The following is a 461373-nucleotide window of genomic DNA, read 5'->3' on the forward strand; positions in this document are numbered from 1 at the left end:
TAAAATAGAAGATGCCAATTTAAAAATGATACCAGATATGGCTAAAAATTATAATGTTTTAACTGGTTTATCTGATCATACTAAAGGAGAGCTTATTCCTACGGTAGCTACAGCTTTAGGAGCAACAGTAATTGAAAAACATTTTATTTTGGATAAATCTATTGGTGGGCCTGATGCATCTTTTTCATTAGACGAAAAAGAGTTTAAAGAGATGGTAAACAGCGTGAGAAATGTCGAAAAATCTCTTGGCATTATTGATTATTCATTATCAGAAAAAGCATCTAATAGCAGAGTGTTTTCTAGATCTTTATACATAACAAAAGATGTAAAATCTGGAGATTTAGTTAGTAAACTAAATGTTAAATCTGTTAGACCTGGATTTGGTTTGCATCCTAAATATTTTAATGATATTCTTGGTAAATGCTTTGTTACAGATATAAAAAAGGGTTCACGATTGAAGAAAAGTCATTTTAAATAATGAAAATAAATTTTAATATTTTCAAATCTAAATTGGCAAAAGACTCAGCTATTTATACATTTTCAGATGTATTAAATATGGCAATACCTTTTCTATTATTGCCGATTCTAGCAAGATATTTAACACCAGAAGATTATGGGGTTTTAACGGTATTTACGTCTATTATTGCTGGAGTATCTATTTTTGTAAGTTTACAAGTAGAATCTGCTGTTAATGTAAATTTTTATAAGCTAGATAAGAAAGAATTATCAATTTATATATTCAATGTTTTTATTATAGCCACAGTGGCTTTTATAGTATTACTTTTATTGAGCGTTTTGTTTAAGAATTATCTTGAAGAAAAATTTACTATCACCTATTCTTGGGTCTTATTGGCTATAATTGTTTCATATACCAATATATTAACTTCAATTAATACGAATCTGTGGATTATGGAAAAAAGACCAATACCATTTGCTACATTTAAAATATTAAATACAATCATAAATTTGGGTTCTTCATTATTATTTGTAGTTGTATTTTTAATGTCTTGGCAGGGTAGAGTGACTGGAATTCTAATAGCTGCGTTTTCTTTTTCGTTGTTTAGCTTAATACTTTTATTAAAAAGAAATTATATAAAGTTTACTTATAGTAAAAAATATATAGCTGATGCTCTAAATTTTGGTATCCCTTTAATTCCATACCAATTAAGTGGATGGATACGAAATGGAGGTATTATTTTTCTATTAATTTTTCTTGTAGGCAAAAATGAAACAGGTTTATATAGTGTCGGAGCTAAGTTTGCTTCTCTTATATATGTTTTGTCAATGGCATTTTCAAAAGCTTGGGCACCTTTTCTCTACGGAGAACTATCAGCAGAAATTGATTTTAATATGAAAAAGAAAATAGTTAAAATTACTTATGCTACTTTCTTTGGATATATGTTGTTAGCTTTATTATTAACAATTAGTGCTCCATATTTAATTAAAATAATATTTCCTAGCTCTTACAATGATTCATATTTGTATGTTGGATATTTGGTTTTTGGGGCTGCTTTTCAGGCTATGTATATTATGATTGTTCAGTATTTATATTTTGAAAAAAAAACAAAATATGTTGCCTACATTACTTTTGCTATTTCTATAATCAATATGGCTTTAGCTTATTTGTTGATTAATATGAATGGATCAATTGGAGCTGCTCAGGCAAATACCATTAGCTTTTTCTTATCGTTTGTAGTAATATGGTATTATAGTAATAAAGTTTATAAAATGCCATGGAATTTATTAAAAAGTAAGGTTTGAAGTTTTATAGCTTTAAATATCTAGATAGATTGATGTTTATTATTGATGTTGGACTAATAAACACATTAAAATCAAACATACCTCAAGAAAAAAAATCTTTAAGGTTAAGGATTTACAATAGGTTTAGATCTGCTTACAAGAAATTTTTATATACCCCAATTTCATTAATTTTTAAAAAAAGAAATGATAGCAAAGTAAAAAATAAAACTTGGCTAATACATGAGTCAATTAATAATTATAGGGCTCTTGAAAATCTCAAAAATAATAATAATGTCTTTGTTAAACCAAATGATAATATTGTTTATCGATTTTTATTCATTTACAAACTACTATATTCTGTACCGTTATTTTTTTGGCTACTCAATAAGAGAAAATTAAAATGGTTTTTTATGTATTATGATGCTCTTGGCTTACTTGAGGAAAGTCATCGTTTAGTAAAAAGATATAAACCAAAAAAAATAATTTTTGCTAACGATATTAATCCCTATCAAGTGGCACTTAAAATTGTGGGGAAGAATCTAAGTATACCAACGTATTATTTTCAACATGCATGTATAACTGAGTTTATGCCTCCTTTAGATTTTGACGTTGCATTTTTAGAGGGGCAAGACTCTTATGATAAATATATTAAAAAAGGCAAAATTGAATCAGAAGTCGAATTGATAGGGATGATTAAGTACCAGGATTCAAAATTTCAAATAAATACTTCAATTGAGGTTAAAAAAATAGGAATTGGTTTAAATACACTAGATTCTGTTGATTATATAAATGAAATTATCGATTTAATAGAATCCAACTTTCCTAATATTGATTTACATGTCAGAAAACATCCTGGTGATGACAGAGAGTTATTTCATAAAAGAGAAAAGTTAATTGTGAGCGATTCTAAAGTTGAAGATGTTTTCACATTTTTAAATAAGATTGATTTATTAATTTCTGGAGACTCTTCAATATTATTAGAAGCCGCTTTATTGAATGTAGTACCAATATATTATAAATTTAATAATGCATCATTATTCGATGTTTATGGTTTCGTGAAAAATGGATTAGCAGAATTTGCTAAGGATGTTGATGAATTGAACAATTTAATAAAAATACAAGTGATTCAAAAGTCTCAAGTTATTGAAAGAACAGGATATTATAATGAGTATATTAAAACAAAAATTGATTATAGGACTAAGCTTAGAAAGTATGATCTTTTAGACTAGTTAAATTATGAAAAAGAAAATTTTAATAGTATCTACTTCTTTTTTTCCTATGAATTCTCCTAGATCTTTTAGAACTACAGAATTGGTAAAAGAATTTTCTAGAATAGGACACGATGTTACAGTTCTTACAACGAAAAGAGGAGCTATACATCAAAATTTTGAAAGTAAATTTAATGTAACTATTCTTGATTTAGGAAAACTAGGTAGTAATTCTAATATAAAACACAGTTTTTTATTTAAAGCCTTTTATAAATTATTGAAGATTCTATTTGAATATCCTGATATAAATATTTTTTTTAAAATTAAAAGAGAATTAAAAATGCTTTCAGGGTTTGACCTACTAATTTCCATTGCATCCCCTCATCCTACTCATTGGGGAGTTGCTAGTGTTTGGAATAAAGAAATTGCTAATTATTGGATTGCTGACTGCGGAGACCCATTTATGGGACCTACACTAGACCGTTTTAAAAAACCTTTTTACTTTAAATACATAGAAAAGTGGTGGTGTAAAAAAGCAGATTTTATAGCCATACCATTTAAGGGTGCTAAAGAAGCATATTATAAAAATTTTCACAATAAAATTAGGATTATCCCTCAAGGGTTCAATTTTGAAGAATCTGGATACAAATCTTTTACTTATAATAGAAATAGGATTATTACTTTTGCATATGCTGGTGGTTTTATACCTGACAACAGGGATCCAAGAGTATTTATAGAATATATATTGTCTACTAAATCTGATTTTAAGTTTTATATTTTTTCTAAAACAAGAGATTTTGTCTTACCACTTATTGATAAAGATGATGATAGAATTGAATTTAAAGATTATTTACCTAGAAAAGAATTACTTAATTTTTTGAGCAAAATGGATTTTCTTTTAAGTATTGATAACAATATAGAGACTCAATTACCTAGTAAATTGATTGATTATGGTTTGACCAAAAGACCTATCTTATCTATAAAATCAAAAGAGTTAAATAAAACTGTTGTTGATGAGTTTTTTGAGTCAGATTTTTCTAATCAATATGTTATAAATGAGTTTGATCAATTTAGAATTGAGAATGTATGTAGTAACTTTCTTAAGTTAGTTAAATAATTATGCAAAGTATTGAACATAAAGATAGAGGTATTTATGCATTAATAATGTTTTTTATTTGGCCATTTTTAAGCGTTTTTTTTGCTTTTAAATCTTATAGAAGACCTTGGGCTAAAAATATAATTTGGCTTTTCATTGCATTTTACGGATATACAATGGTTATTTCTAACAGTGAAATGGATGCTAATAGGTTGTTGATCAATTTTAATTATTATTTAGGTAATGTGAGTAGTTTTGGTGATGTTATTGAAATTATTAAAGCTCAACCAGATATTTTCATGCCTTTTTTTAATTATGTCATGACTCGATTGACAGATAATCCTAGAATTTATTTATTTTCTTTAGCTATTATTTTTGGATTCTTTTACTCTAGAAATTTATGGATATTATTAAAACTTAAAAAAGGGAATTTCAAAAAATTTGGTATTACTTTATTTGTTTTTTTTATTTTTATTGTACCATTTTGGGAAATTAACGGTTTTAGGTTTTGGACATCAACAAATATATTTATATATGGAATTTTTCAATATTTTTTTAGCAATAAAAAATATTTATTAGTATTATCATATCTTACAATCTTCTTACATTTTTCTTTTCTCTTTCCAGTATTAATATTGTCAACTTATTTGCTCTTTGGTAGAAAAATATATTTGTATTACTTTTTATATGTGTTTTCATTTTTCTTTTTACAGATATCTCCAAAAACGGTTAACTCTTCGGTAAATTATTTTTCATTGCCTACTGCAATTGAGAATGAAATATTAGCTTATTCAGATGAAAGATATGTGGAAAAACGACAAAATAGAAAAAAACAAGATTTAAACTGGTATGTTAATTTAGGCCCTATTACTGCTAAATATATGACTTTGATATTAATATCGTTGACAGTATTTAGATTTAGATATCTTTTAAACAAAGAAAAATTAGAATCCATTTTTTCACTTTCATTGCTTTTTTCATCTTTTTCACTTTTAATTTCTTCAGTTCCTTCAGGAGCTAGATTTATTGCAATCTCTTATCTTTTGGTATATTCATGTTTGTTTTTGCTTTTTCAAAACCAGAAAGTTCAAGTTCCAATATTGGTAAAAAATTTCTCATATTTTTCCATTTTTTTTTACGTATTAATTATGATTAGAATTGGTTTTGATACAGTAGGAGTTTCTACAGTTTTCGGTAATCCTATATTAGCCTCAATAATGAATATTGATATTGCTTTAATTGATTTGATTAAATGATTGAGGTCGAAAATTTTAACTAAGTAGAATAATAGATATGTGCGGAATTACAGGTTTTATTGATTTTAATAGGAAATCTAATAATGAAATATTAGGACTTATGACTAAAACTTTACATCATAGAGGACCTGATAATATAGGAATTGATTTTTATAATGAAGATGACTTTCAATTAGGAATGGGGCATGCTCGACTTAGTATTATTGATTTGAGTTCTGCTGGGAATCAACCTATGAATGATCAAGAATTATCTATTATATTAAACGGAGAAATTTATAATTATAATGAAGTTAAAGAGGTTTTAATTGATCTTGGATATAATTTTATCTCAAATTCCGACACGGAAGTAATCTTAAAAGCCTTTACACATTGGGGAACAAAATGTGTAGATAAGTTTATTGGAATGTTTGCTTTTGCTTTATATGATAAAAGTAAAAAAGAAGTTTTCTTATGTAGAGATAGGGCTGGTGTAAAACCCTTATATTTTTATCAGAAGGATGGTTTAATATTGTTTGGCTCTGAGCTAAAATCATTCCATAAACATCCAGATTTTAATAAAGAGATTGATAATTTTTCTCTTTACCAGTATATGCAATTTGGATATATACCCGGCGATTTATCCATATTTAAATATGTGAGTAAGGTACCAGCTGCTCACTGGTTAAAAATAACATTAAAGTCTAACGAAAAAGAATACATTAATTATTGGGATCTTTCCAAATATTTTCAAAAACCTGTTTTAGATTATAATTATTCTGAAGTTAAAAATCAAGTAAAGAAATTATTAATATCATCTTGCAAGTATCGTATGGTTTCTGATGTCCCAGTTGGAATTTTTTTAAGCGGAGGATATGATAGCTCTTTAGTTACAGCAATATTACAAAATGACAGTACTAATAAAATAAAGACCTTTACTATAGGCTTCCCTGATGGAATAGATGAGTCGTCTTATGCTAGTGAGGTGGCAAATAGATTAGGAACAGATCATATAAGTTATAATTGTACACATAAAGAAGCCCGGGATATAATTCCAGAATTACCTTATTATTATGATGAACCTTTTGCTGACATCTCAGCAATCCCTTCAATTTTAGTGAGTAGATTAGCAAAAAAAGATGTAACCGTAGCTTTATCAGCTGACGGAGGAGATGAACTATTTGCAGGATATTCTTGGTATAGTAATTTTTATAAAAGATATTCAGAAATAAACCAAATCCCTAAAATTTTTAATCCAATAGCTTCTTTAGCATTGGGAGCTTTAGGGGAAATGCTACCTAATAACCACACAAAACATAGAATTGAAGGTTTAAAAGAAATTTTAAAAACCGAACCAGAAAGTAGGTTAATAGAGCTTATTTATCAATCTAGAAGATTACCAGATGTTTTTAACAAGAAATTATTTATTAGTGTTCATAAAAGTAAACCAGATATATTTTTAAAGAATTATGAGAAATTAAATGGTGATTTTTCCCCAATGATGTTACTAGATTATACTATGAACCTAAAAGATTGTTTACTAGTGAAAGTAGATAGAGCTACAATGTCTACATCGCTAGAAGGAAGAGAACCGTTGATGGATCATAGATTGGCTGAACTGGCTGCCCAAATACCTATGGAATATAAATACGATGGTAAAACGTTTAAGAAAATTCTTAGAGATATAACCCATGATTATTTGGATCCAAAAATAATGGATAGACCTAAAGTTGGTTTTGATTTGCCTATATCTCGATATTTAAAAAATGAACTTAGTTATTTAATAGATGAATATTTGTCAGATAGTTCAATTCGAAAAACTCAAGCTTTTAATCCAGCTTTTGTATCCGGTTTAGTTACAAAGTTTAAAAATGATAGTTTGTTATATAATCCAGTTATCTGGCGAATACTAATGTACCAGATGTGGTTTTTCAAATGGATGAATTAATAAGATTTTTTAATGTATAGTAAATATTTTAAGACATTTTTAGGAAGAAATTATCACAATTTAAAAGGATGGAAAACTAATAGAAAAATTATTGTATTTGAGTCTGATGATTGGGGTTCAATAAGGATGCCCTCTAAGAAAGTTTACAAGTATTTATTAAATAAAGGAATTGACGTTGATAAAGATCCATTTACTAGATATGATTCTTTAGCAAGTGAAGATGATCTTTCTGCGTTATTTGACATATTAATAGGTTTTAGAGATAAAAATGATAATTATCCTATTATTACTGCAAATGCCATTATGGCAAACCCTGATTTTGATAAGATTAAGAGCAGTGAATATACCGAGTACAGTTATGAAATATTTACTAACACTCTCAGTAGTTATGATAATCATGAAAAATCATTTTCACTTTGGAAAGAAGGTCTTAGTAGTAAAATATTTTACCCACAATTACATGGTAGAGAACATTTAAATGTAAAAAGATGGTTAGAAAATTTAAAGCTTAACGTTAGTGAGGTTAAGACTGCTTTTGATAGTTATATGTTTGGTTTAAGCTCAAAATACTCTAATTTGAAGGGTAAAAGTTATATGGCTGCCTTCGATATAGAAAGTTTAGATGAAGTTTCTTTTATAAGAGAATCATTAAGCGAGGCTGAAAAGTTGTTTATTAAAAAGTTTGGGTATTCTTCCGATACATTCATAGCACCTAATTATACTTGGAGCAGTGAAGTTGAAAACATTCTAAATGAGATTAACATAAAATATATACAATCTTCTAGAAAACAAGTATTACCTACTTATTATAAGGGGAAAGAATTGAAAAATAAGAAACATTTTGTTGGAGAAAAAAATGAACTCAATCAGATTTATCTTGTAAGAAACTGTATTTTTGAGCCGTCATTACCAGAATACAAAAATCCTGTTGAAGAAACTTTGCAACAAATTAAATCCTCATTTTTTTGGAAAAAACCTGCAATAATTTCAACCCATAGATTAAATTACATTGGTTATATAGATGAAAAAAATAGAATTAAAAACCTTAGACTCTTTAAAAAAATGTTAGATCAAATTGTAAATAAATGGCCAGATGTTGAGTTTATGACTTCAAAAAATCTTGGAGATTTAATATCGAGCGGCAATAATTGAATTTAAAAACAAAAAAATAATATGAACTTTAGATATTCTAAAGCGTTTAAAATCCCTAGAAAAATAGCCAAGTACTTTTTTAGTTTTATTAATCCAGTGGTTGTTGAAATCTGGCCATTACCCAAGGTTAAATCAATAGAGGAAACTTTAAATAAATTAACTAATGATAAATGCTCCATTTCAAGATATGGAGATAGCGAATTTTTATATATAATAGATGAACTTAATTTACCATATCAAAAATTTGACAGTTTGCTCAAAAAAAGAATGATAGAAATTTTAAATTCTGAAGATAAAAATATTTTAGTTGGGTTGCCTATAGGTTATCATTCACTAGATAATCTGAAGAAATCTAGTAAGTTGTTATGGAGAAGTCAAATTTCATGGATATACCCGAGACTAAGAAAATATTTAAACCTTTCAAAAGATTATTATAATTCGAGTATCACAAGAGTATATATAGATTATGTGAATAAAAATCACTGTAAAAGATGGTTCGAAAACTTAAAATTATTATGGTATCAAAGAGATATTGTTATTATTGAAGGCGATAAAAGTCGATTAGGTGTTGGTAATGATTTATTCTCAGATGCTAATCAAATAGAAAGAATATTGGGTCCAGCTCACAATGCCTTTTCGTTTTATGATGATATTTTTAATTATGCTAAAAAAATTAGTAAAAAAAAATTGATACTTATTGCGATGGGGCCAACAGCTACTGTATTATCCTATGACTTAGCAAAACTAGGGTATCAAGCTATTGATATAGGCAATATCGATATAGAGTATGAATGGTATTTGAGAAGTGCCCAAGAAAAAATAAAAATTCCAAATAAATATACTAGTGAGGCTAAAGGTGGAAGGATTGTAGATGAAATAAATGACGATCTATACGAATCTCAAATATTGATTAAATTTGAATAAAAGGGAAAAAAAGATTTGTGTAATAGGTCCATCATTAAAAATGGGAGGAATGGAACGAGCTAGTTGTAATATGGCTAATGCATTGCAAAATAGAGATTCTGTTAATGTGACTTATTTAGCAATGTTTAACCAGCAAATTTTTTTTAAATTAAATAAAAGTATAAATTTTATACAACCTCCAAAAAGCATAAATACTAATAGACTTAATCTTTTAAAAACAATTCTTTGGCTTAGAAAAGAAATAAAACATCTTAGGCCAGATGTAATATTAGTATACAATTTTTTTTATTCTGCTATAGCATTAGTAGCTCTTTTTAAATCTGGAAATAAAATCTTTATAAGTAATCGGGCATCACCATTATATAAATGGCCTTTTTTTATTAAGATTTTTAACTATTGTATTTTTAGACTCATTCCTCCAACGGGAGTGATAGCACAAACCAATGTTGCTAAACTATATCAGAAAAAGCTATTTCCAAAAAAAACACCTATAAAAGTCATTCCCAATATATTAAGAACTGTAAATAAATATAATTTTGAAAAAGAAAATCAAATTCTTGCTGTCGGAAGATTAAATGATCATTTAAAAGGATTTGATAGATTAGTTAAAGCATTTGTAAAAGTTGATAATAATTGGAAACTTGTTTTTGCAGGCGGAGATGAAGAAGGTGAAAAACTAAAATCACTATCTAAAAGCTTAAATATTGAGGATAGAATTTTTTTTTTAGGAAAAGTTATAGATATAGATAAAGTATTTTCTAAATCAAAAATATTTGTAATACCGTCTAGAAGTGAAGGATTTCCAAATGCTTTATGTGAAGCAATGGCCAATGGGTTAGCTTGTATTTCTTTTGATTTCATCGCTGGCCCTAGAGATATTATTGAACCTGGAGTCAATGGTTTGATAGTAGAAAATGGAAATACAGAAAAACTTTCCGCAGTTATAAATGAGTTAATAAATGACGAGAAAAAAAGGGTTTACCTGGGTAAGAATGCAGAAAAAATAAAAGAAAAACTTAATGAAAGAGTTATTGTTGAAAAAGTCTTAAATTTTGTTGTTTCAAATTAGATAAATATTATAAAAAATAGTTTTTAAATGTGTGGAATTTTTGGTGTAGTTTCAAAAAATGAAATTGACTATAATAAGTCAAAAGAAGCATTAAACACATTAACGCATAGGGGGCCAGATCAATGGAATGAGTATTCTAATAAAAATATTTTTATTGGACATAGAAGACTAAGCATATTAGACTTATCTGAGCAAGGTAGACAACCTATGATTGATAATGAAGAAAACGTAATTATTACAGTAAATGGTGAAATATATAATTTTAAAAAATTAAGAAATGAATTAAAATTAAAATATAATTTTAAAAGTACTTCAGATTCTGAAGTTATTTTGCATGGTTATAAAGAATGGGGAATTGAGAAACTTTTAGATAAAATCGACGGAATGTTTTCTTTGATTATTTATGATAAGAAGGATGACAAGATTTTTTTATGTAGAGATAGAGTTGGAATTAAACCTCTCTACTATGGTTTCTTCGAAAATACTTTAGTTTGGGCATCTGAATTAAAAGCAATCGAAAATTATTATGGAGAGAAAAATTTAAAATATGATAATACTGCTCTTTATGATTTTTTCACATACCAATATATACCTACACCTAAAACATTATATAAAAATATATACAAATTAAGCCCAGCAAGTTATATTAGTTTTGATATTAAGAATTTATCATTTAAAGAAGAAATATACTGGGAAGTAGATTTATCGATTAAACCAGCAAATATCAAATCAGCTGCGGTAAATATTAAAAAATTGCTTAAAGAATCTGTCTATGAGCAAATGGTTAGTGATGTACCAGTTGGATTTTTTTTAAGCGGAGGTATTGATTCTAGTGTTGTAGTAAGTTTAGCCTCACAATTAAGTAATAAAATAGAAACATTTTCTATTGGATTTACGGATAAACAACATGATGAAACATATTTTGCTGATAAGGTTGCCAAACTTTTTAAAACCAAACATCATAAAAAAATACTTAATCAAAATAATAGTAAAGAGCTGTTAAGTAAAATAAGAAAATGGTATGATGAACCTTTTGCTGATCTTTCTTGTATTCCAACTTATTTAGTTTCAGAATTTGCCAGAAATAATGTAACTGTAGTCTTAACAGGCGATGGAGGGGATGAAGTTTTTGGAGGGTATAAGTGGTATAAAGCTTTTCATTTAATCTCAAAAATACCTTTTCGTAAAACAGGTTTTATGAAACTAATAGCTAGAATAACAGCCCCGATATTAGTTAAAATTAATAGCAAATTATGGAGAGTAAAATTAATAAATTTAGCTGACCTTGAATTATATACTAAATTAATGGGAGGTATGTTAGCTGAAGAGAAAAAAGATCTGAAATTTTTTTTTAAAATAGAAGATCAATATGATGATTATTGGTATTATAGAAAATATTATAAAGAAAATTTAGATGTTATTACTCGGTTACAATATTTAGACTTTAAAACATATTTGCATGATGATATTCTTACTAAAGTTGACAGAGTGAGTATGAGTGTAGCTTTAGAGTGCAGAGTGCCATTTTTGTCTAGAAAAGTGATAGAATATTCTTTTTCATTGCCGGTAGAAGTGAGAAACCCAAAAGGAGAATTAAAGGGGATTCTTAAAAAAGCTATGGAAGATACTCTTCCAAATGAGATACTTTATCGAGAGAAGAAAGGATTTAGCATTCCTACTCAAAAATGGAGAGATGAACTATATGGAAAGCACAAAAATAGACTGTACAAAATTTTAAATGATTCATTCAATATAAAAGTGTGATTGTTAAAGATAAAGAAAGAATTAAAGTTGTTGTTTTAGTGGATAAAGATATACCTTCGGATCATTCTTTTATTCAAGGTGTACTTGAAAAAAATCTACCAAATCAAAATTGCGAAGTAACATTTGTAGGTTATAAAAGTAATCTTAACGTTCCAACTGACAAGAATGTTAATTTTATAACTATAAATAACAAGCCCGATAACTTTTTTTTAAACAAGTTGCATAAGCTGTATTATTTTACTAAAAAAATTAATCAGCTAGAAATTCAAGATATATTGTTTTCAAGAAATGACCCAATATATTTATTAATTGGATGGTGGCTAAAAGTTAACAATAAGATTAAATTGCATTTCCATCAAATATCACATTTACAGGCTTTTACTACTTCTGAGAAGAGTCTTCTGTTTAAAATGAAATCTAAAGGAGATAAATTACTTAGAGGCTTTTTCTTGAATTATGTAGATAGGATATTACTAATAAGTCAAGAAATGCAGAACTTCTTAGAAGAAAAATGGAAGAAGCAGAAGTCTAAGTTTTTAATTTTTCCACTTGGGGTTGAAACATCTGACTTCTTAGATTTAATTGATTATCATAGTAGAGACTATGATTTAACTTATATAGGTACTTTGTCAAGAAGTAGAAAGGTAGATGTTATAATAGACGCTTTGAAAATTTATAACTCAAATTATGGAAAAATTAATCTTCATATTTGGGGGAGTTCTCATAATGAGAATGATAATTTGTACTTAAGTGAATATGTGAAAAAGAATAATCTTGAAGATTCAGTTTATTTTCATGGTAAAGTAGAACGAAAAATTGTTTTAGAAAAATTAAAGAATTCTAAAATAGGTTTGTCTACAATACCTAGTGATGGAATTCTTAAGCAAATTTCGCCGACCAAACTTATGGAATATCTTGCTGCAGGTTGTTGTGTAATAGGAACAAAGGGAATACCTGAACAAGAAACTATTATTAATTCTTGCTACGGGAATAATGAACTTGTTGATTTTTCTGCTGAACAAATAGCGCTTAAAATTTCAGAGATCTTAAGAAATAATGAACTTTCTTCTCAATTATCCAAAAAGGGTAGAGACTATATTTTAGAAAAAAGATCTTATAACCAATTGGGAGAAAAATTATATAAAGAGATTACTTCTTTAATTAACAAATAAATACAGCCAAGTAGTTTGAAGAAAAAGATAATTAGAGTTACTACCGTACCTATCTCAATGAATATAATTCTTAAAGGGCAGCTTAACTTTATGAGTAAGTATTTTGAAATAGTTGGTGTTACAAGTTATGACAAAAAACATTTTGAAGAAATAAAGGAAAGAGAAGGGATTAGGATGTATGAAATCAATATGTCAAGAGACATATCAATAATAAAAGATATCATTTCTCTCTTCAAATTTTTTTTCTTTTTCTTAAGAGAAAAACCAGATATAGTGCATACTCATACGCCAAAAGCAGGATTATTAGGCATGATAGCTTCAAAATTTGCTGGTGTTCCTATAAGAATTCACACAATTGGCGGACTGCCTCAAACTAATTTAAAAGGTGTTAAAAGAAAAATTCTTGATTTCACTGAAAAACTTACGTATTCTTTTGCAACCAAGATTTACCCTAATTCTTTTGGGTTAAAGGAGTTTATTTTAGAACAAAAATATTGTAAGCCGAATAAATTGAAGGTTATTGCTAATGGAAGCTCTAATGGAGTAGATACCAATTTTTTCAATCCAGATGGTTTAGATTTTAACAACTCTTATGTAGAAAAAATTAATAAAGAGATTGGAATCGAAGAACAGGACATCGTTTTTTTATTTGTTGGTAGAATTGCCAAAGAGAAAGGGATAGTTGAACTTGTAAAAGCCTTTAACCTATTAGTTGAAAAGGGGTATGAAAATATAAAACTTCTACTTGTGGGGCAATTCGAAAAGGATTATGGAATATTAGGTAGTGATGTTAGAGAGCAAATTCAAAAAAATCAAGGAATAAAATTTCTAGGTAGGTTTGATGATGTAAGACCATATTATTTATTGAGTGATATTTTTATTTTACCAAGTTATAGAGAGGGGTTCCCTAACGCTGTTTTAGAAGCACAGTCAATGAAGCTACCGTGTATTGTAACTGATATAAATGGATGTAATGAAATAATTAAGAATAAGTATAACGGTCTTTTAATAAAGCCAAAAGATACATACGATATGTATGATTCTATGGAATACCTAATTAATAACAAAGAGTACTTAAAACTTTTAGCATCTAACGCTAGAAATAATATAATAACAAATTTTAAGAGAGAAGTAATTTGGGAGGCTCTATTAAATGAATACAATAATTTTTTAAGTGATTTAGATTAATGAATATTTTTTTAAAGAAAAGAAAAATTAACTTAACTATAAAAAATCAATTTGGCTGGAAAACAAATAGAAAAATAATAGTTTTTTCGGTTGATGATTATGGCAATGTTAGAGTAGCATCTAAAGAGGCTAGAGAAAGAATGAAAAATGAAGGTCTTAATGTAGATTCAAACATTTTTGATAAGTTTGATAGTCTTGAAAATGAGGATGATATGACAATGTTATACGAAACGTTATCTTCTATAAAAGACAAGAATAATAATAACCCAATTTTTACTTTATTTTGTCTTAGTTCAAATCCTGATTTTGAAAGAATAATAGAATCAGATTATTCTCATTTTTTCTATGAGTCATTAATAGAAACTCAAAAAAAAGTTTTTGGTAATAATAATGTAATGAAATTAATTCATGAGGGAATTGATAATAAACTCATTTCTCCACAATTTCATGGAAGAGAACATGTTAATATTAAAGTTTTTAATACTTTATTGCGTAATAAAAGTAACGAATTAATTTCGGCTATCAATAATAGATCGTACGCATGTATTACTAATGAACCTTTTAAAAATATGGATTATGTCTCGGCTTTTTCATTCGAATATTTTAATGAAAATGATAGTTACAAACCTATTATTAGCGATGGTATTAGACTCTTTAAAGAAATTTATAAATGTAAGCCAAAGCATTTTACTTCGCCTGGGGGATATTCACATAGTATTTTAGAAGAAACATTGGCGAAAAATGGTATTACTATAGTTGATAATAATTTTATTAAAAAAGAACATCAAGGAGGTGGAAAATTCAAAAAATCAATTAATTATACAGGAAAGAAAAATGAGTTTGACCAATTATATTTTGTTAGAAATTGCGTTTATGAACCATTAACAATTAAGAATATAAACTGGGAAGAATATTGTATTGAACAGATATCGTCTGCTTTTAAATGGAAAAAAATTGCTAACATAAGTACGCACCGTGTTAATTTTGTTGGAGGGATAGATGAAAACAATAGGGTAAATGGTTTAAAAAAGTTGAAAAAATTATTAAAGATGATCATAAAAAAATGGCCTGATGTAGAATTTATGACTACAACTCAGGTGGCTGATTTAATTAATAATGAGAATAATAAGTATGTATAAGAATATTTTTAAAAGATTGTTAGACATATTTGTTTCCTTGTTTTTAATTATACTGTTAATTCCTGTTTTTTTAGTTTTAATTATCCTACTTTCTATAGTGAATAGGGGAAATCCGTTTTTTGTGCAAATAAGACCAGGTTATAAGGCAAAAAAAATAAAAGTTTTGAAGTTCAAGTCAATGAATGATAGGAAAGATGAAAAAGGGATATTACTTCCAGATAAATATAGATTAACTAAACTTGGTAAATTCATTCGTAAAACATCATTGGATGAACTCCCACAATTAATAAATGTACTGCTAGGAGACATGAGTTTAGTAGGCCCAAGACCATTATTATTCAAATACATTCCTCTTTATTCAAAAGATCAAATGAGAAGACATGAAGTAAAACCAGGAATAACTGGCTGGGCACAGGTAAATGGCCGTAATAGTATATCATGGTCAAAAAAATTTGAATTTGATGTCTATTATATTGATAACCTTTCTTTTTTATTCGATATCAAAATCTTTTGGTTGACTTTTCTTAAAGTAATTAAAAGTGAGGGAATTAATCAAAGTGAAGATAAATCAATGGAACCTTTTAATGGTAAAAATTAGTAAAACTCGTGGCTTTCAATATAAGAAAAATAGCTTTTTGGACAATTGACATCTTAAAAGGAGCTAATGTATATAAACATTTAGTTCATGTAAAATCAGTTTTGGATGGTAAAATATTAAAGCAAGGCAAAACTGAACAATTAAATGAATTACTCAATCATGCTATTAATACAACTAATTATTACAAAAATATTGAATTTACAACCGTTGCAGATTTTCCAGTAATAGATAAAAAAGTGATTAGAGATAACTTTAATGATTTTAGTTCAAAAAAATTTAAAAATAAGAGAATTTTTGAAGTTGTTACTAGTGGATCTACTGGTTTACCGTTTAAAGTGCTTCAAAATAAAAATAAGAAATACAGAAATACGGCAGATACAATTTATTATGGTAAAAAAGCTGGTTTTGAAATAGGTGAGAAACTAGTTTATTTAAAGATTTGGAATAATGTTAATCAAAAGAATAAGATTAAAAGGTTGACTGAAAATATAGAACCAGTGAACGTTTTAAATTTAAGTAATTCCAACCTTCAGAATATAATTAACGAACTAAATAAGTTTAAAAATATACATATCCTTGGTTATACTTCTGCAATAGAAATGTTGTGTCGATTTATATACGATAATAACATTACCTTCTTTTTTAATGTAAAGTCGGTAATTACAATGTCTGAATCACTTGATGAAAATTCTCGTAAATTTATTTGCAAAACGTTGAATATTAATAGTGTGTTCTCAAGGTATTCTAATGTAGAAAATGGTATTATTGCCCAGCAAATTAACTCTTCGAAAAACTTTTATTTAAACAATGCTAGTTACCACGTAGAAATTTTAAATTTAGACAATGACTTGCCAGCACCCGATGGGAAAATAGGTAGAATAGTTATTACAGATCTTTATAATTTTGCAATGCCAATTATAAGATATGATACAGGAGACATCGGAGCTATATCATACGGTGAAAAAGGGAAATCGTTTTTAAAAGAAGTTGAAGGTAGAAGAATGGATGTGATTTACAATACGGAAGGTCAATTATTATCTTCTTTTGTGGTTACTAACTCTATGTGGAATTATTCTGAGTTATTGCAATATCAATTTATACAAACAGGCAAAAAAACCTATATGTTTAAATTGAATATTGAAAATGAATTTAATAGAGAAAAAGAGTTGATAGATGAATTTAAGATATATTTAGGAGACAATGCAATTATTATTATTGAGTATGTTAATGAAATACCTTTATTATCGTCTGGTAAGAGAAAAAAAGTTATGAATACATGGTTAAACTAAAGTTCAAAAGGAATAAATGAAGATATTAATAACTGGAGTTGGAGGACCCACGCCTAGAAGTTTTGTGAACGCAATTAAAAATTTTAGCAATTTAGAAGAGATAGAGTTTGTAGGAACTGATATTAATCCTCTTTCTATTGGCTTATATCAAAAAAACCTTTTTAAGCATTCGTATATTATACCTAAAGCTACATCTAAAGATTACTGGAATACGATTGAGGAGATTATTCAGAAGCACCAAATTGAATTTGCTGTAATTTTGCCTGAGTTAGAAGTGTTAGAATGGAGTAAAAGAAATAATGAGAAAGAATTACCCTGTAAAGCATTAATTCCCGATCACAATTTAGCATTATTTTTAGTAGATAAAGCTAAAATGACAAAAGTGCTTTCTAAGATTGAAATTGTTCCAAAATCAATCTCTTTTTCAAGAAGTGTAAAAGAATTGAGCGAAATTGGAAAAGAATTAGGCTATCCATATTGGGTTAGAAGTACCAGTGGTTCAAGCGGATTAGGATCTTTAAAAATTTATGATATAGATTCTTTAAAGAATTGGATTCAAATTAATCCTAAGGTTAAACAATTTTTGGCTAGTGAATATTTGCCAGGAAGAAATCTCGCTTGTAAACTTTTATATTATAATGGTAGTCTGATTAGAGCAGCTGTGGCTGAAAGAGTAAATTATATTATGGCTAAAGTAGCACCATCTGGAATAACTGGAAACACATCATTTGGAAGATTATTAAACGAGCCAGAGATTGTAGAAGAAGCAATTACGGCAATGGACTGTATGTTTAACCATACAAATACTTCTAAACATGGCTTTTTTACAGTCGATTTTAAAGAAGATATATATGGAAAGCCTTTTATAACTGAAGTTAATGTGCGTCATGTAGCTTTCACCCAATGTTTTGCGGCTGGAGGAGCAAATTTTGCAGAAGATACAATTAGAATTTTAAATAATGATAGTAATTTTGATAAGGACTTTAGAATATATGAGTTCGAGAAAGATTTAATTTTTTTGAGAGATGTGGATGAACTTCCTCTAATTATGAAAGAAACACAATTGTTAAAATAAATAAGCTATGAAATTAGATATCATTGCCGGCGCAAGACCAAATTTTATGAAAATTGCACCTATAATTGAAGAATTAGAAAAAGTAAAAGATAAAATTCAATACAGATTGATTCACACTGGTCAGCATTATGATAAAAAAATGTCTGGTAATTTTTTTGAACAATTAGGGATACCAAAGCCAAACGTGAATTTAGAGGTAGGTTCTGGAACTCAGGCCGAACAAACTGCTCGCATTATGGAACGCTATGAAGCTCTACTACTAGAAGACATATCTGACTGGTGTCTCGTAGTGGGCGATGTTACATCTACCATGGCTTGTAGTATTGCAGCTAAAAAACTAAACATTCGAGTAATACATGTTGAAGGAGGTATTCGTTCTAATGACTTAACTATGCCCGAAGAGATCAATCGTATGGTGACTGACTCAATTACCGATATTTTTTACACCACAAGTGAAATTGCTAATGAAAACTTGAGAAATCTAGGTCATTCAGAGCATAAAATCAGGTATGTAGGTAATACAATGATAGATACTTTATTAAAAAACATGCCGCGTTTTAATAAACCCGCTATTTATGACAAACTTGGCTTACAGGAAAAAGAGTATTTTGTAATGACTTTACATCGTCCAGCAAATGTAGATGAAGAAAAGAAGCTTAAAAATTTGGTTGATGAAATTACCAAAGGTGCCAATACGATGCTTATTGTATTTCCAGTACACCCTAGAACGGCTAAAATATTACAAAATATCGGTATTGAAGCTTCAAATTTACATATGATTGAGCCATTGGGTTATTTAGAATTTAACTATCTGGTGCAGCATTCATATGCAGTTGTTACTGACTCAGGCGGAATCACCGAAGAAACAACGGTGATGAAGATACCATGCATGACTTTGCGGGATAATACAGAGCGCCCCGAAACCATTACTATAGGTACTAATGAGTTGATAGGTACAAATCCAGACAATGTTGCTCCTTATATGAAAAAGTTACATGATGGCGAATGGAAGTTAGGAGCTATTCCCCATTTATGGGATGGTAAAACCGCAGAACGAATAGTTGAAGACTTACTTACTTTATGTTAAAGTTAAGTTTATGAAGGAAAAAATTTGGCTTTCTTCTCCTCATTTAACTGGTGAAGAGCAAAAATATATAAAAGAAGCTTTCGATACCAATTGGGTTGCTCCACTAGGTCCAAATGTTAATGGTTTTGAACAAGATATATGCAACTATACTGGAGCGAAGTCATGTTCCGTTTTAAGTTCGGGTACTGCAGCTATTCACTTAGCATTAATTTTATTAGGGGTGAAATCTGGCGATGAAGTTATTTGTTCTTCATTTACCTTTTCTGCTTCAGTGAATCCTATTCGATATCAAAATGCTATACCTGTATTTATTGATTCTGAAGAGGATACTTGGAATATGTGTCCAAATTTATTAGAAGATGCTATCAATTATAGAATTCAAAAAGGAAATAAACCAAAAGCAATTATCTTGGTACATCTTTATGGGATGCCTTCTAAGATGGATGAGCTCCTAACAATAGCTAATAAATATGAAATTCCGGTTATAGAAGATGCTGCTGAAGCTATAGGCTCAACCTATAAAGGTAAATCGATGGGAACTTTTGGTGAATTAGGAATATTTTCATTCAATGGAAATAAGATTATTACTACATCTGGTGGCGGCGCCCTAGTTTCTAATAATATTGAATATTGTAAAAAAGCAACTTTTTTGGCAACGCAAGCTAGAGATACTGCTCCTCATTACGAACATTCACATATAGGTTACAACTACAGAATGTCAAATATTGTAGCTGGAATAGGTAGAGGTCAAATGGAGGTTTTAGACGATAGAGTTACAGCTAGACGAAGTAATTTTAGATTTTATAAAGATCAACTCCAAGAGATTAATGTAATTTCTATTACAGATGAACCAGAAGGGTATTTTTCTAATAGATGGTTAACTACTATTTTGACTAGTAGTTTTGAGTTAAGAGAGAAAATAAGATTAAGTCTAGAAAAAGAAAACATTGAGTCCCGTCCACTTTGGAAACCTATGCATTTACAACCAATTTTCAATGAATTTCCTGCATATACTAGTGGGGTGTCAGAAAATCTTTTTAACAAAGGACTTTGCTTGCCATGTGGTTCAAATCTTACGTTTGAGGACAAACAAAGGGTTGTAAAAGTAATTAAATCGATTTTTTAAACGTTTATAAGTTATTTATGTCGTAATTATTAATCTTAATTAATAATTACGACATTTGTAGTAAACAAATGAAAGAGATTAATGTTAAAAAGACTTTTTAGAAAGGGAATTGATAAAAATGTATCCAGATGGGTAGTTCTTCTAATAGATGTATTTTTAGTAATACAAGCTTTCATTTTAGCCTATCTAATTAATTTTAATTTTAATTTAAACTTTCAACGTTTCGGTTTTTTCTCTCAGGTTGCTTTAATTTCAATTTTGTCTACTCTTTGTTTTATTATTGTGGGATCTTATAAGGGTACAGTTCGACAAACAGGTATGAAAGATGCCTTAAATGTTTTCTATGGAGTAACCATACTTTTTATTTCTTTGATAGTTATCACTTTAGCAGATAGAGAATATAACATTACAAATAGATTTGCAGTTCCTTTTAGAGTAATTGTTCTACATTATTTACTAAATATAATTATACTTATAGCTAGTAGATTTGTTTTTAAACGATTTGTGCAACGTGTTTTAATGGCTTATAAGCCACCAGTTAACGCTATGATATATGGAGCTGGGGATTCGGGATTATTGACATATGCTACATTAAGCAATGACGTAAATAATAATTCTAATGTGGTTGGTTTCATTGATAATGATAAAAATAAGATTGGCAAAAAATACAATCGTGTAAAAGTTTATGCTCCTAAAAAAATCACGAAACAATTCATTGAGAAGAATGAAGTAAAAGAAGTAATTGTTTCTATACAGAATATACAGTCATTTAAGTTGATGGAAATAGTAGATTCATTACTGGAGCTACCAGTTAAGGTGAAAATTGTACCATCTGTTGATAAATGGATTAATGGAGATCTAAATATAGGGCAAATTCAAGAGGTGAAAATTGAAGATTTACTAGATAGAGTTCCAATAAAAATTGATAACCCTATTCTACAAAAAGAACTAAACAACCAAACCATTTTGATAACTGGTGCAGCTGGTTCTATAGGTAGCGAGATTGCTCGCCAAGTGTGTAATTATAATTATAAACACTTAGTTCTTTTAGATCAGGCTGAATCTGCTTTATATGACGTTCAGCAATCTTTCATAAGAAATAATATTAAAAATTATACTGTAACAGTAGCAGATATAAGAAACCTTGATAGGTTAAGAGAAGTTTTTACTGAGTTTAATTTTGATGTAGTTTTTCATGCTGCTGCATATAAGCATGTTCCATTAATGGAAGAGAATCCTTATGAAGCTGTAAAAGTAAATATTTGTGGTACAAAGCAACTAATGGATTTGTCAATAGAATACAATGTCGATAAATTTGTGATGGTTTCTACCGATAAAGCAGTAAACCCTACTAATGTAATGGGGGCTACCAAACGCGTTGCAGAAATTTATGGTAGTTGCTTAAACAGAAAGATAAAAACTAAATTTATTACTACTCGATTCGGTAACGTTCTAGGCTCTAATGGATCTGTTATTCCATTATTCAAAAAACAGATTAAAGAAGGAGGCCCTTTAACGGTTACTCATAAAGAAATTACAAGGTATTTTATGACAATACCTGAAGCTTGTGAATTAGTTTTAGAAGCAGGAGTTATGGGAAAGGGAGGAGAAATTTTTGTATTTGACATGGGAGAATCTGTTAAGATTTTTGAGATTGCCAAGAAGATGATTAATCTTTCTGGTTTAAGATACCCTGAGGACATAGATATTAAAATAGTAGGATTGCGTCCTGGAGAAAAATTATATGAAGAATTATTAAGTGATGAAGAAAATACAATTCCTACTTATAATAAGAAAATACTAATCGCTAAGCCTCAACTTATAGACCATGAAAGGACTATTAAGTTAATTAATGAATTAGTATTACTCGAAAATGCTAATAAAGAGAATATTGTTTCAATATTAAAAGATATTGTTCCTGAGTATATTTCAAACAATTCAGAATTTGAAAAATTAGATAAAGCTATCTAAGTTTTAGTACTTCTTAAATAAAAATATCTGATACTTAACATAATTAGGATAGGAATTATAGCTAAATTAAATTCTTGAATTTTTGATAACCATATAATTATTGTTGCTATTAATAGTATGATCAATAATAGATTGTAATTTTTCACCCAAGGCTTTAAAACTTTTTTAAAAAGAAAAAATGAAACTAAAATATTTGGAGCAAAGGCCCACAGAATATTGTAATTATTAGCTGTTGCTGTGTGATTAGTCGCAAACCAAAGCAATAACATAAAGAGGCCTATTAAACCAGTGATGAAAAATAGCACAAAATCTAACCATTTACTTCTTTTACCCTTTATATAATCTTTGTATGTAATAATAATGGTTAAAATAGCAAAAATGCTAAACAAAATTAAAGGTGAAAAATTGAATGGTTTTTCTTGCGGTTTTGATTCAAATAAATTATTAGTTTCACTTAAAAAAGGCTTAGCTTGATTTCCATTTTTAAACTTAGCATTTCTAAATGCTTCAAAAATATAATCAGGTAAAAAAACATATTCTTCGGGTTTAGCTTTTCTATCAATTACCGAGCCTAAGGCTAAATCAATGCCAAAAGTACCCCAAGGTTGTGTTTTAGAATATTTATGAATAAGCCCTCGCATGGTATAGTTTTCATCCTTAGCAAAATCATAATTGAATTCAACCTTATTTTTTAGAACATCCTCTGAAACATCACGAAGCTTTGAAGCACAATTATCATAAAAGAAATCGTATAAATAACCTTTGTTTTGAGGTTTCGCATTATTCTGAAGATAGCTAAAGTAATCTTGTTTTTCTTGCAACGATAAATTTAAAACCTGTTCTTTTACAGACCGATTTTGATTAGTATAATGTGCTAGAAAATCACGAAAATAACTAACACTAAGAACGTATAACAATTTTCCTTTGGCAAAATTGCCATAAAAATTTGGAGCATTAAAGTCATATGTGCCATAATTAAAAGCATAATCAACCTCTAAGGAATCATCTTTAACTCTTATAGCGCTATGACCAAAAGAATCCACCAAACTGTTTCCTGGAGCAACTGTAATTATACTAATCTTAGCATTATCTGTAAGAGTTATTTTCTGAGTATATGATAGATATCCTAAAAAAAGAAAAGAAAGAAAAACAAGATACTTTTTCATATTTACCTAAAATAACTAAAATCAAATTTTAATGAAAATACATTAGAATACAATGTTCCGTTTGCCCCACCAATGTTTGACAAGGCATAGTCAACCTGTATACCCTTATACTTAAAACCAACACCAAAATTTGGTTCAATAATTAATGATTCACTGGAGTCAAAATTAGTTTTATTCTGAAAATTATTAATGCCCCCGCGAAGATAGACCATATCTAAATAGTCTACTTGAAACCCAAATGAGGGAGTAATACTTGCAAAAGAAGAAGAAATTAGGTCGTTTGTTTGTGTAAAGCGAACGTTCAAATCTAAGGCAGTTAAAACACCAAAATCTTGAGCTATTTTAAATTTTCTAGCAATACCTAATTGCATTTTAGGCTTTGTAATTTCAACTTTTTCTGGAGTAACAGTTGGAATCACTTGATCATCATTAGTAGGGTCTCCATCATTTAACAGACCAGTATTAAAATCATCATAAATAGCTATAATTCTGCCGAGTTCATCATCTTCAAAAGACCATGCATTAAAAGAAGTAGTGATGTCTCGAACCATTAATCCAAATAACCAGTTTTTGGTTTTATACTGTACACCAGCATCTATTCCGAAGCCAATAGAAGAAGCAAAATCGCCTATTCTTCTTCTGATTACTTTCGCATTTGCTCCGAAATTTAAATTCTTATTACCAAAATTTATTCTTTTTGCATATGCTACATTTAGAGCCCAATCTGCTACAGAAAAAAGACTAATCCTGTTATAATCTATATTGCCGTCTACAATTAAATTGGTTGTATTTAAAATATCATCTACTCCAAACCTTATGACCGAAAAAGCAATGGTGCTTTCATTGTCAATAGGTTTAGCAAAAGCTGCATAATCGTATTTGGCTATTCCTTGAAAATATTCAGCGTGCATTAATGCCCCTTGATAATCACTTATACCAACAAGTCCGGCAGGATTCCAATAAATAGCATTAACATCATCCGTAGAAGCCGATACAGCCTTACCCATGCCAAAAGCAGCTGCATCTACACCAATATTCAAAAACTCATTAGAAAAGCCTCTTATAGCTTGTCCATAAGTTATTATACTTGTGGTAAATATTAAAAAAGCAATAAGTTTTTTCAACTAAATCTGAATTTGTGCAAATATCACATTTTATATAAAACTAACAGTTATTTATAAAAGATATTGCTTGCTCAATTGTTAATTAAAGTTGTTATTCATCATTTTGTATAAATGAAATAATTCGTTGTTCAGACCAGGGTAGTTTACTAGTGTTTAGATATGTCATAAAGCCAACATGCCCACCATATTTTGGCGTTTCTAAGTGAAAATATTGATGCTGTCTCGCTTCTTCTATAGGATAACTTTTTGCTGTAAAAAAAGGATCATCTAAAGCATTAATTAACAGAGACTTTGTTTTTATACCCGAAATAAATTGTTTACAACTTGCTTTTTGCCAATAATCTTCTGCATTTTTAAATCCGTTAGCAGGCGCAGTATAAAGGTCATCTAATTCTTTAAAAGTTTTTATCTTCTGAATATATTCTTTGCTTAAAAAACTATCAGGAAATTGTTCAGATTTTTGTAAAGCCTTTTCCTTTAATGTTTTTAAAAAAACGTTTAAATAGAGTTTATTCGATACAGCTGTCATCTTTACAGCAGTAGATTCTAAATCGCAGGGCGTAGAAATAGCTATAGCAGTATTTATATGAGGTCTATCTTTTTCACCGATGTATTTTATAGTTAAATTTCCACCAAGGCTATAACCAACCATGTGTAGCTCTTCGTAATCATAGTTTTCTAAGATATAATCATATACTTCCTCAATATCCTCTGTTTTTCCACTATGATATGAACTAAATAACCTATTTGACTCACCGCTACATCCTCTTAAATTAAGCGAAACAGCATCATAACCATTACTGTTTAATTCGTTGGTTAGTGACACCATATAGGATGAGTTTGAACTTCCTTCTAATCCATGGATTAATAAAACTAATTTTTTTGAACCTATACTAGAAAAATCAAGATCTACAAAATCTCCATCAGATAATTCTACACGTTTTCTGTTATATTCTAATTCTGGATTGCAGAAAACTGCACGATACATGGTATTAACATGACCGTTTTTAAAAATAAATGAAGGCGAATATGTAGAATTCTCTATATATGGCATTTAACTAAAATAATTTTCTAAAATTTTTAACGCATATTTACTTGCGATGTTATCTGCGAATTGCTCAAAATCAATATGTGCGTTATCATTTGCATTATCTGAAATAATACGAATAATTGAAAAAGGAATCTTATATTCATAGCAGACCTGAGCAATCGCGGCTCCTTCCATTTCAACACAAACCACCGATTGTAGATTCGAATTTATAAAACCTATTTGATTTTTGCTATTAATAAATTGATCTCCGCTGGCAATATCACCTTGTATTACTTTAGGATTCTTAATCTTAAAATTGGTTGCTTCACTTTTTGAAATAATAGAATTAAAATCATTTATAAATTGTTGACTTGCTTTTAAAAGATCATTATTTATTTCATTATCAGTTTCAAAATAAATCTTACCCAATAATGGGACTTCAAATTTTTTATAAAGAGGTGACGCATCAACATCATGTTGAAATAATCTTTTACCAATAACTACATCACCAATGTTTAAATTAGATGTAACAGAACCAGCTACGCCAGTAAAAATAATTTTGTCTGGATTAAAATCATTAATAAGCTGTGTTGCTGTTGTAGCCGATGCTACTTTGCCCCAACGTGAAAAAACTAAGACTACCTCTTTGCCGAAAAGGAAACCTTTATAATAACGCCTTTTACCTTTAATATAACTTTCAGAATTTTCGAGATGCTCAATCAGTGTTTGCATCTCTTCCTTCATGGCACTAATAATTCCAATCATGCTAAATTTTTAGCTTCCAACTATTTTACCATCAATCATTTCTAGTTTTCGATCGGCCATATCAGCCAATTCTTTGTTATGCGTAACTATCACAAACGTTTGATTAAATTCTTTGCGAAGTTTAAAAAATAATTCATGTAGATTTTCAGCTGAAGCAGAATCTAAGTTTCCACTAGGTTCGTCGGCAAAAATAACTTTAGGATTATTAATTAAGGCTCTAGCCACAGCAACACGCTGCTGTTCACCACCCGAAAGTTCGTTTGGTTTATGATTTATTCTGTCTTCTAATCCTAAAAAGCTAAGTAATCTTTTAGCCTCTTTTTCTGTTTCAGATTTACTTTTATTAGCTATAAAAGCAGGGATACAAACATTTTCTAATGCTGTAAATTCTGGTAATAATTGATGAAATTGAAATATAAAACCAATATTAGAATTTCTAAATTTTGACAGTGATTTATCTTTTAACTGTAATACATTATCTCCATTTAATTGTAATCTAGTATCTCTATTTATTTCTGGTTTGTCTAAAGTGCCTAATATTTGAAGCAATGTTGTTTTTCCTGCCCCAGATGGGCCAACTATTGCAACAATTTCTCCTTGTTTAATATGTAAGTCAACACCCTTTAAAACCTGTAGATTTCCATACGATTTGGTGATATTTTTTGCTTCTATCATTCCTTAAAAATAAATGTGCCGTGAAATTAAACAAATTACTAATAATGAATAGATTTTTGTTTAAAGTTTATTTTAAAAACGAGAGAAAGTTTACAAATGGTTTGCTATTTTTGTGCTGATTTAAATCAAACTAGAAATGAATTTACACGAATATCAAGGTAAAGAAATCTTAAGTAGCTTTGGCGTTAGAACACAGCGCGGTATAGTAGCTCATAATCATAAAGAAGCTGTAGATGCGGCTAAACAATTATCAACCGAAACTGGTACAAACTGGTGGGTTGTAAAAGCGCAAATTCATGCTGGTGGTCGTGGTAAAGGTGGTGGAGTAAAGTTAGCCAAGAGCTTAGCTGAAGTAGAAACTATATCAGAAGATATTATTGGTATGATGCTTAAGACACCGCAAACACCTCCTGAAGGTAAGAAAGTGAATCAAGTATTAATTGCTGAAGATGTTTATTACCCTGGTGCTAGTGAGCCAGAAGAATATTATATGTCTGTTTTATTAAACAGAGCGACTGGTAAAAATATGGTAATGTATTCTCCTGAAGGAGGAATGGATATTGAAACAGTTGCTGAAGAAACACCTCATTTAATCTTTACAGAAGAAATAGATCCTGCCACAGGATTATTACCGTTTCAAGCGCGTAAGATTGCTTTTAATTTAGGATTGTCTGGAATGGCAATGAAAGAGATGGTAAAATTTGTTTCGGCATTGTACACTGCATTTGTTAAATCTGACTCTTCTATGTTTGAAATAAATCCTGTATTAAAAACTTCAGATGATAAGATTATGGCGGTAGATGCGAAGGTTTCTTTAGATGATAATGCCTTGTTTAGACATAAAGATTATGCTGAGATGCGTGATTTACGTGAGGAAAATCCAATTGAGGTAGAAGCAAAGGCAGCTGGATTGAATTATGTAGACCTTGATGGAAATGTTGGTTGTATGGTTAATGGTGCAGGACTAGCTATGGGTACAATGGATTTGATAAAAGAATCTGGAGGTGAGCCAGCTAACTTTTTAGATGTTGGTGGTACTGCAGATGCTAAACGTGTAGAAACTGCTTTTAGAATTATTTTAAAAGACCCTAACGTAAAGGCTATTTTAGTAAATATTTTTGGAGGTATTGTACGTTGTGATAGAGTTGCACAAGGTATAGTAGATGCTTATACAAATATGGGAGACGCTATAAAAGTGCCTATTATAGTACGCTTACAAGGCACCAATGCTAAAGAAGCAAAAGAATTAATAGATAATAGTGGTATGGCTATTATTTCTGCTACAGAATTTCAAGAGGCTGCTGATAAAGTACAAGAAGTACTTTCTTAGTTTAATTATAAAAAATAATAAAAGAGCTGCAATTTTGCAGCTCTTTTTGCTTTAGCTTATTTTACTATTTTTACTGTAAACCAAATCTATGGAAAATAACTTATCGGAAGGTTCAAAAAATCAACTATCCAAGCTTACTACAAAGGAAATACGTAACGAAGCATTTAGATATTTTAATTTAGAAAAAGGACTGCTCTTTACCTTTTTATCGTTAATAAGGTGGCCACACAAAACAATTCAAACTTTTTTAAACATAGATCGAAGAAAGTTTTCTAACCCAATACAATATGTAGTAATCAGTGTAGGTTTATACGTTCTGTTAATTAGTTTTCACCCTAGTTTTAAATCAATGAATAGTTTTTTTCAAAAGATGAATGAAAAGAATACTGCCTTTATGAGCAAAGACAAAGCAGTTCATTTCCTTGAGGCACAAACAAGGGCGCAAGAACTAGTTTTTTCCTACCAGAATGCATTTTATTTATTAGGGATTCCTTTAATAAGTCTTCTTTCTCTTTGGCTGATTGGTGCAAAGTATAATTATGCTGAAAATATGGTAATTAATGCATATACATTTGGAACAACAATGTGGGCTAGTACAATAATTACAATTTTAACCTTCTTTATAGATTACCCTTTAATAATAATGCCTCTATTAATGTTAATTTCATTTGTAATAATTGTATATATGTACAAGTATATTTTTAATGCTACTTGGTTAATGTCATTTATTACAATGATTTTAACACAAGGTGTATTAATGTTTATGATTGCTATTATTCAGGCAATTCTTATGGCGTATTTTATGTTTACATAAACTTCCCGAAGAAAATAGCATTCATTAATAATTTATTAGTACCATACCAAAATGCTCTAAAGTTAGTATTATCTGTAAAGACAATTACTTTTCCTTTTCCCATATTACCAGTTTTAAAGGGTAATGAGCTAGATAATTGTTTTAAATTTTCTTTAGAAATATAACCACTTAATAAAGGGTTTTTAGAATATTGTAAAGCAGGTTTATAAGTTAAAGTACTATCTGGTTTTATATAAACAGTTGTATTTCTAAATAATGGTAATTTAGAGTTCTTATATCCAAAATTTATTGGATGACTTCTATCTGTGTTGGCTTCAAAAATGGCACCACCAATAACTTGAGCACCTCTAAAGTCAGAACGTTGATCAAAAGCTACATTTTCAGTTTCGGCTTTAGACTTTTTAAAATCTAGTTTAATAAACTTATTCGTTTTTAACCATTTTAAACTATTTCTATAACCAATTAGTGTACCCCCATTTTGCACAAATGTCTTTAGCTTGTCTTTAGCTTTGTTTAATGTTGAACCTGAAGTATTCGGTAAGATAATTGTTGTATACTTATTTAAATCATTATTATTTAGATTGCGAGTATCAATTTTTGTGATAGGTATATCGTAACGTGTATCAAATAAATGCCAGATCTCACCCGCATCGTAAGAATTGATTCCATCTCCAATAATAATAGCCACTTTAGGCTTTTTTAAAGCACTAAAATTTCTACTTCCTAAATCAATACCTTCTGTTAAACCAGTGGTGGCAGCATCAATGTTTACACCTGTTTCTTTAGCTAAATTATTTACTAAAGTATATATAGTTTCGGCTGATTTCTTTTGGTTCTGTGCAGGAATCATTATGGTACCATAATCATAATTTTTACCATTTTGACTAAAAGGTTTCATAGCTACTTTAGCGCGTAACCCTCTTTTTAATAGTTGATATAAAAGTTTAGGTGTGTAATATTCATTCCATTCAAAAAGATATGCATAGTCACTCTTGGCGGACACTTTTCCTTCTGGGAAAGACAATTCAGTTACTTCATTTCCTAAGCTAGAAGTACTACTAGAATAATTATAATCTAAATTAAATGCCAACGGAAGTGTCCAAGCTGAAACATCATAAAACAAACTATCTTTAAATGCTGTTCTTTTTTCGAACATACCTTTAATCATTCTATAGCTAGGTTGATTCATTGGTATTACATAACTGAAATCATTCTTTGCATTCTTATGAAACTTGATATTTTGCCTCTTTAGCATTTCAGCAAAATGGAATGTTTTTGTTTTGTTAGTTGCTTCACCAAAAACAATTGCCTTATTTCTATCTTTGGTTGTTTCGCGCTGTGCATTTTTATAAAAGTTACGCTGATAGTCTAATAATTGTGTTCGTAATTCTTTACCAGCTTTTAATGTGGATAGGGCAGTAGTCACCTGATTTCTAATTGAAAAAGGAAAAGTTAACAAACCATTTTCAGTGTATTGAGCATGTCCTCTAGAACTAGCTTGTTCAAATAAAATGCCTATACCACCATTAATATCTGGAAATGTAGAACCTTTTCCGTAATAAAAATCATCAAAACTTTCCTCAGAATAATATAATGAACCTATTTTATCTAAAGCTTTTGCATGATATTTTGCAATTTCTTTAGTTAACTCTTGATTCATACTTGGTGTCAATGGGTGTGTACGCGAAGGAATACCTGGTTGAAAGAAATAAGTAGCATTGGTACCCATTTCATGATGATCGGTTAGAATATTTGGTTTCCATTGATGAAAACTCTTAATGCGTGCTTGAGACTCTGGTAATTGTGAGACTAACCAATCACGATTCATATCGAACCAATAATGATTTGTTCTACCTCTAGGCCAAGCCTCAGAATACTCCCTATCGTTGCTGTCTGGATTTATATTATCGCTTTTATGTGTATTTACCCACGAGGCAAATCGATTTAATCCATCTGGATTATAAGATGGGTCAAATAGAATAACAGTATTATCTAATAATTCATTAATATAATCACCTTCAGCGGCAGCGAGATAATATGCTATTAATAAACCTGCATTGGCGCCACTTGGCTCATTGCCATGAATAGAATAACCTTGATAAACTATCAATGGCATATTCGATGTATTTAAAGTGCTAGAAGCGTTTGCATCAGATAGTTTTAAATGATCTGTTCTTATTTGTTCTAGATTTTGATGATTTTTTGGTGAAGTAATGGTTAACAATAATAAAGGTCTATCCTCATAGGTGGCTCCTCTATTTTCAATAGAAATTCTGTCTGAAGCTTTTGCAAGAGCTTTCATGTATTCAGCTAGTTTATCATGCGATACATGCCATTTCCCTACTTGAAATCCTAATATGCTTTCAGGAGTAGGAATATTTTTATTGTAAGTAATATCTTGAGGCAAATAATAAGAGAGATCAATTTTTTCCTGTGAAAACACAGTAAATGAAATTGATAAAAAAAATAAGAGTGTTAATTTTTTTTGCATGACTTGTTTTTTAAAGAAACGTAAAGGTATAAAAAAACCGTTCAAAATTTTGAACGGTTTTTCGTAGTATAAAAATATTGAGTTAGATTAAATATCATCGAAGTCTACATCAGTAAAATTTTCGGTTGTAGGCTGATCTACTGCAGCTTCTTCTTTTTGGTAATCTTTCTGATGACGTTCAGAAATTACTTCTTCACCTTTTTCAGAAACAATAAAGTCAGTTGCTTTATTCAACATTTCTTTAGATTCTGAAAAATCTTCTTTATATAAGTAAATTTTATGCTTTTTGTAATGGAAAGACCCATCATCGTGCGTAAACTTTTTACTTTCAGTAACAGTTAAATAATAATCACCAGCTTTCGTTGCTCTAACGTCAAAAAAGTAGGTTCTTCTACCAGCTCTCAACACTTGCGAAAAGATTTCTTCTTGCTCTACAAATTCTTTATCACTCATAATAATCTTTACTTTTAGAAATAGTAATTTTTAATTAATAGTGAACAAATCTAAAAAAATAAATTACTAGAACAAGTAATAATTGAAATTTCTTTATTCGCTTTCAGTAGATTGTTCAGTAAGTTGTTGGTTGTAAAGCTCTTGATAATACCCGTCTATATTTGATAATTCTTGGTGTGTACCACGTTGAATAATCTTGCCTTCATCTAGTACTAAGATAAGATCTGCATTTTTTGCAGAAGAAACTCTATGGCTCACAATTATAGTAGTTTTATTCTTACTTACTTTATTTAGATTATTTAAGATAACTTCTTCTGTTTCAGTATCTACAGCAGATAAACAGTCGTCAAAAATTAAAATATTTGGATTACCTATAATAGCTCTAGCAATAGAAATTCGTTGTTTTTGGCCACCAGATAAGGTAACACCACGCTCACCAACTGTAGTATCATATTGATCATTAAATTCAATTATATTATGATGAATGTGTGCATTTTTTGCTGCTTCTATCACCTCTTCATCAGTTGCATTTGCACTACCGAATTTGATATTATTTTTAATCGTATCAGAGAAAAGAAATGCTTCTTGAGGTACAAATCCTATATTATTTCTTAGATCATTTAGATTTAGGTCTTTAATTGATTTTCCATCGATTAATAATTCACCTTTATCAATATCATACAATCTCGAAATCAAGTTAATAATGGTAGATTTACCCGATCCTGTTCTTCCTAAAATTGCTAATGTTTTCCCATTTTTAAGTGTAAAGCTAACATTATCTAAAGCGGTAATGTTAGTGTCATTATAAGTAAAAGAGACATTCTTAAATTCGATATCTCCGTTAATAGGAGTTGATTCTTCTATATTATTAATAATTTGAGGTTTTACTTCTAAAAATTCATTAATACGCTTTTGAGATGCTTCGGCTTGCTGCACAATAGATGTTACCCAGCCAACAACAGCCACCGGCCATGTTAGCATATTTACATACATTATAAACTCAGCAATAATGCCAATGCTTGCTATTTCTCCGTTTATATATTGTTTACCACCTATATAAATAACTAATACATTACTTAATCCAATTAGAAGTATCATTAAAGGAAAAAATAATGCTTGAACTTTATAAAGCGAAATATTTTTCTGCTTACTCTCTATAGCAAGAGTGTTAAAGGTATTAAAAGTTGGTTTTTCAATTCCGTAAGCTTTTATAACATTTATACCAGAAAACACTTCTTGAGCATTTGTTGTAAGTTTAGATAAATATTCTTGAACAATTCTACTTCTGGTATTAATTATTCTACTAATTGCATAGATAGAAACGGAAAGGATAGGTAATGGAAGTAATGTATATAATGTCAGTTTAGGATTAATACTAATCATATTAGCTATTACTATTACAAAAAGTGTGATCATATTAATACTGTACATTATTGCAGGACCAAAATACATTCGTACTTTACCAACATCTTCGCTAATTCTATTCATTAAATCACCTGTACGATTTTGCTTATAGAATTTTAGTGATAATCGTTCATATTGCTGAAAAATTTCATTTTTAAGATCGAACTCTATATAACGAGACATCACAATAATTGTTTGTCGCATCAAAAATGTAAAGAAACCTGAAAGTAAAACAGCTCCAATAATAAGCAAGATGTTCGTTAAAAGTTCACTCTTTACAACAGAAAGTTCAGTAACTATACCTTTCTGATATTCTTCAACTATTGTTAATGATTTATTAACTAGCCTGGGCGTAAATAAAGAGAAAATACGGGCTATAATTGTAGTTACTAAACCAATAATCAATCGATAACGGTATTTAATAAAGAATTTATTAAGATATCTAAGTGCTTTCAATAGTATGCAGTATTCGAATCGCGATAATACAATGAATAAAAGTACTATTAAAATGGTTAAGAGTTAAAGAAGTCTTAAAAAATAATTACAAGTAAATAAAGTTTTGTTAGCAGGCTCTAAAAAATTACCTTTGCTGCGATTTTAAAATACTTAGATGACTATTGATACTTTAGATGAAACAGGATTAGAAAAGTTAGGGCCTGTTTTTGGTAATTCTTCTTTTGATAAGCACGAACAAATAGTATTTTGTAACGACGAAGCTACTGGTTTAAAAGCTATTATTGGTATACATAATACGGTTTTAGGACCTGCTTTAGGTGGCACTCGTATGTGGAATTATAATAATGAAGCAGAAGCATTAAAGGATGTTTTAAGACTTTCTAGAGGTATGACTTACAAAGCTGCTATTACAGGATTGAATCTAGGTGGAGGTAAGGCTGTAATAATTGGTGATGCAAAAACTCAAAAAAATGATGCTCTAATGCGTCGTTTTGGCGAATTTATACATTCATTAAGTGGTAAATACATTACGGCCGAAGATGTTGGTATGGAAACTAGAGATATGGATATTATAAAAGAAGTTACTCCATATGTTACAGGTATCTCTGAAGAAAAAGGTGGAGCAGGTAATCCATCTCCAGTGACTGCCTATGGTGTTTTTATGGGATTAAAAGCAGCTGTTAATTATAAATTTGGTTCAGACAACCTTAACGGGAAGAAAGTACTTGTACAAGGTATCGGTCATGTTGGTGAAACTTTAGTAAAATATTTAACTGAAGAAGGAGCTGAAGTAGTTGTTAATGATATTAGTGAGGATAGGTTATTAGATATAAGTAAAAAATACGGAGTTAAGATTCATAATAATATTGATAGTGTTTATGAACTGGATGTAGATATTTATGCTCCTTGTGCCTTAGGCGCGACTATTAATGACAGTACTATTGAAAAATTAAAAGCTAAAATAATAGCTGGTGCTGCTAATAATCAATTGGCAGATGAGTTGAAACATGGCAGACGATTAAAAGAAAAAGAAATAATATATGCGCCAGACTTTTTAATTAATGCAGGAGGTATTATTAATGTATATGCTGAATTAGAAGGTTATGGTAAAGATGAAATTTTTAGAAAGACAGAAAATATCTACAATACAACTTTAGAAATTTTACACCTTTCAGATAAAGAAAGTATAACAAGTCATCAAGCAGCATTTAATATTGCTCAAAATAGAATTGACTCAAAAAAGAATTAAATTCGCTTCGAAAAAGACGATCTTTTAAATTATGTTGAACAGAAGACATATTCGTATTAAAGTAATGCAATCTATCTATGCGTTATTGCAATCTAAAAATGATGATTTAGTTAGAGAAGAGAAGTTCTTATCTGTAAGCATAGCTAAAATATATGATTTGTATATACTAATGTTTAGTTTGCTTGTTGAGGTTAGAGACTTAGCAAATGAGCATTTAGAAATTGGTAAAAAGAAGCATCTAGCTACTAACGAAGATAGAAACCCGAATAGAAAATTCATTAAGAATCAGATCTTAGAACAATTAAAGGATAGTTCTTTTATTACAGAATATTTATCGGATAAAAAGCTTAATAATTGGAAAGATAATAACGAATATGTTAGGGTAATTTGGAATGAAATAAGAACAAGTGATCTTTATAAATCATATATAGCTTCAGAGAATTTATCCTTTAATGATGACAAAGAATTTATTATAGCCATATACAAAGAGATCATTGCTCCGAATGAAAAATTATTCGATTATTTTGAAAGTGAAAATTTGAGTTGGGTTGATGATATTCCATTAGTCAACACATTGATTATTAAAAAATTAAATTCTTTTAGTAAAAGTAAAAGTTTAAATAAACAGCCATTATTTAAAGACGCTGAAGATGAGCAATTTGTGTCAGATTTATTTAAGAAGACGGCATTGCATCACGCTGAATTTACCGAAGATATAGATGAGAAAACACCTAATTGGGATACTGACAGAATTGCTGAGGTTGATCTAATTTTAATGAAAATGGCGATGACGGAGTTTGTATATTTCCCATCTATTCCAACAAGAGTGACTATCAACGAATATATAGAGATTGCCAAAGATTATTCTACTCAAAAAAGTAGTTTTTTTATCAATGGAGTATTAGATAAACTATCTAAAGAATATTCAACTTCTGGTAAAATAAATAAAATTGGCAGAGGATTATTATAATTTGTATAATTTTATACCCAGAAATTAAGTTTAAATATTAAAATAAGTATTCATGAAGAACGTATTAATTATTTTTGGTGCATTGATAATGCTTTCTGTAGTTTCTTGTAAAGAGAATATTGCAGCTAAGATTAAGCAAGAAAATTTAGAGGTGGCAAAAGAGCGTGATTATAAAATGGGTGATGGGGCTGCAGTTATTGCATTTGATAAGAAAGAACACGATTTCGGTGTAATTAACGAAGGTGATATAGTAGAAACCACTTTTAGCTTTAAAAATACTGGTAAATCAGAATTAATCATCACTAATGCTACAGGTAGCTGTGGTTGTACAGTACCAGAGTGGCCAAAACAACCAATTCAGCCTGGTGAAGCAGCAGAGATTAAAGTAAAATTTAATACTAATGGTAAACCAAATAAACAAAGCAAAACGGTAACATTAACTACCAATACGACCAATGGTAAAGAAACTGTAGTAATTAAAGCAGAAGTTACACCAAAAGCTAAAAAGGCAAACGCATAACATAATGATATTACAAACTATATTTTTACAAGCTTCTGGAGGAGAATTTGGGAATTTTATTTTAATTCCTTTAATGTTTATAATCATTTACTTTTTTATGATTAGACCACAAATTCGTCGCCAAAAAAATGAAAAGAAATTTCAGTCTGAAATTAAAAAAGGAGCAAGAATAATTACCACAAGTGGCATACATGGTAAAATATTAGACCTAAATGATAATGATAATACCTGTATAGTTGAAACTAGCGCTGGTAAAATTAAGTTTGAACGCTCTGCAATTTCTATGGAATTAAGCAAAAAGTATGCTAAAGAAGTTGCAAAAAAATAAGCATTAAGTTTGTTAAAATTTAAAAGAGGGTTTTGCTAGCAAAACCCTCTTTTTTTATATCTTTAAATGATTAGAATAATTTTAAATACCCTTCATGAATACTGAGCAAAAAAAGCTTAAGAATAATAAAAAAGCTCGGATTTTTATCCTGTTCTTATCATTATCATTATTGTTTTGGATGCTTATAAAATTATCTAGAGAATATACTTCAACAACTTTAGTCTCGATGAATTATAAAGATTTACCGGAAAATAAATTATTACAATCTGAAACGGCAAATAATATTAAAGTTAAACTAAAATCAATTGGCTTTAGTTTGCTTAAAAACAGAATTGTAACAAGAAAAATAGATTTGAGTCTGAAAAATGTAAAGCGTAAAAAGGGTTCACAATATTTTTACACTACCAAAGATGTCATTCCGTTAATAGAAGATAAATTTTCTAAATCTGAGATTATAAGTATAGAGCCAGATACTTTGTATTTTAATTTAGGTAAAAGCATAAGTAAAAAACTAAAGGTGATACCCAATGTTAAATTTAAGTTTCAAACTGGGTTTAGCTTGTCGGGGCAACTAAAGGTTGACCCTGAATTTATTACTATAAAAGGCCCAAAAGGACAAGTAGACTCTGTAAAGACAATTATTACAGAATTATTAGAGTTAGAAGATGTAAATAAGCTTATTAATAAAAAAATTAAGATAGAAACTGATGGTAATCCTTCTAAAATTGAATATTCCGAGAAGGAGGTTAAAATAACCGGTTTGGTGGATAAATTTACCGAGCGCACAATAATTTCTAAGATAAATATATTGAATAAACCAAATGGATATAAGATTATTACCTTTCCAAAAGAGGTAGAATTGATATTTCAAATTGGTTTATCAGATTTTAATAAAATAAATAAAAAAGATTTTCAGGTAGTTTGTGATTATAACGAATCTGTTAAGAATAACCTTAGTTATTTAATACCAAGAATAAAGAATAAATCTAGTATGGTAAAAGATATTAAGATTGTACCAAGTAAAATAGAATTCTTATTAGAAAAATGATTGTTGTAGGTTTAACAGGAGGTATAGGTAGTGGTAAGAGCACAGTTGCAAAATTATTTTTAGAATTGGGTATTCCTATTTATTTTGCTGATATTGAAGCAAAGCGCTTAATGCATACTTCAAAATCTGTTAAGCGTAAGTTGATCAATGAATTTGGGAAAGAATCTTATAATAAAGGGAAGCTAAATAGAGCTTTTATTGCAAAAATAGTTTTTAATAATAAAGAAAAATTAAAAGCAATAAATAGTATAGTGCATCCTTCGGTTTCTAACAGCTTTAAGCGATGGACTCGAAAACAAAATTCGCATTATGTAATTCAAGAAAATGCCATATTATTTGAAAGTAATTCAGAAAAGAAATTTGATTACATTATTGCCGTAACTGCCCCTGTTGAAGTCAGAATTAATAGAGTTATTAAACGTGATTATGTAACAAAAACTCAAGTATTAGCTCGAATGAATAATCAATTTGATGATAAGATAAAAATTGAAAAATCTGATTTTGTAATCGAGAATATTGACCTTTTAAAAACGAAAGATCAGGTAAAAAAAATTCATCGAAAGTTAATGCGATTCACAGAATGATCGTATCATACATTTATTCTTAAAAAAATGTTAAAAAACTAATGTTTTAGTTAATGTTAGTTAAAGAATTTAGCGAACTATAAAGAAAAATTAAATTTGTTCTAGATGAGCAAACGCATTTTTATACTCTTAATTATATTAATGAGTACTGCCTTAATTGGTATCATAGCTGTGCAGATTTATTGGATCAACAGCTCCATAAAAATCAGAGAAAAGCAGTTTAGCAACGATGTAAAGTTTGCATTAGCAAATGTATCTGATATTATACAAGAGCGAGAGATCAACGATTATTACGAAGAGTTTGGATCTGCAATAGATAGTTTAACTCGTTCTAATTCATCTAACACAGAATCTGGTAAAACAGATTTCTTTTTTAGAAGAATAGATACAGCTAAGAATGAGGTTTTTACGTTTAGGCAAAGTATACTAGAAACCAACAATAAATCATCTTTAACGCTCTTTGATAATGATTCTGTAGACTTCTCAACTTTCTTTAGTGAAAAGGAAAGAGAAGTTTCAAAATTAACAGATGTTAGTGGTGGCGACTTAGAAGAAATGACTCCTGTTGAACGCTTGTATGTTGTAGGACGATTAACTGACTTAGAAAAATCGACATTCGAAAGTTATTTTAAAGAAATTGCTCCAAGCAGACCTATTTATGATAGAATTTCTAAAAAAGAAATTTACCTAAATCTTGAGAATGAATTAAGAACGAGAGGAGTAGAGACAGGTTTTGAATTTGGTGTGTATGAGGAAGGGTTAGCAACAAAACTAAAATCACCTAAGTTTAAAAAAGAAAAATATATAAGTTATGGGGTTCCCTTGTTTATTGATGATTTAGGGACTAGCGATTATCAGTTATTTGTGAGTTTCCCTGAAAAAGAAAAATTTATATTAGCATCTATTGGAAATATTTTGGCGTTATCAGCCATTTTTATTCTAATTATCATTTTGGCTTTTGCAAGTGCTCTGTATCAGTTAATACGTCAGAAACAGATTTCTGAAATTAAGACTGATTTTATAAATAACATGACACATGAGTTTAAGACACCAATAGCCACAATTAACTTAGCTCTAGATGCAATTAAGAACCCTAAGATCATTGATAATAAGGAAAAAATATTGCGCTATGCAGAAATGATTAGAGAAGAGAATAAACGTATGCATGGTCAAGTAGAAAACGTTCTTCGAATTTCTAAGCTAGAAAAGAATCAGTTAGACCTGAGTAGCAATGTAGTTGATTTGCATGAAATTATTGAGGAAGCTATTACACATGTTGATCTAATCGTTAATGATAAAGGTGGTTATATTGAGGAACATTTAGAAGCTTCTTTAACAGAGGTGATGGCGAATAAGTTTCATATGACCAATGTTGTAGTAAATATGTTAGATAACGCCATAAAATATACGCATGAATCACCTAAGATCGATATTTATACAGAAAACGCAGGTAACTATATTTTATTGAAAATTAAAGATCAAGGTATAGGAATGAACAAAAATGTACAAAAGCATGTTTTTGATAAATTCTATAGAGAACAAAAAGGAAATATACACGATGTGAAGGGTCATGGTTTAGGGCTCTCATACGTAAAAAAGATAGTTGAACATCACCATGGTAGTGTGTATGTAGAAAGTGAAAAAGGAAAAGGAAGTTTATTTACAGTGAAATTACCATTAATTTAATTATATTAAAACTAATTATGGCAAATAAAAAAATATTATTAGTTGAAGACGATCCAAATTTTGGCACAGTTCTAAAAGATTACTTAACGTTAAATGATTATTCTGTTTCGCATGCAAAAGATGGTTTAGAAGGCTTAATCATGTTTAAGAATGATGATTTTGACATCTGTATTTTAGATGTAATGATGCCTCGTAAGGATGGTTTCTCATTAGCGAAAGATATCCGTTCGACTAATGCAGACGTACCGATTATTTTCTTAACGGCTAAAACCATGAAAGAAGATGTTTTAAAAGGGTATGAAGTCGGTGCAGATGACTACTTGAATAAACCTTTTGATTCTGAAGTGCTTTTATACAAGATCAAAGCAATTTTGCAACGTAAAGAGGCAGATTCGAATACTGATGAAGAACAGCATGAATTCCAGATAGGTAAATTCCATTTAAATTCTAAGTTAAGGCATTTAACTTATGATGGTAGTGAAGCACGCAAGCTATCACCTAAAGAAAATAAATTACTAAAGATGTTGGCAATTCATCTTAATGATCTTATGCCTAGAGAATTAGCATTAACTAAAATTTGGAGAGACGATAATTATTTTACTTCTCGTAGTATGGATGTTTATATAGCTAAACTTCGTAAGTACCTTAAAGAAGATAACGATGTTGAGATCATCAATATACATGGTGAAGGCTTTCGGCTAATTGTAAATGCCTAAGATTTATTGTATACTTGTTGTGTGGCGCAGCTTGTAAAAATATATAATGAAAACCCGAATCCTAAGGAAGTAGATAAGGTAGTAGAGGTGCTCCGAAAAGGAGGCTTAATAATATACCCTACCGATACTGTGTATGGTTTAGGATGTGATATTACAAATTCTAAAGCCTTAGAAAAAATTGCTCGTATAAAAAACATAAAATTGGCAAAAGCCAATTTTTCGTTTATATGTAATGACCTTAGCCATTTATCAGATTATGTAAAGCAAATAAATACACCTACTTATAAAATTCTAAAAAGGGCCTTACCTGGAGCTTACACATTTATTTTACCTGGTAACAATAACCTTCCAAAGGCATTTAAAAATAAAAAAACAGTTGGTATTCGTGTACCAGATAATAATATAGCTCGTGAAATAGTTTCTCAATTAGGGAATCCTATTGTTTCTACTTCTATTTATGACGAAGATGATGTGATTGAATACACTACCGACCCTGAGTTAATCTTCGAAAAATGGCAAGATAAAGTAGACTTAGTAATAGATGGTGGTTATGGAGATAATCTTGCATCAACAGTAATAGACCTTTCTCAAGATGAAATTGAAATTATCCGTGAAGGCAAAGGAAGCTTAGCAATATTATAACTTTTTACCATTGCTTATTAATTCATTGTAGTTTTTCTTTAATTTTCTTAAAAGAATACCATATATTAATTGATAGAACAGCCAGAAAACCACTAATGTTAAAAGAATAACTACCACAGCAATCACAAATAAAGTAGTTGAACTTACATTTTCAGGCAATTGATTTAAAAACTCTTGTGAGTTAAATGTGGCATAAAGCACCATTCCACCAGCAATAGGAACTAATGCTAGATTAAACCAAATATAATGTTTTACAGTTCTTCTGGTTTTTATAATATTATGAATAAGAGATTTTGTACTTGAATTTGCCGAAATAGATTTATAATTTTTGTAAAAACGATATACAAAATATACTATTACTATATATGCAATTATATAGAATGTAGTTAGTAATGTCGATAGTCCAACTTCTTCATATAACTTCATTGATTTGTCAAAATCTACAAATAAATAAACTAGGTGTGGTAGTGTAATTTCTAGAATACTTATAATTAGAATCCACTTTACTATAGAGGATGATTTTTTATGGATAAGTTTTGAAAGTTCATCAAAAGTTAATTTTGGCAAGGTAGCATCTTGCTTTTTCCAGTCTTTTTTTAATAAATCTAATTGATCCATAGTCTTACGGATTTAATATTTTCTGTAATTTCGTTTTCACTCGATTCATCTTAACTCGGGCATTTACTTCTGTAATACCCATAGTTTCAGAGATCTCTTTATAATTTTTATCCTCAAGATATAAGAAAACCAATGCTTTTTCGATATCTGATAATTTCCTGATAGCTTTGTACATCAACCGTAATTGCTCTTCTTCTGTATCGTCATATTCTTTGGCCTCAATTTTAAAGAGAACAGAATCGAAATCTTGAGTTTGAACTCTTCTTTTAGATTTTCGATATAATGTAATAGCAGTGTTCAAAGAAACTCTATACATCCATGTACTAAATTTAGCTTCTCCTCTAAATTTAGGATAAGCACGCCATAATTGTATGGTAATTTCTTGAAAAAGATCATTATGAGCATCCTGATTGTTGGTATAAAGCTTACATACTTTATGTATTATGTTTTGATGCTGCTCTAGATCACTAACAAATTTATGTTCGAGTTCTTTGGTCACTTTTGGTTAATTACAATAGATAAGTAGCATAAAGTTAACTTTCGTTACAATAATCGCTCAAAAATACTTAGAAATCTACATGTTAAAAATTAAATATATATTTGTTTAATAATACTACAAATATGCTAAACAATATCAAAACGCAATTTTCTATTAAAGATTTAGAAAATTTCACAGGTATTAAGGCACATACTATAAGAATCTGGGAAAAAAGATATGGTCTATTAGAACCAAAAAGAACAGATACTAATATTCGTTATTATGATGCTGATAATTTTATGAAGCTACTTAATATCAATTTGTTATACAATAACGGATTTAAGATTTCTAAGATTGCTGAACTATCTAATGCTTCTATAGAGTTAAAAGTAAAAGAAGTGGCATCACATAAAGCTGTTGAAGAGTCATCAATTAATCAGTTAAAGATAGCTATGGTTAATTTTGATACAGTTTTGTTTAATGAAACTTATAATAAGTTATTAGTAAGCAAATCATTTCGCGAGATTTTCACCAATATTTTTATACCATTTTTAGAATATATTGGCCTTTTATGGCAAACAAAATCGATTAAACCAGCGCACGAGCATTTTATTTCTAACCTAATTGTTCAAAAAATTCAAGCTAATATTGAAAGAAATCAAACATCTGTCACTAAAAAACCTAATGAAGTCTTTGTATTATTCTTACCAGTAAATGAAATTCATGAACTTGGTCTTTTATATATACATTATGAGTTGAATTTAAGAGGATATCACTCTATTTATTTAGGACAAAATATAGCGATAGACCACTTAACCGACCTTGCAATATTGTATGATAGAATCAATTTTATATCCTATTTTACTGTTCAACCTGCAGATGATGCTATATACGATTATCTTGAAAAGTTGAATAAAAATATCTTAAAGGGTAACAATCAGTTTTGGTTTTTAGGTCGTAAAGCTTTAGGCTATACGTTTAACGGTACTATAAAAAATGTTAAAGCCTTTAAATCTGTAAATGAATTGTTAAATATTATTTAATTTTTTTTGCATGAAATTATTTTGTTTAATTTTTTATTATATTTGTTAAACAAATGAATAATGAAATTATTGTCATAGGGTCCGGATTTTCTTCTTTAGCTGCTTCATGTTATTTAGCTAAAGCCGGGTATGATGTAACAATTTTAGAAAAGAACAATAGTGTAGGTGGCAGAGCTAGAATATTAGAAAAACAAGGTTTTAAATTTGATATTGGCCCTACGTGGTATTGGATGCCCGATGTCTTTGAAAGCTTTTTCAATGATTTCTATAAACACCCTTCAGAATATTATCAATTAGAAAAGTTATCTCCTGCCTATAAAACTTATTTTGGTAAAGACGACTTGATAACTATTGATGATAATTTTGAAGCAATTTGTCTCACATTTGAATCTATTGAAAAGGGAAGTTCAAAACATCTTATAGATTTTATAGATTCTGCAAAATTTAACTATGAAGTAGCTATAAAAGATTTAGTGTACAGACCTGGTGAATCAATTACAGAATTAATAACACCAACTACAGTAAAAAGGGTTAATCACTTCTTTAGAAGTATTAGTACTCAAGTTCACTCAAAAATTAAAAACCCTAAACTTAGGCAAATATTAGAGTTTCCTGTTTTGTTTTTAGGAGCCAAGCCAAGTGATACACCATCATTTTATAATTTTATGAATTATGCAGATTTTGGCTTAGGTACTTGGCATCCTAAAGGTGGCATGTTTGAAGTTGTAAAGGCCATGGTGACTTTGGCGACAAGCTTAGGTGTAAAAATTAAAACCAATGCAGCTATTTCTAAAATTGATGTAGAAAATAAAAAGGTAAAGGGAGTTTGGTCTAATAATGATTTTATAACAGCAGATATTATCTTAAGCGGTGCAGATTATCATCATACCGAGACACTATTAGACGAGGAGCATAGACAATACTCAGAAAATTATTGGAATAAAAGAACATTTGCACCATCTTCATTACTTTTTTATGTTGGATTTGAGAAAAAATTAAAAAATGTTACCCATCACACATTATTTTTTGATGCAGATTTTGAAGTTCATGCAAAAGATATTTATGATAATCCTAAATGGCCAGAAAAGCCATTATTTTATGCAAGTTTTCCTAGTATAACTGACACGTCTTTTGCTCCAGAAAATAAAGAAGCAGGAGTGTTTCTTATTCCTTTAGCTCCAGGTATTGAGGATACCAAAACCATCCGCGAAAGCTATTTTAATCAAATCATTAATCGTTTTGAAGAATTAACCAATCAAAAAGTAAGAGAAAGTATTCTTTTTAAAGAATCTTATTGTGTAAACGATTTTATTAAAGATTATAACTCATACAAGGGTAACGCATATGGTTTAGCAAACATATTAACACAAACAGCCTTTTTAAGACCAAAAATTAAAAGTAAAAAAGTAGAAAACTTATTCTTTACTGGTCAGTTAACTGTACCTGGTCCTGGTGTACCGCCATCATTAATATCGGGTAAGATTGCAGCAAATTCTATTATTAAGCATTCAAAAATTAGCGTACATGAAACAACTGTTTGACCAAGTATCAGAAGATTGTAGCAAACTAGTTACCAAATCGTACAGCACTTCTTTTTCGTTAGCAGTAAAGATGCTAGCGCCATCTATACGCAAAGACATTTATAATATTTATGGATTTGTTCGCTTTGCGGATGAAATAGTAGATTCATTTCATCAGTTCAATAAAAAGGAATTATTGCTGAGCTTTGAAGAAGATTATTATAGAGCTTATAAAGGTGGTATTAGTATAAACCCTATACTAAACTCATTTCAGCAAACAGTTAAAAGATATAAAATTGATGATAATCTGGTACAAGCTTTTTTAAATAGTATGAAAGCTGATCTAAATAAAACTATTTATACAACCAAAGAAGAGTTTGATACATATATTTATGGTTCAGCCGATGTAGTTGGTTTAATGTGTTTAAAAGTTTTTGTAAATGGAGATCAAGAAAAGTATAATGAATTAAAAAAAGCTGCAATGCGATTAGGTTCTGCATTTCAGAAAGTTAATTTTTTAAGAGATATAAAAGATGATCAAGAAGTTTTAAAGCGTTCTTATTTTCCTAATGTTGATTTTAATTCGTTTGATACCGAAGCGAAAGAAAAAATTATTATAGACATAGAAAAGGACTTTGATTATGCTTTCAAGAATGGAATTTTAAAATTACCAATCGAAGCAAAATTTGGTGTATACACAGCTTATAGATATTACAAAAAATTATTAAATAAGCTCAAAAAAGTACCATCATCTAAAATCATGGAGCAAAGAGTACGCATTTCTAACCCAATGAAATTAAATCTATTAGCTAGAAGTTATGTAAAATATAAACTAAAATTAATTTAACTTTACAGTATGTTGTTTGCATTAATAACTTTAAGCGTATTTATTTTTATGGAAGGCGTTACCTGGTTTACGCATAAATTTGTAATGCATGGCTTTATGTGGTATTTTCATTCTGATCATCACGAACCTAAGTACCCAGATACTTTTGAGCGCAACGATATTTTTTTTGTAATTTTTGCATTGCCAAGTATTTTGTTATTTTATTTTGGTACTAGAGATGGGGTAGATTACAGATTTTTTATCGGACTTGGTATTTTACTTTACGGAATTGCCTATTTTTTAGTTCACGATGTGTTAATACACCAACGATTTAAGTGGTTTAAACGAACTAAAAATAAGTACCTTATAGCTCTTAGAAAAGCTCATAAAACACATCATAAACATCTGGGCAAAGAAGATGGTGAGTGTTTCGGTATGCTCTTCGTTCCTTTTAAATATTTTAAGATATAAATGTCACTATATCTTATTTTAAATCTCGCTAGTTTTAGTATTCCTTTTTTGTACAGTTTCGAAAAACGAATGCGCTTCATTAAATGGTGGAAAGAAGTTTTTTTAGCCATTTTAATCACTGCTATTATCTTCTTAATATGGGATGTAATTTTTACCAGAAATGGTGTTTGGGGGTTTAATGAAAAATATCTACTAGGTATAAATATTATAAACCTTCCTTTTGAAGAGTGGTTATTCTTTATATGCATACCTTATGCATGTATTTTTACACATTATGCGTTTAAATACTTTTTTCCTAAACTAAAGTTGTCTTTTAAAACAACTAATATAATTTCTATTTTACTACTTATTATACTAGGTATAGTAGTAGCAACAAACATTAATAAAGACTATACATTTTATAATTATAGTTTATTGATTGTTATTCTGTTATATTCATTGATTACTCAAGAGAGACAATTGAACACGTTCTATATTACTTTTTTAATTATTCTCATTCCTTTTTTTATTGTAAATGGAATCCTTACCGGGAGTTTTATAGAAGATCAGATTGTTTGGTATAACAATACAGAAAATTTAGGAATACGTTTAGGTACAATTCCTGTTGAAGATATAGGCTATGCTTTTAGTATGATCTTTTTAAGTATTATTTTAATTGAAAAGTTTAAAAAAGTATTTAATCAAAAGAAGACCTAGACTTTATATTTATATTTTAGAAACTTCAGAAGGTAATTGCCTCCAAAAAAACCAACCAATTAACAATCCAAAACTCATAGAAATGGTGTAAATAGAAATGTTGTATTGGTGTTTTACAAAGAAATTATCCACATATCTTTCAATATTAAAAATTACAATTAGTATTGCGATAAGTAGCACAATAATAAATCCAATACCGCTACTAAAAGCTGCAGATTTTGAAGAATACAAAAAAAGATTGGCTGCTATTGCTCCCCATAAATAGGTTAATACAAAAAACCCATTATCAGTATTATCTTTTATAACATTGCTTATAGTATTACCATCTATTTTATCTAATGCCAGGTAGATGTCTAATCCTATAATAAGTACAAATAAACCAATAAGTACATACTGTACTCTTTTAATAAATACAGGGTCGTTTATTAATTCTGATAACTGAGTTGTATCTTTTGTTGTAGAAGTTTCTTTTACCATGGAAAATCAATGTTTGGTATGTGTCTTTGAGACCAAATAAAATGACCATATAATACTCCTAAAAAGAGTAAAATAAATTGATAGTGACCTTTTAAGACAAAATTAGAAGGCAATCGTTTCCCTATAAAAAATAAGATTACTAAAATCAATACAACTAGTAGAATTGGTAACCACCAATTACTACCAAACAATGGAATTCGAGTGCCTAAAAAGAAATGTCCTCCTAAAACCCCCCAAGCAAATGTTATAAAAAAGTAATTACTAGATGCCCAGTTTTTTAATATAATATTTACAGTATCATTCTTAATTTTATTAAAATAACCGAGATAAATATTAAATAGCAATAGGAATAGGACAATACCAATTACAATATGCTCAACGGTTTTTGGGCTTATCATTTTTTCTTTTTTGTAGTTGATTTTGGTGGTAACGACATTACATACTCATAGCTTTCATCTAAAGTTGCAGCCAGCAATTTCATGTTATCATATAAATGTTCAGGGATTAGTACATAATCTTTCATTACAGCTCCATAAGATTTATATATAGTAGTATTGTGCTTTTCTTTAAAAGTTTTTTGAGAGGCTTTAGATAATCGAATGCCTATTTCGCAAGCTTTATTGAATAAAGAAAACATGTAGCCATTTGCTAAAGTATAGGGCATGGTTTTTCCTTTTCTTTCAAATTTGTCATTAGTTGCTACAAGTTTATCGTAAAATTTTAATTTCTCATCCCGCATAATTAAATGATTTGTCACTAAATTTACTAATGATTTTTAAATCAGTTTACATCATGAAAAAATACACACTTTTTTTAATTACTTCACTTTTTGTTCTTTCAACTTCATTTTCTCAGAAAAAGATTAAAGATTTGGATAAACTGTCATTAGAATATGCTAAGAATTCATTCGAAGAGTTAGCAGAGTTTTTTAGCATACCAAATGATGCTAATTATCCTGAACAGATAGAACCCAATGTACAATGGTGTGAGACAGCTTTTGCTAAGCGCGGATTCAAAACAGAAAGATTAAACACAGAAACTGTTCCTTTGTTGTTAGCATCAAAAATGAACCCCAAGGCTAAGAAAACAGTCTTGGTTTATTTACAGATTGATGGGCAACCAGTAGATACTACCAAATGGTTTCAGCCAGATCCTTATAAACCTGCATTGAAGGAGAAAGACGATAATGGAGAATGGCAAATAATTTCTTGGGAAAAATTAAATGGAGAACTGAATAATGATTGGCGCATCTTTTCGCGTTCTGCTTCAGATGCTCGTGGGCCAGATATGATGTTCTTAAAAGCTATGGACATCTTAAATGATCATAAGGTAAATCCTAACTTTAATTTAAAAGTAATTCTAGATTTTGAAGAAGAATTGGGTTCGCCTAGATTACCAAAAGCAGTACTAGCGAATAAAGAAAAACTAGCTGCAGATATGCTAGTTATTTTTGATGGGCCGAGGCATTTATCAAATCAGCCAACACTATCTTATGGAGCTCGAGGTATTGCAACTATTTCTTTAGAAGTGTTTGGGCCAAGAACGCCATTGCATAGTGGTAATTATGGTAATTATGCACCGAATCCTGCAATGAAATTATCGCAGTTATTAGCATCTATGTGGCGAGAAGATGGTCGAGTGGCTATAAAAGGTTGGTATGATGGCATTACGATTTCAGATGATGTAAAAAAGATTTTGGAGCAAGTACCAGATGATGAAACTCAAATACAAAAGAATTTTGGGATCTCTCATACAGATAATATTGGTAATAATTTTCAGGAAGCTATTCAATATCCAGCGTTAGGAATTCTAGGGTTAGAAGCCGCTTGGGTTGGTAAAGAGCGAAGAACAATAATACCAGCTACTGCTATAGCAGAGTTGAATATCCGTTTGGTAAAAGAAACTGATGGCGATCATATGGTAAATTTGGTGAAGCAGCATATTAAAGATCAAGGATATTATTTAGTTGATGATAAACCTACCGAAGTGGAACGAATGACAAAAAAAAATATCATTCGCTTTAATGCTGAAGTATCTTATGATGCTTTTAGAACAGAATATAATACAGAAATAGGTGAGTGGTTACGGCGAGGTATGCGAAAAGCTTTTGGTAAAGATCCTATTCAGATACGCACTATGGGTGGTTCTATACCAATTTCACCTTTTGTAACGACGTTAGGAATTCCTGCTGTTGGTGTACCAACCGTAAATCCTGACAACAATCAGCATAGCCCTAATGAGAATATTCGCTTAGGTAATTATATTGACGGTATTAAGACAATTACAGCAATTTTATCAGAAAAGTTATAATTAGCAAATCACTTTTTATAAGCCTTCCATTTTTTGATAAGCTCGCCTTGTCTATTGTGTAATTCGTTAGGGTCTGAAAGAAATTTTTCTTTCCTTTCTTTAGATACACCATCTGAAATCCACCAATTGTGAGTGTCAACAATAGTTTTATCAAAAGGTCTAAAACTTAAACCATTGTTTTTAGAGTGCTCATTATTTACACGTGATATACCGTGGAATTTCTCTGAGTCTAATATCCATGGAGCCTGAAAAGGAAGATTATTATCTCTTAAAAAGTCATAATCATTAATGCTTATCATTTTAGATGTAGAATTAAGTGCTTTATGAACTTTTTCAGCAAATGTGGTAACAGACATTTCTGTTGCAGGGCCAACACCATTAAAAATTCCAGAAGTTTTATTTTCTATCAATCTAATGGTCCAATCTGCTATATCACGCACATCAATAAACTGAACAGGGTCATTTTTTTTACCTGGAACCACCACTTCATTCCCGCTTGCTAATTGTGTTGGCCAATAAAAAAAGCGATTAGTTCTATCTGCTGGCCCTATCATAAATGTTGGTCGAACTACTGCTGTTCTATCCTTACCAAATATGCGTTGTGCAGCTAATTCAGAATTGGCTTTCATTACACCATAGTCATACGTATATTTTTCATCTCCAGTTGCATCACTAGGTACTTCTAAGACCAGTGGATCATTTTCTTTTAAATTAGCTTTGTAATAAGGGTAGAATACGCTTACAGAAGAAATATAAATGTACATATCTACATTATCTTTTAATAATTCAGCCGTTGTTTCTGTCCATTCAACTTTTCTACCAGAATTATCAATTACAGCATCCCATTTTCTTCCTTTTAGTGCTTCCAGATTATTTTCTCTATCGCCTACTAAATGTTCAGCTTTATCATAAATATCTTGATGTACAGTTGGCTTTGTTTTACCTCTAGTAAATGTTGTGATTTTATGACCTCTCTCTAGTGCATAAGCTATTTGATGAGGGCCTAAGAAGCTAGAACCCCCTAAAATCAAAATGTTTAGAGATTTCGAAACATTATTGTGCAAGTTAGTTCCTGCGAGCTGTTTATTTTTACCCATACAAGCTATAGGAAATCCAGCGAATGGAATTAACGCTGAAGCTTTTAAAGTATTAGAAATAAAATTTCTGCGAGATGTTAAGGTGTTTTTATTTTTTTTCATGAGGTACTATTTTCAATAGCTACTAATTTACTTATTTTTTAATTATTAGAATTTTACAATCCATCCATTCAATCTTACAATTCAGTATTTCTTTTTATGAAAGCTTTTTACACTAAACAACATTTGCAGTATAAAATCAACGCAAATGAAAACCTTACTAACCTTAGTCTTACTAACCTTTATAATTCAATTAAATGCTCAAACAATTATTTCTGGAAAAGTAATAGATAAAAAAGGAATAGCTATAATAGGTGCCAATGTTTATTTGCAAAACACCTATGATGGTGCTACAACTGACAAGAATGGACTATTCTCATTTAAAACAGATAAACTAGGTACTCAAACCTTAATTGTGTCTTTTTTAGCATTTAAAACGCATCAATTTACTGCCGATGTTTCGACCTTAAAAAATTTGGATATCGTTTTAAAAGAGGAAGTGAATACGCTAGATGCTGTTGTGCTGTCCGCTGGCTCTTTTCAGGCGGGTGATAATTCTAAGGTATCTGTAATGGGACCTTTAGATGTAGTTACTACCGCTGGTGTAGCTGGCGATTTTATTTCAGCACTACAAACTTTGCCTGGCACTCAAACGGTAGGTGAAGATGGCCGTTTATTTGTACGTGGTGGTACAGCTGAAGAAACGCAGGTATTTATTGATGGCTTGCAGGTTTTTAAACCATATTCACCAACTGCGAATAATACACCAACCAGAGGCCGTTATTCTCCATTCTTATTTGATGGTATTACTTTTAGTACAGGAGGCTATTCTGCCGAATATGGTAATGCTTTGTCGAGTATATTATTATTGAATACCATAGACGATCCTAAACAAAATGAAACCAATTGGTCATTTATGACTGTTGGTGCTGGAGTAGGGCATACTAAAAAGTGGAAAAAAGATGCTTTAACTGTCAATGCTATGTATATTAACCTAGCTCCATATAATGAGTTAGTACCAGATGATAATAAATGGAATAAATTGCCAGAATCACTTTCAGGGGAAGCCGTATATAGACATCATACAAAAAATGGTTTGTTTAAGTTTTATTCTGCCTTTGAATCTTTAAATTTTGATGTTGAACAACAAGATATCAATTTTGAAGATTTGGTTAGACTTGATCTAAAAAATAATAATTGGTATACCAATCTTTCTTATGATGGTTTTATAAGTGACAAAACCAAACTAACTACTGGTATCAGCTACACCAATAGTGACACCAAGGTGATTTTTAGTGAGACTAACGTTCGAAGTATAGAAAACGCACTACACCTTAAAGCCAAGTTAAAGCATAATTTTAGCAATCAAGTTAAATTGAGTTATGGTGCAGAATTTCAATCGACACATTTTAAGGAAGATGGTATAGCAAATCAGACGCAGCCATTTCAATATAATTTTACTAATAATTTAGCTGCAGCTTTCGCGGAAACAGATATTTTCTTTTCAAATAATCTAGCTGCAAAACTAGGAGCGAGATTAGATCATACGGCTTTATTTGATGAAATTACATTTTCACCACGGTTGTCATTGGCTTATAAGTTTAATAAACAGGCACAGCTATCTTTAGCTTATGGCGATTTTTATCAAACACCACAAAATGATGAATTAAAAATAATCCAAGATCTTGATTTACAAAAGGCTACACATTATATTTTAAACTATCAATATAAAAAGAATAAGAGGTTATTTAGAGCCGAAGCTTTTTATAAAGATTATAAAAATCTGTTACAATTCGATACTGAATTTGGTAGACCAGTTGGTAATTTTAATAATGAAGGATTTGGTTATGCTAAGGGCTTAGATATTTTCTGGAAAGACTCTAAAAGCATCAAATACCTACAGTATTGGTTATCGTATTCTTATTTAGATACCAAGCGTAAATTTCAAGATTATCCAATTGAGGTTATGCCTAATTATGCTACTAAACACAATGCGTCATTGGTTACTAAGTATTGGATCAACGATTGGCGTTCGCAAGTAGGTATGACTTACAATTTTGCAAGTGGCAGACCTTATAATAATCCTAATAGTAATCAGTTTATGGACGGTAGAACTAAAAATTATCATAATATAAGTGTTAATTGGGCGTATTTAATTTCGCAACAAAAGATCTTGTATTTTTCTGCTACTAACATATTAGGTTTTAAAAATGTATTTGGTTACAATTATGCTACTACACCAAATAACAACGAAACATTTAATAGACAAGCAATTGTGCCCAGTTCTGATAGTTTCTTTTTTGTTGGCTTTTTCTGGACAATTAGCGAGGATAAAAAGAAGAATCAATTAGATAATTTGTAAACATTTTGGTTTGTAAAATATAATTGTAACTTTATATCTAAATCAAAAAACAATTACAATGAAATCTATTGGAAAGTATTTTTTAATTATTATGTTGTCATTAAGCATGACGAACTGTGCAACAATTTTGGGCGGGCCAATTTCAGCGTCACAAAAGCAAAAACCAGCTCCTGGTCAACAGCAAAGAGAAATACGTGCTGGTTGGTTAATCGCAGATATTATTCTTTTTATGCCAGGTTTAATCGTAGATTTTGCAACTGGTGCTATTTATAAAAAGTAATAGTTTTAAAAATTCTCTCATGAGATTTTTGATCTTCTGTCTAGCGATAGTGTCTTTTATTTCATGTAAAAAAGAAAATAAGAGCGATGCTACTATTAATAGTGTCGCTCTTGTAGAAATAGACACACTACAAGGCACTTCTTTATTAGGCAAGTCTTTGATTAGAAGACAAGTCGACATCCAAAAAGATTCACTACCAATAGCAAATTATTTGGATGCTTTTAATAATTATAAAAGCGATTCATTAAAAGCAGATCATATCATTTGGTTAGGTCGTAGAATTGCTTATCTAGGTGATTATAAAAAAGCTATAGAACTATTTTCAAAAGGTATAGAACAACATCCTAATGATGCGAGAATGTATAGACATCGTGGCCATCGTTATATTTCCACTAGGCAATTTGATAAGGCGATTGCCGACTTTAATCAGGCTATTTTATTAATTGATGGAAAAGAAAACCAAATAGAACCAGACGGTATTCCTAATAAATTTAACACGCCAGTTTCTAGTTTGCACGGAAATATCTATTATCATTTGGGTTTAACACATTACCTAAAAAATGAATTACCCAATGCACTTATTAATTTCGAGAAGTGTTTAGCAACGTCTAACAATAATGATAACCAAGTATCATCAAAACATTGGTTGTATATGATACATAGACGTTTGGGCAATGTAGAAAAAGCAACTGCTCTTTTGCAACCTATTACCAAAGACATGACAATTATTGAAAATGTTGCTTATTATCAACTACTATTATTTTATAAAGGAGAATTAACAGAAGAGGAACTAACAGGTTCAGGATCTACTGGTAGTAGTGAAGCTGTTCAATATGGTTTAGCTAATTGGTATCATTATAATGGAAATACAGAGAAGGCAAAAGAACTATATAAAAATCTTGTAGATAACGGTAATTGGGCAGGTTTTGGGTATATCGCTGCCGAAGCTGACCTTAGTAGGTTAGATTAAGCTATTTTTCCCTGAAATTCTGGGCAATCTAATCTAATGTCTTGAGTTTTTAATGATGTCTCTAATAAATTGCAATAATCGCCTTTCGAAGTTTTATCGTAAAATTTGCAAGCATAACAAGTGCGCTGTACAGTTAAAATATCACTTTGATTAAGTTGGTAGATTAGTTTACTAAGTGTTTTAAATACATCATTAAGTTCAGCAGTATTGATAGAACTTAATTGTTTTTGTATCGGCTGGGCAAAATTTTCGGTTGCAGAAACTACTTTTTTCCCTTTTTCTGAAACTAAAATTGAATAGCTACGGCTATCGGTAGAGGAGTAGTCTTTAATAATCAATTCTTTGTTAGTTAGCACACGAATGGCGTCACTAATAGTAGGCTTAGTAACATTAAATTCTTTTGCTAAATGACTTACATTGCAATATTCGTTTTTATGATATGTTACAAATACAAGTATTTGTATTTGAATTGGGCTTAAACCTAATTCCTTTGCTTTTTCCCAAAGTAAAACTTTAAACGCTTCAGATATACGTTCTAGACCAACTACTATTTTACTAGTAGTATCTAATTGCTGTTTTGGATTAAATATACTCATAATAAAAGCCTGCCGAAATTAGAATCGACAGGCAAAGTTAGCGTTCCTAATTAAAATTAAGAACAGTTTTCAAATTCTATAATACTATAGCCTTTTTCTTCGATATCTTTTAATACTGATTCTGTTGCCTGTTCTATATGACAAAACTGACATTCTTTAGATGTAAGCTCACCAGTTTTAAAAGGTTTACTTTCTAGGTAATTATGACCATAATCGTGTACAACTTTTTCATCGGTTAGAGTATCTGGTACCAGAATATCAAAGTGCATAGTAGCCCCATCTTCTCGTTGAACATAGGTATCGTAAACTGAAATTTTCATAAATAAAATTTAAAATTAGGAATCCTAACTAGTAAAGATAAAAAAATTATCCTTTTACATCAGCCATAGAAGCTCCGTAATTTATGTGTAAAACATTACCGGTTGGCGTAACTAAAGCTGGTACAGATTTTACACCTGCATTTTCAGCTTCAGATATTCGTGTTTTCTCTTCACCGATATTTACTACCTCTACATTACTAGATCCTATTAAATCTATAACATCATGTTCTGCACTTACACATACAGGACAACCTGCATGATAAAAAATGGATTTACTCATAATTTGAATTATTTAAAAATTAATACTGATACAAATATAGTAAGGAATCCTAACTAAATAAAATATTATCGTATTTTATTTAAAAGAGTAGGCTATAGAATAGATAAATTACCTTTTTCTCAACAAATCAAATCGATGTGAATACTTAATTGTTAAGCTTTGATTGTTTAATGCATCTAACGGATCATCATCTTTAACCAAATTAAGCACTACAAACAAGCCAGTATTTGCACTACGCAACCATCCAAAACGGATATTAGCCGAAGTAATATCAGATACATTATTATGCTGCACTAAGCTTTGCACAAACATACGTGGCGTAAATGAGTAGGAGAGACGTGCACCACCAACAAATGCTGTTACATCTCCATTAGGCAAATCTAAAACATTATGGCTAAACGTAAAGGCAGAATTAAACTTATCGCCTACGCGGAAATTTAGCGTTCCGCTATTAGCTATACGATCACCACCAAAATAACCACCAATAAAGCTACGTGTACTTAAAGAAACTGCCTTATTAGGGTTTGTAATTAAGATAAATTGAAACTCTTCGTGTTTATAAGTACCTATAGGCACAGTAACTCCAGAAATAGAAAATGGCTGTTGTACACTTTCTGTAGTAAAGTTGATGCCAGTATGTATTTCGAAACCGCTTTTCCAAACCCAATGATTGTCAACATGTAAAAAACCTGTAACGAGTTCGTCATTAAAATCCCAATAACCACGATACGAAACATGTGGACGGATCTCTAAGAAGTTGCCAGCATTTTTAAAACGATGTGCTTTAAAAATTAGAAATTCAGGTTTTCTAAAAGCCGTACGTTGTAAAAAACCAACTTCAGGATTAAATCCTTCACCAACTTCGGTATAACCAGCACGTAGATTCCAGCCGCCCCATTCATAGGCGCCTAAAATTTTATAGGCATGGTCTTTACTATCTATACCTGGTGTGGTACTTTTTGCTACAAATCCTGTTATCTGAGCTTTTTTACCAATACCTAATTTTCCATCAGCGGCAAAAACACGATTATAGTCATCATCCATATCACCCAAGCCAGCTCTATTGATAAAAATTCCACCAATAGAAGAACGACTTTTCGGAAAATCTTGATTCACACGTGCTACCGTAAAGTTATTTTTTTCAATACCAACATCTTCAACATCTTCGGTAAACATACTTAATAAACCTACGTTGGTTTGCCCTAATTTTCCTGAGAGTCGTGCACCACCAATAATAGGTACTAAAGAGCCATCATTACCAATACCAATACGCCGGCTAAAGAAGAGGTCTACTTCACCAGGACTGCCAACTGTGAATTGCCCAGCATTTTCTAAAAAGAAAGGTCGCTTTTCTGGGAAAAATAAATTAAATCGATCTAAGTTTATCTGCTGATCATCTACTTCTACCTGAGCAAAGTCGGTATTATACGTAAGATCGAGTGTTAGGCTAGGGGTAATACTGTATTTTACATCAACACCAGCTTCAATATTAGTATCATTATCGGTCGGGTCTACTGCTTTATCTCTGGTAAATTGCGTTAAGGCATAGGGTATTACTTTTAAATTACCCGGGTTTTTTAATTTCAAACCAGTTACTTTTCCTGCCAAAGAAAGCCGCTTTATGTCGAAGCCAATGGGTAATGATGCCCAATAGGCCGTTTCAGTATTTTTACTAATATTTCGTTGAAAGTTAACACCCCAAGTTTGATTATCACCAGCTGCAAAACGCAATGATCGTAGCGGAATAGCAAATTCAGCGCTCCAACCATAACCACCGACTTCGGTTTTTACAACCCAAGAGGCATCCCAATTTAGATTGGTGCCACCAATAACACCACCTTGTTGTCTATTGGCATTAAAATTACCTTGCCCTTCGTTATTGATCTGCGCATCGTATTCCATACCATCAGCATTGGTACCAAATAAAAAGCCATTTTGCTGATCGTTATAGGTGTCAACAATAAATAAAAAGCTGTCTTCATCATTTAAATCGGCATCGCGGCGAGAATCGGAAACTACTATACTACTTGGGTCACTATCATAACAAATAACACCAATATATAATGTGTTTGTAGTATGTGCAAAACGTATTTCGGTCTTTTCTGATGCCGCAATTCCAAACTGTGGTTTTATCTGTACAAGTTGATCTATAGGTGTTACTGTCTGCCAAATAGCATCTTCTTTTACATTACCATCTATAAGTGGTTCTTTTTCTAGAATAGTAGCTTTAAATGTTGGGCGTTGTGTTTGATTGGTTTGGGCAAAACTTAGTATTGTAAAGAAACAACATAAGACAACTGCCCATAATTGGTTAGTTATTAAGGTCATTCTTGGTAAATTGATACAACTAAAGTACGATTTCTGTTTAAATGATAATACTTACACGCTCTTTTGTTGCCCTTAAATAAGAAATCACTTTAAATAAAAAAACTCCCTGAAAAATCAAGAAGTTTTAATGAGTTCAAAAAAAATCACGGCATCAATTCTGCGCTGCCATTTGCTCTTGTTGCTCTTCATACGAAGGCCCGTATAATCCGGGTACACGTTTGCCATTTGCTCTTAGATAAGCGATCAATTCGCCACGATGATGGTATAAATGATTCATTAAAAAACCGCGAATCACCTGTATTCTTGGCATGGGTGGCATTAGCTCAGCTTCGCCACTCATCATAGACCAATTTTCCATAAATCTTTCTTCTGGGTAATTTTCTAAGGCCTTTATAGCATCAGCAATATTTTCCTCTAGTTTCTTTTTAATGTTTTCCATAGAAGAAATATCGCCTTTATCATATTTGTATTCCGCCATATTAAATACATTTTTATTTAATGTGGCATCCCACCAATGGTATACTTCTGCGGTATGTGCTGCTAATCCAGCTATGGTCCAATTAAAATCATTCGGTTTGTAATCGAGTATGTCGTCTGGTATTGCATTAAAAAGTTTACGGGTATTTTCAGCTTCAAATTGAAGCTCTCCTAGTAGTGCTTCTCGTAACATAGTTTATGTATTTTTAAGTTAGTAATTCTGTAAGTTACGATAAACTTTTTGCCAGATATATTAAATTTTAGTTAAAAGAAGTATCTTTAAACAGATTGCTACTAAGTAGTTACAATAATCGATCATTAGTAAACCTTTACTTATGTCTGCTATGGCTAAAACCACAAGACCTCCAAAATTCGGAACATTTCTGGGTGTATACACACCGAGTATTTTGACCATTTTGGGTTTGATTATGTACTTACGCTTTGGCTGGGTAGTTGGTAATGTTGGTTTGTATAAAACCATTGCTATTGTTTTAATGGCAAGTACAATTACTTTTATTACTGGGCTTAGCGCTTCTGCTATTGCTACCAATATTAAAGTTGGTGTAGGTGGCGAGTATTATATGATCTCTAGAAGTTTAGGTCTCGAACCAGGTGGAGCTATTGGCATTCCGTTATATCTCTGTAGAACATTAAGTGTTACCTTTTATTGTTATGGTTTAGCAGAGGCTATTTTAGTATTGTGGCCAGACAAGTCGTCTTTACCGTCTTATGCTTTGCAGGGCATCGCTATACTATTTATTATTTTAGTAACCGCCCTTTCGGGGAAAAGTGCCAAGTTGGTATTAAAATCGCAAATTCCAATTATGATCATAGTTGGTTTATCAATTCTAGCTTTAATTTTTGGAGTGTTGTCTAAACCAATACAAGCACCAATTACAGAAGCAACTTATGTTACTGCCCCAGAAGGTTTCTGGTACGTATTCGCTGTATTTTTTCCGGCGGTAACAGGTTTTACTGCTGGTGTAGGGATGAGCGGTGATTTAAAAGACCCTCAAAAATCGATACCAAAAGGAACCTTAGGTGCAGTTATATCAGGAGCTATTATTTACTTGATAATCCCATTAATATTAGCAATTACAGCAGCTTTAACCATAGAGCAATTAACAGACCCTGATGCCGGAGTTACTATTTGGACGAAGCTAGCCATTCTAGGTCCGTGGTTGGTGTACCCAGCTGTATGGGGTGCTGTTCTATCATCTGCTTTTGGTAGTATTTTAGGCGGGCCACGTATTTTACAAGCTCTATCTATGGATGGGCTCGTACCCAAGTTTTTAGCAAAAGTATCACGTACAGGGCAACCTACCGTGGCAACTTGGATTAGTGGTGCCATAGCCTTGGGCGCCGTATTTTTAGGCGGATTAAACACTATAGCACAATACGTTTCAGTATTGTTTTTAACGTTGTATGTGGCTGTAAATGTTAGTGCAGCTGTAGAGCAATTAATTAAAGAACCATCATATCGACCTAAAATACATGTGCCTTGGTATGTTTCATTATTAGGTGCCGTCGCTGCGATGGTGGTAATGTTATTGATCAATCCTTGGGCTTTTGCCTTTGCCTTTGGGTTAGAAGCAATTATTTTAATTTACTTGTTTAATAGACGCTACGAACAGAAATGGGGAGATGCTGCCACTGGTGTTTGGATGCAGTTAAGTCGTTTTGCGCTGCTGCGCTTAAGTGCTAAAAAAATTCATCCTCGTAATTGGAGGCCGATCATCATTTTATTCATCAATAAGATAAGTGATCATTTAGAGATTGTAAAATTTACTGAAATGTTAGGGCAGAATAGCGGCGTACTAACAATTTGCAAACTCATCACACCCGATGACACCTTGGGTCTTTTTCAAAAAAATGAATTAGCATTTCAAATGCAACGAGAGCTAGAAGCCGAAGGGTTGCAAGCCTTAACTGAAGTAAATGTAGTAGACGATTTTAAAAAAGGAATGTATACAGTAGCTGCTTCGCATGGTATAGCAGGCTTAAAAACCAATACCGTTGTCTTTGGTTGGTCGCATACTTCAGAAGGTAAGGTACAAGAGTTAGAGATAATAGATTTATTGTCTGCTGTTGGTAAAAATATATTGGTAGTACAAATCAATAAAGCTTTTTCTAAAAGCATGAATAAGCGTATTGACATTTGGTGGGGCGGACAAGGAGGTAATGGCGATCTAATGCTCTTACTGGCCTATTTAATTCGGTTAAATACCAAATGGAAAAAAGCGAAGATCAATATTTTTTCTGTAGTAGCAGACGAAGAAGAAAAATTGCGTTTATCGCAACGTATACAGTTTGCTATAAAAGAGGCTCGTATAGAGGCAAAGGTTAATTTGTCGTTGCAAGCAAATAATAATATTACGGCTATTATTACCGAAAAAAGTAAGCATACCGATTTAGTATTTGTTGGTTTAGCACAAGAACGAAAGAATGCTAAAGCAACCATTAAAGTGATCGATACACTTTCTGAGCAATTAAAAGCCATAGCTTTTGTTCAAAATAATGGTATGGCTGGTGAAATACCAGTAATTTTTGCTCCTGCAGATAAATAATGCCCGTCAGTTGAAGTGAAATTGCTAAGCAATTTTGTATCGAGAACGGTTTGTATTATATCTTTCTCGATATAATTTTATTTATTGCATTCATAGAATCATTAAAAAGAGGTATTACTATGTATTTCTTTTATCTTTTTTGCTTGTCCAAAAAAGATAGAAAAAAGGACACTCTTTACGAGGAATTTTGACTATGTCAAACCGGTTCTAAAACTTGGCGTCGTACTTCGTACTCCTAGATTTCCAAGCTTTTATTCACCTATTCTTGCGTAAAGAGGGCTTTCTTTGCTAGAATTAAAGTAACAAATATCATTTTAACTTGTCTGTCAGTTCGAGTGAAATTGCTCAGCAATTTTGTATCGAGAACTACATATGATAAACTACTTCTCGATACAATTTTACTCGTTTAACTCGCAAAACCACTCGAAGTGACGTTTATTTAGTACTATACAACTTCAACTCTAACTCCGCTAACGATAATTGTTGATAAGCAGATTTTGCAACTTGTACCCGTTTTGCAAGCTCAATTACTTCTAAATAACTATCTATAGTCGCTATTTGTGTCCAAGGTTTTAGGGTAATGGTTGGTAGGTCTAGTTCTTTTGCTTCTTTATTGAGTACAATTTGTATGGTTCTATCTACTGGAAAGTGTGGCGGCGGTGGTATTAATTTTAAACACCAAACATATTTTAAAAATAGATTGAGTACTTTTTGGCTTACGCCAATATTGAGTTGCCCATTTTTAAGTAACGAAGCATATTCTTTTGTGTGCTCAGAGAGTTTCTTTATGTTTTTTAGATGTTGTTCTTCTGTACAGGGTTTAAAGTATTGTTCTGCAATAAAACTTTCGAGGTCTGCTTTAAGTTCTACTTTAAAACGCTCTTTGAGCGCCTCCTCTGCGTCTGGTTTATAAATACCAGCACGTTGAAAAGCACCTGCTATAGACAATTGCCATAATTCGTTAATAATAAAGTTACTTTTCATAATTTATATGGTTAAGTTTTAATTAACCTTTTAAAATATTCAGATGTTTCTTTATCCGTGCAATATATATAACACCCTTTCATTCCTCTGGTTAATAAAGTTCTGTATGTGTTTTTTATAATTGTTTTTAATAGTGGTTTCCAATAATATGGATTTTCCTTAATCCCTTTTTTCCAACCAAAAACAGTCCTATCTCCATTATCTCTTTCTTTAGGATTTACCATTACTTCACCATCTCTAACTATCAAATCATTTCCTATGATTACACCAACGTAATCAACTTCTAACCCTTGAGCCGTATGAATACACCCAATTTCGGAAACAGAATTTGGATCTATAATCCATTTTCCACCATAATCAGTCATATTCCATCGCATATTGAAGCCAAACTCTTTTTTCTTAAAGTCATATGAAACTGGGTCTTTTTTACTACCCCAAGGCCAACAATAACCAGCAACTAATCGAGCTTTATTGTTGATTTTATTCTTTTCATATATAGCTTCTTGAAGTTTTTTAGGGTTATCAAATACTTTAAAGTCAAATTCATAATCAAGAGAACTTAAATCATAATTTGCGGTCTGTTTAATCTGAAGTATATGATCTACCCAAGCCAAATATCCATCAGAACCGTTGCATCTAAATTGAGACTCTAATTTTTGTTTATGTACAGTAATGCCTAACTCTCTGGCTAATTCTTCTATCACGTAAACCTCCCCATAATCGTCAACTGAAACTCGTTGATCTTCATCAATGAAAAATACTGAAGATAAGGAGGACTTAAGTATTTCTTTAATTTGATTATCACCTCTTTTTAAAAAACCTGTCTTTTCTGTAAGACGATGTGCTTCATCTACTATTAATGTATTTATTACATTTTCAGGGGCTTTGATAAATGTACCAGATCCAACAAATAATGATTTGAGTTCAGTCATTCGCTTTTGGCCTTTTAATTTTTCAAAATATACGTCACGAGGCGCAGAAGTTTTAGTAACATATTGAGACATTTTACCTCTACGGTTTAGTTCGACAAGTAGGTTTATGGCAACAACTGATTTTCCGGTTCCTGGGCCACCTTCCACAATAAGCACATTCTTGTTTTTCTCATGAGATTGAAGAGATAACTGAAGGGCAGTTTCATAAACAACTTTTTGGTCATCTATCATAATGAACTCTTTATTTCCCTTAATCATGCTTTTTAGACTATCCGCAAGACTTTTTGTAGGCTTTATTTTACCATTATCTATGCGGAACATGATGTTTGAGTCATCTCCTTGTTTGATGTATTTTTTAATAAATTCTCTAAGTTTAATTGCATCAGGTTTAAGAAATAAAGGAGCTTTCTCTATGTAATATGAATAGAAATTATTATTAATGTTATCATCAGGCACATAATTATGTAGATATGCACAAGGGTGTAATGCAATAGATTCTTCGTCAACTGTTGCATTGAATGAAGTTAATAATGCAGCATAAGACCAAGCTTGGTATGATGGGTGACTTGTTTCAGATTCACCAAATTGAAATCTTGTTTTTACTACACCGTCTTTTGTTGTTATATCAGCATGTTGCCATTGCTTTAATTCAATAATGATAACATTCTCTTGTTCTCCATCTTTTCCTGTAATAATAAAATCAACACGTTTAGAGGTTTGCGGTAAGTGATATTCAATTGAGATACCACAGTCTTCAGGAATTGTAGGATCACTAACAACCCTTTCCATATAACTTAAAGAGTTTTCAAAAGACCTTATTTCATTTGGAGCAACTTTACTTCCTGTTCTTTCTAAGATATGATTTAAAATAATATTCCCTATGTCATTTGTCAGTATATCATTACTAAAATCCTCTTTAGTTTTATTATAGATTATCATAAATCAGTATACTTTTTAGCAGTTCCTTTAGCTTTTTCTATAGGGTACTTTTCTCCATTTTTTTTAATCTTATCTAATAGGATTTGTTTTATATCGAAGTCATATTTTTCAGCCAATAGAAATGAGTAGGCTAAAATATCTGCTAGTTCTTCTTTTACTTTTTCTTTGTTGGCTTCATCAGACGATTTCCAAAGAAAATTTTCCAAGAGCTCACCAGCTTCTATGTTAATAGCAACAGCAAGATCCTTAGGGTTATGGAATTGTTCCCAATCTCTATCATTCCGAAATTTTATTAAAGCTTCTAAAATTTGTTTAATGTCACTCATAATTTAATGTTCTTGGTGAAATACAACGACAAGGTTGTTTTTGTTCTAATTTTTTTGAGAACTCATGACGAAGTTCGTACATTTTAATATACTATAAAAGGGGATTTTCCCCCTTTTTTCAAAAAAGGTTAATCATAACTCACTCGATCTCGTATACCGCCGCTTTCTCTATGTATTACAACATCTGCCTTATACTTTCTAGCAATAGTTTTCGCTTTAGTAATAGCAGTACTTTGTTTACGGTGTTTAGAAGTAATACGTTTATTGCCTTCGCGGCGTACTGCCCAACCATCTTCGTAGGGCACCACATGTTGGTGCCATGTCCTTTTTTTAGTTCGGTTACTTTTAAAAAAGACGTTTACGAGTTGTTCTAAAAGATCGAACCAGAAATTAGGTTTGTTTTTGGGCATTGTAGGTTGTGTAATTGCTAAGGCAAGATACTATTTTTATCTACTTCTCGATACAATTTTGTTCGCTCTCTCACAAAATCACTCGAAGTGACACTAGGTTGTTTTTTGGTCAGTTCGAGTTAAATTGCGTAGCAATTTTGTATCGAGAACCATTGTTAGTTACAATTCATCCTAAAAAAATGACAATTCGGTCGTAAACTCTTTTTAATGTTTGGTTATCTCAAGACTTTTGAACCATCATTTAAAACAAATAACATCATGATACGACTAGTAACCACCTTATTATTATTCTTACTAAGCCAAGTAACAACAGCACAAACCGATTTTGAAAAAGGTATGGAGCAAGCATTTGCATTACAAAAAGAGCAAAAATTTGAAGAATCAGCCAATTTGTTGGAACGCATCGCCAATGCCGAAACCGAAAATTGGTTACCAGCTTACCATTTGGCTTTATTAAAAACCAGAACTGCATTTGGTATAAAAGATAAAGCGCAACAAGCGGCGCAAATTGCTTCGGCAGAAGAGCATATTGCTACTGCAGATGCATTATCACCAAACAACTCAGAAGTCTATGTAGTAAAAGCATTGATAAATGTGGCTAAAGTGGCTTCAGACCCTATGACTTATGGGCCAACCTTGTCTGCACCAACTACTGAATTGTATAAAAAGGCAATTGCCTTAGATAAAACCAACCCTAGAGCACATAGTGGCTTGGCGGAATTCGAAATGGGCGGTGCTCAATTCTTTGGGCAAGATCTAGCACCTTATTGTAAGCGCATACAAGAATCTATCGTTTTATACGATGCTTTTGAGGATAAAGGAAAATTTTATCCTAAGTGGGGTAAGCAAAGAGCTATGCAAATAGTGGCATCATCACAATGTACACCAAAAAAGGAAACTAAAGAATAATTAGTAGAACTGTTATAATTATAGCAGGTATAGTAGCTGTAACTGATTGAAATGCTAAATTTACAGTTGTGAATAAATCAGTAGATTTAAATTGTCATTCTGAGCTTTTCATTTAAAAGCGTAAGAATCTGCCTAAAAGTAAGTTTTTAATTGAATAATGAACAGATTGTCACGGTCTTTCAGACCTCACAATGACAGTAAAAAATAGTAACAATGAGAATTTTAATTTTAATAGTATTTTTAATACTATCCTTAACGGGAAAAGCACAAGACAATACTTTAACTATAGAAATAGATGGTATTGAAATGAAGAAAGGTATAAAAGTGTTTATAGCTCTTTATAATAGCGAGGATAGTTTTTTAAAGAAACCATATAAGGGTACTATAGCTACAGTAGCTAATGGAAAAGCTACTACAGTTATTAAAGATCTAAAAGCTGGTACTTATGCTGTGTCTTCATTTTATGATAAAAATGACAATGGCAAGATGGATACCAATTTCTTAGGCATCCCTAAAGAACCGACAGGCATGAGTAATAATGCTAAAGGACGTATGGGACCACCAAAATACAAGGATGCTAAGTTTAAATTAACATCAGACAAAACAATAAAAATCAATTATTAAACCAAGACCTGTGGATATTAAAGATGTTTTTTCAACCGAAAACCTAAGAAGAGGATTTCTGTTATGCCTAAAAGTAACAGTAGTTATTGGTCTCCTTTTTGTTGTCATCAATGGAAAATATACCCTAGAAGCTGTGGGAAGATCGATCTTAGTTTCTGGTATGTATTCTTTTGGTATTGGCTTTGGTTTAGGTATTATCAATCGTTATTTAAGCTCTCAATGGGATTGGGTTACCCAAACCAATGAGAGACTGGCTGCTGGCATAATTGGCACACTGTTATATACCGTACCTGTTGTTTTAGCAATAGATTATGTTGTATTTGTTTACATGTATAATCTAGAACCTAGTAAATTCTTTTCGGGTAATTATTTCTGGATGCATATTTTTTATATCATAATTTCATTAGCAGTGGCTACCTTTTTTCATGCCAGAGATTTTATGAAAAATTGGAAGGCTGCTGTTGGGCAGGAAACCAAAATACAAAAGGTAATTGCAGGTACTGCTAGTGCGCAATTCGATGCTTTAAAGAATCAATTAGATCCACATTTTTTATTTAACAGTCTAAATGTTTTAACAAGTTTAATAGATGAATCTCCAAATAATGCTCAAAAGTTTACAACTTCATTATCAAAAGTTTATCGTTACGTACTTGAACAAAAAAATAAAGAATTGGTTACCGTAGAAGATGAGTTAAAATTTGCTAGAACTTATATGTCTTTACTAAAGATGCGCTTTGAAGATAGTATCATTTTCGACATCCCAGAAAAGGTACAAAACCCTGAAGCTAAAGTGGTGCCTTTATCATTACAATTACTATTAGAAAATGCAGTAAAGCATAATATGGTTACCTCGCAAAAACCATTGCACATTAAGATCTACGAAAGAGGGAATAATCTAGTGGTAGAAAATAACTTGCAACCTAAACAAGTAGTAAAAAAGAGTAGTGGTGTAGGTTTGTCAAATATAGTACAGCGCTATGCACTTTTAACCAAACGAGAAATGGTTATAGAAGAAACACCAAAGCATTTTAGTGTAGCTATACCTATGCTTACTAAACAATTATCTACCTCGCTAGAAATACAACAAGATTATATTGAAGATAAGCGCTACATGCGTGCTAAAGAGCGTGTAAAAAAGGTGAAAGAATTTTATTCGAATCTAGTTTCGTATATAATTGTGATACCAATTTTAGCATTTGTTAATTATAATACTACAGACTTTCCTTGGGTACTATTCCCTGCGTTTGGCTGGGGCTTCGGTGTAGTAGCACATTATTTAGAAGCTACCGGAAGAACACCGTTCTTAGGTAAAAATTGGGAGCAACGTAAGATACAAGAGCTCATGAGTGAAGAAGATAAGAACAAACAACAATACAATTAACAATTATGGAAGATTTTGATAAAGAGAATAAGTATCTACGTGCCAAAGAACGCGTAGAAGAGCTAAAGAAGTTTTACTCTAGTCTTTTGTGGTATGTACTAGTAATTGGCTTTTTAGCATGGATAAATTATAACTCGAATGGATGGAGTTATATGTGGTTTTTATGGGCGGCTTTTGGTTGGGGTATTGGTTTGATATTTCATGCTATTAAAGCATTCGAATTAAATCCGTTTATGGATAAAAATTGGGAAGAACGTAAGCTTAAAGAGTTTATGGATGAAGAGAATACCGATGTAAGTACTAGAAATCGTTGGGAATAAAATATTAGACAATGAAAAAAGATGAAAAAAGTGCTTATTTAAGAGCAGAAAAAAGAGTTAAAGACATAAAATGTTTTTATAAAAATTTGTTTGTGTATTTAGTGTTTTTAATTCTTTGGATTTTATTTGCAAACAGATTTATTCGATATATACTAACCACAGTAAAAGGTGATGATGTAGGGTTTATAAATTGGTTAGATATTAATTTATGGATAACGCCAGTTTTTTGGGGATTTATATTATTGATCTATGGAGTGTACGTGTTTACTAATAAATTTAATTTCTTGAAAAATTGGGAGAAAGATAAAATAAAAGAATACATGTCAGATGATGTAAAGAACAACTCAGCTAAATGGGAATAAGATTTTAGAATTATGGAAGAATTAGATAGAATAAAAAGTGATAGATATTTAGAAGCTAAAAAACAGGTAAACGAATTAAAAGGATTTTATATCCATTTAGCTATTTATTTAGTGATTAACCTGTTTATTACCACAATGAAAGTATATAGTGACTTAGAAAGTGGAGCTAATTTTTATGAAGCAATATTTGATTTTGGAACTATTGCTGTGTGGTTATTTTGGGGTATTGGTATTTTCTTTCATGCTTGGGGAGTGTTTGGCAGAAATGTATTTTTTGGTAAAGATTGGGAGGAAAAAAAGATTAAAGAATATATGGAAGAAGATAGAAGTGAATTTACAAATAGGTACGAATAGTCACACTGAGCTTGTCGAAGTGTAATTTTAAGTATGAAGACAATTTATGTGTATATAGTACAATGTTCAGATAATTCATTTTATACAGGTGTTACTAATAATCTAGAAGAAAGAATAAGACAGCATAATTCTGGTTTTAATAAAAAATCTTATACTTTTAAAAGAAGACCAGTAATATTAAAATGGTTTGAATCTTTTACAAAACCAGAGGATGCCTTTAAGATTGAAAAACAGTTAAAAGGATGGAGTAGAAAAAAGAAACAGGCATTGATAGATGAGGATTGGGATAAATTAGTAGAATATTCTAAAAATTATACTGAATATGGGTCTTCGACAAGCTCAGACTGACGTGTAGATTAAACAGCACAAAGAGTTTTGTAGTGTTGAAAAGTTTAAATAGAAAACAGCTAAGTTGTCACACTGAGCCTGTCGAAGTGTAAAACTTATGGATTAAAAGGTCTTCGACAGGCTCAGACTGACCAACTAGTTCAATAGTCAACACTGAACTTGTCGAAGTGTATTAAAAAATTGAAAACAGAATATTAAAAAATGAATGTAATCATAATAGAAGACGAAAAACCAGCTGCTAGAAGATTAGCTAGATTGCTCGAAAAAATAGGAGTGGAGGTAAGCACTATGCTACATTCTGTAGAAGAATCAATCAATTGGTTTTATAATAATGAGCATCCAGATTTGATCTTTTTAGACATTCAATTATCAGACGGATTGTCTTTTGAAATTTTTGATGAAGTAGAGATCAATAGTTCTATTATTTTCACCACAGCTTTTGATGAATATGCATTGCAAGCTTTTAAACTAAATAGCATCGATTATCTATTAAAACCGATAGACGATGAAGATTTAGAGCGTGCTGTTAAGAAGTATCAAAATATGGCACCAAAAGCTCAAAATGTACAGGTTAATTTTGAGGATATTAAAAAGCTACTAACCAATCCTATTGAACGTGCTTATAAAAAACGATTTACAGTAAAAGTAGGGCAACACTTAAAGATGATACCTATAGATGCCATAGAATGCTTTTATAGCGAGAATAAGGGTACATACATCCATACTAATGAGAATCGTGATTATCTAATTGATATGACTTTAGAACAATTAGAAAATGAATTAGAACCTAAAACCTTTTTTAGAATAAGCCGTAAGTTTTTTGTGAATATAAATGCCATAAAAGACATGGTATCTTATACCAATTCACGTCTACAGATAAAACTAAATACCTACAAAGAACAAGATGTAATTGTAGCTCGAGAACGCGTACGGGACTTTAAAGATTGGTTAGAATAAAAAATGTCATTCTGAGCAAAGCGAAGAATCTAAAAATGAATTACTAATAGATTTTTCACTTCTTTCAAAATGACATTAGAATAAGATATTACTCTTTTACGGGTTCATCATCACCGAGATATTTATCTAAGAATGTTAAGATCTTACCATAGGCTTCAATCTGATTCTCTTTTTTAACGAATCCATGCCCTTCATCTTCGAATAAGACATATTCTACTGGTACACCATTTTTACGTACACCAGCAACGATTTCATCAGATTCTACTTGTAATACACGAGGGTCTTTAGCGCCCTGCAACACCATTAATGGTTTTGTTACATTTTCTGTATGGAATAATGGAGAGATCTTATGCAAACGAACCGAATCTTTAGCAGGATCACCCATTTCTTTATATAAAGCATCTTTAAAAGATTCCCACCATGGCGGAATGCTTTTTAATGTTCTTAACCAGTTAGTTACACCAAAAATATTGACACCAACATCAAATTCTTCAGGCTTAAAAGTTAATGCAGCCATGGTCATATAACCACCATAAGAGCCGCCAATGATACCAATTCTATCTGCATTAATTTCAGGTTGTTCTGCTAGCCAATTTTTGCCTTCAACACAGTCTTGCAAATCTTTTTCACCATGATTTTGGTCATCCATTTTATAAAATGTTTTACCATAACCACTACTACCTCTATTATTTACAGCAAGAATGGCATAGCCATGATTTACCAAATATTGAATTAACGAAGAAAAATTTTGACGTGATTGACCACCAGGGCCACCATGTACCCAAACTAAGGCAGGCACTTTAGTTTCTTCTGATGCTTGATGAGGAGTGTAATATATCGCTGGTATTTCTAGTCCATCAAATGATTTGTAACGTACTACTTTAGCAGTTACCATATCAACAGGATTAATATCTTTATTTAATACATCAGATAGTTTTTTGTATTCTTTTGATGCTACATCGTAAGAATATAAGTTAGAAGGTGTATTCGATCCTCTTACATAAAAACGAGCTTTTGTACCATCTCTAGAATAACTTACGCTACTCACATCGCCAGTTTCAAATTTTGGGAAGTCAACACTTTTACCTGTGGCAACATCTACCACGTCGATTTCTGTCTTTGCGTCTGCATTTACATAAGTTATTTGGTATTTGCCATCGTGTGTAAAGAAGCTACTCCAGATATCCCAATCTTTTTCTAGTACTTTTTCTTGCGATTTATCTTCAAGATTATATTTTTTTAAATAAGCGAATTCATTACCATCATCTGTAGTATATAATAATGATTTACTGTCTGGCGTAAAATCTGAAGCTGAATTAGCAGATTGATTCTCGTTTACTTTGGTTAACGACTTATCTTCGAAATTATAAAGAAATAGATCACTATCGTTTGTTGTAATAGCTTTACCTAAAGCCATATATTTTTTATCACGAGAAATACCCCCAAAACTATAGGCATTGTCATTTTGATAGATCATTTTTGGGGTCATAGTAGCGATATCCATCTCATAAACATCCGTAAAACGAGGGTTTCTTTTTGTATAGCCATAATAAAAGCTATTACCATCATGCGCCCATCCATAAAAAGAAGCTCTAGCACCTTGATCTGGGGTTAACTCTGTAATTGTACCAGTTGTATCTCTTGCATATAAATGGAAGATTTCGTCTCCATTACCATCCATTCTGAATAAGATACGTTCATCGTTAGGAAAATAAGAAATGCCAAATACAGATGCGCTATCAGATTTTGTTATTGGAGTAAAATCGCCTCCATCTGAAGGAACTGTATACATATTATAGATGCCAGAACGATTACTAGACACGAGCAATTTAGATTTATCTGGAGAAAAGCTACCACCACCGATAGCTTCATTATCCATCATTTGCTCAATGGTATAAGACTTTAGATTATTTACAATTTCTGCTTTTTCGTCTACCTTTTGTTCTTTTTTACAGGCAAGAAAACCACAAAAAACAAATAGTAAAATAGTTAGTTTTTTCATATAGTTAGTTTAAATATTCGACACTAAATTACTAATAATTAATTGTGTATAATGAATTTTAACAAACTTTAAATATCTATCTGTATCTATTAATAAATCTTTAGAATATCTTTAGTATTCTTCTATTAATTTGCTACTTTAGTAAACAAGTAATTAACCTCTTAAAAATTCTTTTTGAAAAAGATATTCTTCTCCTTAGTTATTGGATTAGTAGCTATTTCAATATTTGCTCAATCAAATACAAAACCTCAATTGCTCAAATATGTAAGCACTGGTCCAGATGGCTCGGTAGTTTTCACTGTAATTGATGACTCTCGTAAATCTCTGATGACTTTAGAATCTATAGATGATTTCTATAAATATCAGTTAAGAGATGCTAAGACAGATGAGCTGGTACTTACTTCACATAACAAAGGAAAAGTGGGAACTATTGACAAGTCAAAATTAGCTGCTGGAAACTACAATTTATTCGTATATACCAAAAGTTTTATTATATCTTCTGAAATTACAATTACTTCTTCTGTAAAAACCGAAAACGGTGTAGCTATGGTAGATGAAAATTAGTTTTTAAAGAAACTAAAAGAGCTACTACCATATTTTTTTGCATAACTAAAATGATCTAAATCAGACAGATTAGTATGTTTAGAATGCTCTATAATTAAAAGACCGTCTTTATTTAATAAATCTTTTTCAAAAATAAGTTTTAGAATCAATGCAAATTGTTCATCAGAAAAAGCATAAGGAGGGTCAGCAAAGATAATGTCAGCTGTCAGTTTAGAATTCTCTAAAAACTTAAATACATCACTTTTAAAGGTAGTAATGTCTGCATTAAATTCTTTAGCTATATTATTAATAAACTGAATACAACCATAATGCTTATCTACACTTGTAATTTGTGTAGTACCGCGAGAAGCAAATTCTAAACTAATACTACCAATACCAGCAAATAAATCTATAACAGACAAGTCTTCGAAATAGTAATTATTACTAAGAATATTAAATAAGGCTTCTTTAGCCATATCTGTAGTAGGGCGAGTAGGTAAGTTTTTAGGCGCATTAAAGCGTCTACCTTTATATTTACCAGAGATAATTCGCATTAAAACTGATGTAAAAGTGTAAAATACTGTCTTTTAATTTCTTCAGTAAAATCTTCTGAATATGAATAACGAGATCGATTTTCTAGCAAATTGACATTTCTTACATATTTATGAGCAATTGAATATAGCCCATCATCTTTTTCAATAGCACCTAATAATTGTAGTTCGAATTTTTCAGGATTCATTTTTAGCTGCTCAGCTGTAAAAAGGATATAGTAAACAAAATCTTCTTTAGTAGCATATTTAAAAGTATTATAGAGTTGCAATTTTTTATTGAAAATAACGGTGATCTCAAAGTGACTTTTACAAATATTTGCGAACATTTGAGGCGCTAAACTGTATTTATAAATATCTGTTAGGTTTTCTACCAAAACACTTGAAAAATGTTTGAATTCGAATTCGCCAAATTGATCTATAAAGAAGTTGTTTACATTTACGTAAGGTGCATAAACATTAACTATGTCGTGATTTTTAATTTCATCGTAAACAAAATAATCATGTCTAAGTACCTTATTATTAAACTCTACATAACTTGATAATTTATTTTTATCAAAAAGTGGTTTAGGTACGAGGGTAGATAGGTCGTTTATATGGCTTACAGTTACAGAATTAAATTTTTGTTTTAATACTTTATTTGTATCAAATACGTCAGCAATATTGGTCAGTAATTTTTGTGGAGTATTGACTTCCTTTTCTTTAAAGTGATAGTCATAAAGCGTTGAAAATTCTTTACTGTCTTTATTTAAAATGCAAAAAGAAAATCCATCCAAACTAAATTGGATGGATAGATGATTATTTTCTTGATCTTTTTGATCTAAATTATTCGCTATCTTTCTTTTCTCCTGTATCATAAAAAGGTGGCCAGTTGCCATTCACTTTTACATCGTCTAAAGATCCAACAGAAATGAATTCTCCACTAACTTCATTACCGCCAAAGGCTTCTTTTTCTTGTCTTATTAAATGGACATCTAGACCGTCTAAAATAACATTTTTATCAACTTTAGATTGAAAAACAGGAGATTTTATTCCTTGCACCTTTTCTACATAACCAGTTTCTAATGAAAACTTAGTATTAGTGTCTGGTACATCTGCCATGTTCTTATAATCTCTAGTAGTATACGAATCTTTTACAGGTTTAAAACCAACAGTATCTACAACACGTTCTTCAACTTCAATCATTATCGGACTATAGTCTGTACCTTTATTAACCGTTTTAATAACGTTTTTAGTTTCAGTTACAGCAAACTTTGCAGTATCTATAAAGGCAATTAAATTTTCGAATTTTTTTGCATAATCTCCAGTAACGGCTTTATGATCTACTTGAGCATCTCTAATAATCTTTAATCGATCGATTACCTTAGCATAGCGCTCCTTTTTTTGTTTATTAAATTTAATAGGAGATTGTACACCTTGATAAATTTTATAGCCTAGAAACACAATTAATAACCAAAGTAAGATAGAGATAATTGGTCTAGATTTTGCACTGGCTTTATTAACAATAAAATATGCCAAACCACCAACTAGTGCGATTGCTGCAATAATAATTAAAACTGTTAGCATTTTAAATGAGATTTAATTTTTTAGGTTATACGCAAATCTACAAAATTTTTTCAATGCTAAAAATTTTTAGGGTTAAATCAATTTGTACCTTTGATTTTTTATTTGAGTAGGTGAATGATTAAAGACCCAAAGACATTTTATACATTACTGTTAGAAAAATTTCCTTTCGAACCTACCAATACTCAAGATGAGCTGCTAAAACAATTGTCTTATTTTATTTTTGAAGACAACAGCAAGAGTCTTTTCTTATTAAAAGGATATGCAGGTACTGGTAAAACTACAACAATCAGTACGGTAGTAAATTGCTTATGGCAAGCGGGTAAAAAATCTGTTTTGCTAGCGCCTACAGGTAGAGCAGCTAAGGTAATTGGCGGTTTTGCAAACAGACAAGCATTTACTATACATAAAAAGATATATCATCCTAAAAAGAAAAGCAATGGTAGTGTGTCTTTTATCTTACAAACAAATAAACATACCAATACAATTTTTATAGTAGACGAAGCTTCTATGATACCAGATAGAGCTGCAGATGCCCGTTTATTTGAATACGGATCACTTTTAGACGATCTTTTGTTTTATGTGTATTCTGGTAAAAATTGTAAATTGGTTTTAATAGGAGATACCGCTCAATTACCTCCAGTTAAACTGGAATTAAGTCCAGCCTTAAATGCTGATACTTTAGAGCTTAATTACAATAAAGATGTTAATGAGTTGGAGCTGAATGAAGTAATGAGACAACATAAAAGTTCGGGTATATTAAGTAATGCAACGCAGTTACGTGTTAATTTAAGCGATGGAGGTTTTGATGAATTTAAATTCAAGATAAACTTTCCCGATATTATTCGTTTAACAGATGGATATGATATACAAGACGCTATTCAATCTGCTTATGATAACGATATTGGCGTAGAAGACACAGCGTTTATTGTAAGATCAAATAAAAGGGCTAATCAATACAATCAACAAATACGAAGTAAAATTCGTGGACAAGAAAATGAAATTGCTACCGGCGATTATGTAATGGTGGTTAAGAACAATTACTTTTGGTTAAAAGATAGCTCTGAGGCTGGTTTTATTGCCAATGGTGATATATGTGAGATTTTAGAAATTAGAAAGTATAAAGATCTATATGGGTTCCGTTTTGCTGAAGTAAAAATCAGAATGATTGATTATCCAAATCAAAGACCTTTTGATACGGTATTGTTATTAGATACATTGAGTTCTGAAACACCATCTTTATCCTACGAAGATTCTAATAGATTATACGAAGAAGTAAAAAAGGATTTTGAGCATGAAAAACCTTCGTATAAACGTCTTTTATCCGTTAAAAAGAATAAATATTTTAATGCCCTGCAGGTAAAATTCTCATATGCTATGACTTGCCATAAATCGCAAGGAGGCCAGTGGAAAACAGTATTTATTGAGCAGCCTTACTTACCCAATGGGCAAGATATTTCTTATCTTAGATGGTTGTATACTGCGGTTACTAGAGCAAGAGAAAAATTATACTTAATTGGATTTAAAGATGAATTTTTTGAATGAGATTAACATAAACTATTGTGTATTAGTTGGTGTACTTGTTTTTGTATGTTCATGTTCAAGTTCAAGAAGCATTAAAAAAGATTTTAATAAACAACAAGTTTCCTCATCTTATTTGACTGGATTTGTTTTATATGATCCAATTTTAAAGAAACAATTGGTAAATCACAATGGTAATAAATACTTCACCCCAGCGTCTAACACAAAATTGTACACTTTTTACTCAGCTTATAAAACTTTAAAAGACTCTATAAAAGGTCTTGAATATGCTAAAATAAGTGATTCATTATTTATAAGAGGTACAGGAGACCCCTCATTTTTTTATGGATTTGATAGCACTAGAGTTGTTGATTTTCTTAAAAACAGTACAGCTACTATCTATTTAATAGATGCTAACATAGATGAGGATAATTATGGTTCTGGTTGGGCTTGGGATGATTATGCTTATTATTATATGCCAGAGAAAAGCTTATTACCTATGTATGGTAATATTGTGAGCTATCATTTAAAAGATGATTCTTTGGTGAGTTATCCTAATTATTTCCAGAAGAGTATTTCATTAGTAGATTCAGTTTCTGTTAATAGAAATAGATATGAAAATTCTTTTTACCTAAAAAAAGAAAGCAAAATAAAAAAATATGTTCCTTTTAAAACTTCTAATGAGCTGGTATCTAATTTATTGAGTGATGCTTTAGGAAAAGAAATAAAATTGATTTCAGAAAGAAAGGCATATGAATTTACTGGAATCAATAGTGTTTCGAAAGATAGTTTATTAAAGCAATTGTTAGTGGTGAGTGATAATTTTATTGCTGAACAATTATTATTACAAGTAGGGAAACAGGTTGCTAACAAGTATAGTGTTCGTGCAGCAATTAATTATACGTTAGAAAATTATTTTAATGATCTACCTCAAGAACCACGTTGGGTTGATGGTTCGGGGCTCTCACGTTATAATCTTTTTTCACCAGAATCTATGGTGAAACTTTTAGATAAAATGCACAATGAGATACCAAAAGATAAATTGTTGAATTATTTTCCTGTTGGAGGTCGCTCAGGTACTTTAAAAAACTGGTACGGAAGAGATAAACCGTATGTATTTGCCAAATCAGGCACATTATCTAATAATTATAACTTAAGTGGATATTTAATTACTAAAAAAGGAAAATTATTAATTTTTAGCCATATGAATAACCATTTTAAAATACCACTGAAAGCGGTTAAATTTAATATTGAAGAATTGTTATTAAAGATTTATAATAACTATTAAAATGAAAAAGGCCTTAGCAAAATTCGTCTTCTTTATTTCAGGCTGGAAAGCTGACTACAGAAAAGAACTTAAAGTTGCTAAATCAATAATGCTTGCAGCACCACACACTTCTAATTGGGATATCGTTTATGCATTAGCCGTATATTGGTTAGAGGGAATTGATGCTAAGTTTTTAATAAAGAATAATTACACTAAAAGTTTTTTTGGTTTCTTCTTTAAATGGTTGGGCGCCATAGGTGTAGATAGAAGTAAGAATAATAACCTTGTAGATTATTCGGTACAACTTTTTAATGAATCAGATAATTTAATTTTAATGGTTCCAGCTGAAGGGACTCGTAAAAGAGTAGAGAAGTGGAAGACCGGATTCTACCACATTGCTAAAAATGCCAAAGTACCTGTTTCTTTTGGTTTTTTAGATTATAAAAATAAAATTGCTGGAGTTGGAAATGTTTACTCACTTAGTGGAGATTTTGAAAAAGACATGCAGTATATAGAAGATTTTTATAAAGAGATTGAGGGTAAACATCCAGAACTATACAATAAGAAGATATTTTAATTTGTGACTTTTCAAAAGTAATGTGTCTAAAAATGGTAGAACAAAATTTAATTATATGAAAAAATTAATTTTAACAATTGCTATATTCATTGGATTTATGAGTAGCAATGTAGAAGCACAAGAAATTTCAAAAAACGCATTAGGTTTAAGAATTGGTGATAGTGACGGGTTCGGAGCTGAAGTATCATACCAACTTGGTTTGAGCGATAATAATCGCTTAGAATTTGACTTAGGTTGGAGAAATGGTAAAGGGTTTGATGGATTCAAACTTACAGGTTTGTATCAATGGGTTTGGAATATTGACGGAGGTTTTAATTGGTATGTAGGTGCTGGTGGAGGTCTAGGATCTTATAGTTTTGATAATAAAGATCTTGATGGTGAAACTTTTGTGTTTGCTGCTGGTGATGTAGGTATTGAATATAATTTTGATATTCCGTTATTAATATCTTTAGACTTTAGACCAGAATTTGGTTTTGGAGATTTTAGAGATGATTTAGATTTTGATATTGCATTAGGACTTAGATATCAATTCTAATTAATTTTTAAGAATAATATAATAAAAAGCTACCCAATGTGGTAGCTTTTTTATTTTATAAGTACTTAACTTGGTCTTTTGTGAAAATTGTGAAAAAGCATTATTTTCTTAAAGCTTTAAAAATTAGCTCTAACCATTCTTTAGGAGTTTCTAGCATAGGATAGTGACCAGCTTTTTCCAGTAGATGTAATTCACTATCTAATATTTCTTCATGTAACTTTAAGGCTATTGCCTTTACAGCTACAGGGTCTTCTGTAGCCCAAACAATTTTTACAGGTAATACAGTTTGCTTTAAGGCACCAATCCATCGATTCCAATAAAGATAGCGTTCATTAATATACTGAGTAAGCATTGGTAGCACTTTTCTACCATTATTCTGTATAAGTAATTCCCACATATCTTTTAATTCTTCTGTAGAAATCTTTGATTTATCACACCAAATATTCTTCATATTCCGAACAAAGGTAGATTGACTAGCTAATTGAGCTACGATAGGTCCAAATGTTTTATGTTTTAACAATTTTTGTATAAAACGCAATTTTGCCAATTCTATATGTACACTACCATTGCATAAAACAATCGATTCTATTTTTAAATTAATAGTACTGTTTTGCGAAAGCGCTAATATTTCTGTAGCTACGCTAGTTCCATAATCGTGAGCTAAAATAGTAGCGCTAGTTATTCCTAATTGCTCCCAAAGTTTTAAAGTTATTTCTGCTTGTTCAATTAATGAATAAGAATAATCCAATGGTTTGTCTGAATGCCCAAAACCTAGATGATCATGTATAATTACCCGAAATTTTTGTGATAGTTTTTCTAATACTTTGTAGTAATCATACGAAGAGGTAGGATAGCCATGTAGTATAACTAATGTTTCTTTAGCTGAACCTTTATCAATAACAAAAATCTGTCTATTTAAAACAATATGATAGTTTCCTAAAGATTTCCACTGTTCGATATTCATAAGTATTTAGAATATTTCTGAGGTTGCTTTAATAGTAAGTTCTTCATTATTCATAAGTATTTTAGCAAGGCTTTTTGTTTTTGATAACTCGTAAGTGTAGAAAAATTTCATGGTATGAATTTTACTTTCATAAAATCCGTGACCTTGATCTCCACCACCCTCACTAAGAATTTGTTGAGCTGAAATGGCTATTTTTAACCATTGCCATCCTATGACGATTGTACTAAAGAACTTCATAAAAATGCTAGCATCTGCTAAAAAACGTTCATAATTTCCTTTTAGAGCATGAGGCATTAAAGCTTCAATCACTTTTTGAGTCAAACCTAAATTCTCTAGTAGTATAGTTGCATACGATTGAAGTTCAGTATAATTGTTTGAAGCTTCTATTGTATTTTGAATCTCGCTTGCTAGCAGTTTTAATGCCTTACCATCGTGCATGGTGATCTTTCTACCAAGTAGATCTAAAGATTGAATACCAGTAGTTCCTTCGTAAATTGAAATGATACGAATGTCTCTATAATATTGTTGTGGCATAAAATCCATGCAAAATCCATAACCTCCTAAAATTTGAACAGCATTATTTGTAACTTCTATCCCTTTTTCGGCAGGATAGGTTTTTGCAATAGGGGTTAACAATTCAAGTAATAAATTATAGTTCTCCTTTTCCTCGATAGAATCGCTGGTCATTTCTTTATCAAGGTAATTTGCAGTTTCAACTATTAGACTCATGGAGCCTTCAACAATGGCTTTTTGAGTTAATAGCATGCGCTTTACATCTGGATGATTTATGATCAATGTTTGTTCTTCGTTGATATTTTTTTGCCCAGTACTATTCAATTTTCTGCCCTGTGGACGTTCATTGGCATATTTTACCGAGGCATAATAAGCAGCTGCTGCTATTCCGGCGCCCATTCTGCCTGTAGCTACACGAGCTTCATTCATCATCTGAAACATATAAGACAAGCCTTTATTAGCTTCGCCAACAAGCCACCCTCTAGCATCATTGTTATCTCCGAAAACGATATGTGTTGTGCAATATCCTCTTTGTCCTAGTTTTTCAAACTCTCCAGCGACAGTAACATCATTAGATTCTAAATTGTTCTCTATAGGTCTGTATTTGGGAACTACAAATAATGAAACCCCTTTAATACCAGCTGGGGCGCCATCTATACGAGCCAATACTAAATGCACAAAATTTTCTGCAAATTGATGATCACCGGCTGAGATAAATATTTTTTGACCTTTTATTAGATAATAATCTTCATTTGTCGGAGTGGCAGAAGTAACTACATCAGAAAGTGAACTACCCGCTTGAGGCTCTGTTAAACACATAGTACCTCCCCAAGATAGATCTAGCATCTTTGGTACATAGGTATCCTTTAGGTATTGATTACCAAATGATACAATAAGATTTGCAGAACCAGCAGTGAGACCCAAATAGCCAGTTACGTGGTTATTGGCGGCCTCCATAATTAAATATGCTGCATGAAAAATACTAGCGGGCATTTGTAAACCACCATCTTCAAAATTGAATAGGCTACTTACCAAGCCCATTTCACCAGCTTTTTTGAAGATCTCTTCAAATTGGTGGTGTATGATTATATTGCCATCATCAAAATAAGCTGGTTTTTCATCCATTTCTTTAATGAATGGAAACAACGAAATATCAGAAAATGTTTTTACTGAATCTAGAAAGATGTCTATAGAAGTCTTATCGTATTCGTTAAAACGATCTTTTAAAAGTAAATTTTGAACTTTATGAACATCGTATAGTAAGAATTTAAGAGTGTCTATATCTATATATTCGTTTTTCATCTATTTACTTTTTAATACACTATCAATATACTCAATTATTTGCTCTCTGTTTTCTTGATAATCGAACCACTTAATTTCAGCATCTTTTCTAAACCAGGTACCTTGTCGCTTTGCAAAACGCCTGGTGTTCTTCTTAATTTCTGATATAGCAAAGTCTAAATTCCAAACATCACTTAAATAGTTAAATAACTCTTTATAACCAACTGTTTGTAAGGAATTTAATTTTTTATATTGAAATAATTTTTTTGCTTCTTCTAATAACCCTTCTTGCATCATTAGATCAACACGCTTGTTAATTCTATCATAGATAATTTCACGATCTGCGGTTATACCAATTTTGATGGGAATAAAATTTCGTTTAGATGCTTTATCTGTTAAAAAAGAGGAATATTTTTTACCTGTACCTATACAAATTTCGAGTGCCCTAATAACACGCTGGTGATTTTCTAAATCGATCTTTTTATATGTTTCATTATCCAGCTCTTTTAATTGATCTTGTAAATGTTCAATTCCTTGTTTTTCTAATATAGCCTTTAGATCTTTACGGATATTTACATCGATCTCTGGTAAATCATCTAATCCTTTTAAAACAGCATCAACATACAAACCGCTACCACCAACCATAACAATTATGTTGTGTTTTTCAAATAGAACTTTAAGTTTATTGATAGCATCCTTCTCAAATTGACCAACACTATAATCATCAAAAATGGATCTATTTTGAATAAAATGATGAGGTACTTGAGCTAATTCTTCTTTGCTTGGTACTGCTGTACCGATACTCATTTCTTTATAAAATTGGCGCGAGTCACAAGAAATGATCTCTGTATTAAAATGTTTTGCAAGAGTTAGACTTAATGATGTTTTACCAATTGCGGTTGCTCCAACTATTGTGATAAGATAATTAGACATCGTTTAGTGTATGTCCGCAAGAATAGCAGAAATCAGCTTTGTCTTTATGTTTAGCTGCCGTGCAATTAGGACAACTTTGTGTATTTGTATCTATTTGAGTTTTTCTAGAATATTCTGCCCCAACAATACCGGTAGGTATAGCAATAATTCCATAACCCATAATCATGATCATAGCTGCTATAAATTGCCCTAAAGCTGTTACAGGTGCTATATCTCCATAACCCACAGTTGTCAATGTAACGATAGCCCAATATACACTTCTTGGTATACTTGTAAAACCGCTATCTTCTCCACCTTCAATCAAATACATAATCGTACCTAGTATAACACAAAGTATAAATACAAAGAATAAAAAGACAGAAATTTTTGCTCTACTAGCTCTAAGTGCCACTAATAAACGGTTAGATTCACCTATATATCGTGCTAACTTTAAAATTCTAAATACTCTTAGTAATCTCAAAGCTCTTAACGCTACTAAAGACTGAGAACCTACTAAGAAAAATGATAAATATTTAGGTATAGTAGATAAAAGATCAATAATACCATAGAAACTAAAAATATATTTTTGAGGTTTTTTTACCGATACAATTCTAGCGATATATTCTATAGTAAAAAGTATGGTAATAATCCATTCGGCAGTATTAAGAAACTTATGATACTTATTATCAAATTCTTCAACTGTTTCTAGCATTACAAAAACGATACTAGCAAGAATTGCTATCAATAAAACGATATCAAATATTCTACCTGCCGGTGTATCAGCTTCGTAAATGATCTCATGAAGTTTAGACCTCCAAGTTACTTTGTTGTTATTTGAATCGCTCAAAAGCTTTAGAATTTATTCAAAAGTATAAAAACATTAATTAGTTTGAAACTCTTTGATTTTTAGTTTTTTATTTTTTCTTAAATAAGTTTTTATAATATGATGCACATCTCTATTGTCTTCCATTGGTGTTATTAATGATCGTATGATGTCGATATTATTAATCTGAAAGTTTAAATTAAAATATCCAATTCCTTTAAAAATTCCGTTTTCTACTAGAATAGCACTTCGTTCTTCTATTTCTCGACCTTTATCAATAATCACTAAACTTTTGTTTTCAAAGCTATTTTTTGCAATTAGATTTTGTACTCTATCATTATAATCTTTAATAGACTCTTCCTCAATACATGCTCCTTTGCATTGATCTATAGTGTAATTAAAACAATTTGTTTTAGAAGGATAAAGACCAACTAGTTTTTGACAAAGTACATATTTTTCAATTGAATTATACAAGAAACTCTTAGCGCTTTGCCTATTAGTAAAAGTGGTTATTGGCTTCTCTTTACCATCTACTTTATCAATATTTAAATTAATATATCCACTTTCATCGATAAAATTGTATAGCGCATGTGTAAAAATAGTTCTGCTTAATGCTCGATTGTAAATAGGTTTATTGTGTTTAATTTCTTCACTTTCTTTTAATAAAGCAACCAGTTCACTACCCGTAGTTTCATAAGTAACTGCGGCTACTTGCAGTTGAATTTTTTTCGATTTATGTGTAGTACTTGTAAAATGTTGATTAATGCGTTTTCTGATGTTTTTACTTTTACCTATGTAAATAATATCACCATTTGCTTTATGGATGTAATAAACACCTGTAATTGCAGGTAATTCCTCTAAAATTCGAAGTAATTTAGAATCTAATTGGTTTTTAGGAATATCTCTTACTGTTTTTGATAGGATGGTTTTTTGCACATCTTTATCTAATAATAATTGAAATAGTTTGGTTGTGGCTACTGCATCTCCATTGGCCCGATGCCTATCTGCTACTGGAATTCCTAAAGTTCTACATAATTTGCCTAAACTATACGATTCTAAATCAGGAATCAATTTTTTACTTAATTCTACTGTACAAAGCGTTTGTCGTTCAAACTCAAAACCCAGACGTCTAAATTCAGTTCTTAAAATTCGATAATCGAAATTTGCATTGTGAGCTACAACAATACTATCCTTGGTGATCTCTACTATACGCTTAGCTACCTCATAAAACTTTGGGGCATTTCTAAGCATATTATTATCAATCCCCGTAAGGTTTACTACAAATGGTTGAATTTTGCGCTCGGGGTTTACTAGACTAATAAAGGTATCTATAACACGATGACCGTCGAACTTGTGGATAGCTATCTCTGTGATGCCTTCTTCATTATACTTTCCACCAGTGGTTTCTATGTCTAATATGGCGTACAATTACTTTTTATCAACCTCTAAACGCTTATCTCTATTGGCAATTTCCCAAGCGGTATAAAATATTAACTGAGTTCTTTTTTGTAAAAGGTCATATCTAATTTTATCTGCAGTATCGGTTGGGCGATGGTAATCTTTATGTACTCCGTTAAAGTAAAAAATAATGGGAATATTATTCTTTGCAAAATTATAATGATCTGATCTATAATAAAACCTGTTCGGATCATTCTCATCATTATATGTATAATCTAAAGCAAGATTTACATATTTTTTATTTATCTCTTCAGATAAATTGTGCAATTCAGAACTTAATTTATCAGAACCAATTAAGTATACAAATTCTGGATTCTCAGCATGTTGTTTATCAAAACGACCGATCATATCTATGTTAAGGTTAGCAACTGTTCCGTCTAGCGGGAAGATCGGATTTTCAGTATAATACCTAGACCCAAATAACCCTTCTTCTTCACCAGTAACATTTAGAAATACAATAGAGCGCTTTGGACCATGACCTGCATCTACTGCTTTTTTAAAAGCTTCAGCAATTTCTAATACAGCAGAAGTGCCTGAAGCATCATCGTCAGCGCCATTATATATTTGACCTCCTTTAACACCCACATGATCATAGTGCCCAGAAAGTACAATATATTCATTTGGTTTTTCAGAGCCTTTAATAAATGCAACTACATTTTCTGAAGCATTTTTAGATTGACCTCTAAAATATTCTTTAGCAATTGGTTGAAGATAACTACCGTCTGCATTTGCGGCCTTTATATCATGTGTTTTATAATAATTAACTAAATACTCTGCTGCCATTTTTTGCCCTTTTTCACCAGTTCTTCTACCTTCAAATTCATCGGAAGCCAATTTATAAACCAATGTTTTTAAATCTTCTTGTGTTATGGTATTCGCATAAGTAGTTGCTAAGTCAACTTTTTTTGCAGTATCAGAAGTTGTACTACTAGCTGCAGTTTGTGAATTTGTTTTTGTTGAGCTACAAGAAATAAAAAGAGCTACAGAAATATAAATAATGATATGTTTCATGAGTTGAATATTTTGCTAAAGAACCAAAAGTAAAAAAATACTAGTTATTAATGATGAATTGTTTAGACTTTGCATCAAATTTAATTAAATCTGAGTCGAATAGGCTAGAAAGTTTATCGGTGGTAAGTAAGTGTTGTGTGTCGCCGCTAATAAAAGAAGTGTCGTTCATTAACCATAATTCATCTGAAAGTTGTAGGGCTAGCTGTACTTCGTGTGTAGAAATAATAACAGTTTTATCAAACTTCTTTACTAATGTCTTCAGTAGATTAAATACTTCTATTTTATGATGAATATCTAAATGCGCAGTTGGTTCATCGAGTATAATGATCTCTGTATTTTGTGCCAAAGCCCTTGCTATCATTACTTTTTGTAATTGTCCGTCGCTTAGTTCATCACATTTCTTTGCTATTAGACTTTTAATATTTGTGTTTGTAATGGCAAAATCTATATGCTCACTATCTTCGTCTGTTAAAGTACCTATCCAATTGGTATAAGGTTGTCTACCTAAGGCAATCAATTCGTAAACAGTTAAGTTACTTTCTGGAATGCGTTCTGTTAATACCAGACTAATTTGTTGTGATAATGCTTTCGCGGAAATTTTCTCAAGATCATTTCTGTTAAGGATAATTTCTCCTGCTAATTTAGGCTGAACCTTTGATAATGTGCGTAACAACGTTGATTTTCCAATACCATTCTTTCCTAACAATCCCACAAACTTTCCTTTTTCTAAGTCAATATTAATGCTAGCGGCAATAACTTGTTGTGTTTTTTTAGATACATACCCAATTGATAGATCATTAGTTTTTAGAATGATATGTTTTTTTGAGCCTGTCAATTTAGAAATGAATTTTACGTTTTCTAATCAATAACCAAATAACAATAGGCGCTCCAAAAATTGAAGTGATTGCATTGATTGGTAATGTATACTCACTATTTGGTAATTGAGCAATAGTATCAGCAATTAACATACTTATAGCACCAATTATGGCAACCGCAGGCACCAAAATTTTATGACTTGAAGTTTTAAAAACTAATTTGGTTAAATGTGGTATGGCTAAACCAACAAAAGCAATGGGTCCAGAAAAGGCTGTGATAATTCCGGTTAAAAGCCCAGTAGCTATCAAAGTAATGTTTCTAGTCTTTTTAAGATTAATACCCAAACTTTGTGCGTAATTCTCTCCTAAGAGTAAGCTGTTTAATGGTTTTATAATAGTTACCACCATACCAATTGCTATTAGAAAAACAATAAAAAATAATAATAGTTCTGACCAAGATAAATCACCAAGATTTCCGAATCCCCAAAAGATATATTGTTGTAGTTGTTCTGCACTACTAAAATAGCTTAACACACTAATAACAGCTGCGGTTAAGCTTCCGAACATTAGCCCGATAATCAATATAGACATGGTGTTTTTTAGTTTTCTAGCTACGATCATAACAGCAAAAAGCACTAAGAATGCTCCTAAACTTGCCGCTAATACTAATCCAAAACTAGAAAAAGCTAGAGCTGTTAAGCTTCCGCCGAAGAGCGAAATTCCTAAAATTAAAATAGCAACGCCTAAGCTTGCACCTGAACTAATACCTAATACAAAAGGACCTGCTAACGGGTTTCTAAACAAAGTTTGCATTAATAAACCACTAATAGATAAGCCCGAACCAACTAAAATTGCTGTAAATGATTTAGGCAATCTATAGTTTAGGATAATATAATGCCATGATTCTTTTGTATCACCTCCGAAAAAACTATTAAAAATATGCTTTAATGGTATTGATACAGAGCCCAAACTGATATTAATTAGCCAACAACCTACTAGACACAAAAAAAGCAGGATAAAAGTAAGGTTGTATGTTTTGGTTTGAATCAACTTAATCTTGTAGTTTTTCTAAAAAAAAGGGTTGATAATTTGGTAACAAATCAGGATGCGCAACTTTTATAATATCTTTTAGAACAATATGTGGTTGAATAGGAGCTAGCTCAAAATAAATAACACCGCCATTTTCACCTCTTTTTAATCCATACGTGTAAATATTTTTGTTTTTAAAAGCATCAAACTGGGTATAATGTTCATTAGCTTTTTGTAGCTGAGTATAGCTGGTAAATTGCCCAGGATCGATCCAAATATCTGCATGCTGGGCTTTTTCGAAAACAGATTCAAAACTTAATGATAAGCTTCCTTTACCTTTACTGTCAGACCATATATAATCTGTGTTAGCGTCTTTTAAATATTGAGCCGCAAAGCTTTCACCTGCTGGTACATTCCAAACATCATTAAACTGTATTCCAGATAATATTGTGGACCTATTAGTCGCTTTTTTTGCTATTTCTTTAGCTTCTAGGTATTCTTTTTCAATCTTATTAAAGATGCTGTCAGCTTCTTTAGATTTATCAAACAGAACACCAAAGAATTTTATCCATTCCGCTCTACCAAGAGGTGTTTCTTCTAACCAGTCGCCATTTAATAAAACAGGAATACCAGCTTTCTCGATATTAGCAAACATTTTATTATTACTACTTAAAGAAAAACCAATCACGGCTTGTGGATCGAGGTCTAGCAAGACTTCTGTATTAATACTTTCTTCTTTACCAAGCTCTCTAATATGACCCCCTTTAATAAGATCATTAGTTTTTTTAGATGAAATGTACTTTAGATTAGGGAAGCCAATTAAGCTAGACTCTTCTTCTAACAACTCTAACATTGGTATATGAGTGGTAGAGGTTACGACAACTCTGCTTAAAGGAGTTCTAACTATACTTTTACTGAGTAAATTATCTGGAATGATCTCATCTTTAGCTATAAGGTAAAATTCAAAATACTCTTTAGCTTTTGGGTATGGAGATTTGATAGTTAATTTTGTAAATCTTTCAAATTTCTGAATATTAAACCCTTTGGCATTACTTATAGAAATACCAAATAATTTTTCATTTATTGAAGATCTAATTTTAAGAGAATCAATACTTTTTTCTTTTTCATTGGGATTAGAAGAAGTAAAATTTTGTACTTTAAAAACTAAAGAAACGATTAAAATAATCGTTGACAATAATATCCCTAATTGAAAATTTCTTCTTGACATTAAGCTGCTTTGAAAGCAAAAGTATCATTTTTGCTCAATAACCTTTCAAAACGGTTAAACAAAAATTGCTTATACAATGATTTATAATTTTGAATCATTTACATTTGCCACAATTTTGGTTTTGAATCCGCGAAAGCGTATTTAAATTAAAAGGGAATCAGGTGCAATGCCTGAGCTGTCCCCGCAACTGTAAGCTAAGTTCACTTTGTGAATGCTTGTTAATAGCTTAACCACTGTTCTAATGAATGGGAAGGATTTAACAAGACGCAAGCCAGGAGACCTGCCAAATAGTATTAATCAACGCTTTCGGAGGAAGAGTACAGGTTTATGATAGTTCATCATGCTCCCAACTTTCTTACTGATAGCCCGTATTCATTTAAAAATTTAAAACAATGAAAAAAAGGTTATTGTATGTAGGAGCTTTACTAACAACAGTTTTAGTAAATGCCCAACAAAAACAAGATTCAACAAAAGTTGTAGAATTAGAAGAAGTAGTAGTTACTGATTCTAGATTTAAATTAAAACGAGAAAATTCTGGTAAAACGGTAATTAAAATTACTTTAGAAGAGTTAGAGCGAAATCAAGGTAGATCACTTGCTGAAATTATAAACACCAAGAGCGGTATAGAAATTAATGGTAGTAGGAGTAACGGCGGCCAAAACCTAACAGCTTTTATTAGAGGCGGTAACAACAGACAAGTATTAGTATTAATAGATGGTGTACAAGTAACTGACCCATCTTCGGTTAATAATAATTATGATCTGCGATTAATAGATCTTTCTCAGGTTAAATCTGTAGAAATTATTAAAGGTGCTGCAAGTACATTGTATGGTAATAGGGCTGCTACTGCAGTTATAAATATTACTACAAAAAAGGCTTCTTCTAAAAAAATAGCGGCAACATTCTCATCTAGTGTTGGTACTAACCAATCGGCTATTAAAACTAACTATGATTTCGCAGATTTTAGTAATTCTATTGCAGTAAATGGATCTTTAGGTAAATTTAATTATACTGCCAATTTCGGTCATCAATTCTCTGATGGGTTATCTGCAATTGCTATTGGAAATGAAAAAGACGCATTTTCTAGAACTAATACTGGATTTAACCTTGGCTATAAGTTTTCTGACAATCTCAGCGTTAATGCTTACGCACACCAAGATCGATTTACTGCAGATTTTGATTCAACTTTTCCGACATACGCCGATGCGCCAAATATTTCTGAAAGTGATCAATACAGATATGGTATTTCTTCTATTTTAGATTACACCAACGGAAGTTTTGTTATAAATGCTTCGCATCATAAAATTGACAGGGCTATTATTTCTTCTTTTCCAAATTTCTTTAATGGAAAAAGTTGGGTATTAGATGCTTATAATAAATATAACTTTAATAGCAAATTATACACTATAGTTGGGGTAAACTACATTAATAGAAGTAGTGATTCGTTTGGTGCCAAAATAAAGTTCAACACTTTTGATCCATATGTAAATGCCGTTTGGACTTCTGATTTTGGACTGAATTTAAACGCAGGAATTAGATTAAATAACCATAGCGAATATGGTAGTCACTTAACTTATAATGTAAATCCCTCATATACTTATAAGTTTGATGCTAACTATGTAAAATTATTGGCATCTTATAGTACCTCATTTATTGCACCAAATTTAAATCAGCTATTCGGTTCATTTGGCCCTAATATTAACTTAGAACCAGAAGAGAATACAACATTAGAAGTTGGTCTAGAATTAAAATTATCTGATAAAATGAGAATAAGTAGTGTATTCTTTGATAGAGCTGAAGAAAGTTTTATTGATTTTGTAATTATTGATCCTAATACTTTTGAAGGGCAATATCAAAATATTGAGAATAATTTTGAAGTAAACGGAGTAGAAGTAGAGTTAAGTACTAAATTAGCAGACAGGTTAGATTTTAATGCTAATTATACTTTTACAGAGCGTAAAGATGAAGTGGCATTAAGAATACCTAAACATAAAGTAAATGCTAACATCAATTATAATTTTTCTAAAAAGAATTATGTTGGTTTAGCTTATCAATTTGTTGGTGAAAGAGCTGATGTTAATTTTGAAGATTTTCCTGGAGAGGTAACTTTGGGTACTTTTTCGTTATTTGATGTTAATTTTGGTCATGCATTGATAAAGGATAAACTTTTCTTTTCATCTTCTATTAATAATGTTCTAAATAAAGATTATACTGAGGTTTTTGGCTTTACCACAAAAGGTAGAAACTTTAGGGTTGGGCTTCGATTGAATTTCTAACATTTATATTTTTTCGTCATTCTGAATTTATTTCAGAATCACACAAGATTCATTCTCAAAATGATGAGAAACTGAAACGAGTTCAGTTTGACGATTACTTATTTTTTAATGCTTTGTTAATAAGTGCGTAGTGTTTGCTTGTGTCGTGTAGGTAGTTATAACTTTCTACAATTCCTAAGTTTTCACCATTTATATTAGTTAAAACAACAGTGGGTATTACTTTTTGTTCATACTTTTCACTTAATTCTTGATTGCTCTCTTTTATTAATTCTGAGATTAAATCAGGTCTTCTGGGCATATTTACTCTTAATAGCACTAAACTTTCATCTGCCAGTGTTTTAAACTTTTTAGTATAAAAGAATTCTTCGTTTAATTTTTTACTGGCTGCACTATCATCAGAGCTGGTAAAGTAAATAAGTATAAGCTTATTCTCTTTTTCAGCTAAAACTTTAGCTTGCTCAAAATTTGATTGCCAATTAAGGTCAAATCCTTTTTTCTGAGCAAATGCATGTATGCTAAACAGCAATACAGCAATTATACCTATGATTTTTAGTTTTTTCATTTACATCCTTTTTTCAATCGTATCATGGCTGCATTCAATTCGAATCCTAATAAAAGAATAATTGAATTTAACCAGATAAACAGCATTAAGATCAATAAGGTTCCTATGGAACCATAGAGCTCATTATATTGTGCAAATTGCTTTACGTAGATAGCAAATATTCTAAAGTTTATAACTATTAGAATAGTTGTTAAAACAGCTCCTGGTGAAAAGAAAGAGATATTCTTTCCTTCTTTAGTACCCAGATAATAAAACATGGCTACGGTAATAAATATCATTAAAAAGATAATTATATACCTACCAGTCTGTATCCAAAATAGATCATCAGACACGTAACCTTGATTCATTAGGTTATTTACAGCAATTTCAAAATAAATAATAACCCCAACAGTAAGAAACAATAATAATGCCAATATGAGAGAGACTACTAGTGATATTAAGTATTGTTTTATAATAGATCTTGTTTGTAGTTTATGGTAGGTATATTCAAACCCACCAAAAAGTGAATTGATGCCATTAGTCATTAAAAACATAGAGAGTATAAAACCAAATGATAATAATCCTCCATATCTATTTTTTGCAATATCAGTAAGTACTGTATCTACTGCATTGTAAGTTTTTGGAGGTAACGCTTGATTAACAAATTCCATAAAAATCTGATCAAAATTCTCTATCGGCACATAGGGTATTAATGTTAATACAAACAGAGCAAACGGAAATAGCGCCATAAAAAAGCTAAAAGCCACAGCGCCTGCACGTGAAGTTAATGCACCTTGTACAATACCTATAACATACATCTCGAGAACGTCATACAAAGACATACCTTCTAAGCCTGGTACTTTTATCTTCTTAAAAAGCTTTACAAACCAGCTGAGTATAGGTATTTTTAATAAACGTTCTTCGGGTGTCATTATGGTTAATCGTATTTAGCATCAAAGCTATCGTTCCATTTATCTTGTACTTTTAATACTTGTTCAATCACATCGCGAACACAACCATTGCCGCCTTTTTTCTGTGATACGTATAAAGAAATATCCTGAATTTCTGGCACAGCATCTTTTGGACATGCAGCTAGACCAACTAGTTTCATAACTGGATAATCGGGTATATCATCACCCATATAGAGTACGTTTTCTGGCTTAATACTATGAATATCTAAGTACTCATCTAATTGTTCTGTCTTATTATGTGCACCTAAATAGATATCGGTTACACCCAATCCGCGTAATCGTGATCGCACACCTTCGTTAGTACCTCCAGATATAATGCAAATATTATAACCTTTGTCAACAGCTGTTTTTAATGCAAAACCATCTTTGGTATGCATTTTACGGATTAACTGCCCATCAGGAAAAATAGTAACGGTTCCATCCGTTAAGACGCCATCTACATCAAAAATAAAGGTGGTTATTTGCGGCATAATCTCTTTATAACTTTTTTCCATAGGTGTCTTTAATTGATTGGGTTAGTAATTTATATATTTCTTGATGATCGTTTGATAGCATTGCTAAATGACTGCTTATTGTTTTATTATCTTTACGCTTTGCAGGGCCAGTTTGCGCATTAAAAGGGGATACATCTTTTATTTTTTTTGCAGTTTCTTGGATTAATGGAGTTAATACCTCAAAAGGCACATTATTTTTTTCACAAATTTTATGACCAATATGATATAAATGATTTACAAAATTATTTACATATACAGCAGCTACATGTAAACTCTTACGTTGTTCTGAGACAATAAAATAAATATTATTTGAAATAGCCGAAGCTAACTTTTCTAATAACAATAAATCTTCATTTTCTTCGGCTTCTAAACAAATAGGAATAGTACTAAAGTCTATATCTGCTTCTTTGGTAAATGTTTGTAATGGATAAAAAATGCCCTTTCTATTCGCATCACTTAAATCGCTCATGGCAACACTACCAGAAGTGTGAACAACCAATTGATCTTTTAAATCTAGCTTAGTAGAGAACTTAGCAATTGCATCATCTGCTATAGCAATTATATAGACATCAGCATTAACTAATTCATTTAAATTAGTTATTTTATTTATTTGATTATCAATATTTTTTAGAGAATATTTTGTTCTACTATATACCTGAACAAGGTCGATATCTTTCGCTTTTAAAAAAGCGTTTGCTAAATGTGAAGCCACATTACCGGCACCCAATAAAACAACTTGAACCATAGAGCGAATTTACATAAGTTTTAGGTATTTAAAAAAGTGTTAATTACAATAAAATCAGCACTTTTTTAAGTAACTTCGCGCAGAATTATTTCAAGGCATTTTCATTGATGGGAAAACTCAAAGATCTCTTATTCTCTACTAGACTTACAGGTATTTTATTTTTAGTGTTTGCAGCCTCTATGGGTATTGCAACATTTATCGAAAACGATTACGGCACACAAGCTTCTAAAGCATTGGTTTATAATGCCTGGTGGTTTGAATTGATCATGGTATTTTTTGTAATCAACTTTACAGGTAATATCTTTAGATATCGTTTGTATAGAAAAGAAAAATTAGGTGTATTAATTTTTCACTTAGCATTTATTTTAATATTGATAGGTGCTGGTATTACGCGCTATATAAGTTACGAAGCGATGATGCCCATTAGCGAAGGTGAAGCTACTGATAAAATGTTATCTGAAAAGACATATTTTAATGTTATAATTGATAATAACGAAGTGCAAAAAGAAATAGAACGAGAATATCTATTTGCACCTGAAATAAAAAACAACATAGGTTTTACAGCATTAGCCTCTAAATTTTTAGATTTTGTAAGAGGTGGTAATGATTTTTCTATAGAAACTGAGTTTAAAGGCAAAGACGTAGCAGTTAATTATAATAATTATATATCGAATGCATTTGAAGAATTTAAAGCAGATGAAAATGGGACTGATGAATTCTTACATTTTGTAGAGTCGGGTGGAGGCTCGCGCCATGATCACTATATTAAAAAGGGTGAGATTGCCAATGTACATAATGTCTTAGTGGCTTTCGATAATGAAACAGACGGTGCAGTAAACATCCTTACTAAAAAAGACAGCCTTTTTATAAATGCACCACAAGATGGCAATTTTATGGTGATGGCTACCCAGCAACAAGGTGCTGTTAAAAAAGACTCGTTACAAGCTTTTAATTTACGCTCATTATATAGTCTTGGGAATATGCAATTTGTGGTACCAGAACCACCAGCAAAGGGTAAAATGGTTATTACTTCGGGTGATAAAGATGAGCATCCTGAAGATCTTTTAGAAGTTGAAGTTGTTGTTGATGGTGAAAAGAAACGAGTTAACTTATTCGGATTTAAATATAATATCAATCCGCCAGAAACATTTTCGTTGAATGGATTGAATTTTAGACTAAGCTACGGAGCTAAACAATTAACACTGCCGTTTGCAGTAAAATTACGCGATTTTCAACTAGAACGTTATCCTGGTTCTAATAGTCCAAAATCATTTGCCAGTGAAGTAACAGTGATCGATAAAGACGAAACCTTTGATTTTAGAATTTTTATGAATAATATCTTGAATCATAAAGGGTTTAAATTTTTTCAATCGAGTTATGATGATACTGGTGCTGTAGAGGTTACTCATTTATCTGTAAACCATGATGCTGTTGGTACTACCATTACCTATATCGGCTATGTCTTACTATTCTTTGCAATGACTTTTGTCTTATTTTTAAAAGGTACACGCTTTACAGATCTAAATAGCATGTTAGATAAGGTAAAAGCAAAGAAAAATGCATTAACGGTATTGCTCGTTTTGTTTTCTTTAACAGCATTTGCACAACATAATCATAATACAGAGGCTCAGATAGATTCTATTTTAAACGCTGATGTAGTTCCGCAAGAACATGCAGAACGTTTTAGTCAACTAGTCATACAAGACGAAGGAGGCCGTATGAAGCCGGTACACACTTTTGCATCTGAATTACTGCGTAAAGTAAGTAAGAAAGATAATTACAAAGGTTTAGATGCTAATCAGATTGCTGTATCTATGGCTACAAATCCGAGAATGTGGTTGTCTGCACCAATTATTTATATGACTAAGAATAACACCAAAGCTCGTGAAATGCTTGGTGTTCCTCTAGATAAAAAGTATTTAAGCTTAACTGATTTATTGACAGAAAGAGGCGAGTATAAGTTGGGAGACGATATTGAGAAAGCTTATAAAAAACGTATCAAATCTAAATATGATCAAAGTATTGTAAGTGTACATGAACGTGCAGGCTTACTTTATGGCGTTGTATTTGGCGAAATATTCCGATTCTTTCCCCTTCAGGGTGATAAAAATAACAAGTGGCATGCTTATGTAGAGCATAAGACGGCTGGTTATAAAGGTACAGACTCGTTGTATGTAGCCAATATTTTACCATTATACGCAGGTGCTTTGCACGATGCAAAATCTTCTAAAGATTATGTAAAAGCTAACGAGTATTTAGAGAGTATCCATAAATATCAACAGAAATTTGGTAGTGAGGTAATGCCTTCACAAAGAAAAGTAGACTTAGAAATTTTCTATAACAAGTACGATATTTTTAGAAATCTGTTTTGGCAATATATGTTAGCTGGTGTATTAATGTTAGTGTTTTTAGTTGTACAGGTTTTTAGAGATAATAAAGCCATTCGTTTACTTATCAAGATTTTTAAGGTTATTATTTTCTTGCTTTTTATATATCACTTGATAGGTTTAGGCATCCGTTGGTATATTTCTGGTCATGTACCTTGGAGTAATGGTTATGAGTCTATGATCTATGTGGCTTGGGCTACAATGCTCTTTGGTTTGGCATTTGGCAGAAAATCGAATTTAACAATAGCAGCCACAACTTTTGTAGTGTCTATGATCTTAATGTGGGCACATATGAATTGGATGGACCCCGCAATTGGCAATTTAGTACCTGTATTAGATTCGTATTGGGTAATGATACATGTTTCGATAATTGTTGCGAGTTATGGACCACTTACGTTGAGTATGATACTTGGTTTAATCGCCTTGATCTTATTTGGCTTAACAAATAGTAGAAATAAAAAGAAGATTAATTTGCAGATAAAAGAATTGACCATAATTAGTGAAATGTCGATAACAGTTGGCTTGGTAATGCTTACCATTGGTAACTTTTTAGGGGGTATGTGGGCTAACGAAAGTTGGGGTCGTTATTGGGGATGGGATCCTAAGGAAACATGGGCATTAATTAATATCATTTTATATGCATTTATTTTGCATACTCGACTTATACCTGGTTTGCGAGGTAGATTTACCTTTAATGTTCTGGCATTTTTTGCCTTTGCTGGCATATTAATGGGGTATTTAGGTGTAAATCATTTATTATCTGGTTTGCATAGTTATGCGGCAGGAGAATCTGCACCAATACCGTATCAGATATGGGTATGGTTGGGCATAGGCGTGGTATTTACTATCTTAGCTTATGTAAAGAATAAAAAGTTTTATAAAAAATAGTTGTCACTTCGAGTAATTTCGATATATCGGAATTGTATCGAGAAGTAATTTTTAATAAAGAATTTACTAGTTTTCGATACACTAAATCAAAGATTTAGCACTCAAACTGACGTAAATTCTGTTGTAATAGAAAAATAATCTTATGAGAACCGTCTTAATCACACTCGTTATGTTTTCACTTTTATCTTGTTTTAATAAAAAATCTAATAATAGCGATGAAGCTTTAGCTGAAAATGTACAGCAAGCTAAAAGTTTGCACGATTTTAAAGTGGAAGCTTTAGATGGTTCTGAATTTGATTTCTCATCCTTAAAGGGCAAAAAAATAATGGTGGTTAACACGGCGTCTAAATGCGGACTAACACCACAATACGAACAACTACAAGCTTTATATGAAGAATATAAAGATGATAACTTTGTAATTGTTGGTTTTCCGGCAAATAACTTTTTATGGCAAGAACCAGGTTCTAATACCGAGATTGCAGAATTCTGCCAAAAGAACTACGGTGTAAGCTTCCCTATGATGGCTAAGATATCTGTAAAGGGTGGTGATCAACACCCGGTATATCAATACTTAACTAGAAAAGCTCAAAACGGTTATAAAGATTCTAAGGTAAAATGGAACTTTCAGAAATACCTAATCAACGAAAATGGCTTGGTAGAAAAGATCATTGCACCTAAAACCTTACCAACAGATGAATCTGTAAAAAGCTGGATTAAAGGCTAATGTCATTCTGAGTGTAACGAAGAGTCTGAAGTATTTCACTACTCTGCTTCAATTTTTACTAAATAAATCCAGCTCCTAAGGCAATAGAAAGTGCTATTAATAATATAGCAACTGTTTTTTGTATAAACTTTAAAGTAATTTTCTTTAATAATTTATTGCCTAAATAGGCTCCTGCAATAGCAGAAATAGTAGCACACAATACTAAAGTGATATGAGTAGTTAAACCCGAAGATGCAAAGCGCGAAGCATAGACACCTAATCTGGTAAAATCTACAAAAGTAGAAACGACAACCGCTGTACCTATAAATGCTTCTTTAGAAAGCCCAGCTTTTATTAAAAAGGCACTGCGCAATGCACCTTGATTACCTGATAATCCGCCAAAAAAACCACTTAACGCACCGCCAAGAGGTAGTTTGCTTTTATCGAATTTCCATTTATCGAAATAGGGTAGAAGATCCATTAAAGCAAATAGTATGAGCAGTATAGAGATCAAAAATTTTACAGGATACACAGTAAAACTTTTGCCAAAAGCTTCATAACTAAATAAAGGTTTAATATCTGGTATATGTAATAAGACCCAGGCACCTATAAAAGCAAAGATTACGGCAGGTATACCAAAACGCCAGAGTACACTTTTATCTGCATTTTTACCAACCAGTATAATCTTGTACAAATTATTAAAAAAATGCACCACTCCCGTTAAGGCTATTGCCAATTCTACTGGAAAGAACAACATAAAAATTGGTGTAAGCAAGGTACCTAAACCAAAACCAGAAAAGAAAGTAAGTATCGCAGCTAAAAAGGCAACAATACATATAATTACGATCTCCATTAAAACTTAATAAAGTTAATTAGCGCTGCCGAAGTTCGGCTAATTTTTTAAGATTATCAATAGTTAATATTTAACTAAAAATGATAAATAAATATGCTGCGACATAGCACCCGAATGAAATTAATATGCCTATAAAAGGTATTTTAAACCAATATTTCTTTGCTAACCATACATAAAACAAAACAGTTAAAATGTTGAAAATAAAGAAAAAGTGTTCAGATTGAAAAGTTGAAAAATGTTTTATAGCTATATAAATATTTAAGATTCCAATAAACATAGCTCCACTACTATGGCTAGCATTAAAACCTACCCATGCACGCCATATGGTAGTCTCTTTGGTAAGAATAGGATACGAGTTTTTCATTTCTGTAATAAGATTCTTGTTTCTAGATGAAAATACGTTAGAAAAAAACGTGTAGTACAAGTGTATACTACCTAGTATTAGTAAAATAAGAGAACCAAGTACCCATAAATATTTAGCTAACATAGTTTTGTGTTATTTTATTCACCTTTTATTTTAAGCCATTCATCATACGTTACAACTCGTTTTTCTTCGTTTGGTTGCGTTTCTCCAGGTAAGATTCCAATGAATTCAAGATAGTGCCCGTCTGGATCGCTAAAATAAATAGAGATAGCGGGCATCCAACAAAACACCATAGGTTGTTCTTTATCATCTTGTAGAAAATTCCAAAAGTTTAGATTGTGAGATTTTAAAAAACCAACCGATTCATTTAATATCCATTCTGGCTCACATTCAAAAGCAAAATGTCGTAGGTCAATTTCTTCTTTAGGTTTTTCCCATAACCCGAGCATTGCTTGTTTGTCTTTACCAATCCAAAAAAAGGCAGTTCTACGCTCTGCTCCAAAGCGACATTGTTTTAACCCAAGAACTTTAGTATAAAATTCAATCGAACTTTCTAAATTCTCAACATATAAATGAGTTTCATATAATCCTTTAATCATTATTTTTTTAAATTTTCCTTAATGCCGTACAATAATGGTCTTGGTTAAGATTTTCAAAGTAAGAATCAAGACATGTAAATTTACACAAAATTAAAAAGTTAACTTCGTGCCAAGCAAAGGATTATTACCATTGTTAATGAAGTTATTACTTTTCTACAAATGCTTGTAATCTATCGAATGTTGAGCCCCAGCCATTATAAATACCCATTTTTTCTTGTTGTATTTTATAAGCTTCGGTGGCGTGTATTACATTGAACATGAATTTTGTTTTACCATCCACTTCCTTTAGGTGTACTTCTAATTCTACACCTTCTGTCATAGGCTTAAAGTCTGCTGAGGTTCTTAATAATTTGGGTGCTATAATTTCTAAATAAGTACCTTCTGAAATAAAATCTTTGCCATCTGGCATTGCCATAGCGAATTTCCATTTACCACCTACGGTAAAGTTATGTATTAGCACGCGGGTTTGCATGCCTTTTGGGCCCCACCAATTAGCAATATGCTCTGGTTGTGTCCAAGCTTGCCAAACGAGATCTATGGGTGCGTTAAATGTTCTTTCTATGGTTACAACTCTATTTTCTGTTTTACTCATCTGTTTTATTCTTTAAGGTGGTTAAATAAGTTTCGAAATTGTCTATACGGTTCTCCCAAAGGTTTTTGTATTGTTCTATCCATATAAAAGCGGGTAGGAGGTTCTGTGGCAGAATTTGGCAATAGCGTTCTCTGCCTTGCTTGTTAAAATTTATAATGCCACACTCGTTTAGAATTCTTAAGTGCTTAGAAATAGCAGGTCTGCTTACTTCAAACTTTTTAGCAATGTCATTAATGGTTAACGATTCTTCTGCTACCAATGCTATAATATCTCTACGTATAGGGTCTGCAATAGCTTTAAAAACATCTCTTTTCATAAATAAGTAACCGTTTGGTTACAAATATATATGTAACTTTTCGGTTACGCAAATTATTTTTATAAAAATTTAAAAAGTAAGTGTTTTAGTATGGTAGAAAAAGCAATTAATTATACACAGTGTTTCCTGCTGTTTTTAATTGGATTATTCTTTATTTGCTCTTGCAGTAGTTGGTGAATCAGAAATAAACCAAACCTTTATTATTTTGTCATTAATAAATTCGTAAATCAGAACTGTCTCAAATGGTTCGCCTCTTCCTAAAATCCTTTCTTTCAATATTGCTTTATCCCCAACTATATAAACATCAAATATTTCTGCTTTGTTTTGTGGGTATTTTTTAAATGTCTTTTTCCATTGAGAAATCACTTGTTCAAGATTAGAACTCCGAAGTTTATCAGGGAATTCAAATACTTTTAATGAGTCAGAAAGAACCTCTGGAAGATTTTCAAAATTTTGATTATTATAATAATTGGAAAGAGTATTTATTATCTTCTTCATTTCCGTTTCAGAGGTGTCTGAATTATTCTGAGCGTAAATTGTCAGATGACATATTAAAATTGTCAAACTAATTATGATTCTTTTCATATAGTATTTATTATTAATACAGTCATTTTTAAATTGCAGCTAACGGTTCGGCTATGATTCCGTTGTGGGTAATTCCGCAAGAATTGTCCGCTGTAGGAATCATGCATTTAAAAGTAATGTTTTTTGTTTAGAAAGAAGTAACAATAGATTATAGCCATTGTTGGCAATAGTTAATTACAGTTTCCATCTTTTATATCCTGAATAGATGGGTTTTTTAAATTGTTTTCAACTCCGTAATTTCCATTAAAAGAGTTATTTGTAAAAAATGTAGATAATGAACAAAAATCTGATAGAGCTATATTTCCATATACTTCAATATCTTTTTCAATTACTGTTATATTTTCTATACCATTGATACTATTTAAAGATTTATTTCCTCTAATTTCCAAATCTCCTTTGATTTGAGATAAATTATCAAAGCCATTTAAATTTCTAATATTTTCATTAAAATTTATACTTATTCCTTGATCAGAATAGCCATTACCAATTGACAATAAATTGTTTATTCCTTTTAAGTCAATCAAGTTATTACATCTTTGAATTTTCAATATTTTTTTAATTTCTTCTAAACTATCTAAGCCTTCTAAACTGTTTATATTTGATTCTTCAAAAGATATTGATTCTACAAATTTTAAATTATTGAAACCTTGTAAATTAGATAGTCCTCCACCATATGCAATATGAATATATTCCAAATTGGTCAAATTATTAAATGTTGGTAATTGTAATAGATTATTATTTCCCTCTAAAACAAATCCGTTTAATAAAGAGATGCTAGCTATAGCGTCGATATTATTAAGCGATTCATTTCTATGTAAATGCATAGTTTCCTTAATTGTTATTAAATTTTCAAGACCATCAAAATTTGAAAGAGAATTGTTCGAAGCAACATTGAATGACCCTTTTATTTCTGTTAACCCTTGTAAGCCATCAAAATTTAAGAGATTTTGATTCTCGTTGATTGCTAAACCTGAATAATAGTTATCATTTCCGACTGACTTTAAATTTTCAAGACCTTTAAAATCTATTATGTTATTGCAGGAAATAATTTCGAAATCATTACTAATACTTTCTAAATTCTCTAAACCTTCTAGACTTAATATATTTGATTGAAAAAAACGTAAATCACTGATAGATATTAGGTTCTTAAATCCGCTTAGATTGATCAAACCACCTCCATATCTTATTTCCACGGAACTGATTGTAGTTAAATTTTCGAAAATAGGTAGTTGTGTTAAAGCATTACACCCGTCAATTTTTAAAGAATTGAGAGTGTTTAAAGTCTTTAAGGCATCAATATCAAGTAAAGATTCGTTATAATTTAACCATAAAAAATCTAAGTCTATCATTTTCTCCAGCCCATTCAGACTGTTCAAAGAAAGGTTTTCGCCAATGTATGTAGATCCCCTTATAATTTGAAGATTGTTCAGCCCTTTTAAATTTAAAATTTTGGGATTTAAATCCACCGAAAAGTTATTATATACTAATAACAAACTTTCTAGCCCTATTAAATTCTCGAGATTGTCGTTGGAGCCTATTCCTAAAGTTCCTACTTTATATAGAGAATCGAAACCTTCCATATTTTTGATTTTAGGATTACGCGTTACCTCCAATAGAGGAAGTTCTCCTAAATTAGTTATGCCGACGAAATTTTCCAATAATGTATTGTTATTTATAACTAAATGTCTTCCAATAAATTTCAGATTTTGTAGTCCATTTAAATTCTTTAATAAGGATGTGCCTTCTATATTTAATCTATAGTCAACAAAAACCAGCTCTTTAAGTGGTTCTAAATTAGTTACTGTGCCTTGAATTGTTAAATTACCTTTGATTGTTTGATAATTATTAGCACCAAATGTGCTTACTTCTTCTTGCGTTGTTAAAGTAACATCTCCGTCAAACACTTTTTCATTTAAAGCTGTGAATTGTATCTCGTTACCATAACCTGTGCCCTCATTATTTATACCATACGCTCTAACGTAGTAGGTTGTGCCTTGTTCAAGTTCAATTAATTCAATCGAAAATTCATTGCGCTCATTTAATTTTAGATCTAGCTTATTAATATTATTCTCAACTGTAGGATTAGATACATACGCTATTACCAATCCTTGTTCTGTGAGTTGAGAATCACCTATATTTAATACTTTTCCACTTAGAATAACTGAATAAACCGTTAAATTTGAAGCTTGATTAGTAAATAATTCAGGAAGTATAATTTCCTCTTCGATAATAATTTCTTCAGATTCATCCTTGTCACATGATAGGAAAATGAATAATGAAGGTATAATTAAAAGTAATAGTCTTTTCATATTTAATTTTAAATTATTGCCAACGGTTTGTGTATGGTTTGTTGCGTTTGGTTTAGCGACTAAATTAGTAAATAAAACTTCCGATAGTTCTTTTGCGAGTGATTTTCCGAAGAGAAAATCCGAAGCAATGAACTATACACCTTGTTACCCAACGTTTTTTAATTAAAATAATATCCTAATGATAAGCTTATCATTGAGTTTTTATATCTCTCATTTTCAAAAATTTTGATTAAACCAAAATTATATCTCGTCTGGATGATCAAATTGTTTTCGAATTTATAACTAAAACCACCGTTTAAAGATAAATCAAAACTTTCAGCACCATTTAAATCTGAGCTACCAGTAGGTTCCGATTCCGCTTTACTATGAATCAAAAAACCAAACTGAGTTCCGAAATCAAAACTCATCTTTTCTATAAAGTAGAACTTCCCTTGAATTGGAATATCAATGTAACCAAGTTTGGCATCAAATCCCAAATCAGTTAGACTAGTTCCATCTCCCAGCACTTTTCCGCCTCTTGAATTGTAGAGTAGTTCAGCTTGAAGAGAAAATGAATCACTCAATTCATATTCAACCATTCCGCCAACATTTATTCCGATTTGAGTAGTTCCTGCACTTTTTCCAGTGTGGAATCCAGTGAAATTAGTTCCAGCCTTAATTCCATAATTGATTTCACCTTGGGAAAAAACAATTAGCGATGACAAAGCAAATAGAGTAAATAATAGATTTTTAATGTTCATTGGTGGATTGGTTTTTAAATATTGGGTAACGTATGTATATAGTTAATATTAACTATATATTTATTATAAAAGCACCCTTCTCAAGCATTTAACTCCTATTAAATTGACTCTCCCATAACGGCTAGAAGAGAAGGGCACCTACTTACTCTAAAATAAGTATTTTTTACTATTCGTTTTTTGATTGTACTTACTTTTAAAAAACATCCTTCTCTAGCATTTAATTCCGAATAAAGCATTTTGTAAAGAGGCTATTGAGAAGGATGCGACTCTAAATAAAGTGCCTATTTAACTTCGTTTTTTGATTGATTTTTGGCTTTGCCAGTTTAAAACTAATTAATAATCAATCATTTTCAAAATTGCTCATACAACTAAAAAAGTTAAGAATCAAGAGGCTTTTTCCTGTTTTTGTAAGGTGTTTTTCCTGTTTCTTAATAGAAAGACACAAAAAAAGAGGTCAAGTTTAATTGACCTCTTCTCTTTCTCAAGGTATTGGTTTACTCTTTTTCTTCTTTTAACTGAGCTGCTAATCCGTTTACATCGAAATAATCGGTAAACATAACAATTTTCCCGTCTTTATTTACCCAGCCTATGCCATACCATTTTACACCGATATTTTTACCAGTTTCGGTATGGGTAGCCGTCCAAGTGCCATACATTCTAATAGCGTCTGGGGTAGACGAAGCAGTATTTTTTGGAAACACAGAACCTGCATACACACCACTAACAGTAGAATCTTTTAAGACGATACCAGATGTGTATTTAATATTATCAAAATTTTCATGATAACCTTTAAGTGTCGCTAAAAGCTCTGTTTTACCGAGCCATTTATTACCATTGTAAGCAGCTGGGCTCCAACTTAAGGTGTCTGACAATAAATTTGTGAGGGCATCTAAGTCTTCGTTAGAATGTGCTTTAATGTAAGAATTTAATGTTGCTACTTTTTTGTCGAACGTAGCATAATCGGGCAGTTCAACTTTTTCAGTTGTTTCTACTTCTGCAGGTTTTTGACAAGCAACTAGTGTTAAAATGGCGATAGCCATTAGACTTAAAACATAATTTTTCATTGTTTGATAGTTTAGTTAGTACTTATTAAGATGGTCTCTAAAGATACTGATTTTTAATTAATTATTCTGTAAATCAATGTTTTATAAATTATCTGTTGTTATTTTGCAAGATACAGGCATGTGGTCAGATGCCTTCGGGAAATCTTTATAAATAGGTTCGCCACTACTCATTATGGTATGTACTTCTGCCTCACTTACCCAATTATGTACGCCTTTGCTATAGAGTATATGGTCTATCCAAGATCTTCTGTAGGTAAAATTAAAAATGGGGTCTGCAAAGCTGGCTGTATAGAGCGAAGAAAAGTTGAGTTCGTTCTTATGCTTATCACTTAAAGTATCGAACATAGCATTGCCTAAAGATAAATGTGGTTGCCATATAGAACCCATTAAACGCTCTATACCACTAGATTGAATTTTCATTTCGCTAGTATCGAAGCCAGGTCCGTCATTAATATCACCACATACAATAAGAGGTATATCTTTGGTAGCATCGTTTGTTATATAATCATTCAAAAACTCTGCTCTTAACTGATGACATTGCGCTACTATCTTTTTTCTATTGCCATCAGCCTTAGACCACCATTTAGACCATTCTAAAGCACCGAATACACCTTTACTTTTTAAATGCACCCCGAGTATTCTAAATTGTTTACCATCTGCTAAGTTGATGGCTGCATATAATGGTCTTCTCTCAAATTTATGAACTTCATCTAAACCATCATTGTCGGTGTCCATTCTAAACTCATTGGTTGCTTTTTTTAATGCATCTGCTTCGGGGTCGTTTTCTACATTAAACCAGGTAAATGGAGGGTCGGTAAATAAACCAGTATCTGTTCTTACGGCCAAGCCTACACTTTGCGCACCTGCGGGTTGCACCACGCATTGCCAATCTCCGTTTAGATCTGCCTGATCAAAAAATAATTGCAATTCTGCATCTTGGTTAGGCCCTTCTACAATTACCCAGACATCAGAATTTATATCGTTAACAACACCCTTTAGATCTCTTATTCTATCACCGATAAGATGTTTGGTCATATATCCTTTTTCGTTATCAGCCTTAAATACAGGCGGGTCACCTGTAAATAATTCATTGAACCACTCGGCATTCCATAAAGTGAATTTTAATTCAGCCATTTTATTATAGTGTTAAATTAATAATAGAAAGTTTAGTTGCCACTAAGTTCTGCTTTATTTTATTGTAAATCAAGAGGATAAATCCTGTTTTTGTACCGTGTTTTTCCTATTTTTTTAATTTCATAGTCTTAATTAGAGTAGCTAACTTTGTTTTCTATCGTAGAATCTATGAAAGCAACAACTAACCGCAGTAAAGAATTTCAAAAAATTTATAATTCGGAAGATTTTAGGTCTTTAGGACATAAAATGATTGATCTACTAGCAGATCAACTTGAACATGTTCAAACCAATATGGATGAGGCAGTGTATCCGCACAAAGATCCAGAAGAGCAATTAACTTTTTGGAAAGATAATTTAGAAACTAAAGCTGATCCGTTTGATACTTTTAAAGAGATTGTAAAAAACTCTACTCAGTTGCAACATCCAAGATTTATGGGTCACCAAACGGCAAGTCCAGCACCAATAAATGCGTTTGCAGGTTTAATAGCTGACTTTTTGAACAATGGTACCGGTGTTTACGAAATGGGGCCAGCTTCTAACGCTATGGAAAGAACAGTAATTGATTTTACAGCGAAGCATATTGGTTATACCAAAGATGCTTCTGGATTTATTACTTCTGGTGGTTCTTTAGCAAACTTAACAGCTTTATTGGCAGCTAGAAAAGCAAAAGCACCAAGTGATGTTTGGGAAGAAGGTCATAATGAAAAATTAGCTCTATTAGTTTCTGAAGAGGTACATTATTGTATAGATCGCTCCGCAAGAATTATGGGTTTGGGTGATGAAGGTATTATAAAAGTACCAGTTGACAAAGATTTTAAACTAAGAACTGATCTACTACCTAGCTATCTAAAGGAAGCGAAAGAAAAAGGATTAAATGTTTTCTGTGTAATTGGTTGTGGCGGTTCTACCGCTACTGGTTCGTATGATGACTTAGATGCTATAGGCGATTTTTGTAGAGCGAATAACTTATGGTTTCATATTGATGCTGCTCATGGTGGTGGGGTTGTATTTTCTAAAAAGCACAAACACTTGGTAAAAGGTATCGAGAAAGGTGATACTGTTGTAATTGATTACCATAAAATGTTAATGACACCTGCCTTAAATACAGGATTACTATTTAAGAACGGAAGTGAAAGTTATAAGACCTTTGCCCAAAAGGCACAATACCTTTGGGATGCACCCGAAACTGAAGAATGGTATAATTCTGCTAAACGAACGTTTGAATGTACCAAATCTTTACTTTCTGCCAGAGCATATATAATTTTAAAAACCTATGGCACCGATATTTTCGAAAAGAATGTAGATCATTTATATGCCTCTGCGAAAATCTTAGCTGCGCTAATCCAAGAACATCAAAAATTTGATTTGGCAACTTACCCAGAAAGTAATATTGTCAATTTTAGATTTTTGCCAAATTCTTCAATAGCCAACGATGAGAGTAACAGATTGAACTCTCACATAAGAAAAGAATTGATAGAATCTGGTAAGTTTTATATAGTGCAAACTATGATCAATGATAAACGTTATCTACGTTGCTCTATAATGAATCCTTTATCAACAGCAGATGATTTTATTGCCTTATTAAAAGAAATAGAACGTATTGCAAAGAACTATTTATTGAAATTAGTTTAATTATTATGGCAATAAATTTTTTATATATTTGTTGCTGATGATTGCTTAAGATACTTCCGAAAATAACAAATAACCCCACTAATAGTGTGCGGAATTTGTTCCTGTTAAAAGAGATAGTATTACTATTTCAATTTCTATATACAATCAATACAATCATGACATCCTCAAATACAAATACATTTAAAAAATTCTTTCATTATTTCTGGCAAGCTGTAAAAGGTAAAGAGCAAAATTTTACTTCTGGTAGCATCCGTAAAGCGGTATTTATGTTATCGATACCCATGATTTTAGAAATGCTCATGGAGTCTATTTTTGCGCTGGTAGATATTATTTATGTTTCTAGAGTAAGCACCAATGCTGTAGCTACTATTGGCCTTACAGAGTCGGTGTTAACTTTAGTATATGCAGTTGCCATTGGTTTAAGTATGGCAGCAACAGCTATTGTTGCACGTAGAGTAGGTGAACAAGATATAAAAGGTGCTAATCAGGCTGCTGTTCAGGTGATCTTTTTAGGAGTTGCTATCTCTATAATTGTAAGTTTTATAGGTATTTTTTACGCAAAAGACATTCTACGATTAATGGGTGGTGAACCAGACCTTATTGCAGAAGGTTATGGCTATACACAAATATTATTAGGTGGTAATGTTACCATTATGCTATTATTCTTGATCAATGCAATCTTTCGAGGTGCAGGTGATGCTTCTATAGCCATGTGGACACTCGTTGTTTCTAACGGTTTGAACATTATTCTTGACCCTATTTTTATTTTTGGTTTTGGCCCTGTACCAGAGTTTGGTGTTAAAGGGGCAGCTATAGCCACAACCATTGGTAGAGGTTCAGCGGTTTTATTTCAGCTAGGTATTTTGTTTTATGGTTGGGGTAAAATTAAAATTGCTTTTAAAGATCTGGTACTTCGTGCTGCTGTAATGATCAATTTAATAAAAGTTTCCCTTGGTGGTATAGGACAATTTATTATTGGTACATCTAGCTGGGTATTTTTAATGCGTATTATGTCAGAATTCGGTAGTGAAGTATTGGCAGGATATACTATTGCTATCCGTGTAATGATGTTCACCTTTATGCCTTCTTGGGGGATGAGTAATGCTGCAGCCACGTTGGTAGGACAGAATTTAGGAGCAGGCAAACCAGAACGAGCAGAAAAATCTGTTTGGATTACGGGTAAATATAATGCCATTTTTATGGTACTAGTTTCTATAATTTACCTAGTGTTTGCACCAGAGATATTATCGTGGTTTAGTGATGAGACAAGTGTTGTAAAATCTGGCGCTTTAGCATTACAGGTGATAGCTGCTGGTTATGTTTTCTATGCTTACGGAATGGTCGTAATACAGGCTTTTAACGGTTCTGGAGATACCAAAACTCCAACTTTGATAAACTTTATTGCCTTTTGGCTGTTCCAAATACCATTTGCTTATTTAGTAGCTATTTATTTTGAAGTGGGTGTTTTGGGTGTATTCCTGGCAGTAGTATTAGCAGAAGCGCTCTTGGCAATCATTGGAATAATATGGTTTAGAAAAGGGAAATGGAAAGAAGTTAAAGTTTAAAAAGTAAAGACCCGAAGCAAGTGCCTCGGGTCTTCTTAAAAGACGGTTATTATAATTTATCATGGTTGACTTACCCTTCTTAATATATCAACCTATTATGGTTTCACCGTCTAACAACTAACTAAGAGCAATGTCTTAAAGACACTACAAATTTCTGTTTGCACTTATATGACACTTAATTTTTAAAAAGTCACATTTATTTTTAAGACTAAGAATATTCGTTTATGTTTAGTAAATTAGAAACTTCTTAAACTAAAGAATGACAAAGAAAAAGTTAGGATTAAATACTGTTTGCACGCATATAGGCGGAATTAAAGATGAGCAGTTTGACGGTTCTGTATCGCCAATTTTTATGGCGAGTTCGTATCCATATATGAACGTAGAGAAAAAACGCTATCCTCGTTATTTTAATACCCCAAATCAAGAAGCTGTAGCTGTAAAGATTGCAGCTTTAGAACATGCCGAAGCAGCTTTACCTTTTGCTTCTGGTATGGCCGCCATTAGTACTACTTTATTGACTTTTTTACAAAAAGGAGATCATATAGTTTTACAAAACGAGATTTACGGTGGTACTTTTAATTTTATTGTTGCCGAATTCGATAAAATGGATATTGAATATTCATTTACTGATGGTGTTGATATTTTAGATTTTGAAGCTAAGATTCAAGAAAACACAAAGGCTATTTACTTTGAAACACCATCGAATCCATTACTTACAATAACCGATGTACAAGCAGTAGCTGATTTAGCAAAGAAGCACAATTTACTATCGATTATCGATAATACATTTGCATCACCTGTAAACTTAAATCCTATCGATTTTGGTGTAGATATTGTGTTACATTCTGCAACGAAGTATTTAGGAGGTCATAGTGATATTTCTGCTGGTGCTGTTGCTTCAACGGTAGAAAATATTGATAAAATTTGGAAAAAATCTAAAAACCTTGGAGGTAATTTAAGTGATTTTATGTGTTATCTCTTAGAGCGTAGTATTAAAACGCTTGGTATACGCATGGCACAACATAATAAGAATGCTCAAGCTTTAGCAGAATATTTAGAACAGCATACTAACATTGCTAAAGTTTTTTATCCTGGTTTGCCAAATCATAAAAATCATATAATAGCAAAAGAACAAATGAATGGTTTTGGAGGTATGTTAGCATTTGAACTAGATAAAAGTATAGATGCACTTAAATTTAAAAATTCTTTACAGTTAATTAAACCATCAATGAGTCTAGCGGGTGTAGAGTCAACATTGATTTTTCCATCTATGGCTTCACATGCTTTGTTAAGTAAAGAGCAACGAGCAGAAATTGGTATTAGCGATCAGTTGATTCGTTTTTCTGTAGGGATAGAAGATGTGAACGATTTAATAGAAGATATAGAACAAGCAATAAAAAAGATATGAATTTAGAATTAGTTAAAGCGCAAAAAGAAGACGTAGATTTTTTGTATGATCTTAGAATGCAAACTATGTCTGAGCATTTAAAAAAAGCGGGAGTATATCTCTCTAAAGAAGAGCATTTATCTAGAATAGATCATCAATTTGATAATTCTTTTTTGGTAATGTATTCTGATCAAAAAGTGGGTATGCTTAAGCTTATTAATGATGACGATAGCTTGGAAATTTCACAAATTCAAATTTTGCCTGAGTTTCAAGGTGAAGGAATAGGTAAGCATCTAATCGAACAAACCGTTGAAAGAGCTAAATCAGAAAATAAAGAAGTAAAGCTAAAAGTATTAAAACGGAACCCTGCAAAATTTTTGTACTTGCGTAGCGGATTTAAAGTTGTAGATAAAGACGACTTAGAATTTCACATGAAGTATAACAAGTAGTAATCCTTTATTGCTCAATATCTTCAGCAGAAAAGCTTTCAAGAATAGTTTTTTCAAAGGTATATGTTATTTGTATAGGCCTACAGCAAATCTCACAATCTTCGATATAACTAGTTTGATTGATAGAACTATCTAACAGCATAGAAATAGTTTCCCAACAAGATGGGCATTGAAAAAAGTGTTCAAACATTTGCCTTAATCTATACCATAAAAATAGTATATATTTGGATTGCAAATTGAATTTTATGAAACTAGATATATTGGCCGTAGGCTCTCACCCAGACGATGTAGAATTGGGCTGTGCGGCTACACTTTCTAAAGAAATTTCATTAGGTAAAAAAGTTGGAATTTTAGATCTTACTCGTGGTGAATTGGGAACTCGTGGTTCAGCTGAAATTCGAGATAAAGAAGCAGCGGCTGCGGCTGAAATTTTAGGAGTAGCTGTGCGAGAGAATTTAGCTTTCGCGGATGGATTTTTTGCAAACGATAAAGAACATCAGTTAGAAGTCATAAAAATAATTCGCAAATACCGGCCCGCTATTGTTTTGTGTAATGCTATTGAAGATAGACATATAGATCACGGTAAAGGAAGTAAACTAGTTAGTGATGCTTGTTTTTTATCAGGATTAAGACGTATAGAAACAGAATTAGATGGTAAGCAACAAAAACATTGGCGACCTAAACATGTTTATCATTACATTCAATGGAAGAATCTAGAACCAGATTTTGTAGTAGATGTTTCTGGTTTTATCGATAAAAAAATGGAAGCTGTACAAGCGTATAGTTCGCAATTTTATGATCCTAAAAGCAATGAGCCATCTTCTCCTATTTCTAGTAAAAACTTTTTAGATAGTATAAAATATCGTGCTCAAGATCTTGGTCGATTAATAGGGGTAAAGGCAGCAGAAGGTTTTACAGCAGAGCGTCATGTGGCTGTTGACAATCTTGATAAATTGATATAGTTGATTATTTTCTGACTCCGTCATTTCGAGTGAAATTCTGTAAGAATTTTGTACTGAGAAGTTTATAAATAATTAATTTTTTTTTGTTTTAGATACACCAAATTTTAGATTTAGCACTTAAACTGACAAAATTTAATTGACACTGTATTTCTTTTAAGCTTCAATTTTAGTTGGTAATTCAAAAATCTCCAAATCAAAGTACTTAACAGCGGCTAATATATGATCAAATACATCAGCCATAATATATTCGTAACTTTCCCAACGTTTATCGGCACTAAAAGCATAGATTTCAATGGGCAATCCTTGCGTTGTTGGTGCTAACTGTCGTACCATAATCATCATTTCTTTATTAATTGCAGAATGATTATTAATATAAGCCTCTGCATATTTTCTAAATACACCAATGTTGGTTAAATTTCTGCCATTTAGAAGCAAAGATTTATCAATATTATTTTCAGAATTATATGCTTTAATTTTATCTTGCCGAGACACTAAATATTCAGAAATTAATTCAATTCCTTTTAAATTTTCTATTTCGTTTTCAGATAAGTATTTAATACTATTCATTTTAATATTTAATGAACGTTTAATTCTACGCCCTTGAGAATTTGTCATACCTCGCCAGTTCTTAAACGAATCTGAAATCAATGCATATGTTGGTATGGTCGTAATTGTTTTATCAAAATTCTGAACTTTTACCGTAGCCAACGTAATTTCTATAACATCACCATCAGCACCGTATTTCTCGAATGTAATCCAATCACCAATGCGCACCATATCGTTTATAGATACTTGTATACTAGCTACAAACCCTAAGATAGTATCTCTAAAAACTAAGATTATAATTGCTGAGGCTGCACCTAAGGCTGTAAAAAACTTTAAAAATGATTGCCCAGTTATAACTGCGAAAATTAATATTAAGCCTGCTACCCAAGCAAAAATCATAAACACCTGTATATAACTTGCTATGGGTTTATCTTTTAAATTTGGTAAAGTTTTTAAGTAATCTTTTATAGAATGAAGTATGCTTCTAACGATCCATAAAGTCAATATAATACCAAATATTTCTAATCCTTTTTCAATAATGTTTTCAGCATAATCAAAATCCTTAAAAATAATAGGAACTAACTCTAAAGCTAAGATCAGAGGAATAATATGTGCAAAATTTCTAGGTACTTTATTAGTGATTAGTATATCATCAAAATTGGTTTTTGATCTTTTGGCTATTCTAGAAGATATACCTCTTAAAACTCTTCTAACAATATAATCTATTATAAAAATTATTAATAAACTAATTGCTAGTAACGCAATCATATTTAGGTATTTGGCGCTAGTTTCATTAACACCTACTTTAATTAAATAATCATATATAAAATGAGTGACCTTATTCATTCAATTTGAGTTTAGAACGACAAAAATAATTATAAGCACTGTGGTAGCGACAATAATTTTATTTTTTATTTGTCAAAATTTCTAAATAGATTATATTTGCATCCGCGAAAGCACATGGTGGTTGTAGCTCAGTTGGTTAGAGCATCGGTTTGTGGTACCGAGGGTCGTGGGTTCGAGCCCCATCTTCCACCCAAAACTCAACTTTTTTAGTTGAGTTTTTTTATTACAATATTTTAGAGGATGAAGTATAGACAATTAAGTAAAGAACAGTTTGAAGCCTTGCATAAAGAGTTTGCACAATTTTTAGCAACACAGCAGATAGATGTAAACGAATGGAATGAGATTAAAGCTAGTAAACCAGAAATGGCGGAAGAAGAATTGAATTTATTTAGTGATGTGGTATGGGATGATGCTTTAACTAAAACTAAATACCTAGAACATTTTTCTCAGCAAAATATCAATCTGTTTAAGTGTGACGAAAAATCGATTTCTAGAATAGTGGTTCAAGTGAGTAAACCAGATTTCGATTTTTTTAAAGAAGAAGATTATAATTGGTTTATTGATAATACCAATGATAAATCGGTAGAGTTTCTTAAAGGGCAGAAAAAATATAGTAAAGAGCGCAATCAAGAATTATTTGACCTAGTTGAAAAAGGTAGTGTAATTTCTGATGGCAAACTATTTGAAAGTTTACAGTTATTAATTTCTAATAAAGCTTAAGTAAGGTTTTATTCTGTATAGCCGAAATTATTTTCTTACCTCTGTTTTTATAACCTGTGCTCCCTATAGGTAAACTTTTATCAATTATTTGAACTAGTTCAGGGTGTATCCAATCAAACTGATCACCTAGTAAATACAAAGAATACATAGAATGTGCTTGTATTGCAGTTGCTTTATCACTTATCATCCAATCAAAACATGCTTCAATAAATTGATCTAAATGTTTATTTGTAATGACATTGGTGTATATAGGATTAAATTTAATATATATTTCAACACAAATTAACTCAATTATTTTAGCTGATGAACGTATTATCGCTTCATCTTTTATTGTGTTCAACGAGCTGCTAAAAGTGTCAATATGTTGTATTATTAGTTTTAAGTTTTTTTTACAAGCTAATTCAACAACCCTTGCTGTTAAAGACGCATAATGTAATTCGTTCTTAAACATCGCATTAATTGAATACGCAAATAGGGCTTGATTTTGAAACCCGGCATCAAAAAGCATTAATTTGTCTTGATGTCTACGTGTTTCTTTAGACAAGAGTTTTATAAAATCTTCCTTATCCATTCAAATACTGATTAATTAATGTTTTCATACCTACAGTAGCCTTTTCGGGAATAATTGTCAAATTATTAAAGTTATGTTCGGAAACTGAAGGTTTTGGATCAATAAAATAAATGGGTGTATTTGGTCTTGCATAATGTACCAAACTTGCAGCAGGATAAACTTGCATAGATGTGCCTATAATTAAAAGTATATCTGCTTGAGTAGTAATTTCTATTGCTTTTTCAAGCATGGGTACGGCTTCGCCAAACCAAACTATATGTGGTCGTATTTGAGCACCATCTTTTGCTAGGTCGCCTAAAACTATATCTTTTTTCCAATCGAAAACTAAATATTCATTTTTTGTGCTACGGGCTTTTAATAGTTCACCGTGTAAATGCAATACTTCAGTACTTCCAGCACGTTCATGTAGATCATCTACATTTTGAGTAACTACTGTTACACTGTAACTATCCTCTAACTTTGCTAACGCTAAATGAGCTGTATTGGGTTCAACTTGAAATAATTGCCTACGTCGTTGATTATAAAAATCTAAAACAAGTTCAGGATTAGCGGCAAAACCTTCAGGTGAAGCAACTTCCATTACATCATGACCTTCCCAAAGCCCACCAGCATCCCGAAAGGTACTAACACCACTTTCAGCACTCATACCTGCGCCAGTAAGAACTACAATTTTTTTCTTCATAATTATTTCCCATGAAAATAGAAATCTTTTTGTTAACCTATTTTTAGCTAATTTACTTTATTCTATTTTTACTAAAAATATTTTTTGTGACTGATTTAAAGCTTTTAAAATATTTGCAATCCTTTTTAACAGAAAGTAGAAATGCCACTTTCGAGAAGGTATTAAGTCTGCGCACTCGTCATTTTACGGTAGTTTTAGAAGATATATATCAAAAACATAATACAAGTGCTGTTGTGAGAAGTTGTGATGTGTTTGGATTACAAGATATACATATTATAGAAAATAAGTATAACAGTTATGTTTCTAATCAAGTAGCTAAAGGAGCACATAAATGGTTAGATTTTCATTATTACAATCAATTAGAATATAATAATCAGGTGTGCGTTGATTCTTTACGGAAGAAAGGTTATCAAATAATTGCTACAACACCACATAATAATTCTTGCTTATTAGAAGACTTTGATATAGCTAAAAAATCAGCTTTTGTTATGGGTGTGGAAAAAGAAGGAGTGTCTAAAGATATTATGAGCCAGGCAGATGGCTATTTGAAGATACCGATGGTTGGCTTTACAGAGAGCCTAAATATATCTGTTGCTACTGCAATTATTTTAAATAACGTTACTTCACGTTTACGTAAATCTGATATAAACTGGCAATTAACCAATGAAGAGAAAAATACAATTCTATTAGAATGGTGTAAAAAGTCTATTAAAAATGTTGATAAGATTTTAGAACGTTATAGTTCAATAGAATAGCTATAAACTGCTTTAGATTTTCTTTAGAATCAAAAACTACATTCGTTTTAACAATATAACTAATGGTATACTCGTTATCATTAGATTAAAAGGTAAATAAATGATCAATAACTTAGTATCATGTAATACCTCCCCACTAAATATTTATGTACCTACAGCCTCTAATCCTTGGGACGCTATAAAGGTTAGACATTTGCACAATAGATTAGGCTTTGGTATTGAATCATCTTTGATAGCTAATGCTTTATCAATGTCACCAGAAGCTTATGTAGATCAACTTATTAATAATGCTATAGCATTATTGCCCACAGTTGAACCAGCTTGGGCACCTCTAGACCCTGCAGATTATCCAGCAAACGGATTTACATATAATGAGGATGAAAACGATCTATTTGTAGATGAAACTCAATATATTTTCATAAAAGAACTAATCGACAATGGTATTAGAGGTAGATTAACTTTGTTTTGGCATAATCATTTTGTGACAAGAGTTAATGAATATGAATTTGCTGGTTACGCATTCAGATATTTTCAGGCATTGCAAAGAAATAGTTTAGGTAATTTCAAAACTTTTGTTAGCGAAATGGGTTTAGATAACGCCATGCTTAAGTTTTTAAATGGATTTGAAAGTACAGCTGTAAGCCCTAACGAAAACTATGCTAGGGAGTTATATGAACTTTTTACTTTAGGTGAGGGAAATGGATATACAGAAGAAGATATTGTTGAAACGTCACGCGCGTTAACAGGATATAATGATTATGCTAATGGAGAAAACTCATCAATACTTTTTAATGTAGATAATTTTGACGCCAACGATAAAACTATTTTTGGCCAAACTGGCAATTGGGGTTATGATGATGTTATCGATTTAGTATTTAATGAAAGAACACAATTAATTGCAAGGTATATCTGTGAAAAGATATATGTCAATTTTGTGAGCCCCGAAGTTGATGATCAGATACATCAAAATATTATCAATCCTTTAGCTGCTATTTTCGTAACAAATAATTTTGAGATTGCTCCAGTTCTTCGAACATTGTTTAAGAGTGAACATTTTTATGATGAAAAAGCTAGAAATACTATAATTAAAAGTCCTTTAGATCTTATAATTCAGTTTATTACTACCACAGGATTAGATTTTGGTAGTTATGATATGAATAAAGAATCGATTAAAAATGTTGCAAGTGCTTTCGATCAAAATATTTTAAACCCTCCAACTGTTTTTGGGTGGCCAGGCGATAGAAACTGGATCAACTCTGGTACAATTACATTTAGACAAGCTTATTTATGTAAAGATGTTTTGTATTGGGCTTGGCAACAGAATGAAGAGCAGTTTCGACAATTTGCCAGAGATCTATCTGGTGATAGTAATGATGCCGATTTTGTAGCCACGGTTATTTTTGAGTCATTATTGGTAGAAATACCATATACGCAAGATGATTACAATACTGGTATAGATATTTTTAAAAGTAGGGTTCCATCCAATTATTTTGAACAAAATATATGGACCTTAAGTTTTGAAGGTGTACCGTTACAAGTACGTGATCTTTTAGAATATATAGTCACCTTACCAGATTATCAACTTAAATAAGATTTTATGTGTACACCTAAAGATTTACATGCACACTGTAATACAGATGATCATAAAAAGTGGAATAGACGTTCCTTTATGCAAACCTTAGGGCTGGGTGGAGCAGGTGCTACATTAATGATGGGCGGCATACCAATGGCCTTTGGGCAACCAACACCATTATCTAACGCTTTGGGTAATTCTGAATCAGGGAGAGTATTATTGATCGTAAGACTCCAAGGTGGTAATGACGGATTAAATACAATTGTTCCTATATATGATTATGATCGTTACGCTAATTATAGACCTACATTACGTCATGATTTAGCAGATATGTATAAACTGTCTGAAGATTTTGGTGTACCAGGTTATTTACGTGACTATATGGAACCTATTTGGGAAGGAGGATGTATAAAAGTAGTACATGGTACTGGTTATGAAAATCAGAATCTTTCGCACTTTACAGGTACAGATAATATGTCTAGAGGTACAGATGATGAACTAGTCGAAACAGGTGTTTATGGTCGTTATTTTGAAAGCATTTATCCTGATTATCTTTTAAATTTACCAGAAGCTCCTCCAGCTCTTCAAATTGGTGGAGTTGGTGATATTATTCTTAGTGGTAGTGAAACTAATTACGGATTGACTGTGGCTAATACACGTCAGCTATTGCAAATTGCATCAACTGGAGAACTATTCAATGTTGCCGATGTGCCAGATTGTACTAAAGGATCACAACTTCGATTTGTACGAGGTGTATTAAATGCAACATTAAAATATTCGGAAGTAATTCAGAATGCATATAATTCACAAACGAATACTATAGAATTTCCTGACACCAACTTAGGGAGGTCTTTAGCTGTCATTTCTAGAACCATTAAAGCAGGTATGGGTACTTGCGTATATATGGTAAATATTAACGGATTTGATACGCATGCAAATCAACCAGAAAGGCATCAAGAGTTATTGACCGATATTTCTCAATCTATTATGGCTTTTTATCGTGATCTTGAACCAAGTGGTAGAGATAATGATGTTCTAACGATGACTTTTTCAGAATTTGGGAGAAGAGTACGAGAAAACGGCTCAAATGGAACCGACCACGGTACTGCAGCTCCAATGTTATTATTTGGTCCCTCATTAAACGGTAGTGGTTTTGTGGGTGACCATCCTAGTATGAGCAACCTTACTAGAGGAGGAAATTTACGATATACCCAAGATTATATTAATGTATATGGAACTGTAATGGAGCAATGGTTATGTATTGACCCTGCTGTTATTAATCAATCAATTCCAAGGCCTTACACACCTATTGATCTAGGCTTTACCTGTACAAGTGGTGTTACAAATCATGATTATCTTATCCGTGAAAACTTTGAACATATGCCTATTTACGATCAAGGGAATGTTGCCATACGTATAAATAATAATTTTGAAGATAGTTATGAAATTTCACTTTTTAATGTTCTAGGACAAAAAACAGGGATGTTATTTAGTGATGTATTAGAACCGGGTCAGCATGATATTAGTATTTCAGAACAGCTACCGCAATTAACAGCTGGTGTGTATATCTACAATATTAATAAGAACAATCGTAACTACAGTAAAAAGGTTATTATTAGTGGTTAGTTGAAACCATTAAAGTTATTCTAATCTAAAATAATTTGTAATTTCATAGACAAATCTTAATCTATTTTGTCATGAAATTAAATTCTTATCTAATGTTCGATGGTAATTGTGAAGAAGCCATGAACTACTATAAAGACGTTTTTGATGGTGAGTTTGTAACATTAATGCGTTACAAAGATGGTCCTCCAGAATATACTAATCCATCAAATGAAAATCTAATTATGCATGTTACAATGCAATTCAGAGGGATAGAATTATTGGCATCAGATGCCATGATGGCTCCAGTTACGAAAGGAAATTATAATTATTTAAGTGTCAGTGTTGATGATGAAGACGAAGCAGTTACTATTTTTAATAATCTCGCTGATGGAGGAACAATAGAAATGCCTTTTGCTGAGGTTTTTTGGGGAGGAAAATTTGGTAGTCTAAAAGATAAATTTGGTGTGCAATGGATGGTAAGTGCTGAACATACAAAGAATTCTTAACGACTTTAAAGTAAATCTTTTAGAACTTTTAATTCAAAGAACTTTACTTATTGTAATGTCAATTTTGCTGCTATTCATTTCTAATGATTCTAAAAATAAAGCTTAGGAATTTATGAAATAAGAGCACAAATCTTATATTTGCGATAGTTTACAGAATTACCTTGTTAATTAATCCATTTGTTTGAAGACTATTTTAAGCTAAATAGTTCACCTTCTTTCGAGCATTCGTTTAGTCTCTCAATTTTTCTTAAGCTGTAGTATTAATTTTAAATAAACGAATGGGAAGATCACAACAAACATTTAATAAAAAAGAAAAAGAAAAAAAACGCCTTAAAAAAAGAGAGGAAAAGGCAAAGAAAAAAGAAGCACGTAAAGCTGAAAAAGGTGGAGGTATTCCGTTTGCTTATGTAGATCATAATGGAAATCTTACAGATACTCCGCCAGATCCATCAATGAAAGTAAAAGTAGATGCTGAAACTATTAATCTAGACTATACAAAAGAAGAAGTAGAAGAAGACCCGATTAGAAATGGTAAGGTTGCATTTTTTGACTCTTCAAAAGGTTTTGGTTTTATAACTGATATTGATAACAACCAAAAATATTTTACGCACGTTAGTGGTTTAATAGATGAAATAGCTGAAAATGATAAAGTGACTTTTGAACTAGAAAAAGGAGCTAAAGGAATGAATGCTGTACGTGTTAAAAAGAAATAATTATTATATTATTTCTATTAAATATTTCTCAACTTTTATTTGATCGCCTTTTCTTAATTTTTTTCTAACTCTGGTCTCGGTTTCATCATTTACAATAACTTCTTCATTTAGAATTAAAATTTTAGCGTGCCCGCCAGTTTGAGCTATTTGTAATACTTGTAGTAAGTTATTTAACTGAATAAATTCTTGGTCTTCTGGTAGCTTAAAAGTTTGTTTATTCATCTATTTTTGATCAAAATAAATTTTTTGTACGGTTACCAACGTATCACAATTTTCTACATAAATAGAAGAAGCTTTTTCTTTTATAAAACCATCAATCCAATAATAACGACAAGGTTCTTGGCGCGGTTTACTTTTCGAAAAATCAATATCGCCGTCGCTTAAAAAATAAGCAATTTCTGTAGAATCTATTTGCTGCGTATTCATAATTTGCTGTACTTCTTCAGTATAAGATCTATGCTTATTTCTTAGTATTTCAAGCATCCTAGCATTCGGGAAATAGTTACATGAAGCATTTTTCCCGTTAAGGAAAAACATTAATAAAGCGATACCTATAAAAAAACCGAATCCGAAAAGAATAAAACGACGTTTTAGACTCATTAAATAATTAATAAATTAATATCTCTGAATGGAAGACCAAACCAATCTGCTATCGCTTTATTGGTTAAAATTCCGTGGTAAAAATACATTCCTTTTCTGAGACTTTTATCGAATCTAGCGGCATTTTCTACACCACCTTCTTCGGCAATATGTAATAAGTAAGGAGTAAAAATATTACTAATTGATAATGAGGCAGTTCTGGCATACCTAGACGGGATGTTTGGCACACAATAATGAATTACACCATGTTTTGTAAAAGTTGGCTTTTTATGGGTCGTTATTTCTGAAGTTTCAAAACAACCACCGCTATCTATACTAACATCTACTATAATAGCTCCGTCTTTCATTTGCTCAACCATTTCTTCACTTACAACAACAGGTGTTCGTGTCTTCCCACGAATAGCTCCAATGGCCACATCGCAGCGCATTAACGCCTTTTGTAAAGTTTTAGGTTGAACAGTAGATGTATATACAGGATGATGTAAACTCTCTTGAAGTCTTCTAAGCTTTGTAATCGAATTGTCAAATACTTTTACACGAGCACCTAATCCCATTGCAGAACGTGCAGCAAATTCACCTACAGTACCAGCACCTAAAATTACAACATCAGATGGCGGTACACCACCAATGTTCCCGAATAATAAACCATTACCTTGATTAGAATTGCTCATTAATTCGGCAGCTATTAAAACTGAAGATATACCAGCAATTTCACTCAATGATTTTACAACTGGATAAACACCGTGTTCATCAGTAATAAAGTCGAAAGCAATAGCAGTAATGCGTTTTTTAGCAAGTGCTTCGAAATATTTTTTATTCTGAGTTTTAAGCTGTAAAGCAGAAAGTAATACACTTTGCGGATTGATCATTTCGATCTCTTTCAAAGAAGGAGGCTCTACTTTAAGAATAATATTACAGCCAAATACTTCCTCACTACTGTAAGATATTTTAGCACCAGCTTCAGAATATTCATTATCTGTATAATTAGTGCCATCTCCAGCACCAGACTCTACTACAATTCTATGACCATGATTTGTAAGAGCAGCTACAGCATCAGGTGTTAAACAGATGCGTTTTTCTTGGTAATGCGTTTCTTTTGGAATACCAATAAACAATTCACCTTTTTGCTTTTTTATTTCAAGCATTTCTGGTTTAGGTAACAATTCTTCTTTACTAAAAGGTGAAAATTGTTTTTTGCTCATAGTTGGTTATTTGATGGTGATTGAACGTGTTCCGTCCTCATTAATCGATAAATGAATAGCAACAGCATCTAAAGGTAATAAATTTTTAACTTTTTCTGGCCACTCAACTAAACACCAATTATTGCTATAAAAATATTCTTCTATACCTATATCTAAAGCTTCACTTTCATCTTCAATTCTATAAAAATCAAAATGATAAAAGGTTTCACCTTGACGAGAATGATATTCATTAACCAAGGAAAAAGTAGGGGATGAAACTACGTCTTCAGAGTCTAATTGTTTTACTAGTTCCTTAATAAGGGAAGTCTTACCAACACCCATTTCACCATAAAAAAGAAGTGTTTTTCCGGAAACTGATTCAATTATTTTTTTAGCAATTTTTGATAACTGATCAAGAGAGTAAGATGCATTCATCATTAATTCATTTCCATAGAGTGGTAGACGTTTTGCACATCATCGTCCTCTTCAAGTTTTTCTAATAATTTTTCTACATCTACTTGTTGATCTTCAGAAAGAGCTTTGGTTGAAGTAGGTATTCTTTCGAATCCTGAAGAAAGAATTTCAACATTATTTTCTTCAAAAAATGATTGAATGGCACCAAATTGCTCAAATGGAGCATAGATGATAATCCCTTCTTCATCATCAAAGATTTCTTCAACATCAAAATCAATTAATTCTAGTTCTAATTCTTCCATATCAATGGCAATATCTTCTTTCTTAACTGTAAAATTACAAGTATGATCAAACATAAATACAACAGAACCCGAGGTGCCTAAAGTACCATCACATTTATTAAATGCTGCACGCACATTGGCTACAGTCCGATTATTATTATCTGTTGCAGTTTCAACCAATACAGCAATGCCGTGTGGAGCATATCCTTCAAACAATGTTTCTTTATAATTGGCGGTGTCTTTATCTGAAGCTTTTTTAATAGCACGTTCAACATTGTCTTTAGGCATATTAGCTGCCTTTGCATTTTGAATAACCGCTCTAAGTCTTGAATTTGTATCAGGGTTTGGTCCACCTTCTTTTACGGCCATAACAATGTCTTTGCCTATACGTGTAAAGGTTTTAGCCATAGCTGACCAACGTTTCATCTTTCGTGCTTTTCTAAATTCGAATGCTCTTCCCATATACTCACTATTTATTTTTCATGAATAAATCTTAAATGTCTTCCTGTTTTTCGAAAAGTTTCTTTTGCTTTACTATGATTTTCTTCAAAAGTATTTAAATCAGTGAATTTGCAAATACCGTATGAATAATGGTATTTTAAAAACTCTAAATCTTCCTTTCTAAATCGTTTTTTATCACTGTTGCATTTTGAAAAAACACTTTTACAAGGAACTTTATCGCTAGTATTAAAATGCCCAAGTGATTTTATAAATGATTGTATTAAGTAATTAACATTAACCGTTTTGTTTTTGTATTTAGTTGTATTAATCTCAAGCTTTGTATCATAAATCCTACTTTTCTTCCAATAATTATAGTAATCGATATACTTATTTTTCGGAAGATTTTTAGAATATTTATACTTGCTGTTTTCATTAACTTCATAAACTACATAGTTAGAATCTTCTAAGTCATTTACAAAAGATATTTTTAATGAGTCAACCTCTTTATTAATTGTATTAGCTAATCGGGTTATTATTTTTTTGTATCTCTCAGCAACAGAATTACTAAAATAAATTTTAATGGGTTTTTTCCATAACCTCATATAAAACTTTCTTTTCTTAAGAGTGTCTTTGGAGTATTTTTTGTAAACAATGTCTTTATAGATTTCTAAAAATGTAGAATCTTTTGGTTCATAAGGTACAGCAATTCCATTTATTTTATAATCTGAGGAGAGAAGAATTAAGGTATCATTATCTTTTACAATAAATTCTGTAGATTCATTAAAGACAAAATCTTTATCGAAACGTTTCTTATATGAATCTATACTTACGTATTTTTTTGCTTTTCTTTTAGGAGATTCTTTTTCTTGAGAGAATGAAAAAGTAAAAAGCATTAAAAAAAATATGAATACTATTTTTTTCATTTATTATGGATTATTAAACCTGTAAGACACCTAAATTAAATGGTTTTTCAATAGGAGCGTGGTTAGCTGCTTCTATACCCATAGAAATCCAAGTTCTAGTATCTAGTGGATCTATAACTCCGTCTGTCCAAATACGTGCAGCTGCATAATACGGAGATACTTGTGAGTCATATCGAGACTTTATTTTATTGAAGAGTTCTTCTTCTTTTTCTTTAGTAATTTCTTCACCTTTCTTTTTTAAAGAGGCAGTTTCTATTTGTAATAATACTTTAGCAGCCGAATTACCACTCATTACTGCTAATTCTGCACTTGGCCAAGCAGCTATTAATCTCGGATCATAAGCCCTTCCGCACATGGCATAATTACCAGCACCATAAGAATTTCCGATAACAATCGTAAACTTTGGTACTACCGAATTACTAACAGCATTTACCATTTTAGCGCCATCTTTTATAATACCTCCATGCTCTGATTTACTGCCCACCATAAACCCAGTTACATCTTGTAAAAAGATTAATGGTATCTTTTTCTGGTTACAATTTGCTATGAATCGAGTAGCTTTGTCAGCTGAATCCGAATAAATTACGCCACCAAATTGCATTTCACCTTTTTTAGTTTTTACAATTTTTCGTTGATTAGCAACTATCCCTACAGCCCAACCATCGATACGAGCATAAGCTGTTATAATGGTCTGGCCATAACCAGCTTTATATTCGTCAAATTCTGAATTATCTACCAAGCGCTTAATGATTTCGTACATGTCATACTGATCATGTCTGGCTTTTGGAAGTATACCATATATTTCATTTGGGTCTAGCTTCGGACGCTGAGCTTCAGTCCTATTATACCCAGCTTTTTCAAAATCACCAATTTTACCTATAATATTTTGGATAGTAGACAAGGCATCCTTGTCATCTTTAGCTTTATAATCTGTAACACCAGAAATCTCACAATGTGTAGTTGCGCCACCCAAAGTTTCATTATCAATACTTTCGCCGATAGCAGCTTTTACTAGATAACTTCCGGCAAGAAAAATACTTCCTGTCTTATCTACAATCAAAGCTTCATCACTCATAATAGGAAGGTAGGCCCCGCCTGCTACACAACTACCCATGACAGCAGCTATTTGTGTAATACCCATGCTACTCATTACAGCATTATTTCTAAAAATACGGCCAAAGTGTTCTTTATCAGGAAAAATTTCATCTTGCATTGGCAAATAAACACCTGCAGAATCAACCAGATAAATAATTGGCAACCTGTTTTCAATCGCAATTTCTTGAGCTCTTAGATTTTTTTTACCTGTAATAGGAAACCATGCGCCGGCTTTTACAGTAGCATCGTTAGCAACAACAATACATTGCTTGCCTTGTACATAACCCATTTTAACAACTACACCACCAGACGGGCAACCGCCATGCTCTTTGTACATATCTTCACCAGCAAAAGCTCCAATTTCTATAGAAGATTTTTTGTCATCCAATAAAAAATCGATACGTTCTCTTGCCGTCATCTTACCTTTAGCATGATGCTTATCGATACGTTTTTGGCCTCCGCCAAGCTTTACTTTTGCTAAACGTTTACGTAAATCTGAAACCAGTAATTTATTATGATCTTCGTTCTTATTGAAGTTAATATCCATTAAGTGTAAGTAGTTTTTGAATTGTGCTAAAATACAAAATGCAAAAGAATAATTTTGTAACAAATTATTATAAATGTATACCTATATTTTAAAGCAATTCAGTTTTATTATTTGATTTTTTTATCGAAATTGCTTAACCAAAAATTGTTCAACTTAAAACACATAATGCAATATGTCTGATGATTTTGATTTATTAGAAACAAATTCCAACGAAAAAACTGAGAAGGTAGATGTTAATTGGGGTAAGGCCATTGACCAGATGAAATCTAAATTGGCACAAGAAGACGACCCAGAAAGTCGCCAGAAAATTCTAAATGCAACATTAGACAATGTTGTAGATATGGCGGAAAAAGATAGAACTACTTTACTAGATGCCATTAAAGATTTGACGGATTACCAAGACGAAGTTGGTATTATGTTCGAAGGTTTTTCCGCTTTAAATGCAGAAGAGCAAAAAGTTATAGATGATGCTATTAAGCGTTTAGAACGTGCGAAAGTAGAACTTGAAGATGCTAATAATAAACCAGATACTTGGTGGAATAATCTTTGGGGAAGAAAAAGCAAGATTAGAAAAGCAGAAGAAGAGCTTAAAAACGCGCAAAAAGAACGTGATGCTGCTGACAATAAAGCAAAAGCAATGTTTCAACAACGTATTGAAACAGCCGATGTACAAACACTTTTAAATGAATTATCTTTTAAAAGTCAAGCTGCAATAAAGCGTTTAAAAGATAGAGAACTAGAAATTAAAGAAGTAGAAGAGAGTCTTAAAACTGCTATTGTAGAGGCAAGTAATAATCACACCAAAGCGCTAGAAAAGAAAAAAGAAGTGGAGGCTGATTTAGAAGAAAACTATGCGCTGTTAAAACAAGCTCGCCAAGCTTTAGAAGAAGTCGCAGATAAACAATCAACCGAATACTCTGATGCTTTGGCAAAAGTGACACAGTTAGAACAAAAAGTTGAAGAGTTAGAAGGCCTTAAAAATGCTTATACAACTTTAGCAGCTTCTAAAGATAGTTTTGTGCATAAACATAATCTTACGATAAAAGTACTTACTTCTTTACGTAGTAATCTACAAACACATCGCGCGAAGTTAAAATCTGACACCGATGAACGTCTAAAATATTATGATGGTTATGTAGTAGCCTTAAAAGCTAGAACAGACCAAGAGTTTGCAGCCATTTTAGAACATTTAGGTGTAAAAACTGATGAGCACATTGGTGAAACATTAGCTGCGATGCATACTGCAAGTGCTAAAGCTCGTCAAGAAATGATGGATAATATACCTGTTCATGAAAAAGTGATGCAAGGAGTTTACGGAAGTTACGCTGAAGCCTTAAAAGAGATAAGAAACAAGGACGCCGAAATTCAGAAAAATTTCGCAGAACGCTATGGTATTGATATGAAAGAAATTTTTGATGAGTATTATAAAGCCGATCCTAATGCACCTGGAGATGGAGGAGGAGAACCAGCTGGTGATCCGAAACCTGAAGCTAGCGACGACGATTTATTATCCTAAATAGTTTTGGCGTAACCCTCTTTCATTCAAACCGCTTGAGGGACGCGCTTTACATTGTATCTTTTGTACTTGCAAAAGGATGTCATTGCAACCGCTAACGCAAAATCAAAATAAGAAAAATTGTATCCTAAAGAATGATAGTAACACCTTTAGATTCTGCAGTACTCGATTCCAAAGAGCAATATGTTTTCTATCATAAAATGATGGACTTCGCTCTCAAAGAACTTATAGTAGCAGTACAACATAATCAAATTTGTAATCAGCAAGAAGTGCTCTTGTTTAAACAATATTGTGATCTGTTGTTGTATTCTATTGAAGCTATGCGTGTAAAATATATGTATGATGAAGAGGAAAACATGAAAATAGATTTAACAGATTCAGGTTTTCCAAACTACTTAGAGTTTCGCTATTTATTTAATGATTTAGAATTACGAGAAGATTATTTAGGAAAACTTACCAATGTAGATGTACTAAAAGAAGAATTTTTAGACACTTTATTACGTAAAAAAAAGCCTATAGTTAAACGCAAACTTTTTCAAGCAGCTTCAATTGTATATTATTCTTCAGCTAAAAAAGAATACATCTTTAACCGCTTTGTGCAAGGCAAAATTATTGAAGCACCTAAAAATTCACCAGGTAAATATTTAGTGAGTTGGAGTTTTTATGAAGTATCGCATAACCGACCTTTTATTTGTTATATGTACTTTAATTACGAAGGTAACAATGTATTAAAGGATAGAGAGGAAATTTACAAAGTACTGAAGACAGTAGCTGATAGAGAATTGGCTCTAGATATGATGGCTTATGCCATAGATAAAAGATTACCTAAGGTATATCCTAAGCAAATAAAACGTGTAGATCTTGGGCCGATTCATAATGTATTTGCTAAAGATGAAAATGCAATTACGCATGCAATTTTAGAAGGGATTTCAAATAAAACAATTCCATTAGAATCTTATGCTATTTCCTTTAAAATTGATGAAGTAAGTTCTAAAAGTGAATTTAAAGAAGGTAATTTCTTTAGTAAACAAACTTTTCAGAATTGGGATAAAATTTTCAGACAAAACTTTGTATTTGCCCCACATAGAATTATACAATTGCTATATAATAAAACGCCAGAGATTATGAATAAGCTTGCAAAAGCACCGATTCAAATTGCTGATTTAAACATTGATAAAAAATAATGGAACACAACTCAACCTTTCCTATAAAACAAAATGAACTTGATATGCTTCGTGATGAAGCTACATCTTATTTAAAATCTGTACAATGGGAACAAGGACAACGTGCCAAAAATAAAGAAGATAAAGGCAAAGATGAATCTATATTATTATACTTATCCAGAGCTAACAATGGGAGCAATGTTAATGTCACTTCTGTTTCTAAAACTGTTCTTGCATTAAAAAAACGACTATTACCAGAATCGGTTGCCATTCCAATACATCTTAACCAAACCTTGTATGCTGTTCAAGAAGGTATAACACTTGGTATTTGGGTTAAAGATAGTTACTATGATGCATCTGGATTATCGAGTTTAAGCGAAAATAAATCATCTTTAGATAGTTCTGGTAAAAGAGAATATGAGAGTAAAATGCATACAGCTACTGCGTTTATGTTATTTGCAACTTCATATAAGATTTTGCATGATTTAAAACCATATGCTTCCGACGATTTATCTATTATGAAACAAAAGTTTGCTGGTATTCCTGAAGTATCTTTGATGTCTCCATTAAAAGGAATCTCTTGCCAATTGTTTTATTACGATAAGTATTTGGCATATCCAGAAATCATTAAATCAGATAAAGATGTTGTAGATTTTACAGTAGTTTACTTTGAAGCATTAATAGATGAGATTCAGCTTAGAAAAAACAGCTTGGAGTATACCGAAACAATAATAGATAGAACCTACAAGCTTGAAAAATCAGATTTTGCAGTTTCTGGTTGGGATAATGTATTTTCTGGTACTGCAAAGAGTGTAGAATTTAATAAGATACAATTCGAACAAATTGTTGGTAATAAGGATGCAAAACATTTTGCTAGAAGATTGACCGAACGTTTATTGAGCTATGATTTTGATGCAAAGAAAAATCCGTTTCAAGAATTAGGTGGCTTTATGCCTGTTTTTATGGGTTATGGTATTCCAGGCACAGGTAAAAGTATGCTCATTGCTGCTATTGCAACACGATTAAAAGAGCACAGTGAAAACTTAGATATTCCGTTTTTGTTTCACCCAATGCCAGATACATTAATAAGTACTTTTCAAGGAGGTTCAGCAGAAAAAATGGTAGAATGGATGAAACCTTTGCAAGATCCTACCAAACTGATTTTTGCACCAATTGATGATGCTGAAAATAACTTGCAAGAACGTACAGAACAAGGTGTTTCTGCAGGCGTTAAAGAAGTTATTGGTGTTTTTCTTCGCTATACAGAAGGTGCTTATGCCGTGAACTATGGTAACAGTTCGATTGGTTTATTTACCAATTTACCAGAAATGCTTGATAAGGCGGTTATTTCTCGTGTTCAAGGTCGTTTTAAGATAGATGGTGCACGTACCGAGAATGATTTTTTAGATCAAGATCATCTTTGGTGGCGTAAGCTAGATAAGACCATGCCCAATTTTGTGAATATGCAGAACCCTAAGAGTTATCAGTATTTAGATGATCAAAAAATGGTAAAAAGTTTAGGTGAGATATTAGAAAAGATTGAAAAACCATCAGAAGAGCGTGTTTTAGAAACTTTTGATAAAGTAACCAAGCAACATAAGCATGACAATCATATGTTTTATGCAAGTTTGTATAAAGAGATTCAAAAAGTATTTCCGTTCTTTTCTTCGAGAGATGTTCGTAATATTCAAAAAGCAGTTTCATTGCGTTTAACCGATTTCGATTTAGAGAAAGATTGGTTCGAAAATCCTGAGATATATTTCAAAAAAGATTATGACACTAAGTTCAACATGCTGCAAGAATTAATGCGCGCAAATATGAAAGGTTTAGATTTTTCTGATATAAGAAGACAAGAGGTTATTCGCTATTTAGATAATGTAGCAACTATTGCTGATACAGATTTTAAACGTAAAGTAGATGCAAGAATTAACCAGCTAAATATTGATCTTGAAGCTAGAGAGCAGTTTGAGAAGAAATAAAGATGGATAAACTTAAAAAGGCTAATTTATATCAAAGTGAGCTCATTCCTGTTAGTGGTAAGCTCGTTGAGCGTTATAATAAATGCTTGGTAAAGCTTGGGTTTGAAAAAACCAAGTTGAAAAGCTTTTCTATTGATGGTATTGGCTGGAGCCCAGAAGTAGCTGAAGAAAAAAAAGATATTCATTATTTAAATCATGGTGATGCGAACCCTCATGGTATTATTATTTCTCCATTGCAAAAAGGGAAGCCGGTCTATATTCCTTATCATACTTTTGATCGTGAGATGATGAAATTCATTTTTAAAACGTACGAATCAAAAATAAATGACATTACTAGAGATTGTGCGATTTGCTTAGATTTTGATCAAGATATTGATGCGTTTTATGAGCCATTAGATGTTCTTAAATATAACACTGTTGCTATTAATTTTCATTTAATTAACGAATTGTATAATATTCAAAAAGAACAACTTAAACTAATTGAAATTTTTAAAGAAGGCAATAATTTTATCGACGAAGAAATTCATCAGAAGTTATTAGAATCAGCTAAAACTTATGGTGACTTACGTCATAGAGATTTAGAATTACCAGCGATAGAATTTAAAACGGATTCTTTTTATACAAGAGCACTTGGTGGCGTCTATGTTTTACGCGACTTTATTTCAGAGATTATAGTTTTTGAGGATAAAAAGTGGCACAAAAAAGCGATAGAAGATACAGTGCACGATGTATTGATTTATCATATAGATCAACCAGAATTGATGCAGAAGCTTCGTGATCATGTTATTATTGAATGTGATTTACGAAAGGCTGTAAAAACACCTAGATACCAACGTGTTAAAAAAGCAATGTTATGGCAAGAGCTAAAGGAAGTAAAGCATTCTATAAAAGATATTTTAGATGATAAAGTATTGTTTAGACGCTACCTTAATACGATAGATGCTCAAGCTTTAAAGCGAGTAAATGGAGTAGAAATTTATTTAGAACGATTAGAGAGGAGCAATGCATTTAAAATTAAAGACTTAGTAGATCAAAAATTTTATGATGCTCTACACGAACCACATTCATCTTTAGATGTAAGACATCAGGATTTGATCTGGAAACTGTTAATTAATATTTCACCTAAAGATGTTTTATTCTTGTATTGGTATGATAAAGAACAATTTTATAATACGTATCAAACTTGGGATGATTCTATGAAAGATTGGGTTATACAAACCATACAACGAAACATTTAAAATTATAACTAACTTAGTAGAAAGATATAAACCTAAAAATCATTAAATGACACTAGAACTCATTGTTTTTATAGCTGCTATTCTTTTTGGAGCGCTTTTATATTGGCGAGAATCTCAAAGTAATAAGCTTTATCGCTTTTTTAATAAGCTCATGTATTCAAAGAATTTGCAAATGAAACCAGAAGATAAAAAAGGTTTTTTTTATCAGCAATCGTTTTTGCTGCGCCTAGTATATGTTACTTTTTTATTCCTTGTTGGTATAGTAATTACGCGCTTTTTAATTCCAATTGACTTAGCTACCATTTCTTTATTTGCTTCTATGATAGCTGGTACTGTACTAGGAACTTACCTTGCAGGATTTATATTTAAATCATCTGAAGTGATTGATGAAAAATCTGACTCTCTTGAAGACATAGTTCAAGACACCATTGAAAAAGGAAAGGATTTTATTGAAGAAATAAAAAATAAGGACGAAGTAGTAGAAGAAAAGATCGAAGAAGTTAAAGACGATGTAGAAGAAAGTATTGAAGAAACAAAGAAAAGTGCTAGAGAACGATTAAAAGACAAAGGATACCTGAAATAATTACTATGATTAAGAGCTATTGGCAAAAAGGGACTAAGCAGAAAACTATAACTATTATTTTAGGTATAGTAATACTACTTCTACTTTTTATTTTACGAGATGATTATCAGCCTGTTATTTTGTTTATCAGAAAGTATATTTTCATCATATTATTAAGTTTATTAGTTCTCTATTTCGGAATTAGAAAATTTAGAAAGACGGCGAGTACTGGTGGCCGTTTAGGCACCTTGGCTTTTTTAATTCTGTTTTTCGTATTTCTATATGTTATAGGTTGGCATTTTAAGATGTACGATTATATGAAAACGTATAATGTATTTAATAACCTTAATAAAATAGAAGTGAATGAATTGCCACTAACGCAAAATGAGCGAATTCAACCATTGCGTAATATTTTTTCGATGGCTAATGAATCTGTTGGCGAAACCAAAGATGTGTCGTTACCACATTTGGTAAGAGTAGACGATACTAATAAATGGACAATGGCTATTCAACCTACCGAAAAATATATTTGGCAACGAATAAAGGATAATACAGAAGAGGTGTTTGCTGTTTCGAGTACAACGCCTTTTCCACGGTTTTCTAGCGAAAACCGTATTTCAGTAACCTTTTCAATAGGAGAATCTTTAAAATGGAGTAGAAATACTTACAATGCTGTAGTGCAAAGATTTAATCCCTTACAGTATGCTACAACAGAGCCTGGGGATGTATTTTACATGAAAAATGATAGCGGTAAATGGGTTCAGGTTGTTAGCCTTATTAAATGGAAAGGCTTTTTCTTTCCATATCCATCATTTGGTGGTGTTATGGTAGTAGACAATGGCGCACATAATTTTAATGATTATTTAGAGCGTATTTTTATTGGTAAAGGAACGTATATTTCTCCAAATGAAATGTCTAAATATCCTTATTTAACCAAACAAAATACACTTTCAGAAAAAGTATCTCGATTGCAAGCAGAGTCGCTTAAGTTTTTAGGAGGATTTAGTGACCCATTACCTTGGAATATGGAAACAGCGGTTAAAATACCAGACTTACCTGACGACCAAAATCAACAACCATTTGTAACTGATTTTGATTTTTCAGAATCTCAAACAGATGTTGGTGCTTATAGCGGTTTATATCATTGGTTTGGTCTTGAGCCAGTAGGTGATGAGCGCACTAGTTTAACCTATAGTGTTTTTGTACCTGCAGATGGTACAGATAAACTGTTTTATTACGACCATGCTTCAAAAAAAGAAGGTTATGCTGGTGTTTCTGCTATGCCTTTAAAAGTGATAGAATCTCGTAAAGAATTCGATTGGTCTGTGAATAAACCTGTAGAATTTAGACCATATATTAAAGATATTGCTGGTAGAAAAAGAATGTTCTTTTTAGGAACGATTTCGGCTATAAAACAAGATTCTGAAAAGTTTGATGGCTCTGCAACACCAGATTTAGCTTTAATTGATAGTGAATATCGCGATGTAGTTTGGATTGATGCTAAACATCCAAGCAAATGGAATAAGACTGTTTACGATCAACTAAATGAAGCCTGGCGGGCTAGTGAAGGCATAGATCACTATTATAATGATACTTCAGTATTATTAGAAGATGCCAATAAAATATTAGATTCTATTGACGTTATAGAAAAGCCAAGTGTAAATCAAAAAGAGATAGAAAGCCTACAAAAAAAGATAGATTCTTTAAAACAAGCAGAATCTAATTAAAAACTACTAATAATATCTTCTACTTTTCTTTCAATTTCTTTATGCCTTTTTTTCTTATCTAAATTAATTGGTTCAGCAGCACGTTCATTACAGTTTTTAATGGCGCAGGTTTCGCAGGTAACTCCAACTTTTTTTGTTTTAATAGATGGATATTTAAGAAAATTAACATGCTTTTTTAAATGAGGTGAAATTAACATGCCAATACTTACACTTCTATAAATATCCTTTTTAAATGGATCTGCAGTTGCAGAAGATAGTACCAAATATTGACTATTACTATCAGGATAATCTGATATTTGAACTTCAAAAAAGTGCTTTTTTTCAGGTGTTTTTGCCAATTCTTTTAATGTTCTTAAAGAAACCCATCTTCTACAATAATGTTCTTTAGATTCTGTGGCTCTTGGTGCTTGTTGTTGCGTAATATGTAATTCTTTGGTAAGGTCGTACAGACCACTATTGGTTTTATGGGTGAAACGCAAAAAGAAGAGGTTTTTAAAATGAAATTCTTTAGGCAGAATATTTGTTAAACGCTGGTAGAAGGTTTCGGGTGAGTTTGTAAACTTTAGCATCAATTCAGTAAATGCTTCTTCATTCCAAGTTTTTTTATTAAAAAAAGTTTTTAACTCATTCGTTAAGCTATCTTTAGGTATTAGTAAAGCACCAGCAAAATAAGATGCTAAAAAATTATTTAATACCTGATCAAACCCTTCAAATTTAATCCATGGAAAGGTGTATAAACGATCCTTTATATCCATAAAATTATATGCAATCTCTTTGACGTAAATAAATCGTTTCTGAGATTCATCTATTTCTTTTCCAATTAATAGAACTTTCTTTTTAGCTATATAAATAGATCGCAATTCCTCAAGATTATCATGTTTAGATAATTCTTGGCTGTTAATTTTGTAATTATATTCTTCAGTTAAGATTTCTTCAAGTTCTAAAGTACTCACCTGTTTAGATAAATCTAAATGATATGCTTTAGCAAATTTTTCTACTTGCTCTTCAATTTCATCAAAATAATTGTTTTGAGCTTCTTGATAGGAGCGAAGAGCAGCTAAGAAAAAACTTTCTCTAGAAACACTATAATGCTGAGAAATCTTTATTAATGTACTTATAAATGCATTTACTTTTATAGGTGCATTGGCAATAATGTCGATAAGGTTACTTTCTTTAATACCGAATACTTGTAAAGGAATTTCTTTTAAAATCTTCGATTGCAAGATTTCGCCAATAGGTGCTAAATTTTTATCTAATTTTAATGATACTAGATGGTCGTATGGCACATCTAAAACATCAGATAGCTTAACGATTTTGTCGGTTTTTGGATATTTTTTCCCTTTTTCAATCTCATTTAGATATGACTTAGACAACCCTGTTAATTTTGATAACCCGAAAAGAGATAAATGCTTTTCATTACGTATTTGCTTAAGTTTCAGCCCGAAAATTAATCGTATATATTCTTCTTCTATTACCATATTTTTTCTCAATGTTAGCTTGCGAATGTACAAAAAATAATGTTTTTTAAAATTTTAGCGAACGTTCGCTTGTTTTGTAACGTTTTTTAATTTATGTTTGTTGCATCATTTAAAAAATATGCTATGTTATTTAATGAAATACTTACCAATAAGGTAAAGATTCACAATTCAAAATTTTCTGATTATAATGAAATTCTAACCGATGAAGCATTAGACTTTTTAGTTAGTTTACATGACCGTTTTAATAATAATCGTATAGAATTATTAGAAAAAAGAGTTGAGCAACAAAGAAAGTTAGATAAAGGGTTTTTCCCAGCTTTCCCTAAAGAAACAAAAGAAATTAGAGAAGGAGATTGGGTTGCAGCTCCATTGCCCCAAGATTTGTTAGATCGTAGAGTAGAAATTACTGGGCCAACAGATCGCAAAATGGTGATCAATGCATTAAACTCAGGTGCCAAAATGTTTATGGCTGATTTCGAGGATAGTAATTCGCCTACATTCGATAATATGATGCAAGGGCAAATTAACCTTAAAGATGCGATAAATAGGACTATCACGTTTGAAGATTCTGTAAAAGAAAAAACGTATCAATTAAATAATGATGTTGCAACATTGTTAGTTCGCCCACGTGGCCTGCACCTTAATGAGAAGCATTTGACAATAGAAGGTCAAGAAATGTCTGGTTCTTTGGTTGATTTTGGCTTATACTTTTTCCATAATGCAAAGCGATTAATGGCAAATGGAAGTGGACCTTATTTCTACTTACCAAAACTTGAACATTATCTAGAAGCACGATGGTGGAATGATGTTTTTGTATTTGCTCAAGATTATTTAAGTATTTCTCAACAAACAATTAAAGCAACAGTTTTAATAGAAACTATTACTGCCAGTTTTCAGATTGACGAGATTATTTATGAATTAAAGGGTCATATGGCTGGCTTGAATTGTGGTCGTTGGGACTATATTTTCTCTTATATCAAAAAATTTAGAAATCATAAAAATTTCTTTGTGCCAGATAGAGCACAAGTAACTATGGCCACACCATTTATGGAAGCATATTCATTACGAGTAATTCAAAGATGTCATAAAAGAGGTGTGCATGCAATTGGAGGTATGGCTGCTCAAATACCAATTAAAAATGATAAAGAGGCTAATGATTTGGCATTTGATAAAATTAAAAAAGGAAAGGAACGTGAAGTGAAAAACGGACATGATGGTACTTGGGTAGCACATCCTGGTTTAGTAAAATTAGCAATGGATGTTTTTAATGTACACATGCCCACTAAAAATCAGATTCACATAAAAAGAGCTGAGCTAAATATAACAGAAGAGCAATTGGTAGAACAGCCAAAAGGCACAGTTACAGAACAAGGTATTCGCGAAAATATAAATGTAGGGATTCTGTATTTAGAATCTTGGCTTTCGGGTAAAGGAGCCGCCGCACTTTATAATTTAATGGAAGATGCAGCCACAGCAGAAATATCGAGAACACAAGTTTGGTATTGGTTGCAAAGCAAAGTTAAGCTAAATACAGATAAGGTCTTTGATATGGAAATGTATGTGAGATTACAAAAGGAAGAATTAGAGAAAATTGAAACTTTAGTAGGTAATGAACGCTATGTTAAAGGCAAATTTGATTTAGCTGTCGAATTATTCGATCAGCTGATTTTAACCGACGATTATCAAGAATTTTTAACATTAGATGCCTATAACTATTTATAATTTAACATGAAAAAGATTAATAATAACAAAACTTTACAAGCTATGAAAAGAGAACAAAGAATTCAAGAATTAGTGACAGACTGGACAGTAAATTCACGTTGGAAAGGAGTAGAAAGGCCGTATACCGCAGAAGAAGTTGTGAAATTACAAGGGTCTTATAAAATAGAGCATAGTATTGCCAAGTTAGGTGCTCAAAAATTATGGTATAAATTAAATAATCAAGAGTATGTTGCTGGTTTAGGAGCTCTAACAGGTAATCAGGCTGTACAAGAAGTAGAGGCAGGTTTAGAAGCTATTTATCTAAGTGGATGGCAAGTAGCAGCTGATGCTAATTTGGCTGGAGAAATGTATCCAGATCAATCCTTGTATCCTGCTAATAGTGTACCGATGGTTGTACAACGTATTAATAATGCATTATTGCGTAGAGATCAAATTCAAAGTGTAAATGGTTCAGAACATAAAATAGATTATTTGGCACCCATCGTTGCAGATGCAGAAGCTGGTTTTGGAGGTAATCTAAATGCTTTCGAGTTAATGAAAGGAATGATTGCTGCTGGTGCAGCGGGTGTTCATTTTGAAGATCAGTTGAGTTCAGCAAAAAAATGTGGTCACCTTGGCGGGAAGGTTTTAGTACCAACTCAAGAAGCAATTAATAAATTGATTGCTGCACGTTTGGCTGCAGATGTAATGGGTGTACCAACATTAATTGTTGCGCGTACAGATGCAGATGCTGCTAATCTATTAACGAGTGATATAGACGATAGAGATAAAAAGTTTGTGACTGGCGAGCGTTCACCAGAAGGGTTCTTTTATGTAAATAATGGTATAGCGCAAGGTATCGATAGAGGATTGAGTTATGCGCCTTATGCAGATTTAATTTGGATGGAAACATCTACACCAGATTTAGAACAAGCGCGAGCTTTTGCAGAAGCTATACATGCTGAATATCCTGATAAAATGTTAGCTTATAACTGTTCACCATCGTTTAACTGGGCTTCAAAATTAAGTGTAGCAGAAATGGAAACATTTAGAGAAGAATTAGCAGCTATGGGGTATAAATTTCAATTCATAACCCTAGCAGGATTCCATGCATTGAATACCAGTATGTTTGAACTATCAAGGGCCTATAAGAAAAGAGGTATGGCTGGTTATTCAGAATTGCAAGAGCGTGAATTTGCATTGCAAGGCGAAGGTTTTAATGCGGTAAAGCATCAAGGTTTTGTAGGTACCACATATTTTGATGCTGTGCAAAGTACAGTTACTTCGGGTGTGTCTAGTACAGTGGCCATGAAAGATTCTACAGAAGTAGCACAGTTCTAATTTAAGTATAGAATTAATTGGTTAAAGGAGCTTCAAACTGAAGCTCCTTTTTTATGCTATATAATTTCCATGTAAATAGTTTCCTTGGAAACTAAATATATTTTTTATATCTTTGTGCAAAATTTAAAAACAATAAATAATGAAACGAGACAAAATAATCTATTATATCGCAACAGGTTTACTAACATTGTTGATGCTTTTTTCTATAAGCATGTATTTTTTTAATCACGAAGAAGTAGCAGGGATGTTTAAAGGATTTGGATATCCTACCTATATAATTTATCCTTATGCAGTAGCAAAATTACTTGGTCTAGTTGCTATTTGGTTTGTTGGTAACAAAGTATTAAAAGAATGGGCTTACGCCGGATTTTTCTTTGCCTTTATTCTTGCATTTTTTGCACATGTTATGATTGGTGATGGTGAACAAATGGGTGCAGTAGTAGCAATGATTTTATTGGTTGTATCTTATGTATTCAGTAAAAAACTTGATAAAACTCTATAAAAAACATGAAAAAAGTTATAGTATTTGCAGGAAGTAGTAGTAAAAAATCTATAAATAAACAATTAGCCATTTATGGAGGGAGTTTGTTAAACGGACAAGAAGTAAGAGTTCTAGATTTAAACGATTACGAGCTACCATTGTATAGTATAGATATAGAGAATGAAAGTGGTATTCCAGAAAATGCTCACGAATTTTTAGAAGAATTACAATCATCAGACGGTATTATCCTTTCGTTGGCAGAGCATAATGGAGCTTATTCAGCGGCTTTTAAGAATTTGTTTGATTGGATGTCTCGTATTGATGGAAAATTATTAAAAGACATCCCGATGCTTTTAATGGCTACATCACCAGGTGGTAGAGGAGGAGCTTCGGTACTTGAAGTTGCTAAAGGTCGTTTTCCATACATGGGGGGAAATATAGTTAGTAGTTTTTCTTTACCAAGTTTTTATGATAACTTTAAAGAAGGAAAAATTTCAGATGATTCCTTAGATACTAAGTTTAAAGAAGCGGTTAAAACCTTAAAGAATAAATTATAAACGATGTCATCATATTTAAAAACAAAAGAAAACAATGAAGATGTATTAATATTCTTAAATAGTATTGAGGATACTATTAAAAAGCAAGATTGCTTTCAATTAATAGATATGATGAAAGACGTTTCTGGCACTAGCGCTAAGATGTGGGGTAGCAAAATGGTTGGTTTTGGTAAATATAGTTATAAGACCAAAGCGGGTAAGGTAGGAGAATGGTTTTTAACAGGATTTTCACCAAGAAAGAATGATATTTCTTTACATCTAATGTTTGGTTTAGAAGATCAAGCTGAACTTTTAGATAAGTTAGGAAAACACAGTATTGGTAAAGGATGTTTATATTTTAAAACGCTTTCAGATGTAGATCCAATAGTTTTAAAGCAAGTAATTAAGAATACATATCACCATATGAAACAAAACTCTAACTAAATCATAATAAGATGTCAGACGCAAAAGAAGTAGTAAAGAATTATAGTAATGATGATATTACCGTAGTTTGGAAGCCAGGAACATGCATCCATGCAAAGAATTGCTGGAAAGGATTGTTACAAGTTTTCAATCCACAAAATCGCCCTTGGATTAATATGGATGGAGCCTCTACAGAGCGTATAAAAAAACAAGTAGAAGCATGCCCTTCGGGAGCTTTATCTTATATAGCAAAAGGAGAGGGTAATAAAGAAGCTGTTCAATTAGAAACTAAAGTTGAAGCCCTAGAAAATGGACCGCTATTAGTATACGGAACTTTAAATATTACAGATTCTGACGGCTCAAAAGAAGTGAAAAATAAAACAACAGCTTTTTGTAGATGTGGCGCTTCAAATAATAAACCCTATTGTGACGGAGCTCATGTAAAAGTAGATTTTAGAGGATAAAATTATGAAGATTATAATATATGGTAAAAAAGGTCATGCTCATACTGTGGCATATAAAAACTTTTTGAGAATGGCAGAAATTCCATTTGAATATAAAGACATAATGATCGATGAAGAAGCTATGATTCACACAAAAAAAATATACGAAGGAGCCGTTAAGTTTCCTACTTTATTTGTGGATGATGAAGTGTATAAAACACCAACTTCAGATACTTTTAATAAAGTAATGAAAGACTTAAAATTAAGAGGATAGATTTTGAGTATGGGTGATATTGCTAAAGATATAAACTCAAAATTCACTAGTAGTAAAGTGAAGGCTTTATTGAATATTATTTATACAGCAAACTGGATTAATAGTAAACAAAATACATTTTTTAAACCTTACGGAATATCACCGCAGCAATATAATATCCTTAGGATTTTAAGAGGGGCTAAAGAACCATTAAAAGTGCAAACTATTAAAGAACGAATGATAGAACGCGCACCAAATGCAACTAGACTAATGGATAAATTATGTGCAAAAGAGTTAATAGAGAGATTACCTTGCCCAGAAGATAGGCGAGTAGTGCATATAGATATAACCAAAAAAGGGTTAAACCTTTTAAATGTTATTAATAATAACTTTAACGAAGACTTGTTAGCTAATTTAAGCAGTAAAGAAGCAGCTCAGTTAAGTGATTTACTAGATAAGATTAGATAGCGTTGTCATTCCTGTCTTTCGTCATCGCTCAAGATAAACTACGGTAGGAATCCAGTAAAACAAAATTTTTTATAACAATTGTTTCCTAGGAAAATAAATTTAAATAGTATGAATAAATTAAAAACTATAGAACATAAATTAGGGAGTCCTTTAGTAGATATGGGGCCAATTAGATTACGACAACCCATACCAAATACAACAATAGATCAGGTAGATCCATTTTTGTTATTGCATCATTACGGACCGTTTGCTATTAGTGCATTTAATAACCCTTTTGATCTAGGGCCGCATCCTCATAGAGGATTTGAACCTATCACCTTATTATTTAAAGGAGAGCAATTGCATCGTGATTCCCTAGGTAATGAAATGTTAGTAAAAGCAGGAGATGTGCAATGGACTACAGCAGGTAGAGGTATCATACATGCTGAAGGCCCTACGAAAGAGTTTGTTGAAAAAGGCGGTGAGCTAGAAGGTATTCAATTATGGCTTAACCTTCCTGCTAAAGATAAAATGATGCCAGCTGCTTATCAACACCTTAAAAGTGAAGATATACCTGTAGTAGAAAATGATGCTAAGACAATTAGTCTAAAAGTTGTTGCAGGTGAACAAGCAGATATAAAAGGCTTAATAAGAACACAGACCCTAGTTAATGTATTTACAGTTAAGGCTATTTCTAGCGGCACCATGCAAATTGAAATACCTGAGAATCATAAATCATTAATATATCTATTAGATGGTGAAGTATTGGTAAACAATGAAGCATTATTAAAAAAAGGTGCTATGCAGATGGTAACTTTTAAGCAAGATGGAGACAGTATTGAATTTGAAGCAAGAAAAGAAAGTACTTTGTTAATATTATCAGGCGAACCTATTAATGAAAAAGTAGCTCAATATGGTCCATATGTGATGAATACCCAAACCGAACTTATGGAAGCTATGAAAGACTTTCAACAAGGTAAAATGGGATATTTGTATTAATGTCACTTCGAGTGATTTTCGATAGAAAATTGTATCGAAAAGTTAGATGTTTTCGTATTATCCTCATTTAATCAATTTTGTCACCCTGAACTTGTTTCAGGGTCTCATCTCAATAATTAGAACTCGGAGAACTTCTCTGAGTTTTTTTCTTTACGAAAAGAAAGTTATCTTGCAGACTATTATGCGCGCATAATAAATTACAGCAACTATGAGCAAGTATAAACATATTTTTGAACCACTAGATTTAGGATTCACAACACTAAAAAATAGAATTCTAATGGGTTCTATGCATACGGGTTTAGAAGAAGAAAAGAATGGGTATGAAAGAATGGCTGCTTTTTACGCAGAACGTGCAAGGGGCGGTGTTGGCTTAATAGTAACAGGAGGCATTGCACCAAATATTCAAGGATGGACAGGGCCTTTTTCGGCTAGAATGAGTTCAAAAAAACACGCTAAACATCATAAAAAAATAACTGAAGCTGTTCATAAAGAGGGCGGAAAAATTTGTATGCAAATTTTACATGCTGGTAGATATGGTTACCATCCTTTTAATGTAGCTCCTTCAGCTATTAAAGCTCCAATAAACAGGTTTAAACCTTTTAAGCTCACTAAATCTGGCATTAACAGAACGATACGTGATTTTGTGAATTGTGCTAAACTATCTAAAGAGGCTGGTTACGATGGTGTTGAGATTATGGGTTCAGAAGGATACTTGATTAATCAATTTATTGCAGACAGAACCAACAAGCGTAATGATGAATATGGAGGGAGTTATGAGAATAGAATGCGTTTACCAATTGAATTAGTAAAAAAAACAAGAGAAGCTGTTGGTAAAGATTATATTATAATCTATCGATTATCAATGCTTGATTTGGTAGAAAAAGGAAGTACTTGGCAAGAAGTTGTTCAGTTAGGAAAAGAGATTGAAAAAGCAGGTGCTACAATTATTAATACAGGTATTGGTTGGCACGAATCTAGAATACCAACTATAGCTACATCTGTACCAAGAGCTGCGTTTACATGGGTTACCCAAAAGATGAAAGAAGAAGTTTCTATTCCGCTAGTTACTTCTAATCGTATTAACATGCCAGAAACAGCAGAAAAAGTATTGGCAGAAGGTCATGCAGATATGATTTCAATGGCGAGACCATTTTTAGCTGATGCAGATTGGGTAAATAAAGCTTTCGCGGAAAAAGATGATGAAATAAATACCTGTATAGCTTGCAATCAAGCATGTTTAGATCATGTGTTTAAACAAAAAGTAGCGAGCTGTTTGGTAAACCCAAGAGCTTGTCACGAGACAGAATTAGTTTATAAAGAAGCCTCCATAAAAAAGAAAATTGCAGTTGTAGGTGCTGGCCCGGCAGGATTAGCAGCTTCTACAGTAGCGGCACAGCGCGGTCATGAAGTTACGTTGTATGACGCTGATGCTGAAGTAGGAGGTCAGTTTAATATTGCAAAGCAAATTCCTGGTAAGGAAGAATTCTATGAAACCATTCGCTATTTCAAAAAACAATTAGAGTTACACAATGTAGATGTGCAATTAAACACTAGAATGAACGTCGAAGATATAGCTAAATTAGATTTTGATGAAGTTATTTTAGCTACTGGTATTATTCCACGTACGCCTAGAATTGAAGGTATAGATCACGAAAAAGTATTAAGCTACATAGATGTTTTAAAACATAAAAAGCCTGTAGGTAAAAGAGTTGCGGTTATAGGTGCAGGTGGTATAGGTTTTGATGTTTCTGAGTATTTAGCTCACGAAGGTGAATCACCGTCATTAAATATAGATACTTGGCTAAAAGAATGGGGAATTGATAAGACAATGTCTGTAAGAAGTGGTATTGAAGGAATAAAACCAGAAATAGAGCCCTCACTAAGAGAAATCTTTATGTTTAAACGCAGTAAGGGCAAATTTGGTGGCAAACTAGGTAAAACCACAGGTTGGATTCACCGTTCTACGTTAAAGAAGAAAAAAGTACAATTTATTAATCAAGTAGAATACACAAAAATTGATGATCAAGGCTTACATTATATTCAGAATGAAGAGCAAAAGGTGTTAGATGTAGACACTATTGTTATTTGTGCTGGTCAATTGCCTTTTAAAGAATTACTAGAACCGCTATTGGCAAAAGGACAAAGTGCACATGTAATTGGTGGAGCCGACATTGCTGCAGAATTAGATGCTAAAAGAGCAATAGATCAGGGTAGTAGATTAGCTGCTAAAATTTAAAAGTATAATCAAGTTCTACTAATTCATTAACCAATTGATGTCAGTTCGAGTGATTTTCGATAGAAAATAGTATCGAGAACAAATTTTAAAATTGTGAATTTCTACAAGAAATATTGGTTAATATTTAAACCATTGCCATAAAGAAGCTGAGATTAGCCCTAAAGCTTGTTCTTCTACCTTTTTTGTAAGATTTAACTTTTGAATAGAAATAACTAACTTTTCTATAACATCATTTGAAACCTTTTCTGCATATTTAGATTGTATCCATATCGAAGTCAAATTATTCTTTAAAGAGTCATTATTTTTTTTTGCAAAGATTAAAGGATCTTCTAAAGCTGCCTTATACAAGAATAAATTCCATTGATTGGCTTTAAGATCATTCCATACATCTTTAGCATCATCAATGACCCAATAACAATTCCCGATAGATCTTCCTATTTCACGCATGAGTAATTCTTTATTTCTACCATTACTTTGAGCAGCATACTTAGCCATCACTTCAAAAGGTCCTGATGATTTAAGTTCAAGGGCAGATCTTATTTCAGTTAGATTTGTTGTATTTAAAAGTTCTGTTTTAGAGAGAAAAATCTGCGCCTCAAATAACCGTTTTAATAGATTAAAGATAGTTTCAGGCTTATGAATGGTTTCTTCATTAATATCCTGAAGGACTCCCCTCGTTAAATTACTCAAGTATTTTTCCATTGGACTCGGAGCATAATTTTCAGAACCGCCTCTATTGATAAAAGGTTTAAATACCTGTAAAGAAGTAACTCTATCTATACCTATATCTGTTTCGTCGCATACATAATCAAAAACACTAATTCCTAAATTAAAACGTCCACACCAATCTCGAACTATTGTCATTTCTTCTGCATTTAACGAAAATAGTTCACCAAATACTTTACCAATTAGGGCACCAAATCCATATACTGATCTCAATTGATTGGGTGTCGGGGTTGTTAAATCATCCTTAGCATGTTCGATCTTAGCATCTTCAAAATCTACACGTTCTCGAGTATCAATATATTCAGCTAAATAATCTTGATGATCTGGTAACCCTGCCTTTTGCCAGGCTTTAAAAAAAACGGTTTCAAAATGTTCATCCCAATTCATTAAGCTGTAGATGATTAGGCTTTTAAGTTATTATATTTTTGAGATTCTGAATGCCTCCAGAAATCTAAGGCATAACAAGCCATGGCTGTAGCAAAGATGCCATTTTGATCTTTAACATAAGAATTACCGCCCCCGTTCTCCATACTCCAAATATCAACAATTGCTGGGTTTACAATATTGGGAGCAGGAATTCGTAAAATATAGCCTCCATCCCAAGATCCATCTGGTTCTTGAGATTCTATCAAAGCTTTAAGGCATAACTCTTTTTCTTTATTAGTATCAATATTTGATAAATGTACTAATGTTTCTAACGCCATAGCTGTTGAAAAAGCATCTGAATTATCTGATGATTCAATACCAAATCCTCCATTTGAAAGTTGCCTATTGATCAAACTCTTAACAATTTTCTTTGCATGTTCTTTTGGTAAAATCTTTTGTTGCTTAGATAATGCTCTTAATAAAAGTGTTGTTGTATAATAAGGACCTCGCCACCAATAGGAATCGATCAAACCTTCATTCTGTTGTTCCATCAACCACTGCAAAACTACTGGTGTTTTTTCATTATTAATATCAGCAAGTACGGCAACAATGGAAACATCGGGATGAGCAGACGTCCAACCAGCAATAACTTCTTTACTTGGTGCAGAAATGAATTCGCCAATACCAGATTCTATATTATAGGTAGCAATGCCATGATCGATAAAATGACTCCATAAAAATGTTTTGGCTTTTTGTAGGTCAATATCTTTTAATTCATCAAAAGACTGTAAAGCCATTAAAGACCATGCCGTAGAATCTGCATCGGGTGGAACGATAGCGCTGTATGACCAAGCACCTATTGCATGGCGAGAATTTAAAAGAAATTTTTGAGATGTTATAATAACATCTTTTAGCTGGGTAAGCTTACTAATGTGTGCTAGAACAAAACCAGTTACCCAAATATCAGATGTGCCAGCCAGAGTAGGAAATCCTTGCCATCTACCATCATTATTTTGAGATAAAAGATAATTTATTCCATTATTGATTACCTTATCAATATTAGATTTAGACTTAAGAAATAAGTTCATCTACAGTTAGTTACGATTGAGTTTAAAGATACTAGATTTTTTTGCTTCAAAAAAAATTGATTATATTTAAAAAATCAATTAAAAATTAAACCTACTAAACCCCTTCAAAATGGACAGAAAAATCACAATCGAAAAAGGTAACCCTGATGGAACACTAGTATTATCTGACAAGGATGAGACTAATGCTTTACCCGGAGATCAAATTACATGGGTTATAGGCCCTAATTCTGGTGTTGCAAGTATTAGTAAGATTCATGAAAAAGATGGCTCAAGTAATATATTTATCGGAGAGCCACAAAAACAACCAGATGGCTCATTTATGGGTACTGTAAAAGATGTAGAAGAAGAAACTACTGAAACATATTATATTAACTGGACAACAGCTGGAGGCGGATGGTTAGGGCAAGATGGAGCAGGCCTACCAAAGTCTTATGACCCAAGAATTACTATTAACCCTAAAAGATGACATTCTTTTTAAAAAGAAAAGCCTATTACTTTTTAATAGGCTGTTTTTTTTTATTTCAATATTCTATTTCTGCACAAAATCAAAAGCTGGCAGATAGTTTATCAACTATTTATATAGCGGATACGTTAAAAGGTAAAGATAGATTAGAATTACTTAAAAGTTTAACTTTTAACGAGGTTAACGATCTTAAAAAAGCTCTATTTTATGCTGAAGAATTAATAGACTTATCTGAACAAATTAATAATAACTATTATTTATCTCATGGTTACTTTCAGCTTGGAAATAAAAAAATATTATTAGGTGATTTGGAAGAAGCTTTACAAGCTTATTTTAAGAGTGCTACAATTGCAAAAAATGAAAGCCTAATTAACCTTGAAGGAAGTTCTTATAGTACTATCGCTGATATTTATACCATTTCTGATAACCATACAAACGCGAAAATTTATTATAGAAAAGCCATTTCCATTTTAAGGCGATCTGATGATTCTATTTCTCTTGCTTCAGTCATTTTAAATGCTGGAGATGCTTTACTTACAAATAAAAAATATGATTCAGCATTAGTATATTTTAAAGAATCAGAAGAAATTTTTGAAAGGGTCAATTATCATGCTGGAAAGGCATACAACCTTGGTAATATAGGCATGGTCTATGCCAATACAGGCAAAAGTGATCTTGCAGAAAGTCATATTAATGAAGCTATCCAAATTTTGGAAGAATCAGGAGATTATTATCCTATTAGTGTGTATCTCATGGCAATGTCAGATATTTATGTTGAAAAAAGTGATCATGGCACTGCCCTAAGTTATGCTCAAAGAAGCCTTCAATTAGGAGAAAAGTACAGTTTAAAAGATCAGATTGCTGATGCAAATCTTAAATTATCTGAATTGTATGAAATTGCTGGCAATACTGCTAATTCCTTAAAACATTATAAAGACCATGTAACCTATAGAGATAGTGTTAATAATATAGCCACAGTACAATCAATGGCAGATCAACGTACTGACTTTGAGGTAGCGCAAAAACAAGTTGAACTCGATCTAGTTGACCAAAGACGTAAGAACCAACAAAATATAGCAATTGCAACAGCAATAACTTCAGTTTTAATTGCCCTCTTGGCATTTGGTTTGTACAGACGTTATCAATTTACTCGAAAAACCAATAAGATTATCGAAGAAGAACGGAATCGTTCAGAGAATTTATTGTTAAATATACTACCAGAAGAAACGGCGGAAGAATTAAAGGAAACGGGTAAAGTTAAAGGTAAAAAATATGATGCTGTCACCGTGCTGTTTACAGATTTTAAAGGCTTTACCAGTTATTCTGAAAAATTATCACCTGAAGCTTTGGTAGAAACAGTAGACTTTTACTTTTCAAAGTTCGATGCCATCATTGAAAAATACGGTCTAGAAAAAATTAAAACCATTGGTGATGCCTATATGGCAGTTGGCGGTATACATGACAATCAAGACAATCATGCCAACAGAATGGTAAAAGCTGGGTTTGAAATTGCACAATTTGTTGAAGTAGCTAAAAAAGACAACGATATCAAGAAAACGAATTTCGATATTCGAATTGGTATCAATACCGGGCCGGTGGTAGCGGGAGTGGTAGGTACCAAAAAGTTTGCCTATGATATTTGGGGCGATACTGTGAATGTAGCTTCGCGAATGGAATCAAATTCAGAACCAGGTAAAATTAATATTTCTGAAAACACCTATTCCCTCATAAAAGATGAATTCGAATGTGAGCCAAGAGGTGAGTTAGATGTAAAAAATAGAGGTAAAATGAAAATGTATTTTGTTAAAGATATAAAACAAAACATTAAGAAGAAGCCTAGAGTTTTATCATAGAATAATTACGATTCATATCACTTTAAGATTGAAAAGCACAAATAATTAACAGAGTTCTTTTAATAAAATGCTGTTAATAAATGGATTAACAGTTAAAAAATTACTATATTTAACAACCCAAATTTATAAACCTCCAAAAAGTTTACAAATATATGACGTAATAATTATAACTAACTAAACATCCCCTTCGCTATGAAAAGTGTAGCTACTTCAAATCAAGCTGCAGAAGCTAAGATGAATTGTGGAATTCATTTAAATCTGTATTCTTTATCTATTTTATTAATATTTAATCTTGTTTTTTTCTTTGGATATTCTCAAAAAGGGAATGGAAAAGGGATAAAAGATATTTTAATCAGATCCTGTGTTAAAGATATAGGTAATGGTCTTTACAGTGCAACCTTTAGTTATGATAATCCTAATAAAAAAGAGATTACCATTAGCGAAGACGGTAGTGTTATTACTTATAAAAACAAAAAATCTAAAGGTGTAAATACTTTTAAAAAAGGAAGTGTAAATAAAGTTTTTACTAGACAATTTTCTCCAGGTGAATATGTAGAATGGGAAGTGCGAAATCCTAATGGAAAAATTCATATTGTTAGAGCCAGTGCAAATTCTTCGCATTGTACAGATCAAGAAGATGATGGTGTTATCTTTCCTGTTTATGGTCAAGGTACTGGTAAAACAGATCAAGTTGTAGGCTTAGAACTTACGGCCTTAGCGGAAGGGAATGCAGGTGATAATCCTTCAGATTTAATTTATCAAATTAGTGACAATAAGGTTTTAGTTGAAATTATACCACAGGCGGGGCAATTGCAGAACGTCTTAAATTTAATGACTAATACTTTTGGTTTACAATATAATTCTAACCCTTTACTTTCTGATTTTATAATAGATCCTACAATAATTATTACCGATCAGCTTTCTACCATAGATATCTATTTTCCGATTCCATCGTTGCTAGAACTTAATGCTTATCAAAACTTTATAAATTTTGTTAGACCAATATACCCACCATATCAGAATTCTGGTATAGTGACTTCACAAGGAGATGGAGTTCAAGCCTCAGATTTGGTACGAAAAGCTTTTAAAACAGTGAGAGATGGTGAAATAGTTTCGGTTGATGGTGCTGGCATAAAAGTAGGTATACTTTCAGATAGTTACGATACGCAGCCCTTTACAGGAAAATCAAAAGCAGAAGTAGATGTTGAAAATGGAGACCTTCCTGGTGCAGCAAACCCAAACGGACACACCACAGAAGTTGATGTTCTACAAGACTTTCCTTATGGAGTTGCTTCAGATGAAGGTAGAGCTATGCTACAAATTGTTCATGATGTGGCACCAGGCGCAGAACTGGCATTTCATACTGGTATTCTTTCACCTAGAAATTTTGAACTAGGGGTAAAAGCATTAGCAGATGCAGGATGTACAGTTATTACGGATGATATAACGTTTCCTTCAGAACCATTTTTTAAAGACGGAAGGATTGCAAATGTTATTAAAGAGTTTACAAGTATACCAGGAAACAGTTATGTAACATCAGCGGGAAATTTTTCTAATTCAGGATATCAGAGTACTTTCAATTCATCTGCCAGTTTACCTACAACTAATTTTCTTGCACCAGATAGCCCAGCAAAAGCACATGTTTTCGGAACCAATTCAGATGGGCCAGAAGACGTATATCAAAAAATTAGTGTGGTCCCAGGTGTATATATGATTGTTTTGCAATGGGATGAAGATCTTGCTTCACAAGTTAATAGTCAAGGCGCTAGAGATGATTTAGATATTTATTTGGTAGATGACCAAGGTCGTTTGGTTGTTGGTAATAATCGAATTAATGATGATGGAGATCCTACCGAAATAATTGTATTTCAGGCCACAGGAGTTGGTGAGGCAAATATTTTTATTACAAGTGCTAATGGAACACCAAATTCTGGTTTATCATTTAGATATATTGCTTTTAGATCGAATGGATTAGACTTCTTAGAATATAATAATGGTTCACCAACTGTTAGTGGACATGCAATGACTACTGAGGCCGTAACAGTTGGTGCAGTAGATTATAGAGCAGTTTCAAACCCACAATCACAGTTTTTCTCATCGTATGCTGGGCAGTTAGCAAATTCTCAAAATATAGAAGTTAATATTTCAGCAGCGGACGGGGTAAATACTAACGTTGGTTCTATTGGTCAAGATGTAGATGGAGATGGTTTTCCAAATGCATTTGGTACATCGTTTGCCGCACCACATGTAGCAGGAGCATTTGCACTATTAAATTCTGCAGCAATTTCTTGGTATCCAGGTGGGCTACCCACAGATGGTTTGCAATTGTTTCAACAGACAGCTACCCCTTTTGGCAATCCTGATGTCGCAGGTAGTGGATTAATTAATGTGAATAATGCTTTTAAACAGATTGCTTCACAAACGGCAAACTTAACGAAATTAATAATTGAAGATGGTAAAACACCTAGTGCAGAGCCTTTAGAAGTAACAATTTTAGGTGAGTTTTTACCAGAAACACCTAAAGTGTTTTTTGATGGAAAAGAGTTAGAAATTATATCTGTATCAGATACAGAAATAAAAGTAGCGGTTGGTGTTTTTGTCGGAAATCCAGATTTAATAGTTTATACAGACCCAACAACTCCTGGAGGCACAGATGGAGGTAATTCTAATCCAATAAATTTCTTTGAAGATGGTAAGATTGCACTGAATGTTAAGGCTGATGATGTATCTGTTGAGTTTGGGCAAGTTGTTAACTTTTCTTTTACTGTTGAAGGCCTTCCTGAGGGAGAAACATTAGAATCGTTGGGCTTACCTAACATTCAATATATTACACCTGCGGTATTTCCGTACCCAGATGTGAATAATTATGCAATAACACCATCTTTTGAAGAAGCACTTACCGAAGAGCAATTAGCAGCATTTCAAGTAAATTTTATAAACGGAATTTTTACTGTTACTAAAAAAGATTTATTAATAAAGCCTAAAGATGCAACATTTACCTATGGAGATGCTATAGATATTGAACTTGATTTTATTTATGATGCTTCTGGTATAGAAGATAATTTTGATTTTTTAGCAAACTTAAGGTCATCATATGAATCTACATTTTTTGCTGATAATACTCTGGCATTAGTAAATAGATTTAAACCTGTTGTAAATGATTATGATATTCTAGATTTATTAAATGGGGGTAGTTGGATGTCTAGTGAAAGAACAATTCAGAACAGATTTAAACCAGTTGTAAATGGAATGAATATAATTGATTTAGATGTTGATAATTTTATTGATTATTTAGAAGCTGAATCTGATGTAACAACTAATAGGTTTAAAGCTGTTGTCAATAGATTTAAAGCTGTTGTAAATGCTCAAGATTTATTTGATGGCTTGGTTGATTTAGGTATTGAAAATAGATTTAAACCTGTAGTTAACGACACCGAGCTTGGCGGTGAAGATGATGCAAACGATTATTCTTCAATTTTTGCCATTATAGATCAAGAAGATGCGTCTACCGATACAGAGGATAGAGTTATTTCGAAGTTATATTCTTTGAACTTGATAACAGGATTGACCGTAACAAAAGATGAAGCACATTATATATTTCCGGGTGCTTCGATAGCTTCTATTTTTGCAAATTTTAATGTAACCTACGACTATGGTAGATTAACAATTCTGCCAGCAAAGTTGGATGCTGTTTCAGAAGAAGTTATGATTAATCAAGGTGATGAAGTAGATACCTCATCTATAGTCACTAGCATTAGTGGATTTGTCTATGACGAAGATGTTGATTCAGTATTTCCTGATGGTTTAACATATCGTTTTGTAGATGAATACGGAAATGAATATCAAGTTGGTGATACGGGAGTTTATGAAATAAAGATCGAAAACCCTCAAAATTATGTTATAGAATACATATCACAAGGATTACTATATGTCAATCCTTTTGGCCATATGAAAAAAGTTCGCAACTATTTAGATTGTGTAGAGTATCTTCCAGGTGATGCTAGCGGGCTAGATTATGTGGCAAATTTTAGATATGAAAACCCAAATTCTGAGACATTATATGTATTACATGGTGAAGATAATTTTTTATCTGGAGGAGCACAATTTAGTGGACAACCACCTTTTGTTTTCTTACCAGGAGAAAATACTTTTCAGATTCGTTTTGACGGAAATAAGTTAATTTGGACTTTAGCAACATTCGATAGCGCTCATAAGAGCTCAGTATCTTCTGAGGCTACTTCAGACTCTGGTAAATGCGATGCCAAAGGAGATGCAGGTGATGCATATTATTCTATATATCCAAACCCGTCACAAGACGTTTTAACAATTAAACAGAATATTTCTGAAGCTTGCGACGTAGATATTTTTAATTCATACGGAATACAATATTATCATACTAACTTTAGACGGAATCAATTAAATAGTGTGACTATTGATGTTTCTAGTTATCCTCAAGGATTATATCTTGTAAGAATTACTACTAAAAAAGATTCTAGAGTTTATAATATTATTAAAGAATAGATACCATACTTATGCTTAAATCTTTTAGTGGAGTTTGTTCATTACTGGCAATGTTCTTAATTAATTCAGTCATAGGGCAATCATCTAAAATAGATAGTCTTAAAAATAATATTGCTACCTATCAAAATGATTCTAATAAAGTAAATGCATTAAATGCATTAAGTATAGAAATTCTTAACAATGAAGATATTATTGGGTCTTTAGAATATTCTAAACGTGCAAGTAAATTGGCAAGTGAAATTGATTTTAAAAGAGGCTTGGCCTATGCGCAAAAGAATATGGGTTTAGCAGAATATTATCAAAGTAATTTTGATTTTGTATTAGAGCATTGGACAAAATCTTTAGAAACTTTCGAAAGCATTAAAGATACTCTTGGTATTGCAAATATGGTTAATAACCTAGGAGCTGTATACTATAGCCAAGGAGGGTATGCTAGAGCAATAGACTATTATTTACGCTCATTAAGTATTTCAGAAAAATTAAATGACCCAGTAAGAATAACTACTGCTTTAGTTAATATAGGAGGTACTTATAGTGATGGAATGGATGATTATGAGAAAGCGTTAGAATATTATGACAAATTAGAGCCTTATCTTATTAACTTAAACGATAATCAGATTACTACAGCTTATCTTTTGGGGAAAGGTGAAGTTTATCAAAAAAAAGGTAATTTTAAGAATGCACTTTCACATTATTTAAGAGCACTGCCATTGAACGAAAATGATCCTTATGAAAAAGCTCATATTAATACAATGTTAGGAGAGGTTAATTTAAGGATGGGTGAAAAGCAAAAGGCAATTAATTACTTAAATACAGCTTATAATTCTGCTCTTCAAAATAACCAGAAATTACAAATGGTTCAGTCTTTATTTTGGATGGGAGTGGTGTATAGAGAAGTTGATTTTGACAAGGCACTTGAAATGTATAGTAAAGCTGAAACATTAGCAATAGATATCGAAACGCCAAATGAGCTCAGAGATATATATCAAGGATTATCTGAAGCGTATGCTAACAAAGGCGAATATAACAAAGCATTTTCTTATCAATCTAGATACCTTATTCTAAAAGATTCAATTTTTAATTTAGAGGCTAATGATAAAATTCGAGGCCTTCAGTTTGCTTTTGATCTAGAAAAAAAGGAAGATGAAATAGATTTATTAGAGAAAGAAGCTGAAATAGCACAAGAAAAAGATAAAAGAAAAGAAATAGTTACATATGCATCCTTAATATCTGCGGGATTGATCTTTCTTTTAGCAATAGGTATGTATCGTAGATACAGATACATAAATAAAACTAGCAAGATTATAGAAGAAGAAAAAAATCGTGCTGAAAATTTACTCCTAAATATATTGCCTCAAGAAACAGCAAGAGAATTACAAGAGAATGGTAAAGTAAAAGCGAAGCAGTTTAATGAGGTTTCCGTTTTATTTACCGATTTTATAGGTTTTACTAATCATTCTGAAGATTTAACTCCAGATGATTTGGTAAAAAGTGTAGATTATTATTTCTCTAAGTTTGATGAAATTATAGAGAAACATGGAATAGAAAAGATTAAAACTATTGGTGATGCTTACATGTGTGCTGCTGGTATACCATTTCCAAAAGGGAATCATTCATTGATGGCGGTAAAGGCAGCTTTTGAAATGGCAGAGTTTGTAAAGAGTACAAAAAAAACAAATGATACTATAAAGCATTTTGATATACGTATTGGCATTAATACAGGCCCAGTTGTTGCAGGTGTGGTAGGAATTAGAAAATTTGCATACGATATTTGGGGAGATACTGTAAATGTTGCATCAAGAATGGAATCAAATTCGCAAGGTGGTAAAATAAATGTTTCAGAAAACACTTATCAACTTATTAAAGATGATTTTGATTGCGAATACCGTGGCGAAATTGATGTAAAGAACAAAGGTATGATGAAAATGTATTTTGTTAATGGTTTAAAAAACAAGGAATTATCTAATATTTTAAATGAAAATAAAATAGAAATATAAAATTTTATTGTACATTTATAGTAACAAGACCAACCAATTTTCAATAAATGAGTGCCATCGACCCTAATAATTTTTGGGAGCAATTAGAACGACTAGAAAAGCTAATCAGAGCCTCCGAACTTAAGGCTGGCGTCATTTTTTCTTTCCACAGTCTTATTTTAGGTCTTTTTGCAGATAGATTAGAGCATTTTAATGATATTTTTAAAGGAAATATTCTACTTATCATTTTAGCTATTTTATGGATATCTTCTGTACTTATTTCTATTTTTTATTGCTTTAAGTGTTTTCGACCTCGAATTGAGTTAGAATACGACAAGAATGTTTTTTTTTTTAGAAATGCATCCAGCGGATTTGGTAGCGCAAAAGACTATACCAAAAAATTAATTGAAGTAATTGGTAGTGAAGAACAACTCTTTAAACAATTAAGCGAGCAAATTCACGTTGAGAGTAAAATAATTGATCAGAAATTTAAAAGTGTTAATAAATCGATACTTTTTTTTGGTATAAGCTTTATATTTATAATAATTATTCTGGCTGTATCATTAATAAATTTGTGATAATGGATAAAATCATCCTATGAAAGGATATATAAAACTCCGTAAAAAAACCTTAGAAATTCTAAATTCTCAATTGCCTGAAGAATTATATTACCATGGAGTTTTCCATACTTTAAATGTTTTAAAAGTATGTAATCAGTATATTAAAAGAGAAAAATTAAAGGCTAGAGACGCTAAATTGTTAAGATTAGGCGCATTACTACATGATATTGGGTTTGTTGAATCTCATAGCAATCATGAAGAAAAGGGAGTAGCTATTGCACAAAAACTAATGAGTGAATTAGGATTTTCTGATACAGATTTTAAAATAGTTAAAGGGCTTATAATGGCCACTAAAATTCCTCAATCACCGAAAAATTTTCTAGAAAAGATTATATGCGATGCAGATTTAGACTATCTAGGCAGAGATGATTTTTATAAAATAAGCAATTCACTTTTTAAAGAGTTGCAATCTTATTCTATGATCAATTCTAACGATTGGAATAAGCTACAAATAGAATTCTTAGAGAAGCATAAGTACCATACTCACTTTGCAAAAAAGCATAGACAACCTCAAAAAGATAAGAGAATAACCGAACTTAAAAAATTGGTATAGACTATTATAACTTTTAACAAAAATTCAGCTTTATAACATTAATTTTTCCTCTTATTACCCATTTTATTTGCGTTGTTAAAGATTTTATTCATTAAAATTAAAACACGATATTTGTCATCCCTTAACCAAAACTGAAAAATATGGCAATGAATAAAAATACCGTCTTAGGCTACGCGACAATGTTGATGATAATAATGGGTATTATATTAATTTTAATGGGTGCTTATCGTTATGATGATGTAGCCGGTTGGGGTTTTGCAACTGTAGGTATTGGTTTCTTTGCTATTGCATGGGTTTTTAATGCGTTAAAGGGTAGGGTATAATTTATTATATCTAATTACTTCATTTTCTAATAATCAAATTTACTAGCTATGTCAGACGATAAGAAGGTCATCTTTTCTATGAATAGGGTTTCTAAAACCTATCAATCTACAGGTAAACAAGTTCTTAAAGATATATACTTGAGCTTTTTTTATGGAGCTAAAATCGGAATTCTAGGTCTTAACGGATCAGGAAAATCTACATTGTTAAAAATTATTGCTGGTGTCGAAAAAAACTATCAAGGTGATGTAGTTTTTTCGCCAGGGTACAAAGTTGGATACTTACAACAAGAGCCTCAATTAGATGAATCAAAGACAGTTTTAGATATTGTAAAAGAGGGCGTAGCCGAAACGGTTGCTATTTTAGATGAATATAATAAGATCAACGACATGTTTGGTTTAGAGGAAGTATATTCTGACCCTGATAAGATGGAAAAATTAATGGCGAAGCAGGCTGAGTTACAAGATAAAATCGATGCTGCAAATGCTTGGGAATTAGACACGAAATTAGAAATTGCCATGGATGCTTTGCGTACGCCAGAACCAGATAAACCAATTTCGGTATTATCGGGTGGTGAGCGTAGACGTGTTGCTTTATGTAGATTATTACTACAAGAACCAGAAATTTTATTGTTAGATGAACCTACAAACCACTTAGACGCAGAATCTGTGCATTGGTTAGAACATCATTTGGCACAATATAAAGGAACAGTTATTGCCGTAACACACGATAGATATTTCTTAGATAATGTGGCTGGTTGGATTTTAGAATTAGATAGGGGAGAAGGTATCCCATGGAAAGGAAACTATTCATCTTGGTTAGATCAAAAGTCCAAGCGATTAGCACAAGAACAAAAGCAGGCCTCTAAGCGTCAAAAAACCTTAGAACGTGAGTTAGAATGGGTACGCCAAGGTGCTAAAGGTCGTCAAACCAAACAAAAAGCACGTTTAAAGAGTTATGATAAGTTGTTGAATCAAGATCAAAAACAGCTTGATGAAAAATTAGAGATTTATATACCAAATGGCCCTCGTTTGGGTACTAATGTGATAGAAGCTAGTGGAGTTTCAAAAGCTTATGGTGATAAATTACTTTACGAAGATCTAAATTTTAATTTACCTCAAGCTGGTATAGTAGGTATTATTGGCCCCAACGGCGCTGGTAAAACCACTATTTTTAAAATGATCATGGGCGAAGAAGTCCCAGATAAAGGTGAATTTAAAGTAGGTGACACAGCTAAGATTGCCTATGTTGATCAAAGTCATTCAAATATTAACCCAGACAAAACAATTTGGCAAAATTTTTCTGATGAACAAGAACTTGTAATGATGGGTGGACGTCAGGTAAATTCACGCGCTTATTTAAGTCGATTTAATTTTTCTGGTAGTGAGCAAAACAAAAAAGTTTCTGACCTTTCTGGAGGTGAAAGAAATAGACTTCATTTAGCGATGACACTTAAAGAAGAGGGTAATGTATTGCTTTTAGATGAGCCTACTAATGATTTAGATGTTAATACTTTACGTGCTTTAGAAGAAGGTCTTGAAAATTTTGCTGGCTGCGCTGTGATCATTTCACACGACCGTTGGTTTTTAGATAGAATTTGTACACATATTTTAGCTTTTGAAGGTGATAGCCAAGTTTATTTCTTCGAGGGTTCTTTCTCTGATTACGAAGAGAATAAAAAGAAACGACTTGGGGCTGATATTATGCCTAAAAGAATAAAGTATAAGAAGCTAATTAGATAATGGAACTTTAATATTGTTTCATTTTCTAGGGCTCCATATTTCATAGATTGGGTCTCCTTTACTAGATAAACCAGAGTGGTGCCACTTGCCATCTACCAGTTCATACTTAAATTTTAGGCTAGCCCCAGCTTTAGAATTATCTCTAGAAAAGAATTCGATGTTCTCATTATATTCACCATCTTTAGTTGTATAGGTTCCTCCACCTGTTCCCATAAATTGTTTTGTCTCTGTATTGTATGCTATCCATTGAAAACGAGTTCCAGACAAAATTTTCATAGTTTTTCTTGGTCGGTTAGTATCTATTAATTGAGTTTTACCTTCTTTCATTCTACCAGAAATTAACCAAGCGCCATTTAATTTACCTGGCTCGCCGGTATCGATTCTTTTAAACTTCATTTTACTTCCAACAATACCCATAATAGAATCATTTATAAACACTTTAAAGCTTACTTCTGTACCAACACGTTCAGAATTATTTGTGTCGAATTCTACTTTTTCAGTCATAGTGTCACCATTTAGTTTCCAAGTTCCACCATTACTACTAATAAATTTATCTGTTTCAGAATTATATGTGCTTATAACTTGATGATTATCAGAAAAAATGACCACACTTTTTAGTTTCTCACCATTTTCAGAAGTATGATGTGCTTCCCATGCACCTATAAAACTTTGCGCCTTGATTCCTAAAGAAATGAAAGCGCAAAAGAGTAATGCAATTAATTTTTTATTCATAATATTATTTTTACTTTAAAATTGGGTTCATGTTCTTTTGCTAATCCCTCAAAATTTTCTCCATTTTACGACCTCTTGCTAACTCATCAATCAGCTTTTCCATACGTCTACACTGTTTGTAAACTTCAAATTCATCCTCTATTTCTTCAATTCGATAACCACAAACAACTCCTTTAATCAAGTGTGCGTTAGAATGTATTGTTGCTTTTTCAAAAAATGTTTTAAATGTTACTTTCTCTTCAATAAGTGTTTGTAATTTCTTTTCATCAAAACCGGTTAACCATTCTATTACTTGGTGTAGCTCTTCTTTTGTTCTACCATTCTTTTCCAATCTATTCACGTAATGTGGGTAAATAGACGCAAATATCATATTAGCAACTTGTTCATTTTTTTCAGCGGTAACTTTCATCTTTATTTGATCTTATTAATTGTATATTGTTTGTAGCTATCATTCTAGTTTTAAGTATTTAACAATAATTCCTATCTGGCCTAAATGATACACATCATGATGTAACATTCCGTTTATTATAAAACTGTATTTATAATTTCCTTTAAAATCTGTATCATAATATTCTTCATCAAGAAATTTATCATTTTTTGACTCTAACAAACTGATTAATTCGGTTAAAGTATTATCATATTCCGACTTTATTTTTTGCCAACCTATTGGTTCTAAAATTGCATTGGTCAGCCAATTTTCAGCACAGTCATCCGTTTTACTCCCTTTGCCGGTTTTAATTTTTAAAATTGTTTCCTTTCTCCACAATGTTAAATGAGAGATTATTTCTGCGATACTATGTAAACCTGTAATTGGTCTTTTGAAATATTCATTTTCATTTACTTGATTCAACTTGCTCATAAAAGTACTCCCAATCCAAGGTTTACCTTGTTGTATTTCTTCTAGTTGTTGAATAATATTTTTAATTAGGATTCTCATTCTAAATAAGTGCTAACTAAATATACAAAGATTATCGAGATTGATAAGAATAAAGAAACTAAGAACTTTATTAGCTACAATTATTCTTCACCTTTTCTAATGCTTTTGGAAATGTATTTGTCATAAACTCTAGATGCTCATCCATAACATCTATTTCAACGGTAAGTGTGTTTGTACCATTTCTTTCAGTAAGTCTATAAACTTCTGTAGCACCAGACCATATTTTGGCATCATCATCTATTGGCTGTTCATTACCATTTACTACATTTCCAATATGTTTAAACTTTATAATTTTATTTGGAATGTGCTTTTCAATAATGCTGTAGATACCGCCTTTATCTGGACCAAGAAAATGTACTTTACTGCCTTCTTTCCAATTATCAGTTAGAACATAAGATCCTTCCATAAAAAAATTAACCCATTCACTATATGAATTCTCATCCCAAAGTGCTTTCCAAACGGTAGGTTTTTTAGCTTTAATATCAATGGAAAATTCTAATCTGTTAATCATTAATTTCCTTTTTTATTAATTTACGAACTTAATTAAACCATACAGCATATCTTTGTCTTCTCAATTCTAGTGCAAGCCTTTCTTCCATTTTTAGTGCTTCAGATCTAGTCGGTAATGGGTTAATATGATTGTAAAGACTAGGTCTTAAGTACATACCGTACTTTTGGACTATGTTTGAAGAAAGCTTATAACCTTTCTTATTTCTATATCCAGTTTTATGTTGCAGAAACCTTTCTTTAGGAGTTTTACTCGTCATTCCAACATATAGACACTGTAAAACGCCATTAAACTGTGGATTTGCTGCCCGAAACCTCGAATTTTCAGTAAATACTCGTTTCGATAATTCTATGACATATATTCTATACTCGACTTTAGGCATTACTTATTAGACTTATTCTAATCTGTTTTTCAATTTTCTTATTTCAGCAATTAATTATACACTTTGTTGTAACTAGTTTATTCAACATAGATTCTTAACGGAATTGTATACTTAACATCCATTGGTTTTCCATCAATTGTACCTGGTTTGGCAAAACTTGGGAGTAAATTTATAACTCTAATACCTTCTTCAACCAATTCGTCAGCAATAGCTTCACATTCAATATTGACAATTTTTCCCTTTTTAGAGACTGCAAACTTCATAATTATGCTTTGGATTCCAGAACTCAATCCTAATTCTGATGCCAGTCCAGTATCGAATTTCATTCTTATGTGTCTATTGATTTCGCTGGCAACACATTTTCTAAGTTCTGATCCATCTTCCATATTCATACAGTTTTTAGTTATGGGGATTGTTTGGTTCTTAGATATGTTTTCGGGGTCAACATCTTTAATTTCAATCCATTTAACAGGGAAATATTCCTTTATATATAAGTATTTATATTTTACAATTTCCGTTTTACTCTTCTTTATTCTCTTCTTTATTTCATTTTCTTTTGAAAGCTTGAAAGTTAGTTTTACCCCATATTTCATTTCTTTTCCCTTGTCTAAATATTCCTCTGGATTTAATCTCGGAATTTCGTTAATTATTGAAACAATTGCAGGCTCAAAAATTTTGGCTTTTTTATTGACTCCGATGTCTATAATATTTCCAATTGAATCAGTTTTGAAAGTTGTTTTGATTGTGACTGTTTCGCCTCCTTTGTAACTCTTACCAACAGCTATGTCATCAAATTTACTTACTGATTGATTTGTAAAAGTTTCTTCAATAAGTTTCTTGTTCTGTGAAAATAAAGGCGAGGTTACTAATACGACTAGTAGAATTATCTTTTTCATATTTTAAATTAGTTACAACGGTTGGGCTATGGCTTCGTTGCGGAATTGTCCGTTAGGACATTCCAAGAATACCAAGCCATCATTGCAAGATAAGAATTTCCGTTTAGGAAATTCCGCCGCAATGAATTATAGCCGTTGTTGGCAAACGTTTTATTTTTTGTTCGGAAGAAATTTAGAAATATTCCGTTCCGCATAAAATGCCGCCAATAATGCCAGTAATAAAGGTGTAAAAGTTGTAAAGGCCAGTCCTAGAAATTCAATTTTCACTCCAATTCTCAATACGGCCATAACTGCGAAGCCAAAAGCCAAAATCATCCGAAAGGAATGCCTTTTAAGAAAGTACATATGTTCGTTGGGGCGATTTTTTATTAGCTTAATATCTCTTAAAAGAACAATTGCAAAAGTCAATGAAAACAATAGTCTGGCAAAAGTTCCCAAAGATATTTCTGGTAAAATCCTAACGAATTGTATAGATGTGAATATAAATAGTAGAACGGGGAAAATAACTAATATTGCATCTACGATCTTGCTATATTTGTTTTTATATCGAAGGGCTGAAATGGAGCTAATTAAGAGATAAACTGTTGCAACACTCATTAATACGGCTAAAGGAAGAAATTCTTCGGTCATAAATACAACGGTAGAAATTACTGAATAAAACATTCCCAAGACAAATACTTTTCCTCCAGTTTTATGAATTCTGGAACCTTTTTTTGTGCTTAAAGCTACGATTCCACCTATAAAGGCAATTGTACCAATAACAATATGTGATAGATGATTAAATTCGTTAAAGTCCATATTTCCTGTTTTTAATGGTTGCCAACGTATGTATATGCGTATTACGCATATATCTATTATATCTTTAGCTAAGATTGTTTATTTCATATACCAATCTCGCAAACGTACTTCTATATCCTTATTTTTTGCATTTACTAAAGCCTTAAATGCTTTAGTATCACTCACCTCTGGTTTACCCCTGTAATGGTACGGATACACTATTTTTGGCTTAAAGTCTAATACTGCATCGGCTGCTTGGTTAATATCCATAGTGTATGGTAGATTCATACAAACAAAAGCTATATCTATACCACGCTGATCTCGCATTTCTTTAATATCTTCTGTATCACCAGAAATATAAATGCCTTTTCCTCCAAGGTTTATAAAATAGCCATTACCACGCCCTCTAGGATGACGTGAAGTTCTATCTTCAGGTAAATTATACATGGGCAAAGCATTTATAAAAATATTACCCTCTACATGTATACCACCATTTTTAACAACAGCTATTTGTTTTTCATAATTTTTTTTCAGCATATTGGCTACCGCCTGTGGTACAATAAATTTTGCATTCTTAGTATCGAGCTCTTTTAGGGTTTCTAGATTGGTATGATCGCCATGTATATCTGTAATTAATATAATATCTGGTTTATCTAAACCTTTAAAACGTTCAGCTCCTCCATATGGGTCTACATAAATCGTCTTTCCGTCCCATTGTAACACTAAAGTTCCGTGTAAAATGGGTTGAATGGTAATATCACCTTCATTAGATTTTATAATATCTGGGTCAGGTCTTTGCGCTAAGCACAATGTTGTTATAAATAATGCTAATAAGAAGGGGAGTTTAGTTTTCATAATCATAGTTTAAAATATTGTTTTTACTTCGTCTTTTACGAAGTCTAAAGCTTTTCTAGTAGGTGGTAGATCATTTTCACCTGTACGCTGTATAATAGTTGTTTGCATAGCTTTGGCATCTTTTACCTCGCCATCTAGCAAAATGGTTCTTATAAAATTTAAGGTGTTATTTTTTGCAGTAGTAATTACATTCCAACACTCACTAGTTAAATAAACTTGTTGAGCTAAATTGTGTTCATATTCTTTTTCTACTGAGGTCAATAATTTTTTAAAATATGCAGGTTTATCACTAACAGTTGGGCTTATTCTAGCGGCTAAACTATTGGGCGTAATGCGCTCTAAAAATAAGGTCATTCGCTCATAAGCTTGTAAACGTGTAGGCAGTGCTACACTTTGTTTTTCTTTACGTAATTGATAAATTCTAGCATTTTTTTCGTTGTTTATATGAAGTTTAAAAAAGTACAATGCCACAGCACCAGTTACCACAGCAGGTAGGGTATAGGCAATTAATTGAACAAAATTTTCTGTATCCATTTAAAGTTTAAATATTAGTTGAACCAAATTTAACGAAACTAAATGAAACTTAGTTTTTATAGATAGATATTTATTGATATAATAAATAGATTTTTACCTTAATAATTTTTATATTTTGTCGATAACTTTTATTGTAAGACACTATTTACAATTGTACTTTTGAAACGATAAAAATGTTTGCGTGACAGATTACCTCGAGAATTTAAACGAAGCCCAAAAACAAGCCGTATTACATAAAGAAGGACCCATGATCATTATTGCCGGTGCGGGTTCTGGTAAGACGCGCGTACTTACCTATCGCATCGCACACTTAATGAGTTTAGGTGTAGATTCATTTAGCATTTTAGCTTTGACCTTTACTAATAAGGCAGCTCGCGAAATGAAGAATCGTATTGGTAAGATTGTTGGTGAAAGTGAAGCGAAGAATTTATGGATGGGTACTTTTCATTCTGTTTTTGCACGAATATTACGCTCTGAAGCGGAAAAATTAGGCTATCCGTCTAACTTTACTATTTACGATACTCAAGACTCTGTTCGCTTATTGAGTTCGATTATTAAAGAATTACAATTAGACAAAGATAGATACAAGCCGAAACAAATATTAGGACGTATTTCGCAATTTAAGAATAGCTTGATTACGGTTAAAGCCTATTATAATTCACCAGAATTACAAGAAGCTGATGTTATGGCAAGTCGCCCAAAAACTGGTGAAATATACAATCAATATGTAGAGCGCTGTTTTAAAGCTGGGGCAATGGACTTTGATGATCTTTTGTTAAGAACAAACGAATTGCTCACCCGTTTTCCAGATGTTTTGGCAAAATACCAAGATAGATTCAGATATATTTTAGTAGATGAGTATCAAGACACCAATCATTCGCAATACTTAATTGTAAGAGCTTTATCAGATCGTTTTCAGAATATATGTGTAGTTGGTGACGACTCGCAAAGTATATATGCTTTTAGAGGAGCAAATATTCAAAACATTCTCAACTTTCAAAAAGATTATGACGATGTTAAGATCTTTAAGTTAGAACAGAATTATCGTTCTACCAGTAATATCGTAGAAGCAGCTAATAGTGTCATCGAAAAAAATAAGACAAAGCTAGATAAGCAGATTTGGACTTCGAACGATAGGGGCGAAAAGGTGAAAATAATGCGTACTCTTTCTGACGGTGAAGAAGGTCGATTTGTAGCAGACTCTATTTTTGATAATAAGATCAATAACCAATTAAAAAACAACAATTTCGCTGTATTATACCGTACTAATGCACAATCAAGAGCTATTGAAGATGCGCTGCGTAAAAAGGATATAGCTTATAGAATTTATGGAGGTTTATCTTTCTATCAGCGTAAAGAGATAAAAGATGTATTATCGTATTTACGGTTATTGGTAAACCCTAACGATGAAGAAGCATTAAAGCGTGTAATTAATTACCCCGTTCGCGGAATCGGACAAACCACCGTTGATAAATTAATTGTAGCTGCTAATCACTATAAGAGATCAATTTTCGAAGTTTTAGAGAATTTAGATAAGATAGACTTAAAGATTAATTCTGGTACAAAAGCAAAATTGAGCGATTTTATAACAATGATTAAAAGCTTTCAAATTGAAGCACAATCGAAAAATGCTTTTGAGGTTACAGATCATGTAATCAAGAAAACGCAGATTGTTAAAGATATTGAAAAAGAGGCAACACCTGAGTCTGTAAGTAGAATAGAGAATGTTCAAGAATTACTGAATGGTATTAAAGATTTTATAGATGAACAAAAAGAAAAGGAAGAAGATGCCTCTTTAGCTTTTTTTCTAGAAGATGTTGCTTTAGCTACCGATTTTGATAACGACAAAAAACATAACCAAGATGTGGTTTCGTTAATGACGATTCACTTAGCAAAAGGACTAGAATTCCAATATGTATATATTGTTGGCTTAGAAGAAAATTTATTCCCTTCTGCTATGAGTATGAATACACGTAGTGAGCTAGAAGAAGAACGTCGTTTGTTTTATGTTGCATTAACACGTGCCGAAAAACAAGCATATTTAAGTTATGCACATTCACGGTATCGTTGGGGTAAATTAATAGACTGTGAACCTAGTCGTTTTTTAGAAGAAATAGATGATAAGTTTTTAGAGCGTTTAACACCTAAACTTCCTAAACAGATCAATCGCTTTGTAGATGAAGGTATTTTTGGTACAGTTCCTCAAGATAGAATTCGTTTTAAAAAGCCGATATCAAGAACAAAAAGCAGTCCTGTAAAAAAAGAGAAATCTTCCCCGAAAAGGGTAGTATTGAGTACACCTAAAAACTTAAAAAAAGTAAGTGCCGTAACGACTAACTTATTTGATAGCGATATTGTAGTTGGTAATATTGTTGAACATGGTAAATTTGGTAAAGGTGAAGTATTGAGTTTAGAAGGAAATGGCTCCAATAAAAAAGCAGAAATAAAATTCGAATCTGTAGGTAATAAGAAACTATTATTGCAGTTCGCAAAACTTAAAATTTTAGCATAAAAAGCAATCGTTTTATAGAAATAATTGTTTATTTGCGTTATATAATAAATACTTATAATGGAGTTTGATTTAGAATACAATTCAGAGAGAGAGCATTTAATAATTCCGGAATACGGAAGACACCTACAAAAATTAGTAAATCACTGTATTAAGATAGAGAATAAAGAAGAGCGTAACAAAATGGCAAATGCCATTGTTGATGTTATGGGAAACTTGCAACCACATTTACGTGATGTACCTGATTTTAAGCATAAATTATGGGATCAGTTATTTATCATGTCAGATTTTAAATTAGATGCAGATTCTCCATACCCAAAACCTTCTAAAGAAGAATTAACGGCCAAACCTGATGCACTAAATTATCCTAGATCGGCTTCTAAATATCGTTTTTATGGAAATAATATTCAGATAATGATCGATACTGCATTGCAATGGGAAGATGGCGAAATGAAGGATGCCTTGGTATTTACTATTGCCAATCATATGAAAAAGTGCTACCTGAATTGGAATAAAGATACGGTAGAAGACAATGTTATCTTTGAGCATTTAGCCGAACTCTCTGATGGAAAACTACAATTAACTTCAGATTCTGAAATACTATCAGAAAGTAAAAGTTTATTGCGAACTAAGTCTAGAGTAAGTTCTCATAAAAAGAATCAAAAAAATCAAAAGGGTCATAAGTCTAATAAAAACTGGAAGCGACGCTAAATTACCATTACCAACTAACCTATGGGAACATTTAAAATTGAAGGAGGCCATCAATTAAAAGGAGAAATAACACCTCAAGGGGCAAAGAATGAAGCATTACAAATTCTTTGTGCTGTTCTACTAACTCCAGAAGAAGTACATATTGATAACATACCAGATATTGTAGATGTAAATAAACTCATAAAACTATTGAGTAATTTGGGTGTAAAAATCCAAAAGAATGGTAAAGGTTCTTATACATTTAAAGCCGATGATGTAAATCTTAAGTATTTAGAATCTCAAGATTTTAAAGAAGAAGGTAAAGGCTTACGTGGTTCGATTATGATAGTTGGCCCGCTGTTAGGTCGTTTTGGCAAAGGATACATTCCAAAGCCTGGCGGCGATAAAATCGGTCGCCGTCGCTTAGATACTCATTTTGAAGGTTTTATAAATCTTGGCGCAAAATTCCGCTATAACAAAGAAGATTATTTTTACGGAGTAGAAGCAAAGAAGCTTAAAGGCAACTATATGTTGTTAGATGAGGCTTCTGTAACTGGTACTGCCAATATTGTAATGGCTGCTGTGCTTGCTGAAGGTAAAACAACTATTTATAATGCAGCCTGTGAGCCCTATTTACAGCAATTATGCAAAATGCTAAATAGAATGGGAGCTAAGATCTCTGGAGTTGGTTCTAATATGCTAGAAATTGAAGGTGTTGATTCTTTAGGTGGTACCGACCACAGAATGTTACCAGATATGATCGAGATTGGTAGTTGGATTGGTTTAGCAGCTATGACTAAAAGTGAATTAACTATAAAAAATGTTAGTTGGGATGATCTAGGACAAATACCAGATGTTTTTAGAAAGTTAGGCATTACATTAGAGCGTAAAGGTGATGATATTTATGTACCCGAACATAAAAAAGGTTACGAAATTCAAAGTTATATAGATGGCTCTATCCTTACTATTGCTGATGCACCTTGGCCAGGATTTACACCAGACTTATTAAGTATAGTTTTGGTAGTTGCGACACAAGCTAGAGGTAGTGTGCTAATTCATCAAAAGATGTTTGAAAGCCGTTTATTTTTTGTCGATAAACTTATAGATATGGGTGCGAAAATCATTTTATGTGATCCTCATAGAGCTACAGTAATCGGACACGATTTTAAATCAGATCTAAAAGCAACTACGATGACCTCGCCAGATATTAGAGCAGGTATTTCATTATTAATTGCGGCTCTATCAGCCAAAGGAACTTCTACAATACATAATATTAATCAGATCGACAGAGGTTACGAAGACATCGATGAGCGTTTACGTGCTATTGGCGCTAAAATTACCAGAGTAAATTAATTTACCAGAAATTTATTATTAATTGTTATAATGTCAATTTGGCACAATATCTATATTGGCAGTACTTTTGCACCTTATTTTAAGATTAAAATAATCGACTGAAAATCATGAGTAAAAAAGAAAACATTAAAGAGGAAGAACAAGTAGTTGAAGAAACTCAAGCTAAAGAACAAGAAGAAGCAGTTGAAGCTAAAAAAGAACCTACTTCAGAAGAATTACTTGAGCAGGAAAAAGATAAGTACTTACGACTATTTGCTGAATTTGAAAACTATAAAAAACGTACAAGCAAAGAACGAATAGAGTTATTTAAAACTGCAGGTCAAGACGTAATGACAGCTATATTGCCAGTTTTAGATGATTTTGAACGCGCTTTGACACATATAGAAGAAGATAAAGAAGCAGAAGAATTAAGAAAAGGAGTACTATTAATTTATCAAAAATTGGTAAGCACTTTAGAGCAAAAAGGGCTATCAAAAATAAAAGTTAAAAAAGGCGATACTTTCGATGCTGAAATTCATGAAGCTATCACTCAGATACCTGCACCTTCTAAAAAATTAAAAGGTAAAGTTATAGATACAGTTGAGCAAGGATATAAATTAGGCGAGAAAATAATTCGTTTTCCTAAAGTAGTAATAGGACAATAAGTATAGGAATGGCAAAGCAAGATTTTTACGAAATACTAGGTGTAAGCAAAAATGCATCTGCTGCAGAAATTAAGAAAGCATATCGTAAGATGGCAATCAAATACCATCCTGATAAAAATCCTGATGATAAGAATGCCGAAGAAAAGTTTAAGCAAGCAGCTGAGGCTTATGAAGTATTGAGTAATTCTGATAAAAAAGCACGTTACGATCAATTTGGTCATGCAGCCTTCGAAGGTGGCGCTGGTGGATTTGGCGGTGGCGGCATGAATATGGAAGATATATTCAGTCAATTTGGTGATATTTTTGGCGGTGCATTTGGCGGTGCATTTGGTGGAGGTTTCGGTGGAGGCGCTAGTCGTGGTCGAGTTAAAGGAAGTAATCTTAGAATCCGTGTAAAACTTTCTTTAAAAGAGATCTTAAATGGTGTAGAGAAGAAAGTAAAAGTAAAAAGAAAAGTTCAAGCAGTAGGAGTATCATATAAGACTTGTTCGACTTGTAATGGTCAAGGTCAGGTAATGCAAGTTACTAATACAATTTTAGGTAGAATGCAAACTGCAAGTACTTGCCCAACTTGTCAAGGTGCAGGACAATCTTTAAATAATAGACCAGCTGGTGCAGACGCTCACGGGTTAGTAGTTAAAGAAGAAAATGTTTCTATAAAGATTCCACCAGGTGTTACTGATGGTGTACAATTAAAAGTTTCCGGTAAGGGTAACGATGCACCTGGTAACGGTATTGCTGGAGATCTATTGGTTGTAATTCAAGAAGAAGATCACCCACATTTAAAACGTGAAGGAAGTAATTTACATTACGATATGTATGTTAGTTTTTCTGAAGCTGTTTTAGGTGGTTCTAAAGAGATAGATACTTTAACAGGAAAAGTTCGAGTTAAAATTGATAACGGTGTACAATCTGGTAAAATATTACGCTTACGCGGAAAAGGATTACCTAGTTTAGATGGATATGGTAAAGGTGATTTATTAGTTCATGTAAATGTATGGACACCAAAAGAGCTTACAAAAGAGCAAAGACAGTTCTTTGAAAATATGAAAGATGACGAAAATTTTAGGCCAGAACCTTCAACTGGTGATAAGTCATTTTTCGAGAAAGTAAAAGATATGTTCTCTTAATCAAAAGTTAAAATTTATATTAGAAAACGACATTTATAATAAAATTTTGTTTTTATTAAATGAATTTTTATATATTTGTCGGGTTGAGCGTAAAGCTCAACAACTTTTTCTTTTTCATAGCAATTTTCCCACTCTATTAGAGTGGGTTTTTTTATACCTTTTGGTCACCAAAAAATAAGTTTAAAAAAATATAAAAATATTTTACATTTTTATACAATATCAGTAGTCGTAAATCGTTATGATTTTGTATTACTGGTTTAATAGTACAGTAATATTTCTTTTTCATAGCAATTTTCCCGCTCCCTATTTAGAGAGCGGGATTTTTTTTCATCATATTTAAACGTATTTTTGCAATTAAGTAGACCATCTTATCGCTTAATATTTATTGAGAGGAAAGTCCGGACACCATAGAGTATCATAGCGGATAACATCCGTCCAGCGTAAGTTGAGGACTAGTGCAACAGAAAGCAAGTACAGTTCGGCTGTAGTGAAATCAGGTAAACTCTATGAGGTGCAATGCTACGTATATTGAAGTTTGAGAACTACTCGTTCGATTTCAAGGGGTAAGCAGCTAAAGTTATGCAGCAATGTTATAACGCAGATAAATGATAAGAATCCGTTTTACGGTTACAGAATCCGGCTTATGGTCTACTTTTTTTGTAAGAATTTCACCTGCTTTTCGACCATTAGTCAAAACCAATATCAAAGATGAATAATTTCTGGTATTTTGAAGATGTTAACTTGTTTAAAATTTTGTGTCCGCATAAGTATCCAGCTTATAAAAAAACGCACGATCTAAGCATCTATAAAAAAAGTGATTACATCTATTTTGAAGAAGATTCTGCAAATAAGATTTATCTGATAGATAAAGGAAAAGTAAAAATCGGTTATTATACCGAAGATGGCGAAGAAGTGATCAAAGCCATTTTATCTAGAGGAGAAATTTTTGGTGAAAAAGCAATTTTAGGTATAGATAAGCGAAATGAGTTTGCACAATCTATAGACAATAGTACTTCAATTTGCCCTGTAAGTAGAGATACTATGTATAATCTAATGAGAGATAATGTTTCAGTTAGTTTTAAAATATACAAGTTTATTGGCTTACGTATTAAAAGATTAGAACGCAGATTAGAGTTACTACTTTTTAAAGATACCAAAACACGATTATTAGAATTTTTGAATGAAATGTTCGAAGATTATGGATATGATTGTGATAAGACAGGCGATAAAGTTATTTGTCATCCTTATACTCAAAAAGATATAGCTTCGCTTATTGGTACATCTAGACCCACCCTGAATATTCTTTTAAATGAATTAAAAGAAGAAAGAATCATTAACTTTAGTAGAAAAGAAATAAGAATTTTAAAAAAAGTGGCTTAATGTAAGCTACCTAACATTTTATTATTCTTTATCAGTTTAAATTTGAATATAATTAATATTAAAATTGATAAATATGTTAAAAAGGGTTTTCGCGATAGCATTTATAGCTATCAGTTTAGTTATTAGTTCATGCTCATCTGATGATGATGGCGGACCAATAAATGCAAATCTTACGTTAAACATTAACGGATTAGAAGATTTAGGAGCAAATTTTGTGTATGAAGGTTGGATTATTGTAAATGGAGCTCCGGTTAGTACAGGAACATTTACTAGTACTGCCACTGGACAAACATTTTCTGTTGATGCAACTCAATTAGCTGCTGCTACCAGATTTGTATTAACTATTGAACCAGCAGGAGAAACGGGTACTGCTGCTGCTACGCCAGCTGATACGAAATTACTTGTTGGTGATTTTAGTGGTACTACAGCCAATATATCAATTGGTACTGTTACAGATTTTAATTCAATTACTGCATCTGGTCAATTCTTTTTAAGAGCTCCTACTGATGAAGCTGCAGGTACTGGAAATAATGGTAATGATGAAAGCGGTATTTGGTTCGGAATACCGGGAGCACCACCAACACCATCTTTGAACTTACCTACTTTAGAGGCTGGTTGGAAATATGAAGGATGGGTAGTTGTAGACGGAGTAGGTCCTTTATCTACGGGTACATTTACAGCTTTTGATACTGCTGATGATAACGCAGGCGATCCAAATTCATTTAATGGTACCGAGAATGCTGGCCCACCAATTCCTGGCGAAGATTTCTTTAATAATGCTCCAACAGGGTTTACATTTCCTTTAGATATTAGAGGTAGAACTGTGGTAATTTCTATTGAGCCATCGCCAGATAATTCACCAGCACCATTTTTACTAAAACCATTATCAGGAACTGCAGGTAACGAAACAGCTCCAACAACTTACGATTTGAGTTTTAGTAACGGCTCATTTCCAACAGGAAGTGTTTCCAGATAGGTTTTGTTTTGTAATAATTTGAAAATGTGATACCAATTTGGTATCACATTTTTTGTATTAGATTTGTAAGGGTTTTTATTAAATCACACTAAAAGATAAACATTAAAGATTATGGATAAAAAGAGAAGAACTTTACTATGGAATGTGTTATTTTTTGCATTTCTATTTTTTCTTTTTACGCCTTACAGTCTAGGTACCCGTGCAAAATTAACTCAAGGATTGACTTATTTAAAAAGTATAATATCTTCACCAGAAGTTACTGACTCTAATAATAGAAAAACACTTGACTTTTACAATGTTACTTTAAGTGGAGTTCATAATGCTACTAGTATTAATCTCGATGAGTTAAAAGGAAAAGTTGTTTTTATCAATCATTGGGCTACTTGGTGTCCACCTTGTAGAGCAGAAATGCCATCGTTAGATAAGCTATACAAAGACTATAAAGACAAAGTTGCTTTTGTTTTTTTAACTACTGATAATAAAAGGCAAGTAGAAAAATATTATACTTCTAATAATTTCAATCTACCTACGTATAATTTACAATCTAAACTTCCAAGTCAAATTGATACTAGAAGTTTACCAGCTACTTTTATTTTAGATAAAAACGGAAAAGTTTCGATAGAAGAATATGGTCCAGCAGATTGGAATACAGGTAGGGTGAGAGAAACTTTAGATGGCTTGATTGCGGAATAGAAAACCCACTAGCGTTAAGAAACTAGTGGACTTCTAAGCTAAAATTTTATTCATATGTATTCATTTATAATTTTTAAGGGCATTCTATATACTTTACCTTCGTTTAAAGCTTTTACATAAACTTTTTTGTAATTCAATCTACTTTTAACTAAACTTTCTAGCTTAGAATTATTAGATTTTACTGATAGAATTACTATTTCACTATTACTATTTAAAGTGAAGGAAATTTCTGCCTTAATGGTTTTGTCTGATATTTTATCAGTTGTATCTCCTAAAAATGATACAATTTGAGTACGTAATTCTCTATTTACTTTAGTGTCATCAGTGGCAGAAGCAAATGAGATAGAAAATAACATTAGCAGAGCGGTTGCAGTAATTAATTTAAGTCTTTTCATGATGGATTATTTAAAATTAAACATTTATAGATAAGACTATAAGAAAGTAAGAAGTGTTACTCTAAAATCACCTATTTAACTTTACTTTAATACTAATTAACTAAGATTAACTATTGTTAAGATTCTTTAACAATTTGATCCAATATGTTAATAATTATGGAACATCCCTTTTCAATTTCTTTTTTTGAAATAGTAAGTGGAGGCGTAATTCTAACAGCTTTATCTTCGAAAAGTAGCCAGAATAAAAGCAATCCTTTTTCTAAGCATTTTAAAATTATTTTTGAAGCTAATTCAGAAGATTCGACCATTAGAGCTAACATTAACCTTCTACCTCGAATTTCTAAAATAGCTTCATGTTGTAACAAGTCTCTAAAGAGCTTTTCTTTATCTAAAGTTTGATCTATTAGATTAGAAGCATTAATTTCTTGTATTGTTGCTAATGCAGCAGCAGCTATTACTGGATGCCCTCCAAATGTGGTTATATGGCCTAATTTAGGATGATGACTTAGTGTTTGCATCATTTGTGTATTAGCTATAAAAGCACCTAGAGGCATGCCACCACCTAGACCTTTACCAGTAATAATAATATCTGGTATTGTATTGTAATTCTCAAAGCCCCAAAATTTGCCTGTTCTTCCAATACCAGTTTGAATTTCATCTAAAATCAATAAAGCACCAACTTCTTCACATCGTTGTTTAACTTTTCTTAAATAATTATTATTTGGTTCTATAAATCCTGCACCACCTTGTATAGTTTCTAAAATTACTGCAGCCGTATTATTTGTGATTTTTTCTAATTCAGCCTCATTATTAAATTCAATAAACTTAGTACCAGGAATTAAAGGTCTATAAGCGCTGTTTTGTTCTTCGGCTCCACAAACACTCATGGCGCCTTGCGTATTACCGTGATAAGAATTTTTAGCAGCAATGATCTCATATCTACCCGTAAATCGTTTTGCTAATTTTATAGCACCTTCGGTAGCTTCTGTACCAGAATTGGTGAGGTACACACTATCTAAATTACTCGGTAAAGTATTAACTAAAGTCTTACATAATTCAACTTGTGGTTGCTGTATAAATTCACCATACACCATTACATGTGTGTACTTATCTAACTGATCTGTGATCGCTTTTTTAATACTTAGAGGATTATGACCTAAACTATTAGCAGAAATACCTGCAATAAAATCTAAATATTCATTTCCGTCAGTATCATATATGTAAGAACCATTGGCATGGGAAATTTCTAGAGCTAAAGGATGTTCTGAAGTTTGTGCTTGATATTTAAAGAAATCAGTCTTCATTAACTTTAATTTTCTTCAATTTTGCTAACTTTCTCTACAAGTTTTTTTGGTAATTCATCATCAGATTTTTCTCGACTAACTGTTGATGTATCATCCTTAATAAAAATAGCATTTTTAGTTAACGGTCGTTCATTTTCTCTCCAAACGAAGCCTTTTAATTTTCTCACATTATTAGGAAGTTGAGATGGCGGATAGGTTGCGCCATCGGGTTTTGTTAAAAATCGTGCTTCTTGAATTTGACTATCCTTAAAAATAAATTTCATAGAACTACAAGTGGTTTTATCGATACCGATTAGTTCATTCGTACTTTCATTACGAGCATAATAGATCATCTCGCCATTACCAATAATATGTACATCATGTAAATCATTATCAATAAATTTCCCTAATAAATTTCGACCTCTAATCTGATTAAATCCAGCTGAATCTTTCTGAACTATAAAAGCATTACGTAATACTTTTAAACTGTCTAACTGCTCGGTTTTTGTATTAGATAAAAGATGAATTGTATCACCCGTTATTTGATTATTTTCTGACCACAGTACAGGTTTTCTGAATAATTTTGTAAGCCCAGTAGATTGATTAGCATGAATCGAATCACACTTCCCACTAAGGTTACTTTTAAAAATTTTTACTCTATTAAATGCGCGAATTATCCTATTTTCTGGTTTACCAGTTGCTAATAAAGTGTCGCCATGCACATACATTGAATCTTTATCAACCTCCATAATAGCAACAGCTCGATCCACTACATAAGCAGAATCTAATTGCTGAAAAAACTCAGCATAACCTCCTCTAATAATGGAATTATTGACAGTATCTTTTAGTTGTATGTTCTTAGTAGCAGAAGCGTAGCCTTTATTTCTGTCATAATATAAGCTATCAGCAGTTATCTCACGATTTTGATGTACTATTCGAGAATTCTTGGTGAAGTGAGAAATATTTTCTTTAGTATCATAAAATCCATTTTCGGTGTATATAAAATTTTCTTCACCAGTAATAGTTGATGGTCCAAATAAATAGGTTTTGCCATTACTGGTAAAGTATTCTAAATGATTAGATTCTAACACATAATCAGGGTTCGTCAACACAACATCTGATTGTGCTTGAAATTTTGAACTTTGCAAATAATAATTACCGGTTCTACTTTCTAAAACATTAGCTGTATCTCTAATTTTTGCTCCACTTCTGTAATACAATAATTGTTTTAACCTGTCAAAGCGTAACGTATCTGTAGTTAAGGTCATCAACGGATCTTTTAACACCACATTACCCCAAGACAGTGCTCTTTTGGTATTACCGTTGTATTGTACATATCGACTCGTTTGAGTTATAGTATCACCTTGATTTAATACTACATCACCAAAAGCTTCTAAAACATTATTCTTTCTATAGTGAATAGCTTTTTTACTACGAAGTGAAATACCTTCGTGTTCTACGTAGACATTACCTAATAAAATAGTAGCACCAGGATATTTCTCTTCATCTATAGTAGAATTATCAGCATGTACAATATGTATGCGTTTTTGCTGCGCAAAAATTACAATAGAAATGGTTAAGAAAAAGATGCTAAACAGTAGTTTTTTCAAGCTAACTATAATTTGCTACAAAACTAAGGAAAAAGCAACAAGTTGTAACCGATTAAAACTTTTTAAGAATTGTTTATGATTATCTTAAAATAGTTTGCTTCCTATCTGGCCCTACAGAAACAATTTTAATAGGCACTTCTAGTTCCTTTTCAATAAAATCTATATAAGCATTTAAGTTTGGTGGTAATTCGCCACCAGAAGTCATTTTAGTTAAATCTGCTTGCCAACCTTTTAACTCAATATAGTTAACTGAGACATTCTCAGGTTCAATATTATATGGTAGGTGGGTTATTTCTTTTCCTTTATAAATGTAAGAAGTACAGACTTTTAAAGTGTCGAAACCAGAAAGCACATCACCTTTCATCATCATTAATTGTGTAACACCATTCACCTGCACAGCATATTTTAATGCCACCAGATCTAACCAACCACATCTACGCGGACGACCAGTTGTTGCTCCAAATTCATGACCCACACGCCCCATAGTTTCACCATCTTTATCAAATAATTCTGTAGGAAATGGACCAGAACCAACACGTGTTGTATATGCTTTAAAAATACCGAATACTTCTCCAATTTTGTTTGGCGCTACCCCTAAACCAGTACATGCACCAGCAGCAGTAGTGTTAGAAGAAGTAACAAATGGATATGTACCAAAATCGATATCTAGCAATGACCCTTGAGCTCCTTCTGCTAAAATAGTTTTACCACTTTTCATGGCCTGGCTTAAATATTCTTCGCTATCTATAAATTTTAATTCTTTCAATGTATCGATGGCGTTACAAAACTCTTTTTCTAACTCATCAATATCATATTGAATGTCAACTTCAAAAAAATCAAGCATTTTGATATGTTTAGCAGTTAAGGCTTTGTATTTTTCTTTCCAATTGTCAAGTTCTAAATCGCCAACACGCATCCCATTTCGTCCGGTTTTATCCATATATGTTGGGCCAATTCCTTTCAACGTAGAGCCTATTTTAGCTTTTCCTTTCGATGTTTCTGAAGCAGCATCTAATAATCGGTGTGTAGGTAAAATTAAATGTGCCTTTCTAGAGATTAACAATTTAGATCTGTAATCAATATTATGAACTGATAGATTATCTAATTCTTTCTTAAAGATAACAGGATCTATTACAACTCCATTCCCAACAAGGTTCATAGCATTTTCATGGAAAATTCCTGAAGGGATTGTATGTAATACATGTTTGTTACCATCAAAAATTAAAGTATGACCTGCGTTTGGCCCACCTTGAAAACGCGCAATAATATCATAGTCTTTAGTTAGAACATCTACAATTTTACCTTTCCCTTCATCACCCCATTGTAGTCCTAATAGTAAATCTACAGCCATGTAATTTGATTATTTTTTTTGGTTTCTTGAGCCATAGAAATAAAGTGAATGTTTTTCGATCTTCACATCGAAAACTTCTTCTATGGTTTTTTTAATGATTTGAATTCTTGGATCACAAAATTCTATAACCTCACCTGTATCCTCTATAATTAAATGATCGTGTTGTTTATCGAAGTATGATTTTTCGTAATGTGATTGATTTTGCCCAAATTGATGGCGTCTTACCAAACCACATTCTAATAATAATTCTATGGTATTATAAAGCGTAGCACGACTTACACGATAGTTTTTATTCTTCATATAGATATATAAAGACTCTATATCGAAATGATCATTATGATCATAAATTTCTTGAAGAATAGCATAACGTTCAGGAGTTTTTCTATGCCCGTTATTTTCTAAGAATTTAGTAAAAACATTTTTTACAATCTCTTGATTCTTACTATTTTCTACTTGTTTTACTGCGCTCATAATTACCGAACAAATTTACATTTTAATTGAAATATTTATGGGCAGAAGACCTAAAAAGATTAACAACTTGTAAACAAATTAATTTAATCGCTGAACCTTATCTATACCCTCTATATTTTTAAGACGGGCAACTAATTTTTTTAGCTGTGTATTATTTTTTACACTAATAGCGATTTTGCCTTCAAAAATACCATCATTACCAGCAATATTGATACTATGTATATTAACATTCATACTATTAGAGATAACCTTAGTTACTTCATTAACTAACCCCATATTGTCTAAACCAGTAATTTTTAGTGTTACCTTATATTCTTGTTGTGAAGAATCAATCCATTTTGCAGGCATAATCCTATATGCGAACTGAGATTGTAAACTTATAGCATTTGGGCAATTTTGCTTATGCACTTTTATGCCATCATTAACGGTAACAAAACCAAATACTTTATCACCAGGAATAGGGTTGCAACAATTCGCAAATTTATAATCTAATTTATCTTCTTCTTTACCGAAAACCAATAGATCGTATTTATTGGTAACTTCTTGAAAAGAGGTGTCTATATTATTTGGTGATGGGCGTCGTAATCTATTTTTAAAGAAGCTATAAATTGCATTACTTCTTTGAGCTACATAATTTTTTAATTGTTGATTTTCTATAGAACCATTACCAACCCGATAAAATAAATCTAAACTTGTTTTTAGTTTAAAATAATTTACCATCTCGTTGATGGTCTTCTCATTCAACTGAATTTTTAGATGACGTAATTTTCGTTCTAAGATCTCTTTCCCTTCGGCAGCTATTTGCTTTTGCTCATCTTTTAATGCAGATTTTATTTTAGATTTTGCTCTAGCAGTTTTGGCTATATCTAGCCAGCTTAATTTAGGCTTTTGCGAATTAGATGTAATAACTTCTACTTGGTCACCACTTTTTAATTCATAGCTTAATGACACAAGCTTTCCATTTACTCTTGCTCCTCTGCAGCGCATACCAACTTCGGTATGAATGGCGAATGCAAAATCTATAGATGTAGCACCTTTTGGGAGTGATTTAATATCTCCTTTTGGTGTAAAGACATAAATTTCTTTGGCATATAAATTTAGTTTGAACTGCTCAACAAAATCTACAGCATTTACATCTGGGTTTTCAAGTGTTTCTTTTAATCTATTTAGCCATACTTCTAACCCAGATTCTTTTTCATTTGAATGCTTATACCTAAAATGTGCTGCATAGCCTTTCTCAGCTATTTCATCCATACGCTCAGATCTAATCTGTACTTCTACCCAGCGACCTTTACTGCCCATTACTGTAATATGTAAAGATTCGTATCCTGTAGATTTTGGCTGCGAAATCCAATCACGTAACCTGTTTGGATTAGGTCTAAAGTGATCTGTTACGATAGAATATATTTTCCAAGCATCAAATTTTTCACGTTTTTCGGTTGACTTGTAAATAATTCGAATAGCAAATTTGTCATAAACTTCGTCAAAGGATACATTTTGAACCAACATTTTTTTGCGAATAGAGTAAATAGATTTTGGTCTTCCTTTAATCGAATATTCTAACTTTTCTTTATCTAACGAATCTTTAATAATATTGGCAAACTCTTCGATGTATTTATTTTGTTCCTCTTTACTTTCTTGAATTTTAGTTTTTATATCGTTATAAACTTCTGGTTCAGTATACTTTAAACCCAGATCTTCCAATTCAGTTTTTATATTATACAACCCTAAACGATGCGCAAGAGGAGCATAGATGTATAAAGTTTCGGAAGAAATCTTTATTTGTTTTGGCTGTGGCATAGCATCCATAGTTTGCATATTGTGCAATCTATCTGCTATTTTTATTAAAATAACCCTCACGTCATCATTCAACGTAAGCAGCATTTTTCTAAAATTTTCTGCTTGTACTGATATGTTTTGATCTTTACTTAAATGAGAAATTTTAGTTAAACCATTAACAATCCTAGCTATGGTTTCGCCAAATAATTGCTCAATATCTTCGAAAGTATAATCATTAGAATCTTCAACAACATCATGAAGAAGGGCAGAAGCTATGGAAATAGCCCCAAGACCAATTTCGTTTGCAACTAATTTAGCTACAGCTATTGGGTGATAAATGTATGGTTCACCAGTTTTTCTTCTTTGTTCTTTATGGGCATCGGCAGCTATATCAAATGCCTTGCGAATCATTTTCTTATCTTTTGGAGATAAGGTTTGATAAGTTTCGCTTAACATATCTTTATAGCGCTTGGCTATCTCTTTTTTCTCTTCTTCTAATGTTGCAACATAAGCCATAGATTAAAAGTAGTACAAAGATTTATACTGCACAAGCTATTTTAACGGGATAAATTTTGAACTCTTTGTAGAAGTGTTGGATGTGAATAATGAGCAAAAACATAACTTTTGTGAGGAGTTAAATTGCTCAAATTATTAGTTGATAATTTTTTTAATGAAGAAATTAAAGACGAAGCATTATGGTGCTTCTTGGCATAGTCATCTGCCTGGTATTCAAATTTTCTTGAAATATAATTCATTATTATTCCAGTCAATTCAGAAATAGGAGTGTAGAGCACGCCAAATGCAATAAGACTAATATGAAAGCTAGGTTTGTCAACGCCTAAAGCATCAGCTAGTAATTGATTGCCGATAAATAAGGATAGAATATATAAAGTAAATCCTGTGGTTAAAATAGAAACAATCATATTAAAAATTACATGTTTCTTCTTGTAATGGCCAACTTCGTGAGCTAATACAGCAACAATTTCGTCTGGTTCAAGATCATTTATCAAAGTATCATACAAAACAATCCTCTTTTTTGAACCAAAACCTGTAAAATAGGCATTAGCTCTAGATGAACGTTTAGAACCATCGATCACAAATATTTTATCAAGATTAAAACCAGCTTTAGTAGCAAAATCTTCTAATTTAGCTTTTAATTCGCCTTCTTCTAAAGGTGTTTGCTTATTGAATAACGGAACTATTAAGGTTGAATAAAATAACATCATAAATATTGAAAATGCAGCTATAAATATCCAAGTATATATCCAGAAATTTTTACCAGTGATTTGATAAAACCAAACTATTAGTGCTAGTATACCCCCACCAAGAATGATAGTTAGTAACCAACCTTTTAACTTATCTAAAAAGAATAGCTTTTTAGTTGATTTATTGAAGCCATATTTTTCTTCGATTACAAAAGTCTGATAATAGGATAGAGGAGTGGTTAAAATATCACTTGCCAACATTATGATACCAAAGAAAATCAGCGTAATTACAATTTCGTTTGAACTGAAACTTCTAGCTAAATTATCCACAAACGCAAATCCATCTAAATAGAAAAAAGCAATGGTAGCTATAAATGATACTATTGAAATTAGCATTGAAAACTTAAAGCTTTCCTTTTTATATTGTTGCGATTTTTGATAACGTTCTTCATCATAGACATCTTTTAATTCATTTGGTATTTCATCATCGAAATGCTTTGCATTTATAATATCTAAGTATTTGTTAACTAAAAAATTAACAACTAGTATCGTTATAATTACTCCAAATAAAATTTCTGCTGTCATTTACTTGTTTTTAAGTATTCTTTTAGAGAAACGATACTTACGTTTCCAATATTTATTATTTAAACTAGATTTAATTACTCCTTTAGATGTAGAGCTATGCATAAATTGATCATTACCCATATAGATACCAACATGTCTATATTTAGATGTGGGTCTAAAGAATACTAGATCACCAATTTTTAAGCTACTTTTTTTAACCTTTTTACCTTGTTTGGCGATTTCTTTAGTAGTTCTTGGTAATTGAATATTTAATGCATCCCTATAAACTTTATTTACATAACCAGAACAATCGAAACCTCTTTTATCGGTACCTCCGTATTTATACTTGGTACCCTCATAAATTTTAAATTGAGCTTCTAATTTATTCCTTACTAAAGATGTTTTAGTATTCTTTGTACTACCACAGCTAGCAAAAAAAGCTGTAACTAATAAAATTGCTAAAAATCGTACTTTCATAAATCAACTAAAATTACGTTGCCTTTTAGCTTCAAAGATCAAAATTCCTGCCGAAACAGATACATTCATAGAATCAATTTCACCTTGCATAGGTATAATAATATTTTGGTCGCTATTCTCTAACCATTCATCACTTAACCCAGTAGCTTCTGTGCCTACTATTATGGCGCTTGCTTTAGAATAATCTACTGTCTGATATTCTTTCGAAGCCGTTAATGCTGCACAATAGATATTAATATTATTTTCCTTTAAAAAGGAAATAATTTCTTCGCTTGTCCCAGTAGCAATTTGATTCGTAAAAAGGCATCCTACACTTGAACGAATGATATTAGGATTGTAAATATCTGTTTTAGGATTTGCAATCAATACAGCATCTAAATTAGCAGCATCAGCTGTGCGCAATAATGCACCAATATTACCTGGTTTTTCAGGGGCTTCAGCTACTAATACTAAAGGATTACTCTTTTCAAATTTTATAGATGAAAGTGAATGTTCTTTACTTTTAAAAATAGCTAAAAGACCTTCGGTAGAATCTCTACGAGCTAATTTTCTATAAACATCTTTACTAATTTTTGTAATTTTTGAAGGAAGAATATTGAATGCTTTGAACTCTTCTTCATCAATGATTTCGGCACAAAACAATAATGATTCTAATGTATAGCCTCTTTTTATAGCTAATTTTATTTCTCGCTGTCCTTCAACTACAAACAAGCCCAATTTTTTACGTACTCTCGATTTTTCTTGCAGCTGCAGAATATCTTTTACTAATTGGTTTTGTATGCTTGTTATTTCTTTATACACCCCGAAAATTTGTCAAAAATATAAAAAGCTCCCGAGAAGGGAGCTTATATAATTCATTAAAGAAAATTTTATTTACTACTATATTTTTCCATATAGCGTTTATGTAGTTTGGTTTGATGTGTTTCTAAACTAATATCACGCCCTTGGATGAATGCTTTATCAATAATATTCGTTCGCATATCTAATGCATCTCCTTTAGAAATAAATAAGGTAGCGTCTTTGCCAACTTCTAAACTACCGGCAATATCATCAATCCCTAAAATTTTCGCAGCATTTAAGGTTATCATTTGTACAGCTTTTTCTTTATCCATACCATGAGCAGCATAAGTACCTGCATAGAAAGGTAAATTACGAGTATTCATACGATCCATTTGACCTTCCATTTCAATGGCAACAGTTAAACCTTTATCTGTTAATTGTTTTGCCAATTTAAAAGTACCTAAAGCATCATGATCTTCTGCCCATGGTAAACGATGAGGACGAGGAACTAAAACAGGAATATTAAGCTGTTTTAGTAAATCTGATACTAACCCAGCTTCATCGGCATGCACCAAAACTAAATTGTTAATACCTGCATTTCTCGCCCAATTTACAGCATCTACAATAGCTTTTTCTCTAGAAGCATGAATGTATAATTTTTGACTTCCGTCTAGAAGACCTTTAACGGCTTCGTATGGTAGATTTTTCTCTTTTTGCCCTTGGTTTAAATATGCCTTGGCGTTAGTAAAGAAATTTGCAATCTCATCTACTTGTTTTTTGTAGTTTTTACTCGGCTTAAATGCTGGATCTTCACCTAGCCACCAACGTCCTCGTTGAAATACTCCTGGCCAATTGATATGAATACCGTCATCAACTTTTAAGACAGCATCTTCCCAATTCCAAGCATCTAATTGTACAATAGAAGATGTACCAGATATTCTACCGCCTCTGGGCGCAATTTGAGCAATCAACACACCATTTGGGCGCATGCTTTCAACAATTTTAGATTCAGCATTATATGCTATTAAACTTCTTATGTGTGGAATTAAACTTCCCACTTCGTCAAAGTCTCTAGTAGCTCTTACTGCACCAATTTCTGCTAGTCCTAGTGAGGTATTTGTAGCTATAAATCCAGGATATACATGCTTACCCGATGCATCTATAACTGTTGAAAAGTTACTTGCAGTAGCACTACTAGCGCTCCCAACATAAGTTATCTTGCCATTATCAAAACCAATTGCAGCATTTTCTAGAACTTGGCCATTGCCGATATGTGCTGTAACGCCTGTAATCAATATAGATTCACTTTGTTTTGGTGCTGGTGTTTGTTGTGCAAAACTTAAAGAACTCACCAACAATACCGAAACGAATAATATTTTTATTAAATTTTTCATGTCTATAAATTTTTATTGTTGATAGATTAGAGTGTCACAATGTAAAGCTTCCTTTTTCTTAGTTTTAGGAGTCTGTGTTTTCATACCCTTGTTTTTTGCCTTCAACATCATATTAATAAGTTGGTTACGTTCCTTTTTGATTGCCTTGTCCATTTCTGGAAGTTTCTCCAGATCATAATAGATAGTACCTTCGATCATCGTTTTTTCTGCTTTGGTATAAATAGACATTGGATGCCCCGACCAGAGTACTAAATCTGCATCTTTGCCCACTTTTACACTACCAACTCTATCATCAATGTGCAACATTTTCGCAGGGTTAAGAGTTACAAACTTCCAAGCATCTTCTTCAGAAACGCCACCATATTTTACTGTTTTGGCAGCTTCTTGATTTAATCTTCTAGACATCTCTCTATCATCTGAATTAATGGCAGTTAAAACACCTGCCTTATGCATAATTGCTGCGTTAAACGGAATAGCGTCATTTACTTCATACTTATATGCCCACCAATCTGAAAAGGTAGAACCTGCAACACCATGTTTTTGCATTTTATCTGCAACTTTATAACCTTCGAGAATATGAGTGAATGTATTAATGTTAAAGTTGAATTTTTCAGCAACTTTCATAAGCATATTGATTTCGCTTTGCACATATGAGTGGCAGGATATAAAACGCTCTTTATTTAAGATTTGAGCTAATACTTCTAATTCTATATCCTTACGAGGTGCTTTGGTTCTAGCTTTAACTTTGCTAGACAATTTATTATACGCTTTCCAAGTATTATCGTATTCTTTTGCTCTTTGAAAATAATCAGTGTAAACTTGCTCAACACCCATTCTGGTTTGAGGGAAACGAATATTTACATTATTGCCCCAATTACTTTGCTTTACATTTTCACCTAAAGCAAACTTAATGAAAGGATCAGCGTTCGGATTTATTAATTTATCAGCTGTTTCGCCCCATTTAAGCTTAATTACTGCAGATCTTCCACCAATTGGATTAGCAGAACCATGCAATATTTGAATTGAGGTTACACCTCCAGACAAGTTTCTAAATATGTTGATATCATTATCATTAACTACATCTTCAATAGTTACTTCAGCTGTAGAATTATGCCCAGCTTCATTAACAGCAGCTGTTGCTATATGAGAATGTTCATCGACAATACCTGCAGTTAAATGTTTACCAGTTGCATCTATTTCTCTAGCTCCATTTCCCGAAAGGTTTTTACCGACTTGACTTATTTTTCCATTTTGAATAAGTACATCTGTACCTTCTAAGATACCATCAGATTCATTAGTCCAAACAGTTGCGTTTTTAAATAAAATTGTTTCTGCCTTTGCCTTTTCGTTGAATCCATAGGCCGTGTTGGGATAAGATACAGGTAATACTATTGGAGTATCATCTTCTTTAGCTTCCTTTTTAGCTTCATCTTTCTTATCACCAGTTTTTTTAATAGCTGACCATGAGGTTGCGTTACCATTAGTTAATGTGCCTCTACCTGCGAGATTATCTGAATCTGTTACAACAGCATTCAATCGAATAAATTCTGTAGCTTTTTCGTTTTTAGGAGCAAAAAAGATGTTAACCCATCCTCCTTTATATGTAATCTTACTTGAAACTTTCGTTGAATCCTTTTTTAAAGTAATCTTAGGTTTAGAAATATCACCTCCGATATTTAACTTATAAGAATTTCCAGCAACAGAAAGGTCATATTCACCTCGAATATCTTTAACAGACATGTCATTAATTACATTTTTATAACCCTGTATCCAGTTTTCATATAAGGTAGATTTTTTATCAAAAATATCACCAGAAGTAATTAAGAAATTAGCAACGGAACCATTTTTTAAACTACCTAGTGTATTACTTTTTCCTAATAGTTGTGCCGGTACAGTAGTTAAAGCTTCCAGAGCCTTTGTTTTAGTTAAGCCATGTTTTATAGCATTACTAAGGTTAGTATTAAAATCAGTTATCTTTTTTAGACCAGAACTGGTTATAGCAAATTGAACTCCATTTTCAGATAATATCTTTGGATTTGTAGGTGCTTGATTCCAATGGCGCATATCTTTTAATTCTACTACAGCGGCATTTATAGGATCACTAACATCGTATGCAGCAGGAAAATTAATTGGTAAAATATAACTGGCATTGGTATTTTTTATGGCATCTATTCTAGCATACTCATCGCCACCACCTTTTATAATATAATTTACACCAAACTCGTTAGCAATTTTATCTGCCCGTAAATCATTTGCTAAACTACCTGCATCGAAAATTTGAGGTAAGTTTTTATTTTTGTTGAAAGCTTCTAAAGATCTATCTTTTGAATCTGAATTACCATTCGCATACCATTTAGCATCATGATACACCTGACGGACTAATGCCATTGCACCCATTAAGGATGTAGGATATGATTGCCTTGAAGAATTACCTTTATTAAATGAAAAGTGTTGAGCAGACTTATCACTAAGGATGCGTTTATCGTCCCCAACATCAGTATTCAAGGCCACTAAAGTTCCGGTTCCTCTAATAATTCCGTCTTGAAAATGTGTGTTTACAACTCCAAAACCAGCTTTCACCAATTCTTTAGCTTTTTTGCTATCAAATTTTAGTTTGTCTGTAGCATTGATTTCTGGAGTGATATGATCATTCCAATAATACCCTTTTCTACTGGCATCATACTGTGGACGTTGCCCTTGGGCATTTTTACGTTTAGGTTTTTCTATGCCGAAATCAGAATAAATATCTATAAATGAAGGATAGATATGTTTCCCGTTAAGGTCAACCATTAAGGCATTCTTAGGAATTGAGATATTAGTACCAGTAGCTACTACTTTACCATTTTTAATTAATAATGTACCATTTTCAATTACTTGAGTAGGGGTGACATAAATTTTTGCATTGGTTAAAGCAGTGTAGTTTTCGTTTTTGGTTTTTACACCATCGTTTTTAGGGAAATACTCTTGTGAAATCAAATGATTCGATTGAAAAAGAAAGAACACAAAAGCTAACCCAAATAACAGATTAAAGTTAGTTTTTTTCATATTTGAATTAAGAAAGTTAATTATTCTATAAAGATAAAAGTATAAACTGTAAGAGTTAATCATTTCTAAAAATTAACATTTCTTTAAGAGTTATTCAAAACCATACTTTTCTCTATACGCCACTAGTAGACCAACCATGTTGCTATAGCCTTTAATACCATCTTGTTGTTGATTAGCTTTTAGGTAATTATCATAAAAGAGTTTAAAAAAGGGCTCTGCCTTGTTTTGATATGATCTCCAAAAATCTTGAGATTCTCGTATGTTCTTTTTTATCCCTAACGGAATACTGTCTATTAATTGTTTACCAATAATAGAATCTTTACCATAAGTTGCCGCTACAGCATAGCGCAAAGCAGTTAAATATCCAGAGTATTGATAGTAGAATTGATCACTCTTAGTTGCCGCTAAAAAACCAATAAAGTTTGCTTCACTTTCTGATGCATACCCTAACTGATGTGCAACTTCATGACTAGTAATCATTGGTAAGCTAGGCTTCGGCACTAAATAGTCAACTTGTGCTTCACCTGAAAAGGGATTAAAATAACCCGAAAAACCCATATAAGTTAATGGTAAACTAAATAATGATTTTTTTAAAGATTTGTTGTTGTAATCAAAGCCATTATAAATTTTATTTAAGTTAGTATAACCTCTTTGTACCTGATTGAAAATTTCTTCTTTAGATTCATTAACTATCACTTTTAATGTATCATTACGCGTAATTTGATAGTGTACTTCTTTTGTTTTTTTAATGAGGTCGTTAGACAGATCAATCAAATCCTCTAATAGATATTCTTTTTGTTCAAGTTTTAATGAATTAAATAAGGAATCACGGTGATAATTGATGCCCCATAAAAAATGGAATAAGAAATATATAATAGAGACAAAAGCTCCTAATTTGAAAAAGTTGTTTTTCAAATTTTTTAACCCACCTTTAAAAAATTGACAAATTGAAATTATAAGAAAAATACCTAATAAGAAGTAATAAACATCTCCTATAGAGAAAGGAATCCAGCCGAGAATCACTCTAAAAATCTTAGAAACCCATTGGTAAATGCCATTCGAATAATAGTGTTCTACGGCTATTGGAAATCTTGAGATAATTGAAATAAACAATAATTGAATTAAAAAAAATAAAGTAAGAATTCTATATATTTTTTGTTTCTTCATCATCCAAAAATAGCTAAATAATCTTTGGTTTAAATTTTGATATACTTATTAACAAAACTTTCACTTGTTAACAGAATCTGTCAACAAATAAAGTTCTAACTTAGAGAAAAAATTAGCTTTAAAAAATTACATTTGCGTGATGGAAAACTTACAACCAATTCGCACTAAAAATATTAAAAAAGGAACTCTAATCAACCTTGAAAAGGGTAAGCTCCCTCCTCAAGCAGTTGATTTAGAGGAAGCTGTGTTGGGTGCAATGATGATCGATAAAAAAGGAGTTGATGATGTGATCGATATTTTACATGCAGACGCTTTTTACAAACAAGCACACCAAGATATTTTTGATGCGATGTTTAAGTTGTTCAATTCGTCAGAACCTATCGATTTATTAACTGTTTCTAATCAATTGCGTAAAGATGGTAAGTTAGATGGAGTTGGCGGCGATTTTTATTTGGTTAATCTTACACAAAAAGTAGCTTCTTCTGCTCATATAGAGTTCCATGCACGTATTATTTTACAAAAATATATTCAAAGACGTTTAATTTCTATTTCTAGCGAAATTATTGATGAAGCCTACGATGAAACCTCTGATGTTTTTGACTTATTAGATTCTGCTGAAACTAAACTATTTGAAGTTACTCAAGGAAACTTAAAGAAAAGTTCTGAAGCAGCGGAAGGATTAGTATCTCAGGCATTAAAAAAGATAGAAGAAATTTCTGGTAAAGAGGGTATGAGTGGTATTCCTTCTGGTTTTACGAAGTTAGATGCATTAACATCTGGTTGGCAACCTTCTGATTTAGTGATCTTGGCAGCAAGACCTGGTATGGGTAAAACGGCATTTGTCATGTCTATGGCAAAAAATATGGCTATCGATTTTGATATACCTGTTGCAATTTTCTCTCTTGAGATGTCATCAGTACAATTAATTACGAGGATGATCTCCAGTGAAACTGGAATTTCATCTGGTAAGCTTCGTAAAGGAGATCTAATGCCACATGAATGGGAGCAATTAAATGTAAAAGTTAAGAACTTATCGAAAGCACCTATTTTTATAGATGATACACCATCATTATCAATTTTTGATTTACGTGCAAAAGCAAGACGTTTGGCTTCTCAACATGATGTTAAAGCCATTGTAATTGATTATTTACAATTAATGACTGCTGGTACCGCAACAAAAGGAGGAGGAAATCGTGAGCAAGAAATTTCTACTATTTCACGTAACCTAAAAGCATTAGCTAAAGAACTAAATATACCTGTTATTGCATTATCGCAGTTATCTCGTGCAGTTGAAACTCGTGGCGGTAGTAAACGCCCATTGTTGTCTGATTTACGTGAGTCTGGAGCCATTGAACAAGATGCTGATATTGTTTCCTTTATATTTAGACCAGAGTATTATGGTCAAACTGAATGGGATGACGAAGAAAGAACTCCTTGTGAAGGACAAGCAGAATTTATAGTTGCAAAGCATAGAAATGGTGGTTTAGAGAATATTAGACTAAAGTTTACTGGTCATTTAGCACAATTCTCAGACTTAGAAGAAGCTTTTGCAACAGAGTTTGAATCTAAAATGAATATAATACCTACCGATACCTTACCAAATGCCGAAGATGTCTTTGGCTCACCAGATGATGGTGATGTTCCATTTTAAATAATTTGTATGCGTAGGTTTCTTGTTATAGTATTTTTATTTGTGTATGGTGTTAATTATGCATCTTTTATACTGATTCCTATGGATGAAGTAGCACAAAAAAATCATCTAAAAGCATATGGTATCACCTATTTTTCTTTAGAGAAGGGCATTGATGTTAAGTGGTTGCTAAATTATAGAGGTGGCTCTTTTTTACTAGAAGATCAAGAGATTTTCCGTAAAGAATGTACTATTAGAGGTGTTTCTTACGAAGTTATTTCAGATACAGAAGCATTGCAGATTTTAGAAGAGATAGAGAGTCCTTCTAAAAATATGGAAGCAGTTATTTTAGAAAAGGCACCAAAAATAGCTGTGTATTCACCAAAAGATAAGATGCCTTGGGATGATGCAGTAACCATGGTGTTAAATTACGCCGAGATACCTTACGATATTGTTTATGATGAAGAAGTGCTGCAGGATAAATTATTATTATATGAATGGTTGCATTTACATCATGAAGATTTTACGGGTCAATATGGTAAATTTTATGGCTCATTTAGAGCGGCACCTTGGTATATAGAAGGAAAACGTTACGCGGAGAATTTAGCTAAAAAATTAGGGTATTCTAAAGTTTCGCAGGCTAAATTAGCTGTTTCTAAAAGAATTAGAGATTATGTTATTGGTGGTGGATTTATGTTTGCAATGTGTTCTGCTACTGATAGTTTTGATATTGCTTTAGCAGCAGACGGTGTAGATATATGTGAGTCCATGTTCGATGGTGATCCTTCAGAAAGTGGATATCAGCAAAAAATAGATTTTTCTAAAACCTTTGCCTTTAAAGATTTTGAATTAGTTCGTAGCCCTATAGAATATGAGTTTTCATCTATAGATATGACTCGCAAAAGAAGAATTCCTAGAACCGAAGATTACTTTTCTTTGCAAGAATACTCAGCTAAATGGGATCCTGTACCAACAATGTTAACACAAAACCATACGCAATTAGTAAAAGGTTTTATGGGACAAACAACAAGTTTTGATCGCAGTACAGTTAAATCGAATGTATTGGTGATGGGAGAGCATAAAGCCAATAGCGAAGCAAGATATATACATGGTGTAAAAGGTAAGGGTATGTGGACTTTTTATGGAGGGCATGACCCAGAAGATTATACACACAGAGTTGGCGATCCAAAAACAGAACTCGATTTACACCCAAACTCACCTGGGTATCGATTGATTTTAAATAATGTATTATTTCCTGCGGCAAAGAAGAAGAAACAAAAAACATAAAACCTCCTAAAAAATAAATTTTAAGAGGTTTATGCCTTTTTCACAGTCATTAAGTGTTTAGCAATTCCTGAAATTCAGTTATTACTACCCTAAAAATATCCTAACCATTTTAAGAGAACTGCAAAAAGTATGATACTCAATCCAGAAATGAATAAACCCTTAACTACCCGATCCCAGAATTGACTATCTTTATTAAATAAACTTTTTCTTTCTTTATTATTGTACTGCATAGGGTTTAAACTTGGTTAGGATTCAAACGTTAATACAACAAATGTAGTAGCTGAAGCCTTATAAAAAAAGGGCTTATGCGAAATACAGGAAAAATCCTGTACAAAAAAAGGGAATTTTCCCCTTTGCTTTTTTCATAAAATTTACGTATCAACTAATGTATGGTTTTTGTATAGGTACATTCTTCTTTATTCTAGATAATTGTTCGGTTATTGTAGTTCTTTAATTTTAACTAAATCAAATGATTATGATAAAAAAAATTACTTCATTAATTATTTTATTGATGTTAGTTACATTTGGGTATTCCCAATCACTACCATTCAATTTCGATGAATCTACCGACCCTTTATACTATTTTACTTGTTTTGACTGTTCTTTCACTATAACAACCGACCCCGATGATGCTGGTAATGCCGTAGGACAAATTGTAGGAGGAGGAGGTAATTTTGATACAGCCCAGACATTAAATTTAATGGAGAATATTGATTTGTCTGATGATAGTAATAATACTATTACGTTTAGAATTCGACCTGTAAATGGAACAGGCAGTGGCTCACATTTATTAAAGTTTGAAGGCGGAACGCCAATAACAGAACTTCCATTTACTACAACTGGTACTGATTGGCAAACAGTTACAATAGATTTTCCTTCAGGATTAGGGAATTATAGCAATCTGATTATTTTTCCAGATTTTAATAATTCAGCAATAGATACGTATTTAATCGATGACATCGCAGGAGGAACCAATGTTCCACCACCTGCTGATCCTACTGCTGAATTCCCTATCGACTTTTCGACAGCTGAAGATACGTTCAATTGTTTCGACTGTAGCTTTAGCATCACTACTGATCCTTTAGATGCTAATAATGAAGTAGGATCAATTGCTGGTGGAGGTCTTAATTTTGATACAGCTCAATTAAATTTAGGCACAAATTTAGACCTATCTGATGATTCAAATAATACTATTACTTTTAGAATTAAACCAATTAATGATACAGGTAGTGGTAGTCATTTGTTAAAATTTGAAGGTGGAACTGGTCCAATTGTTGAATTACCTTTTACTACAACGGGTACAAATTGGCAAAATATTAGCTTAGATTTTGGTGCAGGGTTAGGAAACTATGATTTAGTAGTAATATTTACTGACTTTAACAACAGTAGTAGTGATACATATTTAATAGATGATATTGCGGGCGCTAAAAATATAGTACCAGTAGCTGATCCTACAACACCAGCTCCAACACCAACAACATCCGATGGAGAAGTATTTAGTGTATATGGTGATACTGGTGGTTTTACAAATATTTGGGGTAATGATTATCAGTTTGGGACTCTTGTAGACGAACCTGATTTAGACGATACTGCTGCTGTAAATAGAGCATTTAAGGTTGATTTATCAATAGCTGGTTTTGGCCAAGGTAGAGTAGCTGAAGAAGATATCTCACCATATGGATATTTAAATTTTGATTATTGGGCATCGAGTAACGCTACAGATTTTAAAATTTTTCTAATTAGTGGAACTGATGCAGGTGCAAAAGTAGAAACGACATACGAAGTTGGGGTAGACGAAGCAATAGTTTTAGAAACATGGACAAACGTTAGTATACCACTTTCTCATTTTATTGGTCAAAATTTTGATGTCAGCGAATTTTTACAATGGAAAACAGATGTTTTAACTATTAGGCCGGGCATTATACATCTAGATAACATTTATTTTTCAATAAATAATGTTTTGGGAATAGCTGATTTTGATTTTACCGAAGTTACTGTATACCCAAACCCATCAAATAATAAATGGAACTTCAATTCATCATCTGAAGTATTATCTGATGTTGTAATCTATAATATTTTAGGAAAAATGATAAAAAGAATTAAACCAAATTCATTAACTGCAGAAATTGATGCATCTTCTCTTGCACAAGGCTTGTATTTCGCAAAGATTTCTTCTCAAGGAGCAGAAAAAACAGTTAAGCTTATTAAGAATTAAGTAGTATTTGTTATAATCCCCTTTTTGCAAAAGCTGTAGAATCTATGATTTAGATTTTACAGCTTTTTACAATAAAAATTTTGGCATAGTTTTGGTCAATAGACTAATGAATTAATTATTAAATTAGCCATAACTATGGATTCAGCCACAATATTTAGTATTCTTTTAGGCATCGGTCTTGCTGCTTCGGTAGGTTTTAGGGTATTTGTACCCTTATTTGCTTTAAGTATCGCATCCCATTATAATATCATTCCGCTTAATGAAAGTTGGGAGTGGGTTGGTGGTACACCTGCTATGATTGCATTGGGTATAGCGACTGTAGTTGAGATTGTTGGATACCTAATACCTTGGTTAGATAATGCGCTAGATACTATTGCTGTTCCTTTGGCGGCCGTTGCTGGTACAGCAGTAATGTTATCTACAGCTGCGGGTTTAGATCCATTAGTGACTTGGTCGTTAGCCATTATAGCAGGTGGTGGTACAGCCACGGCTATAAAAACATCTACATCTACAACGCGATTAGCTTCTACGGCAACAACAGGTGGTATTGCAAATCCTGTGGTTTCTACTGTTGAAACAGGTTCTTCAATCATTATGTCTATACTAGCTTTTGTAGCACCTGTGTTGGCTATTATTTTGGTAGTTGTTGTTCTTTGGTTAATGTTTAAAGTATTTAAGTGGTTCAAACCTTCTAAAAAAGTAAGCGAAACGTAAATTATTTTCAGATATTTGCAGCTTAGTTTTAGAGATGGCACAAAAACCAAGCATACCAAAAGGAACAAGAGACTTTTCACCTACCGAAGTTGCAAAACGTAATTATATATTTTCTACGATTAAAAGGCAATTTGAGTTATTTGGTTTTCAACCAATTGAAACACCAAGTTTTGAAAATTCTTCTACCCTTATGGGAAAATATGGTGAAGAAGGTGATCGATTGATTTTTAAGATTTTAAACTCTGGAGACTACTTTGAGAAATTAAGCGACAGGTTACCTAAATTCTACTATAAGTTTTTCAGTAAGTTAATAAAGAATAAAGTAATTAAAGGATCATATGAAGATTTAGGGAATTTTATTAATGAGTTTAAAGAGGACAGTATATCGTTTAAGTATTTAATTGATACATTTTTCTTAGATGATAGAAATGTAGATGTTGTTGATGATTATTTTTTCAATGTTGGAATAAAAGTTATTGAAAACTACTCAGATAGATTTCATGAATTAGATGAGAAATATTCTGAAAATGTGGAAATAGATTTTGAAGATGATGAAACGTTAATGAATATTTCGTTCAATGCTTTTGGATTATGGATTAAAAATTTAAACTCAAATAAAATTAGTAGTTATATATCCGAAAAAGCTTTGCGTTATGACCTAACAGTACCTTTTGCACGTTATGTAGTGCAGAATCAAAATGATTTGGTATTTCCGTTTAAGCGCTACCAAATGCAACCCGTTTGGAGGGCTGATAGACCTCAAAAAGGACGTTATAGAGAGTTTTATCAATGTGATGCAGATGTGGTTGGTAGTAAATCACTTCTACAAGAGGTAGAATTTATTCAGTTATACGATGCTATCTTTTCTGATCTAGGTATTGCTACAACTATTAAACTAAACAATAGAAAGATATTATCTGGTATTGCCGAAATTATAGGTGCCAAAGATAAACTGATAGATTTTACAGTTGCTCTAGATAAATTAGATAAAATAGGTGAGGAGGGCGTTGTTAAAGAAATGTTGGCCAAAGGTATTTCTGAAGGTGCTATAGCCAAAATGAAACCGCTTTTTAATTTATCTGGTAGTAGTGAAGAACAATTAGATCAATTGAAAGGCATCCTTTCTGCCTCCGACGAAGGTTTGCAAGGTGTTAAAGATTTACAATTTGTAATAGAAAATGTAACCAAACTAGGTCTTTCGTTATCTAACCTGCAATTAGACGTAACCTTAGCTCGTGGATTGAACTATTATACGGGTGCAATTTTTGAAGTTGTTGCGAATGATGTTAAATTAGGTTCTATCGGCGGTGGTGGACGTTATGATGACCTTACGGGAATCTTTGGTTTAAAAGATATGAGTGGTATTGGTATTTCTTTTGGATTGGATAGAATTTATCTAGTTCTTGAAGAATTAAATTTATTTAAACAATCAGTTGAATTGCCAACACCTAAGGTGTTGTTTTTAAATTTTGGAGAACAAGAATCTATCTATTGTTTAGAAGCACTAAAAAGCTTCCGCGAAAGCGAAATAAAAGCAGAGGTTTATCCTGATAATGTCAAGATAAAAAAGCAGATGAACTACGCTAATAAACGCGAAATTGAGTATGTGGTATTAGTTGGCGAATCTGAATTAGAGAATAAAAATTATACATTAAAAAACATGAATTCTGGTGAACAAACTACTTATGATCTAAGTACTTTGTTACAAACAGTGAAGAATTCGTAATTTTGTAAAAAATATAGACATATGTTTGAAGGAAAGAATGGTAAATGTACAGTAGAAGAAATGGGTGATGATCATTTATTTACATCTGCAAAGACGCCTTTACGCGATGATGCATTTGATATTTCTGATGAAGAAAAGATACAAGCCATTGAAGAAGATATGGCACATATACTTCATAAGTTAGGGATGGATCTAACAGACGATAGCCTTAAAGGCACACCAAAGCGTGTCGCTAAGATGTTTGTTAAAGAAATTTTTGGCGGATTAAACCCTAAAAACAAACCGAAGCCGTCAACTTTTGATAATAACTATAAGTATGGTGAAATGCTGGTAGAAAAGAATATTACAGTGTATTCTACCTGCGAGCATCATTTGTTACCTATAGTTGGTAGAGCTCATGTAGCTTATATTTCTAATGGAAATGTAATTGGTTTATCTAAGATGAATCGTATTGTAGATTATTATGCAAAGCGACCGCAAGTACAAGAACGCTTAACCATGCAGATTGTTCAAGAATTACAACAAGCTTTAGGTACAGAAGATGTAGCCTGTGTTATCGATGCAAAGCATTTATGTGTGAATTCTAGAGGAATTAGAGATATTGCAAGTAGTACGGTTACTTCAGAGTTTGGTGGTAAATTTAAAGATGATGCTACTAAAAGAGAGTTTTTAGATTATATAAAGCTAGAGACTGATTTTGGAGATTAATTTTATGTGATTCTGAACTTGTTTCATAATCACATCCTATAAATTAATTGTTTTATGAGAAGCTGAAATAAATTCAGCTTGACGGTGAATATTATAAGTTAGATAAAAATTCCATCGTGTCCACTCCATCAGCATAATCAGTTATAGATGGCTGTTGTGTTTTTCCAAACGAAACAGCATTTTCTAAACTATTGCTAACAACACTTTGAATTTGTTCTTTTTCTTCCTTCAACCTTATATTTAAAGAATCTAGGTCATCATAATATTCGTAGAACAAACTCGAAATAGGTGAGGCGTAGCTTGAATCTTCCTTTAACATTAAGAATCCGTTTTCTAACAAATCGAATTCACTCATTAAGTAGACAGCTTTGTTATAATCGTAATTATTAGCATATTTTTTATAATTGATAATGTCTTTATATTCGTAAACAGCACCAAATAACTGATCAAAATCATAACCTTTAGGCACAAATAATTTAGAGACACTTCTACAACCTAATCCGAAATAGCGAAAAATGTCTTCACCTAATCCTACCAATTCCTCTTCTGATTCCTTTCCAGTTAATACTGCTATACTATTTCTATTCTTACGAATGATATTAGAATGTTTACCAAAATAATACTCAAAATAACGGGCAGTATTGTTACTTCCGGTAGCTATTACGGCATCAAAATTCTCTAGTTTTTCTTCAGCAAATGCTATTTTACCTTTTAATTCGGGTTCTATAAGTTCTAAATACTTTGTTATTAGTGGAAGAAAATGTTTGTCGTTAGAAGATTGTTTGACAATAATGGAGTGACCAGAAATCAATACCGATAGAAAATCATGAAACCCAACCAAAGGGATATTACCAGCCATGATAACTGCAATTGTCTTAGTATTAGGGCTTAAATCATATTTAGAAATCCAATTATTTAAGTTGCTTATTGTTAATTCTTTAGACCAGGATTCAAAAGCATATAAAATGTTATCTTCTGTAAACCAGCCATTAAATTCTTGAGCTCTTTTTATTTGTAGTTTAAATGCATCAAAAAATAGATCATTCAATAAAACGTCTTCTTTTTGATCAATTTTTCCTCTTGAAAATTGACTTAAAAATTTTCCAAGTTCAACAAAAGCATTGATTCTGTTTTGTGATAACATTTATTCGTTTTTTCCGTTCTTGTTTTCGTAACTTTGCGACTGCAAATTTAATTGAATTTAAGTTATGGCAATTATTATAACAGATGAATGTATAAACTGTGGTGCTTGTGAGCCAGAATGCCCAAATACTGCTATTTATGAAGGTGCAGACGATTGGCGTTATAAAGACGGAACTTCTTTAACAGGAAAAGTTGTTTTGCCAAATGGAAATGAAGTAGATGCAGAAGAAGTGCAAGAGCCTGTTTCTGATGAGATCTATTATATTGTTCCAGATAAGTGCACTGAATGTAAAGGATTCCATGAAGAACCGCAGTGTGCAGCCGTATGCCCTGTTGATTGTTGTGTACCGGATGAAGATAATGTAGAAACAGAAGAAGAATTATTAGGTAAGCAGCAATTTATGCACCCTGAAGACTAGTTGATACTAGAAGTAATGATTATATGAATCCTAAACTTTAAAAGTTTGGGATTTTTTTATTCGATATTTTAAAGGATATTTATATCAAATATAAGTAATGAGTCAAATAATAATTCAAGGAATACAATTTGATGAAAAATCATCTTACCAGAAAGGGCCAGCATTAGCACCACCAATGATAAGGGAAGCGTTGTATTCTGGTTCTATGAATCTATTTTCTGAAAGCGGAGTTTCTATTGAAAACATGGTGAATGATAAAGGAGGTTTTAAAATCTCTGATTACTTTGAAATAGAAAAAATAACCAAGAACCATTTAAATAGTAAAATTTTAACTCTGGGTGGTGATCACTCTATTACTTACCCTATAATTAAAGCTCATCAAAAAAAATATCCAAAATTAGATATCCTACATATAGATGCACATTCTGATTTGTATGACGATTATGAAGGAGATAAATATTCACATGCATGTCCTTTTGCTAGAATAATGAAAAACAAACTAGCTATAAGATTAGTACAAGTAGGGATAAGAACATTAAATGATCATCAAACTGAGCAGGCAAAAAAATATAATGTAGAAGTTCATCAAATGAAAAGTTTAGATATATCATCTATTCCAAAATTTGAGAATCCTTTATACATCTCTCTAGATATGGATGCTTTTGATCCTGCTTTTGCACCAGGAGTTTCTCATCATGAACCAGGAGGCTTATCATCTAGACAAGTTATAGAACTAATTCAAAATCTAGATGCAGAAGTTGTAGGTGCAGATATTGTAGAATACAACCCCAATAGAGACTTCCAAAATACGACAGCATTTTTAGCTGCCAAAATGATGAAAGAGATTGTTGCTAAAATGGTATAAAATATAAAACCGAGCAAAATGCTCGGTTTTATATTTTCAAGGCTCTAGACTAAAAACTAAAAGTTAATCGACTAAATAAATACATACCATCAGACCCCATTTGAACAGAGTCAGCTAAACCACCTTGATCTGTCCACCCATCGAATTGTGGGGATGGATATTTATTAAAAAGATTGTTAGCCCCAACCGTTAATTTAATAGCATCAGATAATTGATACCCTAGGTTTAAATCAACTGTCATCATTGCTTCATAAGTATCTGTAGCTACAGCAAATAATGCATCAGCTTCAGCTTGTGTAGTAGCTGGTGAATCAACCCATTGAAAATCTTGCAAAATCACTTCGCTAAACTGTGTAAGTGTTACACCAGCATCAAATTTAGAGGTAGAATAACCTAAATTTAGACCAAATTTATAGTCTGGAGCAGCGGCTTCAAGATAAGCTTGAGAAAAAGGACCAAAAAATGTAAATTCATTTAAATCACCATTATTGATCTTTTCTATTTTAAGGTTATTGAAATTACCAACTAATCCAGCTTTAACTTTTCCTTCATCTCCAACACTTGTTTCATAACCTAAAACGATATCTACACCTGTAGTTTTTGTGTCTACACCATTGGCAAAAAACTGCGCTGCATCTACATTTAAAGGACCTAAAATAGCTTGGTCAGTAAAATTATCTGTCAAAATAATTCTATCGTCTACAGATATGGAATAGGCATCTACGGTAGCAGAAAACCCTCCTTTTTTAAATGTAAAACCAATACTTGCATTTAATGCCTTCTCTTCATTTAGGTCACCTATACCAAAAGCTCTTGTCACTGTACTATTATTTGCTGAAAGTAATGAAGGTACAGATTGACCAGCAACAATATTATTGAATATTAAATTATAATACAGTTGAGCTAAAGATGGAGCTCTAAAACCTGTCGACATAGAACCTCTTAACGAAAGAGCATCACTAACTTTTATTCTACTGGCTAGTTTAAAATTAAAGGTGCTACCAAAATCACTATAATCTTCAAAACGAATAGCTCCACCAACCATAAAAGATTCACTAATATTCAATTCTGTATCAAAATAAATACCATAATTAGTCCTACTTCTGTCTACTTCGTTATCTGGACTGTACCCAGGAAATCCCTGTGAGCCTCCAGGTAGCTCATCTCCATTAGAATCAGTAGCGGGTGTTTGTACAGCTGGGTTTGATAAGAAAATACCATTATTATCATATAAACCATAAGAAGCTTCTTCACCAGCAAAAATTCCAAAACGCTCTGTTCTATATTCTATACCAAATGCTAAACTTAAACCAGAGGATACATCTTCAAAATACTTGTTAAAATCTAAACCTGTAGTATTTTGAGATAGATAATGACCACCTGCATCGAAATCAGTAGGAGAGGCATCTTTTAAAGAAGCATTATTACTTCCTTTTATAAAATAATGAAAATTGTTTTTTCCATAAGTATTGTTAAAATCTACATTCCAGTCGTTTTTCATTTCATGTCTTATACCAGCAGAAACTGATACATCAGTTATATTAGAAGTTATTCTTGGAGTGAAACCATTTGGATATAAACTTGGCACTGATCTATTATCGCCATCCGCAAAGCTACTTCTTGAAAAAGCATATGCATTAGTATCTCTAAAATTTCTTCCACCAAAAGCATATACTTCAGTTTTATCATTTACTGGTAAATATCCATTAATCATAAAATTGAAACCATCAATTCCAGCACTACCATAACCTTTTCGCCATGAAAATCCAGGCCTTAACGTATTTTGCTTAGATAAAAACTCGGTTGTAAAATTTATGAACCCACCATTATCACCTAATGAGACACCATAATTGGCATCTACTTTAACAGTCGCTCCATCAAAACTTTTTTCTTTTCCATCAAGCCTGTTTTTTCCTTCTACATTAAACAAAGTTTCACCTGTAGCTTCAGCCCAACCATCTCCAATAGCTGTACTATAAGCACCATAGGTTATGCCTCCAGAAAAGGTATCTGTTTTATCTTTTAATACAATATTGATAACACCAGCAATAGCATCAGAACCATATTGTGCCGATGCTCCATCACGTAATACTTCTATTCTTTTTATTGCTGAAGCAGGAATTGCATTTAAATCCGTACCAGAGTTACCACGACCTCTAGTGCCAAAAATATTGACTAATGATGATTGATGCCTACGTTTACCATTGATTAAAACTAAAGTTTGGTCAGGACCTAACCCTCTAAGTGAAGCAGGTACAATATGGTCAGCACCATCAGACCCAGATTGTTTAGTAGCATTAAATGAAGGAGCGGCATATTGCAAAATATCATTTACTTCAACTTTACCAGTTTTTGTAGATAAATCTGCTACATCTAGTACATCGACAGGTACTGGAGTATCGGTTGCAGTTCTTCTCGGACTACGTGAACCAACTAATACAACTTCATCTAGTTGTTCACCGCTTGCTAGGGTTATATTAACAACTGATCTTCCATTGATTACTACTTCTTGAGCTTGGTAACCAACAAAACTTATAACTAGTACAGCATTGTCTGCAACTGTTAAAGAATAATTTCCATCAAAATCAGTAGTAGTTCCATTTGTAGTTCCTTTTTCGACAACACTTGCTCCAGGTAGAGGAGCATTGTCTGAATCGATTACTTTTCCTGAAATTTGGTTCTGTGCGGAAGCTACAGTAAAGCTTAAAAAACACAGAATTGCCATTAAGTAAAATTTTCTCATGAATTAATTAATTTTTGATTAGTACAAACGAATATACTGCTTCTTTTTTTAACAGTTTTAATTAGGATATCAATTCAGTATATAAAACAAACTAGTATATTTGCACCGCTAAAAATTATACTTAATGAAAGCCGGAATTGTAGGATTACCAAACGTGGGTAAATCAACCTTATTTAACTGTTTATCAAATGCTAAAGCGCAAAGCGCAAACTTTCCTTTTTGTACCATTGAACCAAATATTGGTGTAGTTAATGTACCAGATAAGCGTTTAGAGAAATTGGAAGAATTGGTAAATCCTGAAAAAGTATTACCAGCTACTGTAGAAATAGTTGATATTGCTGGTTTGGTAAAAGGTGCTAGTAAAGGTGAGGGTCTTGGGAATCAATTCTTGGCAAATATTCGTGAAACTGATGCGATTATACATGTGTTACGTTGTTTTGATAATGATAATATAGTACACGTTGATGGTTCTATAGATCCTATAAGAGATAAAGAAACTATCGATATAGAATTACAGTTAAAGGATCTAGAAACTGTAGAAAAAAGATTAGAGCGTGTAAAGCGTACAGCTAAAACTGGCAATAAAGAAGCTCAAGCTGAATTGGTGGTTTTAGATAAAATAAAAGCTACTTTAGAAAGTGGTAAATCGATTAGATCGATTGAGCGAAATGAAAAAGAAACTGAGTTTATACAATCACTTCAATTTATTACTGATAAACCAGTATTATATGTGTGTAATGTAGATGAAAGTGCCGCTAAAGATGGAAATGCATATGTAGATAAAGTAAAAGAAGCTATTGCTGATGAAAATGCAGAAGTAATCATTCTAGCCGTTGGTACAGAAGCTGATATTACTGAATTAGAAACCTACGAAGAACGCCAAATGTTCTTAGAAGATTTAGGCTTAGAAGAAGCTGGAGCTTCTAAATTGATTAGAGCTGCTTATAAATTATTGAACTTGCAAACATATTTTACTGCTGGTAAAAAAGAAGTTAGAGCTTGGACTATTAATATTGGGGATACTGCACCACAAGCTGCTGGAGTTATCCATACAGATTTTGAAAAAGGATTTATTCGTGCCGAAGTAATGAAATATGACGATTTTGTAACATTAGGTAGTGAGGCCAAGGTTAAAGAAGCTGGTAAGTTAGCAGTTCAAGGTAAAGAATATGTTGTGGCTGATGGAGATATAATGCACTTTAGATTTAATGTTTAAGTTTATTCTATGCAATTTGAACTTAAAGGATTAGATGAAAATAGTAAAGCTAGAGCGGGAGAAGTAACTACAGATCATGGTGTTATCGAAACACCAATTTTTATGCCTGTTGGTACGGTAGCTTCTGTAAAAAGTGTACACCAACGTGAGTTAAAAGATGATATTAATGCAGATATTATTCTTGGTAATACTTATCATCTTTATTTACGTCCTCAAACACCAATCTTAGAACAGGTTGGAGGTTTACACAAGTTTATGAATTGGGATCGACCAATTCTAACAGATTCAGGTGGTTACCAGGTTTATTCTTTATCTAATAATAGAAAGATCAATGAAGAAGGAGTGAAGTTTAAATCTCATATTGATGGTTCTTCACATTTCTTTTCACCAGAATTTTCAATGGATATTCAGCGTAGTATTGGTGCCGATATTATTATGGCCTTTGATGAGTGCACACCATATCCTTGTGAGTACGGTTATGCGAAGCAATCTATGCATATGACGCACCGCTGGCTGCATAGATGTATTGATCATCTGGATAAAAATCCAGAAAAATATGGCTATAATCAAACATTCTTCCCTATAGTTCAAGGAAGTACTTATAAAGATTTGCGTAAACAATCGGCAGAATATATTGCTTCAGTTGAAGCAGATGGTAATGCGATTGGAGGACTTTCAGTTGGCGAACCTGCTGAGGAAATGTATGAAATGACTGATATTGTTTGCAATATCCTGCCAAAGGATAAACCTCGTTACTTGATGGGTGTTGGTACCCCAATAAATATCTTAGAAAATATTGCATTGGGTATAGATATGTTCGATTGTGTAATGCCAACTCGTAATGCTCGTAACGGAATGCTATTTACAGCTCATGGTACTATCAATATCAAAAATAAAAAATGGGCAGATGATTTTTCACCTATAGATGAAATGGGCATCACTTATGTAGATACTCAATATTCTAAAGCTTATCTGCGACATTTATTTGTGTCAAAAGAATATTTAGGTAAGCAGATTGCTTCAATTCATAATTTAGGGTTTTATCTATGGTTGGTTCGTGAAGCCAGAAAACATATCTTAGCAGGAGATTTTACTACTTGGAAAAACCAAATGGTAAACCAAATGGATAAACGATTGTAAGTGCGAAAGCTCGACAGATATATACTAAAGAAATATTTCACTTCTTTCTTTTTTACACTGCTTATATTAATACCAATAGCAGTTGCAATTGATATATCTGATAAAATAGGGAAGTTTTTAGCACATTCTGACCTTGGAACAGCGGAAATAATTAATGATTATTATATACCATTTATCATATTTTACGCTAATACTTTTATGCCATTAGCACTTTTTATTTCTACAATTTTATTTACGTCAAAGCTTGCTAATGATACAGAAATAGTTGCCATACACAGTGCAGGAATTTCATTCACACGTTTTTTAAGACCCTATTTTATTGGTGCTACTATTATTGCATTAGTGGCATTTGCAGCAAATCATTTTATAGTTCCGAAAACGAACGGAACTTTTGAAGAATTTCAAGACAATTATACTAGAAGAACAAAAAAGTCAAAGACTTTTGTATCTAACGTTAATTTACAACTCACACAAAATGATTTTATTTATATAAGAAGTTATGACCTAAAAAGAAATACAGGTTCAGATTTTTCTTATGAACACTTTGACGGATTAAAATTGAAGTATAAACTAACATCAAAGAGTCTTAAATTCAACGAAAAAGATACTACTTATACGCTGTCAAATTATAAAAAGCGTTTTGTCTTACCAAAGAACGATAGTATTTATTCAAGTCAAAAACTTGACACTGTTTTTAATTTTAAGCCTCAAGATTTATTATATACAAGCACAATAGCTAAAGCTATGAATTCTTACGATTTAAATAGTCATATCAATAAATCTGAAAAAAGAGGAGTTAATAACTTGAATCAATATAAAGTTGAATTATATAAGAGAACAAGTTTGCCCATATCGTCATTTATTTTAACAATAATTGCGGTTGCATTAGCATCAAAAAAAAGAAGAGGTGGTGTTGGTATTAATTTGGCACTTGGTGTTACAATTATGTTTTCTTACGTTTTCTTTCTTAAGGTATTTGAAGTACTAGGGTCTGGTGCAACTTCCAACCCGTTATTTATGGTTTGGTTGCCCAATGTGCTTTTCGGTATTTTAGCAGTTTATCTTTATATGAATGCTAAGCGATAAACTAAAACATAATCTACATTTACATCTATTAGTTTTTATTGCTGGTTTTACAGCAATTCTTGGCGAACTGATAAGTATTGAAGCTTTTTCACTTGTTTGGTATCGAATGGTAATTGCAGGAATTTTAATGTTTATTTATATTAAAATTACCAAAATTAACATTGTTATTTCTAAGAAGAAATTATTACAATTTTTAGGAGCAGGTGTTATTATAGCTTTGCATTGGATTACTTTTTTTGCTTCTATAAAAGAAGCTAACATATCTATAGCATTAGCTATGTTTTCTACTGGTGCATTTTTTGCTGCTATTATTGAACCTGTCTTTTATAAGCGAAGAATAAGAGGATACGAGCTGTTATTTGGTTTATTGGTAATTCTCGGAGTTTATCTGATAATTGATAGTGAAATAAAATACTTGACAGGAATTCTTTTAGGAATCTCTTCAGCTTTTTTTTCTTCTTTATTTGCAGTAATCAACGGACGATTTGTAGAAAAAGAGGATGCCACAGTTATTTCATTTTATGAGTTTATAGGTGGTGTAGCTTTTATTAGTATATACTTGGTAATCTTTGGTGTTGGATTTGATGAAGAATTTTTTACTTTAAAATCTAGTGATTGGCTTTATATATTTATCCTCGCATCTGTTTGTACAGCCTACGCTTTTATTGCTGCAGTATATATTATGAAGTTTATAAGTCCATTTACAGTAGTTTTAACATATAATCTTGAGCCAGTTTATGGTATTATTTTAGCCTTACTTATTTTTGGTAAAAATGAAATTATGAGTGCTAATTTTTATTATGGAGCTATCCTTATTTTAGTAACAGTAGTTTTAGACGGATTGCTAAAAAATTACCCAAATTTATTCAAACTAAAAAAATAAGCTCATCTACTCAAAGTTCATATATTTGTACTCCTAACTTAATTAACCCAAATGGAATATTTAGATTTTGAAAAGCCTATTCAAGAGTTGGAAGAACAACTAGATAAGTGCTTGTTGATTGGTAAAGAAAGTGATATCGATGTCTCGGAAACCTGTCAACAGATCGAAAAAAAATTAGAAAAAGCTAAGAAAGATATATATAAGAATTTAACTCCATGGCAACGTGTTCAGTTGTCTCGACATCCAAATAGACCTTATACTTTAGACCATATAAATGCTTTAACAAAAGGTACTTTTATGGAACTGCATGGTGATAGAACTGTAAAAGATGATAAAGCGATGGTTGGTGGCCTTGGAAAGATCGGAGATCAATCTTTTATGTTTATTGGTCAGCAAAAAGGATATAATACGAAGACTCGTCAATACCGTAACTTCGGCATGGCAAACCCAGAAGGCTATCGTAAGGCTTTGCGATTGATGAAAATGGCCGAAAAGTTTGGTATTCCTGTGGTGACTTTAATCGACACCCCTGGTGCATACCCTGGTTTAGAGGCAGAAGAGCGCGGGCAAGGCGAGGCTATTGCGCGTAATATTTTTGAAATGTCTAAGCTAAAAACGCCTATTATTTCGATAATTATTGGTGAGGGAGCTTCTGGCGGAGCAGTAGGCATTGGTGTTGGCGATCGTGTTTTTATGATGGAGAATACCTGGTATACAGTTATTTCTCCTGAGTCATGCTCATCTATTCTATGGCGTAGTTGGGAGTATAAGGAACAAGCTGCTGAAGCTTTAAAATTAACTGCAGCCGATATGAAAAAGCTGAAGCTAATCGATGGTATTATTAGAGAACCTTTCGGAGGTGCTCATAGTAACAGGGAAGAAGCTTTTAAAATTGTTGAGAAGCAAATACTCAAATCTTTTGCAGAATTGCAACCACTATCAATAAAAGAATTAGTTGAAAAACGCATGGAGAAGTACGCTGATATGGGTGTATATAAAGATTAAATTCATTTATGAAAATACTTTCCGCTGAACAATTATATCAAGCAGATCAAGTAACCATTAAAAAAGGTGAAATTACTTCTGCAGATCTGATGGAGAGAGCAGCTACTTTATGCTTTCAGTGGGTTCATAATAGACTTCAAGGTAACACAATACCAATTCGCGTTTTTTGTGGAACAGGTAATAATGGTGGTGATGGTTTGGTAATTGCTCGTCATTTAAAGCAACATGGATACAATGTAACCACGTTTGTTGTGAATTGTGGTAATGATAGAACTCAAGATTTTTTAACGAATTATGAGCGCTTAAAAGAGTTAGGTGTTTGGCCAGAAATGATTACATGTCAAACAGATTTACCTGAAATTTCAGAAAATGATATGATCATTGATGCAATTTTTGGTTTAGGATTATCTCGACCACCAAAAGATCTTATCAAAGAAGTAATTCAACATATCAATAAATCAAATGCGTATGTGCTTTCTGTAGATGTACCTTCTGGTATGTATGCTAGTAAAGCCATCGAAGATAGAGAAGCTGTAGTTAGGGCATATCACGTATTAACGTTTCAAACACCAAAATTATCTTTTTTATTACCTGAAAATCAAGAATTCTTAACTTCTTGGGAAGTTATAGATATTGGTTTAGATGCAGAATTTATTTTTAATGCAGAAGCAGATCATTTTATTACAGAAAAGTATGATGTCTTACCGATGTATAAGTATAGAAAACAATTTTCTCACAAAGGTAATTATGGTCATGCTTTGTTAATTGGTGGTAGTTTTGGTAAAATTGGTGCCATATCGCTAGCCTCGAGAGCTGCATTAAATATTGGTAGTGGTTTAGTTACTGCTTATATTCCTAAATGTGGTTACGAAATTTTGCAGACAGCCTTACCAGAAGTAATGGTAGAAGTAGATGCCGAAAAAGAAATTCAAAAAATAAATTCTAAAGTTGCTGCTAATGCTATTGCAATAGGAGTAGGGTTAGGCACTTCTACTAAAACTTTAACAGGATTTAAAGAGTTTTTATCTAAAAATAAAACTCCTTTGGTGATAGATGCTGATGCTATCAATTTACTAGCAAAAGATAAATCTTTATTAAAATTTATTCCAAAAGGATCAGTTTTAACACCACATCATAAAGAATTTGAGCGTTTAACAGGAAAATGGAAAGACGATTTTGATAAATTAGATAAGCTCAAAAAACTGGCTTCAAAACTGGAGTCTATTATTGTTTTGAAAGGAGCTTATACTGCAATAGCTTATAATGATAAAATATATTTTAATGCTACTGGTAACCCAGCTTTAGCTACTGGCGGAAGTGGCGATGTGCTTACAGGTATTATAACCGGATTAATTGCTCAAGGATATTCATCTTTTGAAGCAAGCGTCTTTGGTGTATATCTACATGGCAAAACAGCTGAGTTAGCCATGAAAGATTTAGTGTTCGAAACATTTACAGCTTCAGATAGTATAGATTACTTATCAGATGCTTTTAAAGATTTGTTTAAAAGAGAGCAATTGCCGCAGCAAGAAGTTAAGCAAGAAGAACAAGGCACAGAAGATACAGAAGCTCATGTATAAAAAAACGACTCAAATTTGAGTCGTTTTCATTTTATATATTCAATTCGTTAAATAACTTTTTTAGTTGAGGATCCGATGGTCTTGGAGCATCTGAACTAACTATATTCCCTTCAGGATCAATTAATATAAATCTTGGTATTCCTGTAATTCTGTAATCTTGTACAAACTGAGAACTCCAATCTTTATCAGCTAGTATTTGAACTCCTTTAAGATCACGTTCGCCTACCATTCTTTTCCATTTATCCTTATTTTTCTGCTCGTCTATAGATAATCCCACGAAAGTGATATTCTTATCATGATATTCTGTTTCTAATTCTTTTAAATAAGGAATTTCGCGTTTACATGGTCCGCACCAAGTCGCCCAAACATCAACATATACATATTTACCTTTAAGGTCATCTAAAGAGATACTTTTGCCATCAATATTCGGATAATTAAATTTAGGAGATGGTTTGCCTTTACCTAAAACCTTTAGTAATTCATGTTTTTGTTGGTAATTAGAAGTTAGATATCTAATAAACTGTTCATTTGATCTATTTTCATAATCTACAAAACCAGAATCAAGATCACTTGCATTTGCAATTAGATCGCCCATAGATTTTTTTAAAGTATTTACTTTTGTATCGAAAACTTCTTTATCTAATTCAAAAAAGGAATTATAATTTTCTAAGCCTTCTTTCTTTTCAAAACGACTTTTATTGATCATATAATTATTGGTACCAGCTCCTAATCCTGCAAAAGAGATAGAGTTCAACAAATCGTTGGCGTCAAAATTTGCTTGAAGATCGTAACCGTTTTTTAAGAATACAAAAGTTTGATTAGGATGATGCTCTAACATGTAGAAACCATCTTTTACAGAAATGGTGTCAGAAAAAGTGCCATCTTCTCTAATTAAAATCTCTCTCTTAAAATCTGGCCCGTTTAAGACCACTTTATCAGAAGATGCATTAGTGATCTTCCCCGAAAGAGTGGCGTAATCTTTTAAAACTTCTTCTTTTTTACAACTTAAAAATGATAGTGTAACTACGAAAAATAATATGAAAATTTTCTTCATTTAGGTCAAAATAATTTGCTCCAAAAATATTGAATTCTGCGTTAAATACCTCTAAAGACAATTAATTTAACTTTTCCTTACAAGAAAGTTAGAAGAATTACTTTTTAATCGTAGAATTTAACAAGTCTTTTAACTTTTGTTGTGAGGGTTTTGGAGCAAAGGCATCTATAATCTTACCTTCTTTGTCAATTAGAATAGCTCTAGGTATATTAATAACATTATAAGACTTTATAAAGTCAGACTGCCAGTCTCTATCAACAATTAATTGAAGACCTTTTAAATTTAAGTCTTTAATAGCCTGTAACCATTTCGATTTATCTCTCTGGTAATCAACAGAAATATTTATAAACTTAATAGCGTCTCCGTAAGTTTTATCTAAGGTTTGTAAATGTGGTAATTCTTCTTTACTAGGTTGACTCCAGGAAGTCCATAAGTTTATGTATACGTATTCACCTTTAAAATCTTTAAGCTCAACAAGCTTATCATTTTTATCTTTAAAAGAAAATTCAGGCGAAATTTTGCCAGGTGCAATGGCCGTTTTTTCGAAGTTGCGTGTTACTTCTTTGCTTAAGGTAAAGGAGAGGGTACCTAGTACTACAATTAACAATAGTAGATTCCTCATGTTTAGCGATTTTGGGATTTATGTATAATTTAAACGCCAAATTTTGAAAATATTGTGTCTTTTGTTAAAAAAATAAATAAACTAATCAGGTAAAAATGAACTATTTAACTAATAAATTGTAAAGTAAGAATTAAGGATATTATGCACAGTTAGCGCAAAAACGATTTTTTGATCTTTTTAGAAGCTTGTTTTTAGGAGGGATCGGTTTGCACTTTTCGCAAAAGCTATGATCTCCATCATCTATTTTGGCTAACATCATTTTTAATGCTTTTAATTTATGCTCTACAATTTCAATTCTTCGTTCTGCAGTAGTACGATCAAGTCTTTTGTTTTTAGAAATACTTTTAATTGTATGGTCTTTATACGCGGCAATAGAATTGTATGTGCTGGTTATTTCGTTAACAATTCGCTCTTGTAAAGATATTACTTGATCCTTAGTCATAATTGCGTTAGTTGGGGTATCGAATATACTAAAAATAATTAATTGATTACTAGAACGTAAACTCCTATAAACCGTTACTACTGATAGCCTATATGTTTGCTAGAAGGTTTAGATGGTATTATTTCTACAAAGTAATATACAAGTGACGCAATTGAGCTTACTAGTACTAATAGAACAATCCACATAATCTTAGTGTTACTATCTTTTTCTTTATTATTGCTCACATGTACTATGTAATATATCATAATTCCTAATTTGATGATTACAGCAAGTACCACTATAATGATTATCGTAGATAATGATTGAAAAAATTCTACAGGAAATTCACCGTGATTATTTTCAGCTTCAATAATATTTTTTAAGAAGAACGAAAAAAAGAAAATAATATAAATTAGACCAAGTAAGAAAGGTAAAAAAGTTAAAATACCTAACCATATTTTCTTTGTATTACTCATAAGTATTGATAATTAACTTTTTAAAGATACGAAAGAAAAACTTGCTAAGGCAACAAGGTATAATGACCATGAATGCACAACCATTTACCATTTTCTTTTACAAATATTCTGGTTGACTTTCCTTTGGTGGCAAATGGTTTACCATTTGTTGAACCAGAATCTGACCAATAATAAGTTATAAAAGCTGTATTACCATTTATTGTAACTTTCGGTTCATGCATTTCTGTATGGATTGGACTAGAGCTTTCTATCCATCCTTTTATGCCCTTTACTTCTGCCGTTTTACCAGAACGTAAAACAGAATCATATTCGCCAAACTGTGTAAAATCTTTATGTACATAAGAAGCATATCTATCAATATCACCTTTTTCGATGGCATCCCACATGTCTACTAATGTAGCTTTAATGAGTTCTTTTTCCTTGATTGGTTTTATTTCTGTTTTACAGCTCGATACTATTATTAGAAACAATAAGAGTGAAAGTTTTTTCATAAAATAATTGCAAAAAAATCCCTCCAAAAGGAGGGAAGTGAAACTTATTCTTTTTCTTCGGCTGCTTTTTTAGCCTTTTTGATTTTTATAGTGAGTTCATCTTTTTCCTCATCAAGATCCATAAAGATACTATCGTTTTCTTTAAGCTTAGAATTTACAATTTCTTCGGCTAAAGCATCTTCTATATATTTTTGTATAGCACGCTTTAAAGGTCTAGCACCATATTGCTTATCGAAACCTTTATCGGCAATATAATCTTTAGCTTTATCACTTAAAGTCATTTTGTAGCCAAGACCATCTATACGCTCTAGTAATTTTTCTAACTCGATATCGATAATTGCATGAATATCTTCTTTTTCTAAAGCATTAAACACAATTACATCATCAATTCTATTTAAGAACTCAGGCGCAAAACTTTTCTTCAACGCATTTTCTATCACACTTTTTGCATTGGCATCAGCTTGCTCTTTCTTAGAAGCTGTACCAAAACCAACACCTGCACCAAAATCTTTCAACTGGCGTGCGCCAATATTAGAGGTCATAATGATGATAGTATGTCTAAAGTCAATTTTACGACCTAAACTATCAGTAATATAGCCGTCATCTAGAATCTGTAACAACATGTTAAACACATCTGGATGCGCCTTTTCTATCTCATCAAGTAAAACTACTGAATATGGCTTACGACGAATCTTTTCTGTTAACTGACCACCTTCTTCGTAACCTACATATCCTGGAGGTGCTCCAATTAATCGAGAAATAGCAAATTTTTCCATGTACTCACTCATGTCAATACGAACCAATGCATCAGGTGAATCGAATAACTCGCGGGCTAATACTTTTGCTAATTGCGTTTTACCAACACCAGTTTGACCTAAGAAAATAAATGAGCCAATAGGCTTGTTAGGATCCTTTAATCCTACACGATTACGCTGAATAGCTTTTACTACTTTTTCTACAGCTTCATTCTGACCTATAACTTTTCCTTTAATCAAGTTATGTAAATCAGCCAAACGGGCACTTTCTGCCTCAGCTATTCTATTTACAGGTATACCAGTCATCATAGAAACGACTTCAGCGACATTATCTTCTGTAACTGTTTGCTTATGTAGTTTTGATTGACTTTCCCATTCTTGCTGCGCTGTGGCTAGCTCTTTTTCTATGCGTTTTTCATCATCACGTAAACGAGCAGCTTCTTCATATTTTTGACTCTTTACTACATTGTTTTTCAACTCTCTAACATCTTCCAGTTGTTTTTCTAATTCAAGTACTTGTTTTGGTACTACAATGTTGGTGATATGTATTCTAGACCCGGCTTCGTCAAGAGCATCAATTGCTTTGTCTGGTAAGAAACGATCCGTCATATAACGATTTGTTAACTTTACGCAAGCTTCAATAGCTTCATCAGTAAAGACCACATTGTGGTGATCTTCGTATTTATCTTTGATATTATTTAATATCTGAATAGTTTCTTCAACCGAAGTTGGCTCAACCATTACTTTCTGGAAACGACGTTCTAAAGCACCATCTTTTTCGATATTTTGGCGGAATTCGTCTAAAGTAGTAGCTCCTATACATTGAATTTCTCCTCTTGCTAAAGCAGGTTTAAACATATTTGAAGCATCAAGAGAGCCCGTAGCTCCACCTGCACCAACTATGGTATGAATCTCATCTATAAAAAGAATAATATCATCGTTCTTTTCAAGCTCATTCATCAGCGCTTTCATGCGTTCTTCAAACTGGCCACGATATTTTGTACCAGCTACCAAACTTGCTAGGTCCAATGAAACTATACGTTTATTGAAAAGTATTCTGGAAACTTTACGTTGAATAATCCGTAATGCCAAACCTTCTGCAATTGCAGATTTACCAACACCGGGTTCGCCAATTAAAATTGGATTATTCTTTTTCCTTCGGCTTAAAATCTGTGAGATGCGCTCTATTTCCTTTTGACGCCCAACAACAGGGTCTAACTTACCTTCTTCTGCTAAAGCTGTTAAATCACGCCCAAAATTGTCGAGAACAGGAGTTTTAGATTTCTTATTAGTCTTACCTTTTTGGCCAGAGCTTCCTTCAAACGGATTTTGCTTTGGTTCATCGAATTCATCATCACCTTGAGCTTCGGCTCTTGGCGTGATTGAAATATCATCGTCTAAGAATAACTGGCTAAAAATATTCTTTACTTCATCATAGTCTATATCAAATCGATTTAGCAATTTCGTTGTCGGGTCATTTTCATTACGTAAGACACACAATAATAAATGTGCCGTACTTACCGCTTTACTTTTGTATAGTTTAGCTTCTAAAAAAGTAGTTTTTAATGCTTTTTCTGCTTGTTTTGTTAGGTGTAGGCTCTTCTTGTCATTTCCATCAACCGCATCGGGATTGGCAGGACTCAACCCTTCGATCTTCTTACGCAGCATGTCTAAATCTACGTCAAGTGTAGTGAGAATATCGATGGCCTCTCCGTTAGCTTTGCGTAATAAGCCTAACATAAGATGTTCAGTACCAATAAAGTCATGTCCTAGTCTAAGGGCTTCTTCTTTACTGTAAGCTATAACATCTTTTACTTTTGGTGAAAAATTATCGTCCATTAAAATATATTTATTGTCGTAAAATTAGTAGAATTTTTTAATTATTAATTACAAAAGTTATGCCCATATATTAACAGCGACGTAATGGCATGTAAAACAGCATGTTTATTGGTGTTGATTGTTAATAAAAACTGTTAATAAAACTACTACTTTTTACAATTAAAAAGTTGCATTTATTGTATATTGCTCCGTTAATAAAAACGAGTAAAACATAAAGAAAATTATATGGCGGAAGGCGAAAAGTTAATTCCTATTAATATTGAGGATGAAATGAAGTCATCGTATATTGATTATTCAATGTCGGTGATCGTATCAAGAGCATTACCAGATGTGCGTGATGGTTTAAAACCTGTACATAGAAGAGTTTTGTTTGGTATGCATGAATTAGGAATAAGAGCAACCGGAGCTCATAAAAAATCTGCAAGAGTAGTTGGTGAAGTTTTAGGTAAGTACCACCCTCATGGTGATACATCTGTATATGATGCTATGGTACGTATGGCTCAAGATTGGAGTATGCGTTATGAAATGGTCGATGGTCAAGGTAACTTTGGGTCTCCAGATGGAGATAGCCCAGCAGCTATGCGTTACACAGAGGTGCGTATGCGCAAGATTTCTGAGGAAATGTTAGCTGATATTGAAAAGGATACTGTAGATCATAGATTAAATTTTGACGACACATTACAAGAGCCAACAGTATTACCTACTAGAATACCTAGCTTATTGGTAAATGGTGCTTCAGGTATTGCTGTTGGTATGGCTACGAATATGGCTCCTCACAATCTTTCTGAAGTTGTCGATGGTACCGTTGCATATATAGAGAATAACAATATAGAGATTGATGAGCTGATGCAACATATAAAAGCCCCTGATTTCCCTACTGGTGGAACCATTTATGGTTATGAAGGTGTGAAGGATGCTTTTCATACTGGTCGCGGCCGGATAGTAATGCGCGCTAAAGCCAATATAGAAGAAGTTAATGGTAGAGAATGTATCGTTGTTACGGAGTTGCCATTTCAAGTGAATGGAGCTGATCTGATGAAGAAAACAGCTGATTTGGTAAATGACAAAAAAATCGAAGGAATTGCTTCATTGCGTGATGAAACCAGTAGAAAAGGTAGAAGATTGGTTTATGTATTGAAACGCGATGCTATTCCTAATATAGTTTTAAATAAACTTTACAAGTATACTGCACTTCAAACTTCATTTAGTGTTAATAATATTGCTTTAGTTAATGGCCGCCCAGAGATGCTTAACTTAAAGGACCTGATCAAGCACTTTGTAAATCACAGACATGAAGTAGTTGTTCGCAGAACAAAATACGAATTACAGAAAGCTGAAGCTAGGGCTCATATTTTAGAAGGATTGATAATTGCATCAGATAATATTGATGAAGTTATCAAGTTAATTCGTGCTTCGGCTAATGCAGATGAAGCTCGCGAAGCCTTAATGAAGCGATTTGAATTGTCAGAAATTCAAGCTAAAGCTATTGTTGAAATGAGATTGCGTCAGTTAACTGGTTTAGAGCAAGATAAACTTAGAGATGAATATGAAGAGATTAAGAAATTTATCGAAGATTTAAAAGATATTCTTGCAGACGAATCTCGTAGAATGTCTATCATCAAAGAAGAATTATTAGAGGTTAAAGAAAAGTATGGAGATGAGCGTCGTTCAGTAATAGAATATGCAGGCGGTGATGTGAGTATTGAAGATATGATTCCTGATTCTAAAGTAGTGGTAACAATTTCTCATGCTGGATATATTAAAAGAACCAATTTAGATGAATATAAGGTTCAAAATAGAGGTGGCCGTGGACAAAAAGGAGTAGCAACTAGAAATGAGGATTTCTTAGAACATCTATTTGTAGCTACTAATCATCAATACATGTTATTTTTTACTCAAAAAGGTAAAGTATTCTGGATGCGTGTTTATGAAATACCAGAAGGAAACAAAACATCAAAGGGTAGAGCAATTCAGAATTTAGTGAATATTGAACAAGATGATAAGGTAAAAGCATTTATATGTACTCAAGATCTTAAAGATGAAGATTATGTAAATAGTAATTATGTACTAATGGTTACTAAAAGAGGTCAGACCAAGAAAACTTCTCTTGAGCAATATTCAAGACCTCGTACAAATGGTATAAATGCAATTACAATTAAAGAGGGTGACGAATTACTAGAGGCTAAATTAACAGATGGTAATAGTCAAATCATGATAGCTGTTAAATCTGGTAAAGCAATTCGTTTTGAAGAAGCTAAAACAAGACCAATGGGAAGAAATGCTTCAGGGGTACGTGGTATTACCTTGGCAGGAAAAGATGACGAAGTGATAGGAATGGTTTCCGTTAATGATATGGAGAGTAATATCCTAGTTGTTTCTGAAAATGGCTACGGTAAACGCTCATCCTTAGAAGACTATAGAATTACAAATCGTGGCGGAAAAGGTGTTAAAACTATAAATGTTACAGAAAAAACAGGTAACTTAGTAGCTATAAAGAATGTAACAGATGAAGATGATCTAATGATTATTAATAAATCTGGTATTACTATAAGAATGGCAGTTGCAGATTTAAGAGTGATGGGTAGGGCTACGCAAGGTGTCAAACTCATAAACATTAAAGGTAATGATTCAATAGCAGCTGTAGCAAAAGTCATGCACGAAGAAGAGGATGAAAATGAAGATTTAGAAAATGGCACGGAAATTGAAAATAACGAGACGAACAATTCAACAAACAATCAAGAATAATTAATTAGTATAAAAAATGAAAAAATTAGGTTTAGTGCTATTAGCAGCAACAATTAGTTTGTCTGCATATGCACAAAAAGATGCAATAAAAGCTGCAGAAAAAGCATTAAAAAATGGAGATGTTGCTGCGGCTAAAACGGCTATCAGCAATGCTGAAGGAGCTTTAGAAGATAAGTATAAGGCTAAATTTTATTTTTTAAAAGCAAAAGCATACTATGATATAGCTAAGAAGAATCCAGCCGAAAGTGCTGAAGCATATCAAACTGCAGCAAAATCATTCCAAGATTTAATTGCTTTTGAAAAACAATCAGGTAAAGCAAAATATACTCAAGAAGCTGAGCCAATGTTAAATGCTCTAGTCTCTGATGTTTCTAACAAGGGGATTAAAGAGTATCAAGCTAAAGATTATGTCAATGCTAAAAATACATTAAATCAAGTATATAATCTAAGTAAAAAGGATACAGTATTTTTAGAATATGCAGCTAATGCCGCTTATTTGGATAAAGATTATGATGCCGCTTTAAAACATTTTACAGCTTTAAAGAGTATGGGTTATACTGGTATAACCTCACAATACACAGCAGTTAATGTAGAGACTGGTAAAAGAGAGAATATGGGTTCTAAAGCTCAAATGGACCTAATGGTTAAAGCGAAGCAATTTAAAGATCCTAAAGTGGAGGTTTCAGAATCTAAGAGAGCTACAGTTATAAAAAATATTGCTTTTATTTTAGTTGAAAAGGGAGATGAAGAGAATGCAATAGCCGCTGTTAGAGAAGCAAGAGAAACTGACCCTAAAGATATAAATATGCTTTTAACTGAAGCAAATTTATTATTAAAAGTTGGCAAAAAGGATGAATTTAAGCGCTTAATGGAAGAAGCTATTCAGCAAGATCCAAATAATGCTGGCTTGCATTTTAATATTGGCGTGATTAATCAAGAACAAGGAAAAATAGAAGAGGCAAAAGCCAATTACAATAAAGCAATTGAGCTAGATCCTAAACATTCAGATGCTTATTTAAACTTAGGTTCTGCAATGCTTGAGAAAGACAAAAAGTTAGTAGAAGAAATGAATAACAACTTAAGTAACTTTAAAAAATACGATGAAATTAAAGCTAGACAAGCTGAGTTGTATAAAGAAGTAATTCCTGTTTATGAGAAAGCATTTAATCTTAAAAAAGAAAAAGATGGTAAGCCAGATGCTGATATCGCTAGAACTTTAATGAGTCTATATGAAAATGTTGAAATGAACGATAAGTACAAAGAGATGAAGGCCATTTGGGATGCTTCTAAAGAGTAGTTCCTAAAATTTAAATAAAAAAACTCGCTAAGAAATTAGCGAGTTTTTTTATTTAAAATATCTTTTTTATTACTCTTAATTTATGAGTATGCTTTTTTAACTCTTCATTAAAAATACCACTCTGATCTAATCTATCTATACGTACTTTACCACTTGCATGGATGATATAATTATTTGACATTATTATACCAACATGAATTATTTCCCCGTCTTTATTATCAAAAAATGCTAAATCGCCAGGTTCACTTTCTTCAATAAAACTTAGTACGTCACCTTGAGTTGCTTGTTGTGAAGCATCACGTAAGAGCTTATAGCCATTAAGTTTATAAACCATTTGCGTTAATCCTGAACAATCAATACCAAAAGGCGTTTTTCCTCCCCATAAATATGGAGCATTTAAGTACATAAAAGCTGTTTTTACTAAATTATCTTTCTTCAATTTTTTAAACGAAGACTTTCCTTCAAAGGAAAAATCTAGATTTTCAAAATTTAATGTACCTCTCTTTAAAAAAGGTAAAGAAGCACCTAACGGAATTGGTAGTAATTCACCTTTGTCATTTGAAACAAAGTTTACAAGTTCTGTTGAAATATTTATTTGTTGTTCTTTATCTAATTTTTTGTAGAATTCTTTAGATATAGAATTATATTGTTTTTCATCAATCCATCCTTCGTAGTCATCAAAAGCTAAACGGATCTTTCGCCATTGCTTAGATTTTTCTAGCACTTTAAAATGCTCACCAAATAAAACCTGTGAAACGAGCTCACTTTTATCATTTGGCTCATCCCGTAAAGGAATAATACTTAGATTACAAATGCCGTAGTTCATTAAAATTAGATTCGTTCAATTACCATAGCACTTGCGCCACCACCACCATTGCATATTGCGGCTGCACCCAACTTGGCATTATTTTGCTCTAACACATTAATAAGAGTAACCAGAATTCGTACACCAGAGCATCCAAGTGGATGTCCTAAAGAAACAGCACCGCCATTAATATTTACTTTTTTATCAGAAAGGCCTAAAATTTTCATATTAGCTAAACCAACAACAGAAAAGGCTTCATTAAATTCAAAGTAATCAATTTCATCTTGAGCAAGTCCAGCTTTTGCTAATGCTTTAGGTAAAGCTTTTGCAGGAGCAGTAGTGAACCATTCGGGTTCTTGAGCAGCATCTGCATAACTTCTAATCTTTGCTATTGGTTTTAAATTTAATTCATTAGCTTTATCGGAAGACATCAAAACCATTGCACCAGCACCATCATTTATTGTAGAAGCATTAGCTGCTGTTACTGTACCATCTTTTGTGAAGGCAGGTCTCAAAGCTGGAATTTTCTCTATTTTAACATTCCTATACTCTTCATCTTCTGAAACAATTACTGGTTCACCACGTCTTTGAGGGACTTCTACAGGAACAACTTCGTTAGTAAATTTACCTTCTGACCACGCTTTTGCTGAACGTTGATAAGATTGAATAGCAAAAGCATCTTGATCTTCACGAGAAAATTCATATTTATCAGCACAAGCATCAGCACAAACTCCCATAGCTGTTTCGTTATAAACATCTACTAATCCATCTTTCTGCATTCCATCTTCCAGTTTAACTGGTCCAAATTTTGTAGCACTTCTTGCATGATAGTAGTGTGGAATTAAACTCATATTTTCCATTCCACCAGCTACAACAACTTCGGCATCACCTAATGCAATTGCTTGAGCAGCATGCATTACACTTTTCATACCTGAGGCACAAACTTTATTAATAGTAGTACAAGGCACTGTGTCTGGTATACCTGCAAAAATAGCTGCTTGTCTTGCTGGAGCTTGGCCTGTACCAGCCTGTACAACATTACCCATAAATACTTCTTCTACCAGATTTGGGTTTAAATTAGCTTTTTCTAAAGCTCCTTTAATTGCAATTGCACCTAATTTAGGAGCAGGCACTGTAGATAAAGAACCTAAAAAACTTCCTATAGGTGTTCTTACCGCTGATACTATGACAACTTCCTTCATTCTAAATCCGTATTGAGTTTATTATTGTTATTTTATGAGGCGAATTTAACTATTTTTAAGGAATCTTTCTCAGCAGAATTTATTTATTAGTTACTATTTTTTTACATTTGAGACATACTTTTTTACTAAATGAAAAACTTTATTAATAATTTGTATCAAAATCATTCTTTGATTTATAAAGTTTTCCTATTTATAATTACAACAGCTAGTATTGTTTATTTATTTCCTAAAGGAGGGCATTTTGGATTAGATATTCAAAAAGGAAAGCCTTGGCAATCTGATAATTTGTATGCCCCTTTTGATTTTGCAATTCAAAAATCTGAAAGTGAAATTGAAAAAGAAGAGCAAGGAATAGAATCAAATAAAGAGCTTTATTTTTCTTATAACCAAGAAGTTAAGAATAGAGTAAAGAATAATTATAATCAAAGAGCCTCATCGCGTTTACCAGATTCTATTTTTAGAAATTTTAGCAAAAGAAATGTAATTAGTTTTGGTAGTAGACTCATTGATGATATTTATAATATTGGCTATTTAGACCGTGATGATAGAAGTAATGCAAGAGCTAAACAGATAGTAACCTTAAAAAAAGGAAATCAAGCTGAACATATTGTATATGATAGGTTTATAAACAAAAATTCTATTCAATCTATTATCGATGGTCATTTTAATCGAAGTAGATACCAGAAGTTTAAAAATAGGTTAACTACGATTCTCTTAGAAGTTTTAGAACCTAATGTCTACTATGATGATGAGTTCACACAAAAAGTATTGAATGAAGAGTTAAATAAAATCTCTAGAACAAAAGGCTTAGTTTCTGAAAATGAACGAATTATATCTAAAGGCGATGTAGTAGAGGGTAAGAAGTATGAGATTTTATCCTCTCTTAAGAATGAATATAAATCACAATTATGGAGTGAATCTAATTATAATTGGATAGTCTTTGGCTATATTATATTAGTTGCACTTGCGTTGTTAATGTTATTATTATTTATTCAAAAATATCGACCAGAAATATTTGAGAATAATACCAAAGTAACCTTTATATTTTTTAATGTATTATTAATGGTCTTTTTGGTGACCTTAGTTGTAAAATATCGAGTTGACTATTTATATGTCGTACCATTAATTATACTTCCTATTATATTAAAAGCCTTCTTTGATGCTCGATTGGGGCTTTTTACGCATGTTCTAACTGTATTGCTATTAGGATTTATAGTTCCTAACAGTTTTGAGTTTATTTTTTTACAAATAATTGCAGGGATCATAACTATACTTACAGTTTCTGAATTATATAGAAGAGCAAATCTGTTTATCTCTATTAGTCAGATCACCTTAGTATATATGGTTGCTTATTTTGCTTTTTCAATTATTCAAGAAGGAAATGCAGATAAATTAAATTGGGAATATTTCGGATTGTTTGCTTTAAATGGAGTGTTATCCTTTTTATCTCTTTTATTGATTTTGATATATGAAAAGACTTTTAATTTGGTTTCAGATGTCTCTCTACTAGAATTATCCAATACAAATTCGAAATTATTACGAGAATTAGCAGAGAAGGCTCCTGGTACATTTCAACACTCTATGCAGGTTGCAAATTTAGCAGAAGCCAGTGCTAATGAAATAGGTGCAAATGCCATGCTGGTTAGAACTGGAGCACTTTATCATGATATAGGTAAAATGGCTAATCCTATGTATTTTACGGAAAATCAGACTACCAATGTAAATCCGCATAACGAGCTAACTCCAAAAGATAGTGCCAAAATTATTATTGATCATGTTATTAAAGGAATTGAAACTGCTAAAAAGTATGGATTACCAGACCGTATAATTGATTTTATAAGAACACATCACGGCACAAGTCAGGTTTATTATTTTTATAAAAAGCAACAAGATCAAGTTGCAGGAGATATTGATGTTGAAGACTTTACTTACCCTGGCCCTATACCTTTTTCTAAAGAAACTGCAATTTTAATGATGTGTGACGCTGCCGAGGCGGCTTCAAAAAGTATTAAAGAACCAACAGCACAATTAATTGATGATCTAATTGAGCGAATAATTGATACTCAGATGCAGAACAGTCAGTTTTTGAATGCAGATATTACTTTTAAGGAAATACAGACAATTAAAAAAGTAATTAAAAAGAAGCTGAACAATATTTATCATTTAAGGATAGAATATCCCGAATAAAAATTAATCTACTTTTCGAATTATTTAAATAATTTAAGAAACCTACGCTAATTTAACCTACCTTTAAGCATTGAACATTTAGACGGCCTTTCTTTTTTTAATTTTTTTCAACTTTAATCAATCCTTTGCTTTCTTTAACTGTAGTAGTTCGGTATTAATAACCTGAACACAAATTTTGCTTCAATAATTATCATTTTGGTTAAAACAGGAACAGTTTTTTTAATTGATATGATATATCATTTAAAAAACAGTATAAAAACCAATTTAATAATTATCGAAAAGCCAAAATTTTCAAGAACAATAAACAGTGACTTCTCAAAAACCTTAAGAAGTCGTGTGAATCAGCATTTTAAAATCAACAATATAAATAGAAATGCTAACGCAACAATGATTGTTAAGACAATTGTTATGCTTGCTTTATTTTTTACACCTTTAATATTATTATCAACTGGTTTTGTTACTAATACATGGTTGCTTTTTTTATTATATATAATAAGTGGATTTGGAATGGCTGGTATAGGGATGGGTGTAATGCACGACGCAATTCATGGTTCTTATTCAAAAAATAAAAAAATTAATACACTTTTAGGTTATACCTTTAATCTTATTGGCGCAAATGCTAATGTATGGAGAGTACAACACAACATTTTACATCATACTTATACAAACATCGATCATGCCGATGATGACTTGAATGCTCCTTTTTTTCTAAGATTTTCACCAAACGCAAAGCATTATTGGGTACATCAATTCCAGCATATATATATATGGTTTTTTTATGCTATATCAACTATATCCTGGATAACAACTAAAGATTTTGTCCGCCTAAAACGCTATAGAAATATGGGTTTTTTTAACAAAAAAAATGAATACTCAAAGGTGCTTGCAAGTATGATAGCCTGGAAAATGTTATATTATACATATACGCTGATATTACCCATTATTATAATACCTCTGCCTTGGTGGATAATCTCATTAGCATTTTTAAGCATGCATTGTATTACAGGGCTTTTGGTTAGTATTGTTTTCCAAATAGCACATATTATGCCTTCAAATGAATTTCCACTACCAAATGAAAAGGGTATGATGAAAGAAGATTGGTATGGGCATCAATTTGCCACAACAACTAATTTTTCACCAAAAAGCAAGCTTTTATTCTGGTTAATAGGTGGTTTAAATTACCAAGTAGAACATCATGTGCTTCCAGATGTTTGCCATGTACATTATAAGAACTTAACCAAAATAGTATCAGAAACAGCTAACGAATTTGGCATGCCATATCATGTTAAAAAAAGCTTTGCTCATGCTATAAAAGATCATATTAAGATGTTGCGTTGGCTAGGTCAAAAGCAAACTGTAGGAGTAATAAATAATATGGCCGCAGAATTTTAATACAGCAACAGAAATTATGATAAAAAGAATTATAGATAAAATATTAAATACTAATAAAGTAAACACAATGAAAGAAGGTACAGTAAAATTTTTCAATAATGCCAAAGGATTTGGTTTTATTACGGTTAAAGACTCAGAAGAAGAAGTTTTTGTTCATAAATCAAATCTTGTAGATCAAATAAAAGAAAATGATCATGTGACATTTGACGTTCAAAAAGACGAAAAAGGTTTGAGCGCTATAAAAGTAAGTTTAGCCCAATAAACATTCTTTAATATTCTAACTGAAAGAAATAGTATTAAGAGATAATGTTTCTTTCAGTAGAATGTATTAAAAATAGAATTGTGGCAGAAAAAAAGGATTTAGATTTTACATATACAACAATCGATGAAATATTTCGCTTAAGTATTGGGGAAACTGCAGATTATAGTGGTGCTAAATATGATGGAGACTTCTCAATGTCATTAGAAGAAGCACAAAAAGAAAAACATAAATTTATAGCAGATAGCCTTAATATTAATAGTGAGAGTAAGGTTCTTGATATGGCATGTGGATGGGGACCTTTTATCAAATACATTACCCAAGAAAGAGGTGCTAAGGGAATAGGTTTAACATTATCTGAAGGACAAGCAAAAGCTTGCCAGAATAATGGAATGGAAGTCCTTGTAAAGGATTGCCGATATATTAAACCTGATGATTTTGGGGTTTTTGACGCCATAACTTGTATAGGTGGTTTAGAACATTTTTGTTCCATTGAAGAATGGAGAGAAGGCAAACAAGAAAAAATATATAACGATTTTTTTCAATCACTTTACAATCTAATGCCTTCTGGTGGTAGATTTTATATGCAAACCATGACCTTTGGTAAAAACATGATTGAATTTAAGGACATTAATATTAATGCAGAAAAAGAATCGGCAGCTTATATAATGGCTCTAATGATTAAAGAATTTCCTGGTTCATGGCTTCCATATGGGCCAGAAATGGTCATAAAAAACGCTGAGCCATATTTTAAATTAATTTCAAAAAGTAGTGGTAGATTAGATTATATTGAAACTATTAATCAATGGAGAAAGAAGTTTAGAAAGTTCAATCTCAAAAAATATTGGTTATACCTTTCTTTGCTTCCTAAATTTCTTACCGATAAAGAATTCCGACATCAAGTAGCTGTTTTTAGAATTAGCCCTAATAAGGTATGTTTTGAACAGGAAATTATGGAACATTATAGGCTGGTTTTTGAAAAAATATAACCCAATACATTTCTTCCAAAGTTTAGTCACTTAAATAAGATAAGAATTAAAACAAGAAAACCTTTCAATTTCTTGAAAGGCTTGATATTCCTGTGATCGCGACAGGATTCGAACCTGTGACCGTCTGCTTAGAAGGCAGATGCTCTATCCAGCTGAGCTACGCGACCATTAACTCTTTTTTGTCGGGGTGGCAGGATTCGAACCTGCGACCTCCGCGTCCCAAACGCGGCGCGATAACCGGGCTACGCTACACCCCGGACAGTTATCTAAATATTCAATAAAATGCGGAGAGGAAGGGATTCGAACCCCCGGTACCCTTGCGAGTACAACTCCTTAGCAGGGAGCCCCGTTCGACCACTCCGGCACCTCTCCTAAATTTTAATGAACTGCACTTCTAAAAGTGCGGGTGCAAATGTAATAAATTTGAAGTGTAGCTACAATAGCTTAGCTTAAAAATTTAATATTTTTTTTACCAGCAAAAGATTAAAACTATAATTTACTTATAATCAATTTGTACAGTTTCTTATTTAACATTTTTACAATGTAAAATATCAAGATTATATAGTAACTTTAAAGCTTAAAGTAATCAAACTTAAATTCTAATTTATGGCAACAATTAAGATTAATGATAAAACTCATGAGGTTGATGTTGATCCGAATATGCCCTTGCTATGGGCAATTAGAGATATTGTTGGTTTAACTGGCACAAAATACGGTTGTGGTAAAGGTTTATGTGGGGCCTGTACCGTTTTAATGGATAGTGAGCCGACTAGATCATGTTTAACTCCAGTTTCTTTGGCTGATGGTAAATCTATTTTAACAATTGAAGGTGTAGAAAGCGAGAATAAAGTATTGCAAGATGTTTGGGAAGATCTTAATGTGCCACAATGTGGCTATTGTCAATCAGGTCAGATTATGTCTGCCGTTGCCTTATTAAAAGGAAATAATAACCCTAGCGATGAAGATATTAATATAGCTATGAATGGTAATATTTGCCGTTGCGGTACGTATGATAGAATCCGTAAAGCTATCCATAAAACAGCCGAATTAACTCAAGATAACTCATAATGAATCCAATAAATAATATAAGTCGTAGAAGTTTTATCAGAAATCTTGGATTGGCTTCTGGAGGATTAATTCTAGCATGTAATATTCCAACATCAAAAGATGAAGCAGAAAAAATAAGACCTTTTAATGGTTCAACATTTGAACCAAATTTATTTGTGCAACTTAAGGATAACGGAGAATTAGTACTATTAGCAACACGTTCAGAAATGGGTAATGGTGTTCGTACTTCACTACCATCGGTTATAGCAGATGAAATGGATGCTGATTGGAAATATGTAAGTGTCGCGCAAGCCACTGGTAACACGAAGTTTTTAGATCAAAACACTGATGGTTCTCGTAGTATTCGGTATTTATTTGAACCAATGCGTAAGATGGGTGCGACAGCTAAAGCAATGCTAATTACAGCTGCAGCAACTAAGTGGCAAATTTCTGAAGATGATTGTAAAGCAGAAAATCACTATATAGTTAACAAAACGAATAATAAAAAGTTATTTTATGGTGATTTAGTTGGCGATGCCGCTAAATTAGAAGTTCCAGAAAATCCAAAATTAAAAGACCCTAAAGATTTTAAATACATAGGCACAAACTTAAAGAGCATTGATGGTACTGGTTATGCTTCGGGTAAGCCTAAATATGGAATTGATATTAAAATAGATGGTATGAAATATGTTACAGTAGCTAGATGCCCTGTAACATTTGGTACTGTTAAAAGTTATAAAAAAGATGAAGCTTTAAAAGTAGCGGGTGTTAATAATGTTGTTGAAATACCAAGAGTTATAAAACCTTTTGGAGCTTTAGGTGGAGTTGCAGTTGTAGCAAATAATACTTGGGCAGCCTTTAAGGGTAAAGAAGCGTTGCAAGTCGAATGGGATTTAGGAAAAAATAAGGAAGCGTCTTCTGATTCTTATAATAAAATGATTCTTGAAAATGTTAAAAAGAAAGGAAAGGAAGTTCGCAATGATGGAAATATAAATGCGGCATTTAAAAATGCAGAACATATAGTAGAGAGTACATTTCAAATGCCATATTTGGTGCATGCTCCGATGGAAGTACCAAACGCTACTGCAAGAATTACAGATGGTAAATGTGAGGTTTGGGCACCAACTCAAGACCCTCAAACTGCTCGCAAAGAAGTAGCTGATTTTCTCGAAACTGACTTAGAAAATGTTACTATTAATGTTACCTTTTTAGGAGGTGGATTTGGTAGAAAATCTAAACCAGATTTTATAATAGAGGCTGTTTCTTTGGCAAAAACATTAAATGCGCCAGTTCAAGTAGTTTGGACTCGTGAAGATGATATACAACATAGTTATTACCATGCAGTAAGTGCTCAATATATGAAAGGGTCTTTAGATAAAGATGGTAATGTTACAGGTTGGTTGCACAGAGTTGCATATCCATCAATAGCTTCGACATTTGCACCAGACAGTGGATATGCTGCCGGATTTGAATTTGGTATGGGTATGACCAATATTCCATACAATATAAATAATGTTCGTTGTGAAAATGGAAAAGCTCCTGCACATTTAAGAATGGGGTGGTTCCGCTCGGTAATTAATATCATTCAAGGGCATTCAGTTAATGTATTTGTAGATGAGTTAGCAGCTAAAGCTGAAAAAGATCCTTTACAATTTAGGTTAGATCTAATTGGTGAAGATAGAATTGAAGAATCTAAATCTGGTTATCATTTTGATACATCTAAATTAAAATATGTACTTAAAAAAGCTGCAGAGAATGCTAAATATGGTAGAGAATTAACAGAAGGTCATGGTTTGGGGATCGCAGTGCATTATAGCTTTTTTTCATACATCGCTTCAATAGTGGAGGTGTCTGTAATAAATAACAAACTAAAAGTGCATGATATTTGGTCAGTAATAGATTGTGGTACTGCCGTAAATACAAATACTATTGAATCTCAAATGCAAGGCGCCGCTATGTTCGGTCTGTCATTGGCATATTATGGTAAAATTACCACTAAAGATGGAGTTGTAGAGCAAAGTAATTATCACGATTATAAAATGTTACGTATATCTGATGCCCCTAAAGTACATGTAGAGATTGTTAAAAGTACTGATAAACCAACTGGAGTTGGAGAACCAGGTGTTCCTGTAATTGCTCCTGCTTTAAGTAATGCGATTTTTGCAGCTACAGGAAAACGTTATCATAATTTACCCTTAATGGATGAGGGTCTAGTTTAGTATGCAGAAGAGCCCTGTTTTAATCATCCTTGCAGGAGGAAAATCTAGTAGAATGGGTACTCCAAAAGGATTATTAGATTTTAAGGATAATTATTGGATTTTAGAACAGATTTCTAGGTATAGATATGTTAATAACCCAAGAGTTGTTGTTGGTCTTGGTTATGATTATGAAAAGTATTATGAAAAGATTAGCTGGTTTAAAGAAGCTCAAGATAGTTTTTATGATTTCAATGGAGTAGAAGTAAGGATTGTAATTAATTCTAACCCAGAAAAAGGAAAATTTTCTACCATGGTTTGTGCTTTAAACCATGTTGAAACTGATGAAGACGTATTAATATTACCTATCGACGTGCCATTACTAACTAAGAAAGATTTAGTTGAAATACTATCCTGTGTAAATGATATAGCTTTACCACAGTATAATGGCAAAAATGGTCATCCAGTAAAATTGACTTCTAATATTTGGAGTACTTTTTTGGATATGAATGTTGAAAATTCGAGACTAGACAGTATTATAAAGAGAAGAGATAATTCAACTATTACTTTTGTAAAAGTATTTGATTCTTCTATAAATCAGAACATTAACACTGTAAATGTTTGGAGAAAATATTTATATAATTATAGCAACTAAAAAATTTAATTACTTTTTAAGTAACTTTACTAAAAATATGGTTTAACACTTAAGATTTGTCAATTATGGAAGTCAATACCTATAAATTAAACCTCAAGCCAGCCAAACTAACATTTTTATTATTTACTATCATTATATTTTTAGGGGCATCTTTAGTTTTTGCTCAACAAAATTCTGAAGATTATAATGAGTATAGTGGAGTCATTATAGACCAGCAGTCTAAAAAATCACTCGTATTTGCTGCTCTATCAATAGAAAATACCAACATAAGTACCATTACAAATACAGAAGGTGAGTTCTTATTAAAAGTACCTAAAAGTGTTAATGATGCAAGTGTAATAGTTTCTTTTTTAGGCTATCAAACAAAAGTTGTGAAATTATCCTCTTTAAAAAGGAAGAATAATAAAATTGCATTAGCTGTTTCTGTTGTTGAGCTGTCTGAAATAAATGTGAAGCTTCCTAAAAATGCTAGAGAATTAGTCCGACAAACCCTCAGAAAGAAAGGTGAAAATAATTTAAATGAACAGGCGTTAATGACTGCATTCTATCGAGAAACTATAAAAAAACGTAGAAAGAATGTGTCGTTGGCAGAAGCGATCGTAACAGTTTATAAACAACCTTATACATCTGCAAAAAGAGATAAAATTAAACTTTTTAAAGCAAGAAAGAGTACAGATTATACAAAGTTAGACACTTTAGCTTTAAAGTTACAAGGCGGGCCGTTTAATGCTCTATATATAGATTTAATGAAGTATCCAGAATATATCTTTAGAGAAGATATGTTAAAGTTATATGATTTTAATTTCGCCCCTTCAACAACAATTAATGAAAGACCAGTTTATGTAGTTGCATTTAAACAAAGAGGAGATATAGCTGAACCTTTGTATTATGGTAAGTTATTTATAGATTCAGAATCCTTGGCCTTAACTAGTGCTATTTATAACTTGAATGTAGAAAATCAAGAACTTGTTAGCGATTTATTTGTAAAACGTAAACCAAAAGATGTAAAGGTATACCCAACAAAAGCGGCATATAGGGTTGATTATAGGGAGAAAAACGGAAAGTGGTATTACGGATATAGTAATGTTCAACTAACGTTTAAAATTGATAAAAAGCGCAAATGGTTTAATTCTTATTATTCCCTTTCCAGTGAAATGGCAATTACTGATTGGAAATTAGACCAAGAAGAGAGTTTGAAATTTAAAGAGCGCTTAAAACCTACTATTATTATAGCAGATGAAGCATCAGGTTTTTCTGACCCTGAGTTTTGGGGAGCATATAATGTTATTGAGCCTGAAAAGTCAATAGAATCTGCTATTAAAAAAATTCAGAGGCAATTAAAAAAAGCATCTAATTCAGGTCCATAATTTTAAGAATTTTTTGTTTTTAAGTGAGTTGTCATAATTGATAACTCATTTTTTATTCAATAAACTTTGTTATTTTAAAAATGTAAAGTATATTTGTCATTATATAAAATATATTTGTCAATTTGTAAAAAATAATTTATAATGAGTAAAACATTTTGTGAAGCAGAAAGAACAAGATTAGATAAGATGAACAAGTTTCAATTATCAAATTCTTTTAAAAACATAGGGTACTATATAGCTTTTGGAATATTTGGTTTGATGATTTTAAAAAAATTTATAGATGAACCAAGTTGGGTAAAACCTTTATTAAGAAAAGGATTATTGTTAGGAATGTTACTAATTTCTATTTCAAAAGATAGAATAGAAGATGAGTACATAGAGAGCTTACGTTCGCAATCATATAGATTAGCCTTTATTATGGCTGTAGTATACGCTTTAATTCAACCAGTAGTTAATTACGTAGTAGGTTTTCTATTGAATAAAAATAAAACATTTAATGATTTTAGTTATTTTGAAGTTTTGTTTTTTATGCTTCTAGTTCAATTGATGATATTTTGGCAATTGAAAAGGCATAATAAATAGGTATGAAAAACACAATAAAAGTACAGCGAGCTATTTTGGATATTACCCAGGATGATTTGGCTAAAATGATTGGAGTATCTAGGCAAACCATAAATTCTATAGAAAAGAATAGATATGTGCCTTCTACTTTATTAGCACTTAGATTATCAAAAGTGTTTAATATACCGGTCAATGATTTTTTTGAATTAGAGAAAGATGATTAGCTTAATTTTATTTATCCTTTTTTGGGTATTACATTTATTAATAAGTTGGATTAGAGTTTAATATTAATAATAGATAGGCTATCTTAGATTTTTAGCAATAGGTCCGTTAAATAAAGTTAAAGTTTTGCTTAAATAGCTGACTATTAAGTAACTTAACAGCTTAAATAGTTTAAAATGAAGGAAAGTGTATTTTTAGTTTATATAATATTCATTTTATTAGGGTGTTCATCAGCCAAAACTAACTCCGTTAGCGAAAATGATATTAAACAATTAGACGATCTAATAGTAAAAAGATCTTTTAAAATTATTTCAGATAAAGCTTTACCACAAATTACTAATTCTTTAGTGCAAATTAGTAATGCTAGATTATTACCACCTGGAAGTACTGTTGGAAACATAAGCCTAATTGGTAATCCAAATTTTTTACAAGTAAAGGATAGCATTGTAAAAGCTCACTTACCATTTTATGGTGAAAGAACTATGGGAGCGGCTTTTAGTGATACAAGAAATGGAATTCAATTTGAAACTGTACCTAATAGTTACGAGGTAAAAAAGGAAAAAAATAATAACTATGAAATTCGATTTAAAGTGAATGATAAAAATATGCAAAATCAAAGTTATGATGTATTGGTTCAAATATTTCCAAACTTGTCAAGTATAATAAACATAAATGGTTCACATATTTCATCTATTCAATATAGAGGTAAAGCGAGTATTATAAAAGAAGATGATGAATAACGTGACATATTCATTTACATATTTTATTGTAGTTTTTATTTGTTTTAACCTTTCTATGAATGCTCAATATGTTTCTGAAGATTGGAATTCTAGAGATAAATGGATGAAGATTGATAATTTTCTAGAATTATCAGGTGTTAAAGAAGGTAAAAAAATAGCAGATATTGGTTCTCATGAAGGTTATCTAAGTATGCATTTGGCCAAACGAGTAGGGAAGAAGGGAAAGGTCTATGCAGTGGATGTAAGAAATGATAGGTTAGAAAAACTTAAATCAAATTCGAAGAAAAGAAAACTCAATAATATAATCACAATACTTGGTGATTACGACAACCCTAAACTTCCTGCAAGTTCTTTAGATATCGTTTTTGTCGTTGATACTTACCATGAAATTAGTTCTTATAAAAAAGTATTAAATCACATCTATAATTCTTTAAAGCCAGGAGCAAAACTTATTTTATTAGAAAAATTAAAGAAACACATAATAGGAAAATCGCGTGATATCCAAGTAGCTGCACACTCATTATCATCCAAATATGTAAAAGAAGAACTGAAAGATATTGGTTTTATTATAACTAAAGAAGTAAAGAATTTTGGTTATTGGGAACGTGATAAAACCAAACAAATGTGGATTTTAATTGCAACTAAACCTTAAAATCAAATAGTATTTCTATTTTCTAAAGTTTTTTATATAAACTTCTGATAAACAATATCTAAGCATCGTAAACGTTTTTCTTATAGACCATTAACAATCAAATTGAGTTTATGAAAAATAATGCTAGACATATTTACCTTTTGTTAGCACTTTTATTTAGCAGTACAATCATTTACTCCGTTAACACTATACCAACGAACCTTTATGACAATATCGGCGGTTGGATAAAACTAGGTAAGCATAAGGTTGGAGAAGGTGTAAGTTATGAGGAATTTACGTTTAGCGAGGAGAAGAGCAATGTAAAAAGATTAAAGATTAAAGTACAAAAAAGTTCAGTGCATATAATGAGTGTTAAAGTGATTTATAAAGATAAAACTTCAGAAGATCATAATATTTCTCGCCGACTAGATAAAGGTGATTCTACAAGAGCACTAGATCTTATTGGCCATTATAGAACTATCGAAAAAATTATTTTTATTTATAGAGGTAATAGTAATAAGGGTGGAGCAGAACTTATGGTGTTTGCTAAATTATAAATCAATTCAAAGTAATTTGATTTTATAAAAACAACTGCTGAACCCACTTGACTTTAATGTGGTACTTAAAAGTGATAAATATTTTAGTTTTTAATTATTTTAGAATATGTCATACCTTTCTAAAATCTTAAACAAATACTATGATGTCTAAAATATGGTTTATAACTTTTGCACTATTTATCTCCCTAAATGTTACAGCACAAGATGATAATCCTACAAAACAATTCTGGAATTCATTGCAATCACATTGTAATAAGGCTTATAAAGGAACTTTAGTTTTACCCAAAGAAGATAAAGATTTTGGAGGTAAAAAATTGGTTATGCACGTACGCTCGTGTAGCAATACTATTATTAAAATTCCATTTTTTGTTGGAGAAGACAAATCACGCACATGGATATTAACTTATAAAGATGACCGTATTTCCTTACAACATGATCATAGACATGAAGACGGTACAGAGGATGATATTAACTTTTATGGAGGTATTACTACGAATCTTGGACAATCTGGCATACAAACATTTAGTGCAGATCAACGAACACAGCGAATGATTCCTGCTGCATCTAGCAATGTATGGTGGATAACTATAGATGATGCTACATTTACTTATAACCTTAGACGGCTAGGAACGGAACGCGTTTTTAAAGTTGTAATGGATCTTACTAAGCCAATAGAAACCCCTGAAGCTCCTTGGGGGTGGATGGATTAGGTATTTGTACTATAATGTACTGTATTATGTTACTTTGCTTTGGTAAAAGCAATACTATCTACACTTTTTATTAAAGTTTTTTCTCTGGAGTTTATTTAACGAATGTAATAGAACACTCTTTTTGCGTAGGGCAGTAGAGTAGGGCAAAATGTGTGTGGAATGAGTTCAAATACTATTAGTTTAAAATTGTCTAACCTTAAATTTACTTTTTTCTACTCTCAAAATTACTATTTGTTGATTAAAAGGGGAATAATCCTGTAAAAAAATCAGGGAAAATCCCCTTAAAAAAGGGGAAATTTCCTATTGTATCAATTAAGCATTGATAGTACTTTTTAAGACTTAAGTTTTAAACCCCTAAAGTCATGAAAAGAAAACTCTTACTGATTCCATTCTTCACATTATTTTTCTTTTCAGAAGGAACTTCTCAGAAGTACATTCCTGGAGAAGATAGTTTTACTTATAAAATTAACGGTCTAGTTCACTTCTACGGTTATGATAAAGAAAATGAAAAGTTAGAAGATGATATTTATTATGCGGAAGAATATCTATTTGTTCGAGCAGGAATGCATACGGAAAAAATTAAAATAAAAGACGAAAAGGATCCTACAAAAGAAAAAGAAGTTCAGGTCGATTATTATTTGTTTAAAATTGGCAATTTCATTGATTATGACACACAAGTTGGCGAAAAAGAGTTGTCAAGTTTAACTAAGAATTCAGAATATACTGTCTCAGGTAAAAAGTTGAATGAAAACTATAAATTATTCAAGAACGAAAAAGATAAGAAGGCCAAATGGTATTCTACGGATCCAAAAAAAATCGATAGAGATGATGCACAAAAGTATTTTGCAATAACCGTTTCAAAATTCAATAAACTTATAACTGAAAAAATAATACTAAAGCGATATAATATTGGATTTAGAAAAAGGTGGGTTGGGTTAAAGGCGATTTACGGTGCTCAATTGTCCATTCCTTTTAAATTTAGACCAAGTATAAATGACGAACCATTGAGATTAACCCCTGAAATTTCTATAGGCGGTTTTTTTGGTGGGCGCATACGTTTGAAAAGGTATGAAAATACTCATTGGATACCCCTTTTTGGGAGTGTTGGAGTAGGTGTAGTGGGAATTAATCAGAATAATACAATTGATGAGTCAACCATTACGGGAGATAATCAGGTTTTAGCGTTCAATTTTTCTTTAGGATCAGTAGTGAAATTTGATAAGTTTCAACTTGGTTTCGTTGTTGGTTGGGACAAGGCTGCTGGAGAACTCGGAAAGGATTGGTTATATCAAGATCGACCTTGGTATTCATTTGCTATTGGGTTTAATTTTCTTGAACTGGGTAAAAAAGAATCTTCAGATAATGCGGGTACTGGCGTAAATGAATAGCTTTTTTCAACAAAAATATTACCATAACAACTAGCTAATATTATAATTAATTTAAGAATGGATCCTGTTTTTTTAGATTTACATATACATACTTCGGATAATCCTGAAAAACTTAATGAAGAATATGAAATAAAAGTATTGTTATCAAGAATTAGTGAATTGACTAACGATTCAGAGTTTCTTATTTCTCTAACTGATCATAACACAATTAACAAGAAAGTATATCTTGAGTCAAGAAATTATACGGAAAACATTATAGTAGGAGTGGAATTACATATAAGAAATTATCCTGAACGTCCACCATATCACTGTCATGCCTATTTTAAGAATGCTTTAGATGAAAACTCTATTGATCAATTAAATGCAACACTTGATGATTTATATCCCAATAAAAAAGCAACTGATAACGATGACATACCAAAAATTGAGGACATAATTAGAAAGTTTGACAGTTTTGAGTTTATGTTACTTCCTCATGGTGGTCAATCACATAGAACATTTGATGAGTCTATACCAGAAGGAGTTCAGTTTGATGATACTTTATCAAAGAGTATTTACTATAATCAGTTTGATGGTTTCACTGCCAGAGGTATAAATGGCCTTGAAAAAACAAGAGAATATTTTAGAAAACTTAATATAAACGAATTTGTCAATTTAATGACTTGTTCCGACAACTATAAACCAGCTGAGTACCCCAATTGTAGAGCTAAAGATGCAACTGAATTCATTCCGACATGGATGTTTTCTGCACCAAATTTTGATGGTTTAAGACTCGCTTTGTCTGAAAGTTCAAGGCTTCGATATGGTAAGGACAAACCAATTTTTGAACACAATCATATTAAGTTCGTTAATTTAAAAAATGATAAAATTGATATTGATGTTTCTCTAAGCCCAGGATTGAATGTTGTCATTGGCGAATCATCAAGTGGTAAAACTCTTTTTGTTGATTCTGTATATAGAAAAATATGTAACGATTTTGAAGGCAGTAAATATGAGGAATTCGACGTACGTGATATTGTAATTAACAATCCTTCGGGGTCTATACCTCATTTCCTAAGTCAAAATTATATTATGTCTATTGTTAGTGATGCAAATGGTGATTTGAATAAAATTGAGGTAGTAAGAGATGTGTTTCCAGGTGACAAAGAATTAAAACTTAGCATAGAAAAGGGCTTAACAAGTCTTCGTAAAGACCTTAGTGAACTTATGACTGCTGTTAAGGAAATTGAAAAAATATCAAAAGCTTTAGGTCATTTACCAAACCTTCAAAATTTGATAGTTACCAAATCAATAGCGAGTAATATATTTAAAAGTTTAGTACCTAAAGTTTCTACAACAAATAAGATTGAGTTGTCCGAACTAAGAAAAGAGACATTTCTCGAAGACATTAACGCTATTGAAGAATATTTGGAGTCTAACCCTTTGGTAGATAATGATAAAGAAGCCTTTGAGATTATACGAAGTTTAATAAATGAAGCTTATGAAAAATCAATTTTTGAAAAAGGAGTAAGGTCAGAAATAAATAGTGGCTATCGAAAATTTGAAGAGGACTTACTTGCTACAGGAAAGCTTGATAGAGCGAAGTTGGTGGACTTTAATAAACTATTGGAGTTTTTAAATTCCTACAGTATAAATTATAAGAATTTTAAAAATGCCATTAAGAAAATCTCAGAATATTCAATAACTAGCAAAACAGAAACTGTTGAATCAGAAGGCCATAGTTTGTTTATTAAAAATGATTTTAATCTGAACAAAGATAAGGTTAAAGATGTCATAAATGAATTCTTAAAATCAATCTACAGAATAGAATCATTAGATAGGTTGGAGCCGGAAATACTTTTTGAAAAGAACTACTCTGAGAGACCTAAAGTTAACGGCTATGATGATTTTGAAAGGAGGGTGAATGGTAGATTTGAAAGCTTTAATAATAAACAATATCAAATTAAAACAAAAGATGGACTTGATTTTGATCAACTAAGTCCTGGTTGGAAAACATCTATAATATTAGACATAATTTTAGGATATAAAGATGACATGGCACCAATAATAATAGATCAGCCTGAGGATAATCTTGCTACTTCATACATCAATGATGGATTGGTAAAAGCGATAAAAAAAATAAAGGAACACAAGCAAATTATTTTAGTTTCTCATAACGCGACAATACCCATGATGGGAGATGCTCAAAAAGTAGTGCTTTGTGAATTCGATGATCAAAAACTCAAAATTAGATCTGGAAGGCTAGAAGATCAAATTAACAGCAAAAGCATGGTAAGTTATATTGCCAATTTAACAGATGGAGGAAAAGCATCAATAAAAAAAAGAATAAAAAAATATAATTTGAAGAATTTTAAAAACTAAGAAAATGCAATTGGTATTTAAACGAGAAAAGGATAGTGAAATTACAATAGAAATAAAAGATGGAGTTTCAACTATAGAATTTGATTATGTTGAAATGATTAAAAAATTATTGGATGATAGTGAATTAGAGGAAACCATTTTTGAAGGTGAAATTTCCGAGGAAGAGAAAGAAAAGATTAAAGAGATGGTTGAAAAGATTAATGTCGCTATAAGAACAGAAGATGATAAAGAACAAAAAGATGCAGATGTGAAACCTGTAAGCGAATATGAAAATGACAATGATATCTTTGGCCCAGATGACCCACTTTTTTAATAATAAAAAGACAATTCCGTTTAACCCTAAAAATTAAGTATGTCAGCACAGTTTGAGGTTCAATCCCATCACAGAAATCAACAGCAGAAATTTGTTTATTATATCCTCGCTTTATCGGTGGCAGCAATTGGTTTTGCGGTAGTACAAACGAGCGGTGTTAAGTTCAAATATCTTCATATCATTTTGTTCATCGCGATTTTATCTTGGTTACTAAGTATCTACAACGGTCTTCAATTTCTAAAGATGGCGATCGGGATGTTATATGACAATAATCATTATTTGGATATAATAAACGATAATATAATTGATTACGACACAAAAGAGAAGAAAATTATCGCATCGAACGCCGTACTTAAAGTTATAGAAGAGAAAGATGTAAAACGAGTAGCGGCTTTTGAATGGCAAGAAAGATTTTTCTATGTTGGTATTGTGTTGTTTATAATCTGGCATATTCTAGAGATGTTTTATCAAACTGTATGTTGATACATTTCCTTAGAAATAATTAAATATTCTTAAATTTTCATGTATGCCTGATAAAAAACTCAAATACACTCAATTTTCACCTGCTGTAAGAAACTATTGGAAAAACCTTCATATCAATATAGATTCTTATTGCGACAAATGGGAAGATCATGTGTCTAGTGAATTCGAGAAAACATTAAATACACTAGAGAATATTGACCTCAAAAAAATTCAAACCCATTTTGGAATTACTAAAAAGGAAAAAGAAACATCTAAGAAAGCTATTTATAATAATCTGACAGTAAGTATTCAAATCTATTGTATAATGATGTTCGCGTTAGAACATAAGCCAAAGGTTATTTGTCAACTTCTAGGTATTCCGATAATTAACAAAAAGATCAATAAGCCTCAGGTTATTATGGCTGTTTTTGAAGAATACAGAAAAGGGACTTTGGAAGGGTTGTTTTTACAGCTTCTTAAGCAAAAATCAGGGACTGGTCACTACAATTTTAGATTTAACTCCGATCTTGAAGATCTTGACTTTGAAAAGTTAAAAAAAGCAATGAAGCCTATGGTTTCATTGTTAAAAAGACATGATAAAGAGAAAAAAACATATTTATTCCGACAATCATATAAAGATGATAAAAAGTGGATATTTCTTTTACTGAAAGAAACCAATGATATGTTGCTCCCGGCCATTCCTAATAATTCCAGGGTCATGAAAGGACAGTACATTATAATTACTGTTCGATTAAATGATATGGAATTAACTATTAATACTCGCTCAAAAAGGGTAGCTTATGAAATTAGGAATTATTTACAAAGAAAGATCGAAAATCGTATTTATCATAAAAGAAAGACAGCAACATATAACCCTAAGAAGTTTTTTAGTACAATCTTGGATACCTCTTTAGATGATAGAAGTAAAGACCTTAACCTGGTTGATGTAAGGTTTAGAACAAGTGAAATTGATAGTTCTTTAGCGGTAACGGATCGAAATCAAAAAAACACAATTGTTGAACAACTTAAAACACTTAAGGATAAGAGCCTAATAAAGCTAGAGGATTTTTCAGAGTTTCAATTTTTAACATTTTATTACAAGGGACTTAAGTTTAAAGTTAATATTGAGCTCAATAAATGGGGATCTTATAGAATACATTTGCTTGATAGCGGCAAGCCTATTGCTGAGTTGTACGATTTCAAGAAAGATTTCGAAGACACCTACAAAGTACCATTTGATTCTTATTTGCGAAACGTAGATTCTACTATTGATGAAAAGCGAATTGCGAGGTATATTCTGAACAAACGTACATTAGAGGCTAATATACCAGAATCTGCAGAAAATGTACTACTGGAGCTTATAAAGTCCAAAATTTTGCTCAAACCAGTTAAAACATCAAGACGCAAGTGTACAAATAAGACTTGTAGAAAATATACATGGGAACCAGGTGATTGCCCTACCTGCGGACATGAAGTAAGAATAGAAGGAGATTATATAGATCTCAAGCTAAATAAAAAAGGTATTTACAGTTTCATCATTAATCTTTTGAAAGCAAATAAGAACTTTGTGGTTGTCAAAACCAAAAAGCAAATCAAGACAAGTAAATTTGATTTGATTGACTTAATGGATAAAAAAGGAAACCCACTAAGCATATATATCTCTCATGGAAATCTTAACGAAAAAATTATTCGTCATTTTCAAGAAACGGGAAATCCGTTAATGGTGATTCTTTCGAAATTTAAAAGTGCCTTGCAACAAGAAATTGTTGAACGAGATTTCGAATGTGTAAGCTTGCCAGATTTATTCGCATATCGAAATGATCAGGATATTATTAATAATCAATTTGAAGAATATGTGAAAATTCAACGGCATAAATGGCAACAGAAGTTAGTAAAAAAGGGGCTAATTTCTTATCAAAGAATTTCCAATAAAGTAGATAATTATAGCGATCAAGATTTCGAGATAGATGTGTATAATATGATGCATGAAATATTCATGGTTGGTGATAGACTCGGAGGTAAATTCACAGGAGTTGCAGCTCCTGATGGTATTGTTTCTATTCATAACGGCAGTAAACCTCAAAAGCGTTACTGTTTTGCATGGGATTGTAAATATAGCACCGCAACTAAAGGATATCAATTAGCGGATAATAAAAAAAAGCATCGAAAATATATAAATGACTTAAAAACTAATGATAAGGTAATATTTTATGGGGGATTAAAGACTTACGCGATTATTTCTCAAAACATGAATTTTGGGAAATATGCTTCTTTTTATCATAAGCTTGTTCATCGTTTTCGGTGGAAGGGAAGTGTCATCTACATGAGTGAAGAGCACTTATTAAAAATCTACCGCTTATATAAGGATAATTCAAATATATTTTTAGTTAAACCCAATGGTTTTTATAAACCATTACATCGACTATTATTGAAGATATATAAAAGAGATTGCAATCCGTATCCCAAGATTACTAATAAACGAATTAATAAATTTTTCTCTGAAGTGGAAGAAAACTATAAAGGTGAAGTTTTGAAATTTGAGTTTACAAGAAGTGAGTTTTAAAATTGAAGTTTTGGTAACCAAATAAATTTTGATTTCTTTTCAAAGTTTACTATTTAGAATGAAATAGAAAATAAAAGTGTTTGTGCGAAAAAAATGAGGGCGTGAAGTGGTGTGAATTTATGGCTTTCACAAAGTGCACTTGCACTTTGAATTGTTAGAAATGTTAATTTGATTATATTGTTGTAGACATTATAACATTATTAATATAAGATGAAAAAAAAGCACAATCGTATATAGGAAAAGATTATGAAACCATAGAAAGTATGCGCAAGCACCTTTCTTATAGGAATTATAGTAAATATACCACCAGAAACTACGTTAAGGAGATGAATCATCTCTGCTGCTATTTTCGGTGTAGCCCAATGATCATTGGTGATCAGCAAATTCAGAATTACCTCTATCACCTTGTTACAACAAAGAAGTTTGGACCAAATAAGATATCTCTTGCCATAGCAAGTTTTACTTATTTTTATCATAACATAGTCGGAACGCCTGAAAAGGTAAAACGGTTAAGGAGTCCAAGAATTCCTAACAGAGTGCCATTTGTACTCGCACCGATACAAGTATTTCAATTTATAGAATCACTGCAAAAGTTCAGAGATAAAGTAATTATCCAGCTGTTATATTCTACGGGAATAAGAGTAGGGGAGTGTGTTGCTTTAAAAAGACAAGACATGAGCCCTGAACGGATGGTAATAAGAATTCTTAAAGGTAAAGGTCAGAAAGATCGCTATGTTCCTTTAAGTCCAAGGATGTTACAACAATTAGAATTGTATTATAAAGAGTATAATCCCAGAGATTATATTTTCCCTGGAAGAAAAAAAGGAGAGCCTATTTCTAGAGCAACGGTTAATCGTATTATTAGAAATGCAAGCTTTGTTCTTGATACAAAAGAAACAATAACACCGCATACTTTTAGGCATTCATTTGCCACAATGTTAACAGAAGAAGGTGAAAGCCTCTATAAAATACAGAAGATATTAGGACATAAAAATATTCTATCCACAACACGTTATATCAAGGCAGCCAAAACAGAATTGAAATCTTGTGTTAATCCTTTAGATAAAGTTTATGAAGACAATTTTCTAGTCTAAAGCCATTTCTAGCCTTCCTAACACAACATTTCCACTAAACGATACTAATAGCCCGAATATTATGACATGGCAAACACAACATTATGTTAAATAGAATAGCATTGCCAGGAAAGAAATGCGGGCGTGCGGAGGAGTGAATTTGTGGCTTTCACAAAGAGCAATTGCCCTTGGATTTGTGTTGAATTACGCTAGTAATTTGGTGGCGATAGCCACAAGACACAAAGGGCGGGCTGATAGCATATTTCTTTCTTGATTTTTTGTTTCTTTTGTATCAAAACAAAAGATAGAAGAAGAAAATCATGATAAGTTTAATCGGAAGAATACAGTAGCAAGTGTTTAGAAATTATCTCGAAGAGTAATTTTAAACTTTTGCGGTTCGCAACGAAATGTTCCTGAAATTTTACTAGCAGAATTATCCAATAAACTTTAAAGATAAAATAGAAACGTAAAGCAAAGCTTTTAATGGCGTTGGCAAGGAATGGATTATTGTGTATAAAATAAATTGTGATAACAATTTGATTTTATAAAACAATCGAGTGCTTGGTAGCGGCAATTTTACATAATGCCAAATTATAGATACAAATAGCTGCAGTCGCTGAGAATCGCATATTTTAAAATTTATGTAGGATTATCTTGTAGAACGCAGAGAAAAGCATTGCCGGTGCGAATCAATTTAGCCGAGCGGCATTGGCGAGGCCAAGCGAAGCGCAGACATAATAATAATTATAGCTATCAAATAAAACTATAAAGATTCATAGCCGTAATTTACTTGAACATAATTACTGACGATATAATTCTAAAGAAGTTATATCTATAATTATGTATAAATAGCCTGAAATACGGCTATACGCAAATTACTATGTATTTGTACTATAATTTATATTATGTTAAATTGAAAATATTCCCATTCAGGTTATAACCTATGCTTCTACTGTGCTATAGGATTTATCATAACCTTACTAATTATACCATAAGTACAATCAATAATCATTTCTAAAGGATTACGACATTCTGTGCAATCTTCTATAAATTGCTGTTTAACTTTATCGGTTTCAACAAATGTAGATACCTCATTGTAACAATATGGGCAATTAAATTCGTGTTCACTCATGGCATATTCGGTTTTAGTTATGACTCTTATTATAGCTAAGGGTTTAATCTAAAACGAATTAGCACATAGATTATTACAAATTACTAATATGCAATAAGATTTAGCAAAGCAGTATGCAGTGTACTTTTTGCAAGATATTGTTGCTCTAAATCAGATTGAAACGGTATTGGTGTTTCTAAACTTGCTACTCTTTTTACAGGAGCATCTAAATACTCAAAACAATTTTCCATGATTAATGCTGAAATATCACTTGCAATACCTCCGAATAATGAATCTTCTTGAATTATAATGGCTTTTCCTGTCTTTTTTACTGAAGTATAGATCGTTTCTGTATCTAATGGTTGCAATGTTCTTAAATCGATTAAATCAGCTGAAATTTCTTGATTTTCGAGCGCTTCCATTGCCCAATGCACTGCCGAACCAAAACTAATAATGGTAATATCACTACCCTCTTTTAATAATTTGGCTTTACCTATTGGTAACGTGTAATAATCACTAGGAACATCTTGTCTAATACTTCTATATAGCGCCTTATGTTCAAAGAATAAAATTGGATTTGGATCTTCAATTGCTGAAGTTAACAATCCTTTCGCGTCATACGGAAATGCAGGATATATCACTTTTAAACCTGGTGTTTTAGTAAACCATGCCTCATTAGTTTGGCTATGAAATGGCCCAGCTGCTACCCCTGCTCCACAAGGCATTCTAACTACAACATCTGCATTTTGATTCCAACGATAATGCGATTTGGCTAATAAATTTACTATTGGATTAAATCCTGAGCTTACAAAATCGGCGAACTGCATTTCAACGACTGACTTTATTCCATTTATAGATAAACCATAAGCCGCTGATACAATGGCTGATTCACATATAGGTGTATTACGTACTCTATCAGTTCCAAACTCATCAATAAACCCTTCAGTTATTTTAAAAACACCGCCGTATTCAGCTACATCTTGCCCCATAATTATTAGATCATCATGCTTTTGCATAGCTTGTTTTAATCCTTGGGACACTGCATCTACAAAACGTATATTTTCAGAATTATTATTTGATTTAACTTCCTTTAAATCAAATTTTTGATACACATCATTTAATTCATTAGCAACAGTTGACTTTATTCGTTCTTCGTCATTAGCTTGTTTCCAATTATCATCAATTGTAGCACTTAATCCTTTTTTAATTTCAAGAATTTCTTCCATTGAAATAATACCTTCATCTAACAAATACTTTTGATAGTTCTTTAGAGGATCTTTAGCTGCCCATTCTTCAATGAGCTCCTTTGGTACATACTTAACACCACTAGCCTCCTCATGCCCTCTCATTCTAAATGTTTTAAACTCCAGTAATACAGGGCGTGGTTCTTTGCGTATACTCTTGGCAATAGCATCCACTTTAGTGAAAACTTCTAAAATATTATTACCATCTATTATATGAGATTCCATTCCGTAGCCTAAAGCCCTATCTACTAAATCTTTACAATTGTATTGTTCTGTTGTTGGTGTAGAAAGTCCATACCCATTATTTTCTATACAAAAGATTACGGGTAGCTGCCAAACGGATGCTACATTTAATGCTTCATGAATATCGCCTTCACTTGTACCACCTTCTCCAGTAAAAACTGCACAAATTTTATTATTGCTTTTTAATTTATTGGCTAAAGCGATACCATCTGCAACACCAAATTGAGGTCCAAGATGTGAAATCATACCTACAATATGATATTCTTGTGTGCCGAAATGAAAACTTCTATCGCGCCCTTTAGTAAAGCCGTTTGCTTTGCCTTGCCATTGAGAAAATAATCTATTTAAAGGAATATTTCTGGTGGTAAATACACCTAAATTGCGATGCATTGGTAAAATATATTCATCCTCTTCCATTGCTGAAGTTAAACCTACCGCAATTGCTTCTTGACCAATACCGCTAAACCATTTAGATATCTTACCTTGACGTAATAAAACAAGCATCTTCTCCTCTATCATACGAGGTTTCAGCATTGCTTTATAAAGTTTTAGTATTTTTTTATCACTTAATTTTTGTCTATTAAACAACATTAAAAGAAAACTTTTAGGAACTCAAAAGTAGCAAAATTTGTGAGTTGAATTTTATTAAATAAAAAATCTTCTTCAAATATTTACGAAGAAGATTTAATTAGCTAATAAAAGCTTTATATTAGATTATATAATCATTAAAAATGGTATGCATTAAACGTTTTTTGTCATTAATCACTTCTTCTAAAGAAATTGAAGTTTCCGTTCTTTGCACACCGGTAATATTATCAATTTGAAAAATAATATCTTTAGCATGCCTCGTATCTTTAGCTCTAAGTTTACAAAACACGGTGAATTTACCAGTAGTTAAATGAGCTACAGTAACTTCAGGAATCTTTTCAATTTCGCTAATTACTCGAGATGTTAAAGAAGAATTCTCTAACAGCACACCCACATATGCTATAAAGGTATAACCCATTTTATCATAATCTACCGTAAGTGTAGAGCCTTTGATAACACCTTCTTCTTCCATTTTTTTTACACGTACATGAATTGTTCCTGCAGATACTAATAATTTTTTTGCGATGTCTGTAAACGGAGTTCTTGCATTCTCAATTAAAATATCTAGTATTTGGTGATCTATCTCGTCCAATTTAAATTTTGCCATTATAGTTAGTTAAGGGGATTTAACCATGTAAAAGTGAAAATTTTATTGAATAAAACCCAAAATATTAACATATTTTTTTAAGAAAACGTTGTAGTTCTTTTTTATCTGAAAACCTCAAATTATTTCCGTCTACAATTTTATTTGCGTTATAGTTTTCTAAATTCCCAATATGCTCTATTTCAGGAATAAAAATGATTTCTTTTTCAATTAATTTTTCTTTAAAAAGAACACCGATGTCTACTCTTTTTGACTTATTTTCAAGAAAAACATTCTTATATATGATGTCTAAATAGTATTTTTCGTTGTTTGGAATGTCAAAATAAGACTCAAAATCGTCTGATTTGACTTTTGAACTGATGAAATTTAATCCTTGTAATAAGGATATAAAATTCAATTTTCTTACTTCTTCCCTGTCATAATCATCTTTAGAATGCCCAGCTTCAATCAAAATTGTATTATGACCCTTTTTTTGAAAATTATCACCTGTAGCCGTTTGATAAAATTCATCAGTGTATCTACCAATCTTTTCAGGGATAATTTGTTGTATTAATTCATTAATAGAAACAATTACGCGCATAGTATCTTTTCTTCCATCTGTAATTGTACGTTCAATATCTACAGATGGGGCTAAAAATGATAAAGTTGCAGGTTCTTTCGTATTCCCCACAGAAAAAATAGTACGCTGATCATGAAGATTGAAACAATATTGTGGATTAACTTCTTTTAGTATTTTTAATAATAACCTACTTTCAGGAGCTTTAAGATCAATCACGTCTCTATTTAAGTCAATATTGTTAGCATTTACTCTGGTATAAGCTTTAGCTCCGTCAGGATTTAACATTGGTATAAAAGTAAGTGTGCAATTATTTAAAACTTGATCTCGTAATTCTTTATAATCCTTTGAATTTTGAAAAAAATTAAATAAATCAAATAAGGCTTTCGTTCCTGTACTTTCATTTCCATGCATTTGAGACCAAACTAAAACTCTTATATCTCCATTTCCAACGGTTATCTTATATATTGGCCTTTTCTCGATTGACTCTCCGATTCTTAAAAATTTAAAAGGGTCACCTAATTGTGTTACTAAAGGCTCAATATCTACCAATGTAATATATCTACCATACAGAGAATCTTCTTTGAAGACATCATAGATTTTTTGAATTTTCTCTGCATTAATTTTTATCATATTACAAATGTAAATAATCAAAAGTTTACAATTGTAAATTACATTTGTAAATAATATTTATTGATGATTGACTTAATTATTGAAATATTTATAATGATTTTAATTAATTTAAATTAAAAGATTTGAATTCAGCTAATTAAAATACTTTTACTAAAGTGATCATTTTGCTATTTATAGTGTTATTTTAAGAATACCGTAATTATTTATACATAAAAGTTTACTTTTGTAACCAAACATTTGTGTGATGATCAATACAGAGCAGTTTGGTAAACGACTAAAAAAAATAATGGAATATTATCAATTATCTTCTGCTTCTTTAGCCGATGAAATTGGGGTACAACGCTCAAGTATTTCACATCTATTATCAGGTAGAAATAAACCAAGTTTAGACTTTGTATTAAAAGTTTTGGATAAGTACAAAGAAGTTGAATTATACTGGTTAATGAATGGTAAGGGTAATTTTCCTAAAAAGATGACTACTACTCCATCCAATCAACCGCAAAGTATTAGTGATTTTTCTAAAGTAGAGTTTACAGATACTAAAGAAATAGAACGCATTATTATTTTTTATAGTGATGGTACCTTTGAAAACTATATTCCATAAAAAATCCCGCCATAAGCAGGATTCTGTCGTTAATTGCTCTAAAACTAGCTAGTCAATTTTTATATTATTAGATTTAAAAAAACCTTCTAACTGTTTTAAACCTACATTACCGTTGTCAACATTTTGGATGCTACTCATTAACTTCATAATGTTTTCAGGTTTCATATCATCGCCTAACACACGTACAAGAGCAAATCCTTGTGTTTTATCTGAGGCGTATACAACAACTTCATCAAAACTTTCTGTGTTCTCATCACCTTCGTATTTAATAACTATATCTCTGCCTTTGTCCTTCATGCGCATTAATTCGCTAAACTTCTTACTCTTAAGAATTTCCTTAACTTTTTTCTTTTCAACATCATATTCATCAGCATTCGATTCATTTTTTTTAAAAGCTAATACATTCATCTTTTTTAATGAAGCTAAGGCATCTTTTGCTTCTGCAGGAACATCATCTTTTAAGGAAATAATGCTTGCAGGAACATCTACAGAGATAAAATTCTTATTATCCTGACTGTCAATGTAATACTTTTGCAAGGATGCTTCACTACCTGCACAAGAAACTATCAATGCGGTAAAAGCAACAAATGCAATAAGGTTTGCTAATCTTTTCATGCTCTTATTTATTCTTTTTTACTTTCTTTAAGTGTTCACCACCCTGAATATTCATCTTACTGGTTAATTCTGATATCTTATTTAAATCAATATCACCAGTGATTGAAACAATTACTGCTTCAGGCTTACGGTTTTCATCACCCATATGTTTGCTCATGCCTTCTACGAACATAAATAATTCACTTACATGATCGGCATCTTTACCTTCTCTAATGTAAATCTTTACATTTCCTTCTTTATCCTTAACTCTCATTAATTCAGATAATTTAGAAGACTTTAAGTAAGTAGTTACTTTAGATCTCATATCTGCAGCAATAGAAGAACTTTCAGTTGCAAACACTCTTAAGTTATTTAAGCTATTTACTAACTTTATATACTCTCTTGCTTCATCTGAATCTGCTGAAATTTTACCCATTAGCTTAAACATATTTTTGTTTACTGCTACTACAGATACATCTTCCATATCTTCATATTTGTCAAAAATTGATGATTGAGCAAATGTGAATAATGGTGCAATTGCTAATGCAAGGGCTATGATTAATGTTTTAGTTTTCATTTTATTGTTTTTATTAATAGTTTTCATGATTCTACTTTTTTGTTAAAAATACTTTGTTCTGCGCCTTATCAAATTCACTCAATCCAGCGAAAGCAACATTTTCTCCTTTATTTAGGTTTTGAGAAATAAGTTGGAAAGCTTTTTGAGTTTCTAATAAAGCTAGTCTAGCTTCTTTTTCTTCTTGAGCGGATAAACCACTACTAAAAGAATCTTGCACAGAATACACACTAAATAATAAGACTACAGCTGCAGCTACTGATAACCATTTCCAATTCGAATTTCTAGGTTTTAAAGGAATGGTCTTCGTAAAACGCTCTGCTTTACTCTTATTAAAATAACCAAATAATGCTTTGTATTCTATAAGATGAGAAGCTATATCATCTTGAGAAAAATACATTTTTAAAGTTTCCTCTTCTTGTAAAGAAGTTTCTGCTTCTAAGTACTTATCTAGTAATTTTTCTATGTTAGCTAATTCCATACTTATGTTGTTTTATGAGTTGTTCTCTAATTGTTTTTCTTGCTCTAGACAGCGCAACACGCACTGCTGTAGGCTGTAAGTCAAGAATCTTGCCAATTTCATCATATTCATATTCTTCTACATCTCTCAGTTGAATGATCAACTTCTGCTTCTCTGGCAAATCTTCTATTAATTCGTGTACCTTACTTACACTATCTTCTAATTCTAATTGTCTTTGTAATGAGACACTATTATCTTTATAATTACTATGAACCAATGCTAAATTATTAGATCTTTTTGCTTTTAGTTGATCTAAGCAATAGTTTTTAGTCATAGTCATTGCAAAAGCTTCTACATTGTTATAATCTTTTAGTTTTGCTTTATTCCTCCATAGTTTGAGGTAAAGTTCTTGTGTAGCATCTTCTGCTTCATCAGTTGAGACTAACAAACGTTTTGCAAGCCTAAAAACTTTATCTTTTAATGGTAAAACTGTATTTAAAAACTCAGTTTGCTTCATGTTTGGTTTGATTCTTGATACAATACTATTTTATCGTATCACAACATTACGACGAGTAAGTTATATTTTTGTTACATCTGTAATAAAAAATATTAAATTGCGACGAAATTAATTTAAATATATTAACTAAAATTTTATGAAGAAAGTATTTTTAGCATTGTTGTTTGTTTCAATGTTTGTTAGTAGCTGCAGTAGTGATGATAGCCCAACTCCTGAACCAAACCCCCAACCCACTCCTAATAATAATGTTGAATTAGACAACCCAATAAACAACTTTACGTGGAAAGCATTAAACTCTTGGTATAATTGGCAACCGAATGTACCAAATTTAGCCGATAGTAAGGACGATGATAGAAATAGTTATCATACCTTTTTAAATGGCTATTCTACCCCTAAATCTTTATTCGAGGATTTACTGTATGATCAAGGAAACACAGATAGATTTTCATGGTTTATTGATGATTATGTTGAACAACAGCAGGCATTCCAAGGAATTACAAAGTCTTTTGGCTTTAGACTACAGGCTGTGCAAATAAATACTGCAGGTGATATTATTTTTTATGTTCGCTATGTTGCCCCTAATTCTCCTGCAAGCAATGCTGGTATAAAGAGAGGAGACATTATTAACGCTTTGGATGGTATCGTATTGAATTCTAGTAATTACAGTGCTACTGTAAGTAAACTTTCTAATGAATCACTAACCTTATCATTTGTAGGTAAAGATGGAAAAACTAAAATTGGAGATAAGACTCTTACCGCTGTAGTACTATCTGAAAACCCTGTACATCTTTTAAAAGTATTTGAAAATATTGGAGGTAAAAAAGTTGGTTATTTAGTCTATAATGGGTTTAGATCATCTTATAATGACGAGTTAAATACTGCGTTTGCTTCACTAAAGTCTGAAGGTATACAAGAATTAATATTAGATCTGAGGTTAAATGGTGGTGGTTCTGTTCAAACGTCGGCATATCTAGCAAGTATGATTAATATGTCTGCAGATGACGAAGAATTTGCCGAATTACGTTTTAACTCTAAACATACTAATCAAAATGGGTCATATTTCTTTGAAAACACTTTGAACGTTTATAATACTGATGGTGATAAGATAGCTGAGCAAACTATTAATAGGCTTGTTGGGCTTAATAAAATATATGTGTTAATATCTGGTAGTACAGCGTCTGCGAGTGAAATGATTATAAACGGACTTAAGCCGTTTATGACTGTTAAGACCATTGGTACAACTACTTATGGTAAAAATGTTGGTTCAATTACATTATATGATTCGCCCTCAACTGATTATACAGGTTCACAGAATGCGAACCCTTCTCATAAGAATGCGATGCAGCCTATTGTTTTTCAGATTTATAATAAGAATGGTGAAAGCGAATATACAAATGGTTTTTCTCCAAATATTGAAGTTGTAGAATATGAATCATGGGACAACATTTTACCTTTTGGGGACGAAAAAGAAGTAGTTCTAAAAGGTGCATTAGATGACATTAGGGGAATAGCTACAAAAAAATTATTTAAAGTTTCTGAGGATATAAGTATAGAAGGATTAAAACTTCCTGAGGCTAAATTTGATAAAGAAATGTATATCGATAGTGATTTTTTTAATTAGTAAAATCTAAAAAACTATTTTTAAAGTCGCCTACCTATGGCGACTTTTTTATTTTTGAACATGCGAATTGATAAATACCTTTGGGCTGTACGTTATTATAAAACTAGAAATCAGGCATCTATTGCCTGTAAAAAAGGTCAGGTACGGGTAAACGATACAATCTCTAAACCTTCAAGGGAAATATATATAGGTGAAAAAATATTAGTTCGTAAAAATCAAATTAACTATCAATTAGAAGTATTAGATATTCCTCCAAATAGAGTTGGTGCTAAATTGGTTGATATATATAGAAAAGATATTACACCAAAAGAGGCATTCGAAAACCAAGACATTCTAAGATTAGCAAAAGAGCATTATCGTAAAAAAGGAGCTGGTAGACCTACAAAGAAAGATCGTCGAGATTTAGAAGATTATACAGATATAGATTGATAATTGTTAATATATTTGAGAGGTCAAAACGATCTAATGGAAAAGTCAGTTATACTTACAAATAAAGAAATTCAGCATAAAATAAGACGTATTGCATTTCAAATCTATGAAAGCAATTCTAAGAATAAAAAAATAATCATAGCAGGAATTTCTAAAAATGGATTTCTACTAGCCAAAGAATTAAAAAAAGTACTTGATAAAGTATCTGATTTAAATACTACACTTTGTGAAGTCAAAATAAATAAAACAAATCCAATAGAAACTATTACCACTTCTCTTTCTCCTACTGATTATAAAAATGGTTCTTTAATTTTAGTTGATGATGTATTAAATTCTGGTACAACTTTAATGTATGCTATAAAACATTTCTTAAATGTTCCGTTAAAACAATTTAAAACGGCAGTTTTGGTAAATAGAAACCATAAAAAATATCCTGTTAAAGCAGATTTTAAAGGGATTAGTCTTTCTACTTCTTTGCAAGAACATGTTACTGTAGAATTTAATAAAAAAGAGGCTATAGCGTATTTGACTTAATTTCATTTACAACGTCATCAATAGTTTTACCATCAACATTTATTGTTTTAGAAGCTTTTTCGTAATATATAGATCGTTCAAATAAATGCTTAGCTATAAATTCTTTTAGCTGACTATTTATTAAATTTTTAATTAAGGGTCTGCTGCTTTTTTCTTTAACTAGTCTATCGTATAAAGTTTGTATAGAAGCCTTTAAAAATATTGAGTTAGTATTGTCTGTAATTAGGTTAATATTATTAGCATAACATGGTGTACCTCCTCCAACAGATAAGATATAATTTTTTTGAGTGCAAATAATTTCTTTAAGGTATTTGTTTTCAATTTTTCTAAAATAAATCTCTCCTTTATTCTTAAAAATATTATTTATTGTATCTCTCTCTTTATCAGATATATAATTATCTAAATCGATATAATCGTAATTAACTTTCTTAGCTAATTTTTCACCAATTGTTGACTTACCACATCCCATATATCCCATTAAAATTATCTGCATAAAAAACTGATTTTTAGTTAAGTAAAATTCGTGGCAAATATCGAATAAAAAATATTATTTTTTTACTTGTATAATTGATATTTGATAGTATATTTGCATCCGAAATTGATTGACCTGGTAGCTCAGTTGGTAGAGCATCTCCCTTTTAAGGAGAGGGTCCTGGGTTCGAGCCCCAGCCAGGTCACTTTCAAAGATTAAAAGTTAAGCAAATCGCTTAACTTTTTTTATTTTTGACCTCTTTATTTTGCGCGCATGGCGGAATTGGTAGACGCGCCAGCTTGAGGGGCTGGTATCTGTATAGATGTGGAAGTTCGAATCTTCTTGCGCGCACTTTGTAAGTTCTATTTATTTTGCATACTAATAGTGTGGTATCCTTTTTGTATTATTTTAACACATAATTAGTGAAATATTAGTATCATTGCCCATGCAAAAACAGCTACGTTATATTCTTATTTTTTGTTTAATCAGTGTAAGCTCTTATGCTCAAAATACTATTAATCAAGATTCTATCAAGAAATTGAAAGGAAAGATTATTAGTGTTACCGATAAAAAGCCTTTACAAAGTGCACATATTTTAAATCTTAATTCTGTAGTAGGTACGACTACAAATCGAGAAGGTTTATTTGAGATAACAGCTCAAGCTAATGATACTGTTTATATATCGTATATTGGATTTCAATCAATTAAATTAAAAGTAACCAATGATCTTCTAAGAGGAAATGAATTGGTAATTTCTATACATGAGAAAACATTAAATATAGACGAAGTTACAGTTAAAGCCCATAAACTTATTGGTGTTTTAGTTGTTGATGCTGCCAATATACCGTTAGATCGCTTTAACAGGATACATATAGAAGGATTACCTCAAGCTTATGAAATCGGTAGGCCTTCTGCTAAGGAATATACGTCTGCTGTCAACGCTGTATTTAATCCTATTGATTTTTGGTACAATAAGCTAGGAAAACGACCTAAAGAGCTTCGTAAACTTAAGAAGCTAAAGGAAGAGGATAAATTGCGTGACATTATGGAAGAGAAATTTAGTCGCGAGATTTTGATGGAATATATGGATATGAGTCGTAAAGATTTAAGTGATCTTTTAAAGGAATGTAATTACTCAAACAGATTTATTAAAAAAGCAAGTGATCTGCAAGTAATTGAAGCCGTATTAGAATGTTATGAAAGTTATAATGCACTTAAGAAAGGTAAAGTGCAAAAAGATGTCATTAGAATCAACAACAGTAAACAAGGAAATTAAAAAAACCAGCCGAATAGCTGGTTTTCATTTTTATTACTATTTCTTTTTAATTATTTCCTAAAATAAGAGGCATACCATCTTTACCTCCAACAATCACAACTTTAGAATTTGGTGATTCTGATAATTTTAGTGTAGCGTCAATACCTTTATCTCGTAAAATTTTATCCGTTAAAGACGCACTTAAAATTCTATTTGCGTCTGCTTTACCTTGGGCTTCAATAATTACCTTCTCCGCTTCTTTTGCAGCGGTAACTAGTCTAAACTCATATTCTAAAGATTCTTGTTCTTGCTTTAATTTACGTTCTATGGCTTCCTTAATAGTTGGTGGCAAAGTTACATCTCTTACCAACACCTCATTCAATTGTACATACTGCTTCTCTAAGATCTTTTTAGTTTCAGTAAAAATCTCATCTTGTATTGCATCTCTTTTACTCGAATATAACTGTTCAGGCGTATAACGACCAACAACGCTACGTGCGGCACTTCTAATAGCAGGCTGAATAACACGCTGTAAATAATTTTCACCTAAACTTTGATGCAAATTACCTAAGTCATTATACACTGGTTGATACCAAGCTGATGCATCAATCTGAATTTCTAGTCCGTTAGAAGATAATACTTTCATTTTTTCAAAAAGTTCTTGTTGCCTTACCTCATAAACATGCATGTCGTTCCAAGGTGCTACAATATGAAAGCCCTCACCATAAGTTTTATCTGTAACTACACCCTCGTCGAAGGTTTTATATAAGACACCAGCTTGCCCAGAACCTATCGTCACAGCGGATTTGGTGAAAAGAATTATAGCTATTATAGCTAGGATAATAATTGGTAATCCTATTTTCGGAAATTTTAATTGTGTATTACTCATATTTACGTTTTTGATTGATATCAAAGGTACAACTAAATAAAAAAACTACCTTACAATTAACAGTAAGGCAGTTTTACTAAATAAAGCTAGTGGACTTTATTAATTACCGTATCCAGAATTCTGTACCATTAAAGTATTTGTATCCATTTCACCTTGAGGAATAGGAAGTACTAATGAGTTATCATTATATGGCAAACTACCAATGGCATTTTGAGTTCTTTTAAGATCATGAATCAAATGTCCTTCAAAACCTAACTCCAACTGTCTTTCATTTAATATCAAACCTAATGTTAACCCACCTAAGGCTGAGGCTCCTGATCTTGCTCTTAAGGCATTAATCTCAGCTAAGGGAGCTAACCCAACAGAAGTACCTTCTCTAAAATTGGCTTCAGCTCTAATCAGGTGCATCTCTCCAATTCTCATCATTGGAATGTTTCCAAACTGATTTGTGTATTTAGAGGTTAGATCTAGTCCATTGTCAGGGCTAACATAAGTAAATGAAGCTCTTACATCATTGGTAGGATCATCAAATAAATCAGTATAACCAGATGCGACAGCAATATCTCCTTGTCTACCTCCATTTGCTTGAGAAGCATAAAAAGTAATTAGATCATTACCACCATCTTGATCAGTGACTTGAAAAGTAAATATATCTTCAGAGCTATCGGCATCATTATTAAAGGCCTCAGCAAATGAAGAGGTTAAGTTATGGCCACTATTGGTAAGTACGTCGTTAGCGGCATCTCTTGCTGCAGCATAATTTCCTTGTTGTAAATAGACTCTTGCTAATAATCCTTGTGCAGAAAATTTATCTGCAAAAATTCCATTAGAATCTGGTAGTAAACTATATGCGTCATTTAAATCATTTATTATTTGATTATAAACATCTTCAACTGAACTTCTAGCTATCGATAAATCAACTCCAAAATCAGTAATTCCGACTAATCTCAATGGAACTCCTGCTTGACTATTAGCTTGCCCCGATTCATATGGCAATCCAAATAATTTCACTAAATCAAAATATGATAAAGCTCTTAAAAATTTAGCTTCACCTTCAGCATTACTTTTTGCGCTTGTGCTACTAGTTATAAGATCTAAATTATCTAAAACCAAATTAACTTCATTGATTACTTCATAAGAATTAGCCCAATTTCCAGCTACAAAACCATTATCAACTAAAATTACTTTATTAACAATTTGTCTAGGTGCCAAAAATGTACCATTCCAAGAAACTTGATCAGTACTACCTAATAGATCAGCAATTACTTGTGATCTACCACCAAATGTTGCAACTTGTCCAGCTTCACCATAAGCACCAATTAAAACATTAATAACATTTTCTTCAGAAGATAATGCTGATTCAAATGAAACACTTTGAGCAGGCTCAATATTCAATTCATCTTCGCATGAGGTAAATAGTAAAATAAAGCCTACTATATACCATAATTTATATATTTTCATTTTCTTATATTTTAAAAATTAAAAAGTAATATTTACACCTAAAGAGTAAGTTCTAGCTGCTGGTGCTGAATAAAAGACCTGACCAGGAGCTGTAGCATCATTAGCATCACTTCGTGACTCAGGGTCGTAACCTTCATAATCTGTAAAAGTTAGTAAGTTTAGACCACTAAAATAAAGGCGAAAATTACTAAGCTTTATTTTTTCTAATACATTACTTGGTAAATTATAACCAATAGTAAGATTTCGCAAACGAATAAAATCTGCTTCTTCTAAATAACGTGTTGAATGCCCAGTACCATTACCCCAACCTAATCTAGCCTGAGGAATATCAGTAATGTCTCCTGGTTGTTGCCAACGTCTTAACTGATCTGTAGTTTGGTTGTCAAACCAATCAGCGTTTGCAGATTGAAAACGTCCACCTCCGTTATAAATACTTGCACCCCATTCTCCTTGGAATGTAAAACTTAAATCAAAATCTTTAAAAGTAAATGAGTTAGTTAATCCACCAATCCATTCTGGAAAAGGACTACCAATAACAATTCTATTTGCTGCATCTGGGTCATTTGTAGTTCCACCACTTCCATCATTTAAATTATATAACGCATCACCATTATTTGAATCCACACCAGCATATTCTATTAAATAAAATGCATTTATGGCTTCACCTTCTCTTAAAATACTTCTACTAGTTATTACATCATTACCATCTGGTAATTCTTTAACTTCATTATCATTTTGACCAATATTAAAATTAGTAGTCCAAGTAAAATTATCACCTATTATATTTTTACTTTGAATAGTTAACTCTAGTCCTTTACTAGTAATTCTACCAATATTCTTATTAATACCATTTCCGTTTGGATCACCTGAACTAGGAGGTAATGGTTGCCCAAAGATTAAACCATCAGTATCTTTAACATAATAAGCAATTTCACCAGAAATTCTATTGTCAAACAACCCATATTCAATTGCAAAATCAGACTGAGTAGATTCTTCCCAAGTTAGATTATCATTTCCAGCCTGTGTAGGTGTAATACCTGGCCGTTGATTATATGATGTTCCTCCGAATAATCCTCTAGATCCAAAATTTCCAATTTCTGCATTACCAACTACCCCCCAACTACCTCTAAGCTTTAAGAAAGAAAATGTATTAGAATTTGCCATAAAATCTTCTTCAGATAAAATCCATCCTGCAGAAAACGCAGGGAATATACCGAACTGCTCTGATTTACCAAATCTTGAAGAACCATCTCTTCTAATACTTGCTTTAAATAAATATTTATCATTTAAAGAATAGGTAGCTCTCGCAAAATATGATACAAAAGTGTAAGCTGTAGTATTTCCTTCTCCAGCTGTTATCGAAGCAGCACTATTAACAGTTTGAAAATCATCTGTTGGGAATTGAGTACCAGTTACACTTATATCTCTTTTATCACTTTTATTATACTCAGTACCAATTACTAAATCTAAGTCGTGAATTTCATTAAAGTTTTTAGAAAATGTTAGATAATTACTTATAATATAGTTTTCTGTATTAACATTAGAAGCAAATGCTTGACCATTGGTTGATTGAAAAGGAGCTAATCTACCTACAAATTGATCCTCAACTTGACTATAAAGATCATAAGCAAAATCAGAGTTAAACTTAATCCAATCAGTAAATTTATATTCACCAAAAATTTTTCCAGTAATTCTCCTAATTTTAGTGTTGTAGCTTGCATATTTATCTTGTAACAAATAGTTTGCATAAACAGTATTTGTAAATGGTTCTCCATCTACGAAAGCAGGTGAAATAGGAGATTGCGCTATTGCCTGTAGAGGAGTTACAAATGCATTATCATTTGCAATTCTATCTATATTTGCTCTACTATAACCTAAATTCATACCAGCTGTAAATTTTTCAGATAGCTTATGGCTAACATTTATACGAGCGCCTATTCGATCTAGTTCATTACCATGAACAATACCTTTGGTATCATTATACGAAGCAGTAAAGAAGTAAGATGTTTTTTCACTACCACCTGACATAGAAAAATCTGCATCTCTAGTATGTCCCTTTATTAAAGCTATATCTTGCCAATCTGTATCATAAGTTCTACTTTGCCAAGTTCCGTTTGAGTATCTATCAAACCTACCTTCAACAAAACCAGGAGCTGGCCAACCACCAAATGCAAAACCATTTGCGGCAGCCTCTGTAAACAATTCAATATATTGATCTGCGTTTAACCAATCTCTCTTATTAGAAGCTTCACTAACACCATTTGAAAAATTAAGGGAAAATTTAGCCTTTCCTTGTTTACCCTTTTTAGTTGTTATTACTACTACTCCATTTGCTCCTCTTGCACCATACATAGCTGCAGAAGATGCATCTTTTAATATATCTATAGATTCAATTTCGCTTGGACTCAAAGTTAATAATGGATTTGTTGGTGAACCATTATTTGACTCATCGTTATTAACTAGAGGTATACCATCTAATACATAAAGTGGATTAGTACCGGCAGTTAAACTAGCTTGACCTCTAATTCTAAAATTAAGACCACCTTCAATTTTACCATTTGTTTGACTAATCTGTACCCCAGCTGCTTTACCAGCTAAAGAATTAAATACATTTGGCGTTGGTACACCTTCAATATCATCAGAACTTAATTTTACAATATTGTCTGTTAATTTTCTCTTACTTTGTGTTCCGTATCCAACTATTACAACTTCATCTAATACATTATCAGCTTGAAGAATAACATTAATTATGTCAGAGTTACCCACTATTTTTTCTTGAGTTGTCATACCGACAAAACTAAAAACGAGAGTTTCCCCTTCTCTTACTTGAATTGAATATTTACCATCAAAATCTGTTTCAGTACCAATTGTTGTGCCTTTAATTAAGACACTAACGCCTGGTAATGGACCAGTTTCGTCTGTAACAGTACCTGTAACTGTTTTTTCTTGCGCAAATGTAAATTGCACAAAAAACGCTAATAAAAGCGTCAAAATGCTAAGTCGCTTTGTTTTCATATTTATTTGATTTGAATTAATTAGTTCAAAAATCTTAATAAAAAGTTAAAAAAGCTAATAAAATCTTAATAAAATGTTAATGAAAATTAAAAAAGTTAAAATCAGAAATAAATATTATACCATACCATAATACTTCCTTATAAACCATTCTAAGCCTAAAAATAGCACAACTAGACCTAGTAGCCACTTCCAATTAATAAGTTGAGATTGTTTTATAGTACTTTTTTGAATAGACTTGTAATCTTCTCTTACACCAAGATTTTCTAATAGGCTTTTATAATTAGAATTATGGTACAACTTGCCATTAGATTGTGATGCAAGTGAGTTTAATGACTCTACATTAGCATACGTGAATTGCTGTTCTATGTTATAATCTAAAACAGTAAATGACCCACTTTTCTGTAAGTTTTGATCTTTTACTGTTGCAGTAAATGAATATTCTCCGCTAGATAAATTAGGGATATTTACCTCGTAGTATTGTCCATTTAACCTTAATGGAAAATTTTTCACCTCATTAGTTTGTGAGTTGTTTAAACTTAACGACAAATTAGCCCTTGTATCTATGGCGTAATTACTATCAAAATAAGTAGCTTCAATTTTAATAATATCATTTTGATATACAATTGGTTGATAATTTAATTCTAATCGATTTAATCTCTTTTTTATAGAAAGATATTGGACTAATTTGTTTATGAAACTATCAAAATCTGTAAATGATTTATTTTGAGTAAATGAAAAAACTCTCCATTTCCAACTATTTTCACCTAACAAGATAGCTCCTCTTCTTTCTTTATCGGCAAAAGTTGCTAATAAAGGATTATTGATTTGTATGCCATTGACATTTTGGTGTAAAATTGTTTCAGAAGGAACATTAAATTTGATCTCACCAAACTTTGCTTGTAATGGAGGAAATTCTTCAAAATTAAGATTATCTAAAACAAAAGATGAGTAACTGTTATTTAAGGAAGCTTGATAATCTTCAGATTGATTAATTGTACTTTTCTTAAAATCTGACTGTATATTATTTAAAAAGTTCCAATCTGTTTGTGTACCTGAGATAATAAAATAGTTACTATTTTCTGCGATTAATTTATCGAAAATAGTTTTAAAATTTCTATTAGGTTGGTATAATATAACTAACTGATACTCTTTTAGGTTTAAATCAATTGAAGCCTTTAAAATATCAACTTTTCGTTGTTTGTTAGTTTCTATAGAACGTTTAAACATTCCTAAGTCTGGATGCATAAAATCACTTACCAAAGCAATTTTTGATTGCTCATTTATCACATTAACTACAAAATTCTTTCTATTATTTATAACATTAAATTCGTTGGCGAAAGCAGAAATAGATATGCTGTAGTTTATTGCTCCTACTCTATTTGCAGTTAAGTTAAAATTAACTTTTTCTGAATTTTTCTCCTGTGAAAGTGTAATCGTTTTTCTGTATACATTTGAATTACCTTGTGTTACAGTAAGATTAGTAGAAATAGTTCTATTTCCATTATAATTTACAAAGACTTCAACAGGAAATGTGTTATTTAAGAAGCTATATCTATTCACATTTAGTTTAGAAATCTTTAGATCCTCTTGCGGTATTGTATCACCTATGGCAATAGGGAAAATTGTTGATTTTGATCTATAAAAAGAATAATCTGTACCTAATGTTTGATTACCATCAGTAATTAAAACTATAGCAGTATTTTCATCTTTATAAAGATTTTCAAGCGAACTAAGAGTGTTTACTATATTGGTACTGTTTGAATTAAAATCTAATGAATCCAATTCTTGTACATTTTCTGAGAAAGCGAAATAATTAACATCATACCTTTCGTTTATAGTATTATCTGTACGAATAGTTTGCAAAACTTCGTTGACTTCTAAGTCATTCTTTAAAAATTTAATTGAGGAAGAATTGTCAACAACTACTAATAGCCTGGGCTTTATGGTTTCTAGGTGTTTAGTATCTATTGAAGGATTAATAATCAATAAAAACAATAAGAATAAAGCTAAGAATCGTAAAAAAGCTAATAGAATGTTAGTTCTTGATCGTGCTTTTGACTTATAGAAATATTGAAAAACTGCAATTGCTAAGGCAACAATTGCAGCTAGTAGAATATATAAATATGTTGTTATTTCCAAAGTTAAACCTTATGTCAGCATTCCACCATCTACGCTTAAAGTTTGACCAGTAATATAGCTAGACATATCAGAAGCTAAGAATACACATGCATTAGCAATATCCTCTGGTGAGCCACCTCTCTTTAAAGGAATAGCATCTCGCCAAGCTTTAACAGTTTCTTCTGGTAAAGCTCCAGTCATTTCAGTTTCTATAAAACCTGGTGCAATTACATTACTTCTAATATTTCTAGATCCTAACTCTAAAGCAACAGATTTAGAAAATCCAATTATACCAGCTTTTGAAGCGGCATAATTTGCCTGACCAGCATTTCCTTTTACACCAACAACAGAACTCATATTTATAATGGAACCTGCTCTTTGTTTCATCATTGGGCGAATTACTGCTTTTGTCAGGTTAAAGACTGACTTTAAATTTACTTCAATCACCTTGTCAAAATCTTCTTCTGATATACGCATTAGTAAATTATCTTTAGTTATACCAGCATTATTAATTAATACATCTATAGAACCAAAGTCTTCCAATACATTTTTTGCTAATTCTTGTGCTGCATCAAATTCTGCCGCGTTCGATTGATACCCTTTAGCTTTTACACCTTGAACTTGTAATTCCTTTTCTAAAGCTTTAGCTGCATCAACAGAAGAACTATAAGTAAAAGCTACATTGGCGCCTTGTTTTGCAAAAACTTCTGCAATTCCTTTACCAATACCACGTGTTGCTCCAGTAATTAAAGCTGTTTTATTTTCTAATAATTTCATAGAGTTAAGTCAGTTAAATTGAACACCAAATATACTAAAATAGTTATCCTCGATTTGTATCAATTATCGATAGATTTGTTAAAATATTTCTTAAAATGTAACTTTATCTAAAAATAATCGTCAAGTATATATTAACTATAATAATTCAATTCATGAAAAAACTAGCAATGCTATCGCTAGTACTTTTATTTGTGGTAGCATGTAAAAACTCAAAAGACGACAAGCCTGTCGCAATGAAACCAGCACCAAAAATTCCTGTTGAAGACTTTTTTAAAAATTCAGAAAAAAGAACTTTTCGTTTATCACCAAATGGAGAATATGTAGCTTATATGGCTCCATACAAAAACAGGATGAATATTCATGTTCGTAAATTCGATAGTGACTCTGCAACTAGGGTTACTAGTGTAGAAGATCGAGATCTTTCTGGATATTTCTGGGCTAACAATGATCGATTAGTTTATGTGCGTGATAAAGGTGGTAATGAAAATTTTCATCTATTTGCCGTAAACAAAGACGGGTCTAATGAAAAGGACTTAACACCTTTTGATGGCGTACGTGCTCAAATTATTGATGATCTTGAAGAAAATCAAGATGAAATGATTATTGGTCTAAACAAAAGAATTCCACAAGTATTTGATCCCTATAGATTAAATATCAATACTGGTGAAATGAAATTGCTTTATGAAAATCCCGGAAACATAACTGGTTGGGACACTGATCATGATGGCAAACTGCGGTTAGCTTATGTTACCAATGGTGTTGATAATACGATTATGTATAGAGAATCTGAAGATCAACCCTTTAAAGAAGTAATAACTACTAACTTTAAAGAAACATTAGCTCCTCAATTCTTTGATTTTGACAACGGTCATACAGTGTATGCAGTATCAAATTTAGGAAGAGATAAAGCTGCCGTTGTAAAATATGATCTTAAAGAGAATAAAGAATTAGAAGAAATTTTTATTGATAATGAAGTTGATGTTGACGGTATTTCGTACTCATCGAAAAGAAAAGTACCAACAGTAATTAATTTTACTAAAGATAAATTAAATAGAAAATTCTTAGATAAAGAAGCTGAAGATATTTTTAAAAAATTAGAAGATGAATTAGGTACCGGCAACGAGTATTATGTTACTTCTAGTAATAAAGAAGAAGATAAGTTTCTAATTTATGCAGGTAATGACAAAACAAGAGGTTCTTATTACCATTATGACAAAAATTCTGGTGAAGTTAAACACATGGCAGACCTTAGCCCTTGGATTAAGTCTGAACATATGGCCGAAATGAAACCTATTAGTTATACTTCTAGAGATGGTCTTAAGATTAATGGGTATTTAACTTTACCTATTGGTGTTGAAGCTAAAAATCTTCCAGTAGTTATTAACCCTCATGGTGGTCCTTGGGCACGTGATAATTGGGGTTATAATCCTGAAGTACAATTATTAGCTAATAGAGGTTATGCAGTTTTACAAATGAACTTTAGAGGTTCTACAGGATACGGAAAACAATTTTGGGAAAGTTCATTTAAAAAATGGGGACAAGAAATGCAGAACGATATTACTGATGGTGTAAAATGGTTAATTGATGAAGGTATCGCAGATCCAGAGCGTGTTGCTATTTATGGTGGTAGCTATGGAGGATATGCAACTTTAGCGGGAATTACAAATACACCAGATTTATATGCAGCAGCAGTTGATTATGTTGGTGTATCTAACCTGTTTACATTTATGGAAACAATTCCTCCATATTGGGAGCCATATAAGAAAATGTTATATGAAATGGTTGGAGACCCTAGTACTAAAGATAGTGTTATGATGAAAGCTAACAGCCCTGTTTTTCATGTAGATAAAATTAAAGCTGCATTATTTATTGCTCAAGGTGCTAACGATCCTCGTGTTGTACAAGCCGAATCTGACCAAATGGTAGAAGCTTTAAAGAAAAATGGCGTTACGGTTCAATACATGTTAAAAGAAAATGAAGGCCATGGCTTTAGAAATGAAGAAAATCGTTTCGATTTCTATAATGCTATGACAGATTTCTTAGATAAGAACATGAAAGAAAAACCTAAAGAAATCAAAACCTGATTCCTTTTAGTTTTATTAGTTAACGAAAAAAGCCTGCAAAATGCAGGCTTTTTATTTAAAAATATAAAGTTATTACTTATCCTAAAACTTCTGCAACCTTTTTACCAATTGCTGCAGGAGAACTCACCACATGAATTCCATTAGCTGCTAAAATTTCCATTTTAGCTTGAGCTGTATCATCCTTTCCTCCTACTATAGCTCCAGCATGTCCCATAGTTCTACCAGCTGGTGCAGTTTGCCCTGCAATAAAACCTACTACTGGTTTTCTATTACCGTCAGTTTTTACCCACTTAGCGGCATCAGCTTCTAGCTGTCCTCCTATCTCACCGATCATTACTATGCAATCTGTTTCTTTATCATTCATAAGCATTTCTACAGCTTCTTGAGTAGTTGTACCTATAATTGGATCACCGCCAATACCAATAGCGGTAGTAATACCCAACCCTTGCTTTACAACTTGATCAGCTGCTTCATACGTTAAAGTACCAGATTTTGAAACTATACCCACATTCCCTTTTTTGAAAACAAATCCTGGCATAATACCAACTTTTGCTTCATCTGGTGTAATAACACCTGGGCAATTTGGTCCAACCAAACGACAATCTCTATCAGCAATGTATGCTTTTACCTTAACCATATCAGCAACAGGTATTCCTTCAGTAATGCAAATAATTACTTTTATTCCTGCGTCAGCAGCCTCCATAATTGCATCTGCTGCAAAAGCTGGTGGTACAAAAATAATGCTCGTATTTGCATTGGCTTTCTCTACAGCTTCTACAACTGTATTAAAAACTGGTTTATCTAGATGAGTTTGTCCACCTTTACCTGGCGTTACACCACCTACTACATTGGTTCCATATTCTATCATTTGACCTGCATGAAAAGTACCCTCACTACCAGTAAAACCTTGAACAATAATTCTTGAATCTTTATCTACTAAAACACTCATTGTGATTTATATATTTTAATTTGTTAATTATCTCGATTAAAACTCGACAAAAATAATTTTTTAAATATGATTGTAAAAGCCTTTTAAGATATATTATTTACTTTTTCTATAATTTGAGGTAAGACTTTAATTCCTGCTAATTCTCTATATTTTTTTCTCGCTTCATCGCATGGTGATCCAAAATATGCTTTACCTCCATCTAAATCTTTACCAACACCAGATTGTGCATATACTACCGCTCCTCTACCTATAGTTATGCCACTTATAACGCCTACTTGTCCCCATAAGGTAACTTCATCTTCTAAAACTGTACAACCCGCAATACCTACATGCGAAGCAATTAAACACTTTCTACCGATTACAGTATCATGGGCAATTTGTACTTGATTATCAATTTTGGTTCCTTCTTTTATAGTAGTATTACCGGTAACTCCTCTGTCTATGGTACATGATGCCCCAATTTCTACATTATTTCCTACAAGTACACTTCCGCTAGATTGCAATTTATCAAACCCTTCTGGTCTTTTTTTGTAATAAAAAGCATCAGCACCAAGCACAGTACCTGAATGTATGATTACATTATCACCTAAAACACAATTGTCATAAATAGTAACATTAGGATGTATAAGACAGTTACTACCAATCTGCACATTATTACCGATAAAAACATTGGGTTGTATTATAGTGCCATCTCCAATTTTAGCTGAATCTGCAATAGATTTGTTGGCACGCTTGAAAGGATTGAAATGAGCGGATAATTTATTAAAATCATTAAAAGGATCATCAGAAATTAAAAGCGCTTTTCCGTCAGGGCACTTTACTTTTTTATTAATGAGGATAACTGTGGCTGCTGATTCTAATGCTTTGTCATAGTATTTAGGATGATCTACAAAAACAATATCACCAGGTTCAACAACATGAATTTCATTCATTCCTAAAACAGAGAAATTTTCATCACCAATATATTCAGAATCAATTAATTCAGAAATTTCTTTTAAAGTATAAGTTCTAGGGAATTTCATTTAGAAAATTATTCCTTTACACGTTCTTGATATGTGCCTTTTTCAGTCTCTATTTTAACTTTATCACCTTCATTAATAAATAAAGGTACATTAACTCGAGCTCCTGTTTCTACAGTTGCTGGTTTGGTGGCATTGGTAGCTGTATTACCTTTTACACCTGGTTCTGTATGCGTAACTTCTAAAATTACACTGGCAGGCATTTCAACCGCTAGTGGAATTTCATCTGCTGCTCTAACTATAACAGTGACAATTTCACCTTCTTTCATTAACTCTGGAGCATCTAATATATCTTTCTGCAGTTGAATCTGAGTATAATCGGAATTATTCATAAAATGATAGGTAGTTTCTCCTTCACTATACAAATACTGATATTTACGTGTTTCTACACGGACTTCCTCAATTTTATGACCCGCTGAAAATGTATTGTCTATTACTTTTCCAGTTGTTAGACTTTTTAATTTTGTTCTTACAAATGCAGGTCCTTTTCCAGGTTTAACATGCTGAAATTCAATGATTTTATAAGTATCATTGTTGTATACTATACAAAGCCCTTTTTTTATATCTGATGTGTTTGCCATCTATCTTTTTAATTTGATTTAAAATATCCTTTCATAATACCTCTTTGTGAGTTCTTAATAAACTCTAGTATCTCATCTCTTTCAGGTGTTGCTTCCATTTCAACTTCTATTATGGAAGCAGCTTGTGTATTATTATAATTTTGTTGGTATAGGATACGATAAATATTTTGAATTTCTCTAATTTTTTCTGTCGAAAATCCTCTTCTACGCAGACCAACAGAATTTATACCGACATAAGATAAAGGCTCACGTGCTGCTTTTACATATGGCGGAATATCTTTTCTAACTAAAGACCCTCCTGTTACAAAAGCATGATTACCAACAGATACAAATTGATGTACCGCAACCATTCCTGCTAATACAACATTATCTCCTACTGTAACATGACCAGCAAGAGTAGAGTTATTAGAAAAAATACAATTGTCTCCTACTACGCAATCATGGCCAACATGACAATAAGCCATAACTAAACAATTATTACCAATAACAGTTTTTAGCCGATCATTGGTTCCACGATTTATAGTGACACATTCTCTAATAGTGACATTATCACCTATTTCTACAGTAGTATCTTCACCATCATATTTAAGATCTTGTGGAATAGCAGAAATAACAGCCCCAGGAAAAATTCTGCAATTTTTACCAATACGAGCACCATCCATAATAGTTACATTAGATCCGATCCACGTGCCTGAACCAATGGTTACATTATGATGAATTGTAGCAAAAGGCTCTACAACTACATTAGTTGCAATTTTTGCACTAGGGTGTATATAAGCTAACGGTTGATTCATAATTGTTAGTCGGTTCTTTTAGCTATCTGAGCCATTAATTCGGCTTCGGTTACTAATCTACCATTAGCATAGGCATAACCTTGCATATGGCAAATTCCTCTTCTAATTGGTGAAAGTAGTTCTAGTTTAAAGACGAGCGTATCACCTGGCATTACCTGTTGTTTAAAACGTACCTTATCTATTTTTATAAAATAAGTCAAGTAATTTTCTGGATCTGGTACTGTACTTAAAACTAAAATACCACCTGCTTGAGCCATAGCTTCAATTTGTAAAACACCTGGCATTACTGGAGCGCCAGGAAAATGACCAACAAAAAATGGTTCATTCATAGTTACATTTTTTAAACCAACAACATGTTTATCAGATAGCTCAATAATTTTATCAACTAATAAGAAAGGTGGCCTATGCGGTAACATTTTCATGATCTTATTCACATCCATTAAGGGAGGTGAATTCAAATCAAATTTTGGAACCTTATTGCGTTTTTCTATTTTAATAAGTTTGGCTAACTTTTTAGCAAACTGTGTATTAACTCCATGACCTGGTTTATTTGCAATTACTTTCCCTTTAATGCGAGTGCCCACTAGAGCTAAATCACCAACAACATCTAGTAACTTATGTCTAGCTGCCTCATTAGGCCAATGCAACGTTAGATTATCTAAAATACCATTGGGTTTTACAGCTACGTTATCTTTCTTAAATGCAACTCGAAGTTTCTCCATAGTTTCTGTAGACAATGGTTTATCTACATAAACTATTGCATTGTTTAAATCACCTCCCTTAATAAGGTCATTATCTAGGAGCATTTCAATTTCATGTAAAAAACTGAAAGTTCTTGCATCTGCGATCTCATCTTTAAAATCAGCAATATGTTCTAAATTTGCATTTTGAGTACCTAATACTTTAGTGCCAAAATCAACCATAGTAGTAACTTTGTACTCATCTGAAGGCATCAGAATAATTTCACTGCCTGTAGCTTCATCTTTATATGAAATTACTTCTTTTACGACGTATTCCTCGATTTCAGCTTCCTGTTCTTGTATTCCAGCATTTTCTAATGCTTCAATAAAAAATTTAGATGAACCGTCCATTATTGGAGGTTCAGGAGCATTCAATTCAATTGCAATATTATCAATCCCTAAACCAACAACTGCCGCAAGAACATGTTCTGAAGTGTTAATCTTAACTCCATTCTTTTCTAAGTTTGTGCCTCTTTGCGTATCGGTTACATAATCAGCTTTAGCTTCAATAATTGGGTTACCTTCTAAATCAACTCTAATAAAGGCGAAACCATGATTTTCTGGTGCAGGCTTAAAAGTTAACTTAACTTCTTTTCCTGTATGTAGTCCTACCCCAGAAAGTGAAACTTCTTTCTGTATTGTTTTTTGTTTAGTACTCATTTAACCTTTTCTTGCTCTTTTAACTTTTTCTCTAATTCGTAAACTTTATCTGCTAATCTAGTTAAGTTCTTAAAATGAACGTACGATTTATTATAGTCTGAATATGGTAATGCGGGGCTGCCTTGTACAGTCTCGTTATCTTTTAAACTTCTACCTATACCAGATTGTGCTTGTATCCTTACATTATTTCCAATAATAATATGCCCAACAATACCAACTTGACCTCCAATTTGGCAGTTTTTGCCAATTTTAGTGGATCCGGCAACACCAGTTTGAGCTGCTATTACAGTATTTTCATCTATTTCAACATTATGAGCAATCTGAATTTGATTATCTAGTTTTACTCCTTTACGGATGATTGTAGACCCTAAAGTTGCTCTATCTATAGTTGTACCAGATCCAATATCTACATTATCTTCTATGATTACATTGCCCGTTTGAGGAACTTTATTATAAACACCATTTTCATCAGGCACAAAACCAAAACCATCACAGCCAATAATTACACCAGAATGTATGGTACATTTATTACCTATTTGAGATTCAGAGTAAATCTTGGCACCAGCAAAAATCATCGTATTATCACCAATACTTACATTATCGCCTATAAATACATTAGGGTAAATCTTAACATTATTTCCAATCTTAGAATTTTCTCCTATATAAGTGAAAGCTCCTAGATAAATATTCTCACCTAAGTTTGCTGAATCACTTATAAAATTTGGATCTTCAACACCCGTTTTATTAAGCTTTACTTGATTATAAAATTCGAGCAATTTCGAAAATGCTTTATAAGAATCTTCTACTTTAATTAGTGTTGCAGAAATTTCTTTTTCAGGAATAAAACTACTATTTACTATAGCTACAGAAGCATTTGTGGTATATAAAAAAGGGGTGTATTTTGGATTTGAAAGAAAGGTTAACGAACCCTTTTCGCCTTCTTCAATTTTAGAAAGTTTGCTTACTTCTTCATCAGGATTACCTATCACCTCTCCTTCTAAAATATCCGAGATTTGTTTTGCTGTAAATTTCATTGCTGCAAAAGTAAAAAAAATAACCTAATAATAATGCGGTAACTATTTTGGGTAATAGATAAAATTTTTGGTAACTGGTTGGGTTAATGCCTTAATATTTAAATGGTCAGATGCATCAACAATATCTTCTACTATATTGTTTTTAAATTTAATATTTATCGGGTATTTATCTTTACTATATGCCTGATTACTTATGGATCCTTTATGAATAAAGTATGATAGCTCTTTTTCATCAAGATTAAATTTTTGAGCAACTTTTTTAGATTTTGATTGATAGACAGAATTAGAAATCTCATCATTCTTTATAATTACCTTAGGAAGGCTTCTATTTATAATAGATTTACAAAGTTCAGATAAAATTTTATCTGAATGATTCATCCAATTTTTTACAGAACTAATAATATCATAATCATCTAGTTTTGAGAATATTTCTAAAGACTTTGAATCAAAAGCCTTACTACTATTTAAAAAGTAATTCAGGTTATCACTAACCGATAAACTTTTTTCAACTACACTTAGCTCTTTAGCTCTTTTTAAAATGTTCACTAAAATATTTTCAGCAACCAAACTCGTTTTATGTAAATACACCATCCAGTACATTAATCTACGCGCAACTATAAATTTTTCTACAGAATAAATTCCTTTTTTATCAACAACCAAGTTATCATTTACCACATCTAACATGGTAATTAAACGATCAGAATTAATATTTCCTTCTGTTACACCACTATAAAAACTATCTCTTTTTAAATAATCTAAACGATCAACATCTAACTGACTGGCAATCAATTGACAAAAGAATGGTCGCTCATACTCGCCTTTGAACATTTTTATAGCCAGCGATAAGTTTCCATTAAAATTGTCATTCAATTTTTCCATAAACTTTAATGAAATTGATTCATGTTGGATATCGTTTGTTAAACTATTTTCTAGTGTATGAGAGAACGGACCATGGCCAATATCGTGTAATAAGATAGCAATTTGTACAGCTTCACTTTCTTGCTTAGAAATCTTCACTTTTTTAAAACGCAATACTTCAATTGTCTTTTGCATCAAAAAAAGACATCCAAGTGCATGTTCAAAGCGTGTATGATGCACTCCAGGATAGACTAAATACGATAATCCCATCTGAGAAATACGCCTTAATCTCTGAAAATAAGGATGTTCAATAATATCAAAAATTAATGCATTTTGTATTGGAATAAATCCGTAAATTGGGTCGTTAAAAATTTTGAGCTTTTTCAAAAAATTAGTTTTTGTTAATAGCAAAAATAGACGATTAATTTTAAAAGATACTTAGTACATGAGTACAGCAAAAATACTTTGGGTTGATGATGAAATAGAATTATTAAAACCACATTTGTTATTTTTAGAAAAGAAGAATTATAATGTTTCAACATGTAATAATGGTGCTGAAGCGGTAGAAAGTGTCGACGAAGAAAATTATGATATCGTTTTTTTAGACGAAAACATGCCTGGCCTTTCGGGTATTGAAACTTTAGCTCAAATAAAAAGTAAACTTCCAAACTTGCCAGTAGTAATGATTACTAAGAGTGAGGAGGAATACATAATGGAAGAAGCTATTGGTGCTAAAATTGCCGATTATCTAATCAAGCCAGTAAATCCTAATCAAATATTATTAGCACTCAAGAAAACATTAGATAATTCGCGTTTGGTTTCAGAAAAAACAACTTCTAATTACCAGCAGCAGTTTCGTAAAATTTCTATGGATTTAGCCATGGTCAATACTTATGATGAGTGGATTGATCTCTATAAAAAATTAGTTCATTGGGAAATTGAGTTAGAATCTATTGATGACCCTGGAATGATAGAAATCTTAGAAAGTCAAAAGAATGAAGCTAATTCTCAATTCTTTAAATTCATTGAAAAGAATTATGAGGGATGGTTTCATGATGAAGAAAAGCCTATTCTTTCGCATACTCTGTTTAAAGATGTTATAAAACCTGAACTATCTAAAGATCAAGGCACTCTTTTAGTAGTTATTGATAACTTAAGATACGATCAGTTAAGAATTTTAGAACCAGTTATTAACAACTATTATAAAAAGGAAGAAGAAATTACTTTTTATAGTATTTTACCAACAGCAACACAGTATGCACGTAATGCTATTTTCTCAGGGTTAATGCCTTCAGAAATGGAGAAACGTCACCCAGAATACTGGAAGAACGATACAGACGAAGGAGGTAAAAATTTATATGAAAGTGAATTTTTGACTGCTCAATTAAAGCGACTTGGGTTAGATATTAAGCATGAGTTCTATAAAATAACTAATATGCCTAATGGTAGAGAGCTAGCTCAAAATTTTGCAGGTGTTAAAGATAATGATTTGACTGTGGTTGTATACAACTTTGTAGATATGCTCTCACATTCGAGAACAGAAATGGAAATGATCAAAGAATTAGCTAGTGATGATAAAGCCTACAGATCGTTAACATTAAGTTGGTTTAAAAATTCACCGCTACTTGAAATCATTCAAAAGGCCCAACGAATGAACCTTAAGCTAATTATTACTACGGATCACGGTACTATAAATACGAAGAGGCCGTCAAGAGTTGTGGGTGACAAGAATATTAGTTCTAATCTTCGTTATAAAACAGGTAGAAGTTTAAGTTATTCAGATAAAGAGGTTTATGCAGTTAAGAACCCTAAAGACATCTTTTTACCAACGATAAACATGAGCAGTTCATTTGTATTTGCTAAAGAAGATTATTTCTTTGCCTATCCAAACAACTATAATCATTTTGTAAAGTATTATAAGAATACCTATCAACATGGTGGTATTTCATTAGAAGAAATGATCATTCCATGTGTAATTATGGAACCCAAATAAGCTTATTTATTTAGCTCAATTTTTTTAATTCGTGGTTTTTAACAAATAGTCAAAAATTGTTAGGTATTTTTTAGATATCTATATCAGTTATTTATAATAAATTCTTCAACTTTGTGCTTTCAAAAATTTGAATAATGAAGAAGCATAATTTTAGTGCAGGTCCATGTATATTACCTCAAGAAGTTTTAAAAAAAGCATCTGAAGCCGTTGTTAATTTTAATAACGATGGTCTATCTCTAATTGAAATTTCACATAGAAGTAAAGCTTTTGTTGATGTTATGGAGAAAGCCAGAAGCTTAGTTTTAGAGTTGCTTAAACTTGAAAATAAAGGGTATTCAGTTTTGTTTTTACAAGGAGGTGCTAGTTTGGAGTTTTTAATGACACCCTATAACTTACTTAAAGAGGGTGGCAGAGCTGCATATTTAGATACTGGAACATGGAGCTCTAAGTCTATCAAAGAAGCTAAATTATTAGGTGACATTGAAGTCGTTGCTTCATCAAAAGATAAAAACTACTCTTACATTCCAAAAGGTTATACAGTTCCAGCCGATGCTGATTATTTTCACTGTACAAGTAACAATACCATTTTTGGAACTCAAATGAAATCTTTTCCGCAAATAAATGGATTATTGGTTTGTGATATGAGTTCAGATATTTTTTCGCGTCAATTAGATTTTTCAAAATTTGATTTGATCTATGCAGGTGCACAAAAGAATATGGGGCCAGCAGGTACTACTTTGATAGTTGTTAAAGAAGATATTTTAGGTAAGACAGGTAGAGTAATTCCTTCAATGTTAGACTATCAAGTTCATATTTCTAAAGATAGTATGTTCAATACCCCTTCAGTGTTTGCTGTTTATGTTTCTATGTTAACATTGGAGTGGTTAAAAGGCCTTGGCGGAATACCTGCAATTGAAAAAGTAAATAATGCTAAAGCTGAATTATTGTATAGTGAAATAGATAATAATCCTTTATTTGAAGGTGTAGCTGAAAAAGAGGATAGATCATATATGAATGTTACATTTACTTTAATAGATAAATCCTTAAAAGAGAAATTTGATAACGCTTGGCAAGCTGCTGGCATAAACGGATTAAATGGTCACAGATCAGTTGGTGGTTATAGAGCAAGTATATATAATGCATTACCATTAGAAAGTGTTCAAGTATTGGTAGCTATAATGCAAAATTTTAATAAGTAATAAGAAATGAAAATATTAGCAAACGACGGTATAGCAACTAGTGGTATTAAAGTACTTGAGAATGCAGGTTTCGAAGTTATTCTAACTACTGTTACTCAAGAGCAATTGGTAAATTATATAAATGAAAATGAAATTGTTGCATTGCTTGTAAGAAGTGCTACCAAAGTAAGAAAAGATATTATTGATAATTGCCCAACATTAAAATTGATAGGTCGTGGCGGTGTTGGCATGGATAATATAGATGTAGATTATGCGCGTGAAAATGGACTACATGTAATTAATACGCCAGCAGCTTCATCACATTCTGTTGCTGAATTAGTTTTCGCACACCTTTTCGGAATGGTTCGTTTTTTACACGATTCCAACCGAAATATGCCTCTAGAAGGCGATTCAAAATTTAAAGACCTTAAAAAAGCATATGCTAAAGGAGTTGAATTAAAAGGCAAAACTTTAGGTGTTTTTGGTTTTGGCCGTATAGGTCAAGCTACGGCTAAAGTTGCATTAGGTGTAGGGATGAAAGTTGTGGCATATGATCCTTTTATAGATGCTGCAAACCTAGAATTAGAATTCTTTGATGGTCAAACTTTAAATTTTGAGATCAATACAATTTCTAAAGAAGAAGTATTACAACAATCAGATTTTCTTACACTTCATGTGCCTGCGCAAGATAAATATGTTATTTCTACTGATGAGTTTGAATTAATGAAAAATGGAGCTGGCATAGTTAATGCCGCACGAGGTGGTGTAATAGATGAAGTTGCTTTAGTAGATGCTTTAAAAAGCGGTAAAATATCTAGAGCTGCCTTAGATGTTTTCGAAAATGAACCGACGCCAGAGGTTCAATTACTAATGAACCCAGATATATCGTTAACTCCACATATTGGTGCTGCTACTAGTGAAGCTCAAGATAGAATAGGCTTAGAATTAGCAGACCAAATTATTGAGATTCTTAAGTAAGAATGGCAATTGTAAAGCCTTTTAAAGCTGTTCGTGCTACTAGAGATAAAGTAGCTTTGGTGTCATCAAAGTCTTATGAAGCCTATACGCCTGCAGAATTAGGTGCTAAACTAGATTTTAATCCTTTTACTTTTTTACACATTATCAATCCTGGTTATAAGTATCATCAAGAAGTTTCTGGTAAAGAACGTTTTAAATTGGTGCATAATCGTTTTATAGAGTTTAAAGAAAATAAGATTTTCACCAAAGATGATCAGCCAGCATTTTATATTTATAAAAAGGTATATGGCTCAGATGTATTTTGCGGTATTATTGCTGCTACTAGTGTAGATGATTATAATAATAATGTCATTAAAAAACATGAGGGTACTATTAAGAGTAGAGAGCAATTATTTCAAAGCTATTTAAAAGAGGTTGGCTTTAATGCAGAGCCTGTACTCCTCACTTATCCTGACAATGATACGATTCAAAATATTATCGAAAAGTATGAAAGCACAAGAACTGAATATGAGTTTACCACTACAGATAAACGAACTCATTATTTATGGTTAGTTACAGATAAAATAGACATTGCTCAAATAAGTAGCGCTTTCGCGGAAATAGACTCGCTTTATATTGCAGATGGTCATCATCGTTCATCATCATCATGTTTATTAGCCAAGCAATTAAAAAAACAAAACAAAAAGCATTCAGGTAACGAAGCTTATAACTTCTTTATGAGTTATTTGATTCCAGAATCGCATTTAAAAATTTCTGAATTTAACCGCTTGGTAAAAGATTTAAACGGACTTTCTAAGGAAGAATTTTTGATCAAATTAGATGAATGGTTCCGTATAGAGAATAAAGGGCAACAACTATATAAAGCATCAAAATCACATCATTTTAGTATGTATTTAGATGGTGAATATTACTCTTTATATTTGCGTAAATCTATTTATAAGTTTACAGATGCTTTAAGCGAATTAGATGCCGAAGTACTCTACAGAACTGTTTTAAAACCTATTTTAGGGATTAAAAATTTAAGAAAGAGTAGTCGTATTCATTATTCACACGGTAAAAATGATGCTTTTAAATTAAAAAGCAAAGTAGATTCAGGCGACTATAAAATTGCTTTTGGTTTAGTGCCTGCTACCGTTGAGCAACTAAAAGCAATTGCAGATGCCGATTTGCAGATGCCACCTAAAAGCACATATATTGAGCCAAAATTGCGTAGTGGTTTAACCATGTATGAGTTTTGATTATAAAACTGTCAATTCGAGTTTTAGCCAAAGTCTAAAGTATCGAGAATAGGTTTTATAAATTATTTGTTTTCGATACATCAAATTGATATAATATACAAGCTAGATGAACATAGCAGAAAATCTAAATAATATAAAATCTACACTTCCTGAGCATGTAACATTAGTTGCAGTTTCTAAAACGAAACCTGTAGAAACTATCCACGAAGCTTATAATGCTGGTCAACGAGTATTTGGCGAGAATAAAATTCAAGAAATGGTAGATAAATATGAGCAATTACCTAAAGATATCGAATGGCATATGATTGGTCATTTACAACGTAATAAGGTAAAATATATGGCTCATTTTGTGAGTTTGATTCATGGTGTAGATAGTTTTAAAACTTTAAAGGAGATCAATAAACAAGCGTTAAAATATGATCGCGCCATCAATTGTTTATTGCAAGCCAGAATTGCTCAAGAAGATACTAAGTTCGGGCTTTCATTTTCTGAAATCGAATCTATCATAAACTCAAAAGAATTGAAAGAGTTAGAAAATGTAAATATTGTTGGTTTAATGGCTATGGCTAGTTTCACTAGTGACGAAGAGCAAATACAACAAGAGTTCTCAAATCTTAACACTTTCTATAAGCAACTTAAAACTAATCACTCAAATCTCAAAACCCTTTCTATTGGCATGAGTGGTGATTACCCTTTAGCTATTGAAAATGGCAGTACTATGGTACGTGTTGGAAGTGCTATATTTGGCGCTAGAAACTATAACTAATGGATGGTACTAAGAGAAAAAACATCAAAGTAGGTTTACAAGTTGCTGTTGTACAAAAACAGCATCAACGTTCTGGTGAATTAACCGAAGGTACTGTACAACGTATTTTAACGAATTCTGCGAATCATCCGCATGGTATTAAAGTAAAACTTAAGAGTGGTATAGTTGGTAGAGTAAAGGCAATTATTTAGCTGACAATAACTAAAGATGCAACAATTAATTACCGAAATTGAAAATACATTACGATTAATTATAGTCAATATAATTGGTGATAAAGATAATTCTCAGTATTTAGTTTCTAACCAAAGAATTCAATCTTGGATTGAAAAAAGAAATACTGAAGAAAAAAAATACAAAGGACTATTGTATGAGAAAAGACTATTATACTATTCTGATTTTTACGATTTAGCTACGATTATACATAAAAACTGGGGTGCATTTTCACCAATTTTTAAAGAGAAAAAGCGATTTGATGTTTTTTTTAAAGAATTAGAAAAATTTAGAAATACTCTTTCTCATGGAAGAAATTTAACATCAAACGAAAGGAATTTATTGACAGGAATCGTGGGTGAGTTTAAAAATCAAATCACAATATATCATAATAAAAATGAAATGAAAGAAGATTATTTTGTGAGAATTATTAAAGTAAGTGATAATTTTGGGAACACTTGGCCAAATCCAAAGTCTAGTCGGGTTATTTTAAGGGTTGGAGATGAATATGAATTGATAGTTCAAGCAAACGATCCAAAGGATCGTGAAATAAATTATAAGCTTTTCGTTATTGGACAAGGAAATATTATAGAGAATCAGATTTCTAATGTATTAAAATTTAAAGCTGAAAAAAAACACGTAGCGCAATCATTATGTTTTATGGTAGTAGTTTCAACCCCTGATTCTGATTATAAGAATCAACATCATATAAGTATTATTGCAACCATTCTTCCAAATTGATATTGTCAATCACATTTATAATTTATTACTTTTGTTGAATTTCAATTCAATTCTTTCAATGCATGACTTTAAATAGTAATTCTTTTAAAATATCACCTTGTGGTAAATTGCTTGCACCAACACCTTTACTTTTTAGATCGGCATCACGTAATAAAGAAATTACTTGAGATACTTTACGCATAGGGTAATTACTTGCCGCTTTTTGATAATCGTTTACAAAATATGGGTTTACACGCAATGCCCTTGCAACACTACCCTTAGATTTATCACGCAAGCCATGATATACTAAGAGTTGTGTAAAAAAACTATTTAATAAAGAAATAGTCATCACTAATGGGTTACTCTTTGGGTTTTGGGCGAAATAAGTAATGATTTGATTAGCTTTTATCACCTGCTTCTCTCCTACTGCTTTTCTCAATTCAAAATTATTAAAGTCTTTACTTATGCCAATATTATCTTCAATATGCTTGGCAGTTATTAACTTTTCATCTCCTAAAACCAGGATTAGCTTTTCGAGCTCATTATTAATTTTCGCTAAATCTGTTCCTAAAAACTCAACGAGCATCAATGTTGCTTTAGGCTCTATTTGATATTGCTTACCAGAAAGTACGCGTCGTATCCAATCACCTACTTGATTTTCATACAACTTCTTGCTTTCAAATAAAACGCCATTTTTGGCAACTATTTTTGCAAGCTTCTTACGTTTATCGAGGGTTTTGTATTTATAACAGACTACCAATATTGTAGAAGGCTGTGGATTTTCCGCGTAAGAGACCAAATTTTCAATCGTACGTGACAGATCTTGAGCCTCTTTAACGATTACAACTTGTCGTTCAGCCATCATTGGGAAACGCTTGGCATTAGAAACAATGTCTTCTATAGCCACATCACGTCCATATAAAACCATTTGGTTGAATCCCTTTTCCTCTTCACTTAAAACATTCTTTTCTATATATTCAGAGACCTTGTCAATATAGTAAGGTTCATCGCCCATTAAAAAATAAACAGGCGCAATGTTACCTTGCTGTATACTAGAAACTATTTGATTGATTTGCTCCACAACTAAGAAAAAAAGTTCATTTTTGTACTATGCAAGCACTTAATTTTCCTGCATATAAATTCAAGCTCAAAAATAGCGAAAATAAGCAGTTTATTTTTGATGTTATCAGAAAAAAATATGTGGTTTTAACTCCCGAAGAATGGGTGCGGCAACATGTGCTTCAGTATCTAATTGAAGAAAAGAAATATCCGAAGTCTATTATTGCTGTTGAAAAACAATTACAACTGAATGGGTTGAGAAAAAGGTTCGATATATTGATCTTCAATAAAAAAGGAAAGCCAGAGATTGCTATTGAATGTAAATCTCCCAAAATAAAAATTTCGCAAGAAACTTTTGATCAGATTGCTCGATATAACTTAGAATTAAAAGCTAAATTTCTAATGGTTTCAAACGGATTAGATCATTACTTTTGTAATCTTGACCATAAGAATAAGCAATATAATTTCTTAAAAGAATTACCTAACTATTGAAAGTCGCTATAGTAATATTAAACTGGAATGGAAAACAGTTATTAAAGCAGTTTTTGCCTAGTGTTATTGAACATAGCAACGCTTTCGCGGATGTTTATGTTGCCGATAATAATTCTGATGATGATTCTGTTGCCTTTGTAAAGGAAAATTATCCTAAAGTTAAAATAGTTGTGAACACAATCAATGGTGGCTATGCCAAAGGATATAATGATGCTTTACAACATATTGATGCAGATGTTTATGGATTGGTAAATTCTGACATTGAAGTTACAGATGGGTGGTTAGAACCAATTATAAAACAATTTAGAGAGAATGCTAAAGTTGTTGCTGTTCAACCTAAAATTCTTGACTTTAAGGATAAATCGAAATTTGAATATGCAGGAGCAGCTGGTGGTTTTATTGATTCTTTGGGTTATCCATATTGTCGTGGACGTATCTTCAACACATTAGAATCAGACAATAATCAATACAGTAGTAACGAAGATATTTTTTGGGCATCAGGAGCTTGTTTTTTTGTACGCTCAGAGGTATTCCACAATCTTAACGGATTCGATGAAGACTATTTTGCTCATCAAGAAGAAATTGATCTATGTTGGCGGATTCAAAATGCAGGTTATACTATTAAATATGTAGCTGATTCTAAAGTTTATCATGTTGGTGGAGCTACATTGAGTAATATAAACCCAAAAAAAACGTATTTAAACTTTAGAAATAGCCTATTTACATTAGTTAAAAACCTTCAAAAAAATAAGCTGTTCAGTACAGTTTTGGTGCGTTTGCTTTTAGATGGAGTTGCAGGTATTAAATTTTTATTAGAGTTTAAGCCAAATCATACATTGGCTATTATAAAAGCACACTTTAGTTTTTATAGTAATTTAAATAAATTTTTGGCAAAAAGAAAAAATCAGTTAAGTAAAAAAGAGAACTACTTTCATTCTAAAAGCATCGTTTGGAATTATTTTGTAGCTGGTAAAAAGAAATTCTCATAACTTAATTAAGTATTTTCAATTTTTAAACGAATATTTTTAATAAATAATAAAAGAATATGCATAGAATAATTTCTTCACTAGTAATTATATTAACCACACTAACTGTATTTGGTCAAAAAAATGATACGATTTACAAGAATGATGGTTCAAAACTCATTGAGGATATACAATATTATAACAGACTAGGAAATGATTTTAAATATTCAAAAAAACGCTATCAAAAAAAATCCAAAATTCCTGTAAATGAAATATCAAAAGTTGTTCTCGTTAAACAAGCTAAAAAATCTAAAGAAATTTTTACAGAAATATACAAACCTTTAAACAAAGACAAAAAGAAGAAGAATTATAAACTTGTAAAAGTTTTATTAGAAGGTTATTGTGAATTATTTATTGATTATTCAACAAATGCCTTAGATAAGCCAATTTTATTGCATTATTTAATAAGGCCAAATGAGTTTGCTGCTACTGAGATTAAGAGAGATTTACTCTTACACCAAAGTCGTTCTAGTGTTTTACTTGATTATTTTTCTGATTGTCCCTCAGTAGTCAACTATATCAACTCATTAAGAAAGATAAAAATTAAAAATAAGCAATTGGTTGAAATAATAAAGAAATATAATAGCGAATGTTCCAAATAAGAAATTCGTATATGTTTTGTTATTAAAGTTTATATAAACAATCATAAAATATCGAAGTCATAAAAATAGATATAAAAGGAGGATTTAACAATGGTTTGAAAGTCTATGAAGCCAACAGATTAATAATGTCATCTTCTGTTCAAAATAATTGGCCTAAAAAGGATGAAATTAGTATTTACAGAAATAATGAAATGATCTTAAAGGTAAATCATAGTCAAAATTTAAAATCAAACTATAAAATTTTAGTTCAAAATTCTGAAAAGGCATATGTAATAAGTTATGAATCCCTTCAACTAGCAAATAAAGAAAAAATAAGAATTAAATTGACAGTTGCCTATTCTTTATTTAATCCCTATGCAAAAATTTATTTGAACAACACTCAAATTGGTAAGGTGAATAGTAGAAAATTAAGCTTGAGCTTGAATTTCAAATTATTCCTAAACAAAAAGTACATCGAATATTTGACAGATATCTTGGTGCTATTTTTAATACAGGAGTCTAATAGGAATTACAACCTCAGTTTTTGATAATCTAAATAATCATTTTTTGACTTATCTTTGATAGAACCATCTAACAAATATGAGTATTTCTCAACATTACCAAAAAGCATTAGATCAAGCCAAAAAAAGTTACGCTGAAGGCGGAATACCTATCGGTGCTGTTTTGGTTTCTAATAACCGAATTATTGGTAAAGGGCATAACCAGCGTGTGCAACAATTAAATCCAATACTTCATGGCGAAATGGATTGCCTACAAAACGCTGGTAGACAAGCTGATTATACTGATATGACTTTATATACAACGTTGAGCCCTTGTATGATGTGTACTGGTACTATCCTTCAATTTAAAATTAAAAAGGTAGTTGTTGGTGAGAATATTAATTTTGATGGCAACATAGATTTTTTAATGAAACAAGGTGTTGAAGTAAAACTATTAAATGATAAAGAAACCATTGATCTAATGTCTAAATTTATAAAAGAGAAACCAGAACTATGGAATGAAGATATTTCTGAAATTGATTGATTATGGCTTATAACGAAGAGTTAGCAAACAAGATAAGAGAACACATTGCAAAATATGATGATGTTACCGAAAAAAAGATGTTCGGTGGTTTAAGCTTTCTTTATAAAGGAAAAATGTCTGTTGGTGTAGTTAAGGATGATTTGGCAGTTAGAATTGTTGAATCTAAAATGGAGCAAGAACTCGAAAAGCATAATGTTCGCCCAATGGATTTTACCAAAAGAGTAATGAAAGAGTTTGTATTTGTTGAACTAGAAAATGAATATAATTTACCTTACTGGATCGAGTTAGGTATTGAGCATGCAAAAAGTAAATTAAAATAACACATCATGAAAAATTTAAGCTGGGATTCATTCACAAAAAAGATCCATATAAAAACAGACATTGAAACATTATTTAAACTTTGGACTACAGAAAAAGGTATAACCTCATGGTTTCTAAGCGATGCTGAATATCTAAGAAATGGTACTAAAATAGATGCTAATAAAACTATTAAAGCTGGCGACGCTTATACTTGGCGTTGGCATAATTGGGATGGTGAAGAAGAAGGTAAGGTACAAGAAGTAAAAGAAAACGAGTATGTAAAGTTCACTTTTGCTGGAGAGAACGACCTTTTAGTTTCTTTTGAGCAAAAAGAAACTGCTGTATTATTAACACTCACACAGTCAAATATTCCGCTTGACGAGAAAAGTAAGCTTGAAATTTTCTATGGTTGCAGTAATGGTTGGACCTTTTGGTTAGCCAACCTTAAAGCTTATGTAGAGCATGGAATTCTTTTAAATGAAACCGAAATTGATCTCAGAGATTTTGATCTAGCTGGCTACGAATTTGTAAATATGTAATTCGATAGATTCGGTTACATTATTTAATATTCTAAAATTGTTTTAGATTATCAAAAGTATACTTATATCTCATAGCTTTTTGTTAAAAACTTATATCTCAAATTTTATAAAACTTTAGAAACTCTTTAGATTGTTGTTTTTTATTTGCGGAGTTAAAAACATTAAAATAAATATTTAACTCTATGAAAAAATTATCAATTTTAATGATGGTCGTGTTATTAACGGCATCATGTGTATCTAAAAAGAAATATCTAACTCTAGAACAAGATAGAGATAACCTTAAAGGTGAGCTGCATAAAACAGCAATTGCTAAGGAAGAATTAGAACAAAAATTCGCAGCTATCGAGGCAAGAGTAGAAGCTTATAATGCTAAAATTAGTGCGTTAAAAGAAGAAACTAGTACATTAAAACAAGAAAGTGATTCTAAACTAACTGTTTCTGAAGGTGCTGTAATTTCTAATGAAGCTAAAAGTCAAATGAGAGCTACTATTGCTAAAATGGATGCTGAAGCTGTAAAAGGAGCAAAAACTTTAAAAGATTCAATGAACTTAGCCGTTTCTTATAACTTAAAGAAAGCAATGGCTGCAAGTGATTTAAATGAGGATGATGATATTGCTGTTAATATTGACGGTACTGTTGTAATGATTTCAATTTCTGATAAATTATTATTCAACACGGCAAGTTATAGAATTAGCAATAAAGCAGATCATATCTTAAAAAAGATTGCTGATTTAGTGAATTCTGAAGAAAGTTTAGATTTAATGGTAGAGGGCCATACAGATTCTAGAACTATTAGTAATGCGAAAGTTGCAGACAATTGGGATTTAAGTGTACTTAGAGCAACTTCAGTTGTTAGAAGATTAGAAAATAAATTTGACATAGCTCCAGAAAAATTAATAGCTTCTGGTAGAGGTTCTTTCCAGCCATTAGTAAGTAATGACACTAAGAAAGATAGAGCTAGAAATAGAAGAACGCGTATCGTTATATTACCAAATATTGATAAGTTTCTTGCTTTAATGAATAGTGATCAACAGGTTACTTCTGTGAATGACTAATATTTCTTATAAATTTTTAAAAAGCCAGATTTAAAAGTCTGGCTTTTTTTATTATAATTTCTTTTTGAAAGGATTAAATTTGGCTTTTGTTTTTAGAGAGTTATTATTGTAAGTAATATTAATGAGTATTTTTTACACTTTAGACCTACTTGGTACCGCAGCTTTTGCAATTTCAGGAACCTTGATTGCAGTCAACAAACGTCTTGATCCTTTTGGGGTATTTATTATTGCTTTTGTAACTGCCGTTGGTGGTGGTACTTTACGCGACGTACTAGTAGGGCGAAACCCTGTAGGATGGATGCAAGACTTAAACTATGTTTATACTATTATTGCGGCAACAGTTTTTGCAATTATAATTAGAAAAAAGATAGGCTACCTTAGTAAATCACTTTTCCTTTTTGATACTATAGGCTTAGGTATTTTTACCATAATTGGAACCGAAATCGGTATAAAATATGAACTGAGTCCTATTATCTCTGTTGCTTTAGGAACCATGACGGCTACTTTTGGTGGCGTAATTAGAGATATATTATGTAATGAAATACCAATAATATTTAGAAAAGAAATCTACGCGATTGCCTGCATTATTGGGGCTGTAGCATTTTTACTTTTATATAATTTAGGCATACCTCTAAACTTTAATTATATAACAACTGTTTTAATAGTAATTGTAGTGCGATTAGTTGCAGTAAGATATAAATTGTCTTTACCGACTTTTTACGCAAAAAATTAGTAATCGCCTAGGGTTTCAGTATTTTGAGCTAAGCCGATGGCTAATTGCTCATCATTAGGTGCTTTACCATGCCAAGCATGTGTATGCATCATAAAATCTACACCATTGCCCATAACTGTATGTAATAAAACACAAACTGGTTTACCTTTACCAGTTCTAGATTTAGCTTCTTTCATTCCACTAAGAACAGCTTCTATAGAATTCCCCTCTTTAATTTCTAGTACATCCCAACCAAAAGCTTCAAACTTATCTTTAAGGTTGCCAAGAGGCATAACATCGTCCGTAGCACCGTCTATTTGTTTACCGTTATAATCTACAGTAGAAATTAAATTATCAACCTTTTTACCTGCTGCATACATAATAGCTTCCCAAGCTTGACCTTCTTGTAATTCTCCATCTCCATGTAAACTGTAAACAATCGAATCGTCATTGTTTAATTTTTTTGCTTGAGCTGCACCAATGGCAACAGACATACCTTGACCGAGAGAACCAGATGCAATTCGAACACCTGGTAATTTTTCGTGTGTAGTTGGATGCCCTTGTAATCTTGAATCTAATTTTCTAAAAGTTGCTAATTCCTTAACGGGAAAAAATCCACTTCGTGCCAAAACACTATAGTAAACAGGAGAAATATGCCCATTAGAAAGGAAAAATAAATCTTCTCCCTCTCCATTCATATCAAAATCTGTAGAATAGTTCATTAATTCTTGATATAGAACCGTAAAGAATTCTGCACAGCCTAGTGACCCACCAGGATGACCAGAATTTACTGTATGTACCATTCTTAAAATATCACGTCTTACTTGAGTAGTAAAATCTTCTAGTTGTTGTGTTGTTGGCATATGTTAAAAATAATTTTGATACGCAAAAATAAGCCTTTTGAAAATTGAAGCAAATCGTAAATTAAAAGTTATTTTAGAGTTGTTAACAGCTATTTATGATATAGTTGATTATGAATTAATTTGGTTTGGCATGTTGCACAATTATCTGCTGTACCTGACCCGCCAGCATGACCATTGGAGCATATATAATGATAATCACCAAAAGCATTTTGAGCAGGTGAAGTATTAGTTTGAACACCAGAATTAGAATTAAAAGGATCTTTTATAGCATCTTTAGGTATATTTAATCCATGATATGCCTGATTATGCTGATATGCAGTTTTGCACTCAGGGCAAACACCTTGCTCATCTGAACCTGCATGTCCATTTGGGCAGGTATAGTGCGCTATTTTTTGTTTATTACGTTTTACAGTCTGCTGATCATTTTCTTTTTTTATAGGCTTACCTCGTTCTACACAAGAACTAAGCCCTAAAAAAGAAATAAAAATAATCAGTACTTTATATTTTAAATTCATGTCTTACTTATTTTGAGAAGTAAATCTAAAAACTAATACATAATCAATAAAAAATAGTTTATAAAATCTAATAACTTCAAATCACTTGTTAAGATTTAAAAATAGATTCGACTAAGCAAGTACTTGGTAATCATTCATTTTATATTTATTACCTTGTTACTCAATTACTAACTTAATTTTTTAATTTATGAACTCTAAAGTCCTATTAGTCATTAGAATTGTTTTTGCGCTATTTTTACTATTCTTCGGTGCAAATAAATTATTTCATTTTATGGATCCGCCACCGCCACCAGAAGAGGCGATGGGTTATTGGACCGCATTAACGGTTTCTAAAACAATGGCACTTGTAGCCATAGTAGAAATAGCTGCAGGTTTAGCGCTATTATTTAATAAATATGCGGCATTAATGATGATTATTTTAATGAGTGTTTCTGTAAATGCAGTTTTATATCATGCTACCCTAGATCCTGGTTCTATTGTAATGGCATTAGCATTATTAGTGTTGAATGTAGTTATGTTATATGCCTACAAAGACTACTATAAAGGTTTGATTTAAGTATTAAAAATTTTATACCTAAAAGCAGCATTTAAAATGCTGCTTTTTTATTTAATTTTTAAAGATTTTGATTTATAGTAGTTATTCTGCAGGAGGTGTAATCATAATATGAGCATTTGCTTTACCAGGAAACATTAGCCAAGGATGACCAGGAGCATTTGGACTTAATGATAAACCTGTACTTGCTTGAGTTGCATATGGTATATACACAACATATCGGTAAGTTGCATTTCTAACTTTTAAACTATCGGTATCAAAATAACCTTTCTCTCCATGTAAAATATGCAAAGTAGCTGAAGTTTTAGGCATTGAAAGCTTTCCTTCATTTGCCTCTTTTTCTCTAATATCTCTCCGATCATTAAATGATTTTCCTTCTGTTTTTAATTCTCTACCTCTAGCCATATAAGGCTCTAGATCTTTATGATAGCTAACTACTTCAAATCCTTTTCTCTGAGGATTATCTGCAATGCAGATCATATCGTTTGTACCTTCTCTTAATGTTTTAAAATTACCCTCAGCATCAAAACCATATACTTTTGCTCCTTCTCTAACTTCTTCTGGCGCAGCTAAAACAGCAGAAGCTATTTGTTGTTCTACAGTCAATTCTTGATTTGGTATTTCTTCGATAGTTTCAGTTTTAACAGCTTCTTGATAATTAGTATTTTCTGTTTTAGCTTTCTGATTATTACAAGAATATATTAACGTATAAAATGCAATAAGCATTAATATTTTTAAGGTCTTCATAATTATAAAATTTAAGTAAAGTTAGTTAATCTAAGCTTTTAAATTTGTTGTATAATCTAGTTATAATATAATAATTAATATCTTTAGCTGATAAATTCCATAAGCTAATGAAAAAGCTATATCTCCTATTATTTCTATTTGCCGTATGTGTCGCATGTTCTAAGCCAAAAGCAATGACCGAAAATGAACTATTAGTCAAAGCTAAAAAAATTCATGATAATGTTATCACTTTAGATACGCATTGTGATATAGATGTTAAAAATTTTACTGACACTATCAATTATACGCAGCGGCTAGACAACCAAGTAAACTTACCAAAAATGCAAGAAGGCGGTTTAGATGTACCCTGGTTTATTGTGTATACAGGACAAGATTCACTAAATGAAAACGGGTATAAAAAAGCATATAAAAATGCTATTTCTAAGTTCGATGCAATTCATAGATTAGTTAAGGAATATGCACCAGATAAAATTGAGTTAGCCTTAACTTCAGATGATGTTAGACGTATCCATAGAAATGGAAAAATGGCAGCTATGATTGGCATTGAAAATGGTTATCCTATTGGAGAGGATATCGGTAACGTGAAGAAATTTTATGATTTAGGTGGTAGGTATATGTCTCTTGCACATAATGGACATAGTCAATTAAGTGATTCTAATACTGGTGAAAAAGACAATATTTGGTTACACAATGGTTTAAGTGATCTAGGGAGGCAAGTAATTTCAGAAATGAATAAATATGGTATGTTGATTGATTTATCGCATCCATCAAAGAAAGCCAATTTAGAAATGCTAGAACTTTCTAAGGCTCCAGTAATTGCATCTCATTCATCAGCCAGAGCAGTATCAGACCACAGTAGGAATTTAGATGATGAACTCTTACAGGCAATTAAAAAGAATGGTGGTGTAGTACAGACTGTAGCTTTAGATGCATATGTAAATGGCAAAAAAAATGAAGTAAGAAGTAAAGAGCTTCAAAAAATTGAGAAAGTGGTAATGGATTCTTTAGGTAGTAAATGGCTGCCAAGAAATGAAATTATGGCGTTGCCAAGCGAAGAAAGAAATGCTTATATCACAACTTATATAAAAATGAATAGCATTGTTAAAGAAAAAGCAAAATCTATGAAAGATTTACCACCAGCAGTAAATGTTTCCGATTTTGTTGATCATATTGATTATATGGTAAACTTGATTGGCATAGATCATGTAGGTATTAGTTCAGATTTTGATGGCGGTGGAGGTATTGAAGGATGGAATGATGCCTCAGAAACATTTAATGTAACACTAGAGCTAGTGAAAAGAGGATATTCTGAAGAAGAAATAGGTAAGTTATGGAGTGGTAATCTACTCAGAGCTCTAGATAAAGCGCAACAAGTTGCTAAAGAAATTCAAGACAAAGCATAATTATAACTTAACTAAGAAGTAATGAAGTCTAAGCTCCTCTTACTTGCTGGACTATTTTTTTTAATATTTAACAGTCTATTTGCTCAAACATCTGACTTAAGCTTAAACGTGCTAGTAGATAATAGAGTTCCTAGTGAAAGGTCAATCATAAAGTTTACTATTACTATAACAAATGTGGGGCCAGATGATGCTACAGGAGTTTCAATCTTAAATCAGTATGGCAGTGGTTATGGTGAGATTTCTTCAATAACTGATAATGGTATATTAGCGGGTAATACAATAAATTGGTATGATTTAAAAATAACTTCTGGTGCTAATGTATCTGTACATTTTAAAGTCAAGGTATTATCTAGTGGAGAGTATTATAATAAAACAGAGATTGTTGCTTCAGATAGTGATGATCCGAATAGTGATCCAAATACAAGTTTTGATGAAAATGATTTAGATGATCGATATGCTGATGATGATGAATTTGAAATATTTACTTCACCTTTACCATCTAATTTTGATGATGACAGACAATTTGATAAAGATGATATAGATGATGATAATGATGGTATTCCAGACATATATGAATCTTATGGTATCAATCCTGATTCAGATTATGATAGTGATGGAACCCCTGTGTATCTAGATGACAATGATGATAATTTTGATGTAGGTGATAATGATAATTATGTAGAATCATTTTTTGATCTAGATAGAGATAGCATTCCTAACCATTTAGATTATGATTCTGACGGAGACGGTATTTGGGATATCTATGAGACAGGTTATAGAGATCTATATCAAATTATCAAAGGCAAACTAGATAGAGATTATACTGACTTTGGTAATAATGGATTACTAGATGAATTTGAAACTTCGTCAGATAGCGGTGAGCTTATTAATACCTTTCTAAATTCAGATAATGATGACAATTTTAATTTTTTAGATGCAGACGATGATAATGATGGTATTCTAACAGCCAATGAAAATGCAGATCCAAATGGTGATGGTAACCCAGAAGATGCGAAAGATACAGATAATGATGGTATACCCGATTATTTAGACTATGATGATGGCCTTTTTAGGGAAGATTCAGTAGTATTAGATTCTATACAACCTCAGGTTAAGACTGCTACTATTGTGGCTCGTCGATCTGTGGTAGAAGTAAAATTATTTACAGAAAATGGCCATGAAATTACACCTAGCATGCAAAGAGTAGGTAATTTAGTCCAATTGGATATTTCTAATTTAGAATCTGGGGTATATTATTTACAGTTTAAGACAGGTAGTAAGGTAGATATTAAGAGAATGGTTATAGACTAAATAAACCTAAAATATCTGCTTCTATTCTTTTTGGCTTTAAACTTTTCGAATCTAATAATACCCAGACTGTTTTGCATTTTACTAATAATTTATCTTCACTATAAATATGTACCATTCTAGTCGATTTCACACCAGTTGAACCATCAATCCAAGTATATATTGTTATTTGGTCATCTAAGAATGCTTGACCTAAATAATCAATTTCATGTCTTAGTGCCATCCAAATATATTTCTTCTTTATATCTTTTTTAGCTAAAAGATTCCAATGCTTCTCAGATGCATCTTGAACCCATTTTAAATAAACAATATTATTTACATGGTTTAGATCATCTAAGTGCTCGTGAGCAACGGTAAATGAATATGTATAAAAAACTTTATCCTTAGGTATTTTACCCATCTCATAGCCTATCCTTAACAAATTCAACTTTAGTTTTACCATGTGGTGTCGGTTTACCATTTTTACCTAGATTCACCATTATAATATTATCTACAGTAATAATAACTTCTCGCGTCATCTTATTTCGAACCTCACATTTTAAGATCAGCGAAGTTTTGCCAAACTTTATAACTTCTAACCCTATTTCAATAATATCACCTTGTTTAGCCGAACTTTTAAAATCTATTTCAGACATATATTTAGTAACAATGGCAGAATTGTTTAGTTGAATAATAGTGTATAAAGCTGCCTCTTCATCAATCCAAGCTAATAGCCTTCCGCCAAATAAAGTTCCGTTTGGATTTAAATCTTCGGGTTTAACCCATTTTCTTGTATGAAATCTCATAAAGTATCATGTTAATGTTTTACTAAACTTCTCATTATCTTTTGATTATAAAGATGATAAGAAGTAATTTTAGGTGTTGTCATAAAAACTAAAGATATGAGATATTTAGCTATTGCGTTAATTGTTTGCATGATAAGTTGTGTGAATTCTCAACAAAAAAATAATTCAGTAAAGAATGTTGGCGGGTCTTGTGAAGGATGTGAAGCAGTCTATGAATATGGAAATAAAGTTTTGAATAACATTGACTCGCTGCCTCAATTTAAAAGTGCTACTCAAAAAATTAAAGTAACAGGAACTATTTATAAAAAAGATGGAAAAACACCAGCTAATGATGTAATTCTATATGCATATCATACTGATGAAAAAGGAATCTATCCGAAAAAGTCAGATTCTAAAGGTTGGGAAAAAAGACATGGTTATATAAGGGGATGGATAAAAACTGATAAAAGTGGTAAATATACTTTTTATACATTTAGACCAGCTTCTTACCCAAATACTACTATAGAACAACACATACATCTAACAGTTAAAGAACCAGATAAGAATGAGTATTATATAGATGATATCACTTTTGCTGATGACCCAAATTTAAGTTCTAGAACCAAAAATAGAACAACTCCAAGAGGAGGTAAAGGAATTGTCACTTTAAAAGATCAAGATGGCTTTCTAATAGCTAATCGAAACATTATTTTAGGGTTAAATATCCCTAATTATCCTTAAAATAATGAAGGTGGTTCTTTACCCATTACAGGGATTGTCAATTTCACATCTAACTCTTTATTTAAATTTTTAATGAAATGTGCTGAAAGCAATGGCGAAGCCTTCTCCAAATTTTGATGTACAAAAAAATGAATTTTTGTTAAACCTTGTTCTTTCCATTTTTTCAATCGTTTAACCCAATCATCTAATCTTGTATAATCACTTTCATGATTAGCGCCAACGTAACGAATAAAAGCTTCATTATTTGTTAAACGCATGTGCATAATATCGCGTCTACCGGCTGTATCTACTAAAACATTAGCAATATCATTTTCTTCAAGTAAATGATATAATTCTTTTGCAACTTTTTCGTCATTAAACCAATTAGTATGTCTAAATTCTATGGCTAAATTGAATTCTTTGGGCCAACTTTCAGTAAAGGTTACTACTCTATCAAAATCTTTGGGCGCAAAATTATTATGCATTTGTAAAAAGATAGTGCCTAACTTCTCTTTAAGATTAGATGTAGCATATAGATAATCATCTACTACTCCACTCACATCGTTTAATCTTTTCCAATGACTTATGTCTTGTACTAGCTTCGGAAAAAACTTGAATCCATCAGGTGTTTTATCATACCATTTTACAAATTGCTCAGGTGGAAATTGTCTGTAAAAAGTTGCATTTAATTCGATGCTATTAAATTGTGTAGCATAATATACTAGTTCATCTTTAGTACCCCTAGGATAAAACCCTTTTAAGTCTTGCCTATTCCATTTCGCACAGCCAACATATACTTCTAATTGTTCATTACTTTTTGAACAAGATAAAACTCTTTCAGTTTCAGAATCATCGTTAGGCATATTAAAATCTACTAACTCAGGTTGTTCTACACTTCCAAATTTCATTTAATAAGTGGTTAATAACTAGTTAATAAGTATCGTTTTTTCTATTGTATCAAATATACACAATCCTTACTTTTAATTAAACAATTTTATGTTATGAGCGCTAGAAAAACAAAACTGATTGAACTCAGACCAGAAATTTCTTCTATTTCTTTTAACAATCAAATGTCTTCAGATGAGCATTTTCAAAATAAAACTATCCGACCAGTTATCAAATTACAAAATGATTTAATTATTGAAGTTTTTAAGAATTATACTCAAAAACACAAGAATGTTTTCAATACTTTAACTCTCAAAAAAAAGTATGCTTATATTGAAAACGCTATACAGCGAGATGTAAAATTTAGAAACTCCTTAAAAGGTATTATTATTGGTCAATTTACCGTAGACGAATATAAAATTTACATCCAAAATTCATCTGCCTTAAACAAGCGTATGATGAATATTGTCATTGAACGCATAAAAGATCAAGTTCAATTATTTGAATACGAGATAGCGAATTAACAAATAAAGCTATTCTTCTTTCTTCATTTTTTCTTCTTTAAATCTATTTCTAAAATATAATTTTTAGAGATTTATGCAATTACTATAACTAAATGTGTAATTATTAATCCGCTAATAATCAAGCATTAAATAATAATTTAGTATATTTAAGCAATAATTGCCAACCCTCCACCTATACAACTAACTAAAATGCTAAATAACTATCACAACCGCTTATTAAAAAAATACTGCGCCTATTTTTCTTGTTTTATCTTTTTAATTACTACTAATTATGTATCCGCTCAAGAACAATTGGGTAGACCGCTTATTACTAATTATAGCTATCAAGAATATGACGCCGGACCTGTAAATTGGTGGGCAGTTGAAGATGCTGACGGTATCATGTATTTTGCCAACGGGCAGGGTGTCTTACAGTATGATGGTGTTAACTGGAATCTTATAAAAATACAAACTGGCTCTAGAGCATTAGCGAAAGATGACAAAGGAGTTATACATGTAGGTAGTTATGGTGAATTTGGTTATCTAAGTCAAGATGATACAGGTAAATTAAGTTATACTTCTTTACTCGATAAAGTACCAGAAGAGCATAAAGCATTTGCAGATGTTTGGGAAGTAGATTACTATAAAGGTCGTATTATATTTAGAACTGAGTTTAAGTTGTATTGCTGGAATGGTGAAAAGATGAAGATTATTGAATCTAAGGATGCCTACCATGTAGGTAATATTGTAGACGATGTTTATTATTTGAGGATTTGGGATCGTGGACTCTGCTATTTAAAAGATGATGATACATTTGAAGTAGTACCTGGTGGTGAACAATTTGCAAATGAACGTATATACACTCTTTTACCTTACGATGAAAAGACAACACTTGTAGGTACTAGAAATGAAGGATTCTTTCTCTATGATGGTAAAACCTTTACGCCATTTAAAACAGAAGCAGATAGCTATTTAAAAGGAAAGCTTTACCTACCAGGTGCTGCACTTAAAGACGGTCGCTTTGCCTTTAATACGTTTAGTGATGGTGTCTATTTGGTAGATCATGATGGTAAACTAATTCAAAAATACACTACCGGCAACGGACTGCAAGATGGAAGTGTTGATTATGTTTACGTTGATTCCAGAGGTGTATTGTGGATGATTCTTTTTAATGGAATCTCTAATGTAAATCTCAATTCAACCTTCACCATTCTTGATACCGAAATGGGGTTATCTACTAATGTTGTTTTCAATGTATTTAGATTTAAAAACATACGCTACCTAAGCACAAATAATGGTTTTTTTTATTTAGAAGATGGTTCTCAAGAAATAAAACCAATACCAGGCACACATGGGCAAGGTGGTAATTTTGTTGTGCACAACAATCGCTTGTATTCTGGTACTGGTGGTATGGGAGTTATAGAGATAACAGGCAAAACCTTTAACTATGTTCGTCAAAGTAATAATTATGATCTTCGCACCAGGTTTTTATACTTTTCTAAGCGAGACCCAAATCGATTGTATGCTACGCATCAACAAGGTATAATGAGCTTTTATTTTAATGAAGTAACTAAAAAGTTTGAATACGAATCTAATTTAGATAAGATTATTGCTAATGCTGTTGGAGGGTTTATAGAAAATGAAGATGGAACTATTTGGATCGCGACAGCCGAAGAGATAGGCAAAATTCACTTATTAAAACCTGATTATAGCAATAAAAAAATTGATTTGGCTAGTGCAGAGATTACTACTCTTGATGAGAGCCATGGCTTACCAAAATCATTTATAAATGTAGCACTGTTTGATGGCGAACTTCAATTTAACTCTCCTCAGACTAAAGAAACTTTAGTTTTTAATGAAGTAGAAAATCGTTTTGACAAGAAAGAATTCTTTTTCTCCCATTTAATAGATTGGGATAAAATAGGATCAAATACAATTACAGATTCAGAAGGTAAAACTTGGTTTAATTATGGAACAGGTGTAGCTATCGCTACAAGAAATGAAGCAGGTGAATATAGCATCAATACGGAAACTTTTAAGGAACTGAAGAATAGAGCAATTTGGGGGATAATCCCTGAAGATCCTAAGCCAGATGGTTCACAAATAGTTTGGTTAACCGGTCCTGATGGAATTGTGCGATATGATGGTACATTAGATAAACCAACAACGCCAAATTTTAATGTTAAAATACGGGGACTATCTATAGCTGGTGATTCATTACTGTATGCTGGCGGCATTGATTTTCCTAAAGATTTAAAAATTCCGTTTAAGAAAAATACAGTTTCTGTTAACTACGCTGCCCCTATTTATATAGCTCAAAAAGATGTACAATATAGCACACAATTAGAAGGAATTGATAATGCTTGGTCAGATTGGTCTAAACAGACAAACAGAGAGTATATTAATTTGCCTTCTGGTAATTATTCCTTTAAAGTAAAAGCAAAAAATATATATGGTGATATTAGCGAAGAAAATGCTGTTTCATTTGCTATAGCTACACCTTGGTATAAAACATGGTGGGCATATTTACTGTACGCCTTAGGTTTATTGGCAACAATCTATGCAATTGTTAGAACGCGAACAAAACTACTTGTTAATCAACGAAAAGAATTAGAACTTCGTGTTGAAGAACGTACTCAAGAAGTCCATCAACGTTTAGATGAACTCTCTACAGTAAACCAGGTAAGTCAGGCTTTAACAGACAAACTACAGCTCAATGAGCTTATTCAATTAGTAGGTAAAGAAATGAAGCAATTGTTTAAAGCTGATATCACTTACTTAGCCATTTTAGACGAAGCAAAACAAGTCATTAATTTCCCTTATCAAGACGGTGACAATATGCCTCCAATGCAATTTGGGCAAGGCTTAACATCTAGTATTATTAAAACAGGAGAATCTTTACTTATTAATAGAGATGAAGATATCATGGCTCAATATGATAAAATAGGTATTGAGCAAACTGGTAAACAAGCAGTATCGTATTTAGGAGTACCTATTCCTGTTGAAGATAAGGTGATTGGTGTATTAAGTGTTCAAAGTACTCAGCTTGAGAGTAGATTTAAAGAAGAAGATAAAAATCTTTTAAAAACAATAGCCACAAATGTAGGAGTTGCTTTGCATAATGCAGAACTTTATGAAGAAGCAAAAGAAGCCAAAGCCAAAGCTGAAGATGCAAACGAAGCTAAAAGCGCATTTTTATCTACCGTAAGTCACGAATTGCGTACACCTCTAACATCAGTATTAGGATTTGCTAAAATTATTAGAAAACGTTTAGAAGATAAGATTTTCCCTGCAATAACTGTAGAAGACCAAAAGATCAAACGCACCATGAAGCAAGTAAGCGAAAATCTTAATGTAGTGGTATCAGAAGGTGAACGTCTTACAAATTTAATAAATGATGTGCTTGACTTAGCTAAAATTGAGTCTGGCAGAATGGAATGGAACTTAAAACCCATATTCTTACAGGATGTGATCAGTAGAGCAGTTGCAAGTACATCATCTCTTTTTGAGGAAAAAGAATTAGAACTTGTTATCAATGTACCCAATGATCTTCCGTTGATAAGTGCTGATGAAGATAAGTTAATACAGGTAGTTATCAATTTATTATCTAACGCTGTTAAGTTTACTGATAAAGGTAAAGTCATAATTGATGCAGCTATTGATAAAGGACAAATTTTAGTTGAAGTTCAAGATACCGGTGTTGGTATTGCCGATGAAGATAAGCACAAAATATTTGAACGTTTTAGACAAGCCGGTGATACCTTAACAGATAAACCAAAAGGTACTGGTTTAGGGCTGCCAATTTGTAGAGAAATTATAGAACGCCATGGAGGCATAATCTGGATGAAAAGTGAGATAGGTGTGGGTAGTTCTTTCTTCTTTTCTATACCGGCAATGGGTGAAGGTTCAGAGAAACCACCTATTCAACTTGATCGAATTATAAAAAGTCTTAAAAAACAAATAAAGCATTCCGCTTTAAGCGATGTGAAAAATGTTCCTACTATTCTGGTAGTAGATGATGATACTCCCATACGATCTCTATTGAGGCAAGAGCTTTCAGAATCCGGCTATAATGTAAAAGAAGCTGCCAATGGTAAAGCTGCTTTAGATATGGTTCGTCTTCATAAACCTGATCTGATTATTTTAGATGTAATGATGCCAGAGATTAATGGTTTTGATGTGGCTGCTGTGTTAAAAAATGATCCAGCAACTATGGATATACCAATTATCATTCTATCGATTGTTCAAGATAAAGAACGTGGGTTTAAAATTGGAGTCGATAGATATCTTACAAAGCCAATTAATACAGAACAACTTTTTCATGAAGTAGAAGAATTATTAGAACAAGGAGTTTCAAAAAAGAAAGTATTGGTAGTAGATGAAGATTCGTCGGCGGTAAAAACGCTTTCAGAAGTATTGAGTGCCAGAGGTTATAAAGTACAAGAAACCAATGCACAAAAATTATTAGAAACAGCTACCGAAGCCGAACCGGATATTATTATGTTGAATTCTGTGTATAACGGCGATCAAAAGTTATTAAAAGATCTAAAAAAGCAAAAAGGCATGGAGAATGTTATGCTTTTTATTTATGAATAAAGTCCTTAAATAAAATCTATAAGTTATTGCACACTATGAAACAAAAATTATTAATTGTTGACGATGAATCACACATTCGTATGCTCATCGAGCAAACCCTAGAAGACCTTGAAGATGAGGGAGTTGAATTACTCTTTGCCGAAAATGGTGAGCAAGCCTTAGAAATCATACAACAGGAAGAACCAAATCTAGTATTTTTAGATGTAATGATGCCAAAAATGAATGGGATGCAAGTTTGCGAAAAAGTAAAAAAAGAACTCAATCTATCGCATGTATATATTATTCTTCTTACTGCTAAAGGTCAAGAGGTAGATCGCCAAAAAGGATTAGAAATGGGAGCAGATAAATATATGACCAAACCTTTTGATCCAGATGAAATGTTATCGGTGGCTGAAGAAATATTAAGTCGATGATTGGTAGTGCCAACAATGCATCTACAATCTATACTAGAATCCTTAAAAATATCTTTAAAAAGGATACAGATAGTATTGCTTTATTGGAAAATTTAGCGGATCAGTTAAAAGTAACTGCTAACATTATAGATCATAACTCCAAACTAATTTTCGGAACCCAATTATTAAGCAAAAACACTTATCAATTAAGCTTAAGCGATACTGTTTTTGGCACTCTAAATGCAAGTAATGGTCATGGCAAACTACTTGCACACTTTGTTACCAATCTGGTAAAGAAAGAATTAGAAAAGAAAAAAATAGGAACCGAAGTCTTAGGTCTTTATCGTGAGATTAATATGATCTATGATTTTAGTGATAAAATCTCAGAAAAAATTGACAAAGCCTCTGTTGCTGAGATGGCTCTTAGTGAGGCTTCACAAATCATTGATTCTACGCATGGTTTATTTATAATTTATGATACAGATCAAGATAAAGTAGTCCAGCTTGCTTCTTTTGGTAAAAGCCCAAATAGAGACAAGAATATCGATAGTCAAAACAATCGATTAAAAGATTTAATCAATCGAGGCACATCTTCTATTGTTCCTCAAGAACGTATTAAAAACAATCCAGCGCTAGCCCATCTTAAAGCGTTAATGTATGCACCATTAAAAGTGAAACATCGTACATTGGGCATGGTTATTTTAGGGCATAGTCAAGAAAAAGAATTTACCGCAGCAGAATTAAAATTATTAACTACAATCGCTTTACAATCCGCCGGAGCAATCGAAAGTGCTAATCTCTACGAAAAAGGATTGAATGCAGCTAAAGAACGAGAGGAAGCCATTAAGACAATTCATGAAGTTAGCCAAAAATTTGTTCCTAATGAATTTATTAAATCACTTGGTAAAGATCAATTAACAGAGGTAAGCTTAGGTGATCTAGTAGAAAAAGATGTAACGGTCATGTTTGTAGATATACGTGGTTTTACCGCAATTTCTGAAAGTATGCATCCAAAGGATAATTTTTTATTTATCAATTCTTTTAATAAAAGAATGGGCCCAATTATCAGAAAGAATCAAGGTTTTATCATGCAATATTTAGGCGATGGTTTTATGGCACTCTTCCCTAAAGGTCCACAATTTGCATTAAGAGCATCTGTAGAAATGCATTTAGAGCTTAAAGTATTTAACAAAGAAAGAGCCAATAAAAATCGTTTACCAATAAAAGTCGGCATTGGTATGCAAAACGGAAATCTCATTATGGGGATTACAGGAGATATCAAAAGATTGGATGCGGCCATTATCTCTGATACTGTAAATACGGCATCAAGAATTGAAGGCTTGTCGAAACACTTTGGCGCTTCTATTTTATTAACCGGAAATTGTAAGGAAAATTTAACAGATGCTAATGAGTTTAACTTTAGGTATTTAGGTCTTGTTCAAGTTATTGGTAAACAAAAACCAATTGCTTTATATGAATGTATTAATGGTGACGATAAATCGCTTTATCAACATAAGCTAAAAACATTAAAAACATTTAATGAAGGTATGGAGTTATATCTCAATAAAGATTTTGCAATGGCAGCTGTTACGTTTCAAAAAATTATAAAGCAGAATGCAAATGACCGAACGGCAAAGTTATTTCTAAATAAATCTGCACATCTTATTACTCAAGAAATAGATGAAGATTGGAAAGGTATTGAGTCTATTACCACAAAATAATTAAGTAGCCATCTCTAAGTAATAGAAACCTAATTTTAAAATACAAAATAGCGAATTAGTAAGCCAACTGCAATACAAATAGTAAAACTCATCAGTGTCCTTATTAGCACATGTTCAGTATACTTACGTGCATTTTTTACATCACCAAAACGTAAGATGGACTTCGCTCCTATTAAAACACTAATTGCGGAAAAGCTACTTGGCAAAATAAAAGTTAACACTAAAATTCGTTCAAAAACAACAATATAATGCCATGCTTTATAAAGACTGTTTTACTCCATATCTTCGACAATTTCTTTTTCCATTTTTAGGTAGCCTTGCCAATGATAAATCCTATTGAAAAAATCATTATTATATAACCTAAAAATATTACCAATGCTGCTTTTGAAGTAAAAAACACAGCCATAGTTGATAAAACATCATAAAGGATATAGCCTATAAGTTAAAAATTAATCTATTAAAGAAACACCATTTAAATCAGTTGTTAATACGTCGCTCATGTAGTCAAAATATGGGCGGATAGCCTTAAATGCACTATTTACTTCTTTTAAGAAATCTACTGAAGTAACTTCCATATCGGAATATTTTTTTGTGAAAATAAATTGCTTCTTTCGTATTAAATCTATTGAAGGGTGTTCTTTATTAAAACCTTTAGGTGCAGTTTTCACTTCATCTCCAACAAAATCTCCCCAAATACTATTAAACTTTTTATTAGCTAATATTTTTCTTATTTCGGTGTCATCTTGTTCAAACTCTTTTCTAATTCTAAAAAGGTCATCTTTATGAGGTTCCCAAAAACCAGTTGCAATAAAAGAATCTCCTGGTGCTATATGCAAATAATATCCTCCACGTAAGTGCGGCTTTTTTCTATGATAAGAACCACCAAAATGTGTTTTATAAGGTGTTTTATCTTTAGAGAAACGTACATCACGATAAATTCTAAATAACTTGAATTTATCTATTTCATCATGTTTTAACAGTGCATCATTTAATTCTGCATAAAAACCTTTTACATCTGTCTCTATACTTTTAAATTTTGGTTTATTTTCTGTAAACCAATCTCTATTATTATTCTTTTTTAAGTCTTTAAAAAAATTAAATACATCTTTAGAAATATGTGTTGCCATTGGACTACTATTTTATGTTTTTAAAGATATAAAACTTAGATAAATTAAGTAATAACATTTTGTTAATTTCACAATTTTAGTCTTTTAGCTTATTCATTTCTAAATGCTGATTTTTAGCATGGTTAAAACCATATTTCCACCACTTCTTCATTAATTTTTTATTAAAAACTAATGAATTGGTAGTAAGTACTGTAGGTGTATAATATAAGTTAAGCTTGACATCTTTATGTTTAGCTTCTAGCTTGCCAATACTTACATTATGTCTCTCAACATGATCTAGCATAAATTCAAAAACATTGTTCATCAAAGAAAATGGGTTTTTTGACGGTAATCTATTAACCTGAGATATTTCTGTTTCTAAAATAATGGCATCTACTTCTTTAGCACCGCGTAAAATGGCTTCTCTTATCGGAACTAAACAACCAAAGCCACCGTCTGCGTATTCGCAATTATTTTTCTGTAACAAACTCATAAAAGGCACATAATTACAAGAACCCCAAATCCAGTCACAAAAATCTAAATAGTCATAATCTTTAATTGATTTATATTCTACTGTATTAGCAGTAAGATTAGAAAGTGTGACAATTACATCTTTATCTGAATTTTTAATCCTATTAAAGTAATCTTCAGTAACATACTTTTTAATGAACTTTCTAAGATTTTTACTTTCGCCAAAAGTTCTACGGCCATTAATAAAATTCCATAGCGTATTTAAATGGTTAACACTCACCACTTTTTCCCCATGAACATTTTTAACCACAAAAGGATTATTACTAAATATTTTACGTTGACTAACAGTTGTATAAATAGCTTTTAGTTCTCTAATTTTGCCTAATGCCAAGTGAGAAACCATTAAACTGCCAGTAGAAGTACCTAAAAAAAGATCGTAATCCTTTTCTTTTTCATCTATCAAATATTCGGCAACACCTCCCGCAAATGCACCTTTACTACCTCCTCCAGAAATTACCAATGCTTTCATATAAATCTTACTAGTAAATAATTTGCTTTTTAACTAAAAGAATTACTTTTGATAAATCTAACAATTTAGAATGAATATTAAATCAGTTCTCTTTTCATTTTTAATTATAGCATTTACTTTTTCATGTAAAAAAAAGTATCAACCAAGAGATTTCAAATCAATTTCAATTGAAGAAATTAAAATTGACAGTTCAAGTATTAGGGCAATTGAAGTTTTAAAAGATTCTACAATCTTATATGCAACTTCTGATGGATTTATTGGAATCAATTTTAATTTTAATAATGAATCAATAGTTAAAAAGGTAGTCTATGATACTATTACACCTCATTTTAGAGCAATAGCTACTAATGGAATCAACGCTTTTGTACTAAGTATTGGTAACCCTGCTCTTTTATATAAACTTTCAGATGGAGAATTAGAGCTAGTTTACAAAGAAGAACATGAAAAGGTCTTTTACGATGCTATGACTTTTTTCGATGATTTGCATGGTATTGCTATGGGTGATCCAACTGAAGATTGTCTATCTATTATTTTAACTGAAGATGGAGGTGATACATGGAGTAAAATTCCATGTTCAAAATTACCAAAAGTTGAAGATGGAGAAGCTGCATTTGCTGCTAGTAATGGTAATATAGCTGTTTTTGAAGATAATGTATGGATTGTTACTGGGGGTAAAAAAGCTAGAGTATTTCATTCGTCTGATAAAGGAAAAAATTGGAATGTTTATGAAACACCTATCACTCAAGGTGGAAAAATGACAGGTATATATAGTGTTGATTTTAACGATTTAAACAACGGAATTATATTTGGAGGTGATTGGGAAAATAAAGACAATAATTTCTCAAACAAAGCTATTACAAAAGATGGTGGTAAAACTTGGCAATTGATTGCTGACGGTAAAGAACCAGATTATAAAAGTTCGGTTAGATATGTTCCAGACACAGATGGTAAAGAATTATTTGCTGTTGGTTCAACTGGAGTTGCATTTTCAAATGATAGTGGTATATCTTGGAGAAAAGTAAGTGATGAAGGGTATTACACGATACGATTTGTAAATAAAAATGTAGCTTGGCTCGCGGGTAATAAAAAATTAGGAAAACTTATATTAGATTAATGAAAAAAATAACATTTTTGGCACTACTTCTAGTAAGCACAATGGCTTGTAAGAAGGATGATTTAGCATCAGAGTTTAATTGTAAAAGCGATACTGTTAATACTGAACTTAAAGAATATAGAGATATCTTAAAAAAGTTCAAAGTCAAGTTACCTAAAAACTGGAAAACACAATTGTATTATGACGATTATCAATCTGAAATTTATTCTGCTGATACTACTAAAAGTTTAACAGACACTTATATCATAGATATTGCATGGCATCAAGGTGAATTAAATTTGAATGATGATTTTGCTAAAACTGTAAAAGATACATTATTGATCAAAGAACAATTAAGTATTAATAAATCGAACTTTAGTAAGTTTCAAGGAAAACCTTGTTATTGGACACTCTCTAAAGGAAAAGCTAACAAATATAATTACAGTAATCTACAGGTATATATTAAAACTGAACTTGATGAATATTTTACAATTACAACAAAGGTTTATGGTGACGCTAACGTAGATGGGCGTCTATGTGAAGCAATACGATTAACTAATAATATGCAATTTATTGAATAAAATTATGAATGCAATTACTAAACGTTTTATAAAATATATCACTATAGATACTCAATCTGACCCAGATAATCCTGCATTTCCGAGTACAGAAAAACAATGGGATTTAGCAAAGGTATTGGTTGAAGATCTTAAAAAAATTGGAATGCAAGATGTAACCCTTGATGATAATTGTTACATCATGGCTACTTTACCTAGCAATGTAGATTTTGAAGTTCCAACAATTGGATTTATAGCGCATATTGATACTAGCCCAGATTATACAGGTACGAATGTAAACCCTCAAATTCATAAAAACTATGATGGCAAAGACATCGTGTTGAATGCAGAGGAGAATATTGTATTATCACCTGATTACTTCGAAGATCTTCTTTTATATAAAGGAAAAACTCTAATTACTACAGACGGAACTACCCTACTCGGCGCAGATGATAAAGCTGGAGTAACTGAAATAATTACTGCGATAGAATATTTAATAAATAATCCTCAAATTAAACATGGTAAAATTCGTATCGGCTTTACTCCTGATGAAGAAGTTGGTAAAGGAGCTCATTTATTTGATGTTGAAAAATTTGGTGCAGAATGGGCATATACAATGGATGGCAGTCAAGTTGGCGAATTAGAATACGAAAACTTTAATGCTGCTGGCGCAAAAGTAATTGTTAGTGGCAAAATAGTTCATCCTGGTTATGCAAAAGGAAAGATGATCAATTCTATGCTGATTGCTAATGAATTTATCAGCTCGCTTCCTGAAAAAGAAATTCCGCAAGAAACGGAAGGTTATGAAGGCTTTTTCCATCTATATTCTATAAAAGGTGAAGTTGAAAAAACGGAACTACAATATATTATTCGTGATCATAATATGGAATTGTTCAAAAAACGAAAGGATGATTTCCAAAAAGCTGCAGATAATATCAATAAAAAACTAGGTAAAGATTTAATTGAAGTAGAGATTACCGATCAATACTATAATATGCGTGAAAAGGTTGAGCCAGTAATGCATATAGTAGATATTGCAGAAAAAGCTATGAAAGATATAGGTATTAAACCTCTAATAAAGGCTATTCGTGGTGGTACTGATGGTTCTCAACTATCATATAAAGGGTTACCATGCCCTAATATTTTTGCTGGTGGTCACAATTTTCATGGTAGATATGAATATGTTCCTGTAGAATCTATGGAGAAAGCGATTGAAGTTATTGTCAAAATTGCTGAAATAACTGCTGAAAGAGCTAAAAAATAAACAAAAGCTGTTTTTGTGTTTGTATTTTGTATAAATTTTCTCTTTTATAACAGTAGTAAGTATTTTTGCTCCCAAATATTAGTTAAATGAAAAGAGGTACTCTATTAAAGTTGGTTGAAAAATACGATAGCCCGTTATATGTTTACGATGCAGAAAAAATTGAAAGTCAATATAAAAGACTTACCAAAGCTTTTTCTTCTGTTAAACAATTACGTATAAATTATGCAGCTAAAGCCCTCTCTAATATTAATATCTTAAGTTTATTTAATAAGTTAGGCGCTGGCTTAGATACCGTTTCAATTCAAGAAGTTCAACTTGGTATTAAAGCAGGTTTTAAACCAGAAAATATAATTTACACACCTAATGGAGTTTCAATGGAAGAAATTGAAACAGTTTCGAAATTAGGAGTTCAAATAAATATTGATAATCTTTCTGTTCTAGAATTATTTGGGCAAAAGCATCCAAATACTCCGGTTTGTATTCGTATTAATCCACATGTTATGGCTGGCGGAAATCGTAAAATTTCTGTTGGTCACATCGATTCTAAGTTTGGTATTTCTATCTACCAAGTTCCGCTTATTAAGCGCATTGTAGAAAATACTGGTATGACTATTAATGGTATTCACATGCATACTGGTTCAGATATTCTCGATATTGATACCTTTTTACGTGCAACAGAAATTTTATTAGATGTTGTAAAAGAATTTGAAAATATAGAGTTTGTAGATTTTGGTAGTGGATTTAAAGTGCCTTACAAAGAAGGAGACATTGCAACAGATATAGAACAAATGGGTAAGCAATTAACCACACGTTTTAATGACTTCTGTAAAGAATATGGTAAAGATGTTGCTTTAATGTTCGAACCAGGTAAATTCTTGGTAAGTGAAGCAGGTCGTTTTTTAACTACAGTAAATGTGATCAAGCAAACTACTTCTACAGTTTTTGCTGGTGTTAACAGTGGTTTAAATCATTTGATACGCCCAATGTTATATGATGCCTATCATCACATTACAAATATTTCTAATCCAAAAGGTAGAGAACGTTATTATTCTGTAGTAGGATATATCTGTGAAACCGATACTTTTGGTTCAAATAGAAAGATTGCTGAAATCAGCGAAGGCGATATTCTATGTTTTAATAATGCTGGTGCCTATTGTTATTCAATGGCATCAAATTATAACTCTCGCTACCGCCCAGCTGAAGTATTAATTTCGAAGGGTAAAGATTACCTAATTAGAAAACGAGAAACTTTCAGTGATATTTTAAAGAATCAAGAAATAGTTGAATTTTAATTATCTGTTTACTAATATTGCGATTAGTAAATACTTTTTGATGAAAACTATATATAGCTTATTGCTCGTCTCTATCTTTTTTTTAACCACTACTAATGCGCAACAAAATTTCTCTAAACAAGATACTTTGAGAGGTACCATAACACCCGAAAGAGCTTGGTGGGATTTATTGCACTATAACTTGAGTATGAAGGTAGATCCATCTAATAAAAGCTTGAGCGGAAGCAATAGTATTCGCTATAAAGTTTTAAAAAGTAAACAACTGATACAGATAGATTTACAGCCTCCTATGGAAATTACTACTGTAAAACAGGATGATGTGGATTTAGAATATAAACGTGATGGAAATGTCTATTATATTACACTCAAAAAACTTCAAAAAATTGATGAAATAAATGAAATTGCTATTAGTTATAAAGGAATTCCAAAAATTAGTAATAATCCGCCTTGGGATGATGGTTTAACTTGGTCTAAAGATAAAAATGGTAATGATTTTATCGCTACATCTTGTCAGGGTGGTGGTGCAAGCATTTGGTGGCCATGTAAAGATCATATGTATGATGAACCAGATCAAGGTATTACTTTAAGCATTACCGCTCCAGAACATTTAACAAGTGTTGGTAACGGTAGATTAATTTCAACAAAAGAGAATTCTGACAATACGAAGACATTTACTTGGAAAGTGATAAACCCAATCAATAATTATGGTGTAAACATAAATATTGGAGATTATGTACATTTTTCAGAAAAATACAAGGGTGAAAAAGGAGAATTAGATTGTGATTACTGGGTGCTTTCTTATAATTTAGAAAAAGCAAAAAAACAATTTAAAGAAGCTCCGAGAACTCTTGAGGCTTTTGAATATTGGTTTGGCCCCTACCCATTTTATGAAGATAGTTTTAAACTAGTAGAAGTACCTTATTTGGGGATGGAACATCAAAGTTCTGTAACTTATGGTAATGGTTATCAAAACGGTTATAGAGGCTATGATCTGAGTCAAACCGGATGGGGATTAAAATTTGACTTTATTATTGTTCATGAAGGTGGCCATGAATGGTTTGCCAATAGTATTACGAATATTGATATTGCTGATATGTGGATACATGAAGGTTTTACAGCTTATTCAGAAAATCTTTTCTTAGATTATCATTTTGGTAAAGAAGCGAGTAATGCTTATGTAATTGGTACACGTAAGAATATTCAGAATAATAAACCTATTATTGGCGCATATAATGTAAATAATGCTGGTTCTAGTGACATGTATTATAAAGGTGCTAATATGTTGCATACGCTGCGTCAAATAGTGAATGATGATAAAAAATGGCGTTCTATTTTAAGAGATCTAAATAAAGATTTTTATCATCAAACAGTAAATACAGAACAAATAGAAAGCTATTTAGCTAAGAATATTGGTATAGATCTAAGTGGTTTTTTTGATCAATATTTAAGAACTACTAAAATTCCAGTATTAGAGTATAAAATTGATAACGATGTATTATCTTATAGATGGTCAAATATTGTAGATCAATTTTCAATTCCTGTTAAAGTGATTATTAATGATAAAAAATATAAAGTAATCCCTACAAAAGACTGGAAACAGCGTAAATCAGATAAGCCTATTTCAAATTTTTCGGTAAACAAAAACTTTTATGTAGATATAAAAAATATGTCTAATTAATTGTTTCCTACTCAATATTTAATATTTAGCTTTGCTATTTAACTCATATCTACAATGAAAAATACTGCTTTAACACATATACATGAATCTCTAGGAGCTAAAATTGTTCCTTTTGCAGGATATAATATGCCTGTGCAATACGAAGGCGTAAACATAGAACACGAAACTGTTAGAAATGGTGTTGGTGTATTTGATGTTTCGCATATGGGTGAATTTGTAATTTCTGGCCCAAATGCGTTGGCACTAATTCAAAAAACTTGCTCAAATGATGCTTCAAAATTATTTGATGGTAAGGCCCAATATAGTTGTATGCCAAACGATGATGGTGGTATAGTAGATGATTTAATTATTTATAGACTAGAAGAAGATAAGTATGTATTAGTAGTAAACGCTTCTAACATTCAAAAAGATTGGGATTGGCTTCAATCTAAAAATGATGTTGGTGCAGAAATGAAAGATGTTTCAGAGAACTTCTCTTTATTAGCAATACAAGGACCAAAAGCTGCAGAAGCCATGCAGCCATTATCTTCTGTAGACCTTGAAAATATGAAGTATTATACAGTACAAGTTGCTGATTTTGCAGGAATTGAAAATGTAATGATATCTGCAACTGGTTACACAGGCTCAGGAGGATTTGAAATTTATGTTCGTAATGAAGACGTAGAAAAGGTATGGCACAAAGTTTTTGAAGCTGGAGTTGATTATGGTATAAAACCAATTGGATTAGCTGCACGTGATACTTTGCGTTTAGAAATGGGATTCTGCTTGTATGGAAATGATATTAATGACACTACCTCTCCTATTGAAGCAGGCTTAGGTTGGATTACCAAGTTCACAAAAGAATTTACAAATCATGAAGAGCTTAAAAAACAAAAAGATCATGGTACCGACCGTAAACTAATTGCTTTTGAGTTAAATGATCGTGGTATTCCTCGTCAAGGATATGATATTGTTGATGGTAACGGTAAGAAGATTGGCGAAGTCACTTCTGGCACTATGAGTCCGTCATTAAAAAAAGGAATTGGCCTAGGTTATGTGCCTAGAGTTTTTACAGATGTTGGTAGCATTATTAATATTCAAATTAGAAAAAATGCAGTGCCTGCTACGGTAGTTAAATTACCTTTTTATAAAGAGTAGCCTTATTAAAATAGTATTTCAAAAAGCGAAGCGTAATTTTAATGCTTCGCTTTTTGTATTTTTATAGAAAACAAAATCATGAGTAAATTATCAGAAGATCAGATTCAAGAAAAGCTACAACTATACCCAGATTGGGAATATATAGATAACGGATTAGAAACCACCTTAGAATTTGAAAGTTTTAGGGATTGTTTTTCTATTATGACGCGTATTGCTTTCGAGGTTGAAGATCAAAATCATCACCCAGAATGGAGTAATGTGTATAATAAATTAGCAATTCGACTATCTACGCATAGTGCAGACGGAGTTACTGAAAAAGATTTTAAATTATTAGAAACAATTGAAAATATTATATCAAATTAATTGACCAACTTGACTATTCAAGAAAAAATAGAATATAATATTGATCAAATTCAAGATGGGGTTGACTTTAAAATGCTTCTTTTCAATGAAGGAAAATATGATAAAGAACATTTAAGAACAGTAATTAGAAATGTTGGTGTTAGATTAACTATTGCAAATAATTTAAATATTCCTTTAATTATCGATAGTATTTATCTTGGAGTATTTAATGAGAACAAATTAGAAAAGTTGTATTCCTCCTCTCAATTATCTCAAATATTACCCAAAGTTTTAAATTCAAAAGATAAATTTTCTGTATGCTTTTACGGGTGGGAAATAAAAGAAAGATTTGAAAAGTTTCAAAAGGAAAGAGGCATGTTTATTTTTTCTGTATTGGATAGTAATACAACTTATCATTCATCTAAATTTAAAGGTGATGAAATTGAAAAGCATTTGAAATACTTGGAAGATGAAGAAGCTGCTAATTGGGGTTCAATAGATTATTTTTCTTTTGATATTGAAACTACCTTGTAATTAATTTATAATAGCTATAAAATCATATTTAATAAGCAATTGATAGTAGTAAATAGCGATATTAATGATATTGAAGAAATATTCAAGCTATATAAAATAGCAACAGAGTACCAAAAAAAGATGTTTCCAGATAATTTATGGCCTGAGTTTAAAAGAAGTTTAGTTGAAACTGAAATTAATGAGTACAGGCAATGGAAGCTAATAATAGATGATAAGATTGCTTGTGTTTGGGCAACAGCTTTTAGTGACCCACAGATTTGGGAAGAAAAAGATAAAGACCCAGCTGTTTACATACATAGAATAGCTACAAATCCTGAATTTAGAGGCAGAAATTTTGTTTCAGAAATTGTAAAATGGGCAAAAGACTATGCACAATTAAATAATAAATTATTTGTAAGACTTGACACTTGTGGTAATAACACAAGGCTAATCAATCATTATAAAAAATCTGGATTTGACTTTTTAGGAATGTCAAAAATTAAAAGTTCTGATGGTTTGCCTAGTCATTATTACAATGCAGATGTATGCTATTTTCAAATTGAACTAAATCCCTAATAAGAGAATTTGTAATTTTAACTAGTAGAAGTCGTCTTAGAAACAAACTCAATATCATGAAAACAATTCTTTCATTATTTATTACGCTAATAACGCTAGCCCTTACTGCACAAAACAGAGAAATTATGGTAAAAAGCCATAAAGTAGCTGATAGTATCTATATGCTAACCGGCTCTGGTGGTAATATTGGTATATCTATCGGTAAAGATGGTGTTTTTATGATTGATGATCAATTTGCACCTTTAACTCAAAAAATATTAGAAGAAATTAAAACTTTAACAGACAAACCAGTTAAGTTTTTGATTAATACACATTGGCATGGTGATCACACAGGAGGTAATGAAAATATGAACAAGACTGGTGCTGTTGTTATTGCTCATGAAAATGTTAGAAAACGTATGAGCACAGAACAATTTAATAGCCTTTGGAATAGAACTACTCCTCCATCTCCTGAAGCAGCTTTACCAGTTGTAACGTTTGATAAAAGCCTAACTTTTCATTTAAATGGTGAGGATATTTTAGTGTTTCATGTGCATAATGCTCACACAGATGGCGATGCTATGATCTATTTTAGTAAAAGCAATGTATTACACACAGGTGATACTTATTTTCAAGGAAAATATCCTTACATAGATCTTGACGCCGGAGGAACCGTTAATGGTTATATAAAAGCTATTAAACATGCTTTAAGTTTAATAGATGATGAAACAAAAATTATTCCTGGACACAGAAGTACTTCTAATAAAAAAGAATTGCAAGAATACCTTGCTATTCTAGAAGATATTAAAGTTAAAGTCTTAAAGGAAATTGAAGCTGGCAAAACTGTAGAAGAAGTAACAAATGATGCATCTCTTACTAAAAAATATGACGATCTTAATTATGGAGATTGGTTTATAAAACCAGACGTTATGCGTAAGACTTTTTATAAGAGTTTAAAAACGGCTAAGATTTAATCAAAACTTAATTCAGGTTTTTTACCTTTTATTCCTCTAAAATAGGAATAGAAATATTCAAAATCTTTTTCTTTATTATCTGTTAAATAATACGGTTCAGAAATTCTAACTTGTTTATTTTCAAAATCTAAAGTAGCCATCACTACTGGTACATTTGCCCCTTTTGCTATATAGTAAAACCCTGTTTTAAATTCGGTTACTTTTTTACGCGTGCCTTCTGGTGATAAAGCAAAAATAAACGCATCTCTAGAATTAAAAACATCGACAATGGCATCAACTGCATTATTATTTTTTGATCTGTCTACCGGGGCTCCACCAAGCCATCTAAATAAAAAACCAAATGGCGGTTTAAACAAAGAAGCTTTACCAACATAGTTGATCTTTGCACCTTTAATGTACTTAACCATAATGCCTAAAGGAAAATCTACCCAACTGGTATGTGGTGCGGCTATAATGACGTATTTTTTAAGTTTAGGAAAATCATTTACAATCTTCCAACCCATAATATGAATCAAAATAAATCTTGATAAAAACTTCATTATTCAATGATACAATTTTATAAACAAAACATCAAATCTCTATGAATAGCTAAAGATATTTTGTAATATTATTGATTGAAATTTTCGACATGAAAAACATAATTATTTTTCTTATTTGTATATCCTTTTCTGGAGTAAATGCACAAGAGCAACAAAAAAAAGCAGGACCAATTATTAAAGATTTTGGTCATGTATTCACTATAGAAAACTCGCAATTATTATTGCAGAGAGACAAAATTTACAAAGTAATTTTCGATGTTTATACAAATACAGATATAGAAGGCGCAATCAATCCTTTAATTAATACTGTTGCGCGTTATTTAAATATGCATGCACAGAATGGAGTTCCTGCCGAAAACATGAAAGTAGCTTTTGTAATGCATGGTAAGGCTGCAAAAGATGCTCTAAGCAATAGGGCATATAAAGAAAAGTATCAAATTGATAACCCAAATGCTAAATTGATTACAGCTCTAAAAGAAGCTAACGTAGATATTTATGTTTGTGGGCAATCGTATAAATCTAGAGGTTTACCAATTGAAGGCTTATCTAAAGATGTAAAGCTTTCACTATCAGCATTAACAGCATTGATTGAGTATCAAGAAAATGGCTATAAAATCATAAACTTTAATTAATGCAAGAAAGTCTTATTTATATTATCGTTTTTATTGTTGCTGCGATTATAGGTGTCTTGTTAGGTATTTATATTAATAACTTAAAGAATAAAGTAAAATTGAGTGCATTAGATGAGCGTGATACTCAGTTACAAAATTCTATTAATTCTTTACAGGAAAAAATAGATAAAACCGAAAGTGAAAGAGAAGAAATACGGCGTGAAAAAGATTTTTTAAATACTGAGCTTACGCGGAAGAACACTGAGTATGAAAACCTACAACAACAAAACCTACTACGTGATAAAGAACTGGCCAAGCAACAAGAACAACTTAGAAAGGATTTTGAGTTACTTGCTAATAATATTTTAGAAAAAAATTCTTCAAAAATCACTGAACAGAATAAAGAGAATCTTAAAACAATTTTAAATCCTTTACAAGAAAAGATCAAAACGTTTGAAAAGAAAGTTGAAGACACTCATAAAGAAAGTATTGATCGTCATGCAGCCTTGAGGCAACAAATTTTGGGATTAAAAGAACTCAATGAGCAGATGAGTAAAGAAGCTATTAATTTAACCAAAGCTTTAAAAGGTGATAGTAAAACGCAAGGAAATTGGGGTGAATTGGTTTTAGAGCGCGTTTTAGAAAAATCTGGATTAGAAAAAGATAGAGAATATTTTATTCAGCAAAGTTTTGCTGGCGAAAATGGTAAGCGTGTAATGCCAGATGTAGTTATTCACTTACCAGATAATAAAAAAATGATTATTGATTCTAAAGTTTCTTTAACAGATTATGAGAAATTTGTGAACGAAGAAGATGAGAACATGAAGAGTGTTCATCTTAAAAAACATGTCAATGCTATAAAAGCTAGAATAGAAGAACTATCTGAAAAGAAATATGAAGACATCTATCAAATAGAATCACCAGATTTTGTGTTGTTATTTGTTCCAGTAGAACCTGCTTTTGCTATTGCTATTAATACTGATAATCAATTATATAATAAAGCCTTCGAAAAGAATATTGTAATTGTTACTCCCTCTACCCTTTTAGCTACACTCCGTACCATAGACACCATGTGGAATAACGAAAAACAGCAACGTAATGCTATAGAGATTGCTCGTCAGGCTGGAGCTTTATATGATAAATTTGATGGTTTAATGAAAGATCTTGTTGGTGTTGGTAAAAAAATAGATGCTTCTAAAACAGATTATAATGCAGCCATGAATAAGCTTTTTGAAGGAAAAGGAAACCTTATTTCAAGTGTAGAAAAAATAAAGAAGTTGGGTGCAAAAGCTAAAAAGGCATTACCAGAAAATATTATTGAACGGGCTCAAGAGGAAGACTAATGTCATTCTGAGTAAAACGAAGAATCTAAAAAAGAGGTTCCTACTTTCGTAGCAATTGACAGTATTTTGTCATTCTGGACTTGTTTCAGAATCACATTCTTTTTTTTTATCATTTTTTTAATATTTTAATTCTCTCAGTAATTTTCATATTCATAAAACTAAATAGAAATATTAAAGAAAAAACAACCTGCCACCATTCCCAATTACTCCAAATAATTATTGTAATTGATATTATTAGAAATATAAAATCTTTATTTTTAAGTTTTATTTGCATGTTTAATAGTATTAAGCTGCAAACATATGTAAGAGTAATTTCTTGGTATAGGACAATTTGAAAACACAATAATTCTAAAGTAAAAACTCAGTATTCAACTGGGTTTTTTATAGTATTATGAGATGCTGAATAAAGTTCAGCATGACGTTTTTACTTTAAACAACAAACAATGGTCTATTGACCATTAGGGTATTCACTTTTTCACCAACAGTTTCTAAAACAGTTTCATTTTCATAATTGTTAATCACTTCATCAATTAAAGAAACAATAGTTTCCATGTCTGCTTCTTTTAATCCTCTTGTGGTAACAGCAGCAGTTCCAACACGTATACCCGAAGTTATAAATGGCGATTTATCATCAAATGGTACCATGTTCTTATTAACTGTAATTTCAGCCTTTACCAGAGCATTTTCAGCTTCTTTACCAGTAATATTTTTATTTCTAAGATCAATAAGCATCATATGATTATCTGTGCCGCCAGAAATAATATGATAATCTCTTTCAACAAAAGCTTGTGCCATAGCTGCAGCATTTCGCTTTACTTGGATTTGATAATGCAAGAATTCATCCGTTAAAGCTTCACCAAACGCAATTGCCTTAGCCGCGATAATGTGTTCTAACGGGCCACCTTGATTACCAGGAAAAACAGCCATATTTAATATAGTTGACATCATTTTAGGCTTGCCACTTTTTAAAGTAATACCCCAAGGATTTTCAAAATCTTTACCCATCATTATCATTCCACCTCTTGGTCCTCTAAGTGTTTTATGAGTTGTTGTAGTTACAACATGGCAATGTGGTATAGGGTCGCTTAAGATTCCTTTTGCAATCAATCCTGCCGGATGTGAAATATCTGCCATTAATAGAGCACCAACACTATCTGCAATTTCTCTAAAACGTTTAAAATCCATATCACGAGAGTAAGCTGAAGCACCTGCAATAATCAATTGCGGTTTTTCTCTTTCAGCAGTTTCTTTAATCTTATCATAATTTAATACACCGGTTTCCTTATCTACTCCATAAAACGATGTTTTATACAAATTGCCTGAAAAATTAACTGGCGAGCCATGAGTTAAGTGTCCGCCATGAGAAAGATCAAATCCTAAAATTTTATCACCAGGTTTTAACAAGGCATAATATACTGCTGAATTAGCCTGTGATCCGGAATGTGGTTGCACATTTATATATTCTGCACCAAATAATGCTTTAGCTCGATCTATAGCCAATTGTTCAACTTGATCTACAACTTCACATCCACCATAATAACGTTTACCTGGATAACCTTCTGCATATTTATTGGTTAAAACAGAGCCAGCAGCTTCCATAACCTGTTCACTAACAAAATTTTCTGAAGCTATTAATTCTAAACCATGTAATTGTCTTTCTTTTTCCTCTTGTATAAGGTCAAAAATTTGTTGATCGCGATGCATTATTTTGGTAGTTTATAGAATTGTTAAATAAGTAACCAAAAGTACTAATTTCATTTTTCTAATACATATAAACATTTATATTTGAATAAAAATTAATTCACAAGTTATCAAATGAAAATAACAGCTAATAATCCTAATAGAATATCTTGGTTACAAGTAGATAAAAATTCAGATTTCCCAATTCAAAATATACCTTTTGGCGTCTTTCTAACAAGAGACGATATCATTACTATTGGTACTAGAATTGGTGATTATGCTATAGATCTAGGCGCTTTACATCAGTTAGGCTATTTTAGCGAAATACCATTAACAGACGATATTTTTTTACAGGATACTTTAAATGATTTTATTGCAGATGGACGTAAAACATGGCGATTAGTTCGTAATAGAATTGCTGATATATTCGACACAACCAATGGTGAATTAAGAGATAATGCTATACATAAAGATAGAATTATCTTTAGAATCGATGAAGTAGAAATGCAATTGCCAGTAAGTGTTGGCGACTATACAGATTTTTATGCTAGTAAAGAACACGCCACTAATGTGGGAAGCTTATTTAGAGACCCTAAAAATGCTTTGATGCCTAATTGGCTACATGTGCCAATAGGATACCATGGAAGAAGTTCCTCCATTATTCCATCTGGAACTCCAATTAGAAGACCAATTGGGCAATCTAGGCCAGCAGAAGGAACAAATACTCCTGGATTTGGACCTTCGAAGCTATTAGATTTTGAATTAGAAATGGCTTTTATTACTACGGATGCTAATGATCTAGGAAAAAGAATACCTATTGAAGAAACTGAAGAATATATTTTCGGATTGGTATTATTTAACGATTGGAGTGCTAGAGATATACAAGCATGGGAATATCAACCTCTTGGGCCATTTTTAGGAAAGAACTTTGCTTCAACAATATCACCTTGGATAGTCACATTAGATGCTCTTGAGCCTTTTAGGGTAGACAATCCTAAGCAAGATCCTACTCCACTACCGTATCTTCAAGTTGATGGTAAAAAAAGTTACGATATCAATTTACAAGTTGGTATACGACCAGAAAATGCTAACGAAACTATTGTAGCCAATTCTAATTTTAAATATATGTATTGGACAATGGCTCAACAATTAGCACATCATACTGTAAATGGGTGTAATGTTCGTGCCGGAGATATGATGGGATCTGGAACTATTTCAGGACCTACTCCAGATAGCTATGGATCTATGCTAGAATTAACTTGGCGAGGTGCAAATCCTCTTAAAATGAATGATGGAACCGAACGTAAATTTATCAATGACAACGATACCGTAATTATGCGCGCCTATTGCAAAAATGATGAAGTTCGTGTTGGTTTTGGCGAATGCACAGGTAAAGTACTTCCGGTAATAGAATAGAATAATTCTATCAATAGGATACCTAATTTAGGTTAAGACTTTGATTTTAGCCCAAATTAGGTTATTTTCGTTTACACATTAATCAAAATCAATCATCTTATGAAAAAGCTTTTATACGCTGTCTTAACCATTATTCTGCTATCTGCCTGCGGCGGGACACAAAAAACCACAAATTATTTACAAACAGGTAATTATATTGAAGCTTTTAATAATTCTGTAGCTCAATTAAATAAAGATAAATCGAGTAAAGCGAATCAGAAACATATTCCTTTATTAAAAGAAGCTTATGATAAAGCTGCACAGAATGATCTTGCAGAGATTAAAAGTCTAAAAGCTCAAAAATCTCCAGATGCTCTTAAAAAAGTTTATGGCAAATATTTGAACTTAGATTTACGTCAGGATGAAGTTAGAGTATTACAACCTTTATATTATGAAGGGCAAGAAGTGAAATTTGATTTTAATGATTACACAGATGAGATTAAGAAATCTAAAAATGCATATTCAGCATCTCTTTACAATTTAGCAATGCAAGAAATGAAAGGAGGCACTGAAGGTGCTCGAAAGGCACATAAGCATTTAGAAGAATTGATCTATGTAGATCCAGCTTATAAATCTAATTTAAATCAATTATTGCAAAATGCTAAAAATCAAGGAAGTAGTTTTGTGCTAGTAAATTTTAAAAACAATGTACAATCTATACATAAAGATAGTTTACAAGGTTTTTCTAGAATTAATTCTGGCGGGTTTGATAATCAGTGGTTAGTGTTTCATAATAAGTATGATAAAAGAACTAAATACGATTATCAGGTAGATGTATCATTAGATAAGTTGTCTTTTACACAACCAGAAACGAAGACACAAACTATCCCTCAGGAAGCTAGAATTCAAGATGGTTGGCAATATAGTTTAGATGCCAATGGTAATGTAAGAAAAGATGATAAAGGTAATGATATTAGAACACCTAAATATAAAATTGTTAGAGCAGAAGTTGTATTATATCAACAAAATAAAGCTTCAAAATTAGATGGAACTGTAAATATTAAAAACCTAAAAACAAAGCAAACCATCTCTAATAATCCTATGTTTGGTGAAGCTAACTTTCAAAATACTTACGGTAAATACAGAGGTGACCAAAGAGCTATTGAGCAAAAATATCACAAAGCTTTACAAACAAAAGAAACACCATATCCTAAAGATTACTTATTTGTAAAATATTCTATTAGTAATTTTAAACAAAAAGTCACTGCTCTACTTAGTCAACAGAAATTCTAAATACCAAATGTGTTAAATAAACTATTTGCTTTTTTATTTGCTATTAATGCAATTATATCTTTTGCGCAAAAGAGTTCTGAAAATTATGTAGTTATAGTATCCTTAGATGGATTTAGAGCCGATTATCTCGAATTGCATCATGCCTGTAATATGCTAAATATTGCTAAAAAAGGTGTTAGAGCTAAGCGAATGATTCCTTCTAATCCTACAAAGACATTTCCCAATCATTACACATTGGTAACAGGCTTATACCCAGATAATCATGGATTGATTGGTAATTATTTTTATGATTCTGAACTACAAAAAGAATATTCATTAAAAGATAGAAGTAGCGTTGAGAATGGAGAATTTTATGGAGGTGAACCTATTTGGAATACAGCAAAAAAAGCTGGATTACGAACTGCATCCTATTTTTGGGTAGGTACTGAAGCAAAAATTGACGGAATACAGCCAGATATTTGGAAAAAATTTAATAGTAAAATTACTTTTGAGCAACGTGTCGATTCAGTCATTTCGTGGCTAAAACTTCCTAAAATCGAACGCCCTAGACTGGTTTTATTATACTTTGAAGAACCCGATAGTGCAGGACATCGGTATGGACCTGAAAGTAAGGAAACAACTTATAAAGTTCAATATGTCGATAAATTAATTGGTGATTTTCATAAAAGATTAATGCAATTACCAATTGCAAATAAGATAAACCTAATCTTAGTAGCTGATCATGGTATGCGAAGAATTCATAAAGACAAGCAAATAATTCTAGAAGATCATATTAAAAAAGATTGGTTAGTAGGAGCTTATGGTAACAACCCAGTATTTACATTAAAAACAAAACCAGAGAAAAAAGACAGCGTATACAATAGCTTAAAGAAGATACCAAACTTAAATGTTTATAAACGTAATGAGGCACCAGAAGAACTTCATTTTGCATATAATATACGTAATAATGACATGATCTTAATACCAAATCCAGGATATAGCCTATTTGCAAAGCATGCTGGAGGAAGACAATTTGGTGGAGCACACGGTTATTTAAATACTGATGAGCAAATGAGTGCCATTTTCATAGCGAAAGGGAACATGTTTAAGAAAGGATATACAATAGATAAATTAAAAAATATAGAAATATATAACCTTGTTGCTCATATATTAGGGATAATCCCAGCCCCAAACGATGGAAATTTTGATAATGTAAAAAGTTTATTAAAAAAGTAGATTATTAATTTAGCTTAAGATTCTCTTTACTACAATAAGCAATTATAATAACCGTTATTTTATTTGACTTTAATCCTAACTAAACAAGTCATGAAAAGAATAGCATTTATAATTGTCGCTGCACTTATTTTATCATGTAGTACAGCCAGACAAACTCAAAAAGCAATAAATACTGGTGATTATTATACAGCTATTAATAAAGCTATAGCAAAACTCGCTGTAAATAAAACAAAAAGAGGTAATGAAGATATTATATTACTTTTAGAAGATGCCTTTAAACGTAACGCAACACGATTAGAAGGTAATATTAAAATCCTAAAAAAAGATAGTAATCCAGCTAATTATGAAGGGATCTATAATACATATCTTGACCTTAATTCGGTTCAAGAAAGAATAAAGCCTTTACTTCCGTTAAGAATATCTTCAGAAAACAGAAGTGCTTCATTTAAGTTTAAAGACTATACAAATAGTATTATATCTTCAAAAAATAGACTTTCTGAGTATTTATATACAAATGCTTCAAATTTAATTGCGTCTGCACAAAACAAGTATGATTATAGAAAAGCTTACGAAGATTTTGAATATTTAAATAAAATAAATCCAAATTATAAAGACACAAGAGATAAAATAGAAGAGGCTTATCAAAAAGGATTAGACTATGTAAGCGTAAATCTATTTAATGATTCTGAAATTGCATTACCACAAAATCTAGAAGAAGATCTCTTAAACTTTAATGCTTATAGTTTGAATAATTTATGGACTAGATTTCATACCAATCAACAAGAAAATGTTAATTATGATTATGAAATGCAGTTAAAATTTAATTCTATTTTAATTAGCCCAGAACAATTAAGCACTAAACATATAGTAAAAGAAAAAGAAATAAAAGATGGTTGGAAATATGTTTTAGACGATAAGGGGAATGTAAAAAAAGATAGCTTAGGTAACGATATAAAAGTTGATAAGTATAAAGTTGTAAAATGTAATTTTTACAAGCATAAACAACTTAAAGATGTTCAAATATCTGGTAATGTTAGTTATTATGATCTAAAGACTAATCAACAAATAAACTCATATCCGTTAAGCTCAGGTTTTGTTTTTGAGAATGTTTACGCCGACTTTAGAGGAGACAAAAGAGCTTTAGATAAAGATCTATTAAAACTTGCCGAAAGAAGACCTCTACCCTTTCCTAGTAACGAAGAAATGGTTTATGATAGCGGGCAAGACTTAAAGAATAGAATAAAGTCTATCATTAAGCAGCACGGTTTTAATTAAGCTAGCTTTAAACTCATAATATCGTAGTGAGAATCATGTGCTACCACTACTCCATCTTTAATCAGTAATACCTGAGGTGATTGATGTAGCACTTGAAATCGACCTGCTATTTCATTAGAGATATCTCTATAATTTAATAGGTCTAAATAATAAAAGTCAATCGTGTCTGTAGCTACAGAGCGTTGAAATTGATTCATTACTCCTTTACTAATATGACAACGAATGCTATGTTTAAATATGGCTTGCTGTTTGTCTTTAGATTTCTCTATAATTTCGTCTAATTGAGTAATAGAGGTTAGAGGAACCCAATTTATGCTAGATTTTTCCTCAACTTTTTCTCCCTTTTTATTTCCAAATATATTATCTAATATTCCCATATATTATTTTAAATCCATCTAGGTACAGTTAATAGATAGTTTTCATATTGCTCTTTAAAGTCATTTTTTAGTCTCGGTTCTTCAACTAAAATTACAAATAAATGAAAACTAAGCAAAACAACTAAAGTATACCCTAATAATTCAAATGATTTTGAGAAAATCACTTCACCAATCAAAATCAAAATCACACCGATATGCATTGGATTTCTAGAATATTTATACAAACCTGAAACCACTAATTTTTTAGTTTTATCGACTGGTGACAAAGTCCCTTTCCCTTTAACTGCAAAATCATAAATACAATATATAACTATTGAAGTTCCTATTAAGAAGATAACAATTCCTATATAACTATTAAATTTAAAAGGAGCTTTTAAAAGAGGATTTAATCCGTTCCCTAAAATTAAATAAGGTATGTATCCGGCAACAATTCCTGGTTGCAATATTGTAAAGATTAAATTTCGTATAAATAAAGATAGCATTACAGCTAAATTAAGACAAAATGTCTTAAAAAACTCTTGTTTTCGGTCAATTTGTCGTTCAAAAAATCACTTTCTTACGTTGGCTTAGCTTTTGTAAAAAACTAAGTATGAATTTTAATAATTATACCATAAAGTCACAAGAAGCCGTGCAACAAGCGCAGCAAATTGCGCAAGGCTTAGGTCATCAACAAATAGAAAATGCGCATATACTAAAAGGCATTTTTGAAGTTGATGAGAATGTTACACCATTTTTATTAAATAAATTAGGTGTAAACGTAGATATATTTAAACAGACACTAGATAACATTATACAAAGTTTTTCAAAAGTATCTGGTACAGATCTTATGCTTTCGCGGAACGCTGGTACTATGTTTAATGATGCAGCAAATATTGCTAAGAAAATGAAGGATGAATATGTTTCTATTGAGCATTTATTGTTAGCAATATTAAAATCTAAAGACGATACAGCTCAGTTATTAAAAGATAATGGCATTACCGAAAAAGAACTAAAAAAAGCGATCGATGAACTACGTAAAGGTGATCGTGTAACTTCTCAAGGAGCTGAAGACACGTATAATTCACTTGCAAAATATGCAAAGAATTTAAATCAATTGGCAAATGATGGTAAGTTAGATCCTGTTATTGGGCGCGATGAAGAAATTCGTAGAATTTTACAAATCTTATCTCGTAGAACTAAAAATAATCCAATTTTAATCGGCGAGCCTGGTGTTGGTAAAACTGCTATTGCCGAAGGCTTAGCACATCGTATAGTAAAAGGTGATGTTCCAGAAAACTTACAAGAAAAAGTGATCTACTCACTCGATATGGGAGCTTTAATTGCTGGAGCAAAATATAAAGGTGAGTTTGAAGAGCGTTTAAAGTCTGTAGTAAAGGAAGTAGTTTCTGCTGACGGACAAATAGTACTATTTATTGATGAAATACACACTCTAGTTGGTGCTGGTGGTGGTCAAGGTGCTATGGATGCAGCAAACATCTTAAAACCTGCCTTAGCCCGTGGTGAACTCCGTGCTATTGGTGCCACAACTTTAGATGAATATCAAAAACACTTTGAAAAGGATAAAGCACTAGAACGCCGTTTTCAAAAAGTAGTTGTTGATGAGCCAGACACAGAAAGTGCTATTTCCATATTAAGAGGTATTAAAGACAAATACGAAGCACATCATAAAGTTCGCATTAAAGATGATGCCATTATAGCTGCCGTAGAATTGTCACAACGTTATATTACGGACAGATTCCTTCCCGATAAGGCAATTGATTTAATGGATGAATCAGCTGCTAAATTACGTATGGAGATCAATTCTAAGCCAGAAGAATTAGATGTCTTAGATAGAAAAATCATGCAGCTGGAGATTGAAATTGAAGCCATTAAGCGTGAAGACGATAAAGATAAGTTACAAAACTTGCAAAAAGAAGTGGCTAATTTAAAAGATGAGCGCGAATCTATTTATGCAAAATGGAAAAGTGAAAAAGAGATTGTAGATAAGGTTCAATCAGCAAAAAAGAATATTGAAAGCTTTAAGCTAGAAGCTGAACGCGCCGAAAGAGATGGTGATTACGGAAAAGTTGCAGAAATACGTTACGGAAAGATTAAAACAGAAGAAGAGCAGTTAAATAAGCTTCAAAAAGAGCTAGCTGAAAATCAAGAGAATGCTTTAATTAAAGAAGAAGTAACGAGTGAAGATATTGCTGAAGTTGTAGCTAAATGGACAGGTATACCTGTACAGAAGATGTTACAAAGCGAGCGTGAAAAATTATTGCAGTTAGAAGACGAATTACACAAACGTGTTATTGGTCAAGATGAAGCGATACAAGCAGTTTCAGACGCAGTTCGTCGATCTCGTGCAGGCTTACAAGACGATAAAAAACCAATAGGTACCTTCCTGTTTTTAGGAACTACTGGTGTAGGTAAAACAGAACTAGCTAAAGCATTGGCTGAATATCTGTTTGATGATGAATCAGCTATGACACGTATTGACATGAGTGAATATCAAGAACGTCACGCAGTAAGTAGATTAGTTGGTGCACCACCTGGTTACGTTGGATACGACGAAGGTGGGCAACTAACAGAAGCAGTTCGTAGAAAGCCTTATTCAGTTGTGTTGCTAGATGAGATTGAAAAAGCACATCCAGATACTTTTAATATTCTATTACAAGTATTAGATGAAGGAAGGTTAACAGATAATAAAGGTCGTGTTGCAGATTTTAGAAATTCTATAATTATTATGACTTCTAATATTGGTGCTCATATCATTCAAGAGAATTTTAATGAATTTGATATGAATAAACGTGAGCAAGTAACTGAAAAAACAAAAGTAGATGTACTAGGGTTACTTAAGCAAACAGTACGACCAGAATTCTTAAATAGAATTGATGAAGTTATTATGTTTACCCCATTAAATAAAACTGAAGTAACTAAGATTGTTGAACTACAACTAGGTGCTTTAATAAATACTTTGGCAGAAAAAGGAATTACTTTGACTTGGACAGATGAAGCAATTGAAAGTCTATCTAATCAAGGATTTGATCCTCAATTTGGTGCAAGACCAATAAAACGTGTAATTCAGCGTAAAGTTTTAAATGAATTGTCTAAAGAAATTCTTTCTGGTAAAATAACTTCAGAAAGTAAAATCTTATTAGATGCTTTTGATGATAAATTGGTATTTAGAAATAAATAATTTAAGTCAGTTCGAGTGATTCTGAGTAATCAGTATTGCAACGAGAACTCCTCAATATTTCACTCCGCATAAATATGCGGAGTTTTTTATGTAATAATCTGACAATCAGATGACAAAATGACTTTACTTTTAGTAGGATTCTGCTAAAATGACATTAAAAATCAATTGGTATTCTCTTTGCTATATAGGTACTGAATACACAATTAAAATATCAATTAAAAATATAAAATTATGTTAGTAAAAAAATCAGATTTTCCATTTTTCCCAACATTAGTTGATGACATTTTTAGAGATTTTTCTAATACTAATTCAACATTACCAGCGGTAAATATTAAAGAAGATGAAAACTCTTTTTCTGTTGAAGTTGCGATACCTGGGTTAGCTAAAGAAGATATTAATATAAATGTAGAGAATAATGTATTAACAATTTCTTCTGAAAAGAAATCAGAAAACGAAGAAACAAAAGACAATTATACTCGTAAAGAGTATAGCTATCAATCATTTAAAAGGAGTTTTAACCTACCAAAAGACATTGTAGATAGTGATGCAATTAGCGCGACTCATGTAAATGGTGAGCTTAAAATTGCTATCCCAAAAGTTGAAAGGGTAGAGCCAAAAGCTAAAATGATCAAGATTAAATAGGTGATTTAAGTTAGATGTTAAAAGCCGCTTCATTTTAGGAGTGGCTTTTTATTTTAAAGCTTTACAATTTTATAGCCCTCAACTGAATTTTTTATATAGAGAAAGTATATTCCTGTAACAAAATTTTGAACATCTATAGTTAAAGTGTTATCTATTAAGCCTTTAGATTTTTGATAGACTATTTGACCTGAAATAGATATCAATTTCAATTCTATATCAGTATCAAAGCTATTATTTAGTTTAACAATAAATTTATCTTTTACAGGATTAGGATAAATTTTTACTGAACCAGCATGAGCTAAATCATCATTAGACAAGGTTGTATCACCCATTCCAAAGATCTGAGTCCAATAATGCCCATAAGTAGAACTATTGTCAAAAGCGTGACCGATACCCATTTCATTTATAGTACTGTTTAGCATATTATTAAGATGGCCGCTACTATTCTTCCATTGATTAAAGGTAACTTCCACACCAGAATTACCAGCTGCTATATTTTCACCTCTTGGTGAACCTGTATAGCCAGCATTTGTAGATCTCTGCGAGAAATTAGACCCATTTAGCCCTGTATGACTAAAATAATTATTTGTAGCCATATCGTTTGAATGGTTATAAGCTGCTTGATTTAATGCTGTATTTAGCCTCAATAGTTCTAGGCCTCTACTCTGCCTTAGATTATTTACAAGATCTAACATTTCTTGTTCTTCTGCTGTTTGAGAAGAAACATTTTGAAAGAAAAATAATATGGGGAGAATTAAATATATAGCTAACTTCATATAAACATATTTAGCGTTAATACAAATAATTCTTTTTAAACTTGTTTTACAAGTTCAATCAGGATTTCAAAATAACAAAAAAATTCTAAAGAAAATCTAGCAAATAAAAATTTGGCATTGTAGTTGCTATTTTGTTAACGTAACAAATCATAAAAAATTAAAGTATATTTATAAATCAAAAATTTAGATCAAAATGAAAAAAATAGTTACAGTACTTTTTATAAGTCTATTATTTGCAGGCTACACACAAGCTCAAGACACTAAAGAAAAAAAGAAATGGAAATTCGGCTTGCATTTCGATAATTTAAGTGATGCCCAAAGAGGTTTTAATGCAGAAACAAATGGTGTGGTTATTAATAAGGTATCTAAAGACCACCCAGGAGAAGCCGCTGGTGTTCTTGTTGGTGATATTTTAACACATGTAGATGGTGTAGAAATTAAAGATCAAGATCATTGTGTACTGGTAATGAAAGATTACGACACTTCTAAAGGTACTGCCATGCTAAAAGTGATTAGAAACGGCGTAAAGATGGATATTAAAGTAATCTTTAAGTAATTACTTTTTTATAAAATTTAATATTAAACCTAGCATATCGCTGGGTTTTTCTTCTTGTATATAGTGCTTAGCGTCAATAACATGGACATCTTGTGATTTAATTTTTAAATCTTTTACTACTTCAGATTCCATAGGCTGCCAACGGAGTATCTTATCGTGTTTCCCCCAAATTACCATGGCTGGTATATTTATCTTTTGAATAGTTTCTCTATAATCTGGTAAATCATTACAGGTACTAGAAAAAAATGTATATAAAGAATTCGTTTTGCCTTCTAATAGCGGTTTTCTATAGCCTTCAACTTCATTAGCATTTAGATCATTTTTCATTAAAGCGCTTTTAAATAACTTTTTCATTATGGTTCTATTAGTGAGCTTATTACTATAAAAGCTCATAGAAAGTTTAGTAAAAACGCCTTTTTCAAATCGCATTGGAGGGTTAAATCCTGCTTCATAGATAATGGAATTTAAAATTATCAAATTTTTAATTCTATCTGGTGCCAATCTAAACAATTCCCAAGTCCATAATCCACCAGCATCATGAAAGACGTGAGACCAATTTTTAACCTCTAAATGATCCATTAAAGCTAATAATCGTTTTCCATGTGCTTCTGGAGTATACAGATCGTATCCTTTAGGGGAATCACTAGACCCAAAACCTAACATATCAGGTACAATTACACGATACTTTTGTGAGACTAGACTATCAATCATTTTTCTGTACAACCAGCCAGAGGTGGGCACACCATGTAATAAAACAATAACTTCTCCTTCACCTCTATCTATATATTTTAGCACGCCATCTGTAGATTTAAATGCTTTTTGTTGAGACCTGTAATCAGCATAAGTTGGTTTAGTAGAGTCTATCATGTTCTTTTTAGATTTACAAGAAATTATGACTGCAAGAAATAATAATAAATAAAAATATTTCATCGTAAGCTTTTAGATTGGTCTATAAATTTAAGTAAACATTACTATAACTAGTTGTATTTCTCTATTTTTGATAAAAATCATTGTCAATGAAAAATTATATTTTAGTTTTCATACTATTCTTTTCTACCTTATCAGGAATAGCACAAGAGTTTGAAAAATCTACTTATTTTTTAATTCGTCATGCAGAGAAAGATCGTAGTGATAAAGCAAATAAAAATCCTGATTTAACAGAGAAAGGGCAGCAAAGAGCTGTAAAGTGGAGTGAATTAATAACTGCTTATGGTATAGATGCGGTGTATTCTACCAACTACAATAGAACTTTGCAAACCGCTAAGCCTACGGCTGATAAATTTGGAATAGAGATTAAAACATATCATCCTTTTAAATTAGATTTCGAAAATTTTTTAAAAGAAACTAAAGGAAAAAATGTGTTAGTTGTTGGGCATAGTAACACTACAAATACTTTTACAAATAAATTGATTGGTGAAGAAATTTATCCAGAAATTAAAGATGATAATAATGCTAATTTATATATTGTAACTATCGATGGTGATCAGATTCATCATGTATTGATTAAAACAAAAGACTAATGAGGTAGTTTATCTCTTAATAAACCATAGAGAAAAGTCCCTATCATTGCGAAAATTATTACAATAAGAATTGGTAAAAATCCAGCTCCTACTAGAGTAAACATTGGGCCAGGACACGCTCCTGCCAAAGCCCAACCCAAACCGAAAATTATTCCTCCAATTAAATATCTATAAACACCTCTTTGTTTAGGTGTAAAAACAATTTCTTTTCCGTAAAAAGATTTAATATTATACTTTTTTATTATTTGAATGATAAATATCCCTAAAACCAATGCCGTTCCAATAATACCATACATATGAAATGATTGAAATTGGAACATTTCATAAATACGAAACCAAGATGCAGCTTCAGACTTAAACATGGTAATTCCAAAAAGTATTCCTATGAATAAATATATAATTGTTCTCATATTTCTAAAAAATTAAAGGAAATAGTAAATGAATCATTATCAAACCACCAATAAAAAATCCGATAACAGCAATTAGAGATGGTAATTGTAAATTACTCAAACCAGATATTGCGTGCCCAGAAGTACATCCGCCTGCATAACGAGTGCCAAATCCAACCAATAAACCACCAACAGCTAATAACAGTAAACTTTTAAAATCTTTTAGGACAGAATTATCAAACAATTCTGTTGGTAAATACGCTGTACCAGCACTATTAAAACCTATTGCTTGCAGATCTTCTACTGTATTTGAACTAATAGTTACACTAACATCATTAGTTAAATAATTTGATGCTATAAAACCTCCTAAAATTGCCCCTATTACAACAATTAAGTTCCATTTATGAGCTTTCCAATCGAATTTGAAAAAATCAACTTTTCTATCAGCGCCGCAAATTGCACATAAGGTTCTAAGGTTAGAAGACATGCCAAAGTTTTTATCTACCATTACTAGCAGAAATAAAACCAGAGCTATCATTACCCCAGAAAAATACCAAGACCAAGGTTCAAAAATCCATTGCATAATTTATCATTTTTCATTGCAAACATACAATCAAAATTTAATTAGATTTGCAACTGTGCAGCCAAAGATTAACATACAAAACAAAAAAGCCAGATTTGAGTACGAAATCCTAGATAAATATGTAGCAGGGATAGTACTTACAGGTACAGAAATTAAATCTGTGCGTGCTAGTAAAGCAAGAATTACTGAAAGCTTTTGTGAGTTTAATGAAAAAGGAGAATTATTCGCCATCAACATGTATATTGAAGAATATATAAACGGCAATGTATATAATCATAAACCTAAAAGTGAACGTAAGTTACTTCTTAATAAAAGAGAATTAAAGAAATTAAGAAAAGAAATTCAAAATGTAGGATTAACAATTATTCCTTTGCGGTTGTTTTTAACGGAAAAAGGGTGGGCAAAATTAGAAATTGCCCTGTGTAAAGGAAAAAAAATGCACGATAAGCGAGATACTATTAAAGATCGTGATAACAAACGAAACCTAGACCGTATTAAAAAGAGTTTTTCATGAGCATCGGTAATTTTCTACAATTAATTCGATGGAAAAACTTAATAATGATTGCTCTTATACAATTACTTTTTAGGTATGTCTACTTCCCTACTTTTGCCATAGACACCACACTCGATAATCTCCATTTTAGTTTATTGGTAATTGCAACACTTTGTATAGCAGCAGCTGGAAATATTATCAATGACATTTATGACATCAAAGCTGATATAATTAATAAGCCTACAAAGCTATTAATTACAAGCCCAAAAAAGAAAAAAGTCGCAAATCTACTTTACATTATTTTAAATAGCTTAGGTTTTGCAATAGGTCTTTACATTTCTATTAAAATAGGCAACTCGTCATTTGTAGGAATTTTTGTGCTTACAGCTTTATTACTTAAGTGGTATTCTTCATATTTAAAAAAGAAACCTTTGATTGGTAATTTAGTAGTTTCAATACTTATTTCGTTAAGTATTTTAATTGTTGGCCTTTTTGATATTATACCTGCTATTACCGAAGAAAATGGAGTTCGTCAATACCTCGGATTTTATACTTTGGTTGATTATGCGGTCTTTGCATTTATGTTTAATTTTTTAAGGGAGATTATTAAAGATATAGAAGATGTAAATGGTGATATTCGATTAAAAATGAAAACATTACCAATACTATTTGGAAGAAAAAGAACACGTAATATTTTATTTGGTATTTCATTTATCCCACTTATTCTTGTTACACTTTATTCGTTTGATAATTTTTCTAGATTACCGATAGTACTTGCATATATGCTTATTGTTGTTATGCTTCCTTTTCTCTATTTTATGAGTAAATTATTATATGCAAAAAAGAAGTCTGATTATCGCTTTTTAAGTCGATTACTAAAGCTTATCATGCTTTTAGGAATTATATCTATCATAGTAATTTCAATGTCTATACATTATGCTGAAAGATAAATTAGGAAAATATAATATTATTCTTGCGTCTGGTTCACCTAGAAGACAGCAGTTTTTAAAAGATTTAGATCTAAATTTTACAATTAAAACTAAAGATGTTGAAGAAGTGTATCCAAAATATCTTCACGGAAGTGAAATCACAGATTATTTAGCAGAATTAAAAGCATCTGCATTTGAAGGCAACTTAAAAAAGGATGATTTGTTAATTACTGCGGATACTATTGTGCGATTTAACGGAAAAGTATTAGGAAAACCTAAGGATAAAGAAGATGCCAATAACATGCTATCTGAGCTTTCTGGACAGGTACACGAAGTCATTTCATCTATCACTTTAACTTCTCTAGATAAGCAAAAAACATTTAACGATACAACTGAAGTTTATTTTAAGAAATTATCAAGCGAAGAAATCAATTTTTATATTGAAAATTATAATCCGTATGATAAAGCAGGCGCTTATGGAATACAAGAATGGTTGGGGTTTATAGCAGTTAAAAAATTAAAGGGAAGCTATTTTAATGTTATGGGGTTTCCTGTTCATAAGTTCTATAAAGAAATTATGAAATTTTAGAAAAAAAATTATTTCAATATTTATTTTTGCTCATCATTGAAACAACACACATGAAAAAATACACTTTTACCGAAAAAAAAGATACTCGATCTGGCTTTGGAGATGGATTAACAGAATTAGGCAGAACAAACCCTAATGTAGTTGCATTATGTGCAGATTTGGTAGGTTCACTAAAAATGCAAGATTTTATTGATGAGAATCCTGATCGTTTTTTTCAAGTTGGTATTGCTGAAGCAAACATGATGGGCATTGCAGCAGGATTAACCATTGGAGGCAAAATTCCTTTTACAGGTACTTTCGCTAATTTTTCTACGGGCAGAGTATATGATCAGATTCGTCAATCTATTGCCTATTCAGACAAGAATGTAAAAATATGTGCAAGTCATGCAGGTATCACTTTAGGTGAAGATGGAGCTACGCATCAAATTCTTGAAGATATCGGTTTAATGAAAATGCTTCCGGGTATGACCGTAATTAACACTTGTGATTATAATCAAACAAAAGCTGCAACACTTGCAATTGCTGAACATGAAGGACCAGTATATTTACGTTTTGGAAGACCTAAAGTACCTGTTTATACTGAGCCTGATCAAAAATTTGAAATTGGCAAAGCAGTTCAGTTCACAGAAGGTACAGATGTAACTATTGTAGCAACTGGTCATTTAGTTTGGGAAGCTTTACAGGCTTCAGAACAATTAGAAGAAAAAGGTATTTCTGCAGAGGTAATAAATATTCATACCATCAAGCCTTTAGATGAAGATGCAATTCTTAAATCAATCGCAAAAACAGGATGTGTTGTTACTGCAGAAGAGCACAACTATTATGGGGGATTAGGTGAAAGTGTAGCCAGAACTTTAGCAAAAAACAATCCTACACCTCAAGAATTTGTAGCTACAAATGATACTTTTGGAGAATCTGGAACACCAGATCAATTAATGGAAAAGTATGGATTGAATGCTAATGCTATTGTTGAAGCTGTAGAAAAAGCTATTTCTAGAAAGTAATATTTCACAATTAACATTTCCGTAAGAATATTGGCATCACTTTTGCGTTTGTAAATGAATTAACAAAAAATCATTTATCATGAAAAAAGTATTTTTAACAATACTAACACTTACCTTATTTAATTTTTCATTTGCACAAAAAGTAGATTTCGGAGCTAAAGCTGGTCTTAATTACAATTTCGGAGGCGACCTTTCTGAGGTTATTCCACAAACTGGGAATAATTTTGAAAACATCATCACTGGGGCTGATGATAAAGCTGGGTTCCATTTAGGCCTTTGGGCAAAATTTAGATTTGCTGGCTTGTATGTTCGCCCTGAACTTGTTTACACTCAATTGAACAACTCGTACGACAGTAATTCTGTAAATAACTTAGATACTGATTTTAAAACAAAGAAGATAGATATTCCTGTCTTAATCGGCACAAAAGTAATCGGTCCGTTGCATATTTTTGGAGGCCCATCATTCCAGTATATTACTAAATCTGATTTTAGTAGAAATGAGATTGAAAATATTAATACAAAAGATTTTAGTGTAGGGTTACAACTTGGTACCGGTCTTGAATTAGGAAGATTAGGAGTAGATGTGCGTTGGGAAAAAGGATTTAATAATGATCTAGATGGTAGATTCTTAGGTACTAATATAAATGTAGATAACAGACCAAATCAAATTGTTTTTGGCTTATCTTATAGATTTAATGAAAGAGATTAAATTATAATCTTTTCTAAAAATTAAAAAGCTTCGATTTCTCGAAGCTTTTTAATTTTAATTTGTATCTGGATCTAAGTAATCTGGAACACCATCACCGTCAGTATCTTTAGCGTCATCAGGGTTTCCATCTCCATTTGGATCAGGATTTTCATCTCTAGTTAATATACCATCTCCGTCATCATCTGGATCATTGTAATTAGTAAATCTATCTCCATCTGTATTATCATTGTTTAAATTAGTGTCACCATCAACGTCTTCATATATAGATAAAATTGAATCATTATCATGATCAGCAACTTCAACCAAGGCTAAATTAATTAAGAAAATTAATGGCTCATTAATTAGAGTACCTGAATTTGTTCCCCTATTACCATAAGCTAAACCTGAAGGCAGGAAAATAATACCTTTTCCAGTGTTTTCAAATGATAACGGCTCTCCAGGTTGGGTAGTATTATCACCATCTTTAAAAAGTTCAAATCCAAATTGCCAGCCTCTAATAGTATTGGGAAGTGACAACCAAGTATAATTAAGTCTTTCATCAATCTTCACACTATCTAATCGAAATCCTCTATAATTTACAAGAACTGAATCACCTTTTGTAGGATTGTTATTAGCGCCTTCATTTTCTTGCAAATAATATAAATTATAGCTTATACCGTTATCATTAATTATTTGAGTCTTCAAATTACTTTCAGAAAATAAAGAAGTAACATTTTCACTAGCCAAAATAGTATCTAGAGCTCCAAATACATCATCACCAGTAGGTCTTATATAGTGATGAGTTTGTAAATATTCTATAAGTGCAGCATCATCTATTAATGCTTGAGTTGCTGCATCAAAATCTCCATCATCATCACTACTACATGCAATTATCGTTAACAATACTCCAAAAATCAATATCAAATTCTTAATCTTCATCTTTATTTTTAAATTTTGCGCAATTTACAATTTTATCTATTTCGTTGATCCTTAAATAATAATTTAACAAAAGATTATCTAAACTCTATTTTTCGCATACGTAAACTCTTAGGAGTCACCTCTAAATATTCATCATCTTTAATATATTCCATACATTCTTCTAATGAAAAATCTATCTTTGGGAATATTTTTGCAGCATCATCAGCACCAGAGCTACGAACATTTGTTAATTTTTTTCCTTTTATTAAATTAACACCCATATCTTCTTGACGTGAGTTTTCACCAACTACTTGCCCCTTATAAATCTCTTCGTTAGGATCGATAAAGAATTTACCTCTATCTTGTAGACGATCAATTGCGTAAGCGGTTGCTTTTCCAGCTTCAGAACTTACAATAGCTCCATTAACCACATCGTTAAACTCGCCTTTATAAGTATCATAACCACGTAATCGATGATTGATTATAGCCTCCCCTTGAGTAGCTGTTAGAATTTTATTTCGTAAACCTATCAGTCCTCTTGATGGAATGTCAAATTCTAAATGTTGTAAATCACCTTTAGGCTCCATAACTAATAAATCACCTTTTCTGAGGGTTACCAAGTTAATTGCCTTACTAGCTAATGCTTCAGGTACGTCAATTACCAAAGTTTCATAAGGTTCTTTTTTCGCCCCATCAATTTCTTTAATAATGACCTGTGGTCTTCCCACTTGTAACTCATACCCTTCTCTACGCATAGTTTCTATTAACACTGATAGATGCAGAATTCCACGACCAAATACATTAAATTTATCCTCTGTATCTGTATCTTCTACTTTAAGCGCTAAGTTCTTTTCTGTTTCTTTATACAATCTATCACGCAAATGACGTGAAGTAACAAATTTTCCTTCTTTTCCAAAAAACGGAGAATTGTTAATAGTAAATAACATACTCATGGTAGGTTGATCTACTTTAATTCTAGGTAAAGGCTCTGGGTTTTCTAAATCAGCTATTGTATCACCAATATCAAATCCTTCAATACCAGTTATTGCGCAAATATCTCCACTACGTACTTTTGAAGTCTTCGCTTTACCCATTCCTTCAAAAACATGTAATTCTTTTATTCTTACTTTCTTAGTTGTACCATCCGCTTTACAAAGCATATATTCTTTTGCTTCTTCTAAATCGCCCCTAAAAACACGCCCGATAGCTATTCTCCCGGTAAAAGAGGAAAAATCTAATGATGTGATTTGCATTTGAGGATTTCCTTCTCTGTAAGGTGCTTCAGGTATAGATTCTACAACAGCATCCAACAATGGAATTATATCTGTTGTAGGCTTTTGCCAATCAGTACTCATCCAACCATTTTTTGCAGAGCCGTAAATTGTCACAAAGTCTAACTGTTCTTCGGTAGCATCTAAGGCAAACATTAGATCAAATACTTTTTCGTGTACCAAATCAGGTGTACAATTCTCTTTATCTACTTTGTTTACAACTACTATAGGTGTTAGGCCTAAATCAAGAGCCTTCCCTAAAACAAAACGCGTTTGCGGCATAGGCCCTTCAAAAGCATCAACCAATAGCAATACACCGTCGGCCATTTTTAAAACTCGTTCAACCTCACCACCGAAGTCAGCGTGACCTGGTGTGTCAATAACATTAATCTTAACCCCTTTATAATTAACCGAAACATTTTTCGATAGAATAGTAATTCCACGCTCCCTTTCTAAGTCATTATTATCTAACAATAAATCTTTTCGTTCTTTACGATCGTCTAAAATTTTTGCCTGATCAATAATTTTATCTACCAATGTAGTTTTACCATGGTCAACGTGTGCTATAATAGCTATATTTCTAATGGATTGCATCCTTATAATTTTGAAGCTGCAAAAGTAGCTGTTTTTAATGGTTATTTACTATTGAATTAGCTCTTTTTTAACAATGTTAAAATAAAGTAGTATATTTATAATCAACCAACTAAACTAATAAAACAAGATGTTCCCCTTCATTCTTGTATTATCCTCGCGTAAATTTTGGTCATTATATGATCAATGGAACTTTACTTCTAATACCTTACTAGAAGAACCAATACCCTTTTCTTATTTTTTACAAACACAACCAAAACAACTAATTAATCACTATTATGAAAAAATGTAAAACTTTAATGCTATTATCGCTAGTATTCCTATTTGTATCTAATATTGAGGCACAAGAGAAAAAGACTCAAGCCTATTGGGTACATCAAGACAATGTTAACATTGCTAAAACCCAATCTTATGAAGCTGCAGCAAAGGAATTAACTGCTCTTTTAAAAGAAAATAATATTCAAGACGAAAGTTGGCTTGCTACAAGTACATCTAATGGAACCTATCTGTATGTAACTGCTATAAACAATATGGCTGATTTAGATAGACCACTTTTCAAAACATTAACTGATAAAATAGGTACAGAAAAATTATATAGCATATTTGGTAAAATGGATAAGTGCTATGACAGTCATACCAACTATATAATTCATTTAGACAAAGAACTGTCTTATATGCCAAACGGCATTACTCAAACTCCTGAAGGAAAGAATTTTAGAGAATTTCATTATTTGCATTTTACGCCAGGAAATGCCGCTGATGTAAAAAAGCAAATGAAAGCCGTAAAAGATATGTTTACCAGTAAAGATTCTAAAGTATATTACCGTGTTTATAGAACTGGTTTTGGGGCGCCAAGCGATTATTATATGGTTGCCGTTGCTGCCAAAGACCCTATAGACATGGCACAAAAAGGTGCAAATAATGACAAATTATTGGGAGAAGAGGGTAACAAAACCTTTGGAACGTTATTTAGCAATTTATCTAAGTACGAAAAAGTTGAAGGAAGAATACGTTCAGACTTAGGGTATTCGCCTGCTAAATCTAAATAATTATATTAAATCCTGTTATTTTTTTAAATTAACAGGATTTCTATATTCATTAACTACCTACTCATGAGAAAAATAGTAATAATCTTATTCTTAATTCTATCAAGTCTTGGTTACGGCCAAACAAAATCAAATCTAGAGCTTCTAGATATTTTTAATTATGAATTTGTTTCTGATCCTCAAATTTCTCCTGATGGATCAAAAATCATCTACATCAGAAATTTTAAAGATGTTATGACCGATAAAAACCTTTCGAATATATGGATGGTTAATTTTGATGGAAGCAATAATCGTGCTTTAACCACTGGTAATCAAAATGATTCTTATCCACGTTGGTCACCAGATGGCACAAAGATTATTTACAAATCGAATACTCAAGACAAAAAGACCAAACTTTATTTAATGTGGTTAGATACTAAAGAAAAAGTAGCACTAACCAATACTAAATATGCACCAGGGGCTATTTCTTGGTCAAATGATAGTAAACAACTGGCCTTTACTATGTTCACACCAAAAAAGCAAAATTCAATAGTGAAACTACCTGCTAAACCTGAAGGGGCAAAATGGAACAAACCTCCTATCTATATCGATAAGTTGGTATATCGCTCAGATGGGCAAGGATATTTAAAAAATGGATTTAATCAATTATACACACTTTCAATAAATGGTGGTACTCCAAAGCAATTAACCTTTTCTGAAAATAATCATGGTGCTCCGGTATGGTCTAAGGATGGTCAGCAACTTTATTTTTCTACCAACTTATACAAAGACAGACTGTTTCAACCTTTAAATAGTGAAATACATAGTTTAAATTTAAGTACTGGTGCCATTAAGGCTTTAACCAATAGATATGGTCCAGATAACAATATTGCTTTATTACAAAATGGAACTAAAATTGCCTACACTGGTTTTGATGACAAGCATCAAGGATATCAAATCAATGATTTATATGTAATGAACTCAGATGGATCAAGTTCAAAATTAATTTCAGAAGGATTTGATAGATCAATTCAAAATATAAATTGGTCTAGTGATGGTAAAAGTATCTATTTTCAATATGATGATAAAGGAAATACTAAGATTGGTAATATCACTCTTAACGGGAAAATAACAACGTTGGCAGAGAATTTAGGCGGATTGTCGTTAGGTAGACCGTATAATGCTGCTTCTTATACAATATCTAATAATGGAAAATTAGCCTATACCCTAGGGACAACCAAACATCCTGCCGATCTTGGTACCTCTTATAAAGGTTCTCAAAATAGAATCACAAGCCTAAATGAAGATTTATTTTCGTTTAAGAATTTAGGAAATGTTAAAGAACTATGGTGGAAGTCATCTCACGATAATAGAGATGTACAAGGCTGGTTGGTAACTCCTCCAAATTTTGATCCTACTAAAAAATATCCTTTTATATTAGAAATTCATGGCGGGCCATTTGCTAGCTATGGTTCAGTTTATTCTGCAGAAATACAAGCATTTGCATCTGCTGGTTATGTGGTTTTATATTCAAATCCTAGAGGGAGTACCAGCTATGGAGAAGAATTTGGCAACCTAATTCATCATGATTACCCTAATCATGATTATGATGACCTAATGTCTGGCGTAGATGCGGCTATAGCTAAAGGATTTATTGATGATAAAAATCTATTCGTTACAGGTGGAAGCGGTGGAGGTGTTCTTACTGCATGGATCGTTGGTAAAACAAACCGATTTAAAGCTGCAGTAGTAGCAAAACCAGTTATTAATTGGTATAGTTTTGTTTTGTATGCTGATAATCCACATTTCTTTTATAAATACTGGTTTCCAAACAAACCATGGGAAGATCCTTCTAATTATATAAAGCGGTCACCTCTGAGCTATGTTGGTAATATAAAAACACCTACGATGTTATTGACAGGTGAAGAAGACTATAGAACACCAATAGCTGAATCAGAGCAACTTTATGCCGCTTTAAAATTACAAAAGGTTGAAACCGCTATGGTTCGTATTCCTGGAGCATCTCACGGTATTGCTAATAAGCCGAGTAATTTAATTGCAAAGATTGCAAGTATTTTAGCTTGGTTTGATAAATATAAAGACAAATAGAATAATGGAATTCAACTCTCCTCTAGAAGCCTTTCTCTATTGGGAAAAAGAGAAGCCTAATGCTGATTTTTTAAAACAACCAATAAATGGTAAAATTATTACATATAGTTTTAAAGATGCTGGTATAGAAGCTAGAAAAATAGCTTCAACTATAAAAAAATATAATCTTCCTGAACAAAGTCATATTGCATTATTATCTAAAAATTGCGCACATTGGATTATGAGTGATCTAGCCATTATGATGGCTGGTTGTGTATCGATACCTATCTATCCTACTTTAAATGCTGAGTCAATAAATCAGGTATTAACACATAGCGAAGCTAAAGCCATTATTATTGGAAAACTAGATGATTTTAAATCACAAGAGCCTGGTATCCCAAATATCCATAAAATTAGTATTGGTTTATATGGCGAATCTATAGGGCAACTCTGGGAGGATATTATCAATACTCAAAAAGAAATAAAAAGTATTTCATTACCTGATAAAAAAGATTTATATACGATTATTTATACCTCAGGAACTACTGGACAACCAAAAGGAGTAATGCATACTGTGGGTAATCTTATAGAGAGCTCTAACACATTGATTAGAGAATTCTCTATACCAAATCATATGGACTTATTTTCTTACTTACCCTTAGCACATGTAGCTGAAAGAATGGGGGCCACTGTTGGGTTAATTACTGGTTCTAATACATCGTTTGCTGAATCCTTAGATACTTTTGCTTCAGATCTAGAAAGAACACAGCCCTATATATTTTTCGCAGTTCCCAGAATATGGACAAAGTTTCAAGAGAAAATTCTTGAAACCATCCCTCAAAAAAAACTGAATCTAATTCTTACCATTCCTTTTTTAAATTCTCTTATTAAGAAAAAACTTAAACAAAAATTAGGGCTAAAAAATGCTAAAATAATTGTGTCTTCGGCAGCTCCAATATCTGTAAGTCTTTTAAAATGGTATAAAAGAATTGGGATTAAAATTGTTGAAGTTTATGGTATGACCGAAGATTGTGTGATTTCTCATGGAAGCTCGCCAGCGATCAGCAAAATTGGAACTGTTGGTAAACCCTATAATGGAGCTAGTGCAAAATTATCTGCACAAGGTGAAGTTTTAATTAAGAATAATTGTTTAATGAAAGGTTATTTTAAAGAACCTGAATTAACGGCAAACGTATTTACAGATGATGGTTATTTAAGAACAGGAGATATTGGTGAATATGATCACGACGGCTATTTAACTATTACCGGCCGTGTAAAGGATCAATTTAAGACTGATAAAGGAAAATATATATCACCGGCTCCAATTGAATTGAAAATAGCTAAAAACACAGACATAGAGCAAATATGCATAGTTGGAGCAGGTATTCCGCAACCAATTGCCTTAATTACATTATCTGAACTAGGTAAGGCAAAAGCTAAAGAAAATTTATCTAATGGATTGATTGAAACGATTAATGATATTAATCCTCTTTTTGAAAAACATGAAAAAGTAGAAAAAGTAGTGATAATGAAAGAGGATTGGAACGTAGATAACGGATTAACGACACCTACTTTAAAAGTAAAGAGAAATGCTATTGAAAAAATTCATCAGCCTTATTATAAACAATGGTTTGATATGCAAGATAAAGTCATATTTGAGTAATGATAAAAATTGAAAGAATTCAAATTGACAACCTTATTTTTGATTGCAGGGTTTCTGGCAATAAAAAAGATGAATTAGTTATATTGCTACATGGATTTCCTGAAACATCTTTTATGTGGATGGAGGTAATGAAAGAAATTACACCTCAAGGTTTCTATTGTGTTGCACCAAATATGAGAGGCTATAGTAAAGATGCAACACCAAAAGGAAAGAAACACTATACCATAGATAAATTAAGTAATGATGTAATAGATATAGCTAAAAAGTTAGGTAAGAAAAAGTTTCATTTAATAGGTCATGATTGGGGAGCCGCAATTGGCTGGTATGTAGTACATAATAATGCTAATATGATTTTAAGTTGGTCTTCACTCTCTGTGCCACACATAAAAGCTTTTGCCCAAGCAATTACCTCTGACCCAGATCAGATTAAAAAGAGTCAATACATTAAAAATTTTCAAATTCCATTTTTACCTGAAATGCGTATTCGTAAAAATAACTTTGAAGTATTTAGAAAGCTTTGGAAAAATAGTTGTAAAGAAGAAGTAGAAGACTATTTATTTGTATTTAAAAACAAGAGATCACTTACAGCTGCTATAAATTATTATCGAATAAATTATAAGATTTTTCAAACTCCTACGCTAGATGAAATAAATGTTCCCACATTATTTATTTGGGGAAAAAATGATATAGCAATTGGTAATGTATCTGTTGAAAATAGTCATCAATATATGAAAGGATATTATAAGTTTGTTAAGCTAGATACAGGTCATTGGTTAATTCAAACTAAATACGAGGAAATCAAAAATGAGGTAATTGAGCATCTTGCTAAATTTAGTAAAAGGTAACTATTCCTCTTCATCATTTCTAAAAGCACTTGGCATAATATCTGGTATTAATTTAGCTACTATTGGTAGTAAAATCATCCCTCCAGGTAGTAAAAAAATAGCAAAAGCAGGTATAGATTTAAATGTATCTAATAGCTGTGCTCTCATTTGTTCTTTCTCTTCTTCAGTTAATTTGGTATGTGTATATTTAACCAATAAAGCAAAAAGCTCTTTGTTGTTCTTAAGCTCTACTTCTAAACGCTTTTTATTTTTTAAAAGCAATGCTTTTATTTCTTCTTGAGATATCACTATAATTTCCTCCTTTTTCGCTCCCTTTTTAAAAGGCTCAATTCTCTGCTAGTTTGTCCGGCTACAGAAGTGTTTTCTTCTGCTCTTCTTATTAAATATGGCATCACATCTCGAACTGGCCCAAAAGGTAAGTATTTAGCAACATTATATCCTTCTTTTGCTAAATTAAAACTTATATGATCACTCATTCCGTATAATTGCCCAAACCATAAACGCTGATCATGCTTTAATACATCTTTTTCTTTAGCCAACTGCATTAATATATAAGAACTTTCTTCATTATGCGTACCTGCAAACAAAGCCAATTTCCCATTATTGATAAAGAATTTAATGGCCTTATTATAATTATCATCTGTAGCTTGTTTGTCTTTACAAATTGGTGATGGATAACCCTTATCATCAGCTCTATCTCGTTCTTTCTCCATATAAGCACCACGAACGACTTTCATACCAATATGATATCCTTTTTTCTGAGCTTTTTTATATAAGGATCTTAGATAATCCATTCGATCATGACGATACATTTGCAAAGTATTAAAAACGATGGCCTTTTCTTTATTATATTTTTCCATCATTTTTTCAATTAAATCATCTGCTGCGTCTTGCATCCAACTTTCTTCAGCATCAATTAAAAGAGGCACATCCTTTTCGTAAGCAGATTTACAAACTTTATCAAAACGCTCTACTACTCTATTCCATTCATTGTTCTCTTCTGTAGTCAATTTTCCTCCTTCAGTTAACTTTTGATATAAAGCAAAGCGACCGAACCCCGTTGGTTTAAATACTGCAAACGGAATACTTTGCTTTTCGTGGGCGAAATCTATACTCAATAATGTTTTTTCTAGAACTAATTCAAATTGTTCTTCTTCTTCTTTGCCCTCTACAGAATAATCTAAAACAGCATGTACATTTTTAGTATACATTTTCTTAATAGTTGGCAAACAATCTTCTTCATTAACACCACCACAAAAATGATCAAAAACCGAAGCTCTAATTAAGTGTTCAACAGGCATATGGGCCTTTAAAGCAAAATTGGTGATAGCCGTACCAATTCTTACCAAAGGTTCACTTTGTATCATCTTAAACAAAAAATAAGCTCTATCTAATTCTGTATCTGTTTTAAGAGCAAAAGCTGTTTGTGTGTCTTCAAAAATGTTTTCCATTTATTACAAGAATGTTTTTAACAAATATAACTACTAACCATAGTTTTTTTCAATAAATTCGCGTTTTATTTATGCAAAAAACACTTTAGGTGAATTCAATAAAATCTACAGATTATCATATCAATTTTCAGAAAATTTCTTTTGAGAAATTGAATGATTATCTATCTAAAAATACAGTGACTAAAATATTTGTTCTGGTAGATACAAACACTCGTAAACACTGTTTACAATACTTTAATGATCAATTAATTGAAAGTATTGAAGTAGAGATTATTGAAATAAAAGCTGGCGAAGTACATAAGAATATAAATACTTGTTTAGAGGTTTGGAATACATTGACAGTGTTAAAAGCTGATCGTAAAAGCTTGTTGATAAACCTAGGAGGAGGAATGGTAACTGACCTTGGCGGATTTGTAGCTTCAACTTATAAAAGAGGAATTAAATTCATTAATATACCAACTACACTATTAAGTATGGTGGATGCTTCTGTTGGTAGTAAAACTGGAGTAGATCTAGGTAATCTAAAGAATTTGATTGGCTTATTTAGTAATCCAGAAATGGTACTAATAGATACTCAATTTTTAGATACCGTTCCTAAACGAGAATTACGCTCTGGGTTGGCTGAAATAATCAAATATGGCTTGTCTTATGATATTGATTTATGGAATGAATTAAGGAGCGATAGTGCTCTATTAAACAATGAATTAACATCCATAATATATAGATCAATTGAAATTAAAAACGAAATTGTTTTACAAGATTTAAAAGAAACTAGTTTACGTAAAGTATTAAATTTTGGACACACTGTAGGACATGCTATAGAATCCCATTTTTTAGAAAATACTGACTTAGGAAATCTTACGCATGGTGAAGCCATAGCAATAGGAATGATAGTAGAAATATATCTTTCACATAGATTATTAGACTTCCCAAAAGAAAAGCTCAAAGAAGTAACGGCTAAGCTTAAAGAAATTTTTGGTCAAGTAACAATACCAAAAAGTAAGTATTCTGCTATTTTAGAATTAATGAAGCACGATAAAAAGAATTCGGGTAATAATGTGAATTTTGTTCTTCTAAACGATTTAGGTGATTATAAAATTGATTGCCAAGTGCCTAGCAAATTATTGATTGAAGGACTAGAATACTACAACGCTTAACAGCAATCTGCTTTTACATTTTTATAGATTTCTTCGTAAGTAGGTAAAATGCGCTCTAAAGAAAAGCGTTGTGCAAAATTCTGAGCATTTATTTTAAACTGCTCTAAACGTTGCTTATTTTCTAAAATATAAATAGCATTTTTTGCCATTTCATCAATATTACCTACATCGCTTGTAAAACCAGTTTCTCCATTAATATTTACCTCTGGCAATCCACCTGTATTTGTAGAAATTACTGGTGTATTTGCAGCCATTGCTTCTAGTGCTGCTAAACCAAAACTTTCAGTTCTTGAAGGTAAAATAAATAGATCTGAAAAACATAGTATTTTATTTACTTCGTCACTATTTCCTAAAAAGAGTACTTTCTCTTCTATACCCAAATCACAAACTTGTTTTTCAGCTGCTTCACTTTCTGGGCCATCTCCTACCATTAATAATCGTGAAGGAATTTTTTGCTGTACTTTATAAAATATATCTATAACATCATGAATTCGTTTTACGGGTCTAAAATTACTCACATGTGCGATTAGTTTTTCATTATCATTCGCTAATGAACTTCTCTTACAATCAGCTTTGTTTTGAACAGCATATTTTTCAAAATCAATAAAATTGTAGATCACTTCAATATCCTTTCTAACATCAAATAATCGTAATGTATCGTCACGCAAGCTTTTTGATACAGCAGTAACAACGTCAGAGTTATTGATGCTGAACTCAACTGCTGTTTTATAGTTTGGGTGACTTCCTACAAGAGTAATGTCTGTACCATGAAGTGTAGTCACAATAGGTATTTCTAGACCATCTTCCCTAAGCATTTGCTTGGCCATATAAGCTGCATATGCGTGCGGAATTGCATAATGTACATGTAAAATTTCGAGATTATATTGCTTTATTACCGCAACTAACTTACTAGATAGAGCTAACTCATAAGGTTGAAATTTAAATAGTGGATATTCTTCTACAAAAACTTCATGAAAATGAATATTCTTAGATAAGGCATTTAACCGAACAGGTTGTTTATATGTAATAAAGTGAATTTCATGCCCTTTTTCTGCTAAAGAGATACCTAGCTCAGTAGCTACCACTCCACTACCTCCAAAAGTAGGATAGCAAACAATTCCTATATTCATGGTTGTTTTTTATTAAGAGTCGAATTTTTTATAATTACTTTCATAAAGTTTAAATTTTGACTCAACAATAATATTAAATTTGTATTCTTATTAATTTAAACGTAAAATTAAACTAATTAATGGATTTCGATTCCTTTTTAACACACCTTTCACAATTAGTAGAAGCTCCTTTGGGTGGAATGGTATCTCAATTTAAGATGGCGCCTGAATTACGGTTGAAATTTACTGAGGAAAGTATCGAAAAGCGAAACCCTAAGCAATCAGCTGTATTAGCGCTTTTTTATCCTGATAAAGAAAATATAACCCACTTTTTACTAACCCAACGTGCCTCTTACAATGGCGTACACTCAGCTCAAATAAGCTTTCCTGGTGGTAAAATAGAGGATAATGATCTAGACTTAGAAGAAACGGCCTTACGTGAAGCTAATGAAGAAACTGGCATAATTATTAAAGATGTAAAAACATTTAGAAAAATTAGTAAAACCTATATACCTCCTAGTAATTTTTGGGTAACTCCATATATTGCAACGATTGACTATACTCCTATTTTTATTAATAATAGCGAAGTAAACTCAATTATTGAAGTTAAACTAAAAGATTTGTTAGATGATAGTAATTTAACTACTAAGAATTTAACCACATCGTATATGCAAGACATTGAGGTGCCATGTTTTAAATTAAATGGTCATATTGTTTGGGGAGCAACAGCAATGATCTTAAGTGAAATTAAAGATCTTTTAAGATCTTAATAATCTAGTTTTTGTAAGTTTGTCTACCCTAAACCACTAACCCTATATGAAGTTATTCAAACAAGATCCATTTGGAAATGCTTTATTTATAAAGAAAAATCTTATTCGACTTATCGGATTAATTTCGCATCAACGATTCAGAGGATTTAACTCATTAGATATTGAAGGCTCTGAGGTTTTAAGAAAACTTCCTGAAAATGGAGTATTATTTGTTTCTAATCACCAAACTTATTTTGCAGATGTTGCAGCTATGCTCCATGTATTTAATGCGGCTTTAAGCGGAAGAGATGATAACATTAAAAATGTGGGGTATCTATGGCAACCAAAATTGAATATATACTATGTGGCTGCCTTAGAAACAATGAAAGCAGGTATTTTACCTAAAATATTTGCTTATACAGGATCAATTTCTATTGAAAGAACTTGGCGTAGTAAAGGACAAGAGGTTAATAGACAAGTAAAAATGTCTGATATCAGTAATATTTCAAAAGCACTAGATGATGGTTGGGTAATAACTTTCCCTCAAGGTACTACTACACCTTTTAAGCCCATAAGAAGAGGTACTGCACATATTATCAAAAAACATAAGCCTATTGTGATTCCTATTGTAATTGATGGCTTTAGAAGGGCTTACGATAAAAAAGGATTAATGATCAAAAAACGTAATGTTTTACAATCAATGGTCATCAAAGAACCTTTAGAAATTGATTATGACAATGAAACTGTCGAACAGATTGTTGAAAAACTTCAATTTGCAATTGAGCAGCACCCTTCATTGTTAAATGTAATTTCGCCTGAAGAATATGCTAAGCAAGAAGCTGAGCTTAATAAGAAACGGGAATTCTGGAATTTCGATTAAATTTTTACCCTTCAATTTTTTTAATTATAAATATAATTGATAAATTTGTTAACTATTATCAATTATGACTATTACTCAATTAAAATATGTGCTAGCTGTAGCTGAGTATCAGAACTTCACAACTGCTTCAGAAAAATGTTTTGTTACGCAACCTACACTGAGTATGCAAATTCAAAAATTAGAAGATGAATTAGGTGTTATTATTTTTAATAGAAAAAAGAAACCTATTCAACTTACCACAATTGGTGAAAAAATTATTGAGCAAGCCAAAGTTATTGTTGATGAAAGTGTTCGTATTAATGATATAGTCGATCAACAAAAAGGATTTGTAGGTGGAGAATTTAAGTTAGGTATTATTCCGACTGTTAGCCCTACTCTACTACCACTTTTTTTAAAAAACTTTATTAAAAAGTACCCAAAGGTTAACTTAAAGATTGAAGAACTAAATACTGCTTCCATTATTAAAAAGATTAACGATGGGCATTTAGATGCTGCAATTGCAGCCACGCCGCTTGAAAATGATAATATAAAAGAACGTGTACTTTACTATGAACCTTTTGTTGGCTATTTAAATTCTAATCATAGATTATCTTCAAAAGAAAAACTTACAGTAGATGACTTAAACCTTGAAGATGTTTTATTACTAGAAGATGGTCATTGTTTTAAAAATAATATTTTAAACATCTGTAGGTCCTTAAAATCTAGTGATGTTGAGCATTTCAAATTACAAAGCGGAAGTTTCACAACACTTATAAAATTAGCTAAAGAAGGCTTAGGCATGACGTTATTACCCTATTTACAAACCTTAGACCTTAATGAAACTGATAAGTCATTATTAAAAGAATTTGAAAATCCAGCACCGGCAAGAGAGGTATCGCTTATTTATCATAAATCACAATTAAAAATGCAAATGGTTGAAGCACTAAAAAATACAATCGATGGTATTATTAGAGGTGTAATTTCTTTTAGTGAAGTAAAAATTGTGAGTCCTTTATATAAAACAAAAATGGAGCTTTAATTAAATAAAACTCCATTTTTTTGTTGGTTAGTTTACTACTGCCATGCAAACATAAAGTTCCGGCTTATTGGCAGTAAATTCAGTTAGCCATATTTTTAACTCCTCTATTTCGTGAGGGAGCAATCTATTAATGGCTTTTTCTAGTTCTTTACAAAACAATTCTACATTAAAACTTACTTTTTTGAGAACCGTTTTTGTATACTCAAACATTGCTCTTGCCATATACTCTTGCAGGTTTTAATTTAACCTTATAAGTTAGAACGACAAACAAAATATCTTATTACAAGACAATATGTTAAAGTTTATTAAAACTTATATAAGATCGTGCTATAAAATTACTTATAATTTTTGAATCTTACCAAGTAAACTATTAGCTTTTTCTTCTAACTCTTTGCTAATAGCTTTAAAATGAGCCTTTTTATTTTCTACATCTTTCGCATGAATTTTTTCAATCAATTCATCAAAAGTAACAATGGTCTCATCTATAATTTTTTCTGCTTTACCTGCTTTCTTTTCATCCTCTTGTAGCATTTGCCACATATAACATTCTTCAATAATATCAGATAATACGTAATTAATATCTTTCTTTAAATTCTTTACACTTGCCATAATTCTAAGTTTAGTCGTGCAAATTTAATCTAATTAGTAAATACCTTGCTTAAAATTTTATTAAAATTGATGTAGATTTTTTTGAAACTCTTCTACAAATAAACCTACATGATAACCATCTACTAAAGCATGATTGACTGCTATAGCAACAGGCATCATTAGTTTACGATCTTTTTCTATGAATTTACCAAAAGCAAGTTTTGGAACCGATTCTTTATGGATACCTAACACAGGTTCTTTATGACCAGAGAAATTAAACCAAGGCATTGCAGAGCAATAAATACATGCGTCATCACCTTCTTCCTCTGGAAACAGCTCAGTAGAGTTTAAAATTCGTTCTTTTTCAGATAAAAAAGCTTTATAAAAGGTTTCAAAGTCTTCACTAAATCTAATAAATGAACATCCAAAAGTATTATCTTTTCTTGCAATGGTTGGTGAAGTATGTATCACATCATGCACAACTACTTTATCACCTCTAATTCTATATTTAAAGTTGTCAATAGCATTGATGGCCTTCATGCAGGCATGTAAGTATAATGGAAAGAAAAATAATTCTTTCTTTTTTGAGTATCTATAAGCTTTGGTTACATCAAAATCCACAGTAACTGCAAAATAAGGATCTTCAAATTGTTTGAAAAATTCAAAATGCTGTTTTCTATTCCAGTTTTCTATATCTAACTCTTGCATTAACTAAACAAATTTTAACACATCTGTTAATTTAGTAATTGTTTGATAGTCTACATTATTTTCTTCGGTACTTGCTACTTCATGTGCCCAAGTTGTATGATATGGAACATGAATTGCTTTTGCACCAATTTCTATTAATGGTAATACATCAGATTTTAACGAATTACCGATCATTAAGAATGATTCAGGCTTTATATCTAAATGTGAAAGTAACTTTTTATAATTATCAGCTTTCTTTTCACTTAAAACTTCAATATGATGAAAATACTTTATTAAATCCGATTTTTCTAGCTTCCTTTCTTGGTCTAATAAATCTCCTTTTGTAGCTAAAATTAATCTGTATTTACCATTTAATGATTCTAAAGTTTCTTCAACTCCTTCTAGCAATTCAATAGGTTTTTCAAGCATTTGCTTACCCAGCTCTATTATTTTTTGAATTGCTTTCTGATCTATTTTATAATTTGATAGCTCTAAAGCAGATTCTATCATAGACAAAGTGAATCCTTTAACCCCATAGCCATATAAGCGAAGATTCTTCATCTCCATTTTAAACAACTCTTGATCTAATTTATTCTCTGTTTCGTATTTAGAAAGAATCTTGGCGAACTCATGCTCAACCTCTCTAAAATAAGTCTCGTTTACCCAAAGCGTATCATCTGCATCAAAGGCAATTACTTTTATATTAGAATAATCTATCATTTAATATATACTTCTAATAAATTTGATTTTTCTACAGAGTTAATTTGTAAGTCTTTAAGCGAGGCCGGAATTAAGACCGTTTCCCCTTTATTAAGTTCTACTTCATTAATTATTACATTACCCTCAACACACATATAAATCACAAAAGAATCCTTGTCAGAATGATTTACATTCAAACTTCCTTGCACAAAAAAAATATTAGTGGTAAAATACTGACAATCAACAATATTTGATTGTTTGTTTAACTTTTTTATATAATTTTTTATATACTCTTTTTGAGCTTTATAATCAATCGCATCTAATGCTTCTTCAGTATGCAAATCGCGATAGTTCCCATTACTATCTTGTCGATCCCAATCGTATACTCTGTATGTAATATCACTTGTCTGCTGAATCTCAGCCAATAATACTCCTGCTCCAATAGCATGCACTCTACCAGTAGGTATAAAATATACATCACCAGTCTTTACCTTATCTACATTCAATATATTAAGTAAAGATTTATTCTCTAAATGCTTTAGATATTCTTTTTTATTAGAGTCTTTTTTAAAACCTACTATCAATTCAGCATTCTCGTCTGCTTGCATAACATACCACATTTCTGTTTTTCCGAAAGAATTGTGGCGCTTTTGTGCTAGATCATCACTTGGGTGCAGCTGTATACTCAATGCTTCTTTTGCATCTATAAATTTAATTAACAAAGGAAATTTGTCTCCAAATTGCTTATAAACAGATTTACCAACCAAAGCATCCTTATAATCTCTTATAAGCTTTTTTAAACTTTCTCCTTTTAATACACCATTAGAAACAATTGATGTATCGCCTTCAACATCTGATATTTCCCAGCTTTCTCCAATATTATTTCTAGTAGAATTTTTATTTAAAAGCGTAATAAGTTTTTTGCCACCCCATATCTTCTCTTTAAGAATAGGTTCAAATTTTAATGGATAGTCTAAACTCATTGGTTAATTACCATTGTAGGTTACATAATTTCTAGGTGTCTCGTATAAAGTAACCGATAAATCTTTAGAATTATTTATATGTGGTCTTAGCTTATTCCAAATTACAACGGCAATATTTTCTGCGGTAGGATTTAGTTCTTTAAACTCTGAAACTTCCTCATTTAGGTTTTTATGATCTAATGATTCTTCCACTTCAGTTTTGATTAATTGTTTTAATACTTTCATATCAATTACAAATCCTGTTTCAGGGTCAATATCGCCAGTTACAGAAACTACCAAGTCATAATTATGCCCGTGATAATTTGGGTTACTACATTTACCAAACACTTGAGCATTCTTCTCATCTGACCAATCTGATCTAAACAAACGATGTGCAGCGTTAAAATGTGCTTTTCTATTTACGGTAATCTTCATCTATGCTTCAACTAATCTTTGGTAATATTCTTTAAAAATAATCTTAAACCATTCTGTATAAATCTCTGGTGAAGCCTTAATATCTGATTTTACAGTCTCTAAACTTACCCACTTATAATCCTTAACTTCTACTGGGTTAACTTCTGGATTCTCATCATATTCTCCAATCATTACATGATCTAATTCATGCTCAGTTAATCCATTATCAAATGGTGCCTTGTAAATAAATGAGAATACTTCTTTTAAGTCACAATCAAATCCCATTTCTTCTTGTAGTCGACGTTTACCAGCTTCTATGCTGGTTTCTCCATCACGTTGATGGCTACAGCAGGTATTTGTCCATAGTAATGGTGAATGGTATTTACTTGCCGCTCTTTGTTGTAATAGTAGCTCTCCATTCTTATTAAAAACAAATACAGAAAAAGCACGATGCAATAACGCTTTTTCATGAGCTTCTATTTTTGGCATTAAGCCAATCTTATTGTCATTTTTATCTACTAAAATTACCTGCTCTTCTATCATTTTTCAAATATATCACAAAACTATAGATTATTTAATTGCAGAAATGCTGTTTTAATGGTAGGATTTTCTCCTGAAACATCTGTCCAAGCGAAATATGCTTTATTATTTAAAATTTCTAATTGTGGGAATCCACTTGAACGAGATGGGTCAAATTCTGAAACAATTACAGAATCACCTGTTATACCAGTAATATGTGCTTTAACAGCTTTAATAACAGTTTTTGAATCTTCAGATGTTACCCAACTTACCAAAGCATTTTCATTATCTATCATAGTTACATCTACCCTTCCTATAGTTTCAATTTTATCAATTACTATGGGTTTATCAAAAGTTACGCCATTATTCTTAGAGAAAATCAATTTTACTGTTGGCACATTGCTGGCTTCAGTATACCAAGCTACTACCAAGTTATCATTATAACTATCAGTTTTTGGTCCATTGACAGGGCATCCTTCTATTTTCCAATTGTCATTAAAAACAGATATAGGTTTAGTCCATTTACCTTCAACTAAGCGGGTAATATTAATATCTCTAATTTCTGTATCTGATCGATCCCTATAAACAACTATAGGTCCATTTTCAGTGATCGTGGCAGAGGTTTGACAACAATCACAAGTTCTAGCATCTAGTTCTATTTCGTTACCCTTTTTACCACTAGCTGAAATTTCTGCGGCTCTTATTGTCATAGCGCCAGCTGCATGATGATCATGTCCTCCGGTAGTATTTCTGCCATCTAGCCATGTAACAAAAAATGAATCATTTTTATATGGTAACAGAGTTACAAAACCATGTTCTGATTTAGTGCCATCATCATGCAGAATAAATTCATCTTGCCATGAATCATCATTCTTACTAAATTGCTTTAAGTAAATATCATAAGTATAGGTTCCATCTTCAGATTTTGGTAAATAATGTGTTAATATATTACCTTCATTTTCAGCTATAGCTGGAAAGTCTGCCCAGTTTACAAACCAATCTTTTCCCTTAATAATTTCGGTTGGTTCAGACCATTCATTATTAGTGAATTTTGAAAAATTAAGGCTTGAAATAGAATCATTTATTTTATGCATCCACGACATAAACAACTCTTTATCATTAGAAAATAAATAAGGTTGAACACAATTCTCAAAAGATGGTGATTCTATGTATGTGACTTTAATTGATGCATTTCCTTTTTCAGGAGTTTTACAAGAAAGAAACAGCATAAAAAAGAATAAAATAGTAAGTAAATTTTTCATGTTTTAGAATAATAATCGAAAATACAAAGTTTTATAGGATTACAATTATATTTGCTCATTAGAATTTTAATTATGAGGTTGTTCCCTTTTGTTTTGATAATTTTAATTGTGCTTTCTTGTGCTGAAAAAAATACTTCACCCATTAAAGCTGAAGACAAGACTCCTGTAAAAGTTGAAAAAATAAATAGTAAAGAAATTATTAAGCCCGCATCTAAAGAGCCTAAAGAAGTAACTATTAGCAGAAAGAATACGGTAGAATTCTTAACTAAATACGGCAAGGAAAATCCAGAAACACTAGTTTTATTTAAGACTAGATTAGGTGATTTAAAAATCAAATTGTATAACAATACACCTTTGCATAGAGCTAGCTTTATCTTTTTAACCAAAGAAGGTTATTTTAGCACAACAAGTGTGCATAGAATAGTTGAAGGTTTTGTAGTACAAGGTGGCAATTCTGAGGCACCTTCTACAAGAAAATTAAGACGAAAATTTGACGCTTATACCATACCTGCAGAGTTTAGAAAAAATAGAATCCACATATATGGTGCTATTGCAGCTGCACGCGATTGGGATAATAACCCAAAAAAACGTTCTACACCTTTTGAATTCTATTTTGTTCAAGATAAAAATGGTAGTCACCATTTAAACGGTGAACATACTGTTTTTGGTGAAATAGTTGAAGGTTTTAGTACACTCGAAAAAATTGCTAAAGTTAAAGTTGGTAATGACGAATGGCCCATTGAAAATGTCTATTTCGACGCTTCAGTAATTCGTTAAATTAAACTTATATTTGCCGACCCAATTTTAATTCATGAGTTTTTTAGAAGAGATACAGCGTAGACGTACTTTTGGCATTATTTCACACCCAGATGCTGGTAAAACTACCTTAACTGAAAAGCTGCTACTTTTTGGTGGTGCTATTCAAGAGGCTGGTGCAGTAAAGAATAATAAGATCAAAAAAGGTGCAACTTCCGATTTTATGGAAATTGAACGCCAGCGTGGTATTTCTGTAGCTACTTCAGTATTGGCATTTATCTATAAAGACAAAAAGATAAACATCTTAGACACACCAGGTCACAAAGATTTTGCTGAAGATACTTTTAGAACATTAACTGCAGTAGATAGTGTTATTGTGGTGATTGATGTGGCAAAAGGTGTTGAGGAGCAGACTGAAAAACTGGTAGAAGTTTGTAGGATGCGTAATATACCAATGATTGTCTTTATCAATAAATTAGACAGAGAAGGTAAAGATGCATTCGATCTTTTAGATGAAGTAGAGCAAAAATTAGGGTTAACCGTTACTCCTTTAAGTTTTCCTATTGGGATGGGTTATGATTTTAAAGGTATTTACAATATCTGGGGGAAAAAATTGAATCTATTTTCTGGAGATAATAAACAAACCGTTTCAGAAGGTGTTGAGTTTGATGATGTCTCTAATCCAGAATTAGACTCGCATATTGGTGAAAATTCAGCTAATCAGCTACGTGAGGAATTAGAATTGGTTTATGAGGTATATCCTGAATTTAATCAGCAAGCATATTTAGAAGGAAAGCTACAACCTGTATTTTTTGGATCTGCATTAAATAATTTTGGAGTTAAAGAATTATTAGATTGTTTTATCAACATTGCCCCTTCCCCTCAACCAAAAATGGCTGAAGAGCGATTGGTAGATTCAAAAGAAGATAAGTTATCTGGATTTGTATTTAAAATCCATGCCAATATGGACCCAAAGCATCGTGATCGTTTGGCCTTTGTAAAAATAGTTTCAGGCACATTTAAACGTAATGCTCCTTATTTGCATGTTCGCCATAATAAGAAATTAAAATTCTCAAGCCCGAACGCTTTTTTTGCTGAAAAGAAAGAAATAGTTGATGAATCTTTTCCAGGGGATATTGTTGGGCTACATGATACTGGTAATTTTAAAATTGGTGATACGTTGACTGAAGGAGAACAATTAAACTTTAAAGGTATACCTAGTTTTTCACCTGAGCATTTCCGTTATGTTAACAATGCGGACCCATTGAAAGCTAAACAATTATATAAAGGTTTAGATCAATTAATGGATGAAGGTGTTGCTCAGTTATTTACGTTAGAACTAAATGGTAGAAAAGTAATCGGAACCGTAGGTGCACTTCAATATGAAGTAATTCAATACCGTCTAGAGCATGAATATGGAGCCAAGTGTTCTTATGAGAACCTAAATGTTCACAAAGCATGTTGGGTAGAACCTGATGATGAAAAGAATGATGAATTTGCTGAATTTAAACGTGTTAAACAACGTTATTTAGCAAAAGATAAGCAAGAGCAATTAGTATTTTTAGCGGATTCTTCTTTTACCATTCAAATGACTCAGCAAAAGTATCCTACTGTAAAACTGCACTTTACAAGCGAATTTTAAAGGATTACTCTTCCATAAAAGTTAGAAATAATAGATTTTTATTATTCATTTATAAGCAGAAAATATTTAGCTTTATTTGGAATTAGTCTAAACTTTTATATATTTAACCATAATAAGGAGAATAAATGGAAACTAAAAAAGAAAATATTATAAAAGATGCCTTAGAATTTGAAAATTCTAAGAACCCAATAACGAGTACTTCAGAACGTGTTATCGTATCTAGAGAAGCAAAAAAGCATATACTAGCATTGAATGAAATCTATAAAGAGACGAAAGACCAAGAAATAATGGATATAATGAAACGCTTAACAGCCATTAAGCAACGTGCTGAAAAGCGTTTGATAATGCGTGTCTAAGATAGTTTTGTTTTAATTGCACTTAAATACTTTGCTAATTCTTCCATAACCTTCGGAAATAAGAATAGTAATCCTATCATATTTGGGAATACTAGTGCTAAGATCATTGCATCAGAAAATTTAATAACTGCATCTAAAGTAACTGCTGCACCTAATACTGTAAATATTAAGAAAATAATCTTATAAGTAAGGTCTGTCAATTTGCTTCTTCCAAAAAGGTATTTCCAAGATTGTAATCCATAGTATGACCAAGATAGTATTGTCGAAAAGGCAAATAATACTACCGCAACTACCAAAACATATGATGACCCAGGTATTGCATGATCAAATGCCATTGAGGTAAGATTTACACCTCCTGCTCTACTTCCATCTGCTAGTAAAGCTTGATTATTTACTACATCACCATAAACAAAAGCACCATCAACATTAAACATAATAATTACTATAGCCGTCATGGTACAAATAACAACCGTATCAATAAAGGGCTCTAATAAACCAACCAATCCTTCTGAAGCTGCAAATTTTGTATTAACGGCTGAGTGAGCTATCGCAGCAGAACCAGCACCTGCTTCATTAGAAAATGCTGCTCTACGAAAACCTTGAATCATTACACCTATAAACCCGCCAGTAATAGTAGCTCTTGGAGTAAATGCCTCACTGAAAATCAAACTAAATGCATCATCTACATAGCTAAAATTAGACAAAATAATAAATAAAGCTGCTGCTACATAAAGTACCGCCATAAATGGCACTATCTTCTCCGTAACCTTTGCAATACGCTTAATACCACCAATAATGACAATACCAACAAAAATGGCAAAAATTAACCCTATAATACTACCTGAAGATGAACCTTCTATGCCAAACCTAGAAATTATCTGCGCTGCTGCCTGATTAGTTTGAAATGCATTACCCCCGCCAAAAGAAGCTCCAACACATAGAACAGCAAACAAACCAGCTAATACTTTACCAAAATGTTTATAACCGTTTTCTTTTAGCCCTCTAGAAAGGTAATACATCGGCCCACCATAAACACTGCCGTTTTCATCTATATCTCTATAGCGTACACCTAAAGTACACTCAACAAATTTTGACGACATTCCTAACAATCCTGCTAAAATCATCCAGAAAGTAGCACCAGGTCCACCAATTGATATAGCTACGGCCACCATTGCTATATTACCTAAGCCTACTGTTCCAGACACAGCAGTAGCCAAGGCTTGAAAATGATTTACTTCGCCGTGATGGCTTTCATCTTTAATAGTATCAATTATGTCACCTTCTACTTGGTGAACATTAGGAGTTGTTTCTATTTCTAAATGTTCGAGTTCATCATATTTACCCCTAACTACCTGGATGGCTGTAGGAAAATGTCTAATATTTACAAACCCGAAATAAATAGTAAAGAAAAGTGCTCCACTAAGTAATAATATTAATACTACAGGGATTCCAAACCCAGCAATAGTGATTTGAGTGAATATTAAATTTTCCCACCAAATAGCAATTGGCATAAATGCATCATTAATTTGCTCATCTAGGCCTTTAGATTGAGCCCTAATGTAAGTAGGAATAGAAAAGAGTAATGTAAATAGTAAATGTTTTAAGTTCATGATAATAATTTTAATTCAGTGCAATTTGTATCATGAATTCTTAAGAGCGGTAAAAAGTCAGAAAGATGTTAAAAATGTCAGTAATTAAGCTACTGACAAAAAAACAAAAATGTCATCCTGAACTTGTTTCAGGATCTCATTATACCTTCATCTGGATTCCGCATCAAGTGCGGAATGACAAGTCTATATTCTCAGGAGGAAGCGCTAAACGGATTCTACGTTCTCTCTTTTCAGACATTTCAAAAAGAGAATCTTTTAGAGGATTTAGGTGATGATTACGCGTCCAATTTTCTTTTCCGAAAATACCATCTAATAAGGCAGTAAGTAATCGCTTTATTTCGTTGTGATCATTAATATCATATGTTTTAGATATATCAAAATTCTTAGGCTTAATTTCTAGCCAATCATCTCCTTGCTCTTTTTTTTGCTGTGCAAATTTTAAAAACAGATTATATAAAGCTGGTGTTAATTTTACTTTTCGTTCATTGCCTCCTGGTAGCCCTTTTAGTATTACAAATTGTTCTAATTTATTCTTGCTATTCCTAATTTTATGAAACCTTATATAAAAATGTTCTGAAGCTGGTATTACATTTTCAGCTAATTCTTTCACCCAGCTTAATGCCAAAGCAAAAAACAGCATAATTAGAGATGTTTTAAAAATTGCAGAAAATAACGTAAGGTTTATTGAGGAGCCTGTTAATTTATATAATTGCGCAACTAAAGTAATAATAATGGTTATTAATGATAAAATTGCTAGTATTTTTAGCCTTCGTTTTGCGAAAGATTCCCATAAAACAAAACCTAAAAAGCCTAAAGTTAAAAAGGCATAATAAACATCTAATTCACTTATTAAGCTTAATGTCTTACCTGAGATCATTTTACTAATTGTGGGTAATAGAGAAAATAAGAATGGTAAACCAATTATATAAATCCAATACTTAGATTTTATAATATGTTTAACAGGTTTTGGCAAATATCGAAACCAAGGCAAAGCTAATAAGATAAAAAGGCTATTGAACAATGATAGTATACTGCGCCATCCATCAAGCAAAAAAGTATTATCGATATTATTATTTACAAAATACACTTCAATGGCACCAGATATACTCCAACATAATATCGATAATGCCAACCATACCTGACCAAAATCGTTTTGTCTTTTACCAATATGCCACCAAATAGCTAATAATGCTATAAAAGCAAATAAACAAACGGTAAATTGCCACCATCCATAAAAGGTCAATATTTCACTTGTAGCGTCCAAAAAGTATTAAATTACACTTTCAAATATAGCTAAAAACAGGGTGAATAATATTTAGAATTTAAGCTATATTTACGCTCATGAACTCTAGAACAATTAGCAACGGAATCTTAAAAGCCCTTGGTATTATATTAGGAATAGGGCTTCTACTCTATTTTCTATATCAAATAAGATCAGTTATTATTTATATCGTTATAGCGGCAGTATTATCTCTTATTGCACGACCAATAGTACGTTTTTTAAAAAGGAAATTAAAGTTTCCAAATACTTTGGCAGTAGTAACCGCCATGGCATTATTTATAGGGATGCTTTTTGGATTGGTGTCTATGTTTATTCCACTAATTATTAAACAAGGACAAAACCTTTCTTTACTTGATATTACTCAATTAGAGCTTAAAATTGAAAATTTACTGAATCAAGCTAATGATTATTTTGCAGCTCGAGGAATTAATATATTAGAACAATTAAAAAGTGCTGATCTTTTTTCGAATGTTAAAGCGATACCAAATCTTCTAAATAATATTTTAGGAGCAGTTGGCAACATTAGTATTGGTCTATTTTCTGTACTCTTTATTGCCTTTTTCTTTATGAAAGACAGTCTATTATTGCATAATGGGTTGATGGTTTTAGTTCCTGATAAAACTGAAGGGCGTTTTGCTGACTCTCTAGAAAAGATTGAAAATTTATTGTCACGATATTTTATTGGTTTAGTAACTCAGATTACAATACTATTTGTGCTATATACGATTATATTGCTAGTCTTTGGTGTTGATAACGCTTTAGTAATTGCATTTTTATGTGCTTTGTTGAACTTAATACCATATGTTGGACCATTAATCGGTGGCGCATTAATGCTTATTTTAACAATGACTAGTCATTTAGGCGAAGATTTTCAAACTCAGATCTTACCTACCACTATTTATGTAATGATCTTTTATTTTGTAGCGCAAATGATCGATAATTTTATTAGTCAACCTAGAATTTTCTCTCAAGCCACAAAAGCACATCCCTTAGAAATATTTTTAATCATAATTATTGGAGGATTATTATTCGGTGTCATGGGAATGATCGTAGCTGTACCATTGTATACAGCATTAAAAGTGATTTTAAAAGAATTCTTATCTGAAAATAAGATTGTAAAATCATTGACTAAGGATTTATAAACTTGAATCCTAAAATTTTAAATACAGAAGTTCAAAATTTCATCAATCTAAACTTGAAAACAGACATTTCTAAATTGCTGTTTAAAGGAAGTCTGTTTGAAGGTATTTCTATTCAAGAATTAGTTGAACAAATTGAAGCAAAAAAGCGCAGTAAGAAGAAGCTCCCAACTTGGTTTCAAGCACAAAACATTTATTATCCCAATAAGCTAAATATTGAGCAAACTTCGTCTGAAATTGCTGCAAAATATAAATCTGAATTGATCTCGGGTAATTCTATTATTGACCTTACTGGTGGATTTGGCATTGACTCTTACTGCTTCTCTAAACAATTTATAGAAGTTATTCACTGCGAGTTAAACAAAGAATTATCTGAAATTGTAACACAAAATTTTAAACAACTAAAAATTGATGTTAAAACCATAATTGGAGACGGTTTAGAATATCTTAAAACAAATAATAAGCCATTTGACTGGATCTATGTAGACCCCTCTCGTAGAAATGATATAAAAGGTAAGGTATTCTTACTAAGAGATTGCTTACCTAATGTGCCAGAAAATTTAGAGTTTTTATTTAATTATTCAGATAATATCATGATGAAAGCATCGCCAATCTTAGATATTACCAGTGCTATTAACGAACTAAAATTTGTAAAGGAAGTTCAAGTTATTGCTATAGAAAATGAAGTAAAAGAACTGTTATTCTTTCTCAAAAAAAACTATACAGAGGTTATAAACATTAAAACAATCAATATTAAAAAGGGTACAATAGATTCTTTTGAAGCTGATTTTGATTCTAACTCAGAAACGAAATATTCTATACCACTTACCTATCTCTATGAGCCGAATTCAGCAATTTTAAAATCAGGGTTGTTTAATGAAGTATCTAATCAATTGAATATTTATAAATTACATGTTAACAGTCATTTATATACACATAAAAATTTAATTGAATTTCCAGGAAGATGCTTTAAAATAGCTCATCAAATATCATACAATAAAAAACAACTCAAGCAATTAATTCCATCTAAAAAGGCAAATATCACCACGAGAAACTTCCCGGAAACGGTTGCACAAATCCGTAAAAAAACTGGAATTAATGATGGCGGTGATATATATCTATTTTTCACAACAGATATTAACAATAAACATATTATTTTGATATGCGAAAAAGTTTAACAAGAGCTCTTTTTTTATCGTTCTTTATTTTAGTAATTTAGTCCAACTAAACATTTCATATGGCGAACAAAAATATCCGTTCATTATCTTATAGGAAAGAACTAGATGACAACCTTTTTGAAAATGTAGCTGAACTGGCTAAAAAGCCTACCTCTCAAGAAGAGTTTCATGAACTGGCTGAACGCTTTATGATAGATGATTCTGTAGTGTTCGGAACGGCTTCTTTTTATGATTTTCTTAGACCTGAGAATCAAGGTAAAACTGTACACATATGTAATGGAACTGCTTGTTTAGTAGCTGGTACTCAGGAAAAATTGATCAATAATCTAGAAGGTGTTGTTGATAAGGATAAGATTGGACATGCACCTTGTTTAGGACATTGCCATCATAATCATGCATTTTTATATGATGATAAAACATATTCTTCAAATTCTTCTGAAAAGCTAAAAGACATTATAGACTCGAAGGATTATCAGGAAAATGCTTACCATATAGGTTGTAACTCTACTCCTATACTTACTTCAACAGTTGATGATATCGCTGATTTTTATAAACTAGCTGATAAATTTAGAAGTAAGCCTTTTGAAGCTATTGAAGAGCTTAAAATATCCAATTTAAGAGGTCGCGGAGGAGCGGGGTTTCCTTTTTATTTTAAACTAGATGCGGTTATAAAAGAAGAAGCTGACCAAAAATACATCGTTTGTAATGCTGACGAAGGTGATCCAGGAGCTTATTCTGATATGTACTTAATGGAACATCAACCACACAAGGTGCTGTTTGGAATGTACATGGCAGGAATTATCGTAGGTGCCGACACAGGTGTGCTATATATTCGTGGTGAATATCCTGATTCTATTAGAAAAATTAGAAACGCTATTAACGAGTTTAATAATCTAGGATTAGAGAATAAATTTAGATTCAAAATTATTCGTGGACAAGGATCATATATTTGCGGTGAAGAAACTGCACTTCTGAGTTCTATTGAAGGATTGCGCCCAGAAGTGCGTGTGCGTCCACCCTATCCAGCTCAATATGGTCTATATGGTAAACCAACTGTACTTTCTAATGTAGAAACCTTTGCCAATGTACATTGGATCTTAGAGAATGGCGGTACTGCTTACGCAAATCTAGGCAAAGGAAAATCTACTGGCACTAAATTAGTTTCTTTAGATAGCTTTTTTAATAGACCCGGTATGTATGAGATCGAAATGGGTACTCCTTTAAAAAGTGTATTTGAAGACTATGGTAAAGGATTTAAATCTGATATAAAAGCAGTACAAATTGGAGGACCATTAGGCGGTATTGTCCCCGTTAATAGAATTGATGGACTTACTTTAGATTTTGAGTCATTTGCTTCTCAAAACTTTTTATTAGGACATGCTAGTGTTGTTTCTATTCCTAATGATTTTCCAATGGTGAAATTTTTAGAGCATTTACTAGAATTTACTGCAGATGAATCTTGTGGTAAGTGCTATCCATGTAGAATCGGCTCTCATAGAGGTTATGAAATGCTTAAGAAAGCTCAAAATGAGGATTATAAAATAAATAGACAATTATTCGATGACCTTATAGAAACCTTAGAAATTGGTTCTTTATGTGCATTAGGCGGTGGTATCCCACTACCTATTAAAAATGCATTGCAATATTTTGAAGATGAATTGAAGTTATACTTCGCTTAATCAATAAAAGATGGAAGATAAAGCAACACAAAGCATACAGAAAGATATAACTAAAAATGGCTCGCCGAAAGCTTATATTAATAATCAGGCTTATACTATCATGCCTGGCGAGACCATTCTCGAATTTGTAAGGCGTATTGAAGATAGAGATGCCATACCTACCATGTGTCAAGATGATCGACTAGATAATTTTGGTTCATGCCGAGTATGCTCCGTAGAAGTTGCTCGAGAAAAAGATGGAACAACTAGAACTGTGGCTTCTTGCCATACCCCAATTGGTGAAGAGCAATACATCTATCATAATACCGATAAGATGAAGCGGCTACGTAAGAATATAGTTGAGTTGGTCTTATCTGATTATCCATCTGACAAAGTTTTTCCTCCAGGAGATAAAAAACCAACCGAATTTCAAAAAACAATTGCTCAAATAGGCATACCAAATGTACGCTATCCAAAAGGGGAGCATCATTTAGATATTAAACCAGATAGAGCACATCCCTACATAAAATCAGATTTATCACAATGTATCAATTGTTATCGTTGTGTTAGAGCCTGTGAAGAAATTCAAGGTGAAATGATCTTAAATATGTCTGGTCGTGGTTTTGCAACCAGTATCATTAAGGGTTTTGATACAACCTTTGATGAATCAGCATGTGTTTCTTGTGGTGCATGTGTACAAACTTGCCCTACCGAAGCTCTTACTGATAAGTTTGAAACGAAAACTTTAATTGCTGATAAAACAGTTAGAACTACATGTACTTATTGTGGTGTTGGTTGCCAGTTAGATGTATCTGTTATCGATGGAAAGATTCGTGGTATTCAAGCTCCTGAAACAGCAGAAGTAAATGAAGGGCATACATGTTTAAAAGGACGTTTTGCATTTCAGTTCTACAATCACCCTGATCGCTTACGCGAGCCTATGATCAAAAAGAATGGCAAGTTCGAAGTCGTTTCTTGGGATGAAGCCTATGATTTCATCACTGATAAATTACTAAAAATTAGAGACAAGTATGGCCCAGATGCTATTGGAGGTATTTCATCTTCAAGAGCTACTAATGAAGAGAATTATTTAATGCAAAAAATGATCCGTGTAGCTATAGGTACTAATAATATTGATGGTTGTGCGAGAGTTTGCCATGCCCCTACCGCTTATGGTATGCAACAAGCTTTTGGTACTGGTGCAGCCACTAATTCTGTTGAAGATATGAAGGAGGCTGATGCCTTATTCTTATTTGGGGCTAATCCAATAAAAGGGCATCCGGTTACAGGTGCTAAATTTAAGCAGGCCTTTATGAAAGGTGTTACTTCCATCGTTGTAGACCCAATTAAGACCAAATTAGCTAATCTAGCAACCTATCATTTACAGATTCGCCCGGGTACCAATGTAGCTATTTTAAACATGATTGCGCATTACATCATCAAAGAGGGATTAGTAAAACAAGATTTTATAGACTCATATACTGAAATGTATGATGAATTTAGAGATCATGTTATTGATTTAGATATGGATGAACTTGCTGAGCTAACGGGTGTTGATAAGGAATTAGTTAGAGAAGCTGCTATTGCTTATGCTTCCGCGGAAAGGGCTATGGAATTTCATGGATTAGGAGTTACAGAGCATTTTCAAGGTAGTAAAACAGTAATGCTTCTTTCAAATATTGCTATGATGACTGGTAATGTTGGTAGAAAAGGTGTAGGATTAAATCCGTTGCGAGGACAAAATAATGTACAAGGAGCAGCAGATATGGGTGTTCAACCGCATCAGGGTGCAGGATATTTAAATGTGAATGATCCCGAGATTCGACAATATTATGCAGAAAAATATGGTATTGAAAAAATGCCAGAAAGAGAAGGTTTAAAAATCCCTCATATGTTAGATGCCGCCATTGATGGTAAGATCAAAGCTCTGTATATAATGGGTGAAGATACCATTATGACTGACCCTAATTCTAATCATAGTATCAAAGCTTTTGAAAACTTAGAATTAATTGTTGTTCAAGAGTTATTTATGACAGCTACATCTGAAATGGCAGATGTAGTTTTACCTGCTTCATCATATTTTGAAAAAGATGGCACGTTCACTAACGGTGAACGTCGCGTACAGCGCGTAAATAAAGTAGTAGAGCCTATTGGTAATACGAAGCCTGACGGACAAATCATTATTGATATGATGCATCGATTAGGTTATGATCAACCAACTGGTTTAAAATACGAAGCATCTAAGGTTATAGAAGAAATAGCAGATGTTATTCCTTTTATGAAGGGATTAAGCTGGGAACGATTAGGTAAAAACGGTTTGCAGTGGCCAATTAAAGAAGATGGATCTGACACTAAAATGTTACATGTAGATGGTGCCTTTAAAAAAGGAAAAGGAAAATTTCATCATTTCGATTTTGAAGAAACACCAGAAATTATAGAGCATGGAGCTGCTTATCCTTTTATATTGACAACGGGACGTGAACTAGAACATTACAATTCGGGTACTATGACACGTCGTACAGATAATCAAGAAATTTTAGGGAAGGATTATCTAGAAGTACACCCTAGAGATGCAAAGGATAAAGGTGTAAATGATGAAGATATTGTTAGAATTTTCTCTGATAGGGGAAGCGTAAATATTCCGATTAAAGTTTCTAAAAATGTAAAACGAGGTATTTTAAGAACTACTTTTCATCAACCTGAAGTCTTTATAAATATTATAACAGGCAGTGTTGGTGACAAAGAAACGATGACACCAGAGTACAAAGTGGTAGCTGTTGACTTTGAAAAAGTTTAAGATTTCAAATTATGCAGTCATATAATTATGATGCTATTAAATATAGTGGCGAGACTTCCAAAAAAATCAGTGATACCCTTGTGGTAGAAGCTGCACTTCAAATAAATATTAATAACAAACCTTATACTGTAGTAATGCGTACACCTGATGACGATGAACAACTTGTACGTGGTTTATTATATGCCGAAGATATCTATAAAAGAACTGAGTCTTTACCACTAGAATTCGTTGAGAAAAAAGAAAACGGATTTTCTATCATTAATGCTACTATTCCAAAAGATAAACTTGGTAAAGGGTATATGAACAAACGTACATTGCTGTCAGTTTCATCTTGCGGTATTTGCGGAAAGCAAGAGCTTTCAGATATTGAAATTGAAGGTCAATCAATAGAGCAAAATAAAGTAGTAAGTCTAGCTGATATTAAAAAAATGTATATTAAAATGAAATCTAGACAAGGCCTCTTTGAAAAAACTGGAGGCTCTCACGCTACGGCTGCTTTTGATTCTAAAGGCACTATACTTAGTATAAAGGAAGATATTGGCAGACATAATGCTTTAGATAAAGTAGTTGGAGAGCTATTAAATATGAAGAGGTTAAAAGAAGTAGTATGTATATTAGTAAGTGGTCGTGTTTCTTATGAAATAGTCTCTAAAGCATTTATAGCTAAAATACCTATAATAATAGCAGTATCAGCTTGTTCATCTCTCGCAGTTGACTATGCTAAAGAACTAGGTATTTGTGTTGTTGGTTTTAATAGAGGTGATAAGGCTACATTATATGCTAATCCTAATTATATAAATAATTAAACCAAAAGTAGAATTTGTAGGTTTTAAATCTAGAAACTAGAACACTTCTTTAGCTATGGTTTTAATATTATCGCTTTTGCCCATAGAGTAATAATGAAGAACCGGTACTCCGTTTTTAACTAATTCTTTACTCTGATTAATACACCATTCAATTCCGACTTGCCGTGCTTCTTTGTTGTCTTTACATCTGACAAGGCTCATAATCAATTCATCTGGTAAATCTACTTTAAATCGATGTGGAATTAAATTCAGTTGTTTTTTAGTTGCAATGGGTTTTAGTCCAGGAATAATAGGTACAGTGACCCCTTCTCTTCTACATTTTTCTACAAAATCAAAATATTTTTTATTATCAAAAAACATTTGTGTAACGATATAATCTGCTCCATTTTTGATTTTCTTCTTTAAAAAATGAATATCGCTATCAAAACTAGGAGCTTCCATATGTTTTTCGGGGTATCCGGCAACTCCAATGCAAAAATCTGTTTTTGAAGAATTTAATAATTCATCATCAAGATAATCTCCATTATTTAAATCTTGTATTTGTGAAACTAATTCACATGCATAATGATGTCCTTCTTTTTCTGGTTTAAAGTACGTTTCGCTTTTAACAGCATCTCCTCGTAAAGCAACCACATTATTGATTCCTAAAAAATCAAGATCTATCAAAAAATTCTCTGTGTCTTCTTTAGTAAAACCGCCACATAAAATATGTGGTACCGCATCTACTTGATATTTATTTTGAATAGCAGCACAAATTCCAACCGTACCTGGGCGTTTTTTAACCACTTGTTTCTTTAATAGCCCATTTTCTAATTCTTTAAATGTGTATTCTTCACGATGATAGGTAACATCAATAAACGGAGGTCTAAATTCCATTAAAGGATCTATATTGTCAAAGATTGATTTAATATCTTGCCCTTTCAATGGTGGTAAGATTTCAAATGAAAACAATGTTTTCCCATTTGCCTTATTTAAGTGTTCAGTTACTTTCATTTAGTCTTTAATATTTGGATTAAGCCATTTTCTGGCTTCTTCATTTGATATATTTCTTCTCTTAGCGTAATCTTCTATTTGGTCTTGTGTTATTTTACCCAATCCAAAATATTTTGCTTCTTCATTACCAAAATAATAACCTGAAACACTAGCTGCAGGCCACATGGCTAAACTTTCGGTTAGCTTAACCCCTATTCTATTTTCAATATCTAATAATTGCCAAATTGTTTTTTTCTCTAAATGGTCAGGGCAAGCAGGGTAACCAGGAGCTGGGCGAATACCTTTATAGCTTTCTTTAATCAACTCTTCATTAGACAAGTTCTCTTTTATAGCATAACCCCAATGGTTTGTTCGTATTTCTTTATGTAAATATTCTGCATAGGCTTCTGCCAAACGATCTGCTAACGCTTTTATCATAATTGAATTATAGTCGTCGTGTGCATCTTCAAATTGTTTTGCTAATTCTTGTGTTCCGAATCCGGTTGTTACACAAAAGCATCCTATATAATCTTGAATTTTGCTTGTTTTAGGTGCAATAAAATCGGCCAACGCAAACGCTGGAATTCCTTCTCGTTTTTTTAACTGCTGGCGTAATGTTAAAAATTTATAGACATTGTTTTTATAGGTTACTTCAATATCATCATTTACAGAATTGGCTTGAAATAATCCGAAAACAGCTTTGGCCTTTAATAACCTTTCATTAAAAATTCTCTTTAAAAGGTGTTGTGCGTCTTCAAACAGCTCAGTAGCCTGCTTGCCAACAACTTCATCATTAAGTATTTGAGGATATTTTCCATTTAAATCCCAACTTCTAAAAAACGGACTCCAATCTATAAATGCTTCTAATTTTTTAATATCAAAATCTTGAATATCTTGAATTCCTAAATTATTAGGTTTAACTATTTTTGAATCTTTCCAATTAATTTGAAATCTTCGTTTACGTGCTTCTTCAATAGTAATATGTTCTTTTGTTTTAGAACGGTTTAAAAATTTTTCTCTAAACCTATCGTATTCTTCTCTTATTTGGTTTTTATAAATAGCATTATCTTTTTGCAATAAATTACCCACAACTGTTACCGCTCGAGAGGCATCATTTACATGTACAACAGTATTAGAGTAATTGGGTGCAATTTTAACAGATGTATGCGCTTTTGAGGTAGTTGCGCCACCTATCAATAACGGAACAGAGAAATCGTTTCGCTCCATTTCTTTAGAAAGGTACACCATTTCGTCTAAAGATGGTGTTATTAAGCCACTCAACCCGATTACATCTACATTTTCTTTTTTAGCGGCTTCAATTATTTTTTCTGGTGGTACCATAACCCCTAGATCTACAATCTCATAATTATTACATCCTAAAACTACACTAACAATATTTTTACCAATATCATGAACGTCCCCTTTTACTGTAGCCATTAAAATTTTTCCAGCAAATTCTACTTTACCATCTTTTTCTGCTTCAATAAAAGGCTGCAAATAGGCTACTGCCTTTTTCATTACCCTTGCAGATTTTACCACCTGTGGCAAAAACATTTTTCCGCTACCAAACAAATCACCTACTACATTCATACCAATCATTAGATACCCTTCAATCACTTCAATTGGTTTTGAAACTACATGCCTTGCTTCTTCAACATCATCAATAATAAAAGCATCAATACCTTTAACTAAACTATGTGTGATTCGGTTTTGTAAGGTATTATTTCGCCATTCTAAAACTTTTGTTTCATCTTCTTTTTTATGACCTTTTACCGTTTCGGCAAAATTTAATAACCGCTCAGTTGCATCATCGTGTCTGTTAAATAAAACATCTTCAACATGTTGTAATAGATCTTTAGGAATTTCATCGTAAACCTCTAACATGGTTGGATTTACGATACCTAAATTCATTCCATGTTGAATGGCATGATACAAAAACGCTGAGTTTATTGCTTCTCGAACAACAGTATTTCCTCTAAAAGAAAATGACACATTACTTACACCTCCAGAAACATTAGCATAAGGTAAATTTTCACGTATCCATTTTGTAGCATTAAAAAAATCTAAGGCATTTAATCTATGTTCTTCCATTCCTGTTGCTACAGGAAAGATATTGGGGTCAAATATGATATCTTGAGGTGGAAAATTAACTTTATTTATCAAAATATCATATGAACGTTTACATATATCTATACGTCTTTGATAAGTATCAGCTTGACCAACCTCATCAAAAGCCATTACAATTATTGCAGCTCCATAACGCTTTACTAATTTTGCTTGACGAATGAATTCTTTTTCTCCTTCTTTTAAACTAATTGAATTCACCACACATTTACCTTGAACGACTTGCAAGCCAGCTTCAATGATTTCCCATTTAGAACTGTCTATCATAATAGGAATACGAGCAATATCTGGTTCTGAAGCAATAAGGTTTAAAAATTTGGTCATGGCATGCACACCATCTAACATGCCTTCATCCATGTTAACATCTAAGATTTGTGCACCACCTTCTACTTGATCTCTTGCTACTTCTAAAGCCTCATCATATTTTTCTTCTTTAATCAATCGAAGAAACTTGCGCGATCCGGTAACATTAGTACGCTCACCTACATTAATAAAATTACTATCTGGAGTAACTACAAGAGGTTCTAAACCCGAAAGTGTTAAAAATTTACTCATTCTCAACTAAAATTTTTCTGGGTTTATATTTGGCTGCTACTTCAGCAATTGCTTTTATATGCGCCGGACTCGTACCACAACAACCACCAATAATATTTATTAAATCATCTTTTAAATAGTTTTCGATATATGCCTGCATTTCTTGTGGAGTTTCATCATATTCACCGAAAGCATTTGGTAAGCCAGCATTCGGGTGTGCCGAAGTATAGAAACTAGTTTCTCTGGCTAGTCTTTTTAAATAAGGCTGCAATTGTGCTGCACCTAGTGCACAGTTAAAACCAACACTCAATAAAGGGGCATGAGAAATAGAAGTTAAAAAAGCTTCTACAGTTTGGCCAGATAGTGTTCGCCCTGAAGCGTCTGTAATAGTTCCTGACACCATAATTGGTATATCGATCTGGCGTTCTTCTTTTACTTCTTCAATGGCAAATAAAGCTGCCTTGGCATTTAACGTATCAAATATAGTTTCTACCAAAAGAATATCTACACCACCATCTAACAATGCTTCAACTTGTTGTTTATAAGCCTCGCGTAATTCATCAAATGTAATTGCGCGGTATTCTGGCCTATTTACGTTTGGTGATAAACTTGCAGTTTTATTTGTTGGTCCTATAGAACCCGCTACAAACCTTGGCTTGTTAGGGTTTTTATTTGTAAACTCATCTGCAACTTCTTTAGCAATTTTTGCCGATTGATAATTAAGTTCATAGACTAAATCTTCCATCTGATAATCTGCCATTGCAATCGTAGTACCAGAAAATGTATTGGTTTCAACAATGTCCGCACCAGCTTCAAAGTATTTTTTATGAATTTCTTTAATCGCTTCTGGTTGCGTTATAGACAACAAATCATTATTTCCTTGTAAAGGGGTAGGATAATCTTTAAATCGTTTTCCTCTAAAGTCTTCTTCTGTAAAATTATATTGCTGCAACATAGTACCCATAGCGCCATCAAGTACCAATATCCGTTTTTCTATTTCCTTTTTAATTCTATTCATAGATTTAATTTAAATGGTAAGAAAGTTTCACAATATCAGACAATAAACCACGTGCCGTAACTGCTTTACCAGCTCCAGCACCTTGAATTACCAATGGTTGGTTTCCATAAGATTCTGTAAAAATTTCAAAAATAGAATCTGAACCTTTTAATTGTCCTAAAGCTGATTGCCTATCTTCACAAATAAGTTTCACTTCTAATGCTTTTGTAGTAATGTCTAATTCGCCTACATATCTTAAAACTTGGTTTTTAGCCAATTCTTGTTTACGTCTTAAAAAAGGTTTGTCTAACTCCTTAATTCTAGTTTTAAATTGATGTAAAGTAGTTTTACCATTAAGTTGTTTTGGTACCAAAGACTCAATCTTAACATTCTGAAATTCTACATTTAAATTTAATTCTCGAGCTAAGATCAATAATTTTCTCGCAACATCGTACCCAGAAAGATCTTCGCGAGCATCAGGTTCAGTTAAGCCTAAATTTGTTGCTTTATTTAATATTTTAGAAAATGATTCATCTTCTGAAGAGAATCTATTAAACACATAACTCAACGAACCTGAAAACACGCCTCTTATTTTTTTAATTTGCTCACCAGATTCATAAAACCGTTTTAAAGTCTCAATAACTGGTAACCCAGCACCTACATTAGTTTCATATAAAAAAGATCTGTCATATTTTTTTAGTATTAAACGTAAATGTTTATAAAAATCATAATGCATGGTGTTTGCTAACTTATTAGCTGAAATAATATGAAATCCATTTTCTATAAAATAGGTGTAATTCTTAACTAAATCTTCACTAGCCGTCGCATCTATCACAATTAAGTTTTTATAATCCTGTTGTTTTACAAAATGGACGATCTCTTTCATATTAAAAGGTATAGAAAATTTTTCAAAATTAGTTTCCCATGAATGTGTACCCTTATCTGTATTAAAGAATACTAGTTTTGAATTGGTAATTACAGGAATTTCAATTTTCAATTTCAAATGTTTTCCAAGTCTATGTTTAGCATCATTAATTTGATTAATAAGCGTACTGCCAACATTCCCTATTCCGAATATGACAAGATGTATGGTTTTAGGGCTTGACATAACTATCGATTTTAGATGAATGTTCAACGGCAAACGCTTGATTTAAATCGTTAATTAAATCTTGTGTATCTTCTATTCCACAAGACAATCGTATCAAAGAATCCTTAATACCAGATTGCAAACGTTTCTCTCTAGGTATTGAAGCATGAGTCATTTGAGGTGGATGACAAAGTAAACTTTTAACACCTCCAAGGCTTTCGGCTAGTTTAAAATAACTAGTGCTCGTTACAAATTTATTTGCTGCTTCTTGGGTATCTTCTTTTAGGGTAAAAGACACTATACCTCCAAATAATCCATTCTGTTGACGCTTTGCAATATCATGATTTCTATGGGTCACCAACCCAGGGAAGAATACTTCATCAACTGCATGATGATTCACTAAAAAAGCCGCTACAGCAAAAGCATTTTCGCATTGCTTTTGATAACGCAATTCTAAAGTTTCAATACCACGAATGGTTAAAAAACAATCCCATGGACCTAAAATTCCTCCTGAAGCATTTTGAATAAATTTTAATCTTTCAGATAATTCTTTCTCCTTAGTAACTACTAAACCAGCGACTAAATCGGAATGGCCGCCTATATATTTAGTGCCACTATGGATAATAATGTCCGCACCCAAAGAAATTGGCTGTTGTGCGATTGGGCTGGCAAATGTGTTATCTACAACTAGTAATGCATTAACGCTCTTTGTAATAATACTTATGGTTTTAATATCGGACACTTTTAAAGTTGGGTTAGTCGGTGATTCTATCCATACCAACTTGGTTTTACTACTTATCACATTGGCAACGTTAGCCGCTTCTGTAGTATCTACATAATGTACCTTGACTCCAAGTTTTTCATAAACGTGCGTAAATAAGCGATAGGCCCCTCCATAAATATCATCTACAGCGATAATTTCATCTCCAGCTGATAATAATTTCAAAACTGCATCAATTGCTGCCAAACCAGTAGCAAAAGCAAAAGCAGAATCACCTCCTTCAATTTTTGCAACAACGTCTTCTAATGTTTTGCGAGTGGGATTGTTACTTCTTGCATAATCGTAACCTTTATTAATACCAGGGGCTTCTTGAATAAAGGTTGATGTTTGGTACACAGGTACCGAAATTGAACCAGTAAGTGGATCACTTGGAATTGAATGAATAATTTTTGTTGCACTCATTTTTCTAATTTTTTGAGTTAATAAATTAATTAAGTCAAAAGTCAAATGCGCTTAAAAAGCGTACCTAATAGAAAAATGTTAAAAAGAAATACGATTATTACAGAAAAGTAATATCGTTGGGTTATCTATCTAAAACAATTTTTAGTAGAATTTAGCACCTTCTTTATATAAATAAAGGGTTGCTAAGGCTTCATTGGGTCTAATCCCTCCACCTTTCTTGATAACATTTCAGTAAGTCATTGAACTTTGTGAGAGCAAATATTCAGTAAGAATATTTTAATACGCAAATTTTTTAGTGCTTTTTTTAATAATTTAAGAAAAAGAAGCATAAATTGATCATAATTGTACACATTTATTGACTTACTTAGTAGACTTTCTTACTACCAAATCGGTATCAATTATATTTGTCTTGTATTCTTTATTTTTATTAATATTACTTAAAATGCTTTCTATTGCAAGTTTACCAATTTCAAAAGCATTTTGATTAATTACTGTTAGTGGTGGGTCTAGTAAACGAGCTGTTTTATTATCAGAGAAGCCAATAACGGATATATCTTTTGGTATTTTATATCCACTATTTTTGGCTATCCTCAAAGCTATTGCCGCCGAAACATTATCAGTTGTGATAATGCCATCTATATTTCTATTTGTTTTAAATAGCTTGCTAATTTCAGATTCATAATTCTCTTTATTCATAATTTTAACAATTATAGGCTTAGTAGTATTATCAAATAAATCTTTAATTGCTCCTCGATATCCTTCAATTCTTAACTTGCCAATTCCTACATCATTTAAAGAATCTATCAAAACTATTTTCTTACAACCTGTCTTATAAAGATATTCTGTTGCCTGATAAGTAGCCTTTCTATCATCAATAATAATCTTATTACAATTTTTAATTTTGTTAGAAACCCTATCAAACATAGTAATTGGATATCCGTTATCTATTATCTCTTGGAAGTGATCACTCTTATTAAGCTTCTGTGTTTCCTTTGCTACTGAAAGAATAAACCCATCAACACTACCATCAGAAAGCAATTTTAAACTTTCAACTTCTTTTTGATATTTATTATTAGATAAGCATATAATTATTTGATATCCTCTTTTATTAGCTTCCTCCTCTATTCCTAATAAAACTTTAGCAAAAAAATAATTAAGAATATTAGGAATGATGACCCCTATTGTTTTTGTTTGACGATTTCTAAGATTTCTAGCTGTTTTATTAGGGCGATAATTATATTTTTTTGCTAAATCTTTTACACGCTTGATAGTTTTTTCATTTATTTCATAACTATCGTTTAAAGATTTAGAAACTGTAGAAATAGATAAACCTAATTCTTTGGCAAGTTGTTTTAAAGTAACATTCTTCTGATTCATTAACCTAATGTATCGTAAAACTAATTATTAGCAAATATAGATGGCTTAATATTATTATTAGTGACAATAATAAGTTTTTTGTCCTTTTGTTCTACACTAGAAACATTTCTACTATCATAGGGTATATAGAAGTTACTTTTAATAGCTTTAAAGTTATTTTTACCATCGCCTAATAATAATGTGCCAAAGCCTGAATCATACCTAACTGTTTCAACTTCTACACCATAATGATTACCAACGGTTAAAATATCTGCATAACCATCTTTATTAAAATCTGAAACAATCGAGGATTTTATAGGTGAAATCTGAGCTTCAACAGGTAAAGATTTACGGATTAATTTATTGTTTTCATTAATTAAAACTATGCTTTCAAAATTATCTATCTCGTAAATTATAGCTTCGTCTATTTTATCTTTTGGCAAAATCTCAACCAGTTTTGAGGATGCAAAACTATGAAAGTCTTTGTATTTTTCTGCAATGTAAGGCATTTGCTGACTTGTACATTCTCTACCTCTAACAGGTACATAATCATCTTTGTAATATTTAGCAAGAACAATATCATTTATGCCGTTATTATCAAAATCATTTGCGTAAACTTTAAAAGGATGTTCTTTAGAAGTTTTAAACTTATTATTTTTTCCAAGGTTTCCTACAATAAAATCATCGTCTCCATCATTGTCTAAATCACTAGCAGTAATCGACCACCATATTCCTCTAGTATTATTTAAACCCCAAATGTTAGATGTATTCGTATACATCCCTTTGTTATTTTCAAGCACAGTAATTGTCATCCATTCTCCAATAACTATAAGGTCTACATCTGAGTCATTATCAATATCTGAAAAGACTGCGTCTGTAACCATGCCAATATTTTGAAGAGCTGGTGCTACATCTTTAGATGCTTTTCTAAATTTACCTTTGTCGTTTATTAAAAAATAACTAGAAGCTGGATGTGGATATTTTTCTGCTATTAATCGTACACCAACAAACAAATCTAAATCACCATCATTATCAATATCTGCAGATTTTACGCATTGAGAACTTTCAAAAATATTAGGAAGTGCACTTATATCTCGTTCAAATATTCCACCACCATTATTAATATATAATCTGTCTTGTAATAATTGACTTCCTCTTTCAAATTCATTACCTCCGCTTGTTATATACAGGTCTTGATCATTATCTCCATCAACATCTATGAATAAGCATCCTAAATCTTCAGAATCCTTATCGCTTTGCCATGGTTGTGACTCACTTTCTCGAAATGTACCATTGGCTGTTTGAAGATAAAGAACCCCACTGTGCCCAGCTGAGCCTCCAAAAAATAAGTCTTCTAAACCATCGTTATTTACATCTGCTACTGCAGAAAAAGGTCCATTTTCTGATAAACTATGAGGCAACAGAACTTCTTTTTCATAATCATTAAATTTATTCTCTTTATGTGCATAGTCGATGCCTAATTTAGAATTACTAATCTGTCTAAATAGTTCTTTTTGCTGAATTTTTTCCTTTTCAATTTTTCTTGCATTAGTATATTTGGCAATTAATGTTTTATTTACGGATACATTTTCAAATACATTTGTTTTACCATCTTGCCATATCACTTCAACTTTATCTACTTCTGTCTCTTTTCCTAAACCAAAAAACATATTTGGCTCAACTGAAGATAAATATCCTCTAGTATTATAATTCTCAACAACTTGCTTAGTGTCTTTCTGATAAACAATTGCTTTAGCACCGACACCAAACTTGTTTTTCTTAGGACCTTTTAAATTAATCTTTAAAAAATTACCTGTTGCTAAGTTTTCATAAACAAATGCTGAAGCATCAATATTATTAGTAACTAGGTCTAGATCGCCATCATTATCTAAATCTCCATAAGCCATTCCTGTGGAGAAACTAGGCAGATCGAAATTCCATTCTTTTGCAACTTTCTTAAAGCCTAAATTTCCTGTATTATTAAAAATATAATTTGAAAGCGGAAATGAGGGAGCATTTTTACTAATTGTAAAAAAGTCTTCTGTACCATCATCAACTTTTTGCTTTAACAATTCGACATAATCATTGTTTCTCATGTCTTTTTTTATACCATTAGAAACTGCTATATCTTTTAACCCATCATTATCTAAATCAACAATCAAAACTGACCAGCTCCAATCTGTACTGGCTATCCCTGCCAAAGCTGCTATATCAGAAAAACTATTTTTACCTGTATTTATTTGCAAGGTATTATACATATATTGATGGTGTTTACCTTCGCTCACCATTTCATTAAAATATTCAGTACTCATAGAGCCCATATTCGTTTTAGATCGGTAATGATCTTCGGCTGACATGTCTAAAGTCATTAAATCTATTAAACCATCATTATTTACATCTGCAGCGTCAGATCCCATACTGAACCTAGATATATGCTTTAGTTGATAGTTAATTACATTTCTAAATGTACCATTACGATTATTATAGTACATTATATCTGGCTCATCATAATCATTAGAAATATATAAATCTGTCCATCCATCATTATTAAAATCGCTTGCACTTACATTTAATCCGTGCGTTAATTTGTTTGAAATACCAGATTCTTTAGATACATCTTTATATTTTCCATTATCATTTCTATAAAGTTTATCAGCATAATATTTTGCAGTTTCTTTTGTTAATTTAGTACGTCTAAAAATTCTTGGATCTGGAAGCTGGTTTACCTGATACATATCTAGATCACCATCATTATCCATATCAAAAAAAATGGCTTGTGTAGAAAATCCTAAATCTGCTAGCCCATATGATTTTGCCGATTCTGTAAATGTGAGGTCTTTATTATTAATGTATAGCTGATTTCTACGATCATTAGGATTCATAGAATCACCATTTCTACTTACATAAATATCTAAATATCCATCATTATTTACATCAGCCATAGTAACACCCCAAGTCCAGCCAGAGTTTATAGCTGTTTTTGATGATTTAGTTATGTCTTCGAATTTAAAATTACCTTTATTAAGGTATAATCGATCATCAACTTGATTACCTCCAAAAAAGATATCTGGTAAACCATCATTATTTATATCACCAATTGCAACGCCAGAACCATTGTATATCTGACTATTATACATAAAGTTCTGAGTTTTTGTTTCAGTAATTGTATTTGTAAAATCTATACCTGTTTGCTCAGGAGTTAATAGGCTTAGACCTCCTTTTAATACTTCTGGATAAAGATCTCTTTTAGGTTTAGATTCTTTACAATTAATAAAAAGGATGCTTGTAAAAAAAAATATGATATATTTTCTTTTAGAAATCATACAAGTTAAAACTTTAGCCGTTCATCTTTATCCCATAAGCCCCAATAAGCCCCAACATCTCCTTCAGACCCTACTTTCCAAGATTCATCAAACGATGAAAAATAAAACATTTCTATATTATCTTCTTTAGACCACTTTTGGGAGTTTATAAAGTATTTAATTGCATTTTCTTCTGATGGAAAGGCTCCTTCTAAATTGGTTCCTTTATTTGGCCATCCAGTTTCAGTAATAATAACTTTCTTTCCGTTACCAGCATTTAAAGCACGATGGTACATATCTTTCATATACAAAAGAGAATAATCTTGATCACATCCTTCCCAATATGGATAACAATTTGCCAAAATAATATCACAAGCTTCTGTTATCTTAGGTCTATCATTAAACTCGTAGTAAGCATCTACATAGCCAACAGGAGTATTGGTTATTGCTTCTTTAGCTTGATAAATAAAATTTAATAATTCATCTTCTGTTAAGTCGCCTCGATACATTACTTCGTTGCCAACGGCTGCTATATCCACAAAACCATCATTAGCCAATTTTATAAGATTTGTTACTTCAGATTTATTGATTTCGTCATCATCTCCTAACCAAGCACCCACTAAAGTTTTAATACCGTATTCTTTTGCAACGCGAGGGATAATTTCGTTACCCTCAGTACAAGAAAAAGAGCGAATCCATTTAGTATATGGTTTAATAATTTCCATTCTTCGACGGATTTGATTTTCACTGATTTGATCACCAGGATTTTGACCTTCCATATACGGGCTAAAGCACAAACCATGAACACCGTTGTTTAATACTTTTTTAAAAGTTTTTTTTAATCCGTCTATAGATATATCTTCATAATCTACAGCTGTTAATGCCAAAAATTTCTCCTCTCTATGAGACATAACCAACTATACTTTATTTGTTAATATTCTTATAATTCACCACGCCTAGCTACTAATTGCCTTTTTATATCTCTTGCTCTTTCTTCATTAAGTGAATAGTTCTTCATTACAAAAATAGCAATAGCTGCAGTTATTGCTGGTATAACAATATCGGCAATTCGAAGCTTTGTCATAGTTTCTGCTGTTTGAGATACAGCACCCTCGTCAAAGCCAACCAAAGTTAATATTGCGCCCCCAAGTACTAAAGCAATTGCTTGACCTAGCTTTACCATCCACCAATATATTGCTCCAAACGTACCTTCTTTACGTGGCATTCCATTTTCTAATTCATCTAAATCACAAACATCGGCGGTCATACTCATCATTAAGGTAAATAATCCTCCTAATCCAAAAGCCATCAATGGTATGGGTACAAACATTAGCCAAGGTCCACCTTGACTAGTATCTATACTAAACCAAGACATACCTACACTATCTAAAAATGGATTAATAGATTCGAATATTGAAGCCACAAAATTATTTAATCCTTGGCCTGCATTCGATTGATTAAACTGTGCATTTAATTTATTATCAAATCCCCACCATTTAAGACCATAGCCAAGAATCGATATAATTGTTGAAATAATAAAGGCTTTCCGTTTACCCCATTTATTTGCAATGCGAGATATAATTGGAATAACCATAAAAGCTGTTACAACTGCAGTAAGTGAAGCAAACCAAGCTGGCCATGTACCCGCTTGACCATAGTCACCATTATAAATATAAAATACAATAATGAAGAAACTAAAAGAAGCCACCATTTGAAATCCATTAAAAACAAGAAATGTTGCTCCGCATAATTTCATGAAAGGCTTGTTTTTAGACACTTCTTTTATTCCTGAAAATAGCTCCTTGAAAGAAGATGATAAAGTTTTTAAACTAATATCCTTTCTATTTTCCATCTTTCCTGCATCAATTCCTTTACAAAATAAGGCTGGTAAAATTCCAAGAATAGCACATCCAAGGCCTACCATAAGTGATAATTGCCGAACTCCATTAGCTTGCAATTTTTCATTCGTTATTTTTTGTAATTCATCTCCTGTTAGCCCCATTTCACCTATCATTCTAAGTGTTTCTTCACTTAAGGGAAATACGGTTGGGTCTGCTATAACTACCCAGAACCATGGTACTAACATCCAAGCTATTTGCCCAACAGTATTTGCAAATGCCATTAGGCGCGTACGTTCGTTATAATCTGATGTCATTTCATAACCTAAACCAACTAAAGGTGTTGCAAACATTGTATTTCCAATAAGAAATACAAACGACATTAAAAGAAAGTACCAAAAGTTAAACATTACTGAATTGTTTTCACTTAATTGGAATAAAAGCGCAAACAACACACCACTTAAAACAGCACCAATCAGAATATATGGTCGTCGTCTTCCCCATTTAGACTTTGTATTGTCAGAAATAAACCCCATTACGGGGTCGGTAATTGCATCAAATATTCTAGGCAATCCGCCTAATAAACCTGCTAAGAAAGGATCCATACCAAATGCGGTTACTAAGAAGAACATAAAAACTGCTAGAGCACCTGGCAATAAATTAAGTACTAAGTGACCAGCTCCAAAAGCAGCTTTCTGCCCCAATGGAACTTTATCTTTAGTAGCTGTACTTATAATACTCATATTAATTAGTTTATAGTAGTAATAATGATAATGGTTTGTATCGCCTGTGGACTAATAGATATCTCTTTATCCATCCCATTCAATAAAAGTGAAAAATGTTTTTCTTCTTGGCTTTGATTAAATACCACAACTGCAATTGTTTCGTCTGGATTTTTAGCAGCTGTTACCATTAATTCTTTATCAGAATTTTTAATGTCAATTACTTTAGCTCCTGGTCTTATGTACTTACTAAAATGTGCTAACGTATAGTAAATTGGTGTAAAGTACACTTCATCACTATCAGGATCTACTATTACAGGCGCCACACACCAATTCTTAAACCAGTTCGGACCACCTTGTCTATCTAACACCATATTCCAATCTACCCATCCATCAACCCAGTTATTAAGGCATCCTATAATATCTCTTGCATATCTATTAACTGGAGCATATTTTGGATGCAAATGTTTATCTTTTTCTGATGCCCAATCCCAGCCCCAATCTGTAGCTTCTTTAGACCAATACCAAGCATCGTCTTGCCATTTTGGAACTTCAGAATCCACGCAACCTTCGGTTTCAATTAAATACTTATTTGGCGCTTTATTATGAGCATATTGTAATGCTTCTGGAAAATAATCATAGGTACTTTCGTACCAATGAATAGCAGTACCTGCATAGTATTTCGAGGATGCTTCATCTTTAAACATTACATCTACCCATTCTTTTAAACCGGCTCTATTTTGGTCGTAGCCTAGTATTCTTACATCACCCTTACCGTTTGCCTCTAATTTTGGACCTAAATGATTTTGTACAAAATCTGTTTCCTCTTCTGGAGAAAAGTGCATACTTTCCCAATTATTACCATTTCCATGTGGCTCATTAACTGGAGTTAATCCCCAAATGCTAATACCTTCTGTTTTATAAGCATCTAAATATTTTGAGAAATATAGAGCGAAAGCATCATAATATTCTGGTAACAGTTTTCCTCCAACATATGCTTTGTTGTCTTTCATCCAAGGTGGTGCCGTCCAAGGAGATGCAATAATGTTAAAACCGTCTTGTGAAATTGCCATTGCATCCTTAATCATTGGGATCAAATCTTCTCTATCTTCTTCAATTGAAAAATTTTTCAATTGTAAATCGCCTTCAATTGGGGCATAAGTATAATTATTTAATGAAAAATCACAAGAAGCAATGTGTGTTCTGGTAAGAGAATATTTTGCTCCATTTTCTCCGAAATAAGCTTCTAAAATTTTGTTTCTATTTTCTTTAGAAAGTTTGTTTAATAAATAGGCTGAAGATTCTGTAAAGGAACCTCCAAAACCAGTTATGATCTGAAATTCTTCTTCTGGTAAAAGCTCAATACTTACGATATCGTTTTCGTTAGATTCTAAAAACTTTTCAATCTTGGTAAGCTTATTCCCACTGGCTGAAGTTTCATAAACTTCTACTCGTAAATTTTTAGATTCTTCATTACAACTCATAATAAAAAACATTAAGCAAAATGATAAAAAAAATGTAATTTTTTTCATTTCTTAATTTTTTGATTTAAGTAGATTTGTTTAACTACATTAAATGTTTCTTTTTTGTTTCTCTGTATATCAACTATTCCCCAATATTCTTCATTTGGAACTCTATCATATGGTACACCACTACCTTCTGGTGCCCAACCACCTTCATCTTGCATATCATTTTCACCATTCCCAGCTTTCCACCAACCATCTGTAAACGAAAACAGAGTCGCACCCGAGCAAATATTTAAATCGCTAAAAGTCTTTTCTAATATAATTTTATTAGCATCAGCTTGAGCTTTTTGGTTTTCTCCTTCGGCATAACCTTCAGCAGCTTTTGCCATATAACTATCAGCTCCAGTCTCAGACAAATACATAGGTTTAGTACTTACAGCTTTCCATTCAGAGAAAATTGTTTCTGGTTCAGTCATTCTGTAAACATTCATTCCCCATACATCAATATTTGGGCTCATAGTTAATGCTAATTTATCTGGCAAATCACCATGTGCAGTTGTTACTGGGTGATTTGAATCATTTTCATGAATTAGTTTAGCAGCTTCATTCATGTCTTTATACCAATTTTTTAAATCACCTTTAAACCATTCTGGGTGGTAATTATATTCATTACCTAGCTCCCACATTAAAATGGCATTGTGGTTTTTATATTTATTTACATAATCAATAAATGACCCTGAAACCATATCGTAAAGACCATTCTGATTATAGCCAAAACCAATAATAACCTTTATGCCTGCTGCATTAATTTTATCTAGAACTTTTTTATCATCTATAGGTGCATAAACTCTAATTGTATTTATTCCAGCTTCAACCATTAGAGATAAGTCTTGATCAATGGTTTCAAAGCTTCTTTCACTACTTCCTATAGGAACAGGGTGATAACATATACCAGTAATTATATACCGCTTACCATTTACTAATAATTGCCGCTCAGAAACACTTACTTCATCAACTTGAGATGATACATTTCTACAAGACATAAAAGCTATGCTTAAAAAAAGTAATATGTATATCGCTCTCCTATCCATTGTCTTTAATCATTGACTATTTCAGTACTAGTATTCGGAACTAATACATCTTTCATTAGTTTTTCCTTATTCCCGTTATACGTTTTAGTAATTGGATTTCCATTTCTGGTTAAACCATTAAACACACCTTGATCTACTAAATTCCAAAGAGCATATTTAGCCTGCCCATCTATCGTAAATAACCCAAAATGATTTTCTGATCCTAATGGATTTTGTCCGTCCTTCCAATTCTCATTAAAAGCTTCAAAATAGAAACAAGACATTTCTGCTTTGTTAGTCCAATCTCTAATATGTTTATAATATAATGCTGCTTTATATTCATCTGTAGCTCTTGATCCATCATTACCATAAAGTTCGTTTGAAAAACTTGCCCAACCAGATTCTCCAATATGAATTGGTTTATCTATTCCCAAACTATCAAGGTAAGATTTAACACCTTTATACTGAGATATTGCATATTTTTTTGCTCGAAGCATTGCAGCATCAATTTTTTGTAAATCCGTTTCGTATTCTACAGTGTCGTTTATCCAATAAGCTGGCGCATAGTGTGTGTCATGAAAAGCATAAGTATGCATCGAAACATAATCTACTGCTTTAATTAATCTAACTAAATCTTCTTTATGATAAGCTTTATCTCCCCCACCCCAAGAAGCAAAATTATCAGAACTTGTTATCCATAAATCTTTAGGAAGCTCACCTTTTTTCTTTAAATTTTGCAAATGATCTACCCATTTTAAAATTACACCAGGTTGTACCCAATAACTCCAAGCCCAATGTACCATAGCTTCATTTCCAACAGCAAGAATTTTTACAATATCTGGATATTGGCTTGCTAATTCTACAGCTCGTTTTATTTCATTTGTGTTGGCTTCTAAATCTTCTCCTTCATGATTAGGATTATCAGTCCAAGCATTTTCACAATCTATCCAAGCTCCTAGCATTACATACATTTCGAAACTAGAATCTTCTTCCTTTAATTTTTTAATAGCTTTTAAAATATTAGCAGCATGTGGATATTTTTCTTGAACATTATAAGTCCTTAAAATTTTTATACCCATAGCAGAAAGAATCTTCAAATCCTCCTTTAATTCTTCAATTATCGGTTGAATATCTCTCGAGTTTTGGCGGTAACCTCCATACGATATCGCTAAATAATCTGGATTACCTAATATGTCTTTAGCAGTCATATTTTTTTGATCTTGCATAGATGCTTTTGTTTTCTTCTTTTGGTTGCACGATAATACAAATACCACTAAAGTAATCACAAGTATTATGTTGTATCGCTGTGTCATTAGTAACCTTTATTTCAGATAATGTCGAGTTATATTAACTTCTACCCTATCTACTTCACCAGTTCTTTGAAAAATCTTTGTGCTTGTATTTAGATCTAATATTAAACCATCAACCCTGTTAACTGATCCATCACTATGGAATACTTCTAAATAATTATCCTCTGCTATGTGATACATAATTGGAACTTGACAATGTGTAAAAGCTATTGAGTTCTTACTCAGTTCTATTTTTTTAGATTGTTGATGTACATCCACAAAATAAAATACTTTCGATTCTTTTAAGAACTTTTCAGCCCTCAATAAACAAGGATTGAAATGTAGTTTCCCTTTTTTAACAAAAACACCAAACTCTTTTATCTTTCTTAGAATATCTTCTTTTACTTGCCCAGTCATACCTGGTTGTTGTGCTCCTTTACCATAAGGAGTATGTGAATAAGGATCAGTTGGAAAAGCACCATATAATTTTGGTGATTTATGTACGCCAATACCTTCATTGATTTCATAAAAGTGCTCCAATAAGCGACCAACTATTTCGTCATTTTCGTTTGCTTCGATGGCTTTCAAACAACATTCCTCAACAGCTAATAATAATTTAGAAACCATATGCCAAAAAATAGATCCTAATCCTTCATAACCATAAAAAGTTCCTGAACGTCCAGTAAAGGATTTATGATTGAAAACATCTTCGAACAATTGAAGGACATCAGTTTCACTTTTAATTTTTAGTTCATCATAACTAGGCGATAATCCAGACAATGCTTCTTTTAAACTATCTGCATTGTTAAAATCACCATTAAAGTGATAATTCCCTTTTATATCTCTATTTATAATCTGGGTATTACCATCATCTAATAGCCTCGATAATAATTCTGAAGCTTCAACTCCAGATTTAGGAATGATGTTTTTCTCTGTGAATTTTGGTAGTTCTTTATTTGGATATAGCAAATAACTGTATTGATCGGGTCTGAACAATCCACTTTTTTTCATACTATCTAAGAGCTCTAAACATTTGGAAGATGATAAATGCCCTGAGCTCAATACTGCCACTTGCCCTTCTAACATTTCTTGTAAATAGCTTATTGAAATTTCAGTATCATCCGCTACTGTCATTATATTATACGCATGATACATTTTATCATCACGCTCATTAGCATTTATTGAATGCTCTAAAAATTCTAAGCTTACACGAACAAATTCTCGCAATTCACCAATATGGATAGTATCTTTTCGGCCTGAAAAAGCATCTGTATATATTTTATTTCTGTAGTTACTACCTGCTATACCTAAGCCGTCTAAAATTCTTTTTCGGTTGGTATTATCTATCTTTCCATTCAGTAAAGGTTTATTTATCTTGAAAGTTGAAAATACACTGTTGAAGAATTCATGTAACTCTTTAGATACTTCAATATTAATTTCTTCAGATTCATCTAATAAGTTAGAGAAAAAATTTAAGAAACGTCTTAGATAGTATAGCGTTACCATCGACACTCCATTACCAACTAATGCGTTATTGGCATCATTCCATTCTGGTCTTTGCGTGTTTAACCATATTCCTCCTTCAGGAATAAAATTTGATAGTTTTGCCAAAACTGTAGCTAGAATCTTTTCTACAAAATTGACTTTATGAATAAAATAATTTTCGTCTCGCAATAAGGCTCCGTCTGCACCGAATTCAGCACGCTTTTCACGGATTTTTTCATCTAATGTGTTATCAAAAACAATCGTATCCTTAGGATTCTTTAGAATATCTTCATACGACTTGATCTTGTAAGGAACGTTAGCATATACAAATAGGTCTTTATTAAAATTCTCAATTAATTTATTAGGATAATGGTCTTGAAATATTTCTAAAAACTTTAATAAATAAATGATTTGATGGTCGCCCCAATAACCAATATAAGACCAAGGATCATGCTCTTCAATAACCTCCCAATCAAATCCGTCTTTGGTAACTCTATATGGATTGTATCCTTCAAAAGTAGTTGCGTTCAAAAATTTATGAATCATACTCTCTATGAACTCAGGATACGAACAAGCTAGAGCTTCCCAATTTTGAAAAATATCACGCCAGTTACCTTCATAATCAAGAATTTTAGATCCATCGACTTCACTTCTTGTATTAATAGAAAATCTATTCCAAGGCCTACTAGGGTCACCATGACGACGACTAAACTTTAATGGCATGTATTCTAATGCCAATCGTCTAAAATTTTTATCATCGCTTTTATAAGCAATTTCTTTTAATTGTTGAAGTGAAAATATTTCAGGTAAATTAGCTAATATGGGTTCACTTGTTCGATGAACTTTTTTATTGGCTTTTGAAAGATAATTGTTGAAATCCCACTTTTCTATTTGATAATTATTATCAAATATTCCTCCACGCATTATATTAAATAATGCATTAGAGTAATGTCTACCATTTCGTCGTTTATCTGCTGTTAACTGAAAACCATCTGAAGCAGACACTAATTTAATAAGTCTTTGAGTGCCTAGATCAATATCTTTTATGACTTCGTTCCACAAATCATCTTCATGCTGTATTCTTTCTGAAATTACTGCTATTGAAGAAGGTCCTTGATTAACATTTGCAATAAGCATCCACCTTTTATCATCTCGCGCTTGCAACTCTATCTCTTCTGATACAAAATAAGCTCCTTTCTCAGCTTTTACATCTTCTTCTTGATTGATTTCTTCTCCTTTTCTAAAAGCATTCAATTGTAAAGAAGATAATAAGTATTTCGGATTATCTAAACCTAAAGACCAAGCTGTATTCGCTTTTAAAGCTTCGCTAGGTTCAGCTCTATCAACAATAATTGCACTCAATGCATAAATACCTAAACTTTTTTCACTTAATTCGCTTCTTTTGTATGCATCAACTAAATTACTTCTAATAGATTGTAAGTTAGTATCTACACCATAAGGCATAATATTCTGAATACCGTCTAAAAATTTTATGTTAGTAGGTATTTGGTTGTTATTTATTAAATGACTTGTTTTTACAAAACCAAATTCATTGCTTGAACTCCATTGGTAACGGAAAGTCAGTCCGAAGTCATGATTAATTTCTTCGAATAGTATCTTATTACCATAAACATTCTTATAGATATTTCTTGAGTAACTATAACTATTCGTATATCTTTCAGAAAAAGGTTCCCATACCTTCCATTCTTCACCAAGCTTTACTCGAAAGATAGATTTACTTCCAGTAATATCATATAATTCTGTAATCTTATCATCGGTATAATACGGAAATAGGGCATTATTTGAATCTTTTCTTCCTGCCGTTAGCCCACCATTACTAGAAATAAACATCCAGTGATTAGAATCACTCACAATGCTCATAAAAAATGGCCTCATAGCATCACAATTAGAAATCATGTAATACTGCTCATCTTCTATAATAACTAACTTTAGTTTAACTTCTTTACCAAAAGTTTTAATTTCTTCCATTATCATAAAGTGGTCGTTCCTTATCTAAAATTAATAAAGTCTAACTTCTAGTTTAAAAAGGTCGAACTATATGTCATATAATTCGACCCTTAAAACTAATTCAAATAAAATTTTATTGATATACTCTTACATAATCTATTTCCATAGATGATTCTGTAAATGTCGGATCTATATCTCCGCCAAGTGTACCGCCCATAGCTACATTAAGTATCAAGAAAAAGTCTTTGTTAAAAGGTAACGAGCCATCATTAGAAAGCGTTCCGTAAACTTCTCCATCAACTAGGAAAATAATTTCATCGGTTCTCCATTCTACCGCATAATCGTGAAATGCAGTCGTTACATCATTATAGTCAGTTGTTGAAACAACCCTAGCATCACCACCAAAATTATTTGGATCGTGTGTGGCACCTTGAATTCTATTTAAATCATTACCAACATGTTCCATAATATCTATTTCACCAGCAGCTGGCCAAGCATTTGTTTCAAAATCTGCACCTAATAGCCATAACGCTGGCCATGTACCACCACCTTCTGGTAATTTTGCTCTAATTTCAACTCTACCATAAGTAAACTCTTGCTTGCCTTGAGTTTTTACTCTAGCTGATGTATATGGAGCTACTGAATTACCAAAATCAAAGAAAATAACAAACCTATCCAAGCTAGGTGACGTTGCGCCACTAAAATCAAATGTTAATTGTTCCCAAGAATTTGCTACTGTAGTAGTTGCGTCAATTTCATGAAAATCGTTAGCATCAGCAGAATTTTCTAATTTTACCCTAACTGTTGCGCCAATTTTCGGCGACCAAGTTTTTACGCTAATAGTGTTATTAGTAGTTAAATCTAATGCTCCGCTTAAGTTAAAGAATGAGCCAGCCCAAACTTCAGAATTAACGCCTTTAATTAATTGCCCAACATTGGCTGTTACATTTTCTCCAGTAGCATCTGGGTTACTCACAGTTTGTGAAGTTGCACCTCCAAAGTTTTCAAACGTTGGTGCCGTTCCTTCAAAATCTTGAATTATTGATTGAGAATTCCCACCGGAATCTAATAACTCTATTTCATCAAAATAATAGGTATTATTAATTTCCTCTTCTACTTTAGCAGTTATTTTGAGAAAACCTCCTTCAACTTTAACATTATCTGAAGAGTTTGTATAACTCTGTTCCTCACCATTACCCCAGCCATTTTCGCCAGTACCGAGATCGTAATCCCATTTATTAGCATCTGGTGCTCCGTCAGTATCAAACTCATCTGACCAAACCAAATTATTAAATTGGGTAGCAAAAGGATCTGGTTCTGATACATCGTCGTTAGTTATAATAAACCACCAATCGAATTCACCATTTCCATCTGTTGTTCTTAAAATGAATTCATCATCTGGCTGACCTTCCCATTGAAAAAGTTCATATTGATGATTACCACCTGTATAATACCCAATAAAGCTTGTACCAGATAAACTAATAGTAATTACATCTTCAACTCCACTTAAAGACCAAGTACCAGAATAATCATCAAGTGGTAAGTTTTCAATATCTGCTCCATTTGCTGTACCTCCACTTGAACCTAGCTCATCAATTAAACCAGCACGTCCAAATACTGTTCCTGATGGGTCAACAGTAGGATCATCATTTTCACTATTTGTAATATGAGTAAACGTACCATCTTCATTAAAGATATAACGATCATCATACATACCTGCATCGGCTTTATCAAAAGCTCCAGCTGAGAACCATTCTCCTGGTATAGTACCAGCTGGTGGACCTAAACCAAAATGACCATTCACTTCTGCTTTAATTCTAAATGTTCTTGAGCCATCACCTATTAATCTATCTAATAACTCTTCTGGAGCTTCAAATAATGATAATACATCTACCTGAATCGTCTTACTTGAAGAATTTCCACCTGTTCCAAAGGCAATAACCTTTAACGTGTAAGTGTTTAAACCTGTTTCTGCAAAATTGTAAGAAATTTTACCTTGTTTTGCCTGTCTCACCTCATCGTTATATACAAAATGATATGCGAGTGCATTATCAGCTGAAACAGTAAAGTTGACTATTCCACTTCCATCTCCATTAGGGTTGCTTGCATCTTGACCAACAATATCAACATCAATTAGAAGATTAGTTGGTGCCACCAAACTACCTACAGAAAATTCATCGTCTTGGCAACTAGTTAAAGCTATTACTAAAGCAAATAAGCCAATTATATATTTAATTTTTTTCATAATCGTTATTTTTAATTGGTCAATGTATATTCATCAAAATAATATAGTGAGTCATCACCAGCATTACCAAAATCGAAGAATATTACAATCCTCACATAATCTCCGGCAGGAGCTCCACTAAAGTCATATACTAATTCCTCCCATTGATTTGCGACAGTAGAATTTAAATCAACTTCATGAGTAACACTTGCATCTTGATTCTCTAATTTTAATTTCACAACAGCTCCAACTTTTGGAGACCAAGTTTTAACAGCTATCTTACTATAGGTAGCTAAATCTAATGGCGAAGAAACTTCAAAGAAAGTTCCTGCCCACACTTCAGAACCATTAGTTTTAGTCAATCGAGCTACTTTTGATGTTGTATTTGCACCAGAAGCATCTGGATTATCAATTACATCTGTAGCTGCTATATTTCCAAATACTGTAAATGTTGGTGCTGCTCCTTCAAAATTTTCAAAGATTGAAGGTGGCACTCCACCTGAACTATTTACTAATTCAATTTCGTCAAAATAATATAGTGAGTCATCACCGGCATTACCAAAATCGAAGAATATTACAATCCTCACATAATCTCCGGCTGGAGCTCCACTAAAGTCATATACTAACTCTTCCCAAGCATTTGCTACAGTAGAGTTTAAATCAACTTCGTGTGTAACACTAGCGTCTTGATTCTCTAATTTTAACTTCACCACAGCTCCAACTTTTGGAGACCAGGTTTTAACAGCTATCTTACTATAAGTAGCTAAATCTAATGGCGAAGCAACTTCAAAGAAAGTACCTGCCCACACTTCAGAACCATTGGTTTTAGTTAATCGTGCTACTTTTGATGTTGTATTTGCACCAGAAGCATCTGGATTGTCAATTACATCTGTAGCAGCTATATTTCCAAATACCGTAAATGTTGGTGCTGTGCCTTCAAAATCTTCAACTTTTGATCTGGTTTCACCACCAGTTTGAACTATCTCTTGTCTTATATTATCAACATAGAAAGTCCAATCAGTACTACCATCACCTATAGTTCCAAAATCAAAGAATAAAACAATTTTTTGATATTCATTAGAAGTATCAATATCACTTAAGTCAAATTCAACTTCTTCCCAAGTACTATTACCAACTGTAGTAGCTTCTTTTTCAAAGAAAATACCTCCATCTGTTAGATTCTCTATTTTTAACAAGACTTTACCACCAGCTCTTGGAGACCATACATCTAACTTCATAAGTTTCTTAGAACTAAAGTCAATTGGAGTAGATGTGGTAATAACTGTACCAGCCCAAATTTCAGGTCCACCTTTTACAATCTTTCCTACTTTAGCTGAACTATTTCCATTTGTATCTGGATTATCTATAACTTCAGCTGAAGCACCTCCAAAACCAATAAAAGTACTTGCGTCAAAAGCTTCAAAATCTATTGGTAATTCAGTCGGAACATTTATTGTAATAGTGACAGTATCTTCTAGCGTTTCAACACCACCACTTAATGCAACTACTCTAATATCGAAATCGCCAACAGAAGGATATTCAAAACTAACAGTTTCACCAAGAGCTAATAATACTGGCTCATCATTTGGATCAGAAGGATTAAAGTAAACTTCAAATCCAGCTGCAAAATCTGCCGTAGCTGAAACATTTACCTGAAATGGATTAGAAGAATCTATTGTTGCCGTAACATCCAAATTTTCAGGAGCTCTAAACATAACAACTAATTCTTGAGTTGCTTCTGTCATTAATCCTGTTAGACCGAAAGCTTCAATTTTTACAGTGTAAGTACCTTCTACATAAATATGTTGTACACTTCCTTCTCTTTCTATCTCTGCTGGCTCTGTTGTACCATCACCAAAGTAGACTTTAAATAAGGTAGCCCCTTCTCCACTTGGTGTAATTGTTACTAAACCAGAATTATCTTGTTCTACTTCGAAAAGCGCTGCAACATTAGTTGGAGCTGTAGCACTATTTAAGAAGCCAAAATCATTATCATCTTCTTCACATCCCAATAAGGAAAGAAATAAGATAAATAAACCTATTGTATATTTTAATGTTTTCATATTATCTTGTATTAATATCCTGGGTTTTGCTGCCAGATATTACCAGCTAATTCAATTTCTATAGATGGAATTGGAAACAATTCGTGTTTACCAGTTTGAAAACCATCAATCTCTTGAGCAGCTCTACCAGTTCTTACCAAATCAAAGAAGTGATGTCCTTCCCCTACCAATTCTACTCTACGTTCATGATAAATTGCATCAATTAAATCTGCGCCTCCTGCAGTTTCGTCTGCCAAACCTGCTCTTGTTCTTACTCTGTTTAAATAAGTTTGTGCTGTTGCATCACCCAAACTACCTCTGGCATATGCTTCTGCAGCCATTAGTAATACATCTGCAAAACGTATGGCTCTATAATTATTAGGATTAGTTAAGTTTTGATCACCAGTATTAGCATCTCCTTGACGGGAAATGTACTTTCTGTTATAATAACCAGTATGCTCAAAGCCTTCTACATAAGTAGCTCCTGTGCTATTTGCCCATGCCTCAATATCTAAAATAGCAGTTTCAAATCTTAAATCACCTGCTTCAAATTCATCTACAACTTCTTGAGTAGGTACATTAAAGCTAAATCCTGATTCAAATAATGGTCCATTATAATTTCGTATACCATTAAACCCAACTGCAACATTCCCTTCACTACATTGTAGGCAGCCAAAACCAGCTCCTTCTTTATCTGTATATTGAATTTCGAAAACAGATTCAATATTATTCTCGTTATCATTCTCAAACATTGTGCTATAATCTGTTAATAGGTCATAAGGGCCAGCAATAACCTGATCTAAAACGGTTGCAGCTTCAGAAAATTTATCTTGGAATAAATAAGCTTTACCTAATAAAGCTTGAGCGGCTCCTTTTGTTACTCTCCCTACTTGAGACTGAGTAGCTGGTAAATTATTAGCTGCGAATTGTAAATCGGCTTCTATTTGAGCAAATACCTGTGCTTTAGGAGTTCTATCATAGCTTGTTTCTTCGCCAAACACTACTCTTCTATCTATTGGCATAGGTACGTCGCCAAACCATTTTACTAATTCAAAATAGTAGTAAGCTCTTAAAAATCTAGTTTCTGCCAAGACCTCACTTTTTCTAGGAAAATCAGTTTTATCTTGAAATTCCATAATAAAATTTGTTCTATTTACTCCACCATACATCCAATTCCAAATATCTCTCAGCTGCGCATTTACAGGAGTATGAATCATATCATCAACTTCCTGTATACCTGGCACATCGGTAGCACTCTCCCCACCAGCTAACGTATTATCAGAAGCGATTTCTCCCATCATTACCGCTAGATATGTTGACTGTAGCGGATCATAAGCTCCAATAAGAGCATCTTCATAATCTTCAGCAGTATTGAAAAAATTATCTGCACTTGGGTCAAAAGGTGCAACGTCTACATAATCATCACTACATGAAAATGAAAGCATAATGATCAAAATGAATGCGCTTAAATAGACTATTATTTTATTTTCTCTTTTCATGATTTAAAATTTAATATTAACACCAAATAAATATGTTCTTGGCACAGGGTAGAATCCTATATCAAAACCAGAACCGATTGGAGCACCTGATGATGCTGATGGATCATACCCATTATATTCAGTAAATGTATATAAGTTATTAACCGAAGCGTATATTCGAACATCTTCCAGGCCTAAAGCCTCTTTTAGCTTATCACCAATTGTGTATCCTAATTGTAGATTCTGAATTCTAACATATGAAGCATCTTCAACATAAAAATCAGAAAGCGCTGCATTTGAGTTACCGCCTGCAGTCACTCTATGAAATGTACTAGTACTAGCATCTCCTGTCCATCTACTTAAAAAACCAACCCTTCTGTTAGCATTAATTTGTTGACGTTCGTAATCTCTTATCATATCATTACCAACCGAAGCAAATGTGTAGACTTTAAAATCAAAATTCTTATAATCAAATCCAATATTTAAACCCATAGTTAGGTCTGGTATCGGATCTCCTATTTCAACTCTATCATCGGGGTCAATTATACCATCATTATTTATATCTACATATCGCAAATCTCCTGGTTCGGCATTTTGCTGTGCTGCATGAGCATCAACTTCAGATTGATTTTGGAATACTCCATTAGTTCTAAAACCAAAGAATGCCCCCATTGGAGATCCAACTTGCATTCTTGCTGGTCCTGGAATTTGACCTACTCCAAAATTACCGTCTTGTAGAAAATCTAAAGTGCTACTAACAGACAATACTTCATTTCTTAAAGCGGTTAAATTATAGCTTATATTAAATTTAAAATTATCTGAAAGCTGATCATTATAGGCAATTGAAAACTCAATACCTTCATTCTCTACAGATCCAGCATTTACAATAGGTGCAGAAGATCCTGGAGCCGATACGCCTGTTATACCAGCGATTGCGGGGGCTAACAACAAATCTTCTGTTTCTCTATTAAAATAGTCTAAAGTAATATCAATCTTATTATTTGCCAGCTTTGCATCTAAACCTATATCTAATGTCTTTTGTTTTTCCCATTTGATTTCAGGATTTGATATTCCTCCAATTGCAACACCATTAATTAGATCTTCGTTAAAAACATAAGTGCCTTCTCCATCTAGGAGTGATGTAAATCTATTGTTTGCAATTCTATCGTTACCAATTATACCGTAACTACCTCTTACTTTCAAGAAATTAATAGTGTTCCCTCCATCAATTAAAACTGCCCCAATAGATCCTGAAGGAAAATATCCGAATTTATTTTTAGGACCAAACTTAGTTGAGCCATCTCGACGAACTAAACCTGTAAATAGAATTTTTCCTTTATAATCATATAAGACTCTAGAAAAGTAAGATAATAGTCTCGCGTCAAATGTTTGCTGACCTCTTCTCAAGAATGGGTTTGGTGTTGGACTAGAGTCACTTGTTATTACAACATCATCAAGTCCACTACCTAATACATTGTTAAAACCTCCTCCTTCATACCAGCCCCTTTCTCTTAAAACAGAAGTACCTAACAATACAGTAACGTTATGATCTTCACTAAAGGTGTTTTTATAAGTAATGAAATTATCCCATGTATAATCGATAAAAGAACTTCTTGTTTGGTTAAAATCACTATCTTCATTTGCGAAAACACTACCACTATCATAATCAGTACTCGGTGAAAATTGTCTATAATTAACCAAAGCATAATTAAATTGAATGCGAGACTCTATGGTGAAGTTTTCTAAAAAATTATAGCTTAATCCACCAACCAAACTAATTCTATCGGTCTTTGTCTTATTAAATGTATTTTCTATCTGAGCTATTGGATTAATTACTTCATTACCTACTCCCCTAGCTATTGTAAAGTTTCCATTTGCGTCATATACACTGAATGTTGGCGGCATATTTAGTGCATTAAATAAAACCGAACCAATAGCATTCTCTAAAATGCCACTTTTATTCGCGTCAGTGTAAATAGCAGAACCATTGAATTTAAAATTCTTTAAGAAATCTAAATTATAATTAAACCTTGTACTAAAACGGTTAAAATTTGCTTTACTACCACCTACTATACCATCTTGTGTCAAAAAATTAGCACCATAACTATAGGAAGAGTTTTCACCCCCGCCGCTAAGAGTTAGACTATAATTAGATATTGGTGCTTTTTCAAAAACCTCATTTTGCCAATCTGTTCCTACACCTAATGAAGAAATATCAGTAAACCTTGGGGTTATTCCTCCAGCTGCATAAGATTCATTATTTATAACTGCATATTCGGTAGCATTTAAAACAGGTATTTTACGAGTGGTTTCCTGAAAACCAATATAAGTTGAAAATTCAAACTTAGGAGGCGAGCTTTTTCTACCTGTCTTTGTAGTAATTAAAATCACTCCATTTGCAGCTCTAACACCATATATACCTGCAGTAGCATCTTTTAAAACATTGATACTTTTAATATCTCCTGGATTCAATACACTAAGATCTTCAATAACATTGCCATCGACTAAAATCAGTGGTCTATTATCTCCATTGGTAGAAATACCTCTAATACTAATAGTAGAAGCGCTACCGGGAGAACCAGATTGTGAGGTAATATTTACACCAGGTACCTGCCCTTGCAATGCTTGCTCTACACGAGTGGGCTTTAAATTTTCAATGGTTTCTGCACTTACTACAGTAACTGCACCAGTAATTTCCTTTTTACGTTGGGTACCATAACCAACTACCACAACCTCATCTAAGGCTTGTGCATCTTCTTCTAATTGTACATTTATAGTCTTATTATCATTAATAACTATTTCTTGACTTGCAAAACCAATAAATGAAAATACTAAGATATCTCCTACGCTAACATTAGAGATAGTAAAATTACCATCAAAATCAGTTTCGGTACCAGAAGTAGTTCCTTTAATAATAATACTAACACCTGGCAACGGATTACCAGTTGGATCTTTAACGTTTCCATTAACATCAAATGTTTGCCCAAAGAGTAATGAGCTACACATCATGAAAATTAAAAATAGGGTTGTCTTCATATATAATATATTTGAGATCATAAATTTATCTTCAAATATTACGATATCCATAAAAAATACCTTTACAAAAAATATACATCGTAAAAATTTGCATTCTTTTTTATCACATTTACACTTTAATACCTATAATTTCTAAGGGAATAGAAAACAAAAAAAATATTATTTTAAATAAGAAAATAGCTAATTGTATAGGTATTGTTGAGGTAAAAAACTTAAATGTTGTATAGCTACAGGCTAAGAATGTAATTTGTTAAGTTTTCATTACTAGATAAATTCATTTTTTTTCGTAAACGATAGCGCTTAATTTCAACACTTCTTGATGAAATATTAAACATTGGTGCTATTTCTTTTGATGATAAATTCAAACGTAAATAAGCACATAATTTAAGATCGTTAGGAGAAAGGTTTGGGTGCAATTTTTTTATTTTTTTAAAGAACTCACTATCTGCATTGTTAAATGCTTCTTTGAAAAATTCCCAATTATCTTTATGGTTTAAACTTTTATCTATTATTTCAATAACTGATTTAGTATCATCTTTGTCATTAATACTAACCAATTCTTCTTTTATTTTAGTTAGCAATTCGTTCTTTTTAACAATACTCATGGTTGAAGCTGCTAGTTCTTTACTTTTATCTTTGTAATCCTTTTCAAGTTTTTCGTTCTTAATTCTAATTATTTCTTTTTCGTTTTGAGCTCTAGTTAACTCTAATTCTCTTTTATTCTTTTCAATAAGTTTTTGTTGTTCTTTCTGATAATATCTTTTGTAAACATTATGCATAAAAAATGAGAACAATATGATTCCTAACCCATATACCAATAGCATTAGATTTGAAATATGCCAAGGCTTTGCAATACTAAAATTATAAGTAGCAATATTATTTGAAACTTTACTCCCCACTTTCGCACGAACATTAAAAGTATATTTACCCGCTGGTAAGTTTTCGAAAAAAACAGATGATTCTTTTGACCAATCACTCCATTGATCATAAATCCCAAGCAATTTGAATTGATAATTAGTCTTTAAATATTTATTATAATCTGGCGTATAATAGGATATTCTAAGGTTATTCTCGTTGCTAATAAAATTACCTTCTTCATTTTTATTTATGAGGTAGTTCGTAGCACTATGATCTTTATTTGTACCACTCTCTATTTTGTCTATATATACCGAAAAATCTTTTACCAGTAACTTATCAGAACTCATTATAATATATCCTGAATTTGTGCCAATTAAGTATTGATCTGTATTGTTTAGGTTAATTATATTTTCGTATTCTATAACATCATTTCTTTCTTCATGCGTAATTGGTGTACTTTTAATTTTAGGCACATTCGCCAATTCTCCTGGAGAAACTACGGTTAACTTTGGTTTTGTAAATAGCCAAAAGCTATCTTTATTTTCATCGATTATAATTCTACCCGACATATAATCGTCTTCAGAATAAATACTACTTAAAACACTATCTTTTATAAATCTATCTTTATTCTTATCATATTTAAAAATTCCTTTTTTATAGGCATATAGCACATTGTTTTTATACTTTATAATTCCCGAATTAGCCCCTTTAAGCAAACTATCAATAGTGACATTTGTAGCATTGAAAAAAGTGCTATCTACTTTAACTTTAAAAATTCCTTTATACTCATGATTCACAAAAATAAAGTCGCCTAAAACTTCAAAATATCTTGCAGAATTTTCAAATCCATTGATCTTGTTTCTCAATCTCCAATTATTATTATATTTTTCTAAAATATAAAGACCATCATAATTACCTTGAATCAATAAATCTGGCTTTTGTCTTAATTTAGAAATATTCCAAGTTCCTTGAATATTAGAAATTTTATCTGCCTGATCAGCTTTAATCACATATGTTCCTTTATGATGACCACAAAACAGTTGATTATCAATAATCTTTAAACTCCATACCTGTCCTTGTAAATCATTAATTAATTTGAACTCTTTATTCTCTATAAGCGGTTTATAAAATAATCCTTGATTAGTCCCTAAATATAAATTTTCATTAAATACAGCAGAGGTATATACACTACCAAGAACTCCTTTTTCATCTTTATATATCTTTAATGGAGAATTAATATTGATATTACTAATGCCATTATTCAGAGCTAACCATAGATTATTTTCCACATCTTCAAAAACAGATAAAACAGTATTATTTAATAACCCATTATTTTGATTGATTTGATATAAAATTTCACCCTCTTGGTTAAAGTAGATTAGCCCGTTTGCAATTGTACCTAAAACAAAATTTTTATTTTTTGTCTGAATAGCATCATAAACACTCGCTTCTTTTAGTACAGTGTTAACTTGGCTATTCCAGTTTTCCAATTTTCCATTCTCATAATTATAAATACCTCTATTTCGAGTAACTATAAAATATCCAGAAGCTGATGAAAATATATTAACAACTTCATTATTCTTAACTATATCATCATTAATAAATAATACATCCTTGCCATTTTCAATTTTAAAGATTCCTTTATTTATTCTTTGAAAATAAATACTCTCACCTACTTTAAACATTTTAACTATTGTCTCCTCAGAATCAATAATATTTAAAGATTTATCTTGAGTGTTATAAATATAAATTCTGTTTAAAGATTGAAAAATTATAAAATCATCTATTCCAATAATCTCCCAGAATTCCTCATCCTCAATTAACTTTACGTCTAACTCCGTGGATAAGGATTTATATTCTAACTTCCCTAATTCACTTTTTTGCCAATAACCAAACTCCATATAACAGCCAGAATAAATCTTATCTCCAATAGCTGTTACTGACCTCATAATTGTCTCATTTGGTGAAGTGTATAAAGTCCAGTTTGCGCCATTATATTCTAATACACCTTCATTATTAGCCACATAAATTAATTTATCAGATGATTGGGTTATAGACCAATTTTGATTTTGAGCATTATAATCGGCTGGAGAAAAATTTTGAATAGGTGGTAACTCTTGTGCAAAAGCTAAAGCACATAAAAAACTAAATAAAAAGGAAGTTATTTTTTTATTTAAAATCACTTATGAAAAATATAGATATATCAGTATTACAATAATACAAATTATTAAACCAACAGATTTTGTATACTTCCATGGAGTTATGTCTACTTCTTTTGTGAATTTTTGGATATAGTCAATTTTTCTAGGATGTAATTTTCCAATAATCAACATTAAAATAACATTTAGAACAAATAAAATAGCCATTATATGTAAAAAATGAGGATAATTATCCTCTCCTATTATATAGGGCTTTAATATAAACTGACTGATAATATAAAGGACTGATCCAGAAATAATGCCAATTTTAGCCGCTATAGCTGGTACTCTTTTTGTTAAATAACCTACAACTATTATAGTTAATATAGGAATGCTATAAATACCATTAGCTTCTTGTAGGTAACCAAATAATCCTTCAGAAGCATAAACTAATAAAGGAGCAATAAACATTGAGATTAAAGCTAATGTTATACCAAAAGTCTTACCAGCCTTAACAATAGTTTTCTCATTTGCATTTTTATTAAAGTATTCTTTATAAATATCAATTCCAAAAAGGGTTACTGAACTATTTAATGCACTATTAAATGAACTTAAAATTGCTCCAAAAAGAACAGCTGCAAAAAAACCAATTAACGAAGCAGGTAACACCTTATTTACTAACATAGGGTATGCTTGATCTGGATTTTCTAAATTTCCATTGAAAATGTGAAATGCAATTATGCCTGGCAACACAACAATAATTGGTCCTAATATTTTTATAAATGACGCTAGTAAAAGCCCTTTTTGCCCTTCTTTTAAATTCTTTGCGGCTAATGCTCTTTGAATAATTGCCTGATTAGTTCCCCAATAAAACAATTGTACTAGCATCATTCCTGTAAAAATTGTGGAAAATGGCACTGAGGCACTATTAGTCCCAATAGAATTAAACTTTTCTGGGTGAGACTTAAAAAGTGTAAAAGCACCCTCAATAAGATTACCATCTCCAATCATTATTAGACCAAATATTGGTATCATTAGACCACCAATTAACAAGCCAATTGCATTAATGGTGTCAGATACTGCCACGGCTTTTAATCCGCCAAAAATAGCATATATTGAACCTATTATTCCGATCCCCCAGACACATATCCATAAAGCTGTATTTTCTGAAACTCCTAACAATTCTGGTATATTAAACATAGTGCTAATTGCTATTGAACCTGAATATAAAACAGTAGGTAAAAGAATTACAGCATAACCAGTTAAAAATAAACCTGATGTGATTGCTTTAGTAGTTCTATCGTATCTTCGCTCTAAAAACTGAGGTATTGTTGTTAATCCGCCTTTTAAATATTTTGGCAATAAAAAAACAGCTGTAACAACCATGGCTACCGCTGCAAGGGTTTCCCAAGCCATGACTAATATTCCTTCTCGAAAGGATGCTCCATTTAAACCAACAATTTGTTCAGTTGATAGGTTAGTTAATAATAAAGAACCAGCAATAACTCCAGCAGTTAAGCTCCTACCTCCTAAAAAATAACCATCAGATGTATTTTCATCTGTTTTACGAGTTGATAAATAGGAAATTACAGCAACCAAAAGCGTAAAGCCAATAAAAGAAAATATAGCTAACATAAATAGATTTTGATGTCAAAATACTACAATTGATTAATACAAAAAATATAACGCTATATAATTTTATATTATGATGAGAAAAAGCTTTTGAGCTAACTAAATTAGTTAAACCAAAAACTGAAATAGGTCAGGCTTATTATTTAAATAATCGCCAAAAAAGTTATGTGCTTTCATTCGTTCTAATAAAGGCTCAATGTCAGCTTCATTTTTGAGTTCAATACCTACTACTGCAGGAGCTTGCTCTCTACTTGATTTTTTGGTATACTCAAAATGAGTAATATCGTCATTAGGGCCTAAAATTTCAGCCACAAATTCTTTTAATGCTCCTGCTCGTTGAGGGAATCGAATTATAAAATAATGCTTTAAGTTGGCATATAGCAACGCGCGTTCTTTGATCTCTGCTGTTCGTGTAATATCATTATTACTTCCGCTAACTATGCATACCACATTTTTCCCTTTAATCTTATCAGCATATTGATCTAATGCTGCTAAGGTCAAAGCTCCAGCAGGTTCTACAACAACTGCATCTCTATTGTATAGATCAAGTATAGTTTGGCAAACTTTTCCTTCAGGTACTATAACCATAGCATCTAAATTCTCTTTGCAAATAGGAAAAGTTAAATCACCTACTTGTTGCACCGCTGCCCCGTCAATAAATTTTTCTATCTTCTCCAATCGAACTACTTTATTATTTTCTATTGCCATTTTCATGGAAGGTGCTCCTGCTGGCTCTACACCAATTATCTTTGTTTGTGGTGAAAGTATTTTAAAGACACTAGATAATCCCGATGCGAGACCGCCTCCACCCACAGGAACAAAAACATAGTCAATTGATTGTTCGATCTGGTCTAAAATCTCTAATCCTACTGTCGCCTGGCCTTCTATAATTTTTTCATCATTGAAAGGATGCACAAATACTTTCGATGATCTTTCACAAGCTTCTATAGCAGCTTTATAGGCATCATCAAATGTATCTCCTATTAACTCTATAGTAACATAGTTTCCACCAAACATTTTAACTTGTTCTACTTTTTGTTTTGGCGTTGGTACAGGCATAAATATAGTACCATAAATCTGTAATTTTTTACATGAGTAGGCAACACCCTGTGCATGATTTCCGGCACTAGCACAAACAATACCGCACAACCTTTCTTCTTCTGTTAAAGAACTGATCTTATTATAAGCGCCACGAATCTTATACGATCGTACTTGTTGCAAATCTTCACGCTTTAAATAAACATTTGCATCAAAAAGATTTGAATAGGTTAAACTTTTCATTAATGGCGTTACTGCTGCCACATTTTTTAATGTAACTGCTGCATTCCTAACTTCACCTAATTCAGGTAAATATGTTTGCGTAATATTCATTACATTAAGCCAATACGGCTTCCTCTTTTTCTTGTGTTTTTACTACTTTCATTGCTGTCATAGCTGCTCTTAATACCTTACCTGTTTTTTCAATTGGATGATTGCGTATTGCATCATTAACAGCTATCAATTCTAAATTATCAACTCCATGTGTATCAGCAAAAGATTCACCAATAACTTTAGCAGATACTGAATCCATAAAATCTTCTAACAAAGGTTTGGCAGCATGGTCGAATAAATAACAACCATATTCTGCTGTGTCAGAAATAATGCGATTCATTTCAAATAACTTCTTTCTAGCTACTGTATTTGCTATTAATGGAAGTTCATGTAAAGACTCATAATAAGCAGATTCTTCTATAATGCCTGACGAAACCATTGTATCAAATGCTAATTCAACACCAGCTCTAACAAATGCAATCATTAAAACACCATTATCGAAATATTCTTGTTCAGAAATCGGATTTGAGGTAGCACTTGTTTTCTCAAACATCGTTTCACCGGTTTCAGCTCTCCATTTTAATAAATTGGCATCATCATTTGCCCAATCTTGCATCATAGTTTTTGAAAAATGACCAGACATAATATCATCCATATGTTTTTCAAACAAAGGTTTCAAGATCACTTTTAAATCTTCTGATAAATTATAAGCCTTAATTTTAGAAGGATTTGACAAACGATCCATCATATTGGTAATACCTCCATGTTTAAGCGCTTCTGTAATAGTTTCCCAGCCATATTGGATTAACTTAACTGCATAATTCGCATCGATACCCTCTTCTATCATCTTATTAAACGATAAAATAGAAGCTGTCTGTAACACACCACATAAAATAGTCTGCTCTCCCATTAAATCACTCTTCACTTCGGCCACAAAGGAAGATTCTAATACACCTGCTCTATGACCACCTGTTGCTACTGCATATGCTTTAGCCTGTGCCCATCCCTTTTCTTCAGGGTCATTATCAGGATGAACAGCAATTAATGTCGGAACTCCAAATCCACGTAAATATTCCTCTCGTACTTCAGAACCAGGACATTTTGGGGCTACCATAATAACAGTAATATCTTCTCTAATTTGCATCCCTTCTTCAACAATATTGAAACCATGTGAATACGATAACGTAGATCCATGCTTCATAAGCGGCATTACAGTTTCAACAACATTGGTATGTTGCTTATCTGGCGTTAGATTTAACACCAAATCTGCTTCTGGTATTAATTCATTATAAGTGCCTACCGTAAAATTATTTGAGGTCGCATTTTTATAAGATGCCCGTTGCTCGCTAATTGCCTTTTCACGCAAAGCATAAGAGATATCGAGGCCTGAATCTCTCATATTCAACCCTTGGTTTAAGCCTTGAGCTCCGCAACCAATAATGACTATTTTTTTACCAAGTAGCGCGTTTACGCCATCTTCAAATTCTGAAGATTCCATAAACCTACATTTTGATAATTGATTTAATTTTTGTCCTAATGAAAGTGTATTAAAATAATTTGTCATATTTTCTAACTTATAATTCTTGTAATAATTCTGAAATTGCCATTTTTTCACGTGTAACGGCGATTCGTCCTGAACGAACGAATTGCATTAAACCATAAGGTTTTAGTCTATCATATAATTTGTCTACATGTTCTTTTGAACCTGATGTTTCTATCACAAAGAAATCTTCGGTAATTGTAACAATATTTGCTTGCCTAAACTTTAATTTTCTTTGAATAAGCTCGTCGTACAAATGTTCTGTAGATATCTTGAATAATGCCGATTCTTGAAATACCGTTTCAGCATCAGTATGATAGTAGGCACGAATAACTTCTATCTGCTTTTCGAGCTGCGTAACTATCTTTTTTACTTGTGTTTCTGTCATCTTGGCAACAATAACAAAGCGGTTCACATCTTCAATCTCTGAGCGTGACGTTGTCAAACTTTCAACATTGATATGTCTTTTTAGAAAAATAGATGAAACTCTATTTAATAATCCAACATTGTTTTCTGTATAAATTGAAACTGTAAATATTTTTTCTTCCTCCATCGTTATTAACTTAATCTTATATCTGAAACAGATGCCCCACTTGGAATCATCGGAAATACATTATCCTCTTTTTCAACACAAACCTCCAAGAAATACGCGTCTTTTGAAGCTATCATTTCTTGAACTGCATTTGCTAATTCTTCTCTTTTGGTCACTCGTTTAGCATCTATATGATATCCTTTGGCTATTGTTACAAAATCTGGGTTTGTCATCTCGGTCGAAGCATAACGCTTGTCGAAGAATAATTGCTGCCATTGACGAACCATACCCAAAAACTCATTGTTCAATACAACAATTTTTACTGGTGTTTTAGTTTGAAAAATAGTTCCCAACTCTTGAATGGTCATTTGATACCCACCATCTCCAATGATGGCTATTACCTCTCTCTCTAGAGCTCCCATTTTAGCACCAATAGCTGCTGGAAGTGCAAATCCCATGGTACCTAACCCACCTGAAGTGATATTACTTTTACTTTTATTAAATTTAGCATAGCGACAAGCTATCATCTGATGTTGACCAACATCAGAGACAATAATAGCATCTCCATTGGAAGCTTTATTTATTTCTTTTATTACCTCACCCATCGTCAATCCATCTTTTTCAGGATATAAATCATCTTCTATAACCGCTTCATATTCTATTTCGTCGTGTTTTTTAAACTCATCTAACCAATTAGGGTGAGAATTAGAATTTACCAGTGGCATAATTGCTGCCAATGTTTCTTTTACATCACCTAAGACAGCCACATCAGTCTTTACATTTTTATCTACCTCCGCAGGATCAATCTCAAAATGAATAATCTTTGCTTGTTTTGCGTATGTATTCAGATCGCCCGTAACACGGTCGTCAAAACGCATTCCGATAGCGATTAACACATCACACTCATTGGTCAATTTATTTGGCCCATAATTACCGTGCATGCCTACCATACCAACATTTAAAGGATGTTCTGTAGGTAAGGCTGATAATCCTAAAATAGTCCATGCTGAAGGAATACCTGTTTTTTCAATAAAGGTCTTAAATTCAGATTCAGCTTCCCCTAAAATAACACCTTGTCCAAAAACAATTAGTGGTTTTTTAGCTGAATTAATAATATCAGCAGCAACTTCAATTTGTTTAGTGTCTACCTTAGGTTTCGGCTTATAGCTGCGCACTTCTTTACACTTCTTATATTCAAAATCTAAGGTTTCAAATTGTGCGTTTTTGGTAATATCTACTAATACAGGTCCTGGCCTACCAGAACGTGCTATATAAAATGCTTTTGCCAAAATTTCAGGAATTTCTGAAGCTTTAGTAACTTGATAGTTCCATTTGGTGACAGGCATTGAAATACCGATAATATCTGTTTCCTGAAAGGCATCTGATCCTAACAAATGTCTAGGTACCTGCCCAGTAATACACACCATAGGTGTTGAATCTATCTGGGCATCAGCTATACCTGTAACTAGATTTGTTGCTCCTGGGCCCGAGGTTGCCATAGCTACTCCGACTTTTCCAGTAGCTCTTGCAAAACCTTGAGCAGCATGCGTAGCCCCTTGTTCATGTCGTGTCAATACATGATGCAGTTTATCTTGGTACTTATATAGTTCGTCATAGATAGGCATAATAGCACCACCTGGGTATCCATAGATCAAATCGACACCTTCTTCTAAAAGGCTTCTAATAACAGCCTCAGCGCCTGAGATCTTATTTTCTTCTTTGGTTACAGATTTTTCTAATGTTACCGTATGTATTTTCATCTACTCTTTTACTTTACGGATTCCTACTAAACTAGAAATTATAGTTGTTTTAAAATTCATCAGTTACACATCCTTGTGATGCAGTTGATACTGTTTTTGCATACTTATATAAAACTCCTCTTTTAACCTTCAAGTCAGGAGCCTTCCATTGTACTTTTCTTTTAGCTAATTCTTCTTCTGAAACCTCTAAAGTCAATGTGTTTTCTTTGGCATCAATTGTAATAATATCACCATCTTGAACTAAAGCAATGGCTCCGCCTTCTTGAGCTTCAGGAGTGATATGCCCAACTACAAAACCATGGGTTCCGCCAGAAAATCTTCCATCTGTAATTAGAGCTACCTCATTACCCAAACCAGCTCCCATAATGGCAGATGTTGGTTTTAACATTTCGGGCATACCTGGGCCTCCTTTAGGACCTTCATATCTAATAACAACAACATCTCCTTTTTCAACCTTTTCGTTTCTAATACCATCATTGGTTGCGAACTCTCCATCAAATACTTTCGCTTTTCCTCGAAACAATAATCCCTCTTTACCTGTGATCTTTGCAACTGCCCCTTCTTTAGCTAAATTGCCATAAAGCATTCTTAAATGACCAGTTTTTTTAATCGGTTTTTCTAAAGGTTTTATTACTTGCTGACCTTCTGTAAGGTCAGAGACCTCAGCCAAATTTTCAGCTAATGTTTTTCCGGTAACTGTTAAACAATCTCCATGCAATAATCCCTTTTTTAATAAATACTTCAGTACAGCAGGAACACCGCCTACACGATGCACATCCTCCATCAAATACTTCCCACTAGGCTTTAAATCCGCCAAAAATGGTGTTTCATCTGAAATACGCTGAAAGTCTTTTAAAGTGAAAACAACATTAGCGGCCTTTGCAATTGCCAAAAAGTGTAATACAGCATTTGTAGAGCCTCCCATTATAGTTACTAATCGAATAGCATTTTCAAATGATTTTTTTGTAACTATATCTGATGGTTTGATATCATGCTCTAAAAGATATTCTAAAGCTTTTCCAGCTTGAATACACTCACCCTCTTTATCTTTTCCTAATGCCGGATTCGAAGAATTATATGGTAAACTCATCCCTAATGCTTCAATGGCTGAAGCCATAGTATTAGCCGTATACATACCGCCGCATGCTCCAGCTCCGGGGCAAGCATTTTGAATAACACTCTTATATTCTTTTTCATCAATTTTTCCAGCTACTTTTTCACCCCAGGCTTCAAAAGCAGATACTACGTCTAACTTTTTTCCATTGTGACATCCAGAAGCTATAGTGCCCCCATAAACTAGTACTGAAGGTCTATTTAAGCGCAACATCGCCATTAAAGCTCCTGGCATATTCTTATCACATCCAACCACAGTTACCAATCCATCATAGCTCATGGCCTGTACAACTGTTTCCATAGAATCAGCTATGATATCGCGAGAAGGTAGTGAAAAACGCATGCCCGGTGTTCCCATAGAAATACCATCACTAACACCAATGGTGTTAAAGATAAGACCTACTAAATTAGTTTCTTCAATTCCTTTTTTTACCAACTTAGCAAGATCATTTAAATGCATATTACATGGATTACCTTCGTAGCCCGTACTGGCAATACCTATTAATGGCTTTTTAAAGTCATCATCAGTTAAACCAATGGCATGTAGCATCGCCTGCGCAGCTGGCTGCGTAGGGTCTTGAGTAACTGTTTTACTATACTTATTTAAAGGCATCTTAATTTGCTTTATTCTTACGTTAACTCAACTTTTCTTCTTTAAAATATTTCACATTTCAATTTATATTTCGAAATTATTACTTTACTGATTTCGAATCTTTTAAAAAAATATGTCTCAATGAAACCTAATATAATTGTATAATATTTAATATATTAATTATCAATTATTTATGAATAATTATTTATGATATTCATTCAATAAAAAAAAAGCCTATATCTAATTTTGATATAGGCTTTTCTATTATAATAGTATTATCCTATATCAAATCGGTGGTGAAATGATAATGACAAGAATGCATATAATAATGACCCGTTTGTACATATATTAAAATATAAAAGCCTTCCCAAATTTGGGAAGGCTTTAAAAATTATCTTTTAATTTTAAATTACATTCCCTTATCCTTGTGATATAATCACAATGACAATTATTGAAATGGTATTTAAAATTTGTTTTTTCATTTTGCTACACAAATATTTAAAATTTATTTTTACTTATCCTAATAGTTTATTAAAAAATTAAATTATTGTGGACTGGCCAATATGAATATTTTGAAAATTCATATTACTATCTTCTGGGTTATCTATATAATCAGCAATAAAATCTCCTACTTTTTCTGTAGTAACATTATCAAAAAGAGGGTTGATATCTGGGGTACTAATCTTTAATGCTAGAGATTTTTCAACACCTGTACGAATCGTATCAGCTTCATCTATTAAATCAAAATGTTCTAATAATAATGCTACCGAAAGTATCGAAGCAATTGGATTTGCAATTCCTTTTCCTTTAGCCTGAGGATATGACCCATGGATAGGCTCAAACAAAGCATACTTATCTCCTATAGATGCAGAAGCCAGTAAGCCAATAGAGCCACCAATCACACTACCTTCATCGGAAATAATATCACCAAACATATTTTCGGTTAAAATCACATCAAATTGAGAAGGGTTTAGAATAATCTGCATCGCTGCATTATCTACAAATAAAAATTCTAAGTTCACTTTAGGATATTGCTTGGCTATTTTAGTCACAACTTTTCGCCATAAGCGAGATGACTCTAATACATTGGCTTTATCTACCAATGTTACTTTTTTTCGTCTGTTTAAAGCAGCTTTAAAGGCGAGATGTGTAATTCGTTCAATTTCAAAATCGCTATACTCACAAAGGTCTGATGCTGTTTTACCATCTTTGCTTAAATTTTTCTCTCCAAAGTAGATACCACCCGTTAATTCTCTATAAATCGTGAAATCTGTATCTTTTATAATTTCTTTCTTTAACGGGGATTTATCTAATAGGTCGTCATACGCTTTTACAGGGCGAATATTAGCATAGAGTCCTAATGATTTTCTCAACTGCAAGAGACCTTGCTCTGGTCTAATTTTAGCTGACGGATCATTATCATATTTAGGATCACCAATTGCTCCAAACAATACGGCATCAGCATTGTAGCATATGTCTAAAGTTTCTTTTGGTAGTGGTTCACCCGTTTTATCAATGGCGATGGCACCAACCAAAGCTTCTTTATAAATAAATGTATGGTCATACTTATAAGCAATAGCATCCAATACTTTTTTAGCCTGTTCAGTTACTTCGGGACCAATACCATCTCCTGATAATATTGCAATATTTAATCTCATATTTTTATAATTCATTTACCTTTTCAAAGGCTACTATTTTATTTTTTTTACTAACTAAAAAGTCTATATCATCATAACCATTAAGTAGGCATAGTTTTTTGTACATATCAATTTCAAACTTTTCGGCGATTGGTTTGCCAACTACCATTAAAGTTTGGTTTTCAAGATCAATATCAAATTGTGTCGTTGGGTTTTCAATTACAAGAGTTAAAAGTGTTTTTAAACAATCATCCGAAACCTGTATAGGCAGCAAACCATTATTCAGTGCGTTACCTCTAAAAATATCGGCAAAGAAACTACTGACAACTACCTTAAATCCGTAACCAGCTAAAGCCCAAGCTGCATGTTCTCTGCTTGAACCACATCCAAAATTGTTGCCAGCGACTAATATGCTTCCTCTATAATTCTTATCATTTAAAATAAACTCAGTATTTATACTACCATCTTTAAAATAGCGCCAATCTTTAAAAAGATTATCACCAAATCCTTGTTTATCTGTCGCTTTTAAAAAACGGGCAGGAATAATCTGATCTGTATCTATATTTTCTATTGGTAAAGGTACTGCCGTAGAAGTAAACCGATTAAATTTATCCATAGTTACACTAGTTCTAATGATTTTACTTCTTGTGTAATGTCAATTATTTTGCCAGCAACAGCTGTAGCAGCCGCTACTAAAGGGCTTGCCAATATGGTTCTTGATCCTTGCCCCTGACGTCCTTCAAAATTTCTGTTAGATGTAGACACACAGTATTCATCTTGAGGTATTTTGTCATCATTCATAGCCAAGCATGCGGAACAACCCGGTTGGCGAAGTTCAAAACCAGCGGCTTCAAAAATTTCTTGCAGGCCTTCATCTTTAATTTGTTTAGCTACTTGTCGAGAACCAGGAACTAACCAAGCGTTTACATTTGAAGCTTTTTGCTTACCTTTTATATAGCCTGCAGCTATTCTAAAATCTTCAATTCTAGAGTTCGTACAACTTCCTATAAATACATAATTGATAGGCTTATCTAAAAGCAATTCTCCTTTTTCAAAACCCATATAAGCTAAAGATTTCTCGAAGGAAGGATCATTTTTAAAAGGAATCGATTCATTGATCTTAATACCCATTCCTGGATTGGTACCATAAGTAATCATAGGTGCAATATCATCAGCTTCAAAATGATATTCTTGATCAAAGATAGCATCTGCATCAGATTTTAATGTTTCCCAATATGCTACCTTTTCGTCAAACTCTTTTCCTTTAGGGGCAAACTTACTCCCTCTTACATACTCAAAAGTAGTTTGATCTGGGGCAATCATCCCGCCTCGAGCGCCCATTTCTATGCTCATATTACATACAGTCATCCGACCTTCCATTGACATTTCCTCAAATACATTACCAGCATATTCACAGAAATACCCAGTACCAGAATTTGTACCCAACTTACTTATAATATATAGAATTACGTCTTTAGGAAGTACTCCTTTATTTAATTTACCATTAACGTTTACACGCAATTTCTTTGGCTTTTTTAGCAATAAACATTGACTTGCAAAAACTTGAGCTACCTGGCTGGTTCCTATACCGAAGGCAATGGTTCCAAAAGCTCCATGAGTCGACGTGTGACTATCACCGCAAACCATAGTCATCCCCGGTTGCGTAATACCTAATTCAGGAGCCATTACATGTACAATACCATTGTACTTATGTCCTAATCCGTAAAGGGTAATATTATTTTTTTTACAATTTTCAGTTAATTTCTTAAGTTGATTTTTAGATAGTTCGTCTTTAACTGGAAGATGTTGATCGATAGTAGGTGTGTTATGATCTGCAGTGGCAACTATTTTATCTGGCTTGAAAATAGGAATATTACGTTCTTCTAATTCGGCAAAAGCCTGTGGACTCGTAACTTCATGTATCAGATGCTTATCGATGTATAAAATAGAGGGGCCATTTTCTATAGTATCTACTACATGGGCATCCCAAACTTTGTCAAATAATGTCTTAGCCATTTATGCAAAAATTGTAGTTCCTACATCACTTGTACGAAGAATAACATGTAAATCGTCATCCTTTATTTCCTTTTTCTTGTCAGCGAAACTCAAAAAAGTCTTGTATACTTTATCTAGCTGAAGTTTTGTTAACTCATAGCCGATTTTCTTTGCCCGATATGCTAATGCAGCTCTTCCGCTTCTAGCTGTTAAAACTATAGAAGATTCGTTAACACCTACATCATTAGGATCAATAATCTCATACGTTTCTCTGTTCTTTATAACACCATCTTGGTGAATACCTGAACTATGAGCAAAGGCATTTGCACCTACAATTGCTTTATTTGGTTGCACAGGCATACCCATACTTTCAGACACCAAAAGACTTGTGTCATATAATAAATGCGTGTTGATACTCGTATCTAAGTTTAAATAAGGATGTTGACGTAAGATCATAACTACTTCCTCTAGAGAAGTATTACCTGCGCGTTCACCTACACCATTTATAGTACACTCTATTTGTCTAGCTCCATTCATAACGCCTGAAACTGAATTTGCCGTTGCTAACCCTAAATCGTTATGGCAGTGGCATGAAAGTATTGCCTTCTCTATACCTTTTACATTTTCTTTAAGATACTTCATTTTGGCACCATATTCTTCGGGTAAACAGTATCCAGTTGTATCAGGAATATTCAAAACAGTTGCACCAGCTTTTATCACTCCTTCACAAACTCTAGCCAAAAACTCATTATCGGTTCTACCAGCATCTTCAGCATAAAATTCAACATCTTCAACAAACGATTTCGCATAGCTAACCGCTCTTACAGCTCTCTCAATAATTTGATCTTTCGACGCGTTAAATTTATATTTTATATGAGAGTCTGATGTTCCAATTCCTGTATGAATTCTAGGTTTCGCTGCCCTTTTAATAGCTTCTGCAGCTACTTCTATATCTTTTTCGACTGCTCTGGTAAGTCCACAAACCGTAGCATTTTTTACAACCTTAGAAATTTCTTCTACGGCTTTAAAATCACCTGGGCTCGAAATTGGAAATCCAGCTTCTATAACGTCAACACCGAGTTCATCTAAACGGCGTGCGATAGTAAGTTTTTGCTCTGTGTTTAATTTACATCCTGGCACCTGCTCACCATCACGTAAAGTAGTGTCGAAAATCTGAACTTTATCTTTAGTCATTAATTATTTCTTTTATTAAAAGCAAATTTATACTTTGGCTATACGTCGTGCTTAATATTTTAAATAAGTATTACGATGCTTAATGTTATATAAGTAGATTTAAAAAATTGAAATAGAGCTATTTATACATTAGTTTTTTACAATGACTAATTCACAAAAAGATAATTTATTTGTTTTAATAAAGTCGCTTTCTAAGTCAGAAAAGAGACAATTTAAACTATATGCCGGTAGATTAGAAGGAAATACGAATTCGAAATTTATTGCCCTATTCAACGTACTTGATAAACTTCATAAATATAATGAGACTACTATTCTAGCTACCAATATTGTAAAAAAGGCACAGCTTTCTAATTTAAAGGCGCACTTATATAAGCAAATATTAATTAGCTTACGTTTAAACCCTTCACATCAAAATATTCGAATTCAAATTCGAGAACAACTTGATTTCGCCACTATTTTATATCATAAAGGTTTATATAAACAGAGTTTAAAAATATTAGATAAGGCCAAAAATATTGCCCTAGAAAACGAAGAAAAAAACATTGCTTATGAAGTAGTTGAATTAGAGAAAGTCATTGAATCACAATATATAACCAGAAGTATTAGTGGCCGAGCTGATGAACTTACGATACAGGCGAAAGAGCTCAGTATGAATAATGTTATAACAAGTAAACTATCAAATTTATCATTACAACTTTATGGAATACTTCTAAAAACAGGCTATGTGAGAAATGATGAAGAACATACTATCGTTAGTAATTATTTCAAAGCTCGAATGCCAAAATATAAAATTAGTAATCTTGGCTTTAGAGAGAAGTTATGGTTATACAAATCACATTTATGGTACAGTTTTTTAGTACATGATTTTGTTAATGCCTATAAATATGCAAATAAATGGGTAGAATTATTTTATAAGCGACCGACTATGATTTCTTTAAATCCAGTATTTTTCTTAAAAGGAAATCATTATTTATTAGAGTCACTCTTCTTGTTAAGACATCATACAAAGTTTAAGCAATCTTTAGAAAATCTTGAAGGGGTTATTTCTTCTAAATCATTCCCAAACAATGATAATATTGAAGTATTGACTTTCTTGTATATTTACAATAATAAGCTGAATTTGCACTTTATGGAAGGTGCTTTCGAAAAAGGAATACCTTTAGTAGATGATATCCTATCAAAGATAAAGTTGTTAAAGCCTAGAATAGACGAGCATCACATAATGCTATTTTACTATAAAATAGCTAGTCTTTATTTTGGTGCAGAACAATACAAAAAGAGTATTGAATATTTGACAAAAATTATAGAAAATAAATCATTACAAGTTCGTGAAGATTTGATGTGTTTTTCAAGAATATTAAATTTAATAGCACATTATGAAGCTGGTTTAGATTATAGCTTAGAATTACAGTTAAAAAGTACCTATAAATTTTTAATTAAAATGAATGACTTACATGAAGTACAAAAAGAAGTTATTAATTTTTTGAAAGAACTAGGCAACATCTATCCACATAATATTAATAAAGAATTCAAAAAATTACACAAGCGTTTAAAAGTGTTAGAAGATCATCCTTATGAACGTCGTGCCTTTCTATATCTCGATATTATCTCTTGGCTAGAGAGTAAGGTTGAACATAGACCTGTTTCTGAAATTATCCATGAAAAGTTTATAAAGCAAAAACGATAGCTGACGAATGCAAAATTCTTTTTTGCAAATCAGTATAAAAAGATTAAATAAATTAATTTAACCTAAAATAACTTTATACATTTGCCATATGCAAGTAGATAAATATAATAACAACATATTCATCTTCCCCTTTTCTTTAGGGGTTATTTCTACTGGTATTACCCTACGGGGTTAATACATTATTACATACAATTCGCATCTATTTTTTCTGTTAATCAATTAAATTTTAATCATTATAAATTCATTTTAAAAAAATGAAAGTTCTAAAATTCGGAGGGACATCAGTAGGTTCAGCTAAAAGCATCACATCAGTAATAAATATTGTTAAAAAAAATAATAATACAACGAAACAAGTTGTAGTTGTTTCTGCTTTTTCAGGAGTAACAAATGCATTATTAGATGGTATTAGCGAAATCATAAAAAAAGAGAAAACCTTTAAAGAAGTAAGTAAAAAAATTGTTAATAGGCATCTTGAAGTTATAAATGAACTAATTGATAATATAACCATTAAAAATTCCATTTTTAAATATTTACTTACTCAACTAGATGAATTGGAACAACTTTACAAAGGTTTGGCTCTGATACAAGAATTAACTCCAAAAGCTGAAGCAAAAATCGTAAGCTTTGGTGAGCTAATCTCTTCATTCATTATATACGAAACCATGAAAGTAAAAGGGTTGAATGTTGAAAGAATAGACACCCGAGAACTTATAGTTGCAAATAATAACTATTTTAATGCTGTTGTAGATTTTACTAGAACAAATAAAAATATTAAAAAAGCGATCAACAACTCTAATGCTAATGTTATTATTGTTCCTGGATTTGTTGCAGCCAATGAAAATGGGGAAACAGTTGTGTTAGGGCGAGGAGGCTCAGATTATACCGCATCAATTTTTGCGAATGCTTTAAATGCTGATGTACTAGAAATTTGGACAGACGTAAGCGGAATGTTTACTGCAAACCCAAAACTCGTAAAACAAGCAAAAGCCATAGATGAAATTTCTTATCAAGAGGCGATGGAATTGTCACATTTTGGTGCCAAGGTCATTTATCCACCTACTATTCATCCAGTTATCAACAAGATTCCTATTCTTATTAAAAATACTTTTTCACCAGAAGATAATGGTACCCATATTTCTAAAAACACGGTAAAAAAACAAAATCCTGTAAAAGGAATTAGCCACATAGAAGGAATAACACTTATTACTTTAGAAGGCTCTGGTATGATTGGTGTGCCTGGAATCTCGAAACGTTTGTTTGAAGCATTAGCATTTAATAATATTAATGTGAAACTGATTACTCAGGCCTCTTCTGAGCATTCAATCTGTATTGCAATTGATAAAAATGATGCAAATAGTGCAAAAAAGGCGATCGATTCTGTTTTCGAGTTTGAAATTTCAAAAGGAAAAGTGAATCCTTTAATTACAGAAAGTGATCTAGCAATTATTGCTTTGGTTGGAGATCAGATGAAAAATCATCAGGGCATTAGTGGTAAAATGTTCAGTACGCTGGGCAAAAACAATGTAAATGTAAGAGCAATCGCTCAAGGAGCTTCAGAGAACAATATATCGGCAGTTATTGCTCAAAAAGATGTAAAGAAAGCTTTAAATAGTTTACACGAGCAATTCTTTGAAGATAATCTTAAACAGATAAATATATTTATTACTGGTGTTGGCAATGTAGGAAGTAAATTAATCGATCAAATTAAAATTCAGCAAGAATACCTTAGAGAGCAGCTAAATTTAAATTTAAGAGTTATTGGGCTTTCCAATTCTAGAAAAATGCTGTTTAATGAAGAAGGTATTTCGCTAACATCATGGCAAGAAAAATTAGATGGCTCACAATCTGCAGATATTAATAAGTTTGCTGAAAAAATTAGTGAATTTAATTTGCGAAATAGTGTTTTTGTAGATATAACCGCTAGCGATAAACTAGCAGGTTTATATAAAGACTATTTAAGTAATAGCATAGCTATTGTTGCTTGTAATAAGATTGCTTGTTCAGATAGCATAGATAAATACAATGAATTAAAATTTTTATCAAAAAAATTTAATGTACCATTTTTATTCGAAACAAATGTTGGAGCTGGTCTACCCGTTATTGACACATTAAATAATTTAATTGCTTCGGGCGATAAAATTAAATCAATACATGCAGTATTATCTGGAAGTTTAAATTTCATATTTAACAATTTCAATTCCAGTAACACATACCATGGCATTGTAAAACAAGCACAAAATGAAGGCTATACAGAGCCAGACCCAAGAATAGATCTAAGTGGTGTTGATGTGGCTAGAAAAATACTGATCTTAGCCAGAGAAAGTGGCTATCAAATGAATTTAGAAGATATAGAAAACACCTCTTTCTTAACTGAAAGAAATTTAGCTACAAATTCTATTAATGGTTTTTACAATTCGCTTATCGCGGATGAAGCTCATTTTCAAGAATTATATCAATCAGCTAAATCAAAAGAATGCCAGTTAAAATATGTTGCTACTTTAGCTAATGGTAAAGCTAGTGTAGGATTACAGCAAATTCCGATTGGGCATCCTTTTTATAATTTAGAAGGAAAAGACAATATTGTAATGTTCTATACCGAACGTTACCCAGAACAACCAATGATCATTAAAGGAGCTGGTGCTGGCGCAGAAGTCACCGCTTCAGGATTATTTGCAGATATTATTAGAGTGGCCAATAATTAATTATGGAACAGATTAAAATATTTTCACCAGCCACAGTGGCTAATGTCTCTTGCGGCTTCGATACCTTAGGTTTGGCTTTAGATACAATTGGTGATGAAATGATCTTCCGAAAAACTAAAAAAGCTGGTATTAAAATTACCAAAATTGACGGCGCAAAGCTTCCTTACGATATCGAAAAAAATGTAGCCGGTGTGGTAGTAAAAGTTATGTTACAAAAACATCCTGTGGATTTTGGTATCGAGATTGAAATCTATAAGAATTTTAAGCCTGGTAGTGGTTTAGGGAGTAGTGCTGCTAGTGCTGCTGGTGCTGCATATGCAATCAATAAATTATTAGATGAACCATTTTCTAAACTAGAGCTTACAAAATTTGCAATGTTAGGTGAAGAAGCTGCATGTGGCTCTCAAATAGCTGATAATGTTTCAGCTGCATTATATGGTGGTTTTGTTTTAGTAAGAAGTTATGAGCCTTTAGGCATAGTAAGGATTCCCGTCCCAAATGATTTGATAGTTGTTGCTTTACATCCTCAAATAGAAATAAAAACAGAAGATGCAAGAAATGTCTTACCCAAAGAAATTCCTTTAAAAAATGCAATTACACAGTGGTCAAATTTAGGTGGATTAATTAGTGGATTATATTCAAATGATTATCAATTAATTTCAGATTCTCTAAACGATGTTATTGTTGAACCTGTACGAAAAAAGTTAATACCACATTTTGATGTTGTAAAACATTGTGCACTTAAATCTGGAGCTTTAGGAGCTGGTATATCAGGATCTGGCCCAACTATTTTTGCTCTATGTAAAGGATTAAAAAATGCAGAAACGGTTGCGAAAGCAATGAAGAATGTTTACAACAACACTAACATTAATTTCGAAGTTTATATTTCAAAAATTAATACTCAAGGAGTTCTAACTCTAGCACACAACTAATGCGCTATTATAGCATAAATAATCAATCACCACAGGTTTCTTTTAAAGAGGCTGTTATTAGGGGTTTAGCACCAGATAAAGGATTATATTACCCAGAATCTATAACTGAATTGCCTCAGAGTTTTTTTGAAAATCTAGATAATTATTCAAATGAAGAAATTGCCTACGAAGTCATTAAACAATTTATCGGAGATGAAATTCCTGAAAATCATTTAAAAGAAATTATTAAAAAAACTATTGACTTTGATTTTCCAGTAGTTCAAGTTGAAAATAATATTGCAACCTTAGAATTATTTCATGGTCCAACTATGGCCTTTAAGGATGTTGGTGCCCGTTTTATGGCAAGATGCTTAGGCTATTTTAATAAAGATCAGGAACAAAAAGTTACAGTTTTGGTAGCCACTTCAGGAGATACTGGAGGTGCTGTTGCAAATGGTTTTTTAGGAGTAAAAGGTGTTGATGTTGTTATTCTTTATCCCTCTGGAAAAGTGAGTGATATACAAGAAAAACAACTCACCACACTAGGGCAAAATATTACAGCTTTAGAAGTTGATGGTGTTTTTGATGATTGTCAGGCAATGGTGAAAAAAGCATTTTTAGATAAAGAAATCAATCGCACACTTACTTCTGCAAATTCGATAAACATTGCAAGGTGGTTACCACAAATGTTTTATTTTTTCTTTGCATATAAACAAGTTAAACATCTTAAAAAAGAAGTTGTATTTTCAGTACCAAGTGGAAACTTTGGTAATATATGTGCTGGTATTATGGCTAAAAAATTAGGTTTACCAATTAAACATTTTATAGCATCTACTAATGTAAATGATACTGTGCCAAGGTACCTAGAAAGCAGTAATTATAACCCTAGACCATCTAAGGCGACTATTTCAAATGCTATGGATGTTGGTGACCCAAGTAACTTTATCAGGATTCAGCAATTATTTAACAATGATTTTGATAAATTAAAAAATAGTTTTTCTTCGTTTTCATTTACCGATGAGCAAACAAAAGAAGCAATGAAGAATATATATAATGTATCTGGTTATATTACTGATCCTCACGGCGCTGTAGGGTACCTTGGGGCAAAAGAATACCAAAAAATATACAAAGACACGCTATGTATATTTTTGGAAACCGCACACCCAGTAAAGTTCTTAGATATTGTTGAGGAGACTCTAAATATTAAAATAGATATTCCCAAACAAATTCAATCTATTATTTATAAAGAGAAAAAATCGGTTAAAATAAATAGTTATAATAATTTGAAAACTTTTTTGAATAGTTAAACTTTATAACCTTACTTTAACTTATTTAGATTTTAAATATAGAAGTATTAAAAAAATGATATTTTAGAGAATTGTATTTTTAAACTAAAAAAACGAGTCAATTTATAATGAAAATCTTTTGGGTTTGATTATTTACAATAAGAAAATATACACCAGATGTTATAGATTTAGGGATTCTCAACTCTGTTACTCCATTTGATTTATAGTCAACAATTTCAATATAAATTTTTCTACCACTTATGTCAAATAAACTAAATGTATCTAATGCTTTAGTATTATTAACATAAATTTTATTACTGATAACTGGATTTGGATATACTATTACTTTATCACCTTTAAAAGAGGCTTCGTCATTAAAATATACTTTTGCATAGTTGAAAGCTTCTATTCCTATTTTTTCTCCGATCAATCGCCCTGGTATATCATCAGCTGGTGGATGTATTCCTCCCCATATTCTTGATAAACTTGTTTGGTCTGATGCATCTCTATATGTTGCCCACTGCAAGACAACATCAACTGATGGTCCTTCTTCAAAAACTAAAAATTCATTTTTCTTTGCGGTAAACTCACCAATCCCTCCTGGAAAATACTCATCTCCAGTTAATAAGGTTAATACTTCAGAAGCTGCTCTAGAAAATGTTGAATGACCAGATACATAACCTGCAAAAGGTGGTGTTACAAAAGTTGGTCTTTGATAAGGCCACCAATTTTCAGCTAAAATCCAACCCACGCCAGCCATGTCGGTCTCAGTATCAATAATGTAATCATGACCTCTCCATGTATAAACTTTAATTTTTCCAACATTTTTATTATCAACACCTGCTAATGGGTCATCTTCATTAACTATTTCAATATATCCATCTTCTAATGGAATACCTCCCTCATTATAATTGTCAAGATTTCTATTAGTACTTTGCCCCAATAGGGCCATATTTCTAATAGCTGATATTGGTCTTATATAATCATACCATCCTTTTATGCTCCATGCAGATATTGCCGAATCATGCATTGCTCCTCCCATAATAAAATATGATTTCACATCCCATTCTAACTCACTCAAAATTTCTCCTTCTCCTTCAAACTGTTTTTCTAAAAGAGGATGATCAGAAACATAATTCAAAATAGTAAACCAATGACCAGGAGGAGTTTCTGAATTTGGCCCATCTGCCCAAAACTCAGCAAGAACCCTCGTATAATCTCCTCTTGGAACTACTTGAGATTGATAAGGTTCATTAGTTATAGGATTAATTGTACGCCCAACTCCAATATCTCCTCCTTCAATAAACTTATAAAAATTTGGGTAGTCCAAATACGATGATGGTAATGTATTAATATCTATATTTCCAATAGCTTCGGGGGAAATATTCCATAAAACACCATCATTTGGATCTAAATGTGATCCCCAAATTGAAACCATAGAAAACCCCCATTTATATGCATTACTAGACATATCGCTATCAAACAAATTTAAATAAGGGGGAGAACCAGGATCATTATACACTTTAAAAGTATTCCCTTCTCTTGTAAAAGTTGTTCTCATAGCATCATTCATGGCAAATGGAAATACGTTTCCCCATTCTGGACTTAAAAATTCAAGTGTATTTCCTTCAATAAGATTTCCACTCTGATCTATAAATGTATTTAAGCTTAACGCTTGCCACCTATTTGGATCTTGTAATGGTTCATTTAATGGGAATTCAGGAACTAAATTATTATTTACTGGCTTATAGTATTCATTGTTGTACCCTTCTTGCTCTCTAGAGCCATCATTCATTCCGTAATTAATTATAACTTCTCCTATATAATTACCTAAAGCTGCTGCGTCACCAGATTGATATAATTTAGATATAAAATCTATATCATACTCCAACTGATTCATTATTAGGTCAAATAATTCTTGTGATTCTTTAGAATGTGGTGAATCTTTAAAACGATGACTCAACAATCTATACATTGCATAACTCATTGCTTTTTTGGATGAAATCTCTACACTTTCTGATTTTATAAATTCTAGGAGTTCACTTTTAAAACCATTAACTTCATTTCCTATTAAATAAGGTCTAGCTTGGTCATTATAAATTGCAAAAACATCATACAATGCTATACTTGAATGAAACAAATTTCTTGCGTGTACTGTAGGCCTGGCATAATCATTTCTAATTGCTTCAAGAAGTACCTCATTCCAGATTCTAGCAATCGAATATTTTTTAGATACCTCATTAACGTTAAGGTTAATAATAATTTCAGATTCTATGCTAGTACACAAACCATTACTTTCTTTAACAGATAAGACTCCTGTTTCATTCAGCCCCCATTTAACAGTTACAGTACCAGTTCCTTGCCCATCAATTATTTCTCCACCAGATATTGCCCAAATTAATGAGCTATCTAGAGAAGCACTATAAGTATACACTTCTGTTTTAAAAAAACCTGAATTTGTACTTCCTGAAATTTCACTTGATATTAAATACTCACAAGAGTTATCATCAATTGTAGCAGCAGGATTATAATTACAAGAATTTGGGTCTGTACATCCAAAAATCTTGATGCTAGGTTCAATATTCAATTCTGTATACCCACTACCTTCAACAGCTTTTAAAGTTTTGTCAACATCTATATTATTAAAAGTTTCAATTAAACCTGAAGGCCATTTTATTTGTAATTCAGTTATTTGAGTTTCAAATCCTAAACCAAAATGAACAGCTTTTAAACTTTGAGACAGGAATCCTACTCCTGTATGAAGCCGTTTTAGTATTCCTTGATTTGTTGTTAAAGTAAGTGTTGTACCTATAGCATCCCTATTAGATGTAGTGCCTTCTAGTATAACCTTGAGCCAATGTTTTGTATTAGTTTCATTAAAGTTTAAAAGTTTATTTTCATAGAAATATGATGCCTGATCAGAATTTGTAATAAAAACATCTAAATCTCCATCATTATCATAATCAAAATCCAAAATTTCAACACTTTCGTTTTCGTCAAAATTGTCAAAATTTACACCTACTGAAAAATCAGTGAAACCATTAAAACCCTCGGCTTTTAGATTTTTATAATATACGTTACTTTCTGCTTTTGGAATTTGCAAATAATACCCGTTAACAATAATTAAATCTTCATCACCATCTAAATCAAAGTCAGCAAAACGTGTACCCCAAGACCAACCTGTTTCAGAAATGTTGTTACCTTCAGAAACTTCTTTAAAATAATTATTTTCATCTCCTTGTAATAATACATTTTCATTAATACCAGTAATTAACATATCGAAAAAACCATCATTATTGTGGTCTCCAATAGTTACTCCCATATCATCCATTCTATTGTCTAAACCATACAAAACTGCTTGATCAACAAAGCCATTACCGCTCTGATTTATAAAAAGACTATTAGGTTCATCTAAATCGTTAGTAACATATAAGTCTATCCACCCATCCATATTAATATCAAATGGAATAGCTGTATAACTTTTTAATAATTCAGTCGATTTTATACCAGTTTCTATTGTTACATCACTAAAAGTTCCGTTCCCATTATTTTTGTATAGTAGATTGCTTTCACATTCTCCCCACTCACTTATGTAAATGTCCAAAAAACCATCATTATTGTAATCAAACCATGTTGCACCTGTATTTCTGCAATTATTTCTACTTACAAAACCAGCATCGTTAGTAACCTCTAAAAAAGTACCATCCCTTTGATTTTGAAATAATTGTATTTTATTTGAATGTGTAAGGAATAAGTCTGGGAAACCATCATTATCATAATCACCCCAAGAAACACCATGCTTAAAACCTTTTAATCCAGGAAATGTCTCATTTTTTTCATCAAGAGGTAATAAATTATTTAAGCCTGAAGCTGACGTTACATTAGTAAATGTACCGTCGTTATTATTTCTAAAAAGCTTACTGTGAGTTTTTTCAATACCTTGTTGGTCTTGAGCAAGAGCCACAACAAAAATATCAAGATCTAAATCACCATCATAATCAGCAACTGCCACACCATTATTTTCTTCTAATGAACTTAAACCAGAAATGGTTTCTATGTGTTTAAAAGTTTGTGATAACAAATTACTTTCAAAACTAAAAAAGAAAAAAATAATTATGCAAAAGGAGTATTTTAAACTCATGTCATAGTATAAATACAATAGCTAATCTAACAAATAATGAACATTTATATACACTCGATTAATTTTTTAATCAAATTATTTTTTTAAAATTGATAAACCATTGACTATATTTTCCAAATATTCTTAATTAACTAAAACTGTTGCCAAACTATTTGTATTAATATCTCTTATCCTTCACTTTTTAAAAGGTCTGTTGTAAGCTATTAAGGAAGATATAATGACTAAATAAAATGAAAAAGCCTACAAATAATAATTTTTGTAGGCTTTTGTTGCTATTTGATAGCATTTTCAGCGGAGAAAGAGGGATCAGAACTTTGATTTGATTTACCTGATAATCAAATATTTAAAATAACACTTCTCTCCTACTCACCGAATTACTCACTTTTAATTTGATGCCATTTGCATTGATTTGACACAACTATTACGCATATGAGTACTAGCAGATTTATCTGTTAATATTTTCACTTAACAACATACTTAAATAAAAAAGAAAAACGGTTCGAGTTTGCACTCAAACCGCTTTTACTTATACGAATTGCTGTAGGCAGCGTTTTAAAAATTAAATTTTCCATTACTATTTTTCCTTTCAGCTTCTGGTAAAATAGATTCCATGACATCCCAATGCTCAACTATTTTTCCATTATTCACTCGAAACAAATCGTAGTATGATGTTGGTGTTCCTGCAAAAGCGCCTTCGCTTATTGCCAACACAAAATTACCTTCACCTAATACTTTATGAATAGTTGTATATCCCATTGAAATACCTTGTTTAGCCATTCCTTCTAATGCTTGGCCTAATCCTGATAAACCGTCACCAATCACAGAATTATGTTGAATATAGTTTTCTTTGCCCTCATCAATAAAGTTTCCAATTTTATCCATTTCGCCTTTCATTAAGATGGTTGAAATGAAATCTTTTACTAAAGCTTTATTAGCCTCTGTTTTATCTAAATCTTTTAATTCTGTTGTCCCATCTGTTTGCGAATGACCACTTGGATTAGGGGGTGTTACATCGCCTAAATTATCCCAATGCTCTACTATTAAGCCATTTTCAAATTTAAACACATCGAAACCTATTTTTGGACCAAAGAAATCATATATTGTATGTAAGAATATATAATCTCCATCTTGGAAAGCTCTTACTACATTGGCCTTAAAACCACCTTCTGGTGCATTCTTCATAATTGCTCCAAAACCAGCTAAACCATCTCCTATTGCTAAATTGTGTTGAGCATATTTGTTGGGATTAATATAACTTACAGGTTTAGAGTCTCCTGTTTCAAAACTTCTTAATAATGCTATTGCTTTTTCTTTATTTGATAATTCCATTTTTTCTTGTTTTTTAGTTGCCTGTTCTTTTTTCTGTTCTGTTTTGCATGCGCTAAAGGTTAAAATTATGATGCATGCTGCTATCGCTGATTTCATTTTTAATCTATTTAATTAATGTAAGCGGTCCATTTAAATGGTAAAAAGTACCTTCCTTATCTGGTATTGCAATGTTAGTATGTGCAACTTCATTTTCAAAATCTTCTACGTGTACAATTCTGTTACCGCTTTCTTCTTTCCAATATATCATATAAACGTTTGGTCTTATTTCTACCATTGTAATGTCCTCTGTATGTGATTGTCTGTCATTACCCTGTAAAGGTGTCCATGTCATTTTAGTTTCTGAATGAAAATTAAGCTCAAACACAAAACCATCTCCGAAATTTACTTTGAACTTGTTTCCGATTACTTGAATTTTTTTTGCTTCCATTTTTTCTACATTTTTAGTGTTATTTTCATTTTTGGTATTACATGCTACTGTGGTTAATAGCAGTAAAATAATAGTTAGAGATCTCATACCCTTTTGGTTTTAATTACATTGCAAATTTAAAGAGGGGAAGAAAAGTTGGGTATGTTAATTTCAGAAAAAAATAGGTTAATGTCGAACCTGATAGTCTATTTATGTTGTTTTTTGAAACTATTTGGGGTTAATCCTGTGCGTTTTTTAAAATACTTTACAAAATTGCTTGATTCATCAAATCCCATAAAGTATGCAAGCTCTGTACTTTTAATTGAGGAGTTAATGAGATTTCTTTTAGCTTCAAGAATGATAAAGTCATCAATAAACTGCTTTGCTGTTTGATTTATTACTTCTTTACAAATAGAGTTTAAATGTTTGTATGTTATATGTAGTTGAGAAGCATAGAAATCTGCATTTCTACTTTTGTGGTAACTTTTTTCCAACAAAGCCTTGAAGTTCAAAAATGTCTTGAGCTTATCAGAATCTTTTAAATAAAATGTTTGGTATTGTTTTAATGACTCGAGTTTAGAAAAAATAATGCTATATAAATTGTTAATAATATTTGTTCTATTAAATGTACCTTCTTCTTTATAAAACTCGTGAAAGAAAAAACGAATATAATCACCAACATTTGAGGTTTTGGGAATTTGTACTTTGGGAGAAAATAAATGAGAAGTAAATAATCTTATAATTGTATCGTTAGGCAACTTATTTAATTGAGCATTAAAATACTCTTCTGTAAAAAGCAACATAAATCCCTTCATCTCTTTTTTAAAATGGAATGCATTTATTTGCCCTTTAGTTAAATAAATAACGGTGTTTTCTTTTACTTCATGCCAGATAAAATCTACAAGATGTTTTGACTTTCCATTAGTAAAGAAAATTAACATATAAAATTCTAACTGATGAGCTTTTTCGGGGTTATGGTCTAATTGTGTTTTTCTTTCTATTAGGTTTTCAATAGTAAATATTTCTATCCCTTTTATCTCCGGAAATTTTGATTCAAATGAAATATGAGGGATTTTCTTTGTCATATTACCTACAACATATATATACCCAAATATAAGAAATATAGTTACCTCAAAAGTATTGCTAATTTAAGCTTCAGAAGCAAAAGAAATCTAATCGAAAATATCGCTAATTCGGTGACCTCTCGAAAAATGTAAAAAGGTAACCGAATAGGTCACCTGTTCTAATCAATTAATAAAACTCTAGAGCAAAAGCTTAGAAGTGGAATGTTTACTCCCGAACCCAAAATTCTAAACAAAAAACGTACTAATTCAGCATAAATCACCGCAAATAAAATGATTTTCGAGGGGTCAGTTGTAGAAAAAAGAAAGTGACACCTTGAGAGTCACTTCTTTATTGATAGTATTTGATTTCATTTGAAATCAAATTAGGCCAAATAAAATTATGCCGTAACTTAAGTTCCTTGTTTACAAATAAAAAGCCCACAAATAATTTTATTTGTAGGCTTTTGTTGCTATTTGATAGCATTTTCAGCGGAGAAAGAGGGAACAGAACCTTACCTGTATAGTGCTGAAATTTAAATAGTTAAAGTCGCGCTTCTCTCCTACTCACCGAATTACGCACTTTTTATTTGACACAGATTGTGTTAATTTGATCTACTATTAAAATAGAGTGATAAAATTGATTTCATTTCTTTTTCGCCTCGTTCTATTCTTAAAATGTCTTGCCATAGATTTTTATCGAGTAATTTACGTAAGGGCTGATGAACACTCGAGATTCCCTTCATTGCTATTCTTAATTCAATATCCCATGACTTATAATACTTTAATAAATCGTCAGGATAGACAACTTTCCTAGCGGTCTGTTCATCTCTACCATGAAATGGTTTATCTAAGTTTAGATATCCATAATCATCAGTTAACTCTTCTCCAGGAAATATGTCACGAATCGCAATTTCAAAATTATATGCGGTTGACAAACAATTTGATTTAAAACTATGGTTAATAAATCTGCTTATATCCCAACATAATACATGATGACCTAGATTATTTCTAAAGGCGTACCGATCTATTATTTCTTGGTAGATGGCATCCATAGACTTTACTTCTATATCTGTAAATTCCCTATCGAATTTATCCTGCACCCAAGTTATAGTGCCTCTTGGTATAAATTCTTTTGCGATCACTCCATAACCTAGCTCATTACTTATGAACTTAAGTTCAGTATCGGGGTGTATCATTTCTACTCCAATTGTTGCTTATCTTCAAAATTTCTTGAAATTAAATTTAGGCGGGGAGCATTCAGTCCCAATACTCCCCTATTAATTATTTGAGCTGTTCTAAATCTACGATAGTACGTATGGTATATTCTTCATCATCTTCATCGACATCAGTTGTTTCAGAATAAGATATCGCAAACTTTTTTCCAACATATTTTTCATCGGTTAGGTCAAATTTATCCCAAACCTTGTCTTCAATATTTTGAAATTCTAAAGTTAATTGATCATCCGTGTCGAAATAATAGTTCCCATCTTCATAACCCTTAAATGTCGCATTAGTTTTTTTTACTTCATCTTGGATGAACCCCATAAATAGTATGGTCGTAACCATCAATAAAATTGTTTTCATATTTAATAATGTTAGTATGTGATTAAAATAAACGAATCCCAGCACCTTTTATCCTAATAATCCAAATGTTCTTAAAAGAGGTTAAGAATAGATTGAATATGTGGGAAACGGCTTCGTGTAAAAGAAAGATTTCGGATTTCTTGCAAGTTTCAGTAGCAAGATAACATCCATTATGAACATGCTGTTTGAAGTCAAGCAGCGTTTTCGGTCGTTTAATCTATAAACTGTCTTAGAAAATGACTTCCTAATTTTCTTTGACCCGAAAGAAGTTATACGTTTCACTTTTCTCAGCGAAATCCATTTATACGATGGAAAACCTAATCAAATTTACATTATTTTTAAATTTGAAATGATTGTTATATTGTTTTTTTTATAAAAATTTCATAAATCTTGATAATTGTAACTTTCTGATTAATAGTGTTTTAAAATAAGTAAAATAGAAAAAATTAAAAATAATAATTTTTCTATTAAAAAATTTACTTCATTTGTTATGCTATTTAGCTGAACATCATGATACGTGTTTATATGTTCGGGCTTTTGAAAATTAGGAAGTCAAATTCAAAAGCAGCTCATGGGATGGGTGACCGAGCGTTAAAGCTAACTTCCGGTTGGATCAAAAATTGTAATCTACATAACCTTCTTAGGGTTGTGATATTTCCCGTTTTCACTTTAAGAATTTGATACTTTAAATACCATAGGTATACCACTACCAATATGATCATGGTATGAATTATTAACTATTAATTTAAAGCAAAAGTGAAAACTAAATATATTGATCTTGTAGATCAAACTTTCGACTTTCCCCAAAGGGAATTTCAACTTATGGATGATAATTTATTATTCCATGGGGTTGACTTGATGGAGCTGATAAAAACCTACGGAGCACCCTTAAAGTTCACCTATCTACCTCAAATCTCCAATAATATTCAACGAGCCAAAACATGGTTTCAAAACGCTATAAAAGCATCTGATTATAAAGGAAAATATTACTATTGCTACTGCACTAAAAGTTCCCATTTCAAACATGTACTGGATGAAGCTTTAAAGAATGATATACATATAGAAACGTCGTCGGCTTTTGATATTGATATTGTAGAAAATCTAAAAGTATCGGGCAAAATTAATAACGCAACATATGTTATTTGTAATGGATTTAAACGCGAGCAATACGTCACGAACATAGCGCGTCTTATCAATAACGGACATTTTAACTGCATTCCCATTATTGATAATTATGAAGAGCTTGGACTGTTAAGTTCAGAAATCAATAGAAAATTCTCTGTTGGAATTCGTATAGCTTCCGAAGAAGAGCCCAAATTTGAGTTTTATACCTCACGATTAGGTATCGGCTATAAGAATATTGTGCCCTTTTATCGAGAGCAAATTCAACTGAATGAGCAAGTCGAACTAAAAATGCTTCATTTCTTTATCAATACAGGAATACGAGACAATGCCTACTATTGGAACGAACTATTGAAATGTTTAAAAGTTTACACAAGCTTAAAAAAGATTTGCCCTACGCTTGACAGCTTGAATATCGGTGGCGGATTTCCAATCAAAAACTCTCTAGCCTTTGATTTCGATTATGAATATATTATCGATGAAATTGTACATCAAATCAAGCTGGCCTGTCAAGAAGAAGGCGTTGAAGTTCCTAATATATTTACTGAATTTGGAAGCTTTACTGTAGGAGAAAGTGGTGGGGCTATTTATGAAGTACTGTATCAAAAGCAGCAAAATGATCGAGAAAAGTGGAACATGATAAACTCTTCATTTATTACCACATTACCTGATACCTGGGCAATCAATAAACGGTTTATAATGCTACCGATCAATCGATGGAATAGTACCTATGAACGAGTACTTCTTGGAGGTTTAACTTGTGATAGTGATGATTATTACAACAGTGAGCAGCATATTAATGCTATATACTTACCTAAGTATGATAAAGATAAGCCTTTATATGTAGGCTTCTTTAATACGGGAGCCTATCAGGAGACCATAGGCGGCTATGGAGGATTACAACATTGTTTGATTCCCGCACCCCAACATATCTTGATCGATATAGATGAACAAGGTAAGATTATAACACAACCTTTTAGGAAACAACAAAAGAGTGAAGACTTGCTCGGTATTCTAGGATATAATATAGAACCCGAAATGGATACAATTCAAAAATTAAATAAAAGTTCTGAATTACAATTAACAGATAAGTAAAATGGAAACCAAAACGTACGCAGGCATACCGGAAAAGTATGCGAGATTAGAACAAGCCAAGATCGTCCTAATCCCTGTTTCATATGACGGAACAAGTACCTGGCAGAAAGGAGCTCATAAGGGGCCAGAGGCATTTTTACAGGCTTCTGAAAATATGGAGTTATATGATATAGAAACCGACTCAGAAGTATATAAAGAAGGTATATATTTAGCAGAACCGATTAAAGAGGCTACCTCACCTGAGGCCATGGTCGATGCAGTACATGCTATTACCAAAACGTATATAAAGAAGAAGAAATTTGTTACTATCATCGGTGGAGAACATTCGATATCTATCGGTACTGTGCGCGCATTTAATGAATGCTTCGACAGTCTTTCCGTATTACATATTGACGCTCATGCTGACCTGAGACCATCATATAATGGAACAAAATGCAATCATGCTTGCGCCATGTATGAAGCAAGTCAGCATACAAATTTAGTTCAAGTTGGTATTCGGTCTATGGATAAAAGTGAAGTCAGTATTATGGACGATGATAAAGTTTTTTTCGCACATGATATGGTTGTTGATACAGAATGGACAGACAATGTTCTCGATCTTCTAACCGAAAATGTATTCATTTCTTTCGATTTGGATGCCTTCGACCCTTCTATTCTACCGAGCACCGGAACTCCTGAACCGGGTGGGCTACTTTGGTACGAAACTCTTGATTTTTTAAAACAGGTATTTAAGGAAAAAAATGTAGTTGGTTTTGATATTGTTGAATTATGCCCTAATGAACATGATAAATCTTCAGATTTTCTTGCCGCAAAACTGTATTACAAAATGTTGAGCTACAAGTTCAAAAATGAAGAAATTGACAATGATGATGATGAAGAAAGCTTTAATGAACCGAATCGTTTAGGTAATTATATGAATTTTAATAAAGAGGATGTTGAATACTAAAGGCGCTATATCAAATTTTATAGAAAAATATTATTTACACTTTAATGCAGCCACGGTCGTAGATGCCGCCAAAGCCTATGAAGTACAGCTGAAAAATGGAGCTAAAATGCTGGTATCTATGGCCGGGGCAATGAGTACTGCTGAACTTGGTAAAATATTTGCTGAAATGATCCGTCAAGATAAAGTACATATTATCTCTTGTACCGGAGCTAACCTGGAAGAAGATATTATGAATCTTGTGGCACATTCACATTACAAACGTATTCCCAATTATCGAGACCTTACTCCACAAGATGAATGGAACTTACTGGAAAAAGGGTTGAATAGGGTAACAGACACCTGTATCCCGGAAGAAGAGGCCTTTAGACGTTTGCAAAAACATATTTATGCAATTTGGAAAGAAGCTGATCACGATAATGAACGCTACCTTCCACATGAGTATATGTACAAATTATTACTATCTGGAGTATTAGAGGAGTATTATGAAATTGATTTAAAAGATTCTTGGATGTATGCTGCCGCTCAAAAGAATCTTCCAATGGTCGTTCCGGGTTGGGAAGACAGTACAATGGGCAATATCTTTGCCAGTTATGTTGTCAAAGGAGAACTCAAGGCGTCTACGATGAAGTCTGGAATAGAATATATGACTTTCTTGGCAAATTGGTATACCATTAATTCAGGCAAGGGAATTGGATTTTTTCAAATAGGAGGTGGTATTGCGGGAGATTTTCCAATTTGTGTAGTTCCAATGCTATACCAAGATTTGGAACGCGTTGATACACCATTTTGGAGTTACTTCTGTCAAATAAGTGATTCCACAACTAGTTATGGTTCTTATTCAGGTGCGGTGCCTAACGAAAAAATCACCTGGGGCAAACTAGACATTTCAACTCCGAAATATGTTATTGAAAGTGATGCTACCATTGTTGCTCCTTTAATATTCGCCTATTTATTAAATATGTAAACCGATAAAAAATGCTAAGGAAAATTGTTGACTACCAAAAACTGAATGAAAACCTGTTAGATTCATTGACTGAAAAGTACCCTGATGGATATAACGACGAAGACATTATATCTTTCAAAAATGCCCAAAATGAGTGGGTCGAAGCCGTAGAAATTCGAACGGATGATACCATATATCTGGTTAAAGTTGGAAAAAGACTTTTACAAGCCATGGAAAACTATACTGATGAAAATGAAGACGAAGATGACGATCATGACAGTGATGAATCCGATACTGAAGATCGAATTGAAGAAACTAATGAAGAAAATGAATAATAATGACCTATGGAAACTGCAAAATTTAAATCGTATAGTAATGGTTACTTTACTTTTAAACATGATTATGGTGAAGAAATAGTCTATGAAGAAGTGGTGCCATGGATTTTACAGGAGTATGATCTAAGAAATGATAAAAGTTATATCGGGAAAACTTTTGAAATTGATCATTCAGAGGTATTAGCCGATGATGATTTTGACCTTGTCATATACCGCATCAAACACCTGAAACTTATTGATTAATTATGGGAACTTCTCCAAAATTTCATTTGTCACTACCTTGTATTGACATTGAGCAAACACGTCAATTTTATATTGATGATTTAGGTTTGGAATTAGGCCGTAACAACGATAACTGGTTTGATGTTGATATTTATGGACATCAGGTGACTTTTACAAAGGCTGGCAATTTTAACTTTAATAATCCTAATTATATTTTTGATGAACACCTCCTTCCTTCATTTCACTTTGGTGTCATCTTAGATGCCCACGAATGGGAAGAAATATACAAAAGATTCAATGCCTGGGATATAGATGTTACGACACAAGCTACTTTTTTAGAAGATCAACCAGGTGAGCATATTTCATTCTTTGTGAAGGATCCTAATGGATTTCTTATTGAATTTAAAAGTTTCAAACAAGTGGATTCCATTTTCTCAATATAAAGACCATATTTTCAAGGATTTATAACTAAATCGGTGAGTTCATCAAAGAGCTAAAATAGGTCACCGAATTACGCACCTTTTCTTTGGTATCAATTGTATTCAAATGGGGCTAAATAAAATGAAAATACCCACAAATCATTTTATTTGTGGGTATTTGTGCCGTTTTAGCGGAGAAAGAGGGATCAGAACCTTAGCTTTATAGACCTGATTATTAAACAATTATAAAGACACCTCTCTCCTACTCACCGAATTACTCACTTTTTATTTGATGCAAATTATATCCAAATGAAAACTGCTCTAGAACTTATATCTAGAGCAGCTCAATTAATCTTATACTATTACTGTTAGTTCTTCCCCTTTTTAGTAGTTACAATAATAATAAATTGATTAACTTAATCCTTGAGATTTAGCGCAAGTGATTCATTTCTTAAAAGTCCGTTTACCATACGAATCCCTAAAACAGTGATCTTCGAGGTAATTATAAAGTTCTTATTATATAGTCTAAGTTTATAGTTTCCGTCAACAAGAAGCGATTTGTCAATAACACAGGATTTACCTTTATTACTTCTTGAATATATTGGATTGGCAGTTTTAGGGTCCAATACTTCATACTTATAAAAGCTTTCAGAAGCATCAAGTTTCATTGTCTTTTTATTTAGGTTGTCAGTAATCACAAATGCAATGGATCCGTCAGGTGCGCGGGTAACATATTTAATTTTATTATTTACAATAAATTCTTGTGCTTGTGAGACTGAAAAAGTTAATACACTTAGAAGTATAATTACAGATGTTTTCATAACTGGTTTGTTTAAGTAATTTCTTTTTCTCTTTCTATAAAAACAATTGAACTTCTTAATATCCTGAAAAAATCACGCTTTTTTTCAAAAAAAATGCAGCTCTTATGCCAAAAGCTGCATTCACTTGCTATGAAAAAATTGATTATTCCATTTTATAGATATGGTTAATCATTTATTTAAAAACAATTACACTTAAGAAAATCCTGAAGACTCAGGGTTTTTATTCAATTAAGTTTGTTCATTTTACAGGTTCGGATTCCAAAAGGGGCATACAATGGACAAAAACTGATAAAACTTGTTAAAACGAAAATGGCTGCTACCACCATTAAAATAATTCCAAGAGTTCCAGTAATCACATTCGTGAAATAAAGTATCCCTAATACAACCGCCAGTAAAACTCTGATGATGCGATCTGTGTTTCCCATATTTTTTTTCATGATCATTTAATTTAAGTTGATATTATTAGATAAAACGTATGTTCTATACATCAAAATTAACTCAATATGGAATCAGATCTTGTGACTTTGGTCACAGTATTCGAATTATTTTATAGTAATACCATCGGAATTTTGAATGATGAGCTGATCGCTTTCCAATTTCTTTAACACCCTCGACACGACTTCTCTTACGGTTCCAATTTCATTAGCCAGTTGTTGGTGAGAAATTTTAATAGGATTCTCATTAAGCAAGATGGATTTTTGCTTAATATGACCATAAAGTCTTTTATCTATTTTATCAAAAAGTACATGATGGATTGTATCTAGAAGTTCTATATAACGTTTATTGTAAAGTTCAAAGAAAATACGATTAAACTGGGGGAATTGTTTCATAAATGAAATGGCCTTTTCCACAGGCAATAAAAGGACTGTACTCGGTTCTTCCGTTACCGCAAATACTTGACTTGGCTGATTATGTAAACAGGCAGAAAAAGACATGATACAACTCTCTCTGGGTTCTATATAGTACAATAATAATTCTCGGTCTTCATATTTGGTAAAAACCTTAACAATCCCGTCGATTACAATTGGTATCATTTTGATATACTGCCCTTCACGTAATAGTTGGGTGTTTTCCTCGAATAGTTGGCAAGAAGAACTTTCTTTGATCTGTTGCGCCAAAGGAAGTTCCAAGTGTTCAAGAGCTTTTGAAATCTTTTGTTCTACTGTGTTGTCCATCTATTATTAAGATTACTCTAAGATAAAAAAACTGCTTCATTCTTAACAAATGAAACAGTTTTCAACTAATAAACCAAACCTTACTTTCTAAGATACTACCAAGAATAATTCAATAAGGTTATTCTGAAGTCTTTCATCCTTAGTTTTTTTCAAACACAAGGGTATCAGTACCCCCGTTACCCCCGCTGATATCAATCAGATCAATTTTAGTACCGCTAGAAGAGGTGATATCCCAATCATCACTGAGCTCCTCAAAATCAGGCGGCGCAGAAAAGAATATATTGAAATCTATATCGTCATCATTACTATCATCATCGCTACTATTGCTGTCGTCAGTTACTGACCAGGTACCATTAATTGTCGTAGTCCCATTAGTTGCCGTCAAGGATCCGTTTTCATTAAAGGTGAAATTATAGCCTCTGTAATCGCCAGTTTCATTTTGTCCGTCGTCGACATAGCTAGTAATGCGCCAGGTTCCAGATTTTATCTGATCTTCTATTTGCTTAATCAATACTGCCGTATCTATTGGAGCACTATCGTCTGAGGAGCAGCTAAAAATAAATAAGGCAGCTGCAAGAAATACTAATTTGTTTATGATTTTCATTTTTTTTATTTTTTAATTACATGTGCTTTCAAATCGAAGGCGATCATCATTCGCCTGTCGAAAGTCTACTTTCTTTTCACCGGGCATGTCTTCTATTTCGTGAAGTGTCCAATTTGCATTGAAATCAGGCAAACCTGAAATATTTATGACAACCGTTATATTTTGCCCTGTACCGGAGGCACTCCATGTACCTGAAAAATTGTTGCTATTTTCCTGAACACTTATGGTGCCATCGCTGATGAAATTAAAGGTATACCCTACATAATTATCTTCTAAATCGTTATTGTTGATTTCTAACTTATCCACGAACCAATCACTGCAATCTGTCAATAATGTTGTTAACTGATCTGGTGTACAATTCAAGCAATCATCATCATTAAAGTCAAAATCATCATCTTCGTCACAATCATCCTGAGCATCTTCAATGGTATCTTCTAATTCTTCCAGACTATTCATACTTAAAGTAGTTCTGTCAGATAATACTACAGAAATTGGAAACTCAATATTTGCGATATCGTCATTATCCAAATCACGTATGAAATCATGCAATTCACGATCGCTATTGATTTCGATTCTTGAAGTTTGTTCGGTTGCCGTGTTAAATACTGACATATTTATTGGATAAATAAAATCAATACATTCGATGTCATCATCTTCTTCATTTTCCCCATTACATTGGGAAGCTAAATTGTCAAATTCGGCTTGATTTGTTACTGTAACTTCTGAATGATCATCCAATATTACAGTAATCGAAAAATTGATCACTAAAGTGTCTGTATCCTCTTCGGAAGCATCAAATATGTCTTCTACCAGATCATAATCATCTTCAGAATTTACAGTCACCGTTGTACCATTGGCAACTACGGTTACCGGAAATTTAATAATAAAGCAGTTTGCCTTATCTAGTATATTATCATCCGACCCATCATTTTTAGCAGTACGTTGCATCAAATCAGCTACTTTCGTATCTGCAGTAAGTCCATTCTCGTCGGGACCCGGTATAATTATAGTCTCCTCTTGTCTACACCCTAACAGCAAAATAAAAACTGCTAGTATCATTATACCTTTTCTTATTAGTTCTTTCATAATTCTTAATTAACTTTTCTCTCTTTATCCTAAAAACAACTGATTCCTAAAATATCCTGAAAATTTTTCAATAAATTTAAAAATGAAATCCGTAACCAAAAAATACTGTTTGTAAACCGATAAGACTTAGACCAGCTAAAACTATACCGACAAGAATAAAAATAAAGGGCAAATGCGCCATTGCACGCGTCAATTTTGAATCCCAACCTAATTTATGTAATAAGGGCATGAGCATAAAAGCGAGGCATAATCCAAAAAATGAAATTTGAAACATATAAATGCAGGCTAACGCAAAGAGCAAACCTATTAGCATTTCTATGGTCTGTACCACGTAACTATCAGGGTGGCTACGATCAATAAGCATTTTCCACTCATGTTTAATTTTTTGAAAGCCATTCTTTTTTTTCAACTGATTTGAAGATTGTGCTTGATTCTTATCTCCGGTTACTAAAAAGGTAGCTTTTCGAGATATGATATAGCTTAGTACCCCAATCGACGATAGTGGACCCAATGCTGCATACAAAGCAGTACTATGGCTGATAAACTGTACCATTTGTTTCGGTTTACTCGCCAATGCTATTAAAAAACACAAAACGGGTGCAAAAAATGTCATTAAAGTTATGAGAAAGAAGTCTGTTGTATAAATACTCTCAAAACCTGCCTTCAATGTATATACTGGAACTATGAGCTCTTGAGCTCCCAATTCTAATGTTAGATTCTGACGAACTCCAAAATAATAAGGAAGCAGCAAATTGGCTACAATCATGAATAAAAAATAAACCAAGGTCAGTGGTAAATTCAAAGTTGGAAATAGAATATCCAGCTTTTCAGTCCAACTAATATTTTTAGCCTTTATCAACCATTTAAATTTAGCGTTTAGAAATTCGCAGGTCCCGCGCGTCCATTTCATATGTCGAATACGAAAAGAACGTACTGTTTCGGGAAAGTCTTCCAAACAAATTACATTTTCTACGAATCTACCACGATATCCTTTCTCACGTGCATGAATGGCAAAAGCCAAATCTTCACTAACCAAATGCGGGAAACCGCCAATTTCTTTCCAGCATTTTCTACGCAATAATGCCCCATGTCCCAAGAACATTACAAACCCAAAATCGTTTCGCAAGGGCTGATAGTATTTCCAATGGATGTCTACTCCTACACCCAATGAACGTGATAATGGGCTTTCTTCATTGGTATTCGCTCTGTGATTAGCTTGTACAAATCCACACTTTTCATCGGATTGCATGACTGGAACCAGTTTTGAAAGAAAGTCTGTAGGAAGAATCTCATCGGCATCAGCTATGGCAAAATATGCTTCATGTACATAATTTTCCAGTGCATGATTCATATTCCCCGCCTTAAATCCTGCCCGATCCTTTCTTCTGATCACTTGTACCTGATTTGGGTATTGATGTGCAAAGACATCTATTTTCTGTATGAATTCTAGGTCATTACTGTCATCTAAAATATATACCTTATAATTAGAATAATCTTGTTGTAAGCACGAAATGACCGAGGACTCTAAAAAATCATTACAAGTGGTATACAGTATAGCTACTGCCGGTTCATGTGTCATCGCTATCGTAGCGAGTTCCTGCTCTGGCTTTCGAAAGAAATATTTATGAATAAGTGAAAAGAGAATGATACCCACATTATAAAAACCATAGAGCCATGCAAAAGCAATGAATACCACAAAAAGTGTAATGGTTGTGGAGCTCATAAAGCTATATCCTAAATTGGTTAAGCTCCACAATCGTGGCCCGAACCACAGCAATGCCAGTATCCAAGCGGAGAAAACAGTGATATAAAGTGTTGGTTTGGGTGCTTTAGAGATAAAGCCGCTATTAGTAATAATCTTAATGCGCGCCGGTGCATTTACAAGCTGATCTTGAATGCGCTCTAAACTTACAGTGTTAATCATGTCTTTAAAATTTATAATTAGTTCCTATGGATACAATGGCGATCTCATTGTTAAAAATTCCCCGATCGTAATTTCCAAATAATTTCCCTTGAAGATTTTCCAGGATAGGAAAGCTTATCAATCCATAACCACCACCAAATTGACTTACCGTTAACTGTGGTGTTTGTAATCTATCATAATATGCACCAACGATGATTTCAACTTTCCTGTATTTGATCTTCGGGCTTAATAGAAAGCGTTGATTAAAAGTGTCCGCAAATGTCAGGTTATGAGAATGAAAAAAACCTCCTTCGATTCGGATATTCTTTAAGAGTTCATAATCGATAAAGGCCCCTGCACTTGCCAATTGATCATCTTCTCTAAAATCCATTTGCGTCACCAATTTTGTCAAAAGTTTAGGTGTTACAAAGTATCCGGTTTCAAGATTGACTAAGTATTGATCTTCCGTCAATGTCAAAAATCGTCTCCCAGCTTCCAGTTTACTAAACCATTTTTTATTCCAATCATGTTTGGCACCGAGGCCGACCAAAGGGGCTGTACGTTCTTGAACGGCTAAAACATTATTATCAAGAGCTAATGCATTATCATAGAAAGCGAATACCTGATTTTTAGTATTCAGTTGATATTTAAAATCTACTCTTCGCAAGCCATTTTGTTCATCTGTATCATTAAACGTAGCACCATACCATACTCCAAACTCAAATTTTTTTGGTGCACTCTCAATTTCTTTAAGACCATTATTAGCGGCTACATAATTTGAATTTATAGTCAGCGCTTTTTTAAAAGCTTTTCGAGCGCTGGCGTTCTTGTTTTTTTTCATGGCCAGAAGTCCTATCAAATAGTAAGTCTCTTCATCTTCCGGAAATTCCTTTTCTATAAGGTCAATCATGCGCTCCGTTCGTTCAAATTCCCCGTACTCTATTGAATTATAAGCTTGACCAAAAAGTGCACTTCTATTCTTGTTATCACGATGAAGCGCTTTGGAAAAATATGTTTTAGCTTTTTGATAATCTCCTCTCCAAAAATTGTTATAGCCCATTCCCAAAAATCCCTCGATACTTTGAGGATCTTCTAGGAGTACCTGCTGGAACAGATGTTCAGCTTTTTGATATTCTTTCCACCATGAGAAATTATAAGCTCTGGCAATTTCTACCTGATGTTCACCTAATTTCGGTGAATTACGAATACTGGAGAAAATCTTTTCAGCCTCCTGATGGCTTCCTTGTTGAGAGAATTTAATAGCTTGATTCAACAGGTCTTTTTGTGCATTTAATTCATTAATTGTAAATAAGAAACTCATAATGAATACAACTGCGGTTAGTAACTTTGATGTTTTCATGATCGCTAGTTTTATGATTGATACTGTAGCCATTTTTTAAAATCATTGATTTTATCCACGGCAATTTCTAATGTGATTACTTTCTTAAAGTTTAGCGACAGTAAGAGTTGATATTCGAATTCTTCAAAATGAAAGACAGCTTCCCGATTCACAATTGTGGAATCTGATATTTGAAAAAATTGTTTTTGATCCAACTGAGCATGAAAATTCTCTAGATCATAGGTTGAGATAGGTAGTTTTTGTCCATCATCATGTACAATGAAAAGTACGGATTCAGAATAATATGCGTAAGCAATACGGTTCTCATGAATCTCAAAATATCGATCACCAAATTTGATGAAAAATATGTGTTCGGATTTATCGGAGTTCTTCCTTCCGAAGTTTGATTTAGGTGAGTTAGTTGTCATTTGATTCCCTTTTAACTAAAAACAACGACCCTTTCAAAAATCCTGAAAACTTGATTATTTTTTCATACTTTGTCCCTGAAACTGAAAATATTAATAACTAAATGTCTCAAAACGTTTGTGAGGAAAAAGTGTTCTCTACAATTTATCAGGACTATTCCAAAGACCTGCATGATTATCTCTATTATAAATATGGAGCTGGTCATGACCCCAATGATACCATTCAAGAGGCCTTTTCAAAATTGTGGCAAAAATGTAAGGAGGTAAGCTATGAGAAGGCAAAGGGATTTGTATTTATGGTTGCAAAAAATATGATGCTGAATAAAATTAAGCATCAAAAGGTTGTTTTAAGGTCTTTAGAAGTGCCTCCAAAAGAGTATACAAATGAATCTCCAGAGTTTCTCATGGAGCAGCAGCAATTCTATGCTAAATATCAGAAGGCGCTTTCAAAATTAACCGAAGAACAACGGGTTGCTTTTTTACTCAACAAGGTCGAAGGAAAGAAACATCAGGAGGTCGCAGACATACTAAATATCACTAAAAAAGTGGCAGAATATCGCATATATAGTGCCTTTAAAATTATCAAAGCAGAGATTAAAGAATTAAAAAAGTTGTGATTTTTTCAGGAGATTCTAATTATGAATTGTTTTTAAGTAAATTGATCCAAAATGGATAACAAGGATTTAACACAAAAATGGTTATCGGGTGAGCTTTCAGAAGCGGAACTCAAGGCATTCAAAAATCGTGAAGATTTTGAATTAGACGAGCGCATTATAGAAGGTGCTCAGCAATTCAAGGCTTCACATTTCTCTAAGGCGCGTTCTTTTATTGAATTTAAAGAAGCACTGCAAGAAGTCAATGAGCCTAAAGTTCGCTATATGAATCGATTGAAGTTCATTAGTCGAATCGCCGCTATGTTAATTATAGCACTAGGGCTCTATTTTACATTCTTTAACAATCCGATGACAGAAATCAACACATTAGCCAGTCAAAAAACAGTTTTTGAGTTACCAGATGCTTCCAAAGTTTCATTAAATAGTCTTTCCAGCGTGTCATATCATAAAAAGAATTGGAATGATCACAGGACACTTGAGCTAGAAGGAGAAGCTTATTTTGAAGTTGCTAAAGGATCAAAATTTGATGTGAACACTTCTGCAGGTATGGTAAGTGTTCTAGGTACCAAGTTTACAGTGAATCAACGTGAAAATTATTTTGAAGTAGTATGTTTTGAAGGTGTTGTCGGAGTTCAGGCTGGAGCTGCCAATCATACATTAACAGCGGGTAACACATTTCGGATTGTAAATAAGGTGTCTCAACTGGATTCCATCCAAGATTTACAGCCGGTATGGTTACAAAATCGAAGTACTTTTAATAGCGTACCATTACAATTTGCATTGAATGAATTGGAAAGACAATATAATATTGAAATCATCACGAATAATATAGATACGAATCGCTTGTTCACAGGTGGCTTTAGCCATAAAAATATTGAATCAGCTTTAGAGTCGGTAACAAGTCCGTTTAATTTAACCTATAAAAAAGAAGGAGCATCAACCTATAGTATACAGTAGTGAATAGTTTAAAACGCTTCCCCGTTCTCCTATTCCTTCTTTTCCTCACCTTTCAACTCACTGCACAGATAGGTACAGAAAAGAGGTCTTTGTCTGAGGTGCTCTCTATTTTACAGTCCAGATATGACTATCAATTCTCATATGCAAACGATGTTGTTGAAAACATCAGCATCGTAACGCCTTCTTTGGAATTTACTATTGAGGAAGTTGTTGATTATCTAAGAAGAAAAACTGGGCTGCGTTTTAAGTTTTTGGCTAATAATTTCATCGCTATTCAATCGAAAAATACTTCGAACTTTATCTGTGGATATGTCATCGACAATGAGCTCAAAGAACCTCTGGAAGGGGCAACCATCAGTAGCTCAATAGGCGGAACTTCTACGAACTCCTTTGGTTATTTTGAATTAGAAACAACGAATCCGAATGAAAGTATTTCTATAAGCTATATTGGCTTTCGATCTTTAGCTAAAAACGCAGATGATTTTGATCAAGAAAATTGTTCCTACTTCTATTTGACTCCCAAACTTGAGCCTCTGGCAGAAATATTGATATCGAGTTATTTAGTAAAAGGTATTGATAAAGTTGCGTCAGGAAATTTTGAAATCAATTTCTCAAAATTCGATATTGTTCCAGGGCTCATAGAAACAGATGTCCTACAAACGATTCAAGCCTTACCGGGTATTCAAAGTGTCAATGAAACTATTTCCAACATTAACATTCGAGGTGGAACAAACGATCAAAATTTGATTTTGTGGGATGGTGTTAAAATGTATCAGTCGGGTCATTTTTTTGGTTTGATTTCCATGTTTAATCCACGAATGACCTCCGAAGTTTCTGTGACTAAAAATGGTTCAGATGTTAGTCTTACCAACGGCGTTTCTGGTACCATAGCGATGAAAACTGATTCGAAGGTTAGTACTGCTTTTGAAGGATCTATAGGTTCAAATTTTACGAATCTTGATGGGTTTTTAGATGTTCCTCTTGGTAAAAAGGCATCACTACAGATTACCGGCAGAAAAGGCATTGACGATTTTATCTCCAGTACACCAACATACACGAATTATTTTGAACGTATTACACAAGATACTGAGGTTGCGGCCATTGCTGAGAGTGAACGGTCCTTTGATTTTTATGATACAAGTGTACGCTTGAATTATCAACTCACCGACACCGATTTTTTAAGACTGAATTTCTTAAACGTCAATAACGAATTAGCGTTTACAGAGGCAGGAATTGTGAACCAACAAGAACAGAATAGAGAAAGTAGTTTAAAGCAAAATACCATAGCCGGTGGTTTATTTTATGAACGCAAATGGAATTCATCTTTTCATACCTCGTTACAGGTTTACGAGACGGACTATGAGCTTGAGGCCTTTAATGCCGACATAGGACAGCAACAACGGTTATTACAAGAAAATAAGGTTTCGGAAACTTCTATCCTCTTAAATACTTTATATAAATATTCTCAGCAATTATCGTTTACAAATGGATATCAATTTATCGAGACAGGTGTCACCAATCTAACGGATGTAGACGACCCTAGAATTGTTGATTTAAGAACTCGTGTGCTACGTGAGCATGCTTTATTTTCACAGTTGAATTACCGCTCAGATTCAAAGAAGTTAAGTGTAAAAGCAGGGGTTCGGTATAATTATATATCTGATTTTCAAAAGCATTTGGTTGAACCTCGTTTGGTCGTTAATTATAGCATTTTTGAAGATTTCAATTTAGAAATCGCCGGTGAACTAAAACACCAAACTACTTCACAGATTATTAATTTTCAAAATGACTTTCTTGGTATTGAAAAAAGAAGGTGGCGTCTTTCAAATGATGATAATGTGCCTATCATCAAAAGTCAGCAAGTATCATTAGGAATGAGTTTTGCAAAGAATGGATGGTTGATCAATATCGAAGGTTATTATAAGAAAGTAGATGGTATTACTTCGCAGAGTCAAGGATTTTTGGATGATCATATTTTTGACCAAACTATTGGCGAATATGCCATCTATGGTTCCGATGTTTTGGTGAATAAAAAGCTTGGTAAATTTAGCTCATGGCTGAGTTATTCGTATGGTACTAATGAATATACATTCAATGACTTTCCGGAAATTACTTTTCCTAACAACGTAGATATCAGGCACACGCTTAGTTTTGGCACCTCCTATTCCTCAGATCGATTGAAAATAGCAGCGGGTTTTAATTGGCATTCCGGATTGCCAATAACGACTCCTGAAGCAGGTAATGAATTAAATGGTACAAACATTAATTACAATCCATCGAATAGTGACCGTCTAAAAGAATATTTTAGGGCTGATGCCTCTGCTATGTATAATTTCAGAATTTCAGGTACGATTAGGGCTCATGCCGGGGTTTCTGTTTGGAATTTGATAGACACTGAAAATATCATCTCCCAATTTTACAGAGTTAATGGAGATATGGTTGAAGAAGTTCGTCAAAATGCTTTGGGTATTACACCAAACGCTGTTTTGAGAATTTCTTTTTAGGCCTAAATTAGATATCTGGTATAATGCGTTAATAATGAAAATCTTACAGCTAAATCGGTGAGTACATTGAAATATTGAAATAGGTCACCGAATTACTCACCTTTTCTTTGGTATCAATTGTATTCAAATGGGACTAAATAAAATGAAAATACCCACAAATCATTTTATTTGTGGGTATTTGTGCCGTTTTAGCGGAGAAAGAGGGATTCGAACCCCCGGAGGTGTGACCCTCGCTGGTTTTCAAGACCAGTGCATTCGACCACTCTGCCATTTCTCCAAAGTGTCTCATCAGATATTCTCTGAATGCGGATGCAAATATAGAAAGCTTTTTTAACTTGCTAAAATAAAATTCTAAGTTTTTTCCATTCATTACAAATAACAATTATAGCGTACATTTACATGTAAATAATCAAACCTAAATGAGTTTTTCTATAGACCTTATTTATCTAGTTTTAATTGGTTTTATAGCAGGCTGTATAAATATTGTTGCGGGTGGTGGCTCACTACTTACCTTGCCTATGTTAATTTTTTTAGGACTCCCATCTACTGTAGCTAATGCAACAAATAGAATTGCCATCATTGTGCAAAATGTTTTTGCTGTAAGAGGATTTCAGTCAAAAGGGGTTTCTACATTTCCATTTAGTATTTATTTGGCAATTCCAGCAGTTATAGGGGCTATTATAGGTGCAACTATTGCTATTGAAATTCCCGATGAACTTTTCAATAAAATTTTGGCTGGAATTATGGTTATTATAGTCATTTACATGCTATTAAAACCAAAGGTAAAAGCGCAGCACATTCAAGAACGTCTTCAAGGTAAATTCTTATGGCTAGGTATGATCATATTTTTCTTTGTTGGTCTTTATGGGGGTATTATACAAGCTGGTGTTGGTTTTATAATGATAATGGCTCTTACAAGTGTTAATCATCTTAGTTTAGTAAAAACAAACGCTGTAAAAGTTTTTGTTGCCTTGGTTTACTCTGTAGCAGCTGTTATTGTTTTTCAAAAAGGTGGCTTAATTAACTGGAAATATGGTTTAATTCTATCTATAGGTAATGCCTCTGGTGGTTGGTTTATGAGTAGGTTTTCAGTAAAAAAAGGAGATGGATTTGTAAGAATATTATTAATTATAATTGTAAGTATTTTGGCAGTAAAGCTTTGGTTTTTTTAACGAATAATTACAAAATCATCAAAATTTTTAAGTTCACCTTGGGTGAGGTTAACATGTGTAACTTTAGACAACGGTGAGCCGCTATATAACCAGTCAATAAAAGTTTCCAGTGATATTGTTTCTCCTTCAATTTCTATATAAACACTCCCATCATCTTCATTTTTAACAAATCCGGTAAGTTTTAATTCATTTGCTTTGTTATTAGTATATTTTCTAAACCAAACATCTTGCACTTTACCTAAAACTTGTATGTCATAATGTGTTTTCATTGAATCTATATCCTTTTCTCAAAATTAATCAATTATACTTTTCTATTGATTTACTATATTCTACCTTTGTTTATCATTTAAAATTATGAATAATTCTTTAGGAAAACTTTTTAGACTTACCACTTTTGGTGAATCTCACGGAGAAGCAATTGGTGGTATTATTGATGGCTGTCCGGCAGGTTTGAAATTAGACTTAGATGTAATTCAACACGAATTAGACAGAAGAAAACCAGGGCAATCTAATATCGTTACACAACGCAAAGAGCCTGATAATGTTGAGTTTTTATCTGGTATTTTTGAAGGAAAAACTACCGGAACTTCTATAGGATTTATAATCAAAAACACAAACCAAAAGTCTAAAGATTATTCGCATATTAAGGATTCGTATCGCCCCTCGCATGCCGATTATACCTACGATAAAAAATATGGATTTCGAGATTATCGAGGTGGTGGACGCTCATCTGCCCGAGAAACAGCAAATTGGATAGTTGGTGGCGCCATTGCTAAGCAACTACTAAAAAGTGTTAGTATTAATGCCTATACATCTTCTGTAGGTGATATTAATCTTGAAAAACCGTACCAAGATTTAGACTTTTCGAAAACCGAATCTAATGTAGTTCGTTGTCCTGATGATGAATACGCTCAAAAAATGATCTCCAAAATTCAAGAAATTAAAAAGCAAGGCGATACCATCGGAGGTACAATTACTTGTGTAATTAGAAATGTTCCTGTAGGATTAGGCGAACCTATTTTTGATAAACTTCATGCTAGATTAGGCCAAGCTATGCTATCATTAAATGCTGTAAAAGGTTTTGAGTATGGTAGCGGGTTTTGTGGTACTAAAATGAAAGGTTCTGAGCATAATGATACATTTAACTCAGATGGAAGTACAAAAACAAATCTTTCTGGCGGTATTCAAGGCGGTATTACAAATGGTATGGATATCTACTTTAGATTAGCATTTAAACCAGTTGCTACAATACTACGCAAATATGAAACTATAGACAAACAAGGTAAAGTAATTGAAATGCAAGGTAAAGGAAGACATGACCCTTGTGTTGTACCAAGAGCTGTACCAATTGTTGAAGCACTTGCCGCTATGGTTTTAGCCGATCTTTATCTTATTGATAAAACAAGAAAAATATAAAATAAAAGAGCTCTGAAATTTCAGAGCTCTTTTAACTTTTTCTAATTCTATATTTTAATTATCACATTGTCCTAGTTGATCACCATGATCTAAATGTGCTTTAATTGCATTTACACTTACACATATGGTCTTACCATTATGACAGATGTAAACTTTCTTATTATTATCATGACAATATTCATAATCATCATTTCCTCTACAGGCGTCAACAACAATTGCCAACGTTTCCTCTAGTTCTTCAAGTGAATTGATCTCAGTTACTTCGCCATCTATCCCTTCAATAAAAATAGGAAAATCTAATCTAATTTGTGATGTCGCTTCTAATGTGTCAAAGAAATTAAATAATTCATCATCATTACTAATGGTCACAAATTCAAGATCGCTGTTAGGATCTAACTGTGCAAAAAACATAATTGGATATTGAAATTTCACACACGGTTCTTCATCACTATTATCATCAGAATTTTTAGTTGCAGCTTTCATCAGCCCAACTAGTGCCGAGTTTTTAGTAAAAACAGCTTTATTTACAGGATCTTCAACTATTTCTTCCTCTCCGCTTTGACAGTATGTTAACAACATAGCTGCAGCAACAAAGAGCCCTTTGAAAACTAAATTTTTAAAGAAAGTATTTTTTTTAACCATAACATATTTATTTAGTTATATAAACTTAAATTTTCAATTAATTATTTCAATTTAAATAGAACTATTAATTACAAATAATTATAATTCTACACTTATACAACAACTCATATATCAAAACTCCTACCCATCACTTAAAAAAATTGCAAAAAGAAAATTTTATCAAACTTTTAAACAAAAATTACTGTTCATTTTAACAAGCATCTTTGTACTATTTTAATCAATTTTTAATGTAATTTTAAGCATCGAAAATGATAAATTCATAAAGGGTCGTGGTGCTCAAATAAACACACATAATCGTTTTTTACAACATCAACATACTGTAGAAGACGACTTTCTAAACTATTGTCTAAAAGAAAATGATAATCCTGACCAAGAAAAAACACAATACATAGAAATATTTCCAAAAACAATATTAAACAAAGTTAAAAGCCCAGATATAGGCATGGTATATTCTATGAACCCATACCAAGGTTGCGAGCATGGTTGTATTTACTGTTATGCAAGAAATACTCATGAATATTGGGGTTATAGCGCTGGTTTAGATTTTGAACGTAAAATATTATATAAAAAGAATGCTCCAGAATTATTAGAAGAAAAAATAAAGAGTAAGAATTGGCAAGCTTCGCCTATAATGTTTTCTGGTAATACAGATTGTTATCAACCTATTGAAAGAAAATTAAGAATTACTCGAAAGATGTTAGAAGTACTATGGAAGTATAAGCATCCCGTTGGATTTATTACCAAAAACTCATTGATTTTAAGAGATTTAGATATTCTTACTGAAATGGCTAAATTAAGATTAGTACATGTAAGTATTTCTATTACATCTTTAAAAGAAGATACGAGAAGAATTTTAGAACCACGTACAGCATCCATAAAAAAAAGGTTAGAAACGGTTAAAATTCTTTCAGAAAACAATATCCCCGTAAATGTAATGATGGCTCCAATTATTCCGGCAATTAATAGTCATGAGATTTTTGATTTGGTAAAAAAGGTTAGTGAATTAGGAGCTTTATCTGCTGCTTATACCATAGTAAGACTAAATGGAGCGATTGGTGAAATTTTTACAGATTGGGTTAAAAAGACATTTCCCGATAGGGCTAATAAAATTTTACACCAAATTCAAGATTGTCACAACGGGCAACTAAACGATTCTCGCTTTGGCAAACGTATGCGTGGTGATGGTAAAATTGAAGAACAAGTTGCAATACAATTTAAAATTGCAAAAAGAAAATTTTTAAAAGGGAAATCTATCCCTGAATATGATTATTCTCTCTTTGAGAAAAATAGAAATCCTCAATTTAATCTTTTTGAATAATATAGATTTGACAATAAAGAAAAAGAATATTCGTTTTATGGTTCTAAGAAAGAGAAATAACAGTTATTAATATGCTTCTCCCTCAACAGTATACAAAGTTATTAACCAAAAAATGTTTGAATATGAGGAAAAGCTACTCTTATTATTACTTATTGTCTTTTATTTTTTTATTCTCTTTTCAGCTTATAAAAGCTGATAATGGAGAAAAAATACCTATTAAGAAAGACACAAAATCGAATACTTTTTATGTAAATAGTATAACTGATCCAGGTTGGTCTTATACTTGTAAAGATGGTATTGAAGTTGACCTTGTGAGTTCAGGACTAAAAAATAGTGTTCCAATTAGTTTACCTATATCAGATGTAGAAAGCATCGATAGAATTATAGTAGAAATAGTCTATAAAAGCAAAAATCCAGGAGAAACAATCGAAATAGAAGATGCAGGTGGTAATTCTTATACTGCAACAAGAGAGGTTCCAGCTGGTGGAAGTTCAAGTGTATGGTATTATAGAACGGAATTACCAGCTACAACATCAATAAATTATAACAATACTACAAATCAAGACAAAGCTCAATCTATTTTGGCTTATGTTTTTAGAAAAAAGAATACTGGTATCTCAAGTTCTGGTGTATTTACTGCCCAAAGCGGATATAATAATATAGAAACCATTACTATACCTATCATCACAGATTCTGCATCTAGGGATGTAAAAATTGAATTACCTGTTTCTGAGTTAACTGCTGATGGTCGCTATATTAAAATTACTGCTGAAACATCAGACGGTAAAAAAGATGAGATTATTGAAAATATTAATGACTTTCCATCTGGTAATTGTTGTATTAAAGTATTCAGTTTAGGATTACAGGATGTTGCTGGTAATGTGAACGAAGTTACGATTACAATTGATACTAGAAATAGACAAAATGGGCAATCTGTAAATGGTCAGTCTTGGGTAATGGGTGGTGCAGTAAAAACCAATGTGGCTTGTACTTGTGTTGACTTTGACGAAGAACCACCGATGCCAGATAATTTAACACAACATATAATTGCGTTTGATATTAATGATTTACCTGAAGTTACATTTAGTGATAATTGCTCTGCAGTAACTGTAGAATACAATCAATATTTGGCTGAAGAATCATGTTTTATAAACTTTGGCCCTGAATATACAGAATCTAATATTTGGTTCCATAGCTTTCCATTTGATATGTGGCATCATTGGGATAAAGGTTATTTTCAGTATTTAGCGGATGGAACGACCAAAGTTCATGGTAGAGTCGTTAATAATACTGACCCTACGTCTGGATGGATTGTAGAAATTTTCTTCGAAGAACTGATTGATTACAATGCTTGGGTAACATCTGGTGGCTATTTGCAAGGTGATAGTTTAGAAAATCAACGAAGGTTCGCTGCAGTAGACTTCAGTAAACCAAACAAACTTGAAGGATTTGGTGACTATGCAAATTCTAACTTAACTTTAGTAGAAAATACAGAATTTCAACATATGGATATTGGCCCAAGAGATGTTTATGGTGATTATGGTATTGGGTTTTGGATTTCATATGAAGGAAATGTGAATGGTCAGCAAGTAGGCGGTGAAGACAAACAACATATAGATATGTATGCATCATTAGACACCTGTGTTCTTAGAAGAGCGATACTTGTAGTAAGAGAGTGGACCGTTACTGACGCTGCTGGTAATTCAGTCATATATATCCAACGAGTAGAATTAGAGTAATACTAACCTCCCTAAAAATATAAAAATGAAAAAATTTATTTACATATTTATTAGTATTTGTGCCTGCTTTGCAAGTCAAGCGCAAATTCAACAAGAAGATTTTAATGCTACAACCATACCCACAGGTTGGACAGCAACTTATCCTTCTGGTAGTTGCACTTGGGAGTTTGGTTTTGTAGGAACAGCTGCAAATCCAGTACCAGGAACCAACCCAAACCCAGTAACATTTCCAACAGGAGGTGTTATTTTCGATGACCAAGAATGTGGATCAGGTTTTGGCAATATTGCCGAATTAGAAGGGCCTGAAGTAGATCTTGTCGCAGCTAATGTTGTTAGTGCTGCGATAGAAATAGTATATAATCATCAAACCATTGCCAATGATGGTGATTTTTTAGTTGAAGTTTGGGACGGAAGTGCTTGGCAAAATGTGCTTACTGTAGATGGGGATGTACCAGCAAGCAATTCTGGTACAACTGCCACGGCTACTATAGATGTAACACCTTATATTAACGATGAGTTTAAAGTGAAATTTATTTATGATGATGAGTTTAATCCACCATCAAATAATATCTCTTTAGGTGTAGGTATAGATAATTATCAATTATTAGATACCGCTACAGCAAGTATAGATGAATTGACCAGTGCTGGATTTAGATATTTTCCGAATCCGGTTATTGAAGATAATCTGAACTTGGCCGCTAACGAGAATATAAGTGCTATTAAAGTTTATAACATCTTAGGTCAAAAAATGATCGAGTCAAAACCGAATGCTACTACTTCTAAAGTACGAATGGCTAATTTACCCACTGGAACTTACATAGTAAATGTTGCTATTGGCGAAAAGAAAGGTTCATTTAAAGTACTAAAACAGTAAACAAACATAGTTTTGTGTGATAAAGGGTTCTCTTAATTGAGAACCTTTTTTTATGTTAATTTTAAAATCAAACAGTATCTTTGCACCCTTAAAATAAATAAGATACATGGAAAACGGAATCTATGCGAAGTTTAATACTTCTAAAGGAGAGATACTAGTAAACTTAGAATTTGAAAAAACACCGGGTACAGTGGGTAATTTTGTTGCCTTAGCTGAAGGAAACCTTGAAAATTCTGTAAAACCTCAAGGAACACCCTATTATAATGGATTAAAATTTCATCGAGTAATATCAGATTTTATGATTCAGGGTGGTTGCCCACAAGGTACAGGCACTGGTAATCCTGGATATCAATTTGATGATGAATTTCATCCAGAATTAAAACATGACAGACCAGGTATATTATCTATGGCCAATGCAGGTCCTGGTACTAACGGTAGTCAGTTTTTTATTACACATGTAGAAACACCTTGGTTAGATAATAAGCACACTGTATTTGGAAAAGTGATTGAAGGTCAAGATATAGTAGATAGTGTACAACAAGGTGATTCATTAGATTTTATTGAAATCATTCGTAAAGGAGAAGCCGCAGATAAGTTTAATGCTATTGAAGCTTTTAGAACTTTTGAAGGTTCGCGAGCTGAACGTGAAGCTGCAGAGAGGCAAGCTCAAGAGGATCTTTTAAAAGATGCTTCTGCAGGATTTGAAAAAACCGAAAGTGGTTTACGTTATCAAATTGTACAAGAGGGTTCAGGTAAAAAAGCTACTAAAGGTGCAACTGTTTCAGTGCATTATAAAGGTCAATTATTAGACGGTACCGTATTTGATTCTTCTTATAAACGCAAGCAACCAATTGATTTTGCTCTAGGCGTAGGCCAAGTAATTTCTGGTTGGGATGAAGGCATTCAACTACTAAAAGTGGGTGATAAAGCACGTTTTGTAATTCCATCGGATCTGGCTTATGGGTCTCAAGGCGCTGGTGGTGTAATTCCACCTAATGCTCCATTAATATTTGATGTTGAGTTGGTTAATATAAAGTAGCCTAATGCTATAAAAAGATAAAAGCCTCAAGAAATCTTGAGGCTTTTTTTGTAATTAATTAACTTTTAGCTTGTCTTACTTATTAATTAAGGCATTATATTTGATACATATTTTTCAACAGAAAAATAGATGATAAAACAAAATTCAAAAATATTATTTACTCTTTTGCTAAGTTTCTTTTTTGTAAGTATTTATGCTCAGAATGATACTATAAAAAAGAAAAAAGAATCTCAATTTAAAACCATTCTAGATGGCAGAAATGGTGCTAATGGTATTACATTAGGAAAGGAAGAAAAAATAAATCCAATTTTCAGTTTAAAAAAGAAAGAAGTAACACCCTTAAAAAGCCTTGATTATTACCTTAATTTAGGCAAAACTCCGAAAAGTAAAAATTTAAGATCCATGTCATCTAATAGTAATGTAGATTCAGATGTATTGGTTAAAAGGTATTTTAACGGAAAAGATACTAGTGACCAAAGCTTAAAAAGTCATGCGGATTTAGGAACTTTTGAAGGTTCAACTAAATTTGTACGAATTGAATTTAGAGATCATGGGTTAGTAGATGGAGATAGAGTGCGTATCTTTTTAAATGAAAAAGTGGTAGATGCCAATATCATGCTATTAGGTTTATCTGCTTTTATTGAATTAAAAATGGATAAAGGTTATAATAGAATTGATTTTCAGGCCTTAAATCAAGGTCGCTACGGACCAAATACTGCTGCTTTTTTAGTATATGATGACCAAGGTAAATTAATTACTGCTAAAGCATGGAACCTGGCTACCAGTCAGAATGCAACACTAGGTATTATTAGAAATTAATATGAGTCAACCAACCTTAGAACAACTTAAGTACCCAATCGGGAAACCACAAATACCAGAACAAATATCTCAAGAACATATTAATAGTTGGATTACTACTTTAGAAGAATTTCCAAAAAGATTATCTAGTTTAGTTCAAAACTTATCTGATGAACAATTAGATACTCCATATAGAAAAAATGGATGGTCAATACGACAAGTTGTACATCATTTGGCAGATAGTCATCATAATTCGTATACACGGTTTAAATGGGCATTAACAGAAAATAAACCGATTATTAAGACCTATTATGAAGATAGATGGGCAGAGCTTCAAGATTCAAAATCAGCTCCTATCCTACTCTCTTTAAATACTTTAACGGCTTTGCATTCAAAATGGGTTTATTTTTTAAAAGGTTTAGCTAAACAAGATTTAGAAAAGGTTTTTATCCATCCTGATGGTAATGAAGAAGTGAGTTTAGCCGAAAATATTGGCATTTATGCTTGGCACTGTAATCATCATTATACACATATTGAAAATTTGATTACTCGTAAGAATTGGAACTAAGTCTTTTATTTCCACTTAATATTACAACCAATACTGGGTTTCTGTATCTCAGTATTTTCTTTACCATCAACCAAGCAATCTAGTGCATGACGTAGATCCTTTCCGGTAACGGGTAATCCATTACTTGGGCGAGAATCATCTAATTGACCACGATATGAAAGCTTCAAATTTTTATCAAACACATAAATATCAGGTGTACATGCTGCATCATAAGCTAATGCGACTTCTTGAGATTCGTCGTATAAATAAGGAAACGGATATTTTAATTCTTCTGCTCTTTTTCGCATTAAATCCGGAGCGTCATCAGGATAATTTTTAACATCATTAGAAGAAATAGCAATAAAAGCTACTTTTTTATCTTTATAATCATTTGCAACTTTTACTAACTCTTTATTTACATGAATAACAAATGGGCAGTGATTGCAAATAAAAAAGATTACTGTTGCAACATCACCATGCAACTCGAAAAGTGTTAAGTCTTCATCAGAAACTGTATCATAAAGTGTAAAACCAGGAGCAATTTTACCAAGCGGAACCATATTAGAAGGAGTTCTTGCCATACCGATTTTATTTGTAGATTTATACAGTAAAATTACAAAATAAATGTCAAATACTATTTCGTTTGAAGATTTCCTAAAAGTAGATATTCGTGTGGGTACAGTAGTAGAGGTTTCCGATTTTCCAAAAGCAAGAAAACCAGCATACCAATTAAAAATTGACTTCGGAGAATTGGGTGTTAAAAATTCTAGTGCACAAATAACCGATCTCTATACTAAAGATGATCTGCTGAATAAACAGGTAACGGCGGTAGTAAATTTTAAAACAAAACAAATTGCCAATTTTATGAGCGAATGTCTAGTTTTAGGAGTAAGTAATGAGAAAGGTGAAATAGTTTTATTACAAAATTCGAGTATTGTTAAAAATGGCGAACAAGTAAGTTAGAATGCTCAAAACAGCAAACGATAAATATTTGACGGAGCTTTCTGATTCTTTAAAAGGAGAATTATTTTTCGATGACCTCCATAAAAGTATGTATGCTACCGATGCATCGGTTTATAGAAAAATTCCGATTGCTGTAGCTTTCCCAAAGGATATTGAAGATATTCGAAAGTTAATTGAGTTTGCAAATCAACAACAGACAACTTTAATTCCTCGTACAGCTGGTACTTCACTTGCTGGCCAGTGTGTTGGCGATGGTATTGTTGTAGATGTCTCAAAACATTTTACAAGAATTTTAGAGCTTGATGAATTAAATAAAACCGTTACTATAGAGCCTGGTGTAATTCGTGACGATTTAAACAGATTTCTAAAGCCTTACAATCTTTTTTTTGGACCTAATACTTCAACTTCTAATCGATGTATGATCGGTGGCATGGTTGGAAATAATTCTTCAGGTAGTACCTCAATCCGGTATGGTGTTACACGTGATAAAGTATTGTCAATCAATACTATTTTAAGTGACGGCAGTACAGCTACCTTTGATGAAGTAACTTCACAAGGATTCAAACAAAAAGCTCGTGAAAATTCATTAGAAGGTAAAATTTATAAATCTATATTTAATGAACTTTCATTAAAGGAAAATCAAGAAGAAATAAAGAAAGAATTCCCTAAGAAAAGTATTCATAGAAGAAATACAGGATATGCAGTTGATGCACTTCTAACATCAGATTTATTTGGAGGAGATAATGACGCTATAAATGTGGCAAAGCTATTATGTGGTAGTGAAGGCACATTAGCTTTTTCTACTTCTATTACTATACAACTAGAAGATTTACCACCAATAGAAAGTATTATGGTAGCTTCTCACTTTAATAGCGTTAACGAAAGCTTAAAAGCTACTGTTGTTGCTATGAACCGTAACTTATACACCTGCGAGCTGATGGACAAGGTTATTCTAGACTGCACTAAAAATAATCGTGAGCAGGCAAAAAATCGTTTCTTTTTAAACGGTGACCCAGAAGCTGTACTGTTATTTGAAGTAAAAGCTAATACTAAAGACAATGCAGAAAAGCAAGCTTCTAAATTGGTGAAAGATTTAGAAGATAAAGGCTTTGGATATCATCATACCTTGATCCATGGAGAGGATATTAAAAAAGCACTTGATCTACGAAGTGCTGGCCTAGGCTTATTAGGCAATATGGTTGGTGACAAAAAAGCGGTAGCGTGTATTGAAGATACTGCGGTAGATCTAAATGACTTACCCAACTATATTGAGGAATTTTCTGCGATAATGGATAAATATCAGCAAAAAGCTGTGTATTATGCACATGCAGGTGCTGGTGAATTGCACCTTCGTCCAATTTTGAATCTTAAAGAAAAGGAAGATGTTGAATTATTTAGAAAGATAACTACTGAAACTGCTCAGCTAGTAAAAAAATATGGAGGTTCATTTAGCGGAGAACATGGTGACGGGATTGTACGTGCCGAGTTTATTCCACTAATGATTGGTGATAAAAATTATCAGTTGTTAAGACGCATAAAAAAAGCTTTTGATCCAAACAATGTCTTCAATAAAGGTAAAATTGTTGATCCCTTGCCCATGGATAAAGATCTGCGCTATATAGTTGATAGAAATGAACCTGAAATAAAAACGATACAAGATTTCTCTGATAACGAAGGAATATTAAGATTAGCCGAAAAGTGTAATGGATCAGGTGATTGCCGTAAATCGGCTGAATCTGGTGGTACTATGTGCCCAAGTTATAGAGCCACAAAAAATGAGAAAGATACTACACGCGCTCGTGCGAATACTTTAAGAGAATTTTTAACCAACTCTGATAAGCTTAATAAGTTTAATCACAAAGAGTTGAATGAAGTCTTTGATCTCTGCTTGAGCTGTAAAGCTTGTGCTAATGAATGCCCAAGTAATGTGGATGTAGCAACTCTAAAAGCAGAATTTTTATATCAATATCAAGAAGCGAATGGTTATTCATTTAGAAGTAAACTTTTTGCAAATAATGTTAAATACAATAAAATTGGTAGCAAGTTTCCAATAATTACTAATACAATTCTAAACACTTTCTTAGCAAAAAAGTATATGGGTGTAGCCATAGAAAGGAGTATTCCTAAACTTGCTCAAAATACGCTGTTTAAGTGGTATAAGAATCATTATAAGTCAAAAAATTCAAGAATTGTCTATCTATTTTGCGATGAGTTTACTAACTACTACGATGTAAAAATTGGTAAGGATACTATTTATTTATTAGAAAAATTAGGCTATAATGTGCAAATTATTGATCATGTAGAAAGCGGACGTTCTTTTATTTCTAAAGGGTTTTTAAAAGAAGCTAAAGTAATAGCAAATAAGAATATAGAAATTTTTAAAAGTTTTATTTCTAATGAAAAACCACTAATCGGAATTGAGCCTTCTGCAATTCTTACTTTTCGTGATGAATATATACGTTTAGCTGTTGACAAGGGAGCAGCCCAAAGTATTGCCAAAAATACTCTTACTATAGAAGAATTTATAACCAAAGAATATGAAAATGGGCATATCAGAAAAGAGAATTTCACCAAACTGCCTAAAACTGTTAAAGTACATGGGCATTGTCATCAAAAAGCCTTGTCTAATATGCATGCTACTTTTACCATGTTGAACATACCTGAAAATTATACTCCTACCATTTTAAATACAGGTTGTTGTGGTATGGCGGGTTCATTTGGGTACGAAAAAGAACATTATAAAGTAAGTATGCAGGTAGGTGAAGATACTTTATTCCCTAAAGTAAGAAAGCTAGAAAAAGGTGTTGAGCTTGTAGTGGCTGGAACTAGCTGTAGACATCAGATCTTTGATGGAACTAAACGCTTAGCAAAGCATCCAATAACAATTTTAAAAGAAGCATTTAATCAATAGATGATTAAACAAAATTTCTGTTTACTATTAAATCAATTGTAATTTGTTAAACCTGGGGCTATATTAAATTGATTACCAAACTAATTGTTATCTTTATATTATCAAATTTAACAAGTCAATAATACCATCTCTAACTTAAAAACCTTCTATATGAAAAATAATGCATCTTCACGTATTATAACAATTGTTGTTTGCTTTTTAATACTTCTAAGTTTTTCTTTTAATGTAGCTGCTCAAGGATTTGAAGGCTATTACAGGTATCCAGATATTCACAAGAATATTGTAGTATTTACAGCTGAAGGTGATCTCTGGAAAGCACCTCTTTCTGGTGGATTAGCCCAGCGACTAACAACACACGCCGAAGAAGAAATATATCCTTCAATTTCACCAGACGGTAAGACAATTGCTTTTTCCGCTAGTTATGAAGGCCCAACAGAAGTTTACACTATACCAATTGAAGGTGGACTTACAACAAGATGGACTTATGAAAATGATGCATCATTTACTAACACATGGACACCAGATGGTAAAATAGTATACAATACTTGGGCACAATCTAAAGTACCAGATGATCAATTGGTTTTAATAGATACGAAATCAAAACAAAAAGAAAGTGTTCCTCTTTTTCAAGCTAGTGAAGCATCTTATAGTAGTGATGGTAATACAGTCTTTTTTGTTAGGCCTGCCTATCATAGAAATGTCACCAAGAGATATAAAGGTGGTACAGCAAGGCAAATTTGGAAATACACTAGAGGATCTAAAGAAGCTATTAAGCTTACTAAAGATCACCCAGGAGGCAGCCATCACCCAATGTGGTACCAAGGTCGAGTTTACTTTATAACTGATAGAGATGGTACTATGAATATTTGGTCAATCGATGAAAACGGAAATGACATCAAACAACATACTAAACACAAAGATTTTGATGTGCGTTATGCTAATGTTTCAGATGGTAATATAGTTTATCAACGTGGAGCGGATATTTGGCATTATAATATTACTTCAAATGAAACTAAAAAGATCAATATCCGTTTGGTATCAGATCTAGATCAACTTAGAGAAAAATGGGATGAGAATCCTTCTAGATATATAACTTCTGTTCACTCAGATTCTGAAGGAAAGAAAATAGTCATTACTGCTCGAGGTCGCGTTTTTGTTGCACCTGTTAGCAAAGGAAGATTTATATCATTTACTGATAAAAAAAATGTACGATTAAGAGATGCTGTTTTTTCTTCTAATGATGATAAAATATATGTTTTATCAGATGAATCTGGAGAATTTGAATTCGTTAGCATGTCTGCAGATGGAACTGGTTCAGAAAAGAGGATCACCAGTAATGGTAATATTCTTAGATATTCTGGTGTTCCATCGCCAGACGGGAAATGGCTCGCTTATGATGATTTGGGTAATGATATGCACATTTTAAATGTTGCAACTGGTGTTAGTAAGAAAATATCTACAAATAAAGAGGGAATAGCAGATTTTTCATGGTCTCCAGACAGTAAGTGGCTAGCCTTTGTACAAGCAGCTGATAACACCATGCTACAGATAAAAATTTATAATATTCTAGATGGAACTTCTTTCGATCTTACTACAGATCGTGCTAACAGTTACAACCCTAGTTGGAGCCCAGATGGTAAGTTTATCTATTTTCTTTCAGATAGAAGCTTTACCTCTTTAGTTGGTAGTCCTTGGGGTCCTCGCCAACCTGAACCATATTTTGATGCAAGTGAAAAAATTTATCATGTTGCTCTTAAAAAAGGTACTAGATCTCCTTTTAGAGAGGACGATGAGTTAGCTGGTAAATCAAAAGAATCAAAACCTTCAAATGATAAAAAGAAGGATGATGATAAAGGAAAGGCTGAAGATGATAAAGTAAGTGTTATCATAAATAAAAATGGAATACAGCAAAGAATTGAAGAAGTACCAGTAAAAGCAGGTAATTACAACGGATTAGCAATTAATAATAAAGCTATCTATTTAATTACTAGTGATACTGGTATCGATGCAAAAAGACACTTATCAGTAATAAAAATTGGGAACGAAGATATAAGTATAAAAAATATAGTAAGTGATATTAGAGGGTATGAACTCACTGCAAATGGAAAAAAAATACTTGTTAATAAAAATACTAGTTTCTTTATGATAGATGCTGGAACTGGTAAAGCAAATGATATTTCAAAAAATAAAATTGATTTAAGTGGGTGGCGGTTTCCTATAACGCCAAAAGAAGATTGGAAACAAATTTTTACAGATGCATGGCGTATGGAGCGAGATTATTTCTATGACAAA

General features: G+C 32.0%; 423 protein-coding genes, 7 tRNA genes, 1 other RNA gene, 1 pseudogene and 2 riboswitches (2 of these 434 cut by a window edge). Of the genes and pseudogenes, 235 read left to right on the forward strand and 197 right to left on the reverse strand.

The features are described from left to right. The 19 genes from pseI to AC3IF2_RS04205 form a co-directional block, all read left to right on the forward strand. A protein-coding gene (gene pseI / locus AC3IF2_RS04115) for a pseudaminic acid synthase (protein WP_489165774.1) crosses the window boundary here: on the forward strand, nt 1-478 show its 3' portion. Its footprint begins 557 nt before the window's first position; 478 of the gene's 1035 nt are visible here — the last part of the coding sequence; its start codon lies beyond the left edge, outside the window; it ends in the stop codon at nt 476-478. Beyond that, nucleotides 478-1761, forward strand: a complete 1284-nt coding sequence (locus AC3IF2_RS04120; protein WP_489165775.1) for a lipopolysaccharide biosynthesis protein — start codon at nt 478-480, stop codon at nt 1759-1761. The genes pseI and AC3IF2_RS04120 overlap by 1 nt, the downstream gene beginning before the upstream one ends. Next, a complete protein-coding gene (locus tag AC3IF2_RS04125) occupies nt 1758-2969 on the forward strand; it encodes a hypothetical protein (protein WP_489165776.1) in 1212 nt (403 codons plus the stop codon). The genes AC3IF2_RS04120 and AC3IF2_RS04125 overlap by 4 nt, the downstream gene beginning before the upstream one ends. A gap of 7 nt (nt 2970-2976) precedes the next feature. Continuing rightward, nucleotides 2977-4065, forward strand: a complete 1089-nt coding sequence (locus AC3IF2_RS04130; RefSeq protein ID WP_489165777.1) for a glycosyltransferase family protein — start codon at nt 2977-2979, stop codon at nt 4063-4065. A 2-nt stretch (nt 4066-4067) separates the two neighbouring features. Continuing rightward, nucleotides 4068-5300, forward strand: coding sequence for a hypothetical protein (locus AC3IF2_RS04135; protein WP_489165778.1), 1233 nt, complete (start codon nt 4068-4070; stop codon nt 5298-5300). 37 nt (nt 5301-5337) lie between these two features. Further along, on the forward strand, nt 5338-7224 hold the full coding sequence (gene asnB / locus AC3IF2_RS04140) for an asparagine synthase (glutamine-hydrolyzing) (protein ID WP_489165779.1): 1887 nt from the start codon (nt 5338-5340) through the stop codon (nt 7222-7224). Nucleotides 7225-7236: 12 nt separating this feature from the next. Further along, a complete protein-coding gene (locus AC3IF2_RS04145) occupies nt 7237-8376 on the forward strand; it encodes a polysaccharide (de)acetylase (RefSeq protein WP_489165780.1) in 1140 nt (379 codons plus the stop codon). 21 nt (nt 8377-8397) lie between these two features. Further along, complete coding sequence (locus tag AC3IF2_RS04150; protein WP_489165781.1) at nt 8398-9300, forward strand: SP_1767 family glycosyltransferase; 903 nt, start codon at nt 8398-8400, stop codon at nt 9298-9300. Beyond that, nucleotides 9293-10369 (forward strand): glycosyltransferase, encoded by a 1077-nt coding sequence (locus AC3IF2_RS04155; RefSeq protein WP_489165782.1) that lies wholly within the window; start codon nt 9293-9295, stop codon nt 10367-10369. The genes AC3IF2_RS04150 and AC3IF2_RS04155 overlap by 8 nt, the downstream gene beginning before the upstream one ends. Before the next feature lie 27 nt (nt 10370-10396). After that, on the forward strand, nt 10397-12133 hold the full coding sequence (asnB, locus tag AC3IF2_RS04160) for an asparagine synthase (glutamine-hydrolyzing) (protein WP_489165783.1): 1737 nt from the start codon (nt 10397-10399) through the stop codon (nt 12131-12133). Further along, nucleotides 12130-13305, forward strand: a complete 1176-nt coding sequence (locus AC3IF2_RS04165; RefSeq protein WP_489165784.1) for a glycosyltransferase — start codon at nt 12130-12132, stop codon at nt 13303-13305. Before asnB (AC3IF2_RS04160) ends, AC3IF2_RS04165 begins: the two co-directional genes overlap by 4 nt. Before the next feature lie 90 nt (nt 13306-13395). Further along, nucleotides 13396-14493, forward strand: a complete 1098-nt coding sequence (locus AC3IF2_RS04170; RefSeq protein ID WP_489165785.1) for a glycosyltransferase family 4 protein — start codon at nt 13396-13398, stop codon at nt 14491-14493. Continuing rightward, nucleotides 14493-15632 carry a hypothetical protein gene (locus tag AC3IF2_RS04175; RefSeq protein WP_489165786.1) on the forward strand — a complete coding sequence of 380 codons (1140 nt, stop codon included), beginning with the start codon at nt 14493-14495 and terminating at the stop codon, nt 15630-15632. Before AC3IF2_RS04170 ends, AC3IF2_RS04175 begins: the two co-directional genes overlap by 1 nt. After that, nucleotides 15625-16230, forward strand: a complete 606-nt coding sequence (locus AC3IF2_RS04180; protein WP_489165787.1) for a sugar transferase — start codon at nt 15625-15627, stop codon at nt 16228-16230. Before AC3IF2_RS04175 ends, AC3IF2_RS04180 begins: the two co-directional genes overlap by 8 nt. A gap of 8 nt (nt 16231-16238) precedes the next feature. Further along, nucleotides 16239-17519 (forward strand): phenylacetate--CoA ligase family protein, encoded by a 1281-nt coding sequence (locus AC3IF2_RS04185; protein ID WP_489165788.1) that lies wholly within the window; start codon nt 16239-16241, stop codon nt 17517-17519. Between the two features lie 16 nt (nt 17520-17535). Then, nucleotides 17536-18594 (forward strand): ATP-grasp domain-containing protein, encoded by a 1059-nt coding sequence (locus AC3IF2_RS04190; RefSeq protein WP_489165789.1) that lies wholly within the window; start codon nt 17536-17538, stop codon nt 18592-18594. Nucleotides 18595-18601: 7 nt separating this feature from the next. Next, the gene (gene wecB / locus AC3IF2_RS04195; protein ID WP_489165790.1) at nt 18602-19681 is read left to right on the forward strand and encodes a non-hydrolyzing UDP-N-acetylglucosamine 2-epimerase; all 1080 of its coding nucleotides are present in this window, start codon (nt 18602-18604) and stop codon (nt 19679-19681) included. A 10-nt stretch (nt 19682-19691) separates the two neighbouring features. Then, the gene (locus AC3IF2_RS04200; RefSeq protein ID WP_489165791.1) at nt 19692-20807 is read left to right on the forward strand and encodes a DegT/DnrJ/EryC1/StrS family aminotransferase; all 1116 of its coding nucleotides are present in this window, start codon (nt 19692-19694) and stop codon (nt 20805-20807) included. A gap of 81 nt (nt 20808-20888) precedes the next feature. Continuing rightward, nucleotides 20889-22778, forward strand: coding sequence for a polysaccharide biosynthesis protein (locus AC3IF2_RS04205; RefSeq protein WP_489165792.1), 1890 nt, complete (start codon nt 20889-20891; stop codon nt 22776-22778). On the opposite strand, the gene AC3IF2_RS04210 is transcribed toward AC3IF2_RS04205, so the two are convergent. From AC3IF2_RS04210 to AC3IF2_RS04230, 5 genes are all read right to left on the reverse strand, one after another. Beyond that, nucleotides 22775-23944 (reverse strand): lipoprotein N-acyltransferase Lnb domain-containing protein, encoded by a 1170-nt coding sequence (locus AC3IF2_RS04210; RefSeq protein ID WP_489165793.1) that lies wholly within the window; start codon nt 23942-23944, stop codon nt 22775-22777. The two genes, AC3IF2_RS04205 and AC3IF2_RS04210, sit on opposite strands and share 4 nt — an antisense overlap. Before the next feature lie 2 nt (nt 23945-23946). Continuing rightward, nucleotides 23947-25068 carry a putative type IX sorting system protein PorV2 gene (locus AC3IF2_RS04215; RefSeq protein WP_489165794.1) on the reverse strand — a complete coding sequence of 374 codons (1122 nt, stop codon included), beginning with the start codon at nt 25066-25068 and terminating at the stop codon, nt 23947-23949. Between the two features lie 91 nt (nt 25069-25159). After that, entirely contained in the window at nt 25160-26122 is a 963-nt protein-coding gene (locus AC3IF2_RS04220; RefSeq protein WP_489165795.1) for a YheT family hydrolase, read from the reverse strand. After that, on the reverse strand, nt 26123-26863 hold the full coding sequence (locus AC3IF2_RS04225) for a 5'-methylthioadenosine/adenosylhomocysteine nucleosidase (protein WP_489165796.1): 741 nt from the start codon (nt 26861-26863) through the stop codon (nt 26123-26125). A 9-nt stretch (nt 26864-26872) separates the two neighbouring features. Beyond that, nucleotides 26873-27538, reverse strand: coding sequence for an ABC transporter ATP-binding protein (locus AC3IF2_RS04230; RefSeq protein WP_489165797.1), 666 nt, complete (start codon nt 27536-27538; stop codon nt 26873-26875). Between the two features lie 136 nt (nt 27539-27674). Here AC3IF2_RS04230 and sucC point away from each other — a divergent pair, with 136 nt between their 5' ends. Together sucC and AC3IF2_RS04240 are read left to right on the forward strand one after the other, a co-directional pair. Beyond that, on the forward strand, nt 27675-28868 hold the full coding sequence (gene sucC / locus AC3IF2_RS04235; protein ID WP_489165798.1) for an ADP-forming succinate--CoA ligase subunit beta: 1194 nt from the start codon (nt 27675-27677) through the stop codon (nt 28866-28868). An 88-nt stretch (nt 28869-28956) separates the two neighbouring features. Then, complete coding sequence (locus tag AC3IF2_RS04240) at nt 28957-29682, forward strand: hypothetical protein (RefSeq protein WP_489165799.1); 726 nt, start codon at nt 28957-28959, stop codon at nt 29680-29682. On the opposite strand, the gene AC3IF2_RS04245 is transcribed toward AC3IF2_RS04240, so the two are convergent. The 3 genes from AC3IF2_RS04245 to AC3IF2_RS04255 form a co-directional block, all read right to left on the reverse strand. Next, nucleotides 29675-32173: a M14 metallopeptidase family protein gene (locus AC3IF2_RS04245; RefSeq protein WP_489165800.1), complete on the reverse strand. Its 2499-nt coding sequence runs from the start codon at nt 32171-32173 to the stop codon at nt 29675-29677. The genes AC3IF2_RS04240 and AC3IF2_RS04245 overlap by 8 nt on opposite strands. Nucleotides 32174-32260: 87 nt before the next feature. Further along, nucleotides 32261-32626: a PUR family DNA/RNA-binding protein gene (locus tag AC3IF2_RS04250; protein ID WP_489165801.1), complete on the reverse strand. Its 366-nt coding sequence runs from the start codon at nt 32624-32626 to the stop codon at nt 32261-32263. 93 nt (nt 32627-32719) lie between these two features. Beyond that, nucleotides 32720-34486 carry an ABC transporter ATP-binding protein gene (locus AC3IF2_RS04255; protein ID WP_489165802.1) on the reverse strand — a complete coding sequence of 589 codons (1767 nt, stop codon included), beginning with the start codon at nt 34484-34486 and terminating at the stop codon, nt 32720-32722. A 154-nt stretch (nt 34487-34640) separates the two neighbouring features. On the opposite strand from AC3IF2_RS04255, the gene AC3IF2_RS04260 reads away from it, so the two are divergent. The 9 genes from AC3IF2_RS04260 to AC3IF2_RS04300 all read left to right on the forward strand — a co-directional run bounded on the left by AC3IF2_RS04260 (nt 34641) and on the right by AC3IF2_RS04300 (nt 42229). Continuing rightward, nucleotides 34641-35735 carry a Glu/Leu/Phe/Val family dehydrogenase gene (locus tag AC3IF2_RS04260; RefSeq protein ID WP_489165803.1) on the forward strand — a complete coding sequence of 365 codons (1095 nt, stop codon included), beginning with the start codon at nt 34641-34643 and terminating at the stop codon, nt 35733-35735. 31 nt (nt 35736-35766) lie between these two features. Next, on the forward strand, nt 35767-36705 hold the full coding sequence (gene nusB, locus AC3IF2_RS04265) for a transcription antitermination factor NusB (protein WP_489165804.1): 939 nt from the start codon (nt 35767-35769) through the stop codon (nt 36703-36705). Nucleotides 36706-36757: 52 nt separating this feature from the next. Further along, nucleotides 36758-37225 (forward strand): DUF1573 domain-containing protein, encoded by a 468-nt coding sequence (locus AC3IF2_RS04270; RefSeq protein ID WP_489165805.1) that lies wholly within the window; start codon nt 36758-36760, stop codon nt 37223-37225. 4 nt (nt 37226-37229) lie between these two features. Next, on the forward strand, nt 37230-37553 hold the full coding sequence (yajC, locus tag AC3IF2_RS04275; RefSeq protein ID WP_489165806.1) for a preprotein translocase subunit YajC: 324 nt from the start codon (nt 37230-37232) through the stop codon (nt 37551-37553). Nucleotides 37554-37647: 94 nt separating this feature from the next. Further along, a complete protein-coding gene (locus tag AC3IF2_RS04280; RefSeq protein WP_489165807.1) occupies nt 37648-38601 on the forward strand; it encodes a CdaR family protein in 954 nt (317 codons plus the stop codon). Then, nucleotides 38598-39185 (forward strand): dephospho-CoA kinase, encoded by a 588-nt coding sequence (gene coaE / locus AC3IF2_RS04285; RefSeq protein WP_489165808.1) that lies wholly within the window; start codon nt 38598-38600, stop codon nt 39183-39185. Before AC3IF2_RS04280 ends, coaE begins: the two co-directional genes overlap by 4 nt. Before the next feature lie 141 nt (nt 39186-39326). Then, nucleotides 39327-40871 (forward strand): sensor histidine kinase, encoded by a 1545-nt coding sequence (locus AC3IF2_RS04290; protein ID WP_489165809.1) that lies wholly within the window; start codon nt 39327-39329, stop codon nt 40869-40871. Between the two features lie 17 nt (nt 40872-40888). Then, nucleotides 40889-41587 carry a response regulator transcription factor gene (locus AC3IF2_RS04295; protein WP_489165810.1) on the forward strand — a complete coding sequence of 233 codons (699 nt, stop codon included), beginning with the start codon at nt 40889-40891 and terminating at the stop codon, nt 41585-41587. Nucleotides 41588-41608: 21 nt separating this feature from the next. Continuing rightward, nucleotides 41609-42229 carry an L-threonylcarbamoyladenylate synthase gene (locus AC3IF2_RS04300; RefSeq protein WP_489165811.1) on the forward strand — a complete coding sequence of 207 codons (621 nt, stop codon included), beginning with the start codon at nt 41609-41611 and terminating at the stop codon, nt 42227-42229. Here the strand turns inward: AC3IF2_RS04300 and AC3IF2_RS04305 are convergent. Both AC3IF2_RS04305 and AC3IF2_RS04310 read right to left on the reverse strand, forming a co-directional pair. Next, the gene (locus tag AC3IF2_RS04305; protein WP_489165812.1) at nt 42224-42847 is read right to left on the reverse strand and encodes a DUF8845 family protein; all 624 of its coding nucleotides are present in this window, start codon (nt 42845-42847) and stop codon (nt 42224-42226) included. The genes AC3IF2_RS04300 and AC3IF2_RS04305 overlap by 6 nt on opposite strands. A gap of 4 nt (nt 42848-42851) precedes the next feature. Beyond that, a complete protein-coding gene (locus tag AC3IF2_RS04310; RefSeq protein WP_489165813.1) occupies nt 42852-43346 on the reverse strand; it encodes an RNA polymerase sigma factor in 495 nt (164 codons plus the stop codon). A gap of 122 nt (nt 43347-43468) precedes the next feature. Here AC3IF2_RS04310 and AC3IF2_RS04315 point away from each other — a divergent pair, with 122 nt between their 5' ends. From AC3IF2_RS04315 to AC3IF2_RS04335, 5 genes are read left to right on the forward strand one after another with little or no spacing between them, the layout of a single operon-like run. After that, nucleotides 43469-44368: a MerR family transcriptional regulator gene (locus AC3IF2_RS04315; RefSeq protein WP_489165814.1), complete on the forward strand. Its 900-nt coding sequence runs from the start codon at nt 43469-43471 to the stop codon at nt 44366-44368. A 53-nt stretch (nt 44369-44421) separates the two neighbouring features. Beyond that, complete coding sequence (locus tag AC3IF2_RS04320; protein ID WP_489165815.1) at nt 44422-45909, forward strand: phytoene desaturase family protein; 1488 nt, start codon at nt 44422-44424, stop codon at nt 45907-45909. Beyond that, nucleotides 45893-46735, forward strand: a complete 843-nt coding sequence (locus AC3IF2_RS04325) for a phytoene/squalene synthase family protein (protein ID WP_489165816.1) — start codon at nt 45893-45895, stop codon at nt 46733-46735. The genes AC3IF2_RS04320 and AC3IF2_RS04325 overlap by 17 nt, the downstream gene beginning before the upstream one ends. Nucleotides 46736-46744: 9 nt before the next feature. Beyond that, nucleotides 46745-47185, forward strand: a complete 441-nt coding sequence (locus AC3IF2_RS04330; protein WP_489165817.1) for a sterol desaturase family protein — start codon at nt 46745-46747, stop codon at nt 47183-47185. Further along, complete coding sequence (locus AC3IF2_RS04335; protein WP_489165818.1) at nt 47186-47881, forward strand: lycopene cyclase domain-containing protein; 696 nt, start codon at nt 47186-47188, stop codon at nt 47879-47881. Between the two features lie 9 nt (nt 47882-47890). Here the strand turns inward: AC3IF2_RS04335 and AC3IF2_RS04340 are convergent, their stop codons facing one another. The 3 genes from AC3IF2_RS04340 to AC3IF2_RS04350 are packed head-to-tail and all read right to left on the reverse strand — an operon-like array spanning nt 47891 to nt 49097. Beyond that, on the reverse strand, nt 47891-48358 hold the full coding sequence (locus AC3IF2_RS04340; RefSeq protein ID WP_489165819.1) for a hypothetical protein: 468 nt from the start codon (nt 48356-48358) through the stop codon (nt 47891-47893). Further along, entirely contained in the window at nt 48352-48756 is a 405-nt protein-coding gene (locus AC3IF2_RS04345; RefSeq protein WP_489165820.1) for a hypothetical protein, read from the reverse strand. The genes AC3IF2_RS04340 and AC3IF2_RS04345 overlap by 7 nt, the downstream gene beginning before the upstream one ends. Beyond that, a complete protein-coding gene (locus tag AC3IF2_RS04350; protein ID WP_489165821.1) occupies nt 48753-49097 on the reverse strand; it encodes a hypothetical protein in 345 nt (114 codons plus the stop codon). Before AC3IF2_RS04350 ends, AC3IF2_RS04345 begins: the two co-directional genes overlap by 4 nt. A gap of 53 nt (nt 49098-49150) precedes the next feature. Here AC3IF2_RS04350 and AC3IF2_RS04355 point away from each other — a divergent pair, with 53 nt between their 5' ends. Beyond that, nucleotides 49151-50668 carry a M20/M25/M40 family metallo-hydrolase gene (locus AC3IF2_RS04355; protein WP_489165822.1) on the forward strand — a complete coding sequence of 506 codons (1518 nt, stop codon included), beginning with the start codon at nt 49151-49153 and terminating at the stop codon, nt 50666-50668. An 8-nt stretch (nt 50669-50676) separates the two neighbouring features. On the opposite strand, the gene AC3IF2_RS04360 is transcribed toward AC3IF2_RS04355, so the two are convergent. Next, nucleotides 50677-51867 carry an NAD-dependent epimerase/dehydratase family protein gene (locus AC3IF2_RS04360; protein WP_489165823.1) on the reverse strand — a complete coding sequence of 397 codons (1191 nt, stop codon included), beginning with the start codon at nt 51865-51867 and terminating at the stop codon, nt 50677-50679. A 145-nt stretch (nt 51868-52012) separates the two neighbouring features. Between AC3IF2_RS04360 and AC3IF2_RS04365 the strand changes: the two genes are divergently transcribed. From AC3IF2_RS04365 to AC3IF2_RS04375, 3 genes are read left to right on the forward strand one after another with little or no spacing between them, the layout of a single operon-like run. After that, entirely contained in the window at nt 52013-54166 is a 2154-nt protein-coding gene (locus tag AC3IF2_RS04365; RefSeq protein ID WP_489165824.1) for a TonB-dependent receptor, read from the forward strand. Nucleotides 54167-54224: 58 nt separating this feature from the next. Beyond that, nucleotides 54225-54446: a hypothetical protein gene (locus AC3IF2_RS04370; RefSeq protein WP_489165825.1), complete on the forward strand. Its 222-nt coding sequence runs from the start codon at nt 54225-54227 to the stop codon at nt 54444-54446. Between the two features lie 19 nt (nt 54447-54465). Continuing rightward, nucleotides 54466-55416 (forward strand): tetratricopeptide repeat protein, encoded by a 951-nt coding sequence (locus AC3IF2_RS04375; protein ID WP_489165826.1) that lies wholly within the window; start codon nt 54466-54468, stop codon nt 55414-55416. Here the strand turns inward: AC3IF2_RS04375 and AC3IF2_RS04380 are convergent. The 5 genes from AC3IF2_RS04380 to AC3IF2_RS04400 all read right to left on the reverse strand — a co-directional run bounded on the left by AC3IF2_RS04380 (nt 55413) and on the right by AC3IF2_RS04400 (nt 59610). Continuing rightward, complete coding sequence (locus tag AC3IF2_RS04380; protein ID WP_489165827.1) at nt 55413-56012, reverse strand: MarR family winged helix-turn-helix transcriptional regulator; 600 nt, start codon at nt 56010-56012, stop codon at nt 55413-55415. The two genes, AC3IF2_RS04375 and AC3IF2_RS04380, sit on opposite strands and share 4 nt — an antisense overlap. A 56-nt stretch (nt 56013-56068) precedes the next feature. Further along, the gene (locus AC3IF2_RS04385) at nt 56069-56332 is read right to left on the reverse strand and encodes a DUF2024 family protein (RefSeq protein WP_489165828.1); all 264 of its coding nucleotides are present in this window, start codon (nt 56330-56332) and stop codon (nt 56069-56071) included. Nucleotides 56333-56378: 46 nt separating this feature from the next. Next, nucleotides 56379-56612, reverse strand: coding sequence for a thioredoxin family protein (locus tag AC3IF2_RS04390; RefSeq protein ID WP_489165829.1), 234 nt, complete (start codon nt 56610-56612; stop codon nt 56379-56381). A 108-nt stretch (nt 56613-56720) separates the two neighbouring features. Next, nucleotides 56721-58940, reverse strand: coding sequence for a DUF5916 domain-containing protein (locus AC3IF2_RS04395; RefSeq protein WP_489165830.1), 2220 nt, complete (start codon nt 58938-58940; stop codon nt 56721-56723). A 151-nt stretch (nt 58941-59091) separates the two neighbouring features. Continuing rightward, nucleotides 59092-59610 (reverse strand): DinB family protein, encoded by a 519-nt coding sequence (locus AC3IF2_RS04400; RefSeq protein WP_489165831.1) that lies wholly within the window; start codon nt 59608-59610, stop codon nt 59092-59094. Between the two features lie 142 nt (nt 59611-59752). Between AC3IF2_RS04400 and AC3IF2_RS04405 the strand changes: the two genes are divergently transcribed. Continuing rightward, the gene (locus tag AC3IF2_RS04405; protein WP_489165832.1) at nt 59753-61984 is read left to right on the forward strand and encodes an amino acid permease; all 2232 of its coding nucleotides are present in this window, start codon (nt 59753-59755) and stop codon (nt 61982-61984) included. Nucleotides 61985-62419: 435 nt separating this feature from the next. Here the strand turns inward: AC3IF2_RS04405 and AC3IF2_RS04410 are convergent, their stop codons facing one another. The 4 genes from AC3IF2_RS04410 to AC3IF2_RS04425 all read right to left on the reverse strand — a co-directional run bounded on the left by AC3IF2_RS04410 (nt 62420) and on the right by AC3IF2_RS04425 (nt 65575). Beyond that, nucleotides 62420-62968, reverse strand: a complete 549-nt coding sequence (locus AC3IF2_RS04410; RefSeq protein ID WP_489165833.1) for a hypothetical protein — start codon at nt 62966-62968, stop codon at nt 62420-62422. Between the two features lie 11 nt (nt 62969-62979). Further along, entirely contained in the window at nt 62980-64839 is a 1860-nt protein-coding gene (locus AC3IF2_RS04415; RefSeq protein WP_489165834.1) for a DNA/RNA helicase domain-containing protein, read from the reverse strand. Further along, nucleotides 64836-65165 (reverse strand): nucleotide pyrophosphohydrolase, encoded by a 330-nt coding sequence (locus AC3IF2_RS04420; RefSeq protein WP_489165835.1) that lies wholly within the window; start codon nt 65163-65165, stop codon nt 64836-64838. The genes AC3IF2_RS04415 and AC3IF2_RS04420 overlap by 4 nt, the downstream gene beginning before the upstream one ends. A gap of 128 nt (nt 65166-65293) precedes the next feature. Then, the gene (locus AC3IF2_RS04425) at nt 65294-65575 is read right to left on the reverse strand and encodes a DUF2188 domain-containing protein (RefSeq protein ID WP_489165836.1); all 282 of its coding nucleotides are present in this window, start codon (nt 65573-65575) and stop codon (nt 65294-65296) included. A gap of 258 nt (nt 65576-65833) precedes the next feature. Between AC3IF2_RS04425 and AC3IF2_RS04430 the strand changes: the two genes are divergently transcribed. From AC3IF2_RS04430 to AC3IF2_RS04465, 8 genes are all read left to right on the forward strand, one after another. Next, the gene (locus AC3IF2_RS04430) at nt 65834-66484 is read left to right on the forward strand and encodes a hypothetical protein (RefSeq protein WP_489165837.1); all 651 of its coding nucleotides are present in this window, start codon (nt 65834-65836) and stop codon (nt 66482-66484) included. Between the two features lie 213 nt (nt 66485-66697). Then, on the forward strand, nt 66698-67108 hold the full coding sequence (locus AC3IF2_RS04435; protein ID WP_489165838.1) for a DUF2141 domain-containing protein: 411 nt from the start codon (nt 66698-66700) through the stop codon (nt 67106-67108). 10 nt (nt 67109-67118) lie between these two features. Further along, nucleotides 67119-68489, forward strand: a complete 1371-nt coding sequence (locus tag AC3IF2_RS04440; protein ID WP_489165839.1) for a 2TM domain-containing protein — start codon at nt 67119-67121, stop codon at nt 68487-68489. A gap of 5 nt (nt 68490-68494) precedes the next feature. Further along, nucleotides 68495-68809, forward strand: coding sequence for a 2TM domain-containing protein (locus AC3IF2_RS04445; protein ID WP_489165840.1), 315 nt, complete (start codon nt 68495-68497; stop codon nt 68807-68809). A gap of 11 nt (nt 68810-68820) precedes the next feature. After that, complete coding sequence (locus tag AC3IF2_RS04450; RefSeq protein WP_489165841.1) at nt 68821-69171, forward strand: 2TM domain-containing protein; 351 nt, start codon at nt 68821-68823, stop codon at nt 69169-69171. A 12-nt stretch (nt 69172-69183) separates the two neighbouring features. Beyond that, on the forward strand, nt 69184-69525 hold the full coding sequence (locus AC3IF2_RS04455; protein WP_489165842.1) for a 2TM domain-containing protein: 342 nt from the start codon (nt 69184-69186) through the stop codon (nt 69523-69525). Nucleotides 69526-69558: 33 nt separating this feature from the next. Next, nucleotides 69559-69873: a GIY-YIG nuclease family protein gene (locus tag AC3IF2_RS04460; RefSeq protein ID WP_489165843.1), complete on the forward strand. Its 315-nt coding sequence runs from the start codon at nt 69559-69561 to the stop codon at nt 69871-69873. Between the two features lie 201 nt (nt 69874-70074). Continuing rightward, on the forward strand, nt 70075-70830 hold the full coding sequence (locus AC3IF2_RS04465; protein ID WP_489165844.1) for a LytR/AlgR family response regulator transcription factor: 756 nt from the start codon (nt 70075-70077) through the stop codon (nt 70828-70830). An 88-nt stretch (nt 70831-70918) separates the two neighbouring features. Here the strand turns inward: AC3IF2_RS04465 and AC3IF2_RS04470 are convergent, their stop codons facing one another. Beyond that, a complete protein-coding gene (locus AC3IF2_RS04470; RefSeq protein WP_489165845.1) occupies nt 70919-72832 on the reverse strand; it encodes a S9 family peptidase in 1914 nt (637 codons plus the stop codon). Between the two features lie 174 nt (nt 72833-73006). Between AC3IF2_RS04470 and AC3IF2_RS04475 the strand changes: the two genes are divergently transcribed. Continuing rightward, entirely contained in the window at nt 73007-73396 is a 390-nt protein-coding gene (locus tag AC3IF2_RS04475) for a hypothetical protein (RefSeq protein WP_489165846.1), read from the forward strand. Here the strand turns inward: AC3IF2_RS04475 and rsmD are convergent. Genes rsmD through AC3IF2_RS04490 form a run of 3 tightly spaced genes read right to left on the reverse strand, consistent with a single transcriptional unit; the run spans nt 73393 to nt 75489 of the window. Next, nucleotides 73393-73929 (reverse strand): 16S rRNA (guanine(966)-N(2))-methyltransferase RsmD, encoded by a 537-nt coding sequence (gene rsmD / locus AC3IF2_RS04480; RefSeq protein ID WP_489165847.1) that lies wholly within the window; start codon nt 73927-73929, stop codon nt 73393-73395. The genes AC3IF2_RS04475 and rsmD overlap by 4 nt on opposite strands. Continuing rightward, on the reverse strand, nt 73929-74780 hold the full coding sequence (locus AC3IF2_RS04485; protein WP_489165848.1) for a DUF3822 family protein: 852 nt from the start codon (nt 74778-74780) through the stop codon (nt 73929-73931). The genes rsmD and AC3IF2_RS04485 overlap by 1 nt, the downstream gene beginning before the upstream one ends. Then, nucleotides 74749-75489: a hypothetical protein gene (locus AC3IF2_RS04490; RefSeq protein ID WP_489165849.1), complete on the reverse strand. Its 741-nt coding sequence runs from the start codon at nt 75487-75489 to the stop codon at nt 74749-74751. Before AC3IF2_RS04490 ends, AC3IF2_RS04485 begins: the two co-directional genes overlap by 32 nt. 114 nt (nt 75490-75603) lie before the next feature. On the opposite strand from AC3IF2_RS04490, the gene AC3IF2_RS04495 reads away from it, so the two are divergent. From AC3IF2_RS04495 to AC3IF2_RS04510, 4 genes are read left to right on the forward strand one after another with little or no spacing between them, the layout of a single operon-like run. After that, nucleotides 75604-77031, forward strand: coding sequence for an ATP-dependent DNA helicase (locus AC3IF2_RS04495; RefSeq protein ID WP_489165850.1), 1428 nt, complete (start codon nt 75604-75606; stop codon nt 77029-77031). Next, a complete protein-coding gene (locus AC3IF2_RS04500) occupies nt 77015-78295 on the forward strand; it encodes a D-alanyl-D-alanine carboxypeptidase (protein ID WP_489165851.1) in 1281 nt (426 codons plus the stop codon). The genes AC3IF2_RS04495 and AC3IF2_RS04500 overlap by 17 nt, the downstream gene beginning before the upstream one ends. A 1-nt stretch (nt 78296) precedes the next feature. After that, nucleotides 78297-78851, forward strand: a complete 555-nt coding sequence (locus AC3IF2_RS04505; RefSeq protein WP_489165852.1) for a 1-acyl-sn-glycerol-3-phosphate acyltransferase — start codon at nt 78297-78299, stop codon at nt 78849-78851. A gap of 55 nt (nt 78852-78906) precedes the next feature. Continuing rightward, the gene (locus AC3IF2_RS04510) at nt 78907-79386 is read left to right on the forward strand and encodes a hypothetical protein (protein ID WP_489165853.1); all 480 of its coding nucleotides are present in this window, start codon (nt 78907-78909) and stop codon (nt 79384-79386) included. Between the two features lie 100 nt (nt 79387-79486). Here the strand turns inward: AC3IF2_RS04510 and AC3IF2_RS04515 are convergent, their stop codons facing one another. From AC3IF2_RS04515 to AC3IF2_RS04555, 9 genes are read right to left on the reverse strand one after another with little or no spacing between them, the layout of a single operon-like run. Then, nucleotides 79487-80350: an alpha/beta fold hydrolase gene (locus tag AC3IF2_RS04515; RefSeq protein ID WP_489165854.1), complete on the reverse strand. Its 864-nt coding sequence runs from the start codon at nt 80348-80350 to the stop codon at nt 79487-79489. Nucleotides 80351-80356: 6 nt separating this feature from the next. After that, nucleotides 80357-82165 (reverse strand): acyl-CoA dehydrogenase family protein, encoded by a 1809-nt coding sequence (locus AC3IF2_RS04520; protein WP_489165855.1) that lies wholly within the window; start codon nt 82163-82165, stop codon nt 80357-80359. Next, complete coding sequence (gene miaA / locus AC3IF2_RS04525) at nt 82166-83077, reverse strand: tRNA (adenosine(37)-N6)-dimethylallyltransferase MiaA (RefSeq protein WP_489165856.1); 912 nt, start codon at nt 83075-83077, stop codon at nt 82166-82168. Next, nucleotides 83070-83903: an ion transporter gene (locus AC3IF2_RS04530; RefSeq protein ID WP_489165857.1), complete on the reverse strand. Its 834-nt coding sequence runs from the start codon at nt 83901-83903 to the stop codon at nt 83070-83072. Before AC3IF2_RS04530 ends, miaA begins: the two co-directional genes overlap by 8 nt. 33 nt (nt 83904-83936) lie before the next feature. Then, nucleotides 83937-85307: an exonuclease domain-containing protein gene (locus AC3IF2_RS04535; RefSeq protein ID WP_489165858.1), complete on the reverse strand. Its 1371-nt coding sequence runs from the start codon at nt 85305-85307 to the stop codon at nt 83937-83939. After that, nucleotides 85308-86348: a M28 family metallopeptidase gene (locus AC3IF2_RS04540; protein WP_489165859.1), complete on the reverse strand. Its 1041-nt coding sequence runs from the start codon at nt 86346-86348 to the stop codon at nt 85308-85310. Between the two features lie 40 nt (nt 86349-86388). Further along, the gene (locus AC3IF2_RS04545; RefSeq protein ID WP_489165860.1) at nt 86389-87183 is read right to left on the reverse strand and encodes an ABC transporter ATP-binding protein; all 795 of its coding nucleotides are present in this window, start codon (nt 87181-87183) and stop codon (nt 86389-86391) included. A 1-nt stretch (nt 87184) separates the two neighbouring features. Beyond that, on the reverse strand, nt 87185-88213 hold the full coding sequence (locus AC3IF2_RS04550; RefSeq protein ID WP_489165861.1) for a FecCD family ABC transporter permease: 1029 nt from the start codon (nt 88211-88213) through the stop codon (nt 87185-87187). Between the two features lies 1 nt (nt 88214). After that, the gene (locus AC3IF2_RS04555; RefSeq protein WP_489165862.1) at nt 88215-89420 is read right to left on the reverse strand and encodes an ABC transporter substrate-binding protein; all 1206 of its coding nucleotides are present in this window, start codon (nt 89418-89420) and stop codon (nt 88215-88217) included. Between the two features lie 99 nt (nt 89421-89519). After that, a riboswitch (cobalamin riboswitch) is annotated at nt 89520-89721 on the forward strand. Between the two features lie 91 nt (nt 89722-89812). Here AC3IF2_RS04555 and AC3IF2_RS04560 point away from each other — a divergent pair. After that, nucleotides 89813-91696: a TonB-dependent receptor plug domain-containing protein gene (locus AC3IF2_RS04560; RefSeq protein WP_489165863.1), complete on the forward strand. Its 1884-nt coding sequence runs from the start codon at nt 89813-89815 to the stop codon at nt 91694-91696. A gap of 94 nt (nt 91697-91790) precedes the next feature. On the opposite strand, the gene AC3IF2_RS04565 is transcribed toward AC3IF2_RS04560, so the two are convergent. From AC3IF2_RS04565 to AC3IF2_RS04580, 4 genes are read right to left on the reverse strand one after another with little or no spacing between them, the layout of a single operon-like run. Further along, a complete protein-coding gene (locus AC3IF2_RS04565; protein ID WP_489165864.1) occupies nt 91791-92258 on the reverse strand; it encodes a thioredoxin family protein in 468 nt (155 codons plus the stop codon). Continuing rightward, a complete protein-coding gene (locus AC3IF2_RS04570) occupies nt 92255-93169 on the reverse strand; it encodes a YihY/virulence factor BrkB family protein (RefSeq protein ID WP_489165865.1) in 915 nt (304 codons plus the stop codon). Before AC3IF2_RS04570 ends, AC3IF2_RS04565 begins: the two co-directional genes overlap by 4 nt. 5 nt (nt 93170-93174) lie before the next feature. Next, nucleotides 93175-93702 carry a KdsC family phosphatase gene (locus tag AC3IF2_RS04575; RefSeq protein WP_489165866.1) on the reverse strand — a complete coding sequence of 176 codons (528 nt, stop codon included), beginning with the start codon at nt 93700-93702 and terminating at the stop codon, nt 93175-93177. Beyond that, nucleotides 93686-94447: a Rossmann-like and DUF2520 domain-containing protein gene (locus AC3IF2_RS04580; RefSeq protein ID WP_489165867.1), complete on the reverse strand. Its 762-nt coding sequence runs from the start codon at nt 94445-94447 to the stop codon at nt 93686-93688. The genes AC3IF2_RS04575 and AC3IF2_RS04580 overlap by 17 nt, the downstream gene beginning before the upstream one ends. A gap of 107 nt (nt 94448-94554) precedes the next feature. On the opposite strand from AC3IF2_RS04580, the gene AC3IF2_RS04585 reads away from it, so the two are divergent. Continuing rightward, nucleotides 94555-97722, forward strand: a complete 3168-nt coding sequence (locus tag AC3IF2_RS04585) for a cytochrome c biogenesis protein (RefSeq protein ID WP_489165868.1) — start codon at nt 94555-94557, stop codon at nt 97720-97722. 142 nt (nt 97723-97864) lie between these two features. Next, on the forward strand, nt 97865-98446 hold the full coding sequence (locus AC3IF2_RS04590; protein WP_489165869.1) for a glutathione peroxidase: 582 nt from the start codon (nt 97865-97867) through the stop codon (nt 98444-98446). A gap of 58 nt (nt 98447-98504) precedes the next feature. On the opposite strand, the gene AC3IF2_RS04595 is transcribed toward AC3IF2_RS04590, so the two are convergent. From AC3IF2_RS04595 to AC3IF2_RS04640, 10 genes are all read right to left on the reverse strand, one after another. Further along, complete coding sequence (locus AC3IF2_RS04595) at nt 98505-99278, reverse strand: sulfite exporter TauE/SafE family protein (RefSeq protein ID WP_489165870.1); 774 nt, start codon at nt 99276-99278, stop codon at nt 98505-98507. A 70-nt stretch (nt 99279-99348) separates the two neighbouring features. Then, on the reverse strand, nt 99349-99765 hold the full coding sequence (locus tag AC3IF2_RS04600; protein WP_489165871.1) for an LIC_13387 family protein: 417 nt from the start codon (nt 99763-99765) through the stop codon (nt 99349-99351). Between the two features lie 14 nt (nt 99766-99779). Further along, nucleotides 99780-100241 (reverse strand): VOC family protein, encoded by a 462-nt coding sequence (locus tag AC3IF2_RS04605; protein WP_489165872.1) that lies wholly within the window; start codon nt 100239-100241, stop codon nt 99780-99782. 145 nt (nt 100242-100386) lie between these two features. Next, entirely contained in the window at nt 100387-100833 is a 447-nt protein-coding gene (locus AC3IF2_RS04610; protein WP_489165873.1) for an SRPBCC family protein, read from the reverse strand. Further along, nucleotides 100826-101149 carry an ArsR/SmtB family transcription factor gene (locus tag AC3IF2_RS04615; RefSeq protein ID WP_489165874.1) on the reverse strand — a complete coding sequence of 108 codons (324 nt, stop codon included), beginning with the start codon at nt 101147-101149 and terminating at the stop codon, nt 100826-100828. The genes AC3IF2_RS04610 and AC3IF2_RS04615 overlap by 8 nt, the downstream gene beginning before the upstream one ends. Before the next feature lie 144 nt (nt 101150-101293). Continuing rightward, nucleotides 101294-101734 (reverse strand): hypothetical protein, encoded by a 441-nt coding sequence (locus AC3IF2_RS04620; protein WP_489165875.1) that lies wholly within the window; start codon nt 101732-101734, stop codon nt 101294-101296. 170 nt (nt 101735-101904) lie between these two features. Then, entirely contained in the window at nt 101905-104043 is a 2139-nt protein-coding gene (locus AC3IF2_RS04625) for a hypothetical protein (protein ID WP_489165876.1), read from the reverse strand. 158 nt (nt 104044-104201) lie between these two features. Beyond that, nucleotides 104202-104783 carry a porin family protein gene (locus AC3IF2_RS04630; protein ID WP_489165877.1) on the reverse strand — a complete coding sequence of 194 codons (582 nt, stop codon included), beginning with the start codon at nt 104781-104783 and terminating at the stop codon, nt 104202-104204. Between the two features lie 494 nt (nt 104784-105277). Continuing rightward, nucleotides 105278-105847 (reverse strand): nuclear transport factor 2 family protein, encoded by a 570-nt coding sequence (locus AC3IF2_RS04635; RefSeq protein WP_489165878.1) that lies wholly within the window; start codon nt 105845-105847, stop codon nt 105278-105280. 81 nt (nt 105848-105928) lie between these two features. Continuing rightward, on the reverse strand, nt 105929-106981 hold the full coding sequence (locus AC3IF2_RS04640; RefSeq protein ID WP_489165879.1) for an endonuclease/exonuclease/phosphatase family protein: 1053 nt from the start codon (nt 106979-106981) through the stop codon (nt 105929-105931). A gap of 168 nt (nt 106982-107149) precedes the next feature. Here AC3IF2_RS04640 and AC3IF2_RS04645 point away from each other — a divergent pair, with 168 nt between their 5' ends. The 4 genes from AC3IF2_RS04645 to AC3IF2_RS04660 all read left to right on the forward strand — a co-directional run bounded on the left by AC3IF2_RS04645 (nt 107150) and on the right by AC3IF2_RS04660 (nt 112014). Beyond that, entirely contained in the window at nt 107150-108613 is a 1464-nt protein-coding gene (locus AC3IF2_RS04645; RefSeq protein ID WP_489165880.1) for a pyridoxal phosphate-dependent decarboxylase family protein, read from the forward strand. A 155-nt stretch (nt 108614-108768) separates the two neighbouring features. After that, the gene (locus AC3IF2_RS04650; RefSeq protein ID WP_489165881.1) at nt 108769-110178 is read left to right on the forward strand and encodes an MATE family efflux transporter; all 1410 of its coding nucleotides are present in this window, start codon (nt 108769-108771) and stop codon (nt 110176-110178) included. A gap of 259 nt (nt 110179-110437) precedes the next feature. After that, the gene (locus tag AC3IF2_RS04655) at nt 110438-111586 is read left to right on the forward strand and encodes a trans-sulfuration enzyme family protein (RefSeq protein WP_489165882.1); all 1149 of its coding nucleotides are present in this window, start codon (nt 110438-110440) and stop codon (nt 111584-111586) included. Beyond that, nucleotides 111583-112014 (forward strand): GNAT family N-acetyltransferase, encoded by a 432-nt coding sequence (locus AC3IF2_RS04660; RefSeq protein ID WP_489165883.1) that lies wholly within the window; start codon nt 111583-111585, stop codon nt 112012-112014. Before AC3IF2_RS04655 ends, AC3IF2_RS04660 begins: the two co-directional genes overlap by 4 nt. Nucleotides 112015-112021: 7 nt before the next feature. On the opposite strand, the gene AC3IF2_RS04665 is transcribed toward AC3IF2_RS04660, so the two are convergent. Further along, nucleotides 112022-112204, reverse strand: a complete 183-nt coding sequence (locus tag AC3IF2_RS04665; RefSeq protein WP_489165884.1) for a zinc ribbon domain-containing protein — start codon at nt 112202-112204, stop codon at nt 112022-112024. Between the two features lie 55 nt (nt 112205-112259). Between AC3IF2_RS04665 and bshB1 the strand changes: the two genes are divergently transcribed. Continuing rightward, on the forward strand, nt 112260-112976 hold the full coding sequence (gene bshB1 / locus AC3IF2_RS04670; protein ID WP_489165885.1) for a bacillithiol biosynthesis deacetylase BshB1: 717 nt from the start codon (nt 112260-112262) through the stop codon (nt 112974-112976). Nucleotides 112977-113129: 153 nt separating this feature from the next. Here the strand turns inward: bshB1 and AC3IF2_RS04675 are convergent, their stop codons facing one another. Beyond that, on the reverse strand, nt 113130-114368 hold the full coding sequence (locus AC3IF2_RS04675; RefSeq protein ID WP_489165886.1) for a mechanosensitive ion channel family protein: 1239 nt from the start codon (nt 114366-114368) through the stop codon (nt 113130-113132). A 116-nt stretch (nt 114369-114484) separates the two neighbouring features. Here AC3IF2_RS04675 and AC3IF2_RS04680 point away from each other — a divergent pair. Then, nucleotides 114485-114560, forward strand: a tRNA-His gene (locus tag AC3IF2_RS04680). Between the two features lie 48 nt (nt 114561-114608). Next, on the forward strand, nt 114609-115088 hold the full coding sequence (locus AC3IF2_RS04685) for a DUF6495 family protein (protein WP_489165887.1): 480 nt from the start codon (nt 114609-114611) through the stop codon (nt 115086-115088). Here the strand turns inward: AC3IF2_RS04685 and AC3IF2_RS04690 are convergent. Further along, nucleotides 115075-115659: a hypothetical protein gene (locus AC3IF2_RS04690; protein WP_489165888.1), complete on the reverse strand. Its 585-nt coding sequence runs from the start codon at nt 115657-115659 to the stop codon at nt 115075-115077. The two genes, AC3IF2_RS04685 and AC3IF2_RS04690, sit on opposite strands and share 14 nt — an antisense overlap. Then, nucleotides 115652-116341, reverse strand: coding sequence for an SIR2 family NAD-dependent protein deacylase (locus tag AC3IF2_RS04695; RefSeq protein WP_489165889.1), 690 nt, complete (start codon nt 116339-116341; stop codon nt 115652-115654). The genes AC3IF2_RS04690 and AC3IF2_RS04695 overlap by 8 nt, the downstream gene beginning before the upstream one ends. An 86-nt stretch (nt 116342-116427) precedes the next feature. Here AC3IF2_RS04695 and AC3IF2_RS04700 point away from each other — a divergent pair, with 86 nt between their 5' ends. The 5 genes from AC3IF2_RS04700 (at nt 116428) to AC3IF2_RS04720 (ending at nt 121493) form a co-directional block, all read left to right on the forward strand. Continuing rightward, a complete protein-coding gene (locus tag AC3IF2_RS04700) occupies nt 116428-117096 on the forward strand; it encodes a TrmH family RNA methyltransferase (RefSeq protein WP_489165890.1) in 669 nt (222 codons plus the stop codon). A gap of 100 nt (nt 117097-117196) precedes the next feature. Then, on the forward strand, nt 117197-118687 hold the full coding sequence (locus AC3IF2_RS04705) for a DUF1800 domain-containing protein (protein ID WP_489165891.1): 1491 nt from the start codon (nt 117197-117199) through the stop codon (nt 118685-118687). Nucleotides 118688-118693: 6 nt separating this feature from the next. Then, nucleotides 118694-120295: a DUF1501 domain-containing protein gene (locus AC3IF2_RS04710; RefSeq protein WP_489165892.1), complete on the forward strand. Its 1602-nt coding sequence runs from the start codon at nt 118694-118696 to the stop codon at nt 120293-120295. Between the two features lie 71 nt (nt 120296-120366). Continuing rightward, nucleotides 120367-120780: a VOC family protein gene (locus AC3IF2_RS04715; protein ID WP_489165893.1), complete on the forward strand. Its 414-nt coding sequence runs from the start codon at nt 120367-120369 to the stop codon at nt 120778-120780. A gap of 278 nt (nt 120781-121058) precedes the next feature. Continuing rightward, nucleotides 121059-121493 (forward strand): cold-shock protein, encoded by a 435-nt coding sequence (locus AC3IF2_RS04720; protein ID WP_489165894.1) that lies wholly within the window; start codon nt 121059-121061, stop codon nt 121491-121493. 3 nt (nt 121494-121496) lie between these two features. Here the strand turns inward: AC3IF2_RS04720 and AC3IF2_RS04725 are convergent, their stop codons facing one another. The 7 genes from AC3IF2_RS04725 to AC3IF2_RS04755 are packed head-to-tail and all read right to left on the reverse strand — an operon-like array spanning nt 121497 to nt 126975. Beyond that, the gene (locus AC3IF2_RS04725; protein ID WP_489165895.1) at nt 121497-121715 is read right to left on the reverse strand and encodes an RNA-binding S4 domain-containing protein; all 219 of its coding nucleotides are present in this window, start codon (nt 121713-121715) and stop codon (nt 121497-121499) included. Beyond that, nucleotides 121716-122093, reverse strand: a complete 378-nt coding sequence (locus tag AC3IF2_RS04730) for a hypothetical protein (RefSeq protein WP_489165896.1) — start codon at nt 122091-122093, stop codon at nt 121716-121718. Continuing rightward, entirely contained in the window at nt 122093-123295 is a 1203-nt protein-coding gene (locus AC3IF2_RS04735) for an alanine dehydrogenase (RefSeq protein ID WP_489165897.1), read from the reverse strand. Before AC3IF2_RS04735 ends, AC3IF2_RS04730 begins: the two co-directional genes overlap by 1 nt. A gap of 6 nt (nt 123296-123301) precedes the next feature. Then, on the reverse strand, nt 123302-123712 hold the full coding sequence (tsaE, locus tag AC3IF2_RS04740; RefSeq protein ID WP_489165898.1) for a tRNA (adenosine(37)-N6)-threonylcarbamoyltransferase complex ATPase subunit type 1 TsaE: 411 nt from the start codon (nt 123710-123712) through the stop codon (nt 123302-123304). Beyond that, nucleotides 123712-124431, reverse strand: coding sequence for a YebC/PmpR family DNA-binding transcriptional regulator (locus tag AC3IF2_RS04745; RefSeq protein ID WP_489165900.1), 720 nt, complete (start codon nt 124429-124431; stop codon nt 123712-123714). Before AC3IF2_RS04745 ends, tsaE begins: the two co-directional genes overlap by 1 nt. A gap of 11 nt (nt 124432-124442) precedes the next feature. Then, entirely contained in the window at nt 124443-125333 is an 891-nt protein-coding gene (locus AC3IF2_RS04750; protein WP_489165901.1) for a hypothetical protein, read from the reverse strand. Between the two features lie 13 nt (nt 125334-125346). After that, nucleotides 125347-126975, reverse strand: a complete 1629-nt coding sequence (locus AC3IF2_RS04755) for an acyl-CoA carboxylase subunit beta (RefSeq protein WP_489165902.1) — start codon at nt 126973-126975, stop codon at nt 125347-125349. A gap of 172 nt (nt 126976-127147) precedes the next feature. Here AC3IF2_RS04755 and AC3IF2_RS04760 point away from each other — a divergent pair, with 172 nt between their 5' ends. From AC3IF2_RS04760 to AC3IF2_RS04785, 6 genes are all read left to right on the forward strand, one after another. Continuing rightward, nucleotides 127148-128491: an Atg14 domain-containing protein gene (locus tag AC3IF2_RS04760; RefSeq protein ID WP_489165903.1), complete on the forward strand. Its 1344-nt coding sequence runs from the start codon at nt 127148-127150 to the stop codon at nt 128489-128491. 134 nt (nt 128492-128625) lie between these two features. Then, nucleotides 128626-129675: a hypothetical protein gene (locus AC3IF2_RS04765; RefSeq protein ID WP_489165904.1), complete on the forward strand. Its 1050-nt coding sequence runs from the start codon at nt 128626-128628 to the stop codon at nt 129673-129675. Then, nucleotides 129675-131633 carry an AAA family ATPase gene (locus tag AC3IF2_RS04770; protein WP_489165905.1) on the forward strand — a complete coding sequence of 653 codons (1959 nt, stop codon included), beginning with the start codon at nt 129675-129677 and terminating at the stop codon, nt 131631-131633. The genes AC3IF2_RS04765 and AC3IF2_RS04770 overlap by 1 nt, the downstream gene beginning before the upstream one ends. Nucleotides 131634-131635: 2 nt before the next feature. Continuing rightward, entirely contained in the window at nt 131636-132871 is a 1236-nt protein-coding gene (locus AC3IF2_RS04775) for a DUF6638 family protein (RefSeq protein WP_489165906.1), read from the forward strand. Nucleotides 132872-132917: 46 nt separating this feature from the next. Continuing rightward, complete coding sequence (locus tag AC3IF2_RS04780; RefSeq protein ID WP_489165907.1) at nt 132918-133454, forward strand: hypothetical protein; 537 nt, start codon at nt 132918-132920, stop codon at nt 133452-133454. A gap of 5 nt (nt 133455-133459) precedes the next feature. Continuing rightward, a complete protein-coding gene (locus AC3IF2_RS04785; protein ID WP_489165908.1) occupies nt 133460-135160 on the forward strand; it encodes a hypothetical protein in 1701 nt (566 codons plus the stop codon). Here AC3IF2_RS04785 and AC3IF2_RS04790 read toward each other — a convergent pair. Continuing rightward, nucleotides 135157-136632, reverse strand: coding sequence for a helix-turn-helix domain-containing protein (locus tag AC3IF2_RS04790; RefSeq protein WP_489166903.1), 1476 nt, complete (start codon nt 136630-136632; stop codon nt 135157-135159). The two genes, AC3IF2_RS04785 and AC3IF2_RS04790, sit on opposite strands and share 4 nt — an antisense overlap. 99 nt (nt 136633-136731) lie before the next feature. Between AC3IF2_RS04790 and aceB the strand changes: the two genes are divergently transcribed. From aceB to AC3IF2_RS04840, 10 genes are all read left to right on the forward strand, one after another. Continuing rightward, complete coding sequence (aceB, locus tag AC3IF2_RS04795) at nt 136732-138360, forward strand: malate synthase A (protein ID WP_489165909.1); 1629 nt, start codon at nt 136732-136734, stop codon at nt 138358-138360. A gap of 42 nt (nt 138361-138402) precedes the next feature. Continuing rightward, a complete protein-coding gene (gene aceA / locus AC3IF2_RS04800; protein ID WP_489165910.1) occupies nt 138403-139680 on the forward strand; it encodes an isocitrate lyase in 1278 nt (425 codons plus the stop codon). Nucleotides 139681-139819: 139 nt separating this feature from the next. Next, entirely contained in the window at nt 139820-140182 is a 363-nt protein-coding gene (locus tag AC3IF2_RS04805; RefSeq protein WP_489165911.1) for a DoxX family protein, read from the forward strand. A 5-nt stretch (nt 140183-140187) separates the two neighbouring features. Continuing rightward, nucleotides 140188-140718 carry an NADPH-dependent FMN reductase gene (locus AC3IF2_RS04810; protein ID WP_489165912.1) on the forward strand — a complete coding sequence of 177 codons (531 nt, stop codon included), beginning with the start codon at nt 140188-140190 and terminating at the stop codon, nt 140716-140718. 3 nt (nt 140719-140721) lie between these two features. Then, nucleotides 140722-141141 (forward strand): DUF1801 domain-containing protein, encoded by a 420-nt coding sequence (locus tag AC3IF2_RS04815; protein ID WP_489165913.1) that lies wholly within the window; start codon nt 140722-140724, stop codon nt 141139-141141. An 11-nt stretch (nt 141142-141152) separates the two neighbouring features. After that, entirely contained in the window at nt 141153-141584 is a 432-nt protein-coding gene (locus AC3IF2_RS04820) for a (4Fe-4S)-binding protein (protein WP_489165914.1), read from the forward strand. Nucleotides 141585-141588: 4 nt separating this feature from the next. After that, on the forward strand, nt 141589-141837 hold the full coding sequence (locus AC3IF2_RS04825; protein ID WP_489165915.1) for a glutaredoxin family protein: 249 nt from the start codon (nt 141589-141591) through the stop codon (nt 141835-141837). Between the two features lie 9 nt (nt 141838-141846). After that, a complete protein-coding gene (locus tag AC3IF2_RS04830) occupies nt 141847-142284 on the forward strand; it encodes a MarR family winged helix-turn-helix transcriptional regulator (RefSeq protein ID WP_489165916.1) in 438 nt (145 codons plus the stop codon). A 108-nt stretch (nt 142285-142392) separates the two neighbouring features. Then, nucleotides 142393-143262 (forward strand): pirin family protein, encoded by an 870-nt coding sequence (locus tag AC3IF2_RS04835; protein ID WP_489165917.1) that lies wholly within the window; start codon nt 142393-142395, stop codon nt 143260-143262. Between the two features lie 208 nt (nt 143263-143470). Further along, a complete protein-coding gene (locus AC3IF2_RS04840) occupies nt 143471-145498 on the forward strand; it encodes an oxidoreductase (protein ID WP_489165918.1) in 2028 nt (675 codons plus the stop codon). Between the two features lie 117 nt (nt 145499-145615). On the opposite strand, the gene AC3IF2_RS04845 is transcribed toward AC3IF2_RS04840, so the two are convergent. Next, nucleotides 145616-146611 carry a hypothetical protein gene (locus AC3IF2_RS04845; RefSeq protein WP_489165919.1) on the reverse strand — a complete coding sequence of 332 codons (996 nt, stop codon included), beginning with the start codon at nt 146609-146611 and terminating at the stop codon, nt 145616-145618. Between the two features lie 14 nt (nt 146612-146625). Beyond that, nucleotides 146626-147678 carry a prenyltransferase/squalene oxidase repeat-containing protein gene (locus AC3IF2_RS04850; protein ID WP_489165920.1) on the reverse strand — a complete coding sequence of 351 codons (1053 nt, stop codon included), beginning with the start codon at nt 147676-147678 and terminating at the stop codon, nt 146626-146628. A 109-nt stretch (nt 147679-147787) separates the two neighbouring features. Between AC3IF2_RS04850 and AC3IF2_RS04855 the strand changes: the two genes are divergently transcribed. The 8 genes from AC3IF2_RS04855 (at nt 147788) to ettA (ending at nt 159727) form a co-directional block, all read left to right on the forward strand. Continuing rightward, entirely contained in the window at nt 147788-148144 is a 357-nt protein-coding gene (locus AC3IF2_RS04855) for a hypothetical protein (protein WP_489165921.1), read from the forward strand. Beyond that, nucleotides 148141-149994 carry an adenylate/guanylate cyclase domain-containing protein gene (locus AC3IF2_RS04860; RefSeq protein WP_489165922.1) on the forward strand — a complete coding sequence of 618 codons (1854 nt, stop codon included), beginning with the start codon at nt 148141-148143 and terminating at the stop codon, nt 149992-149994. Before AC3IF2_RS04855 ends, AC3IF2_RS04860 begins: the two co-directional genes overlap by 4 nt. A 192-nt stretch (nt 149995-150186) precedes the next feature. Then, nucleotides 150187-154515, forward strand: coding sequence for a T9SS type A sorting domain-containing protein (locus AC3IF2_RS04865; protein ID WP_489165924.1), 4329 nt, complete (start codon nt 150187-150189; stop codon nt 154513-154515). A gap of 11 nt (nt 154516-154526) precedes the next feature. Then, nucleotides 154527-156512: an adenylate/guanylate cyclase domain-containing protein gene (locus AC3IF2_RS04870; RefSeq protein ID WP_489165926.1), complete on the forward strand. Its 1986-nt coding sequence runs from the start codon at nt 154527-154529 to the stop codon at nt 156510-156512. A gap of 47 nt (nt 156513-156559) precedes the next feature. Further along, the gene (locus tag AC3IF2_RS04875; RefSeq protein ID WP_489165928.1) at nt 156560-157069 is read left to right on the forward strand and encodes a Pycsar system effector family protein; all 510 of its coding nucleotides are present in this window, start codon (nt 156560-156562) and stop codon (nt 157067-157069) included. Between the two features lie 19 nt (nt 157070-157088). Further along, nucleotides 157089-157664: an HD domain-containing protein gene (locus AC3IF2_RS04880; protein ID WP_489165930.1), complete on the forward strand. Its 576-nt coding sequence runs from the start codon at nt 157089-157091 to the stop codon at nt 157662-157664. A 140-nt stretch (nt 157665-157804) separates the two neighbouring features. Then, nucleotides 157805-157987 (forward strand): CAL67264 family membrane protein, encoded by a 183-nt coding sequence (locus AC3IF2_RS04885; protein WP_480196406.1) that lies wholly within the window; start codon nt 157805-157807, stop codon nt 157985-157987. A 48-nt stretch (nt 157988-158035) separates the two neighbouring features. Then, nucleotides 158036-159727, forward strand: a complete 1692-nt coding sequence (gene ettA / locus AC3IF2_RS04890) for an energy-dependent translational throttle protein EttA (protein ID WP_489165932.1) — start codon at nt 158036-158038, stop codon at nt 159725-159727. A gap of 18 nt (nt 159728-159745) precedes the next feature. Here the strand turns inward: ettA and AC3IF2_RS04895 are convergent, their stop codons facing one another. The 9 genes from AC3IF2_RS04895 to AC3IF2_RS04935 form a co-directional block, all read right to left on the reverse strand. Next, on the reverse strand, nt 159746-160459 hold the full coding sequence (locus tag AC3IF2_RS04895; RefSeq protein ID WP_489165934.1) for a DUF4488 domain-containing protein: 714 nt from the start codon (nt 160457-160459) through the stop codon (nt 159746-159748). Nucleotides 160460-160499: 40 nt separating this feature from the next. Next, nucleotides 160500-160868, reverse strand: coding sequence for a DUF2200 domain-containing protein (locus AC3IF2_RS04900; RefSeq protein ID WP_489165936.1), 369 nt, complete (start codon nt 160866-160868; stop codon nt 160500-160502). A 39-nt stretch (nt 160869-160907) separates the two neighbouring features. Then, entirely contained in the window at nt 160908-161396 is a 489-nt protein-coding gene (locus AC3IF2_RS04905) for a DinB family protein (protein WP_489165938.1), read from the reverse strand. Nucleotides 161397-161466: 70 nt separating this feature from the next. Then, complete coding sequence (locus AC3IF2_RS04910; RefSeq protein WP_489165940.1) at nt 161467-161907, reverse strand: hypothetical protein; 441 nt, start codon at nt 161905-161907, stop codon at nt 161467-161469. A 28-nt stretch (nt 161908-161935) separates the two neighbouring features. Beyond that, entirely contained in the window at nt 161936-162286 is a 351-nt protein-coding gene (locus tag AC3IF2_RS04915; protein WP_489165942.1) for a ribose-5-phosphate isomerase, read from the reverse strand. A gap of 77 nt (nt 162287-162363) precedes the next feature. Continuing rightward, entirely contained in the window at nt 162364-163182 is an 819-nt protein-coding gene (locus AC3IF2_RS04920) for a hypothetical protein (RefSeq protein ID WP_489165944.1), read from the reverse strand. 150 nt (nt 163183-163332) lie between these two features. Beyond that, entirely contained in the window at nt 163333-163980 is a 648-nt protein-coding gene (locus AC3IF2_RS04925; RefSeq protein ID WP_489165946.1) for a DUF2306 domain-containing protein, read from the reverse strand. Nucleotides 163981-164058: 78 nt separating this feature from the next. After that, a complete protein-coding gene (locus AC3IF2_RS04930; protein ID WP_489165948.1) occupies nt 164059-164814 on the reverse strand; it encodes an MBL fold metallo-hydrolase in 756 nt (251 codons plus the stop codon). A 9-nt stretch (nt 164815-164823) separates the two neighbouring features. Then, nucleotides 164824-165348: a DUF7935 family protein gene (locus tag AC3IF2_RS04935; RefSeq protein ID WP_489165950.1), complete on the reverse strand. Its 525-nt coding sequence runs from the start codon at nt 165346-165348 to the stop codon at nt 164824-164826. 181 nt (nt 165349-165529) lie between these two features. Between AC3IF2_RS04935 and AC3IF2_RS04940 the strand changes: the two genes are divergently transcribed. From AC3IF2_RS04940 to AC3IF2_RS04980, 9 genes are all read left to right on the forward strand, one after another. Further along, the gene (locus AC3IF2_RS04940) at nt 165530-167860 is read left to right on the forward strand and encodes an ATP-dependent helicase (protein WP_489165952.1); all 2331 of its coding nucleotides are present in this window, start codon (nt 165530-165532) and stop codon (nt 167858-167860) included. 57 nt (nt 167861-167917) lie between these two features. Beyond that, nucleotides 167918-168568: a DUF4290 domain-containing protein gene (locus tag AC3IF2_RS04945; protein WP_489165954.1), complete on the forward strand. Its 651-nt coding sequence runs from the start codon at nt 167918-167920 to the stop codon at nt 168566-168568. 21 nt (nt 168569-168589) lie between these two features. Continuing rightward, on the forward strand, nt 168590-169900 hold the full coding sequence (gene murA, locus AC3IF2_RS04950; protein WP_489165956.1) for a UDP-N-acetylglucosamine 1-carboxyvinyltransferase: 1311 nt from the start codon (nt 168590-168592) through the stop codon (nt 169898-169900). Nucleotides 169901-170007: 107 nt separating this feature from the next. Further along, nucleotides 170008-170544, forward strand: coding sequence for a nucleotide exchange factor GrpE (locus AC3IF2_RS04955; protein WP_489165958.1), 537 nt, complete (start codon nt 170008-170010; stop codon nt 170542-170544). Nucleotides 170545-170552: 8 nt separating this feature from the next. After that, entirely contained in the window at nt 170553-171674 is a 1122-nt protein-coding gene (dnaJ, locus tag AC3IF2_RS04960; RefSeq protein ID WP_489165960.1) for a molecular chaperone DnaJ, read from the forward strand. Nucleotides 171675-172029: 355 nt separating this feature from the next. Then, nucleotides 172030-172333, forward strand: an RNA gene (gene rnpB, locus AC3IF2_RS04965) — RNase P RNA component class A. A 49-nt stretch (nt 172334-172382) separates the two neighbouring features. After that, nucleotides 172383-173054 carry a Crp/Fnr family transcriptional regulator gene (locus tag AC3IF2_RS04970; RefSeq protein WP_489165962.1) on the forward strand — a complete coding sequence of 224 codons (672 nt, stop codon included), beginning with the start codon at nt 172383-172385 and terminating at the stop codon, nt 173052-173054. Nucleotides 173055-173127: 73 nt separating this feature from the next. Then, complete coding sequence (locus tag AC3IF2_RS04975; protein ID WP_489165964.1) at nt 173128-174030, forward strand: anti-sigma factor; 903 nt, start codon at nt 173128-173130, stop codon at nt 174028-174030. A 111-nt stretch (nt 174031-174141) separates the two neighbouring features. Further along, on the forward strand, nt 174142-174723 hold the full coding sequence (locus tag AC3IF2_RS04980) for a TlpA family protein disulfide reductase (protein WP_489165966.1): 582 nt from the start codon (nt 174142-174144) through the stop codon (nt 174721-174723). Nucleotides 174724-174773: 50 nt separating this feature from the next. Here the strand turns inward: AC3IF2_RS04980 and AC3IF2_RS04985 are convergent, their stop codons facing one another. The 12 genes from AC3IF2_RS04985 to AC3IF2_RS05040 form a co-directional block, all read right to left on the reverse strand. Continuing rightward, the gene (locus AC3IF2_RS04985) at nt 174774-175118 is read right to left on the reverse strand and encodes a hypothetical protein (RefSeq protein ID WP_489165968.1); all 345 of its coding nucleotides are present in this window, start codon (nt 175116-175118) and stop codon (nt 174774-174776) included. A 116-nt stretch (nt 175119-175234) separates the two neighbouring features. Further along, on the reverse strand, nt 175235-176422 hold the full coding sequence (locus AC3IF2_RS04990) for an aspartate aminotransferase family protein (protein ID WP_489165969.1): 1188 nt from the start codon (nt 176420-176422) through the stop codon (nt 175235-175237). A gap of 5 nt (nt 176423-176427) precedes the next feature. Further along, nucleotides 176428-178011, reverse strand: coding sequence for an OstA-like protein (locus AC3IF2_RS04995; protein ID WP_489165970.1), 1584 nt, complete (start codon nt 178009-178011; stop codon nt 176428-176430). 79 nt (nt 178012-178090) lie between these two features. Further along, nucleotides 178091-179362: an adenylosuccinate synthase gene (locus AC3IF2_RS05000; protein WP_489165971.1), complete on the reverse strand. Its 1272-nt coding sequence runs from the start codon at nt 179360-179362 to the stop codon at nt 178091-178093. Between the two features lie 9 nt (nt 179363-179371). Next, on the reverse strand, nt 179372-179833 hold the full coding sequence (locus AC3IF2_RS05005; protein WP_489165972.1) for a Fur family transcriptional regulator: 462 nt from the start codon (nt 179831-179833) through the stop codon (nt 179372-179374). Between the two features lie 78 nt (nt 179834-179911). Next, a complete protein-coding gene (locus AC3IF2_RS05010; RefSeq protein WP_489165973.1) occupies nt 179912-182128 on the reverse strand; it encodes a RelA/SpoT family protein in 2217 nt (738 codons plus the stop codon). A gap of 41 nt (nt 182129-182169) precedes the next feature. Next, on the reverse strand, nt 182170-183402 hold the full coding sequence (locus AC3IF2_RS05015) for a M48 family metallopeptidase (RefSeq protein WP_489165974.1): 1233 nt from the start codon (nt 183400-183402) through the stop codon (nt 182170-182172). Beyond that, on the reverse strand, nt 183403-183858 hold the full coding sequence (locus AC3IF2_RS05020; RefSeq protein ID WP_489165975.1) for a C40 family peptidase: 456 nt from the start codon (nt 183856-183858) through the stop codon (nt 183403-183405). A 3-nt stretch (nt 183859-183861) separates the two neighbouring features. Continuing rightward, nucleotides 183862-184659 carry a TrmH family RNA methyltransferase gene (locus AC3IF2_RS05025; RefSeq protein WP_489165976.1) on the reverse strand — a complete coding sequence of 266 codons (798 nt, stop codon included), beginning with the start codon at nt 184657-184659 and terminating at the stop codon, nt 183862-183864. 68 nt (nt 184660-184727) lie between these two features. After that, nucleotides 184728-186032: an amidohydrolase family protein gene (locus AC3IF2_RS05030; protein ID WP_489165977.1), complete on the reverse strand. Its 1305-nt coding sequence runs from the start codon at nt 186030-186032 to the stop codon at nt 184728-184730. Nucleotides 186033-186044: 12 nt separating this feature from the next. Then, on the reverse strand, nt 186045-189077 hold the full coding sequence (locus AC3IF2_RS05035; RefSeq protein WP_489165978.1) for an amidohydrolase family protein: 3033 nt from the start codon (nt 189075-189077) through the stop codon (nt 186045-186047). Between the two features lie 90 nt (nt 189078-189167). After that, complete coding sequence (locus AC3IF2_RS05040) at nt 189168-190247, reverse strand: DUF3810 domain-containing protein (RefSeq protein WP_489165979.1); 1080 nt, start codon at nt 190245-190247, stop codon at nt 189168-189170. Between the two features lie 136 nt (nt 190248-190383). Here AC3IF2_RS05040 and dnaB point away from each other — a divergent pair, with 136 nt between their 5' ends. The 6 genes from dnaB to folE all read left to right on the forward strand — a co-directional run bounded on the left by dnaB (nt 190384) and on the right by folE (nt 198524). Next, on the forward strand, nt 190384-191895 hold the full coding sequence (gene dnaB / locus AC3IF2_RS05045) for a replicative DNA helicase (protein WP_489165980.1): 1512 nt from the start codon (nt 190384-190386) through the stop codon (nt 191893-191895). A gap of 9 nt (nt 191896-191904) precedes the next feature. Further along, on the forward strand, nt 191905-193161 hold the full coding sequence (locus tag AC3IF2_RS05050) for an asparagine synthetase B (protein WP_489165981.1): 1257 nt from the start codon (nt 191905-191907) through the stop codon (nt 193159-193161). A 475-nt stretch (nt 193162-193636) separates the two neighbouring features. After that, a complete protein-coding gene (locus tag AC3IF2_RS05055) occupies nt 193637-195376 on the forward strand; it encodes a T9SS type A sorting domain-containing protein (RefSeq protein WP_489165982.1) in 1740 nt (579 codons plus the stop codon). A gap of 135 nt (nt 195377-195511) precedes the next feature. Beyond that, nucleotides 195512-196090: a DUF4126 domain-containing protein gene (locus AC3IF2_RS05060; protein ID WP_489165983.1), complete on the forward strand. Its 579-nt coding sequence runs from the start codon at nt 195512-195514 to the stop codon at nt 196088-196090. A 34-nt stretch (nt 196091-196124) separates the two neighbouring features. After that, nucleotides 196125-197816, forward strand: a complete 1692-nt coding sequence (hisS, locus tag AC3IF2_RS05065; protein ID WP_489165984.1) for a histidine--tRNA ligase — start codon at nt 196125-196127, stop codon at nt 197814-197816. Nucleotides 197817-197876: 60 nt separating this feature from the next. After that, nucleotides 197877-198524 carry a GTP cyclohydrolase I FolE gene (gene folE, locus AC3IF2_RS05070; RefSeq protein ID WP_489166904.1) on the forward strand — a complete coding sequence of 216 codons (648 nt, stop codon included), beginning with the start codon at nt 197877-197879 and terminating at the stop codon, nt 198522-198524. A gap of 91 nt (nt 198525-198615) precedes the next feature. On the opposite strand, the gene AC3IF2_RS05075 is transcribed toward folE, so the two are convergent. Then, nucleotides 198616-199668, reverse strand: coding sequence for an acyl-CoA reductase (locus tag AC3IF2_RS05075; RefSeq protein ID WP_489165985.1), 1053 nt, complete (start codon nt 199666-199668; stop codon nt 198616-198618). 64 nt (nt 199669-199732) lie between these two features. Here AC3IF2_RS05075 and AC3IF2_RS05080 point away from each other — a divergent pair, with 64 nt between their 5' ends. Beyond that, entirely contained in the window at nt 199733-200086 is a 354-nt protein-coding gene (locus tag AC3IF2_RS05080; RefSeq protein ID WP_489165986.1) for a 4Fe-4S dicluster domain-containing protein, read from the forward strand. Between the two features lie 97 nt (nt 200087-200183). Next, nucleotides 200184-200951 (forward strand): agmatinase, encoded by a 768-nt coding sequence (gene speB / locus AC3IF2_RS05085; RefSeq protein ID WP_489165987.1) that lies wholly within the window; start codon nt 200184-200186, stop codon nt 200949-200951. A 49-nt stretch (nt 200952-201000) separates the two neighbouring features. Here speB (AC3IF2_RS05085) and AC3IF2_RS05090 read toward each other — a convergent pair whose 3' ends face one another. Next, on the reverse strand, nt 201001-203694 hold the full coding sequence (locus AC3IF2_RS05090; RefSeq protein WP_489165988.1) for a TonB-dependent receptor: 2694 nt from the start codon (nt 203692-203694) through the stop codon (nt 201001-201003). A gap of 124 nt (nt 203695-203818) precedes the next feature. Here AC3IF2_RS05090 and ychF point away from each other — a divergent pair, with 124 nt between their 5' ends. The 6 genes from ychF to AC3IF2_RS05120 are packed head-to-tail and all read left to right on the forward strand — an operon-like array spanning nt 203819 to nt 210604. After that, on the forward strand, nt 203819-204910 hold the full coding sequence (gene ychF / locus AC3IF2_RS05095; RefSeq protein ID WP_489165989.1) for a redox-regulated ATPase YchF: 1092 nt from the start codon (nt 203819-203821) through the stop codon (nt 204908-204910). A gap of 9 nt (nt 204911-204919) precedes the next feature. After that, nucleotides 204920-206050, forward strand: coding sequence for a tRNA guanosine(34) transglycosylase Tgt (gene tgt, locus AC3IF2_RS05100; RefSeq protein WP_489165990.1), 1131 nt, complete (start codon nt 204920-204922; stop codon nt 206048-206050). After that, on the forward strand, nt 206051-207136 hold the full coding sequence (locus AC3IF2_RS05105; protein WP_489165991.1) for an LptF/LptG family permease: 1086 nt from the start codon (nt 206051-206053) through the stop codon (nt 207134-207136). It begins immediately after the preceding gene. Next, on the forward strand, nt 207123-208019 hold the full coding sequence (locus tag AC3IF2_RS05110) for a DMT family transporter (protein ID WP_489165992.1): 897 nt from the start codon (nt 207123-207125) through the stop codon (nt 208017-208019). Before AC3IF2_RS05105 ends, AC3IF2_RS05110 begins: the two co-directional genes overlap by 14 nt. A 51-nt stretch (nt 208020-208070) precedes the next feature. Beyond that, on the forward strand, nt 208071-209024 hold the full coding sequence (locus AC3IF2_RS05115) for an acetyl-CoA carboxylase carboxyltransferase subunit alpha (RefSeq protein WP_489165993.1): 954 nt from the start codon (nt 208071-208073) through the stop codon (nt 209022-209024). Between the two features lie 8 nt (nt 209025-209032). Next, a complete protein-coding gene (locus AC3IF2_RS05120) occupies nt 209033-210604 on the forward strand; it encodes an NAD(P)H-hydrate dehydratase (protein WP_489165995.1) in 1572 nt (523 codons plus the stop codon). A 31-nt stretch (nt 210605-210635) separates the two neighbouring features. Here the strand turns inward: AC3IF2_RS05120 and AC3IF2_RS05125 are convergent, their stop codons facing one another. From AC3IF2_RS05125 to AC3IF2_RS05150, 6 genes are all read right to left on the reverse strand, one after another. Then, a complete protein-coding gene (locus AC3IF2_RS05125) occupies nt 210636-211658 on the reverse strand; it encodes a TlpA family protein disulfide reductase (protein ID WP_489165996.1) in 1023 nt (340 codons plus the stop codon). A gap of 97 nt (nt 211659-211755) precedes the next feature. Next, nucleotides 211756-212280 carry a TlpA family protein disulfide reductase gene (locus AC3IF2_RS05130; RefSeq protein ID WP_489165997.1) on the reverse strand — a complete coding sequence of 175 codons (525 nt, stop codon included), beginning with the start codon at nt 212278-212280 and terminating at the stop codon, nt 211756-211758. A 139-nt stretch (nt 212281-212419) separates the two neighbouring features. Next, nucleotides 212420-212722 carry a hypothetical protein gene (locus AC3IF2_RS05135; RefSeq protein WP_489165998.1) on the reverse strand — a complete coding sequence of 101 codons (303 nt, stop codon included), beginning with the start codon at nt 212720-212722 and terminating at the stop codon, nt 212420-212422. A 77-nt stretch (nt 212723-212799) separates the two neighbouring features. After that, the gene (locus tag AC3IF2_RS05140; protein WP_489165999.1) at nt 212800-213177 is read right to left on the reverse strand and encodes a hypothetical protein; all 378 of its coding nucleotides are present in this window, start codon (nt 213175-213177) and stop codon (nt 212800-212802) included. A gap of 44 nt (nt 213178-213221) precedes the next feature. Further along, nucleotides 213222-213668: a YybH family protein gene (locus AC3IF2_RS05145; protein ID WP_489166000.1), complete on the reverse strand. Its 447-nt coding sequence runs from the start codon at nt 213666-213668 to the stop codon at nt 213222-213224. A 44-nt stretch (nt 213669-213712) separates the two neighbouring features. Further along, entirely contained in the window at nt 213713-216262 is a 2550-nt protein-coding gene (locus AC3IF2_RS05150; RefSeq protein ID WP_489166001.1) for an ATP-dependent Clp protease ATP-binding subunit, read from the reverse strand. Nucleotides 216263-216487: 225 nt separating this feature from the next. Here AC3IF2_RS05150 and gyrA point away from each other — a divergent pair, with 225 nt between their 5' ends. Then, nucleotides 216488-219007: a DNA gyrase subunit A gene (gene gyrA / locus AC3IF2_RS05155; RefSeq protein ID WP_489166002.1), complete on the forward strand. Its 2520-nt coding sequence runs from the start codon at nt 216488-216490 to the stop codon at nt 219005-219007. 16 nt (nt 219008-219023) lie between these two features. Continuing rightward, nucleotides 219024-220304: a tetratricopeptide repeat protein gene (locus AC3IF2_RS05160; protein ID WP_489166003.1), complete on the forward strand. Its 1281-nt coding sequence runs from the start codon at nt 219024-219026 to the stop codon at nt 220302-220304. 52 nt (nt 220305-220356) lie between these two features. Here AC3IF2_RS05160 and AC3IF2_RS05165 read toward each other — a convergent pair whose 3' ends face one another. Next, on the reverse strand, nt 220357-221130 hold the full coding sequence (locus AC3IF2_RS05165; protein ID WP_489166004.1) for a C40 family peptidase: 774 nt from the start codon (nt 221128-221130) through the stop codon (nt 220357-220359). Nucleotides 221131-221135: 5 nt separating this feature from the next. Beyond that, nucleotides 221136-222311, reverse strand: coding sequence for an acetyl-CoA C-acyltransferase (locus tag AC3IF2_RS05170; RefSeq protein WP_489166005.1), 1176 nt, complete (start codon nt 222309-222311; stop codon nt 221136-221138). Nucleotides 222312-222440: 129 nt separating this feature from the next. On the opposite strand from AC3IF2_RS05170, the gene AC3IF2_RS05175 reads away from it, so the two are divergent. The 4 genes from AC3IF2_RS05175 (at nt 222441) to AC3IF2_RS05190 (ending at nt 227138) form a co-directional block, all read left to right on the forward strand. Continuing rightward, nucleotides 222441-224498 (forward strand): HD family phosphohydrolase, encoded by a 2058-nt coding sequence (locus tag AC3IF2_RS05175; protein WP_489166006.1) that lies wholly within the window; start codon nt 222441-222443, stop codon nt 224496-224498. A 336-nt stretch (nt 224499-224834) separates the two neighbouring features. Further along, nucleotides 224835-225890 carry a fatty acid desaturase family protein gene (locus AC3IF2_RS05180; protein ID WP_489166007.1) on the forward strand — a complete coding sequence of 352 codons (1056 nt, stop codon included), beginning with the start codon at nt 224835-224837 and terminating at the stop codon, nt 225888-225890. Nucleotides 225891-225906: 16 nt separating this feature from the next. Then, nucleotides 225907-226152, forward strand: coding sequence for a cold-shock protein (locus tag AC3IF2_RS05185; protein ID WP_489166008.1), 246 nt, complete (start codon nt 225907-225909; stop codon nt 226150-226152). 80 nt (nt 226153-226232) lie between these two features. Then, nucleotides 226233-227138, forward strand: a complete 906-nt coding sequence (locus AC3IF2_RS05190) for a class I SAM-dependent methyltransferase (RefSeq protein ID WP_489166009.1) — start codon at nt 226233-226235, stop codon at nt 227136-227138. Nucleotides 227139-227231: 93 nt separating this feature from the next. On the opposite strand, the gene AC3IF2_RS05195 is transcribed toward AC3IF2_RS05190, so the two are convergent. The 3 genes from AC3IF2_RS05195 to AC3IF2_RS05205 form a co-directional block, all read right to left on the reverse strand. Continuing rightward, nucleotides 227232-227305: transfer RNA gene (locus AC3IF2_RS05195), tRNA-Arg, on the reverse strand. Between the two features lie 15 nt (nt 227306-227320). Further along, a tRNA-Pro gene (locus AC3IF2_RS05200) sits at nt 227321-227395 on the reverse strand. Nucleotides 227396-227423: 28 nt separating this feature from the next. Continuing rightward, nucleotides 227424-227510 (reverse strand) — tRNA-Ser (locus tag AC3IF2_RS05205). Nucleotides 227511-227744: 234 nt separating this feature from the next. Here AC3IF2_RS05205 and AC3IF2_RS05210 point away from each other — a divergent pair. The 16 genes from AC3IF2_RS05210 to AC3IF2_RS05285 all read left to right on the forward strand — a co-directional run bounded on the left by AC3IF2_RS05210 (nt 227745) and on the right by AC3IF2_RS05285 (nt 244004). Further along, nucleotides 227745-228206: a (2Fe-2S)-binding protein gene (locus AC3IF2_RS05210; RefSeq protein ID WP_489166010.1), complete on the forward strand. Its 462-nt coding sequence runs from the start codon at nt 227745-227747 to the stop codon at nt 228204-228206. Beyond that, nucleotides 228206-230404, forward strand: a complete 2199-nt coding sequence (locus AC3IF2_RS05215) for a xanthine dehydrogenase family protein molybdopterin-binding subunit (protein WP_489166011.1) — start codon at nt 228206-228208, stop codon at nt 230402-230404. The genes AC3IF2_RS05210 and AC3IF2_RS05215 overlap by 1 nt, the downstream gene beginning before the upstream one ends. A 1-nt stretch (nt 230405) precedes the next feature. Beyond that, entirely contained in the window at nt 230406-231035 is a 630-nt protein-coding gene (locus AC3IF2_RS05220) for a nucleotidyltransferase family protein (protein ID WP_489166012.1), read from the forward strand. A gap of 65 nt (nt 231036-231100) precedes the next feature. After that, a complete protein-coding gene (locus AC3IF2_RS05225; RefSeq protein WP_489166013.1) occupies nt 231101-232402 on the forward strand; it encodes a carboxypeptidase-like regulatory domain-containing protein in 1302 nt (433 codons plus the stop codon). 141 nt (nt 232403-232543) lie between these two features. Then, nucleotides 232544-232984 carry a hypothetical protein gene (locus AC3IF2_RS05230; protein ID WP_489166014.1) on the forward strand — a complete coding sequence of 147 codons (441 nt, stop codon included), beginning with the start codon at nt 232544-232546 and terminating at the stop codon, nt 232982-232984. A gap of 2 nt (nt 232985-232986) precedes the next feature. Further along, complete coding sequence (locus AC3IF2_RS05235; protein WP_489166015.1) at nt 232987-233187, forward strand: helix-turn-helix transcriptional regulator; 201 nt, start codon at nt 232987-232989, stop codon at nt 233185-233187. A gap of 174 nt (nt 233188-233361) precedes the next feature. After that, complete coding sequence (locus AC3IF2_RS05240; protein WP_489166016.1) at nt 233362-233925, forward strand: DUF4251 domain-containing protein; 564 nt, start codon at nt 233362-233364, stop codon at nt 233923-233925. Continuing rightward, entirely contained in the window at nt 233915-234577 is a 663-nt protein-coding gene (locus AC3IF2_RS05245) for a class I SAM-dependent methyltransferase (protein WP_489166017.1), read from the forward strand. Before AC3IF2_RS05240 ends, AC3IF2_RS05245 begins: the two co-directional genes overlap by 11 nt. Nucleotides 234578-234687: 110 nt before the next feature. Next, nucleotides 234688-235113: a DUF2541 family protein gene (locus AC3IF2_RS05250; protein WP_489166018.1), complete on the forward strand. Its 426-nt coding sequence runs from the start codon at nt 234688-234690 to the stop codon at nt 235111-235113. 140 nt (nt 235114-235253) lie between these two features. Then, a complete protein-coding gene (locus AC3IF2_RS05255) occupies nt 235254-235823 on the forward strand; it encodes a hypothetical protein (protein WP_489166019.1) in 570 nt (189 codons plus the stop codon). Nucleotides 235824-236185: 362 nt separating this feature from the next. Continuing rightward, complete coding sequence (locus tag AC3IF2_RS05260; RefSeq protein WP_489166020.1) at nt 236186-237211, forward strand: hypothetical protein; 1026 nt, start codon at nt 236186-236188, stop codon at nt 237209-237211. A gap of 57 nt (nt 237212-237268) precedes the next feature. Then, nucleotides 237269-239572 (forward strand): AAA family ATPase, encoded by a 2304-nt coding sequence (locus tag AC3IF2_RS05265; RefSeq protein ID WP_489166021.1) that lies wholly within the window; start codon nt 237269-237271, stop codon nt 239570-239572. A 4-nt stretch (nt 239573-239576) separates the two neighbouring features. Further along, a complete protein-coding gene (locus tag AC3IF2_RS05270; protein WP_489166022.1) occupies nt 239577-239885 on the forward strand; it encodes a hypothetical protein in 309 nt (102 codons plus the stop codon). Between the two features lie 39 nt (nt 239886-239924). Continuing rightward, nucleotides 239925-240368, forward strand: coding sequence for a hypothetical protein (locus AC3IF2_RS05275; protein WP_489166023.1), 444 nt, complete (start codon nt 239925-239927; stop codon nt 240366-240368). A gap of 43 nt (nt 240369-240411) precedes the next feature. Continuing rightward, nucleotides 240412-242910 carry a hypothetical protein gene (locus AC3IF2_RS05280; protein WP_489166024.1) on the forward strand — a complete coding sequence of 833 codons (2499 nt, stop codon included), beginning with the start codon at nt 240412-240414 and terminating at the stop codon, nt 242908-242910. Between the two features lie 263 nt (nt 242911-243173). After that, the gene (locus AC3IF2_RS05285; RefSeq protein ID WP_489166025.1) at nt 243174-244004 is read left to right on the forward strand and encodes a tyrosine-type recombinase/integrase; all 831 of its coding nucleotides are present in this window, start codon (nt 243174-243176) and stop codon (nt 244002-244004) included. Between the two features lie 928 nt (nt 244005-244932). Here the strand turns inward: AC3IF2_RS05285 and AC3IF2_RS05290 are convergent. From AC3IF2_RS05290 to AC3IF2_RS05305, 4 genes are all read right to left on the reverse strand, one after another. Beyond that, the gene (locus AC3IF2_RS05290) at nt 244933-245115 is read right to left on the reverse strand and encodes a zinc ribbon domain-containing protein (protein WP_489166026.1); all 183 of its coding nucleotides are present in this window, start codon (nt 245113-245115) and stop codon (nt 244933-244935) included. A gap of 83 nt (nt 245116-245198) precedes the next feature. Next, nucleotides 245199-247172, reverse strand: coding sequence for an alpha-ketoacid dehydrogenase subunit alpha/beta (locus tag AC3IF2_RS05295; protein WP_489166027.1), 1974 nt, complete (start codon nt 247170-247172; stop codon nt 245199-245201). A gap of 118 nt (nt 247173-247290) precedes the next feature. Continuing rightward, complete coding sequence (locus AC3IF2_RS05300) at nt 247291-247776, reverse strand: Lrp/AsnC family transcriptional regulator (protein ID WP_489166028.1); 486 nt, start codon at nt 247774-247776, stop codon at nt 247291-247293. A 64-nt stretch (nt 247777-247840) separates the two neighbouring features. Continuing rightward, nucleotides 247841-248962, reverse strand: a complete 1122-nt coding sequence (locus tag AC3IF2_RS05305; protein ID WP_489166029.1) for a M14 family zinc carboxypeptidase — start codon at nt 248960-248962, stop codon at nt 247841-247843. Between the two features lie 244 nt (nt 248963-249206). Here AC3IF2_RS05305 and AC3IF2_RS05310 point away from each other — a divergent pair, with 244 nt between their 5' ends. Next, nucleotides 249207-249566: a helix-turn-helix domain-containing protein gene (locus tag AC3IF2_RS05310; RefSeq protein ID WP_489166030.1), complete on the forward strand. Its 360-nt coding sequence runs from the start codon at nt 249207-249209 to the stop codon at nt 249564-249566. A 48-nt stretch (nt 249567-249614) separates the two neighbouring features. Here AC3IF2_RS05310 and AC3IF2_RS05315 read toward each other — a convergent pair whose 3' ends face one another. From AC3IF2_RS05315 to AC3IF2_RS05330, 4 genes are read right to left on the reverse strand one after another with little or no spacing between them, the layout of a single operon-like run. Continuing rightward, nucleotides 249615-250181, reverse strand: coding sequence for a DUF4252 domain-containing protein (locus tag AC3IF2_RS05315; RefSeq protein ID WP_489166031.1), 567 nt, complete (start codon nt 250179-250181; stop codon nt 249615-249617). Between the two features lie 4 nt (nt 250182-250185). Next, entirely contained in the window at nt 250186-250764 is a 579-nt protein-coding gene (locus tag AC3IF2_RS05320) for a DUF4252 domain-containing protein (RefSeq protein WP_489166032.1), read from the reverse strand. A gap of 4 nt (nt 250765-250768) precedes the next feature. After that, the gene (locus tag AC3IF2_RS05325) at nt 250769-251215 is read right to left on the reverse strand and encodes a hypothetical protein (RefSeq protein WP_489166033.1); all 447 of its coding nucleotides are present in this window, start codon (nt 251213-251215) and stop codon (nt 250769-250771) included. Next, the gene (locus AC3IF2_RS05330; protein ID WP_489166034.1) at nt 251202-251711 is read right to left on the reverse strand and encodes an RNA polymerase sigma factor; all 510 of its coding nucleotides are present in this window, start codon (nt 251709-251711) and stop codon (nt 251202-251204) included. Before AC3IF2_RS05330 ends, AC3IF2_RS05325 begins: the two co-directional genes overlap by 14 nt. A gap of 136 nt (nt 251712-251847) precedes the next feature. Here AC3IF2_RS05330 and AC3IF2_RS05335 point away from each other — a divergent pair, with 136 nt between their 5' ends. Genes AC3IF2_RS05335 through AC3IF2_RS05345 form a run of 3 tightly spaced genes read left to right on the forward strand, consistent with a single transcriptional unit; the run spans nt 251848 to nt 254295 of the window. Next, a complete protein-coding gene (locus AC3IF2_RS05335; protein WP_489166035.1) occupies nt 251848-253332 on the forward strand; it encodes a S41 family peptidase in 1485 nt (494 codons plus the stop codon). Between the two features lie 60 nt (nt 253333-253392). Continuing rightward, the gene (locus AC3IF2_RS05340; RefSeq protein WP_489166905.1) at nt 253393-253761 is read left to right on the forward strand and encodes an RNA-binding S4 domain-containing protein; all 369 of its coding nucleotides are present in this window, start codon (nt 253393-253395) and stop codon (nt 253759-253761) included. 36 nt (nt 253762-253797) lie between these two features. Next, nucleotides 253798-254295, forward strand: a complete 498-nt coding sequence (locus AC3IF2_RS05345) for a phosphoribosyltransferase family protein (protein WP_489166036.1) — start codon at nt 253798-253800, stop codon at nt 254293-254295. Here AC3IF2_RS05345 and AC3IF2_RS05350 read toward each other — a convergent pair. Next, the gene (locus AC3IF2_RS05350) at nt 254276-254788 is read right to left on the reverse strand and encodes a shikimate kinase (protein ID WP_489166037.1); all 513 of its coding nucleotides are present in this window, start codon (nt 254786-254788) and stop codon (nt 254276-254278) included. The genes AC3IF2_RS05345 and AC3IF2_RS05350 overlap by 20 nt on opposite strands. 111 nt (nt 254789-254899) lie before the next feature. On the opposite strand from AC3IF2_RS05350, the gene AC3IF2_RS05355 reads away from it, so the two are divergent. The 3 genes from AC3IF2_RS05355 to AC3IF2_RS05365 all read left to right on the forward strand — a co-directional run bounded on the left by AC3IF2_RS05355 (nt 254900) and on the right by AC3IF2_RS05365 (nt 256043). Beyond that, nucleotides 254900-254972 (forward strand) — tRNA-Lys (locus AC3IF2_RS05355). 62 nt (nt 254973-255034) lie between these two features. Next, nucleotides 255035-255118, forward strand: a tRNA-Leu gene (locus AC3IF2_RS05360). Nucleotides 255119-255305: 187 nt separating this feature from the next. Then, entirely contained in the window at nt 255306-256043 is a 738-nt protein-coding gene (locus AC3IF2_RS05365; protein WP_489166038.1) for a carboxypeptidase-like regulatory domain-containing protein, read from the forward strand. A gap of 46 nt (nt 256044-256089) precedes the next feature. On the opposite strand, the gene AC3IF2_RS05370 is transcribed toward AC3IF2_RS05365, so the two are convergent. From AC3IF2_RS05370 to fabG, 5 genes are all read right to left on the reverse strand, one after another. Further along, nucleotides 256090-256911 (reverse strand): prohibitin family protein, encoded by an 822-nt coding sequence (locus AC3IF2_RS05370; RefSeq protein ID WP_489166039.1) that lies wholly within the window; start codon nt 256909-256911, stop codon nt 256090-256092. A 99-nt stretch (nt 256912-257010) separates the two neighbouring features. Continuing rightward, nucleotides 257011-258372: a RagB/SusD family nutrient uptake outer membrane protein gene (locus tag AC3IF2_RS05375; RefSeq protein WP_489166040.1), complete on the reverse strand. Its 1362-nt coding sequence runs from the start codon at nt 258370-258372 to the stop codon at nt 257011-257013. A gap of 18 nt (nt 258373-258390) precedes the next feature. Continuing rightward, nucleotides 258391-261387 carry a SusC/RagA family TonB-linked outer membrane protein gene (locus tag AC3IF2_RS05380; protein ID WP_489166041.1) on the reverse strand — a complete coding sequence of 999 codons (2997 nt, stop codon included), beginning with the start codon at nt 261385-261387 and terminating at the stop codon, nt 258391-258393. A 114-nt stretch (nt 261388-261501) separates the two neighbouring features. After that, entirely contained in the window at nt 261502-263526 is a 2025-nt protein-coding gene (locus tag AC3IF2_RS05385) for a vWA domain-containing protein (RefSeq protein ID WP_489166042.1), read from the reverse strand. A 9-nt stretch (nt 263527-263535) separates the two neighbouring features. Then, nucleotides 263536-264282, reverse strand: a complete 747-nt coding sequence (fabG, locus tag AC3IF2_RS05390; protein ID WP_489166043.1) for a 3-oxoacyl-[acyl-carrier-protein] reductase — start codon at nt 264280-264282, stop codon at nt 263536-263538. Nucleotides 264283-264434: 152 nt separating this feature from the next. Between fabG and AC3IF2_RS05395 the strand changes: the two genes are divergently transcribed. Continuing rightward, entirely contained in the window at nt 264435-266366 is a 1932-nt protein-coding gene (locus tag AC3IF2_RS05395) for a prolyl oligopeptidase family serine peptidase (RefSeq protein ID WP_489166045.1), read from the forward strand. Nucleotides 266367-266442: 76 nt separating this feature from the next. On the opposite strand, the gene sucD is transcribed toward AC3IF2_RS05395, so the two are convergent. The 7 genes from sucD to AC3IF2_RS05430 form a co-directional block, all read right to left on the reverse strand. After that, nucleotides 266443-267315 (reverse strand): succinate--CoA ligase subunit alpha, encoded by an 873-nt coding sequence (sucD, locus tag AC3IF2_RS05400; RefSeq protein ID WP_489166046.1) that lies wholly within the window; start codon nt 267313-267315, stop codon nt 266443-266445. An 83-nt stretch (nt 267316-267398) separates the two neighbouring features. Then, entirely contained in the window at nt 267399-268337 is a 939-nt protein-coding gene (locus AC3IF2_RS05405) for a UDP-3-O-(3-hydroxymyristoyl)glucosamine N-acyltransferase (protein ID WP_489166047.1), read from the reverse strand. 8 nt (nt 268338-268345) lie between these two features. Beyond that, a complete protein-coding gene (gene efp / locus AC3IF2_RS05410; protein ID WP_489166048.1) occupies nt 268346-268915 on the reverse strand; it encodes an elongation factor P in 570 nt (189 codons plus the stop codon). Nucleotides 268916-268923: 8 nt separating this feature from the next. Next, nucleotides 268924-269709 carry an acyl-ACP--UDP-N-acetylglucosamine O-acyltransferase gene (gene lpxA, locus AC3IF2_RS05415; RefSeq protein ID WP_489166049.1) on the reverse strand — a complete coding sequence of 262 codons (786 nt, stop codon included), beginning with the start codon at nt 269707-269709 and terminating at the stop codon, nt 268924-268926. Nucleotides 269710-269714: 5 nt separating this feature from the next. Beyond that, the gene (locus tag AC3IF2_RS05420; protein WP_489166050.1) at nt 269715-271109 is read right to left on the reverse strand and encodes a bifunctional UDP-3-O-[3-hydroxymyristoyl] N-acetylglucosamine deacetylase/3-hydroxyacyl-ACP dehydratase; all 1395 of its coding nucleotides are present in this window, start codon (nt 271107-271109) and stop codon (nt 269715-269717) included. Further along, on the reverse strand, nt 271106-272143 hold the full coding sequence (gene lpxD / locus AC3IF2_RS05425; RefSeq protein ID WP_489166051.1) for a UDP-3-O-(3-hydroxymyristoyl)glucosamine N-acyltransferase: 1038 nt from the start codon (nt 272141-272143) through the stop codon (nt 271106-271108). Before lpxD ends, AC3IF2_RS05420 begins: the two co-directional genes overlap by 4 nt. A gap of 42 nt (nt 272144-272185) precedes the next feature. Beyond that, nucleotides 272186-273388, reverse strand: coding sequence for an HD domain-containing protein (locus AC3IF2_RS05430; RefSeq protein WP_489166052.1), 1203 nt, complete (start codon nt 273386-273388; stop codon nt 272186-272188). A 58-nt stretch (nt 273389-273446) separates the two neighbouring features. Here AC3IF2_RS05430 and porX point away from each other — a divergent pair, with 58 nt between their 5' ends. The 7 genes from porX (at nt 273447) to AC3IF2_RS05465 (ending at nt 280105) form a co-directional block, all read left to right on the forward strand. Then, on the forward strand, nt 273447-274994 hold the full coding sequence (porX, locus tag AC3IF2_RS05435) for a T9SS response regulator signal transducer PorX (RefSeq protein WP_489166053.1): 1548 nt from the start codon (nt 273447-273449) through the stop codon (nt 274992-274994). Nucleotides 274995-275128: 134 nt separating this feature from the next. Further along, the gene (gene serC / locus AC3IF2_RS05440; protein WP_489166054.1) at nt 275129-276193 is read left to right on the forward strand and encodes a 3-phosphoserine/phosphohydroxythreonine transaminase; all 1065 of its coding nucleotides are present in this window, start codon (nt 275129-275131) and stop codon (nt 276191-276193) included. A 6-nt stretch (nt 276194-276199) separates the two neighbouring features. Continuing rightward, nucleotides 276200-277150 (forward strand): D-2-hydroxyacid dehydrogenase, encoded by a 951-nt coding sequence (locus AC3IF2_RS05445; protein WP_489166055.1) that lies wholly within the window; start codon nt 276200-276202, stop codon nt 277148-277150. Between the two features lie 2 nt (nt 277151-277152). After that, nucleotides 277153-278388, forward strand: a complete 1236-nt coding sequence (locus AC3IF2_RS05450) for a DUF1015 domain-containing protein (RefSeq protein ID WP_489166056.1) — start codon at nt 277153-277155, stop codon at nt 278386-278388. 106 nt (nt 278389-278494) lie between these two features. Further along, nucleotides 278495-279154, forward strand: a complete 660-nt coding sequence (locus tag AC3IF2_RS05455; RefSeq protein WP_489166057.1) for a YggS family pyridoxal phosphate-dependent enzyme — start codon at nt 278495-278497, stop codon at nt 279152-279154. Continuing rightward, nucleotides 279154-279345: a YwbE family protein gene (locus AC3IF2_RS05460; RefSeq protein WP_489166058.1), complete on the forward strand. Its 192-nt coding sequence runs from the start codon at nt 279154-279156 to the stop codon at nt 279343-279345. Before AC3IF2_RS05455 ends, AC3IF2_RS05460 begins: the two co-directional genes overlap by 1 nt. Nucleotides 279346-279361: 16 nt before the next feature. Continuing rightward, nucleotides 279362-280105, forward strand: coding sequence for a hypothetical protein (locus tag AC3IF2_RS05465; RefSeq protein ID WP_489166059.1), 744 nt, complete (start codon nt 279362-279364; stop codon nt 280103-280105). Nucleotides 280106-280160: 55 nt separating this feature from the next. On the opposite strand, the gene holA is transcribed toward AC3IF2_RS05465, so the two are convergent. Continuing rightward, nucleotides 280161-281165, reverse strand: coding sequence for a DNA polymerase III subunit delta (holA, locus tag AC3IF2_RS05470; RefSeq protein ID WP_489166060.1), 1005 nt, complete (start codon nt 281163-281165; stop codon nt 280161-280163). A gap of 29 nt (nt 281166-281194) precedes the next feature. On the opposite strand from holA, the gene AC3IF2_RS05475 reads away from it, so the two are divergent. The 9 genes from AC3IF2_RS05475 (at nt 281195) to AC3IF2_RS05515 (ending at nt 286912) form a co-directional block, all read left to right on the forward strand. Beyond that, on the forward strand, nt 281195-281635 hold the full coding sequence (locus AC3IF2_RS05475; RefSeq protein ID WP_489166061.1) for a type I restriction enzyme HsdR N-terminal domain-containing protein: 441 nt from the start codon (nt 281195-281197) through the stop codon (nt 281633-281635). Beyond that, nucleotides 281632-282624: a glycosyltransferase family 2 protein gene (locus AC3IF2_RS05480; protein ID WP_489166062.1), complete on the forward strand. Its 993-nt coding sequence runs from the start codon at nt 281632-281634 to the stop codon at nt 282622-282624. The genes AC3IF2_RS05475 and AC3IF2_RS05480 overlap by 4 nt, the downstream gene beginning before the upstream one ends. Nucleotides 282625-282680: 56 nt before the next feature. Beyond that, nucleotides 282681-283262 carry a hypothetical protein gene (locus tag AC3IF2_RS05485; RefSeq protein ID WP_489166063.1) on the forward strand — a complete coding sequence of 194 codons (582 nt, stop codon included), beginning with the start codon at nt 282681-282683 and terminating at the stop codon, nt 283260-283262. Nucleotides 283263-283387: 125 nt separating this feature from the next. Continuing rightward, nucleotides 283388-283789, forward strand: a complete 402-nt coding sequence (locus AC3IF2_RS05490; protein ID WP_489166064.1) for a hypothetical protein — start codon at nt 283388-283390, stop codon at nt 283787-283789. 52 nt (nt 283790-283841) lie between these two features. Beyond that, nucleotides 283842-284285, forward strand: a complete 444-nt coding sequence (locus AC3IF2_RS05495; RefSeq protein WP_489166065.1) for a nucleoside deaminase — start codon at nt 283842-283844, stop codon at nt 284283-284285. A 2-nt stretch (nt 284286-284287) separates the two neighbouring features. Then, nucleotides 284288-284605 carry a TfoX/Sxy family protein gene (locus tag AC3IF2_RS05500; protein ID WP_489166066.1) on the forward strand — a complete coding sequence of 106 codons (318 nt, stop codon included), beginning with the start codon at nt 284288-284290 and terminating at the stop codon, nt 284603-284605. Nucleotides 284606-284611: 6 nt separating this feature from the next. After that, entirely contained in the window at nt 284612-285124 is a 513-nt protein-coding gene (locus AC3IF2_RS05505) for an SRPBCC family protein (protein ID WP_489166067.1), read from the forward strand. A gap of 182 nt (nt 285125-285306) precedes the next feature. Then, on the forward strand, nt 285307-286179 hold the full coding sequence (locus AC3IF2_RS05510; RefSeq protein WP_489166068.1) for an OmpA/MotB family protein: 873 nt from the start codon (nt 285307-285309) through the stop codon (nt 286177-286179). A gap of 121 nt (nt 286180-286300) precedes the next feature. After that, complete coding sequence (locus AC3IF2_RS05515) at nt 286301-286912, forward strand: trimeric intracellular cation channel family protein (RefSeq protein WP_489166069.1); 612 nt, start codon at nt 286301-286303, stop codon at nt 286910-286912. Here the strand turns inward: AC3IF2_RS05515 and AC3IF2_RS05520 are convergent. Both AC3IF2_RS05520 and AC3IF2_RS05525 read right to left on the reverse strand, forming a co-directional pair. Further along, complete coding sequence (locus AC3IF2_RS05520) at nt 286909-287754, reverse strand: transketolase (RefSeq protein WP_489166070.1); 846 nt, start codon at nt 287752-287754, stop codon at nt 286909-286911. The genes AC3IF2_RS05515 and AC3IF2_RS05520 overlap by 4 nt on opposite strands. A gap of 89 nt (nt 287755-287843) precedes the next feature. Next, entirely contained in the window at nt 287844-288269 is a 426-nt protein-coding gene (locus AC3IF2_RS05525; RefSeq protein ID WP_489166071.1) for a hypothetical protein, read from the reverse strand. A gap of 187 nt (nt 288270-288456) precedes the next feature. Between AC3IF2_RS05525 and AC3IF2_RS05530 the strand changes: the two genes are divergently transcribed. Then, on the forward strand, nt 288457-288825 hold the full coding sequence (locus tag AC3IF2_RS05530; protein WP_489166072.1) for a DoxX family membrane protein: 369 nt from the start codon (nt 288457-288459) through the stop codon (nt 288823-288825). Nucleotides 288826-288906: 81 nt separating this feature from the next. Here the strand turns inward: AC3IF2_RS05530 and AC3IF2_RS05535 are convergent, their stop codons facing one another. After that, a complete protein-coding gene (locus AC3IF2_RS05535) occupies nt 288907-289569 on the reverse strand; it encodes a hypothetical protein (RefSeq protein WP_489166073.1) in 663 nt (220 codons plus the stop codon). A gap of 107 nt (nt 289570-289676) precedes the next feature. Between AC3IF2_RS05535 and AC3IF2_RS05540 the strand changes: the two genes are divergently transcribed. Together AC3IF2_RS05540 and AC3IF2_RS05545 are read left to right on the forward strand one after the other, a co-directional pair. Beyond that, on the forward strand, nt 289677-290972 hold the full coding sequence (locus AC3IF2_RS05540) for a dipeptidase (RefSeq protein ID WP_489166075.1): 1296 nt from the start codon (nt 289677-289679) through the stop codon (nt 290970-290972). A 21-nt stretch (nt 290973-290993) separates the two neighbouring features. Then, nucleotides 290994-292283 carry a T9SS type A sorting domain-containing protein gene (locus AC3IF2_RS05545; protein ID WP_489166076.1) on the forward strand — a complete coding sequence of 430 codons (1290 nt, stop codon included), beginning with the start codon at nt 290994-290996 and terminating at the stop codon, nt 292281-292283. Here AC3IF2_RS05545 and AC3IF2_RS05550 read toward each other — a convergent pair. Further along, entirely contained in the window at nt 292273-292722 is a 450-nt protein-coding gene (locus tag AC3IF2_RS05550; protein WP_489166077.1) for an acyl-CoA thioesterase, read from the reverse strand. The genes AC3IF2_RS05545 and AC3IF2_RS05550 overlap by 11 nt on opposite strands. After that, nucleotides 292682-293065, reverse strand: coding sequence for an acyl-CoA thioesterase (locus AC3IF2_RS05555; RefSeq protein WP_489166078.1), 384 nt, complete (start codon nt 293063-293065; stop codon nt 292682-292684). The genes AC3IF2_RS05550 and AC3IF2_RS05555 overlap by 41 nt, the downstream gene beginning before the upstream one ends. 96 nt (nt 293066-293161) lie before the next feature. On the opposite strand from AC3IF2_RS05555, the gene AC3IF2_RS05560 reads away from it, so the two are divergent. Continuing rightward, entirely contained in the window at nt 293162-293785 is a 624-nt protein-coding gene (locus tag AC3IF2_RS05560; RefSeq protein ID WP_489166079.1) for a dioxygenase family protein, read from the forward strand. On the opposite strand, the gene AC3IF2_RS05565 is transcribed toward AC3IF2_RS05560, so the two are convergent. After that, nucleotides 293782-294672 (reverse strand): DUF72 domain-containing protein, encoded by an 891-nt coding sequence (locus AC3IF2_RS05565; RefSeq protein WP_489166080.1) that lies wholly within the window; start codon nt 294670-294672, stop codon nt 293782-293784. The genes AC3IF2_RS05560 and AC3IF2_RS05565 overlap by 4 nt on opposite strands. 93 nt (nt 294673-294765) lie before the next feature. Between AC3IF2_RS05565 and AC3IF2_RS05570 the strand changes: the two genes are divergently transcribed. From AC3IF2_RS05570 to AC3IF2_RS05585, 4 genes are all read left to right on the forward strand, one after another. Next, nucleotides 294766-295173, forward strand: coding sequence for a glyoxalase (locus AC3IF2_RS05570; protein WP_489166081.1), 408 nt, complete (start codon nt 294766-294768; stop codon nt 295171-295173). Nucleotides 295174-295362: 189 nt separating this feature from the next. After that, entirely contained in the window at nt 295363-299748 is a 4386-nt protein-coding gene (locus AC3IF2_RS05575) for a response regulator (protein WP_489166082.1), read from the forward strand. 35 nt (nt 299749-299783) lie between these two features. Next, complete coding sequence (locus AC3IF2_RS05580; protein ID WP_489166906.1) at nt 299784-300161, forward strand: response regulator transcription factor; 378 nt, start codon at nt 299784-299786, stop codon at nt 300159-300161. Beyond that, entirely contained in the window at nt 300158-301861 is a 1704-nt protein-coding gene (locus tag AC3IF2_RS05585) for an adenylate/guanylate cyclase domain-containing protein (RefSeq protein WP_489166083.1), read from the forward strand. The genes AC3IF2_RS05580 and AC3IF2_RS05585 overlap by 4 nt, the downstream gene beginning before the upstream one ends. Before the next feature lie 449 nt (nt 301862-302310). Here AC3IF2_RS05585 and AC3IF2_RS05590 read toward each other — a convergent pair whose 3' ends face one another. Both AC3IF2_RS05590 and AC3IF2_RS05595 read right to left on the reverse strand, forming a co-directional pair. Next, nucleotides 302311-302988 carry a DUF2461 domain-containing protein gene (locus AC3IF2_RS05590; RefSeq protein WP_489166084.1) on the reverse strand — a complete coding sequence of 226 codons (678 nt, stop codon included), beginning with the start codon at nt 302986-302988 and terminating at the stop codon, nt 302311-302313. A 76-nt stretch (nt 302989-303064) separates the two neighbouring features. Further along, nucleotides 303065-303967, reverse strand: a complete 903-nt coding sequence (locus AC3IF2_RS05595; RefSeq protein WP_489166085.1) for a patatin-like phospholipase family protein — start codon at nt 303965-303967, stop codon at nt 303065-303067. Nucleotides 303968-304037: 70 nt separating this feature from the next. On the opposite strand from AC3IF2_RS05595, the gene AC3IF2_RS05600 reads away from it, so the two are divergent. The 10 genes from AC3IF2_RS05600 (at nt 304038) to AC3IF2_RS05645 (ending at nt 313372) form a co-directional block, all read left to right on the forward strand. Further along, nucleotides 304038-305081, forward strand: coding sequence for a WD40/YVTN/BNR-like repeat-containing protein (locus AC3IF2_RS05600; RefSeq protein WP_489166086.1), 1044 nt, complete (start codon nt 304038-304040; stop codon nt 305079-305081). Continuing rightward, nucleotides 305081-305641: a hypothetical protein gene (locus AC3IF2_RS05605; protein WP_489166087.1), complete on the forward strand. Its 561-nt coding sequence runs from the start codon at nt 305081-305083 to the stop codon at nt 305639-305641. The genes AC3IF2_RS05600 and AC3IF2_RS05605 overlap by 1 nt, the downstream gene beginning before the upstream one ends. 4 nt (nt 305642-305645) lie before the next feature. Beyond that, complete coding sequence (gene pepT / locus AC3IF2_RS05610) at nt 305646-306881, forward strand: peptidase T (protein WP_489166088.1); 1236 nt, start codon at nt 305646-305648, stop codon at nt 306879-306881. A gap of 86 nt (nt 306882-306967) precedes the next feature. After that, nucleotides 306968-308173: a diaminopimelate decarboxylase gene (gene lysA, locus AC3IF2_RS05615; RefSeq protein WP_489166089.1), complete on the forward strand. Its 1206-nt coding sequence runs from the start codon at nt 306968-306970 to the stop codon at nt 308171-308173. Between the two features lie 40 nt (nt 308174-308213). Then, on the forward strand, nt 308214-309851 hold the full coding sequence (locus tag AC3IF2_RS05620; protein WP_489166090.1) for a M1 family metallopeptidase: 1638 nt from the start codon (nt 308214-308216) through the stop codon (nt 309849-309851). Nucleotides 309852-309905: 54 nt separating this feature from the next. Beyond that, nucleotides 309906-310988, forward strand: coding sequence for a glycine cleavage system aminomethyltransferase GcvT (gene gcvT, locus AC3IF2_RS05625; protein WP_489166091.1), 1083 nt, complete (start codon nt 309906-309908; stop codon nt 310986-310988). A gap of 78 nt (nt 310989-311066) precedes the next feature. Then, the gene (locus AC3IF2_RS05630; protein WP_489166092.1) at nt 311067-311351 is read left to right on the forward strand and encodes a 4a-hydroxytetrahydrobiopterin dehydratase; all 285 of its coding nucleotides are present in this window, start codon (nt 311067-311069) and stop codon (nt 311349-311351) included. A 9-nt stretch (nt 311352-311360) separates the two neighbouring features. Further along, complete coding sequence (locus tag AC3IF2_RS05635) at nt 311361-311864, forward strand: hypothetical protein (RefSeq protein ID WP_489166093.1); 504 nt, start codon at nt 311361-311363, stop codon at nt 311862-311864. A gap of 39 nt (nt 311865-311903) precedes the next feature. Beyond that, nucleotides 311904-312419 carry a GNAT family N-acetyltransferase gene (locus tag AC3IF2_RS05640; protein WP_489166094.1) on the forward strand — a complete coding sequence of 172 codons (516 nt, stop codon included), beginning with the start codon at nt 311904-311906 and terminating at the stop codon, nt 312417-312419. A 56-nt stretch (nt 312420-312475) separates the two neighbouring features. Continuing rightward, a complete protein-coding gene (locus AC3IF2_RS05645) occupies nt 312476-313372 on the forward strand; it encodes an MBL fold metallo-hydrolase (protein WP_489166095.1) in 897 nt (298 codons plus the stop codon). Here the strand turns inward: AC3IF2_RS05645 and AC3IF2_RS05650 are convergent. Beyond that, nucleotides 313369-313911, reverse strand: coding sequence for a 1-acyl-sn-glycerol-3-phosphate acyltransferase (locus AC3IF2_RS05650; protein WP_489166096.1), 543 nt, complete (start codon nt 313909-313911; stop codon nt 313369-313371). The genes AC3IF2_RS05645 and AC3IF2_RS05650 overlap by 4 nt on opposite strands. Before the next feature lie 89 nt (nt 313912-314000). Between AC3IF2_RS05650 and AC3IF2_RS05655 the strand changes: the two genes are divergently transcribed. Next, nucleotides 314001-314543 carry a DsrE family protein gene (locus AC3IF2_RS05655; RefSeq protein ID WP_489166097.1) on the forward strand — a complete coding sequence of 181 codons (543 nt, stop codon included), beginning with the start codon at nt 314001-314003 and terminating at the stop codon, nt 314541-314543. Next, entirely contained in the window at nt 314543-315865 is a 1323-nt protein-coding gene (locus tag AC3IF2_RS05660; protein ID WP_489166098.1) for a DNA recombination protein RmuC, read from the forward strand. Before AC3IF2_RS05655 ends, AC3IF2_RS05660 begins: the two co-directional genes overlap by 1 nt. Before the next feature lie 429 nt (nt 315866-316294). Here AC3IF2_RS05660 and glyA read toward each other — a convergent pair whose 3' ends face one another. Continuing rightward, on the reverse strand, nt 316295-317569 hold the full coding sequence (gene glyA / locus AC3IF2_RS05665; protein WP_489166099.1) for a serine hydroxymethyltransferase: 1275 nt from the start codon (nt 317567-317569) through the stop codon (nt 316295-316297). Nucleotides 317570-317680: 111 nt separating this feature from the next. Between glyA and fahA the strand changes: the two genes are divergently transcribed. The 4 genes from fahA to AC3IF2_RS05685 all read left to right on the forward strand — a co-directional run bounded on the left by fahA (nt 317681) and on the right by AC3IF2_RS05685 (nt 322723). Next, a complete protein-coding gene (gene fahA, locus AC3IF2_RS05670) occupies nt 317681-318961 on the forward strand; it encodes a fumarylacetoacetase (RefSeq protein ID WP_489166100.1) in 1281 nt (426 codons plus the stop codon). A gap of 99 nt (nt 318962-319060) precedes the next feature. Continuing rightward, nucleotides 319061-320233, forward strand: a complete 1173-nt coding sequence (locus AC3IF2_RS05675) for a hypothetical protein (protein WP_489166101.1) — start codon at nt 319061-319063, stop codon at nt 320231-320233. 9 nt (nt 320234-320242) lie between these two features. Further along, complete coding sequence (locus AC3IF2_RS05680; protein ID WP_489166102.1) at nt 320243-321448, forward strand: alkaline phosphatase family protein; 1206 nt, start codon at nt 320243-320245, stop codon at nt 321446-321448. A gap of 90 nt (nt 321449-321538) precedes the next feature. Continuing rightward, nucleotides 321539-322723: a hypothetical protein gene (locus tag AC3IF2_RS05685; RefSeq protein ID WP_489166103.1), complete on the forward strand. Its 1185-nt coding sequence runs from the start codon at nt 321539-321541 to the stop codon at nt 322721-322723. Here AC3IF2_RS05685 and ytxJ read toward each other — a convergent pair. Then, nucleotides 322720-323100: a bacillithiol system redox-active protein YtxJ gene (ytxJ, locus tag AC3IF2_RS05690; protein ID WP_489166104.1), complete on the reverse strand. Its 381-nt coding sequence runs from the start codon at nt 323098-323100 to the stop codon at nt 322720-322722. The genes AC3IF2_RS05685 and ytxJ overlap by 4 nt on opposite strands. Nucleotides 323101-323108: 8 nt before the next feature. Next, nucleotides 323109-323582 carry a methyltransferase family protein gene (locus AC3IF2_RS05695; protein WP_489166105.1) on the reverse strand — a complete coding sequence of 158 codons (474 nt, stop codon included), beginning with the start codon at nt 323580-323582 and terminating at the stop codon, nt 323109-323111. Between the two features lie 107 nt (nt 323583-323689). Between AC3IF2_RS05695 and clpB the strand changes: the two genes are divergently transcribed. Then, nucleotides 323690-326278, forward strand: coding sequence for an ATP-dependent chaperone ClpB (gene clpB, locus AC3IF2_RS05700; RefSeq protein ID WP_489166106.1), 2589 nt, complete (start codon nt 323690-323692; stop codon nt 326276-326278). A 231-nt stretch (nt 326279-326509) separates the two neighbouring features. Next, nucleotides 326510-326920, forward strand: coding sequence for an Hsp20/alpha crystallin family protein (locus tag AC3IF2_RS05705; RefSeq protein WP_489166107.1), 411 nt, complete (start codon nt 326510-326512; stop codon nt 326918-326920). Between the two features lie 53 nt (nt 326921-326973). Here the strand turns inward: AC3IF2_RS05705 and AC3IF2_RS05710 are convergent, their stop codons facing one another. Next, a complete protein-coding gene (locus AC3IF2_RS05710) occupies nt 326974-327696 on the reverse strand; it encodes a CAP domain-containing protein (RefSeq protein WP_489166108.1) in 723 nt (240 codons plus the stop codon). A gap of 193 nt (nt 327697-327889) precedes the next feature. On the opposite strand from AC3IF2_RS05710, the gene AC3IF2_RS05715 reads away from it, so the two are divergent. Continuing rightward, the gene (locus AC3IF2_RS05715; protein ID WP_489166109.1) at nt 327890-328252 is read left to right on the forward strand and encodes a PDZ domain-containing protein; all 363 of its coding nucleotides are present in this window, start codon (nt 327890-327892) and stop codon (nt 328250-328252) included. Here AC3IF2_RS05715 and AC3IF2_RS05720 read toward each other — a convergent pair whose 3' ends face one another. Continuing rightward, on the reverse strand, nt 328253-329182 hold the full coding sequence (locus AC3IF2_RS05720) for an alpha/beta fold hydrolase (protein WP_489166110.1): 930 nt from the start codon (nt 329180-329182) through the stop codon (nt 328253-328255). It lies immediately after the preceding gene. 86 nt (nt 329183-329268) lie between these two features. Between AC3IF2_RS05720 and AC3IF2_RS05725 the strand changes: the two genes are divergently transcribed. After that, entirely contained in the window at nt 329269-329772 is a 504-nt protein-coding gene (locus AC3IF2_RS05725; RefSeq protein ID WP_489166111.1) for a SixA phosphatase family protein, read from the forward strand. Here AC3IF2_RS05725 and AC3IF2_RS05730 read toward each other — a convergent pair. Together AC3IF2_RS05730 and AC3IF2_RS05735 are read right to left on the reverse strand one after the other, a co-directional pair. Continuing rightward, on the reverse strand, nt 329769-330182 hold the full coding sequence (locus AC3IF2_RS05730; protein ID WP_489166112.1) for a YeeE/YedE family protein: 414 nt from the start codon (nt 330180-330182) through the stop codon (nt 329769-329771). The two genes, AC3IF2_RS05725 and AC3IF2_RS05730, sit on opposite strands and share 4 nt — an antisense overlap. Before the next feature lie 4 nt (nt 330183-330186). Continuing rightward, nucleotides 330187-330744: a YeeE/YedE family protein gene (locus AC3IF2_RS05735; protein WP_489166113.1), complete on the reverse strand. Its 558-nt coding sequence runs from the start codon at nt 330742-330744 to the stop codon at nt 330187-330189. Nucleotides 330745-330799: 55 nt separating this feature from the next. On the opposite strand from AC3IF2_RS05735, the gene smpB reads away from it, so the two are divergent. The 5 genes from smpB to AC3IF2_RS05760 all read left to right on the forward strand — a co-directional run bounded on the left by smpB (nt 330800) and on the right by AC3IF2_RS05760 (nt 334468). After that, nucleotides 330800-331258 carry an SsrA-binding protein SmpB gene (smpB, locus tag AC3IF2_RS05740; protein ID WP_489166114.1) on the forward strand — a complete coding sequence of 153 codons (459 nt, stop codon included), beginning with the start codon at nt 330800-330802 and terminating at the stop codon, nt 331256-331258. Continuing rightward, the gene (locus tag AC3IF2_RS05745) at nt 331255-332187 is read left to right on the forward strand and encodes a geranylgeranylglycerol-phosphate geranylgeranyltransferase (protein ID WP_489166115.1); all 933 of its coding nucleotides are present in this window, start codon (nt 331255-331257) and stop codon (nt 332185-332187) included. Before smpB ends, AC3IF2_RS05745 begins: the two co-directional genes overlap by 4 nt. Further along, a complete protein-coding gene (locus AC3IF2_RS05750; RefSeq protein ID WP_489166116.1) occupies nt 332174-332755 on the forward strand; it encodes a Maf-like protein in 582 nt (193 codons plus the stop codon). The genes AC3IF2_RS05745 and AC3IF2_RS05750 overlap by 14 nt, the downstream gene beginning before the upstream one ends. 50 nt (nt 332756-332805) lie before the next feature. Continuing rightward, nucleotides 332806-333759, forward strand: a complete 954-nt coding sequence (locus tag AC3IF2_RS05755) for a transketolase family protein (RefSeq protein WP_489166117.1) — start codon at nt 332806-332808, stop codon at nt 333757-333759. Between the two features lie 79 nt (nt 333760-333838). Then, on the forward strand, nt 333839-334468 hold the full coding sequence (locus AC3IF2_RS05760) for an outer membrane beta-barrel protein (RefSeq protein WP_489166118.1): 630 nt from the start codon (nt 333839-333841) through the stop codon (nt 334466-334468). Between the two features lie 54 nt (nt 334469-334522). Here the strand turns inward: AC3IF2_RS05760 and AC3IF2_RS05765 are convergent, their stop codons facing one another. Then, nucleotides 334523-335386 (reverse strand): FKBP-type peptidyl-prolyl cis-trans isomerase, encoded by an 864-nt coding sequence (locus AC3IF2_RS05765; RefSeq protein WP_489166119.1) that lies wholly within the window; start codon nt 335384-335386, stop codon nt 334523-334525. Nucleotides 335387-335460: 74 nt separating this feature from the next. Next, nucleotides 335461-337230, reverse strand: coding sequence for a translational GTPase TypA (gene typA, locus AC3IF2_RS05770; protein WP_489166120.1), 1770 nt, complete (start codon nt 337228-337230; stop codon nt 335461-335463). A 275-nt stretch (nt 337231-337505) separates the two neighbouring features. Here typA and AC3IF2_RS05775 point away from each other — a divergent pair, with 275 nt between their 5' ends. The 4 genes from AC3IF2_RS05775 (at nt 337506) to AC3IF2_RS05790 (ending at nt 342848) form a co-directional block, all read left to right on the forward strand. Further along, nucleotides 337506-338276: a hypothetical protein gene (locus AC3IF2_RS05775; RefSeq protein ID WP_489166121.1), complete on the forward strand. Its 771-nt coding sequence runs from the start codon at nt 337506-337508 to the stop codon at nt 338274-338276. A gap of 63 nt (nt 338277-338339) precedes the next feature. After that, on the forward strand, nt 338340-340361 hold the full coding sequence (locus AC3IF2_RS05780) for a S9 family peptidase (protein WP_489166122.1): 2022 nt from the start codon (nt 338340-338342) through the stop codon (nt 340359-340361). 4 nt (nt 340362-340365) lie between these two features. Then, entirely contained in the window at nt 340366-342003 is a 1638-nt protein-coding gene (locus AC3IF2_RS05785; RefSeq protein WP_489166123.1) for an AMP-binding protein, read from the forward strand. Continuing rightward, nucleotides 342003-342848, forward strand: a complete 846-nt coding sequence (locus AC3IF2_RS05790) for an alpha/beta hydrolase (protein ID WP_489166124.1) — start codon at nt 342003-342005, stop codon at nt 342846-342848. Before AC3IF2_RS05785 ends, AC3IF2_RS05790 begins: the two co-directional genes overlap by 1 nt. Here the strand turns inward: AC3IF2_RS05790 and AC3IF2_RS05795 are convergent, their stop codons facing one another. After that, a complete protein-coding gene (locus tag AC3IF2_RS05795; RefSeq protein WP_489166125.1) occupies nt 342849-343136 on the reverse strand; it encodes an LETM1 domain-containing protein in 288 nt (95 codons plus the stop codon). Beyond that, on the reverse strand, nt 343136-344299 hold the full coding sequence (locus tag AC3IF2_RS05800; RefSeq protein ID WP_489166126.1) for a proline dehydrogenase family protein: 1164 nt from the start codon (nt 344297-344299) through the stop codon (nt 343136-343138). Before AC3IF2_RS05800 ends, AC3IF2_RS05795 begins: the two co-directional genes overlap by 1 nt. An 89-nt stretch (nt 344300-344388) precedes the next feature. On the opposite strand from AC3IF2_RS05800, the gene aroB reads away from it, so the two are divergent. Beyond that, entirely contained in the window at nt 344389-345456 is a 1068-nt protein-coding gene (gene aroB, locus AC3IF2_RS05805; protein ID WP_489166127.1) for a 3-dehydroquinate synthase, read from the forward strand. Here the strand turns inward: aroB and bshA are convergent. Beyond that, a complete protein-coding gene (bshA, locus tag AC3IF2_RS05810; protein WP_489166128.1) occupies nt 345453-346586 on the reverse strand; it encodes an N-acetyl-alpha-D-glucosaminyl L-malate synthase BshA in 1134 nt (377 codons plus the stop codon). The two genes, aroB and bshA, sit on opposite strands and share 4 nt — an antisense overlap. 119 nt (nt 346587-346705) lie before the next feature. On the opposite strand from bshA, the gene AC3IF2_RS05815 reads away from it, so the two are divergent. From AC3IF2_RS05815 to AC3IF2_RS05825, 3 genes are all read left to right on the forward strand, one after another. Continuing rightward, nucleotides 346706-347335, forward strand: coding sequence for an NUDIX hydrolase (locus tag AC3IF2_RS05815; protein WP_489166129.1), 630 nt, complete (start codon nt 346706-346708; stop codon nt 347333-347335). 46 nt (nt 347336-347381) lie between these two features. Further along, nucleotides 347382-348194: a lysophospholipid acyltransferase family protein gene (locus tag AC3IF2_RS05820; RefSeq protein WP_489166130.1), complete on the forward strand. Its 813-nt coding sequence runs from the start codon at nt 347382-347384 to the stop codon at nt 348192-348194. A gap of 64 nt (nt 348195-348258) precedes the next feature. Then, on the forward strand, nt 348259-349212 hold the full coding sequence (locus AC3IF2_RS05825) for a hydrogen peroxide-inducible genes activator (RefSeq protein ID WP_489166131.1): 954 nt from the start codon (nt 348259-348261) through the stop codon (nt 349210-349212). A 27-nt stretch (nt 349213-349239) separates the two neighbouring features. Here AC3IF2_RS05825 and AC3IF2_RS05830 read toward each other — a convergent pair whose 3' ends face one another. The 8 genes from AC3IF2_RS05830 to AC3IF2_RS05865 all read right to left on the reverse strand — a co-directional run bounded on the left by AC3IF2_RS05830 (nt 349240) and on the right by AC3IF2_RS05865 (nt 354343). After that, nucleotides 349240-349434: a hypothetical protein gene (locus tag AC3IF2_RS05830; protein WP_489166132.1), complete on the reverse strand. Its 195-nt coding sequence runs from the start codon at nt 349432-349434 to the stop codon at nt 349240-349242. 117 nt (nt 349435-349551) lie between these two features. Next, complete coding sequence (locus tag AC3IF2_RS05835) at nt 349552-349821, reverse strand: hypothetical protein (protein WP_489166133.1); 270 nt, start codon at nt 349819-349821, stop codon at nt 349552-349554. Between the two features lie 60 nt (nt 349822-349881). Further along, nucleotides 349882-350508, reverse strand: a complete 627-nt coding sequence (locus AC3IF2_RS05840) for a CatA-like O-acetyltransferase (RefSeq protein ID WP_489166134.1) — start codon at nt 350506-350508, stop codon at nt 349882-349884. Between the two features lie 3 nt (nt 350509-350511). Next, nucleotides 350512-351207 (reverse strand): HAD family hydrolase, encoded by a 696-nt coding sequence (locus tag AC3IF2_RS05845; protein WP_489166135.1) that lies wholly within the window; start codon nt 351205-351207, stop codon nt 350512-350514. Continuing rightward, complete coding sequence (locus AC3IF2_RS05850) at nt 351204-352169, reverse strand: type I phosphomannose isomerase catalytic subunit (protein WP_489166136.1); 966 nt, start codon at nt 352167-352169, stop codon at nt 351204-351206. The genes AC3IF2_RS05845 and AC3IF2_RS05850 overlap by 4 nt, the downstream gene beginning before the upstream one ends. A gap of 3 nt (nt 352170-352172) precedes the next feature. Continuing rightward, nucleotides 352173-352583, reverse strand: coding sequence for a 6-pyruvoyl trahydropterin synthase family protein (locus AC3IF2_RS05855; RefSeq protein ID WP_489166137.1), 411 nt, complete (start codon nt 352581-352583; stop codon nt 352173-352175). After that, nucleotides 352584-353105 (reverse strand): isopentenyl-diphosphate Delta-isomerase, encoded by a 522-nt coding sequence (gene idi, locus AC3IF2_RS05860; protein ID WP_489166138.1) that lies wholly within the window; start codon nt 353103-353105, stop codon nt 352584-352586. It lies immediately after the preceding gene. 20 nt (nt 353106-353125) lie between these two features. Continuing rightward, on the reverse strand, nt 353126-354343 hold the full coding sequence (locus AC3IF2_RS05865; protein ID WP_489166139.1) for a hypothetical protein: 1218 nt from the start codon (nt 354341-354343) through the stop codon (nt 353126-353128). Nucleotides 354344-354415: 72 nt separating this feature from the next. Here AC3IF2_RS05865 and AC3IF2_RS05870 point away from each other — a divergent pair, with 72 nt between their 5' ends. From AC3IF2_RS05870 to AC3IF2_RS05880, 3 genes are all read left to right on the forward strand, one after another. After that, nucleotides 354416-355120, forward strand: coding sequence for a peptidylprolyl isomerase (locus AC3IF2_RS05870; RefSeq protein WP_489166140.1), 705 nt, complete (start codon nt 354416-354418; stop codon nt 355118-355120). A 34-nt stretch (nt 355121-355154) separates the two neighbouring features. Beyond that, entirely contained in the window at nt 355155-356741 is a 1587-nt protein-coding gene (locus AC3IF2_RS05875; RefSeq protein WP_489166141.1) for a peptide chain release factor 3, read from the forward strand. Between the two features lie 125 nt (nt 356742-356866). Then, complete coding sequence (locus AC3IF2_RS05880) at nt 356867-357097, forward strand: hypothetical protein (RefSeq protein ID WP_489166142.1); 231 nt, start codon at nt 356867-356869, stop codon at nt 357095-357097. Here the strand turns inward: AC3IF2_RS05880 and AC3IF2_RS05885 are convergent. After that, nucleotides 357094-358707: an alanine/glycine:cation symporter family protein gene (locus tag AC3IF2_RS05885; RefSeq protein ID WP_489166143.1), complete on the reverse strand. Its 1614-nt coding sequence runs from the start codon at nt 358705-358707 to the stop codon at nt 357094-357096. The genes AC3IF2_RS05880 and AC3IF2_RS05885 overlap by 4 nt on opposite strands. A gap of 163 nt (nt 358708-358870) precedes the next feature. Next, on the reverse strand, nt 358871-359971 hold the full coding sequence (locus tag AC3IF2_RS05890; protein ID WP_489166144.1) for a hypothetical protein: 1101 nt from the start codon (nt 359969-359971) through the stop codon (nt 358871-358873). Nucleotides 359972-360048: 77 nt separating this feature from the next. Here AC3IF2_RS05890 and AC3IF2_RS05895 point away from each other — a divergent pair, with 77 nt between their 5' ends. Genes AC3IF2_RS05895 through fdhD form a run of 5 tightly spaced genes read left to right on the forward strand, consistent with a single transcriptional unit; the run spans nt 360049 to nt 367567 of the window. Further along, entirely contained in the window at nt 360049-361131 is a 1083-nt protein-coding gene (locus tag AC3IF2_RS05895) for an AI-2E family transporter (RefSeq protein WP_489166145.1), read from the forward strand. 53 nt (nt 361132-361184) lie between these two features. Continuing rightward, a complete protein-coding gene (locus tag AC3IF2_RS05900; protein ID WP_489166146.1) occupies nt 361185-362306 on the forward strand; it encodes a class I SAM-dependent methyltransferase in 1122 nt (373 codons plus the stop codon). Between the two features lie 59 nt (nt 362307-362365). Further along, nucleotides 362366-363985, forward strand: coding sequence for an NADH-ubiquinone oxidoreductase-F iron-sulfur binding region domain-containing protein (locus AC3IF2_RS05905; RefSeq protein WP_489166147.1), 1620 nt, complete (start codon nt 362366-362368; stop codon nt 363983-363985). Nucleotides 363986-363995: 10 nt separating this feature from the next. Further along, a complete protein-coding gene (fdhF, locus tag AC3IF2_RS05910; protein ID WP_489166148.1) occupies nt 363996-366761 on the forward strand; it encodes a formate dehydrogenase subunit alpha in 2766 nt (921 codons plus the stop codon). 11 nt (nt 366762-366772) lie between these two features. Beyond that, nucleotides 366773-367567, forward strand: coding sequence for a formate dehydrogenase accessory sulfurtransferase FdhD (fdhD, locus tag AC3IF2_RS05915; protein WP_489166149.1), 795 nt, complete (start codon nt 366773-366775; stop codon nt 367565-367567). A gap of 36 nt (nt 367568-367603) precedes the next feature. Here fdhD and metF read toward each other — a convergent pair whose 3' ends face one another. The 28 genes from metF to AC3IF2_RS06055 all read right to left on the reverse strand — a co-directional run bounded on the left by metF (nt 367604) and on the right by AC3IF2_RS06055 (nt 414042). Further along, nucleotides 367604-368560, reverse strand: coding sequence for a methylenetetrahydrofolate reductase [NAD(P)H] (metF, locus tag AC3IF2_RS05920; RefSeq protein ID WP_489166150.1), 957 nt, complete (start codon nt 368558-368560; stop codon nt 367604-367606). Then, on the reverse strand, nt 368561-371218 hold the full coding sequence (gene metH, locus AC3IF2_RS05925; RefSeq protein WP_489166151.1) for a methionine synthase: 2658 nt from the start codon (nt 371216-371218) through the stop codon (nt 368561-368563). Next, on the reverse strand, nt 371211-372215 hold the full coding sequence (locus AC3IF2_RS05930) for a homocysteine S-methyltransferase family protein (RefSeq protein WP_489166152.1): 1005 nt from the start codon (nt 372213-372215) through the stop codon (nt 371211-371213). The genes metH and AC3IF2_RS05930 overlap by 8 nt, the downstream gene beginning before the upstream one ends. Before the next feature lie 4 nt (nt 372216-372219). After that, complete coding sequence (locus tag AC3IF2_RS05935; protein ID WP_489166153.1) at nt 372220-373302, reverse strand: homoserine dehydrogenase family protein; 1083 nt, start codon at nt 373300-373302, stop codon at nt 372220-372222. Further along, the gene (locus AC3IF2_RS05940; protein WP_489166154.1) at nt 373289-374464 is read right to left on the reverse strand and encodes a trans-sulfuration enzyme family protein; all 1176 of its coding nucleotides are present in this window, start codon (nt 374462-374464) and stop codon (nt 373289-373291) included. The genes AC3IF2_RS05935 and AC3IF2_RS05940 overlap by 14 nt, the downstream gene beginning before the upstream one ends. A gap of 118 nt (nt 374465-374582) precedes the next feature. Beyond that, nucleotides 374583-374691: riboswitch (SAM riboswitch) on the reverse strand. A gap of 133 nt (nt 374692-374824) precedes the next feature. After that, nucleotides 374825-375850 (reverse strand): LacI family DNA-binding transcriptional regulator, encoded by a 1026-nt coding sequence (locus tag AC3IF2_RS05945; protein WP_489166907.1) that lies wholly within the window; start codon nt 375848-375850, stop codon nt 374825-374827. Nucleotides 375851-375861: 11 nt separating this feature from the next. Further along, complete coding sequence (locus AC3IF2_RS05950; protein ID WP_489166155.1) at nt 375862-379143, reverse strand: VCBS repeat-containing protein; 3282 nt, start codon at nt 379141-379143, stop codon at nt 375862-375864. A gap of 5 nt (nt 379144-379148) precedes the next feature. Then, a complete protein-coding gene (locus AC3IF2_RS05955; RefSeq protein ID WP_489166156.1) occupies nt 379149-380033 on the reverse strand; it encodes a glycoside hydrolase family 17 protein in 885 nt (294 codons plus the stop codon). A gap of 29 nt (nt 380034-380062) precedes the next feature. Next, the gene (locus tag AC3IF2_RS05960) at nt 380063-381703 is read right to left on the reverse strand and encodes an MFS transporter (RefSeq protein ID WP_489166157.1); all 1641 of its coding nucleotides are present in this window, start codon (nt 381701-381703) and stop codon (nt 380063-380065) included. Nucleotides 381704-381708: 5 nt separating this feature from the next. Then, a complete protein-coding gene (locus AC3IF2_RS05965) occupies nt 381709-383214 on the reverse strand; it encodes a glycoside hydrolase family 30 protein (protein WP_489166158.1) in 1506 nt (501 codons plus the stop codon). Beyond that, nucleotides 383211-384191, reverse strand: a complete 981-nt coding sequence (locus AC3IF2_RS05970) for a glycoside hydrolase family 2 TIM barrel-domain containing protein (protein ID WP_489166159.1) — start codon at nt 384189-384191, stop codon at nt 383211-383213. The genes AC3IF2_RS05965 and AC3IF2_RS05970 overlap by 4 nt, the downstream gene beginning before the upstream one ends. Nucleotides 384192-384244: 53 nt before the next feature. Further along, nucleotides 384245-385531: a glycosyl hydrolase family 17 protein gene (locus AC3IF2_RS05975; RefSeq protein WP_489166160.1), complete on the reverse strand. Its 1287-nt coding sequence runs from the start codon at nt 385529-385531 to the stop codon at nt 384245-384247. A gap of 9 nt (nt 385532-385540) precedes the next feature. Further along, the gene (locus AC3IF2_RS05980; protein WP_489166161.1) at nt 385541-388981 is read right to left on the reverse strand and encodes a hypothetical protein; all 3441 of its coding nucleotides are present in this window, start codon (nt 388979-388981) and stop codon (nt 385541-385543) included. Between the two features lie 112 nt (nt 388982-389093). Then, on the reverse strand, nt 389094-391205 hold the full coding sequence (locus AC3IF2_RS05985; protein ID WP_489166162.1) for a glycoside hydrolase family 16 protein: 2112 nt from the start codon (nt 391203-391205) through the stop codon (nt 389094-389096). A gap of 11 nt (nt 391206-391216) precedes the next feature. Further along, entirely contained in the window at nt 391217-393247 is a 2031-nt protein-coding gene (locus tag AC3IF2_RS05990) for a hypothetical protein (RefSeq protein ID WP_489166163.1), read from the reverse strand. An 11-nt stretch (nt 393248-393258) separates the two neighbouring features. Further along, complete coding sequence (locus tag AC3IF2_RS05995) at nt 393259-394725, reverse strand: RagB/SusD family nutrient uptake outer membrane protein (RefSeq protein ID WP_489166164.1); 1467 nt, start codon at nt 394723-394725, stop codon at nt 393259-393261. Between the two features lie 3 nt (nt 394726-394728). Beyond that, nucleotides 394729-397740 carry a SusC/RagA family TonB-linked outer membrane protein gene (locus tag AC3IF2_RS06000; RefSeq protein WP_489166165.1) on the reverse strand — a complete coding sequence of 1004 codons (3012 nt, stop codon included), beginning with the start codon at nt 397738-397740 and terminating at the stop codon, nt 394729-394731. Between the two features lie 227 nt (nt 397741-397967). Next, nucleotides 397968-400781: a helix-turn-helix and ligand-binding sensor domain-containing protein gene (locus tag AC3IF2_RS06005; protein ID WP_489166166.1), complete on the reverse strand. Its 2814-nt coding sequence runs from the start codon at nt 400779-400781 to the stop codon at nt 397968-397970. Further along, the gene (locus AC3IF2_RS06010; RefSeq protein ID WP_489166167.1) at nt 400782-402371 is read right to left on the reverse strand and encodes a solute:sodium symporter family transporter; all 1590 of its coding nucleotides are present in this window, start codon (nt 402369-402371) and stop codon (nt 400782-400784) included. Between the two features lie 105 nt (nt 402372-402476). Further along, nucleotides 402477-403739: a threonine ammonia-lyase IlvA gene (ilvA, locus tag AC3IF2_RS06015; protein WP_489166168.1), complete on the reverse strand. Its 1263-nt coding sequence runs from the start codon at nt 403737-403739 to the stop codon at nt 402477-402479. Between the two features lie 4 nt (nt 403740-403743). Continuing rightward, a complete protein-coding gene (gene ilvC, locus AC3IF2_RS06020) occupies nt 403744-405243 on the reverse strand; it encodes a ketol-acid reductoisomerase (protein ID WP_489166169.1) in 1500 nt (499 codons plus the stop codon). Nucleotides 405244-405253: 10 nt separating this feature from the next. After that, nucleotides 405254-405772, reverse strand: a complete 519-nt coding sequence (gene ilvN, locus AC3IF2_RS06025) for an acetolactate synthase small subunit (protein WP_489166170.1) — start codon at nt 405770-405772, stop codon at nt 405254-405256. Nucleotides 405773-405777: 5 nt separating this feature from the next. Further along, nucleotides 405778-407511, reverse strand: coding sequence for a biosynthetic-type acetolactate synthase large subunit (gene ilvB, locus AC3IF2_RS06030; protein WP_489166171.1), 1734 nt, complete (start codon nt 407509-407511; stop codon nt 405778-405780). A 49-nt stretch (nt 407512-407560) separates the two neighbouring features. Next, on the reverse strand, nt 407561-409237 hold the full coding sequence (ilvD, locus tag AC3IF2_RS06035) for a dihydroxy-acid dehydratase (RefSeq protein ID WP_489166172.1): 1677 nt from the start codon (nt 409235-409237) through the stop codon (nt 407561-407563). 518 nt (nt 409238-409755) lie between these two features. Beyond that, on the reverse strand, nt 409756-410874 hold the full coding sequence (gene leuB, locus AC3IF2_RS06040; protein ID WP_489166173.1) for a 3-isopropylmalate dehydrogenase: 1119 nt from the start codon (nt 410872-410874) through the stop codon (nt 409756-409758). Between the two features lie 4 nt (nt 410875-410878). Continuing rightward, nucleotides 410879-411469 carry a 3-isopropylmalate dehydratase small subunit gene (leuD, locus tag AC3IF2_RS06045; RefSeq protein ID WP_489166174.1) on the reverse strand — a complete coding sequence of 197 codons (591 nt, stop codon included), beginning with the start codon at nt 411467-411469 and terminating at the stop codon, nt 410879-410881. Nucleotides 411470-411471: 2 nt separating this feature from the next. Next, the gene (gene leuC / locus AC3IF2_RS06050; RefSeq protein WP_489166175.1) at nt 411472-412869 is read right to left on the reverse strand and encodes a 3-isopropylmalate dehydratase large subunit; all 1398 of its coding nucleotides are present in this window, start codon (nt 412867-412869) and stop codon (nt 411472-411474) included. Continuing rightward, nucleotides 412870-414042, reverse strand: coding sequence for a 2-isopropylmalate synthase (locus tag AC3IF2_RS06055; protein WP_489166176.1), 1173 nt, complete (start codon nt 414040-414042; stop codon nt 412870-412872). Nucleotides 414043-414184: 142 nt separating this feature from the next. On the opposite strand from AC3IF2_RS06055, the gene AC3IF2_RS06060 reads away from it, so the two are divergent. From AC3IF2_RS06060 to thrC, 4 genes are all read left to right on the forward strand, one after another. Beyond that, nucleotides 414185-415729, forward strand: coding sequence for a hypothetical protein (locus tag AC3IF2_RS06060; RefSeq protein ID WP_489166177.1), 1545 nt, complete (start codon nt 414185-414187; stop codon nt 415727-415729). A 254-nt stretch (nt 415730-415983) separates the two neighbouring features. After that, nucleotides 415984-418431, forward strand: coding sequence for a bifunctional aspartate kinase/homoserine dehydrogenase I (gene thrA / locus AC3IF2_RS06065; protein ID WP_489166178.1), 2448 nt, complete (start codon nt 415984-415986; stop codon nt 418429-418431). A gap of 2 nt (nt 418432-418433) precedes the next feature. Continuing rightward, nucleotides 418434-419363 carry a homoserine kinase gene (locus AC3IF2_RS06070; RefSeq protein ID WP_489166179.1) on the forward strand — a complete coding sequence of 310 codons (930 nt, stop codon included), beginning with the start codon at nt 418434-418436 and terminating at the stop codon, nt 419361-419363. Continuing rightward, nucleotides 419363-420649, forward strand: coding sequence for a threonine synthase (thrC, locus tag AC3IF2_RS06075; protein WP_489166180.1), 1287 nt, complete (start codon nt 419363-419365; stop codon nt 420647-420649). The genes AC3IF2_RS06070 and thrC overlap by 1 nt, the downstream gene beginning before the upstream one ends. A gap of 97 nt (nt 420650-420746) precedes the next feature. Here the strand turns inward: thrC and AC3IF2_RS06080 are convergent, their stop codons facing one another. From AC3IF2_RS06080 to AC3IF2_RS06105, 6 genes are all read right to left on the reverse strand, one after another. Beyond that, nucleotides 420747-424709, reverse strand: coding sequence for an FG-GAP-like repeat-containing protein (locus AC3IF2_RS06080; protein ID WP_489166181.1), 3963 nt, complete (start codon nt 424707-424709; stop codon nt 420747-420749). Between the two features lie 612 nt (nt 424710-425321). Then, on the reverse strand, nt 425322-426194 hold the full coding sequence (locus AC3IF2_RS06085) for a nuclear transport factor 2 family protein (protein WP_489166182.1): 873 nt from the start codon (nt 426192-426194) through the stop codon (nt 425322-425324). Between the two features lie 7 nt (nt 426195-426201). After that, a complete protein-coding gene (locus AC3IF2_RS06090) occupies nt 426202-426612 on the reverse strand; it encodes a phenolic acid decarboxylase (protein ID WP_489166183.1) in 411 nt (136 codons plus the stop codon). Nucleotides 426613-426710: 98 nt separating this feature from the next. Continuing rightward, a complete protein-coding gene (locus AC3IF2_RS06095) occupies nt 426711-427589 on the reverse strand; it encodes a helix-turn-helix domain-containing protein (protein WP_489166184.1) in 879 nt (292 codons plus the stop codon). A 581-nt stretch (nt 427590-428170) separates the two neighbouring features. After that, a complete protein-coding gene (locus AC3IF2_RS06100) occupies nt 428171-428764 on the reverse strand; it encodes an SET domain-containing protein (RefSeq protein ID WP_489166185.1) in 594 nt (197 codons plus the stop codon). Nucleotides 428765-428849: 85 nt separating this feature from the next. After that, nucleotides 428850-429134 (reverse strand): hypothetical protein, encoded by a 285-nt coding sequence (locus AC3IF2_RS06105; protein WP_489166186.1) that lies wholly within the window; start codon nt 429132-429134, stop codon nt 428850-428852. A gap of 774 nt (nt 429135-429908) precedes the next feature. Between AC3IF2_RS06105 and AC3IF2_RS06110 the strand changes: the two genes are divergently transcribed. Genes AC3IF2_RS06110 through AC3IF2_RS06135 form a run of 6 tightly spaced genes read left to right on the forward strand, consistent with a single transcriptional unit; the run spans nt 429909 to nt 434258 of the window. Continuing rightward, nucleotides 429909-431369 carry a type III PLP-dependent enzyme domain-containing protein gene (locus AC3IF2_RS06110; RefSeq protein WP_489166187.1) on the forward strand — a complete coding sequence of 487 codons (1461 nt, stop codon included), beginning with the start codon at nt 429909-429911 and terminating at the stop codon, nt 431367-431369. 1 nt (nt 431370) lies between these two features. Beyond that, complete coding sequence (gene speB, locus AC3IF2_RS06115; protein WP_489166188.1) at nt 431371-432315, forward strand: agmatinase; 945 nt, start codon at nt 431371-431373, stop codon at nt 432313-432315. Then, nucleotides 432302-433279, forward strand: coding sequence for a deoxyhypusine synthase family protein (locus AC3IF2_RS06120; protein ID WP_489166189.1), 978 nt, complete (start codon nt 432302-432304; stop codon nt 433277-433279). Before speB (AC3IF2_RS06115) ends, AC3IF2_RS06120 begins: the two co-directional genes overlap by 14 nt. Before the next feature lie 11 nt (nt 433280-433290). Next, complete coding sequence (locus AC3IF2_RS06125; RefSeq protein WP_489166190.1) at nt 433291-433593, forward strand: hypothetical protein; 303 nt, start codon at nt 433291-433293, stop codon at nt 433591-433593. A 9-nt stretch (nt 433594-433602) separates the two neighbouring features. Further along, nucleotides 433603-433836 carry a hypothetical protein gene (locus tag AC3IF2_RS06130; RefSeq protein ID WP_489166191.1) on the forward strand — a complete coding sequence of 78 codons (234 nt, stop codon included), beginning with the start codon at nt 433603-433605 and terminating at the stop codon, nt 433834-433836. Nucleotides 433837-433862: 26 nt separating this feature from the next. After that, complete coding sequence (locus AC3IF2_RS06135; protein ID WP_489166192.1) at nt 433863-434258, forward strand: VOC family protein; 396 nt, start codon at nt 433863-433865, stop codon at nt 434256-434258. Nucleotides 434259-434650: 392 nt separating this feature from the next. On the opposite strand, the gene AC3IF2_RS06140 is transcribed toward AC3IF2_RS06135, so the two are convergent. The 8 genes from AC3IF2_RS06140 to AC3IF2_RS06175 all read right to left on the reverse strand — a co-directional run bounded on the left by AC3IF2_RS06140 (nt 434651) and on the right by AC3IF2_RS06175 (nt 441590). Further along, nucleotides 434651-435055, reverse strand: coding sequence for a hypothetical protein (locus AC3IF2_RS06140; protein ID WP_489166193.1), 405 nt, complete (start codon nt 435053-435055; stop codon nt 434651-434653). Between the two features lie 224 nt (nt 435056-435279). Further along, nucleotides 435280-435498, reverse strand: coding sequence for a YgaP family membrane protein (locus AC3IF2_RS06145; protein WP_489166194.1), 219 nt, complete (start codon nt 435496-435498; stop codon nt 435280-435282). Nucleotides 435499-435597: 99 nt separating this feature from the next. Further along, complete coding sequence (locus AC3IF2_RS06150) at nt 435598-436230, reverse strand: Crp/Fnr family transcriptional regulator (RefSeq protein ID WP_489166195.1); 633 nt, start codon at nt 436228-436230, stop codon at nt 435598-435600. A 139-nt stretch (nt 436231-436369) separates the two neighbouring features. Continuing rightward, nucleotides 436370-436834, reverse strand: coding sequence for a hypothetical protein (locus AC3IF2_RS06155; protein WP_489166196.1), 465 nt, complete (start codon nt 436832-436834; stop codon nt 436370-436372). Nucleotides 436835-436846: 12 nt separating this feature from the next. Beyond that, the gene (locus tag AC3IF2_RS06160; RefSeq protein WP_489166197.1) at nt 436847-437872 is read right to left on the reverse strand and encodes a hypothetical protein; all 1026 of its coding nucleotides are present in this window, start codon (nt 437870-437872) and stop codon (nt 436847-436849) included. A gap of 124 nt (nt 437873-437996) precedes the next feature. Further along, nucleotides 437997-439844 (reverse strand): glycosyltransferase family 2 protein, encoded by a 1848-nt coding sequence (locus tag AC3IF2_RS06165; protein WP_489166198.1) that lies wholly within the window; start codon nt 439842-439844, stop codon nt 437997-437999. Between the two features lie 4 nt (nt 439845-439848). Next, a complete protein-coding gene (locus AC3IF2_RS06170) occupies nt 439849-441183 on the reverse strand; it encodes a tetratricopeptide repeat protein (protein WP_489166199.1) in 1335 nt (444 codons plus the stop codon). An 11-nt stretch (nt 441184-441194) separates the two neighbouring features. After that, entirely contained in the window at nt 441195-441590 is a 396-nt protein-coding gene (locus AC3IF2_RS06175) for a LytTR family transcriptional regulator DNA-binding domain-containing protein (protein WP_489166200.1), read from the reverse strand. A gap of 101 nt (nt 441591-441691) precedes the next feature. Here AC3IF2_RS06175 and AC3IF2_RS06180 point away from each other — a divergent pair, with 101 nt between their 5' ends. The 4 genes and pseudogenes from AC3IF2_RS06180 to AC3IF2_RS06195 all read left to right on the forward strand — a co-directional run bounded on the left by AC3IF2_RS06180 (nt 441692) and on the right by AC3IF2_RS06195 (nt 445662). Further along, a complete protein-coding gene (locus tag AC3IF2_RS06180) occupies nt 441692-442204 on the forward strand; it encodes an RNA polymerase sigma factor (protein ID WP_489166201.1) in 513 nt (170 codons plus the stop codon). A gap of 51 nt (nt 442205-442255) precedes the next feature. Then, a complete protein-coding gene (locus AC3IF2_RS06185; RefSeq protein ID WP_489166202.1) occupies nt 442256-443158 on the forward strand; it encodes a FecR family protein in 903 nt (300 codons plus the stop codon). 98 nt (nt 443159-443256) lie between these two features. Beyond that, nucleotides 443257-443640 (forward strand): annotated as a pseudogene (locus tag AC3IF2_RS06190) (carboxypeptidase-like regulatory domain-containing protein); the annotation flags it as partial. 30 nt (nt 443641-443670) lie between these two features. Then, complete coding sequence (locus AC3IF2_RS06195; protein ID WP_489166908.1) at nt 443671-445662, forward strand: TonB-dependent receptor plug domain-containing protein; 1992 nt, start codon at nt 443671-443673, stop codon at nt 445660-445662. A 192-nt stretch (nt 445663-445854) separates the two neighbouring features. On the opposite strand, the gene AC3IF2_RS06200 is transcribed toward AC3IF2_RS06195, so the two are convergent. Then, nucleotides 445855-445939: transfer RNA gene (locus tag AC3IF2_RS06200), tRNA-Ser, on the reverse strand. A 142-nt stretch (nt 445940-446081) separates the two neighbouring features. On the opposite strand from AC3IF2_RS06200, the gene AC3IF2_RS06205 reads away from it, so the two are divergent. Next, a complete protein-coding gene (locus AC3IF2_RS06205; protein ID WP_489166203.1) occupies nt 446082-446834 on the forward strand; it encodes a sulfite exporter TauE/SafE family protein in 753 nt (250 codons plus the stop codon). Here AC3IF2_RS06205 and AC3IF2_RS06210 read toward each other — a convergent pair. Continuing rightward, the gene (locus AC3IF2_RS06210) at nt 446831-447103 is read right to left on the reverse strand and encodes an acylphosphatase (protein ID WP_489166204.1); all 273 of its coding nucleotides are present in this window, start codon (nt 447101-447103) and stop codon (nt 446831-446833) included. The two genes, AC3IF2_RS06205 and AC3IF2_RS06210, sit on opposite strands and share 4 nt — an antisense overlap. 82 nt (nt 447104-447185) lie before the next feature. Between AC3IF2_RS06210 and aroC the strand changes: the two genes are divergently transcribed. Further along, on the forward strand, nt 447186-448250 hold the full coding sequence (gene aroC, locus AC3IF2_RS06215; protein ID WP_489166909.1) for a chorismate synthase: 1065 nt from the start codon (nt 447186-447188) through the stop codon (nt 448248-448250). Between the two features lie 54 nt (nt 448251-448304). Here the strand turns inward: aroC and AC3IF2_RS06220 are convergent, their stop codons facing one another. Further along, entirely contained in the window at nt 448305-448892 is a 588-nt protein-coding gene (locus AC3IF2_RS06220; RefSeq protein ID WP_489166205.1) for a hypothetical protein, read from the reverse strand. A gap of 241 nt (nt 448893-449133) precedes the next feature. On the opposite strand from AC3IF2_RS06220, the gene AC3IF2_RS06225 reads away from it, so the two are divergent. From AC3IF2_RS06225 to AC3IF2_RS06250, 6 genes are all read left to right on the forward strand, one after another. Continuing rightward, complete coding sequence (locus AC3IF2_RS06225) at nt 449134-450210, forward strand: PA0069 family radical SAM protein (protein WP_489166910.1); 1077 nt, start codon at nt 449134-449136, stop codon at nt 450208-450210. 122 nt (nt 450211-450332) lie between these two features. Further along, nucleotides 450333-451949, forward strand: coding sequence for a hypothetical protein (locus AC3IF2_RS06230; protein ID WP_489166206.1), 1617 nt, complete (start codon nt 450333-450335; stop codon nt 451947-451949). Between the two features lie 25 nt (nt 451950-451974). Then, the gene (locus tag AC3IF2_RS06235; protein ID WP_489166207.1) at nt 451975-452823 is read left to right on the forward strand and encodes a T9SS type A sorting domain-containing protein; all 849 of its coding nucleotides are present in this window, start codon (nt 451975-451977) and stop codon (nt 452821-452823) included. 106 nt (nt 452824-452929) lie between these two features. After that, entirely contained in the window at nt 452930-453862 is a 933-nt protein-coding gene (locus tag AC3IF2_RS06240) for a peptidylprolyl isomerase (protein WP_489166208.1), read from the forward strand. Nucleotides 453863-453991: 129 nt separating this feature from the next. Continuing rightward, nucleotides 453992-454681 (forward strand): hypothetical protein, encoded by a 690-nt coding sequence (locus tag AC3IF2_RS06245; protein ID WP_489166209.1) that lies wholly within the window; start codon nt 453992-453994, stop codon nt 454679-454681. Between the two features lies 1 nt (nt 454682). Beyond that, complete coding sequence (locus tag AC3IF2_RS06250; RefSeq protein ID WP_489166210.1) at nt 454683-455228, forward strand: YfiT family bacillithiol transferase; 546 nt, start codon at nt 454683-454685, stop codon at nt 455226-455228. 5 nt (nt 455229-455233) lie between these two features. On the opposite strand, the gene AC3IF2_RS06255 is transcribed toward AC3IF2_RS06250, so the two are convergent. Then, entirely contained in the window at nt 455234-455788 is a 555-nt protein-coding gene (locus AC3IF2_RS06255) for a thioredoxin family protein (protein WP_489166211.1), read from the reverse strand. 43 nt (nt 455789-455831) lie between these two features. Between AC3IF2_RS06255 and AC3IF2_RS06260 the strand changes: the two genes are divergently transcribed. The 3 genes from AC3IF2_RS06260 to AC3IF2_RS06270 all read left to right on the forward strand — a co-directional run. Beyond that, complete coding sequence (locus AC3IF2_RS06260; protein WP_489166212.1) at nt 455832-456170, forward strand: tRNA-binding protein; 339 nt, start codon at nt 455832-455834, stop codon at nt 456168-456170. A gap of 1 nt (nt 456171) precedes the next feature. Beyond that, entirely contained in the window at nt 456172-459081 is a 2910-nt protein-coding gene (locus AC3IF2_RS06265; RefSeq protein ID WP_489166213.1) for an FAD-binding and (Fe-S)-binding domain-containing protein, read from the forward strand. 150 nt (nt 459082-459231) lie between these two features. Next, nucleotides 459232-461373: the 5' portion of a S41 family peptidase gene (locus AC3IF2_RS06270; protein WP_489166214.1), read on the forward strand. 1143 nt of this gene lie beyond the right edge of the window; the window shows 2142 of its 3285 coding nt (coding positions 1-2142); its start codon is at nt 459232-459234; its stop codon lies beyond the right edge, outside the window.

It is taken from the genome of Maritimimonas rapanae, assembly GCF_057837205.1.

What these genes read in the sequence shown, in the direction of transcription:
- AC3IF2_RS04120 (WP_489165775.1), top strand. Translation starts at nt 478, where the DNA reads ATGAAAATAAATTTTAATATTTTCAAATCTAAATTGGCAAAAGACTCA.
- AC3IF2_RS04130 (WP_489165777.1), top strand. Translation starts at nt 2,977, where the DNA reads ATGAAAAAGAAAATTTTAATAGTATCTACTTCTTTTTTTCCTATGAAT.
- AC3IF2_RS04135 (WP_489165778.1), top strand. Translation starts at nt 4,068, where the DNA reads ATGCAAAGTATTGAACATAAAGATAGAGGTATTTATGCATTAATAATG.
- asnB (WP_489165779.1), top strand. Translation starts at nt 5,338, where the DNA reads ATGTGCGGAATTACAGGTTTTATTGATTTTAATAGGAAATCTAATAAT.
- AC3IF2_RS04145 (WP_489165780.1), top strand. Translation starts at nt 7,237, where the DNA reads ATGTATAGTAAATATTTTAAGACATTTTTAGGAAGAAATTATCACAAT.
- AC3IF2_RS04150 (WP_489165781.1), top strand. Translation starts at nt 8,398, where the DNA reads ATGAACTTTAGATATTCTAAAGCGTTTAAAATCCCTAGAAAAATAGCC.
- asnB (WP_489165783.1), top strand. Translation starts at nt 10,397, where the DNA reads ATGTGTGGAATTTTTGGTGTAGTTTCAAAAAATGAAATTGACTATAAT.
- AC3IF2_RS04170 (WP_489165785.1), top strand. Translation starts at nt 13,396, where the DNA reads ATGAGTAAGTATTTTGAAATAGTTGGTGTTACAAGTTATGACAAAAAA.
- AC3IF2_RS04175 (WP_489165786.1), top strand. Translation starts at nt 14,493, where the DNA reads ATGAATATTTTTTTAAAGAAAAGAAAAATTAACTTAACTATAAAAAAT.
- AC3IF2_RS04180 (WP_489165787.1), top strand. Translation starts at nt 15,625, where the DNA reads ATGTATAAGAATATTTTTAAAAGATTGTTAGACATATTTGTTTCCTTG.
- AC3IF2_RS04190 (WP_489165789.1), top strand. Translation starts at nt 17,536, where the DNA reads ATGAAGATATTAATAACTGGAGTTGGAGGACCCACGCCTAGAAGTTTT.
- wecB (WP_489165790.1), top strand. Translation starts at nt 18,602, where the DNA reads ATGAAATTAGATATCATTGCCGGCGCAAGACCAAATTTTATGAAAATT.
- AC3IF2_RS04200 (WP_489165791.1), top strand. Translation starts at nt 19,692, where the DNA reads ATGAAGGAAAAAATTTGGCTTTCTTCTCCTCATTTAACTGGTGAAGAG.
- AC3IF2_RS04205 (WP_489165792.1), top strand. Translation starts at nt 20,889, where the DNA reads ATGTTAAAAAGACTTTTTAGAAAGGGAATTGATAAAAATGTATCCAGA.
- AC3IF2_RS04210 (WP_489165793.1), bottom strand. Translation starts at nt 23,944, where the DNA reads ATGAAAAAGTATCTTGTTTTTCTTTCTTTTCTTTTTTTAGGATATCTA.
- AC3IF2_RS04220 (WP_489165795.1), bottom strand. Translation starts at nt 26,122, where the DNA reads ATGCCATATATAGAGAATTCTACATATTCGCCTTCATTTATTTTTAAA.
- AC3IF2_RS04225 (WP_489165796.1), bottom strand. Translation starts at nt 26,863, where the DNA reads ATGATTGGAATTATTAGTGCCATGAAGGAAGAGATGCAAACACTGATT.
- AC3IF2_RS04230 (WP_489165797.1), bottom strand. Translation starts at nt 27,538, where the DNA reads ATGATAGAAGCAAAAAATATCACCAAATCGTATGGAAATCTACAGGTT.
- sucC (WP_489165798.1), top strand. Translation starts at nt 27,675, where the DNA reads ATGAATTTACACGAATATCAAGGTAAAGAAATCTTAAGTAGCTTTGGC.
- AC3IF2_RS04240 (WP_489165799.1), top strand. Translation starts at nt 28,957, where the DNA reads ATGGAAAATAACTTATCGGAAGGTTCAAAAAATCAACTATCCAAGCTT.
- AC3IF2_RS04245 (WP_489165800.1), bottom strand. Translation starts at nt 32,173, where the DNA reads ATGCAAAAAAAATTAACACTCTTATTTTTTTTATCAATTTCATTTACT.
- AC3IF2_RS04250 (WP_489165801.1), bottom strand. Translation starts at nt 32,626, where the DNA reads ATGAGTGATAAAGAATTTGTAGAGCAAGAAGAAATCTTTTCGCAAGTG.
- AC3IF2_RS04260 (WP_489165803.1), top strand. Translation starts at nt 34,641, where the DNA reads ATGACTATTGATACTTTAGATGAAACAGGATTAGAAAAGTTAGGGCCT.
- nusB (WP_489165804.1), top strand. Translation starts at nt 35,767, where the DNA reads ATGTTGAACAGAAGACATATTCGTATTAAAGTAATGCAATCTATCTAT.
- AC3IF2_RS04270 (WP_489165805.1), top strand. Translation starts at nt 36,758, where the DNA reads ATGAAGAACGTATTAATTATTTTTGGTGCATTGATAATGCTTTCTGTA.
- yajC (WP_489165806.1), top strand. Translation starts at nt 37,230, where the DNA reads ATGATATTACAAACTATATTTTTACAAGCTTCTGGAGGAGAATTTGGG.
- AC3IF2_RS04280 (WP_489165807.1), top strand. Translation starts at nt 37,648, where the DNA reads ATGAATACTGAGCAAAAAAAGCTTAAGAATAATAAAAAAGCTCGGATT.
- coaE (WP_489165808.1), top strand. Translation starts at nt 38,598, where the DNA reads ATGATTGTTGTAGGTTTAACAGGAGGTATAGGTAGTGGTAAGAGCACA.
- AC3IF2_RS04290 (WP_489165809.1), top strand. Translation starts at nt 39,327, where the DNA reads ATGAGTACTGCCTTAATTGGTATCATAGCTGTGCAGATTTATTGGATC.
- AC3IF2_RS04295 (WP_489165810.1), top strand. Translation starts at nt 40,889, where the DNA reads ATGGCAAATAAAAAAATATTATTAGTTGAAGACGATCCAAATTTTGGC.
- AC3IF2_RS04305 (WP_489165812.1), bottom strand. Translation starts at nt 42,847, where the DNA reads ATGGATCAATTAGATTTATTAAAAAAAGACTGGAAAAAGCAAGATGCT.
- AC3IF2_RS04315 (WP_489165814.1), top strand. Translation starts at nt 43,469, where the DNA reads ATGCTAAACAATATCAAAACGCAATTTTCTATTAAAGATTTAGAAAAT.
- AC3IF2_RS04320 (WP_489165815.1), top strand. Translation starts at nt 44,422, where the DNA reads ATGAATAATGAAATTATTGTCATAGGGTCCGGATTTTCTTCTTTAGCT.
- AC3IF2_RS04325 (WP_489165816.1), top strand. Translation starts at nt 45,893, where the DNA reads ATGAAACAACTGTTTGACCAAGTATCAGAAGATTGTAGCAAACTAGTT.
- AC3IF2_RS04330 (WP_489165817.1), top strand. Translation starts at nt 46,745, where the DNA reads ATGTTGTTTGCATTAATAACTTTAAGCGTATTTATTTTTATGGAAGGC.
- AC3IF2_RS04335 (WP_489165818.1), top strand. Translation starts at nt 47,186, where the DNA reads ATGTCACTATATCTTATTTTAAATCTCGCTAGTTTTAGTATTCCTTTT.
- AC3IF2_RS04340 (WP_489165819.1), bottom strand. Translation starts at nt 48,358, where the DNA reads ATGGTAAAAGAAACTTCTACAACAAAAGATACAACTCAGTTATCAGAA.
- AC3IF2_RS04345 (WP_489165820.1), bottom strand. Translation starts at nt 48,756, where the DNA reads ATGATAAGCCCAAAAACCGTTGAGCATATTGTAATTGGTATTGTCCTA.
- AC3IF2_RS04350 (WP_489165821.1), bottom strand. Translation starts at nt 49,097, where the DNA reads ATGCGGGATGAGAAATTAAAATTTTACGATAAACTTGTAGCAACTAAT.
- AC3IF2_RS04355 (WP_489165822.1), top strand. Translation starts at nt 49,151, where the DNA reads ATGAAAAAATACACACTTTTTTTAATTACTTCACTTTTTGTTCTTTCA.
- AC3IF2_RS04360 (WP_489165823.1), bottom strand. Translation starts at nt 51,867, where the DNA reads ATGAAAAAAAATAAAAACACCTTAACATCTCGCAGAAATTTTATTTCT.
- AC3IF2_RS04365 (WP_489165824.1), top strand. Translation starts at nt 52,013, where the DNA reads ATGAAAACCTTACTAACCTTAGTCTTACTAACCTTTATAATTCAATTA.
- AC3IF2_RS04370 (WP_489165825.1), top strand. Translation starts at nt 54,225, where the DNA reads ATGAAATCTATTGGAAAGTATTTTTTAATTATTATGTTGTCATTAAGC.
- AC3IF2_RS04375 (WP_489165826.1), top strand. Translation starts at nt 54,466, where the DNA reads ATGAGATTTTTGATCTTCTGTCTAGCGATAGTGTCTTTTATTTCATGT.
- AC3IF2_RS04380 (WP_489165827.1), bottom strand. Translation starts at nt 56,012, where the DNA reads ATGAGTATATTTAATCCAAAACAGCAATTAGATACTACTAGTAAAATA.
- AC3IF2_RS04385 (WP_489165828.1), bottom strand. Translation starts at nt 56,332, where the DNA reads ATGAAAATTTCAGTTTACGATACCTATGTTCAACGAGAAGATGGGGCT.
- AC3IF2_RS04390 (WP_489165829.1), bottom strand. Translation starts at nt 56,612, where the DNA reads ATGAGTAAATCCATTTTTTATCATGCAGGTTGTCCTGTATGTGTAAGT.
- AC3IF2_RS04395 (WP_489165830.1), bottom strand. Translation starts at nt 58,940, where the DNA reads ATGACCTTAATAACTAACCAATTATGGGCAGTTGTCTTATGTTGTTTC.
- AC3IF2_RS04400 (WP_489165831.1), bottom strand. Translation starts at nt 59,610, where the DNA reads ATGTTACGAGAAGCACTACTAGGAGAGCTTCAATTTGAAGCTGAAAAT.
- AC3IF2_RS04405 (WP_489165832.1), top strand. Translation starts at nt 59,753, where the DNA reads ATGTCTGCTATGGCTAAAACCACAAGACCTCCAAAATTCGGAACATTT.
- AC3IF2_RS04410 (WP_489165833.1), bottom strand. Translation starts at nt 62,968, where the DNA reads ATGAAAAGTAACTTTATTATTAACGAATTATGGCAATTGTCTATAGCA.
- AC3IF2_RS04415 (WP_489165834.1), bottom strand. Translation starts at nt 64,839, where the DNA reads ATGATAATCTATAATAAAACTAAAGAGGATTTTAGTAATGATATACTG.
- AC3IF2_RS04420 (WP_489165835.1), bottom strand. Translation starts at nt 65,165, where the DNA reads ATGAGTGACATTAAACAAATTTTAGAAGCTTTAATAAAATTTCGGAAT.
- AC3IF2_RS04425 (WP_489165836.1), bottom strand. Translation starts at nt 65,575, where the DNA reads ATGCCCAAAAACAAACCTAATTTCTGGTTCGATCTTTTAGAACAACTC.
- AC3IF2_RS04430 (WP_489165837.1), top strand. Translation starts at nt 65,834, where the DNA reads ATGATACGACTAGTAACCACCTTATTATTATTCTTACTAAGCCAAGTA.
- AC3IF2_RS04435 (WP_489165838.1), top strand. Translation starts at nt 66,698, where the DNA reads ATGAGAATTTTAATTTTAATAGTATTTTTAATACTATCCTTAACGGGA.
- AC3IF2_RS04445 (WP_489165840.1), top strand. Translation starts at nt 68,495, where the DNA reads ATGGAAGATTTTGATAAAGAGAATAAGTATCTACGTGCCAAAGAACGC.
- AC3IF2_RS04450 (WP_489165841.1), top strand. Translation starts at nt 68,821, where the DNA reads ATGAAAAAAGATGAAAAAAGTGCTTATTTAAGAGCAGAAAAAAGAGTT.
- AC3IF2_RS04455 (WP_489165842.1), top strand. Translation starts at nt 69,184, where the DNA reads ATGGAAGAATTAGATAGAATAAAAAGTGATAGATATTTAGAAGCTAAA.
- AC3IF2_RS04460 (WP_489165843.1), top strand. Translation starts at nt 69,559, where the DNA reads ATGAAGACAATTTATGTGTATATAGTACAATGTTCAGATAATTCATTT.
- AC3IF2_RS04465 (WP_489165844.1), top strand. Translation starts at nt 70,075, where the DNA reads ATGAATGTAATCATAATAGAAGACGAAAAACCAGCTGCTAGAAGATTA.
- AC3IF2_RS04470 (WP_489165845.1), bottom strand. Translation starts at nt 72,832, where the DNA reads ATGAAAAAACTAACTATTTTACTATTTGTTTTTTGTGGTTTTCTTGCC.
- rsmD (WP_489165847.1), bottom strand. Translation starts at nt 73,929, where the DNA reads ATGCGAATTATCTCTGGTAAATATAAAGGTAGACGCTTTAATGCGCCT.
- AC3IF2_RS04485 (WP_489165848.1), bottom strand. Translation starts at nt 74,780, where the DNA reads ATGATACAGGAGAAAAGAAAGATAGCGAATAATTTAGATCAAAAAGAT.
- AC3IF2_RS04490 (WP_489165849.1), bottom strand. Translation starts at nt 75,489, where the DNA reads ATGCTAACAGTTTTAATTATTATTGCAGCAATCGCACTAGTTGGTGGT.
- AC3IF2_RS04495 (WP_489165850.1), top strand. Translation starts at nt 75,604, where the DNA reads ATGATTAAAGACCCAAAGACATTTTATACATTACTGTTAGAAAAATTT.
- AC3IF2_RS04500 (WP_489165851.1), top strand. Translation starts at nt 77,015, where the DNA reads ATGAATTTTTTGAATGAGATTAACATAAACTATTGTGTATTAGTTGGT.
- AC3IF2_RS04505 (WP_489165852.1), top strand. Translation starts at nt 78,297, where the DNA reads ATGAAAAAGGCCTTAGCAAAATTCGTCTTCTTTATTTCAGGCTGGAAA.
- AC3IF2_RS04510 (WP_489165853.1), top strand. Translation starts at nt 78,907, where the DNA reads ATGAAAAAATTAATTTTAACAATTGCTATATTCATTGGATTTATGAGT.
- AC3IF2_RS04515 (WP_489165854.1), bottom strand. Translation starts at nt 80,350, where the DNA reads ATGAATATCGAACAGTGGAAATCTTTAGGAAACTATCATATTGTTTTA.
- AC3IF2_RS04520 (WP_489165855.1), bottom strand. Translation starts at nt 82,165, where the DNA reads ATGAAAAACGAATATATAGATATAGACACTCTTAAATTCTTACTATAC.
- miaA (WP_489165856.1), bottom strand. Translation starts at nt 83,077, where the DNA reads ATGTCTAATTATCTTATCACAATAGTTGGAGCAACCGCAATTGGTAAA.
- AC3IF2_RS04540 (WP_489165859.1), bottom strand. Translation starts at nt 86,348, where the DNA reads ATGAAACATATCATTATTTATATTTCTGTAGCTCTTTTTATTTCTTGT.
- AC3IF2_RS04555 (WP_489165862.1), bottom strand. Translation starts at nt 89,420, where the DNA reads ATGTCAAGAAGAAATTTTCAATTAGGGATATTATTGTCAACGATTATT.
- AC3IF2_RS04560 (WP_489165863.1), top strand. Translation starts at nt 89,813, where the DNA reads ATGAAAAAAAGGTTATTGTATGTAGGAGCTTTACTAACAACAGTTTTA.
- AC3IF2_RS04565 (WP_489165864.1), bottom strand. Translation starts at nt 92,258, where the DNA reads ATGAAAAAACTAAAAATCATAGGTATAATTGCTGTATTGCTGTTTAGC.
- AC3IF2_RS04570 (WP_489165865.1), bottom strand. Translation starts at nt 93,169, where the DNA reads ATGACACCCGAAGAACGTTTATTAAAAATACCTATACTCAGCTGGTTT.
- AC3IF2_RS04575 (WP_489165866.1), bottom strand. Translation starts at nt 93,702, where the DNA reads ATGGAAAAAAGTTATAAAGAGATTATGCCGCAAATAACCACCTTTATT.
- AC3IF2_RS04580 (WP_489165867.1), bottom strand. Translation starts at nt 94,447, where the DNA reads ATGGTTCAAGTTGTTTTATTGGGTGCCGGTAATGTGGCTTCACATTTA.
- AC3IF2_RS04585 (WP_489165868.1), top strand. Translation starts at nt 94,555, where the DNA reads ATGGGAAAACTCAAAGATCTCTTATTCTCTACTAGACTTACAGGTATT.
- AC3IF2_RS04590 (WP_489165869.1), top strand. Translation starts at nt 97,865, where the DNA reads ATGAGAACCGTCTTAATCACACTCGTTATGTTTTCACTTTTATCTTGT.
- AC3IF2_RS04595 (WP_489165870.1), bottom strand. Translation starts at nt 99,278, where the DNA reads ATGGAGATCGTAATTATATGTATTGTTGCCTTTTTAGCTGCGATACTT.
- AC3IF2_RS04600 (WP_489165871.1), bottom strand. Translation starts at nt 99,765, where the DNA reads ATGTTAGCTAAATATTTATGGGTACTTGGTTCTCTTATTTTACTAATA.
- AC3IF2_RS04605 (WP_489165872.1), bottom strand. Translation starts at nt 100,241, where the DNA reads ATGATTAAAGGATTATATGAAACTCATTTATATGTTGAGAATTTAGAA.
- AC3IF2_RS04610 (WP_489165873.1), bottom strand. Translation starts at nt 100,833, where the DNA reads ATGAGTAAAACAGAAAATAGAGTTGTAACCATAGAAAGAACATTTAAC.
- AC3IF2_RS04615 (WP_489165874.1), bottom strand. Translation starts at nt 101,149, where the DNA reads ATGAAAAGAGATGTTTTTAAAGCTATTGCAGACCCTATACGTAGAGAT.
- AC3IF2_RS04620 (WP_489165875.1), bottom strand. Translation starts at nt 101,734, where the DNA reads ATGAAAAGAATCATAATTAGTTTGACAATTTTAATATGTCATCTGACA.
- AC3IF2_RS04625 (WP_489165876.1), bottom strand. Translation starts at nt 104,043, where the DNA reads ATGAAAAGACTATTACTTTTAATTATACCTTCATTATTCATTTTCCTA.
- AC3IF2_RS04630 (WP_489165877.1), bottom strand. Translation starts at nt 104,783, where the DNA reads ATGAACATTAAAAATCTATTATTTACTCTATTTGCTTTGTCATCGCTA.
- AC3IF2_RS04635 (WP_489165878.1), bottom strand. Translation starts at nt 105,847, where the DNA reads ATGAAAAATTATGTTTTAAGTCTAATGGCTATCGCCATTTTAACACTA.
- AC3IF2_RS04640 (WP_489165879.1), bottom strand. Translation starts at nt 106,981, where the DNA reads ATGGCTGAATTAAAATTCACTTTATGGAATGCCGAGTGGTTCAATGAA.
- AC3IF2_RS04645 (WP_489165880.1), top strand. Translation starts at nt 107,150, where the DNA reads ATGAAAGCAACAACTAACCGCAGTAAAGAATTTCAAAAAATTTATAAT.
- AC3IF2_RS04650 (WP_489165881.1), top strand. Translation starts at nt 108,769, where the DNA reads ATGACATCCTCAAATACAAATACATTTAAAAAATTCTTTCATTATTTC.
- AC3IF2_RS04655 (WP_489165882.1), top strand. Translation starts at nt 110,438, where the DNA reads ATGACAAAGAAAAAGTTAGGATTAAATACTGTTTGCACGCATATAGGC.
- AC3IF2_RS04660 (WP_489165883.1), top strand. Translation starts at nt 111,583, where the DNA reads ATGAATTTAGAATTAGTTAAAGCGCAAAAAGAAGACGTAGATTTTTTG.
- AC3IF2_RS04665 (WP_489165884.1), bottom strand. Translation starts at nt 112,204, where the DNA reads ATGTTTGAACACTTTTTTCAATGCCCATCTTGTTGGGAAACTATTTCT.
- bshB1 (WP_489165885.1), top strand. Translation starts at nt 112,260, where the DNA reads ATGAAACTAGATATATTGGCCGTAGGCTCTCACCCAGACGATGTAGAA.
- AC3IF2_RS04675 (WP_489165886.1), bottom strand. Translation starts at nt 114,368, where the DNA reads ATGAATAAGGTCACTCATTTTATATATGATTATTTAATTAAAGTAGGT.
- AC3IF2_RS04685 (WP_489165887.1), top strand. Translation starts at nt 114,609, where the DNA reads ATGAAGTATAGACAATTAAGTAAAGAACAGTTTGAAGCCTTGCATAAA.
- AC3IF2_RS04690 (WP_489165888.1), bottom strand. Translation starts at nt 115,659, where the DNA reads ATGGATAAGGAAGATTTTATAAAACTCTTGTCTAAAGAAACACGTAGA.
- AC3IF2_RS04695 (WP_489165889.1), bottom strand. Translation starts at nt 116,341, where the DNA reads ATGAAGAAAAAAATTGTAGTTCTTACTGGCGCAGGTATGAGTGCTGAA.
- AC3IF2_RS04705 (WP_489165891.1), top strand. Translation starts at nt 117,197, where the DNA reads ATGATCAATAACTTAGTATCATGTAATACCTCCCCACTAAATATTTAT.
- AC3IF2_RS04710 (WP_489165892.1), top strand. Translation starts at nt 118,694, where the DNA reads ATGTGTACACCTAAAGATTTACATGCACACTGTAATACAGATGATCAT.
- AC3IF2_RS04715 (WP_489165893.1), top strand. Translation starts at nt 120,367, where the DNA reads ATGAAATTAAATTCTTATCTAATGTTCGATGGTAATTGTGAAGAAGCC.
- AC3IF2_RS04720 (WP_489165894.1), top strand. Translation starts at nt 121,059, where the DNA reads ATGGGAAGATCACAACAAACATTTAATAAAAAAGAAAAAGAAAAAAAA.
- AC3IF2_RS04725 (WP_489165895.1), bottom strand. Translation starts at nt 121,715, where the DNA reads ATGAATAAACAAACTTTTAAGCTACCAGAAGACCAAGAATTTATTCAG.
- AC3IF2_RS04730 (WP_489165896.1), bottom strand. Translation starts at nt 122,093, where the DNA reads ATGAGTCTAAAACGTCGTTTTATTCTTTTCGGATTCGGTTTTTTTATA.
- AC3IF2_RS04735 (WP_489165897.1), bottom strand. Translation starts at nt 123,295, where the DNA reads ATGAGCAAAAAACAATTTTCACCTTTTAGTAAAGAAGAATTGTTACCT.
- tsaE (WP_489165898.1), bottom strand. Translation starts at nt 123,712, where the DNA reads ATGATGAATGCATCTTACTCTCTTGATCAGTTATCAAAAATTGCTAAA.
- AC3IF2_RS04745 (WP_489165900.1), bottom strand. Translation starts at nt 124,431, where the DNA reads ATGGGAAGAGCATTCGAATTTAGAAAAGCACGAAAGATGAAACGTTGG.
- AC3IF2_RS04750 (WP_489165901.1), bottom strand. Translation starts at nt 125,333, where the DNA reads ATGAAAAAAATAGTATTCATATTTTTTTTAATGCTTTTTACTTTTTCA.
- AC3IF2_RS04755 (WP_489165902.1), bottom strand. Translation starts at nt 126,975, where the DNA reads ATGGATATTAACTTCAATAAGAACGAAGATCATAATAAATTACTGGTT.
- AC3IF2_RS04760 (WP_489165903.1), top strand. Translation starts at nt 127,148, where the DNA reads ATGTCTGATGATTTTGATTTATTAGAAACAAATTCCAACGAAAAAACT.
- AC3IF2_RS04765 (WP_489165904.1), top strand. Translation starts at nt 128,626, where the DNA reads ATGATAGTAACACCTTTAGATTCTGCAGTACTCGATTCCAAAGAGCAA.
- AC3IF2_RS04770 (WP_489165905.1), top strand. Translation starts at nt 129,675, where the DNA reads ATGGAACACAACTCAACCTTTCCTATAAAACAAAATGAACTTGATATG.
- AC3IF2_RS04775 (WP_489165906.1), top strand. Translation starts at nt 131,636, where the DNA reads ATGGATAAACTTAAAAAGGCTAATTTATATCAAAGTGAGCTCATTCCT.
- AC3IF2_RS04780 (WP_489165907.1), top strand. Translation starts at nt 132,918, where the DNA reads ATGACACTAGAACTCATTGTTTTTATAGCTGCTATTCTTTTTGGAGCG.
- AC3IF2_RS04785 (WP_489165908.1), top strand. Translation starts at nt 133,460, where the DNA reads ATGATTAAGAGCTATTGGCAAAAAGGGACTAAGCAGAAAACTATAACT.
- aceB (WP_489165909.1), top strand. Translation starts at nt 136,732, where the DNA reads ATGTTTGTTGCATCATTTAAAAAATATGCTATGTTATTTAATGAAATA.
- aceA (WP_489165910.1), top strand. Translation starts at nt 138,403, where the DNA reads ATGAAAAGAGAACAAAGAATTCAAGAATTAGTGACAGACTGGACAGTA.
- AC3IF2_RS04805 (WP_489165911.1), top strand. Translation starts at nt 139,820, where the DNA reads ATGAAACGAGACAAAATAATCTATTATATCGCAACAGGTTTACTAACA.
- AC3IF2_RS04810 (WP_489165912.1), top strand. Translation starts at nt 140,188, where the DNA reads ATGAAAAAAGTTATAGTATTTGCAGGAAGTAGTAGTAAAAAATCTATA.
- AC3IF2_RS04815 (WP_489165913.1), top strand. Translation starts at nt 140,722, where the DNA reads ATGTCATCATATTTAAAAACAAAAGAAAACAATGAAGATGTATTAATA.
- AC3IF2_RS04820 (WP_489165914.1), top strand. Translation starts at nt 141,153, where the DNA reads ATGTCAGACGCAAAAGAAGTAGTAAAGAATTATAGTAATGATGATATT.
- AC3IF2_RS04825 (WP_489165915.1), top strand. Translation starts at nt 141,589, where the DNA reads ATGAAGATTATAATATATGGTAAAAAAGGTCATGCTCATACTGTGGCA.
- AC3IF2_RS04830 (WP_489165916.1), top strand. Translation starts at nt 141,847, where the DNA reads ATGGGTGATATTGCTAAAGATATAAACTCAAAATTCACTAGTAGTAAA.
- AC3IF2_RS04835 (WP_489165917.1), top strand. Translation starts at nt 142,393, where the DNA reads ATGAATAAATTAAAAACTATAGAACATAAATTAGGGAGTCCTTTAGTA.
- AC3IF2_RS04840 (WP_489165918.1), top strand. Translation starts at nt 143,471, where the DNA reads ATGAGCAAGTATAAACATATTTTTGAACCACTAGATTTAGGATTCACA.
- AC3IF2_RS04845 (WP_489165919.1), bottom strand. Translation starts at nt 146,611, where the DNA reads ATGAATTGGGATGAACATTTTGAAACCGTTTTTTTTAAAGCCTGGCAA.
- AC3IF2_RS04850 (WP_489165920.1), bottom strand. Translation starts at nt 147,678, where the DNA reads ATGAACTTATTTCTTAAGTCTAAATCTAATATTGATAAGGTAATCAAT.
- AC3IF2_RS04855 (WP_489165921.1), top strand. Translation starts at nt 147,788, where the DNA reads ATGGACAGAAAAATCACAATCGAAAAAGGTAACCCTGATGGAACACTA.
- AC3IF2_RS04860 (WP_489165922.1), top strand. Translation starts at nt 148,141, where the DNA reads ATGACATTCTTTTTAAAAAGAAAAGCCTATTACTTTTTAATAGGCTGT.
- AC3IF2_RS04865 (WP_489165924.1), top strand. Translation starts at nt 150,187, where the DNA reads ATGAAAAGTGTAGCTACTTCAAATCAAGCTGCAGAAGCTAAGATGAAT.
- AC3IF2_RS04870 (WP_489165926.1), top strand. Translation starts at nt 154,527, where the DNA reads ATGCTTAAATCTTTTAGTGGAGTTTGTTCATTACTGGCAATGTTCTTA.
- AC3IF2_RS04875 (WP_489165928.1), top strand. Translation starts at nt 156,560, where the DNA reads ATGAGTGCCATCGACCCTAATAATTTTTGGGAGCAATTAGAACGACTA.
- AC3IF2_RS04880 (WP_489165930.1), top strand. Translation starts at nt 157,089, where the DNA reads ATGAAAGGATATATAAAACTCCGTAAAAAAACCTTAGAAATTCTAAAT.
- AC3IF2_RS04885 (WP_480196406.1), top strand. Translation starts at nt 157,805, where the DNA reads ATGGCAATGAATAAAAATACCGTCTTAGGCTACGCGACAATGTTGATG.
- ettA (WP_489165932.1), top strand. Translation starts at nt 158,036, where the DNA reads ATGTCAGACGATAAGAAGGTCATCTTTTCTATGAATAGGGTTTCTAAA.
- AC3IF2_RS04895 (WP_489165934.1), bottom strand. Translation starts at nt 160,459, where the DNA reads ATGAATAAAAAATTAATTGCATTACTCTTTTGCGCTTTCATTTCTTTA.
- AC3IF2_RS04900 (WP_489165936.1), bottom strand. Translation starts at nt 160,868, where the DNA reads ATGAAAGTTACCGCTGAAAAAAATGAACAAGTTGCTAATATGATATTT.
- AC3IF2_RS04905 (WP_489165938.1), bottom strand. Translation starts at nt 161,396, where the DNA reads ATGAGAATCCTAATTAAAAATATTATTCAACAACTAGAAGAAATACAA.
- AC3IF2_RS04910 (WP_489165940.1), bottom strand. Translation starts at nt 161,907, where the DNA reads ATGATTAACAGATTAGAATTTTCCATTGATATTAAAGCTAAAAAACCT.
- AC3IF2_RS04915 (WP_489165942.1), bottom strand. Translation starts at nt 162,286, where the DNA reads ATGCCTAAAGTCGAGTATAGAATATATGTCATAGAATTATCGAAACGA.
- AC3IF2_RS04920 (WP_489165944.1), bottom strand. Translation starts at nt 163,182, where the DNA reads ATGAAAAAGATAATTCTACTAGTCGTATTAGTAACCTCGCCTTTATTT.
- AC3IF2_RS04925 (WP_489165946.1), bottom strand. Translation starts at nt 163,980, where the DNA reads ATGGACTTTAACGAATTTAATCATCTATCACATATTGTTATTGGTACA.
- AC3IF2_RS04930 (WP_489165948.1), bottom strand. Translation starts at nt 164,814, where the DNA reads ATGAAAACTAAACTCCCCTTCTTATTAGCATTATTTATAACAACATTG.
- AC3IF2_RS04935 (WP_489165950.1), bottom strand. Translation starts at nt 165,348, where the DNA reads ATGGATACAGAAAATTTTGTTCAATTAATTGCCTATACCCTACCTGCT.
- AC3IF2_RS04945 (WP_489165954.1), top strand. Translation starts at nt 167,918, where the DNA reads ATGGAGTTTGATTTAGAATACAATTCAGAGAGAGAGCATTTAATAATT.
- murA (WP_489165956.1), top strand. Translation starts at nt 168,590, where the DNA reads ATGGGAACATTTAAAATTGAAGGAGGCCATCAATTAAAAGGAGAAATA.
- AC3IF2_RS04955 (WP_489165958.1), top strand. Translation starts at nt 170,008, where the DNA reads ATGAGTAAAAAAGAAAACATTAAAGAGGAAGAACAAGTAGTTGAAGAA.
- dnaJ (WP_489165960.1), top strand. Translation starts at nt 170,553, where the DNA reads ATGGCAAAGCAAGATTTTTACGAAATACTAGGTGTAAGCAAAAATGCA.
- AC3IF2_RS04970 (WP_489165962.1), top strand. Translation starts at nt 172,383, where the DNA reads ATGAATAATTTCTGGTATTTTGAAGATGTTAACTTGTTTAAAATTTTG.
- AC3IF2_RS04975 (WP_489165964.1), top strand. Translation starts at nt 173,128, where the DNA reads ATGTTAAAAAGGGTTTTCGCGATAGCATTTATAGCTATCAGTTTAGTT.
- AC3IF2_RS04980 (WP_489165966.1), top strand. Translation starts at nt 174,142, where the DNA reads ATGGATAAAAAGAGAAGAACTTTACTATGGAATGTGTTATTTTTTGCA.
- AC3IF2_RS04985 (WP_489165968.1), bottom strand. Translation starts at nt 175,118, where the DNA reads ATGAAAAGACTTAAATTAATTACTGCAACCGCTCTGCTAATGTTATTT.
- AC3IF2_RS04990 (WP_489165969.1), bottom strand. Translation starts at nt 176,422, where the DNA reads ATGAAGACTGATTTCTTTAAATATCAAGCACAAACTTCAGAACATCCT.
- AC3IF2_RS05000 (WP_489165971.1), bottom strand. Translation starts at nt 179,362, where the DNA reads ATGGCTGTAGATTTACTATTAGGACTACAATGGGGTGATGAAGGGAAA.
- AC3IF2_RS05005 (WP_489165972.1), bottom strand. Translation starts at nt 179,833, where the DNA reads ATGAGCGCAGTAAAACAAGTAGAAAATAGTAAGAATCAAGAGATTGTA.
- AC3IF2_RS05010 (WP_489165973.1), bottom strand. Translation starts at nt 182,128, where the DNA reads ATGGCTTATGTTGCAACATTAGAAGAAGAGAAAAAAGAGATAGCCAAG.
- AC3IF2_RS05015 (WP_489165974.1), bottom strand. Translation starts at nt 183,402, where the DNA reads ATGACAGCAGAAATTTTATTTGGAGTAATTATAACGATACTAGTTGTT.
- AC3IF2_RS05020 (WP_489165975.1), bottom strand. Translation starts at nt 183,858, where the DNA reads ATGAAAGTACGATTTTTAGCAATTTTATTAGTTACAGCTTTTTTTGCT.
- AC3IF2_RS05030 (WP_489165977.1), bottom strand. Translation starts at nt 186,032, where the DNA reads ATGAAAAATTTAATAAAAATATTATTCGTTTCGGTATTGTTGGTGAGT.
- AC3IF2_RS05035 (WP_489165978.1), bottom strand. Translation starts at nt 189,077, where the DNA reads ATGAAAAAAACTAACTTTAATCTGTTATTTGGGTTAGCTTTTGTGTTC.
- AC3IF2_RS05040 (WP_489165979.1), bottom strand. Translation starts at nt 190,247, where the DNA reads ATGATGAAGAAACAAAAAATATATAGAATTCTTACTTTATTTTTTTTA.
- dnaB (WP_489165980.1), top strand. Translation starts at nt 190,384, where the DNA reads ATGGAAAACTTACAACCAATTCGCACTAAAAATATTAAAAAAGGAACT.
- AC3IF2_RS05050 (WP_489165981.1), top strand. Translation starts at nt 191,905, where the DNA reads ATGCGTAGGTTTCTTGTTATAGTATTTTTATTTGTGTATGGTGTTAAT.
- AC3IF2_RS05055 (WP_489165982.1), top strand. Translation starts at nt 193,637, where the DNA reads ATGATAAAAAAAATTACTTCATTAATTATTTTATTGATGTTAGTTACA.
- AC3IF2_RS05060 (WP_489165983.1), top strand. Translation starts at nt 195,512, where the DNA reads ATGGATTCAGCCACAATATTTAGTATTCTTTTAGGCATCGGTCTTGCT.
- hisS (WP_489165984.1), top strand. Translation starts at nt 196,125, where the DNA reads ATGGCACAAAAACCAAGCATACCAAAAGGAACAAGAGACTTTTCACCT.
- folE (WP_489166904.1), top strand. Translation starts at nt 197,877, where the DNA reads ATGGGTGATGATCATTTATTTACATCTGCAAAGACGCCTTTACGCGAT.
- AC3IF2_RS05075 (WP_489165985.1), bottom strand. Translation starts at nt 199,668, where the DNA reads ATGTTATCACAAAACAGAATCAATGCTTTTGTTGAACTTGGAAAATTT.
- AC3IF2_RS05080 (WP_489165986.1), top strand. Translation starts at nt 199,733, where the DNA reads ATGGCAATTATTATAACAGATGAATGTATAAACTGTGGTGCTTGTGAG.
- speB (WP_489165987.1), top strand. Translation starts at nt 200,184, where the DNA reads ATGAGTCAAATAATAATTCAAGGAATACAATTTGATGAAAAATCATCT.
- AC3IF2_RS05090 (WP_489165988.1), bottom strand. Translation starts at nt 203,694, where the DNA reads ATGAGAAAATTTTACTTAATGGCAATTCTGTGTTTTTTAAGCTTTACT.
- ychF (WP_489165989.1), top strand. Translation starts at nt 203,819, where the DNA reads ATGAAAGCCGGAATTGTAGGATTACCAAACGTGGGTAAATCAACCTTA.
- tgt (WP_489165990.1), top strand. Translation starts at nt 204,920, where the DNA reads ATGCAATTTGAACTTAAAGGATTAGATGAAAATAGTAAAGCTAGAGCG.
- AC3IF2_RS05110 (WP_489165992.1), top strand. Translation starts at nt 207,123, where the DNA reads ATGCTAAGCGATAAACTAAAACATAATCTACATTTACATCTATTAGTT.
- AC3IF2_RS05115 (WP_489165993.1), top strand. Translation starts at nt 208,071, where the DNA reads ATGGAATATTTAGATTTTGAAAAGCCTATTCAAGAGTTGGAAGAACAA.
- AC3IF2_RS05120 (WP_489165995.1), top strand. Translation starts at nt 209,033, where the DNA reads ATGAAAATACTTTCCGCTGAACAATTATATCAAGCAGATCAAGTAACC.
- AC3IF2_RS05125 (WP_489165996.1), bottom strand. Translation starts at nt 211,658, where the DNA reads ATGAAGAAAATTTTCATATTATTTTTCGTAGTTACACTATCATTTTTA.
- AC3IF2_RS05130 (WP_489165997.1), bottom strand. Translation starts at nt 212,280, where the DNA reads ATGAGGAATCTACTATTGTTAATTGTAGTACTAGGTACCCTCTCCTTT.
- AC3IF2_RS05135 (WP_489165998.1), bottom strand. Translation starts at nt 212,722, where the DNA reads ATGACTAAGGATCAAGTAATATCTTTACAAGAGCGAATTGTTAACGAA.
- AC3IF2_RS05140 (WP_489165999.1), bottom strand. Translation starts at nt 213,177, where the DNA reads ATGAGTAATACAAAGAAAATATGGTTAGGTATTTTAACTTTTTTACCT.
- AC3IF2_RS05145 (WP_489166000.1), bottom strand. Translation starts at nt 213,668, where the DNA reads ATGAAAAAACTTTCACTCTTATTGTTTCTAATAATAGTATCGAGCTGT.
- AC3IF2_RS05150 (WP_489166001.1), bottom strand. Translation starts at nt 216,262, where the DNA reads ATGGACGATAATTTTTCACCAAAAGTAAAAGATGTTATAGCTTACAGT.
- gyrA (WP_489166002.1), top strand. Translation starts at nt 216,488, where the DNA reads ATGGCGGAAGGCGAAAAGTTAATTCCTATTAATATTGAGGATGAAATG.
- AC3IF2_RS05160 (WP_489166003.1), top strand. Translation starts at nt 219,024, where the DNA reads ATGAAAAAATTAGGTTTAGTGCTATTAGCAGCAACAATTAGTTTGTCT.
- AC3IF2_RS05165 (WP_489166004.1), bottom strand. Translation starts at nt 221,130, where the DNA reads ATGAACTACGGCATTTGTAATCTAAGTATTATTCCTTTACGGGATGAG.
- AC3IF2_RS05170 (WP_489166005.1), bottom strand. Translation starts at nt 222,311, where the DNA reads ATGAAGGAAGTTGTCATAGTATCAGCGGTAAGAACACCTATAGGAAGT.
- AC3IF2_RS05175 (WP_489166006.1), top strand. Translation starts at nt 222,441, where the DNA reads ATGAAAAACTTTATTAATAATTTGTATCAAAATCATTCTTTGATTTAT.
- AC3IF2_RS05185 (WP_489166008.1), top strand. Translation starts at nt 225,907, where the DNA reads ATGATAAAAAGAATTATAGATAAAATATTAAATACTAATAAAGTAAAC.
- AC3IF2_RS05210 (WP_489166010.1), top strand. Translation starts at nt 227,745, where the DNA reads ATGGCAACAATTAAGATTAATGATAAAACTCATGAGGTTGATGTTGAT.
- AC3IF2_RS05215 (WP_489166011.1), top strand. Translation starts at nt 228,206, where the DNA reads ATGAATCCAATAAATAATATAAGTCGTAGAAGTTTTATCAGAAATCTT.
- AC3IF2_RS05220 (WP_489166012.1), top strand. Translation starts at nt 230,406, where the DNA reads ATGCAGAAGAGCCCTGTTTTAATCATCCTTGCAGGAGGAAAATCTAGT.
- AC3IF2_RS05225 (WP_489166013.1), top strand. Translation starts at nt 231,101, where the DNA reads ATGGAAGTCAATACCTATAAATTAAACCTCAAGCCAGCCAAACTAACA.
- AC3IF2_RS05230 (WP_489166014.1), top strand. Translation starts at nt 232,544, where the DNA reads ATGAGTAAAACATTTTGTGAAGCAGAAAGAACAAGATTAGATAAGATG.
- AC3IF2_RS05235 (WP_489166015.1), top strand. Translation starts at nt 232,987, where the DNA reads ATGAAAAACACAATAAAAGTACAGCGAGCTATTTTGGATATTACCCAG.
- AC3IF2_RS05240 (WP_489166016.1), top strand. Translation starts at nt 233,362, where the DNA reads ATGAAGGAAAGTGTATTTTTAGTTTATATAATATTCATTTTATTAGGG.
- AC3IF2_RS05245 (WP_489166017.1), top strand. Translation starts at nt 233,915, where the DNA reads ATGATGAATAACGTGACATATTCATTTACATATTTTATTGTAGTTTTT.
- AC3IF2_RS05250 (WP_489166018.1), top strand. Translation starts at nt 234,688, where the DNA reads ATGAAAAATAATGCTAGACATATTTACCTTTTGTTAGCACTTTTATTT.
- AC3IF2_RS05255 (WP_489166019.1), top strand. Translation starts at nt 235,254, where the DNA reads ATGATGTCTAAAATATGGTTTATAACTTTTGCACTATTTATCTCCCTA.
- AC3IF2_RS05260 (WP_489166020.1), top strand. Translation starts at nt 236,186, where the DNA reads ATGAAAAGAAAACTCTTACTGATTCCATTCTTCACATTATTTTTCTTT.
- AC3IF2_RS05265 (WP_489166021.1), top strand. Translation starts at nt 237,269, where the DNA reads ATGGATCCTGTTTTTTTAGATTTACATATACATACTTCGGATAATCCT.
- AC3IF2_RS05270 (WP_489166022.1), top strand. Translation starts at nt 239,577, where the DNA reads ATGCAATTGGTATTTAAACGAGAAAAGGATAGTGAAATTACAATAGAA.
- AC3IF2_RS05275 (WP_489166023.1), top strand. Translation starts at nt 239,925, where the DNA reads ATGTCAGCACAGTTTGAGGTTCAATCCCATCACAGAAATCAACAGCAG.
- AC3IF2_RS05280 (WP_489166024.1), top strand. Translation starts at nt 240,412, where the DNA reads ATGCCTGATAAAAAACTCAAATACACTCAATTTTCACCTGCTGTAAGA.
- AC3IF2_RS05285 (WP_489166025.1), top strand. Translation starts at nt 243,174, where the DNA reads ATGCGCAAGCACCTTTCTTATAGGAATTATAGTAAATATACCACCAGA.
- AC3IF2_RS05290 (WP_489166026.1), bottom strand. Translation starts at nt 245,115, where the DNA reads ATGAGTGAACACGAATTTAATTGCCCATATTGTTACAATGAGGTATCT.
- AC3IF2_RS05295 (WP_489166027.1), bottom strand. Translation starts at nt 247,172, where the DNA reads ATGTTGTTTAATAGACAAAAATTAAGTGATAAAAAAATACTAAAACTT.
- AC3IF2_RS05300 (WP_489166028.1), bottom strand. Translation starts at nt 247,776, where the DNA reads ATGGCAAAATTTAAATTGGACGAGATAGATCACCAAATACTAGATATT.
- AC3IF2_RS05305 (WP_489166029.1), bottom strand. Translation starts at nt 248,962, where the DNA reads ATGATAAAAATTAATGCAGAGAAAATTCAAAAAATCTATGATGTCTTC.
- AC3IF2_RS05310 (WP_489166030.1), top strand. Translation starts at nt 249,207, where the DNA reads ATGATCAATACAGAGCAGTTTGGTAAACGACTAAAAAAAATAATGGAA.
- AC3IF2_RS05315 (WP_489166031.1), bottom strand. Translation starts at nt 250,181, where the DNA reads ATGAAAAGATTAGCAAACCTTATTGCATTTGTTGCTTTTACCGCATTG.
- AC3IF2_RS05320 (WP_489166032.1), bottom strand. Translation starts at nt 250,764, where the DNA reads ATGAAAACTATTAATAAAAACAATAAAATGAAAACTAAAACATTAATC.
- AC3IF2_RS05325 (WP_489166033.1), bottom strand. Translation starts at nt 251,215, where the DNA reads ATGGAATTAGCTAACATAGAAAAATTACTAGATAAGTACTTAGAAGCA.
- AC3IF2_RS05330 (WP_489166034.1), bottom strand. Translation starts at nt 251,711, where the DNA reads ATGAAGCAAACTGAGTTTTTAAATACAGTTTTACCATTAAAAGATAAA.
- AC3IF2_RS05335 (WP_489166035.1), top strand. Translation starts at nt 251,848, where the DNA reads ATGAAGAAAGTATTTTTAGCATTGTTGTTTGTTTCAATGTTTGTTAGT.
- AC3IF2_RS05340 (WP_489166905.1), top strand. Translation starts at nt 253,393, where the DNA reads ATGCGAATTGATAAATACCTTTGGGCTGTACGTTATTATAAAACTAGA.
- AC3IF2_RS05345 (WP_489166036.1), top strand. Translation starts at nt 253,798, where the DNA reads ATGGAAAAGTCAGTTATACTTACAAATAAAGAAATTCAGCATAAAATA.
- AC3IF2_RS05350 (WP_489166037.1), bottom strand. Translation starts at nt 254,788, where the DNA reads ATGCAGATAATTTTAATGGGATATATGGGATGTGGTAAGTCAACAATT.
- AC3IF2_RS05370 (WP_489166039.1), bottom strand. Translation starts at nt 256,911, where the DNA reads ATGAGTAATACACAATTAAAATTTCCGAAAATAGGATTACCAATTATT.
- AC3IF2_RS05375 (WP_489166040.1), bottom strand. Translation starts at nt 258,372, where the DNA reads ATGAAAATATATAAATTATGGTATATAGTAGGCTTTATTTTACTATTT.
- AC3IF2_RS05380 (WP_489166041.1), bottom strand. Translation starts at nt 261,387, where the DNA reads ATGAAAACAAAGCGACTTAGCATTTTGACGCTTTTATTAGCGTTTTTT.
- fabG (WP_489166043.1), bottom strand. Translation starts at nt 264,282, where the DNA reads ATGAAATTATTAGAAAATAAAACAGCTTTAATTACTGGAGCAACACGT.
- AC3IF2_RS05395 (WP_489166045.1), top strand. Translation starts at nt 264,435, where the DNA reads ATGAAAAAACTAGCAATGCTATCGCTAGTACTTTTATTTGTGGTAGCA.
- sucD (WP_489166046.1), bottom strand. Translation starts at nt 267,315, where the DNA reads ATGAGTGTTTTAGTAGATAAAGATTCAAGAATTATTGTTCAAGGTTTT.
- AC3IF2_RS05405 (WP_489166047.1), bottom strand. Translation starts at nt 268,337, where the DNA reads ATGAAATTCCCTAGAACTTATACTTTAAAAGAAATTTCTGAATTAATT.
- efp (WP_489166048.1), bottom strand. Translation starts at nt 268,915, where the DNA reads ATGGCAAACACATCAGATATAAAAAAAGGGCTTTGTATAGTATACAAC.
- lpxA (WP_489166049.1), bottom strand. Translation starts at nt 269,709, where the DNA reads ATGAATCAACCGTTAGCTTATATACACCCTAGTGCAAAAATTGCAACT.
- AC3IF2_RS05420 (WP_489166050.1), bottom strand. Translation starts at nt 271,109, where the DNA reads ATGAGTACTAAACAAAAAACAATACAGAAAGAAGTTTCACTTTCTGGG.
- lpxD (WP_489166051.1), bottom strand. Translation starts at nt 272,143, where the DNA reads ATGAAATTTACAGCAAAACAAATCTCGGATATTTTAGAAGGAGAGGTG.
- porX (WP_489166053.1), top strand. Translation starts at nt 273,447, where the DNA reads ATGAGTACAGCAAAAATACTTTGGGTTGATGATGAAATAGAATTATTA.
- serC (WP_489166054.1), top strand. Translation starts at nt 275,129, where the DNA reads ATGAAGAAGCATAATTTTAGTGCAGGTCCATGTATATTACCTCAAGAA.
- AC3IF2_RS05445 (WP_489166055.1), top strand. Translation starts at nt 276,200, where the DNA reads ATGAAAATATTAGCAAACGACGGTATAGCAACTAGTGGTATTAAAGTA.
- AC3IF2_RS05450 (WP_489166056.1), top strand. Translation starts at nt 277,153, where the DNA reads ATGGCAATTGTAAAGCCTTTTAAAGCTGTTCGTGCTACTAGAGATAAA.
- AC3IF2_RS05455 (WP_489166057.1), top strand. Translation starts at nt 278,495, where the DNA reads ATGAACATAGCAGAAAATCTAAATAATATAAAATCTACACTTCCTGAG.
- AC3IF2_RS05460 (WP_489166058.1), top strand. Translation starts at nt 279,154, where the DNA reads ATGGATGGTACTAAGAGAAAAAACATCAAAGTAGGTTTACAAGTTGCT.
- AC3IF2_RS05465 (WP_489166059.1), top strand. Translation starts at nt 279,362, where the DNA reads ATGCAACAATTAATTACCGAAATTGAAAATACATTACGATTAATTATA.
- AC3IF2_RS05475 (WP_489166061.1), top strand. Translation starts at nt 281,195, where the DNA reads ATGCAAGCACTTAATTTTCCTGCATATAAATTCAAGCTCAAAAATAGC.
- AC3IF2_RS05485 (WP_489166063.1), top strand. Translation starts at nt 282,681, where the DNA reads ATGCATAGAATAATTTCTTCACTAGTAATTATATTAACCACACTAACT.
- AC3IF2_RS05490 (WP_489166064.1), top strand. Translation starts at nt 283,388, where the DNA reads ATGTCATCTTCTGTTCAAAATAATTGGCCTAAAAAGGATGAAATTAGT.
- AC3IF2_RS05495 (WP_489166065.1), top strand. Translation starts at nt 283,842, where the DNA reads ATGAGTATTTCTCAACATTACCAAAAAGCATTAGATCAAGCCAAAAAA.
- AC3IF2_RS05500 (WP_489166066.1), top strand. Translation starts at nt 284,288, where the DNA reads ATGGCTTATAACGAAGAGTTAGCAAACAAGATAAGAGAACACATTGCA.
- AC3IF2_RS05505 (WP_489166067.1), top strand. Translation starts at nt 284,612, where the DNA reads ATGAAAAATTTAAGCTGGGATTCATTCACAAAAAAGATCCATATAAAA.
- AC3IF2_RS05510 (WP_489166068.1), top strand. Translation starts at nt 285,307, where the DNA reads ATGAAAAAATTATCAATTTTAATGATGGTCGTGTTATTAACGGCATCA.
- AC3IF2_RS05515 (WP_489166069.1), top strand. Translation starts at nt 286,301, where the DNA reads ATGAGTATTTTTTACACTTTAGACCTACTTGGTACCGCAGCTTTTGCA.
- AC3IF2_RS05520 (WP_489166070.1), bottom strand. Translation starts at nt 287,754, where the DNA reads ATGCCAACAACACAACAACTAGAAGATTTTACTACTCAAGTAAGACGT.
- AC3IF2_RS05525 (WP_489166071.1), bottom strand. Translation starts at nt 288,269, where the DNA reads ATGAATTTAAAATATAAAGTACTGATTATTTTTATTTCTTTTTTAGGG.
- AC3IF2_RS05530 (WP_489166072.1), top strand. Translation starts at nt 288,457, where the DNA reads ATGAACTCTAAAGTCCTATTAGTCATTAGAATTGTTTTTGCGCTATTT.
- AC3IF2_RS05535 (WP_489166073.1), bottom strand. Translation starts at nt 289,569, where the DNA reads ATGAAGACCTTAAAAATATTAATGCTTATTGCATTTTATACGTTAATA.
- AC3IF2_RS05540 (WP_489166075.1), top strand. Translation starts at nt 289,677, where the DNA reads ATGAAAAAGCTATATCTCCTATTATTTCTATTTGCCGTATGTGTCGCA.
- AC3IF2_RS05545 (WP_489166076.1), top strand. Translation starts at nt 290,994, where the DNA reads ATGAAGTCTAAGCTCCTCTTACTTGCTGGACTATTTTTTTTAATATTT.
- AC3IF2_RS05550 (WP_489166077.1), bottom strand. Translation starts at nt 292,722, where the DNA reads ATGGTAAAACTAAAGTTGAATTTGTTAAGGATAGGCTATGAGATGGGT.
- AC3IF2_RS05555 (WP_489166078.1), bottom strand. Translation starts at nt 293,065, where the DNA reads ATGAGATTTCATACAAGAAAATGGGTTAAACCCGAAGATTTAAATCCA.
- AC3IF2_RS05560 (WP_489166079.1), top strand. Translation starts at nt 293,162, where the DNA reads ATGAGATATTTAGCTATTGCGTTAATTGTTTGCATGATAAGTTGTGTG.
- AC3IF2_RS05565 (WP_489166080.1), bottom strand. Translation starts at nt 294,672, where the DNA reads ATGAAATTTGGAAGTGTAGAACAACCTGAGTTAGTAGATTTTAATATG.
- AC3IF2_RS05570 (WP_489166081.1), top strand. Translation starts at nt 294,766, where the DNA reads ATGAGCGCTAGAAAAACAAAACTGATTGAACTCAGACCAGAAATTTCT.
- AC3IF2_RS05575 (WP_489166082.1), top strand. Translation starts at nt 295,363, where the DNA reads ATGCTAAATAACTATCACAACCGCTTATTAAAAAAATACTGCGCCTAT.
- AC3IF2_RS05580 (WP_489166906.1), top strand. Translation starts at nt 299,784, where the DNA reads ATGAAACAAAAATTATTAATTGTTGACGATGAATCACACATTCGTATG.
- AC3IF2_RS05585 (WP_489166083.1), top strand. Translation starts at nt 300,158, where the DNA reads ATGATTGGTAGTGCCAACAATGCATCTACAATCTATACTAGAATCCTT.
- AC3IF2_RS05590 (WP_489166084.1), bottom strand. Translation starts at nt 302,988, where the DNA reads ATGGCAACACATATTTCTAAAGATGTATTTAATTTTTTTAAAGACTTA.
- AC3IF2_RS05595 (WP_489166085.1), bottom strand. Translation starts at nt 303,967, where the DNA reads ATGAAAGCATTGGTAATTTCTGGAGGAGGTAGTAAAGGTGCATTTGCG.
- AC3IF2_RS05600 (WP_489166086.1), top strand. Translation starts at nt 304,038, where the DNA reads ATGAATATTAAATCAGTTCTCTTTTCATTTTTAATTATAGCATTTACT.
- AC3IF2_RS05605 (WP_489166087.1), top strand. Translation starts at nt 305,081, where the DNA reads ATGAAAAAAATAACATTTTTGGCACTACTTCTAGTAAGCACAATGGCT.
- pepT (WP_489166088.1), top strand. Translation starts at nt 305,646, where the DNA reads ATGAATGCAATTACTAAACGTTTTATAAAATATATCACTATAGATACT.
- lysA (WP_489166089.1), top strand. Translation starts at nt 306,968, where the DNA reads ATGAAAAGAGGTACTCTATTAAAGTTGGTTGAAAAATACGATAGCCCG.
- AC3IF2_RS05620 (WP_489166090.1), top strand. Translation starts at nt 308,214, where the DNA reads ATGAAAACTATATATAGCTTATTGCTCGTCTCTATCTTTTTTTTAACC.
- gcvT (WP_489166091.1), top strand. Translation starts at nt 309,906, where the DNA reads ATGAAAAATACTGCTTTAACACATATACATGAATCTCTAGGAGCTAAA.
- AC3IF2_RS05630 (WP_489166092.1), top strand. Translation starts at nt 311,067, where the DNA reads ATGAGTAAATTATCAGAAGATCAGATTCAAGAAAAGCTACAACTATAC.
- AC3IF2_RS05645 (WP_489166095.1), top strand. Translation starts at nt 312,476, where the DNA reads ATGAAAACAATTCTTTCATTATTTATTACGCTAATAACGCTAGCCCTT.
- AC3IF2_RS05650 (WP_489166096.1), bottom strand. Translation starts at nt 313,911, where the DNA reads ATGAAGTTTTTATCAAGATTTATTTTGATTCATATTATGGGTTGGAAG.
- AC3IF2_RS05655 (WP_489166097.1), top strand. Translation starts at nt 314,001, where the DNA reads ATGAAAAACATAATTATTTTTCTTATTTGTATATCCTTTTCTGGAGTA.
- AC3IF2_RS05660 (WP_489166098.1), top strand. Translation starts at nt 314,543, where the DNA reads ATGCAAGAAAGTCTTATTTATATTATCGTTTTTATTGTTGCTGCGATT.
- glyA (WP_489166099.1), bottom strand. Translation starts at nt 317,569, where the DNA reads ATGCATCGCGATCAACAAATTTTTGACCTTATACAAGAGGAAAAAGAA.
- fahA (WP_489166100.1), top strand. Translation starts at nt 317,681, where the DNA reads ATGAAAATAACAGCTAATAATCCTAATAGAATATCTTGGTTACAAGTA.
- AC3IF2_RS05675 (WP_489166101.1), top strand. Translation starts at nt 319,061, where the DNA reads ATGAAAAAGCTTTTATACGCTGTCTTAACCATTATTCTGCTATCTGCC.
- AC3IF2_RS05685 (WP_489166103.1), top strand. Translation starts at nt 321,539, where the DNA reads ATGAAAAGAATAGCATTTATAATTGTCGCTGCACTTATTTTATCATGT.
- ytxJ (WP_489166104.1), bottom strand. Translation starts at nt 323,100, where the DNA reads ATGGGAATATTAGATAATATATTTGGAAATAAAAAGGGAGAAAAAGTT.
- AC3IF2_RS05695 (WP_489166105.1), bottom strand. Translation starts at nt 323,582, where the DNA reads ATGCTATCTTTATTTATACGAAATTTAATCTTTACAATATTGCAACCA.
- clpB (WP_489166106.1), top strand. Translation starts at nt 323,690, where the DNA reads ATGAATTTTAATAATTATACCATAAAGTCACAAGAAGCCGTGCAACAA.
- AC3IF2_RS05705 (WP_489166107.1), top strand. Translation starts at nt 326,510, where the DNA reads ATGTTAGTAAAAAAATCAGATTTTCCATTTTTCCCAACATTAGTTGAT.
- AC3IF2_RS05710 (WP_489166108.1), bottom strand. Translation starts at nt 327,696, where the DNA reads ATGAAGTTAGCTATATATTTAATTCTCCCCATATTATTTTTCTTTCAA.
- AC3IF2_RS05715 (WP_489166109.1), top strand. Translation starts at nt 327,890, where the DNA reads ATGAAAAAAATAGTTACAGTACTTTTTATAAGTCTATTATTTGCAGGC.
- AC3IF2_RS05720 (WP_489166110.1), bottom strand. Translation starts at nt 329,182, where the DNA reads ATGAAATATTTTTATTTATTATTATTTCTTGCAGTCATAATTTCTTGT.
- AC3IF2_RS05725 (WP_489166111.1), top strand. Translation starts at nt 329,269, where the DNA reads ATGAAAAATTATATTTTAGTTTTCATACTATTCTTTTCTACCTTATCA.
- AC3IF2_RS05730 (WP_489166112.1), bottom strand. Translation starts at nt 330,182, where the DNA reads ATGAGAACAATTATATATTTATTCATAGGAATACTTTTTGGAATTACC.
- AC3IF2_RS05735 (WP_489166113.1), bottom strand. Translation starts at nt 330,744, where the DNA reads ATGCAATGGATTTTTGAACCTTGGTCTTGGTATTTTTCTGGGGTAATG.
- AC3IF2_RS05745 (WP_489166115.1), top strand. Translation starts at nt 331,255, where the DNA reads ATGAGCATCGGTAATTTTCTACAATTAATTCGATGGAAAAACTTAATA.
- AC3IF2_RS05750 (WP_489166116.1), top strand. Translation starts at nt 332,174, where the DNA reads ATGCTGAAAGATAAATTAGGAAAATATAATATTATTCTTGCGTCTGGT.
- AC3IF2_RS05755 (WP_489166117.1), top strand. Translation starts at nt 332,806, where the DNA reads ATGAAAAAATACACTTTTACCGAAAAAAAAGATACTCGATCTGGCTTT.
- AC3IF2_RS05760 (WP_489166118.1), top strand. Translation starts at nt 333,839, where the DNA reads ATGAAAAAAGTATTTTTAACAATACTAACACTTACCTTATTTAATTTT.
- AC3IF2_RS05765 (WP_489166119.1), bottom strand. Translation starts at nt 335,386, where the DNA reads ATGAAGATTAAGAATTTGATATTGATTTTTGGAGTATTGTTAACGATA.
- typA (WP_489166120.1), bottom strand. Translation starts at nt 337,230, where the DNA reads ATGCAATCCATTAGAAATATAGCTATTATAGCACACGTTGACCATGGT.
- AC3IF2_RS05775 (WP_489166121.1), top strand. Translation starts at nt 337,506, where the DNA reads ATGAAAAAATGTAAAACTTTAATGCTATTATCGCTAGTATTCCTATTT.
- AC3IF2_RS05780 (WP_489166122.1), top strand. Translation starts at nt 338,340, where the DNA reads ATGAGAAAAATAGTAATAATCTTATTCTTAATTCTATCAAGTCTTGGT.
- AC3IF2_RS05785 (WP_489166123.1), top strand. Translation starts at nt 340,366, where the DNA reads ATGGAATTCAACTCTCCTCTAGAAGCCTTTCTCTATTGGGAAAAAGAG.
- AC3IF2_RS05790 (WP_489166124.1), top strand. Translation starts at nt 342,003, where the DNA reads ATGATAAAAATTGAAAGAATTCAAATTGACAACCTTATTTTTGATTGC.
- AC3IF2_RS05800 (WP_489166126.1), bottom strand. Translation starts at nt 344,299, where the DNA reads ATGGAAAACATTTTTGAAGACACACAAACAGCTTTTGCTCTTAAAACA.
- bshA (WP_489166128.1), bottom strand. Translation starts at nt 346,586, where the DNA reads ATGAATATAGGAATTGTTTGCTATCCTACTTTTGGAGGTAGTGGAGTG.
- AC3IF2_RS05815 (WP_489166129.1), top strand. Translation starts at nt 346,706, where the DNA reads ATGGATTTCGATTCCTTTTTAACACACCTTTCACAATTAGTAGAAGCT.
- AC3IF2_RS05820 (WP_489166130.1), top strand. Translation starts at nt 347,382, where the DNA reads ATGAAGTTATTCAAACAAGATCCATTTGGAAATGCTTTATTTATAAAG.
- AC3IF2_RS05825 (WP_489166131.1), top strand. Translation starts at nt 348,259, where the DNA reads ATGACTATTACTCAATTAAAATATGTGCTAGCTGTAGCTGAGTATCAG.
- AC3IF2_RS05830 (WP_489166132.1), bottom strand. Translation starts at nt 349,434, where the DNA reads ATGGCAAGAGCAATGTTTGAGTATACAAAAACGGTTCTCAAAAAAGTA.
- AC3IF2_RS05835 (WP_489166133.1), bottom strand. Translation starts at nt 349,821, where the DNA reads ATGGCAAGTGTAAAGAATTTAAAGAAAGATATTAATTACGTATTATCT.
- AC3IF2_RS05840 (WP_489166134.1), bottom strand. Translation starts at nt 350,508, where the DNA reads ATGCAAGAGTTAGATATAGAAAACTGGAATAGAAAACAGCATTTTGAA.
- AC3IF2_RS05845 (WP_489166135.1), bottom strand. Translation starts at nt 351,207, where the DNA reads ATGATAGATTATTCTAATATAAAAGTAATTGCCTTTGATGCAGATGAT.
- AC3IF2_RS05850 (WP_489166136.1), bottom strand. Translation starts at nt 352,169, where the DNA reads ATGAGTTTAGACTATCCATTAAAATTTGAACCTATTCTTAAAGAGAAG.
- AC3IF2_RS05855 (WP_489166137.1), bottom strand. Translation starts at nt 352,583, where the DNA reads ATGAAGATTACCGTAAATAGAAAAGCACATTTTAACGCTGCACATCGT.
- idi (WP_489166138.1), bottom strand. Translation starts at nt 353,105, where the DNA reads ATGATAGAAGAGCAGGTAATTTTAGTAGATAAAAATGACAATAAGATT.
- AC3IF2_RS05865 (WP_489166139.1), bottom strand. Translation starts at nt 354,343, where the DNA reads ATGAAAAATTTACTTACTATTTTATTCTTTTTTATGCTGTTTCTTTCT.
- AC3IF2_RS05870 (WP_489166140.1), top strand. Translation starts at nt 354,416, where the DNA reads ATGAGGTTGTTCCCTTTTGTTTTGATAATTTTAATTGTGCTTTCTTGT.
- AC3IF2_RS05875 (WP_489166141.1), top strand. Translation starts at nt 355,155, where the DNA reads ATGAGTTTTTTAGAAGAGATACAGCGTAGACGTACTTTTGGCATTATT.
- AC3IF2_RS05880 (WP_489166142.1), top strand. Translation starts at nt 356,867, where the DNA reads ATGGAAACTAAAAAAGAAAATATTATAAAAGATGCCTTAGAATTTGAA.
- AC3IF2_RS05885 (WP_489166143.1), bottom strand. Translation starts at nt 358,707, where the DNA reads ATGAACTTAAAACATTTACTATTTACATTACTCTTTTCTATTCCTACT.
- AC3IF2_RS05895 (WP_489166145.1), top strand. Translation starts at nt 360,049, where the DNA reads ATGAACTCTAGAACAATTAGCAACGGAATCTTAAAAGCCCTTGGTATT.
- AC3IF2_RS05905 (WP_489166147.1), top strand. Translation starts at nt 362,366, where the DNA reads ATGGCGAACAAAAATATCCGTTCATTATCTTATAGGAAAGAACTAGAT.
- fdhF (WP_489166148.1), top strand. Translation starts at nt 363,996, where the DNA reads ATGGAAGATAAAGCAACACAAAGCATACAGAAAGATATAACTAAAAAT.
- fdhD (WP_489166149.1), top strand. Translation starts at nt 366,773, where the DNA reads ATGCAGTCATATAATTATGATGCTATTAAATATAGTGGCGAGACTTCC.
- metF (WP_489166150.1), bottom strand. Translation starts at nt 368,560, where the DNA reads ATGAAAGTAACTGAACACTTAAATAAGGCAAATGGGAAAACATTGTTT.
- metH (WP_489166151.1), bottom strand. Translation starts at nt 371,218, where the DNA reads ATGAGTAAATTTTTAACACTTTCGGGTTTAGAACCTCTTGTAGTTACT.
- AC3IF2_RS05930 (WP_489166152.1), bottom strand. Translation starts at nt 372,215, where the DNA reads ATGAATAGAATTAAAAAGGAAATAGAAAAACGGATATTGGTACTTGAT.
- AC3IF2_RS05935 (WP_489166153.1), bottom strand. Translation starts at nt 373,302, where the DNA reads ATGTCAAGCCCTAAAACCATACATCTTGTCATATTCGGAATAGGGAAT.
- AC3IF2_RS05940 (WP_489166154.1), bottom strand. Translation starts at nt 374,464, where the DNA reads ATGAGTGCAACAAAAATTATTCATTCAATTCCAAGTGATCCACTTACT.
- AC3IF2_RS05950 (WP_489166155.1), bottom strand. Translation starts at nt 379,143, where the DNA reads ATGATTTCTAAAAGAAAATATATCATATTTTTTTTTACAAGCATCCTT.
- AC3IF2_RS05955 (WP_489166156.1), bottom strand. Translation starts at nt 380,033, where the DNA reads ATGTCTCATAGAGAGGAGAAATTTTTGGCATTAACAGCTGTAGATTAT.
- AC3IF2_RS05960 (WP_489166157.1), bottom strand. Translation starts at nt 381,703, where the DNA reads ATGAGTATTATAAGTACAGCTACTAAAGATAAAGTTCCATTGGGGCAG.
- AC3IF2_RS05965 (WP_489166158.1), bottom strand. Translation starts at nt 383,214, where the DNA reads ATGAAAAAAATTACATTTTTTTTATCATTTTGCTTAATGTTTTTTATT.
- AC3IF2_RS05970 (WP_489166159.1), bottom strand. Translation starts at nt 384,191, where the DNA reads ATGTCTTGTAGAAATGTATCATCTCAAGTTGATGAAGTAAGTGTTTCT.
- AC3IF2_RS05975 (WP_489166160.1), bottom strand. Translation starts at nt 385,531, where the DNA reads ATGACACAGCGATACAACATAATACTTGTGATTACTTTAGTGGTATTT.
- AC3IF2_RS05980 (WP_489166161.1), bottom strand. Translation starts at nt 388,981, where the DNA reads ATGGAAGAAATTAAAACTTTTGGTAAAGAAGTTAAACTAAAGTTAGTT.
- AC3IF2_RS05985 (WP_489166162.1), bottom strand. Translation starts at nt 391,205, where the DNA reads ATGAAAAAAATTAAATATATAATTGGCTTATTTGCTTTAGTAATAGCT.
- AC3IF2_RS05990 (WP_489166163.1), bottom strand. Translation starts at nt 393,247, where the DNA reads ATGAAAACATTAAAATATACAATAGGTTTATTTATCTTATTTCTTTCC.
- AC3IF2_RS05995 (WP_489166164.1), bottom strand. Translation starts at nt 394,725, where the DNA reads ATGAAAAGAGAAAATAAAATAATAGTCTATTTAAGCGCATTCATTTTG.
- AC3IF2_RS06000 (WP_489166165.1), bottom strand. Translation starts at nt 397,740, where the DNA reads ATGAAGACAACCCTATTTTTAATTTTCATGATGTGTAGCTCATTACTC.
- AC3IF2_RS06010 (WP_489166167.1), bottom strand. Translation starts at nt 402,371, where the DNA reads ATGTTAGCTATATTTTCTTTTATTGGCTTTACGCTTTTGGTTGCTGTA.
- ilvA (WP_489166168.1), bottom strand. Translation starts at nt 403,739, where the DNA reads ATGAATATTACGCAAACATATTTACCTGAATTAGGTGAAGTTAGGAAT.
- ilvC (WP_489166169.1), bottom strand. Translation starts at nt 405,243, where the DNA reads ATGACAAATTATTTTAATACACTTTCATTAGGACAAAAATTAAATCAA.
- ilvN (WP_489166170.1), bottom strand. Translation starts at nt 405,772, where the DNA reads ATGGAGGAAGAAAAAATATTTACAGTTTCAATTTATACAGAAAACAAT.
- ilvB (WP_489166171.1), bottom strand. Translation starts at nt 407,511, where the DNA reads ATGAAAATACATACGGTAACATTAGAAAAATCTGTAACCAAAGAAGAA.
- ilvD (WP_489166172.1), bottom strand. Translation starts at nt 409,237, where the DNA reads ATGCCTTTAAATAAGTATAGTAAAACAGTTACTCAAGACCCTACGCAG.
- leuB (WP_489166173.1), bottom strand. Translation starts at nt 410,874, where the DNA reads ATGAGATTAAATATTGCAATATTATCAGGAGATGGTATTGGTCCCGAA.
- leuD (WP_489166174.1), bottom strand. Translation starts at nt 411,469, where the DNA reads ATGGATAAATTTAATCGGTTTACTTCTACGGCAGTACCTTTACCAATA.
- leuC (WP_489166175.1), bottom strand. Translation starts at nt 412,869, where the DNA reads ATGGCTAAGACATTATTTGACAAAGTTTGGGATGCCCATGTAGTAGAT.
- AC3IF2_RS06055 (WP_489166176.1), bottom strand. Translation starts at nt 414,042, where the DNA reads ATGACTAAAGATAAAGTTCAGATTTTCGACACTACTTTACGTGATGGT.
- AC3IF2_RS06060 (WP_489166177.1), top strand. Translation starts at nt 414,185, where the DNA reads ATGACTAATTCACAAAAAGATAATTTATTTGTTTTAATAAAGTCGCTT.
- thrA (WP_489166178.1), top strand. Translation starts at nt 415,984, where the DNA reads ATGAAAGTTCTAAAATTCGGAGGGACATCAGTAGGTTCAGCTAAAAGC.
- AC3IF2_RS06070 (WP_489166179.1), top strand. Translation starts at nt 418,434, where the DNA reads ATGGAACAGATTAAAATATTTTCACCAGCCACAGTGGCTAATGTCTCT.
- thrC (WP_489166180.1), top strand. Translation starts at nt 419,363, where the DNA reads ATGCGCTATTATAGCATAAATAATCAATCACCACAGGTTTCTTTTAAA.
- AC3IF2_RS06085 (WP_489166182.1), bottom strand. Translation starts at nt 426,194, where the DNA reads ATGAAATCAGCGATAGCAGCATGCATCATAATTTTAACCTTTAGCGCA.
- AC3IF2_RS06090 (WP_489166183.1), bottom strand. Translation starts at nt 426,612, where the DNA reads ATGAGATCTCTAACTATTATTTTACTGCTATTAACCACAGTAGCATGT.
- AC3IF2_RS06095 (WP_489166184.1), bottom strand. Translation starts at nt 427,589, where the DNA reads ATGACAAAGAAAATCCCTCATATTTCATTTGAATCAAAATTTCCGGAG.
- AC3IF2_RS06100 (WP_489166185.1), bottom strand. Translation starts at nt 428,764, where the DNA reads ATGATACACCCCGATACTGAACTTAAGTTCATAAGTAATGAGCTAGGT.
- AC3IF2_RS06105 (WP_489166186.1), bottom strand. Translation starts at nt 429,134, where the DNA reads ATGGTTACGACCATACTATTTATGGGGTTCATCCAAGATGAAGTAAAA.
- speB (WP_489166188.1), top strand. Translation starts at nt 431,371, where the DNA reads ATGGAAACCAAAACGTACGCAGGCATACCGGAAAAGTATGCGAGATTA.
- AC3IF2_RS06120 (WP_489166189.1), top strand. Translation starts at nt 432,302, where the DNA reads ATGTTGAATACTAAAGGCGCTATATCAAATTTTATAGAAAAATATTAT.
- AC3IF2_RS06125 (WP_489166190.1), top strand. Translation starts at nt 433,291, where the DNA reads ATGCTAAGGAAAATTGTTGACTACCAAAAACTGAATGAAAACCTGTTA.
- AC3IF2_RS06130 (WP_489166191.1), top strand. Translation starts at nt 433,603, where the DNA reads ATGGAAACTGCAAAATTTAAATCGTATAGTAATGGTTACTTTACTTTT.
- AC3IF2_RS06140 (WP_489166193.1), bottom strand. Translation starts at nt 435,055, where the DNA reads ATGAAAACATCTGTAATTATACTTCTAAGTGTATTAACTTTTTCAGTC.
- AC3IF2_RS06145 (WP_489166194.1), bottom strand. Translation starts at nt 435,498, where the DNA reads ATGATCATGAAAAAAAATATGGGAAACACAGATCGCATCATCAGAGTT.
- AC3IF2_RS06150 (WP_489166195.1), bottom strand. Translation starts at nt 436,230, where the DNA reads ATGGACAACACAGTAGAACAAAAGATTTCAAAAGCTCTTGAACACTTG.
- AC3IF2_RS06155 (WP_489166196.1), bottom strand. Translation starts at nt 436,834, where the DNA reads ATGAAAATCATAAACAAATTAGTATTTCTTGCAGCTGCCTTATTTATT.
- AC3IF2_RS06165 (WP_489166198.1), bottom strand. Translation starts at nt 439,844, where the DNA reads ATGATTAACACTGTAAGTTTAGAGCGCATTCAAGATCAGCTTGTAAAT.
- AC3IF2_RS06170 (WP_489166199.1), bottom strand. Translation starts at nt 441,183, where the DNA reads ATGAAAACATCAAAGTTACTAACCGCAGTTGTATTCATTATGAGTTTC.
- AC3IF2_RS06175 (WP_489166200.1), bottom strand. Translation starts at nt 441,590, where the DNA reads ATGACAACTAACTCACCTAAATCAAACTTCGGAAGGAAGAACTCCGAT.
- AC3IF2_RS06180 (WP_489166201.1), top strand. Translation starts at nt 441,692, where the DNA reads ATGTCTCAAAACGTTTGTGAGGAAAAAGTGTTCTCTACAATTTATCAG.
- AC3IF2_RS06185 (WP_489166202.1), top strand. Translation starts at nt 442,256, where the DNA reads ATGGATAACAAGGATTTAACACAAAAATGGTTATCGGGTGAGCTTTCA.
- AC3IF2_RS06205 (WP_489166203.1), top strand. Translation starts at nt 446,082, where the DNA reads ATGAGTTTTTCTATAGACCTTATTTATCTAGTTTTAATTGGTTTTATA.
- AC3IF2_RS06210 (WP_489166204.1), bottom strand. Translation starts at nt 447,103, where the DNA reads ATGAAAACACATTATGACATACAAGTTTTAGGTAAAGTGCAAGATGTT.
- AC3IF2_RS06220 (WP_489166205.1), bottom strand. Translation starts at nt 448,892, where the DNA reads ATGGTTAAAAAAAATACTTTCTTTAAAAATTTAGTTTTCAAAGGGCTC.
- AC3IF2_RS06230 (WP_489166206.1), top strand. Translation starts at nt 450,333, where the DNA reads ATGAGGAAAAGCTACTCTTATTATTACTTATTGTCTTTTATTTTTTTA.
- AC3IF2_RS06235 (WP_489166207.1), top strand. Translation starts at nt 451,975, where the DNA reads ATGAAAAAATTTATTTACATATTTATTAGTATTTGTGCCTGCTTTGCA.
- AC3IF2_RS06240 (WP_489166208.1), top strand. Translation starts at nt 452,930, where the DNA reads ATGGAAAACGGAATCTATGCGAAGTTTAATACTTCTAAAGGAGAGATA.
- AC3IF2_RS06245 (WP_489166209.1), top strand. Translation starts at nt 453,992, where the DNA reads ATGATAAAACAAAATTCAAAAATATTATTTACTCTTTTGCTAAGTTTC.
- AC3IF2_RS06250 (WP_489166210.1), top strand. Translation starts at nt 454,683, where the DNA reads ATGAGTCAACCAACCTTAGAACAACTTAAGTACCCAATCGGGAAACCA.
- AC3IF2_RS06255 (WP_489166211.1), bottom strand. Translation starts at nt 455,788, where the DNA reads ATGGCAAGAACTCCTTCTAATATGGTTCCGCTTGGTAAAATTGCTCCT.
- AC3IF2_RS06260 (WP_489166212.1), top strand. Translation starts at nt 455,832, where the DNA reads ATGTCAAATACTATTTCGTTTGAAGATTTCCTAAAAGTAGATATTCGT.
- AC3IF2_RS06265 (WP_489166213.1), top strand. Translation starts at nt 456,172, where the DNA reads ATGCTCAAAACAGCAAACGATAAATATTTGACGGAGCTTTCTGATTCT.